We start from the raw sequence: 450,997 nt of genomic DNA on the forward strand, positions 1-450,997 counted from the left end.
GTGGCACTGGGCGCAGGCGCACGCGCCACCGAAGCCAACGTGGTGTCGGTCGGTGGCGGCAACGGCACCACCGGTCCGGCCACGCGCCGCATCACCAATGTCGGTGCGGCGGTGAATGCCAACGACGCGGTCAACAAGACCCAGCTGGACAGCGTGGCGGCGACAGCCGATGCGGTCGGCCAGCGCTTCAAGGCCAGCGGCACCGGCGTGGCCACGGCCAGCGGCACCGATGCACTGGCGGCCGGCGCTGGCGCCACCGCCAGCGGCACGCGCAGCAGCGCATTGGGGACCGCGGCCACCGCCTCGGCCACCGGTGCGACTGCCGTGGGTGCAGATGCCTCGGCACGCGGCGACAACAGCACCGTGGTCGGCCGCCTGGCCTCGACCAACGCCACCAACGCGGTGGCCGTCGGCAACGGCGCCTTCGTCAGCAACGGCGCCAACGGCATCGCCATCGGTTCCAGCGCGGGTGCGTCCGGGGCCAACTCGGTGGCGCTGGGCGCGGGTTCGCGTGCGGTGGAAGCCAACGTGGTCTCGGTCGGTGGCGGCAATGGCACCGATTCGCCGGCCACCCGCCGCATCGTCAACGTCGCGGCCGGTCGCGTCGCCGCAGGCAGCACGGATGCGGTCACCGGTGGCCAGCTCAACACCACCAACCAGCGCGTGGGTGCAGTGGAAACCCGCGTCGGCGACATCGACGACCGCATCGGCTCGGTGGAAAACGTCACCGCCAATGCGCTGACCTACGACGACAGCAGTCGTGACACGCTCACGCTGTCCGGTGTGGAAGGCACCACGCTGGACAACGTCGCCACCGGTTCGATCGCCAGCGGCAGCCGCCAGGCCATCAACGGCGGGCAGCTGTTCCAGGCCCTGAGCGACACCGCCAGCTTCCTCGGTGGTGGTGCCAGCGTGGGCATGCAGGGCGTGTTCGTCGCGCCGAACTACGTGATCCAGGGTTCGACCTACACCAACGTGGGCGATGCGCTCGGCGCGCTGGATGCCAAGGTGAGCGATCTTGACCAGCGTGTGGCAGGGGGCAGCAGCAACGCGGCGCGTGCGCGCACCGCGGCGGTATCCACCGCCAGCAGTGCGGCAACGCCGGAGGCGGCCGATACCGCCGCCACCCCGGCGGCCAGCGCGGCCAGCGTGGCCAGTGCGGATGTTGCCGCACCCGTCGTGCAGGGCACCCCGACCGCCGCCAGCGTCGGCGCCCCGCAGCCGGTTGCCGCAGTGGTGCCGGTCACCTCGGTAGCCATGGGCGACGGTGCCGTGGCCAGCGGGGCCTCGGCCACGGCGATCGGGCAGGGGGCCAGCGCCACGGCTGCCAACTCGGTGGCATTGGGCCAGGGCTCGGTTGCCGACCGCGCCGATACCGTCTCGGTGGGTGCCGTCGGTTCCGAACGGCAGGTGACCAACGTCGCCGCCGGCAGCGCGGCCACCGATGCGGTCAACAAGGGGCAGCTGGACGGCGGCATCGCCACCGCCAACAGCTACACCGACCAGCGTTACAGCGCGATGGCCGACACCTTCGACGTCTACAAGGGCGAGATCGACGAGCGCCTGCGTCACCAGGACCGTCGCATCGACCGCCAGGGTGCTATGAACGCGGCCATGCTCAACATGGCCACCAGTGCCGCCGGTATCCGCACGCAGAACCGCGTCGGTGTCGGCGTCGGCTTCCAGAGCGGCGAGTCGGCGTTGTCGCTGGGCTACCAGCGCGCCCTCAGTGAACGCGCCACCGTCACCGTCGGCGGCGCCTTCAGCAGTGATGACAGCTCGGTGGGCGTGGGTGCCGGCTTCGGCTGGTAACGCGCCCTATGCAATGCAGGGCCTGAGGGGGCGGGTCACGGAGACCCTGGCCAGGGCCGGCCGGGGTTTCCGCATGGAGTGTTGGCCTGAACAGTCGTTTGATCCATGACCTTGAAGAGGATTACACCGTGACCAGAAAGCAGAACCTTCGCATCAACGTGCTGGCAGCCGCCGTGTTGTCGCTGTCCGTGGGCGCCAGCGCCTATGCCGCCGGTTTGCCGGTCAAGGAACCCGCACGCCAGGCCACCACCGCCCAACAGGGTTCCGAACGCATCATCGTCAAATACCGCACCGGCACCGCCGCTGCCACCGACCGCTCGGCCAAGCTGGCCGCCGTGACCTCGGCGGTATCGCGCGCCAGCCTGGGCACGACCGCCGCGCGCGCCGCGGCGGCCAGTCCGCAGCACCTGCGCCGCCTCGGCACCGGGGCCGACGTGATCCGCCTGCAGGGCAATCTCAGCCAGGCCGAACTGCAGAAGGTGCTCAAGGAGATCCAGGCCGATCCGTCGGTCCAGTACGCCGAAGCCGACGTCAAGCTGCAGCGCGCCGACGTTCGTCCGAAGGAAACCGCGCAGCTGGTGCCGAACGACCCGTATTACGCGCAGTACCAGTGGCACCTCAGCAGCGCCACCGGTGGCGTCAACGCGCCGGCCGCGTGGGACGTGGCCCAGGGCGAAGGCGTGGTGGTGGCGGTGCTCGACACCGGCATCCTGCCCGGACACCCGGACTTCGCCGCCGGCACCCTGCTGGAAGGCTACGACTTCATCAGTGATGCCGAGACCTCGCGTCGTGCCACCGACGCGCGCGTACCGGGCGCGCTGGATTACGGCGACTGGGTAGAGAACGACAACGAGTGCTACGCCGGCTCGCTGGCCGAAGACAGCTCCTGGCACGGCACCCATGTCTCGGGCACCATCGCCGAAGCGACCAACAACGGCGTCGGCATGGCCGGCGTCGCCTACAAGGCGAAGGTGCTGCCGGTACGCGTGCTCGGCAAGTGCGGCGGCTACCTGTCCGACATCGCCGATGCGATCACCTGGGCCTCGGGCGGTACCGTCGCCGGTGTTCCGGCCAACGCGAATCCGGCCGAAGTGATCAACATGAGCCTCGGCGGCGGTGGCGTGTGCGATGCGGTCTACCAGGATGCGATCAACGGCGCGGTGTCGCGCGGCACCACCGTGGTGGTGGCGGCCGGCAACTCGGCCGGCAACGCGGCCAACTTCCGTCCGGCCAGCTGCGCCAACGTGGTGGCGGTGGGTGCCACCCGCATCACCGGTGGGATCGCCTCCTACTCCAACTTCGGCCCGGCCGTGGACCTGTCCGGCCCGGGCGGCGGTGGCGGCGTTGACGGCAATCCGGGCGGTTACGTCTGGCAGGCCGGCTACAACGGCCTGACCACCCCGACCTCCGGCGCCTACAGCTACATGGGCATGGGCGGTACCTCGATGGCGTCGCCGCACGTGGCCGGCGTCGCCGCACTGGTGCAGGGCGCGCTGGCCTCGGCCGGCAAGGACCCGCTGACCCCGGCGCAGCTGGAAACCCTGCTCAAGCAGACCGCACGCACCTTCCCGGTGACCATCCCGGCGGCCACGCCGATCGGCAGTGGCATCGTCGACGCCAAGGCCGCGCTGGACAAGGCCCTGGAAGAGCCGTGCACCGTGGATTGCGCGCCGGAAGCGACCGCGCTCACCAACCGCGTGGCGGTGGCCGGCCTGAGCGGCGCCGGTGGCAGCGAAGCGCTGTACAGCTTCGAGGCGAGTGCCGGCAAGGTGCTGAGCTTCCTCACCTACGGTGGCAGCGGCAACGTGTCGGTGTACGTCAGTGCCGGCGCCGAGCCGTCTGCGACGGACTTCGATGCCAAGTCCGCGCGTCCGGGCAACAGCGAAACCGTGCGCTTCACAGCGCCGGCCGCGGGGACCTACTACATCAAGCTGGTGGGTGAATCCGCGTACAGCGGCGTGAGCCTCCAGGCCGTCCAGTAACGGTCAGGGCGTACCTGCGGGAGCCCGTCATGTGACGGGCTCCCGTTTTCAGTCTGCGGCGACCGCATGTAGCACCACGGCGAACTGCTAAAGTCTCCGGGTCGCCAGGAGAGCTTTCGTGAATGCGGTAGCCCACCATCTTGCTGAAGAAGCTTCAATGGATGCGGAGTCCCGCATCATCGCGCTGTTGCTGCGCAATGGCCGGCTGAAAGACGCCGACCTGGCCCGCGCACGCCCACTGCATCGCGAAGCCGGTGGCAGCCTGCTGCCATTGCTGGTCCGGCTGGGCCTGGTGTCCGAACGCGACCATGCGCTGGCCTGTGCCGAGGTACTGGCGCTGCCGCTGCTGGAAGGCAAGGCCGTGGCCGAGTCGCCGCCCGAATCCCTGATGGATGCGCTGCCGCTGTCGCTGCGCTTCCTCAAACAATTCCATGCCTGTCCGCTGGCGCTGCACGACGGCGTGCTCGACCTGTGGCTGAGCGATCCGCAGGAACCCTATGCCGCCGATGCGGTACGGCTGGCCATGGCGGTGCCGCTGCGCCTGCACGTGGGCCTGCGTTCGGAGATCGACGACGTCATCGAACGCTGGTTCGGCCAGGGCCGCAGCGCGATGGGTGCCATCATCGAGACCGCCGATGGCGAAGGCAGTGTGGTCGACGACATCGAACACCTGCGTGACCTGGCCTCCGAAGCGCCGGTGATCCGCCTGGTCAACCTGGTCATCCAGCGTGCGGTCGAACTGCGCGCCTCGGACATCCACATCGAGCCGTTCGAAAACCGGCTCAAGGTGCGCTACCGCGTCGATGGCGTGCTGATCGAAGGCGAAAGCCCGCCGGTCAACCTCACGGCGGCGGTGATCAGCCGCATCAAGATCATGGCGCGGCTCAACATCGCCGAGCGCCGGCTGCCGCAGGACGGCCGCATCATGCTGCGGGTACAGGGAAAGGAACTGGACCTGCGCGTGAGCACCGTGCCGACCGCACACGGCGAAAGCGTGGTCATGCGCCTGCTCGATCGCGACACCGTGGTGTTCGATTTCCACCGCCTGGGCTTCACCGATGCCTTCCTGCCACAGTTCCGCAAGGTACTGGAGCAGCCACACGGCATCCTGCTGGTCACCGGCCCCACCGGTTCGGGCAAGACCACCACGCTCTACACCGCGTTGAGCCAGCTCAACACCGCCGACGTCAAGATCATCACCGTCGAGGATCCGGTCGAGTACCAGATCGAAGGCATCAACCAGATCCAGGCCAAGCCGCAGATCGGGCTGGATTTCGCCAATGCGCTGCGCAGCATCGTGCGCCAGGATCCGGACATCATCATGATCGGCGAAATGCGCGACCTGGAGACCGCACGCATCGCGATCCAGTCGGCATTGACCGGCCACCTGGTGCTGTCCACCCTGCACACCAACAACGCCGCCGGTGGCATCACCCGCCTGCTCGACATGGGCGTGGAGGACTACCTGCTGACCTCCACCATCAACGGCATCCTGGCCCAGCGCCTGGTACGCCGGCTGGAGCCGCAGCATGCGCTGCGCTATCCGGCCTCGCCGGAGGAGATCGAGAAGTTCGGGCTGCGTCGCCTGCAGCCGCAGGGCGATATTTTCCTGTATCGCGCGCAGCCGTCCGCGCTGGCCCCGACCGGCTACCTGGGGCGCACCACCATCATGGAATTCCTGGTGATGAACGACGAACTGCGGCGTGCGGTGATGCGTCGCGCCGGCATGGGTGAAGTGGAGCAGATCGCACGCGCCGCCGGCATGCGCACCATGTACGAAGACGGCCTGAGCAAGGCGCTGCAGGGCCACACCACCATCGAAGAAGTGCTGCGCGTGACGGAGGACAGCTGATGCCTGCCACCCCGGCACCCGTCAAGGCAGGCCCCTGAGCATGCCGCTGTATCGCTACAAGGCGCTCAACACGCACGGCGAACTGTTCGACGGCCAGATGGAGGCCGCCAGCGAAGCCGACGTTGCCGCGCGCCTGCAGGACCAGGGCCACATGCCGATGGAGGCGCGGCTGGCCAGCGACGGCAGCGGCGGCGGCACCTCCTGGGCCGCACTGCTGCGGCGCAAGCCGTTCGATGGTGGCGCGCTGGTGCAGTTCACCCAGCAGCTGGCGACCCTGCTGGGCGCCGGGCAGCCGCTGGACCGCGCGCTGACCATTCTGCTGGAACTGCCCGAGGACGAACGCAGCCGCCGGGTGATCACCGACATCCGCGACGTGGTGCGGGGCGGCGCCGCGCTGTCCACCGCACTCGAGCGCCAGCACGGGCTGTTCTCGCGCCTGTACATCAACATGGTGCGCGCCGGCGAGGCCGGTGGCAGCCTGCATGACACCCTGCAGCGGCTGGCCGATTACCTGGAGCGCAGCCGCGAGCTGAAGGGCCGGGTCATCAACGCGTTGATCTATCCGGCCATCCTGCTGGCGGTGGTGGGCGGTGCGCTGATGTTCCTGCTTGGCTACGTGGTGCCGCAGTTCGCGCTGATGTATGAAAGCCTGGATGTGGCGCTGCCGTGGTTCACCCAGTGGGTGCTCAGTGCCGGCCTGATCGTGCGCGAGGGCTGGCTGGCGATGATCGTGGTGCCGGCCGTGGCCGTGCTGGTGATCGAGCGCAAGCTGCGCCAGCCCGCGTTCCGCCTGGCGGTGGACGGCTGGCTGCTGCAGCGCAAGGGCATCGGCGGGCTGGTGGCCAAGCTTGAAACCGCGCGGCTGGCCCGCACGCTGGGCACCCTGCTGCGCAACGGCGTGCCGCTGCTGGCCGGGCTGGGCATCGCCCGCAACGTGCTCGGAAACCGCGCGCTGGCCGCCGATGTTGATGCGGCCAGCGACGAGGTCAAGAACGGCAACGGCCTGTCCGCGTCGCTCGCACGCGGCAAGCGCTTCCCGCGGCTGGCGCTGCAGATGATCCAGGTCGGCGAGGAGTCGGGCGCGCTCGATACCATGCTGCTCAAGACGGCCGATACCTTCGAACAGGAAACCGCGCGCGCGATCGATCGCCTGCTGTCCGCGCTGGTACCGGTGATCACCCTGGTGCTGGCCTCGGTGGTCGGCCTGGTGATCGTTGCGGTGCTGGTCCCGCTGTATGACCTGACCAATGCCATCGGCTGACCGCCGTGGCGCACGTAGTCCCGACATGTTGCAAGGAGCTTCCATGATCCACCGTCGCAAAATGGTCCGCCTGTCCTCGCGCCGCCACCAGGCCGGCATGAGCCTGCTGGAAATCATCATCGTCATCGTGCTGATCGGCGCGGTGCTCACCCTGGTCGGCAGCCGCGTGCTCGGCGGTGCCGACCGCGGCAAGGCCAACATCGCCAAGGCCCAGGTCCAGACCATGGCGGGCAAGATCGAGAACTACCAGCTCGACACCGGCAAGCTGCCCGCCAAGCTCGACGACCTGGTGACCCAGCCCGGCGGCGCCAGCGGCTGGCTCGGCCCGTATGCCAAGGCGCCCGACCTGAATGATCCTTGGGGCCACGCGCTGGAGTACCGTGCGCCGGGCGAAGGCCAGCCATTCGACCTGATCAGCCTGGGCAAGGACGGCAAGGTCGGGGGCAGCAGCTACGACGCGGACATCAAGTACGAGTAACCGCGCGTGAGTCCGTCCGCCGCGCCGTGCCGCATCCCGTCGCCCCGCGCCATGCCGCGACGGCACGCCATGCGTGGCGTGTCGCTGCTGGAAATGCTGCTGGTGGTCGCGCTGATCGCGATCATCGGGCTCATCACCGCCACCGCGATGAACGGTGGCATCGATGGCATGCGCCTGCGCAGCGCCGGCAAGGAAGTGGCCAGCCAACTGCGCTACACGCGCACCCAGGCCATTGCCACCGGCGAACGCCAGCGCTTCCTGATCGATCCGCGCGCGCGCACCTGGCAGGGCGCCAACGGCCGCCATGGCAGCCTGCCCGGCTCGCTGGACGTCCGTTTCCACGGCGCCGGCCAGGTCGCCAACGCACCGGGGCAGGGCGGCATCGCATTCCATCCGGACGGTGGTTCCAGTGGCGGCACCATCGAGCTGAGCGTGCGCGATGCGCTGTGGCGCATCGATGTGGGTTGGGTGACGGGCGAGGTGCGGTCGGGTCCCGTGCGGGGCGCGCCATGAGGACACAGCGCGGCTATTCGCTGCTGGAAGTGATTGTCGCGTTCGCGCTGCTGGCGCTGGCGCTGACCCTGCTGTTGGGCAGCCTGTCGGGTGCCTCGCGGCAGGTGCACAACGCCGACCTGCGCACGCGCGCGGTCCTGCATGCGCAGTCGCTGCTCGCCGCCACGGGGGTGGACGCGCCGCTGCAGGTCGGCCACGAACAGGGCGACTGGGAGGATGGCCGCTACCGCTGGGACCTGCAGGTGGAGCCCTATGTGGAGCCGCGCGCCACCGCGCTGGCACCGGCCGCCGTCAGCAGCGGCCCGACCCTGGCCCAGCTCACCCTGCGGGTGTCCTGGGGCGAGCGTGAGGGCGAGCGCCTGCAGTGGCGCAGCCTGCGCCTGGTGCCGGACAGCGCGGCGGGGACGACACGATGACGCACCCGCAGCGCGCGCGCGGTTTCACCCTGATCGAAGTCCTGCTGGCCACCGTGCTGCTGGTCGGCGGCCTCGCGCTGGCCTTCGCGACAGTGCGCTCGGCCATGAACATCGCCCAGCGCGGCGAACGCGTGGCCGCGCAGAACGAACGCATGCGCGCGGTGGAAGGGTTCCTGCGCCGGCGGCTGACGATGGCCCTGCCGACGGCTACTCAGCCACCGGATCCCACCCGCGAACCGGTGCACTTCCTGGGCGAACCGCAGCGCATGCTGTTCGTGTCGGAACTGCCCGGCTACCTCGGTCGCGGCGGCCCGTACGTGCATGAGCTGCAGGTGCAGCGCAGGGGTGCAACGCTGCGCCTGGAGGTCGCGCTGACGCTCGTGCAGAACGGCGAACGCATCGACGAGACACCGCCGCGCGCCCCCGAACTGCTTGCCGACGATCTGCGCGAGGTGGCGTTCCGCTACCGTGGGGTGGACCCGCGCAGCGGTCAGCTGGGCGACTGGCAGACGCGCTGGGACGATACGCGGCGGCTGCCCACGCTGGTGGAGATCCGCATCACCCCGCAGCAGGGCGTTGCCTGGCCGCCGATGGTGGCCGCCCTGACCCAGTCGCGCGGGGCGCGTTCGTGAGCCGTCCGCGTGGTGCGGCGCTGGTCCTGGTGCTGTGGCTGATCGCCCTGCTCACCGCCGTGGTGGGCGCGTTCGCGCTGAGCGCGCGCATCGAGCACCTGCAGCAGCGGGTGATCGCCGACGATGCCATCGGCCAGGAGCACGCACGCGCCGGGCTCGAGTACGCGCTGCACCGGCTGCAGCCCAACGCATTGCAACCGCCGTGGTTGCCGGACGGGCGTCGCTACCGCTGGCAGTTCGACACGCGCCGCATCGACCTGCGCATCATCGACGAGAACGGCAAGATCAACCTCAATCTCGCCGATACCGCGCTGCTGGACGCGTTCCTTCGCGCCATGGGCGTTGAACCGGGCCGTGCGCGACAGCTCGCCGGGGCGATCGCCGACTGGCGCGATGCCGACAGCCTCACCCAGCCGGGGGGCGGTGCCGAGACGCCGGACTACGTGGCTGCCGGCCTGCCGTATGGCGCGCGCAACGGACGCTTCGAAACGCTGGGCGAACTGCAGCGCGTGCTGGGCATGGACGCAGCGTTGTATGAACGCCTCGAACCCATGCTGACCCTGTACAGTCGGCAGTCGCGCCCCGATCCGCGTTTTGCGGCCGGGCCGGTACTCACCGCGCTCGGGCTGGACGCCGAACGCCTGCTGGCCGAGCGCGAACGCGCCGAGGCCGCTGAGGATGGAAACGTGACCGGTGGAACGCTTGCCAGCGGCAGCGGCACCTATAGTATCGAGAGCCGCGCAATGGATGAACGCGGACGGATCTCGGTGCTGCATGCCGTAGTGCGCATGGGCGCGGCGGGCACGCCGGGAACGACTTACACGGTACTTCGCTGGGAACAGGGAATGGCAGCACGATGACGGCATGGCGGGACAGTCTGGTGCAGGCAAAGGGACGGCTCGCGCCGGGCGTGGGCGATGGCCTGCGCTGGTGGCGGCGTTCGCTGCTGGCCTGGCTGCCGGTACGCTGGCAATGGGCGATGGGCTGGTCGCGCTCGCGGCTGCTGCTGTCGCGGCATGCCGAACAACTGGTGCTGCGCCGCGACACCGCCGCGCAGGTGCAGGCGATTGCGGAACTGCCGTGGCCCACCGCGCCGTCGGACCTGGATGCCGTGCTCGAGGCGCGCCTGCGCCGCCTGCCGCGGCATTGGGTGCTGCCCGCCTCGGCCGTGCTGCGCCGCCCACTGCGGCTGCCCGCTGCGGCCGCGCCCCGGCTGCGCGACGTGGTGGGGTTCGAGATCGACCGGCAGACCCCGTTCGAGGCCAGCCAGGTCCATTACGACGTGCGCGAACTGGACACGCTGCCCGACGGCCAGCTGCAGGTCGAACTGGTGGTCATTCCGCGCCAGGCGCTCGAGCAGTGGGCGCAGCAGGCCGGATCGTGGTCGCAGCAGCTGGCGGGCGTGGATGCCGACGACGGCCATGGGCAGCCGCTGGGCGTCAACCTGCTGCCGCCCACCCAACGCCGCGTCACCCACGATCCGATGCGTCGCTGGAACCTGCTGCTGGGCTGCGCCACGCTGGTGCTGCTCGCGTTGGCGGGCCACCAGCTGCTGGACAACCGCCAGGCCGCCGCCGACCGCCTGCGCGGGCAGGTCGACAGCGCCGCACACGATGCGCGCCGCGTGGCCGCGCAGCGCCAGCAGCTGCAGGACATGGTGGACGGCGCTGCGTTCCTGGAAGGCAAGCGCGGCGCGCACGCCAGCACCGTGGAGCTGTGGAACGAACTGACCCGGCTGCTGCCCGACGGCACGTACCTGGAAAAACTTTCGGTGGAAGGCAACACGCTGCAGCTGATCGGGCTCAGTCGTGAGGCCTCGCAGCTGGTGTCGCTGCTGCAGGATTCGCCGCTGTGGCGCAAGGTCAACCTGACCGGCGTGCTGCAGGCCGATGGCGGTGCCGCCGGTCGCGATCGCTTCACGCTGACTGCCGAGCTGCAGCCGTTGCCCGGTGCCCCGGCCGCCGCCGCGCCCGCCAAGGAGGTTGCCCATGGCAATGCCCCCGACGCACCGTGACCGCTGGCTGGCGCTGGCATTGCTGCTGGCGGCCATCGCCGTGGCCTACCTGCTGCTCGTGCATCCGTGGTTCACCCGGCCGCTGCTGGATATCAACCAGGGCATTGCCGAGCTGCAGGAACGCGACCAGCGCGTCCAGGCGCAGCTGCAGCAGCGCCGTCAGGTGCAGCAGCGCCTGCAGGACGTGCAGGGCGCGCTGGATGGGCGCCCGGGTTTCCTGCGCGAGCCCACCGCCGAGTCCGCCGCCGCCGCGTTGTCCACGCGGTTGCAGGACGCGGTGGCGTCGGCCAGCCCGGGCAATCGCAGCTGCACCATCAGCAACCGCTCGCCGTTGACCGACACCGCACGCGACGCGCAGTTCCCGCGCGTGGCACTGCAGGTGCGGCTGCGCTGTGGCGTACCGGAAATGGCGGCGGTGCTGCACACGCTGGAGACCGGCAGCCCGCGCCTGTTCGTCGACAACCTCAACCTGCTGGCGCAGCGCTTCCAGGCCTCGCCCAACGAGAGCGGTACCGGCCTGGACGTGTCCTTCGAGCTGGTCGGGTACCTCAAGCCGGGTGCGGCCAGCGACACCACCGCAGCGCCTGCGGCGCCGATGATGGACGCCGCCCCGGCGGGGCTCGAGCCGGTAGGGTCGGCCATGGCCGCGCCTGCCGATCCGGGCGTTGCCGCACCGGTCGAGGAGGGCACCCTTGAAGATTGAACTGGCTCCCCTGCGCAGCTGGTGGCTCGGCGGCGTGGCCGTGTGGGCTGCCGCGGTGTGGATCGCCACGCTGCTGGGCGCGGGCGGACGCATCGCCCCGCTCGATGCCGGCGACCGCACTACGCCGCCGCTGCCCGTGCTGGCACCGGCCGCACCGGAGCGCATCGCCTCGGCCGCCGCCTACGCCGACATCGGCGCGCGCCCGCTGTTCGCCGAAGACCGCAAGCCGCGCCCCTACCTGCTCGGGGGCGCTGAACCGGGCAGCGCATCCAGCGCGGTCACGCTGACCGGCGTGCTGCTGACCACCGAGTTCGGCATGGCCATCCTCACCACCGACCAGAAACAGTCGCTGCGGCTGCGCCTCAACGGCGATGCGGTGAACGGCTGGCAGTTGCTGGCACTGGAACCGCGCAGCGCCACGGTGACCGGCCCGGGCGGCACCCAGACCCTGGAGCTGGTGACCTTCAGCGGCCAAGGCGGCGAGCCGCCAACGGTGCTGGGCACGGCCACCCAGGGCGGGCCGCAGGCGCCGGGCGTGCGCGCCCCGTTGCCGCCGCCCCCGGGCACGGGCGGGCAAGCCGCACAGGCGACGGCGCGGGCGCCGACCATGCCGCCGCCTGCAGCGGTGTCGCCGGTGCCCACGCCGGCCGCGCAGAACGCGCCCGCGCAGGGGCCCAGCGAAGAACAGATGCAAGCCATCCGCGCCCGCATCCAGGCGCGCCGCCAGCAATTGCAGCAACAGCAACAGTCGCAGTCGCCGCCCGGCGGCTCCGGCCAAACCAAATAGAGTGAAAGCATGACATTGCGTCTTTTCTCCCTGTCCTTCGCCGTTGCCCTCCTTGCGGGTTGCGCCACCGTGCCCGGTCCGGAAGTCCGCCGCGACGCGGTCCTTGATGGTTCGCACCAGGTCGTGGCGGGTGACGGCTCGCGCGACGGCGTGGAGGCGCAGCCGCTGGGTGCCGAGGGCACGCCGCAGGCGGTGATCCGCCGTGGCACCGGCACCATGATCAACCGCAGCGCGGCCGCCGCCGCCGCGCCGTCGCTGTCGCAGGCCAGCAACGGCACCGCCACCTTCAACTTCGAAGGCGAGTCGGTGCACGCAGTGGTCAAAGCGATCCTGGGCGACATGCTCGGCCAGAACTATGTGATCGCGCCGGGCGTGCAGGGCACGGTGACCCTGGCCACGCCCAAGCCGGTGTCATCCGCGCAGGCGCTGAACCTGCTGGAGATGGTGCTGGGGTGGAACAACGCACGCATGGTCTACAGCGGCGGCCGCTACAACATCGTCGCCGCCGACCAGGCGCTGGCCGGCACCGTCGCGCCCAGCACCGCCCCGGCGGCCAGCGCACGCGGCTTCGAGGTGCGCGTGGTCCCGCTGCAGTACATCTCGGCCACCGAGATGAAGAAGGTGCTGGAGCCGTACGCGCGCCCCAATGCGATCGTCAACGTCGACAGCGGCCGCAACGTCATCACCCTGGGCGGCACCCGCAGCGAGCTGGAAAATTACCTGCGCACCGTGGAGATCTTCGACGTGGACTGGCTGTCGGGCATGTCCGTCGGCGTGTTCCCGATCCAGACCGGCAAGGCCGAGCAGGTTGCGGCCGATCTGGAGAAGGTGTTCGGCGAGGAGAGCAAGACCCCCAGCGCAGGCATGTTCCGCTTCCTGCCCCTGGAGAACGCCAACGCCGTGCTGGTGATCACCCCGCAGGCGCGCTACCTCGACCAGATCCAGCAGTGGCTGGAGCGCATCGACACCGCCGGTGGCAGCGCCCGCCTGTTTTCCTATGAGTTGCGCTACGTGAAGGCCAAGGACCTGGCCGAGCGCCTGGCCGAAGCCTTCGCCAGCGAAAACGGCCGCAGTGGTCGCGGTGGCGGCGGCTCGCTGGCGCCGGGCGCCGCCGTGCAGGAGCTGGGCAGCCGCGACGGCACCAGTGGCAACAGCCTCAACACCAACGGCAGCAGCGGCGGCACCAACCGTACCGGCGGCATGGGCGACGGCACCATGAGCCTGCCGCAGCGCCAGTCCGGCAACGCCAGTTTCAACCTGGAAGTGCAGGGCGATACGGTCGGCGTGTCGGCGGTGGAAGAAACCAACACGCTGCTGGTGCGCTCCACCCCGCAGGCCTGGCGGTCGATCCGCGAGGTGATCGAGAAGCTCGACGTGATGCCCATGCAGGTGCATATCGAAGCGCAGGTGGCCGAGGTCTCGCTGACCGGCGACCTCAGCTATGGCGTGAACTGGTTCTTCGAACAGGCCGTGGCCACCGGCAAGACCGAGAGCGGCATCGATCTGCCCAGTGCGCTCGGGCGCTCGATCTGGGGCAGCATCTCCGGCGTGGTCGGTGACGGCGGCGTGGGCTGGACCTTCCTCGGCAAGAATGCGGCTGCGGTGGTCACCGCGCTGGACAAGGTCAGCAACCTGCGCCTGCTGCAGACGCCGTCGATCTTCGTGCGCAACAACGCCGAAGCGACCCTGAACGTCGGCACCCAGATTCCGATCAACTCGGTGTCGGTGAACACCGGCGTGGGTGGCGACAACACCTACAGCCAGGTGCAGTACCTGGACACCGGCGTGATCCTCAAGGTGCGCCCGCGCATCACCCGCGATGGGGTGGTGTTCCTGGACATCGTGCAGGAAGTCAGCTCGGCCGGCGCGATCCCCGCCGGCTGCGATCCGACCCGCACCACCTGCAACCCGCCGATCAACACGCGCAAGATCTCCACCGAAGCGGCCGTGCAGAGCGGCGACACCATCATGCTGGCCGGGTTGATCACCAACTCGGAGGAAGACGGCGCCAACGGCGTGCCCGGCCTGAGCCGGATCCCGGTGATCGGCGCACTGTTCGGCAAGAAGACCCAGAACACCGGGCGCTCGGAAGTGATCGTGCTGCTGACCCCGACCATCGTGCGCAACGCGCAGGAGTCGCGCAATCTGACCGACGAATACAGCAACCGCTTCCGTGCGATGGAGCCGTTCCCGGCGCCGCGTCCGCGGCGCTGAGCCACCTGCGGCCGCCACGCAGGTGGCCGCGCCTGCTACGCTGCGGTCAGGTGGCCGCGCACAGGGGGACGGATGGGGACGATCGTGTTGCTGCCGATCGGGGTCGATGACAGCGCCCTGGACCGTTGCCTTGCCGCGCTCGATGCCGGTACGCCGGCCGGTACGCCGGCATGGCTGGCCGACGACGGCCAGGCCGGTCCGCGCGCGCAGGCGGTGATCGAACACTGGCTGGCCAACACGCCCCTGCATGCCGAGTACACCCGCCGCGCACGCGCGATCGGCGAGGTGGCCCACCTGGATGAAATGCTGCGTGCCTGTGCAGGCAGCGACGTGGTCGTGCTCGCTCCCGATGCGGTGCCCGCACCGGGCTGGCTGCAGCAACTGGATGCCTGCTTCGCGCGTGACGCGTCGATCGGCTCGGCCACCCCGTGGTGCAATGCCGGCGAAACGGCGGCGTGGCCGCGACTGGGGGAGATCAACCCGGCGCCCGACGACCTGCAGGCACTCGCCCAGGCCTGCGCCGCACTGCCCGCGCTGCACCCGGAGCTGCCGTCGGCGGTGACCCATGCGGTATTGCTGCGGGCCAACGCACGGCACAAGGCCGGCGGCCTGGACATGCACAGCTATGCCTCGTGGAATGCCGCACTGATCGACTTGAGCCTGCGCATGGCCGGCCTGGGCTGGCGCAATGCGCTGTGCGAAACCGCGTTCGTTGCGCGCGGCGGGGAGTCGCAGGCACAGGAGGGCGACATGGACGCGCTGGCCACCCGTTGGCCGGCCTGGCAGCCGCGGCTGGCCAGCTTCCTGATGGGTGACCCGTTGCTCCAGGCCAGGGAAGCCCTGCAGGGCCTGCACCGGCAGGCGATAATGCCGCGTTCCCAGGGCGATCTGTTCGGATCGCCCGCCGCACCCGCCCCGGAGTCGTCCGTTTGAATTCCTGCATTGCCGTTGTGATCGTCAGCTACCAGAGCGCCAGCACCCTGGACGACTGCCTGGCGCGGTTGCGCGCCGCCACCGACGTCGCCGAAATCCGCGTGGTCGACAACGCCTCCGACGACGGCACGCTGGACATCGTGCAGCGCCACGCCACTGCCGATCCCCGCGTGCGTTTCATCGCCAACCCGGACAACCCCGGGTTCGCCGCCGCCAACAACCAGGGCGTGGCCGACAGCCACGGCCCCTGGCTGGCCTTCATCAATCCGGACCTGATGGTCGCTCCGGACACCCTGGCCCAGCTGCGCGTGCGCGGTGAGGCGCTGGGCGACTGCGTGCTGGGCGTGGAGCAGGTGGACGAGCAGGGCCAGCCGGATGCCGCGGTGCGCCGCCGCGACCCGGACTTTGCCGCCATGCTGCGCCGGCCGGGGCAGGGCGCGCGCCTGGCCATTCCGGCCGATCCGGCGCAGGCGCTGCAGACGGTGCCGGCGCTGTCCGGCGCGCTGCTGCTGATGCCCCGCGCGCTGTTCGAGCGCATCGGCGGCTGGGATGCCGGCTACCGCCTGCACGCCGAGGATCTGGACCTGTGCCGGCGCGCGCGCGAGGCCGGTGCCGTGGTGGCCATCGCCAACGACCTGCGGGTGGTGCACGTGCGGGGGGTATCCAGCCGGTCTCGCCCGTTCTTCGTGGAATGGCACAAGCACCGTGGGCTGTGGCGCTACTTCCGCAAATTCGAGGCACGCCAGCGCAACGTGCTGGTGCAGGGGGCGGTGTGGGGCGCGATCTGGGCGCATGCGGTTGCGCAGATTCCGCGGTTGTTGCGCAGCCGGTGAAATCCGTACCCACCGTTGGTGGGTACATGCAGGCAGGCGCATAATCCCCGACATGATCATCCAATCCCTGCTCGACACCGACCTGTACAAGTTCACGATGATGCAGGCGGTGCTGCACCAGCACCCCGGCGCGCAGGTCCAGTACCGGTTCAAGTGCCGTACGACGGGCATCGACCTGGCGCAGTTCATCGCGCAGATCAACGCGGAGATCGATCATCTCTGCACGCTGCGCTTCACCGACGAAGAGCTCGCCTACATGCGCGGGCTGCGCTTCGTGAAGCCGGACTTCGCCGACTTCCTCGGTCTGTTCCACCTCGATCGCAAGTACATCAACCTGCGCCCGTCGCAGACCGTGCCCGGCGAGATCGATCTGGACATCACCGGTCCGTGGCTGCACACCATCCTGTTTGAAGTCCCGTTGCTGGCGATCATCAACGAGGTCTGGTTCCGCAACACCAGCGAGGCCGACTTCGCCGAAGGCGAGCGCCGCCTGCAGGCCAAGACCGCGCTGCTGCGCGATACCCCGGGTTTCGAGCTGTGCCGGATTGCCGACTACGGCAGTCGCCGCCGCTACTCGCGCGAGTGGCACGCACGCATGCTGCCGATGATGCGCGACGCGCTGGGTGCGCAGTTCGTGGGCACCAGCAACGTGCATTTCGCGCGTCTCTACGGGATGACCCCGCACGGCACCATGGCCCACGAATACCTGCAGGCATTCCAGGCGCTGGGGCCGCGGCTGCGTGATTCGCAGGTGGCGGCGCTGGAATCGTGGGCGCGCGAGTATCGCGGCGACCTCGGCATCGCGCTGTCGGACGTGGTCGGCCTGGACGCCTTCCTGCGTGACTTCGACATGTACTTCTGCAAGCTGTTCGACGGCGTGCGCCACGATTCCGGAGACCCGTTCAGCTGGGGCGACCGCATGCTGGCCCACTTCCAGGAACGCCGCGTGGATCCGCGCAGCAAGGTGCTGGTGTTCAGCGACGGGTTGAACATCGAAAAGGTCATGCGCCTGTTCGACTACTTCCGCGGCCGCTGCCAGGTCGCGTTCGGTGTCGGCACGCACCTCACCAACGACCTGGGCCCGACGCCGCTCAACATCGTCATCAAGATGGTCCGCTGCAACGGCCAGCCGGTGGCCAAGCTCAGTGATTCGCCGGGCAAGAGCATGTGCGACGACCCGGGTTACCTGGCCTACCTGCGCCAGGTATTCGAGCTGCCGCCGGAGTAACCGCGTTATTCCAACGCATACCGCGCAACGAACAGTCCGGCCACCAGCCACACCGCCGGGTGCACCTCACGCCAGCGCCCGGTTCCGGCCTTGAGCACGGCATAGGCGATGAATCCAAACGCCAGCCCATTCGCAATCGAATAGGTAAACGGCATCGCCAGTGCGCACAGGGCGGCCGGCACCGATTCGGTCAGGTCGTTCCACTCCACATCCACCAGCTCACGCAGCATCAATCCGGCCACGAACAGCAGCGCCGGCGCGGTGGCGTAGCCCGGCACCATGGCGGCGAGCGGTGAGAACAGCAACGCGGCCAGGAACAGGGCGGCCACGACCAGCGCGGTCAGTCCGGTGCGGCCGCCGGCCTGCACGCCCGACGCGCTTTCGGCGAAGGCGGTGGTGCTGCTGGTACCGAGCAGGGAGCCGGCCACGATGGCGGTGCTGTCGGCCAGCAGCGCACGCCCGAAGCGCTTCTGCGCGCCGGGAAGCTTGAGCAGTCCGGCGCGACCCACCACGCCATACAGGGTGCCGGTGGCGTCGAACACTTCGACCAGCACGAACACCAGCACCACCTGCAGCAGCACGGCGATGGGCGCACCGCCGTCGTGGTGCAGCAGGCCGGGCAGGTCCAGCTGCAGGAAGGTCGGGGCCAGGCTGGGCGGCAGGGAAATGACGCCGTGGTATTGGACGTTGCCGAGCAGCCAGGCCGCGCCGGTGACGGCCAGGATGCCGATCAGGATGGCGCCGCGCACACGCCGTGCCTCAAGGATGGCGATCAGCAGGAAGCCGGCCAGCGCCAGCAGCGGCGGGGCAGTGTTGAGGGGCCCGAGCGCAACCAGGGTGTCGGGGTTGGCAATGATCACGCCGGACTTCTGCAGGGCGATGATGGCCAGGAACAGGCCGATACCGGCGACGATCGCGGCGCGCAGCGAGGCGGGAATCCCCGCCACCAGCCAGGCGCGCACGCCGGTCAGCGACAGGGCCAGGAACACCAGTCCGGAAATGAAGACTGCCGCCAACGCCTGCTGCCAAGGCAGCCCCGCGGCGCCCACCACGGTGAACGCAAAGAACGCGTTCAATCCCATGCCGGGCGCCATGCCGACCGGGAAATTGGCGGCAAAGGCCATCACCAGCGAGCCCAGCGCGGCGGCCAGGCACGTAGCAACGAACACCGCGCCCGCATCCATGCCGGTGGTGGAGAGGATGTCCGGGTTGACGAAGACGATGTAGGACATCGTCAGGAACGTGGTCAGCCCGGCCAGCAGTTCGGTCCGCACGGTGGTGCCGTGCTGCTGGAGCTGGAACAGGCGTTCAAACAGTTTCATGGTGGGGGTCCATGGGTGTTGGTTTTTTTCGTTGGATCTTTAGCGAAGCCAAGAGCCTTCGTCTGGTGCGACTGTTGGTTAGGGCCGGCGGGTACGGGGGTACGGGACACGCCGTGAACCCATCCATGGGGGCTCGTAGAAAACATCCATGTTTTCTACGGTCCCGTACCCCCGCACCCGCCGGCCCTTCGATAGTGTGTCGGTGGCCATGGAAGATCAAAAGCGGATTCGATCAATTCCATGCGGTGCTGCGTAGGGACACGCCACGCGTGTCTGCTCTTCCTGTCCGCGCGCGACCAATCTTCGAGGGAGGCCGGCGGGCAGCCCCCGGAGGGACGCTAGAAAACATGGATGTTTTCTAGCAGCCCCCATGGATGGGTTCACGGCGTGTCCCGGAGGGGGCTGCCCGCCGGCCTCCCCATCCCGCAAGCAACAAAGACGCCGCGCTTCTGCTTCTGCCTTTGATTCACAACCCGCAAATGCAAAACGGCCGCGCAGAGCGCGGCCGTTTTACTTTCTCTTACTTCAGCGCCTTGAAGCGCAGGCGCTTCGGCGCGGCGTCGTCGCCCATGCGGCGGCGCTTGTCTTCTTCGTATTCGCGGTAATTGCCCTGGAAGAACTCCACGTGCGAATTGCCTTCGAACGCCAGGATGTGGGTCGCGATGCGATCCAGGAACCAGCGGTCATGCGAAATCACGAACGTGTTGCCCGGGAACTCCAGCAGCGCATCTTCCAGCGCACGCAGGGTTTCGATGTCCAGATCGTTGGACGGTTCGTCGAGCAGCAGCACGTTGCCACCCTGCAGCAGGGTCTTGGCCATGTGCAGGCGGCCACGCTCACCACCGGACAGCGAACCGACCAGCTTCTGCTGGTCCTGGCCCTTGAAGTTGAAGCGGCCGATGTAGGCGCGCGACTGGATCTCGATGCCGTTGATGTTGAGGATGTCCAGGCCGCCCGCGATTTCCTGGAAGACGTTGTGGTTGCCTTCCAGGGCGTCGCGGCTCTGGTCCACGTAGGACAGCTGCACGGTCGGACCGACCACGATCTCGCCCGAATCCGGCTTTTCCTGGCCGGTGATCATCTTGAACAGCGTCGACTTACCGGCACCGTTCGGGCCGATGATGCCCACGATCGCACCGGCCGGCACCAGGAAGTTCAGCTCGTCGAACAGCAGGCGGTCGCCAAACTTCTTGGAGACGTTCTTGAATTCCATCACCGAGTTGCCCAGGCGCTCGCCCGGCGGGATGAAGATTTCATTGGTTTCGTTGCGCTTCTGGTAGTCGACCGACTGCAGCTCTTCCAGGCGTGCCAGACGGGCCTTGCCCTTGGTGCGGCCGCCCTTCGCATTCTGGCGCGACCATTCCAGTTCCTTCTGGATCGCCTTCTGGCGCGACTTTTCCTGGTTGTCTTCCTGCTTCAGGCGCTCGTCCTTCTGCATCAGCCAGTCGGTGTAGTTGCCCTTCCACGGAATGCCGCGGCCGCGGTCCAGTTCCAGGATCCACTCGGCCGCGTTGTCCAGGAAGTAACGATCATGGGTGACCGCCACGACGGTGCCGGTGTAGCGCGCCAGGAACTGCTCCAGCCATTCCACCGACTCGGCGTCGAGATGGTTGGTCGGTTCGTCGAGCAGCAGCATGTCCGGCTTCTGCAGCAACAGGCGGCACAGCGCAACGCGGCGCTTTTCACCACCGGAGAGCTTGCCCACGATGGCGTCCCACGGCGGCAGGCGCAGCGCGTCGGCGGCCACGTCCAGCTGGTTTTCCAGCGTATGTGCGTCGCCGGCGGCCAGGATTGCCTCCAGGCGCTCCTGTTCCTTGGCCAGCTTGTCGAAATCGGCGCCTTCCTCGGCATAGGCGAGGTAGACCGCGTCCAGCGCGGCCTGGGCCTGCAGCACTTCGCCCACACCTTCCTCGACCGCTTCACGCACGGTCTTGGTGGGGTCCAGCTCCGGTTCCTGGGCCAGGTAACCGACCTTGATGCCGGCCTGCGGACGGGCTTCGCCCTCGAAGTCGGTATCCACGCCGGCCATGATCTTCAGCACCGTGGACTTGCCGGCGCCGTTCAGGCCCAGCAGGCCGATCTTGGCACCCGGGAAGAACGACAGCGAGATGTCCTTGATGATCTGCCGCTTGGGCGGGACCACCTTGCTGACTTTGTTCATGGTGTAGATGTATTGCGAGGACATGAGCTCTCCGAAGGCGCAACCCTGCGCCCGTTCCGTCAGGAACAGGAACAGATGAAATGGGATGGGCCCAATTATAGCCGGAAGCGATGACAGCCGCCGGTCGGCCCTCGGGACGGGGCTTGCCGCTGCCTGAATGGGTGGTCAAAGCACCTGAATTGGAAACCGTTTCCAGCCGGAAACCGTTCAGACGGCGTCTGCATGATGGGAATCGTCAATCCACCAAGCGAGGCCAATCATGCGTATGAATCGAATTGTGGTCGGGACCGTGGCCTCGCTGCTCGCGTTGGGGAGCATTGCGCCGGCCTTCGCCGATGACCATCGTGGCCGTGGCCACGACCGTCACGAACGGCACGATGATCGTCACGACCGCCGTCACGACCGTCACGATGACCGTCGCGACTGGCGCGGCGATCGCCGCGAGGCGCATCACGACCGTCGCTACTACGACAACCGTGGCTACTACCGTCCGGCGCCGCCGCCGAGGGTGGTGTACCGCCCGGCGCCTGGCCGGGGTTACGGCTGGGCGCGTGGGCACCGCTACAACGAGTACTACCGGGGCCCGGTCTACGTGGTCAATGACTACAGCCGCTACTCGGTCCGCCGCCCGCCGCGCGACCATCACTGGATCCGCGACGATCGCGGCAACCTGCTGCTGGTGGCGATCGCGAGCGGGATCATCGCGGACTACGTGATCAACAACCGGTAAGCGCGCTGCCTGCACCGCGCAGCCACGCAGGCGTGGGTCTACGCGGCCGGAACAATGCGGTAGTGCCACGCCCTGCGTGGCTGACGCGGACCAAACGAAGAAGCGCGCCCCAGGGCGCGCTTCTTCGTTCTACACGATGGCGATTCAATCCATCAGAACGCCACCGACCAGTCCAGCTGCGCCCCCACATCGCGCTGCCCGTCGCCGTCGCGTCCCTGCACCTGCAGCGACACGCGGCTGTTGGCACTCGGGCTCACCGCCACCCCCAGCTGGGCCAGCACGCTGCTGCGTGCCAGCGGCGCGCCGGCGATGGTGAAGTCCTGCGACCCGCCCACGAAGCGCGCGGTCGCGGTCGGCAGGCGGTCACCGTCGGCGTACTGCCAGCCCACGCGTGCACTGAGCACGGCGCGGTCCTGCAGGCCACCGCTGATGTCCCAATCGGCCTTCAACGCCGCCAGGCCGGTGCGGTACTCGCTGTCGGCCGAGGCAAGGCGCAGGGCGCTGTTGCCGCCACGTTCCTGGCTGCCATCGCTTTCCAGACGCACCTGGGCCAGCTCGATTTCAGGCGTCAGCTGCACGCGCGGACCGCCGAACGTCCAGCCGGCCCGCACGAACGCGGTGGTGCCGGTGGCATCTTCACGGGCCAGCAGGCTCTCGCTGAACGCCGTACCGACCTGCGCCGTGCGCGTGGTGTCGGTGCGGTAGTCGGCACGGGTCACGCCGCCGCGCAGGCTCAGGCCCTGCCAGCGGTAGTGTGCATACACGCCGTACTCGGTCGCGTCGGTCTCGGCCACGGCTGCACGCTCGCGCAGGCGGTTGTCCACCTTCTGCTGGCCGGCGGCCACGCCTAGTTCCAGCGTCTCACGGACCTGCCAGCCGGCACCGGCCATGAGGCCGTGCTGCTGCACGCGCGAGGCGGCGTTTTCGGCGGTGGCGTCGGTGCGCAGCTGCCCACCACTCCCCGCCAGCCACAGGTTGACGCCCGGGGCGACAGCGCCACTGAGCGCGCGGCCGTCCAGGTGACGGTCGATGCCGTCGTGCAGGAAGCGGTTCTGCAGCAGCGCGCCACGGGTGGCGGCATGCACTTCACCGGACAGGCTGTCGAAGGCCGGCACCACTTCCGGCACGGTCAGCCGCACCACGGCGTCGTACACCGCATTGCCTTCGCCCAGTGCTTCCACCGCGCCAGCGACCTGCTGCTGGTTGGTATTGACCACCACGTCCGGGAACGCCAGTTCCACGTCCGGCATCGACACGTCGTTGCGGGTCATGGTCAGGTACACGTTGTTGGCGTCGTAGCTGAGGCTGGGGTCGAGGAAGGCGAAGTTGCTGCTGACCCCGGCGAAGGCGCCGTCCACGCCGGCACCGGCGGAGATCAGGGTGTAGCGGGTGGACAACGCCCAGTTGCCTGCAGCGGCGACGGCGACCGTGCCGGCATTGCCGAGGAACGCCTTGCCGCCTACGCCGACGAAGTCGCTGCTGCCATTGGCGGCAACGTCCACCTGGAAGGTCGCGCTTGAATCGAAGCGCAGGTCGCCGCCCACCGACAACCGGCCGATGCTGCCGATCGAGCGGGCACCGGGGGACAGCACGCTGCCGCTCAGCAGTTCCACGTTGCCCACGCTGCCCATGCCGGCCAGCAGGGCGTTGTTGGTCATCTGGATGTCACCGCCCAGCGCACCGGCCACCTCCAGCATGCCGCCGTTGACGACCGTGGTACCGGTGAAGGCACTGCTGTCGCCGGTCAGGGTCAGGAAGTGGCGGCCCTGGCGCAGGGTGCCGCTGCCGCTGAACTGGCCGTCGTACTGCAGCACGCGGGTGGTGTCGATGGCAAACGTGCCGCCGCTGCCGATCTCGATGTCGCCGGTCGGCAGCGCATTGCCGGTGGCAAGCAGGGTGCCGCCGTCGATGCGGGTGTCGCCGGTGTAGGCATTGCCGCCCAGGACCAGCGTGCCGCTGTCATTCTTCACCAGCAGGCTGTCGCCGCTCGCATCACGCACGTTGCCGGCCAGCGTGGCGCTGGTGCCGGGCGCGACCCACACGCCGACCTCGCCGTTGAGCTGCACGGTGTTGTACAGCGTGACCGGTGTGCCCAGGCCCAGCGAGGTACCGTCGGCCATGCTCAGTACGCCGAGGCTGAGGGCCGCGTCGCTGCCGACCGACAGCATGCCCTGCTCGACGCGCAGGCCGCCACTCCAGGTGTTGTTGCCGCTCAGCATCAACGTGCCGGTGCCGGTCTTGCGCAGCTGGCCGGTGCCGCTGATGGTCTGCGTGGCGCGCAGGCTGTCCGCCACGTCGAGGATGGAGTCGGCCGACACCACCAGCGCGGTGTCGAGGTTGAGCCAGCTGTTGGCGCGCAGGGTGCCGCCGGCCAGTTCGAACCGGCTCTGGCCGAAACCGGCGGTGATCGCGACGATGCCGCCGGCGCTGTCGCCAATGGCCAGAATTGCATTCTGGCCCACCGTGAGGGTGCTCCGGCTGGAGTTGCTCTGTGCCAAGTTGATCGAGCCGCCGACCACGGCGCTGGCGCCGTCGAGAATTTCGTAGGTGCCCTGGCCGGAATTGCCGACCGTCAGGGTGCCGGTGTGTACGGCGTTGCTGCCGCTACCGCTGACCGTGATGCGGCCAACGCTGCCGAAGAGGTTGCCGACGATGGCATTGACGCCCTGGAGCGTGCCGCCATCGGTGACTTCGATCGTGCCGATGCCGCCCTGGCCGGCGAAGAGGCTGTTGCCGGTGTTCCACTCACTGCCCGCGTTCTGGATGCGCACGGTGCCGGTGCTTCCGCCCATCGAGGCGATGTAGCTTTCACGGTCGATGGTCATGCTGCCGCCGTTGCGGATGGTCAGGTCGCCGTTGCCCAGGTGGCCCACGCCGATGGTGTAGCGGGCATTCCACGCCGAGCCGCTGCCGTCGATCACCGCCAGGCCCATCGAGCCTGCCTGGGTGCCCATGTAGAGCGTGTTGGTGTCGAGGCTGCCGCCGCCGACGACGTCCAGCCGGCCGGCGCCGGTGTAGCCGATGTGCACCTCGTCGGCGTCGGGCACGCCCACGCCGGTGATCCGCACGCCACCGCTGTTGACGTAGGCGGTGTCGTTGGGGGTGTCGATGCCGCGGTCGGTCGGCACGCCGCCCACCCAGCTACCTGGCACATTCCACTCGCTGCCCGGCACGCCGACCCATTCCGAATGTGCAGCCAGGGCGCCCGGCGCTATGCAGGCCAGGGCGATACCGGTGAACAGCGGGGCCAGGCGCGGCGCGTGGCGGCGGCTGGTGCGGGAGGCGCTGCGGCCGCCGCGGGCGAATTCGGACACCACCTGCACGCACTTCAGCGCGTGATTGAAGACCACGCGATACACATGATTCACAGCCAACCCCTGTTTGAATGAAAGACGATTCCCTGAGGTGGGAATAACGGCCGCTGGCTGAACGTCTTTAGGGTCAAAAATCACAAAATATGAACAATTCAAGGAACGGCGTCGCAATTCAGATTGTTGGCGGATTTCGCATCATCGGGGTCGGCCCAGCCTCCGGCACGGGCCAGCCCCCGGTTGTGGGCCTTACAATGAAAGGCTGCCGTTCCCCTCACCCCTGCCCTGGAGTAAGCGATGTTCCCGCGTGACGTCCGCATCGAAACCTACGATCCCGAACTGGCCAAGGCCATCGCCGCCGAAACCCAGCGCCAGGAAGACCACGTCGAGCTGATCGCCAGCGAGAACTACACCAGCCCGGCGGTCATGGAAGCCCAGGGCAGCCAGCTGACCAACAAGTACGCCGAAGGCTACCCGGGCAAGCGCTACTACGGTGGCTGCGAATACGTGGACATTGCCGAGCAGCTGGCCATCGACCGCCTCAAGCAGCTGTTCGACGCCGACTACGCCAACGTGCAGCCGCACAGCGGTTCGCAGGCCAACCAGGCCGTCTATTTCGCGCTGCTGCAGCCGGGCGACACCATCCTGGGCATGAGCCTGGCCCACGGTGGTCACCTGACCCACGGCGCCAAGGTCAATGCGTCGGGCAAGCTGTTCAACGCCGTGCAGTACGGGGTGAACGAGCAGGGCCTGATCGACTATGACGAGGTCGAGCGCCTGGCCCTGGAGCACACGCCGAAGATGGTCGTCGCCGGCTTCTCGGCATACTCGCAGGTGGTGGACTGGGCGCGCTTCCGCGCCATCGCCGACAAGGTCGGTGCCTACCTGTTCGTGGACATGGCGCACGTGGCCGGTCTGGTCGCCGCCGGCGTCTACCCGAGCCCGCTGCCGCACGCCCACGTGGTCACCTCGACCACCCACAAGACCCTGCGCGGTCCGCGCGGCGGCATCATCATCGCCAAGGGCGCCAGCGAAGAACTGCAGAAGAAGCTGCAGTCCATCGTGTTCCCGGGCATCCAGGGCGGTCCGCTGATGCACGTCATCGCCGGCAAGGCCGTGGCCTTCAAGGAAGCACTGGAGCCGGGCTTCAAGGCCTACCAGCAGCAGGTGGTCAAGAACGCCCAGGCGATGGCCACCACGCTGATCGCGCGCGGCTACAAGATCGTGTCCGGCGGCACCGAAAACCACCTGATGCTGGTGGACATGATCGGCAAGGACGTGTCCGGCAAGGACGCGGAAGCCGCGCTGGGCAAGGCGCACATCACCGTCAACAAGAACTCGGTGCCCAACGACCCGCGCTCGCCGTTCGTGACCTCGGGCCTGCGCCTGGGCACCCCGGCGGTGACCACCCGCGGTTACGTGGAACAGGACTGCGTGGACCTGGCCAACTGGATCGCCGACGTGCTCGACGCCCCGGCCGACGAGGCCGTGATCGCCCGCGTGCGCGATGCGGTCAGCGCGCAGTGCCGCAAGTACCCGGTCTACGGGTGATGTGACCCGTCGCGGTCCCTGGCCCGGCCGGGGAGCGCGTGTCGACACAGGGAAAATGCTGCATGGATGACATTGCCCAACGCCGCCTTTACGCCGCACAGGCCGTGCTGCTGGGCCTGCCCACGCTGGCGGCCGGGGGCACGCTGTCGGTGCTGGCCGTGCTGGTCTTCTTCTCCCGCAACAACTACATGGGCGGCATCGAGGGCATGGCGCTGCTCGCGTGGGGCCTGTCGGGCATCGTCGGCCTGCTGGGCTGGCTCTGGTTGAGCGCCGTCTATCTTCGCCGCGGCCGGGACGGGCTGCGCCAGAGCGGACCGTTGGGCTGGATCTGCATCGCGCTGGGCACCCTCGGGGCACTGGTGGTGATGGGGCTTGTGGTACGTCTGGTGGGCGAGGGCGGCTGGAAGGATCTCGGTTACCTGGTCGCCGGACCGCTGCTGCTGGTTCCCAGCGCGCAGCTGGTGTGGATGCGCTGGTCGCGTCCGCCGCGCGGCTGACGCCGACGGCCATTTGCTGCCCCGCGTCTTCTCAGGTACCGTTGCGACGCTGCCGTGACCACGGCATGACGTTTTTTTTGATGCAAGGCGTTCCATGTACTGTCCGTTCTGCCAGCATGCCGATACCCGGGTGATCGACTCGCGCGTCTCCGAAGACGGTGCGACGATCCGTCGTCGGCGCGAGTGCGAGGCCTGCAACGAACGTTTCAGCACGCTGGAAACCATCGAACTGAAGCTGCCGGCGATCGTGAAGAGCGATGGCAGCCGCGAGGGCTTCGACGCGCGCAAGCTGCGCGTCGGTTTCGACCGCGCGCTGCAGAAGCGTCCGGTGCCGGAAGACAAGATCGAACTGGCGGTGCGCGCGGTGATGCAGCAGCTGCGCATGTGCGGCGAGCGCGAAATCCCGTCGATCAAGGTCGGCGAGTTCGTTATGAACGAGCTGCGCAAGCTGGACCATGTCGCCTATGTGCGGTTTGCGTCGGTCTACCGCAGCTTCGAGGACGTGGCCGATTTCCGCGAGGAGATCGAGAAGCTGGAGCGCGAATTGCCCTCCAGCACCGAACAGCTGCAGCTGCTGGGCGATGTGATTGCGTTGACCAAGAAGAAAAAAAGTCAGCCGTAGAGCGGACTGGTAGAGCGGACTGTTAGTCCGCTGTCCGATCTCCGAATGACCCGTGCACGCCGCCAACGGCAGCGGACTAACAGTCCTCTCTACCCAGTCGAGGGTAGGGCGTTACCATTGCCGCCATGAACTTCTCCACGCTTGACCACCTGCACATGGCCCGCGCGCTGCGCCTGGCCGAACGCGCCCGCTTCACTGCGCGGCCGAACCCCATGGTGGGCTGCGTGATCGCGCACGGCGAGCGGATCGTGGGCGAGGGCTGGCACCAGCGCACCGGCGGCCCGCACGCCGAGGTATTCGCGCTGCGCCAGGCCGGCGCCGCAGCGCGCGGCGCCACCGCCTACGTCACCCTGGAGCCCTGCGCGCACCACGGGCGCACGCCGCCGTGCGCGTTGGCGCTGATCGAGGCCGGCGTCAGCCGCGTGGTGGCGGCCATGCGCGACCCGTTCCCCAAGGTCGACGGCGGCGGCTTCGTGCTGCTGCGCGAGGCGGGTATCGAGGTGGCGGAGGGGTTGATGGCCGCGCAGGCGCGCGCGCTCAACGTCGGCTTCCTGTCGCGGATCGAGCGGGGCCGCCCCTGGGTGCGGGTCAAGCTTGCCGCCAGCCTGGATGGCCGCACGGCGATGGCGGATGGCAGCTCCAAGTGGATCACCGGTGCTGCCGCCCGCGCGGATGTGCAGCAGTGGCGCGCACGCGCCGGCGCGATCCTGACCGGGGCCGACACTGTACTGGCCGACGACCCGATGCTGACCGTGCGCCTGGCCGACACCGACGTGCTGCCGCCGCTGCGCGTGGTGCTCGATTCACGGCTGCGTTCGTTGGAATGCGCACGCGTGCGGGAGGGCGGGGCGCCTACGCTGTATCTGCACGATGCGGCGGTGAGCCCGCCGGACGCGGCCGACGCCGAATTCGCCAGCGTGCCGGCGCACGACGGACGGCTGGACCTGGGTGCGGTGCTGGCACTGCTGGCCGAGCGCGGCATCAACGAAGTACATACCGAAGCCGGCGCCACGCTGTCGGGTGCATTGCTTGCAGGTGGCTGGGTCGACGAGCTGCTGCTCTACCAGGCACCCACCCTGCTGGGCGAGCACGGCAGGCCGCTGCTCGCCGGCCTGGGCATTCATGCCATGGACCAGCAGCATCGCCTGCGCGTGGTCGATCAACGCCAGGTCGGTGCGGACCTGCGGCTGCTGTTGCGCGTGTGAAGGTTCTGCCACGCAGGGCGTGGCACTACGCGTGACGTGGAGACGTCAGGATGCTGCGACCGGTTGCAGCGCTTCCAGGTGGCGTACTGTCTGTGGAAACTGCTGCACCAGTCGAATGAGGGTCGATGCCTGCGCGTTGGGACGCGCGCGGCCCTGCTCCCAGTTCTCAAGCGTGCGTGCATTGGTACGCAGGTACATGGCAAACACCGGCCGTGACATGTTCAGCTGTTCACGGATGGCGACCAACTCACCCGCATGCAGCGGCGGCAACGGCTTCAGTCGCGCCTTGTGGGTGCGCAGCGTGACCTTGCCCGAGCGCTCATCCTCCAATGCATGCAGCCCCTCGACAAGCTCGGCAAATATGTCGCGTTTCATCATGTGATCCTCGCCAGAAGTTCGGCTTGAAGCATTCGTTTCAGCAGTCTTTTCTGCGTCGCGTCCAGATCGTCCTGGACGCCCTTGCCGTAGAGGGTGAACAGCCAGAACTGCGAACCCGCCAGCCAGTGGAAGTAGATCACCCGTAGTCCGCCCCGCTTGCCACGCTGCCTGCGGTCGTCGGAAAAACGCAGCTTGCGGAGACCGCCCGTGCCCATGATCACGTCACCGGCCTCCGGAGCCCGCAGCAGGAACTGCTGAAGCGCGCAGAACCCGTCGTTGTCGAGGTAGGCGGCACGGTGGCGCGAAAAAGCGGGCATCTCCACGAACACGGCGTGCATAAGTATACGTTTTCTGCGTAGGGTTGCGAGCCACCTTACCTTGCGCCTTCACACCGGAAGGGGGCAGCCGTTCACACCTCGCTTCCCGCATGGATCGTGCATTTGATCGAATTACGGAAAGGGATAGGTGGCCAACGCCGGGGCAAAAAAAACGGGCCCCTTGCGGGGCCCGTCGATCATGGCGCGGGTTAGCGCTGCCCGATCAGTAACTTAGAAGCTGGCGCGCACGCCGACCGAGTACTGGGTCACGTCGTCGTAGTACTGCACTTCGCCGACCACGCCCCAGTTGCGGGTGAAGCTGACCTGGCCACCGAGGGTGCCGATCCACACGCCGTCCATGTCGCTGCCGTCAATGTAGCCGGCCTTGAGCCACGCCTCGGTGCTGCGCGACGGCTTGCCACGCACACCCAGCGCGGCACGGCCGGCGTTGGTGTGGAACTTGTCGGTTTCGCTGGTCACACCGTCATCGAACTTTACTTCGTTGTTGATGCGCATCCAGGCGATATCCGCCGTGAAGTCCACGCGGTCGGTCATCGGCATGTGGTAGCCGATGCCCAGCTCCGGCTGGTCGATCGTGTTCTTGGCGCGGTATTCGCCGACGCTGTCTTCCAGATGGTACGTCTTGGAAGTGGTGCTGTAGCCGCCAAACACGTTGACCTGGTCGGCAATGGCGAACGAACCGCGGAGGTAGCCGCCGTCCAGCTTCGGGTTGCTGCCCGGAACGCTGATCTGCTGCTGGGTCCAGCCGCCTTCGACATAGGTGTAGCTCATGCTTTCGGCAGCGACGGCGGAAAGCGGGGCGGCAGCCAGCAGGGCGGCGGCCAGGAAGATCTTGCGCATGCAGGTTCCTTGTTGTGTGAGGTCCATTTCAGCCAGCCCGTCATGGGCGGCAGGGCGGCGGTCATCGCCACGCGGCGCGCATTTTAACAAATTATTCACAGAAAGCCAGCGCTCAGCCAGCGCTGCTACAATGCCCACGCCGGTTCGCCGGTACACAAACGTCTTCAGGGCGGGGTGCGATTCCCCACCGGCGGTAGGTGCGCAAGCACGAGCCCGCGAGCGCTTCCGGCCTGGCCGGAAGGTCAGCAGATCCGGTCCGATGCCGGAGCCGACGGTATAGTCCGGATGAAAGAAGACGGTGCCACAGGGCCTTTACCGGCCCTGCGCCCGCCTGTTTGCCTTGCGGCGTTTTTCGCTCACTTTTCGCGGAGAACGTTCCTTGTTTACTGGAATCATCGAAGGCGTCGGCCATGTGGCCGCACGCGTACCCTTGGGCGGCGATGTCCGCTTCACCTTCCACGTCGGCAGCCTGCCGTTCGACGCCGTGCAGCTCGGTGAGAGCATCGCCATCAACGGCGTGTGCCTGACCGTGATCGCGTTCGACGCGACGACCTTCCAGGCCGATGCCTCCACGGAAACGCTCGGCCTGACCACGCTGGGTCAGCTGGCCGATGGCGCCGTGATCAATCTTGAACGCGCCATGCGCCCGACCGACCGCCTCGGCGGCCACCTGGTCAGCGGCCATGTCGATGGCCTGGGCACGGTGGTGTCCATCCATGACGACGCGCGTGCCCAGCGCTGGCGCTTCGCCGCACCGGCCGCGCTGCTGCGCTACATCGCCAGGAAGGGCTCGATCTGCGTGGACGGGGTCAGCCTGACCGTCAACGACGTGGACGACGCCGGCTTCGAGGTCGCGCTGATCCCGCATACCGTCGCCAATACCGCCTTCGCGGCGACCGGCGTGGGCAGTGCGGTCAATCTGGAGATCGACCTGGTCGCCCGCTACGTGGAGCGCTTGATCAGCGTGCCGGCCCCGCATGGGCACGCACAGGGAGAAGCCGCATGAACTTCGCCCCCATCCCCGAGATCCTCGAGGACATCCGCCTTGGCCGCATGGTGGTCATCGTCGACGACGAAGACCGCGAGAACGAAGGCGACCTGATCATGGCCGCCGAGCTGGTCAAGCCGTCGGACATCAACTTCATGGTCACCCACGGCCGCGGCCTGGTGTGCCTGCCGCTGACCCGCGAGCGCGCCGCCGACCTGGGCCTGGCGCCGATGGTCCAGGCCAATACCGCGCAGTTCCAGACCAACTTCACGGTGAGCATCGAGGCCGCCGAAGGCGTCACCACCGGCATCTCGGCCTACGACCGCGCCCACACCATCCGCACCGCAGTGAAGCCGGACGCCAAGCCGGCCGACCTGCACCAGCCGGGCCACATCTTCCCGCTGATCGCCCAGCCGGGTGGCGTGCTGACCCGCGCCGGCCACACCGAAGCCGGCGTGGACCTGGCCATGCTGGCCGGGCTGGAACCGGCCGGCGTGCTGGTGGAGATCCTCAACCCGGACGGCAGCATGGCGCGTCGCCCGGAGCTGGAGGTGTTCGCCCGCGAGCACGGGCTGAAGATCGGCTCCATCGCCGACCTGATCGCCTATCGCCTGGCGACCGAGAAGACCGTCGAACGCGTGGACGAGCGCGAGATCGATACCGAGTTCGGCCCGTTCAAGCTGGTGACCTACCGCGACCGGATCGCCCACGACCTGCATTTCGCCCTGGTCCGTGGCCCGGTCGATGCCGAGCCGACCCTGGTGCGGGTGCAGGTGGAAAACCCGCTGGCCGACCTGCTGCATTGGCGCCGCGATGATTTCGGGGTGGCCTCCACCGATGCCCTGCGCGCGATCGCCGCGGCCGGGCGCGGCGTGATGGTGGTGCTCTCGGCCCCGCGCGACACCAACAGCCTGCTGGCCCGCCTGCGCCAGCAGCCGCAGCCGGTGACCCCGGGCAAGGACAAGGACGTAAGCCAGTGGCGCCGCAACGGCGCCGGCGCGCAGATCCTCTCCGACCTGGGTCTGGGCAAGCTGCGCGTGCTGGGCACCCCGCGCCGCCAGATCGGCCTGGCCGGGTATGGCCTGGAGGTCGTGGAGACCATAACGCCCTGACCGGGCGGTAGAGCCACGCCCTGCGTGGCCGCGAGGTCGTGATCCAGCCGACGTAGAGCCACGCCCTGCGTGGCTGCGAGGTCGTGATCCAGCCGACGTAGAGCCACGCCCTGCGTGGCTGCGAGGTCCCGGATCGCCCGCGCAGCCAGGCAGGGCCTGGCTCTACCGGCCTCGCGTCGTCCCATGCCGCCAAGCAGGTCTTGGCGGTACGGTAGAATGTCCCTCTTTATTGAATAACCTGCCGACCATGAGCCACTACGAAGGCGATCTCCGGACACCGGAACAGGCCCGTTTCGCCATTCTCGCCAGCCGCTGGAACGCCCGTATCACCGACGTGCTGGTGGCCGGCGCGCGCCAGAGCCTGGCCGGCAACGGCATCGACGAATCCGCCATCGACGTGATCCGCGTGCCCGGCGCGTGGGAACTGCCGCTGGTTGCCGCGCGCCTGGCGGCGGCCCATGAACATGCGGCGATCATCGCCCTGGGCTGTGTGATCCGTGGCGACACCCGCCATTACGAGCACGTGGCCGACGGCTGTGCCGAAGGCCTGATGCGCGTGCAGCTGGACTTCGGCGTGCCGGTGCTCAATGGCGTGCTGGCGGTCGAGCGCGCCGAGGATGCCGAGGCGCGCGCCGGTGGCAGCCATGGCAACAAGGGTGAGGAAGCCGCACTGACGGCGTTGGAAATGGTCAATCTTCTGGAGCAGCTGCCATGAACAAGTCGAACCCGGGCAAGCCCTCCGGTAAACCCGTCCGCCGCGATGGCGTCGATCCGGTGCTGCGTTCGCGCGCGCGCCGTCGTGCCCTGCAGGCGATCTATGCCTGGCAGATCTCCGGCGGCAACGCACAGACCGTCGTCGCCCAGTTCGCGCACGAACAGGCCCGCGAGATCGCCGACCTGGCGTATTTCGAGGCGCTGGTGCACGGCGTGCTCGACAACCGCAAGGACCTGGACGAAGCGCTGGACCCGTACCTGGACCGCGGCATTGAAGAAGTGGACGCGATCGAACGCGCTGCGCTGCGCGTGGCCGCCTTCGAAATGCGCTTCCGCCTGGACGTGCCGTACCGGGTGGTGATCAACGAGGCCATCGAATCGGCCAAGCGCTTCGGTTCCGAGCACGGCCACACCTATGTGAATGGCGTGCTGGACCGTGCGGCCGTCGAATGGCGCAAGGTCGAAAACGGGGGCTGACCCCGTGTCCCTCGCCGAATTTTCCCTGATCGACCGCATCCGCACGCGCACCCGCGCGCGTGCCGACGTGGTGCTGGGAATCGGCGACGATGCGGCGCTGCTGCAGCCGCGGGCCGGCGAGCAGCTGGTGGTGACCGCCGATACGCTCAACAGCGGCGTGCACTTCCCGGCCGAGACCGCGGCGTACGACATCGGCTGGAAGACGCTGGCGGTCAATCTTTCCGACCTGGGCTCCATGGGCGCGCGGCCGGACTGGTGCACGCTGGCGCTTTCACTGCCCGATGCGGACGCCGACTGGATCGATGCGTTCGCCGACGGTTTCTTCGCACTCGCTGATGAACACGGCATCGTGCTGATCGGTGGCGATACCACGCGCGGCCCCCTGTCGCTGTCGGTGACCGCCATGGGGCAGCTGGTGCCCGGCACCGCGCTTCGCCGGGATGCGGCGCGCGTTGGCGACGACATCTGGGTGAGCGGCACGCTCGGCGACGCCGCCATCGCGCTGCGCGCCTGGCAGGGCGGCACCTTGGACGTGCGTGCGGCTGCCGACGACGCACAGGTCGACTACCTCCGCCTGCGCCTGGTGCGTCCCACGCCGCGGGTCGCCCTGGGGCGCGCGCTGCTGGGCGTGGCGCATGCTGCGGTCGACGTTTCCGATGGCCTGCTCGCCGACCTCGGCCACATCTGCGACCGCAGTGGCGTGGGGGCCCGCATCGATCCCGAGCGCCTGCCGGTGTCCGCCGCCGCACGTGCACGCGTCGGCGCCGCCCAGGCCCGTGACGCGGCGCTGCGTGGTGGGGACGACTACGAACTCTGCTTTACCGCGGCACCGGCGCAGCGTCCGGGCATCGACGCGGTGTCGGCGCGGCTGTCGCTGCCGCTCACCCGCATCGGCACGATCACGACGGGCACCGGCATCGCCCATGGCAGCGACGACGACGGCCCACGCGGCTACGAGCACTTCACCGAGCTGTAAGACGGGTCACACCGGTGGCAACACCTTGCCCGGGTTGAGGATGCCGTCCGGATCCAGCGCGTGCTTGATGGCACGCATCGCCGCCAACGTGGCCGGCGTGAACGCCTGGGCCATGAAGTCGCGCTTGGCCAGCCCAATGCCGTGTTCGCCCGACAGTGTGCCGCCCAGTGCGAGGGTCAACGCGAAGATCTTCGGCAGCGCGGTATGTGCGCGCGCATTCTCATCCGCATCGTCGGGGTGGTACAGGATGTTGACGTGCAGGTTGCCGTTGCCGGCATGACCGAAGGTGACGATGGTCAGCGCGTGCTCCTGCGCCAACGCCTGCACGCCGGCCACCAGGTCGGGGATGCGCGACACCGGCACCACCACGTCTTCATTGATCTTGCCCGGCGCGATGCTGCGCAGCGCCGGCGACAGTGCTTTGCGCGCGGCCCACAGTTTCTCGCGGGCGCTGCCCTCCATGGCCACGTCCAGCGCGAGCAGGCCATCGCCTTCGGCGGCGTTGGCCAGTGCCTGCAGCAGGTAGGGCAGGGTGTCGTGGTCGCCGTCGGCCTCGACCAGCAGCATCGCGCCGGCCTCGGGCACGTCGGCGCCATTGCGGCGCAGCAGCTCCAGGCTCCGCGCGTCCATGAATTCCAGGCGCGTGGGCACCACCGGCTGCGCCATCAGGCGCGACACCGCGGCGGCGGCGGCGTTCGCGTCGCGGTACAGCACGCGCAACCCGGCTTGGGCCACCGGCAGGGGCGTGAGCTTGAGCGTGGCTTCCACGATCAGCGCAAGGGTGCCTTCGCTGCCCACCAGCAGATGGGTCAGGTCGTAGCCGGTGGCGTCCTTGGTGTACGCGCCGCCGCACTGGATCAGCTCGCCGGCGCCGGTGACCGCCACCAGGCCGAGCACGTTGTCGCGGCTGGTGCCGTACTTCACCGCGCGCGGGCCGCCTGCATTGCAGGCCAGGTTGCCGCCGATGCTGCAGATGTCCGCGCTGGACGGGTCCGGTGCCCAGAACAGCCCGTGCGGCATCAGTGCCTGCTGCAGGTCGCCATTGAGCACGCCCGGCTCGACCACCGCGCAGCGGTTGCCGGCCTGGATCTCGACAATGCGGTTCATGCGGGCGAATGACAGCACGATGCTGCCGTTCACGGGTACGGCAGCGCCGGTCGTGCCGGTGCCGGCACCGCGCGCCACCACCGGTACGCCGTGGGCGCGACAGGCGCGCACGATCTGCACCACCTGGTCGCGGTCGCGCGGCAGTGCCACGCCGTCCGGCAGCGCATGCCGCCAGGAGTTGTCCTGCGCGTGCGCGGCCAGCGCGGCGTCGTCGGTACGCCAGCCGTCGTCACCCAGCAGTGCGTGCAGGGTGGCGGCGAAGGCGGCGGGAAGGGCAGCAGGGGTCATGCAGGGTTCCTGGGGTGCGCGGGCGCACGTTGGATCAGGCGCCAGCCGATCACGGCGGCAGCCAGCGGCAGCCACACCCAGCGCAGTTCAGAGACGACGGTGGCCAGCCCGCGCGCGCTGAAGAACTGGCCGGCGAAGGGTGAGACGCGAATGGGGCGCCACGGCGCGAACAGGCGCTCGCCGCTCCACGGCCACCACAGCGCGACGCCGAGGCCGCCGGAGGTCATTGCATCCAGCAGCGGGTGCGACAGCGCGGAGAGCCCGACGAACGCGGCGGCCTGTACCGCGCTGGCACGCAGGCGCGTATGCAGCAGTGCAGCCAGCAGGGCGAGCACGGCTGCGAACAGGATGGAATGGCTGGCGCCGCGATGGCCGAAGCTGTCGGCGTAGGGAATGTGCAGTGCGAACGCCAGCACATCGGCATCGGGCAGCATCGCCGCGACCACGCCGGCACCCAGCAGTGGGCCGGAAATGCGCCCGCGGTCGGACGCGCACCACAGCGCCAGCGGAATGGCGGCATGGGTGAAAATACTGGGCATCAACACTCCTCCAGACGAAACGCGTCACGCAGCCAGTTCAAGTGCAGCGGCTCGCCACTCCCTTCGACCACATCGAAGCGACACGGCTGCTGCGCCAAGGCGGGATGCGCCTGCAGGAAGAGCCGCGCGGCCAGCACCAGCTTGCGCCGCTTGCGCAGGTCGACCGAGGCCGCACCACCGCCGAAGCGGGCATCGGCGCGGTAGCGAACTTCGACGAATACGACGGTGTCGCCGTCGCGCATCACCAGGTCAAGTTCACCGCCCTTGTAACGCACGTTGCGTGCGAGCGGACTCAGCCCGGCCGTGCGCAGGTGCGCCAGTGCGGCGGTTTCCACCGCCGCGCCGCGCTGTGCCCGTTCGGTGGGCACGGCACTCAGTTGCTGCTGGCGATCGGCATCGGACGGCCGCCACTGAAGGTCGACCAGGCCGGTACCCGCAGCACGTTGCCGTTGCTGTCCAGGAACAGGGTGCCGGTGGCACCGGCCAGGCCGCCTTCGGTGGCGACCTTGTCCAGGTAGGCGCTGATCTTCCAGGCGTCGAACCCGAACGCGAACAGGCGACCGGCCGCGCCGCGCGCGGTGGGCAGGAGCTGGCCGGCGGTCGCGGCCGACGGCAGGCCCGCCACGCCCCGCACGTTCCAGGCTTCATTCGGGTACACGATGCCGTCCAGCGCCACGTCTTCTTCGGCCTTGCCGGTGCCCAGCGTGAGCTGCGAGGTGCCCACGCGCGTTGCACCACCGGCACCCGCCAGCGCCAGCTGTGGGGCCAGCGCACGTGCCTGCGGCGCCTTCACCGCCAGCAGCACGCCGTCCACCGCACCGGCCGCGCGGACCTGCGCGCCGATGTCGCCCACCGTCTCGCCTACACCGACGGTGGCCAGCACCTGGCCGCCGCGCTGGGTGAAGCGCTCGCGGAAGGCGGCTGCGGTACGACGGCCGTTCTCGTCATTGCTGTGGATCACCAGCACCTTGACGCGCTCGCGGCTGCGCAGGAATTCGGCGGCGATGATGCCGTCGTCTTCCGGCGCCAGCGAGAAACCGGCGCTGCCTGCGGGCGGGCTGCTCTTGCCGCGGTTCAGTGCAAGCACCGGCACCGGCAGCTCGGTGCGGCCGAACACCGCATCCACCTCGTCGCGGCCCAGCGGCCCGACGATGAAGTCCGCACCGGCGCCAACGGCCTTGTCATAGGCGGCCACCGCACCGGCGGCGGTGCCGGCGGTATCGATGAACTGGATGTCGGGACGACGACGGTTCTCGCCGTAGTAGCCGCTGAGCAGGCCGTCGCGCACCGGCTGCGCGGCGGTGGCAAGGCGGCCGCTGAGCGGCAGCAGCACGGCCATCTTCACCGGTGGGCGGTAGCCATCGCTCATGGCCGGCGGGCGCTTGCTCGTATCGAACTGGGCCACGCCGTCGCGGTCGAACGGGCGCGGCAGTGGCAGGCCGCGCGCGATGAGGGCGCGGCCTGCGAAGTTGTACAGCGGCTCGTTGGCCGGCAGCGCGGCGGCGCGCGTGCGCAGCGTCGCGTCATCGAGCGTGCCGAGCAGGCCGGCGATGGCCTGCTGGTTCTCGGCGCGCGCCGGCCCGGTCAGCGACGCATGCGCGCGGGCACGCTCGGTGGCTGCGCCGATGGCGTCACCGCTGGCCTGCAATGCGTTGGCGCGGGCCAGCTGCCAGCGCGTACGCAGCGGGGCGGCCACGGTGTCGGAGGATTCCTTCAGGAACGCCAGGGCCTGCGCCGGCTGCTTGTCGGCCAGGGCCAGCTCGGCGCTGGTCAGGTGGTAGCGCTGCAGGCTGGCGCCGGTGAGCTGGCGCGGCGTGACCTGGGCGAGCAGGCTGCGCGCGCGGGCGTTGTCGCCTGCTTCGTGCCAGGCGAAGGCCGCATCGGCCAGCGCGGCGCCGCGCGCATTGCCGCGCAGGGTGTTGGCCAGCGCTTCGAGCTGCACGGCAGCGTCGCGCGGTTTGCCCTGGTCGATCAGCGCCAGCGCCTGGCTCTGCGCCGGGGAATCCGGTGCGCTGGTCAGGCTGGTCGTGGCGCAGCCGGCGAGCAGCAGCAGCGACAACGACAGGGCGGAGATCCGTGCGGCGGGCTTGTTCATGATCAGGTCCATTCGATGGGGGCCGGTAGCCTCTGGTACACGGTACGATTCTACCCTTGACCCACGAGTGCCGTTGCGATGAGTGCTGTCCCCACGCTGTATGTCGTTGCCACCCCGATCGGCAACCTGGCCGATCTGACGCCGCGGGCGCAGGACGTGCTGCGCTCGGTGGCCGCGATCTGCGCCGAGGACACCCGCCGCAGCGGCCAGCTGCTGCAGCACTTCGGCATCCAGCAGCCACTGGTGGCGCTGCACGACCACAACGAAGAGGCGCTGGCCGAACGCATCGTGGCGCGGCTGAAGGCCGGTGAATCGCTGGCGCTGGTGAGCGACGCCGGCACGCCGCTGGTCAGCGACCCGGGCTACCGGCTGGTACGGGCCGCGCGCGAAGCCGGGATCCGGGTCAGCCCGGTGCCGGGCGCATGCGCGGCGATCGCCGCGTTGAGCGTGGCCGGCCTGCCCAGCGACCGCTTCACCTTTGAAGGCTTCCTGCCGGCGAAGGGCTCGGGCCGGCGCGAGCGGCTGCAGGGCCTGGCGGGGGAAACCCGCACGCTGGTGTTCTACGAATCCTCACATCGCATTGCGGAGTCCCTGGCCGACATGGTCGCCGCATTCGGCCCGGAGCGGCCGGCGGTGCTGGCGCGCGAACTGACCAAGCTGTTCGAGACCGTGCTTGATGGCGACCTGGCCAGCCTGCTGCGGCAGGTAGAAGCGGACGACAACCAGCGCAAGGGCGAGTTCGTGGTGATGGTGCAGGGCGCCGCCGACGACGAGCAGGCGCAGCTGGCCGCCGGCCGCCGGATGTACGCCAAGCTCAGCGAACACCTCCCGCCGTCCACCGCCGCCAAGCTGGCGGCCGAGCTGACCGGCGCCCCGAGAAAATCGCTGTACGGCGGTTGAGCGCGCGCAGCCACGCAGGGCGTGGCTCTACCGTGGGTATCCGAATGCATCCGCCAGCCACGCAGGGCGTGGCTCTACCGCGGGTGTCCGAATGCATCCGCCAGCCACGCAGGGCGTGGCTCTACCGTGGGTGTCCGAATGCATCCGCCAGCCACGCAGGGCGTGGCCCTATACGATTGACGTTGCGTGCCTGGAGGAACAGCCCCCTTTAGTAAAGGGGGCGCGCCGACAGGCGCGGGGAATTGGGTGCTGGTAACGCCCGGGGCCCAAGGTTTGCGCAGCAAACCTTGGGGCTCCTTTTGCAGCATGCAAAAGGAAGGGCGGAGCCGGCCGATAAGCCGGGTTTTGTCGTGGACAGTCATTCCTCTAGGCGCTGCGTCACCACAGCGCTCAAGCAACCTACCCGGTCCCGACGCGGGCCACGTCATTAGGACCCTATTTGGTCTTGCTCCAGGTGGGGTTTGCCGTGCCGGTCTGTTGCCAGACTCGCGGTGCGCTCTTACCGCACCATTTCACCCTTACCGGCTCCCCGAAGGGAACGTAGGCGGTATCTTTCTGTTGCACTTTCCGTCGGCTCGCGCCGCCCAGGCATTACCTGGCACCTTGCCCTATGGAGCCCGGACTTTCCTCGGCATCCGCAAGGGATGACGCGACTGTCTGGCCGACTCCGCCACGCGCATTTTCGCACATCCGCCGCGTCACCGGGGCGGTAGCGGGGATCCGGCTGCTGCCGGTGTCGGCAGGGTGGGCGCACCCACCGCCAGCCGGGTATCCCCGATGCAGCCGCCTTCCGGGCCAAAGCGACGCTCATGGATGAAGCCTTGGCCGTCGGCGTCCAGCGCGATGATCGTGCTCGCGCGCGTTCCATAGTCCGGGCTGCGGATGAAGGCCGCCGACAGCCAGCGCTCGCGCTCCAGGCCGATTCCGGTGTCGGGCAGGGTGGCATCATCGGCGCGGCGCTCGTCGGCCAGCGCGGCCCACAGCGGTGCCAGATCTTCGCGCCCCGCATCCACCCAGGCCTGCAGGGCGGCATTCAACGCCAGCGTCTTGGGCCACGGCGCATCCAGGGGACCGTTCGACATTCCGTGGATGCCCGGCGTGAGGCGCTGGCGCAGCAGCGGGTGGTTGCCGAGGAACTGGCAGCTGTCGCGATCGGCCAACAGCAGGTTGAACGGCGCGAAGGCGTGCGCGTCCTCGGCCAGCACATCCACGAAGGCCTCGGCGGGCGTCGCCGATCGGAGGTAGTCGGCCACCAGCGCCCCCCGCGACGGGCCGCTCTGTCGCGCCGTCGGGTCGCGGACGTTGGTGACCACCGCCATCCGGCCGTTCGCCCCCACGCCGGCCCAGGTGCCGCCCGAGCGCAGGTCGCGCCCGGCCAGCAGGCCGTGGTCCGGCGCCGCCCAGGCGGCCAGCGGCGCGGTCGGGCGGGCGTGGAACTCATCGCGGTTGCCGACCATCAGCAACTGCCAGCGGGGATGGGCCTTCCAGGCCAGAGCGAGCAGACACATGAGTCGCATTGTGCCGGTTCTGCGCACGAACGGGCCGGTTGCGACGGCACGGCCGATGAATGCGCCGCCATGTTTCACGCGGTGTGCACAGGCCTGAACTTCGCCCCAATCTCAAAAAATGAGACGAAACAGCAACTTGTGGATAAGCCTTGAACAAGTCTCTAAACATTGCTGCAAGCCCTTGATGTCCAAGGTGATTTCCGGCTTGCAAAGTTGTTGACAACCCAATCGGCACTGCTAAGGTGGGCAACAGAGGGGAAACCGGGTTTTTTGTGGTTTTTCGTGGTTCAATGTTTCACCGGGCGAAGGATAAGGTGCACGCGTCGTGTTTCAAGGCGAGACGGCCATCACGGTTGACGATAAAGGACGCATGGCGGTTCCCACCGCGCATCGCGACCTCGTCGCGCGTGTGAGCAACAACCGTCTGGTCCTGACCTACAACCCCTTCGAGTCCGGCTGCCTCTGGCTGTACGCCGAGCAGGAGTGGGAACGGGTCCGCGACGACGTCATGTCCAAACCCAACACACAGCGCGTCGTGCGCCTGCTGCAACAGAAGCTGGTCGGTTCGGCCGCGCATCTGGAGCTGGATGGCAACGGCCGCATCAGTATTCCGGCCAGCCACCGTGGTGCCGTTGGCATTGAAAAGAAGGCGGTGTTGCTCGGCATGGGCGACAAATTCGAATTGTGGAGCGAGCAGGCTCATCGCGCGTTGATCCAGCAGACGTTGTCTGACGAGGATCTCGGCGATGGGTTGCTCGACCTGAAGTTGTGAGCCGGGGTGCCCGGATGCGCGGTGGCGCGCAGGCCGGTCACCTTCCGGTGTCGCAGTCGCCGGCGGGCCACCTGCCGGTTCTGTACACGCAGGTCCTGGACGGCCTGAAGGTGATCGAAAACGGAACGTATCTCGATGGCACGTTTGGTCGTGGCGGTCACGCCCGTGGCGTGCTCGAGCAACTCGGTCCTGGAGGCCGGCTGCTGGTCATGGACAAGGATCCGGAGGCCATTGCGGTGGCAGAGCGCGATTTCGCGCCGGATCCGCGCGTCTCCATCTTCCGCGGCAGCTTTGCCGACCTGCTGCACTGGAGCGAAACCGCCGGGGGGCTGGACGGGGTGCTGTTCGACCTGGGCGTGTCCTCGCCCCAGCTGGACGTGGCCGAGCGCGGTTTCAGCTTCGGCAAGGACGGCCCGCTGGACATGCGCATGGACCCGGACAGCGGCGAAAGCGCGGCGCAGTGGCTCAATCGGGTTGAAGAGCGCGAGCTCATGGATGTGCTGTGGACCTACGGCGAGGAGCGCCAGGGGCGTCGCATCGCCCGGGCGATCATCGCGCGCCGCGACAAGCTGCCGTTCACCCGCACCGCCGAACTGGCCGAGCTGATCGCCTCGGTGATGCCGCGGGGCAAGGACAAGATCCACCCGGCCACCCGCAGCTTCCAGGCCATCCGCATCCATATCAACCGTGAGCTGGCCGACCTTGAAGCCGGTCTGGACGCGGCCATGGCGCGGCTCAAGCCCGGTGGCCGGCTGGCGGTGATCAGCTTCCACTCGCTGGAAGACCGCATCGTCAAGCAGTTCATGAACCGCCACGCCAAGGCCCCGCCGACCAACCGCCGGCTGCCCGAACTGGCCGCGTTCGTGCCGACGCTGGACCTGGTGGGCGGCGCCATCAAGGCCGACGACGACGAGCTGGCCGTCAATCCCCGCTCGCGCAGCGCCGTGCTGCGCGTGGCCGAAAAGCGTGCGGTGGCCGGATGAGCCGCCTGCTGCTGGTCGTGCTGCTGGCCTGCACCATCGCCTCGGCGATCGGTGTGGTGTTCATGCGCCACCGGCACCGCCAGACCTTCGTCGAACTGTCGCGCGTCGAGCGCGCCCGCGATGAACTGAACATCGAATTCGGCCGCCTGCAGCTGGAGCAGGCGACCCTGGCCGAAGCCACCCGCGTGGACCGCGTGGCGCGCGAGCGGCTGGGCATGAAATTCCCCGAAGCGGCGGACGTGGTGGTGGTACGGCCATGAACAAGTCCGGTCGCAACCGCACCCGCAACAGCTTCAACCTTCGCCAGCGCCTGAAGTGGGTGGGCCTGGCGCTTGGGCTGTGCTCGGTGTCGCTGGTCGGCCGTGCCGCTTACGTGCAGCTGGTCAACAGCGATTTCTACCAGCGCCAGGGCGAGGCGCGCTACCTGCGCGAACTGCCGATCAACACCTCGCGCGGCATGATCACCGACCGCAACGGCGAGCCGGTCGCGGTGTCCACCCCCGTCGCCTCGATCTGGGTCAACCCGCAGGAACTGATGCGTTCGGAAGACCGCATCCCGGAGCTGGCCGCCGCGCTGGGCATGCCGGTGGACGAGCTGACCTCCAAGCTGAGCCAGAAGGCCGACAAGGAATTCATGTACCTGCGCCGCCGGATCAATCCGGACGAGGCGGAGCGGGTGGTGGCGCTGAAGATTCCGGGCGTGGCCTCGCAGCGCGAGTTCCGCCGCTTCTACCCGCAGGGTGAGGCGATGGCGCACGTGCTCGGCTTCACCAACATCGACGACCGCGGCCAGGAAGGGCTGGAACTGGCCTTCGACGAATGGCTGCGCGGCAAGGCCGGCGCCAAGCGCGTGATCCGCAACCGCAAGGGCGACACGGTCGAGAGCGACCTGCTGCGCGCCGCCGAGCCGGGCAAGGACCTGACCCTCAGCATCGACCGCCGCATCCAGTTCCTGGCGTTCAAGGAGCTGCGCAACGCGCTGATCGAGAACAAGGCTGCGGGCGGTTCGATGGTGATCATGGACGTGGCCACCGGCGAGATCCTCGCCATGGTCAACCTGCCGACCTACAACCCCAACGCGGTGGGCGGTGCTGCGCCGGACACCCGACGCAACCGCGCGGTGACCGATCTGGTCGAGCCGGGCTCGACCATGAAGCCGCTGACCATCGCCTCGGCCCTGCAGTCCGGCGCGGTGACCAAGGACACCATCGTCGATACCAACCCGGGTTACATGGCGCTGGGCCGCTACACGATCAAGGACGTGCCACGGAACAACGGCGTGCTCAACGTCACCGGCGTGATCACCCGCAGTTCGAATATCGGCGCGGCCAAGATCGCCGCGAAGATGCCGGACCAGGTGTTCTACGACCACGTCCACAGCTTCGGTTACGGCGTGGCCCCGCACAGCGGATTCCCCGGGGAATCGGCGGGCGTATTTCCGCGCCCGGCGCGCTGGAGTGGTCCGTCCAAGTCCACCATGTCCTACGGCTACGGCTTGAATGTCAGCCCGCTGCAGATCGCCACCGCGTACGCGGCGCTCGGCAACGGCGGCAAGCTGATCGCCCCGACCTTCGTCAAGGGCCAGCGCAACGAGGGCCGCCAGATCATCGACGAGAAGGTCGCCCGGGAAGTGGTGGCCATGATGGAAACGGTGGTCACCCAGGGCGGCGCCAAACAGGCGGCGGTGCTGGGCTACCACGTGGCCGGCAAGACCGGCACGGCACGCAAGGCCGGCCCGGGTGGCTACGAGCGCGGCCACTACAACGCGCTGTTCGCCGGCGTGGTGCCGGCCAGCAATCCGCGCTTTGCCACGGTGATCGTCATCAACGACCCGCAGGCAGGCAAGTACTACGGTGGCCTGGTCTCTGCGCCGGTGTTCCACAACGTCATGGAAGGCGCGCTGCGCCTGATGGATGTGCCGCCGGACGACATCGATTCCTGGCTGGCCGCCCAGCAGTCCGGAAAAATGGGGCATGCCGCCGCGTCGCTGCCGACCCCGCCGCCGGCCGACGCGGTCGTCGCCCCGGACGCCGCCGCCGAATTCGATGCCGCGCTGCCCAGCGCGCACGCCACGGTGCCGCCCGCGCAGGGAGGCACGCAATGAGCCAGACGATGTTGCTTTCGCAGTTGCTTCCCGATGTGGCCCTGGGCCACGACCCGTCCATCACCGGCCTGGTGCTGGACAGCCGTGCCGTGCGCCCCGGCAACGCCTTCGTGGCGATCGCCGGCTTCGGCGCGCATGGCCTGGGCTTCGTTGACCAGGCCCGTGCCGCCGGCGCGGGTGCCATCCTGTTCGACCCGCCGGCCCCGACCGAGCTGCCGGCCCCGGCCGACGCCATCGCGGTGCCCGGGCTGCGCACGCGCATGGGCGCGATGGCCGATCAGTTCCATGGCCATCCCTCGCGCGCGATGACGATGGTCGGCGTGACCGGCACCAACGGCAAGACCTCCACCGTGCAGCTGCTGGCCCAGGCCTGGCACCTGCTGGGCACGCGCAGTGGCAGCATCGGCACGCTCGGCGTCGGCCTGTACGGACACGTGGTGCCGACCGGCTTCACCACGCCGCTGGTGCTGCAGATGCACGAGGTGCTGGCGCAGCTGCGCGACCAGGGCGCGCAGGCGGTGGCGATGGAAGTCAGCTCGCACGCGCTCGACCAGGGCCGCGTGGACGCCGTGCACTACGACGTGGCGGTGTTCACCAACCTCACGCGCGACCATCTCGACTACCACGGCGACATGGCGCAGTACGGCGCGGCCAAGGCCAAGCTGTTCCACCGCGACGGTCTCAAGGCGGCGGTGGTGAACCTGGACGACAGTTTCGGCAGCGAGCTGCTGCGCACCGTGGCACCCGGCGTCCGCCAGATCGGCGTCAGCTCGCGCGGTGCGCAGAAGGCGACGCTGCAGGCCGACTCGCTGCGCCTGGACGGGCGCGGCATCGCCTTCGACCTGGTGGTCGACGGCGTGCGCCACCCGGTGCAGTCGCCGCTGCTGGGCCGCTTCAATGTGGACAACCTGCTGGGCGTGGCCGGCACGCTGCTCGCCCTCGACCACGCGCCTGCCGCGATCGCCGCGCTGCTGTCGCAGCTGCAGCCGATCGCCGGGCGCATGAATCGTCTCGGCGGCGACGCGGGCCAGCCGACCGTGGTCATTGATTACGCACACACGCCCGATGCGCTGGAGCAGGCGCTGACCAGCCTGCAGGGCCATCTCGCCGGGCGCCTGGTCTGCGTGTTCGGCTGCGGCGGCGAACGCGATACCGGCAAGCGCCCGCAGATGGCGGCCATTGCCGAACGCCTGGCCAACGTGGTGATCGTCACCGACGACAACCCGCGTGGCGAAGACGGCGACGCGATCGTTGCCGACATCCTGGCCGGCGTGAACCACCCGGCCAGCGTCACCGTGCAGCGCGACCGGGCCGCGGCGATTGCCACCGCGATCGGCCAGGCCGGCGCGGGCGACATCGTGCTGATTGCCGGCAAGGGCCATGAGCCCTATCAGGAGATCAACGGCGTGCAGCACGCCTTCAACGATACCGAGGTGGCCGCACGCGTGTTGGCCCGGCACGCGGAGGTGGCACCGTGAAGCGCACCCCGCTGTCGCTGATCGCACATTGGGCCGGTGGCGAGATCCATGGCGAAGACACCGCCATCGATGCCATCAGCAACGATACCCGCACCCTCGCGGCTGGCAGCCTGTACGTGGCGCTGCGCGGCGAGCGGTTCGACGGCCATGACTTCGCCGCCGATGCGGTGGCCCGTGGAGCCAGCGCGATGCTGGTCGAACGCCTGCTCGACGTGGCGGTGCCGCAGATCGTGGTGGCCGACAGCGAGCACGCGTTGGGCCGCATTGCCGCCGGCATGCAGCGCGACCGCGCCGCCCAGGTGTTCGCCATCACCGGCAGCAACGGCAAGACCAGCGTCAAGAGCCTGCTGCTGGCGATCCTGGAGCAGGTGGCGCGCGAGCAGCAGACGGTCGTGTACGCCAACCCGGGCAACCGCAACAACGAGATCGGGCTGCCGCTGGCGGTGATCGATGCGCCGGAAGACGCCGACTTCGCGATCTACGAGATGGGCGCGGGCAAGCCGGGCGACATCGCCTACCTGACCGACATCGCGCGCCCGCAGTACGCGCTGGTCAACAACATCGCCCCGGCGCACCTGGAGCGCATGGGCAGCCTGCAGGGCGTGGCCAGCACCAAGGGTGCCATCTACGCCGCGCTGCCGGCCGACGGCGTGGCGGTGATCAATGCCGATGATGCCTTCGGCATCTGGTTCGAACAGCACATCGTCGGCCAGCCGCCGCGCAGCCGGCTGCTCCGTTATGGCCTGGACCACAGCGCCGACGTGACCGCCCAGGCGATCCAGCCAACGGCCGACGGCAGCCGGTTCACGCTGGTGACGCCCGGCGGCACGGTGGCCATCCAGCTGGCACTGCCGGGCCGGCACAACATCAGCAACGCACTGGCCGCCGCCTCGCTGGCGCTGGCGGCCGGTATCGGCCTGGATGCCATCGCCGCCGGCCTGGCACGTGCCGAACCCGTGCCCGGCCGCCAGATCGCGCACCGGCTGCCCAACGGCGCCGTGCTCATCGATGACAGCTACAACGCCAACCCCGGTTCGCTTGCCGCCGCCATCGATGCGCTGGCCGCATCGAAGGATGAAGGCTGGCTGGTGCTGGGCGACATGCGCGAACTCGGTCCGGACGGCGAGGCGCTGCACGCCCATGCCGGGCGCCGGGCACGCGAGGCCGGCCTGAAGCGGCTGTACACGCTGGGCACGCTCAGCGCGGCGGCATCGCAGGCCTTCGGCGAGGGTGGCCGCCACTTCCACAGCCACGACGCACTGGCCGCCGCGCTCGCCGAGGAACTGCATGCTGGCGTGCGCTGCCTGGTCAAGGGCTCGCGCGGCAGCGCCATGGACAAGATCGTAAAAGCGCTGCTGGCGCGAGGAGAGGAAACCCCCAATGTTGCTTGAACTGGCCCGATGGTTGCAGCAGTTGGAGAGCCTGTTCGGGCTGTTCGGCTATCTGACTCTGCGCGGCATCCTGGCCGCGCTTACCGCGCTGTTCCTGTCGCTGTGGCTGGGCCCGGCGATGATCCGCAAGCTGGCCCAGTTCAAGGGTGGCCAGCCGATCCGCAAGGACGGTCCGCAGACCCACTTCTCCAAGGCCGGCACGCCGACCATGGGCGGCTCGCTGATCCTGCTCACCATCACCCTGTCGGTGCTGCTGTGGGCCGACCTGCGCAACCGCTACGTGTGGGTGGTGCTGGCGGTGATGCTGTGCTTCGGCGCCATCGGCTGGTACGACGACTGGATCAAGATCGTGCGCCGCGACCCGAACGGCCTGAAGTCGCGCTGGAAGTACCTGCTGCAGTCGATCTTCGGCCTGGCCGCGGGTCTGTTCCTGTTCTACACGGCCGATGTGCCGGCGGCGCTGACCTTCTATATCCCGATGTTCAAGTCGGTGGCGCTGCCGCTGGCCGGCATCAGCTTCGTGGCCATCGCCTATTTCTGGATCGTCGGCTTCTCCAACGCGGTCAACCTGACCGACGGCCTGGACGGGCTGGCGATCATGCCTACCGTGCTGGTCGCCTGTGCGCTGGGCGTGTTCGCCTATGCGTCGGGCAACGTGGTGTTCTCCAACTACCTGCAGATTCCGCAGATTCCCGGCGCGGGCGAACTGGTGATCATCTGCGCGGCCATTGCCGGTGCGGGGCTCGGCTTCCTGTGGTTCAACACCTATCCGGCCATGGTCTTCATGGGCGATATCGGCGCGCTGGCGCTGGGTGCGGTGCTGGGCACCATCGCGGTGATCACCCGCCAGGAACTGGTGCTGGTGATCATGGGCGGCGTGTTCGTGATTGAGACGCTGTCGGTGATGATCCAGGTCGCCTCGTTCAAGCTGACCGGCAAGCGCGTGTTCAAGATGGCGCCGATCCATCACCACTTCGAACTGAAGGGCTGGCCCGAACCGCGCGTGATCGTGCGCTTCTGGATCATCTCGGTGGTGCTGGTGCTGATCGGCCTGGCCACGTTGAAGGTCCGCTGATGAATGACCTGTCGCGCCAGGCAACCCGCCTTGAAGCCATCGGAGGCCGCTTCGATACGTGGCTGCTGGGCGCGATCATCGCGCTCACCGGGCTGGGTGTGGTGATGGTCGCGTCGAGCTCGATCGCGTTGATGAGCAGCCCGTTCTACTACCTCAACCGCCACCTGATCTTCCTGGCGGTCGGTATCGCCCTGGCCGCCGTCGCCATGCGCACCGAGCTCAAAAGCATCGAGCAGTACAACCAGGTCCTGCTGCTGGGCTGCTTCGCGCTGCTGGTGGTGGTGTTCATTCCCGGCCTGGGCAGCAGCGTCAATGGCGCCCGGCGCTGGATCAACCTGGGCTTCTCCAAGTTCCAGACGGTTGAAGCGGTCAAGGTGCTCTACATCGTGTGGCTGTCGAGCTATCTGGTGCGCTTCCGCGACGAGGTCAATGCCACCTGGCCGGCGATGCTCAAGCCGCTGGGCGTGGCCGGTGCGCTGGTGGTGCTGCTGTTGCTGCAGCCCGACTTCGGTTCCTCGACCCTGCTGCTGGCCATCACCGCGGGCATGCTGGTGCTGGGCGGAGTGAACCTGCCGCGCATGTCCATGCCGATCGTGTTCGGCCTGGTGGCCATGAGCGCCCTGGCGATCATCGAGCCGTACCGCATGCGCCGCATCACCTCGTTCTGGGACCCGTGGGCCGACCAGCAGGGCGACGGCTACCAGCTGTCGAACGCGCTGATGGCGGTGGGTCGCGGCGAATGGACCGGTGTCGGCCTCGGCAACTCGGTGCAGAAGCTCTATTACCTGCCCGAGGCGCACACCGACTTCATCTTTTCGGTCACCGCCGAGGAGCTCGGCTTCCTCGGTACCTGCCTGATCGTGGGGCTGTATGCGCTGCTGGCCGGGCGCGCGTTCTGGATCGGCATGCGCTGCGTGGAAATGAAGCGCCACTTCTCCGGCTACATCGCCTTCGGCATCGGCCTGTGGGTGAGCATGCAGAGCTTCGTCTCCATTGGCGTGAACCTGGGCATCCTGCCGACCAAGGGCCTGACCCTGCCGCTGATTTCGGCCGGCGGCTCGAGCGTCCTGATGACCTGCGTGGCCATGGGCCTGCTGCTGCGCGTGTCGTATGAGCTGGATCGCGCCGAGCGCCGCCAGGCGGTGCGCATGGGCGCGGCCGAGCCTGACGAGCCGGCGTCGGATGCCACCCACGCGACCAGCGCCGCCGCCATGTCGGACACCGCGCCGCGTCCATCCGCGCAGCGCGACAGTGCCCCGCGTGGCACCAGCCGCATGCAGCAGCGGATCGAACCGACGCTGGGGAGGATGGGATGAGCGGCGCGCTGAACACGTCTGACCGTCCGGTGATGATCATGGCCGGCGGTACCGGTGGTCACATCTTCCCCGGCCTTGCCGTGGCCCGGGTGCTGCGTGCGCGCGGCATCCCGGTGACCTGGCTGGGCAGCGAGGGCGGCATGGAAACCCGGCTGGTGCCCCAGCACGACATCCACATCGACACGCTGGCCATCAGTGGCCTGCGCGGCAAGGGCAAACTGGCGCTGCTGACCGCGCCGGGCCGACTGCTGCGCGCGGTGCGTGCGGCCGGTTTCCTGATCCGCGACCGAAACCCGCGTGCGGTCATCGCCTTCGGTGGTTTCGCCTCCGGTCCCGGCGGCCTTGCCGCGCGCCTGCATGGCCTGCCGCTGCTGGTGCACGAACAGAACCGGGCGCCGGGCCTGACCAACCGCGTGCTGTCGCGTTTCGCGCGCCGCGTGTTGACCGGCTTCCCGGGCAGCTTCGTGCAGCGCGAAGAGGCCGTCGGCAATCCGGTGCGTGCCGAGATCGCCGCCGTCGCCGCGCCCGAACAGCGCCTGGCCGACCGCCAGGGTCCGCTGCGCCTGCTGGTGCTGGGCGGCAGCCAGGGCGCGCGTGCATTGAACACGGCCGTGCCGCAGGCACTGGCTGCACTGGGTGCTGGCGTGGCCATCGAGGTGCGCCACCAGAGCGGTGAAAAGCTGCACGCCGAAGCGCTGAAGGCCTACCAGGACGCAGGCGTCACCGCGCAGGTCGAGCCGTTCATCGCCGACATGGCCGAGGCCTTCGCCTGGGCCGATCTGGTGGTGTGCCGATCCGGCGCGTCTACCCTGGCCGAGCTGTGTGCGGTCGGCGTGGGCAGCGTGCTGGTGCCGTTCGCAGCGGCCGTCGACGATCACCAGACCCGCAACGCGGAGTATCTGGTCGAGCGCGGCGCGGCCGTGCTGCTGAAGCAGGATGAAACGCTGGCCACGCAGTTGCAGGGCGTGCTGCGCGATCTGTCCGAACATTCCGCCCGGCGCATGCAGATGGCAACCGCCGCGCGTGCCCTGGCCAAGGTCGATGCCGCCGAGCGCATCGCCGACATCATTCTCGAGGAATCCAAATGAACACCGTTACGCGAGGCCGCGCATGATCCGCCGTCTGCACGACACCAACGACCTGGTCCGCGCGTTCCCGCGCGTGCACTTCGTCGGCATCGGTGGCACCGGCATGAGCGGCATTGCCGAAGTGATGCTGACGCTGGGCTATGAAGTGTCCGGCTCGGACAACGCCGACAACGTCGCCACCCGTCGCCTGGCCGGGCTGGGCGCGCGCGTGATGCGGGGCCATTCGGCCGCCAACGTGCTCGGCACCGACTGCGTCGTGGTCTCCAGCGCGATCCGCGATGACAACCCCGAGCTGATGGAAGCGCGCAGCCAGCGCATTCCGATCATGCCGCGCGCGGCCATGCTGGCCGAGCTGATGCGCTTCCGCCGCGGTATCGCGGTGGCCGGCACGCATGGCAAGACCACCACCACCAGCCTTACCGCCGCCGTGCTGAGCGAAGGCGGGCTGGACCCGACCTTCGTCATCGGTGGCCAGCTGCTGGCGGCCGGCGCCAATGCCAAGCTGGGCAGTGGCCAGTGGCTGGTGGCCGAAGCGGATGAAAGCGATGGCAGCTTCCTGCGCCTGAACCCGCTGGTCTCGGTGATCACCAATATCGATGCGGACCACCTGGAGAACTACGGCAACGACTTCTCCCGCGTGCAGGCCGCGTTCGCCGAATTCCTGCAGCGCCTGCCGTTCTACGGGCTGGCGGTGCTGTGCATAGATGACCCGGAAGTGGCCGCGCTGGCCGCGCAGACGCCGCGCCATGTCATGAGCTATGGCATGAGCAGCAATGCCGACGTGCGCGCCGAAGACGTGATCCAGGACGGTCCGCGCATGCACTTCACCCTGCGCCTGCCCGAAGGCAGCAGCTACCCGGTGACCCTGGCCCTGCCGGGCGCGCACAACGTGCTCAATGCGCTGGCCGCCGCCGCGGTGGGCTGGCAGCTGGGCGTGGCCCCGGATGCCATTGCACGTGCATTGGAAAGCTTTGCCGGCATCGGCCGTCGCTTCAATGACCTGGGCATCGTCACCACCGGCACCGGTGCCAACGTCCGTCTGATCGACGACTACGGCCACCACCCGCGCGAACTGGCGGCGGTGTTCGCCGCCGCCCGTGGCGGCTGGCCGGACCAGCGCCTGGTGGTGGCGTTCCAGCCGCACCGTTACAGCCGCACGCGCGACCAGTTCGATGCGTTCGCCGCCGTGCTGTCCGAAGTGGATGCGTTGGTGCTGTGCGAGGTTTATCCGGCCGGCGAAGCGCCGATCCCCGGCGCCGACGCGCGCTCGCTGGCGCGCGCCATCCGTGCGCGCGGCCGCAGCGAGCCGGTGGTGGTGGGCCAGGCCGCCGAGCTGTCGCACGTGCTGCCCGACGTGCTGCAGGACGGCGACCTGTTGCTTCTGATGGGTGCCGGCGACATCGGCTATGTCGCCCAGCACCTGGCGACCGACGGCTTCAAGGAGGCCCCCGCGGCATGAATACGATCAACTTCCCGCCGCTGCGCGTGACCGACCCGGCCCTGTTCGGCCGCGTCGCCGTGCTGCTGGGTGGCACCTCCAGCGAACGCGAGGTCTCGCTGGATTCCGGCCGCAACGTGATCGAGGCCCTGCGTGCGCGCGGGGTGGATGCGATCGCGGTGGACGGCATCCCGGCGCTGGCCCGGGCGCTGGTGGAAAAGCGCTTCGACCGCGTCTTCAACATCCTGCACGGCCACAACGGGGGTGGTGAGGACGGCATCGTGCAGGGGCTGATGGAAGCCTTTGGGGTGCCGTACACCGGCTCGGACGTACTGGGCTCGGCGTTGAGCATGGACAAGATCCGCACCAAGCAGGTGTGGTTGTCGCTGGGCCTGCCCACCCCGCAGTATCGGAAGGTGGACAGTGCCACCGTCCACGCGCTGGCGGCCGAGCTCGGCCTGCCGGTGGTGGTGAAGCCTGCGAATGAAGGGTCCAGCGTCGGCATCAGCCGGGTCACCGACGACGCCGGCCTGGATGAGGCGGTGGCGCTGGCCGCACGCTACGACGGCCAGCTGCTGATGGAGCAGATGGTGGTTGGCGACGAGCTGACCGTGGCGATCCTGGGCGACCAGGCGCTGCCGTCGATCCGCATCGTGCCCAACGGCCAGTGGTACGACTACAACGCCAAGTACATCGCCGAGGACACGCAGTACCTGTGCCCCGGACTGGACGGCGAGGACGAGGCCGAAATCCGCCGTATCGCACTGGCCGCGTTCCGCGCCGCCGGCTGCCGTGGCTGGGGCCGCGTGGATGTGATGCGCGACCGCGCCACGGGCCGCTTCCATCTGTTGGAAGTCAACACCGCGCCGGGCATGACCAGCCACTCGCTGGTGCCCAAGTCGGCCCAGCAGGCCGGCATCGGCTTCGAGGAGCTGGTGTGGCGTGTGCTGGAACAGACCCTGGCCCTGCCGCAGGAGCGCCATCACGCATGAACGCGGTGCTGCGCATCTTCGTCTGGTTGCTGGCCCTGTCGCTGGTAGCGCTGCCCGTGGTGGCGGTGCTCAACGGCTGGGTCGGTGCCGAACGGTGGCCGTTGGCCAAGCTGCGCGTGCACGGTGAGTTCAAGCGCGTGCCGGCCGAGCAACTGCAGAAGGTGGTGCTGCCGTATGCGAAGTCCGGCTTCTTCGCGGTGAAGCTGCAGGACGCGCAGGACGCCATCGAAACCCTGCCGTGGGTGGAAAGCGCGCAGGTGCGCAAGCAGTGGCCCGATGTGCTGGAAATCACCCTGATCGAGCACAAGCCCTTTGCACGCTGGGGCAAGGATCGCCTGCTTTCCGAGCAGGGCAAGCTGTTCGCCACCCCGCAGAAGCTGCAGGACCTGGCGCTTCCGGACCTCGAAGGCCCGGACAGCCAGACCGCCGAAGTGGTGGCGCTGTACAACGATGCGCGCGCGCTGTTCGCGCCGGCCGGGGTCGATGTGACCCGGGTCCGCATGGACGCCCGTGGCAGCTGGTCGCTGCTGTTGAGCAACGGCACCGAAGTGGTGGTGGGCCGCGATGACGCGCGTTCGCGGCTGCAGCGCTTCGTGCGCGTGCTGCCGCAGCTGGCCAACCAGCAGGTGCCGATCGAACGCGCCGACCTCCGATATACCAATGGTTTCACGCTGAGCTGGGGTACCCCGGCCGCGGCCGCGCCGGCCAATGTGGCGCACAGGACGCAGGACAGGACATGAATCGCAAGGGTGACAAATCGCTGATCGTCGGGCTGGACATCGGCACGTCCAAGGTGGTGGCGCTGGTCGGCGAGTATTCGCCGGGCAACCCCATCGAGGTCATCGGCATCGGCTCGCACGAATCGCGCGGTCTCAAGCGCGGCGTGGTGGTGGACATCGAATCGACCGTGCAGTCGATCCAGCGTGCGGTCGAGGAGGCCGAGCTGATGGCCGGCTGCGAGATCCGCTCGGTGTACGCCTCCATTTCCGGCAACCACGTGCAGTGCAAGAACTCGCCGGGGATCGTGCCGATCCGCGATGGCGAGGTGACCTGGGGCGACCTGGATCGCGTTCTTGACGCCGCCAAGGCGGTGGCGATCCCGGCCGACCAGAAGATCCTGCACGCCATCCCGCGTGAATACGTGCTGGACGACTCGCAGGAAGGCATCCGCAATCCCGTCGGCATGACCGGCGTGCGCCTGGAGGTGCACGCGCACCTGGTGGTGTGCGCGCAGTCGGCGGCGGCCAACATCAGCAAGTGCGTGCAGCGCTGCGGCCTGCAGGTGGACGATCTGGTGCTGTCCTCGCTGGCCTCCTCGGTGGCCGTGCTGACTGCCGACGAACGCGAGCTGGGCGTGGTGCTGGTCGACATGGGCGCCGGCACCACCGACCTGGCCGTGTTCGTGCAGGGCGCGATCTGCCACACCGCGTCGTTGCCGATCGCCGGCGACCACGTCACCAACGACATCGCGCACATGCTGCGCACGCCGACCCCGGAAGCCGAGCAGATCAAGGTGCGCTACGCCTGCGCCCTGGCCCAGCTGGCCACCGCCGAGGAAAGCATCCAGGTGCCCAGCGTCGGCGATCGTCCGCCGCGCCGCATGCCGCGCCACGCGCTCGCGCAGGCGGTGCAGGGCCGTTACGAGGAAATCTTCGAGATGGTGCAGGCCGAACTGCGCCGCTCCGGCTTCGAGGAACTGGTGCGCGCCGGCATGGTGCTCACCGGCGGTGCCTCGAAGATGGAAGGCGTGGTCGAGCTGGCCGAAGAAATGCTGCAGATGCCGGTACGCGTGGGCATTCCGCAGCACGTCACCGGTCTGGGTGAAGTCGTCGGCAATCCGGTCCACGCCACGGGCGTAGGCCTGCTGCTGATGGGCAGCCAGATCGAACACCCCCGCCGTCCGTCGCTGCCCACCGGCCGCGCGGGCAGCATGTTCAAGAAACTCAAGACCTGGTTCCGCGGCGAATTTTAAAAGAAGGCAGTAGAGCCGACTGTTAGTCGGCTGACAAAAAAACCGGCAACTGCCGGATGCAACAAAACCGGCCCCGCCGGCGCAGCAAAGAGCAACACACAACCCACACAGCCGCAACGGCAACATGCAGCGCGAAGGCAGGACGCCTGGACGCCCATGCCACCCATAAGCGGATACAACGAGGACACGGACATGGCGCATTTCGAACTGATTGAAAAGATGGCACCCAATGCGGTGATCAAGGTGATCGGCGTGGGCGGCGGCGGCGGCAACGCCGTGGCGCACATGGTCAGCACCAGCGTGGACGGCGTGGAATTCATCACGGCCAACACCGACTCGCAGGCCATCAAGAATTGCGGTGCCAAGCTGCAGCTGCAGCTGGGTACCAACGTCACCAAGGGCCTGGGCGCAGGCGCGAACCCGGAAGTGGGCCGCCAGGCCGCGCTGGAAGACCGCGAGCGCATCATGGACGCCCTGCAGGGCGCGGACATGGTGTTCATCACCGCCGGCATGGGCGGCGGCACCGGTACCGGCGCTGCGCCGGTGGTGGCACAGCTGGCCAAGGAGATGGGCATCCTGACCGTCGCCGTGGTCACCAAGCCGTTCCCGTTCGAAGGCCGCCGCCGCATGCAGGTTGCGCTGAAGGGCATCGAAGAGCTGAGCCAGCACTGCGACTCGCTGATCACCATCCCGAACGAAAAGCTGATCACCGTGCTGGGCCGCAACGCCACCATGATCCAGGCCTTCCGTGCCGCCAACGACGTCCTCCAGGGCGCCGTGCAGGGCATCGCCGACCTGATCGTGCGTCCGGGCCTGATCAACGTCGACTTCGCCGACGTGCGCACCGTGATGTCCGAAATGGGCCTGGCGATGATGGGCACCGGCACCGCCCGTGGCGATGACCGCGCCCAGGCCGCCGCCGAAGCTGCCATCCAGAACCCGCTGCTGGACGATGTGAACCTGGCCGGTGCCAACGGCATCCTGGTCAACATCACCGCCGGCGCCGACTTCACCATGGCCGAGTTCGACGAGATCGGCCGCACCATCGATGGCTTCGCGTCCGAAGACGCCACCGTGGTGGTCGGTACCGTGCTGGATCCGGACATGCAGGACGAAGTCCGCGTGACCGTGGTGGCCACCGGCCTGAACCGTGCCGTGGCAGCCAAGACCCAGCGTCCGGGCGAGCGCGCGCCGATCAAGCTGGTCCGCAACGCCACCACCGGCCAGCCGGAATTCGGCGACTTCGACAACGGCGGCGACGCGGTGTCCAAGGCGGTCGGTGGCATGGGCCTGGGCCTGCGTCGTCCGAGCGCCGACACCGTGGCAGCCTCGTCCCCGTCGGCCTCCGGCCCGGCGTCGGCGGAACTGCCCAACGATTACCTGGACATCCCGGCGTTCCTGCGCCGCCAGGCGGACTGAGGTCAGCCAGCCGGGGCCTTGTCCTCCCCGGTGAGCGCCTCCATGTCCCTTGCTGCCGGGCCAGGATAGGCCCGGCAGTTCGCCGTGTCGGCGTCAGGACCTTCGGGTCGTGACCCGCTGGCGGAGCTGCCCCGTCCCCGGTTCACGAAAGGGACAGTGGTAGTGCGTGTTATTCTTGTTTGTCATTGCCGCGCTGACCGCGCGCTTCCCGGTTGCCCCCATGATCCCCCAACGCACTCTCAAGAACACGATCCGCGCCACCGGCGTTGGCCTGCACAGCGGCGACAAGGTCTACATGACCCTGCGCCCGGCACCGGTCAACCACGGGATCGTGTTCCGTCGCGTGGACCTGGATCCCGTGGTGGAAGTGCCGGCACGGGCCGACCTGGTCACCGAAGTCACCCTGTGCACCGGGCTGACCTGCAACGACGCCAAGATCCAGACCGTCGAACACCTGATGTCGGCATTGGCCGGCCTGGGTGTGGACAACATCATCGTGGAGCTGTCCTCGGCCGAGCTGCCGATCATGGACGGTTCCTCGGGCCCGTTCGTGTTCCTGCTGCAGTCGGCGGGTATCGCCGAACAGGACGCGCCGAAGCGCTTCATCCGCATTCTGAAGACGGTGGAAGTCACCGAAGGCGACAAGGTCGCCCGCTTCGAGCCCTATGAGGGCTACAAGCTCGGTTTCACCATCCAGTTCAACCACCCGATGATCCCGGCCAAGCAGTCGCGCGCCGAGATCGAGTTCTCCACGGCGGCCTACACCAGGGAAATCTCCCGCGCGCGCACGTTCGGCTTCATGCGCGACCTGGAGTACATGCGCGAGCGCAACCTGGGCCTGGGCGGTTCGATGGACAACGCCATCGTGCTGGACGAGTTCCGCGTGCTCAACGACGACGGGCTGCGCTACGCCGATGAGTTCGTGCGCCACAAGATCCTCGATGCAATCGGCGATCTATACCTGGCCGGTGGCCAGGTGCTGGGCGCGTACGAGGGCTTCAAGTCCGGCCACGCGCTCAACAACAAGCTGGTCCGCGCCCTGATGGCCGACGCCAGCGCGTGGGAATGGGTGAGTTACGAGGCGGCGGCGGTGCCCGCACCCGTGGTCTACGGCGTCCCGGCCTACGCGTAGCGCCACGCCCTGCGTCGCTGAGCTGCCCGTAGACCGCGCCCAGCCGCGCAGGGGTGAGCTGCCCGTACATCGCGTCCAGCCACGGAGGGGCTGAGCTGCCCGTACATCGCGTCCAGCCACGCAGGGCGTGGCTCTACGGGGTAAGGTGTTGATTTAATTAGAATATCCACGGCGCTGCGGCGCCGTTTCGCGTTTCCGGCGTTAACGCCGCGTGATCTTGACGTCAGTGAACCGTCTACGTACCTGCGTCACGGATTTGTGAACCCGATCCAGTTTTGAACGCGATTTAACGTTTTTTTAATAAAAGAATAACGACTGGGCGGCCAGTGGCAGCTACGATGCTCGCCGGCTCCCTGCCAGATTCACATGATCGTGACGACGGCGGGGAAGGGGCGGGATGCCCCGATGCCTTCAGGATTTGGAGGAATCCACGTCCTTTAGACAGGCCAACGCGTCGCGTAGCCCTTTGTGCGTGGCGGCTGAAACTGCGTGGGGGCCATTCCTGTTATCGATCGCTGGGGAGCGTGGAGGAGGGGCAGACGCAGTTTTGACGGTCACCTTGGTGACCTTCAGCCCGATGGACCGGGCCGCGTCGATCAACTGAGCCTCGGCAAGCCGGACTTTGGCGTGCCAGACAGGAGATTCGACGACAAAAACGAGGTGCTCGCCGTTCACATTCGCCAGCCGGCAACGGGTGGCCAGGGTGGGCGGCAAATGGGGGCGCAACTGACGGTCCAGCGCATCGAGCCACAGGGCGCGACGCAGCGGATTGCCGGCTTTGTCACCCATGACTGCATCCAGCGCCGGTTTCGGCGTTGACGCAGGACGAGTACTGGATTTCGGCTCAGACATGAAAACTCACTGATGGCATTCAAAAAGATCGTAATCAAAACGCGTGAAGGAAAGGCCAAGACGCCGCTGACGCGTTTGCGTTTCTACTTCGAGGACAGGCCCCGCGCCCTGCTGGGCAGCGTACTCGGGCTGGGCTGCCTGATCGGCTTCGGTGCCGGTCTGGGTGGCAGCATGTTCAATGATTCCCGGCTCCACGCCAAGGTCGCCCAGCAGGAACGCGATGTGGCGCAGGCCCGCAAAGACGCCCAGACCCAGGTCAACGCGCTCGCCGCCCGCATGGGCGAGCTGCAGGCGCAGGCCACCCGCCTGAACGCACTGGGCGAACGACTGACCCAGATGGGCAAGCTGGAAGACGGCGAATTCGACTTCAACGAGACCCCCGGCCTCGGTGAAGGCGAGCCCGGTCCCACCCAGGACATCCCCGCCAGCGCGGTAAACGCGGACTTACAGGTGCTGGAGCAGCGTTTCGCTGCTTCAGGCCGTCAGTTGTCGGTGATGGAATCGCTGATGTTCGACCACCAGCTGGAGCAGAACGCGGTGCCGGGTCGCATGCCGATCCGCAACACCTACATCACCTCCAACTTCGGTACCCGCAGCGATCCGTTCGGTCGCGGTGCGGCCACCCACAAGGGCATGGACTTCCACGCCAAGGTCGGCGACCCGGTCATGTCCGTGGCCGACGGCGTGGTCAGCTTCGCCGGCGTGAAGGGCGGCTACGGCAACGTGGTCGATGTGGACCATGGCAACGGCTATGTCACCCGCTACGCGCACAATTCGCGCCTGGTGGTGAAGCCGGGCGACCTGGTCCGGGCCGGGCAGGAAGTGGCCAAAGCCGGTTCCACGGGCCGTTCCACCGGTGCCCACGTGCACTTCGAGGTCTGGGAACGCGGCCAGGTGGTCAACCCGCGCAAGTTCCTGGGCGACGGCGGCAACACCCCGGTCGGGCGGGTTTCCCGCGGCTGAGGGCGCGATCTGGCGGATCGGGGGCGCTTGAAACCAAGCGGCCCCGTCCCAAGCTACAATGGGTGTTGCCATAGACAGGGCGCAGTGCGCCCTGTTTCGTTTGCGGCGGGCGGCTCCCAAGGGAGCGTCGCCGTTGGGGCGTCTCATTCCAACCGGTTCCTTCAATGATCAACAGCCTGCTTACCCGCGTCTTCGGCAGTCGTAACGAACGCCAGCTGCGCCAGCTCAACCGCATCGTCGCCAAGATCAATGCGTTGGAGCCGGAAATCGAAACGCTCTCCGACGAGCAGCTCAAGGCCAAGACCCCGGAGTTCAAGCAGCGCATCGCTGACGGTGAAGCCCTGGACAAGGTGCTGCCCGAAGCCTTCGCCGTCTGCCGCGAGGCCAGCCGCCGCGTGCTTGGCATGCGCCACTACGACGTCCAGCTGATCGGCGGCATGGTCCTGCACCTGGGCAAGATCGCCGAAATGCGCACCGGTGAAGGCAAGACCCTGGTAGCCACGCTGCCGGTCTACCTCAACGCGCTGGAAGGCAAGGGCGTCCACGTCGTCACCGTGAACGACTACCTGGCCCGCCGCGACTCGGCGCAGATGGGCAAGCTGTACAACTGGCTGGGCATGAGCGTCGGCGTGGTGTACCCGGGCATGCCGCACAGCGACAAGCGCGAGGCCTACGGCAGCGACATCACCTACGGCACCAACAACGAATTCGGTTTCGACTACCTGCGCGACAACATGGCGCTGTCGCGCGCCGACCGATATCAGCGCGGCCTGCATTACGCCATCGTCGACGAAGTCGACTCGATCCTGATCGACGAAGCGCGCACCCCGCTGATCATCTCCGGCCCGGCCGACGATTCCCCGGAGCTGTACATCCGCGTCAACCGCGTGGTTCCCAGCCTGATCAAGCAGGAAGCCGAAGAAGGCGAGGGCGATTTCTGGGTCGACGAGAAGGGCAAGCAGGTCCACCTCTCCGAGGCGGGCATGGAGCATGCCGAGCAGCTGCTGGTCGAGGCGGGCATCCTGGATGCCGAGACCGAAGGCCTGTACGCCGCGCAGAACCTCACGGTGGTCCACCACCTCAATGCCGCGCTGCGCGCGCATGCCATCTACCAGCGCGACGTGGATTACATCGTGCGCGATGGCGAAGTGGTGATCGTGGATGAATTCACCGGCCGTACCCTGGCCGGTCGCCGCTGGTCCGACGGCCTGCACCAGGCGGTGGAAGCGAAGGAAGGCGTGCCGGTCCAGCGCGAGAACCAGACCCTGGCGAGCATCACCTTCCAGAACCTGTTCCGCATGTACAAGAAGCTGTCCGGCATGACCGGTACGGCCGACACCGAAGCCTACGAATTCCAGAGCATCTACGGCCTGGAAGTGGTGGTCATCCCGACCAACCGCCCGACCATCCGCAAGGACTCGCCGGACCAGGTGTTCCTCAACCGCAACGGCAAGTTCAACGCCGTGCTGGCCGACATCCAGGAATGCAACACGCGTGGCCAGCCGGTGCTGGTCGGTACCACCTCGATCGAAACCTCGGAAATGCTCTCCGAGCACCTGCGCAAGGCCGGCGTGCAGCACGAAGTGCTCAACGCCAAGCAGCACGATCGCGAAGCCATCATCATCGCCAACGCCGGCATGCCCGGTGCGGTGACCATCGCCACCAACATGGCCGGTCGCGGTACCGACATCGTGCTGGGCGGTTCGCTGGAATCGCAGCTGCATGAGCTGGGCGAAGAGGCCAGCGCCGAGCAGCGCGCCCAGGTCAAGACCGACTGGCAGGCCCGCCACGACCAGGTCAAGGCGGCCGGTGGCCTGCACATCGTGGGCACCGAACGCCACGAGTCGCGCCGTATCGACAACCAGCTGCGCGGTCGTTCCGGTCGCCAGGGCGACCCGGGTTCGTCGCGCTTCTACCTGTCGCTGGAAGACAACCTGATGCGCATCTTCGCCTCGGACTGGGTCCAGAAGGCGATGCGCATGATGGGCATGAAGGAAGACGACGTCATCGAAGACCGCCTGGTCAGCCGCCAGATTGAAAAGGCGCAGCGCAAGGTGGAAGCGCACAACTTCGACATCCGCAAGAACCTGCTGGACTTCGACGACGTCAACAACGACCAGCGCAAGGTGATCTACGCCCAGCGCGACGAGCTGCTGGACGCGGAGTCGGTCAAGGACAACGTCGACGGCATCCGCGGCGACGTGATCTTCGACATCGTGGCGCGCTTCGTGCCGCCGAACTCGATCGACGAACAGTGGGACCTGCCTAGCCTGGAAGCCACGCTGGCCTCGGACCTGGGCGTGCAGATGGACGTCACCGGGCTGGTCAAGCTGCACGAGGAGCTGGACGCCGAGGCAATCGCCAACAAGGTGCAGGCGCGCGTCGACGAACACTTCGCGCAGAAGGAAGCCGGCGTCGGCGACGAGACCATGCGCGCGCTGGAGAAGCACGTGATGCTCACGGTGCTCGACCAGAGCTGGAAGGAGCACCTGGCGCGCATGGATTACCTGCGCCAGGGCATCTACCTGCGCGGCTATGCGCAGAAGCAGCCCAAGCAGGAATACAAGAAGGAAGCCTTCGAGCTGTTCTCGGAAATGCTGGAGAACGTGAAGCGCGAAGTGGTGACCCTGCTGGCGCGCGTGCGCATCCGCAGCGAAGAGGAAGTGGCCGCACTGGAACTGGCCGAGCGTCAGCAGGCCGAGGCACGCCTGCTGCAGTCGCAGTTCCAGCACCAGAACGCCGGCGGTTACGGTGCCGACGAAGAAGCGGCCGAGGTGGAGGCGCAGCGCAACGGCGTGGCCCAGGTCAGCCGCGACGAGCCCAAGGTCGGCCGCAACGATCCGTGCCCCTGCGGCAGCGGCAAGAAGTACAAGCACTGCCACGGCCAGCTGAGCTGATCAGAGCAGATGCGAAGAGAGCCCCGCGAAAGCGGGGTTTTTTTTGGCTCGTCTCCGCTCTGTGGGGGGGCACGCGCTTGAAGCAGACGCGGCTGCCGGTGGAGCGAGCGCGGGGCCGCCATGCCCTTGCCTGCGAATTTCCCTCAACAGCGGATGCCGGTGGATCGAGCGCCGGGCCGCCTTACCCTTTCCGGCGAATGTCCCCCGGCGTCGGCCTTCGGCCGCCCCCTCCTCCTTTACTTCGCCTACAAGGGCAAGGCGACCCGGCGCTCGACCCACCGGCGTTGGCACCGTGACATCCGCTTTTCCCTGCGAACCGCAAGCCGAGCCCCGTCGCGGCCGGTAGGTCCCTGGCAAAGTAAAGGAGGAGGCCGTCGCCGCAGGCGTCGGCCGGGGGACATTTGCATAGGGGCCTGCCGGCCGCGACGGGGCCCTGAACGCTCGCGGTAGACCCGATCGAAGACAGTACGCCAACGCTTCCAAACCCCTCGGAATGAGACGCGCCCCTCAGATGGGAGCGGAACGTTCTTGTGCTGCAGGTCGCGCAATGCCACCCGATGCGTCTGCATTTGTGTGATCTGTGGCGCTGAAGCGCCACTTTCAGGAAACGCCGACATGGCGGCGTGGCGCATCCTCACCCGCGTCTCAGCTGTATTCCGGAGGTGCGCAAAGGAGTGCGCAGTAACGTTCTCAGCCCTGCCGTGGGTGCGTTGCTCCCGCGTCAGAACCGACACGCGTTACGTGCCACAGCACGCGGGCGCGTCGCGTTTCCCTGAGTCGCCATCCATGGAGTGTCATGAACAGGATCCATCGCCCGGTGCACCCTCGCACCTCTACCCCTTCATCCTTTTTGCGCCAAGCCACCGCCCGCGTGCGCCGCCGCTCGCCGCTGAGCGCTGCCCTGCTGGTTGCGCTTGGCGTGTCGGCTGCCTCCCTGCCAGCGGCCTCCGCGGCCGTGCATGAGTTCAGTGCCGACGAGACGGTCAACGACGTACGCCAGTACGCCGAAGGGTTCCGCATCAATGCCGCGGCAGCGATCGATGTCGCCGGGGCGGGGATGATCACCTCCGGCGGCGCCGTATCGCTGGGTAGCGCGCAGAGTGACCACGGCAGCCTGCGTGTGGCAGGCGCGGGCCCACGCCTCGTCGTGCAGGGCAACCTCTCCATGCGTGTCGGCGACGGCGGCACTGGCCAGTTCCGGATGGACGGCGGCGCCGAAGCCTCCATCGGCAGCCTGCTGGCAATGGGCTTCAAGGCCGGCAGTACGGGCACCACCCTGGTCAACGGCGACGGCACGCAGTTGTCCGCCGGCTGGTTGCAGGTGGGTCGCGCCGGCAACGGTGCGCTGCACATTGCAGACGGTGCGTCGGTCGTCACCACCCGGTCCTACACCGGCGCCAACAACCATGGCCTCAGCATCGGCGCAGAGGCGGGGTCCACCGGCGTCGTCAGCGTGGGCAGTCGCGGCACCCTGAAGGTCACCGACAACTACCTGCGCGTCGGCGAGGCCGGCACCGGCGTCCTTCACATCAACGACGGCGGCATCGTGGTCGCCGATCGGGGGGTGGGAGCAGGCACCGATGCCGACGGGAGCGGCACCATCATGATCAGCGCCGGTGGGCAGCTGAAGACCGCCCAGCTGACGTTGGGCGGCGGATCGCGCTCCAGCGGGTCCCTCGGCATCAGCGGCACTGGCGCGCAGGTGGACGCCAGCAGCGTATGGGTGGGTTCCCGCGGCGATGGCATGCTGCGTGTGGAAGACGGTGGCGTGTTGCGCGCGGACACCGAGGTGCGTGCGGAACGTTACGACGGCCTGGGTGCCGGGACATTCGGGCAGAAGGGCCGGATCGAGGTCAGTGGTGCCGGTTCGGCGATCGACGCGCCGCGCGTGGACACCACCAACGAACTGCTGATTGAAGGCGGTGCCTCGATCCGCTCCAACACAGCCCTCATCAAGGATTCCTACGCGGGTGGCACGGTGGCCGCGACCGTCACCGGGGCGGGGTCGAACTGGACCAACCGCGGTGCGATGGAGATACGTGGCAACGTCGACGTTGTTGATGGCGCCACCATCCAGACCGACACGCTGGCCATTTCCGGCGGGCTCAACTCGGCTACGCTCAACGTGAAGCTGATCAACGAACAGGTCCGCGTCAGCGGTGCAGGATCAAAGATCCGCGCGTCCAACGGAATCTCGGTAGGTGCCGGCGTCTTCGAGCCGTACGGCATGCTGAGCGTGGCCAATGGCGGCGTTCTCGATGGTGGCACCGGCTTCGCGCTGGGGTTGTCGGGTTATCTGGTCGTGGGCGGAGGCGTGGACCAGTGGGTCGAGTCCGTCGGCCCGTCGTGGCGACCGGCCGAGGCGGCGGGCGCGCTGTCGGGCTCGCCGATCGAGATGGGGACTGGCGCGGGCGGTCTGGTGTTCAACCACACCGGCAATGTGGAACTGGCCAACAACATCCGCAGCGCGAGCTGGACCGCCGGTGCGGTGACCAGCGTGGCCGGCACCACCACCCTCAATGGTGACCTCAGCGCCTTTGGCGGCGACGTCAACGTGGCGGGCGGCACGTTGCGCATCAATGCCGACATGTACACCGGCCAGGACCATATCCACGCGGCCCTGTCGCCCGCACAGCAGATTGACGTCAGCGGCGGCACGTTGGTGCTCAATGGCAGTTCAGGCTTCCGGCAGGCCGTCGATGACGGCAACGGCAGCCGCGTCGTGCGCAGCTCCAACGTGCGGGTGCGCGACGGCGGCGTCCTGGCCGGCAACGCGACCGTCGGTCACACCGAGGTGCTCAACGGCGGTGTGCTGTCGCCCGGCAGCGCCGGCGTCGGCACGATCACCATCGACGGCGACCTGTTCGTCAACAGCGGCGGCGCGGTGCCCGCGGATGTTGCCGCCAAGGCGTTCTACGACGTGGACCTGCTGGGCAATGGCCAGGCTGACTTCATCGCGGTGACCGGCACGGCCTACATCGGCCATGGCGCGGGCAGTGCCGGCAGCAGCGGCGACACCGGGGTGCGCGTCACCGGCCTGGATCCTGCAACCAGCTACCAGAACGGCCACACCTACGCGATCCTTGATGCGGCCGGAGGCGTCAACGGCGGCTTCGACGACGTCACCTCCAACGCTGCGTTCATCACCCCGACCCTGACGCAGTCCGGCAATCAGGTGCTGCTGACCATTGCGGTCAACGGCCAGGTGCCGCCAGTCGATTCCGGCGGCTCCGACGCACGCCCGCCGATCGTGTTCGGCGCGGTCGCGCGTACCGGCAACCAGCGGGCCACCGCGGCCGCACTGGATTCGCTGCAGCAATCCGGTGACGCGTTGGCGCTGTACAACACTCTGCTGATGCTCGACGAAGCCGCTGCGCTGGCGGCATTCGACGACCTCTCCGGCGAGATGCATGCCAGCAACCGCGCGTTGCTGCTCGATGACCGCTTCCTGCGCGACGGCATCTCCCAGCGGCTTCGCCCGGATCCGGCCATGGTGGCCAATGGCGCATCGGCGTGGGTGGCCGCCAGCGGCGCGTCCACGCGGCAGAAGGGTGATGGCACCGCGTCCCGTACCCAGAACCACCGCGAAGGGCTGATGGCAGGCTACGACTGGACCATTGGCGATCGCTGGACGGTGGGTGTGGCCGGTGGTCCGGAATCGCTGCGCCAGCAGATCCGCGAGCGCAGTGCGATCACGGAGGTGGACGCCATGCACGGCGGCCTGTACGCGGGCTTCCGCGGCGAGCAGGCGTGGATCAACGGCGGCGCCAGCTATGCCGACTACGAGGTCGAGACCGAGCGCAGCGTGGGCGGTGGCACCGCGTGGGAGCAGACCCTCAACAGCCGCCACGATGCGCATGCCGTGTCGGTGTTCGCCGAAGGTGGCTGGGACATCCAGCGCGATGCACTGACCCTGAGCCCGTATCTGGCCGTGGCCTACACCCGCGTGTCGAGCGAGGCCGCCATCGAAACGGGTGGCAGCGCGGCATTGGAGGTCGCTGCCAGCAAGGACGAGGTATGGACCACCACGGCGGGCATTCGTGCGATGTGGGACATCGGTGGCAGCCAGCAGGACGGTGCCCGGCTGGACGCCGGCCTGGCCTGGCAGAACGCCGCCGGCGAGCGTGGTGCCGGCGCACGCAACCGCTTCGTCGCCGGCAGCGATGCGTTCACGGTGGCCGGCCTGCCGCTCGCCCGCAACGTGGGCATTGCCGAGTTGGGGGTGTCGGTCAAGCCCACCGACAACAGCCGTCTGTCGCTGCACGCACAGGGACGCGCCGGTAGTGGCCAGCGCGAGTTGGGTACCCAGTTGAACTGGAATGTGGCGTTCTGACCGAACCTGCTGAAGAGCCCCGCGAAAGCGGGGCTTTTTTCTGCCCGCGATAAAATGAGACGGAAGTCACAAAGATTCACGCGATGTAAGGTGCTGAAGCGCGCTTCCGATGACGTAATCAGCCAAAGAGCGGGTGGCGGGCGCCACCGTGAGGCATTACCCTGTGCCTCCCCGCCGCGGAAGGGGTTCCGCAGCGGCAGTGCCGCGCTGTGTGCCACGGGGAGTGGCCGCGTCGCGTTCGTCAAGTCGCCATCCATGGAGTGTCATGAACAGGATTTTTCGCCTGGTGTTCAACCACACCACCGGTCTGACGCAGGTTGCGTCCGAACTCACGTCAACCCATGCCTCGCCCGGCGCCGTCCTCGGCAGCCCGCGCCGACGTGACGCGTTGGCCGCTGCGCTGCTCACCGCGCTGGCCGCGACCGCTGCCGCGCCCTCGGCATTCGCGCAGGCGTACCCATTCACCGCCGATGAGACCGTCACCAACCAGCGCACCTATCTGCAAGGCTTCATTGTCGCCCCGAACGGCACGGTGCGGGTCGATGTCACCGGCAACGGACAGCTGACGTCCCTGGACGGGGTTTCGATAGGCGCTGCTGCGGGTGCCGACGGCACACTTGCCTTGGACGGCGCGCTCACCCGGCTGGGGGTCAGCCCCGGCTTCAACATGGTGGTAGGCCAAAGCGGCAAGGGAACGCTGGTATTACGCAACGGCGCGCTGGCCTCCTTGGGCAGCGGGCTGGTGATCGGTGTCGCTGACACAGGCACAGGCACGGTTGCTGTCATGGGCAATGGCACGTTCCTCTCGGCCGACACCATTGACGTCGGCAGGCAGGGAAATGGCACGCTGAACATCAGCGACAGTGCCCGGGTGACCGCCACGCAGTTACGCGTCGGGGTCCAGTCGCCCGGTTCCGGTACGACGGCGGGTATCGTGACGGTGGGCAGCAGTGGCCAGCTGGAAGTGAACGGCGGCGCCTTCATTCTCGGCGATAGCAACCGCGGCACGCTCACCGTGGACAACGGCGGCCGGGTCGTCGTCAGTAGCGGCAACCTGATCATGGGCAACCAGAGCAATGGCTTCGGGACGCTGAATGTAGCGGCAGGTGGCACGCTCACGCTGCTGGGCAACGCTTCAACGCTTGTGATTGGTAATGCGCAGGACGGCGTCGGCGAAGTGACCATCAGCGGTATCGGCGCGGTGGTCAACGCCCCGAGCGTGGTCGTCGGCCTTGATGGGTCGGGCACGTTGACCGTGCAGAACGGCGGCGTGCTGAACGCCAGCACCAGTCTGACGGCCGAGGCAAGTGGCAATAATCCCAACCGGATCTCGATGATCCGCGTCAGCGGTGCCAACGCGCGGATCAACGCCGGACATGTGGAAGCCACCGCGGTGCTGCTCGATGGCGGCGGTTCGATTGTGTCCAACAGCGCATTGATCAGAGATGCCTTCGGTCCGGTGCTGCCCACCACCATTCAAGAGGCGGGCTCGCATTGGACCAACGCCGGGTTGATGACGATCGAGGGCTCTGTCGACGTCGTCGCCGGCGCTCAACTGACCACCGGCACGCTGCAGGTGTCCGGTGGCATCAATTCGAAAACACTCAGCCCCACCAGTCTGGTGGAGAAGGTGCAGGTGAGTGGTGCGGGTTCGGTCATCACCGCCACCAACGGCATCACCGCAGGCGCGGGGGTTTACGAACCGTTTGGCCTGCTGATCGCCAGCGATGAGGGGCGCATCGACGCAGGTACGGGCCTCAACCTGACCGGCAACGGCTTCCTGGTGCTGGGCGGTGGCGCGGTCAACTGGACAACGGCCACAGCCGCCTTCAACTGGGATGCAGCCGAGGCCGCCGGCACGCTCTCCGGCGCACCGATCGACATGCAGTCCAATGCCGGTGGCCTGGTGTTCAACCACACCGGCGACATCAGCCTGGCCAACACCGTGCGCAGCGTGCCCAACGGCACGACGTGGACGGGTGGCGCACTCATCAACGTGGCGGGCAACACCACGCTCAGTGGCGACCTCACTGCCTTCGGCGGCAAGGTCGACGTCCGCGCGGGCACGCTGGTACTGAATTCCAACCTGTACACCGGCCAGGGCTACACCGATCCGGCACTGGCGCTGCCCCAGCAGATCGATGTGTCCGGCGGCACCCTGGTGCTCAACGGCAGTGCCGGCTTCCAGCAGAACCTCAGTCTGGGCGGCACCGCCAGCGTGGTGCGCAGCTCCAACGTCACCGTGCGCGATGGCGGCGTGCTGGCCGGCAATGCCACCGTGGGCGATACCTACGTGACCAATGGCGGCGTGCTCTCGCCGGGCCGCGGCAACGTGGGCACGATCACCGTTGACGGCAATCTGTTCTTCAACGCAGGCGCCTCGGCACCGGTGTCGTCCGCCGCGTTCTACGACGTGGACCTGCTCGGCAACGGCCAGTCCGACCTGCTGAAGGTCACCGGCCAGGCCTTCATCGGCCGTGGCTCGAACCTGGCCAATACCGGCGATGCCGGCATGCGCGTGACCGGGCTGGACCCGGCCACCAGCTACCAGAACGGCCGCACCTACACCGTGCTCGATGCCGCGGGTGGCGTGGAGGGCGGGTTTGACGCTGTCACCTCCAACTCGGCCTTCATCACCCCGACCCTGAGCCAGAACGGCAGCCAGGTGGTGTTGACCATCGCGGTCAACAATGGCAGCACCAACCCCGGTACCCCGGGCACTCCCGGCACTCCCGGCACTCCCGGCACGCCGGGCACGCCCGGTACCCCCGGCACTCCTGGTGATCCCGGCACCCCGGTCACGCCGCCGCCGGAAGTGTTCAATCCCGTGGCGCAGACCCCCAACCAGCAGGGCATCGCCAACGGCCTGAACAGCCTGCAGCAGTCCGGCGAGGCACTGGCGCTGTACAACGCGCTGCTGATGCTCGACGAAGCCGCCGCACGCACGGCCTTCAACGAACTGTCCGGCGAGATCCACGCCAGCAACCGCGCGATGCTGCTCGACGACCGCTTCCTGCGCGAGGGCATTTCCCAGCGCATGCGGCCGGACCCGACCATGGCCGTGGAAGGCGCCTCGCTGTGGCTGGGCGGTGGCGGCACCTCCAAGCGCCAGGACAGTGACGACTCGGCCGCGCGCGTGCGCCAGAACCGGGCCGGGCTGATGGCCGGCATGGACATGAGCTTCGGCGGCAGCTGGACCGTGGGTGTGGCCGTCGGTGCGGAAAAGCTGCGCAACAAGGTCGATGACCGCAACGCCGACAGCGATGTCGAAGCGGCGCACATCGGCCTGTATACCGGCTTCCGGGGTGAGGCGTTCTGGCTCAACGGTGGTGCCTCGTACGCCGACTACCAGCTGGATACCCAGCGCCGCGTCGGCACGGGCCAGGCCTGGGCACAGACGTTGGACGGCAGCCAGGACGCGAGCGCGGTGACTGCGTTCGCCGAAGGCGGTTGGGATTTCGAACTGGATGCGCTGACCCTCACCCCGTACCTCGCATTGGCCTACACCCGTCTGAGCAGTGATGCCTTCGCCGAGACCGGCGGCAGCGCAGCGCTGGCGGTCGACTCCAGCGAAGACAGCACGTGGACCACCACGGCCGGCCTGCGTGCGGCCTGGGACATCAGCGCCGACCAGGAAGGCGGCACCCGCATCGAAGCCGGCCTGGCCTGGCAGCACGCCGGTGGCGACCTGCGTGCCGACACCAGCAACCGCTTCGTGGTGGGCAGCAACCGCTTCACGGTCAGCGGCCTGCCGCTGGCCGGCGACGTGGCCATCGCCGAACTGGGCGTCTCGTTCAAGCCGACCGACAACAGCCGCCTGTCCTTCTTCGCACAGGGCCGCAGCGGCGACGGCCAGAGCGAGTTCGGCGGCCAGCTGAACTGGAATGTGTTGTTCTGATCGACGTGGCGGTATGACGCAGACGAAGGGCTCCGAAAGGGGCCCTTTGTTTTTGGGTGCGGGGCGATGGATCGACGAAACCAGAGGCAGCAGATGCAGGCACCGGGCGTCGATAGCCGGGGATTGCACATCCCCGCATTCATTCGGCATCCTGCCCCCATGCCATCCCCCAAACGATCGATCCATGTCGTGGCCGGCGTCATCACCGACGCCCGCGGCCGCATCCTGCTCAACCGTCGCACCGAGAACAGCGACATGGCCGGCCTGTGGGAATTCCCCGGGGGCAAGCGCGAGGACGGCGAGACCTCCGAGCAGGCGCTGGTACGCGAACTGCGCGAGGAGCTGGGGATCGAGGCCGAGGTGGGCGACTGGATCATGGACGTGCCCCAGGTCTACCCGGACAAGCACCTGCGCCTGGAAGTACGGCATGTCCGCAGCTGGAAGGGGTCGCCGCGCGGTCGCGAGGGCCAGGCCATTACCTGGGTGGCACCGGACAAGCTCTCACGCTATTCGATGCCCCCGGCCGACCTGCCGGTGGTGGCCGCGCTGCGCCACCCCGACCGCTATCTCATTACCCCCGAGCCCGAGACCGACGACGCTGCCGCGCACCGGGACTGGTATGCACGCCTGGCCCGGGCGCTGGATGCGGGCGTGCGGCGGGTACAGCTGCGCACCCCTGCCAGCGCCGCCCGGGTGGCCTTGGCCGAGCAGGCCGTGGCCCGCCACGGGGGCGGGGTGCAGTGGCTGCTCAACCGCGACATCGAGCTGGCCCGCCGGCTCGGCGTCGGCGTGCACCTGGGCAGCGAACAGCTGCTGCAGTTGGAGACGCGGCCGCTGCCCGACGGCCAGCTGGTGGCGGCCTCATGCCACGATCTGGCGCAGCTGCAGGCCGCGCAGCGACTGGGCTGCGATTTCGCCGTGCTGGGGCCCGTGCAGGCCACCCCCAGCCATCCGGGCGCTGCCCCGATGGGATGGAACAGTTTCGAATCGCTGCGCGCGCAGGTATCGCTGCCGCTGTATGCGCTGGGCGGCCTGGGACCGGGCGACATCGCGGAGTCGCGCCGCCACGGTGCCCAGGGCATCGCCTCGATCAGCCGGCTGTGGTCCGGCGACGCCGTGCCCGCGGGCGGCTGACGCGCCGGGAAACGCCCTTAGAGTGTGATCCAGAAACAACCGTACTGACGACGCAGGCCGAACACTGTGCGCGCCGGCGTGGCGGTGCTGCCCAGCGTCTGTTCCAGGCGCAGGCCGATCGGGCGTGGCCGGCCCGCGACGGGCGCAGCGGCCTCTACGGCATCCACCAGCGAGGCGTTTGGGTCGGCCGGCAGCGGCGGGGGCAGCGCGTCGGTGCTGGGATAGACCGGCGCGATATCGATCAGCGGGCGCTGCACCACCGATTCCAGCCGCCCGATGATCTGGTTGGCGGTGGCGTTGGATACGTTGCCCCACAGATAGATCGACGACAGCCGGTTGACGTCCTGCAGGCTCACCGCGTCGCGGATCTGCCCGGTCAGCTCGCTGAGCCGGCGCGCGCAGCCGGCGCGGTAGATGCCGGTGTTGCCGACCGATGCGGAGCCGGCCGGCATGCGCGCGGTCGCGCCCAGTGCATCGCAGCTGCGGTCGGTGAACACGGTCTGGCCCTGCGCGTTGGTACAGCGGTTCACGCGCTGCGCCTGCGCCGTGGCCACAGGAGGACAGCACAGTGCGCAGGACGACAGCAGGAGCAGAACGACCGATCTCATCGCAGCAGGGTAGCGGCGCGCGCGTTATCTGCAAGCGATTGCGCCGGTTCCGCTCAGCGACCCAGCAGCTTCAACACCTGGGTGGTGGGCTTTGCCAGGTTGAGGGTGTAGAAATGCAGCCCCGGCGCGCCGCCCGCGACCAGCCGTTCGCACAGCTGGGCCACCACCTCGGCGCCGAAGGCGCGCACCGATTCGGCGTCATCGCCGTAGGCCTGCATGCGCTTGCCGATCCAGCGCGGGATCTCCGCGCCACACTGCTCGGAGAAACGGCGCAGCTGGCTGAAGTTGGAGATCGGCATGATCCCCGGCACGATCGGCACCGTCACGCCGAGCTTGCGCACGGCATCGACGAAGTGGAAATACGCGTCGGGGTTGTAGAAGTACTGGGTGATGGCGGCATCGGCGCCGGCGTCGATCTTCGCCTTGAAGTACTTCAGGTCGCGCAGCGCATCGTCCGATTGCGGATGCGTCTCCGGATAGGCGCCCACTTCGATGTGGAACGCATCGCCGTGCTCGGCACGGATGAAGCTGATCAGCTCCGAGGCGTAGCGCAGGTCGCCGGGATGGCCCATGCCCGAGGGCAGGTCGCCGCGCAGCGCGACGATGCGCCGGCAGCCGATGGCCCGGTACAGCTTGAGCAGTTCGCGGATTTCCTCGCGGCTGCCGCCCACGCAGGACAGGTGCGGGGCCGCATCGAAGCCATGGTGCTGCTTGAGGTGGCGCACGGTCTCGGAGGTGTAGCTGAGGGTCGAGCCACCCGCGCCGAAGGTACACGACACGTACTCCGGGCCGTAAGCGCTGAGCTTGCCGGCGGTGCGATCGAGCTGGGCGCGCTGCTCGTCGGTCTTGGGCGGGTAGAACTCGAAGCTGATGGCGGTCATGGGCAGCGGCGGCAGCGGGTGTGTGGATATGATATCGCTTCATCGCGATGAATGTGAAGTTGCAAGGCACCCTTCGTGCACAGGTGACGGTCTACCGTAGGCGGCACTGAGACGGAGTGAACGCGATGGACATCCTGGTTACCGGTGGCACCGGCTTCATCGGCCGCCGTCTGTGCGCGCGGCTGCAGGCGCTGGGGCATGCCGTGACGGTGCTGACCCGACACCCCGGCCGGAATGCCGTTGACGGGGCCCGCAGCGTGGCACGGCTGGACGACGTCGGTCCGGTACAGGCGGTGGTGAACCTGGCCGGGGAGCCGATCATGGCGGGGCGCTGGACGCCGGCGCGCAAGCAGGCCCTGCTCGATTCACGGCTCGGCACCACCGGCGCGCTGCTGGCGTGGATGAAACAGCTGCCGGCGCGCCCGCAGGTGCTGGTGTCCGGTTCGGCGATCGGCTACTACGGCCCGCGCGGCGATGAGATGCTGGACGAAGCCGCTTCGCCGGGGCACGACTTCGCGGCGATGCTGTGCCGGCAATGGGAAGCCGAGGCATTCAAGGCCGATGCCCTCGGGGTGCGCACCTGCGTGGTGCGTACCGGCATCGTGCTGGATCGCGATGGAGGCGCCCTGGCGCGGATGCTTCCGCCGTTCCGGCTGGGCGCGGGTGGTCCGATGGGCGATGGGCGGCAGTGGATGAGCTGGATCCATCGGGACGATCTGGTCGGCCTGATCGTATGGCTTCTGGAGCACGGCGATGCCCGCGGGGCCTACAACGGCACCGCACCGGGCGCGGTCACCAACCGCGCGTTTGCCACGGCACTGGGCGAGGCGCTGCACCGGCCCGCGCGGCTGACCACCCCGGCATTCGCGCTGAAGCTGGGCTTCGGGGAAATGGCCGGGCTGCTGCTGACCGGCCAGCGCGTGGTGCCGGCCCGCGCGCTGCAGGACGGGTACCGCTTCCACGCTCCCGAACTGGCGCCGGCGCTGCGGATGATTCTCGACGGATGACGCGGGTTACCCTGTGCACCCGTCACGCCCCCCCCTGTGTGCCATGTCCATTGTCCTGACCGAATTCGCCCGCCCCCGTCTGTTTCCGCGCGTGCCGCGCGGCAACACCATCCAGGACTGCACGGCCGCGCAGTTCGAGGCGCACCTCAACACGCACGCGCCGTTCAAGGTGCTCGACGGCTACGCGCCGTTCTGCAAGCTGTTCGTCTACGAAAACTGGACCAGCACGCGCTGCCTCACCGTGCCGATCACCGACGCCAACCGCCATCAGCTGCATACCGGTTACGAAGCGCGCAACCGCGAGGAGCTGCCGGTGCTGGTGCGCTGGTTCGAGGGGGTGGAATCGCCGCGCGCGAACTACCTGGTGGTGATCCTCTACAGCGCGGAGCAGCTCGCGCTGGAGGGCGCGCCGATCGACGCCGACTGGGGCATCGTCGGCTGCATCTACACCGCCGAGCCGGAAGAAGTACCGATGGCCCCGATCACCATGATGCGCAACGCGCTGGGGGTGGAAGAGGGCGGCTCGGGCGTGCCGCTGGACCGCGAGGCCTACCAGCGTGCCGTGGCGTTCTGGGAAAGCAACGCCAACTGGCGACCGTAACGCTGTCCCGTAGAGCCACGCCCTGCGTGGCTGCGTCTCGTTCGGGACCGCACAGCCACGCAGGGCGTGGCTCTACGGTGGCTTGCCTATCGGGGCCAGGCTGCCGTCGGTCAATGCCAGCAGGTCAGCCGGCGCAAGCGCCACTTCAAGCCCACGCCGCCCGGCGCTGACATGCATCGTCGGCAACGCCTGCGCGCTGGCATCGATGTAGGTGCGGAGCTTCTTCTTCTGCCCCAGCGGACTGATCCCGCCGACCAGGTAGCCGGTCGCGCGCTGCGCCGCATCCACGGCCGCCATCCCGCATTTGCGGCAGCCGGCGGCCTCGGCCAGGGCCTTCAGGTCGAGCGTGCCGCTGACCGGCACGATCGCCACCAGCAGTTCGTGTTTCTCGGTGCTGGCCAGCAGCGTTTTGAACACCTGCGACGGGTCAAGTCCCAATGCCTGCACCGCCTCGCCGCCGTAGGAGGCCGCGCCGGGATCGTGGTCATAGGCAAGCACCGCGTGCGCGATGCCGCGTTGCTTGAGCAGGTTGATGGCCGGGGTCATGGCAGGTCCTTGTTGCGGGGCACCCAGGAATCCTAGCGCCGCGCCCTGGGCATTGGCTTGACCGAGGCTATCGGCGGCCGCAACGGCGGTCCGTCGTGATGAACATTTGGGGGAAAAAACGGGCACCTTTCGGTGCCCGCATCGGCGGTGAATGGGGGCCGACACCCATCGGCCTCACGTGCGATCTTCGGACGTCGTATCCAGCTGGCAGCTCGCTCCGGAAGGAGTCGCTACCGCCACCGCCATCTGCTCGGCCTGTGCCTGGCTTTCCGCCCTCAGCCCGATCGGGGGCGTAGGTGGCCCGGCCTTGTAGGACAGCGTGCATTTGTACGGCCGGGAGTAAAGCAGTTTCATCGCATCGCTTGGGGTCTGCGCGACAGCCAGTGAAGACATTGCGCTGCCTGCGGCACAGCCCATCGCTGCTACAACCACCATTTTGGCCAAGGTGTTCATATGGAATGCTCCGGAATGATCCAGATATTCCCCCGCACGCGGATCATCGGGTGCGCGCTGTTAGCGGCACGTGCAGGGCGTGCGCCCACGCTCACCTGGTTTGGAAAAGAAACGGGCGCCCGAAGGCGCCCGTCGTAAACCCGGTAGTGCCGGCCGCTGGCCGGCAACCCCGTTGGATCAGTAGCGGTAATGCTCCGGCTTGAACGGACCTTCCACCGGCACGCCGATGTAATCGGCCTGTTCCTTGGTGAGGGTGGTCAGCTTCACGCCGATCTTCTCCAGGTGCAGGCGCGCCACTTCCTCGTCCAGCTTCTTCGGCAGCAGGTACACCTTCTTCTCGTAGCTGTCCTTGTTCGCCCACAGGTCGATCTGTGCGAGCGTCTGGTTGGCGAACGAGTTGGACATCACGAAGCTCGGGTGGCCGGTGGCGCAGCCCAGGTTGACCAGGCGGCCTTCGGCCAGCAGGAAGATCGCGTTGCCGTTCGGGAACACGTACTTGTCCACCTGCGGCTTGATGTTGACGTGCTGCACGCCCGGGAAACCGACCAGCGCATCGACCTGGATTTCATTGTCGAAGTGGCCGATGTTGCAGACGATGGCCTGGTCCTTCATCGCGCTCAGGTGTTCGATGCGGATGATGTCCTTGTTGCCGGTGGTGGTGACGTACAGGTCCGCACGGCCCAGGGTGGACTCGATGGTGTTGACCTCGAAGCCTTCCATCGCCGCCTGCAGGGCGCAGATCGGATCGATCTCTGTCACGACCACACGGGCGCCATAAGCGCGCAGCGACGCGGCGCAGCCCTTGCCCACGTCACCGTAACCGCAGACCACGGCAACCTTGCCGGCCAGCATCACATCCATGGCGCGCTTCAGGCCGTCGGCCAGCGACTCGCGGCAGCCGTACAGGTTGTCGAACTTGGACTTGGTGACCGAGTCGTTGACGTTGATCGCCGGGATCAGCAGGGTGCCGGCCTGGGCCAGCTGGTACAGGCGGTGCACGCCGGTGGTGGTCTCTTCGGAGACGCCCTTCCAGTCCTTGACCACGCGGGCCCAGTAACCCGGACGCTCCTTGGCCACGCGCTTGAGCAGGTCCTTGATGACCTGTTCTTCATGCGAGGCGGCCTTCTCGTTGACCCAGTCGCTGCCGTTCTCGAGCTCATAGCCCTTGTGGATCAGCAGGGTGACGTCGCCGCCGTCGTCCACCACCAGCTCCGGGCCGGTCAGGGTGCCGTCGGGCAGGGTGAAGGTCAGCGCGTCCAGGGTGCAGTCCCAGTACTCTTCCAGCGACTCGCCCTTCCAGGCGAAGACCGGGGTGCCCGAGGCGGCGATCGCGGCAGCGGCATGGTCCTGGGTCGAGAAGATGTTGCAGGACGCCCAGCGCACGTCGGCGCCGATGTCCTTCAGGGTCTCGATCAGCACGGCGGTCTGGATGGTCATGTGCAGCGAGCCGGTCACGCGCACGCCCTTCAGCGGCAGGGTGGCGGCGTGCTTGCGACGGATCGACATCAGGCCCGGCATTTCGTGCTCGGCGATATCCAGTTCCTTGCGGCCCCAATCGGCCAGCGAGATATCGGCAATCTTGTAATCACCTTCGGTGGAGAAGGTCTTGGCAACAGCGTTCATGCAAAAGCTCCGGTAATGGACGAATGGCTCGTCTTCGCCGGGCGCCGTTGGAACCAGCCCTGCCACCGAGCCTGGCCGTGCGGATCAAGTCCGGCAGCGGTCGCAGCGCCCCTCGGTGGAGGGGATGCCCATTATATCCCGGCGCACCGCCCGGGCATGAATCCATGCCGGCCCCAACCATCGGCAGGGGGGCAAACCGCGCGCCGCTGTTAAGGTCCAAGGTTTGCACAGCATGGGGCAGGACGATGACAGGCAATCACACAGGGCGCCGGGCGCGCTGGAGCAACCGGCTGATCGTGGGCATGGCCCTGCTGGCGGTGGCGCCGTTGGCGCTGGCCGTCGCCCCGGTGGCCAGCAGCAAGGCCCAGCAGATGGCCGCCGCCCCGGCCGGGCAGGGTTACCAGCTGCCCTCGGCCGCCCTGCAGGCGGTGGCCAATGCGCCACGGCCGCCCACCCTCAGTCTGTCGCCGCGGCGCGACATCGCCGCCCTGATGCAGACGCCGCCGCTTCCATCGATCAACGAGGTTGCCCAGCCCGAGCTGAAACTGGCCGGCGTGCGGATCAACCCGGCCACCCATTCGGCGAGCACGTTCACCTTCGGCGACAGGCTGTGGCTGATGAGCATCGCCGATGGCAAGGAGCGGCAGATCAGCGGCTTGCCGCAGCCGCTGTCGATCGCCTCCCTGGCCTGGTCGCCGGACCAGCAGTACCTGGCCTTCAACCAGGTGCACGCCGCCAGCGGTGCCAATGAACTGTGGATCGTCGACGTGGCCAGCGGCAGCGCACGTCGCCTGCTCACCGACCTCAACAGCGTGTTCGGCGACGGTTACAGCTGGCTGCCCGACAGCCGCGGCCTGCTGGTGACCCAGCAGCCCAAGGGGCGCGGTCCGGCGCCGGCGGCCGGCGGCATTCCGACCGGTCCGGCCATCCAGCAGACCCAGGCCGATGCCGGCGTGCGCGCGATCCGCACCTATCAGGACCTGCTCGGCAATGAGGTCGACGCCCGCTTGTTCGATTACTACGCCAGCGCACAACCGGCACGGGTAGCCCTCAATGGAGAAACCACGCCGCTGTCCACCGCCGGCGTCTACCTGGACGTGAGCGTGTCGCCGGATGGTCGGCATGTGCTGGCCGAACGCGTGCAGCGGCCCTACTCGTACCTGGTCCCGGCCGATGACTTCCCGCGCCGCATCGAGGTGCTGTCCGCCACCGATGGCCGGCTTGAGCACACCGTTGCGGACCTGCCGCTGGTGGAAGGCCTGCCGACCGGCAACGACGCCGTGCCCACCGGCGTGCGCAGCGTGAGCTGGCGCGCCGATGCACCGGCCACGCTGGTCTGGGCCGAAGCCCAGGACGGCGGCGACCCGGGCCGTGACGCCAAGGTGCGCGACGCGGTGCTGATGCAGGCCGCGCCGTTCGAGCACCCGCCGGTGACGCTGGCCCAGCTGGGCAGCCGTTACGCGGGCATCCAGTGGGGCCGGGGCGACCTGGCGCTGCTCAACGAGTCGTGGTGGAAGTCGCGCGTGGTCAAGCAGTGGCGGATCGCGCCCGACCAGCTCGACCAGGCCCCGCAGCTGCTGTCCGAGCGCTCGGCGCAGGACCGCTACAACGACCCGGGCCGGCCGGCGCTGGTGCGCGACGTGAACGGCCGCGCGCGGCTCCAGATCACCGCCGATGGGCGCAGCATCTTCCTGTTGGGGCAAGGCGCCTCGCCGGAAGGCGACCGCCCGTTCGTGGACCGCTTCGACCTGGACAGCCGCCAGACCACCCGCCTGTTCCATTCCCAGGCACCGGATTACGCGCTGCCGCAGGCACTGCTTGACCAGGAAGGCGGCGCGCTGCTGCTGACCCGGGAATCGCCGGATGTGCCGCCCAACTACTATGTGCAGTCATTGGCCGACACCACCGTCGCGCCGCGCGCGCTGACCCGGTTCGAACACCCGCTGCCGCAGCTGCGTGGCGTGAGCAAGGAACAGATCCGTTACAAGCGCAATGACGGCGTCGACCTGACCGCCACGCTGATGCTGCCGCCCGGTTACAACGTGAAGAAGAACGGCCCGCTGCCGTTGCTGATGTGGGCCTACCCCGGTGAGTTCAAGACCGCCGCGGCGGCCAGTCAGGTGACCGATTCGCCGTACCGTTTCAACGCGGTGGGCTACTGGGGGCCGCAGGCTTTCCTGGCCAAGGGCTACGCGGTGCTGGTCAGTCCGTCGATGCCGATCATCGGCGAAGGCGACAAGGAACCCAACGACACCTACCTGCCGCAGCTCATCGCCAACGCCGAAGCGGCAGTGGACGAAGTGGTGCGGCGCGGTGTTACCGACCGCGACCACATCGCCATCGGTGGGCATTCCTACGGTGCGTTCATGACCGCCAACCTGCTCGCGCACACGCGCCTGTTCAAGGCGGGCATCGCACGCAGCGGCGCGTACAACCGCACGCTCACTCCGTTCGGCTTCCAGGCCGAGGAGCGCAACTTCTGGCAGGCGCAGGAGGTGTACCTGAAGATGTCGCCGTTCAACTTCGCCGACAGGATCAAGGATCCCATCCTGTTCATCCACGGCGAGGACGACAACAATTCCGGCACGTTCCCGATCCAGAGCGAACGCATGTTCGCCGCAGTGAAGGGCCTGGGTGGTACGGCGCGGTTGGTGATGCTGCCCAATGAGTCGCACCACTACCGTGCCCGTGAGTCGCTGATGACGATGCTGGCGGAAAGCGAGCGCTGGCTGGAGCAGACGATCGGGCCGGGGATGAAGATCAAATGATGCCGCGCCGGGCGTTGCCCGGCGCTTGCTTCGTTCTTGCTTCATGAAAGTCTGATGCATGACGTCGGCGTTTTCCAAACGCCGGAGGGATGCCGGGGACGAATGCCACGCGGCTTCGGATGCTTGAGCCGCCCTGGCGCGCGGTTGCCACGCAGGGCGTGGCACTACGAATTGTTACGTGCACAGGACGAGGGCGTTGACGGCTCCGGTGGGACCTCGTAGTGCCACGCCCTGCGTGGCAATCCGTCGCCGACACATGCAATTGAAACTATCTGCGCGGCGTTGATCGCCGCGCGATCTGCGTTAGGCTTGGGTTTGTTCCGTTCCCGAGGCCAGTGCGTCGCAGATGAACGAGTACCGCAGCAGCATCGTCTTTGCCACCCCCGACATTCCCCTGCGTGACGACGTGCGCCGACTCGGCGCCCTGGTCGGCGACCTGCTCGCCGAGCAGGTGTCCACGCAGTTCTTCGATGACGTGGAACAGGTGCGAACCCGCGCCATTGCCCGACGCGAAAGCGACGCCCCGCTGTCCGATCTCAATGACGCGCTGACCGGGCTGCCGCCCGACCGCGCCGAGGCGATGGTGCGTGCGTTCAGTACCTACTTCCAGGTGGTGAACATCGCCGAGCGGGTGCACCGGATCCGCCGTCGTCGCGATTACCAGCGCGCCGGCACCGCTGCACCGCAGCCCGATGGTCTGCAGGACGCGCTGCAGAAACTCAAGGCGCAGGGGGTGAGCCTGGACGAACTGGGCGCGTGGCTGCCGCGCATCGACATCGAGCCGGTCTTCACTGCGCACCCGACCGAAGCGGTACGCCGCGCGCTGCTGGAAAAAGAGCAGCTCATGGTCGCCAGCCTGGTCGACAACCTCGATGGCCAGCGCACCCCGGGTGAGGCCGCCGCTGATGCGGCACGCTTCCGCATGGCACTCACCGCCTCCTGGCAGACCACCGATTCCTCGCCGGTGCGTCCGACCGTGGATGACGAGCGTGAGCACGTCGGCTTCTACCTGGTGCAGGTGCTGTACCGGGTGATTCCGGTGCTGTACGAATCGCTGCAGCAGGCGCTGCTCGATACCTACGGCGACACCGTGCCGCTGCCGCGACTGCTGCGCTTCGGTACGTGGGTGGGCGGGGACATGGATGGCAACCCGAACGTGGACGCCGGCACCATCCGCCACACCCTCGATGCGCAGCGCCAGGCGGTGCTGGGGCGCTACCAGAAGGACCTGCTGCAGCTGGCCAGCCTGCTCAGCCAGTCCACCGAGCGGATCGCGGTAAGCGACGCGCTGCAGGCACGCGTGGCGCACTACCAGCAGCTGCTGCCGCAGGTGACGTCACGGCCGCGGCACGCCGACATGCCGTACCGGCTGCTCAATGACCGCATGCGCGCGCGCGTACAGGCCACGCTGGATGACGCCGACGGCGGCTATGCATCGCCGCAGGAGCTGGAGGACGACCTCACGCTGATCCTCGACAGCCTGCACGCCAACAAGGGCGACCATGCCGGCGGGTTCGCCGTGCGCCGCCTGCTCTGGCGGGTGCGTACCTTCGGCTTCCACCTGGCACGGCTGGACGTGCGCCAGGAATCGAGCGTGCACGGCCGCGCGCTGGCCAGCGTGCTGGACGGTCAGGATGCATGGGACGCCGCCGATGCGGTCACCCGCGCCGCGCGGCTGGCGCCGTTCGCCAGCGGCGAGCAGACGTTGCCGCCGAGCACGGAAGAGGGTGGCCAGCGGTTGGACGCGGTGTTTGCCGCGCTCGCCGATGCGCGCCGTCGGCATGGTGCCGACGCACTGGGCAGCTACATCATTTCGATGGCGCATGACCGCAGCGACGTGCTTGCGGTACTGGCATTGGCACGTCGTGGCGGGCTGGTGGATGACGACGGTGCGGTGCCGTTGGATATCGCGCCGCTGTTCGAAACCGTTGACGACCTGCAACGCGGCACCGACACGCTGCGCGACCTGCTGGCCGACCCGGTCTACCGCACGCACCTGGCCGCGCGTGATGACGTGCAGATGGTGATGTTGGGGTATTCGGACAGCGGCAAGGACGGCGGCATCGCCGCGTCCCGCTGGGGCCTGCAGCGCGCCCAGGTAGAGCTGCTGGAGCTTGCGGCCGGGAGCGGCATCCGGCTGACCTTCTTCCATGGTCGGGGTGGCTCGATCAGTCGCGGCGGCGGCAAGACCACCGACGCGGTGGATGCCTCGCCGCGCGGCAGCATCGACGGGCGGCTGCGCGTGACCGAGCAGGGCGAGGTGATCCATCGCAAGTACGGCATCCGTGCGCTGGCGCTGCGCTCGCTGGAGCAGTCCACCGGCGCGGTGCTGCGTTCCAGCCTGCGCCCGCGTGCACCGGAGCCGCGCGAGGCGCAGTGGCGGCCGGTGATGGACCTGGTGGCGGAGAAGAGTGCCGAGGCTTACCGCGCGTTCGTGGGCCAGCCCGATTTCATGCAGTACTTCCGCCAGGCCACGCCGATCGATGTGATCGAGCGGATGACGCTGGGCTCGCGGCCCTCGCGGCGGCTGGGGCAGGACGCGGCGCTGACCAATCTACGGGCGATTCCCTGGGTGTTCGCCTGGAGCCAGGCGCGGGCGGTGATCCCGGGCTGGTACGGCGTGGGCAGCGGGTTGCAGGCGGCCATCGACGCCGGGCATGGCGCGGCGTTGCAGGAGATGGCGCGCGACTGGCCGTTCTTCAGCACCTTCCTGGACGATATCGCGATGGTGCTGTCCAAGGGCGACATCACCATCGCCGAGCAGTTCTCACGGTTGTCCGGTACGCTGCACGAGCGTTTCTTCCCGCAGGTGCAGGACGAACTGGCGCTGACCGGCCGGCTGATCCTGGCGCTGACCGGGCAGGACGAACTGCTGCAGCACGACCAGCGCCTGGCGCTGTCGATCCGCCTGCGCAATCCCTACATCGACCCGATCAGCGTGCTGCAGGTGGACCTGCTGCGACGCTGGCGCGCCAGCGGCGGCGAGGACGACGCGGTGCTGCGCGCGCTGGTCGCATGCGTGAACGGCGTGTCTCAAGGCGTGCAGAACACGGGGTGAAGCGGGTATCGACCCACGGTCGATACCTCCCCGGGCAGGTCACGACCGTTGGTCGTGACGTCATTCCGGCGACGGCGGATTCGACGCGAGCAGCTCGCGCTGGCGCTGGTCCATCTCCGCCCGCAGCTGCCTGCGCAGCAACGCGGCGGCGTGGCGGCGGCGCTGGTTGCTGGAGTCCAGCTGCAGCGGCGGCACCGGCGTCGACTTACCGTCATCGTCCACGGCCACCATCGTGAAGAAGCAGCTGTTGGCGTGGCGCACGCTGCGCTTGAGGATGTCTTCGGCCACGACCTTCACGCCTACTTCCATTGAAGACGTGCCGGTGTAGTTCACCGAGGCCAGGAAGGTGACGAGCTCGCCTACCGCGATCGGCTCGCGGAACGTCACCTGGTCCACGGACAGGGTGACCACATAGCGCCCGGCGTAGCGGCTGGCACAGGCATAGGCGACCTGGTCGAGCAGGCGCAGGATCGCGCCGCCATGCACCTTGCCGGAGAAATTGGCCATCTCCGGCGACATCAGCACGGTCATGGTCAGCTGGTGGGATTGGATGTCGATCGTCATTGTCCGAGTGTACCGCTCAGCCTCCCTCCAACTGGACCAGCTGTTCCCCGGTGGGGAAACCACGGGTCAGGTAGCGCGGCGGGTACAGATGGCGGGGATCGGCTTCCAGCAGGTGACCCACGATCGGCATCGCCGTGTTCCAGGGCGCCCGGACCACGCGGGAGTCGTTGTCGTCAGGAACCACGAAGGCCAGGTAGTCGGTGCGGGGCAGGGATGCCTCTACGCCCTGGGTCCAGCTGGCGATCGAGAAGGTTTCGGTGTCATTGCGGTAGACCATGAACGTGGCCACGAACACATCGACATCGTGGGCCTCGTGAATGCGCTGCAGCAGCGCTTTCTGCTCCTGGTAGGCATCCTGGCGGAGCGACAGGCGCAGCTGGTGCTGCTTCTGGCGCAGTTCGGCCGTTGCGGGCTCACGGACCGTGACCCGTCCGTCGTCATCATGGCAGAACAGTTCCGATGAGACCGCTCGACCCGCCTTGATCTCTTCCAGCGCGATGTCGAACATCTGGCGTTGAGCCGCTTCGTCGTTCTCCCCGGCCACCATCATCAGGTCGCGGGTGGCAAGCAGGAACACGGGGCGCCCGGCCACCGGCACCCGGTTAACCAGCTCGGGCAGCAGGGCGCGGCTGCTGTCGTAGCAGTCTGCCCACGCGGCGCGGAACAGGCCGGGCGCGATGGGTTCGAAGTCGACCGGCGCGATGTCACGCAGGTTGCTGCGCGCGATGCTGAGCGCCTCGTGCAGGGAAACACCCCATTCCGGTGCCGGTCCATGCTGCCGGGTGACCATGTGTTCGGCATGATCGATGGCGATCATTTCCACGCAGTCCTCGCTGAGCTGGCGGTACTGCAGCGTGTTGGGGGTGTCCCATCCCTTGTCTGCAATGCCCTGCAGCCGGACATGCTCCAGCTGACCGAGGTTGCGGATGACCGGGCGCAGCAGAGGGCGCAGTTCCTCCCATCCGGGCTCGCGGTCATCGCTGGCGCGCAGCGTGCGCACGAACTGGTCCAGCGCCTGCTGCTGCTTGCCACGCGGCGCGCCGACGTAGGCCTGGTGGGCGTTGTGCAGGTTGAAGTAGCTGCTCTCACCCACCTGCACACGGAACAGCGCGGCGTCGTAGGTCATCGGCTGGGTGACGCCACTGCGGCGTGCGGTGGCGATGAAGCGTTCGGCGAAGGCGTCGTTGCCGGGGGTGTCCTTGAACCACTTGTCCAACAGGGTAGAGAGCATATGCGAGCGTCCTTGGTCGATGGCGACATGCTCGCTTGATGGGGTGGTTGTTTGCAACGGGCAAAAAGAAGGGCCGCTTGCGCGGCCCTTCTTTTGTAGCAGCCGACTAACAGTCGGCTCTACCGCGCAGGTTATTTCAGCTTCGCATCCGCGCGCAGGGCGGCGGCGCGGTCCGTCTTCTCCCAGGAGAAGGCGGTGGCGTTGACCGTCTCGCCTGCGGCGTTGAGGTAGCTGAAGTCCTTCGGCTTGCGGCCGAAGTGACCGTACGCGGCGGTCTGCTGGTACATCGGGTGGATCAGGTCCAGCATCTTGATGATGCCGTACGGGCGCAGATCGAAGTGCTTGCGGATCAGCTTCTCGATCTTGTCATCGCTGATCTTGCCGGTGCCGAAGGTGGTGACCGAAATCGAGGTCGGCTCGGCCACGCCGATGGCGTAGGAGACCTGCACTTCGCAACGGTCGGCCAGGCCGGCAGCCACGACGTTCTTGGCGACGTAGCGGGCAGCGTAGGCGGCCGAACGGTCGACCTTGGACGGATCCTTGCCCGAGAACGCACCACCACCGTGACGGGCCCAGCCGCCGTAGGTGTCGACGATGATCTTGCGGCCGGTCAGGCCGCAGTCGCCCACCGGGCCGCCGATCTCGAACTTGCCGGTCGGGTTGATGTGGAACTTGGTGCCCTTGTGCAGCCACTTGGCCGGCAGCACCGGCTTGATGATCTCTTCGCGGACGGCTTCGATCAGGTCCTTCTGCTTCACGCCCGGGGCGTGCTGGGTCGACAGCACCACCGCGTCGATGGCCGAGACCGCGCCATTCTCATAGCGCAGGGTGACCTGGCTCTTGGCATCCGGACGCAGCCAGGACAGTGCCGAGTTCTTCTTCTTGCGGATCTTGGCCTGCTGCTCGACCAGGCGGTGCGACAGGTGGATCGCAGCCGGCATGAAGCTGTCGGTCTCGTTGGTGGCATAGCCGAACATCAGGCCCTGGTCGCCAGCGCCCATTTCTTCGGGCTTCTTGCGGTCAACGCCCTGGGCGATGTGCGGGGACTGCTTGCCGATCAGGTTCAGCACGCCGCAGGTGGCGCCGTCGAAGCCGACGTCGGAGCTGTTGTAGCCGATGTCCAGGATCACCTTGCGGGTGACGGCCTCCAGGTCGATCCAGGCGCTGGTGGTGATTTCACCGGCCACGATCGCCACGCCGGTCTTGACCATGGTCTCGCAGGCAACGCGGGCGCGCTGGTCCTGGGCAAGGATCGCGTCCAGCACCGCATCGGAGATCTGGTCGGCAATCTTGTCCGGATGGCCTTCGGAGACCGATTCGGAGGTGAACAGGTAGCTGGACATCAGGCGTAATATCCTTTTATTCGGATGGAAAGATGGGCGCGAATGATACACGGCAAGTCGCGCCATTGCATTGTGGCCCAGCGGGGGTTGCCCGTGGTTAAGCCTGCGTGCCCACCGCCAGAGGGCGCCGCAGCGTGATTGGCCCCCAGCGTCAGGGCCCAGTGTTCCACCAGCGTGACAATTGGCCGGTCCGGCGCGGTGCCTTCACCTGCGACCGTCATCGGTCTGTCGCCGCCCGGTCATGCGGTTGCCGCGTTGACGGCGCAGGCTCCCGGCCAATTCAGCCGCCAGGCAGGAGCACGCGCCATGCACGCCATCGAGCAGCGTCTGCAGTATCGCGAAGTGGGTCGGGCTGATGTCGGCCGCTCCCCGGCACTGGACCTCCCGGGCGATGCACGGCCCCCGGCGCGCCCGACGCCGCCCCCGCCCGGCCCGGCGCCCTGGCGGCGCGCGGTGTTTCTGTCCGATGTCCACCTGGGCTCGCGGCATTGCCACGCGGCCGAACTGGCGGGCTTCCTGTCCACGCTGCGCTGCCAGCGGCTGTACCTGGTGGGTGACATCATCGACCTGTGGTGGCTGGCGCACCGGCGTGCCAGCTGGCGGCCGGCGCACAGCCAGGTGATCGAGGCCCTGCATGCGCTGCGCCGGGCCGGCACGGAGATCGTCTACATCCCGGGCAACCACGATGCCTCGCTGCGCCAGCTGTGCGGGCTGATGCTGCCGGCGATGCGGGTACGCCGCCGCGCCATCCACACCACCGCCGACGGCCGCCGGCTGCTGGTGGTACATGGCGACGACTACGATGGCGCGACGCATTTCGGCGGCCTGCAGGAGCGCTTCGGCGACTGGCTGTACTACCGCATCCTCACCGGCAACCACCTGCTCAATGCCGCACGTCGCCGCCTGGGCATGCGTTACTGGTCGCTGTCGGCGTTCCTGAAGAAGCGCAGCCGCGCGGCCGAGCGCTACATCGAGCGGTACGTGCAGGCCGGCCTGGCCGACGTCCGCCGGCGAGGCCTGGACGGTATCGTCTGTGGCCACATCCATCGCGCCGCGCTGGTCGAGCGGGACGGCTTGGTCTACGCCAACGACGGCGACTGGGTGGAAAGCCTGACCGCGCTGGCCGAAGACCCCGACGGCAGCCTGCGCCTGCTGGACCACCACGGCCATACCCAGGTGCAGTTGGTCGCACCGAAAAGCGCAGCCGTCGCCTGACACCCGGACACGCATGGCGTGTCCCTACGCGAGGCGTGCAGCCCACCATCAACGTTCGACCCCCAACGCGCGAATCCAGAAGCGGCCGCCCCCCAACCCGAGCGACCCCCAACCCAAGCGACCAAGGGTCGTAGTGACACGCCCTGCGTGTCAACGCCATGATCCTGCGCACGTAGATCGCCATGCGTGTCAAAGCCATGATCCTGTGCACGTAGATCGCCATGCGTGTCAACGCCATGATCCTGCGCACGTAGAACGCCATGCGTGTCAACGCCATGCCCCCACGCCCGTAAACCCCCATCCGTCCCGTACCATCCACCAATGGATTCCCTAAGCCAGATCGTTCTAGGCGGCGCCGTCGCCGCCGCCATCGCCCCTGCCGGCCACCGCCGCGCCGCCCTGCTTGCCGGCGCCGCGCTGGGCACCCTGCCGGACCTGGATGCACTGCTGCTGGCCTTCACCGCCGCCGACCCGGTGGCGCTGATGACCGAACACCGCAGCTACAGCCATTCGCTGCTGGTGTTGCCGTGGGTGGCGGCGCTGATCTGGTGGGGCTTCAAGCGCTTCGGCCATGGACGGGTGGCGGAAGCGCCAGGCCGGTGGTTCTGGGCGATCCTGCTGTCCTTGATCACCCACCCGCTGCTGGACGCGTTCACCGTGTACGGCACCCAGCTGTGGTGGCCGTTCACTCCACCGCCGACGATGTGGTCCAGTGTGTTCATCATCGACCCGCTCTACACGGTGTGGCTGCTGCTGGGCTGCGCCGTGGCCTGGTTCGCGCGGGCGCGGCCGCTGGCGCAGAAGGCGCTGCTGGCCGGGCTGCTACTGAGCACGGGTTACCTCGGTTGGTCGCTGCTGGCCAAGCACCACGTGGAGCGCGAAGCCGACCGGGCGCTGGCGGCGATGGGGCTGGGCGAGGCGCCGCGGTTCTCGGTGGCCACGCCCTTCAACACCCTGTTGTGGCAGGTGGTGGCGATGACGCCGAGCGGCTATGTGATCGGCGAGCGCTCGCTGGTAGCCGACAGCGGCCCGATGACGTTCCGCGGGTATCCGTCGAACGTGCAGGCGCTGCGCCAGGCCGCACATGTTCCAGCGGTGGCACGGCTGAACTGGTTCAACCGTGGCTTCATGCGCGCGCAGGTGGTCGATGGCCGCCTGCAGCTGAGCGACCTGCGCATGGGCCTGGAGCCGGACTACACCTTCACCTTCGCAGTGGCGCGCGCGGATGGCGAGCGCTGGGCGGCCATCCCCCCCGAGCAGCTGCGCCCCGTATACGAAGGCGAGCAGGGCAGGGCACTGGTCAAGCGCCGCTTCGCCGCGATGTGGCACCGCATCTGGGACGCGCCGGCGAAGACCGACTGAAGCGGCCAGCGTGAATACGACTGGGTAGAGCCGACTGGGTAGAGCCGACTGTTAGTCGGCTGCCGTGTAGAGCCGACTGTTAGTCGGCTGCGCGCAGCGCCGAATGTCGGAACCGCCCCCAACAGCAGCCGACTAACAGTCGGCTCTACGCGTCGCGACGTATGCATCGCGACATGCGCGTCCCCAACATATACGTCGCGACATGCGCGTTCCCGATGTATGCATCGCGACATGCGCGTCCCCGACGTATGCATCGCGACACGCACGTTCCCCACATGCGCGTCCCCCATCGGCGATACCCGACTCAATACACCGTTGCGCGCGCCTGCACGAACGAGAAGAAGAACACCGCGTTCGGGTCGTTCTGCACCAGGCTGAACTCGCGGCGCATGCCGTCCACGGTCTCCTGGTCGACCAGGCCGGCCTCCAGCAACGGGTCGGCGGCCGACAACAGCAGCTGCTCCCAGAATGCGATCATGGTCTTGCGCCGCGCCGGTTCGCGGTTGTCCAGGTGGATGGTCTTGATCTCCGTGTGGACGTCGCGGAAGCCGCCGGCCAGCAGCAGGTTGCCCAGCTTGGCACCCACGAACGGGTCACCGCCGTGGTCGTACTGGAAATCATTGAAGGCCATCCAGTAGCGCCAGATATGCGGCGAATACGGGTCGAGCAGGAACGAGGCGTTCATCACCTCGGTGACGTACACCGGCGAGCCGGGCACCAGCACGCGGCGCACCTCGTTGAGCACGCGGGCCGGCGATGGCACGTGTTCCAGCACCCAGCACAGGAACGCCGAATCGAATTCGCGGGCGTCGAAGGGCAGGTTGCCCGCATCGGCCTGCAGCAGCGTATAGCGCTCGCGGCACCACGGCGTCCTGGCCAGGTTGGTGGCGGCGGTGGCCAGCTGCGCCTCGCTCAGGTCCACACCGGTGACGTGCAGGTCCGGGAACCGGCGCAGCAGGATGTCGGTCTGTGCGCCAACGCCGCTGCCCACTTCCAGCAGACGCTTGGCGCCGCCGTAATCGATGCCGCTGAAGATGCTCGATTCAAACAGCCGCGACTGGGTGACGAGGCGGTGCTGCTCGGTATCGGAGAAGCCGTGGAGGTAGGTCGGTGCAGTGATGGGCGGGGTCATGGCAAAGGCTCAGGCAGCGGACGACAACGGCTCGCCAGCGGCGAGGGCGTCGAAATATTCGGTGGTCAGGGCGACCTGGCTGGCGGCATCCTCGGCGCGGTTGACCACCGCACGGAAGGCGGCGTTCTCCGGCCGGTCCTTGGCGTACCAGCCCAGGTGCTTGCGCGCGATGCGCACGCCCTGCTGTTCGCCATAGAAGTCGTGCAGGGCGTGCAGATGGCCGAGCAGGATGTCGCGTACCTCGTGCAGCGAGGGCGGCGGCAGCAGGGTGCCGGTGGCCAGGTAGTGCGCCACCTCGCGGAAGATCCACGGGCGTCCCTGCGCGGCGCGGCCGATCATCACCGCGTCCACGCCGGTCTGCGCCAGCACCTGCGCGGCCTTCTGCGGCGATTCGATGTCGCCGTTGGCGATCACCGGAATGCGCAGCGCGTTCTTGATGGCGGCGATGGTGTCGTACTCGGCGCTGCCGGTGTAGTGCTGGTCGCGGGTACGGCCGTGCACGGCCAGCGCGGCGATGCCGCTGTCCTCGGCGACGTGTGCGATGCGCGGGCCATTGCGGTGGTCGCAGTCCCAGCCGGTGCGGATCTTCAGCGTGACCGGCACGTCCACCGCGTTGACCACCGCGGTGAGGATGCGCGCCACCAGGTCTTCGTCGCGCATCAGGGCAGAGCCGGCCCAGGCGTTGCAGACTTTCTTGGCCGGGCAGCCCATGTTGATGTCGATGATCTGCGCGCCGTGGTCCACGTTGTAGCGCGCCGCCTCGGCCAGCTGCTGCGGCTCGGTACCGGCGATCTGCACGCTGATGGGGGCGGGTTCGCCGGCGTGGTCCATGCGGTGGATGGACTTGCGGGTGTTCCAGAAGCGCGGGTCGGAGATGGTCATCTCCGAGGCGGCAAGGCCCGCGCCCAGCCGCTTGCACAGCAGCCGGAACGGCTTGTCGGTGACGCCGGCCATCGGCGCCAGCACCACAGTGGGCTGGATCTTGTAGGGACCAATCTGCATGCCGGGCATTGTAGTGCCGGCCGCTGGCCGGCAACCACGCAGACCCCTGCGATCCAGCGCCAGGTTCAGGCCGATCCGGAAGGCCCTGATGCCGCACGGGCATGAGCAGATGCTTGACGGTTGCTTCCCGCGCCCCAAAGGGTGAGGGATGGTGGGCGGTTGTACGCGCTCGTCAAGGCGCCGGGCCACAGGCATAGGCCAGCACGGCCAGATGCCGCCGCGGGTCCAGCCCGAGCAGTTCCAGGACGGCGGCATCCTCGAACGAGCCGATCGCGCAGCCGGCTGCCTTCATCGCCGCCACTTCCTGTCCCAGTGCCCCCAGCCAGACCCCCGCCTCGATCAGCACGAAGCGGCCACCGCGTTCACCATATTTGGCCAGCGTGCCCGCCGGTTCGGCGATCAGGAACAGCACGGCCGCCGGCCGCTCCGGCCAATCCACGCCGAGCAGTCGGGACAGCACCGGCCATGCAGGGCAGGGCGCTACCGGTACCAGCGCATGGTGCAGCGGGTCGTACCAGCAGATGCCCTGGCCGTGGGCGATCACATCGCCGGCGCCATACAGCGCGGCATAGGCCTGGATCGGATATTTCGCGCCACCGGACGGCAGCCGGCGCGTGTCACTGTCGCCGGGGCGGGCCCGCAGCGGGGCCAGCACGCGGCCCAGCTCCTGCGCGCCCCAGCGGGCGTCACCGAAGCGGCGGCCACTGTGGCGCTGCGCCAGGGCGTCATTGGGCTGGACCGGGTCCGGCAAGGCGATGCCGGCGTCGGCATGCACCGGCCGCGGCGGCGACCAGGCGCGCGCGGCGTCCTCGGCGATGCGCGTGCGCATCACCTCGGCACGCGCGGGATTGAGTTCGCCGTTGTGCCAGAACAGATGGAACAGCGGGGCATCGTGCCAGGGGGAAGGCGCTGACGGCATGCGGTCCTCGTGCATCAACCCAGTGGATGCGGGAAGGGGTTGGGAAACGCGCCGCTGTGCGGCACGCCGGGATACCGCCATGCCACGTCCTGGCAACGGCCGCCGAGGAACGGCGCACGCTCGTCGGCATGCAGGCCACTGAGGTGCGGCGACAGCACCCGCATCACCCGCAGTCCGGCCGCAGCCACGTCGGAGGTGGTCAACTCGCGGTAGTAGAGCGCGATGCCGGCACTGCCGAGTCGGCGCCGCAGCAGGTCCAGCTCGGCGATCGCGCGTGGCGCGGCAGGGCGGACCGCTGTGCCCGGCGGGGGCAGCGGCAGCGTGCTGTGGCCCGCCGCCTTCAGCAGCGGCAGCTGCGGCCACAGGTCCGGGCGCAGGGTGTAGAACGCGGCGTGTTCGTCGAAGCTGCGCAACGCCGCCGCTTCGCGCGGCAGCCGGGCACTTTCGCGGCCACTCAGATGCGCGGCAAAGGTCAGCGCCTGCTGCCATTCCAGCAGCGCTTTGTGCAGCGCCTCGCCCGGATCGGCGCGGCAGGCGATGCCGAGCACGTAGCGTGGGCGGCCTTCGAACGGGATGCCCCCCGCCACCGCGATCACCGGGTGCGGGTTCCAGTGCTGGGTCAGGTCGAAGGCCTGCAGTTCACCACCCCGCGCGTCTACATGGGCGTGCCAGTGCGCCGGCAGCGCGATCCTCCGGCCGGCCACGCCATTCAGCCATGTCACCGCCAGCGCATCGCGCTCCAGCAGCTCCTGGGCCGCGCGCAACAGCGCCAGCCAGGCGCCATCGCGTCCATCACGCCAGGCCGCCAGGCCACTGGACGTTGACGGCAATCGCGCCTGGCCGCGGCGCGGCCCCAGTCCCACCAGTTCCTGTGGCACCCAGACCATGCGGTTGTCGTCCAGCGCATGCACCGCCGCGAACAGATCGTCGTCGCATTCGGGCATGGGCCACGGGAAGCCCGGCGTTGCACGTTGGCGTGCCGAGAACAAGGCGAAGGCCGATTCGTCCAAGCGTTGCGCGGGCATCAGCGCATCACGCCGACGCACCTCGACACCCGCCTGCGCCGCCGCCAGCCGCTCCAGTGCTTCGGCGATCGCGCCGTCGGCGGCGGCATCGGCCTCCAGTGCGACCGCGCCGGAAACGCCCTGCCAGGGATTGGCCGGGTCGGCCGGGGTGGCGGCATTGTGCACGCGCCGTCCCTCGAACAATGGGCCGGTCCAATCACAGGCGCTGGCCTCGATCGGCTGCGCCGGGCGCACCAGGCCGCAGCGCGGACGCGCCGCGCCGTGCAGCAGGTGCGAAGACAGCGTGGGCGTTCCCGGCTCCGCCGCGTGCACGGCGGAGCGGGTCATTTCATCACGCTCAGCCAGGCCATCATCTCGAACACGCCGACAACGCACAGACCCAGCAGCAGGGCGATGCCGATGCCGATGCCGCGCCCGAGCGAACGGCCCGAGCGCTCGTAGACGAGGGCGTAAACGCCGACAAACAACCCGACGGCGACGAACAGGCCGAAGATCGGGTTGGCGGTGCTCATGAACATGCCGCCGCCGAGGGCGGCCAGGGGCAGGGCGAACAGCCCCAGCAGCACTCGACTCGTTCGGCTCAAGCCGGCTGCCGGCACCACGGCGCCGGGTGCGTCCACAGGATCCGCATGCGCAGCGCGGGACGGTTCCTGCACTGCCCCAGGTGGCGGGTTGTGGAGGTCGGCGTCGGTGTCGACGGTTGCGGTCGTGGCGTGTGCATCGCCGTTGGCTGCGGGCGTCACCGGTTCCAGTTTGCCGAGCACCACGGCCGACAACACCGAGGTGCCGAGCAGGGTGACGACGCAGGAACTGCACGTGGTCGACGTCGAGCCACCGCCTGCCGCGGCAAGGTCCTGGCGCGAAGCGCTGGCATCGAACTGGGTAGGCAGGCGATACATGGGGTCACTCCATTGACCGGGGCGGAATCGCCCGGCGCGGGGGCCACATTATCACGGGCGCCCGGCGTCCCAGGGCAACGACAGCGGTGGCGGCAGCGACGCCTCGCCCTGGCAGGCGGGGCACCACGGCAGCCGCACTACCCGGTCGCGTTCGCCGTGCAGGCGATGCAGGTCGAGCCAGACGCTGCGTTCGAGATAGCCCAGCAACAGGGCTGGCTGATCCAGCAGGGGCGCGACCAGCGCCGCGATGCGCGCCGGCTGCGCTGCCACCGCCGGCATCGCCGGCACGACGGCGTCGCCCCAGCGGCGCAGCACCCGGTTGCCCAGGCAATACACGCACGCGCTTTGGCCGGGCACCACATAGGGCCCAAGCGCGAGGGTGTGGTGATGGCTGAGGTCGAGCAGCAGATGCGGTTGTGCGGGCATCTGTTCGCGGTAGCGGGCCAAGGCCTGTTCCCAGCCGAGCCCGTGCCGGACCAGCACCAGCAGGTCGGCGTCGGCGAGGGCATCGACGCGCAGGAGGTCCGCGCTGGCATGCTGGTCGAAGGCGTCGGCCAACCCGGGCAGGGGTTCGCCGAGCCACCCGAGTGCGTAACGTCGCACCGGGCGCACTGCCTGCAGCGGCGCCAGCACGCCGAGGCGTATCAACTGCCGGATCGCCGGGCCGCAGTCGGCATCGTCCTGCAGGATCGCCAGGGTGTCGCTCTGCCAGTGGTCGAGGATCCGTTCGACGGCCGCCGGCGTATCGGCCTCATCGACCACGTACAGTTCGTCGGCGCCACCGGACACCAGCAGCAGCGGGCGCTGCGCATGGGTCTGCGAAAACAGGGCCCAGGCCGGATTGCGTGTCCAGCGCGGTTCGTCCGCGTGCGTGCCTGCGTGTTCCTGACGGCCTGCTGCTGCCACTGCGTACCGTCCATGTATCCGCGAAAGCGCAAGGATAACGGCAAACAGGGATGCTACGTTCTGCTACGGTGCGCGCGTGCCCCTACCGCCTGTTGCCAACGCGCCCGTCCCCCAGCCGCCCTGGCGTGAGGCGATGCTGTGGATGCTGCTGCTCGGCGCGATGTTCATCCATGGCTACAGCTGGACCAACCACTGGGCCGCCAGCCAGGCCCAGACCTACAGCCTGCATGGTCGCTGGGACGAGGCAATCCCGTTCTGGGCGTGGACGATCTGGCCGTACCTGGCGCTGAACCTGTTGTACCCGCTGACCTTCTTCATCTGCCCGACCCGATCGGCCCTGCGCCGCCATGCGTTGGCCATCGCGCTGGTGCAGGCCGCCTGCATGCTCGCCTTCGTGTGCTGGCCAACCGGCAACGTGCGTGTGCTGCCGCAGCCCGACGGCGCGAGCGGGCTGTTGTTCGCGCAACTACGGGCGTTCGAAGCGCCATTCAACATGGCGCCGTCGCTGCATGCCGCTGTACTGGTGCTGGTGTGGCAGGCATGGCGGGTGGCGTTGCAGCCGGGTGCGGCGGTGTTGCGCTGGCTGTGGCACGGCACCTGTGCCCTGATCCTGTTGTCCACAGTGACGACGTGGCAGCACGACCTGCTGGACGTGCTTGCCGGCCTGCTGCTCGGCGCGCTGGCGCTTACTTGCTGTCGGCATCACCCGGGGTGAAGTGCGGCATCGCCACGGCGGCGCCTTCCTTCTCGGTGGAACGGCCGGCGAACTGGTTGGCGAAGCGGACGTGGCGGCTGAAGGCGGCGTCCGGGTGCTGGGCGATCGAGGCCACCAGCGCACCGTTGAAGGCATCGCCGGCACCGGTGGTATCGACCACCTGCACCTGCTCGGCACCTACGCGGTAATACGGCTGGGTGTCGCCACGCAGATTTTCTTCGGCGTGCGAGACGAACACACCCACTGCCCCGAGGGTGACCACCACGGTGCCGTTGCCGACCAGCTTGCGACACAGGGCGTGCAGGCTGGCGCCATCCAGGGCGGCGACGTCGTCGGCATCCACGCGCTCGCCGACATGGCGGCCGAGCAGGGCGGCAAATTCGGTCTCGTTCGGGGTCAGCACGTCGGCCAGCTTGAGCAGTCCGATGCTGGACGGGGCGTCGGCCGGCGCGGCGTTGAGAACGGTGGTGGCACCGGCCTCACGGGCGATGGCCAAGGCTGCCTCGATGGTCTCCACCGGGGACTCGAGCTGGGCCAGCACCACCTTGGCACCGGCCAGCAGCGCGCGCTGCTGTTCGACGTAGGCCGTGCTGAGCGCGGCATTGGCGCCCGGGCCGATCACGATGGTGTTGCGCCCACGGCTGTCCACGTAGATGCCGCCGGTACCGGTCGGCTCGGTGCTGGGTTCGGCGCTCAGGGCGAACCCGTCCTGCTTGGCCAGGCCACGCGCCATGGCACCGCCGGCGTCATCGCCCAGCGCGCACAGGAACGTGGTCGGGGCGCCGGCACGGCTGGCGGCCACGGCCTGGTTGAAACCCTTGCCGCCGGGGCCGGTGCTGTAGCGGCCGGCGATGGTCGCACCCGGGGCCGGGAGCGATTCGCAACGCCACACATGATCCACATTGAAGGAACCGACAACGACGACACTGTTACTCATAAAGACTGTTTCTCAAGAACGGATATCAGCTGAAATGCGTCAGCACGCCGGCGATGGTCGCCGTCATGAAGGTGGCGATGGTACCGCCCAGTACCGCCCGCAGGCCGAACTTGGCCAGGTCATGGCGGCGTTCCGGGGCGAGTCCACCAATACCACCGATCTGGATGGCGATCGAGCTGAAATTGGCGAAACCGCACAGCGCGTAGGTGGCGATCAGGCGGCCTTCAGCCGACAGCGACACGCCCGGCACCTGGCCGTTGACGATTTCCGACAGCTTGGAGTACGCCACGAACTCGTTCAGCACCACTTTCTGGCCGATCAGCGAGCCCACCACGTTTGCGTCGGCCCACGGCGTGCCGATCACCCAGGCAATCGGAGCCAGCAGGTAGCCGAGCAGCGTGGACAGGTCGGTCGGGCGGCCCAGCACCGCCTGCAGGCCGGTCACTTCGCCCAGCCAGGTGAGCGGGGCGTTCAGCAGCGCGATCAGTGCGATGAAGGCCAGCAGCATGGCGCCGATGTTCAGGGCCAGCTTGAGGCCGTCGCCGGCACCCGCGGCCGCAGCGTCGATGACGTTGCTGGAGGTCTTTTCCACTTCCATCTTGACCGTGCCACGGGTGAGCGGGGTGCCGGTCTCGGGCACCAGCAGCTTGGCCACGACCAGCGTTGCCGGGGCCGCCATGATGCTGGCCGCCAGCAGATGCTTGGCATAGAAGGCCTGCTGCACCGGGTCGTTGCCACCGAGCATGCCCACATAGGCCGCCAGCACACCGCCGGCGATGTGCGCCATGCCGCCGATCATCATGGTGATCAGCTCGGACTGGGTCATCTTGGCGATGTAGGGGCGCACGGTCAGCGGCGCCTCGGTCTGGCCGATGAAGACGCTGGCGCAGACGCTGGTGGTCTCCGCCCCCGACACGCGCATCACCTTGGTGATCGCCCAGGCCATGCCGCGCACGATGCCCTGCATCACGTTGAGGTGGTACATGACGCCCATCAGCGCCGAGAAGAAGATGATCGTCGGCAGCACCTGGAAGGCGAAGATGAAACCGAACTTGCTGGTGTCCATCAGGCTGCCGAAGATGAACGTCGAGCCTTCGTTGACAAAGCTGAGAACCTTGACGAACGCGTCGCCGAGCAGGCCGAATGCTTCGCGGCCACCGGGCATCAGCAGCACCACCGCAGCGAAGGCGATCTGCAGGGAGATGCCGGTCACCACCAGCCGCCAGTCGACGGCACGCTTGTTGTTCGAGAACAACCAGGCAATGCCGATCAGCACTGCCAACCCGAACAGGCCGAAGCCAATCCTGCCCAAACCTTCGACCATGAGACTTCCCTTGGGGCGCCGCGAAAAACGGGAAGCCTAGAGCAGCGGCAGGGGCGGAGCAAGAAAAAGCGGCGTCCGGGGTCCGATCGGCCGCGATCGGGCAAGTATCCACAAGGGTTCGGGCCCGCCGGGCGATACACTGATGCGACTCATTCCGGTCGCGCCCCGGTGTTCCGGCGCAGCCATCAGCAGGAGAAAACGCATGCATTACCGCCGCCTGGGCTCGTCCGGGCTGAAGCTGTCGGCCTTGTCCTTCGGGGCGTGGGTGACCTTCGGCGACCAGATCAGCCGTGACGAAGCCCGCAACCTGGTGGCCTGTGCCTGGGACCACGGGATCAACTTCTTCGACAACGCCGAAGGCTATGCGCGCGGTCGGGCCGAGCAGGTCATGGGCGATGTGATCGCCGACCTGCGCCTGCCCCGGGACGGGGTGTGCGTGTCCAGCAAGGTGTTCTTCGGCGCGGTGGACGACCCCCGGCCGACCCAGCATGGCCTGTCGCGCAAGCATGTCACCGACGCCTGCCACGCCGCGCTCAAGCGCCTGCGGGTGGATTACCTGGACCTTTACTACTGCCATCGCCCGGATCCGGACACGCCCATCGCCGAAACGGTGCTGGCCATGGACACCCTGATCCGCCAGGGCAAGGTGCTGTACTGGGGCACCTCGGAGTGGTCGGCCACGCAGATCCAGGAGGCGGTCGACGTGGCCCGCGCCCGCAACCTGCACCTGCCGACGATGGAGCAGCCGCAGTACAACCTGCTGCACCGCGAGCGTGTCGAGCGCGAGTACGCGCCCCTCTACGCCGACCCGGGGCTGGGCACCACCATCTTCTCGCCGCTGGCATCGGGCCTGCTGAGCGGCAAGTACAACAGCGGCTTCGACGCGAACTCGCGGCTGGGCCAGAGCCAGATGGGCTGGCTGAAGGACCTGGTGCTGGGCGACCCGGCCGAACAGCGGCTGGAGCGCGTGCGCCGCTACACGGCCCTGGCCGCCGAGCTGGGCCAGTCCCCGGCGCAGCTGGCGATCGCCTGGTGCCTGCGCAACCCGCAGGTGACGACCGTGATCCTGGGGGCCAGCCGGGTGGCACAGCTGGAAGAGAACCTGGGCGCGCTGGACGTGCTGGAGCAGGTGGACGACGCAGGCTGGGCAAGGGTAGAGGCGATCTTCACCCCGTAGAGCCACGCCCTGCGTGGCTGAAGGCACCGATCAACCCCGGTAGAGCCACGCCCTGCGTGGCTGAAGGCACCGATCACCCCCGGTAGAGCCACGCCCTGCGTGGCTGAGAGGTGTCCGACCGCCAGCCACGCAGGGCGTGGCTCTACGGCATCTTCCTGCAATTCGATTGACCACATCAATCGAAATCCAGATTTCAATCATCAATCCCATCAATCAAAATGAGAATGGTTGTTGATTGTCAACTGAGAATCATTATCATCTAAATCGTCCCTCGCACGAGTCCAGACGATGAATACTCAAGCTGCTGTACTGCTGCGCCCCGAAACGCTGACCCTCCGTGACCGTCCGGTCCGCGCGGTCCCCGTCGAAGAAGTGATCGACAGCGAAGCCCTGCTCAAGGGCCGCCGCGAAATCCTGATCCAGCATGGCGACCGCTTCTACCGCCTGCGTCATACCAGCAACGACAAGCTCATTCTGACCAAGTAGTGCCGGCCGCTGGCCGGCTCCAAGCGGTCCCTGCCACCGGGCGGGGGCCGCGCGAACCCCTGTACCGCTCTCTCCCCCTCGACGCTTCGCCTGCGACCTCCGGTTTCGGGCGTCGGTCGGGGGTCTCCTTCCGCGCCCAGTCGAAACCATCCCCTCCATGATCTGTCCCACATCGTTGCCGGCCAGCGTCCGGTATTACGGCGCCGCCTTGTGGCTGGCGCTGCCCATGGCCGCCGGTGCTGCCGTACCTGCCGCTGCCGATGCCGCCGATGCGCGCGAGTTCGACCGCGTGCAGGTCACCGCGACCCGCACCGAACGCGCGCTCAGCGATGTGGCCGCCACGGTCGATGTGATCGACCGTGAGCAGCTGGACGACCACCTCGTGCGCAGCATCAAGGACCTGGTGCGTTACGAGCCCGGCATCTCGGTGACCAGCAGCCCGGCCCGCTTCGGCCTGGGGGGCTTCCGCATCCGCGGGCTCGACGGCAACCGGGTGCTGATCCAGACCGACGGCATCGCCATGCCCAAGGCCTTCAGCATCGGCAGTTTCTCCGACGCCAACCGCAACTTCACCGATCTTGAAACGCTCAAGCGGGTCGAGATCGTGCGCGGCCCGGCCAGCGCGCTGTACGGTTCGGACGCATTGGGCGGCGTCGTCGCGTTCGTCACCAAGGACCCGGCCGACTACCTGGCCGACGGCAAGGACAGCTACGTGGGCCTGAAGTTCGGCTACGACGGCGAATGGAAGGGCCTGCTCGGCAGCGTCACGACCGCCTTCGGCGGCGACCACTGGAGTGGCATGGTCAACATCAACCATCGCCAGGGCCAGGAAACCGAGAGCATGGGCGAGGTGCGCAGCAACGACCGCACCCGCACCGCCGCCAACCCGCAGGACCGCGATGGCCGCAGCGTGCTGGGCAAGCTGGTCTACGCGCCGAGCGAGGACCAGCGCTTCCGGCTCACCGTGGAAGGCAACGAAGACAGCGTGGACACCGACGTGCTGTCGGCCATCGACCGCACCACCACCACCGGCATGCAGGCGCGCGACCACCAGACGCGGGCGCGCGTGTCGTTCGCCCACGAGATGGACGCCTTGGCCGCCGGCTTCGCCGACAGCGTGTCGTGGCAGCTGTACCGCCAGGACAGCGAAACCACCCAGCGCACCGACGAACAGCGTGCCAACCGCACGACCCGGCACCGCGAGTTCAATTTCGACCAGCGCGTGTACGGCCTGCAGGCGGTGTTCCACAAGGGCCTGCAGAGCGGGGCGGTCGACCATGCACTTACCTATGGCTTCGACGGTACCTGGACCGAAACGCGCCAGAAGCGCGACGGCTACCAGGTGCTGGCCAATGGCCAGACCAGCACCACCATCCTGCCCGACGCATTCCCGGTGCGCGACTTCCCGATCAGCAGGACCACCGAGCTGGGCCTGTATGCGCAGGACGAAATGCGTTTCGCCGACGGCCGTTTCTCGCTGGTGCCCGGCGTGCGCGTGGATCACTACGAACTGCGCCCGGACGTGGACGCCATCTTCGCCGCCGACAACCCGGGCATGGCGGTATCGGACCTGAGCAAGACCAGCGTGTCGCCGAAGCTGGGCATGGTCTGGCGATTCGCCGATGACTGGTCGCTGTTCGCCGGCTATTCGCATGGCTTCCGCTCGCCGCCGTACAACGACGTGAACCTCGGTTTCACCAACGTGATGTTCGGCTACACCGCCATCCCCAATCCGGACCTCAAGCCGGAAACCAGCGATGGCCTGGAGCTGGGCGTGCGCTTCCTGACCCCGGCCGCCTACGTCAGCCTCAGCGGCTACTACAACGACTACAAGGACTTCATCGAGTCCCAGCGCCAGGTTGGCATCAATGCGCAGGGGCTGATCGTGTTCCAGTCCCAGAACATCGCCGATGCCGAGATCTACGGGGCCGAGCTGAAGGGTGGCGTCGACTTCGGCGAGCTCAGCAGCACCCTGTCCGGCTGGTCGATGAACGCAGCGGTGGCCTGGTCGCGCGGCCAGGACAAGACCGAAGACGTGCCGCTGGAATCGATCGATCCGCTGCGCGGCACGCTGGGCGTTGCCTACGACCGAGACAGCTGGGGCGTGGAACTGGCCAGCACCTTCGCCAAACGCAAGGACCGCATGGCCAGCGCCACCGCGTTCCGTCCGGCCGGCTACGGCGTGCTGGACCTGATGGCGCACTGGGAATTCGCCCCGGGTGCGAAGTTCAACGTCGGCGTGTTCAACCTCGGCGACCGCACGTACATCGATTACTCCGCGATCACCTCCGCGCTGGCCACCAGCAGCACGGTGATCGACCGCTACACCAACCCCGGCCGGAACCTTTCGGCCAGCCTTGCCGTGAGCTGGTAGCCATCATGAGCCGAGCCCTTTCCGCACTGCGAACCACCGACCGGTACCTGCGCCCTGGCCAGCTGCCTTCCCCGGAACAGCTGGCGGCCCTGGGCACGGTCCTGTGCCTGTACCGCCCCGAAAGCAGCGAGCTCGGCGGCTGGAAACACGCCGTTTCCGCGCACGCCTGCCAGGGCATGGACAGCGAAGGCATCCGCGAGAGCCTGTGCTTCGCCGACGCACGCGGCCGCTGCTGCTGGCGCTTGTACCTGCTGCCCGACAGCGACTTCCTGGCCTGGGATCGCCTCGTGTCGGCGTTCCCTGCACGCCCGGAGCCGGCCAACGAGGGCAGCGTGGCCGAACGCCTGTGGCGACGGCTGGCGACCCGGCTCGGCGGCGAGCCGTGGCGGATGTGCGCGCTGCGCCTGCATGTCGGCGAAGGGCAGGGACTGGCCGCGAGCGTGGCCTCGCTGTCGGGGCTGGGCGCCGCCGCCGCTCGTCGCATCGCGCGGGTCGAGGGCGCCGACGGTGAGCTGTGGGTAGACGATGCGAACGTCGTGCCGCTCGTCCACCTTTCCCCCATCCGACCTTCCTGAAGGGACCTTCGTAGATGAAGTCGACGTCTGTAGCGACACGCCACGCGTGTCCCACGCACTCTCCGGACACCACGAAAGACACGCATGGCGTGTCACTACGCGCCGGCTGTGCCTGGCTGCTGCTCGCCTGCAGCGGCGTTGCCCATGCCAACCCCGCCGACCTGCAGCGCGACCACGCCAGCATCCTGGCCATGAAAGGCGAGTACGTCGTTGACTTCGCCTTCGACGAAACCGTGCTGCTCAAGCCCGGCTACGAACGCGCGCCCGCCGTGCGCAGCGGCGGCAACGAAGTGGTGATCGTCGTGGAGGACAGCCCGAAGCGTATCGTGCTCCAGCACCTGCTGGTGGACGGCAAGAGCGGCCACGTGACCAAGCACTGGCGACAGGACTGGGTCTACGAAGCACCGACGCGCTTTGAATTCAGTGCCGACCAGACCTGGCAGGTGCGTCCGATCGATGCCGCGGTGAATGCCGGCGCCTGGACCCAGTGCGTGTACGAAGTGAGCGACGCGCCGCGCTACTGCGGGACCGGCACGTGGGACTACAGCAACGGCGTGGCGACCTGGACCAGCGACCTCAGCTGGCGTCCCTTGCCGCGTCGCGAGTACACGCGACGCAGCGACTACAACGCGCTGGCCGTGGTCAACCGCCACACCCTGACTCCGAATGGCTGGACCCACGAGCAGTTCAACACCAAGATCCTGCGCGGCGCCGACGGCAGACAGCAGCAGATCGCGCGCGAGTTCGGATTCAACGACTACAACCGCACCACCGAGGTCGACTTCAAACCGGCCTACGACTACTGGACCGCAACGGCCGACTACTGGGCCAAGGTGCGCGCGCGCTGGGACGGCTACCTCGGCCAGGCACCGGGCGTACACCTGAAGACAAAGCTCGACGGCATGGCCATGATCATTCCGCTGTTTACCCAGGCCCAGGACCTCCAGGACGGCAAGCAGGTCAAGGACGCGCAGATCGACGCCGTGTTCGCGCAATGGGTGGAAAAGGCGCCGCTGGACACGACGCGTTGAACGGTGCCGTGCCCGACCGCGGTGGCGCGACCGGGCGTGGGTTGACATGGTGAAAGTGATCGATTCTTGAAAGCAGGGTGTGTGCAGGTGATTACTACTTGCGGCTCCTGCATAGTGAGAGTTGGCTTTCGATGCGTATTTCGAATCTCTTCACCGGGTTTCTCGGTGCGGCAGCGGCACTCCAGGGGGCTCGTGCCGCACCGGTGGAACGTGATGGCTCGGTCGCCTTTCAGCTCGACAGCATTCGCAACGGTGACTCGCCGTTGCCGGAACACCTGTTGGACGCGCTGGAGACCAGGTACACAGCCTGTCTTGATTCCGGAATATTCAACGAGCAAACCGCCGATGGCGAGCAGTTGTTGTGCTTCGCGGACGGCTCGATCAATGCTGCCTTCTGGGGCACTCTGCAGGGACGTATGCCCAGCGACATACCCACGCAGCGCGAGTCGCTGCATCGCATGTATCGCAGCCGCGCTGTGAATCCGCTGGGCAGTCCGGTGACGGCCGGGCATTCATTGGATGACCTGCGCAGGATCAGCTTCAATGACTACAAGGACCAGCAGCCCCGGGCTCATGCGCATGCGGTGGACAGCCTGGTGGACGTTCTTCGTTCGCATGTACCGGCCGAGGAGCGCTCGTCGCTGGCCCAGGCGCGCGTTGCGGCCCGTTCGGACCCTTGCCGGAAGGCACTGAAGGTGACGATGCGTGGGCTGCTGCGGGCTGAGATCGCATTGCGGCTTTCGCTGGTCACGTGGCGGGAGATTTCGGATCCCGAGTCGATCAGCCGAGAGCAGGCGGATGCATTGCGTGCCGATCTGGCCGCAATGCGATTTGGCAACTCGCCGCTGAAGCAGCGGATGCGCAGGGACGCGTTGGTGGCGGTGGTGGACCGTGAACCGCGCGCCGCAACGTCAACCGACCAACGGTCGGTTGCTACCGAATGACGGCGATGGAAGGTCGCACGACTAACAGTCGTGCGCTACCGAATGACGGCGATGGAAGGTCAACCGACTAACAGTCGGTTGCTACGGAGTGAGCGCGTTGCGCTCACTCTTTGAACATCAGCAATGCGGCGACCACGATCAGCACGAAGGCGGCGTAGTGGTTCCACTTCAGCGGCTGGTCCAGGTAGAACGCGGAGAACACCGCGAACACCACCAGGGTGATCACTTCCTGCATGCCCTTGAGCTGCGGCGCCGAATACACCGCGCTGCCGAGCCGGTTGCCCGGCACCTGCAGGCAGTATTCGAAGAACGCGATGCCCCAGCTGACCAGGATCACCGCCATCAACGGCGCACTCTTGTACTTCAGGTGCCCGTACCAGGCGAAGGTCATGAAGATGTTGCTGCCCAACAGCAGCAGCACGGGGTACAGATAGGCGGTGAACGACGGGCCGGGCATCGCGGGCGATCTCAGGGGCAGGGGCGGGCAGCATACCTAGGCCCGCCCCATACCGGCGTCATCAACCGCGTTTACGCCTCCCGCAGGGCCAGCGCCGGCGGGGTATGCAGGATCCGCCGCGTCCCCCACCAGCCGGCCAGCATGCTCAGCGCCACGCCCAGGGCGCCGCCGACCAGCAGTGGCCCCCACGGCGGGCTGAGCTGCAGCTCGAACACCTGCCGGGCCACCACGCTGCCCAGCAGGGCGGCCGCGCCCACTGCCAGCAGCGCGGACAACAGCCCCAGCGCGCCGAACTCCACCAGCACTGCCCCACGCAGCTGGGTGCGGGTGGCGCCCAGCGTGCGCAGCACCGCGCTGTCATAACGGCGTTCGCCCGCCGTGGCCTGCAGCGCGGCCAGCAGCACCAGCACCCCCGCCAGCAGGCTGAAGCCCATCACCAGCTGCACCGCCTGGGTCACCCGATCCACCACCTCGCGCACCCGCTGCAGGATGCCGTCGATGTCCAGCAGCGAGATGTTCGGGTACTCGCGCGTCAGCCCGGCCAGCGCCGGTGCCTGGGCGCGCGGCAGGTGGAAGGCGGTGATCAGGTTGTACGGCGCATCGCCTACCGCACCCTCGTTGAGCAGCAGGAAGAAGTTGACCCGGAACGAGTCCCAATCGGCCTTGCGGATGCTGGTCACGGTGAAGCTGCGCTGCTGCTCGCCCATCTGCAGGGTGACCGTGTCGCCCAGCTTCATGCCGTAACGCTCGGCCCAGCCCTGTTCGATGGACGCCTCGGCGGCGGTGCTGCCCGGCGCCCAGTAACGCCCTTCCAGCAGCGTGTTGGCCGGGGGGAAGTCGTGCCGCCACGAGAAGTTGACCGGCCGGTTGGCGTCGTCGTCGTCGTTGCTGTTGTCCTCGCGTGCCTGCCGCTGCGGCGGCGTGTCGTTGACCGCCAGCAGCCGCCCGGTGCTGAACGGTTCGATCCCCGGCGCGGCCACGCCCAGGCGGCCCAGCGCGGTGAGCACCGCCTCGCGCTGCTCGGGCTGGATGTTCATCAGGAAGTAATTGGGCGTATCGCTGGGCAGGCGGTCGCGCCATTGCGCCAGCAGGCCCGGGCCGATCACCGACAGCAACAGCAGCGCGCACAGCGACAGCGACAGCCCCACCAGCTGCATGACGGCCAGCCCGCGGCGACGGGTCAGCGCGGCGAGCCCCAGCTTCCAGCGCCCGCGCAGGCGCGGCTGCACCCCGCGCAGCAACCACAGCAGGGCGGCGCCGGCCGCACCGGACAGCAGCGCCAGCGCGGCCAGGCCGCCCAGCACCCACGCCGCCAGCCGCACGTCGCCGGTGGCCTGCACGGTCAGTGCCACGGTGGCCGCCAGCGCCGCGGCGTACACCAGCAGGGAACTGGGTGGCAGGGTGGCGAAGCTGCGGTTGAGCACGCGCATCGGCGGCACCTTGCGCAGGCGCAGCAGCGGCGGCAGCCCGAAGCCGAGCAGCAGGACCAGACCGATGCCGGCGCCAGTCAGGGCCGGGGTGGCCTGCGGCAGCGGCAACCGGTCCGGAATCAGACCGCCCAAGGCCTGCACCAGCCCAGCCTGCGCGGCCATGCCCAGGCCGATGCCGACCAGGCAGGCGGGTACCGCGAGCAGCACCAGCTGCAGCGCCATGGCGCTGAGGATGTCGCGCTGGCGTGCGCCCAAGCAGCGCAGCACCGCTACCTGGTCGATGCGGCGCAGGGCGAAACGGTTGGCGGCCAGGGCGGTGGCCACGCCGGCCAGCAGGACGGCCAGCAGCGCCGCCAGCGACAGGAAGCGGCCCGCCAGGTCGAATGCGCCGCGTACGCCGCGCTGGGCGTCGGCGATGCCGACAATGCGCAGGCCCTTGGCTTTGGGCTGCAGCCAGGCGCGGAAGTCGGCGATGGCTGCCGGTTCGCCGGCAAACATCATCCGGTAGGACGCGCGGCTGCCGGGGCCGAGCAGGCCCGCGCGGTCCACGTCGGCACGGTTGACCAGCAGCGGCGGTGACAACTGCATCAGCTCGCCGGAGGTGTCCGGCTCGGCCTGCAGCACACGGGTCACCGTGAGCGTGCCGGCGCCGAACTCCAGTGCATCGCCCACCTTCAGCCCCAGCGCCTGCATCAGGCGCGGATCGGCATACGCTTCGCCCACGGCCGGCGTGCCGGCCACTTCGCTGGCGCCACCGGCCAAGGTGCGGCCCACGCGGAGCTCACCGCGCAGCGGGTAGCCGCTGCTTACGGCCTTGATGTTGGCCATCTGGCTCTCATCGCCATGGAACAGCACGCTGGGGAAGCTGACCATGCGCGTACTGGACAATCCGCGTGCACGCGCCTCATCGGCGAAGGCCTCCGGCACATCCTCGCGCCCGCCCAGGCCCAGGTCACCGCCCAGCATCTCCGCGGCGCTGCCGGTGAGCGCCAGCGTGACCCGGTTGACCAGCGTGCCCACGGCCGTCATAACCGCCACGCCCAGCACCAGCGCGGCGAACACGGTCAACAGGTCGCCGGCGAGGAATTCGCGGCGCAACGCGCGCCCGGCATGGCGCAGCACGTTCATGCGTGGATGCCCGCAGCATCGACCAGGCGGCCGCCGTCGAGGCGGTAGATGCGCTCGCAGCGCTGCGCCAGGCGCAGGTCATGGGTGACCAGCACCAGCGTGGTATCGCTGCCGGCATTGAGCGCGAACAGCAGGTCGCTGATCTGCTGGCCGGTGGCCTGGTCCAGGCTGCCGGTGGGCTCGTCGGCGAACAGGATGCGCGGCCGGGCCACGAACGCGCGCGCCAGCGCCACACGCTGCTGCTCGCCACCAGACAGCTGGCGCGGGTAGTGGCGGGCGCGGTGGGTCAGGCCCACCTGTTCCAGCACCTCGCGCACGCGCGCGGCATCCTCGCGTCCGGCCAGCTCCAGCGGCAGCGCGATGTTCTCCTCGGCGGTCAGCGCCGGCAGCAGGTGGAAGCTCTGGAACACGAAGCCGACTTCGCGCGCGCGCAGCTGCGCGCGTGCTTCTTCATCCAGCGTGCCCAGCGTGGCACCGGCCAGCGCGATGTCGCCACGGCTGGGCAGGTCCAGCCCGGCGAGCAGGCCGAGCAGGGTGGTCTTGCCCGAGCCGGACGCGCCGACGATCGCCACGCTTTCGCCTTCATGTACCGTCATGTCAATGTTGTCCAGTATGTGGACTTCACCCTCCGGGCCACGTGCGGACTTGCCCACGTTGTGGGCGGCGATGGCGACGGGCGCGCTGCGGGGGGACAGGCTGTCGATGAGGATTCTCCAATGAACCGAACACTGTGGGAGGGCCGCGCGGCCCGGACGTTCTTGCTGCTGGCATGGTTGCTGCTGTTGCCCGCGCTGGCCTGTGCCAAAGGTCCGGAGACCCGGCACGCGGTGCTGGTGGTCGGCGACAGCCTGAGTGCAGCCCACAATATCCCGGCCGCGTCAGGCTGGGTAAACCTGCTTCAGCAGCGGGTCAAACAACAGGTGACGCCGCCGCCGGCGATCATCAATGCCAGCATCAGCGGCGAGACCACCGCCGGTGCGTTGACCCGCCTGCCGGCGCTGCTGGAAAAGCACCGGCCGTCGGTGGTGGTGATCGAGCTGGGCGGCAACGACGCGTTGCGCGGGCTGACCCCGGTGCAGCTGCGCGCGAACCTGGAGAAGATGATCGTGGCCAGCCAGAAGGCGGGCGCCAAGGTGCTGCTGCTGGGCATCGACGTACCGCCCAACTACGGTCCGGCCTATCGCGACCGTCTGCGCCAGGTCTATGCCGGGCTGGCCAGCCAGTACAAGGTGCCGCTGCTGCCGTTCCTGCTGGACGGGGTGGCGCTGCAGCCGGGGTTGATGCAGTCCGACGGCCTGCACCCCACGGCGGCGGGGCAGCCGCGGGTGCTGGACAACGTCTGGCCCCTGCTCAAGCCCCTGCTTTGATGCGGCTTCCCATCATGCTGTGAGCGGCTTCACACCGCGTCTACCGCCGATACGGCATGTTTCACAAAGCTGAAGAAAGAGGGACTCCCATGCGTCAGACAAAGGAAACCTCCGGCCTGGTGCTGGTGGTCGAGGACAACCGCAATATTTCCGAGATGATCGGTGAATACCTGGAAAGCCGTGGGTTCGAGGTCGACTATGCCCAGGACGGGCTGGACGGCTATCGGCTGGCGGCCGAGAACAGTTACGACGTCGTCGTGCTGGATCTGATGCTTCCGCGCCTGGACGGTATTGAAGTCTGCCGCCGTCTGCGCAACGACGCCCGAAAGTCCACGCCGGTGCTGATGCTGACCGCGCGCGACACGCTCGATGACAAGCTCACCGGGCTGGGCTTCGGCGCCGACGATTACCTGACCAAGCCGTTCGCGATCCAGGAGCTGGAGGCTCGCCTGCGCGCGCTGATCCGTCGCGAGCGTCGCCAGGTGGGGTCGGAAGTGCTCAAGGTCGCCGATCTGGTGCTGGACCCGGTCAGCATGCGCGCCACGCGTGCCGGCACCGAGCTGCAGCTGTCGCCGATCGGGCTGCGCCTGCTCACCATCCTGATGCGCGAATCGCCGCGCGTGGTGACCCGCCAGGAAATCGAACGGGAGATCTGGGGCAACGGCCTGCCGGACTCGGACACGCTGCGCAGCCACCTGTACAACCTGCGCAAGATCATCGACAAGCCGTTCGACCGCCCGTTGCTGCACACCGTGCAGAGCGCGGGCTACCGCATTGCCGATATCGCCCAGCCCATGAGCTGATGCGGTACGGTACGCGGGCCGCATGACGGCGCGGGCGCTTGACGGCGCTGGTAAAGACATTGTCCCGGCACTTGCCGGGACATTGTCGTTTTTTGCACGATGGAATCACGACGCGGTTTCCTATAATCGCGGCCAACCGCCCTGGACTCCGTAATGCCGCACGGTCTGCCGCGCAAGATCCGCATTGTCTTCATCCTGCAGGCCGTCCTGGCCAGCCTGGGCATCCTGCTGGGTGCATGGCTGGTATCGCTGGTGATCAAGCACAGCCTGGTCAGCAGCGCGCTGCAGGAAGAGGCGGCGTACTTCTGGCAGCTGCACGAGGCGTCGCCGGTGCAGCCGCCCCCGAACACGCGCAACATCCGCGGCTACCTGCTGGAAACGGGGCAGTCGGCGCTGAATCTGCCGGCGAACCTGCGCACGCTGGTGCCCGGGTTCCATGAGTTGAAGGCAGACGACCAGCTGGTGCTGGTCGACGCGCGCCCGCAAGGCCGCCTGTACCTGGTGTTCCTGCGTTCGCGCGCGGAGATGCTGGCCTTCTGGTTCGGCATCGTGCCGGTGCTGCTGACGTTGCTGGCGGTCTACGGCGCCTCGTGGATCACCTACCGCGCCTCGAAACGGCTGGTGTCGCCGGTGAACTGGCTGGCGCGGCGGGTATCGCGCTGGAATCCGGGTCATCCGGAAGCGGCGGACCTGGCACCGGACAAGCTGCCGGCGGACATGCAGGGTGAAACCCGCCAGCTGGCGGCGGCACTGCATTCGCTGGCCACGCGGGTCACCGCGCACGTGGCACGCGAACGCAACTTCACGCGGGATGCGAGCCACGAGCTGCGCACGCCGTTGACGGTGATCCGTGTGGCCAGCGACATGGCGCTGGGCGACCAGGACATGACGCCGCGCCTGCGCCGCGGCCTGCACCGCATCCAGCGGGCGGGCCGTGACATGGAGGCGGTGATCGACGCGTTCCTGATCCTCGCGCGCGAGGCGGACGTGGAGCCGCAGATCGAACTGTTCGATGTGGCCGAGATCGTGCGCTACGAAGTGGACAACGCGCGCGAGCTGCTGGCCGGGCGGCCGGTGGAGATCCATCTGCACAGCGCGGCGCCGGTCCAGCTGCATGCGCCGCCGCGGGTGCTGCAGGTGGTGGTCAGCAATCTGCTGCGCAACGCATGCAGCTACACCGACGAAGGCCGCATCGACGTGGACGTGCTGGACGACCGGGTGGTGGTGCGCGACACGGGCATCGGCATGTCGGCCGAGGCGCTGTCGCGCGCATTCGAGCCGTTCTACCGTGCCGAACCGAGCCGCCCGCAGGGCACGGGTCTGGGCCTGTCGATCGTGCGCCGGTTGTGCGATCGCTTCGGCTGGAAGATCGCGCTGACCAGCGAACCCGGGGTGGGGACGCAGGCGACGATTGTTTATCGGTGAAGCGGGTAAGGCGGATAAGGCGGATAAGGCGGATGGTTTGATTGTCTGCTCGCGGGGCGCGGCGGGTACGGCTTCGCGTGACACGCCAACCCACCCCCACCGGCCCAACCCCAGACAAACCAGCCCGCAGCTCCTGCTCTACCGCTTCAACGCTTCAACGCTTCAAACCGCCACCACACTGCACCTTCGGCGCCAACGCCTCCCGCCAGATCGCATAGCCTTCCGGCTGCATGTGCAGCATGTCGTCGCGGAACAGCGACGCACGCGGCTGGCCGTCCTCGCCGAGCATCGGCGTGTAGATGTCGGTGTAGCCCGTGTTGGGCAGCTTGGCCAGCGCCGTCTGGATCAGCCCATTGGCTTCCTTTACCGCCGGCAGCAGGTTCGCGCGCGACGGGCTGGGCTTGATGGAGATGACCTCCACCGTTGTCGTCGGCAGGTCACGGTGCACGCGCTGCACGAAGGCGACCACGTCGTCGCGTACCTGCGCCGGACTGCGGCCGCTGTTGAGGTCGTTGTCGCCCGCGTAGAAGAACACCTTGCATGGCGCATACGGGATCACGATCTGGTCGGCGTACCACGTGCTGTCGCGCACCTCCGAACCGCCGAAGCCGCGGTTGAACACCTTCTGGCCCGGGAAATCGGTCGCCAGGCTGTCCCACATCCGGATCGACGAACTGCCGATGAACTCGATCCCCCCGCGCGGCGGCGGGTTGGCCGCGTCGGCCTTGGCGAAGGCGGCCATGTCACCGGCCCAGGCCACGTTGGAGACCTGCGCCGGCACCTGCGGCGGGGGCGGCACTGGCGCCGTCTTCAGGGCCAGGGCGGGCAGGCTGGCGGTCAGCGCCAGGGCGAGCAGCAGGGGGCGTGTGAAACGCTGGGACATGCAGGACTCCTTCGATACGTCCCCTCATTCTAGGCCCGGCGGCGCCGGCCGTTGGCCGCCCCGACCGGCCACGGCAGCGATCCGGGCGAGCGCCAGCGGCCCGCATCCCGGTCCCGGGAGGACCCATGGGCAGGGGGGGCGGGCCGAACGCGCGGGCCATTTTCCCGCCTTGTGGCAAAATGGAGGATTGACTGCCCATTCAGCGATGCCCATGACTGTCAGCCACGTCCTGCCCCCCTCGTCCCGGTCCACCCGCCCCTGCGGAGCGTGCGCCCGTGGCTGACGAAACCGGACACCTGCCGCGTGGCCCCCGGCGCATCTTCAAGGCGGCCGTGTGGTCCTGGCAGGGCCTGCGCGCCGCCTGGCTGCACGAGTCGTCGTTCCGGCTCGAGGTCTACCTGCTGATCGTGCTTGCCCCGCTCGCACTGTGGCTGGGCCAGAGCCCGGTCGAGCGTGCGCTGATGATCGGCTCGATGCTGCTGGTGCTGGCCATGGAACTGGCCAACTCCGCCATTGAGGCGGTGATCGAACGCTACGGTGCCGAATTCCATGAAATGGCTGGCCGTGCCAAGGACATGGGTTCGGCGGCGGTGTTCGTGCTGATGATGAACGTACTGCTGTGCTGGGGCCTGGTGCTGGCCCCGCAGATTTTCTGACGCGCACCGCGCGCCATTCCCCCTTGTAAGGATGTATCCATGTTCCTTGAGCTGCTGTCCGATCCCAACGTCTGGTTGACCCTGCTGACCCTGAGCGCGCTCGAGATCGTGCTGGGCATCGACAACCTGGTCTTCATCTCCATCGCCGTGAGCAAGCTGCCCGAGGCGCGCCGCCCGTTCGCGCGCAAGCTCGGCATCGCGGTGGCCTGCATCACCCGCATCCTGCTGCTGGTGTCGCTGGCCTACCTGGCGCACATGGAAGCCAACCTGTTCACCGTGGCCGGCATGGGCATCTCCATCCGCGACCTGGTGCTGATCCTCGGCGGCCTGTTCCTGATCATCAAGGGCGGCATGGAAATCCGCGAGCTGATCACCGGCGGCGAAGACGAGGATCCCACCACCACCAAGGCCTCGGCCGTGTTCGGCATGGTGATCCTGCAGATCGCCATCATCGACATCGTGTTCTCGCTGGACTCGGTGATCACCGCCGTCGGCATCGCCGACCACGTCCCGGTGATGGTCGCGGCGATCCTGCTCTCGGTCGCGGTCATGCTGCTGGCGGCCAACCCGCTGGGCCGCTTCATCGACGCCAACCCGACCGTGAAGATGCTGGCCCTGGCCTTCATCCTGCTGATCGGCGCCGTGCTGATCCTCGATGGTCTGGAGGTGCATGTGCCCAAGCCCTACATCTACGCCGCCATGGGCTTCTCGGTGCTGGTGGAATGGCTGAACCTGCTGATGCGCCGCCGCGCCGTGGCCCACCACGTGCCGGGTGCCGGCAATTGGTAAGTTGAGTAACGCGTACCGACCCACGGATCGGTACCCACCGGGGCCGGCCTTCGAGTCGGCCCCGCGCCGTTACGGGGTATTAACCCCTATTCATGGCATTCTCCGGCTCCCGACCACCCCGATCCGGATCCGGCCATGCGTATGTCCTCCCGACTGATGTTGCTGGCCCTGCTGGCCAGCCTGTTGTCTGGCTGCGGGTACAACTCGATCCAGCAGAAGGATCAGCAGGTCAAGGCCGGCTGGTCTGAAGTGCTCAACCAGTACAAGCGCCGTGCCGACCTGATTCCCAACCTGGTGCAGACCGTGGAAGGCTATGCCAACCAGGAGCGCCAGGTGCTCACCGACGTCACCAACGCCCGTGCCCGCGTCGGCCAGGTCAACGTCAACGCCGACGATGCCGAATCGCTCAAGCAGTTCCAGCAGGCGCAGGGCGAGCTCAGCGGTGCGCTGTCGCGGCTGCTGGTGGTCACCGAGAATTACCCGAACCTGAAGTCCGACCAGGGCTTCCGCGACCTGCAGGCGCAGCTGGAAGGCACCGAGAACCGCATCACCGTGGCCCGCGGCCGCTACATCCAGCAGGTGCAGGACTACAACACCTACATCCTCTCGTTCCCGCAGCTGATCACTGCCAAGCTCTTCGGCTACAAGGAAAAGCCGAACTTCGCGGTGGAGAACGAAGCGCAGATCTCGCAGCCGCCGGCGGTGAAGTTCGGCACGCCGGCCCCGGCGCCCGCGCCGCAGCCGCAGCCGCAGCAGGCGCCGGCGCAGTAACCGGGTGAACATCCGCCTGCTGCTGCGCGTGCTGCTGCTGTTGAGCCTGGGCCTGGCCGCGTCGGCCTGGGCGCAGGCCGACGCGGCGATTCCGCCGATGTCTTCGCCGGTGGTGGACACCACCGGCACCCTCGATGCCGCGCAGACCCAGGCGCTGGAGGCGCAGGCGGTGGCGCTGCAGCAACGCAAGGGCAGCCAGCTGCAGATCCTGATGGTGCCCAGCACCCAGCCGGAAACCATCGAGCAGTACACCCAGCGGGTATTCGACCAGTGGAAGATCGGCCGGCAGGGCGTCGATGACGGCGTGCTGCTGGTGGTCGCCAAGGACGACCGGCGGGTCCGCATCGAGCCGGGCTACGGCCTGGAGGGCGCGATCCCCGACGCGATCGCCAACCGCGTGATCCAGGAATACCTGGCCCCGCACTTCCGCAGCGGCGACTACGCGGGTGGACTGGTCGACGGCAGCGCCGCGCTGGTCAAGTTGATCGATGGCGAGGAACTGCCGCCGCCGGTCAGCGACAACCGCGCCGCGCGCGGAACCGGTGGCGACGGCTTCAGCCTGGCCCTGGTGATCGGTTTCTTCGTGGGCACCTTCGCCCGTGCGCTGCTGGGCTGGCTGCCGCGCCCGGTGCGCGCGCTGCTGGGCGGCGGCGGGGCCGCCGTGGCCGCGTTCCTGTTCACCTCGTTGTGGCTGGCCAGTGGCCTGGCCGGGCTGATCGGCCTGTTCGTCGGTTTCTCGTCCGGCCGCGTGGGCCGTTTCGCCCGTAACAGCGGGTGGGGCGGGGGCGGCTTTGGCGGCGGCGGATGGGGCGGCGGCGGTGGCTTCGGCGGCGGAGGCGGTGGCGGCTGGGGTGGCGGCGGTGGACGTTCCGGAGGCGGTGGCGCCTCGGGAGGCTGGTGATGCGCGGCTGGCGCCATCTGTTCGCACCGTCGCTGCGGCGCACCTTCCCGCCGGCCAGTCTGCAGGCGATCACCGATGCAATTGCTGACGGCGAGCGCCGTCATGGCGGCCAGGTGATGTTCGCAGTGGAAGCCGACCTGCCGCTGCTGGCCCTGTGGCGGGGCGTCAGTGCCCGCCAGCGCGCCGAACAGGCCTTCGCCCAGCTGCACACCTGGGATACCGAGCAGAACAACGGCGTGCTGGTCTATCTGCTGCTGGCCGACCACGCCATCGAGCTGGTGGCCGACCGCGGCCTGCGCGGCAAGGTGGGCGAGCAGGAGTGGAAGGCGGTCTGCGGGCACATGCAGCAGCAGCTGCGCGAAGGTGCCCTGCAGGACGCGGTGTTGCTGGCCATCGCCGAGGTATCGGACCTGCTGGCCGGGCACTATCCGCCCGGTACCGGGTCCAAGGATGACGCCCTGCCGAACGCGCCCCAACTGATTGGTTGAGGTAGGGCGGCGCTGGCCTGAGAATAGCCGCTTACCTGCAAGGCATCGCCCATGATCTATTTCCACGATATCGACCCCATCGCCATCTCGCTTGGGCCGATCAAGGTGCACTGGTACGGCATCATGTACCTGCTCGGCTTCACGGCGGCCTGGTGGCTGGGGCGCCGGCGGATCGCGGCCGGGCGCCTGCCGGGTGTGGATGCCAACGGGTTCTCCGACCTGCTTTTCTACGCGATGCTGGGCGTGGTGGTCGGCGGCCGCGTGGGCTACATGCTGTTCTATGCGCTGTCGGACTTCCTGCACAACCCGCTGCTGCTGTTCAAGGTGTGGGACGGCGGCATGAGCTTCCACGGCGGCCTGCTCGGCGTGCTGTTCGCCTCGTGGTGGTGGTCGCGCAAGCAGCGCCTGCACCTGGGCGACACCATCGACTTCATGGCGCCGCTGGTGCCGTTGGGGCTGGGTTTCGGGCGCATCGGCAACTTCATCGGCGCCGAGCTGTGGGGCAAGTACACCGACGGCACCTGGGGCGTGGTGTTTCCCAGCGGCCTGCCGGCGCCGTTGAACCAGCTGGACATGCCGGCGCTGCGCGAGCAGTTCGCCAGCGGCGCACTCAATCAATTTGCCCGCCACCCCTCGCAGCTGTATGAAGCGCTGCTGGAAGGCCTGGTGATGTTCGTGGTGCTGTGGGCGGTATCGGCCAAGCCACGCCACCGTTACGTCATCTCCGGCCTGTTCGCGCTGATGTACGGCGTGTTCCGCTTCGCGGTGGAATTCGTGCGCATGCCCGACAACGGCGTGTACCTGGCGTTCGACTGGTTCACCCGGGGCCAGCTGCTGAGCCTGCCGCTGGTGGCCTTCGGCCTGGTGCTGCTGGCGCTGTCGCGCCGCGCGCCGGTGCTGCAGCCGGTGCTGCCGCCCACCACGCCTGCCGGGAGCAAGGCATGAAGGCCTACTTGGACCTGCTTGCGCATGTGCTGGAACACGGCACCGAAAAGGCCGATCGCACCGGCACGGGTACGCGCAGCGTGTTCGGCTGGCAGATGCGCTTCAACCTGGCCGATGGCTTCCCGCTGGTCACCACCAAGAAGCTGCACCTGCGCTCGATCATCCATGAGCTGCTGTGGTTCCTGAAGGGCGATACCAACACTGCCTACCTGAAGGAGCACCAGGTACGCATCTGGGACGAGTGGGCCGACGCCAACGGCGACCTCGGCCCGATCTACGGCAAGCAGTGGCGCAGCTGGGCCACGGCCGACGGCGGCAGCATCGACCAGATGCAGTGGCTGGTGGACGAGATCAAGCGCAACCCGGATTCGCGGCGGCTGGTGGTCAGCGCGTGGAATGTGGGCGAGCTGTCGCAGATGGCGTTGATGCCCTGCCACAACCTGTTCCAGTTCTACGTGGTGGACGGCAAGCTCAGCTGCCAGCTGTATCAGCGCAGCGGCGACATCTTCCTGGGCGTGCCGTTCAACATCGCCAGTTACGCGCTGCTCACCCACATGGTGGCGCAGGCCACCGGGCTGGGCGTGGGCGATTTCGTGCACACGCTGGGCGACGCGCACCTGTATTCCAACCACTACGAGCAGGCCCGCGAGCAGCTCTCGCGCGAACCGCGCGCGCTGCCCACGCTGTGGTTGAATCCGGCGGTCACCGACCTGTTCGGTTTCCAGTTCGACGACATCCGGATCGATGGCTACGACCCGCACCCGGCGATCAAGGCGCCGGTGGCGGTATGAGGCCGTTCGCAGGCCTGGCGCTCGGCTTGGCGCTGGCGGCGTTGCTTCCGCTGACGGTGCAGGCGGCGACGCCCTCGGCGGCGCTGGCCGCACAGGTCAACGCCCAGATCGTACAGCGGGAGGTGAACGAAGGCGTGGCCGCCATGGCCGGTGCCTCCGGTGCGGGGCTGATGCCGCGTGACCTGCCGGCCGGCTGTGAGCCGGCCATGCGGTCGGCGGTGGCGGGCATGTCCGCTCAACTGGTGCGCTTCATGCAGGCGGCGTTCAATGACCCGACCTACCAGCGCGCGTTCGAGCAGCAGTTGGCTCAGGCCTACACGGCGGAACAGCTGCAGGGGTTCCTCGATCGCCGGGAGGCCGGCGATCTGGATGGGCTGAGTGCCGACGTGATGTCCGCCCCCGGCCTCCAGGCGGCGCAGGACGCGCACCTGGCCAAGCTGACCGATGTGGCCGACGCGTCCATGGACGCCGACCCGGGCGTGCAGAAAGCGCTTGCGGCGGTACGCGGCGCGCAGGAGCGTTGCGACGCGCTGCGGATGGAAGCCGCCCAGGAATGAAACTCTCGTTGATCGCCGCGCTCGACCGCGACCATGGCATCGGCCATGACAACCAGCTGCCCTGGCAGTTGCCCGACGACCTCAAGCGCTTCAAGGCGCTCACGATCGGCAAGCCGATCCTGATGGGCCGCAAGACGGCCCAATCGCTGGGTCGCGCACTGCCCGGTCGCCCGAACCTGGTGCTGACCCGTTCGGGCCAGGTGCCGTTCGAGGGCATGCAGGCGGTGGCGTCCATCGACGAGGCGCTGCAGTTCGCGGCGGCCGCGGGCGCAGACGAGCTGTGCGTGATCGGCGGTGGCGAGATCTACCGCCTGGCCTTGGCGCAGGCCACGGACCTGCACCTGACGTGGGTGGCCACGCAGGTACAGGCCGACACGCACTTCCCGCCGGTCGACCCACAGCAGTGGATCGAGACAACCCGCGAACACCACCCGGTCGACGCGAAGCACGCGTTTGCATTCGCCTTCGTGGATTACGTGCGGAAGTCGTAAGGCCAACGCCAACGCCGTGGTCTGCGAGTGCCGCCGGCCCAGGCCCGACACATTCGCAGACGAGAGCTCCAGGACTTCTACGCGGTGGTGGGCGTGTTGTTGCCTTCGCTGCCCGCGGGTTCGCGGGGCTGGCGAGGCTGCTGCTGCGGGCGCTGGCCGCGGTTGCGCGGTTGCCCGTCGCGTTGGCGCGGGGGGCGGCCGTTGCCGGGCGAGGTGCCTTCGGCAGCCGGACGGCGGGCCGGTGGGCGTGGGGGTGTGGCCGGCTTGGGTACGTCGCGGCCGGGAACCTGGACCACGCGCAGCTCCTCGGTATCGAGCTGCAGCGCCGTGAGCTTGCCGCCCCAGACCGCGCCGGTGTCGATCGCGTGCACGCCCTGGGTGATCGTCAGACCCAGCGCCGACCAGTGGCCGCACACGATCTTCAGATCGCGTTCGACCCGCCCCGGCACTTCGAACCAGGGATAGAGGCCCTGTTCCTGCGTGCCCGGCGTGCCCTTGTCTTCGATCCCGATCCGCCCGCGCGGCGTGCAGTAGCGCATGCGCGTGAGCAGGTTGATGATCGCGCGCGAACGGTCGTAGCCCGCCAGCCCGGGCGACCAGCCCGGCTTGTCGCCGTACATGTTGCGGAACAGCTTGCGGTAGCCGCTGCCGTGCAGCTGCGCCTCCACCTCGCGCGCGTGCTTCTCGGCCAGCTGCGTGGTCCACTTCGGGGCCAGCCCGGCGTGCACCATCATCCAGCCCAGCTCGCGGTCCACGTGCACCAGCTTCTGCAGGCGCAGCCACTCCAGCAGCTCGTCGCGGTCCTCGGCCTGCACGATGCGCAGCAGGTCCGGGTTGACCTTGCGCTGCTCTTCCTCGGTGCGGGCACCGACGGCCAGCAGTGACAGGTCATGATTGCCGAGCACCACCACGCTCTGGTCGCGCAGCGAATGCACCAGCCGCAGGGTTTCCAAAGATTGTCCACCGCGGTTGACCAGGTCGCCACAGAACCACAGTGTGTCCACCGCCGGGTCGAAGCGGATCTTCTCCAGCAGGCGCTGGGTGACGTCGTAACAGCCCTGCAGATCGCCGATGGCCCAGACACTCATGCGTGCGCCTCCATCAGTGCAGTGTGCGCGGAACGGTCAGCACGAACGGCGCGATGGGCGCGGCGAACTCGGTGCCATCGTCGGCGACCATGTCGTAATGCCCCTGCATCGTGCCGTGTTCAGTTTCCAGCATGACACCGGAGGTGTAACGGAAGTCTTCACCCGGGCGCAGCCGGGGCTGCTCACCGATCACCCCGTCGCCGTCCACGTGCTCCACGCGCCCATTGCCGTCGGTGATCCGCCAGTGGCGGGCCACCAGACGCGCCGCGACGCGGCCCTGGTTGTGGATGCGGATCGTGTAGGCGAACGCAAAGCGCCCGTCCTCGGGAATGGACTGGTCATCAAGGAAACGCGGGGCGACCTCGACCGAGATCGCATAGTTTGCAGCGTCGTTCATGCAGGCAGTTTAGAGGGTGTTGTGCAGTTTGAGGTGAGCGCCGGTGGGACATGCCACGTTGGCGGCGCTACTCGACCGGTGCAACCGGTACGTTGGCCAGGGCAATGAACTGCGCGACGTCCAGCTGCTCGGCGCGTGCATCGCTGCGCACCCCGGCGGCCTCGAACTGCTCGGCGCTGATCACGCCGTTGAGGGCATTGCGCAGCGTCTTGCGACGTTGCCCGAAAGCGGCGCGGACCACGTCGGCAAAGCGCTTGCGATCATGGATGTCGACCGTGGCCGGGTCGCGCGGCACCAGCCGCACCACGGCGGAGTCCACCTTGGGCGGCGGCCGGAACGCGCCCGGCGGCACCACGAACAGCGAGGTGACCTTGCACCACGCCTGCAGCATCACGCTCAGGCGGCCATACACCTTGCTGCCAGGTTCGGCGGCCATGCGGTCGACGACCTCCTTCTGCAGCATGAAGTGCATGTCGCGGATGACCGCGGCGTGCTCCATGGCATGGAACAGGATCGGCGAGGAGATGTTGTAGGGCAGGTTGCCGACCAGGCGGATCTGGCCGTCGCCGGCCAGCTCGGTGAAGTTCACCTGCAGCACGTCGCGGTGCACGATGGTCAGCTCGCCCAGTGGTGCGGCGGCGGCCGTCAGCGGTGCGATCAGGTCACGATCGAACTCGATCACGGTCAGGTGCGGATGGCGGCGCAGCAGCGGCAGGGTGATGGCGCCCTGGCCCGGGCCGATCTCGACCAGGCGGTCGTCGTCCTTCGGGTTGACCGCCAGGACGATCTTGTCGATGTAGCTGCGATCGGCCAGGAAGTGCTGGCCGAGCTGCTTTTTGGCCGGCGCGGTGAATCCGGCGGCAGAGGGGGAATACGGGGAAGTCATGGCGCCATCTTACGTTGCCGCGCCAGCCGGGCACACAGCCCGGTGGCAGCGAGGAGACTGGAGGGATCGGCCAGGCCACGCCCGGCCAGGTCCAGCGCGGTGCCGTGGTCAACCGCCACCCGGGGGTAGGGCAGACCCAGCGTGATGTTGACGGCCTGCTCGAAACCGCTGTACTTCAGCACCGGCAGGCCCTGGTCGTGGTACATGGCCAGTACCGCGTCGAACCCGGCCAGTTTGGCCGGCAGGAAGGCGGTATCGGCCGGAAGCGGGCCGACCAGGTCCATGCCGGCGGCGCGCAGGCGCTCCAGCAGCGGGATGATCAGGTCCAGTTCTTCGCGGCCCAGGTGGCCGTCTTCGCCGGCATGGGGGTTCAGTCCCAGTACGGCGATGCGCGGCGCGGCGATGCCGAACTGGCGGTGCATCGCGTCGTGCACGATGCGCAGTGTGCGGCCGAGGCCGTCGGCCGTGATCGCATCGGCCACCGCGCGCAGGGGCAGGTGGGTGGTGGCCAGGGCCACCCGGACGATGTCGTTGGCCAGCATCATCACCACCTCGACCCCGGCCTGGTCGGCCAGCAGTTCGGTGGTGCCGCTGTACGCAATGCCGCCCTGGTTGATCACCGCCTTGTGCACCGGCCCGGTGACCACCCCGTCCAGTGCGCCGGACAGGCAGGCCTGGCCGGCCTGCAGCAGCGCGCCGATCACCGCGCTGGCGTTGGCCGGATCGGCCTGGCCGAAGCGCGACGGGACCGCATTGCGCACGTCGCGCAACGGCAGATCGCCCGGCTGGCGGGCGATGGCATCTTCAGGCAACAGTGTGAGCGGCAGCGACAGCGCGGTGGCAGCGGCGCGCAGCGTATCCGGGTCGGCGAATGCCAGCAGCCGGCAATCGGTGCGCGGCTGCTGGATCAGGCGAAGGCAGAGTTCCGGGCCGATCCCAGCGGGCTCGCCCGGTACCAGAGCGAGCTGCGGGATCATCTGGCCAACCTCAGGGCTTGGCCGGCGCCGGGGCCGGGGTGGCCTGGGCGCGATCACCGCTGCGCAGGTCAACGTAGGCTTCGCCACGCAGTTCCTGCAGGTAACGGTTGTACTCTTCTTCCAGTTTGCGACGGCCAATGGTCTCGCGGATCTGGGAGCGCTTGTTGTCGGTGCCCGCATCGGTCTGGCGGGTCGCCACGCGCTGCACGATGTGCCAGCCGGCGTCGGTGCGGAACGGCGGGCTGACGCCGCCATCGGTGAGGCCGGAGACCTGCTTGCCGAAGTCCGGACCAAATGCGTCCGCCGGGAACCAGCCGAGGTCACCGCCCTGGCCCTTGCTGTTGGTGTCTTCCGACGATTCCTTGGCCACGGCCTCGAAATCGGCGCCACCGGCAATGCGCGCGCGCAGGGTGTCGATCTTGGCCTTGGCCGCCGCGTTGTCCTGCTGGTCGGTGACACGGATCAGGATATGGCGGCCGTGGAACTCGGTGATGGTCTGGCCGCCGGTGGCGGCGCTGGCGTCGCGCTTTTCCACCAGCTTGAGCAGCTGGAAGCCGCTCGGGCCACGCAGCGGGCCGACCACGTCGCCGGCGTTCATCTGAGCCATCATCTGCGCGAACGCATTGGGGATCTCATCCTGCGTGCGCCAGCCGAGGTCGCCACCTTCCAGTGCGTTGGGGCTGTCGGAATAGCGCACGGCGGCGGCATTGAAGTCCAGCTCGCCCTTGTCCAGCAGTGCCTTCACGCCGTCCGCCTTCTTCTGGCCGGTGCTGATCTGCTCGGCCGTGGCGCCTTCGGGCAGCGCGATCAGGATGTGCGCCAGGTGGTACTGGGTACCCACGGTCGCTTCCTGCTTCAGCGCGGCATCCACTTCACCTTCGCTGACGCTGATGCGGCTCTGCGCGAAGCTCTGGCGCAGGCGCTGCACGGTGATTTCGTCGCGAACCGAGCTGCGGAAGTCGTTGAAATCCACGCCGTCGGCGGCCAGACGCTGGCGCAGCGCGTCCAGGTTCGAGCCGTTCTGCTGGGCAATGGCGTTCAGGGCCTGGTTCAATTCCTGATCGCTGACCTTGATGCCGCTGCCTTCGGCACGCGTCACCTGCAGCTTGACCAGCACCAGGCGTTCAAGCACCTGCCGGCTGAGCACGTCATCCGGCGGCAACTGGGCCTCGCGGCCGGCGTACTGGGCCTTGATGTTCTGGATGGCGCGGTCCAGCTCGCTCTGCAGCACCACGTCTTCGTCGACGATGGCGGCAATGCGGTCCAGCGACTGGGACTGCTGGGCCAGCACCTGCAACGGGGCGGACACCGTGGTGACCGCGAGCAGGGAAGCAAGGAGGACAGGAAGAGTCTTGGTCATGGGATCAGGTTCGGATCGTAGTCGTCGCGCGTGGGGGCGCCCGTGTTGCTGGGCGGCACGAGATAGAGGTCGTCTCGGTAGTAGCCGAGAATAGCACGGCGCAAAGTGCGGTCCGTGTTCTGGCCGATGGAGCTCAGGCCCTTGAGCACGAACTCGATCTGGAAGGAATTGTTGAGCTCACCCTCGCGGTTGCGCACGTAGCGGCGGGCCAGGGCGCGCACGGCCAGGCAGCAGCTGTCCCACTGCACGCCGCCGATGATTTCCAGCGGCGCCTTGTCGGCGATGGAGTAGTAGTAACGACCCACCACGCTCCAGCGCTCGTTGATCGGGTACAGGAAGGACAGATCCGCCTGTTCCAGCAGGGTGCGCTCTTCCTTGGTCGCGGTGCTCGAGGCGGCCGCATTGATGCGGTAGCGGTAGGTCAGGTTGACGATGCCGTCGTTGGACATCAGGTAGCGCGCACGCACGCTGGCCAGATCCTCCCGCTTGTACTTGGGGTCCCACTGGTAGGTGGCGCCCAGGTTCCAGCGGTCGTTGATGGCGTAGTTGGCGTCGGCAATCCAGGCCGACTTGCCCTGTTCCACCTGCGAGGCGGTGCCGGGCAACGTCACCCGCGAATCGTCGAAGTACAGGATCTGGCCGATGCTGCCGGAGAAGCGCTCGCGGCCGGTTTCCTGGTTGATGAAGCGGGTGCTCACCGCCATGGTCAGCTGGTTGGCATCGTTCTGGCGGTCCGCACCGGTATAGCGCGAATCGCGGAACAGCTGGCCCCAGCTGAAGGTGAAGTCGCGGGTGTCGAAGATCGGCAGCTCGCTCTGGTCGCGGTACGGCGTCCGCAGGTAGAACAGGCGCGGTTCCAGCGTGTGCAGGTACGAGGTGCCGCCGATCTCGGTCTCGCGATCGAAGAACATGCCCGCGTCGAGGCTGGCGATGGGCACGCTGCGGTGCGGCGAGGTGTTGCCACGCAGCTGGTCGGGGGTCGGGTTGGTGATGCCCGCGTCGTTCAGTGCCTGCAGCCGGGTCTGGTCGGCCAGCCCGCGGTCCAGCTCGTAACCGGTGTAGCGGTAGGCCAGGGTCGGGGTGACGTACCAGGATGCACCGGCGAAGGGCAGGGTGACATACGGCTTCACGTCCAGGCGCGAGCCGTTGTAATACGGCGTCACCACGCCGGTGCGTTCGTAGTCGCCCTCGGCGCCGAATTTCTGGTTGGCGTCGTCATGGGTGAAGTGCACCGCTTCGGCATACACGCCCACTTCCAGCCACGGCAGCAGCGGCTTGTCCCAATTGAAGAACGCGCGCGGCTGGCGCGCATAGGGCAGCGAGGATTCGGTCAGGGTGTAGTCGGTGAGCTGCCAGTAGTCGGCCATCAGCCCGCCGGTCCAGTTTTCACCGGTCCCGTAGATACCGACCTGGCTCTGGATGCTGGAAGTGGTCACACCGAGCAGCTTGCTGGAGAAGTCTTCGGTATAGCGTTCGTCGCTCACCCAGCCGATGTTGGCGCGCGCCTGCCAGTTGGGGTTGAGGTTGTGGTACCCCTCGTACTGCACCTGGCCACGGTCTTTGTCGCGCAGCTTGTCGTTGGGCAGGTAAGCGGTCCGCAGCTCGCCCCGGCCGCCGTCGTACAGGTAGCGGAATTCGTTGTCGAGCATGAAGCCGCGCTTGCTCATGTAACGCGGGGTCAGCGTGTCGTCGTAGTTCGGCGCCAGGTTGAAGTAGATCGGCTGCGCGTAGTCGAAGCCGTTGCGCCCGGACAGGCCCAGCTCCGGGTACAGCAGGCCGGTCTGGCGACGGTCGTCGATGGGGAACTTGAAGTACGGCGCCCACAGCACCGGCACCTTGCCGATGCGCAGTACCGCGTTGCGCGCGGTACCGAAGCCTTCGTCGTTGTCCACGTCGATCTGCGGGGCCGACAGCTTCCAGATCGGCTGCGACGGATCGCAGGTGGTGTAGGTGGAGCGGTGCATCTGGCCCACGGCACCCTGCAGGTCGATGGACTCGGCGCCGCCGTTGCCACGCCGGGACACCAGCTGGTACTTGATGTCGCTGATCTTGTGGGTATCCGACTCCTGGTTGCCCTCGGCGCGCTTGGCGACCATCCGGATCGAGGAGTCCTGGTACCGGACGTTGCCTTCGGCAATGTAATTGCCGCTCTCGGTGTCGAAGCTCAGGTGGTCGGTGCCCAGGAACTGGTCGCCGCGCTTGAGCGCCACGTTGCCCTGGTACTGCGGCACCGTACTGGTACCGAACAGCGTGTCGCCTTCGATATCGGTGGGTTGCTGGTCGCGGGTTTCGGCCGCGGCCTTGTCCGCCACGGGGGCATCATCGAACACGGGCAGGACATCGGTTACCGGGCACAGGCCCCAGTTCACCGGTTTGTCGTCGGCCATGGCCGGCAGGCAGATGGCGATGCTCAGGGGGAGGGGTAGCAGGCGGAGGGCTCGGCGCACGCGGGCTTCGGATTCGGGCGAAAACGGATCGTAGCTTGCCCCATCCCTTGCATAGGGGCAATGAAGGCCTTTCGCGGGGCGGGGTTCAGGTTCATCCGGAGCACGGTAGCGCCGGCCGTTGGCCGGCACCCATCACAGCATCGCCCCGACGTGGGCGACCGAGCATTCGGCCAAGGCCTGCAGGTCGTATCCGCCCTCCAGCATGGACACCACGCGGCCACCGCCATGGCGCCGGGCCAGGCCCCGCAGCTCGGCGGTGATCCAGGCGAAATCGTCGGTCTCCAGCATCAGGTCGGCCTGGGGATCGCGCAGGTGGGCGTCGAAGCCGGCCGAGATCAGCAGCAGCTGCGGCCGGAAATCATCGATCGCCGGCAGCATCTCGTCGGCCCAGGTATTGCGGAAGCGGAAGCTGCCGCTGCCCGGGGGCAGCAGGATGTTGAGCAGGTTGCCCGCGCCGCGGTCGCGGCGCAGCCCCGAATTGGGGAACAGCCCCGCCTGGTGGGTGCTGTAGTAGGCCACCCGCGGGTCGGCAACGAAGATGTCCTGGGTGCCGTTGCCGTGGTGCACGTCGAAGTCGACCACCGCGATGCGCTCCAGGCCGTAGCGGTCACGTGCATAGGCGGCGGCGATGGCGATGTTGTTGAAGAGGCAGAAGCCCATCGCGGTGCTGGCGGTGGCGTGGTGGCCCGGCGGGCGGACCGCGCAGAACGCCACGGGGTCGTCGCCCAGCATCACCGCATCCACGGCGGCCACGCCGGCGCCGGCGGCGTGCAGGGCTGCGTTGGCCGAGCCGGGCGAGGTCATCGTGTCCATGTCGATCAGGCGCAGCGGCTCGGTCTGCGGCTTGAGCACCAGGTCGATCAGTTCGCTGTCGTGCACCCGCGCCAGCTCACCGAACTTGGCCGGCGGGGCCTGGCGCCAGTCCAGCTGGTCCGGGTAGGCCGCCTGCAGGGCATCAAGCACCACCTGCAGGCGCTGCGGGCATTCGGGATGGCCGCGGCCGGGATCGTGTTGCAGACAGGCAGGATGGGTGAAAACCAGCATGCGGACAGGGTTCCGGTGGGCGGCTCAGCCGTGGCGGCGCGTGTGCTGCCAGAGCACTTCGCCGTGGCCGTCGGCACGGGCCAGCACCCGCGCCAGCACGAACAGCAGGTCGGAGAGGCGGTTGAGGTAGTGCAGCGCCTCGGCGCGAACCGGCTCGTGGCGGGCCAGGCTGACGGTCTCGCGCTCGGCCCGGCGCACGATGGTGCGCGCCAGATGGCAGCGTGCGGCCGCTTCGCCGCCGGCCGGCAGGATGAATTCCTTCAGGTCGGGCAGATCGGCGTTGTACTGGTCCAGCTGGCGTTCCAGTGCCGCCACGTCGGCGGCCTGGATGGCGGCGTGGCCCGGGATGCACAGCTCGCCGCCAAGGTCGAACAACTGGTGCTGCACGGTGGTGAGCAGCGCCCGCACGTCGTCGGGCAGGGCCACGGCCAGCAGCACGCCCAGTGCCGAGTTGGCCTCATCGACGGTGCCGAAGGCGTTGACCCGCAGCGCGTCCTTCGGCACGCGGCTGCCGTCGCCCAGACCGGTGGTGCCGTCGTCGCCGGTGCGGGTATAGATGCGCGACAGCCGGTTGCCCATGCTGGCGCAGCTCAGTGCAGGGCGTCGCGGCGGGCCTGCAGCAGCTTGGTCACCTGTTCGGTGGTCAGCTGCAGCGCGGCCGCCAGGCCGACATAGATCGAGGCCGTGCGCAGGTAGGGCAGGAACCAGTCTGCATAGTTCTTCAGCCAGCCCCCCGGCGTCGGCGCGGCGACCACGTCGCTGGTCCAGTAGAAGCCACTCTGCGCGAACAGGTGGCAGACCGCCACGGCCGCGATCAGCAATGCCGCCGCCTTGCCCAGTGCCGCCCAGCTGGCGCCGCGATACCCCTGGCGCAGTACCGCACCCCCCGCCCACATGGCGAAGTAGGCCGGCACCAGCAGGGCGGTGCCCGGCGAAACGCAGTAATGCTGCCAGTAGCCGATGCCGCTGGCGCGGATCACCAGCACGTCGATCACGATCGCCAGCACCATCAGCAACGGGAAGGCCCAGCGCGTCCAGCTGCGCAGGTAGAAGCCACCGATGAAGAACACGGCCCACGATGCATCGGGGATCGCCGCGAAGTGATTGACCCGGCTGGCCGCCATGAGCAGCACGAGCACGGACAGGACGAAGGCGCGTTGGGCGTGGGTGGTCATGGCAGCGGCGATGGGAGTCCAGCATTCATTCTAGCGCCTGTGGCGCCGGGGCGGTGCCGGGCGCCCCGACGCTCATCTCCCGGCAGGTCGCACGCACTATCATGGGCGGCATGAGTGAACGTCATGACGTAGTGATCGTGGGCGGGGGGCTGGTGGGTGCCAGCCTGGCCATCGCGCTGGACCGGGCCGGACGCACGGTCGGGCTGGTCGAGGCCGCGCCGGCCGAGGTGCTGCCGCCTGTATTCGACCAGCGCAACCTCAGCTTTGCCGCCGCCACGGTCAACGCGCTGACGGCGCTGGGGGTGATGCCGCTGCTGGGATCGGCGGTGGGGCCGATCACACGTATCCATGTGAGCCGGGCGGGTGATTTCGGCCGGGTGCAGATGGACGCCGCGCAGTACCAGCGGCCCTGGTTCGGGCAGGTGGTGGTGGCGCGCGATGTCGGCCAGGCACTGGAGACCCGGCTGCAGTCGCTGCAGCACCTGACCCGGTATCGGCCGGCCCGCTTCGTGCGGCTGGGGGCGACGGTGGATGGCCATCGCCAGGTGTTCATCACCGATGAGGGCGGTGAACGCTGCCTGTTGGCGCGGCTGGTAGTGGGCGCCGACGGCACCCGCAGCGCGGTGCGCGAGGCGCTCGGCATCGGGGTGGACGAACACGATTTCCAGCAGACCCTGTTCGTAGCGCGGGTGCGTGCGGCGCGCGCGCCGGATGGCACCGCCTACGAGCGCTTCACCGATACCGGGCCGACGGCGCTGCTGCCGCGCGGCGACCGCCACTACGGTGCCGTGCACGGCGTTGCACGCGACCAGGCCGATGCGGTGCTGGCGCTGGATGACGCGGCCTGGTTGCAGCGGCTGCAGGGCGCGATCGGCTGGCGTGCCGGTCGCCTGCTCGAGAGCGGCCCGCGCAGCGCCTACCCGCTGATCCAGGTGCTGGCCCGCGCGCTGACCGGCGAGCGCAGCGTGCTGCTCGGCAATGCCGCGCAGACCATCCATCCGCTGGGCGCGCAGGGCTTCAACCTGGGCCTGCGCGATGCGCTGACGCTGGCCGAGCTGGTCGCCGAGGCCGGCGACGCCGGCAGCGACGCGCTGCTGCAGGCGCACGTCGCGCGCCGCGAAGAGGATCGCCGCCAGACCATCGCGTTCTCCGGCGGGCTGGCCCGCGTGACCAGCAACCCGGCGCCGCTGCTGCGTCCGCTGCGCAGTCTCGGCCTGCTTGCCGCGCAGGCCACGCCGATGCAGTCGATGCTGGTGGGCGGCGCAATGGGCTTCCGCGGTGAGGTTCCCGCACTGTGCCGTGGAGCGGGCGTATGAGCCGCCGCGCGCGCGATGTGACCGTGGTCGGCGGGGGCGTGGTGGGGGCCGCCTGTGCGCTGGCCCTGGCCGACGCCGGGCTGGAGGTGACCCTGGTCGAGGGCCGCGAGCCACCGGCGTGGCAGCCGCAGCAACCGGACCTGCGCGTCTATGCCTTCGCTCCCGACAACGCGCAGCTGCTGCGCACCCTGGGGGTGTGGCCATCGGTACTGGCGGCACGCGCCTGCGCTTACCGGCGCATGCGCGTCTGGGACGCTGCCGGTGGTGAGGAGCTGCGCTTCGATGCCGACACGCTCGGCCGCGAACAACTGGGCTGGATCATCGAGAACGACCTGCTGGTCGATCGCCTGTGGGCGGCGTTGCCGGCAGCGGGGGTGCAGATCTGCTGCCCGGCCCGGGTGGAGGCGCTGGAGCAGGACGCCGATGGAGTGCGCCTGCGCCTGGACGATGGCCGTCGGCTGGAGTCGGCGCTGGCGATCGCCGCCGACGGCGCCGAATCCACCCTGCGCCGGCTGGCCGGGCTGGAGGTCACCCGGCAGGACTATGGGCAACGTGGCGTGGTGGCCTACGTCGACACCGAGCACGACAATCAAGCGACCGCCTGGCAGCGCTTCCTGGTGACCGGTCCGCTGGCGGTCCTGCCGACCGGCACCCGGCGCAGTTCGATCGTCTGGACGCTGCCCGACGCCGACGCCGAACGTGTGCTCGCCCTGGACGAGGCGGCGTTCGGGCAGGAGCTGACCCGCGCGTTCGGTGCGCGACTGGGCGCCATGCGGCTGGCGTCGGCGCGGGCCGCGTTTCCGCTGCGGCGCCAGCTCGCCACGGAGTACGTGGCGGGCCGGGTGCTGACGCTGGGCGATGCAGCCCACGTGGTCCATCCGCTGGCCGGACAGGGCGTGAACCTGGGCCTGCGGGATGTGGCCGCGCTGCATGCGCTGGTGCTGCGCGCGCGGCAGCGGCGCCAGGACTGGGCGTCGCCGGACAAACTGCAGCGCTGGGCGCGCGAGCGCCGCAGCGACAATACGGTGTCCGCGTACGGCTTTGACGCAATCAACACGGTGTTCTCCAACGACGAGATGCACTTGACCCTTGCCCGCGGGCGCGCGCTCGGCTGCGTCGGCAAGTGGCCGCCGCTGGTGTCGGCGTTGTGGAAACGCGCGGCGGGGCTGTAGGCGCGTCCGCGCGCCGGGTGATGGAAACATGGAAGCGGTGTTGGGCCAGCTGGGGGATGCTTCCCGGGCTAGCAGCCCCGCCAGCGATCTGGAATATCCATGAAGACCCACCCATCCGCACAGCAACTCTTCCACAAGCTGATGAACTGGGGGCCCACGCGCACCGCGCAGCTGAAGGATCGCTCCGCTGACCAGCTCCGGGCGGTCAACGGGCTGCTGACCGAGGTGAAGAATACGTACCGTTCCACCCCGATGCTCAAGCGGGAGATCGCGCTCCAGGCCTTCGTTGCCAAGGCGGCGGCCGCACAGCAGAACGGTTCGCCGGCATTGCCAAAGGCCGTGCGCGACGATGCCGCGCAGCAGATGCGCGGTATCCAGGGCGAACTGAAGGCACAGCTCAGCGCGGCGCGCCGGGAGCGTGGCCAGCAAGGCAGTACGTCGCACCAGCGCTGCAGGGACCTGGCCGAACTCGTCGCCCAGTCACGCGATGCAAAGCGTCTGTTGAAGAAGTGAGCCGGATTCTGGCGTGCGGTAGTGCGCACGCCGTTGTCGCAATTCGCCCACAGTGATCGAAACCTGAAAGTGGCAGCGCCTATGCAACCGGCAGACTGAGTTCGCGCCGTCGATGTGGATCGGATGGATCGGCGGCGCATTCCGTCTTCCAGGACCTGTCGGAGTTCCATGAGCCTCTCCATCAATCCTTTCAGCGCGCTTTGGCAGAAGCCGCGTACGGGCAACTACCCTCACGCCGCTCGGGCCATGGCGAAGCAGCCGGAGGAAGCAGTAGCAAAGCTGAGTGGCCTGCTCCTGTTGATCAACAACGTGGGCCACCAATATGGCGTCGGGTATGCAAGCAAACCCGCGTTGGACGCCGGTGCCGAACTGCAGCAGGTGGTCGACGGAACGCGCACGGATGCGGGCGCATTGACGCCTGCGTTCTTCGAGGCGCAGCTGATCCACGTCGGGCAGTTGGAGGTAGACCTCCGCCGACAGTTGGGCGCGGCACAGACAGACGAGCAGCGGGACGCACTGCGCAAGGGTCTGGCGGAATGCGTCCACCTGCAGCGCTTCCCGGACTAGTCGCGGCTCAGGGCAGCAGCCAGCCGCGCAGCTGAGCGCGGTCCAGCCGGCCGCGGTGCAGGGTGTCGAGCGACGTGAATTCGTCGGCCAGGGCCGGTTTGGCCTGTGCCTCATCGCGGCTGATGAAGCCATCCCCGTCCAGGTCCAGCGTTTCGAAGGCGAAGCGGTACTGGCCGACGACGCTGTCCGGGCGAACAGACCGCACCGTCACCGTGGCTTCGCCGGCAATCGGTGGCAGGGTGACTGCATGGGTGACCTCGCCACTGGACAGCGGCTGGGTGCGTACGCTGGCCGGGACGTCCCGCAGCGGTTCGCTGATCGCCGGCGCGGGCGTGCGCACCTGGGCTGCCGCAGACAGCGGCAGCAGTGCAAGCAGGATCAGCGCCCGCAGGCGCCTCACCGTCCCCTCCACGCCAGCACCGTGATCTCTTCGCGGTCGTGGTAGAGCTGTTTGGCGCGCAGGTTGAGCGGTTTGCCCGCCTGCGCTTCGAACAGTTCCAGGCACAGGCGGGTTTCGTCCCAGCGCTTCTTCATGGGCAGTTTGAGGTTGAAGATCGCATGCCGGCACCAGCCCTCGCGGAACCAGGTGGCCATGCGTTCGGCCACGCGGCGCGGCTGCTCGACCATGTCGCAGACCATCCAGTCGAGTGGTGTTTCCGGTTGCCAGTGGAAGCCGTCCGCACGCAGGTGTTCCACCAGGCCGGTCTCCAGCACGTGCTCGCGCAGCGGGCCGTTGTCCACGCTGATCACGTGCATGTGCTGGCGGGTGAGCACCCAGGTCCAGCCGCCGGGCGCCGCGCCCAGGTCGGCCGCGCGCATGCCGGGTTTGACCAGCTGCTCGCGTTCTTCCGGGCTCATCAGGGTCAACAGCGCCTCGTCCAGCTTCAGCGCCGAGCGCGACGGCGCTTCGGTCAGCAGCTTCAGGCGCGGAATGCCCAGGGCCCACGGCGCGCTGTCGCGGGTGTCAGCCACGCAGACAAAGGCGTGGCGGCCATCCACGAATACCACGTGCAGGCGCGGCAGGCTGGTATTGGGCTTGTCGGTGAGCAGGCCGGCCTTGCGCAGCGCCGGGCGCAGCGCATTGCCGAACGCGCGGGCCAGGCCGGCCAGCGGCTTGCCTTCGTCCGAATCGGGATGTTCCACCCACATGTCGCCGAAGCGCTGCTGGCCCTCCAGAGCCGCCAGGATCGGGGTGATCCGGTCGGTGGGATCCAACTCGCGCAGCTCGGCCAGCACCACCAGCTTCTGCCGGGCGAAGATCAGCGAGCGCCAGGGCAGGGCCTTGGACAGCGCGGCGCCTTCTTCGGTGGCAAACAGCACGTAGCCATCGTTGCGCTGCGTACGCGCATAGCCGGCGATGTTCGCGTAGGCGGCGCGCTCGCTGAGCTCACCGGCCAGTTCTGGTTCGAATCCCTGCCGGCACAGGCACAGCAGCCCGCTCATCGGCGCACGCCCGTGGCGTGGAGATCAGTAATGCGCACCGTTGGTCTCTCCGTACTGGCGCAGTACCGCGCGCGCTGCATCGCGCTCGATGTCGCGCACGACCTCGATGCCACGCGTGTTGAGTTCACCGATCCAGTCGGCCGGCAGGGGGCCTTCGTCGAACGGAGTGAGTTCTTCGACATCCTGCGCGCTGGCGCCGATCAGCAGCCGGTCGATGCCGGCCCAGATGGTGGCGCCATAGCACTGGCAGCACGGCTGCGAGGAGGTGGCCAGGGTGATCGGGGCCAGCACATCGTTCAGGCGCGGCGTCTGCAGGCGCTGCTGGGCCAGCATGTAGGCCATGTTCTCGGCATGGGCGAGCGAGGTGCTGTGTGGCACCACGCGGTTCACGCCCGCGGCGATGACGCGGTCGTCCGGGCCGAACACCACCGCGCCGAACGGGCCGCCGGTCTGTGCCTCGACATTCAGGCGCGACAGCTCGATCGCCAGCGCGACCTTGTCGGCGTCACCGGGATAGGCACGGCCCAGGTCGATCTGGTCGTGGATCCAGGCGGGCAGGGTGAGGTGGACTTGCGCGTACAGCATCGGAATGGGGCCTATGGGTATTCGGGTGGGGCGGGCGCAGTGTATCGGGCCGGGCGTGGCGCTGCCGTGTCCGCGCTGAACGCTGGCACGCAGGCGCGCCCGGCCAACCCTGCCTGGGCAGGATCGGCGCGGTGGAGATGGCAGGGCCGGCGCAGCACGCCGGCCCGGGCGGCTTACGCCGACCAGGTATCGCGCAGGGTGACGCTGCGGTTGAACACCGGCGCGGCGGCGGTGTGGTCACGGCGGTCGGCGACGAAGTAGCCGGTGCGCTCGAACTGGAACGACTGCTCCGGTGCGGCGGTGGCCGCGGCCGGTTCGATGTAGCCGGTCACGGTGCGACGCGAGTCCGGGTTGAGGTAATCGCGGTAGGTCTTGCCCTCGGATTCGTCGTCCGGGTTGGGCACCGAGAACAGGCGGTCGTACAGGCGGATCTCGGCCGGCACGGCATGCGCGGCGCTGACCCAGTGGATGGTGCCCTTGACCTTGCGGTTGGCGCCTTCCATGCCCGGGCGCGATTCGGGATCCAGCCAGCCGCGCAGCTCGGTGATGGTGCCGGCGTCGTCCTTGATCACCTCATCGCAGCGGATGATGCCGGCGCCGCGCAGGCGCACTTCGCCGCCCGGCACCAGGCGCTTCCAGCCCTTGGGCGGAACCTCGGCAAAGTCCTCGCGCTCGATCCACAGTTCGCGTGCGAACGGAACCTCGCGGGTGCCGAATGCTTCGTCCTTGGGGTGATTGGAGAAGGTCAGGGTCTCTTCGTGGCCGTCGGGCAGGTTGGTCAGCACCAGCTTGACCGGATCGACCACCGCCATGCGGCGCGCGGCGGCGCTGTCGAGGTCTTCGCGCAGCGCGCCTTCCAGCACGCTGAAGTCGATCATGGAGTTCTGCTTGCTGATGCCCACGCGTTCGGCGAACAGGCGCATTGCCGCCGGGGTGTAGCCGCGGCGGCGCAGGCCCTGCAGGGTCGGCATGCGGGGATCTTCCCAGCCGTCGACCAGCTGTTCGGTGACCAGCGCCATCAGCTTGCGCTTGCTCATCACGGTGTAGTTGATGTTGAGGCGCGAGAATTCGATCTGGCGCGGCTTGGCGGCCTCACGCGGCAGGCCGCGATCCACCAGCGGCTGGGTCAGCGCATCGTTGTGGGCGAAATCGACGTTGTCCACGCACCAGTCGTACAGCGGGCGGTGGTCTTCGAACTCCAGCGTGCACAGCGAGTGGGTGATGCCTTCGATGGAATCACCCAGGGCATGGGCGAAGTCGTACATCGGGTAGATCGGCCAGGCATTGCCGGTGTTCTGGTGCTCGACATGCTTGATGCGATACAGCGCCGGATCGCGCAGGTTGATGTTGCCGCTGGCCATGTCGATCTTGGCGCGTACGGTGCGTGCGCCGTCCGGGAATTCGCCGGCGCGCATGCGCGCGAACAGGTCCAGGTTTTCTTCAACGCTGCGTTCGCGCCACGGCGACGGACGGCCGGGTTCGGTCAGGGTGCCGCGGTAGGCGCGCACTTCCTCGGCCGAGAGGTCGCAGACATAGGCTTTGCCGTCGCGGATAAGCTTCTCGGCGGCGAGATAATAGGCGTCGAAGTAATCCGAGGCGTGGCGCAGCTCGTTCCATTCAAAACCGAGCCATCGCACGTCGTCCTGGATCGCGGCCACGTACTCGGGATCTTCCTTGGCCGGGTTGGTGTCATCGAAGCGCAGGTTGCACACGCCGCTGAACTCGCCGGCGATGCCGAAGTTCAGGCAGATCGACTTGGCATGGCCGATGTGCAGGTAGCCGTTGGGTTCCGGCGGGAAGCGCGTCTTGATCGCGGAATGCTTGCCGGCGGCCAGGTCCTCGCGGACGATCTGACGGATGAAATCCCGCTTTTCGAGGGTTTCCGGAAGGGCGTCGGTAGGGGCGGCAATAGGCTCGGACATGATGCGCAGGCAGAAGGCAGAAAGACCGCCAGTCTAACGCGTCCCTCCGGGACGCGTTAGACAGCGAATCTCCGGCACCGCCTGGAGCCGGCCAGCGGCCGGCACTACGAGAATCTCCGGTGCCGCTTGGAGCCGGCCGGCGGCCGGCACTACGCGAATTTGCGGTGCCGCCTGGCGCCGGCCGGCGGCCGGCACTATGCGGTCTCCAGCGTATGCTGGCCCTGTCCCCCTTCCGGAGCCCCGCCCATGCACGTGATCTACCAGGCCGACAACCTGTTCGACGCCCATCTGGTCAAGCATGCGCTGGAGGCGGCGGGGATCCCGGCGTTCGTGTTCGGTGAGTCGCTGCTGGGCGGCATGGGCGAGCTGCCGCTGTTCGGGGTGCTGCGGGTCTGCGTTCCTGATCTGGCGCGGCCGGAGGCGGAGCAGATCGTGGCCGGGCTGGACTTGGGCGGGCCGCTGGACGACCCCATATTCGATGGTGACGAAAGCGCCGGCCTGTTGCCGGCCTAGGAGACCGCCATGTTGGGAATTGCCAAGGGCCTGTTGGGCATCGGTGCGTTCAAGCAGCGCCTGCCACGGCCAGAAGAGGCGCTGCCGGGCCGTGAGCACGCGCTGCCGCTGCACAACCAGCACTACGTCAACAGCCACCCGCTCAAGGACGGTTTCGCGGGCCTGCAGCGCATCCGCTTCGCGATGGGGTGTTTCTGGGGCGCCGAGCGCATGTTCTGGACGCTGCCAGGGGTCTACTCCACCTCGGTCGGCTACGCCGGCGGGGTGACCGCGAACCCGACCTATGAAGAGGTCTGCTCCGGGCTGACCGGGCACACCGAAATCGTGGACGTGGTGTTCGACCCCGCCATCATCAGCCAGGACGCGCTGCTGCAGGTGTTCTGGGAAAACCACAATCCCACCCAGGGCATGCGCCAGGGCAACGACACCGGCACCCAGTACCGCTCGGCGATCCACGCCACCAGCCAGGCCCAGTTCGATGCCGCCCTGGCCAGCCGTGATGTCTACCAGCAGCGCCTGAGTGAGGCCGGACTGGGCGAGATCACCACCGAGATCGTGTTCCCGGCCCCGGAGTATTACTACGCCGAGGATTACCACCAGCAGTATCTGGCCAAGAATCCGAATGGCTATTGCAGGATTGGTGGGACCGGGGTTAGTTGCCCAATCGGCGTTGGGGCTTGACAGCTCCGGATTGCAGATGATTCTGGGGCTGCCGGGCTGCCGGGCTGCCGGGCTGCCGGGCTGCGGCACGGCAGCTGCATGCATCTGGGCGAACAGCCGGTGTCCATTGCAGGGTCTGAGTTGGGCCGGCGGGTGCGTAGGTAGCCACGGAAGTTCAACCGCGGTGCCGATCACTTTCATGCGTTACCGGGCGCGGTGGCGTTCCGTCCCGTCGTTCGGGAACCGACGCTACCGCCCCCTGTCCGTTCGGCGTAGAGCCACGCCCTGCGTGGCTGCCTGTTGCATCCGGCCGCGACTCACCATCTGGGTCTGGCCGACGGCCGCCCTGCTCGGATGAACTGAAATGCCAGCCGTTCGCGGAAACCCTAAAAAAAACGGGACGGATGCAATCTCAGCATCCGTCCCGCTTTTACATCGTCAAACAACCAGTGCTTACAGCCGCTCGCGGATCGTCTGGCGCAGGGCTTCCAGGTCCTTGGCGAAGGCGTCGATGCCGGCGGCCAGCTTCTCGGTGGCCATCGGATCGGCGGCCAGGTCGGCGGCGAACTGCGCGGCGTTGATCGGCGTGACCGCGATCGATTCGGCTGCACCGGCCACCAGCTTGCGCGGCAGCTCGCCGTGGTCGGCGTCCAGCTTTTCCAGCAGGTCCGGCGAGATCGTCAGGCGGTCGCAGCCGGCCAGCGCTTCGATCTGTGCCGTCGAACGGAACGAGGCGCCCATCACCACTGTCGGCGAACCGCGACGCTTGAACTCGGCGTACACGCCGCGCACGAACACCACGCCCGGGTCCGCATCGATGTCCGCCGGTGCCTGGCCATTGGCCACGTACCAGTCCAGGATGCGGCCCACGAACGGCGAGATCAGGAACGCGCCGGCCTCGCTGCAGGCCAGTGCCTGGGTTGGGTTGAAGATCAGCGTCAGATTGCAGTCGATGCCTTCGGCCTGCAGCTGGCGCGCTGCGTCCACGCCCTCCCAGGTCGCCGCGATCTTGATCAGCACCTTGCTGCGCGGCACGCCGGCCGCCTCGTACATCGCGATGAACTGCCGCGCCTTGGCCACCGTGGCAGCCGTATCGTGGGCCTGGTCCGCATCCACCTCGGTGGATACGCGGCCCGGCACCAGCGAGCTCAGCAGCGTGCCCACACCCACCGTCAGACGGTCGGCCACGGCGTGCACGATCGTCTCGCGCTCACCCTGCTGTTCCCGGCCCCAGGCCAGCGCGCGTTCGATCAGGTCCGCGTATACCGGCAGGTCCAACGCCTTCTTCACCAGCGTCGGGTTGGTCGTGCAGTCGACCGGCTTCAAGCGCTTGATCGCCTCATAGTCGCCCGTATCGGCAACGACAACGGAGAGATCACGCAGCTGGGTGAGTTTGGACGGCGATGCGGTGCTCATTGCGACTCCTGGAGCGGAACGTGGGCCCTGCGCGATGCGCGGCAGGGACGGTCAATTCGGGGTGGGGTTGTGGACGGCCGTGACCCGCAGGCGCAACTTGCGGCCACCCGGCGCATCCCAGTCCATCGACTGGCCGACGGCCAGGCCCAGCAAGGCGGTGCCTACCGGCGCAAGGATCGACACCTTGCCCTGGTCGACATCGGCTTCGCGCGGATAGACCAGCGTCAGCACGTGCTTGTCGCCGTGCAGCTCATCTTCGCACTCCACGCGCGAATGCATCATGACGATGCCCTCAGGCATCTCTTCCGGCGCCACGACGGTCGCACGGTTGAGTTCCTGGGCCAGCGCCTGGCCGGCCGGACTCTGGCCGTTGGCGGGCGATTCCAGCATGGCGTCCAGACGGTCCATGTCGCGGCTGGAAACAGTGATGGATGGGGGTAGTCCGCTGGAAGTGGACATATGAAGCTCCTTACGTGTGTGGAAGACCCATGCAAAAGGCGGCGCCTGCTGGCACCGCCTCGTTCTATTGTGCTGCCTATCGTGAACGGATGCGACCCGTCGCCGGGTCGCCTTGATACAGCCGGTTCAGCGTTGGCGGTCAGGCCCTCGGCCGCGCCCGCGGGGGCGCCAGCGCGGTATCGCTGCTGTCCAGCGAGAACAGGCCCTGCGGCAACTTCTTGAACTGCTCCGCCAGCTGTTCCAGGAACCCGGTCATGGCCGAACTGCGCCGCCAGGCCATCGCGATGCGCCGGCTGGGGCGGTCATCGCCCTTGAAGTCGAGCAGGCGGATGTTCTCCGAACGCGGTACCGGCGGCTTTACCGACAGCGTCGGCAGCAGGGTGATGCCGACATCGGCCGCGACCATCTGTCGCAGCGTCTCCAGGCTGGTGGCCCGGAACTCGGACTTCTCGTTCGCGCCGAACAGCCGGCAGACCGCCAGTGCCTGGTCGCGCAGGCAGTGGCCGTCCTCGAGCAGCAGCAGCTTCTGCGACGACAGCTCCTGCACGTCCAGGTGGTGGCGACGCGCCAGCGGGTGTTGGCCGGAAACGGCCAGCAGGAAGGGCTCTTCGAACAGGAACTCCGCATGCAGCTGGTCATCGTCCAGCGGCAGCGCCAACAGGGCCGCGTCGAGCCGACCCTCGCGCAGCCGGGTCAGCAGCTCGTCGCTCTTTTCTTCCACCAGCAGCAGTTCCAGGTTCGGGAACCGCCCCCGGATGTTGGGGATCACGTGCGGCAACAGGTACGGGCCGAGGGTGGGGAAGATGCCCAGCCGTACCGTGCCCGCTTCCGGGTCGCGGCTGCGCCGTGCAGCTTCCTTCATCTGTTCCACTTCGGCCACGATGGAGCGGGCGCGAGCGGCCGCCTCCACGCCTGCCGGGGTGAGCATGACCTTGCGCGGTGCGCGCTCGACCAACGGCAGGCCCAGCTCATCCTCGAGCTTGCGGATCTGGGTCGACAGCGTGGGTTGGCTGACGAAGCAGGAAGCAGCAGCCCGACCAAAGTGTCGATGGTCGGCCAGCGCCACCAGATATTTCAGATCACGTAGGTTCATTTCCTTGTACCTCTAGACGGTAATGGACCGGGTGATGGCGTGGTTTACCCAGCAGGTAAAAAAGGTTCCCGGCGAACCGGGAACCCGACGTTTCAGGCAGCTTCGGCGACAGCGCCGCTGCTCTTGGGAACGGATGTACGGATCAGGTGATCAAAGGCGCTCAACGCGGCCGTCGAACCGGCGCCCATCGCGATGATGATCTGCTTGTACGGCACGGTAGTGCAATCACCTGCTGCAAACACGCCGGGAATACTGGTCTGGCCGCGGTCGTCAATGACCACTTCGCCGCGCGGCGACAGCGCCACCGAGTCTTTCAGCCATTCGGTGTTCGGCAGCAGCCCGATCTGCACGAAGATGCCTTCGAGCTCGACCCGGTGCGCATCGCCACCGACGCGGTCCTTGTAGACCAGCCCGTTCACCTTCTGGCCATCGCCCAGCACTTCCTGGGTCAGGGCGCTGGTGATGATGGTGACGTTGCCCAGGCTGCGCAGCTTCTTCTGCAGCACTTCATCGGCGCGCAGTTTCTCATCAAACTCCAGAAGGGTCACATGCGTCACCAGGCCGGCCAGATCGATCGCCGCCTCGACGCCGGAGTTGCCGCCGCCGATCACCGCCACGCGCTTGCCCTTGAACAGCGGGCCGTCGCAGTGCGGGCAGTAGGCCACGCCCTTGTTGCGGTACTGGTCTTCGCCGGGCACGTTCATCTGGCGCCAGCGCGCACCGGTGGACAGGATCACCGAGCGCGACTTCAGCGACGCGCCGTTCTCCAGCTTGATCTCCACCAAGCCGTCGTCGCCGGCGGGCACCAGCGCGCTCGCGCGCTGCAGGTTCATGATGTCCACGTCGTATTCGCGCACATGCTGTTCCAGCGCCGCGGCCAGCTTGGGGCCTTCGGTTTCCTTGACCGAAATGAAGTTCTCGATCGCCATGGTGTCCAGCACCTGGCCGCCGAAGCGTTCGGCCGCCACACCGGTGCGGATGCCCTTGCGCGCGGCATAGATCGCCGCGGCGGCACCGGCCGGACCACCGCCGATCACCAGCACGTCGTACGGGGCCTTGGCGGCGATCTTCTCGGCGTCGCGCTTGGTCGAACCGGTATCCAGCTTGGCCACGATCTGTTCCAGGCTCATGCGGCCCTGGTCGAAGATCTCGCCGTTGAGGTACACGGTGGGCACCGACATGATCTGGCGCGCCTCGACCTCGGCCGGGAACAGCCCGCCGTCGATCGCCACGTGCTGGATGCGCGGATTCAGCACGGCGGCCAGGTTCAGTGCCTGGACCACGTCCGGGCAGTTCTGGCACGACAGCGAGAAATAGGTCTCGAACTTGAAGTCGCCTTCCAGCCCCTGCACCTGCTCGATCACCTCGGCCGTCGCCTTGGACGGGTGGCCGCCCACCTGCAGCAGGGCCAGCACCAGCGAGGTGAACTCGTGGCCCATCGGCAGGCCGGCGAACGCCAGGTGGATGTCCTGGCCGGGCGTGGTCAATGCGAAGGAGGGGGTGCGCTCGGCGCCATCGCGGCACACGTCCAGCGTGATCTGGTTCGACAGGCTGACCAGGGTCTCGAGCAGCTCCAGCATTTCCTGCGACTTGGCGCCGTCGTCCGCATGGGCGGTGATCTGGATCGGACGGGTGACGCGTTCCAGGTAGGTCTTCAGCTGGGACTGGAGGGTGGCATCCAACATCGAAAAACTCCTTGATTCAGGCAAAGGAACGGCGTCGACGTACCGCTACGGTACATCTGGGCGGCGTAGGGGTGAACCGAAGCGGGCGCGGCGGGCACCGGCTTCGGTTCACCCCCACCCCCGTGGATACGGGAATGGGGATGAGGCGTTGCGGGATTAGATCTTGCCGACCAGGTCCAGCGACGGGGTCAGGGTCTTCTCGCCTTCCTTCCACTTGGCCGGGCACACCTGGTTCGGGTTGGCGGCGGTGAACTGGGCAGCCTTCAGCTTGCGCAGGGTCTCGGAGACGTCACGGGCGATCTCGTTGGAGTGGATCTCCAGGGTCTTGATCACGCCTTCCGGGTTGATGATGAAGGTGCCGCGCAGGGCCAGGCCTTCTTCGGCAATGTGCACGCCGAAGGCATTGGTCAGCTGGTGGGTCGGGTCGCCGACCAGCGGGAACTGGGCCTTGCCGACGGCCGGCGAGGTTTCGTGCCACACCTTGTGCGAGAAGTGGGTGTCGGTGGTGACGATGTACACCTCGGCACCGGCCTTCTGGAACTCGGCGTAATGGTCAGCCGCGTCTTCGATCTCGGTCGGGCAGTTGAAGGTGAAGGCGGCCGGCATGAAGATCAGCACGGACCACTGGCCCTTCAGGGTGCTGTCGGAGACCTTGATGAACTCGCCATTCTGGTAGGCATTGGCTTCAAACGGCTTGATCTGGGTGTTGATGAGCGACATCGATATTCCTCTTGGTGAAGGGCATGGGTGGAGCGACCAACACAGGTTAGCGGCTCCATTCCCATAAGGACAATCCATTGATTCCATCTATGCAATAGATACAGTCTATTGAAAAGGCATGATCGGTAGATGAACATCAATGGCTATTTCAACCAGATCCTTTATGCCGCAAGGGTTTTGGCAGAATGACCGCTGACAGCAGCCGATAGTTTTTGCTTATCCGGGCGTTGAGCAGGCTGAACAGCCGCGCGCGGGCCGTGGCCGTCGCGACCTTCGGTCGCAGACCGGGCGTTGCCCTACACTGCGGCCCCACCGTTCCCCGGACCCGCCGATGACCGCCGCCCCGCAGGAGATCCGCCAGCTGCTTGCCGATGCCGCCCGCGACCTGCCCGGGGTGGAGGCGCGGCATGAGGCCGAACTGCTGCTGCTGCACGTGCTGGGCCGCGACCGCAGCTGGCTGTTCGCGCATGCCACCGACCCGGTCGACGCCGACATCGCGACCGCCTTCCATGTGCTGCTCCAGCGCCGAACGGCCGGCGAACCGGTGGCGTACCTGCTCGGCCGGCGTGGCTTCTGGACGCTGGACCTCGCCGTCAGCCCTGCCACCCTGATTCCCCGGCCCGAGACCGAGCGGCTGGTGGAACTGGCGCTGGACCGCCTGCCCGGCGACCAGCCGCTGCGGATTGCCGACCTGGGGACCGGCAGCGGTGCCATCGCGCTGGCGCTGGCCAGCGAGCGGCCGCTGGCCCAGGTACTGGCTACCGACCTGAGCGCGGAGGCGCTGGCCGTGGCCGGTGCCAACGCCCGCCAGCACGCGCTGGGCAACGTCGGCTTCCGGCAGGGTGGCTGGTATGCGCCGCTGGCGGGCGAGCGCTTCGATCTGATCGCCAGCAATCCGCCGTACATCGCGAGCGACGATCCGCACCTGGCGCGTGGCGACCTGCGCTTCGAGCCGGCCACCGCGCTTGCCTCGGGTCCCGACGGGCTGGATGACATCCGACAGATCATCGACGGCGCCCCCGATCATCTGCGCCCGGGCGGCTGGCTGCTGCTCGAGCATGGCTGGGACCAGGGCGGGGCGATCCGCGCGCTGCTGGACGCTCACGGCTTCGTTGATGTCGCCACTGAGGTGGATCTGGAGCAGCGCGACCGGGTCAGCCTGGGCCGGCTGCCGGGCACGCTCGACGCCGGTGGCGGCAGCGCGCAAGGCTAGAATGAGGGCCCGCAGCGGGGCATCGCCTGATCGCCGCTGCGGCCGTTCATTCCACATGGAGTCACCCACATGCGCACGCTGTATCCCGCCATCACCCCTTACGACGTCGGCAGCCTGAAGGTCGACGACCGCCACACGCTGTACTTCGAACAGTGTGGCAACCCGGACGGCAAGCCGGTGGTGATGCTGCACGGTGGCCCGGGTGGCGGCTGCAGCGACAAGATGCGCCAGTTCCATGACCCGGCCAAGTACCGGATCATCCTGTTCGACCAGCGCGGTGCCGGGCGCTCCACCCCGCACGCCGACCTGGTGGACAACACCACCTGGGACCTGGTGGCCGACATCGAGACGCTGCGCGAACACCTCAAGGTGGAGCGCTGGCAGGTGTTCGGCGGCAGCTGGGGCTCGACGTTGGCACTGGCCTACGCACAGACCCACCCGGCGCGCGTGACCGAACTGGTGCTGCGCGGCATCTTCATGCTGCGCCGCTGGGAGCTGGAATGGTTCTACCAGGAAGGCGCCAATCGCCTGTTCCCCGACGCGTGGGAGCACTACCTCGCACCGATCCCGGTGGTGGAGCGGCATGACCTGATCTCCGCCTTCCATCGCCGCCTGACCAGCGACGACGAAGCCACCCGGCTGGCAGCGGCCAAGGCGTGGAGCGTGTGGGAAGGTGCCACCAGCTTCCTGCATGTCGACGACGACTTCGTCAACAGCCACCAGGACCCGCAGTTCGCGTTGGCGTTCGCCCGGATCGAGAACCATTACTTCGTCAACGGCGGCTTCTTCGAGGTGGAAGAACAGCTGCTGCGCGACGCGCACCGCATCGCCGACATTCCCGGTGTGATCGTGCACGGCCGCTACGACGTGGTGTGCCCGCTGCAGAATGCATGGGAACTGCACAAGGCGTGGCCGACGTCCACGCTGGAGATCAGCCCGGCCTCGGGCCACTCGGCGTTCGAAGCGGAGAACATCGACGCGCTGGTGCGCGCGACGGATCGTTTCGCCGGTTGATCCGGCGTGCCGACCAACGGTCGGCACCTGCCGGCGTGTCGTGGCGCCACCCGTCGGTAGGCCACGAAAGGAGCGGCGCAGCCGCGAGTAACGTCGCATCGCGACGGCCCCCAAGGGGTGCACGGCAACGCCGTGCATACCGTTGGTCGTGGCTGGCGTCACCAGGTGCCGGCGGACAATGCCTCCGCCAGCACCGTCAGTTTTGGCGAGGCCTGCCGCGACGGTGGATACACCAGCGACAGCGCGCGGGTGCGGCCCTCGAACGGTTCCAGCACGCGCTGCAGGCGTCCGTCCGCCAGCGCGTCGGCGACCGCGAAGTCCATGACCTGCACGATGCCGACGCCGGCCAGTGCACCTTCCACCAGCGGATCGCCGCTGTCGAACACCATCCGCGCCGGCGCGGTGAACTCGCGCAGTTCGCCGCCTTCGCGGAACTGCCAATCCACCAGCCGGCCGCTGCGCAGGTTGCGCACCGCCAGGCAGGCGTGATCGTGCAGGGCATCGACCGTAGCCGGCGCGCCGTGCCGGGCGATGTAAGCGGGTGATGCCACCGTCACCCAGCGCAGCGGCCGCAGCGGCCGCGCCACCAGGCGCACGTCGCTGATCGGACCGGTGCGCAGCGCGGCGTCGAAGCCTTCTTCGGCAAGGTCCACCAGCCGGTCGTTGAGCACCAGCTCGAACTGCAGGTGCGGGTAAGCCGCCATCAGCGTTCCGGCCAGGGGCACCAGCACCTTGCGCCCGAACATCGACGGTGCGGTGACCTTCAACACGCCCGACGGCGTGCACGGCCGATCGCCCAGCCGGCGCTCGGCATCTTCCAGCCCGCACAGCAACGGCGTGCAGTGCTCCACGAACTGGCGCCCGTCCGGGGTGAGGCTCACTGCGCGCGTGGTGCGGTGGAGCAGGCGCACGCCCAGCTCGGTTTCGAGGCGACCGATCGCGCGCGACAGCCCCGACTGGCTGATGCCCAGCTGTCCCGCGGCCGCCGTGAAGCTGCGCGCCTCGGCCACCTGCACCAGCATGCGCACGGCGTTGAGATCCATGGCGGTCTCCGATTGATGCGAAAATGCATGACAGAAATCGAAGTATCCGGGTTTATTTGTTGAGCGTCATCAATGAGACTGCCCGCCTCCCCCTCGCACCGACCGGCATGACCCACTCTCCGTCTTCCTTCCCGCCGCGCCTGGCGCTGACCCTGCTGGCGATGGCGCAGCTGATCATTGCGCTGGACGCCACCATCATCTTCGTCGCGCTGCACGAGATGGGGGTGCAGCTGCAGATCAACGCGCAGCAGCTGCAGTGGATCGTCAGTGCCTACACGGTGGCCTTCGGCGGCTGCCTGCTGCTGGGCGGTCGCGCGGCGGACCTGCTGGGCCGGCGCCGGGTGTATCGCACCGGTATGGCCGTGTTCGCGCTGGCCTCGCTGGTCGGCGGCTTCAGCGACAGCGCTTTGCTGCTGATCGCGGCGCGCGCGGTGCAGGGCATTGGCGCGGCGCTGTTGTTTCCCGCCACGCTCTCGCTGATCAACACGATCTACGCCGAAGGCGCGCCGCGCAACCGCGCACTGGCGATCTGGTCGATGGCCAGTGCCGGTGGCCTGGCGCTGGGCACGCTGCTGGGCGGCGTGCTGACCCAGAGCTTCGGCTGGTCGTCGGTGCTGCTGGTGATCGTGCCCTTCGCCAGCGCCTGCGCGGTGCTGGGCGGCTGGTGGCTGCCGCGCGACGCGGCGGTAACGCGCGGATGTTCGTTCGACCTGGCCGGCTGCATCACAGTGACCGTGGGTGGCAGCCTGCTGGTGACCACGCTGGTGCAGGCGCCGGAATGGGGATGGTTGGCACCACGCACGCTGGCCTGCCTGCTGGCTTCGCTGGTGCTGCTGGCCGCGTTCGTGGTGATCGAACAGCGCAGCCGCGACCCGTTGATGCAGTTCTCGCTGCTGCGCCTGCGCAGCCTGCGTGCGGCGATGCTGCTGACCATGGTGTTCATGAGCAGCTTCGGCGTGCAGTACTACTTCCTGGCGCTGTACTTCCAGGACGGCTACGGCTGGAGCGCGCTGCAGGCCGGGCTGGCGTTCCTGCCGCCGACGCTGGTGTGCACGTTCGGCATACGGATCAGCGAACACATGCTGCGCCGCCGTTCGCCGCGCCAGGTGCTGGCGCTGGGCATGGGCGCAGGCGCGCTCGGCATCGGCGCGGTAGCCGTGGCGTTGCCGTTTGGTGCCACCTACTGGGCGCTTTTGCCGGGGATCGTGGTGCTCAGCATCGGCCAGGGCATGACCTGGACGGCGATGTGGATCGTGGCCGGGCAGGGCGTGCCCGCCGCGCAGCAGGGCGTGGCCTCGGGCATGGCGGCCACGGCGCAGCAGATTGGCGGTGCGCTGGGGTTGGCGCTGCTGGTGATGCTGGCCAACGCGGGACGCGCCGCAGGTTCCGCCGGCACCCGCCCGGAGGCATTGCAGGGCCTGGTGAACGCGCAATACGGCGCGGCCCTGTTCGCGCTGCTGGGGGTGGGCGTGGCAGTGTGGTTGCGGCCGGAGGTTGAACGGCCGACCGGGTGCATCGACGGGTGCGCACCGACTGGGTAGAGCCGACTGGGTAGAGCCGACTGTTAGTCGGCTGCCCTTCGCGAGGTGGTTGAGGATGAGACGTGTGCCGACCCAGCCGACTAACAGTCGGCTCTACGCAGCCGACCAACAGCTGGCTCTACGCCCGCCATCGCCTGCAGCCCAGCAAACACCCGCGCCAACCGCTCGGCCCACGCGCGCTGCCCGGCGGCATCGGCAATCAGGTCCTGGCGGATCTCCAGCTCCACATGCAGCAGGCCACGGCCTTCGCCGTGCACCGGTACCGCGTAATCGCTGGTGCTGCTGACCGAATACGGTTCGTTGTCGCCCACCACCAGATCACCTTCATCGCGCAGCGCCTGCAGCAGGGCATGCGCCAATCGCGTGTCCTGGTGGTACAGCACGCCGGCGTGCCACGGTCGCCGCTCGTCGTTCATCTGCGGAGTGAAACTGTGCATCATCACCAGCAGCGTCGGGCGCATATGCGCCGCGCGTGCATCCAGCTCGGCGGCGATGCGCGCGTGATACGGCGCATGGATTTCATCGATGCGCTGCTGACGTTGCGCGGGCGACAGCCCGGCATTGCCCGTAACCACGGTGTGGTCGCTGATCTCGGGGATCAGCGTCGGCGACGCCAGCGGGCGGTTGCAGTCAATCACCAAGCGCGAATAGGTCTGGGTGATCGCCCACGCGTCCAGCAGGCGCGACAGTTCGGTGGTGACCCCGGCGATTCCGATATCCCACCCGATATGCCGGTCCAGCTCGGCCTGCGGCAGGCCCAGCTCCGCCAACGCCGCCGGCACCCGCTGGCCGGCGTGATCGGCGATCAGCACGTAGGGCGAGCGCCCGGCCGGGTGCAGCACGGTGAACGGTGCCGAATCGGAACCGCCCAGCAGCGTGCCCGTGGCCAGTGGAAGCGCGCGCGAATCAGCCACGCGGGGTGCCGTCCAGATGATGCTCGATCATCCACAGCCCCGCCCACAACTTGGCATCGAGCTCGTAGCCCTGGCCCATCTTTTCCACCAGCCACGCGGCGGCGCGGGCGCGTGGCACCTCATGCACGATGATGTCCTCGCTGGCATCGCCACCGCCTTCGCCAACCTTGTGCAGGCCGGTGGCGCGCACGAAGGCGATCTTCTCGCTGCTGGCGCCGGACGAGGTCGGGCCGATCATCAGCACCTCGGCGTGCGCGGCGGTCCAGCCGGTTTCTTCCTCAAGCTCGCGCACCGCCGAGTCTTCGATCGACTCGCCCGCATCGACGTCGCCAACCAGCCCGGCCGGCATCTCGATGGTGCTGGCCTGCAGCGGCACGCGGAACTGCTCGACAAACAGCACGTTGTCTTCGGGGGTCACGGCGATGATGATCGCGGCCAGGCCACCGGCGTGGGTGCGCTCGCTGTATTCCCAGGTGCCGCGCACGACCATGCGCTGGTACTTGCCTTCATAGACGATCTTGGGGGCTTGCGTAGTGGGGCTCATGCGAACTCGCTGGAAGGGGAAGAGGCGTCGGACAGGCCGGCGGCCGTGAACAGCCGGCGACGGGTCAACGGACCGAAGCGCAGCGCGTCGCACAGGCCCTGAAGCATCTGTGCGTCGGCAGTGGAGCGGCTGAAGTCGGCCTGGGCCGCGTCGAGCGGCGCATCCAGCGCGATGGTGGTCAGCTGCCGCCACAGCAGCGCATGTTCGCGCTGCTCGCGCAGGCGCACGGCCATCTGGGCGGCACCCCGCAGGCGCAGGAACGGCACTTCGTCCAGGCGTTCATACAGGGTGTCCAGGCTGCCGAAGTGGGCCAGCAGCACTGCAGCGGACTTGGCGCCCACCCCGGTCACGCCCGGGATGTTGTCGACCGCATCGCCACACAGCGCCAGGTAGTCGGCGATCTGGTGCGCGTGCACGCCGTGGCGCGCCTTGACCCCGGCCATGCCCCAGCGCTGGTTGCGCGCGTAGTCCCACTGCTCATCGTGCTCGTACAGCAACTGGGACAGATCCTTGTCGGCGGAGATGATCACCCCGCGCATGCCGGCGTCGCGGCGCGCGTGCAGCGCGCTGCCGATCAGATCGTCGGCCTCGTATTCGTGGTGGGCCAGTACGGTGAGGCCCAGCGCCACGCACAGCGCCTTGCAATGCGCGAACTGGCGGCGCAGCGCATCGGGGGCCGGGTCGCGGTTGGCCTTGTAGGCGGCGTAGAGCCCATGCCGGAAGCAGCTGTCCAGCGCCTCGTCGAAGGCAATGGCGATGTGCCGCGGGCGCTCGCGTTCCAGCAGGTCGAGCAGGAAACGGGCGAAGCCGTGCACCGCATTGGTGGGCCAGCCCTGTTGGTCCTGGAACTCATCCGGCATCGAATGCCAGGCGCGGAACACATACAGGCTGGCGTCGACCAGGTACAGCGGCTGGCGTGGCGGCGGAACGGCAACGACCGACATCTCAGCCCACCCAGTCCTGCAGCAGCGCTGCCGGGTCGGGACGCTCGCGTTCGGGTACGGCGGTCTTGGGCGTGCCGATGTGGATGAAGCCGGCGATGCGCTCATCGGCGGCCAGGCCGAGGTGGGCATGCACGGCCGGGTCGAACGCCATCCAGGCGGTCAGCCACTGCGCGCCGAAGCCCAGCGCCTGTGCGGCCTGCAGCAGGGCGAAGCAGACGCAGCCGGCCGTCATCAGCTGCTCCAGCTCGGGCACTTTGGGGCTTGGCGTGGGGCGGGCGATGACCGTGATGATCAGTGGGGCGTGCGAGAAGCGCAGCCGGTCCTTCTCCACCTGTGCGTCGGAGGCGGTGGGATCGCGCTCGCGGCTGCGACGGGCCAGGAACTCGCCCAGCGACTGCCGGGCATCCCCGGCGATGCGCAGGAAACGGAACGGCACCTTCTTGCCATGGTCGGGCACGCGCACCGCCGAGGCCAGCATGCGCAGCAGCGTTTCCGGGTCCGGTCCGGGCGCGCCCAGTTGAAGGGCGGGGACCGAGCGGCGGGCGTCCAGGGCGTGCAGGGCAGGGGAGTCGAGCATGGGATCTCAATAGGCGTCGCAGTGCCGTTGATTATAGTCGGGGCAGTTTGTGACACGGACTTGGGCAATCTCTGGTCCATTTGCGACAAAGCGTGATGAACCGCACTTAATTAATGGCAATCCTTCACGTCGCTGTACTCGCTTCCCAAGGGCGCTGGCCTTACGATACAAGGCCTGCCGGCGCCCGGGTCATGAGGTTCAAAGTGCGGACTGTTTCACTGTCCCTGACCGGTGGGCCGTCCTACCATCCGTGTGCCGGTGTCTTGGGGACGCCCGTACCCCTTGTATCCATGCTGCATTCTGTACCTGCGAAGGTGGGGAGCCTTCTCGCATGAACGCCACGCCCAACGTACCAGGGCAGCCGGGTCGTGACCCGGCGCTGTTGAAGCTTGCGCGCGAGGCCGCCCTTCCCGGACTGGTCGAGTCGTTTGCGACCGTGCTGGCACGCTTTGACGATGTGCTGTTCGACCGTGCCGGTACCGCTGGCGCGTCGCAGCTGCTTTTCCTGGATGGCATGCGCGAGCTGCGCCGCCGCCGGGACGACATCGTGGGCGGTTTCCGCGGTCATCTGGGGCGGGCCTGGGAGGCGCTGGAGCGCGGCGAGCCGCTGTCGGCGGAAGCCACCCTGGCCGGCCAGGTCGAGGACGGCCTGAGCCTGGTGCCCGAACACGTGCTGGAATCCCGCCTGGCGGTCCGCAACTTCGCCACCGTGCTGCTGCGCGACTGGAAGCCGGTGCTGGGACGGCTGGACCGTCGCCTGGGCTGGATCGCCGGCGGCCTGGAACTCACGGCAGACCTCAACCCGATCAGCCCCGAGCATATCGGCGTGGCGATCCACGAGGCCTTCGCAGACTGTGAACTGGCGCCGGAAGTGCGTCTGGTCCTGATCAAGCTGTGCGAGCGCGACCTGCACGCGCCGATCGGCAAGCGCTACGAGAAGCTCGACGAGCAGTTGGCCGCCGCCGGGGTGATGCCGCAGATGTCCGCGCCGCGCCGTCCTGCCCCGCGGCCGCCGACGGCACGCCAGGAGCTGGACGAGCTGGTCGATGCGCTCGATCCGGACGCGCAGAACGCCGACGATGCCGCAGCGCCCGCGTGGGCACGGCGCTTCGCGGACCGGTGGGCGGCCAGTCGTGGCCGCATGCAGTCCGCGCAGGCCGCGCATGAACACGCCGACGGCGGCGACAACCTCAGCGGCAACCAGGGCATGCTGCTGGAGGCGCTGCACGAGCTGCTGCAGCAGACCCGGCACGTGCGCGAGGACGCCACCTCCGCCGCCAGCGTGGCGGTGGGGCAGCAACGCCCGCTCAGCCAGCGCGAGATGATGTCGGTGCTGTCGCTGCTGCAGGCCACGCCGAGCGCGACGCTGCGCGCGGCCATTGGCGAAGATGGTGAATCGCTGGCCCAGCGGCTGAAGAGCGAAGTGCTGTCCGGAGCGACCCGGCTCGGCGTGGATCCGGCGCAGGCACGCCTGGACCCGCAGGATGAGGACGCGATCGACCTGGTGGGCATGCTGTTCGATGTGATGCTGGACGAACGCGACCTGGAGGGCCGCTCGCGTGAGCTGATCGGCCGGCTGGTAGTGCCGTTCGTCAAGGTCGCCATGCTCGACCGCCGCATGTTCGTGCAGAAGACCCACCCGGCGCGCAAGCTGCTCAACTCGCTGGCCGAGGCCTGCGAAGGCAATACGGGCGAAAGCCAGGCCGAGCGCGTGTTGATGGGCAAGGTCGAAGAGATCATCGAGCGCCTGGTGGCCGAGTTCAACGAGAACCTGGCGATCTTCCTGACGCTGGAAGAAGAATTCCGCGATTTCCTGACCCAGCACCGCCGCCGCATCGAGATTGCCGAGCGCCGTGCGGCGGAGACCCAGCGCGGCCAGGAAAAGCTGGAGATGGCGCGCACCCGCGCGGCCATGGAGCTGGACTGGCGCATCGACGATACGGCGCTGCCGCAGGCCATTGGCGAGTTCCTGCGCCAGCCGTGGCAGCACCATGTGACCCTGACCGTTCTGCGCGAAGGCGACGACGGTCCGTCGGTAAGTGAGGCGCTCGCGCTGGCCGATGGGGTGCTGGAAGAAGTGTCCGAGGCGCGCCGGCAGATCGTCGGCAAGCCATGGCTGCAGGCCTGGCAGCCGGCGCTGCGCAAGGTGTTCGCCAGTGTCGGCGTGCATGCCGATGCGGCCACGGCTGCGATCGATACGCTGCACGACACGTTGCAGTCCATTGCGGAATCGCGCCCGGAACTGGAGCGCGCGCTGCCCGAGCTGCCGCAGGTGGTGCTGCCCGCGCCGCCGGCACCGGAGAGCGGTGGGGTGGAACTGGGCAGCAAAGTGGATGTCAGCGATTTCGATAATGCCGACGCCGACCGCTTCCGCGGGCTGGAGATCGGCAGCTGGCTCGATTTTGTCGACAAGGATGGCAAGGTCCAGGCCGGCAAGCTGTCCTGGGTGAGCCCGATCTCCCAGCGCCTCCTGTTCGTCAACCGCCGCGGGGTACGCTTCTGCGTGGCCTCGCCGGAAGAACTGGCCGTCATGGTGCGCCTGGGCCGCCTGCGCGCGCATATCGACGACGGCGCGTTCGACAGCGCCATGCAGGGTGTGATCGATCGTCTCGACACCAAGGGCGCTACGGTTCACTGAGGTTGCGTTCAACGTCAACGTCAACGTCCGAAGGCAGCGTTTCAGGTGCTGCGTGCTGGGGCGGCCGTCGGGTAGCCCCGCTCCGGGACACGCCGTGAACCGCCCTCCGGGCCCCGGCCCAACCGCAAGCGGTTGTGCGTTCAGTCGCACGCGAGGCATGCCTCGCAAGCAGTGCGCCTTCACCCATGGGGGCTGCTAGAAAACATCCATGTTTTCTAGCGTCCCTCCGGGGGCTACCCGACGGCCGCCCCTGATGGATGGCCGCATGCGGTAAGGAAGAGCAGACACGCAACAGAACCATGCCCCGTTGATGCGGATACCCCCGGGCGCGTGGCGACGCGTTCATCGCGATGGCGCACGCCGGTCATAGGGCGCGGCGTGTCCCTACGCGGTCCCGTCATCGCGTGGTTGCGAGGGCGATGTAGGGTCGGTTCCGGAACGACTGCCATTGCACATTCCCCGCCCGATAACGCATTGAATTGATCGAAACCGCTCTCGACCATGGCTACCGACCCACTGTCAAAGGCGGGTCGGGGTGGGTTTGCGGGGGCATGAGCCGCATGGATGCGGCGACTGAGCTTACATGGACGTACTTGCAGCGTCCCCCGCAAACCCACACCGTCCCGCCAACTCCAGTGAACCGCTGGCTACAGGCTGTCCGCCCAAATGCATGATGCTGCCGGCCAACGGCCGGCACTCTCGCCACGCCGGAATTCACGCGGCGCTTCCCGCGGAAGGGCTCCGCAGCCGATCAATCGGGTTACGATCCCCTCACTTACCGCTGCTCGGGGACATGCATGGCTGTCGAGGTGTTGGGGGTCAAGGAACATGCGCCGGGCGAACGGCGCGTCGCGCTGACGCCGGAAACGGCGCGCAAATTCATCGCGCTGGGTGCCTCGGTGTGGGTCGAACCCGGTGCCGGTACGCGCGCCGGCTTCACCGACCAGGCGTATCTGGACGTCGGCGTCCAGCTGGCGGACGACGCCCGGCTTGGCCAGGCCGATATCGTGCTGTGCGTGCAGCCGCCGGAAACCGCGCGGCTGGGCCAGCTCAAATCCGGTGCCAGCCTGGTGGGCATGCTGCATCCGCAGGCCGATGCCGAGCGCGCCGGGATGATCCAGTCGCGCGGGCTGCAGGCGTTCCCGCTGGAGCGGTTGCCGCGCACGACGCGGGCGCAGTCGATGGACGTACTCAGTTCGCAGGCCGGCATGGCCGGTTACAAGGCCACGCTGATCGCCGCGCAGTTGGCGCCGCGCTTCTTTCCGATGTTGACCACCGCCGCCGGCACGATCCGGCCGTCGCGGGTGCTGGTCGTGGGCGCGGGCGTGGCCGGGTTGCAGGCGATCGCCACCGCGCGCCGGTTGGGGGCGCAGGTGGAAGGGTTTGATGTGCGCCCGGAAACGCGCGAGCAGATCGAATCCCTGGGCGGCAAGTTCCTGGATCTCGGCGTGAGCGCGGTGGGCGAGGGCGGGTATGCGCGGCCATTGACCGAGGAGGAGCGGGCGGAGCAGCAGCGCCGGCTGGGCGAGCATCTGCGGCTGGTCGATGTGGTGATCTGCACGGCGGCCGTTCCCGGACGTCCGGCGCCGAAGATCATCAGCAGCGCGATGGTGGCAGGCATGCGCCCGGGCAGCGTGATCGTCGACCTGGCCGCGGAGACCGGCGGCAACTGCGAGGCCAGCCGTCCGGGTGAAACGGTGGAGGTGGGTGGGGTGACCGTGGACGGTCCACTGGACCTGGCCAGCATGGGCGCGGTGCATGCGAGCGAGATGTATGCGCGCAACCTGTACAACTTCGTGGCGCTGTTCGTGAAGGACGGTGCGCTGGCGTTCGACTGGGACGATGAGCTGCTGGCGAAGACGCGGTGGATTGCCAATTGATACCGCGCAGCCACGCAGGGCGTGGCTCTACGGATGGGCGGCGGTAGAGCCACGCCCTGCGTGGCTGCGCGGAGACGGATCACCGTTTCGGCGGCAGATCCTTCACCGGGTTGGCCTTCAACCACTCCTGGCGCTGCTCCGGGCTCATGCTCGCCCAGCGTTCGCGCAGGGCATCGCGCTGGGCCGGGGTCATTCCGCGCATCTGCGCGAACAATGCGCGGGCCTGTTCGCGCTGCTCCGGGCTCATGTTCTCGAACCGATGGCGGCCGCGCCGGGCCAGCTCGCGCTGCTCCGGGGTCATGCTCTGCCAGCGTTGGCCGTGCTGCAGCATGCGCTCGCGCTGCGGCGGGGGGGCATCGTTCCAGCGGTCGCGCACGGGCGCGATCAACGCCTCGCGCTGCTGCGGGGTCAGCCGGTCCCAGTCGGGCAGTGCCGGGTTCTGCGCCCCGCTCGTCGCGCTCAGCGACACCAGCAGCAACGCCAGGGTCAGTTGCAGTTTCATGATCACTCCATTGCCAGGTCGGTCGTGCCCAGCCACACGTACAGGTCGGGATTTTCGTCGAGCACGTCGCCATTGTCATCGGTCGCGGTGGCGGCGACCTGCACCGGCGGCGTCACCGGCGGATGGAGGGTGAAACTGTAGCCCAGGCCCAGTGCGACCACCGCCGAACAGGCGGTGGCCAGCCACCAGCCGGGTGCGCGCGTGCGCCGGGGGGCGGCGTGGCGCGCGCTGCGCAGACGCGCCAGCGTGGCCGGGGAAAGCTGGGCCACCGCCTGCGCGTGCAGCTGCTGCAGGGAGGCGTCGTCTTGGGTGGGGGAAAGCGGGCGGCTCACAGTTCGATCTCCAGGTGCTGCTGCAGCGCCTGCCGGGCGCGCGAAAGGTGGGTTTTGACGGCGCCTTCGCTGCAGCCCATGGCGGCGGCGGTGGTGGCGCCATCGAGCTGTTGCAGGACGCGCAAGGTGAAGGCCTCGCGCTGGCGTGCCGGCAGTTCGCGCAGCGCCTTCACCAGCTGGGCGTACTGGTCGCGCTGCTCATGCGCCTGGGCGGGCCCCGGCGCGGGATCGGCCCAGTCGATGTCGTGGTCGCCGGCCACATCGTCGTTGCTGCGCCAGAACCGCAGGCGGAATCCCCGACGGCGCTGCAGGTCCACCACCCGGCGGCGCAGGATGCTCCAGAACAGGGGCGACCACTCGCCGGCGGGCTTGTCTCGGTAGGCCAGCATGCGCAGCATCGCGTCCTGCACCGCATCCAGCGCATCGTCACGCTGGCGCAGGCCGGCTTCGGCGAAGCGGAACGCGCGCGGGCCGATCCCGGCCAGGAACACGTCCAGCGAGGCCGGCAGCACGGTGTCGGCGTCGGCATCGGCGGGCAGCGTCGGCAGGGAGGGGCTCACCAGCACAGGGTAGCGCTCGCGCAGGGGGGATACGGTGACAACGCGCCAGGGCGGCAACGGTTGACCGCGCTGCAGAACGGTTCAGCGCATGGTTATGATGCAGGGGACGGGATGACCGCCTGGAAGAGGGACTGCAATGAGCGACGGGTTCGTGGCGTTGTACATCTTCATGCTGGCCGCGATCGCGGGCCACGTGATCATTTCGCGGGTGCCGGTGATCCTGCATACCCCCCTGATGTCCGGGTCCAACTTCATCCACGGCATCGTGCTGATCGGTGCGATGGTGGTGCTGGGCCACGCGCAGACCCCGCTGGAGAAGATCATCGGGTTCATCGCCGTGGTGCTGGGCGCGGGCAACGCGGCGGGCGGCTACGTGGTGACCGAACGCATGCTGGACATGTTCAAGCCCAGCCAGAAGCGCGATACCGGGGAGAAGGCACCTTGAACGTCACTACGGCGCAACTGCTGCAGTGGCTGGTGCAGGTGAGCTACCTTGTGGCCGCCACCCTGTTCCTGCTGGGCCTGCAGCGCATGGCCTCGCCGATGACCGCCCGCAGCGGTATCCGCTGGGCCGGGCTGGGCATGCTGATCGCCACCGTGGCGACCTTCTTCCTGCCCGAGCTGCACAACGTGCCGCTGATCCTGGCGGCGGTGGCGATCGGTACCGGCGTGGCCTGGTGGTCGGCCAAGCGGGTGGCGATCACCGACATGCCGCAGATGGTGGCGTTGTACAACGGCATGGGCGGCGGTTCGGCCGCTGCGATCGGCGCGGTGGAGCTGCTGCGTTTCTCGTTCCTGGCCAACCGCGATACGAGCCACTGGAGCGAGCAGGCCGTCGCCGAACTGGCCGCGCGCCAGCCCTCGGTCACGGTGCTGGTGCTGGCCATCATCGGTTCGGCGATCGGTGCGGTGTCGCTGTCCGGCTCGATCATTGCCTGGGCCAAGCTGGACGGTCGGCTGGACCGGCGCGTGACCTTCCCCGGCCAGCAGGCCTTCAACCTGCTGGTGGCGGTGGCCATGGTCGGGCTGGGGATCTGGGCCGGGGTAAGCCTGAGCCCGGTGGCGATCGTCAGCTTCTTCGTGGTCGCGCTGGCGCTGGGCGTATTGATGACGCTGCCGATCGGTGGCGCCGACATGCCGGTGGTGATCTCGCTGTACAACGCGTTCACCGGCCTGGCCGTGGCCTTCGAGGGCTACGTGCTGGGCAATGAGGCATTGATCATCGCCGGCATGATGGTGGGTGCCGCCGGCATCCTGCTGACCCGGCTGATGGCCAAAGCGATGAACCGGCCGATCAGCGGCGTGCTGTTCTCCAACTTCGGCGGGGGCGGTACCGCGCAGGAAATCAGCGGTGCACAGAAGCCGATCGAGGCCAGCGACGTGGCCGCGATGCTGGCGTTCGCCGAACGGGTGGTGATCGTGCCGGGCTACGGCATGGCCGTGGCCCAGGCCCAGCACAAGGTGTGGGAGCTGGCGCAGCGGCTGATCGAGCGCGGGATCAAGGTGAAGTTCGCCATCCACCCGGTCGCCGGGCGCATGCCCGGGCACATGAACGTCCTGCTGGCCGAAGCCGGGGTGCCGTACGACCTGATCGCCGACATGGACGACATCAATCCGGAGTTCCCCAACACCGACGTGGTGCTGGTGATCGGCGCCAACGACGTGGTCAATCCGGTCGCGCGCACCGACCCGGCCAGCCCGATCTACGGCATGCCGATCCTGGACGTGGTCAACGCGCGCAACGTGGTGGTGATCAAGCGCGGCAAGGGCACCGGCTTTGCCGGCATCGAGAATGCGCTGTTCTACGCCGACAACGCCCGCATGCTCTACGGCGACGGGTCTGGCGCGGCCAGCGCCCTGGTCAGCGAACTCAAGGCATTGGATGGCGGGCATTGACCCATTGCCGCGAAAAAAGGGGACGTACCCTGTTAATTCCCGGATTAACAGGGTACGTCCCCTTTTTTATGAGGCGCTTACCGCGCGACCCACCACCCCACGACCAGGGCGACGCCCAGCCACAGCAGCTCGCCGGCACCATTGGCCAGCTGCACCAGGGTGAACGCCATGAAGGGGCCCATGCGCAACGCTGAATCCCACGGATCCAGCCCCATCGAGCCGCCCAGGTAGGCCGAGGCGATGCCCCAGTTGGCGGCCACGGCCACCAGCAGGGTGAAGGCCAGGGTCAGCACGACCCGCAGCGGACCGGCCCGCAGGTTGCCCAGGCGCAGCATGAAACCCAGCTCCAGTGCGGCCAGCACGGCCATCCAGCCGGCCTGGCGGCCGCTCAGCAGCGCGATGAACAACCAGGCCAGCGTGGCCGTGACGACTCCAATCAGCAACAGCGGGGGCCAGAGCCAGTGGACGGACCTGGCGGGCGCAGACGTGGGCGACATGCATTCTTCCTGTAAGTCCCCACAGGATACCGGCTTGCGTGGTGACCGGCGCGTGGGCGGCCACTGGGCTAAAATGTCCGCCTTGCGGGAATTGGCCGCGACCCCCATATCGATCCACATGTACTCCCGTAGCAGCGAACCTGTCCACTTCGAACGCGACTGCGAGGCCGTCATGGTCCCGCAGGGCGAAACGGTCACCCTGCCGGCCGGCAGCTATGGCTATATCACCCAGGCACTGGGTGGCAGCTACACGGTGTTCGTCGAAGGCAATCTGTTCCGCATCGCCGGCAAGGACGGCGACGCCATCGGCAAGGAACCGCCGCCGGCCCTGGAACTGCCCGCCGACGCCTCCGACGAGGAGGTCGAAAAACTGGTGTGGCAGCAGCTGCGCACCTGCTTCGATCCCGAGATCCCCTTCAACATCGTCGACCTCGGCCTGGTGTACGAAGTGGAGCTCAAGCACCTGGACGACGGCCAGCGCGAGGTGGACATCAAGATGACCCTCACCGCGCCCGGCTGTGGCATGGGCGACATCCTGGTGGATGACGTGCGCAGCAAGCTGGAAATGATCCCGACCGTTGCCGAAGCGGATGTGGAGCTGGTGTTCGACCCGCCGTGGAACCAGCACATGATGTCCGAGGCCGCACGCCTCGAAACCGGCATGCTGTAATTGACCCGCCGCAGCTGTGCCGGCGGCGTGTGTTCCCCGTAACCAGAACAGGAAATATCCGGTGTCCCAGTCTTCCGTGAGCTTCACCACCACCCGTTCCGCCCAGCCGCGCAGCAGCGAGGAGCGTGATCGCATCCTGGCCGCCCCCGGTTTTGGTCTGCACTTCACCGACCACATGGTGGAAGTGCGCTGGGACAAGGACACCGGCTGGCACGATGCCAGCGTGCGCCCGTACGGCCCGCTGCAGCTGGACCCGGCCGCCGCCGTGCTGCACTACGGCCAGGAAATCTTCGAAGGCATCAAGGCGTACCGCCATGCCGACGGCTCGATCTGGACCTTCCGCCCCGATGCCAACGGCCGCCGCCTGCAGCGTTCAGCGCAGCGCCTGGCGCTGCCGGAGCTGCCGGTGGACATCTTCGTCGAATCGCTGAAGCAGATGATCGCCGTGGATGCGGACTGGGTGCCGTCGGCCGACGAATCCAGCCTGTACTTCCGCCCGTTCATGATTGGCGATGAAGCCTTCCTCGGCGTGCGTGGCGCGCAGAAGGCCGGTTACTACGTGATTGCCAGCCCGGCGGGCCCGTACTTCGCCAAGGGCGTGGCGCCGGTGTCGATCTGGCTGTCCACCGAGTATGCGCGCGCGGCCAAGGGCGGTACCGGCGCGGCCAAGTGCGGCGGCAACTACGCCGCGTCGCTGCTGCCGCAGCAGAAGGCGCAGGCGCAGGGCTGCTCGCAGGTGCTGTTCCTGGACCCGGTCGAGGGCAAGTACCTGGAAGAACTGGGCGGCATGAACGTGTTCCTGGTCTACAAGGACGGCACGCTGGTGACGCCCGAACTGTCCGGCAGCATCCTGGAAGGCATCACCCGCGAGAGCATCCTGCAGCTGGCCCGCGACCGCGGCATGACGGTGGTGGAGCGCAAGGTGACCATCGACGAGTGGAAGCAGGGTGTGGCCTCGGGCGAGATCGCCGAGGTGTTCGCCTGCGGCACCGCCGCCGTGGTCACCCCGATCGGCCAGCTCAAGGGCGACGGCTTCGCGGTGGGCGACCTGAACGCCCCGGCCGGCGAAGTGACGATGTCGCTGCGCAAGGAGCTGACCGACATCCAGTACGGTCGCCTGCCTGACCGCCATGGTTGGCTGGTGCGCCTGGGCTGATCGGTCGATCCGCCGCTGGACCTGAAAGGCCCGCCTGGCAACAGGCGGGCCTTTTTCATGGGCGCCCGTAGAGCCACGCCCTGCGTGGCTGCGCAGCGCCCGGTAGAGCCGCGCCCTGCGTGGCTGCGCAGTGCCCGGTAGCGCCACGCCCTGCGTGGCTGACGCCCTCCCGCCGAAACACGTCTCTAAACGATCCAAATCTCCCTAACCAATTGATGCGCAAGCAATGTCCTGCCCCTGACGCACAAGACAGTGACGCAGGACACGGAATGCCCTCCCGCAGACACGCCGCCTATCAAAAAGTTTCTTCACATTCACAAACCCTTGACCCTGGATGTCTCAGATCGAAACTTTCACAACACTGAAAGCGGGCTGAAACGTTGTTGGGGTGGGTCGAAACCACTAGCGTCCGGGATCGGGCGGTTCATCAGGGGAAACCGATCCATCTTTCAGGCTCGATCCGCGCCATCTCTCCACAGCGACCGGATCGCGCCGACCTCCGCCGCATTGACGGCATCCTTCAGTCTTAAAGGGAAATCCGATGTCTCATGATTCGCAGCACCGCTTGCGTCAGCGCGCATTGGTTGTACTGGGTGGTTCGGTTCTCTCGACCCTGCTGCTTGCCGCCCCGGCCTTCGCCGGCGATGTGCAGCTGAGCGGGCTGTCATCCGCACCGACCCATCAGCGCTTCATCGTGAAGTACCGCAACGGCGCCACCGACGTGGCCAACCCGACGGTGCTGGCCAGCTCGCTCAAGGCGGCGGCATCGGCGGTACCGGCTGCGCAGGGGCGCGCGCTGGGCCTGCAGAAGCTGCGCCAGCTGGCCATCGGGCCGACCGTGGTCAAGGCGGACCGTCCGCTGGACGCGGCCGAATCCGAACTGCTGATGCGCCGCCTGGCGGCCGATCCCAACGTGGAGTACGTGGAAGTCGATCAGCTGATGCAGGCCACGCTGGTGCCCAATGACGCGCGCCTGTCCGAGCAGTGGGGCTTCGGCACCAGCAATGCCTCGATCAACGTGCGCCCGGCGTGGGACAAGGCCACCGGCACCGGCGTGGTGGTGGCCGTGATCGATACCGGCATCACCAACCATCCCGATCTCAACGCCAACATCCTGCCCGGCTACGACTTCATCAGCGACGCGGCTATGGCGCGCGATGGTGGCGGCCGCGACAACAATGCCAACGACGAAGGCGACTGGTACGCCGCCAACGAATGCGGCGCCGGCTATCCGGCCTCCAATTCCAGCTGGCACGGCACGCACGTGGCCGGCACCATCGCCGCGGTGACCAACAACACCACCGGCGTGGCGGGCACCGCGTACAACGCCAAGGTGGTTCCGGTGCGCGTGCTCGGCAAGTGCGGCGGTTACACCTCCGACATCGCCGATGCGATCGTGTGGGCATCCGGTGGCACCGTCAGCGGCGTGCCGGCCAATGCCAACCCGGCCGAAGTGATCAACATGTCGCTGGGCGGCGGTGGCACCTGTTCCACCACCTACCAGAACGCCATCAACGGCGCGGTGTCGCGCGGCACCACCGTGGTGGTGGCAGCGGGCAACAGCAACGCCAACGTGTCCTCGTCGGTACCGGCCAACTGCGCCAACGTGATCGCGGTGGCGGCCACCACCTCGGCCGGTGCGCGTGCCAGCTTCTCCAACTACGGTGCCGGCATCGATATCTCGGCCCCGGGCCAGGCGATCCTGTCCACGCTCAACAGCGGCACCACGGTGCCGGGCACCGCCTCCTACGCGTCCTACAACGGCACCTCGATGGCGGCGCCGCATGTGGCCGGCGTGGTTGCGCTGGTGCAGTCGGTCGCGCCGACCGCGCTGTCGCCGGCGGCCGTGGAGACCCTGCTCAAGAGCACCGCACGGGCACTGCCGGGCGCCTGCAGTGGCGGCTGCGGTGCGGGCATCGTCAATGCCGACGCCGCCGTGACCGCCGCGCTCAACGGCACCAACCCGAACCCGGGCACCGGCACCGTGCTGCAGAACAACGTGCCGGTCACCGGCCTGGGCGCGGCCAGCGGTGCCGCACTGGCCTACACGGTCACCGTCCCGTCGGGCAGTTCGCAGCTGAAGGTGACCATCACCGGCGGTAGCGGCGATGCCGACCTGTACGTGCGCTCGGGCAGCGCGCCGACCGACACCGTCTACAACTGCCGCCCGTACCTGAGCGGCAACAACGAGACCTGCACCATCAGCGCGCCGGCCGCCGGCACCTGGCATGTGCGGCTGAAGGCGTACAGCACCTTCTCCGGCGTGACGCTGACCGCGCAGTACTGAGCCCAGCCCCTCTCCAGTGGGCAACGCCCCGGCCTCGGCCGGGGCGTTCTTGTTCATCGGTACGATGGACGAGAACGCGTGGCTACCCACCGTCGGCAGGTACGCATACCGTTCAAAGGTCGCCCGACCAGCGGTCGGTGGCTACCGACGCTGGAGGCGGTTCCCGCCTCACGCGTCTTCGAACCGATTCGCGGCCACGTTCTTGCGCACGTGTTCGGGATTCCAGATGCGGCCGTTCATGGCGATGTACACGCCCGGCTGCAGCGACTGCACCGCGCCGATCGCGCAGCCGATGTTGAACTCGGCGTCCGAACCACGGAAGCGCGCCGGGCTCAGCGCACCGGTCATCACGATGGTCTTGTCGGTGATGCTCCTGAGCACCTGGCCGGTCTGCACCATCGAGTCGGTGCCGTGGGTCACCAGCACGTGGCGGGTCGGCTGGGCCGCGATGGTGGCGCGGATCAGTTCCCGGTCCTCGTCGGTGATGTGCAGCGAGTCCTTGCGCAGGATCGGAATCACGTTGAAACGGAAGGTCACGCCAAGCTCGCGCAGGATCATCCCGATCTGTGGATCGCCAATCTGGTAGTCCGACTTGTCGTCGAAGTAGATCTTGTCGATCGTGCCACCGGTGGTGATGATCAGTAGTTCTTCCATTGCAGCAATCCTGGTTGACGGTGAGCTGCGCGGAGACGCCGCGCCATGCGCCAATGATACGGCGGGTCTACGCGTTGCGCTTCCCGAAGCGGCGGCGCAGGCCCGGCGCGCTGGCGACTCCGATGACGGCCAGTGCCAGCAGCAGCTCCAGCCAGGCCCACCGCGCGGTGTCGGGATGGCTCCAGGCGCTCATGACCCCATGGCTGAACCAGAACAGGGCCAGCACGCCCGCCCAGAACTCGGCCTTGCCGCGTCCGCTCAGCACGCCAATGGCAAGCAGCAGCGGCGGTGCCGTGAAGACCAGCTGGCTGGCCAGCCAGTGCCGGTCGTTGGCGAACCAGACCGCGAACACCACCGCCAAGGCGAGCAGCAGCGCGGCCAACGTCCCCTTCTGCGCGCGCGGGCTCATCCCAGCCGCCGGGCGATGTCGGCCACGCGGCGGCCCAGCGCCCTGGCCAGGATCGCCTCGTCCTCGCTCGGTACCGGGTTGTCGTCCGCACCGGCCACATGGCTGGCGCCATAGGGCGTGCCGCCGGTCGTGGTATGGCTGAGCGCCGGTTCGGTGAAGGGAATGCCCACGATCAGGCAGCCGTGGTGGAGCAGCGGAACCTGCATCGACAACAGCGTGGACTCCTGGCCGCCGTGCAGCGATGCGGTGGAGGTGAACACCCCCGCCGGCTTGCCGGCCAGGGTGCCGTTGACCCATTCGGCGCCCAGCCCGTCCAGGAAGTGCTTCACCGGCGCGGCCATGTTGCCGAAGCGGGTGGGGCTGCCCAGCAGCAGCCCGGCGCACTCGGCCAGGTCGTCCACGCTTACGTAGGGGGCGCCTTCGTCGGGCACCGGCGGCCGTGCGGTCTGCGTCACTGCCGCGACCGGCGGCACCGTGCGCAGGCGTGCGCCCATGCCGGGCACTTCGCCGATGCCGCGCGCGATCTGGCGGGCAAGCCGTGCCACCGAACCGCCGCGGCTGTAGTACAGCACCAGGATCTCCGCCATCTCGCTTCCGTTGTGTCCAGTCGAACCGCAGTATGGCAATGCCGGTCGCCAAGGGCGAGCGTGCGGTGCTCCGAATACGTATCCGTCTCCCCGCATCGGGTACGCTTGCCCCGATGGAACCCCTGGATACCCTCAACCTGTGGATGGAGCGCGTACGTGACCGCGCGCGTACCGCCAGCTTTGGTCGCTTCCTGTGGCGCCGCTTCCTGGACGATCGCCTGTTCCAGGCCGCCGCCTCGCTGGCCTACACCACGGTGTTCGCGCTGGTGCCCCTGGCCATCGTGGTCTTCGGCGTGCTCTCGGCGTTCCCCGTGTTCGACCGCTGGAGCGACACGCTCAGCGACTACGTGTTCTCCAACTTCGTACCCAATGCGGCGCGCGCCGCCGAGGGCTATCTGCGCCAGTTCTCGGCCAGCGCCGGCCAGCTCACCGCCGCCGGTTTCATCGCGCTGGTGGTGTCGCTGCTGATCACCCTCAACAGCGTGGAGCAGACCTTCAACCAGATCTGGCGCGTCAGTTCGGCGCGACCCAGGCTCACCCGCTTCCTGGTGTACTGGACGGTGTTGACGCTGGGCGCGATGCTTGCCGCCGCCTCACTGGCGGTGTCGGCACGGGTGTTTGCGCTGCCCCTGTTCGGCACCAGCGAAGGCCGCCTGCTGGCCAACGCCTCGCTGACGCTGGCGCCGATCCTGATCGAATTCGTCTGCATCATGCTCGTCTACCGCGTGGTTCCGCATCACGTGGTGAAGTGGCGGCATGCCATCCCCGGCGCGATCCTGGCGGCGGTGATGCTGGAGCTGGTGAAGTGGGGCATGGGCGCCTACCTGGGCAGCTTCCAGTCCTACCAGAAGCTCTACGGCACGGTGGCCTTCGTGCCGATTCTGCTGCTGTGGATCTACCTGTGCTGGGTCTCGGTGCTGCTTGGCGCTTCGCTGGCGTCGTCGATCGCCGCGTTCCGCTACCAGCCGGCCGAGCTGCGCCTGCCCACCGGCTATGAGATCTACGGCCTGCTGCGCCTGATCGGGCGCCTGCAGCAGGCGCGCGTCGATGGGCGCGGGCTGGATGAGGACGAGATCATGCGGCTGGAGCCGATGCTGACCGATTCGCTGTTGCAGACCATGCTCTGCGACCTCGAGGCGATCCGCGTGGTACGCCGCGACGAGCGGGGCGAATGGCTGCTCTCGCGCGACCTGGAGAAGCTCACCCTGGCCGATCTCTACGAAACCACGCAGATGCGCATTCCGGTGAAGGAAGCCTACCTGCCGTACCGCGACGACAGCCTCGGCACGGCCTCGGTGGCCGCGCTGGACACGTTGCGGCTGCCCCTGCGCGAGCTGCTCAAGCGCCGCGTCAGTGATATCTATTCCACGCCTGGAGACACGCCATGACCCTCAAGCCCCTGCTGCTGGCCGCCAGCCTGTTGGCCCTGGCCGGCTGCAACAAGCCGACCGCCCAGCCTGATGCCACCCCGCCGGCGCCGGCACCTGCGCCGGTCACCGAGCCGGCGACACCTGCCGCGCCGGACGCCGCGCCCGAGGCCGAGCGCAAGACCGCCGACCAGCCGCGGCTGGTATTGCCGGCGGTGGACGGCAGCACCTATGACCTTGCCGCGCACCGTGGCAAGTGGGTGGTGGTGAACTTCTGGGCCACCTGGTGCGCACCGTGCCGCAAGGAAATGCCGGAGCTGTCCGCGCTGCATGCCATGCGCGAGGAGGTCGAGGTGGTGGGCCTGGCCTACGAGGACATCGAGCCGGGCGAGATGAAGGCGTTTCTGCAGAAGCGTCCGGTCACCTATCCGATCGTGATCGTGGACACCTACAACCCGCCGGAAGACTTCGCCATCCCGCGCGGCCTGCCGATGACCTACCTGATTGCGCCGGACGGCAAGGTCGCCAAGGAATTCCTGGGCCCGGTAACGGCGCATGACATTGAACAGCGGATCGCGCAGCGCTAGACCCGACGGGGTGGCCCCGACCGCGTAGAGCCGACTGGGTAGAGCCGACTGTTAGTCGGCTGCTCCAACCGCCCTCCAACAGCGCGCCACATTGCTCAGGCGTTGATAGGCTTCAAGACCCCGAAGTGTTCCTCATGCAGCTTGCCCTTCAACGGCGGCAGCTCGAGGATCGGCTCATCGACGCTGGTATCCGGCAGGCGATCCAGCAGGTTGCGGATCAGGCCCAGCCGGCCGCGCTTCTGGTCGTTGAAGTCCACCAGCGTCCAAGGCGCCTCCTCGCGATGGGTGGCGCGCAGCATCGCTTCGCGCGCCTCGGTATAGGCGGTGTACCTGCTGCGCGACTTCAGGTCGACCGGCGACAGCTTCCAGCCCTTGAGCGGGTCGATGTGGCGCTCGGCGAACCGCTTCTCCTGCTGCACCTGGTCCACGGTGAGCCAGTACTTGAAGAGCAGAATGCCGTCATCCACCAGCAGCTTTTCGAAGACCGGCGTCTGTGCCAGGAAGGCGTGGTACTGCGCTTCCGTGCAATACCCCATCACGTGCTCGACCCCGGCGCGGTTGTACCAGCTGCGGTCCATCAGCACGATCTCGCCGGCGGCCGGCAGGTGCGACACATAGCGCTGGAAGTACCACTGCGTGCTTTCCCGGTCGGTGGGCTTGGGCAGCGCCACCACCTTGCACTGGCGTGGATTGAGGTGTTCGGCGATGGCCTGGATCGCGCCTCCCTTGCCGGCGGTGTCACGCCCCTCCAGCAGGACCAGCACGCGTTGCCCGGTGTGCTGCACCCAGCGCGCCATCGTGGTGAGTTCCAGCTGCATCGGTTCGAGCAGTTCCTGATAGTCCTTGCGCTTGAGCTTGCCCATGCGTGCCTCATGGTGAACAGGAGTTCCAAGGTTACACGGGAGCACCTGATGGGCCTGTAACGGTTCATGGCGAACGGCTCGCCGATGTGGATCTCAATGGACCCGTAACACTGCGTAGGGACACGCCATGCGTGTCAACCGCGCGCAGCGCGGCACAAACATCCGACGTCGATCCCGAACAGGTCGCGGCCATGCATCCGGGTGTAACCCCAACCGACGCCGTCCCTCAGATTTGATGACCCCGAACGAAGCGCCGCCCGGCAGAGCCGATCAGAGGCCCTGCCAGCCGTTTTCCCTGGCCATCCCCTCGACCTGCACACGGAAATCCTGCGCAAACGCCGCCATGTCGAACACGCCGCTGGTGTCCCGTGCGCTGGCCAACCTGTCGCGCAGCGCCGCCAGGGCCGCCGGGTCATTACCGAGCGCGATCGCCGTGGCGACGAAGGCGCGATCGTCGGCGGCATTCATCTCCGCCATCTGCAGGTGGTGGTTGAGACTGCCGGCCACCCGCGAGGCGAACGTATCCCCTGGACAGGTGAGCACCGGGCACCCGGCCCACAGGGCATCGGACGCGGTGGTGTGCGCGTTGTACGGATGCGTGTCCAGGAACAGGTCAGCGTGCTGGTAGCGCGCCAGGTAGGTGGGATGCGGCAGCTTCGGCATGAACACCAGCCGGGCCGCATCCAGCCCGGCCTCGCTCGCCGCCGCACGCAGTCGTGCATCGGCGTTGCCGGGCCCGGACAGCAGCCACAGCACGCTGCCCGGCACGCCGTGCAGCACCGCGAACGCGCGCTGCACGCTGCGCGGGTTGAGCTTGTAGCTGTTGTTGAAGCAGCAGAACACCACGCCGCGTGACGGCAGCCCGCAGGCCTCGCGGGCGGGTGCGGCCTCCAGCGCGCGGGTGTTGTCCGAGGGCTGGAACGCACGCGGCAGCCGGCGCACCGTTTCGCTGAAGGCGGCTGCCAGGGCGTCCGGCAGCACGAAGCCATCGGCCAGCACGTAGTCGATCCAGCGCGCGCCGGAGGTGCCGGGGTAGGCCAGCCAGTTCACCTGTACCGGGGCGGGGCGCATCGCCAGGACCGCCGGCGTGCCGCCACCGCCCCAGCCGCGCAGGTCGAACAGCACATCGATGCCGGCGTCGCGGATGCGCGCGGCGATCGAATGGTGCGGCAGCGACGCAACATCGTGCAGCGTATCGGCGGCGGCCTGCAGGCGGGCACGGATCGCGCTGCGGTCATCGTCGTTGCGCGCGAACAGGTGCAGCTCCAGCGTACCCAGTGTGCGCAGCTGCTCGAACAGCGCCACGGTCAGCAGCCCGGTCGGGTGCGCGCCGAAGCCATTGGACAGAAAGCCCACCCGCAGCCGCCCCTGCCGGCGCACCTGTACCGGTGGCAGCGGGCGCAATCCGTCGGCAATTCCCGCCGCGCGTTGCCGCGCGCAGGCCAGCTGCTCGGCGGCGCTGGCGTCTTCGCTCAGGAACGCGAACGGCTCGACCACCGCATGGCCCTGCGCCACGGCCTGGCGGACCTGGCTGGACAGGGCCTCCAGCCCGCGCCAGTCGCACAGCCGGCGCTGCCAGTTGAGCAGCTGCGCGGTGATGTAGGGCTCGCCGGGCAGCAGGCGATGCGCATGCCGGTAGGCATCGGCGGCGGCTTCCGGTTGCCCGGCGTCTTCCAGTGCGTGGCCGAGCCACAGCGCGATTCCCGGGTGTTCGGGCACCAGACGCGCGGCCTGCCGCAGCAGCGCGGCAGCCTCGTCGTGGCGGGCCTGCATCCAGCGCGTGCGACCCTGCCGCGCCAGCGCCTCGGGGTGGCCGGGACGCAGCTGCAGCGCACGCGTGGCAGCGTGGTCGCCGGCGTTGATGTCGCCCGCCTCCAGCTCGGCATCGGCCAGCATCACCCAGGCGATGAAGTCGTGCGGGTTGCGCTGCACCGCGCCGCGCAGCTGTTCGCGCTGCGGGTCCATGCTCACGCGCCTGCGGAGAGCTGGGCCAGTTCGTCGGCCTGGTGTTCGTGGATCAGGCGTTCGACCAGCGTATCCAGCTCGCCGGCGATGATGTTGGGCAGGTCGTACAGGGTCAGGCCCTCGACGCGGTGGTCGGTGATCCGGCCCTGCGGGAAGCTGTAGGTGCGGATGCGCTGGCTGCGGTCGCCACTGCCCACCTGCAGCCGGCGGCTTTCGGCGGTGGCCGCGGCCTGCTTGCTGCGCTCGCTGTCCAGCAGCTGCGCCTTCAAGCGCTTCATCGCCTTGTCGCGGTTGGCGTGCTGGCTGCGTTCGGTCTGGCACTCCACCACCACGCCGCTGGGCATGTGGGTGATGCGGATGGCCGACTCGGTCTTGTTGACGTGCTGGCCGCCGGCGCCGGACGAACGGAAGGTATCCACCCGCAGGTCGGCCGGGTTGATCACGATCTCATCGACCTCGTCGGCCTCGGGAATGATCGCCACCGTGGCCGCCGAGGTGTGGATGCGGCCCTGCGATTCGGTGGCCGGAACGCGCTGCACGCGGTGGGTGCCGGACTCGAACTTCAGCTTCGAGTACGCGCCGCGCCCGACCACCCGTGCCACGATCTCCTTGTAGCCGCCGTGTTCGCCCGGGCTGTCCGATTCGATCTCGACCTTCCAGCCTTGGCGCTCGGCGTAGCGTGCGTACATGCGGAACAGATCGCCGGCGAAGATCGCCGCTTCGTCGCCACCGGTACCCGCGCGCACTTCCAGGAACAGGTTGCCTTCATCGCGCGGATCGCGCGGCACCAGCAGCAGCGCCAGGTCCTGGTCCAGCTGCTGCAGGCGTTCCTGCGCGGCGGTGATTTCTTCTTCGGCCAGCTCGCGCAGGTCCGGGTCGGCGCGCATCGCTTCGGCGGCGGCCAGGTCGGCCAGCGCGCGCGATTCATCGGCCAGGGCGGTGGCGATCGGCTGCAGCTGCGCGAACTCGCGCGAGAAGCTGCGGAAGCGGTCGTTGTCGCTTACCACGGCCGGGTCCGCCAGCAGGCGTTCAAGTTCTTCGCGGCGCTCGGCCAGCGCTTCCAGCTTACGGCGCAGGGTCGGCGTCATCGTTGCTCACAGAAACAGGAGGGTGTTGGTAACCCGGCTTGGCCGGGAACAGGCGCTCGGCGGCGCGGGTCAGTTCGGTATCGCCGGTGAGGGCGGCCGCACGCAGTGCCGCCGTCGGCGGGTGCAGCAGGCGGTTGGTCAGGCCGTGCGCGAGCAGCTCCAGCACCTCGTCCGGCGATTTGCCGTGGGCCAGCTGCTGGCGGGCTTTCTCCAGCATCTCCACGCGGGTGGCCTCGCCGTAGGCGCGCAGTTGCAGCAGCGGCGCCTGGTGGGCGCTGGCCTGCAGCGTTTCGACGAAGCGCGCGACCTGCAGCTCGATGATCGCCTCGGCTTCGGCGGCGGCCTCGCGGCGGCTGCGGCGGTTGTCTTCCACCGCGCGCTCCAGGTCGTCCACCGTGTACAGGAACGCATCCTGCAGCTCGCCCACGCCGCTTTCGATGTCGCGCGGCACCGCCAGGTCGAACAGCAGCATCGGCTTGTGCTTGCGCGAGCGCAGCGCGGCGGCGACGTGCGCGCGCGTGATCACCGGCTCGCGCGCGGCGGTCGCCGAGAACACCACGTCGGCGTCGCCCAGGTGGCGTTCCAGCTCGGTCAACGGCAGCGCCACGCCGCCGTGGCGGCTGGCCAGCTCCTGGGCGTGGGCGAGGGTGCGGTTGGCGATCAGCAGGCGGCGCACGCGGCCCTCGCTGAGGTGCCGGGCCGCCAGCTCGATGGTCTCGCCTGCACCGACCAGCAGCACCGTTGAATCCTCAAGGCGTGCGAACGAGTGCTGGGCCAGGCGCACTGCGGTGGATGCCACCGAGACCGGGTTGGCGCCCACGCGGGTGTCGGTGCGGGCCCGCTTGGCCACCGAGAAGGTCTGCTGGAACAGCCGGTCCAGCCGCTGCCCGAGCAGGCCATGGTCGCGCGCGGTGGCCCAGGCGTCCTTGACCTGGCCCAGGATCTGCGGCTCGCCCAGCACCATCGAGTCCAGTCCGGTGGCGACCCGGAACAGGTGGCGCACCGCGTCGGCATCGGCGTGCTGGTACAGGTACCCCTGCAGCTGCCCGGCATGGGACTCCAGCCACTGGGCCAGCGCATCGCCGGATTCGGCCACCGCGTAGAGCTCGGTACGGTTGCAGGTGGAGAGCAGCACCGCCTCGGCCACCTGTGGGGTATCGCGCAGCGACGCCAATGCCTGGGGCAGGGCGTCGCCGCCAAAGGACACGCGTTCGCGCAGTTCCACTGGCGCGGTCTGGTGATTCAGTCCGAGCACCCACAGGGTCATTGTTCAGTTGCTTGCGATAAGCTGCTGGCCATTCAAGTCGTCATTTTAAGGCCAGAAGCCCCCGATGCCCGCATTGATTCGCATCTCCAGCGTTCTGCTGCTGTCCCTTGTCGCCGCCAGCGCCGTCGCAGCGGTGCCGAAGGCGCCTGCCGGCAAGGCCGCGCAGGCCGAACCGGCATCGCTGACCCCGGTCATGGCCGGCGAATTCGCGCTGCAGGCCGGCAAGCTGGCCGACGCCGCGCGCTGGTACCTGGAGGCGGCCGAGGCCGGCCGCGACGACGCCGGCCTGGCCGAGCGGGCCACCCGCATCGCCATGCTGGCCGACGATGACACCCGCGCCGCGCGCGCCCTCGCCCTGTGGGAGCAGCGCGCCCCGCGCACGCTGGCCATGCGCAGCAGCGCCGCCGCGCTGGATCTGCGCAAGGGTGATGTGAAGGCCGCGCGCACCGAGCTGGCAGCCCTGCTGCGCGATCCGGATCCGCGTGGCTGGAAGTTCGCCCTGGCCGCCCTGGTGGGTGGCAGCCGCGACCCGGCTGCCGCCGCGGACGTGCTGGCGTTGCTGGTCGACGACAACGCCATTCCGGACCAGCTGGAGCCGTGGCAGGAGTTCGGCCGGCTGTCGATGCGCATGGACCGGCCGGAGCTGGCCAAGCGGATGGTCGATGAAGTGGTGCGCCGCTTCCCGAACGAACCGCGGGTGGCCCTGTTGAACGCCAGCCTGCTGTTCCAGGCCGGCAAGGCCGACGAGGCGCTGGCCGCGCTGCGCACGGTCGAGCCGCGCACCCGCGAAGACCCCGAGCTGCGCAATGCGGTGGCCATTGCCTACGACGCCATGGGCGATACCGGCGCGGCCGCGCGCGTGCTGTCGGTGGGCCCGCAGAACGTGCAGACCTGGGGCATGCGCGCCTCGCTGCTGGCCAAACAGAAAGACGACGTGGCCCTGGCCGCGCTGTACGCCGACCTCTCCAAGCAGGCCACCAGGCCGGACCCCGCGCAGCGCCTGCTGCTGGGCAAGATCGCCGAATACCTGAAGCGCAATGCCGAAGCGGTGGACTGGTACCACAGCGTGCCCGGTGGCGAAGAACGCGCCGAGGCGCGGTTGCGCGCGGCCAATGCGCAGTACCTGCTGGGGCGCAAGGACCAGGCCTTCAGCGAGGTGCATGCCATCCAGTCCGATGCCAGCATCGACGACGAGGCCCGTCGCGATGCCTACCTGCTGGAGGCCGATCTGCGCCAGCGCAATGACGACCTGCCGGGCGAGCTGGATGCCCTGGCGCGCGGGCTGGCCGCCTATCCGGACGAGAACGGCCTGTTGTATGCCCGCGCGCTGGCCTGGGAGCGCCGCGACGATGTGCCGCGCGCCGAAGCCGACCTGCGCAAGGTGCTGGTCACCGAGCCGGAGAACGTGGCCGCCCTCAATGCGCTGGGCTACACCCTGGCCGACCGCACCACGCGCTACCAGGAAGCCCTGGAGCTGATCGACCGCGCGCGCGTGGCCGAACCGGACAATGCCGCCATCGTCGACAGCTACGGCTGGGTGCTGTACCGCCTGGGCCGCAACGAGGAAGCGCTGGTGCAGCTGCGCCGGGCCTGGACGCTGGCCAAGGACCCGGAGATCGCGTCCCACGTGGGCGAGGTGCTGTGGGTGCTCGGGCGCAAGGACGAGGCCCGCCGCTTCTTCGACGAGGCGCGCAAGCTGGACCCTGACAACCGCGCCCTGCAGCGCGTGATCGAGAAATACGGCGTATGAATCTGCGTTTCCCGAAGCTCGCCCTGGCGGCGGGCGTGGTGCTGTCGCTGTCGGCCTGCGTATCGCTGGATGAGCGCAAGGCACCGGCCGCCCCCGGCGTGGTGACCACCGTGTCGGCCGCCGCGCAACAGGCCGAAGCGGCGCGTGTCGACGCGCTGCGCGCGCAGCCGGACTGGTCCTTCCAGGGCCGGGTGGCGGTCAACAAGGGCCGCAATGGCGGCAACGGTCGCATCGACTGGCAGCAGCAGTCGCGCCAGTACGTGGTCGAACTCAGCGCGCCGGTGACCCGCCAGAGCTGGAAGCTGAGCGGCGACAGCCACCACGAGGGCGGCCGTCTGGAAGGCCTGGAGGGCGGACCCCGTGAGGGCGACGACGCCCAGCAGGTGCTGCTCGAGGCCACCGGCTGGGACATTCCGGTCAACCAGCTGCCGGACTGGGTCCGTGGCCTGGTCGCCGCCGATACCGCCGCCGCCGAGCAGGTGGAGCGCGACGCCGATGGTCGGCCGCGACGGGTGCGCCAGATGGGCTGGGAGGTCCAGTACCTGGACTGGTACCCCGCCGAGGGTGATCGTCCGGTGCTGCCCAGGCGGATCGAAGCGGTCAATGGCGACGCCAAGGTGCGCCTGGTGGTCGACAGCTGGGCGCTGGGCGGCCTATGAACGCGCTGGACCTGAACGCGGGCTGGTCATGGTGGCCGGCCCCGGCCAAGCTGAATCTGTTCCTGCACATCACCGGCCGCCGCAGCGACGGTTACCACCAGCTGCAGACCGTGTTCCGGCTGCTCGACTGGGGCGACCGGATCGGCCTGCGCCTGCGTGACGATGGCCAGGTGCGGCGTGAAGGGGCCTCCGTGGTCGGCGTGGCCGAGCAGGATGACCTCGCGGTGCGCGCCGCCATGATCCTCAAAAAACACGCCAACGTCGCGCAAGGCGTCGATATCGCCATCGAAAAGCTTATTCCTGCCGGCGGCGGCTTCGGTGGCGGATCGTCCGATGCGGCCACGGTGCTGGTCGCGCTCAATCGCCTCTGGGGCGTTGGGCTGGACGAGGACGCGCTGGCCGCATTGGGCCTGCAGCTGGGTGCTGACGTGCCGGTATTTGCGCGTGGCCGCAGTGCGTGGGCCCAGGGCATTGGCGAGCAGCTCACCCCGATGGCCCTGCCGCCGGCCTGGTATGTGATCGCCGACCCGGGCGTTCACGTGCCCACCGCAGCACTTTTCGCCACCCCCGATTTGACGCGCGATGCTCCAGTGGCGAAAATAGCGGACTTCGCTTCCGGGTCTTTGCTCGGGAATGCGTTCGAGCCGGTGCTGCGCCGTCGCGAACCTGCCGTTGAGGCAGTGCTTGTGGCGTTGAACAGTATCGGCCGGGCACGACTCACCGGGTCGGGAAGCGGTTGTTTCGTCGAGTTCGCCACGCGCGCTGCTGCAGAGCAGGGCCTGGCGCGGTTGCCGGAGGAACTGCGGGCATGGGTGGCTGCGGGCGTGGAGCGCTCGCCACTGCTTGATGTACTCGAGCGTTATTGATTTTGATGCAGGGGCGTCGCCAAGAGGCCCAAGGCACCAGGTTTTGATCCTGGCATTCGGAGGTTCGAATCCTCCCGCCCCTGCCACTAGCGGAAGTCAGCCGCGTTCCCATGCGCACACCTGCGCGGGCACGGTCGATCTGCCGCGGTGTTGTCACCGCAGACACCCCCGGGTGCCTGCGGCAGAGTTCTCCGCCAATCGCTCCCGCCCGAGACCGTCATGATGCAAGATCACCCCAACCTGCTGGTATTTTCCGGCAACGCCAACAAGCGCCTTGCGCAGAGCATCTGCAAGGAACTGGGGGTGCGACCGGGCAAGGCGTTGGTGTCGCGCTTCTCCGATGGTGAAGTGCAGGTCGAAATCGAAGAGAACGTCCGCAAGCAGGACGTCTTCGTGATCCAGCCGACCTGCGCGCCCAGCGCCGAGAACCTGATGGAACTGCTGGTGCTGATCGATGCGCTCAAGCGCGCCTCGGTCAACAGCGTCACCGCGGTGGTGCCGTACTTCGGCTACTCGCGCCAGGATCGCCGCATGCGGTCCTCGCGCGTGCCGATCACCGCCAAGGTGGCCGCCAAGATGTTCAGCGCCGTCGGCGCCGACCGCGTCCTGACGGTGGACCTGCATGCCGACCAGATCCAGGGTTTCTTCGACATGCCGGTGGACAACGTGTATGCCTCGCCGCTGCTGCTCGCCGATATCTGGCGCGCCTACGGCACCGAAAACCTGATCGTGGTGTCCCCGGACGTGGGTGGCGTGGTGCGTGCGCGCGCCGTGGCCAAGCGCCTGGATGACGCCGACCTGGCGATCATCGACAAGCGCCGTCCGCGCGCCAACGTCTCCACCGTGATGAACATCATCGGTGACGTCGAAGGCAAGACCTGCGTGATGGTCGATGACATCGTCGACACCGCCGGCACCCTGTGTGCGGCCGCCGCGGCGCTGAAGGCGCGTGGCGCCCTCAAGGTGGCCGCGTACTGCACCCACGCCGTGCTCTCGGGCCCGGCCGTGGACAACATCAACAACTCCCAGCTCGATGAGCTGGTGGTGACCGACACCATCCCGCTGCGTGAAGAGGCGCGGGTGTGCAGCAAGATCCGCCAGCTCAGCGTGGCGGAGATGCTGGCCGAAACGATGCGCCGCATCGCGTTCGGCGAGTCGGTCAGCTCGCTGTACGTGGATTGATTCGTTTTTTCCTGGCCGCCGGCAACGGCAGCCAGGGCCCCGGGGACGTCTGGTCGCGGACGTCCCTTTCATCGCCACGCCATTCCGGCACGGCACTACAGGTAGAAGAAAATGTCGAAGACCCATGAAATCAAGGTCACCAAGCGTGAACTGCAGCGTAAGGGTGCGAGCCGCCGCCTGCGTAACGCCGGTGTGATCCCGGCCATCGTGTACGGCGGTACCGCCGAACCGGTCGCCATCAGCCTGGACCACAATGCCATCTGGCTCGCCCAGCAGAACGAGTGGTTCTACTCGTCGATCCTGAGCCTGAACCTGGACGGCCAGATCACCCAGGTGCTCCTGCGTGACATGCAGCGCCACCCGCACAAGCAGCTGATCATGCACCTGGATTTCCTGCGCGTGGACGCCAATGCCGTGCTGACCGCCAACGTGCCGCTGCACTTCATCAACGAAGACACCTCGCCGGCCGGCAAGGCTGCCGACATCGTGGTCACCCACGAACTGAAGGAAGTGACCGTCAGCTGCCTGCCGAAGGACCTGCCGGAATCGATCGACGTCGACCTGGCTGACCTGAAGGCGGGCGATGTGGTCTACCTGTCGGACATCAAGCTGCCGAAGGGCGTCGAGATCCCGGCCCTGGCCCAGGGCAAGGACCACGACGACGCGATCGTCACTGCCAAGCACGGCAAGGTCGACGCCGCCGACGAAGAACCGGCTGCAGAGTAAGTGACTGCGGCGCCTGTCCTTCGGGGCAGGCGCCGTTTCTGTATGTACCGGCACAGGGCCGGTACCGACGAAGAAGAGTGATGACAGGATTGCGATTGATCGTTGGTCTGGGCAACCCCGGATCCGAGCACGCCCAGACCCGGCACAATGCCGGGTTTCGTTTCATTGACGCCCTGGCCGACCAGGCCGGCGCGCGCTGGAGCGTGGACAGCAAGCTGTTCGGCGAGACTGCCAAGATTGACATCGCCGGGCAGCCGGTATGGCTGCTCAAGCCCGCCACCTTCATGAATCTCAGTGGCAAGTCGGTCACCGCCGCACAGCGTTTCTGGAAGATCGAACCCGAAGAAACCCTGCTGGCGCACGATGAGCTGGACCTGCCTCCCGGCGTGGCACGGCTCAAGTTCGACGGCGGCCATGGCGGCCAGAACGGACTGCGCGACACCATCCGCCTGCTGGGCCATGGAAAATTCCACCGCCTGCGCGTTGGCATCGGCCATCCCGGCCACAAGGATCGCGTGGTGCCTTGGGTGCTGGGCCGCGCCAGCAAGGACGATGACGTGCTGATCGGTCGTGCGGTTGACGATGCGATCGATGTGCTGCCGCTGGCAGTGAAGGGCGATTTCAGCGAAGCGATGAAGCGCCTGCACACCCCGAAATAAGCCGCGCGCCGCCGCACAATGAACCGGGCGGCACGCACACGGCAGGTACCGACGGTTGGTCGGTACGCCAATGATCGTCAGGAACTGATTGGTAAGGCGACGGAACGATCGCGTCGGTTTACCAATCACTTTCACCCCAGAGGTTGTCAAAGATGGGTATCAAATGCGGCATCGTCGGCCTGCCCAACGTCGGCAAGTCGACCCTGTTCAACGCGCTGACCAAGGCGGGCATCGCCGCGGCCAACTTCCCGTTCTGCACCATTGAACCGAACGTCGGCATCGTGCCGGTGCCGGATCCGCGCCTGAACGAACTGGCTGCGATCATCAACCCGCAGAAGGTCATCCCGACCGCCGTGGAGTTCGTGGACATCGCCGGCCTGGTTGCTGGTGCCGCCAGTGGTGAAGGCCTGGGCAACAAGTTCCTGGCCCATATCCGCGAAGTGGATGCGATCACCCACGTTGTGCGCTGCTTCGAGAACGCCGACGTCATCCACGTCAACAACAAGGTCGACCCGCTGTCGGACATCGACACCATCGACACCGAACTGGCGCTGGCCGACCTGGACAGTGTCGAGAAGGCCCTGAACCGCGCCGAGCGCGCTGCCAAGGGTGGCGACAAGGAAGCGGCCGCACGCAAGCCGGTGCTGGCCAAGCTGCAGGCCGCGCTGGCCGACGGCAAGGCCGGGCGTTCGGCCGGGCTGGACGAGGAAGAGAAGGCGCTGGTCCGTGACCTGTTCCTGCTCACCCTCAAGCCGGTGATGTACATCGCCAACGTGCTGGAAGACGGCTTCGAGAACAACCCGCACCTGGACGCCGTGCGCGCCCGCGCCGCCGAAGAAGGTGCGCAGGTGGTGCCGGTGTCGGCCGCGATCGAAGAAGAGCTGTCGCAGCTGGACGATGAAGACCGTGACACCTTCCTGGCCGATCTGGGCCTGAAGGAGCCGGGCCTCAATCGCGTCATCTACGCGGCGTACCAACTGCTGGGCCTGCAGACCTACTTCACCGCAGGCGTGAAGGAAGTCCGCGCCTGGACCGTGCGCAAGGGCGCCACCGCGCCGCAGGCCGCCGCCGTGATCCACACCGACTTCGAGAAGGGCTTCATCCGCGCTGAAACCATCGCGTATGACGACTTCATCAAGTACAAGGGCGAAGCCGGCGCCAAGGAAGCCGGTCGCCTGCGCCTGGAAGGCAAGGAATACCGCGTCCAGGAAGGCGACATCCTGCACTTCCGCTTCAACGTCTGAGCTGTAGAGCGGACTGTTAGTCCGCTGCTCCTCTGCTCAAAAAAAAACGCCCCGCCCACCGCGGGGCGTTTCTGTTTGGACAATAATTCGCCACGCCCCGGAACCATTGCGGCGCAACCTTCAACGGACTTGTCCACAACAAACCCCCACGGCTTTCCACGCACGGTGTGGAAAACTCGAGCGGCGCGCGTGCAATCAATGGTGATTATTTCACCATGCACTGGAATCCGTTGCGGCAGCTGCGTCGGCCCCGCTTATCCACACGATTCTCCCGTGTCTCTCCACATGCGCTGTGGAGAACGTGGACGCCGCCGATTACCGCGCCAGCCACGCAGGGCGTGGCTCTACGACGTAGAGCCACGCCCTGCGTGGCTCTACGTCGTAGAGCCACGCCCTGCGTGGCTGCATGTAGAGCCACGCCCTGCGTGGCTGCATGTAGAGCCACGCCCTGCGTGGCTGCCCTAATAATGGTAAAGCGTCAGGTCTTTCAACGGCTGGCGAAACAGCGCAGCGCCGTTCGCATCGAGGCGACCCCGCAGCACCAGCGTGTGCACGCCCACCGCCACGTCCTCGCCGGTATCCGAGCGGATGCTGGCCTCGATGCAGTCCCCGGGTTCATAGCCCGCCGTCCTGATCACCAGGTTCAGGTCGACCTGATGATCCACGCCGCCCCGCACCCGCCGGTTGTCGGGGCCCGTCACCCAGTAGAGCTTCTTCACCTTTCCCTGCGGTCTCACCGTCACCACATCGCACGCCGCCGCGTCCTGGATCGCCTGCGCGCCGCGCGGAAGGGAACTGCAGGCGGCAAGCAGCAGGGCGGCCAACACCATGAGCAATAGTCTGACGGTCATATCCGTTGAGGCCAGTAGGGCGAGAGGTCCAATGCCAGCCAGAACAGTACCAGCTCGCGGGCGGTCCGCGCCCGGTGCGCGGCGTGCGCGCGAACGGCTGGTAGAGCCGCGCCACGCGTGGCTGCAGCCTACGTCCGCACGTGCTGCACGCCCTAAACAAGACGCCCGCCTTGCGGCGGGCGTCGTATCCATCACCAGCTGCAGGAAAGCCCCAGCTGCGCGTTCGTATCGCGGAACCCCCCGCTGCCGGTCTGGCGACCGAGCCGGCCCCAGCCGCGCGACAGGTTGACCTGCACACCGGCCTTGGCTGCGCCGTTTACAGTGCACTGCCCCCGAACTTGTGCGTGAACTGCAGGTTCAGCGTACGGCCCACCGTATCGAACCAGGACACGTCGTAATACGGGTACGAGGTGTAGGTGGCGTCGTGCGGCGGCATCTTGTTGAACAGGTTCACCACCGACAGCGACAGGCGCGAGTGGTCGTCGAAGCGGTACTGCACCGACAGGTTGTAGCGGTAGGTCGCCTTCATCCACGGGCTGTCGCCGCTCTCCGGGTCAAAGCTCTGGTCGTAGCTGTCATAGGTCGGCAGCTTGCCCAGCCGCGAGCCGTACAGCGTGGTCGACCAGGCCGCGTTCTCCCAGGTCAGGCTGGCGCTGGTCTTGGTGCGCGGGATGTCAAAGCCGCTGTTGACCGCGAACTGGTCCTCGACCACGTCGCCGGCGAACTGCTGGAAGTCGTGGCGCTGCACCCAGGTGTGGTTGCCGCTGACGATGAAGTCGCCCACGCCGGTGGTCAGGCGGTAGCGCAGGCCCACGTCGATGCCGCGGGTGGTTTCGCGGGCAATGTTGATCGGGCTGACGTGCACCCCGTACAGGCGGCCGTCGTCGGTGCGGGTGACCCGGTTGATGGCGTCCACGCAGGTCGGCGAAGCTGCATCGGCATCGCCCAGGCGGCAGGCCGCTTCATCGCGCAGGATGGTGCTCACGTCCATGTCCTGCACCTGGTCGCGCATGTCGATGTCGAACCAGTCCACCGACAGGTCCAGGCCCAGTGCAGGTGACCAGACCAGGCCGGCGCTCCACGAGGTACTGGTTTCCGGGTCGAGGTTGCGGTTGCCCTCGCGCGTGCGGATCAGGTTTTCCTCGTAATCCGAACAGTCGTCCGCACCGTCCACCGCGCAGGCGTAGTAGTCGTTGGCACCGGTCTCGTCGTTGCCCGGGCCGGCGTAGACGTAGTGCAGGTCCGGCGCGCGGAACGCGGTGCCGTAGGAGCCGCGCACCAGCAGCGTGTCGATCGGACGCCATTCGATGCCGCCGCTCCAGGTCGCCTTGCCGATCGTGTTGCCGGAATAGCGGTACTGGTCGAAGCGGCCGGCCACGCTCACGTTGAGCGTGTCGTGCAGCGGCAGGCGCAGCTCGGCGGCGGTGGCCCAGCGGTTGCGGCTGCCGTGGCCGTCCGAGTCCTTCCAGCTGTAGTAGTAATACTGCGTGGCCAGCGGATCGGGGTTCAGCGCATAGGACTGGTTGCCGAACTCGGCCGTGGCCGCGAAGCCGGCCTTGCCGCCGGGGAGTTCGAACAGCTCGCCATTGGTCAGCGTCAGTGCGGCCGTATCGGTCCGCGACTTCGGCGTGTACGTGGTACGCGCGGAAATCGAATCGTACTCGGCGCGGGTCAGCGGCCGGTACAGGCGCGCCGGGTCGGCGTTGTAGATCGGGAAGCCGTCGTCATCCTCGCCCAGCTGCGGGCCGAGGAACAGGTCATTGGCCTTGGAGGCGATGATCTGCGGCCAGCGGATCGAGGACTGGTACTGCGAGTGGCTCAGCGACGCCTCGTAGTCCCACGCCGTGCCCAGCGAGCCCTTGAAGCCGGTGGTGACGCTGAAGGTCTTCTGGGTGCTGCGGATCATGCCGTTGCGCAGCCCGCCCATTTCTTCCGGCGAGAACTGGCGTTGCCAGAACTCCACCTGGTCGGTGGCCTGGTTGTAGAAGTAGCCGTCTTCATTGCCGTCGGCGGCCATGCGGCCCCACTGGGTCACATCGCGCATCAGCGCGATGTCGTGGTAGCCCAGCTGCACGTCGGCGAACCATTCGGCGCCGTTGTCGAAGCCGTAGCGCAGCGAAGCGTAGCCATTCGCGCCGCGGCGCTTGCTGAGGATCGTGCCGTAGCCGATCGAGCGGTCGCTGCCGCAGTAGAAGCCATAGCGCGGGCGCTCGGCGTAGTAGGTGCTGCCACGGTTCTGGCCGGCCAGTGCATCGCAGGTGGCCTGGCCCGGGTCCAGGTAGTCGTCGTTGTAGTCGGTGCGCAGCCAGGCGCGTCGCGCGGCACGCGCGCTTTCGGTGGGCGCGTCCAGGGTCGAGTCCTGCTGCGCGCGCTGGTAGGCCCACAGCGGCGCCTGCGACTGCAGTTCCACGCTGTAGACCGCACTGAAGCGTCCCGAATCGAAGCCGCTGGCGATGCTCATGTCGAACGACTCGCCACCGCCCTCGGTGGTGGTGCCCATGCGCACATCGACGGTGGTGCCATCGACCTGCTTCTTCAGGATGAAGTTGACCACGCCGGCAATCGCGTCCGAACCGTAGATGGCCGACGCGCTGCCGGTCAGCACTTCAATGCGCTCGATCATGCCCAGCGGAATGTTGGACACGTCGGTGAAGTTGCTGCGGCCCTGGAAGGGCATCGGGAAGTCGGCGATACGACGGCCGTTCACCAGCACCAGCGTGTGGTTCGGGCCAAGCCCACGCAGGTCGACCTGCTGCGCGCCCGGCGAGAAGTCGGCGCCGCTGGCCGACTGCTGGCTCTGGGTCTCACCGCCGTTCTGGGTCATCGACCGCAGCACATCCGGCACGCTGGTGAAGCCGCTGGCCTGGATCTGCTCGGCGGTGATTACGGTCACCGGGGCCGGTCCTTCCACCTGCGCGCGCGGGATGCGCGAGCCGGTGACCTGCACCGTGTCCAGCTGCTGTACCCCGGGAGCGACCGGGGCCTGGGCGCCCGCGGTTGCGGCCACACTCATCAACGCCAGCTGGATCGACCACGCCATCGCCTGTTTACGCATGAGAATTCTCAAGAAGAAATGCGGGCCTCGAGGGAGGCCTGGACCCCCATTCACATTCGGTGAACGGACGGCGCGCATTTAACGCCTTTTTTACGTCGTCCGCCAGTTGGCGCCCTTCAGGAAGGGAGGGCTTCGACCAACGGTCGATGCCTGCCAGATATCCGGGGCCGGGGTAGGTGCCGCCCGTTGGTCGGCACCGTGCGTCCGGTCCTGCATGATGGGCCGTCTCCCACAACCCGGTCACCGCCATGCCCCTCCGATCCTCTCTGCTGCTCTCCCTGTGCCTGCTCAGCCCACTCGTCCAGGCTGCCGAACCGGTGCTGGTCATCCACGGCGGGGCGGGGGTGCAGCGCAAGGACCTGTCGCCAGCCGAGGAGAAGGCCGCGCGGGCGGCGCTGCGCCAGGCGCTGCTGCAGGGGCACCGGGCACTGGCGGCCGGCAAGCCGGCGCTGGAGGCGGTCACCGCCGCCATCACCTTGCTCGAGGACGATCCCACCTTCAATGCCGGCAAGGGCGCGGTGTTCACCCATGACGGCCGCAACGAGCTGGACGCCTCACTGATGGATGGCGCCAGCCTGAAGGCGGGTGCGGTGGCTGGCGTGCAGCGGGTGCGCAACCCGATCCTGCTCGCCCAGGCGGTGATGCAGCAGTCCCCGCACGTGATGATGGTGGGCGAGGGTGCCGAGGCGTTCGCCGCCAGCAAGGGCATCACCCTGGTGGATCCGTCGTATTTCCGCACCGACAAGCGCTGGCAGCAGCTGCAGAGGGCGCTGAAGGAAGAGGCCAGCGGCCAGGCCCACACCGATCTGGAGACCGCCCGCCACTTCGGCACCGTCGGCGCCGTTGCGCTGGACGCGCAGGGCCACCTGGCGGCGGGCACCTCTACCGGGGGAATGACCAACAAGCGTTACGGACGGGTGGGGGACTCGCCGATCATCGGTGCCGGCACCTATGCAAACGCCACCTGTGCGGTGTCCGGCACCGGCTGGGGCGAGTACTACATCCGCACCGCGGCGGCCTACGACATCTGCGCACGCATGCAGTACCTGCAGCAGAGTCCTGCCGATGCAGGGCGCGCGGTGATCAATGAACGCATTCCCGCGCTGGGCGGCGACGGCGGCGCGATCGTGCTGTCGGCGGACGGTCGCGCCGCCACGCCATTCAACACGCAGGGCATGTATCGCGGCTGGATCGGCACCGACGGCGTGCCGCACGTGGCGATCTTCGCCGACGAAGCGCTTGCACTGCCCGGGCAGTAAGCCGCGCTGTCGGGCCGATTCGCGATTCGTGTGAAAAAGTTGAAAAAGGGTGTTGACAGAACCCGCATTCACCCCCAAAATTCACGGCTCTTCCACCCCACACCGAAAACGCTTCGGCGCCATGGGACAGGGTGGTAAGGAGGGATACCCAAGCGGCCAACGGGGGCAGACTGTAAATCTGCTGGCTTACGCCTTCGGTGGTTCGAATCCACCTCCCTCCACCAGTTTCAGGTTGTGGCAAGAGCTTCCGATGCGGGAGTAGTTCAATGGTAGAACCTCAGCCTTCCAAGCTGATGGTGCGGGTTCGATCCCCGTCTCCCGCTCCATTGAATGAATTTGATTATCTTCAAATTCGTGCCATAATTCAAAACTCGCTCACGTAGCTCAGTCGGTAGAGCACCTCCTTGGTAAGGAGGAGGTCGAAGGTTCGATTCCTTTCGTGAGCACCATCTAAGTGCTACCCATTCAGACGATTTCGAGATAAGCAGCCATGGCCAAGGGTAAGTTCGAGCGCACCAAGCCGCACGTCAACGTCGGCACCATCGGTCACGTCGACCACGGCAAGACCACGCTGACCGCCGCACTGACCAAGATCGGTGCCGATCGCTTCGGTGGCGAATTCAAGGGCTATGACGCCATTGACGCCGCGCCGGAAGAGAAGGCTCGTGGCATCACGATCTCGACCGCACACGTCGAATACGAATCTGCCGTTCGCCACTATGCGCACGTCGATTGCCCGGGCCATGCTGACTACGTCAAGAACATGATCACCGGTGCCGCCCAGATGGACGGCGCGATCCTGGTGTGCTCGGCCGCTGACGGCCCGATGCCGCAGACCCGCGAGCACATCCTGCTGTCGCGCCAGGTCGGCGTGCCGTACATCGTCGTGTTCCTGAACAAGGCCGACATGGTGGACGATGCCGAGCTGCTGGAACTGGTTGAAATGGAAGTCCGCGAGCTGCTGAGCAAGTACGACTTCCCGGGCGACGACACCCCGATCATCTCGGGTTCGGCCCGTCTGGCGCTGGACGGCGACCAGAGCGACATCGGCGTGCCGGCCATCATCAAGCTGGTCGAGGCGCTGGACAGCTGGATTCCGCTGCCGGAGCGTGACGTCGACAAGGCATTCCTGATGCCGGTCGAAGACGTGTTCTCGATCTCGGGCCGCGGCACCGTGGTGACCGGTCGTATCGAGCGCGGCGTGATCAAGGTCGGCGAAGAAATCGAAATCGTCGGTATCCGCGACACCCAGAAGACCACCGTGACCGGTGTGGAAATGTTCCGCAAGCTGCTCGACCAGGGTCAGGCAGGCGACAACGCCGGTCTGCTGCTGCGCGGCACCAAGCGTGACGACGTCCAGCGCGGTCAGGTTCTCTGCAAGCCGGGTTCGATCAAGCCGCACACCGAGTTCGAAGGCGAAGTGTACGTGCTGTCGAAGGATGAAGGCGGCCGCCACACCCCGTTCTTCAATGGCTACCGCCCGCAGTTCTACTTCCGTACCACCGACGTCACCGGCGCTGCCAAGCTGCCGGAAGGTGTCGAGATGGTGATGCCGGGTGACAACGTGAAGATGGTGGTCACCCTGATCCACCCGATCGCGATGGATGAAGGTCTGCGTTTCGCCATTCGTGAAGGCGGTCGTACCGTCGGCGCCGGCGTGGTTGCCAAGATCATCAAGTAATCTGCAACACCGGCGGCAATGCAGCGCTGCCGGTCTCGCGAACGGCGGGCCGGGAACCCCGGTCCGCCTTCGCCGTCTAAGGGAAGGCAGTTTTTTCAGTACGCCAGTAGCTCAATTGGCAGAGCAGCGGTCTCCAAAACCGCAGGTTGGGGGTTCGAGTCCCTCCTGGCGTGCCACTTCTCCCTTCCAGCGGCCATGCCGCCTCAGCAGCCAGAGCCGGATGAACAGCAAGATCGAGCATTCCAAGGACACCTCCACCGGGGGTGACATCGTCAAGTACGCCGCCGCAGTGCTCCTGGCACTTGCGGGTCTTTTTGCTTGGTTCTGGTTCGGCGCGCCTGAGCATGCGGCCCAGAATGCCTGGTCCGGTCCGCTGCGCGGTCTGGGCGTCGCCGTCGGCCTCGCGGCTGGCCTCGGTGTGTTCATGCTGACCGCCAAGGGTCGCGACACGCTTGAATTTCTTTCCGAATCGCGCTTCGAGCTGCGCAAGGTGGTCTGGCCGACGCGCCAGGAAGCCATTCGCATGACGTGGGTGGTGATGGTCGTGGTGATCATCCTCAGCCTGCTGCTCGGCGGCTTTGATTTCTTGATTCAGAAAGCGATCCAGTTGTTCCTGGGTCGATAAGGAGAAACCTGTGAAGCGTTGGTATGTCGTTCACGCCTATTCAGGCTTCGAGAAGACGGTGGCGCAGGCCCTGCGCGACCGCATCGTGCGTGAAGAGAAGCAGGAATTGTTCGGTGACGTCCTGGTCCCGACCGAGGAAGTGGTTGAAATGCGTTCCGGCCAGAAGCGCCGTTCCGAGCGCAAGTTCTTCCCCGGTTACGTGCTGGTCCAGATCGAGTCGCACGAAGAGAATGGCATTCCGCGGATCGACAGCGAGAGCTGGCATCTGATCAAGGACACCTCCAAGGTGATGGGCTTCATCGGCGGTACGGCCGATCGTCCGCTGCCGATCGCCGACTCCGAGGCCGAAGCCATCCTGAACCGCGTTCAGGAAGGTGTCGAGAAGCCCCGTCCCAAGGTGCTGTTCGAGCCGGGCCAGATGGTCCGCGTCACCGAAGGCCCGTTCAACGACTTCAACGGCGTGGTCGAAGAGGTCAATTACGAGAAGAGCCGTCTGCGCGTCTCGGTGCTGATCTTCGGTCGTGCCACCCCGGTCGAGCTGGAGTTCGGTCAGGTCGAAAAGGCCGTCTGAGGCCAGTAGAGCCAGGCCTTGCCTGGCTGCATGGTCCGTAGCGCCGGGCTCTGCCCGGCTGCGGGGTCTGCGCATTCACGCAGACCCCCCAAAACCTGATATAGTGCGCGGCTTCCTGCCAGGAAGCTGGCAAAAGCAAAGGGCCGCCGCAAGGTGGCCTTCTGCGTGAATCAAAAAACGCGATGCCGGGACGCGAGATTCCCGGTCCGATGGGGAGCCTGTGGTCGTAAGGCGCTAGCACCCGGAGAGTATTCACATGGCAAAGAAAGTAGTTGGTTACATCAAGCTGCAGGTGAAGGCCGGTCAGGCCAACCCCTCGCCGCCGGTCGGTCCCGCGCTGGGTCAGCGTGGTCTGAACATCATGGAATTCTGCAAGGCCTTCAATGCCGCCACGCAGAAGCTTGAGCCGGGTCTGCCGGTTCCGGTGATCATCACCGCCTATTCGGACCGTACCTTCACCTTCATCACCAAGAGCACGCCGGCAACGACGCTGCTGAAGAAGGCTGCGGGCGTCTCCTCGGGCTCCAAGCGTCCGAATACCGACAAGATCGGCAAGGTGACCCGCAAGCAGCTGGAAGAGATCGCCAAGGTCAAGGAAGCTGACCTGACGGCCGCCGACCTGGACGCAGCAGTGCGTACGATCGCTGGTTCTGCCCGTTCCATGGGCCTTGTGGTAGAGGGTTAAGAAGATGGCACAGACCAAGCGTGAGAAGGCCATCCAGGCCGCCGTCGTCCCGGGTAAGGCGTATGCCTTCGAGGACGCAATCAAGATCCTGAAGACCGCTACCAAGGCCAAGTTCGTCGAGTCCTTCGACGTCGCTGTGCGCCTGGGCGTGGACGCCAAGAAGTCCGACCAGCAGGTGCGCGGTTCCACCGTGCTGCCGGCCGGTACCGGCAAGAGCGTGCGCGTTGCCGTCTTCGCCCCGGCCGGTGCCAAGGCTGACGAAGCCCTGGCCGCTGGCGCGGAAGCCGTGGGCATGGACGACCTGGCCGAGAAGATGCAGGCCGGCGATCTGAACTACGACGTCGTCATCGCCACCCCGGACGCCATGCGCGTCGTGGGTAAGCTGGGCACCGTGCTGGGCCCGCGTGGCCTGATGCCGAACCCGAAGGTCGGCACCGTGTCGGCCAACCCGGGCGAAGCCGTCAAGAACGCCAAGTCGGGCCAGGTGCGTTACCGCACCGACAAGGCCGGCATCATCCACTGCACCATCGGCAAGGCCGACTTCGCCGAAGACGCGCTGAAGTCGAACCTGCAGGCGCTGCTGCTGGACCTGATCAAGGCCAAGCCGGCGACCTCGAAGGGCCTGTACCTGCAGAAGGTGTCGGTCAGCTCGACGATGGGCCCGGGCGTCACCGTCGATCCGTCGTCGCTGACCCTGAAGTAATCGTTTCAAGCGGGTATGCGGCTCCGGTTGCATACCCGTGAATTTTGAAGGCATCCGAGCGGACTCGTTCCGCGGAGAAGCCGTCAAAGACCGCAGGCGCGGTCGTTATATACCGGCGACGGGCAGGGATGCTCGCATTGGCAAGGAGTCGCCGCCGGCGCAGTACCGACCGCTTAATGGATTCCTTCGGGAATCGCCCTGCGTAGATGGTGCCCTTCTGGAGTTTTTCTGGTTAACGCACGTCTGGGTTCACCCAGGTTGGCCATCCAGGTCTAGAACGGCCCACCCTTGGAACATCAACCCGATGTTCCCGGCGTCCAGGACGGATGCCGCCCAGGACCGCAAACGGCAGGAGCCGTAAGCGGAGTTCAATTGGAGGAGTGCAATGGCTCTCAATCTGTCCCAGAAGCAAGAAGTAGTGGCCGAGGTTGCGGACATCGCTGCCAAGGCTCACTCCTTGATCGCAGCCCATTACGCTGGCACCACGGTCTCTCAGATGACCGCGATGCGCAAGCAGGCACGCGAAACCGGCGTTTTCTTGAAGGTTGTCAAGAACACGCTGGCCGAGCGCGCCGTCAAGGGCACCGAGTTCGAATGTGCAACGGACAAGTTCACCGGTCCGATGCTGTTCGCGTTCTCGCTTGAGGAGCCCGGCGCAGCCGGTCGCCTGATCAAGGACGCCGCCAAGACCAACGCCAAGCTGCTTCCGCAGGTCGTTGCCATCGGTGGTGAAGTGTTCCCGGCAAGCCACGTCGACGTGCTGGCATCGCTGCCGACCCGCGATCAGGCCCTGGCCATGCTGGCCCGCGTCCTGACCGAGCCGGTCACGATGTTCGCCCGCGCCATCAAGGCCATCGGCGACAAGCAGAACGGTGGCGAAACCGCCGACGCTGCCGAGCCGGCTGCCGAAACCGCCTGAGTCGCTGTTTACGTGGTTCCTGACGGAACCTGAACCCAGAAAATTATCCAAAGGTAATCAAAATGTCCCTTACCAACGAACAGATCGTCGACGCCATCGCCGAGAAGTCCCTGATGGAAGTGATGGAGCTGGTCAAGGCCATCGAAGAGAAGTTCGGCGTCTCCGCCGCTGCTCCGGTTGCCGCGGCTGCTGCCGCTGGCCCGGCCGCTGCTGTTGAAGAGCAGACCGAATTCGACGTCATCCTGAAGTCGGCCGGCGAGAAGAAGGTCGAAGTCATCAAGGCCGTCCGTGCCATCACCGGCCTGGGCCTGAAGGAAGCGAAGGATCTGGCAGAAGCCGGCGGCATGATCAAGGAAGCCGCTTCGAAGGACGACGCTGCGAAGTTCAAGAAGGACCTGGAAGCTGCTGGCGCGACTGTCGAAGTCAAGTAAGCAGTTCCTTGCCTCGCCATCGAATCACGGCGATGCAGCCAAGGCTGGGGGCGTAAGCCCCCGGCCTTTGGTCGTTGTTGCAAACCCGACCGGGTAGAGACGACGGTAGAGACGACTGTTGGTCGTCTGCTCCACCGAATTACCGGCCCAGGCCGGCAAGTTGGTAGTTGGAAGTAGCGGGAGAAGGCGTGCTGGTGCCGGCAATACCAGCGACTTCCAACTGACAATTTTCATGTTCCCTTCGGACCACGCCTCCATGGCGGGGCCCGCACAGCCAAGGTGAGACCCCATGACGTCATATTCCTTCACCGAAAAGAAGCGTATCCGCAAGGATTTCGGCAAGCAGCGCTCGATCCTCGAAGTGCCTTTCCTGCTCGCCATCCAGGTGGATTCCTATCGCGAGTTCCTGCAGGAAAACGTGGATCCGGCCAAGCGCCGTGATCTCGGCCTGCACGCGGCCCTGAAGTCGGTGTTCCCGATCGCCAGCTACAGCGGCAACGCTGCGCTGGAATACGTCGGCTACAAGCTTGGCGAACCGGTGTTCGACGAGCGCGAGTGCCGCCAGCGCGGCATGAGCTACGGCGCGCCGCTGCGCGTGACCGTGCGCCTGGTGATCTACGACCGCGAGTCGTCGACCAAGGCCATCAAGTACGTGAAGGAGCAGGAGGTCTACCTCGGCGAAATCCCGCTGATGACCGACAACGGCACCTTCATCGTGAACGGTACCGAGCGCGTGATCGTCTCGCAGCTGCACCGTTCGCCGGGCGTGTTCTTCGACCACGACCGTGGCAAGACCCACAGCTCGGGCAAGCTGCTGTACAGCGCCCGCATCATCCCGTACCGCGGTTCCTGGCTGGACTTCGAGTTCGACCCGAAGGACGCGCTGTTCACCCGTATCGACCGTCGCCGCAAGCTGCCGGTGTCGATCCTGCTGCGTGCGCTGGGTTACAGCAACGAAGAAATGCTGGCCGAGTTCTTCGAGATCAACACGTTCCACATCAATCCCGATGAGGGCGTGCAGCTCGAGCTGGTGGCCGAGCGCCTGCGCGGCGAGACCCTGAACTTCGACCTGGCCGACGGCGACAAGGTCATCGTCGAAGCCGGCAAGCGCATCACCGCGCGTCACGTCAAGCAGCTGGAAGCCTCGGGCATTGCCGCCCTGGCCGTGCCGGACGATTACATCGTCGGCCGCATCCTGTCGCACGACGTGGTCGATGCCAACACCGGTGAACTGCTGGCCCAGGCCAACGACGAAATCACCGACGAACAGCTGCAGGCCTTCCGCAAGGCCGGCGTCGATGCCGTGGGCACCCTGTGGGTGAACGACCTGGATCGTGGCCCGTACCTGTCCAACACCCTGCGCATCGACCCGACCAAGACCCAGCTGGAAGCCCTGGTCGAGATCTACCGCATGATGCGTCCGGGCGAGCCGCCGACCAAGGACGCCGCGCAGAACCTGTTCCACAACCTGTTCTTCACCTTCGAGCGCTACGACCTGTCCACGGTTGGCCGCATGAAGTTCAACCGCCGTGTCGGCCGCAAGGAAGTCACCGGCGAAGCCGTGCTGTACGACCGCAAGTACTTCGGTGAGCGCAACGACGAAGAGTCCAAGCGCCTGGTCGCCGAGCACGGCGACAGCTCCGACATCCTGGAAGTGATCAAGGTCCTGACCGAGATCCGCAACGGTCGCGGCGTGGTCGATGACATCGATCACCTGGGCAACCGTCGCGTCCGTTCGGTCGGTGAAATGGCCGAGAACGTGTTCCGCGTGGGCCTGGTCCGCGTCGAGCGCGCGGTCAAGGAGCGCCTGTCGATGGCCGAATCCGAAGGCCTGACCCCGCAGGAGCTGATCAACGCCAAGCCGGTCGCCGCTGCCATCAAGGAGTTCTTCGGCTCCTCGCAGCTGTCCCAGTTCATGGATCAGAACAACCCGCTGTCGGAAGTGACGCACAAGCGTCGCGTCTCGGCACTGGGCCCGGGCGGCCTGACCCGCGAACGTGCCGGCTTCGAAGTTCGCGACGTGCACCCGACCCATTACGGCCGCGTCTGCACCATCGAAACGCCGGAAGGCCCGAACATCGGCCTGATCAACTCGCTGGCCGTGTACGCCCGCACCAACCAGTACGGTTTCCTCGAGACCCCGTACCGCAAGGTGCATGACGGCAAGGTCTCCGACGACATCGAGTTCCTGTCGGCCATCGAAGAAAACGAGTACGTCATCGCCCAGGCCAACGCCCTGACCGATGCCAAGAGCATGCTCACCGAGCAGTTCGTGCCGTGCCGTTTCCAGGGTGAGTCGCTGCTGAAGCCGCCGGCGGAAGTCCACTTCATGGACGTCTCGCCGATGCAGACCGTGTCCATCGCGGCCGCGCTGGTTCCGTTCCTGGAACACGATGACGCAAACCGTGCACTGATGGGCGCCAACATGCAGCGCCAGGCCGTGCCGACCCTGCGTGCGCAGAAGCCGCTGGTGGGTACCGGTATCGAACGCGCCGTGGCCCGTGACTCGGGTGTGACCGTGAATGCCCGTCGTGGTGGCGAGATCGTGCAGATCGACGCCGGCCGCATCGTGGTCAAGGTCAACGAAGCCGAGATCACCGACGCGACCGACGCCGGCGTGGACATCTACAACCTGATCAAGTACACCCGCTCCAACCAGAACACCTGCATCAACCAGCGTCCGCTGGTCGAAGTGGGCAACGTGGTGGCGCGTGGCGACGTGCTGGCTGACGGTCCGTCCACCGACATCGGCGAGCTGGCCCTGGGCCAGAACATGCTGATCGCGTTCATGCCGTGGAACGGCTACAACTTCGAAGACTCCATCCTGCTCTCCGAGCGCGTGGTGGAAGAGGATCGTTACACCACGATCCATATCGAAGAGCTGACCTGCGTTGCGCGTGACACGAAGCTGGGGCCGGAGGAAATCTCGGCCGACATCCCGAACGTCTCCGAGCAGGCGCTGAACCGCCTCGACGAGTCCGGCGTGGTGTACATCGGTGCCGAAGTGCGCGCCGGCGACATCATGGTCGGCAAGGTCACGCCGAAGGGCGAAAGCCAGCTGACCCCGGAAGAGAAGCTGCTCCGCGCGATCTTCGGCGAGAAGGCGTCCGACGTGAAGGACAGCTCGCTGCGCGTGCCGCCGGGCATGGACGGCACCGTCATCGACGTGCAGGTCTTCACCCGTGATGGCATCGAGAAGGACAAGCGCGCCCGTCAGATCGAAGAGTCTGAAATCAAGCGCGTCAAGAAGGACTTCGACGACCAGTTCCGCATCCTGGAAGCGGCGATCTACGCACGCCTGCGCTCGCAGATCGTGGGCAAGGTGGCCAACGGTGGTACGAACCTGAAGAAGGGCGACACCATCTCCGACGCGTACCTGGACGGCCTGAAGAAGGCTGACTGGTTCGTGCTGCGCATGAAGGACGAGGACGCCTCGGAAGCCATCGAACGCGCCCAGAAGCAGATCCAGGCGCACGAGAAGGAATTCGAGCGTCGCTTCGCCGACAAGCGCGGCAAGATCACCGCCGGTGACGACCTCGCTCCGGGCGTGCTGAAGATGGTCAAGGTGTTCCTGGCCGTGAAGCGCCGCATCCAGCCGGGCGACAAGATGGCAGGCCGCCACGGCAACAAGGGTGTGGTCTCCAACGTGGTGCCGGTCGAGGACATGCCGTACATGGCCTCGGGCGAGACCGTGGACATCGTGCTGAACCCGCTGGGCGTGCCGTCGCGTATGAACATCGGCCAGATCCTCGAAGTGCACCTGGGCTGGGCCGCCAAGGGCCTGGGTCGCAAGATCCAGGGCATGCTCGAGGCACAGGCGGCGATCAGCGACCTGCGCAAGTTCCTGGACGACGTGTACAACCACGACAAGACCCAGCATGCCAACCACGTTGACCTGACCCAGTTCAGCGACGAGGAGCTGCTGCGCCTGGCCGGCAACCTGACCGACGGCGTGCCGATGGCCACCCCGGTGTTCGACGGTGCCAGCGAAGCCGAGATCAAGCACATGCTTGCGCTGGCGGACCTGCCGCTCAGCGGCCAGACCCAGCTGTTCGACGGTCGCACCGGTGAGGCATTCGATCGCCACACCACCGTGGGCTACATGCACTACCTGAAGCTGAACCACCTGGTCGACGACAAGATGCACGCCCGTTCGACCGGTCCGTACTCGCTCGTTACCCAGCAGCCGCTGGGCGGCAAGGCGCAGTTCGGTGGCCAGCGCTTCGGTGAAATGGAAGTCTGGGCGCTGGAAGCCTACGGCGCGGCCTACACCCTGCAGGAAATGCTGACGGTGAAGTCCGATGACGTGCAGGGCCGCAACCAGATGTACAAGAACATCGTCGACGGTGAGCACGAGATGGTCGCGGGCATGCCGGAATCCTTCAACGTGTTGGTGAAGGAAATCCGCTCGCTGGCCATCAACATGGAACTGGAAGACAACTGATCGCGCAGGCGCGGCTGCCCCGGCAGCCGCGCCGCCGGAAGTGAATCGACAGCCCCATCGACAAGATTTCCTCCTTTCGGAGAAACACCATGAAAGACCTGCTCAACCTCTTCAACCAGCAGCGCCAGACGCTGGACTTCGACGCGATCAAGATCGCGCTGGCCTCGCCGGACCTGATCCGTTCGTGGTCCTTCGGCGAAGTGAAGAAGCCGGAAACCATCAACTACCGTACCTTCAAGCCGGAGCGTGACGGCCTGTTCTGCGCCGCCATCTTCGGCCCGGTCAAGGACTACGAGTGCCTGTGCGGCAAGTACAAGCGCATGAAGCACCGCGGCGTTGTCTGCGAAAAGTGCGGCACCGAAGTGACCCTGGCCAAGGTGCGCCGTGAGCGCATGGGCCACATCGACCTGGCCTCGCCGGTCGCGCACATCTGGTTCCTCAAGTCGCTGCCGTCGCGCATCGGCCTGATGCTGGACATGACCCTGCGTGACATCGAGCGCGTGCTGTACTTCGAAGCCTACGTGGTGACCGAGCCGGGCCTGACCGCCCTGGAGCGCCGCCAGCTGCTGACCGAAGAACAGTACCTGCAGGCCCGCCAGGAGCACGGCGACGACTTCGACGCCGCCATGGGCGCCGAGGCGGTCTACGAGCTGCTGCGCACCATCGACCTGCAGTCGGAAATGACCCGCCTGCGCGAAGAAATCGCCAGCACCGGTTCGGAAACCAAGCTCAAGCGCCTCACCAAGCGCATCAAGCTGGTCGAAGCCTTCCTGGAATCGGGCAACCGTCCGGAATGGATGGTCATGACCGTGCTGCCGGTGCTGCCGCCGGACCTGCGTCCGCTGGTTCCGCTGGATGGTGGCCGCTTCGCGACCTCCGACCTGAACGACCTGTACCGCCGCGTCATCAACCGCAACAACCGCCTGCGCCGCCTGCTCGAGCTGAACGCGCCGGACATCATCGTGCGCAATGAAAAGCGCATGCTGCAGGAATCGGTCGATGCGCTGCTGGACAACGGCCGTCGCGGCCGTGCCATCACCGGCACCAACAAGCGCCCGCTGAAGTCGCTGGCCGACATGATCAAGGGCAAGCAGGGTCGCTTCCGTCAGAACCTGCTGGGCAAGCGCGTCGACTACTCGGGCCGTTCGGTCATCGTGGTCGGTCCGTACCTGCGCCTGCACCAGTGCGGCCTGCCGAAGAAGATGGCGCTCGAACTGTTCAAGCCGTTCGTGTTCGCCAAGCTGCAGCGTCGTGGCCTGGCCACCACCATCAAGGCCGCCAAGAAGCTGGTCGAGCGCGAAGAAGCCGAAGTCTGGGACATCCTGGAAGAGGTCATCCGCGAACACCCGGTGATGCTGAACCGTGCGCCGACCCTGCACCGTCTGGGCATCCAGGCGTTCGAGCCGGTCCTGATCGAAGGCAAGGCCATCCAGCTGCACCCGCTGGTCTGCACCGCGTTCAACGCCGACTTCGACGGTGACCAGATGGCCGTCCACGTGCCGCTCTCGCTGGAAGCCCAGCTGGAAGCGCGTGCGCTGATGATGTCCACCAACAACATCCTGTCGCCGGCCAACGGCGAGCCGATCATCGTGCCGTCGCAGGACGTCGTGCTGGGTCTGTACTACATGACCCGCTCGCTGGAGAACAAGAAGGGCGAGGGCATGGCCTTCGCCAACATCTCCGAAGTGAAGCGCGCCTATGACAACCGCGTGGTGGAACTGCACGCACGCGTCAAGGTCCGCATCACCGAGGTGGTGACCGACGAGGAAGGCAACAAGCAGAACAAGACCTCGATCGTGGACACCACGATCGGTCGCGCCCTGCTGGCCGAAATCCTGCCGGAAGGCCTGCCGTTCGCGCTGGCCAACACCGAGCTGACCAAGAAGAACATCAGCCGCCTGATCAACTCCAGCTACCGTCAGCTGGGCTTGAAGGACACGGTGGTGTTCGCCGACAAGCTGATGTACACCGGTTTTGCCTACGCAACCCGTGCGGGCGTGTCGATCGGTATCGACGACATGCTGATCCCGGACGAGAAGCGCGGCATCCTCACCGAGGCCGAAGCCGAAGTGCTGGAAATCCAGGAGCAGTACCAGTCGGGCCTGGTCACCGCCGGTGAGCGCTACAACAAGGTGGTCGACATCTGGTCGCGTACCAATGAACGCATCGCCAAGGCGATGATGGACACCATTGGTACCGAGAAGGTGATCAACGCCAAGGGCGAGACCATCGACCAGAAGTCGATGAATTCGCTGTACATCATGGCCGACTCCGGTGCCCGTGGTTCGCAGGCGCAGATCCGCCAGCTGGCCGGCATGCGTGGCCTGATGGCCCGTCCGGATGGCTCGATCATCGAAACGCCCATCAAGGCGAACTTCCGTGAAGGCCTGAACGTGCAGGAGTACTTCAACTCCACCCACGGTGCCCGTAAGGGTCTGGCCGATACCGCGCTGAAGACGGCGAACTCGGGTTACCTGACCCGTCGTCTGGTCGACGTGGCGCAGGACGTGGTGATCACCGAGGTGGATTGCGGTACCACCGAAGGCCTGACCATGACCCCGATCGTGGAAGGCGGCGACGTCGTGGAGCCGTTGAAGGACCGCGTGCTGGGTCGTGTCGTGGCCGAGGACGTGTTCCTGCCGGGCAACGACGAAGATCCGATCGTGACCCGCAACACGCTGCTCGACGAAGCCTGGGTCGCCAAGCTGGAAGATGCCGGCGTGCAGAGCATCAAGGTGCGCTCGACGATCTCCTGCGCCTCGGCGTTCGGCGTCTGCGGTCGCTGCTACGGCCGCGATCTGGCCCGTGGCCACATCGTCAACATCGGTGAAGCGGTCGGCGTCATCGCCGCGCAGTCGATCGGCGAGCCGGGTACCCAGCTGACCATGCGTACGTTCCACATCGGTGGTGCGGCATCGCGTGCGGCTGCCGTGGACAACATCACGGTGAAGACCACCGGTTCGGTGAAGTTCAACAACCTGAAGTCGGTCGAACATGCCAGCGGTTCGCTGGTCGCGGTCTCGCGCTCGGGTGAAATCTCGGTGCTCGATGCCCACGGTCGTGAGCGTGAGCGCTACAAGCTGCCGTACGGCTCGATGATCGCGTCCAAGGACGGCGATGCAGTGAAGGCTGGCCAGACCGTGGCCAACTGGGATCCGCATAACCACCCGATCGTGTCCGAAGTGGCGGGTTTCATCCGCTTCATCGACTTCATCGACGGCGTCACCGTCATCGAGAAGACCGACGAACTGACCGGCCTGGCCTCGCGGGAGATCACCGATCCGAAGCGTCGTGGTTCGCAGGCCAAGGAACTGCGCCCGATCGTGCGTATCGTCGATGCGAAGGGCAATGACCTGACGATCCCGAACACCGATCTGCCGGCCCAGTACCTGCTGCCGCCGCGTTCCATCGTCAACCTGCAGGACGGCGCCGCCGTCGGCGTAGGCGACGTGGTTGCCAAGATCCCGCAGGAAGCGTCCAAGACCCGCGACATCACCGGTGGTCTGCCGCGCGTGGCCGATCTGTTCGAAGCCCGCAAGCCGAAGGATCCGGCGATCCTGGCCGAGCGCTCGGGCATCATCAGCTTCGGCAAGGACACCAAGGGCAAGCAGCGCCTGATCATCAAGGACACCGATGGTTCGGAGCACGAAGAGCTGATTCCGAAGTACCGCCAGGTGATCGTGTTCGAAGGTGAGCACGTGACCAAGGGTGAAACCATCGTGGACGGCGAGCCGAGCCCGCAGGACATCCTGCGCCTGCTGGGTGTCGAGCCGCTGGCGGCCTACCTGGTCAAGGAAATCCAGGACGTGTACCGCCTGCAGGGCGTGAAGATCAACGACAAGCACATCGAGGTCATCACCCGCCAGATGCTGCGCAAGGTCGAGATCACCGACCAGGGCAGCAGCAAGTTCCTGAATGGCGAGCAGGCCGAGCGCCAGCGCGTCATCGAGGAAAATGCACGCCTGACCACCCGCAACGAGCTGATCGCCCGTTTCGATCCGGTCCTGCTGGGTATCACCAAGGCGTCGCTGGCCACCGAGTCGTTCATCTCGGCCGCGTCGTTCCAGGAAACCACCCGCGTGCTGACCGAAGCTGCCGTCCGCGGCACCTCGGACAACCTGCGCGGCCTGAAGGAAAACGTCATCGTCGGCCGTCTGATCCCGGCCGGTACCGGCCTGGCCTACCACGCCAACCGTCGCAAGAACGCCTCGGGGCTGACCGATTCGGAGATGCAGCAGCTGTCCGGTTCGCCGGTGGTGGCTGAGGCGGCTCCGGTCGTCGCGGCGGCCGTGGCAGCGGTCATCGACTCGACCGACGCCGATTCGGCTTCGGACGAATGATGCACCCGGTCCGGCCCTCGGGCCGGACCACCCGGGGAGGGTCGATACGACATCCCCAGGGGTAAGGGCACCACCGTGGGTGGTGCCAAACAGGTAGGGCACCCCCGTTGGGGGTGTCACACCGGCCGAGTAGGTGGCGTTATCGCCACCAATGAGGTAGGATGCCCGCCGGTCCGCGAAAGGGGGCCGGTTGACAATCTGAACGGGGGGCACGGAAAAGGCTCCCCTGTAACGGCCCGGGATCAGGGCTGGCCGGGCGCGTGCGCATTTGACTGCGTTTTCGCCGGGTTGCTACAATCGTCTGTCTCAGCAGGCCGGTCTCTCGCCTGCTCGCACATATCCGCATTCATGGCCAGTTTTTTCATTGGCCTCTCTCAGAAGAACTTACTGATGGCGACGATCAATCAGCTTGTCCGCAAGCCGCGGCAGGCAACCACTTACAAGAGTGCCTCCCCGGCTCTTGAAAAGTGCCCCCAGCGCCGTGGCGTCTGCACGCGCGTGTACACCACCACTCCGAAGAAGCCGAACTCGGCGCTTCGCAAGGTTGCCAAGGTCCGCCTGACCAACCAGGAAGAAGTGATTAGCTACATCGGCGGCGAAGGCCACAACCTGCAGGAGCACTCCGTGGTCCTGATCCGTGGCGGTCGCGTCAAGGATCTGCCGGGTGTGCGTTACCACACCGTGCGTGGTTCGCTGGACGCCTCCGGCGTTGCCAAGCGTCGCCAGGGCCGTTCCAAGTACGGCGCCAAGCGTCCGAAGAGCTAAGGGAAAGTACACATGTCTCGTAAAGGTAATACGCCGCAGCGCTCTGTCCTGCCGGATCCGAAGCACGGAAGTGAAACCATCGCACGCTTCATCAACATGGTGATGCTGAGCGGCAAGAAGTCGGTCGCTGAAAAGATCGTCTATGGCGCCATGGATGTGATCGGCGAAAAGAACCCGAACACCATCGAGCTGGTTCAGAAGGCTCTGGACAACGTGGCTCCGTCGGTCGAAGTGAAGTCCCGCCGCGTCGGCGGTGCGACCTACCAGGTGCCGGTCGAAGTGCGTTCGTCGCGCAAGATGGCCCTGGCCATGCGCTGGCTGATCGACTCGGCCCGTAAGCGTGGTGAGAACACCATGCCGAAGAAGCTGGCTGCAGAACTGCTGGATGCCTCGGAAAACCGTGGTGGCGCCATCAAGAAGCGCGAAGAAACCCACCGCATGGCCGAAGCCAACAAGGCCTTCGCCCACTACCGCTGGTGAGTTTGACGGCCTTGCAAAACAGGCACGGCAGCACCATCTAGGTGCTGCCTCGCGGCCCCAGAAGGGCTGCGCCAATCCGAAGGCCGCCGAAAGGCGGCGTTCGGCCATCCGAATTCCAAGAAATTGAGAGGCTCCCGTGGCCCGCACCACTCCCATCGAGCGTTACCGCAATTTCGGCATCATGGCCCACATCGATGCCGGCAAGACCACCACGTCCGAGCGCATCCTGTTCTACACCGGCAAGAGCCACAAGATCGGTGAAGTGCACGACGGCGCTGCCACCATGGACTGGATGGAGCAGGAGCAGGAGCGTGGCATCACGATCCAGTCCGCTGCCACCACCGCGTTCTGGAAGGGCATGGACAAGTCCCTGCCGGAGCACCGTTTCAACATCATCGATACCCCCGGACACGTCGACTTCACCATCGAAGTGGAGCGTTCGCTGCGCGTGCTCGACGGTGCGGTGTTCGTGCTGTGCGCCGTCGGTGGCGTTCAGCCGCAGTCGGAAACCGTGTGGCGCCAGGCCAACCGGTACAAGGTGCCGCGCATTGCGTTCGTCAACAAGATGGACCGCACCGGCGCCAACTTCACCAAGGTCGTTGGCCAGTTGAAGGCCAAGCTGGGTGCCACTGCCGTGCCGATGCAGCTGCCGATCGGCGCTGAAGAAAACTTCAAGGGCGTGGTCGACCTCATCAAGATGAAGGCCATCCACTGGGATGAAGCCTCGCAGGGCATGAAGTTCGAGTACCTGGAGATCCCGGCCGACATGCAGGAAGAGGCTGACGCAGCTCGTACCTTCATGATCGAAGCGGCTGCCGAAGCCAGCGAAGAGCTGATGGAAAAGTACCTGGGCGGCGACGAGCTGACCGAGGCCGAAATCATCGAAGCCCTGCGCGTGCGCACCCTGGCCACCGACATCGTGCCGATGTACTGCGGCTCGGCGTTCAAGAACAAGGGCGTGCAGGCCATGCTGGACGGCGTGGTGCAGCTGCTGCCGTCGCCGATCGACGTGCCGGACGTGACCGGTACCGACGTCGACGACGAAACCATCGCGCTGAGCCGCAAGTCTGACGACAAGGCGCCGTTCTCGGCCCTGGCCTTCAAGATCATCACCGATCCGTTCGTGGGCGCGCTGACCTTCTTCCGTGTCTATTCGGGCACGCTGAACGCCGGCGACCAGCTGATGAACTCGGTCAAGGGCAAGAAGGAGCGCATCGGTCGCATCCTGCAGATGCACTCCAACGATCGTGAAGAGATCAAGGAAGTGCTGGCCGGTGACATCGCCGCGGCGGTGGGTCTGAAGGACACCACCACCGGTGACACCCTGTGCTCGCAGGACCACCCGATCATCCTGGAGCGCATGGTGTTCCCGGAGCCGGTCATCTCGATGGCCGTCGAACCGAAGACCAAGTCCGACCAGGAAAAGATGGGTCTGGCGCTGGGTCGTCTGGCCCAGGAAGATCCGTCGTTCCGCGTCAAGACCGACGAAGAATCCGGCCAGACCATCATCTCGGGCATGGGCGAGCTGCACCTGGACATCATCGTCGACCGCATGAAGCGCGAGTTCAACGTTGAAGCCAACGTCGGCAAGCCGCAGGTGGCCTACCGCGAAACCATCCAGCTGCAGGACGTCAAGTCGGACTACAAGCACGCCAAGCAGTCCGGTGGTAAGGGTCAGTACGGTCACGTCGTGATCGAGCTGTCGCCGATCACCGCTGAAGACCGTGCCGATCCGAAGATCGCGCCGAACATCAAGGACGACTTCCTGTTCGTCAACGACATCACCGGTGGCGTGATTCCGAAGGAATTCATCCCGTCGATCGAAAAGGGCCTGCGCGAAACCATCACCAGCGGTCCGCTGGCGGGCTTCCCGGTCGTGGACGTGAAGGTCAAGCTGGTGTTCGGCTCGTACCATGACGTCGACTCCTCGGAAATGGCGTTCAAGCTTGCCTCGTCGATGGCCTTCAAGCAGGGCTTCGCCAAGGCCAAGCCGGTTCTGCTGGAGCCGATCATGAAGGTCGAGATCGTGACCCCGGAGGATTACCAGGGTGACGTGATGGGCGACGTCAGCCGTCGTCGTGGCGTGCTGCAGGGTTCGAGCACCACCGGTGACGGTTCGGCCAGCATCATCAACGCGATGATCCCGCTGGGCGAAATGTTCGGTTACGCCACCTCGCTGCGTTCGCAGACCCAGGGTCGCGCGACGTTCACGATGGAATTCGATCACTACGAGCCGGCGCCGAACAACATCGCCGAAACCGTGATCAAGAAGGCCTGAGCGTAAGCTCAGGTCTTTATCTCCCTCTTTCTGATATCCAAGGTATACAACAATGGCAAAGGGTAAGTTCGAGCGCACCAAGCCGCACGTCAACGTCGGCACCATCGGTCACGTCGATCACGGCAAGACCACGCTGACCGCCGCACTGACCAAGATCGGTGCCGATCGCTTCGGTGGCGAATTCAAGGGCTATGACGCCATTGACGCCGCGCCGGAAGAGAAGGCTCGTGGCATCACGATCTCGACCGCACACGTCGAATACGAATCTGCCGTTCGCCACTATGCGCACGTCGATTGCCCGGGCCATGCTGACTACGTCAAGAACATGATCACCGGTGCCGCCCAGATGGACGGCGCGATCCTGGTGTGCTCGGCCGCTGACGGCCCGATGCCGCAGACCCGCGAGCACATCCTGCTGTCGCGCCAGGTCGGCGTGCCGTACATCGTCGTGTTCCTGAACAAGGCCGACATGGTGGACGATGCCGAGCTGCTGGAACTGGTTGAAATGGAAGTCCGCGAGCTGCTGAGCAAGTACGACTTCCCGGGCGACGACACCCCGATCATCTCGGGTTCGGCCCGTCTGGCGCTGGACGGCGACCAGAGCGACATCGGCGTGCCGGCCATCATCAAGCTGGTCGAGGCGCTGGACAGCTGGATTCCGCTGCCGGAGCGTGACGTCGACAAGGCATTCCTGATGCCGGTCGAAGACGTGTTCTCGATCTCGGGCCGCGGCACCGTGGTGACCGGTCGTATCGAGCGTGGCGTGATCAAGGTCGGCGAAGAAATCGAAATCGTCGGTATCCGCGACACCCAGAAGACCACCGTGACCGGTGTGGAAATGTTCCGCAAGCTGCTCGACCAGGGTCAGGCAGGCGACAACGCCGGTCTGCTGCTGCGCGGCACCAAGCGTGACGACGTCCAGCGCGGTCAGGTTCTGTGCAAGCCGGGTTCGATCAAGCCGCACACCGAGTTCGAAGGCGAAGTGTACGTGCTGTCGAAGGACGAAGGCGGCCGCCACACCCCGTTCTTCAATGGCTACCGCCCGCAGTTCTACTTCCGTACCACCGACGTTACCGGCGCTGCCAAGCTGCCGGAAGGTGTCGAGATGGTGATGCCGGGTGACAACGTGAAGATGGTGGTCACCCTGATCCACCCGATCGCGATGGATGAAGGTCTGCGTTTCGCCATTCGTGAAGGCGGTCGTACCGTCGGCGCCGGCGTGGTTGCCAAGATCATCAAGTAATCTGCTAGACTCTGCGCCCCGATGTTGCCTGGGTAGGGCATCGGGGTGCTGAATAAACGGGAAAAGAGGCGCAGGACGCACCTCGTGTTCCCCAGACCAGGAAGGGTCGCGCCATTCAGGCAGTGTCAACAGGTCCCCTGTTGACCGCCGCGTTGTATGCGCGCTATACTTTTTGTCTGGGCAGATCGGGAGACCGGTCTGCCTCGATTTTTGAGGTCTATGGAAAGATCTTGTCGCCGCGCAGGAATGTGCGGCGTCCGCATTCAGGATATTCATGGGACAAGGCAACCCAGAGGCCTTGTCCGTCGCTCTTTTAACGAAGGAACCTACCGCCATGGCGGACCAAAAGATCCGGATTCGGTTGAAGGCGTTCGATCATCGTTTGATCGACCGTTCGGCCAGCGAGATCGTTGAAACGGCAAAGCGGACCGGCGCGCAAGTGCGTGGCCCGATCCCGCTGCCGACCAAGATCGAGCGTTACACCATTCTCGTCTCCCCGCACGTCGACAAGGACGCGCGTGACCAGTACGAGACCCGCACGCACAAGCGCGTGCTCGATATCGTTGACCCGAACGACAAGACCGTGGACGCGCTGATGAAGCTCGAACTGGCTGCCGGCGTCGACGTTCAGATCAAGCTGACCTGAGGACTACGACCATGACGAAGAAATATTCGTTGGGCTTCGTGGGCCGCAAGGCTGGCATGAGCCGCGTTTTCACTGAAGATGGCCGCGCCATCCCGGTGACCCTGATTGAAGCTACCCCGAACCGCATTGCGCAGATCAAGACCGTCGAAGCTGACGGCTACAGCGCCGTGCAGGTGACTGTCGGCGCGCGTCGCGCTGCCCTGGTCAACAAGCCGGAAGCCGGTCACTTCGCCAAGGCGAAGGTTGAAGCCGGTCGTGGCCTGTGGGAATTCCGCGTTGAAGACGCCCAGCTCGGCGATTTCGCCGTCGGTGGCGAAGTCAAGGCGGACATCTTTGAAGTTGGCCAGATGGTCGACGTCCAGGGTGTCACCAAGGGTAAGGGCTTCCAGGGCACCATCAAGCGCTACAACTTCCGTATGGGCGACGCAACCCACGGTAACTCGCTGTCGCATCGCGCGCCGGGTTCGCTGGGTCAGCGCCAGACCCCGGGTCGTGTGTTCCCGGGCAAGAAGATGTCGGGCCACATGGGTGCCGTGCAGCAGAGCACGCAGAACCTGGAAGTTGTCAAGGTCGACGTCGAGCGCGGTCTGATCGCGATTCGTGGCGCCGTGCCTGGCGCTGCGGGTGGTGACGTGATCGTGCGTCCGGCTAGCAAGGCATAAGGAGAGATGACGATGGAACTCGTTATCACGGGTAGCAACAACAAGGTCTCGGTCTCCGATGCCGTGTTCGGTCGCGATTTCAGCGAAGATCTGGTTCACCAGGTCGTCGTCGCCTATCGCAACGCCGGTCGCGCCGGCACCAAGGCACAGAAGACTCGCTCTGAAGTGGCTGGTACCACCAAGAAGTCGAAGAAGCAGAAGGGCGGCGGTGCGCGTCATGGCGCGCTGACGGCTCCGATCTTCGTCGGCGGTGGTGTCACCTTCGCGGCCAAGCCGCGCAGCTTCGAGCAGAAGGTCAACCGCAAGCAGTACCGTGCCGCCATGTGCGCGATCCTGTCCGAGCTGAACCGTCAGGGCCGTCTGACCATCGTGGAGTCCTTCGATGTCGAAGCGACCAGCACGAAGGCTCTGATCGCCAAGCTGGCCGGCCTGGAAGTGGGCAAGCGCCCGCTGATCGTCACCGAAGAGGCCACCGAGCACCTGTACCTGTCGGCGCGCAACATTCCCTACGTGGAAGTGCGTGACGTGCAGGGCCTGGATCCGGTGTCGCTGGTCGGTGCCGACACGGTCGTCATCACCGCTGACGCGGTCAAGAAGGTCGAGGAGTGGCTGGCATGAACAGCAACGAAAAAATCTTCAGCGTGCTGCGTGCTCCGCGAGTCTCCGAAAAGACCGCGCGCCTGCAGGAACATTCCAACCAGTATGTCTTCGAAGTCTCGAACGAAGCCACCAAGGCCGATGTAAAGGCCGCGGTTGAGCAGCTGTTCGACGTCAAGGTCGAAGCGGTCAACGTGCTGAACGTGAAGGGCAAGAACAAGTCCTTCCGTAACCGCACCGGCCGTCGCGGCGATTGGCGCAAGGCATACGTGCGTCTCGCCGATGGCCAGTCCATCGATGTAACGGCCAAGGCCTGAGGTACATCCCATGCCATTGATGAAATTCAAGCCCACTTCCCCCGGCCGCCGTTCGGCCGTGCGCGTGGTTACGCCCGATCTGCACAAGGGCGCACCGCACGCAGCGTTGCTGGAGCCGAAGAGCAATTCCGGTGGTCGTAACCACCACGGCCGCATCACCACCCGTCATATCGGTGGTGGCCACAAGCAGCATTACCGCGTCATCGACTTCAAGCGCAACAAGCTCGGTATCCCGGCGCGCGTGGAACGTATCGAATACGATCCGAACCGCACCGCCCATATCGCTCTGCTGTGCTACGTCGACGGCGAGCGCCGCTACATCATCGCACCGAAGGGCCTGAAGGCCGGTGACCAGGTGATCGCGGGCTCGGATGCGCCGATCAAGGCGGGCAACACCCTGCCGCTGCGCAACATCCCGGTTGGTACCACTGTCCACGGCATCGAACTGAAGCCGGGCAAGGGTGCACAGATCGCGCGTGCCGCCGGCGCTGCCGTGCAGCTCGTCGCTCGTGAAGGCCTCTTCGCCACCCTGCGCCTGCGCTCGGGTGAAATGCGCAAGGTGCCGGTCGAGTGCTGCGCCACCATCGGTGAAGTCGGCAACGACGAACACAACCTGGAAAAGCTGGGCAAGGCGGGCGCGAAGCGCTGGCGTGGTGTTCGCCCGACCGTTCGTGGTGCTGCCATGAACCCGGTTGACCATCCGCACGGTGGTGGTGAGGCGAAGGCCGGCCAGGGTAATCCGCACCCGGTCACCCCGTGGGGTGTGCCGACCAAGGGTTACAAGACGCGCAAGAACAAGCGCACCCAGCAATTCATCGTCCGCGATCGTAGGGGCTAATCGACCATGGCACGTTCACTCAAGAAGGGCCCGTTCGTCGATCACCACCTCGTCAAGAAGGTGGAGGCCGCTGCGGGTAGCAAGAAGCCGATCAAGACCTGGTCGCGCCGTTCGATGATCCTGCCGGAAATGGTAGGCATCACCATCGCCGTTCATAACGGTAAGAACCACGTTCCGGTGCTCGTCAACGAGAACATGGTCGGCCACAAGCTCGGCGAATTTGCCATCACCCGGACCTTCAAGGGTCACGGTGGTGACAAGAAGTCGGGCAAGTAAGGAGAGATGACAATGGAAGCGAAAGCAATCCTGCGCTCCGCGCGCATCTCTGCGCAGAAAGCCCGCCTGGTCGCTGACCAGGTGCGCGGCCTGCCGGCCGAGCGTGCGGTCAACCTGCTGAAGTTCTCGGACAAGAAGGCTGCACACCTGATCAAGAAGGTGGTGGAGTCGGCTATTGCCAATGCCGAGAACAACCAGGGCGCCGACGTCGACGAGCTGAAGGTTCAGACCATCATGGTTGATGAAGGTCCTACCCTGAAGCGTTTCATGGCGCGGGCGAAAGGCCGCGGCACCCGCATCCTCAAGCGCACCAGCCACATCACTGTGGTTGTGGGCGCCGGCAAGTAAGCGGAAAGGAAAACACCATGGGTCATAAAGTTCATCCGATTGGTATCCGCCTCGGCATTTCCAAGGACTGGAACTCCAAGTGGTACGCCAACAAGGCCGAGTTCGCTGGTTACCTGGCAGCCGACCTGAAGGTGCGGGAAATGCTGCGCAAGAAGCTTGCGCAGGCCGGCATCAGCAAGATCCTTATCGAGCGTCCGGCAAAGACCGCTCGCGTGACGATCCACACTGCCCGTCCGGGCGTGGTGATCGGCAAGCGCGGTGAGGACATCGAAAAGCTGCGCAAGGAAGTGAGCGAAATGATGGGCGTTCCGGCGCACATCAACGTCACCGAAGTGCGCAAGCCCGAGCTGGACGCGCAGCTGGTTGCCGAGTCGATCGCGCAGCAGCTGGAGCGTCGCATCATGTTCCGCCGTGCAATGAAGCGCTCGGTCGGCAACGCGATGCGCCTCGGTGCCCTGGGCATCAAGGTCAACGTCGGTGGCCGTTTGAACGGTGCGGAAATCGCCCGTTCGGAGTGGTACCGCGAAGGCCGCGTGCCGCTGCACACGCTGCGTGCCGACATCGACTATGGCTTCGCTGAAGCCAAGACGACCTACGGCATCATCGGCATCAAGGTCTGGATCTACAAGGGCGAGGTTTTCGATTTCTCCCAGGTTGGCCAGGAAAAGCAGGACGACACCCCGTCGCGCAACGATCGTAACGATCGCGGCGACCGCGGTGACCGTCAGCGCCCGGCCCGTGAAGCGAGGTAACGACAATGTTGCAACCCAAGCGAACCAAGTACCGCAAGGTACACAAGGGCCGTAACGATGGCCTGAGCTGGAGCGCCAACGCTGTCAGCTTCGGCGAATACGGCCTGAAGGCAACCGCCCACGGTCAGCTGACCGCGCGTCAGATCGAAGCGGCTCGCCGCTCGATCAGCCGCTACGTCAAGCGCGGTGGCAAGATGTGGATCCGAGTGTTCCCCGACAAGCCGATCACCAAGAAGCCCATCGAAGTGCGAATGGGTTCTGGTAAGGGCAACGTGGAGTACTGGGTCGCCCAGATCCAGCCCGGCCGCATGATCTATGAAATTGAAGGCGTGGATGAGAGCGTGGCACGCGAGGCGTTCCGCCTGGCAGCTGCCAAGCTCTCCGTGACCACCACCTTCGTGACCCGGACGGTGATGTGATGGATATCAAACAACTTCGCGAAAAGTCGGCTGACGATCTCAAGTCCCACTTGACCGATCTGCGTAAGGAGCAGTTCTCGCTCCGTATGCAGCAGGTCACCGGGCAGCTGCCGAAGACTCACGAAACCCGCCGGGTCCGCCGCGAGATTGCTCGCGTCAAGACCCTGCTCGGCAGCAACAAGTAAGGATGGCCGCGATGAGCGACACTACTGAAAACAAGGCGCTGCGCACGGTCCAAGGCCGTGTCGTCAGCAACAAGATGGACAAGACGGTCACCGTGCTGGTGGAACGTACGGTCAAGCACCCCCTGTACGGCAAGTACTTGAAGCGCTCGACCAAGCTGCACGCACATGATGCCGACAACGCCTGCAATGAAGGCGACGTCGTGCTGGTGACCGAGATTGCTCCGATGTCCAAGACCAAGAACTGGCGCGTGGTGGAAGTCATCACGCGTTCGGCTCAATAAGGAGATCTGAATCATGATCCAGATGCAGAGCTACCTTGACGTCGCCGACAACTCGGGTGCCAAGCAGGTGATGTGCTTCAAGGTGCTGGGCGGCTCCAAGCGCCGTTACGCCGGCATCGGCGACATCATCAAGGTCACCGTGAAGGATGCGATCCCGCGCGGCAAGGTCAAGAAGGGTGAAGTGTATGACGCTGTCGTGGTGCGTACCCGCAAGGGTGTGCGTCGCGCCGACGGCTCGCTGATCCGCTTCGACGGCAATGCCGCGGTCCTGCTCAACAACAAGCAAGAGCCGATCGGCACCCGCATCTTTGGGCCGGTGACCCGTGAACTTCGTTCCGAGAAGTTCATGAAGATCGTCTCGCTCGCTCCCGAAGTGCTGTGAGCGCCAGGAGATAATCATGGCTAACCGTATCAAGAAGGGCGACCAGGTTGTCGTCAACACCGGCAAGGACAAGGGCAAGCAGGGCGAAGTCGTCCGCGTCGACGGCGATCGTGTGATCGTCGCCAATGTGAACATCGTCAAGCGCCACACCAAGCCGAACCCGCAGGCAGGCGTTGCCGGCGGCGTGGTCGAGCGTGAAGCGTCGATCCATATCTCCAACGTGAATGTGCTCAACCCGGCTTCGGGCAAGGGCGAGCGCGTTGGCTTCAAGGTGCTGGAGGATGGACGCAAACTGCGTGTGTTCCGCTCCAGCGGTGAGGCGCTTGACGCCTGAGGAATGAGAAGATGAGTTCCCGTCTCGAAAAGTTCTACCAGGAAGAAGTGGTGCCGGCGCTGATGAAGCAGTTCGGCTACACCAATCCGATGCAGGTCCCGAAGCTGGTCAAGGTCACCCTGAACATGGGTGTCGGCGAAGCGGCGACCAACAAGAAGATCCTGGAAAATGCCGTCGCCGACATGGCCAAGGTCTCCGGCCAGAAGCCGATCGTGACCAAGTCCCGCGTCTCGGTGGCTTCGTTCAAGATCCGCGATGGTTGGCCGATCGGCTGCAAGACCACGCTGCGTCGTGCCAAGATGTATGAGTTCCTGGATCGCCTGATCAACATCTCGCTGCCGCGCGTGCGCGACTTCCGTGGTGTCTCGGGTCGTTCCTTCGACGGTCGCGGCAACTTCAACATGGGTGTGAAGGAACAGATCATCTTCCCGGAAATCGACTTCGACGCTGTCGACGCGATCCGCGGCATGGATATCGCCATCACCACCACCGCCAAGACCGATGCGGAAGCGAAGGCGCTGCTCGCAGCGTTCAAGTTCCCGTTCCGTAACTGATACGTCGAGGAATTCGAAATGGCAAAGACCTCCATGGTCAACCGCGATCTGAAGCGTGCCAAGCTGGCCGTCAAGTACGCCGGCAAGCGCGACGAGCTGAAGAAGATCATCTCCAGCACGACCGCTTCGTACGACGAGAAGGCTGAAGCAGTGATCAAGCTGCAGAAGCTGCCGCGCGATTCGTCGCCGAGCCGTCACCGCAACCGTTGCGAGCTCTCGGGCCGCCCGCGTGGCGTCTACAGCAAGTTCGGCCTCGGTCGCAACAAGCTGCGCGAAGCCACCATGCGTGGTGACGTGCCGGGCCTTCGCAAGGCCAGCTGGTAAGGGATTCGTCCCTGCAGTACGGGGTGAGCCTGTTCAGGTTCACCCCAACTTAAAGAGTCCGACCCTGGTCGGGCTCTTTTTGTCGTATACTCCCGCGTCTCACTGGCAGTAACGGTGGGGTAGGGCGCTGAAACGGCGACCGGTAGAGCCGACTGTGGGTCGGCTGGCCGGATACCCTGAACAAGAACGAAGGGCCTCCAGGCCCATTTCAGAAATAGCAAGATTTTCGCGAAAGCGGATATCGGTGCACTCAAAGGTATCGACTATGAGCATGACTGATCCCATCGCCGACCTGCTGGTACGCATCAAGAATGCGGCCGCGGTTGGCAAGCAGACGGTGAAAGCACCGTCCTCCAAGATCAAGGTAGCAATCGCAGAAGTGTTGAAGGCCGAAGGCTACATCACCGACCTGCGCGTCACCAAGATCGAGAACAACAAGGCCGAGCTTGAAATCGTCCTGAAGTATTTCGAAGGCAAGCCGGTCATCGAGACCCTGAAGCGCTTCTCGCGTTCGGGTCTGCGCCAGTACCGTGGCAAGTCCGAGCTGCCGAAGGTGCTGAACGGCCTGGGCATCTCCATCATCTCCACCTCCAAGGGCATCATGACTGATGCGCAGGCGCGCCAGTTGGGCGTCGGCGGCGAAGTCCTGTGCTTCGTGGCCTAAGGCGAGAAGGAAACTACTATGTCCCGCGTAGCCAAGAAGCCCGTTGACCTGGGTAAGGTTGAACTGAACGTCCAGAACGACACCGTCACCGCCAAGGGCCCGAAGGGCACCCTGTCGATGGCCAAGCCGGCTGGTATCGCCATCAATGTCGAGAACGGCGTTGCGAGCCTGAGCACCGAGAACGCGGATCTGATCCCGCTGACCGGTACGCTCCGCGCCATCCTGGCCAATATGGTCAAGGGTGTTTCCGAAGGCTTCGAGCGCAAGCTCGAGCTGGTCGGCGTGGGCTACCGTGCCTCCATGGCAGGCAAGGATCTGAGCCTGGCGCTCGGCTTCTCGCACCCGGTCGTGTACGTGGCGCCGGAAGGCATCACCATCACCACCCCGACCCAGACCGAGATCCTGGTCCAGGGCGCGGACAAGCAGGTGGTCGGTGAAGTTGCCGCCAAGATCCGTGCGTTCCGCAAGCCGGAGCCGTACAAGGGCAAGGGCGTGAAGTACTCCGACGAAGTCATCATTCGCAAGGAAGCCAAGAAGGCCTAATGCGAGTCCCCCGCAGAAGCCCGCACATCACTGTGCGGACTTTTCAGGACACGCCAGCCTTCAGCTTTCGAGGATCAAAAACATGAACAAGAACATCGCTCGCCTGCGTCGCGCCAAGTCCACCCGCGCGCACATCCGCGTCCTCGGCGTGCCGCGTCTGTCGGTGCTGCGCACCGGTCAGCACCTGTACGCCCAGGTCTTCACCGCCGACGGCTCCAAGGTGCTGGCTGCTGCCAACACCACCCAGGCCGACGTCAAGGAAGGCCTGAAGAATGGCAAGAACAGCGACGCCGCCGCCAAGGTGGGCAAGCTGGTTGCCGAGCGCGCCAAGGCTGCGGGCATCGAGAAGGTCGCTTTCGACCGCTCGGGCTACCGCTACCACGGCCGCATCAAGGCGCTGGCCGATGCGGCCCGCGAAGGCGGCCTGCAGTTCTAAGGGTTAAGGGAGCGGGGCTGGTTCCCGCTTCCGCCTGCCCGCCGGCACGGGTTGTGCCGGACGACGTCCTTCTTCTGCAGGGGCGATCGGTTCACCGCTTCACTTCACAGCTATAAGCGGCCTTGAGCCGTACATACCCAATCAATCAAGGAATCAACATGGCAGAAGAACGTCAGCAGCGGGGTCGCGATCGCGACCGCAACCGCGAAGAGAAAGTCGACGACGGCATGATCGAGAAGCTGGTCGCGGTCAACCGCGTCAGCAAGACCGTCAAGGGCGGTCGTCAGTTCACCTTCACCGCACTGACCGTGGTCGGTGACGGCGCAGGCAAGGTCGGTTTCGGTTATGGCAAGGCGCGCGAAGTGCCGGTCGCCATCCAGAAGTCGATGGAGCAGGCTCGCAAGAACCTGGCCGACGTCGATCTGAACAACGGCACCCTGTGGCACCCGGTGAAGTCCGGCCACGGCGCAGCCCGCGTGTTCATGATGCCGGCCTCGGAAGGTACCGGTGTGATCGCCGGTGGTGCCATGCGCGCCGTCCTGGAAGCCGTTGGCGTCAAGAACGTGCTGGCCAAGGCCGTCGGTTCGCGCAACCCGATCAACCTGGTTCGCGCCACGCTGAAGGGTCTGTCCGAAATGCAGTCGCCGGCCCGCATTGCGGCCAAGCGCGGCAAGAAGGTGGAGGATCTCAACCATGGCTAATGACACCACCAAGACCATCAAGGTCCGTCTGGTTGGCGGCCTGCGCGGCGCCCAGGCACGTCACCGCCTGTCGGTGAAGGCGCTTGGCCTCGGCAAGCTCAATAGCGTACGTGAACTGAAGGACAGCCCGCAGGTTCGCGGTCTGATCAACAAGGTCCACTACCTCGTCAAGGTTGAGGAATAATCCAATGACCATGCATCTCAATGAACTGAGCCCGGCACCGGGCGCGCGCAAAGAGCGCACCCGCGTGGGCCGTGGTATCGGCTCGGGCCTGGGCAAGACCTGCGGCCGCGGTCACAAGGGTTCGTTCGCCCGTAAGGGTGGCGGCAAGATCAAGGCAGGCTTCGAAGGCGGCCAGACCCCCATGCAGCGTCGTCTGCCGAAGGTCGGTTTCCGTTCCAAGATCGCCAAGGACACGGCCGAAGTGCTGTCCTACCAGCTGGACAAGCTGGAAGCCGGTGAGATCGATTTCGCCGCGCTGCGCGCTGCGAACCTGGTCCCGACCTCGGCCAAGCAGGCCAAGATCGTCATGAAGGGCGGCCTGACCAAGGCCTTCACCCTGAAGGGCGTCGCAGCAACGGCCGGTGCCAAGGCCGCGATCGAAGCTGCCGGCGGCAGCGTACAGGAGTAAGACATGGCGCAAGCTGGCATTGGTAACCTGGGCGGCGGGCTCGGCAAGTTCACGGAACTTCGCCAGCGTCTGCTGTTCGTCGTCGGGGCTTTGATCGTCTACCGCATCGGCTGTTATGTGCCGGTGCCGGGCGTCAATCCTGATGCCATGCTTGCGCTCATGCAGGCGCAGGGCGGCGGTATCGTGGACATGTTCAACATGTTCTCGGGCGGCGCCCTGCACCGCTTCAGCATTTTCGCGCTGAACGTGATGCCGTACATCTCGGCATCGATCGTGATGCAGCTGGCGGTCCACATCTTCCCGGCGCTCAAGGCGCTGCAGAAGGAAGGTGAATCCGGTCGCCGCAAGATCACCCAATATTCCCGCATCGGCGCCGTGTTGCTGGCGGTGGTGCAGGGCGGCAGCATCGCGCTGGCGCTGCAGAACCAGCTGTCCCCGAGCGGTGCGCCGGTCGTTTACGCGCCGGGCATGGGCTTCGTGCTCACCGCCGTGGTCGCGCTGACCGCCGGTACCATCTTCCTTATGTGGGTCGGCGAGCAGGTCACCGAGCGCGGCATCGGCAACGGTGTGTCGCTGATCATCTTCGCCGGCATCGTGGCTGGTCTGCCGGGTGCGGTCCTCCACACCTTCGATGCCTACCAGGACGGCAACCTGCAGTTCATCCAGCTGCTGCTGATCGTGCTGGTGGTGCTGGCCTTCACCTTCTTCGTGGTGTTCGTCGAACGCGGCCAGCGCCGCATCACGGTGAACTACGCACGTCGCCAGGGCGGCCGCAACGCGTACATGAACCAGACCTCGTTCCTGCCGCTGAAGCTGAATATGGCGGGCGTGATCCCGGCCATCTTCGCCTCCAGCATCCTGGCCTTCCCGACCACCCTGGCCATGTGGTCCGGCCAGGCCAGCTCGGCGACCTGGCTGCAGAAGGTCGCCAACGCCCTGGGTCCGGGCGAGCCGCTGCACATGATCGTCTTCGCTGCGCTGATCACCGGTTTCGCGTTCTTCTATACCGCGCTGGTGTTCAACTCGCAGGAAACCGCCGACAACCTGAAGAAGTCGGGCGCGCTGATTCCGGGCATCCGTCCGGGCAAGGCCACCGCCGACTACATCGACGGGGTGCTGACCCGCCTGACCGCGGCCGGCTCGGCCTACCTGGTGATCGTCTGCCTGCTGCCGGAAATCATGCGCACGCAGCTGAATGCCTCGTTCTACTTCGGCGGCACCTCGCTGCTGATCGTGGTGGTGGTGGTGATGGACTTCATTGCGCAGATCCAGGCGCACCTGATGTCGCACCAGTACGAAAGCCTGTTGAAGAAGGCAAACCTGAAGGGCGGCAATCGCGGCGGTTTTGCCCGCGGCTGATTGGCCTGTTACACTATCGTCTTCCTGACGTGATGGTCCTCCGCTTCGCGGACCTGGCCACACAAACGAAGGGCGGCCCCCGCAGCGGTTCCGGGTGGGGGTGAGATCGGGTTGTCCTGCGCGGGAGTAGCGCGGGCGACACCGGGGAAGGACTCGCAAGGGTCGTTCTCACGGGGTCAACCTGATCCGGCGCCGGAGCCTGGGCACACTCCCTGGGCCGGGTCCATGAAACCTTTCAGGTTTCACGGGCTTCCATGTAAACCGGAACCTTGTTAGTATCGCTAGTTCACTTTTTTGATCCATCCTGCCGGATCGGCGCACTTCGGGTGCGCTGTCGGCCATCACTCAGCTGGAGAATCGCGTCATGGCGCGTATTGCAGGCGTCAACCTGCCAGCCCAGAAGCACGTCTGGGTCGGGTTGCAAAGCATTTACGGCATCGGCCGTACCCGTTCGAAGAAGGTCTGCGACGCTGCAGGCGTGACCTCGACCACCAAGATCCGCGATCTGTCGGAGCCGGAAATCGAGCGTCTTCGCTCGGAAGTGGCCAAGTACATCGTGGAAGGCGATCTGCGCCGTGAAATCGGTATCGCGATCAAGCGCCTGATGGACCTGGGCTGCTATCGCGGTCTGCGTCACCGTCGCGGCCTCCCGCTGCGCGGTCAGCGCACCCGTACCAACGCCCGCACCCGCAAGGGCCCGCGCAAGGCGATCAGGAAGTAAGGGACCTAAGAAATGGCTAAGCCCGTCGCTAAGACCAAGAAGAAGATCAAGCGCGTCGTCACTGACGGCGTCGCCCACGTCCACGCTTCTTTCAACAACACCATCGTGACCATCACCGACCGCCAGGGCAATGCTCTGTCGTGGGCGACGTCCGGTGGCGCTGGCTTCCGCGGTTCGCGTAAGTCCACCCCGTTCGCTGCCCAGGTGGCTGCCGAGAAAGCCGGCCGTGCCGCGCTGGATTACGGCGTCAAGTCCTTGGAAGTCCGCATCAAGGGCCCGGGTCCGGGTCGTGAGTCGGCCGTGCGCTCGCTGAACAACGTGGGCTACAAGATCACCAACATCATCGACGTGACGCCTATCCCGCACAACGGGTGCCGTCCGCCGAAGAAGCGTCGCGTCTAAAGGAGCGATAAGAAATGGCTCGTTATATCGGTCCTACCTGTAAGCTCGCCCGCCGCGAAGGCGCCGACCTTTCCCTCAAGAGCCCGGCCCGTGCGCTGGACTCGAAGTGCAAGCTGGAGCAGAAGCCCGGCCAGCACGGCGCCACTGCCCGTAAGGGCAAGCTGTCCGACTACGCTACCCAGCTGCGTGAAAAGCAGAAGGTCAAGCGTATCTACGGCCTGCTGGAGCGTCAGTTCCGCAACTACTACAAGAAGGCCTCGACCAAGAAGGGCAACACCGGCGAGAACCTGCTGCAGCTGTTGGAAACCCGTCTGGACAATGTCGTCTATCGCATGGGCTTCGCTGTGACCCGTCCGGCTGCGCGTCAGCTGGTCTCGCACCGCGGCGTCACTGTGAACGGCAAGTCGGTCAACCTGGCTTCTTACCAGGTCAAGGCTGGCGACGCTGTCGCACTGTCCGAAAAGGCTGCCAAGCAGCTGCGCGTTCAGGAAGCCCTGACCGTGTCCAGCACGCATGACCTGCGCCCGTCGTGGATCGAAGTGGATGCGGCCAAGTTCGCCGGCATCTTCAAGGCTGTTCCGGATCGTGCGGACCTGCCTGCGGATATCAACGAAGCGCTGATCGTCGAGTTGTATTCGAAGTAATTCACATCGGAGAATCCCCGGCGACGGCCGGGGATTCACTAGGAGAACCCGCAACATGACGGTTACCGCCAATCAGGTTCTGCGTCCTCGCGGTCCGCAGATCGAACGCATTACCGACACCCGCGCCAAGGTCGTTATCGAACCTTTGGAGCGTGGTTACGGGCATACGCTGGGCAATGCCCTGCGTCGCGTGTTGCTGTCGTCCATCCCGGGCTTCGCCATCACGGAAGTCGAGATCGACGGCGTGCTGCACGAGTACACCACGCTGGAAGGTTTGCAGGAGGACGTCCTCGATGTCCTGCTCAACCTGAAGGACGTGGCGATCCGTATGCATACCGGTGACAGCGCCACGCTGTCGCTGTCCAAGCAGGGTCAGGGTGTTGTGACCGCTGCCGATATCAAGGTCGACCACAACGTCGAGATCCTCAACAACGATCATGTTATCTGCCACCTGACCAAGGACACGGCGATCAACATGCGTCTGAAGATCGAGCGTGGCTTCGGCTACCAGCCGGCGGCCGCGCGTCGTCGTCCGGACGAAGAGACCCGTGCCATCGGTCGTCTGGTTCTGGATGCGTCGTTCTCGCCGGTCCGTCGCGTCGCCTACTCGGTGGAAGCGGCCCGCGTCGAACAGCGTACCGATCTGGACAAGCTGGTGCTGGACATCGAAACCAACGGCACGATCGATGCCGAGGAAGCCGTGCGCACCGCCGCCGACATCCTCAGCGATCAGCTGTCGGTCTTCGGTGACTTCACCCACCGCGACCGCGGTGCAGCGAAGCCGGCCAACAACGGCGTGGATCCGGTGCTGCTGCGCCCGATCGACGACCTGGAATTGACCGTGCGTTCGGCCAACTGCCTGAAGGCCGAGAGCATCTACTACATCGGCGATCTGATCCAGAAGACCGAAGTGGAACTGCTCAAGACCCCGAACCTCGGCAAGAAGTCGCTGACCGAGATCAAGGAAGTCCTCGCACAGCGCGGCCTTTCGCTTGGCATGAAGCTGGAGAACTGGCCGCCGGCCGGTGTCGCCCAGCACGGCATGCTCGGCTGATCCAGCGCTCAGGTTTCACCCCGCACCTTCGGGTGCGGGGGTTTTACCCGCAGTACCTCGCACCGACAGGCCCATAGCCTGCGGTGACGGTCGGCCAGGAGGGCCGGCACCGGACCATCCGCAGTCCAAGCAGCAACGCCAGGAAGGCGACAGCGACACCCAACCGATCCAACATTCTTTCAAGGATTACATCCCATGCGTCACATGAAGTCTGGCCGTAAGTTCAACCGTACCAGCGCTCACCGCGAAGCAATGTTCAAGAACATGGCTGCCTCGCTGTTCAAGCACGAGCTGATCAAGACCACCCTGCCGAAGGCCAAGGAACTGCGCCGCGTCGCCGAGCCGCTGATCACCCTGGCCAAGGTCGACTCCGTCGCCAACCGCCGTCTGGCCTTCGCCCGTCTGCGTGACAACGAAGCCGTGGGCAACCTGTTCACCACCCTGGGCCCGCGCTACGCGAGCCGTCCGGGCGGTTACCTGCGTCTGCTGAAGTGCGGTTTCCGCGCTGGCGACAACGCTCCGATGGCCTACGTCGAACTCGTCGACCGTCCGGCTGCCGTGGCTGAAGCCGTCGAAGAATAATCGACGCGCTTTACCAAAGATTCTTCAAGAAACCCGGCCTCGTGCCGGGTTTTTTGTTTTCTGTGGTTCCTTGTTGTCGGGCGCTGCGTGGCGCCGGGCGTTGCCCGGCGGCTGTGGGTTCTTCGCGGACAGCTGCAGGCGGGTCTGCTATCGGCCCGGCCCCGGCCGGTGTGGGTTTGCGGGGGACGCCGTGAATACGTCCTTGTAGGCTTGTAGAAAACATCCATGTTTTCTACACCCCCGCAAACCCACCCCGACCGTGACCTCGACACTGGGTCGGTTGCCAAAGGGCCCATCTGCCGGGCATGGGAGGTCGCGAGCGGACGGTCGCCGGGCAGGCCCGGCCCATCTTCGTTCGAAGAGCCGCAGCCATCGGCGTCTCTGACTTTCCATGCCGGAGCCGGGGCGGGCGTGCCCGGCCTGTTTCTGTTGCCGACCTTCCACAACGAGCCGATGGGTCCTATGAGCACCGACGCAAGGTCGGGGTCGCGGCGGGGGTGGGTTTGCGGGGGTGTAGAAAACATGGATGTTTTCTACAAGCCCCCATGGACGGGTTCACGGCGTCCCCCGCAAACCCACACCCGGCGCGGCCGGGCACTGAACACTGCGGCCGCGTGGCTGTCCGCCCGAAACCCAAAACACCCCATAAGGCCAACCAAGCCGACACACGGCAAAGCGTCGCAGCCTGAACCCCGCAGCGGCCTGTTAATCTTGCTGCCTGGACTTTCACGAGTGTTGGCAATGAATCCATTGCGCTGGAATTACCGCGCCCAGTTCCTGCTGGGGTTCCTGATCTGTGCCGCGCTGCTGGGCTACGCGATCTGGTTGCAGCTGAAGATGGGGTTGGAACCTTGCCCGTTGTGCATCTTCCAGCGCATTGCGTTTGCTGCTCTTGGGCTGTTGTTCCTGATCGGGGCGCTGCATGGACCGCGCGATCGTCCCGGGCGCATTACCTACGGCGTGCTTGCATTCATTGCCGCCGCCGTGGGTGCCGGCATTGCCGCGCGCCACGTGTACGTGCAGTTGCTGCCGCAGGACCTCGGGTCCAGCTGCGGGCCGCCGCTGTCGTTCCTGAGTGAGACGATGGGGCCGTTCGAAGTGTTCCGCACCGTCCTCACCGGTACCGGCAACTGCGGCAACATTGATTGGACCTTCCTGGGCATGAGCATTCCCATGTGGAGTGTGGTCTGGTTCGTCCTGCTGGGCCTGTGGGCCCTGGTGGTGTCGTTCCGTCGTCCTGCCCGCCGCCACTGAACCTCTTTTTACCGCTGAACTGCTGGATATTCCGATGACTGCTTCCGACCGTGACCCTACCTTCGCCGCCGTGCCGACCGACTGGTCGCCGGAGAGCTGGCGTGGGAAGCCGGCGCTGCAGATGCCGACCTATCCCGATCCCGTCGCACTGGACGCAGCGCTGCATGAGCTCAAGCGCCTGCCGCCGCTCGTGACCTCCTGGGAGATTCTCTCGCTCAAGCAACAGCTTGCCGAAGCTCAGGAAGGCAAGCGCTTCCTCCTGCAGGGCGGCGACTGCGCCGAGAACTTCAGCGATTGCGAGTCCACCACCATCTCCAACCGGCTCAAGGTGCTGCTGCAGATGAGCCTGGTGCTGGTGCACGGCATGCGCAAGCCGGTCATCCGCGTCGGACGGTTCGCCGGGCAGTATGCCAAGCCGCGTTCGGCCGACACCGAGACCCGCGGTGGCGTCACCCTGCCCAGCTACCGCGGCGACGTGATCAATGCGCCGGAGTTCACCGAAGCCGCGCGCCTGCCCGATCCGCGCCGCATGCTGCAGGCCCATGCGCACTCGGCCATGACCATGAACTTCGTGCGGGCCCTGATCGATGGCGGCTTCGCCGACCTCCACCACCCCGAATACTGGAACCTGGAGTGGGTGCGGCACTCGCCGCTGGCCACCGACTACCAGAAGATGGTGTCCTCGATCGGCGATGCCGTGCGCTTCATGGAGACGCTGTCGGGCGCGCAGGTGTACAACCTCAACCGCATCGACTTCTATACCTCGCACGAAGCGCTGCTGCTGCCGTATGAGCAGGCGCTCAGCCGCCAGGTGCCACGCCAGCATGGCTGGTTGAATCTCAGCACACATTACCCGTGGATCGGCATGCGCACCGCCGCGCTCGATGGCGCCCATGTTGAATACCTGCGTGGCGTGCGCAATCCCATCGCGATCAAGGTCGGGCCGTCGGTACAGCCGGACCAGCTGCTGCGCCTCATCGACGTGCTCAATCCGGATGATGAGCCGGGCCGCCTGAGCTTCATCCACCGCATGGGCGCGGCGCAGATCACCGACAAGCTGCCGCCGCTGCTGGACGCGGTCAAGCGCGATGGTCGCCGCGTGCTGTGGGTGTGCGATGCCATGCACGGCAACACCGAAAGCACCAGCAACGGCTACAAGACCCGCCGCTTCGACAACGTGCGCAGCGAAGTGGAGCTGTCGTTCGACCTGCACGCGGCAGCGGGTACCCGTCTCGGTGGCGTGCACCTGGAACTGACCGGCGAAGACGTGACCGAGTGCACCGGTGGCGCACGTGAGCTGACCGAGCGTGACCTGGAGCGTGCGTATCGCTCTTCGGTGGACCCTCGCCTGAATTACGAGCAGTCGCTGGAGATCGCGATGGCGATCGTGCGCAAGCAGGGCGGCGCGGGCCTGTAAACGTCTCCTCGGGTAGAGCCACGCCGCGCCCCACGACCGGCGTGCGCCATTGCGATGAACGCGTCGCCACGCGCCCGTAGCTTTCCGCAGCGGCACGGGTGGGGATTCTGTTGCGTGGCTGCTGTTTGCCGGGTACTGCGCAGCCACGCAAGGCGTGGCTCTACGTGATGCTCATGCCCGGGCTGGCAGGGTGGGTGCTCCTTGATGAGTTGTACGGGAGCATGCATGCGAGTGGATTGGCAGATGGCGGCCGCATATCTGTGGCCCATCGGAATCGCCCTGGTGGTGGGTATCACCTGCTGGTGGCTGCTGATGGCATTGACCCGGCGCTTGAAGGGCCGGGACTACCGCCGCGCCCGTATCGCACGGGTGATCAGCCGGCCGCTGGCCTTCGCGCTGCCGATGCTGGTCCTCATTCCCGCGCTTGAGGCCACGCCGCTGGACGGGCGCTGGCTCGACCAGGCGCTGCGGTTGCTGCACATCGGCCTGACCGCGTGTTTCATCTGGTTGCTGGTGCGTGCGGTGGCGGCCGGTGAGCAGGCGATCCTGCGTGACAACCCCATGGAGGTGGCCGACAACCTGGCGGCCCGGCGCATCCAGACCCAGACCCGCGTGCTTAGTCGCGTGCTGATGGGGGCGATCATCCTGGTGGGGGCGGCGATGGTGTTGCTGACCTTCCCGATGGTGCGCCAGATCGGCACCGCGCTGCTGGCCTCGGCCGGCATCATCGGCCTGGTGGCCGGCATCGCGGCCAAGCCCGTGTTCGGCAACCTGATCGCGGGGCTGCAGATCGCGCTGACCCAGCCGATCCGCCTGGACGATGTGGTCATCGTGGAAGGCGAGTGGGGGCGGGTGGAGGAGATCGGCAGCAGCTACGTGGTCGTGCGCATCTGGGACGAACGGCGGATGGTCGTGCCGTTGACCTGGTTCATCGAGAACCCCTTCCAGAACTGGACCCGACGCAGCGCCGACCTGCTGGGCACCGCCTTCCTGTGGCTGGACTACCGCGCCCCGATCGTGGCGATCCGGGCCGAGCTGGAGCGCATCTGCAAGGGCGAGACCCTGTGGGACGGCCGGGTCTGCGTGACCCAGGTAACCGAGACCAGCGAACACACCCTGCAGGTGCGCCTGCTGGTCAGTGCGCGCAACTCGGGTGACGCCTTCGACCTGCGCTGCATCGTGCGTGAGCGCATGCTGGATTTCCTGGCGCGCGAACATCCCCAGGCGCTGCCGCGCACCCGCGCCGAGATCCTCGACCGCCCCGATCCAGCGACCCGCACCCCCCGCTCGCAACCGGCCGACGACGTACGATCACCGGGCGCCGAAGACGGCCCGCCCGCGGTGGTGGCGGTCGAGGAGCCCGCGCGGTGAGGTGGCGCACGACCAACGGTCGTGCGCTACCGGGATATCCTCGACATGTACGGCGTCGGCGGGGCATCGCCGCGGTTGCATCGTCGGCGTGACATCGCAGGCGTGACATCGCCGGCGGCTACATCTTCGGGGGTCATCACCGGCAGGCATCGACCGTGGGTCGATACGCCGATTACGGCAGCAACGCCTCGGTCGCGAACCGCGGTGGGCGCCGGGCGCGGGTGCGCTGTTCGTAGCTGTAGGCCAGTTCGATCAGCTTCGGTTCGCTCCAGGCGGTGCCCATGAACAGCAGGCCCAGCGGCAGGCCATTCACGTGGGCCATCGGCACCGTCAGGCTCGGATAGCCGGCGACGGCGGCGGCGCTGTAGCTCTCTCCCGGGAAGGTGTCGCCCTGGCCCGTACGGATCGGCCAGGCTGCCCCCGTCGTGGGCGCTACCAGCGCGTCCAGGCGCTCCGCGCGCAGCACCGCGTCGATCCCCTCGGGACCGGCCAGCCGACGCGCCTGCGTGCGCGCAGCGATGTAGTCGGGGCTGCCCAGGCCGCCCGCCTGCGCGGCGGACTCCATCAGGTCCTGGCCAAACAGCACCAGCTCCTTGTCGGCGTGGCTGCGATTGAAGGCGATGATCGCGTCCAGGTCGCGCACCGGTGCATTGCGGGCGGTGAGGTAGCGCTGCAGCCCGGCCTTGAACTCATGCCGCAGCACGACCTGCTCGGCGTCCTGCCACTCGCCCTGGGTAGGCAGCTCCACCGGCACCACCACCGCGCCGGCATCGCGCAGGACGCCGAGGGCGTGCTGCAGCGCCGGTGCCACACCGGGCTGCTGGTCCAGTGGCCCGTGCAGGACGCCGATACGGGCGCCGCGCAGACCGTCCGGGTTGAGCCGGGAGGTGTAGTCGTAAACGGCCCGCCCGGGCATCGTGGCGGTGGCCGGGTCGGCGGCGTCGCGGCCGGCCATCGCGGTCAGCAGGGCGGCGGCGTCGGCCACGCTGCGCGCCATCGGCCCGGCGGTGTCCTGGCTGAAGGAGAGGGGGATGATGCCGTCGCGGCTGACCAGCCCGACCGTCGGCTTCAGCCCGACCACGCCGTTCATGGCCGCCGGGCAGACGATGCTGCCGTCGGTCTCGGTGCCTACGGCGGCGGCGGAGAGGTTGGCCGCCACCGCGACCGCGCTGCCGCTGCTGGAGCCGCAGGGCGAGTGGCTCAGCCGGTAGGGGTTGCGGGTCTGTCCGCCGCGTGCGCTCCAGCCGGAAACGGACTGGCTGGAGCGGAAATTGGCCCATTCGCTGAGGTTGGTCTTGCCCAGGATCAGCGCCCCGGCCGTGCGCAGGCGGGTGACCAGGAAGGCGTCATCCGGGTGGAACCCGGCCAGCGCCAGCGAGCCGGCGCTGGTGCGCATCGGGCGGGCGCCGATGTTGTCCTTGAGCAGCAGCGGAATGCCATGCAGCGGCCCGCGCAGCTGGCCCCGGCGACGCTCGGCGTCCAGGCTGGCGGCGTCCTTCAGGGCATCGGGATTGAGCTCGATCACCGCGTTCAGGCGCGGCCCGGCGCGATCCAGGCGCGCGATGCGTTCCAGGTAGGCGCGGGTCAGGGTGACGCTGTCCAGCTCGCCTGCGGCCATCTGCGCCTGCAGGGTGCTGATGTCGGTTTCGGCGTAGACGAAGGGGGTGTCGGGTGCGGTGACCGGTGCGGCCGCATGGGCCTGGCCCAACAGGGGCGCAGGCGATTGCGCGCAGCCCAGCAGCGCGATGGCGATCACCATCGATGTCAGTGACACGCGCATCTGTGTGTTCCCGAAACCAGTGCTCAGGCTAACCAGCGACACGCGCGCTTGGCAACTCAGGCGGTGGGATCGACAGGACGGGTGCGCTTGCGGATGTCACGGGCGAGCACGCCGACCACGATGAGATTGATGACCAGCACCGACCACGAGGCCCAGCCAGGGTGGCGGATGATGGCGTAGATATCGAACGGCAGGTAGATGCCGGCAGTGACGCAGCCCAGCCAGGAGGCCCAGGCCTTGGCGCGCCAGAGGCCCCAGGCCTCGAACAGGTGCAGGATGCCGTAGCCGAACATGGCCGCAGCGGCCAGGTGCACGGCGTCGGGGCTGATCATGTTGAGCAGCGAGGGCAGGGTGCCGTGATCCGGGTCCAGGCTGAAGCGCCGGATCAGGGCATTGACCGCGTCGCGCAGTGGCTGCGGACCGAGCATTTCCAGCCCGGTGGCAGCCAGCAGCGCCAAGGCCGCCTTGCTGGCTTCCAGCAAGGCGATCAAGTGAAGCCCCGGATGCCTATGCGGATCCGGGTTGTAAGGCGTGTCGGTCACGAAGGTGTCCGATCAGCCGCCGCGCGAGGCCTTCTTGCGATCACTCTCGGTCAGACCCTTCTTGCGCAGACGGATCTCCTTCGGGGTGATCTCGACCAGCTCGTCGTCTTCGATGAAGTCCAGGGCCTGTTCCAGCGAGTACTTGATCGCCGGGGTCAGCTGGATCGCATCGTCCTTGCCCGAGGCGCGCATGTTGGTCAGCGGCTTGGTCTTGATGGCGTTGACGGTCAGGTCGTTGTCCTTGGAGTGGATGCCGACCAGCTGGCCTTCATACACGTTGTCGCCTTCAGCAGCGAACAGCTTGCCGCGTTCCTGCAGCGGGCCAAGCGAGTACGCCGGGGTGGCGCCCGGGGCATTGGCGATCATCACGCCGTTCTGGCGCTTGGCGATGGCGCCCTGTTCCTTCGGGCCGTAATGGTCGAACACGTGGAACAGCAGGCCCGAACCCTGGGTGAGGGTCTTGAACTCGTTCTGGAAGCCGATCAGGCCGCGCGCCGGGATCTGGTATTCCAGGCGCACGCGGCCCTTGCCGTCCGGCTCCATGTTCTTCAGCTGGCCCTTGCGGGTGCCCAGCTTTTCCATCACGCCGCCCTGGTGCTGTTCTTCGATGTCCACCACCAGCTGCTCGATCGGCTCCATGGCCTGGCCGTCGATCTGCTTGATGATGACTTCCGGGCGCGACACGGCCAGCTCGTAGCCTTCACGACGCATGTTTTCGATCAGCACCGACAGGTGCAGTTCGCCACGGCCGGAGACCAGGAACTTGTCGGCGTCTTCGAGCTGCTCGACCTTCAGGGCCACGTTGTGGACCTGTTCGCGGTCCAGGCGGTCCTTGATCTGGCGGCTGGTCAGGAACTTGCCACCGGACAGGTCCTTGTTGCCGGCGAACGGCGAGTTGTTGACCTGGAAGGTCATCGAGATCGTCGGTTCATCGACGGTCAGCGCCGGCAGTGCTTCCGGGGTATCCGGGTGGCACAGGGTGTCGGAGATGGTCAGTTCCGGAATGCCCGAGATGGCGACGATGTCGCCGGCTTCGGCGGTGTCCTGCTCGATGCGCTCCAGGCCCAGGAAGCCCAGCACCTGCGCGACCTTGCCATTGCGCTTCTTGCCTTCACGGTCGATGACCGCGACCTGCATGTTCTTCTTCAGGGTGCCGCGCTGCACGCGGCCGATTCCGATCACGCCCACGAAGTTGTTGTAGTCCAGCTGGCTGATGCGCATCTGGAACGGACCTTCCGGGTCCACTTCCGGCTTCGGCGCGTGCTGCATGATCGCTTCGTACAGCGGGGTCATGTCGCCGTCGCGCACGCTGTCTTCCAGGCCGGCATAGCCGTTCAGGGCCGAGGCGTAGACAATCGGGAAGTCCAGCTGCTCATTGGTGGCGCCGAGCTTGTCGAACAGGTCGAAGACCTGGTCGATCACCCAATCCGGACGCGAACCCGGACGGTCGACCTTGTTGACCACGACGATCGGCTTGAAGCCCATCGCGAAGGCCTTCTGGGTCACGAAGCGGGTCTGCGGCATCGGGCCGTCCATCGCGTCGACGAGGATCAGCACGGTGTCGACCATCGACAGCACGCGCTCCACTTCGCCGCCGAAGTCGGCGTGTCCCGGGGTGTCGACGATGTTGATCCGGTTCTTGATACCGGTCTTCTTGTCTTCCCAGGTGATGGCCGTGTTCTTGGCCAGGATCGTGATGCCACGCTCCTTTTCCTGATCATTGCTGTCCATCACGCGCTCGGCGAGCACGGTGCGCTCGGAGAGGGTGCCGGACTGCTTGAGCAGCTGGTCGACGAGGGTGGTCTTACCGTGGTCGACGTGGGCGACGATGGCGATGTTGCGAAGATTTTCGATAGACATGCGAAAGGGGGCCAGTCGGCGCCGGATTTGGAAAAAGAAGTCCAACATTATACGGCTTCCATGACCAAACGCGAAAACAACCTGTGGCGCATTCAGGTAGAGCCACGCCCTGCGTGGCTTCGGGGCGTTCAGGAAAGGCGGTTCGGGCCACGTTCGTGAAACCGGCGCACGTCGTTCAAGGGCCGCGGTGTATCCTTATGGGCTGACAACAACCCCGTATACCAAGGATCCCCATGTCCCTCATCGCCACGTTCGACACCACCCAGGGCCCGATCAAGGTCGAGCTGTTCGCCGACAAGGCCCCGAAGACCGTCGCCAACTTCGTGAACCTGGTCCAGAAGGGCTTCTATGACGGCCTGATCTTCCACCGCGTCATCCCCGATTTCATGATCCAGGGCGGTTGCCCCAAGGGTCAGGGCACCGGCGGCCCGGGCTACAAGTTCGAGGACGAGAAGAACGGTGTGAAGCACCAGATCGGCTCGCTGTCCATGGCCAACGCCGGCCCGAACACCAACGGCAGCCAGTTCTTCATCACCCACATCAAGACCGACTGGCTGGACGGCAAGCACACCGTGTTCGGCCAGGTGCTGGATGGCCAGGCCATCGTCGACTCGGTCAAGCAGGGCGACGTGATCCATTCGATCACCCTGGAAGGCGATACCGATGCCGTGCTGGCCGCCCAGGCCGAGCAGGTGGCTGAGTGGAACAAGATCCTCGCCGCCTGATCCCCTCCAACGGCCTCCTGTAATGGGAGGCCGTTTCGCGTTTCCGGCCGCCCCGCCAGGTCTTTCCCCGCCCGGTGGCCACTCCCACACAGCTTCTTAGCAGAGGAAATCCCCATGAAAGCACCTGTTCGTGTTGCCGTGACCGGCGCCGCCGGCCAGATCGGCTACGCCCTGCTGTTCCGCATCGCCTCCGGCGAAATGCTGGGCAAGGACCAGCCGGTCATCCTGCAGCTGCTCGAGCTGCCGGTCGACAAGGCCCAGGCCGCCCTGCGCGGCGTGATGATGGAACTAGAAGACTGCGCGTTCCCGCTGCTGGCCGGCATGGTCGGTACCGATGACGCCGAAGTGGCGTTCAAGGATGCCGACATCGCCCTGCTGGTCGGCGCGCGTCCGCGCGGCCCGGGCATGGAGCGCAAGGACCTGCTGCTGGAAAACGCCAAGATCTTCACCGCGCAGGGCGCGGCGCTGAACAAGGTCGCCAGCCGCAACGTGAAGGTCCTGGTGGTCGGCAACCCGGCCAACACCAATGCCTACATCGCCATGAAGTCGGCGCCGGACCTCAACCCGCGCAACTTCACCGCCATGCTGCGCCTGGACCACAACCGCGCGCTGAGCCAGCTGTCGTCCAAGCTGGGCAAGTCGGTCGGTGGCATCGAGAAGCTGGTCGTGTGGGGCAACCACAGCCCGACCATGTACCCGGACTACCGTTTCGCGACCGCCGATGGCGCGTCGATCGCCGATGCGATCAACGACCAGGAATGGAACGCCAACACCTTCATCCCGACCGTGGGCAAGCGCGGCGCGGCGATCATCGAAGCCCGTGGTTCGTCCTCGGCTGCCTCGGCCGCCAATGCCGCCATCGACCACGTGCGCGACTGGGTGCTGGGCAGCAACGGCAAGTGGGTGACCATGGGCGTCCCGTCCGACGGTTCCTACGGCATTCCGGAAGGTGTGATCTTCGGCTTCGCGGTGACCACCGAAAACGGTGAGTACACCCTGGTCAAGGACCTGCCGGTGGACGACTTCAGCCAGAAGTACATCGACAAGACCCTGGCCGAGCTGGAAGAAGAGCGCGCCGGCGTGGCCCACCTGCTGGGTTGATGCTTGCGGCTGCCGACCGGTTGGTTGGCACTGGATGAAAAAACGCCGGGCTTGCCTGGCGTTTTTTCTTTTCGAAGCGTGGGGCAGGATCTTCGATCACCTTCATCGCGAGCGTTGAGGGCCCCGTCCCGGCCGGCAGGCCCCTATGCAAATGTCCCCCGGCGTCGGCATTCGCCGCCGCCTCCTCCTTTACTTTGCCAGGGACCTACCGGCCGCGACGGGGCTGCACTTGCGGTACGCAGGGAAAAGCCGGAGCACTACGCAACGCCGGTGGGGGGAGTGCGGGGCCGGCATGCCCTTGTGGCGAAGTAAAGGAGGAGGGGGCGGCCGCAGGCCGACGCCGGGGGGCATTCGCCGGAAAGGGTAAGGCGGCCCGGCGCTCGATTCACCGGCAGCCGCGTCTGCTTCAGGCCGCGAGCACGCGCTCCGTACGACCAAGGTAGGACGGCTCGGCAGCCGCCATCGGACTATGCTCGAACCCATGACCTTGTCTGGGAGGGCTGTCATGCGATACGAAGATGTCTACCGGCGTTCGGTCGAGGAACCTGAGGCGTTCTGGGCGGAAGAGGCGCACCGGATCTACTGGCACACGCCGCCGCAGCAGATCCTGGACTACAGCAACCCGCCGTTCCGGCGCTGGTTCGTGGGCGGGGAAACCAACCTCTGCTACAACGCGGTGGATCGCCACCTTGCCGACCGGCCCGACCAGCTGGCGCTGGTGGCCATCTCCACCGAGACCAACGTCACCCGCGAGATCACCTACCGCGAGCTCTACCGCGAAGTGAATGCATTCGCCGCCGTGCTGCAGCGGCTGGAGGTGCAGCGCGGCGACCGCGTCGTGATCTACATGCCCAACATGGCCGAAGCCGTGTTCGCCATGCTCGCCTGCGCGCGCATCGGTGCGATCCACTCGGTGGTGTTCGGTGGCTTCGCCGCGCACAACCTGGCGCTGCGCATCGATGATGCCGAGCCGAAACTGCTCATCACCGCCGATGCGGGCAAGCGCGGTGGCAAAGTGATTCCGTACAAGGCCATGGTCGATGCCGCCTGCGCCGAAGCACAGTCGCCGCCGCCTCATGTGCTGATCGTCTCGCGCGGGCTGGATCCGGCCGAACCGAAGGTGCCGGGACGCGACGTCGAATACGCCACGCTGCGCGAAGAAGTGGGCGACCAGGACGTGCCGGTGGTCTGGCTGGAATCGAGCGAACCCAGCTACCTGCTGTATACGTCCGGCACCACCGGCAAGCCGAAGGGCGTGCAGCGCGACGTCGGTGGCTATGCAGTGGCAATGGCGCAGTCGATGGAAACGGTGTTCGACTGCAAGCCGGGCCAGGTGATGTTCTCCACCTCGGATGTCGGCTGGGCCGTCGGCCATTCCTACAACGTCTACGGCCCGTTGATTGGCGGCTGTACCTCGCTGCTGTACGAAGGCCTGCCGACCCATCCCGATCCGGGCATCTGGTGGGCGCTATGCGAGCAGTACGGCGTGCGCACGCTGTTCTCGTCGCCCACCGCGATCCGCGTGTTGAAAAAGCACGATGTCGACTTCATCCGTCGCCATGACCTGGACGCGCTCAAGTATGTGTTCCTGGCCGGCGAACCGCTGGACGAGCCTACCGCGCACTGGATCAACGATGCACTCGGCAAGCCGATCATCGACAACTACTGGCAGACGGAAACCGGCTGGCCCGCGCTGACCCTGCTGCCCGGCGTGGACATGAAGCCGGTGCGGTTCGGCTCGCCCGGCTTCGCCAATCTCGGCTACCGCATGAAGGTGATCGACGAGAACACCGGCGACGAAGTACAGCCGGGCCAGAAGGGCGTGCTGGTGATGGTGCCGCCGCTGCCGCCCGGCTGCATGAGCACCGTGTGGAAGGACGACGCGCGCTTCATCCAGAGCTATTTCAGCCACTTCAAGGAGCTGCTGTACAGCTCGCTGGACTGGGCGATCCGCGACGAGGAGGGGTACACCTTCATTCTTGGGCGCACCGACGATGTGATCAACGTGGCCGGCCACCGGCTCGGCACGCGCGAGATCGAAGAATGCATCTCCGGCCACCCGCTGGTGGCCGAAGCGGCGGTGATCGGGGTCAAGGACGAACTCAAGGGCCAGGTGCCGCTGGTGTTCGTGACCCTCAAGCAGGCGGTCGACGGCGACGGCAGTGTGGTGATCGCCGAGATGATGCAGCGTGTGACCCAGAGCCTGGGCGCGCTGGCACGCCCGGCGCACATCCACCTGGTCAACGCGCTGCCCAAGACCCGCTCGGGCAAGCTGCTGCGCCGCTCGCTGCAGGCCCTGGCCGAACAGCGCGACCCGGGCGATCTGTCGACGCTGGACGATCCCGGCGCACTGGATGAAATCCGGAGGGCGCTGGGGCGGTAGTGCGTACGGACATACAGTCCGTACGTGCGGCGAAGCGCCCGGCGAGGGAGTCCGGTCATCGGGATGCGACCCTGCCGGGCACGGCGCACGGCGCACGGCGCACGGCCTGGCCTCGGGTGAGGGAGGCGGGCGTGTTGCAGCGCATTACGCGCTCTCCGGCCGCTCGGTTAAGCTGCCGGGGTGATCGTTGCAGGCCGGAGGCATGGCACGCCGGGGATGGCGCGCCGGAACGGCCCAGGCCTGGACGAACGCAGGGGCGTACGTGGTCCGGTGATCGCCGGGGGGCGTGCGTGCAGGGGGACCAGGCAACAGGGGGAAACACATGGCGTATATCCATGCCAAGACGGCCGCTGGCCGTCAGGAAATCGAAGACCGCGCGCGTCGGCTGCCGCCGGGGCTGCGCTCCATTCTGCTGATGGTGGATGGTCAGCGTGATGACGACGAATTGACCAGCATGTTGCCGGGGCTGCGCGCGCCGGACGATGCACTGGAACAGCTTGCGCAGATGGGGCTGATCGAGACCATCGGCGGGGCGTTGGCGGCCGCCGTGCCGCGCGCGCTGACCGCCGGTCGCGAGCAGGACCCGCAGCTCTACAAGCAGCTGTATGACTGGATGAGCGAATCGGTGCGCAAGCACCTGGGCCTGAAGGGCTACTTCATGCAGCTCAAGATCGAACGCTGCATCGATGCCGCCAGCCTGGAAAAGCTGTGGCCCGAGATGGCTGCGGCGGTGTCCAAGGCCAAGAGCCCCGCGCTGGCCAGCCGCTGGCTGGAGGAAACCCGCGCGCTGCTGCACAGCGCACCGCAGCCGGCCTGACCGGCGCGGCACCGGGCCGCGTCGATGGCGTACATTGGCCGCCTTTACGGGAGCGCCAGGGCGACCGCTATGGACGAACAGGACATCGACATGACCACCGACAACGGCACGCGCGGCTGGGACGCCATCAACGCCGCGCTGGCGCCGCTGTACCCGGGGCAGGAGCCGCGCCACTTCGGCACCGCGGTGCCGTACACGCTGGGCGGGCGCGACCCGCTGGATGGCATCAGCGTCTACCGCAGCGACGCGTCGCGCCCGCATTGGCATTACGTGAGCTATGGCGTCTCGGAGCTGTACGACAAGCAGAGCGATGACGCCGACAACAGCGGCTTCGGGTTCGAGCTGACGTTCCGCCTGGCCGTGCAGGACGGCGAGGACACGCCGCCGGTGTGGCCGATGAACCTGCTGCAGAACCTGGCGCGTTATGTGTTCGGCAGCGGCAACGTGTTCGAGGCGGGCCACCACATGGATGCCAACGGGCCGATCGCGCTGGATACCGATACCTGCCTGCGCCACCTGGCCTTCATGCCGGACCCGCAGTTGCCGGCAGGCGACACGCCCAACGGCCGGCTGGTTTTCCTGCAGGTGATCGGGCTGAGCGATGCGGAGATGGCGGCGATCAAGCGCTGGTCGACCGATGGCGTGCTGCAGGCGCTGGCGCCACGCATGCCGCTGTGGATCACCGACCTGCACCGGGCATCGCTGCTGGAGGATCCCGCACTGGCGCTGCTGCTGCAGCAGGGCAGTGAACGCGAGGGGTCGAGCACCGCAGTGCTGTTCGTGGAGACACTGGACTGGCGCGAGGAAGGCGAGGCGGTCGTGCTGGTGCTCGGTGCAGGGCAGGTGCCCAACCTGCTTGAGATGCTGCCCTTGCGCCTGCAGCACGGCCACCCGTTGACCCTGGTCAGCCGCCAGCGGGAATGGGAATTCGCACCTGGTGCGCACGATGCGGTGACCCGGGTCGAGGACGGCATGCGCTGCACGCTGGGTGCGCAGGGCCTGGCCGCGTTACAGCAGAGCGTACGGCCCGAGCGCGGACGCTATCCGGTGCCGGGTACGGCGCTGGTGGTGGAGGTGGTGCCGACGGTGTTGCGCGATGCGCAGGACAGAGTCGTGCGGGAAATCGGCTGAGCGGACATGAAGACGCCCGGCAGTGCCGGGCGTTTCATGGAGGTGGGTTGTTCAGCCAGGCGTGGCCTGTGCTTCAGCCAGGCAGGGCCTGGCTCTACAGGGTGTCTCTCAATTCAGGCCTTCAGCCTTGAGCGCGGCCTGCACGCCGGCGTCGGCGTCCATGCGGGTCTTGTACGCAGCCAGGTTGTCCAGCCCGCCCAGGTCGATCTTGGCGGCGGCCGCCCAACGCAGGGTGATGTAGAAGTACGGATCGGCGAAGCTGCGGAAACCGGCCAGCCAGGGCTTGTCGGCCAGCTGGCGATCGGCGGTTTCGAACAGGCCACGCAGGCGCTTGCGCGCGGCGGCGCGGACCGCGTCGTACTGGGTCTCGTCGGCAATGAACTTGCCCGGCCCGAACAACGGCGAGAACGCCGGATGCACATCGGAGTTGACGAAGGACAGCCAACGGGCCGCTTCGGCGCGCTGCTGCGGGCTGCCGTCACCGGCCAGGCCGGCCTGCGGGTAGGTGTCGGCGATGTAGCCCATGATGGCCGCGTTCTGGGTCAGCACGAAGCTGCCATCGACCACGGCGGGGACGGCGCCGGCCGGATTGATGGCCAGGAACGCCGGTGCCTTCATGGTGTCCTTGTCGAGCAGTTCCACCTCGAACGGCTGGCCGGTCCATTGCAGGGCGATGTGGTCAGCGGTGGAACACGCGCCGGGCTTGCTGTACAGCTTCATGGGGACTCCGTTCGGGGTCGAGGGTGGAAACCACCACTATCCCAGAGGCCCGGGGCGCACGGCAACGGCGCGCCGGCAACAGTTCGTTACGACTGGCGGGGCTTGAGGCTCTGCACCTTGTAGAAGGTGTGGTCGCCGATGGTGGCCACCTGGTACGCATTGCGCCAGCTCGGGTTGGCGATCGCCAGGGCCGCGAAGTGGCTGGCACCGGGAACGATTTCCTTGCGCTCGCCCACCGGCAGCGCCCAGTTGCGCTCGGCGTCGAAGGCCACGGTCATCGCCTCTTCCCAGGCATCGGTATTGCCCAGCTGGGTGCCCGGCGCCACGATGGTGGGGGCGAACTGCTTGCGTGCGGTAACCACCTTGCACATCGAATCGCCCCACAGCCCGCTGTCCAGGCGGCGCAGGGCCACTTCCGCAACGGCTTGCTGGCCGCGCAGGGTCTGGTCACGCGCTTCGAGGTAGACGGTCGTGCTCAGGCACAACGAATCGGCAGCCGGCTGCGGCAACAACTGTGACAGCCAAAGAATCCAGGCCAGTTTCATAAATCTCCTTGCTCCGTATGGGCCGCACCTGGCTGTCCATCCGCAGCGGCGGAAGGGGGCAAGGCGTACGACTTGGCGTCATGGGGAGGCGACCATCGGGGTCGCCCGTTGGCGGCACCCGGAAGAAGTCGGGGGCCGCACGCTCACTCGAACTGGGTGGTGAGCGGGAAAGTTGGCGCACGATAGGGGGGGATTTCGCAACGCATCCTGAACCGAAAGGCTTGACATTCAGGTTCAGGGGGCGGGCGGTTTATCCTATTCAGGCGGTCGTGGCGACCACGTGAGGGCCGGCCAGCGGCCGTCGCCACAACGCGCAATGCCGCGTTCGCGGGGAGCCTGCCGGCCGCTCGCCGGCTCCCGGGAACATCAGGCGTCACGTAGTGCCGGCCGCTGGCCGGCTCCCAGGAACATCAGGCGTCACGTAGTGCCGGCCGCTGGCCGGCTCCTGGGGACACCAGGTTTCATGAAGAGCCGGCCAGCGGCCGGCACTACAGGGCCTCAGGTTTCACGTAGCGCCGGCCGCTGGCCGGCATTCCGGTTACAGCGCCGCCGCGAGGCGGCTGCCCTGCTCGATCGCACGCTTGGCATCCAGTTCCGCGGCCACGTCCGCGCCGCCGATCAGGTGCGCGTCGACACCGGCGGCCTGCAGCGCCGCATGCAGGTCGCGGCGCGGTTCCTGCCCGGCGCAGACCACGACGTGGCTGACCGGCAACGTCTGTTCCTGCCCGTCGATGCGGATGCGCAGGCCCGTGTCGTCCACGCCTGCGTATTCCACGCCGCCGAGCATCTTCACGCCCTTGGCCTTGAGCGTGGCGCGATGGATCCAGCCGGTGGTCTTGCCCAGCCGGGCACCGGGCTTGCCGGGACTGCGCTGCAGCAGCCACACCTTGCGTGCGGGTGCTTCCGGCTGCGGGCGGGCCAACGCGCCGCGTGCCTCGAAGCTGGGGTCCACCCCCCATTCGGCCATCCAGCGGCCCGTGTCGAGCGCGGACGAGGGACCCTCGTGGACCAGGAATTCGCCCACGTCGAAGCCGATGCCACCGGCACCGATGATCGCCACCTCGGCTCCCACCTGCACCTTGCCCAGCAGCACGTCCAGATACGTGACCACCTTGGGGTGATCGGCCCCGGGGAAATCGACCCGGCGCGGGGTGATGCCAGTGGCCACCACCACCGTATCGAAGCCGGCCAGGCTGGCCACGTCGGCCACCGTGTCGAGCTTCACGGTCACGCCGGTCTCCTCGAGCTTGTGACGGAAGTAGCGCAGCGTCTCGTGGAACTCTTCCTTGCCGGGAATCCGCTTGGCCACGTTGAACTGCCCGCCGATCTCGCTGCCGGCATCGAACAGGGTCACCGAATGGCCGCGTTCGGCGGCCACGGTGGCGGCGGCCAGTCCCGCGGGCCCGGCGCCGACCACCGCTACCGTGCGCGGCGCGGTGGTGGGGCGGTAGACCAGCTCGGTTTCATGCACGGCGCGCGGGTTGACCAGGCAGCTGGCGGTCTTGTTCTCGAATACGTGGTCCAGGCAGGCCTGGTTGCAGGCAATACAGGTGTTGATCGCGTGGGCGCGACCGGCGCGGGCCTTGTTGGCCCATTCCGGATCGGCCAGCAGGGGCCGTGCCAGCGACACCATGTCCGCGCCGCCGCCGGCCAGGATGTGTTCGGCCACGTCGGGCATGTTGATGCGGTTGGTGGCGATCACCGGCACCTGCACGTGCGGCTTGAGCTTGGCGGTGACCCCGGCGAAGGCCGCGCGCGGCACCGAGGTGGCGATGGTGGGCACGCGTGCCTCATGCCAGCCGATGCCGGAGTTGATCAGCGTGGCGCCGGCCGCTTCGATCGCCTTGGCCTGCTGCACGATCTCGTCCCAGTTGCTGCCGTCTTCGACCAGGTCGACCAGCGACAGCCGGTAGATGATGATGAAGTCCGGCCCGCAGGCTTCGCGGATGCGGCGCACGATTTCCACCGCGAACTGCATGCGGCGGGCGGCGTCGCCCCCCCAGCGGTCGTTGCGCAGGTTGGTGCGCGGGGCGATGAATTCGTTGATCAGATAGCCTTCCGAGCCCATCACTTCCACACCGTCGTAGCCGGCGTCGCGGGCCAGCTGCGCGCTGCGGGCGTAGTCGGCGATGTGGCGCTCCACGCCCCGTGCGGACAGCGCGCGCGGGGTGAAGGGGTTGATCGGTGCCTTCTTCTTCGACGGCGCCACCGACAAGGGGTGGTAGGCATACCGCCCGGCGTGCAGCAACTGCAGGCAGATCTTGCCGTCATGCTCATGCACGGCACGGGTCAGCTGGCGGTGCGGGCCCACTTCCCACGGCCAGGACAGCTTGCCGCCGAACGGCTTGAGCCAGCCCACCACGTTGGGCGCGTAGCCGCCGGTGACGATCAGGCCCACGCCGCCGGCCGCGCGTTCGGCGAAATACGCCGCCAGGCGCGGGAAGTCGCGCGCGCGGTCCTCCAGCCCGGTGTGCATGGACCCCATCAGGATGCGATTGCGCAGCGTGGTGAAGCCCAGGTCCAGCGGGGCGAACAGATGCGGATAGGCGGCGGATTCGGTGGCTGGCGACATGTAGATACGCTTGCGTACGGTAAGCGTGAAGCGTGCCGCGAATCGCCCCCGCACGCAAGCGTGGTGCGGGGTAAACGTAGTGCCGGCCGCTGGCCGGCTCCACGTAATGCCGGATTCAGGGGAGCCGGCCAGCGGCCGGCACTACGGGCGCCACGTAATGCCGGATTCAGGGGAGCCGGCCAGCGGCCGGCACTACGGGCTCCACGTAATGCCGGATCCAGGGGAGCCGGCCAGCGGCCGGCACTACGGGCGCCACGTAATGCCGGGGATTCAGGGGAGCCGGCCAGCGGCCGGCACTACGGGTCGATGGATGCCAAACAGGGGCAGGGTGACGCCGCACAGCGGGCCGATCAGCAGGGCGAAGGCCAGGGTGCCCACGCCTACGTTGCCGCCCAGGCGCCAACCGATCACCAGCACCGTGCCTTCGATCAGGCTGCGCACCAGCCAGATCGGCCAGCCGGTGCGGGCATGCAGGCCGGTCATCAGTCCGTCGCGCGGGCCCGGCCCGAAGCGCGCCCCGATGTACAGGCCGGTAGCGAGGGCGACCAGCCCCAGCCCCAGCAGGAACATGGGGACCTGCCACAGCAGTCCATGCACTTCCGGCAGCAGCCACAGACCGAACTGCGCGCTGGGACCGATCATCAACACGTTCAATACCGTGCCCAGGCCCGGCTTCTGCCGGATCGGCCACCACAGCAGCAGGACCAGCGCGCCGATCACATTGGTGGCCACGCCGAACGACAGCGGCGTCTGCAGTGCGATGCCCTGTGACAGCACGTCCCACGGCGCCACGCCGATCGCCGCGCGGATCATCACCGCCGCGCCCATGCCGTACAGGAACAGGCCGATCAGCAGTTGCAGCAGGCGCAGGGGCAGGGACGTGGGCATGGCGTCTTCACCGGGGAGGAGCATGGAATGTAGGCGGTGCTGGCGCGTGCCGACAGATACAGATGGGCACCAATGCGCGCACACAGTAGCGTCCGGCGCCGCCTCGCATCACCAGCCCGACAGCACCAGCTTGCCGATCACGCCGCCGCCTTCCAGCAGGCGATGCGCCTCGCGCAGGTGCGCAGCATTGATCGTGCCCAGCGAGGTGTGTGCGGTGGAGCGCAACGCGCCGGCATCCACCAGGCTGGCCACGCGGCTGAGGATGCGGTGCTGCTCGATCATGTCGGGCGTGCGGAAACGCGCCCGCGCGAACATGAACTCCCAATGGATGCCGATGCACTTGGCCTTGTAAGGATCGCCGATACGCAGCGCGCCTCGCGGTTCCACGATCAGCCCAACGTGGCCCTGCGGTGCCAGTAGTTCGCCAAGCACGTCCCAGTAGCGATCGGTATCGGCCAGGTTGAGCGCCACGTCGACCTGCGCAAGACCCAGTGCGTGCAGCTGTTCGGGCAGGGGCTGGTGATGGTCAATGACGTGATCGGCTCCCATGCGGCGGCACCATTCGGCCGACGCATCGCGCGATGCGGTGGCGACCACGGTGAAGCCGGCATGCCGCGCCAGCTGGATCGCGATGGAACCCACGCCGCCCGCGCCGCCAATCACCAGCAGCGTCTGCCCTGCATGGCGGCGGCCATCGAAGTGCAGCGGCATGCGCTGGAACAGCAGCTCCCAGGCGGTCAGCACCGTGAGCGGCAGCGCGGCCGCTTCGGCGAAATCGAGTGTGGTTGGCTTGCGCCCGACCAGGCGTTCGTCCACCCAGTGCCACTCGGCGTTGCTGCCGGGGCGGGTCACATCCCCTGCGTAAAAGACCTCGTCGCCAGGGGCGAACGCGGTGACATCCGGACCCACCGCCTCGACCGTGCCGGAAGCGTCATAGCCGAGTACGCGCGCCGGAATTTCTTCGCCCTCACGCGCCGCGCGTTGCTTGGTGTCGACGGGATTGACGGAAACAGCCTGTATGCGCACCAGGAGGTCAGCGCCCTTGGGTACACCAGGATCTGGAAGTTCCAGATCCTGCAGCGAAGCGGGGTCGTCTATGGGCAGATAGCGGGTCAGGCCTACAGCTTTCATGGCAACTCCGTGGGGGGGGAATTCCTCCTCATCATACGGTTGCCATGAAACCTGTTTGTGCGCTGAATAAGAATGCGCGTCCGATCTGCATCAAATACTGTGGCGAGTCGTTGAAAACTCTGAGAAGGTGGCAAAACCCTTGTCATTGTTGGGTCTTGCGGAACTTCATCAACCTGTATAGGGTGCCTCCAGCTGGACCGGTGGAGGTCTGGTCGCCGTCTTCACATGTTACGTGACCGTTAACATCACCTTCACTCGCCTGAGCATAATGTTCGCGGCGGTGGCGTGCTGAATCGGCAGTCTGAAAACGACGCAGTAGTGCTGGCCCATGCCTCTACCGGTTTCATACCCCCGAAATAGGAGCTGTACTCAATGAACAAGAAGATCCTCACTGCCGCGCTGCTGGGCGGCCTGGCTTTCGCCCAGGCTGCATCGGCGCAGGATTTTGATGACCGCTGGTACCTGACCGGTTCGGCCGGCTTCAACTTCCAGGATAGCGACCGTCTGACCAACGACGCTCCGTTCGTTACCCTGGGCCTCGGTAAGTTCATCAGCCCCAACTGGTCGCTGGACGGCGAGCTGAACTACCAGAACCCGAACTTCGATGACAACCAGGATCTGAACTGGAGCCAGTACGGCGCCTCGATCGATCTGCGTCGCCACTTCATCTCCGAAGGCCGTGGTTGGAACCCGTACCTGCTGATGGGTCTGGGTTACCAGCAGTCGGAAGAAGAGTACTCGCGTCCGAATGATCGCCCGGGCGACCGCAAGGACGGCAACTTTGCCGCCAAGGTCGGCGTCGGTCTGCAGACCACCTTCGAAAAGCGCGTTGCTGTCCGCGCCGAAGTGGCCTACCGCGGTGACTTCGACGACCGCAGCTACAACCCGGCCCTGGCCGGCAATGATGAAAGCTGGTTCGGCGACGTGCTGGCCTCGGTTGGCGTCGTGATCCCGCTGGGTCCGCCGCCGGCCGCTGCTGTTCCGGCACCGGCTCCGGTTGCTCCGAGCTGCGCAGACCTGGATGACGACGGTGACGGCGTCAACAACTGCGACGACAAGTGCCCGGATTCGCAGCCGGGTCAGACCATCGGTCCGGACGGTTGCCCGGTTCCGGTCTCCATCGACCTGAAGGGCGTGAACTTCGACTTCGACAAGGCGACCCTGCGTCCGGACGCCGTGGCGATCCTGTCCGAAGCCTCGCAGATCCTGACCCGTTACCCGGATCTGAAGGTTGAAGTCGCTGGTCACACCGACTCGAAGGGCACCGACGAGTACAACCAGAAGCTGTCCGAGCGCCGCGCCACCGCGGTGTACGACTACCTGACCAAGAACGGCGTTGCCGCTTCGCGTCTGGTGGGTCCGATCGGCTACGGCGAGAGCCGTCCGATTGCGCCGAACACCAACCCGGATGGCTCGGACAACCCGGAAGGTCGTGCAAAGAACCGTCGTACCGAGCTGAACGTCCAGAACTGATCCTTCTGGTAGTACAGCCTCATGACAGGGCCCGGCATTGCCGGGCCCTGTTTTTTTTTGCCGCGCGGTAGAGCCGACGGGGTAAGAGCCGATGGGGTAGAGCCGACTGTTAGTCGGCTGCGTCGGCTGCCGATAAATACGAAAATCAACAATAATTCCAACAAGTTGCCGTATTCATTGAATGTTGGACCTTGAAAGCCGTTGTGGCGCTGTTAAACTCGGCGCGTCGACCCCTTTCCTGGATGCATCCCATGCTGCGTATTGCACTGGCCGCCGCACTTGGCCTGGCCCTGGTTCCCACCGCCTACGCAGCCGTGGATTGCTCGGCATCGGCCACCAGCGCTTCGCCGCTGCCGCTGCCGGCCACCGCGATCGCGCCGGTCGCCTCCGAGCTCTACATCCGCAACGTGCAGCTGGGCATGCCCGCCGGCGTGCTGACCTCCAATTTCGACCAGCAGCAGTCGCTGGACCGCGTGCTGCAGCGCCTGCGCATCGACGGCTGCCAGAACATCGCCAAGGCGATGCCGGGTGCCCCGGCGATCAAGCCGAACGATCCGGCCGCGTACAAGCCGCAGACCGAGTTCGACAACACGCCCTGGCGCTTCGACATGAGCCAGAACGGCAAGCGCATGACCGCTGATGAGTTCGACGCCTGGATGAAGTCGCGCGGCGTGCGCGTGGTCAAGCCGCGCGCGGCCGCCGCAGCCGCACCAGCACCGGCCGTCGAAGCACCGGCTGAAAGCAAGCCGGGCGGCAAGAAGTAAGACACTGCGCGCGGAGACCGATGAGCACACGTCGGCCCCCTGCCGCGCCACCGTCCCGACCACGCCGCGATCCGCGGCGTGCGTCCGCGCCGGCCAAGCCCGCCACGCGCGCGACTGACGCGCCACGTCACGGCCTGGCGCGGGTGCTGTCCAAGGCCGGGCTGTGCTCGCGCACCGAAGCCGCGCGCTGGATCGCCGACGGCCGGGTAACGGTCGACGGCCGCACCATCAACAACCCCGAATTCCCGATCATCGACGGCCGCCACGTGGTGCATGTCGATGGCCGCGCGCTGGACGCGCCGCGTCGCCTGCACATCGTGCTCAACAAGCCGCGCGGCCTGGTCACGACCGCGCAGGATGAGCGTGGCCGCGACACCGTCTACCGCTGCTTCGACGGCGCGGGGCTGCCGTGGCTGGCGCCGGTGGGCCGGCTGGACAAGGCCAGTGAAGGGCTGCTGCTCTTCAGCAACGACCCGCAGTGGGCCGCGCTGCTGACCGATCCGGCCACCGGGCCGGACAAGACCTACCACGTGCAGATCGATGCCATTCCCGATGCCGCGCAGCTGGCCGCGCTGTGCACGGGCGTGGACGATGCCGGCGAGTTCCTGCGCGCACGCGAGGCGCGGCTGCTGCGCAGCGGCGACAAGACCGCCTGGCTGGAAGTGGTGCTGGAGGAAGGGCGCAACCGCCATATCCGCCGGCTGCTGTCCGCTTTCGACATCAACGTGCTGCGCCTGGTGCGCGTGGGCATTGGTCGGCTGCCGCTGGGCACGCTGGCCAAGGGTGCCTGGCGCGAACTGGAGCCGCACGAACTGCACCTGCTTACTGCCACGGCCGAGCGTGCCGTGGCCGACGCGTGACCCCGTGGCCTGCCGCCAGGCAGGCCCACCACCGGGCAAGGGATGGCCTGCAACCGAGATTCCGTCCACTACCGGGAGTAATGCCATGCACGCCCACCCCCTCACCCGTTCCCTGCTGCGCGGCACCTGCCTGCTGTTGCCGGCCGCGCTGCTGAGCGCCTGCGGTGGCCACAAAGAAGTGGCCAAAGCCAGCCCGCCGGTGACCGACAAGATCGTGGAGCTGCAGCCGTCCGAGCGCGATGGCCGCGGCAGCTACCGCTTTCTGATGAGTGATGGCGACAAGCGGATGAGCGCCGATGAATTCGACGCGTGGATGAAGTCCAACGGCATCCGCGTGGCCAAGGGCAACCCCAATGCGGCGCCGAAGCCGGTGGTGGTCGCCAGCAAAGAGGACCCGAAGGACAAGAAGAAAAAGAAGAAATGACGCGCGTTGCGCGTCATTTCTGCGGTGCCGTTGTGGTGCCGCTGACTTGCCGCTGATTTGCGGCTGTTTTGCGCTGATTTGCCGCTGTGGTGCCGCTGTAGTGCCGCTGTAGTGCCGACTGTTAGTCGGCAACGCGCGAAGCGCAAAGGTTGGATTTCGCCGCGGCTGAGGGGGTTAGCCGACTAACAGTCGGCTCTACACAGTCGGCTCTACCCAGTCGGCTCTACCCAGTCGGCTCTACCCAGTCGGCTCTACCCAGTCGCCTCAGCCTTTGATCACGCCCAGTTCCAGCCCGATGCGGGTGAACGCGTCGATGGCGCGGTCCAGGTGGGCGCGGGTATGCGCCGCGCTGATCTGGGTGCGGATGCGGGCCTTGCCCTGCGGCACCACCGGGAAGAAGAAGCCGATCGCGTAGATGCCTTCTTCAAGCAGGCGCTCGGCGAACTTCTGCGCCAGCGGCGCGTCGTACAGCATCACCGGGCTGATCGGGTGCACGCCCGGCTTCACGTCGAAACCGGCGGCGGTCATCTTCGCCCGGAAGTACGCCGTGTTCTCGGCCAGCGTGCTGCGCAGGTCGTCGGCACCGGCGAGCATCTCGAACGCCTTGATGCCGGCGGCGACGACGTGCGGCGGCAGCGAGTTGGAGAACAGGTAGGGGCGCGAGCGCTGGCGCAGCAGCTCGACCACCTCGGCGCTGGCACAGGTGAAGCCGCCCAGGGCGCCGCCCATCGCCTTGCCCAGGGTGCCGGTGATGATGTCGATCCTGTCCAGCACGCCCTTGACCTCGGCCGAGCCCCGCCCGGTCGCGCCCAGGAAGCCGGTGGCATGGCATTCGTCGATGTGCACCAGCGCGTTGTACTTCTTCGCCAGCGCGGTGATCTCGTCCAGCGGCGCGATGAAGCCGTCCATCGAGAACACACCGTCGGTGGTGATCAGCTTGGTCCTGCAACCGGCCGCATCGGCGGCCTGCAGCTGGGCCTCCAGGTCGGCCATGTCGCAGTTGGCGTAACGGAAGCGCTTGGCCTTGCACAGGCGCACGCCGTCGATGATCGAGGCGTGGTTGAGGGCGTCGGAGATGATCGCGTCGTTCTCGCCCAGCAGCGGCTCGAACAGCCCGCCGTTGGCGTCGAAGCAGGCCGCATACAGGATGGTGTCCTGCTTGCCGAAGAACGCGGCAATCTGCTTCTCCAGCTGCTTGTGCAGGTCCTGGGTGCCGCAGATGAAGCGCACCGAGGCCATGCCGAAGCCGTGGGTATCCAGCGCATCCTTGGCGGCCTGGATCAGGTCCGGGTGGTCGGCCAGGCCCAGGTAGTTGTTGGCGCAGAAGTTCAGGACCGTGCGGCCATCGTCCAGGGTGATCTCGGCCGACTGCGGGCTGGTGATCACGCGCTCGGACTTGAACAGGCCCTGGGCGCGGATCGCCTCCAGTTCCTCAACGTAGTGCTGGGTGAGCGGGGCGGAGGTGGCGTCGGTCATGGCAGGCGGTCATCGGCACGGGAAAACCGGGATTTTACCTGCCGGGACCGGCCACCGGGCGGCCCCTGCAACCGGCGGGCAAGCCGGGGGCAGGGAAACGGTTGCGCATGACATTGTTGCATCGCAATATCAATCAGGTTAAAAAACTGTAAACCGCGCCGCACCCGCCCATCCCACGTCCCGGAGAGACCCCGCATGAACCACGCCACGCGCTGTACCGCCGCCGTAGTGCTCTGCGCCGCCTTGCTTGCCCCGTTCGCCGCCAGTGCCCAGGACGAGGCCGAATCTCCGTTCAGCTGGAACGTCACCGGCGTGTCCGATTACGTCTTCCGCGGCGTGTCGCAGACCGACGAAGACCCGACCCTGCAGGCCGGCTTCACCTACACCTCGCCCGTGGGTCTTTACGCCGGCGTGTGGGGTTCGGGCGTGGACTTCGGCGACGGCGGTCCGGATGCCGAGGTCGACTACTTCGTCGGCTATGGCGTCGACATCACCGACAGCGTCAACTTCGATGTGATGCTCAACCACTACAGCTACCCCGGTTCGAGCGAACTGGCCTACACCGAGCTGATCACCAAGACCAGCTTCGCCGAGCACTACAACGTGACCGTGGCCTACACCAACGATGTCTGGAACACCGACACCGACGGCTGGTACTTCGCGGCCGGCACCGAGTGGGCGCTGCCGAAGGAGTTCAACCTGACCGCCAACGTAGGCCGCAGCACGTTCGAGGACGGCATCGCGCAGGACTACACCGACTGGAACATCGGCGTGAACCGCACCTGGGGCCTGTTCACCCTGGGCCTGGGCTACTACGGCACCGATGGCAACGGGCGTGACAACTCCGGCAAGCTGGCCGACAACCGCGTGGTGTTCACCGTGGCGGTAGGGCAGTAACCCAACAAACGGCGCTGTCGTAGTGCCGGCCGCTGGCCGGCTCTGCAGCTTCTGACATCGTGGGAAGCCGGCCAGCGGCCGGCACTACAGAAAAAGGCACCCGTCGGGTGCCTTTTTCGTACCGGCCAGCGGCCGGTTCCCCGCGGCGCCGGCAATGTGCAGAGCCGGCCAGCGGCCGGCACTACGGAAAAAGGCACCCGTCGGGTGCCTTTTTCTTGCCTCAATTCCAGCTCAACACCACCTTGCCGGCCTTGCCCTGTTCCATCAGGTCGAAGCCCTTCTGGAAATCATCGATCGGCAGCTGGTGGGTGAGCACCTTGCCCAGCGGGAAGCCGGACAGCACCAGCTGGGTCATCTTGTACCAGGTCTCGTACATCTTGCGGCCGTAGATGCCCTGCACGGTGAGGCCCTTGAAGATGATCTTGTCCCAGTCGCAGCCGGCGCCCTTGGGCATGATGCCGAGCATGGCGATCTTGCCGCCGTGGTACATGCAGTCGAGCATGTCGTTGAACGCGCGCGGATTGCCGCTCATTTCCAGGCCCACGTCGAAGCCCTCCATGTGCAGGTCCTTCATCACGTCCTTGAGCGAGGTGTTGGACACGTTCACCACGCGCGTGGCGCCCATGTCGGCGGCCAGCTTCAGGCGGAAGTCGTTGACGTCGGTCACCACCACGTTGCGCGCACCGATGTGCTTGCAGATGCCGGCTGCGATGATCCCGATCGGACCGGCGCCGGTGATCAGCACGTCTTCGCCGATGACGTTGAATTCCAGCGCGCAGTGCGCGGCATTGCCGTAGGGGTCGAAGAACGCGGCCAGTTCCGAGGGAATCTGGTCGGGGATCGGCCACAGGTTGCTGGCCGGCATCACCATGTATTCGGCGAAGGCGCCGTTGACGTTGACGCCGATGCCCACGGTGTTCGGGCACAGATGCGGACGGCCGCCGCGGCAGTTGCGGCAGTGGCCGCACACGATGTGGCCCTCGGCCGAGACGCGCTGGCCGATCTCGTAGCCGGTCACGCCCGGGCCGATCTCGGCGATGCGGCCGACGAACTCATGGCCGATGGTCAGGCCAGGCTTGATCGTGCGCTGGCTCCATTCGTCCCACAGGTAGATGTGCAGGTCGGTACCGCAGATGGCGGTCTTCTCCAGCTTGATCAGGACCTCGTTCGGGCCCGGCACCGGCACCGGCACGTCTTCGAGCCAGATGCCCTTGGCGGCTTCACGCTTGACCAGGGCCTTCATTGTTTGCTGCGCCATCGGGGTGGAACTCGTCTGGGGGGAAAGGGCGAATTATAGGGCCGGCGAGGCCCGGAGCATGTTGCGGTGCGGGTGGGAATGACGGGCAGGGCGGGGCGTAGGGGCACGCCATGCGTGTCTGCTCTTCGTTCAGGGACCATCAACGCCTGACGGGTGGCTGCGGTGGGTGTAAACGCGGGAAGTTGGCCGCAAACGACAACCGGCGGGCTCCGGACGCTTGCGCCGCGCGGCGCGCGGCGGACACGCGCGGCGTGTCGCTAGGAATGGTTACGTGCGCAACGGGGGTCGAGGTGTGTTTCATCAAGGGCCCATTGGGAGCCGGCCCTTTTTGCCATGACTTTTGGCCGACAGGGCGGGTGGGGGAGCCGGATACAATCGGCGGTTCTCTATTCCGGGGCCGCCCATGCGCTCGAACCTGCTCGCTTTCTCCGTCGTCGCCAGCCTTGGGCTGGTCCAGGCCGCCCATGCCGCTGAAGGCATGTGGGTGCCGCAACAGCTGCCGGAAATCGCCGGGCCGCTCAAGCAGGCGGGCCTGAAGCTGTCCCCGGAACAGATCTCGAACCTGACCGGCGATCCGATGGGCGCGGTGGTGGCGCTGGGCGGGTGCACCGCCAGCTTCGTGTCGCCGCAGGGCCTGGTGGTCACCAACCATCATTGTGCCTACGGTGCGATCCAGCTGAATTCGACGGCCGAGAAGAACCTGATCAAGGACGGCTTCAATGCGCCGACCCTGAAGGACGAGCTGAGCGCCGGCCCCAATGCCCGCGTGTTCGTGCTGGACCAGATCACCGACGTCACCGACCAGGCCAAAGCCGCCATCGCCGCCGCCGGCAAGGACCCGCTGGCCCGCACCCGCGCGCTGGACGCCTTCGACAAGGCCCAGACCGCCGCCTGTGAAGCCGACGCCGGCTTCCGCTGCCGCCTGTACAGCTTCTCCGGCGGCAATACCTACCGCCTGTTCCGCAATATGGAAATCAAGGACGTGCGCCTGGTCTACGCCCCCCCGGGCAGCGTGGGCAAGTTCGGCGGCGACGTCGACAACTGGATGTGGCCGCGCCACACCGGTGACTTCTCGTTCTACCGTGCCTACGTGGGCAAGGACGGCAAGCCGGCCGCGTTCTCGGCCGAGAACGTGCCTTACCAGCCCAAGCACTTCCTGACGTTCGCCGACCAGCCGCTGGGCGCCGACGACTTCGTGATGGTGGCCGGCTACCCGGGCCGTACCAACCGCTATGCGCTCGCCGGCGAGTTCAACGAAACCGCCGACTGGACCTACCCGACCATCGCCCGCCACTACAACGCGGTGCTGGCGCTGATCGACAAGGCCGGCAAGGCCGATGCGGACGTCAAGGTGAAGTACGCCGCCACCGCCGCCAGCATGAACAACGTGGCCAAGAACTACGCCGGCCAGCTGGAAGGCTTCAAGCGCATCGACGCCGCCGGTCAGAAGCAGGCCGAGGAAGCCGCCGTGCTGGCCTGGCTGAAGCAGCAGGGCGCCGCCGGCAAACCGGCATTGGCCGCGCATGCGCAGCTGATCAAACACCTGGACACCAGCAAGGCGACGCGCGAGCGCGACCTGTTCGTGAGCCAGTTCAACGCCACCTCGGCCGTGGGGGCGGCGCTGTCGCTGTACCGCCTGTCCATCGAGCGCGCCAAGCCCGATGCCGAACGCGAGGCCGGCTATCAGGAACGCGACCTGCCCACCATTGAAGGCAGCCTGCGCCAGATGGACCGCCGCTACGTGGCAGGCATGGACCGGCAACTGCAGCAGTACTGGTTGAACCAGTACGTGGCGCTGCCGCCGGCGCAGCGCTCCAACGAGGTGCTGAACCAGTGGCTGGCAGGCAGCGATGCCGGCGCCGTGGACGGCCTGGTCGCCAAGCTGTCCGGCACCCGGCTCGGCAGCCTTGACGAACGCCTGACCTGGTTCAAGGCCGACCGCGCCGCCTTCGAGGCCAGCACCGATCCGGTCATCCAGTACGCCGTGGCAATGATGCCGGCGCTGCTGAAGCAGGAAGAGCAGAAGAAGACCCGCGAAGGCGAATCGCTGCTGGCCCGTCCTGCGTACCTGCAGGCGCTGGCCGATTACAAGAAGAGCAAGGGCGAGTTCGTCTATCCGGACGCCAACCTGTCGCTGCGCATCACCTTCGGCAACGTGATGGGCTATGCGCCCAAGGATGGCGTGGCGTACACCCCGTTCACCACGCTGGAAGGCATCGTGGCCAAGGAAACCGGCGCCGATCCGTTCGATTCGCCCAAGGCCCTGCTCGATGCGGTCAAGGCCAAGCGTTACGGTGGTCTGGAAGACAAGCGGGTAGGTTCGGTGCCGGTCAACTTCCTGTCCAACCTGGACATCACCGGCGGCAACTCCGGTTCGCCGGTGCTGGACGCGCACGGCAAGCTGGTCGGTCTGGCCTTCGATGGCAATTGGGAATCGGTCAGCTCCAACTGGGTGTTCGACCCGGTGATGACCCGCATGATCGCGGTGGACAGCCGCTACATGCAGTGGATCATGCAGGAAGTGGCGCCGGCTCCGCAGCTGCTCAAGGAACTGAACCTCACGGGTAAGTAACGCAAGGGACGGCGTAGCCGTTCCTGACGTCGCTCGTCGACGGCCCGAAGGGTGCCCACCCACGGTGGGCATACCGTTGGTTGTTACACCGGTTAAAGCAACCCCGCGGCTTCGCCGCGGGGTTTTTTGTCTGGCTGTTCTTTCATCTGCTGGGAGGGCGCGCGCTGCAGTAGACGCGGCTGCCGGTGGGTCGAGCGCAGTGCCGCCATACCCTTGCCGGCGAATGTTTCTCAACCGCGGCTGCCGGTGGATCGAGCGCCGGGCCGCCTTACCCTTTCCGGCGAATGTCCCCCGGCGTCGGCCTGCGGCCGCCCCCTCCTCCTTTACTTCGCCTACAAGGGCAAGGCGACCCGGCACTCGACCCACCGGCGTTGCACCCTGACTTCCGCTTTTCCATCGCGCGCCGCAAGCCGAGCCCCGTCGCGGCCGGCAGGTCCCTGGCAAAGTAAAGGAGGAGGGGGCGGCGCAGGCCGACACCGGGGGACATTTGCATAGGGGCCTGCCGGCCGCGGCGGGGCCCTGAACGCTCGCGGCAGACCCGATCGAAGACGGTACGCCAAAGCGTCCAAGTCCCTCGGAATGAGACGCTCCACTCAGATGGGAGAAGAACCGTTTGTTTGGCAAGGTATGATGGCCGTTCCCCCCGATCATTCACATCATGTGAACGATTGCGACTGTCTTCCTCTTCCCCAAGGACCTCTAGTTCGCATGCGCATCCTGCTTGCCCGTCACGGCGAAACCCCGTGGAATGCCGAAGGCCGTTACCAGGGCCAGATCGATATCCCGTTGTCCCCGATCGGCGTTGCCCAGGCCCAGGCCTTGGGCGAGCGCCTGAAGTCGGTGGATATCACCCGTGCCGTGGCCTCGCCGCTGGTACGCGCTCAATACACCGCGCAGCTGGCGCTTGGCGCCGAGCGCGCTCCCATGCTGCTGACCGAACCGGAACTGCAGGAAATCGCCCACGGCGAGTGGGAAGGCCTGCTGGCCAGCGAGATCAACGAAAAAGACCCGTCCCGCCTGCAGGCCTGGCGCGAGGAACCCGATACCGTGCTGATGCCCGGCGGTGAATCGCTGCGCCTGGTGCTGGACCGCAGCTGGCGTGGCCTGGCCCGCGCCACCGAAGGTCTGGGTGAACACGACACGCTGCTCGTGGTCGCCCATGACGCGGTCAACCGGGTGATCCTGTGCCGCATCCTGGGCCTGCCGCTGTCGCGTCTGTGGACCTTCCGCCAGGCGCCGACCACGCTCAACCTGCTGGAAGGCGCCGACCTGGACAGCCTGGAAGTGGTGCGCCTGAATGATTGTGCCCATCACACGCCGTTCTTTGGTGAGGCCAAGCATCGGGCGTTGTAGGTTGGGTGCAGCCGACTAACAGTCGGCTCTACCAGTCGGCTCTACCAGTCGGCTTCCATCTCGTTTCATTGTTCCGCCATCAGCACGATTTATTGTCATGACGAATACCCGCCCGCACGCACTGGCCGACTGGCTTACCTACATCGAGCAGCAGCATCCCGCCACCATCGACATGGGGCTGGACCGCGTGCGTGCGGTCGCCACGGCACTGGGCCTGGGGCAACCCGCGCCGCACACCCTCGTGGTGGGCGGCACCAACGGCAAGGGTTCCACGGTTGCCTTCATCGAGTCGATCGCACGTGCGGCCGGCTGGAAAGTCGGCGCGTATACCTCGCCACACCTGCTGCGCTACAACGAGCGCGTGCGCATCGACGGTGAGGACGCCTCGGACGATGCCCTCATCGCCGCGTTCAACGCCATCGAAGACGCGCGCGGCAGCACCACGCTCACCTATTTCGAGTACGGCACGCTGGCCGCGCTGCACCTGTTCGCGCACGCCGGGTTGGACCTGGCCGTACTCGAAGTCGGGCTGGGCGGGCGCCTGGACGCGGTCAACATCGTCGATGCCGACGTGGCGGTGATCACCACCGTGGACATCGACCACAGCGACTGGCTGGGCGACGACCGCGAAGCAATCGGCGCGGAGAAAGCCGGCATCATCCGCGGCTGGAAGCCGGTGATCCTGGGCGAGACCGATCCGCCGTCCAGCGTGCTGGCACGTGCGTATCTCCTCGGTGCAAACGCCATCCGCGGCGGCAGTGATTTCTTCGCCGATACCGTCGACGCGGAGCGCTGGCGCTGGCGCGACGTGGGGTTCAGCATCGAACTGCCGATGCCGGCCCTGCGCGGCCCCATCCAGCTGCGCAATGCCGCCTCGGCGATTGCCGCGCTGCGCGCGCTGGATGCGCCGTTGCCGCGTGCCGCCATCGTCGACGGTGTGGCCCAGGCGCGCATCCGTGGCCGCCTGCAGGCGTTCGATCGTGATGGCGTGGAAGTGCTGGTCGATGTGGGCCACAACCCGCAGGCGGCGCGTGAACTGGCGGCGGCGTTGAAGGCCGCACCGGTGCCCGGACGTACCCTGGCCGTTTTCGCCGCCCTGCAGGACAAGGATGCCGTTGGCGTGGTCGACGCCCTAGCCGAACGCGTCGATGCCTGGCATCTGGCCGGGCTGGACGGTGCGCGCGCACAGAGCGCGGCGGCATTGCAGTCGCGCCTGGCCGGGACTGCCGCGGCCGACGCCGTCACGCACGTGGACGTCGAAACCGCGCTGCAGCAGGCGCTGGCCGCCGCGCACGGCGGCGACCGTGTACTGGTGTTCGGCTCCTTCCACACCGCCGCGCAGGCGTTGCAGTGGCTGGATCACGCCCGCTGATGCGGCTCATGCACTGCATCGTTCAGCCGCCTTCGACGCGGTACACGCGCACGCCCGTATAATCGCCGTGGCATTCCGCCGCGCCGCCCTGCCTGCCTTCCGTGGATACTCCTCTGAAACAGCGACTGATTGGTGCCATCGTCCTGGTGGCGTTGGCCGTGATTTTCCTGCCCATGCTGGTCAAGGGTCCTGCCCCCGACAGCGGCGTGGCCAATGTGCCGATCACCGCACCTGACGCACCGGCCGACGGCCAGTTCCAGACCCGTGAGCTGCCGCTGGTTGCGCCCACCGGCGGCGCCACCGGCCTGCAGAGCGGTGTATCCAGCACCCAGCCGCTGCAGGATGCGGCCGCGCCCACCGAACCGGCCGCTGCCGATGCCTCACCCGCCGTGGCGGCCGGCAATTACGCCGTGAGCTTTGGCGCGTACGCCAGCCAGGCCGACGCCAATGCGGTGATTGCCTTCCTGAAAAAGGCCCAGCTGCCCGGCTTCAGCGAGTCGGCCACGATCAATGGCCGCCAGGCCTGGCGCGTGCGCGTGGGGCCGTATGCCGACCGCGCCCAGGCCGAAGCCGCCCGCCTCGAAGCGGTGAAGGTGCGCAACGACGTCAAGGCCGAAGTGGTGACCCTGGACGCGCGTGCCGACAGCGCCGTGGCCGCCGCGCCCACGCCGGCCTCCGCCAGCACCCCGACGCCGGCCGCCTCCAGCGCCAGCGCCGCATCGGCTGCCGCTCCGGTGAAGACCGAAGCACTGCCGCCTGAACCCGTGGCAGCCGCCAAGCCGGCGCCGAAGCCGGACGCACCGAAGCCCGAACCGAAGCCCGAACCCAAGCCGGCCCCGGCCACCGCCGCCAAGCCGGTCGACGTGCCGGCCGCGCCGGCCGCCAGCAGTGTCGGTTTCGCCGTCCAGCTCGGCGCGTTCGGCCAGGCCGCCGAGGCCAACGCGCTGCGCGACAAGGTCCGCGCGGCCGGGTTCAGCGCATTCGTGGAGCAGGTACGCACCGACAAGGGCACGCTCAACCGCGTGCGCGTCGGCCCGGTCGCCAATCGAGCCGAGGCGGAGAACCTCAAGGCCCAGGTTGCGTCCAAGGTCGGCGTGGCCGGCATGGTCCGGCCGCATCCCTGATGCGGTCCCTGCGCCCGCACCGCGTGGCCGGACGGTCCCCTGAGGGGCGCGCATGATCGATTTCATGCTGCTTGCGGTCATCGGCATCTCGACCCTGCTCGGGGTGATGCGCGGTTTTGTCAGTATCGTCATCAGCACCTTTTCCTGGCTGCTGGGGGGCTGGGCCGCGCTGATGTTCGGGCGCAGCGCCGCCGGCTGGTGGTCGGCGCCGGCCGCGCCCGGGACCGGGCATTTCTTCGCCGGGTACCTCACCGTGTTCCTGCTGGTGATGGTGTCGGTGTGGGCGGTGGGCCTGGTGATCCGCCAGGCGGTGCGTTCCACCAGCATGAACAGCGCCGACCGGGTACTGGGCGGCGGCCTGGGCCTGGCCCGCGGTGGCCTGATCGGCTGCGCCCTGTTGCTGCTGGCGTCCTACACCCCGGTGACCCGTGAGGCGACCTGGCGCGACTCGCACCTGCGCGCCCTGCTGGACCCCGGCGTGGGCTGGATGCAGGCCAAGATGCCGCGCATGCCCGACCTGCCGCAGATGCCGGACCTGAAGCAGATGCCCAGCCTGCAGGGCATGCCGGCGGCGCTGCCCGAGGTGAACATGGCGCAACTGCCGGGCACGGAGTTGGGCAAGCCGGGCCGGACAGGCGATAATGGCGTTCTTGGCCAGTTGCTGGGTGGACGCGGATGGCCGCGACCGCTGGATGAGACCCCGCAGCAGGCGGTGGACCCCGCCGACGTGTGGGCGCAAGGCACCGGACAACGCTCCCCCCAGAACATCGACCCGGCGCTCGTGCGCCCGGACGACACCGCTCCGGCACGGAACGGTTCCCCCGGCCAGGCACGGCCACCTTCACAGTAAACGGGCCCAGCCCAGCGGAGATTCGCACCATGTGTGGCATCGTCGGAATCGTCGGCAACCAGAACGTCGCCGGGCAGTTGTATGACGGCCTGACCGTCCTCCAGCATCGCGGCCAGGACGCGGCAGGCATCGCCACCGCCGACGGCACGCGCCTGCGCGTGCAGAAGGCCAACGGGCTGGTCCGCGATGTGTTCGATGCCAAGCGGATGTCCACGCTGGAAGGCCGCGTCGGCATCGCGCACGTGCGCTACCCGACCGCCGGTTCGGAAGGCATGGACGAGGCGCAGCCGTTCTACGTGAACTCCCCGTACGGCATCGCGCTGGCCCACAACGGCAACCTCATCAATACCGAAGCGCTGCGCCAGCAGGTGTTCGAACAGGACCGCCGCAACGTCAACACCGATTCAGACAGCGAAGTGCTGTTGAACGTGTTCGCCTTCGAACTCGATGCGCAGCGCCAGCTGACCCCGGAAGCGGCGATCCGTGCCGTGGCCGCTGTGCACCGCCGCGTCAAGGGCGGCTATGCGGTGATCAGCGTGGTGCTGGGCCTGGGCCTGGTCGCCTTCCGCGATCCGCACGGCATCCGTCCGCTGGTGCTGGGCAAGCGTGCCCACGCCGAAGGCGACGAGTACATCGTGGCCTCCGAATCGGCTGCACTGGACGTGCTGGGCTTCCAGCGCGTGCGCGACGTGCGCCCGGGCGAGGCGCTGGTCATCACGGCGCGCGGCGAGCTGTTCTCCGACGTGTGCGCCGAGCCGGTCGAGCACAGCCCGTGCATCTTCGAGTACGTGTATTTCGCGCGCCCCGATTCGATGATCGACAACGTGTCGGTACACAAGGCGCGCATGCGCATGGGCATCAAGCTGGGCGAGAAGATACTGCGCCTGCGCCCCGACCACGACATCGACACCATCATCCCGATCCCGGATACCTCGCGCGATGCCGCGCTGGAAATCTCCAATGTGCTCGGGGTGAAGTACCGCGAAGGCTTCATCAAGAACCGCTACATCGGCCGTACCTTCATCATGCCGGGGCAGGGTGAGCGGGTGAAGTCGGTGCGCCGCAAGCTCAATCCGATCCACCTGGAGTTCCGCAACCGCGTGGTGCTGCTGGTCGACGATTCGATCGTGCGCGGCACCACCAGCCAGCAGATCGTGCAGATGGCGCGCGACGCCGGTGCGCGCAAGGTGTACCTGGCCAGCGCCGCGCCACCGGTCCGCTACCCGAACATCTACGGTATCGACATGCCGGCCGCCGAAGAGCTGGTCGCGCATAACCGCAGCGTGGAAGAGATCGAGGCGCACCTGGGCTGCGACTGGTTGATCTACCAGGACATCGAAGACATGGAAGCGGCGGTGCGCGAGGGCAACCCGGAGCTGAAGTCGTTCGATTCGTCGTGCTTCAACGGTGTGTACCCGACGGGCATCGAGCCGGGCTACTTCGAGCGCATCCAGCAGTTGCGTTCGGACGACGCCAAGCACAAGCGTCGCGCCTGAGGCACGGCGGGTGAGCGCGCAGCTGCCGCTGGACGATGCGGCCGGTGACCTGTTGCGCGCCGCGCAGCAGTGCATGGCCGAAGCCGATCCGCTGCGCAAGGCGGCGCTCACCCAGCAGTACGCGGCGCAGTTCCGCGCGGGGCAGTTGAAGGTGCGGGCGGATGCACCGCCGCCGGAGCCGATCCGCATGCCGGGCCGGCCACCGCAGCTGCAGCTGGTGCACCCGCGCGATGTGCCCCGTCGTGCATTGGGCAATGCAGAAGGGCGCGCCGCGTTCATCCACGCCATCGCGCATATCGAACTCAACGCCATCGACCTGGCCTGGGATGCGGTGTACCGCTTCCGCGGGCTGCCGGGGTCGTTCCATGCCGATTGGGTCAGCGTGGCCGACGACGAGTCGCGGCACTTCCAGCTGCTGCACGCGCGGCTGCAGGCGCATGGCCATGCCTACGGCGATTTCGCGGCGCACAACGGGCTGTGGGAGATGTGCGAGAAGACGGCGCACGACGGGTTGTCGCGCATGGCGCTGGTGCCACGCGTGCTCGAGGCGCGCGGGCTGGATGTAACGCCGGGCATGATCAACAAGCTGCGGTCGGCCAACGACCATGCCACTGCTGACGTGCTGGAGATCATCCTGCGCGAGGAGGTGGCGCATGTGGCGGCGGGCACGCGCTGGTACCGGTGGTATTGCGAACGCGCCGGGGTGGAACCGCGTGCATGCTTCATGGCGCTGCTGAAGGAATACGCCAACGGCTTCCTGTATGGCCCGTTCAACCTGGAGGCGCGCCTGCTGGCCGGCTTCGAGCAGGAAGAGCTGGCGGAACTGATCGAGCAGGCGGGTCGTACTGCATCAGGCCGATGACTCGTAGAGCCACGCCCTGCGTGGCTGCGCTTCGCTCCGGCGCCATGAACGCCTGACACACGGCTTCGGATGGTCAAAACGCCGGACGGAAGATCGACGCGGGAATGGTTCGGTTTCGGACGCTTGTGCCGCGCGCTGCGCGGTTGCCACGCATGGCGTGGCACTACGCGTTTTTACGTGCTTGCGGCGGGTTCATGACGGAAACCGCGACGCATTACGCGTTGCGCAACACCACGCGTTTGCCGTCTTCCGTAGGCCGGTTGATGTAAAACAACCCCGGGCCCGGCCGATACGGCAATTCGCGTGTGGCTTCGTCGGCCGCGTACAACAACGCGGTATCGCCCAGCGCGTCGAAATTCCAATGTGCTGATTGCATGAGGTAGCGCCGGCGCAGCAGTAATTCCTGCGATGCATCGAGAGCCTGGCCCGACACCAGGCGCGCGGCGATCGATTGCAGGTCCGGCGGCAATGCCATCGCCGGATCATCGTCCGGCGCCCGCGCCCACACCACACCCTCGGCCGCCGCACGCTGGTGCAGGATCCGCAGCGCCACCAGCTGGTAGCGCCAGTCGATGTCGCGCTTCAGCACCACGGCGGCATGCGCGTACAGCACCCACTGCGGCAGCACGCTGTCACTGCCGGCAATGCGCACCTGCTGCCAGCGGTGCCATACATCGACCCAGACATTGTCCTCGCCCAGCCCAAGCGCGGCCTGCCACCGCCGGCACTCGGCCTGCGCGCGGGCGTACACCTGGGTGGCACGCAGCAGCGCCAACGGCGGTGCCGTGGTGTCGGGCACTGCGTGCGCACGGAGGCGCTGGCCGATGGGACGTGTCAGCAGCTTCGGGCCCTCGATGCGCTGGTCGTAGCCGCCACCGATGTTGGCGTGCACGCCGGGCAGGGCGATCTCGTCGTGCGTGGGTGCCACCGTGGTCAGCGGAAAGTAGTGGCGGTGTTCATCACGGGCGACCAGCTGCAGCACCTTGTCGGCGCAGCCGGCGGCCAGTGCCACCTGGGGCAGTTCGTCGTGTTGCCGCGGACTGATCGCCACCACGGTGTCCAACAACCCGACCATGCGTACCGGTCGCGTGCCCAGCGCAGCGCCGAGCTGCCAGCCGGTGCGGCGCAGCTGCTCCTGCAGCCAGGCGCGGCCATCGGCGCGGTTGAGCCGGTTGACCGCATCGCGCGCCGATGCCGCGCCGCGCGAGTAGCCGAACAGATCCAGCCGCACCTGCGCCAGCACCCGCTGCGGAAACTGCCGCGACAGTGCGCGCAGCGCGTCGGGCAGGCGCTCGTCCAGCGCCCGACGTACCTTGGCTTTCACGCCGGTGCGGCCGATGCCGAAGGCCAGGCCCATCAGGTCGTCGTCCTCGCCGGTGCGGGTACCGGCACCTTCGATGTAGATCGCCAGCGAGAGCGGCCCGGACGGGTCAGGCACCTGCTGCCGGTGGTCGGGGTAGAGCGCATGCAGGCGCGCAATGTTGGTGAGGCCGTTGCTGTAACTGCTGGTCAGGCGGCTCTGGTAGGGCGAGGCGTCGTCGGCCAGCACCGCCGGCGCCGGTGGGCGGGGTGCCGGGGTGGTACTGCCGGGTGGGTGCGAGGCGTGCATCAGATTGTCGGCGTTGTTGCGCGTGCCGTCGAAAAACAGGCCGATCTGCAGCGTCACCGGCGCTGTGGTGGTCGGAGTGAGCTGCCCTGCCATGGCCTCGGGTCCCCTGTCGATGCGCCTTCAAGGTAGCGCGAAACCGACCCCGGCGCGACGTAGCTGAACGGCTGCGGTTGCGGGTCACAGTTCCGACATTTGATCGGGAGCGTCTATTGAATTCACGCGATCAATTGGCGCCAGATGGTGCTGCCTGGTGAGAGGGGCAGTAGGGCGAACACGTTCACTTCCGTTGTTCACTCAAAGAGAGGCGACATGATGTCCAGTTCGATGAGCAAGACCGCAGGTGCGATCACGTTGTTCCTGGCCGCCGTGGGTACGGCCGCCGCCGCGCCCCTGTTCGAACCGGTAACGGTCCTGAGCCGCGCCAGTGCGGCCAGCCAGCCGGCCGCGCAGGCCGTGCTGTCGGCACCGTCCACGGCCGCCGTGCAGGAAGTCCGCGTTGACGCCGCCGCCGTAGTGGCTGGCCAGCGGCAACTGGAGTTCGAACTGCTCGGCACGCCGGTACAGGCGCTGCAGCAGCGCGTGGAAAGCCTGCCTGATGGCGGCAGCATCTGGTACGGCAGCCTGCAGAACGCGGGGTCCAAGTTGACTCGCCAGACCGGCGCGCAGGATCCGGGCAATTCGGTGATCCTGGTCCAGTCCGGCGGCACGGTCACCGGGTCGATCCGCAAGGACGGCACGCTGTATCGGCTGCGCCCGCTCAGCGACGGCCGCCACGTGCTGGTGCAGGTGGACGAGTCGCGCATGCCGGCCGAACACCCGGCGGACTACAACGCGCTGCCGAAGATCGAGATGCCGGTCAGCGACCGCGCCGGCATCGCCGCCGCCTCGTCGGGATCGCCGGCCACCATCCGTGTGCTGGTGGTAGCCACCAATGCGGCGGTCAGCGCCTATGGCGGCAACATGCAGTCGCTGGTACAGCTGGCCGTGGCGGAATCCAACCAGGGCTACACCAACAGCAACGTCGGCATCACCCTGCAGCTGGCCGGTTACCAGGCGGTCGCGTATACCGAATCGGGCAATTTCACCACCGACCTGACCCGCTTCCGCTCGACCAGCGACGGCTACATGGACGCCATCCACACCACCCGCAACAGCACCGCGGCCGACGTGGCCGTGCTGCTGATCAACAACGCAAGCTACTGCGGCCTGGCGTCCGGCATCGGGTCCACTGCATCGACGGCGTTTGCGGCGGTGTACTGGGACTGCGCCACCGGCTACTACTCGTTCGCACACGAGATCGGTCATCTGCAGAGCGCGCGGCATGACATCTCCACCGACTCCAGCACCTCGCCGTACGCGTATGGCCATGGCTACCGCTACCAGCCGGCGACCGGCTCGCGCTGGCGCACGATCATGGCCTATGACTGCACCGCCGGCTGCCCGCGCCTGAACTTCTGGTCCAACCCCAACATCAGCTACAACGGGGTACCGATGGGCATCGCGGCCAGTGCCGACAACCAGCGCGTGCTGGTCAACACCAAGGCAGCGATTGCCGCGTTCCGCTGACGGTTTCCGGGGCACACGACCAATGGTATGCCCGCCGTAAGGCGGGTACCCTTCGGGCCGTCGGCAAGCGACGCAAGGAAGGGCTTCGCTCTTCCTTGCGTGTGCTACCGGTAGGGACGCGCACTGTCCGTGTTGGTCGGTACGCTCTACGCGCCGTTACGCCAGCGAATCCAGCGTCCAGCCCTGCGCGGTGACGCGCAGCACCGAGCCCTGTTCGTACCAGTCGCCCAGCACGATGCGCGTGCACGCGCGGCCGCCGGCCTGCAGCGCGTGAATCGCCGGGCGGTGGGTGTGGCCGTGGATCATCGTGTCCACGCCATAGCGCACGAACGTGGCGGTGACCTCGTCGGGGGCCACATCGGTGACGGTCTCGAAGGTGGCGCGGTCGCCCTGCTTCATTTCCGACTGACGGGCCTGGCTGGCATCGCGTGCCTTCTGCGCGAAGGCGATGCGCGCGGCCAGCGGCTGCGCCAGGAACTGCGCCTGGAACACCGGGTCTCGGGTCTGCGCGCGGAACTGCTGGTAAGCCACGTCGTCGGTGCACAGCAGGTCGCCGTGCTGCAGCAGCACAGGCGTGCCGTACAGGTCGATGACGCTCGGATCGGGAAGGATGCGGAACCCGGCGCGGCGCGCGTAGTCATCGCCGACCAGGAAGTCGCGGTTGCCACGGATGAAAAACACCGGGACCCCGGCGTCGGCCACGGCCTTCAGGGCGTCGGCGACGGCATCGGCGGCGGGCGAGGGCGTGTCATCGCCGATCCAGGCTTCGAACAGATCGCCCAGGATGTACAGCGCGTCTGCCTGCATCGCCTCGCGGCGCAGGAATGCCAGGAACAGGTCGGTAATGGCTGGACGGCTCGGGTCCAGGTGCAGATCGGAGATGAACAGCGTGGTCATGCCATCCATTGTATTCCGTCGACGGTCCAGGCGAACACGCGGTTCGGGCGACCCCAATATCGGGCGACCAAGGGTCGTAGTGACACGCCATGCGTGTCAAAGCCATGTTCCTGCGCACGTGAACCCCGCATCACACCGGCAAGGGCAACCACTGCAGGCTGGCGCCGGCCAGCGCGGTGGCGATGGCCGTGGCGGCCAGCACATCGCTGGGGTAATGCAGCCCCAGCACCACGCGGGATACGCCCACCGCGGCCGTGAAGGGCACCAGGATCGGCGCCAGCCACGGGTAGTAGGCCAACGCGACAATCGTGAACGACACTGCGTGCAGGGTGTGCCCGGAGGGGAAACTGAATTCATCCAGCGGCGCCACCCACGCGCGGATGCGCAGGTCGGCGGCATATGGGCGCGGCCGGCGCGTCCAGCGCTTCAGGCCCTTGTAGAGCAGCAGCGCCATCAGCCCGGTAGCGGCCATGTGCAGCGACGCGCGCAGCCCGTCGAAGCCGTCCACCAGCACCAGCGCGCCCATCAGCGCATACCAGAACGCGCCGTCACCGAGCCGGCTGACCACGGCGAAGGCACGGCGCACGCGGCGGTGCCGGCAGTAGTGGTTGGCGCGCCGGCACCAGCGGGTCTCGCGCCCGCGCAGGGCATCAAGCGGCGTGGTCCGCATGTGGCCTCCGCGCGTGTGCCAGCTCGGCCAGCAGCGCATCGAACTCCGCCACCACCTGCTGCGGGTGCAGGCGCTTCATCGCCACCGCTGCATCGCGCCCCATCCGTTCGCGCCCGGCATCGTCGCCGGCCAGCCGCACCGCCGCCTCGATGAAGGCGTTGTCATCGTTCACCGCTACCCCGGTTTCATCGGTGCGCAGGTGCTCGCGCGCTGCGCCGTAATCAAAGGCTACGGTGGTCACCCCGCTGGCCATGGCTTCCAGCGTGACATTGCCGAAGGTCTCGCTGCGGCTGGGGAACAGGAACAGGTCGCCGCTGGCGAAATGGCGGGCCAGCGCGTCGCCGCGCTGCACGCCGCAGAAGATGAAGTCCGGGTTTTCATGGGCGAGTTTCTCGCGCGCCGGACCATCGCCGACCCAGACAAAGCGCGCCTTGGGCCGCACCTGCTGCAGCCGCCGGAACGCTTTTACCGCCAGCGCCAGGTTCTTTTCCGCCGCAATGCGACCGACGTAGATGGCGGCGAAGCCGGTGCCATCGATACCCCATTCCTCACGCAGCGCGGGGTCGCGCCGTTGCGGTTCGAACTGGCTGCTGTCCACCGCGCGCGCCAGCAGGCGCACCCGGTCGAAGCCCTGGCCGGTGAGGAACTGCTGCAGCTCCTGGGTGGGCACCAGGGTCGCATCGGCCTGGTTGTGGAAGCGGCGCATCCAGCGCAGCGCGGCGGCCTGCAGCCAGGCCACGCCGTAGTCGGGCAGGTATTCGTCGAAGCGGGTGTGGAAGCCGGTGGCCACCGGGATGCCGAGCCGCCGCGCGGTGCGCACCGCCGACCAGCCCAGCGGACCTTCGGTGGCGATGTAGATGGCATCCGGGCGGTGCTGCTGCCACTGCCGGGCCAGCCGCTTGGGGGCAGGCAGGCCGAAGCGCAGGCCGGGGTAGCGGGGCAGTCCGGCACCCTGCACCAGCAGAGCACCCTCGGCGTCGGTCTCCTCGCCCTGGCGGGGGCGGACCAGGTCGACCTGGTGGCCGGCGGCGCGCAGACCCAGTTCCAACCCCTGCACGGTCAGGGCGACGCCGTTGACCTCGGGGGGGTATGTCTCGGTGACGATGGCATAGCGCATGGCGGGCCTCCGGTTTGAAGGCATGCTGGGCGCTGGCGATGTAGCGGCCATGACATGGCCATGACCGGCGCATGACGCCCCATCAACGCCGCGCCCCGCAGGGCGGGGCTCAGGCCACGAACGGGCGGAACTGGATCCCGAGGCCGGCGATGCCCTCGGTCTCGCCGATCAGGTCGGCGCGCAGCAGCGGGCGGGCATCGATGTAGGCCTGCGGCAGGATCAGGGCCAGCTGGGTGTCGTCGGCGCTGAGTTCCAGCGCCGGCATCGGCGCGTCTTCGTGGGTCCGGTTGAGCAGCACCGCCAGCCGCAGCAGGGCTGCCATGCGCCGGGCCGGCAGCAGCAGGCGCTCGGGCAACGCGTCGAACGCCGATTTGGAGACATTGCGGCGGTGGCTGCGCACCAGTGCGGCCAGCAGCTGCTGCTCCTGCCGCGAGAAGCCGGCGATGTCGGAGTTGTCCAGCACGTAGCTGCCGTGCACGTGGTAGCCGCTATGGGCAATCATCAGCCCCAGCTCGTGCAGGCGTGCCGCCCAGCCCAGCATGCGGGCGTCGTCCGGGTCCAGCGTCCAGCTGTCCTCGACCTGGCCCAGCAGGTTCATCGCCGTGCGTTCCACCCGCGTGGCCTGGGCGATATCGATGCCGTAGCGCAGGGTCAGCGCCTCCACCGACTCATCGCGCAGGTCGTTCTCGCTGGCGCGTCCCAGGATGTCGTACAGGATGCCCTCGCGCATGGCCGCCTTGCTCACCAGCAGCTTCTGCAGCCCCAGCGCCTGGAAGGCCGCCTCCAGCACCAGGATGCCGCCGGCGATGATCGGCCGGCGGTCCGCCGACAGCCCGGGCAGGTCGATGTCTTCGATGCGCTTGGCCTTGAGCAGCTCGTCGCGCAGTTGCGGCAACGCCTCGGCGGTGATCGCGCCCTTGCTCAGCTTCATGCTGGCGCAGATCTCGCTGATCGCCTTGTGCGTGCCCGACGAGCCCAGCGCTTCATGCCAGCCCAGCATGCGGTACTTGGTGGCGAACTGCTGGAACTCGGCGCCGATCTCGGTCAGCGCATCCTTCCAGCGCTTCCGGCTCAGCTTGCCGCCCGGGAAGAAGCGGCGGGTACTGGCGATGCAGCCGGCCTGGAGGCTTTCGCGTTCCAGCGTCTGCATGCCCTGGCCGATGATGAACTCGGTGGAGCCGCCACCGATGTCGATCACCAGCCGGCGCTGGTCCGGCTTGGGCGGCTGTGCATGGGCCACGCCCAGGTAGATCAGGCGCGCCTCCTCGCGTCCGCTGACCACTTCGATGGCATGCCCCAGCGCGGTCTCGGCCGGCATCAGGAACGCCTGCGGCGAGCGCAGCTGGCGCACGGTGTTGGTGGCCAGGGCCCGTACCCGCACCGGGGGAATGGCGCGGATGCGCTGGCCGAAGCGGGCCAGGCATTCCAGCGCGCGCTGGCGCGCCTCGGCCGACAGGCCGCCCTTGCCATCCAGGCCGTCGGCCATGCGCACGGTTTCGCGCAGACGGTCGACAACGCGCAGCTGCCCGAGCGTGTAACGCGCAATGACCATGTGGAAACTGTTGGAACCCAGGTCGATGGCGGCGAGCAGGTCGCCATCCTGCAGGGCGGGCGGAATCGTGGAGGTATGCGGCATGGCCGAATGGTAGCCGAAGCGGGGGGCCGCCCGTCACCGCGCGGCCTTCACATGATGCGTCCGTTGGTCGCATCAACGGCATCCGGCCAGCGGCCGGATCTACCCATGGCGTTGATGCGGGCCCTTACAGGCCCCAAGGAATCCCGACTAACAGTCGGGATCTACAGATGGCGTTGATGCAGGTCCTTACAGGCCCCGCATCAACGCCATCTGCGCCGAATGCGGTGGTTCGTCGTGGGCCGGTACGCACTTGCGGTAGTTGCCGTCGGCCTGCAGCTCCCAGGCATTGAGGTTGTCGTCCAGGTAGTTCTGCAGCACGTCGCGGTAGACCTTGCGCGCCAGTTCCGGGTCCAGGATCGGGAAACAGGTCTCGACCCGGCGCAGCAGGTTGCGCTCCAGCCAGTCCGCACTGGCGCAGTACAGTTCGGCCGCACCATCGTTGCCGAACCAGTACACCCGGCTGTGTTCCAGGAAGCGCCCGACGATCGAGCGCACCCGGATGTTGTCCGACACGCCCGGTACGCCGGGGCGCAGCGTGCAGGCACCACGCACGATCAGGTCGATCTGCACGCCGGCCTGCGAGGCCGCGTACAGCGCGCGCACCACCTGCGGTTCGTTGAGGGCGTTCATCTTGGCGATGATCCGGCCCGGGCGGCCGTTGGTGGCCAGGCGCATCTCGCGGTCGATCTTCTGCAGCAATCCGTCATGCAGGGTGAACGGGGACTGCAGCAGGCGCTTCAGGCGGGTGCGCGGGGCCAGGCCGGACAGCTGCTGGAACAGCAGGTGCACGTCATTGCCGATGTCCGCATCGGCGGTGATCAGGCTCAGGTCGGTATACGCGCGGGCCGTGCCGCTGTGGTAGTTGCCGGTGCCCAGGTGCACGTAGCGGCGCAGCTTGCGGCCCTCGCGGCGCACGATCAGCAGCATCTTGGCGTGGGTCTTGTAGCCCACCACGCCGTACACCACCTGCACGCCGGCTTCCTGCAGGCGGTCGGCCAGGCCCAGGTTGGCCTCTTCGTCGAAGCGCGCGCGCAGCTCCACCACGACCGTGACGTCCTTGCCGTTGCGCGCGGCCAGGATCAGCGCATCCACGATCAGCGAATCCTTGCCGGTGCGGTACAGGGTCTGCTTGATCGCCAGCACGTTCGGGTCCACCGCGGCCTGCTTGATCAGGTCCAGCACGGCGGTGAAGGCATCGAAGGGGTGGTGCAGCAGCACATCGCGGCGCGCGGCCACCTCGAAGATGCCGTCGCTGTCGCGCAGCGTGCGCGGATTCATCGGCGGGTACTTCAGTTCCGGGCGGGCCAGCAGGTCGTAGAGCTGGATCACGCGGTTGAGATTGACCGGGCCGTCGATGCGGTAGACCGCGTTCTCGGTGAGACCGAAGTTCTGCAGCAGCGTGCGCACGATGTCGCGCGGGCAATCCTGCGCGATTTCCAGGCGTACCGCCGGCCGGTAGCCGCGGTCGACCAGTTCGTCGCGCAACGCCAGCGCCAGGTTCTCCACTTCTTCCTCGTCCACCACCAGCTCGGAGTTGCGGGTCACGCGGAACTGGTACGCCCCCTGGACTTCCATGCCGGGGAACAGCTCGCCGACGAACGTGGACAGCACCGAGGACAGGAACACGTAGGTCTGCGTGCTGCCGAGCGATTCGGGCAGCTGGATGATGCGCGGCAACGAGCGCGGCGCGCGCACGATGGCCAGGTGGCCGGCGCGGCCGAACGCATCGGTGCCCTTGAGCACCACCACGATGTTCAGCGACTTGTTGAGGATCTTCGGGAACGGGTGCGACGGGTCCAGGCCCAGCGGCGACAGCACCGGCATGATCTCGTTGCGGAAGTAGGCACGCAGCCAGCGCTTCTGGCGATGGTTCCAGGAATGCCGGCCCAGCACGTCGATGCCGGCGTCGTGCAGCGCCGGGCGCAGCGTCTCGTTCCAGCAGCGGTACTGCTGGTCCACCAGCTGCGCGGCGCGGTCATGGATGGCGTTGAGGATCGCCTGCGGCGTCATGCCGTCCGGTGCCGGCGGCAGGCCGAACTCCTGCGCGTGGCGTACGGCCGCGGCGCGGATCTCGAAGAACTCGTCCAGGTTGGTGCAGGAGATGCACATGAAGCGCAGCCGCTCCAGCACCGGCACCTGCGGGTCCATGGCCTGGGCCAGCACCCGGAAATTGAAGTCCAGCTGCGACAGCTCGCGGTTGATGTACAGCGCCGGGTCGCGCAGCGGGTCGGTGTCCGCCGGCACGGCGATGGGAACGAGGGTGCTCATGCGGAGGAGTCTTCTGCTGAAGTAAGGGAGGCCACGTCGCTGCGCTCACGCACGTGGTCGGCATCGAAGTGGCACGAGAAAACGCTGCCCTTGCCGACCTCGCTCTGGATCTCCAGGCGCGCGTGGTGCAGGCCCAGGATGTGCTTGACGATGGACAGGCCCAGGCCGGTACCGCCGCTCTCGCGCGAGCGGCTGCTGGACACGCGGTAGAAGCGTTCGGTGAGGCGGGGCAGGTGGGTGGCGGGGATGCCGTAGCCGGTATCGCGCACCGCCAGCACCACGCCCTGGCCTTCGCGTGCCAGCTCCACCACCACACGGCCACCGGCGGGGGTGTAGCGCACCGCGTTGGTGACCAGGTTGGAGAACGCACTGTGCAGCTCCTTGTTGGAGCCCTGCAGGTCCACCCCGGCGCTGTCGATCACGCTGATCTGGTGGCGACCCTGGCTGTGCGCTTCGGCCTCGCGGCGCAGCGTGGCCAGCATGGGGGCCATCGCCACGGTTTCTTCTTCGGTGTGGTCCTGCGACTCCAGCCGGGACAGCGTCAGCAGGTCCTCGACCAGCTGGGCCATGCGCTGCGATTGCTTGCGCATTTCTTCCAGCATCGGGCCGGTACCGGGGAAGTCCTCGGGCTCCATCATGTCCAGGTAGCCGTGCACCACGGTCAGTGGCGTGCGCAGTTCGTGCGACACGTTGGCCACGAAGTCGCGGCGCACCTGTTCCAGCCGCAGCAGCTTGCTGACGTCACGTGCGATCAGCAGCCAGTAGTCCGGCGAATAGGGAATGAGGCGCAGGTTGAGGCGGATCGCCGGGTCCACCGGCGAGGCCACGTCCAGGATCGGTTCGGCGTTGCGGCCACCGGCCAGCCAATGCGCCAGCGGCATCGGCTGCAGGCGCGCCACCAGCGCCTCGCCCAGGTCGCCCGGGTGATGCAGCCCCAGCAGCGACGTTGCCGCTTCGTTGAACCACTGCACGCGCTGGCTGTTGCGGTCCACCACTACCACTGCATCGGGCAGTGCGGCGGCGGCGGCGCGGTAACTGCGCAGCATGTCCAGCAGGCGCCGCTTGCGCGTGCGCATTTCCAACTGGTTGCGGTACAGCAGGCGGTCCAGTTCATTCCACACGCCGGTGCCGGCGCTCATGTCCCAGCGCTGGCGCGCGGTGAGCCGGCGCAGCACCTTGCGCAGCCGCCAGTAATGCCAGGCCAGCGCGCCGATGGAAGCCAGCGCGATGCACATCCACACATGCCCGGTGGCCACACCCAGCAGCACGGCAGCCAGCAGCAGCACGGCGAGCGTGGCAAGGGTTTTCAACCAGGCGGAGCGGATGTGGCGCGGCATTGCGGTCTCGTGAAGATAATCCCGGTAGAGCGGGGCCGTGCCCCGCTGGGCAGCAGGTACTGCCCGCTCCGGCATGGTAGAGCGGGGCTCTGCCCCGCTGGAAGGCCTGCGATCAGGTCGAGGTCGAGAACCGGTAGCCGGCCCCGCGCACGGTCTGCACCATGTTCTCCGCACCGAACGGTTCCAGCGTCTTGCGCAGCCGACGGATGTGCACGTCGATGGTGCGCTCTTCCACGTACACGCTGCCGCCCCAGACATGGTCCAGCAGCTGCGCGCGGGTGTAGACCCGCTCGGGGTGGGTCATGAAGAAGTGCAGCAGGCGGTACTCGGTAGGACCGATCGGCACCGGCTGATCGCCGGCGAACACGCGGTGCGCGGCGCCGTCGATGCGGATCGTGCCGACGGCCACGCTGCCGTCCTCGTCATCGTCGCGGGCGCGGCGCATCACCGCACGGATGCGGGCCAGCAGTTCGCGCGCCGAGAACGGCTTGACCACGTAGTCGTCGACGCCGGCTTCCAGGCCACCGACCCGGTCGTTCTCTTCGCCGCGCGCGGTGAGCATGATGATCGGCACCTCGCGGGTAAGGGCTTCTTTGCGCCAGCGCCGCGCCAGGTCCAGGCCGCTGGTGCCGGGAAGCATCCAGTCGAGCAGGATCAGGTCCGGCACGCGGTCGGCGATGGCCGTCTGGGCCTCGCGGGCGTCACCGGCGTGAATGGGGTCGTAGTCGCCCTTGCGAAGGGCAAAGGCGACCATCTCGCGGATCGCGGGTTCGTCATCGACGATCAGGATGCGTTTCTGCACGTGCCCACCGTATTACTCATCAGACCGGGATTGAGCCCAGTAGACTACGGTTTCATGACATGTTTGTGACGACCGCAGCCCGATTGCCATCGCGCGGTCATTCGGGCGCAGTGGGCGCCGCGGCTCAGCGGCGTTCCAGCTCCGGATCGTTGATGCCCTGGCGGCGCATTTCCAGCACGGTCGGGGTGATGCTCTCGATCCGGGCGTCCACCCGGGCCCGGCCTACGTAGTCCAGCCCCGGCTGCTTCTTCAGGGCCTGCAGCTGCATCAGCGCCTGCTCCGGGCGGCCATTGAGGAAGGCGGCCTCGGCGTAGGCCTCGCTGGCGCGGATGGTGTCGCCGGCCAGTTCGCTGGCGCGGGCGTAGCGCTGCTGGAACACCGGATCATTGCCGCTTTGCGACAGCAGCGGGCGCAGCATCGCCTGCGCGCGCTGGCCGGCCTCGCGCCCGCCCTGTTCGTTCAGGATGGCTGCATAGGTCAACGCCACCGGGCGGCTGCCCGGGTGCTGCCGCAGCAGGGTGTCGAAGCGGGCGTTGGCCTGCGCCGGTTGGCCGGCACGCGATTCGGCCTCGCCCAGCGCCAACGCCACCCACAGGTTGTCCGGGTGGCTCTGCAGCAGCTCGGCCAGGTCGCGCCGCGCCTCGCCCGCCCCGCTGTTGCGCAGCCGTGCCAGCGCCAGCCCGTAGCGCTGGGCGTCGCTCAGGCCGCCCTTCTGCGCGCGCTGCAGGTTCTGGTATTCGGTGGCCAGCTCGCCCGGCGTGTCGGCACTGAGCACGCGCAGGCGCTCGCGCGCCCACTCGAACTGCCCGGTGGGGCCACGCTGGAGGGCGTTGACCGAGATCTGCATCGACGCCGGCAGCAGCGGGTTGCTGCGCCGGACCAGCGGATCGGACAGCGCCGGGTCGGCCGGGTCCACGCGCTCCTGGCGCACCCCGCCGGGCACCGCGGTGGTGAGCAGCACGGTGTCCTTCTTCATCTGCTCGGCGCGGGCCTTGGCCTCGCTGATGCGGGTGGTGTTGACCGGGTGGGTCTGCAGGAAGTCGGGCACCGAATAGCCGCCCGCATTGCCACGCATCGAGGCGGACATGCGCTCGAAGAAGCCGGCCATGGCATCCACGTCGTAGCCGCTGCGGGCCAGCGTGCGGATGCCCAGGCGGTCGGCCTCGGATTCGTTGCTGCGGGTGTAGTTGATCTGCCGCTGCTGCATCAGCCCCATGCCGGAGGTGATGGCGGCCATGGTGGCATCGCCGGAGGAATTGCCGCCGGCCTGCTGGGCGGCCACCACCGCCGCCAGCATGCCCAGCAGGATCGGAATCTGGTCGCGCTGGGCCCGTTCAACCCCGCGCAGCACGTGCTGCTGGGTGACGTGGGCGATTTCGTGGGACAGCACCGCCGCCACCTCGTCCTCGCGCTCGGCGGTCAGCACCAGCCCGGCGTTGACCCCCACGTAGCCGCCCAGGGTGGCGAAGGCATTGATCTGCCGGTCCTTGAGCATGAAGAAGGTGTAGGACTGGCGCGGCTGCGCGCTGTTGGAGCCCAGCCGCGCGCCCATGGTCTGCAGCCAGTCGTCCACCAGCGGGTCATCCAGCAGGTAGCCGTAGTTGCGCAGCTCGCGCAGCATCATCCCGCCGTACTCGGCCTGGCGCGCCGGGGTCAGCAGCTCGCCGGCCGAGGAGCCGATGTCGGGCAGCTTGCTGTCCTGGGCGGACGCCAACGGCGCGGCCAGGGCGAGGGTCAACGCAGCAGAGAGCAGCAGGGTGCGCAAACGGAACTCCTGGAGGGACCGGGGCAGCGGGCAAGGGCGTCAGCGTGACAGGCCATGTGCAAATCTGCGGTTAATCCACAGTGTTGCGGTGATGACATGGAAAATCCAGCCGACGGCTACCATATACAGACACTCGTTCCGCTGTGGAGTTTCCCGTGAACCAAGATGCCGCTGCCAACCGGGGTGGGAAGCCGCCCATCACCCTCTATTCGACCGCCGTATGCCCGTACTGCGTGGCCGCCAAGAACTTCCTGAAGAGCAAGGGCGAGAGCTGGACCGAGGTCCGCATCGACCTGGACCCGGCCGAGCGCGAAAAGATGATGGCCAAGACGCGCCGCACCAGCGTGCCGCAGATCTTCGTCGGTGAGGTCCACGTGGGCGGCTACGACGACATGATCGCCCTGCACCGGGAAGGCAAGCTCGAGCCGCTGCTGAACGGGGAGGGCGCATGAGCGCTTCCGACGACGGCAGCAAGGACCGCATCGCCGAGTTCACCGAATTCCGCCAGCGCATGAACCAGCGCATCCTGGGCGAGCCCAACCAGGTGGTGCGGCGCTTCTTCGCGCTGGACACCCAGACCTACCAGGCCGGCGCGCTGGATGTGAAGACCAAGGAGCTGCTGGGCCTGGTCGCCTCGATGGTGCTGCGCTGCGACGACTGCATCAGCTATCACGTGGCCCAGTGCAAGGACGCCGGCGTGACCCGTGAGGAGTTCTTCGAGACCTTCTCGGTCGGCCTGGTGGTTGGCGGTTCCATCGTCATCCCGCACCTGCGCCGCGCCGTGGACTTCCTGGACCAGCTGGAAGGGGGCGCTGCCGCCCCGGCCGTTCACGAGCATTAACAAACGGTTTTGCAGGCGGCTCCCTTGATCGGTCTGAAGGGAAGCACCTTCTTGTGGAAGGGGGCGCGCCAGCGCATTTCTGCCTTGCCCGGCGTGAGACCAATGGCCAACTTGGGGTCACCCCGCCGGGTAAGGCATAATTGCATCCGAAACTTCCCTTGCGCCCGCGCTTTGCGCTCCTTCACGGACGGCGCTCCCCCTAGGTTCGGAAACAGATCAAATGACGCAGAAAATCACGGTCATCCGCGGTGACGGCATCGGCCCGGAGATCATGGACGCTACGCTGTTCGTGCTCGGCAAGCTGGACACCGGCTTTGAATACGAAGACGCCGACGCGGGCCTGGTCGCGCTGGAGAAGCACGGCGACCTGATGCCGGCCTCCACGCTGGAATCGATCGCACGCAACAAGATCGCGCTGAAGAGCCCGCTGACCACGCCGGTCGGTGGTGGCTTCACCTCGATCAACGTCAGCCTGCGTCGCCACTTCGACCTGTACGCCAACGTGCGTCCGGCGGTGTCCTTCCCGAACACCAAGTCGCGTTTCGGCGAAGGCGTGGACCTGATCACCGTCCGTGAGAACACCGAAGGCGCGTACCTGGCCGAAGGCCAGGAAGTCTCGGCCGATGGCGAAACCGCGTTCTCCGGCACCCGTATCACCCGCAAGGGCTCCGAGCGCATCGTGCGTTACGCCTTCGAGCTGGCCCGCAGCACCGGCCGCAAGAAGGTCACCGCGGTGCACAAGGCCAACATCATCAAGTCGACCTCGGGCCTGTTCCTGGCCGTGGCCCGCGAAGTGGCGGCCAAGTACCCGGACATCGAGTTCCAGGAAATGATCGTCGACAACTGCTGCATGCAGCTGGTGATGCGTCCGGAACAGTTCGACATCATCGTCACCACCAACCTGTTCGGCGACATCATCTCCGACCTGTGCGCCGGCCTCGTCGGCGGCCTGGGCCTGGCCCCGGGCGCCAACATCGGTGTGGACGCGGCGATCTTCGAAGCCGTGCACGGCACCGCGCCGGACATCGCTGGCCAGGGCAAGGCCAATCCGTGCGCGCTGCTGCTGGCCGCCGCGCAGATGCTCGACCACGTTGGCCAGACCGAGAACGCCGAGCGCCTGCGCAAGGCCATCGTCGCCACCCTGGAAGCCAAGGACTCGCTGACCGGCGACCTCGGCGGCACCGGCAACACCATGGGCTTCGCCCAGGCCATCGCCAGCCGCCTGTAACGGCTCCGCGGAGCGACTGGGTAGAGCCGACTGTTGGTCGGTTGCCTCACCCAACGAAAAAGGGCACCCATCGGGTGCCCTTTTTTGATGTTGCGTTTCCGTGGAGCGTAGCGCCGGCCGCTGGCCGGCGCCTGGTGACACGTGCCGAAGCGCAGCCGGCCATCGGCCGGCAGCGCGAATCAGCGCGACTGCAGCTTGGACAGCAACCGCAGGAACTCCACATACAGCCACACCAGCGTGACCATCAGGCCGAACGCGCCGTACCACTCCATGTACTTCGGTGCGCGCGCGGCGGCGCCGTTTTCGATGAAGTCGAAATCCAGCACCAGGTTCAGTGCGGCCACCACCACCACGAACAGGCTGAAGGCAATACCCAGCCAGCTGGCTTCATGGATCACCGGCACGTTGATGTTGAAGAAGCTCAGCACGAACGAGGCCAGGTACAGCAGCGCGATGCCGCCGGTAGCGGCGACCACGCCCAGCTTGAAGTTCTCGGTGACCTTGATCAGGCCGCTGCGGTAGGCCACCAGCAGGGCGAACAGGGTGCCGAACGTGAGCAGTACGGCCTGGAACACGATGCCCGGGAAGCGTGCTTCGAACACGGCCGAGATGGCGCCCAGGAAGAAGCCTTCCACCAGCGCGTACATCGGCGCGGTCACCGGCGACCATTCCTTCTTGAACACCGTCACCACCGCCAGGACCAGTCCGCCGATGGCACCACCGATGGCATAGATCATGGCGCCGGGCGCGATCTGGCCGTCGGCGCCGAGGGTCTGGCTCCAGGCGAACGCGGCGGTGAGCACGGTCAGCAACAGCAGGATGCCGGTCTTGTTGACCGTGCCGTTGATGGTCATCACCTGGTCGGGTGACGTTACGACCGAGCCGCTGGCCAGGTCGAGGAACGTCGACTCGGAAAGTGCGGGATTGCCGCTGCGCATTGCCAATCTCCTTGTAGGGTAGGGTTCCGGCCCATCCGGCCGCTGGATCAAGCATAGCGTAAGGCAACAAACCGGTAGAGCCGACTGTTAGTCGGCTGCTGGGCACGCAGCCGACTAACAGTCGGCTCTACCCAGTCGGCTCTACACCCCCTTGATCACGAATGTGAAAAAGTCCGTGAAAACCGTTGACAGATGCCTCGCCAATTCCCACAATAGCCGACTCTTTCGGGGGGAACCTCGAGGGATGAAACCACCGGGGTATAGCGCAGTCTGGTAGCGCGCCTGCTTTGGGAGCAGGATGTCGGGGGTTCGAATCCCTCTACCCCGACCAAGTCCCGCTGCTCAAAACGGGATGGGAATGCGACAATCCGGTCAGGGCGCCCGTAGCTCAACTGGATAGAGCACCGGCCTTCTAAGCCGGCGGTTACAGGTTCGATTCCTGTCGGGCGCACCACCGGTGCAAGCGTCAGGGTGTTTCAAACGAATAAACAGGTTTCAGTGGTGGCTGTAGCTCAGTCGGTTAGAGTACCGGATTGTGATTCCGGTGGTCGGGGGTTCGAATCCCCTCAGCCACCCCACTGATTTGAAGAACCCGTTTCATCGAAAGTGAATCGGGGTTGCAAAAAAAGGCGCAAACGCTACACTATGCGCCTGAGTTTTCAGGGCTGTTAGCTCAGTTGGTAGAGCAGTTGACTCTTAATCAATAGGTCCAAGGTTCGAATCCTTGACAGCCCACCAAGACAGAAGCCATCCGGTTCGCCGGGTGGCTTTTTTCTTGCCTGCGATCCGGCATCGCGCAGCCACGCAGGGCGTGGCTCTACGTTTTTGCTTCCAATCGTCCTGTGCACGTATCAATTCGTAGTGCCACGCCCTGCGTGGCAACCGCGCGCAGCGCGGCACAAGTAGCGCAGCCACGCAGGGCGTGGCTCTACGCTTTTGCTTCCAATCGTCCTGTGCACGTAACAATTCGTCGTGCCACGCCCTGCGTGGCAACCGCGCGCAGCGCGGCACAAGTAGCGCAGCCACGCAGGGCGTGGCTCTACGCTTTTGCTTCCAATCGTCCTGTGCACGTAACAATTCGTAGTGCCACGCCCTGCGTGGCAACCGCGCGCAGCGCGGCACAAGCCCCCGAAGCCGATGGCGTGCCGGTCCGGCGATGCCACCGGCGTTTAGCCCCGACCGAAGTCGACCGTCAGGCGTTCACGATCCTGGCGCGAAGCGCAGCCACGCATGGTGTGTCCTTACGAGCGCGCCTGAACGACGTCTGCAAAAGGCCTTGCATCCCCCTGCGGCATTGCGTCATAATTCGCCTCCCGATTTTCGGGCTGTTAGCTCAGTTGGTAGAGCAGTTGACTCTTAATCAATAGGTCCAAGGTTCGAATCCTTGACAGCCCACCAAGACAAAAAGCCATCCGGTTCGCCGGGTGGCTTTTTTCTTGCGCGGTTGATCGGCCCAGATCAACCGCGCCCCGGAACGAGGCGGAAAACCCAAGCCCAGGCGAACGCAGACGCCGGTCAACGCCCTATAATGCGCGCCAGCGCGAAAGTGGCGGAATTGGTAGACGCCCTGGATTTAGGTTCCAGTGCCGCAAGGCGTGGGGGTTCGAGTCCCCCCTTTCGCACCACGCATCGGCCCGCAGGGCCGGCGTGAACCATCGGGATGAGCGCAGCGCAGCGCCGCACGGGATGCCCGCATCGGCAAGGGGCAGGGCGCTCGCACGGTGCCCTTGGGCCGCCCCAGAGCAGCTCGCCAGCCCCCTGAACAGGCTCCGGATTGACGCTCCCGGCCCCGTGCTGGCGGCGCTGGCCGTTATCGGCGAAACTACAGGGCTGCGGCAGGCATGCGCGTCCACGACGCCGCCGTCTTACAACCCGTTTCATCCATCCATTCGTGCCGGGGGCGTGCCTACCGGTGGCAGGAGTCAACATGCAAGCTTCGATCGAATCCACCGGCAATCTGGAACGCCGCCTGACCTTCTCGCTGCCGGAAGACCGCCTGCAGACCCACATCAGTGGCCGTCTGGGCGAAATCGCCCGTACCGCGCGCATCAAGGGCTTCCGTCCGGGCAAGGTGCCGGCCAAGGTGATCGAGCAGCGCTTCGGCCAGCAGGTCCGCAGCGAAGCCGTCGACGGCCTGCTGCGCGAAACCTTCGATGCCGCCATCCGCGAGCACGAGCTGCGCATCGCTGGCGCGCCGCGCATCGACAAGGGTGATGAGGGTGAATTCTCGTTCGTGGCAACCGTCGAGCTGGTGCCGGACTTCGGCGACGTCGACGTCAGCACGCTGACCGTGGTGCGCCACGCCGCCGAGATCAACGACGGCGACATCGACCAGATGATCACCAACCTGCGCGAACAGCGCCGCAGCTGGAGCCCGGTTGCCCGTGGCGCCAAGGACGGTGACCTGGTCGCGCTGGAAACCTGGTCGCAGGCGGGCGATGAGCGCCTGCCGGCCGAAGGCACCGAAAAGGGCAGCGTGGTGGTGGGCCAGGGCATGATGTTCGAGCAGATCGAACAGGGCCTGGTCGGCCTGGCCAAGGGTGAGGAAAAGACCCTGGACGTTGAATTCCCGGCCGACTGGCGCGTGCCGGCGCTGGCGGGCAAGCAGGTCAAGGTCACCGTCAAGGCGGTGGACGTGTCCGAGCCGGTGCTGCCGGACGTCGATGCCGAGTTCATCACCAGCTTCGGCGTGAAGGGTGGCGATCTGGAGCAGTTCCGCAAGGACATCCGCGCCAACCTCGAGCGTGAGCTGAAGGGTGCGCTGATGAACCGCCTGCGCCGCGAAGTGGGCGAGCAGCTGATCGCCGCCTACGCCTCGGTGGAAATGCCGCCGCGCCTGGTCGAGAACGAAGCCCGCGCCATGCTGGCCCAGCAGGTCGAGCAGATCCGCCGCAGCGGCCGCAACCCGGGCGAAATCCCGGCTGACGCCCACGAAGGCTTCAAGGACGCCGCCGCCAAGCGCGTGCTGGTGGGCCTGCTGGTCGGTGAAGTGGCCCGCAAGAACGACCTGCGCCTGGACCCGAAGCGCCTGAACGAAACCATGCGTTTGATCGCCTCCACCTACGAAGAGCCGGAGCAGGTCATTGAGATGTACCGCAACGACCCCCAGCTGATGAGTGGGCTGCAGAATCGCGTGATGGAAGAGCAGGTGATCGACTGGATCGCCGAGCGCGCCCAGCACACCGAAGAACAGCTGTCGTTCCAGGACGCGATCCGCCAGTAAGCGGCCCGCGTTTTTTGCCCCGCGCCCCGGCGCGGGGTTGTTCCCCCCAACATAGGTGCCTCACTAATGGACAACCGAACCACAGCCCTGAACATGGTGCCGATGGTGGTCGAACAGACCAGCCGCGGCGAGCGCGCCTATGACATCTATTCGCGCCTGTTGAAAGAGCGCCTGATCTTCCTCGTGGGCCCGATCGACGATCACATGGCCAACGTGGTGGTGGCGCAGCTGCTGTTCCTGGAAGCGGACAACCCGGAAAAGGACATCAGCATCTACATCAACTCGCCCGGTGGCGTGGTCACCGCCGGTATGGCGATCTACGACACCATGCAGTACATCAAGCCGGACGTGAGCACCATCTGCGTCGGCCAAGCCGCCTCGATGGGCGCGCTGCTGCTGGCATCCGGCGCCGCCGGCAAGCGTTATGCGCTGCCGAACTCGCGCGTCATGATCCATCAGCCGCTGGGTGGCTACCAGGGCCAGGCCACGGACATCGACATCCACGCCCGTGAAATCCTGACCCTGCGTTCGCGCCTGAACGAGGTGCTGGCCAAGCACACCGGCCAGTCGCTGGAGACCATCGCGCGCGACACCGAGCGCGACAACTTCAAGAGCGCGGCCGACGCGGTGGCCTACGGTCTGGTCGACCAGGTGCTGGAACGTCGTCCGGAAGAGTCGATCACCCCGGCCTGAGGGTGATGCCAGGCCGGTAATCCGGCCTGTTTCCGCAGGGTCGGGCTGGACTGGTGTCCTCCCGACCCTGTGTTATTCTCGAATCGAACCCCCGTTCAGCGGGTGGCGTAACTGGGTAAGCGAAGCATGAGCGAAGACCGCCAAGGTCGTTCCACGGACACCGGCAAGATCCTCTACTGCTCTTTCTGCGGAAAGAGCCAGCACGAGGTGCGCAAGCTGATTGCTGGGCCGAGCGTATTCATCTGCGATGAGTGCGTGGAGCTGTGCAACGACATCATCCGTGAAGAACTCGAGGAAAAGGCGCAGTCGGCGCGCAGTTCGCTGCCCAAGCCGCGCGAGATCCTCGAAGTCCTGGACCAGTACGTGATTGGCCAGAACCGGGCCAAGCGCACGCTGGCCGTGGCCGTGTACAACCACTACAAGCGCATCGAGAGCCGCCAGAAGAACGACGAAGTCGAACTGGCGAAGTCGAACATCCTGCTGGTCGGTCCGACCGGCTCGGGCAAGACGCTGCTGGCCGAAACCCTGGCCCGCCTGCTCAACGTGCCGTTCACCATGGCCGATGCCACCACGCTGACCGAAGCCGGTTACGTGGGCGAGGACGTGGAAAACATCATCCAGAAGCTGCTGCAGAAGTGCGACTACGACGTCGAGAAGGCACAGCAGGGCATCGTCTACATCGATGAAATCGACAAGATCTCGCGTAAGAGCGAGAACCCGTCGATCACCCGTGACGTGTCCGGCGAAGGCGTGCAGCAGGCCCTGCTGAAGCTGATCGAAGGCACCGTGGCCAGCGTTCCGCCGCAGGGCGGCCGCAAGCATCCGCAGCAGGAATTCCTGCAGGTGGACACCAAGAACATCCTGTTCATCTGCGGCGGTGCGTTCGCCGGGCTGGACAAGGTGATCCAGGCGCGTTCCAACGATTCCGGCGGCATCGGTTTCGGCGCCAAGGTGAAGAGTTCCGAGCGCAAGCAGGAAGTGGGCAAGGTGCTGGCCGAAGTCGAGCCGGAAGACCTGATCAAGTTCGGCCTGATTCCGGAATTCGTCGGCCGCCTGCCGGTCGTGGCGACCCTGGAAGAGCTGGACGAGGCCGCCCTGGTGCGGATCCTGACCGAGCCGAAGAACGCCATCACCAAGCAGTTCAAGAAGCTGTTCGAGATGGAGCACGTGGAGCTGGAGTTCCGCCCGGACGCGTTGTCGGCCATTGCCCGCAAGGCGCTCAAGCGCAAGACCGGTGCCCGTGGCCTGCGTACCATCGTCGAATCGGTCCTGCTGGACACCATGTACGACCTGCCGTCGGCAGAGAACGTCAGCAAGGTGGTGGTGGACGAATCGGTGATCGAACACAAGTCCGAACCGTACCTGATCTACCAGACCCCGCCGGCACCTGAACAGAAGGCGGCTGGCGCTGAATAATCGATTCAAGCGTTTGAATTGATAGAAGTTTTTCAGAGCATCTTGCATCTGGACGCCGATGGCCCCATAACGGGGCCATCGGCTTTTTTGTATCCGGGTGTGCGTGCCCGGAGGCCATCCCCACTGCTCAACTGGAGCCCACATGGCCCGTTCCCCAACTGAGACTCTCGACCTGCCGGTACTGCCGCTGCGTGACGTGGTGGTGTTCCCGCACATGGTCATTCCGTTGTTCGTCGGCCGCGACAAGTCCATGCATGCCTTGGAGCAGGCGATGGAGGCGGACAAGCGGATCCTGCTGCTGGCGCAGAAGTCGGCCGAGACCGACGACCCGACCGCCACCGACCTCTACCAGGTCGGCACGCTGGCCCAGGTCCTGCAGCTGCTCAAGCTGCCTGACGGCACCATCAAGGTGCTGGTGGAAGGCCTGTCGCGGGTCAATGTCACCCAGGTCACCGAACGCGATGGCGCGCTGCATGGCGTGGGCGAGGAGATCGAGTCCGACGAGTCGCGCGAGCCGCGCGAGATCGAGGCCATCGCCCGCTCGCTGATGTCGCTGTTCGAGCAGTACGTCAAGACCAACCGCAAGCTGCCGCCGGAGCTGCTGCAGACCCTGGCCGGCATCGATGAGCCGGCCCGCCTGGCCGACACCATCGCCGCGCACATCAGCGTGCGCCTGGCCGACAAGCAGCGCCTGCTGGAAACCCTGCAGATCGGCGACCGCCTGGAAATGCTGGTCGGCCTGGTCGACGGCGAGATCGACGTGCAGCAGATGGAAAAGCGCATCCGCGGCCGCGTGAAGTCGCAGATGGAAAAGAGCCAGCGCGAGTACTACCTCAACGAACAGATGAAGGCCATCCAGAAAGAACTGGGTGACCTGGACGACGCACCGGGCGAGCTGGACGAGCTGGCGCGCAAGATCGCCGAGGCGGGCATGCCCAAGCCGGTGGAAACCAAGGCCAAGGCCGAGCTGAACAAGCTCAAGCAGATGTCGCCGATGTCGGCCGAAGCGGCCGTGGTGCGCAATTACCTGGATTGGCTGCTGGGCGTGCCGTGGAAGAAGCGCACCAAGGTTCGCAAGGACCTCAAGGTCGCGCAGGACACCCTGGACGCCGACCACTTCGGCCTGGACAAGGTCAAGGACCGCATCCTGGAGTACCTCGCGGTGCAGTCGCGCGTGAAGCAGATGAAGGGCCCGATCCTGTGCCTGGTCGGCCCGCCGGGCGTGGGCAAGACCTCGCTGGGGCAGTCCATCGCCAAGGCCACCAACCGCAAGTTCGTGCGCATGAGCCTGGGTGGCGTGCGCGACGAGGCCGAGATCCGTGGCCATCGCCGCACCTACGTGGGTTCCATGCCGGGCCGCATCGTGCAGAACCTCAACAAGGTGGGCAGCAAGAACGCGCTGTTCGTGCTCGATGAAATCGACAAGATGTCGATGGACTTCCGCGGCGACCCGTCCTCGGCGCTGCTGGAAGTACTGGACCCGGAGCAGAACAACGCCTTCAACGACCACTACCTCGAAGTGGACCTGGACCTGTCCGAAGTGATGTTCGTGGCGACCTCCAACTCGCTCAACATCCCCGGGCCGCTGCTGGACCGCATGGAAGTGATCCGCATCCCCGGCTACACCGAGGATGAGAAGCTCAACATCGCCATGCGTTACCTGGTGCCCAAGCAGATCAAGGCCAACGGCCTGAAGCCGGAAGAGCTGGAGATCGAGTCCGACGCCATCCAGGACATCGTGCGCTACTACACGCGCGAATCCGGCGTGCGCAACCTCGAGCGCGAAGTCGCCAAGATCTGCCGCAAGGTGGTCAAGGAAATCGCGCTCGCTGGCCCGGTCGCCGCCGCCAAGCCGGTCAAGGCCGGCAAGAAGGCTGGTGCGAAGAAGAAGGCGCTGGTGGTGGTCAACGGCAAGAACCTGGACAAGTACCTGGGCGTGCGCCGCTTCGACTTCGGCCGTGCCGAGGAAGAGAACGAGGTGGGCCTGGTGACCGGCCTGGCCTGGACCGAGGTGGGCGGCGACCTGCTGCAGATCGAATCGACCCTGGTCCCGGGCAAGGGCGCGCTGATCCTCACCGGTCAGCTCGGCAACGTCATGAAGGAATCCGCGTCGGCCGCCCTGTCGGTGGTGCGTTCGCGCGCAGAGCGCCTGGGCATCGATGCCGAGTTCCTGCAGAAGCACGACGTGCACGTGCACGTGCCCGACGGCGCCACGCCGAAGGACGGCCCCAGTGCCGGTATCGCCATGGTGACGTCGCTGGTGTCGATGCTGACCAAGGTGCCGATCCGTGCCGAAGTGGCCATGACCGGTGAGATCACCCTGCGGGGTCGCGTCACCGCGATCGGCGGGCTGAAGGAGAAGCTGCTGGCGGCACTGCGCGGCGGCATCACCACGGTGATCATCCCGGAGGAGAACCGCAAGGACCTGGCCGACATTCCGGCCAACGTCACGCGTGATCTGAAGATCGTGCCGGTGAAGTGGATCGAAGAGGTGCTGGACCTGGCCCTGGAGACCCCGCTGACCCCGCCGAAGCCCAAGAAGGATGGGCAGCGCGTCACAGTGCGAAGCAAGGGCAAGACAGCTTCCAACGCGCGCGTCAAGCACTGACGCGCGTTGCAGAACTGCCTGAAACCCGCGTCGTTATTAGCTTTTCAGCTTGCGCGGGTAGGGGTGCGCTGGTATAAAAGCACCACTCGCGAGTCAGCTCATCACTGACGAGGGCGAATCGAGAACTTCACTGGCATCCGGCCACGTTGTGGGTCGGTTGCTTCACTGTCGAACATGCGGAATCCCCGCCAAAGGAGCTGTACAGAATGAATAAGACCGAATTGATCGATGCCGTTGCCGAAGCCGCCGACCTGACCAAGGCCGATGCGAACCGCGCCGTCGACGCCGTCATTGCTTCCATCACCAAGGCCCTGAAGGCTGGCGACGCAGTGACCCTGGTGGGCTTCGGTACGTTCCAGGTCCGCGCGCGCGCAGCTCGCACCGGCCGTAACCCGAAGACCGGCGACACCATCAAGATCGATGCGTCGAACAATCCGGCGTTCAAGGCTGGCAAAGCCCTGAAGGATGCCGTAAACTAAGCGGCTTGCTGGGGTGCTTAGCTCAGCGGTAGAGCGTCTCCTTTACACGGAGAGGGTCGGGGGTTCGAAACCCTCAGCACCCACCACAGCACCGCAGTAAACGTTTGAAATGTGGAGCGGTAGTTCAGCTGGTTAGAATGCTGGCCTGTCACGCCGGAGGTCGCGGGTTCGAGTCCCGTCCGCTCCGCCAGTTTCAACGAGGCCCCTGAGCGATCGGGGGCCTTGTTTTCTGCAACGATCCAGATCGTCGCGGAAGGCAGCAAAAAGGTTTCAAGTGCGGAGCGGTAGTTCAGCTGGTTAGAATGCTGGCCTGTCACGCCGGAGGTCGCGGGTTCGAGTCCCGTCCGCTCCGCCAGTTATAAAAAATCCTCGAAAAGCAGTAATTCGGGGTGGGTTTTCTGAATATCTTCGGATATAATGAGCGCCTGCAAAGTTTCAAGCGCGGAGCGGTAGTTCAGCTGGTTAGAATGCTGGCCTGTCACGCCGGAGGTCGCGGGTTCGAGTCCCGTCCGCTCCGCCAATTCTTGAAGGCCCCTGGTGAAAACCAGGGGCTTTTCTTTTTGCCGCATGGCTGGGGTGGTTGGGGTGTGGCGCGAAGCACGCTACACTGCTGGATTCGCCAATCAGGCCTTGATTTCTCCCATGCTGCAGAAACTTCGCGACAAGACCTCGGGCTGGATCGTTACCGTGATCCTGGGGCTGCTGATGATTCCGTTCCTGTTCGTGATCGACTCCAGCTACCTCGGTGGTGTCGGTGCGCAGAACGTGGCCAAGGTGGCGGCACCGCCGACCTGGTGGCGCTCGGCGCCCTCGTGGTGGCCGATGTCGTTCCTGTGGCAGCACCACGAGATCAGCGCCCAGGACTTCCGTACCCGCTTCGAGCAGGCTCGCCAGCAGGCGCGCCAGCAGCAGGGCGAAGACTTCGACCCGCGCGAATTCGAAAGCACCGAGAACAAGCTGGCCGTGCTTGACCAGATGATCGACGAACAGGTCGTGCGCCTGGCCGGCGAACAGTCGGGCATCGTCATGAGCGACAGCACCGTGCGCGAGACCATCGGGACCATTCCTGCGTTCCTCGGTCCCGATGGCAAGTTCAGCCAGGACCAGTACCGCCTGCGCCTGGCCACCGGCAACCCGCCGCGTACCCCGGCCCAGTTCGAGGCCGAAGTGCGCGAACAGCTGCAGCAGTCGGTGATTCCGTCCGCGCTGCAGGGGTCGGGCTTCGTGACCACCGTCGAGGCCGAGCAGCTGATGAAGCTGCTGGGCGAAACCCGCGATGTCGAGCTGGCCGCGCTGCCGGAACTGCCGGCCGATACCGCCGAAGTCACCGACGCGCAGATCAAGCAGTGGTATGACAGCCATGGCAAGGATTTCCGCCAGCCGGAAACCGTGTCGCTGGAATACGTCGAGATCAACGCCGCCACGCTGCCGCCGGCCACTGCGGCCGACGAAGCGACGCTGCGCAAGCGCTACGCCGATGAGAAGGCGCGGTTTGTCGCGCCCGAATCGCGCCTGGCCTCGCACATCCTGATTGCCGCCGACGCCAATGATCCGGCTGCGCTCAAGGCCGCTGAAGCGAAGGCCACGCGCATCGCCACCGAAGCCAAGGCTCCGGGCGTCGACTTTGCCGCCCTGGCCAAGGCCAACTCGGACGACACCGGCTCCAAGAGCACCGGTGGCGATCTGGGCTGGGTCGAACGCGACGCAATGGTGAAGCCGTTCGAAGACGCGCTGTTCGCCATGAAGGTCGGCGAGGTCAGTGCCCCGGTCAAGACCGAGTTCGGTTACCACGTGCTGCAGCTGCGCGAGCAGAAGGGTGGCCAGGAGCGTGCGTTCGAGGACGTGCGTGATGAACTTGCCGCCGAACAGCTCAAGGCCGACAGCGAGAACGCCTTCAGCGACCTCAGCGGCCGCCTGGTCGACCAGGTCTACAAGAACCCGACCTCGCTGGAAGGTGCCGCCGCCGCGTTGAAGCTGCCGCTGCAGACCGTGGGCCCGTTCACCCGTGCCACCGCCAGCGGCATTGCGGCCAACCCGGCCGTGCTGCGCGCTGCGTTCTCCGACGTGCTGGTCCAGGACGGCACGGTGAGCGATCCGATCACGATTGCGCCGAACCACAGCGTGATGATCCGCGTCACCGACCACAGCCCCGAGCAGGCCCTGCCGCTGGACAAGGCGCGTGACCAGGTGATTGCCGCCATCCGCGCCGACCGCACCCGCCAGGCCTCGGCCAAGGCGGCGGACGCCCTGCTGGCCAAGCTCACTGCCGGGCAGACCCTGCAGGCGCTGGCCGCCAGCGAGCAGCTGCAGGTGAGCCCGCTGCCGGGCCTGCCGCGCACCCAGCCGGTGCCGACCCCGGAGATCAACCGCGCGGTGTTCGCCGCGAAGGCCCCGTCCGAGGGCAAGCCGAGCTACGGCAAGGTCGCCGTGCAGGGCCGCTACGTGGTGTACGCCGTGACCAAGGTGACCCCGCCGGACCTGGGCCAGGTCACTGCGGAGCAGAAGGAACAGTTCAAGCAGCAGCTGGACCAGATGGACGGCATGGCCTCGGCCAGGGCGTTCGTCCAATCCATGCGCAAGCACTACAAGGTGCAGATCGAGGAGGGCAACCTGTAACGGTTGCCTGAGGGTGCCGGCCATTGGCCGGCGCCCTGAAAGCAGAAGGCCCGGCATTGCCGGGCCTTTTTTTGTGCTCGCCGGCAACGGCGCGGCTCAATCCTCTACGCGCAATACCGCGCCCGGCTTCAGCACGCTGCTGCCGCTCAGGTTGTTCAGCGACAGCAACGCCTTCAACGGCATGCCGTAGCGCTTGGCGATGGTCCAGGCGGATTCGCCATTGCGCACCGTATGACGGCGCGCGCGCGGCCGGTCGGCGCTGGCCACCGCACGTCGGGCGGTCTGCGTCTCGGTGGTGGGGCCGGCCATGTCGGCCGCGGGAACGTCGGCCTTGGCCAGCATCACCGTGGCATCCACCGGCGCGTGCGTGGCCGGGGCCAGCAGGGTGACCTGCCCGCTGGGGCGGCCCTTGCCGCTGGCCAGGGCCGGGTTGAGCCGGGCAATGCGCGCCGGGTCCAGCGAGCGCTGGGCGGCCCACTGCTGCACGCTGGTGCCCGCGGGCAGGGTGTGGCCCTTCAGCACCGGCACGGTGCGGTCCAGCGAGGCCATCACGCCCGGCGAGGTTTCCGCGTTCTCCAGCACGCAGGCCAGGGCGTGCAGCTTCTCTACATAGGAGTAGGTGATCGGCGACAGCCCCGGCAGTTCGGCCGGGCGGGCGTTCTGCGCATTCATGCCGGCCTTGCGCAGGGACTGCAGCACCCGGTATTCGCCGGCGTTGTAGGCCATGGTGGCCAAGCGCCAGTCGCCCCCGAACATGCCGTGGAGCGTCTTGAGATAACGCACCGCTGCCTGCGTGGAGTCCACTGCCGACAACCGGCCGTCGTAGCCGTTGGTCATCTGCACGCGATGGTTCTTGGCGGTGGTGGCAATGAACTGCCACAGTCCTGCTGGACCGCTGCCGTTGCGGGCATTGGGCCGGTAGCCGCTTTCCACGAACGGGATCAGCGCGAATTCGGTGGGCAGGTTGGCCGCGCGCAGCTCTTCGACCACATACCCGAACAGCACCAGCGCGTCGTCATCCTGGTTGGCCAGCCGTGACGGCGCATGCGCGAACTGCTTCTGCCAGCGCGGGCTGGTGGCTTCTGCATTGCAGGTCGGTTCGGCCAGGCCGTCGCGGAAGCTGGCGAAGATCTCCTGGCCGTTGCGTACCGAGGCGGGTGGCAGCGCGGCGGCGTCCAGCGGCAGCTGCGACAGCCCGGCCACGTTCTGCGACATGCCCGCGCCCAGCGATTGGGCGCCCGCGTTGCCGGCCAAGGCGACCGCCAGGCCGAACGCGAGCGGCATCCATCGCCGGGTCATGTTCGGAATCCGTCTTTCCAGCCCCGCAGACCTGCAAGGACATCGACTTCATCGGTGACGGGGCGACCCAGGTGTGCGCTGACCGCAGCACGGATCTCGGGGGTATCGGTTCGCAGGAACGGATTGCATTCCAGCTCGCTGGCCAGTGAAACGGGCAGCGTGGAGCGTTCATCGCGGCGCATGGCCAGGGCCTCCTCTTGGCGTCGCGCGAGCGCGGCGTTGGCGGGGTCGACATGCCGCGCGAAGACGGCATTTGACACGGTGTACTCATGGCCGCAGCACAGCAACAGGTGCGGCGGCAGGGACGCCAGCTTCTGCAGGGATGCCAGGAGCTGGGGTGGCGTACCTTCGAACATGCGTCCACAGCCCAGGCTGAACAGCGAATCGCCACTGAAAAGATGTTCAGCGGTGTGAAACGCGATGTGCGACCGGGTGTGTCCGGGCACGGATACTACGTCGATCTCCAGGCCCAATGCCTGAACGTGTTCACCCTCGGCGACCCGGCGGGTGGCATGGGGAATGCGCGGATCGTCCGGCGCCACCACCTCCAGCCCTGCGTACCGGGCCTGTAGCGCCGCCACGCCGCCGATGTGATCGTCGTGGTGGTGGGTGAGCAGAATCGTGTGGGGAACCCAGTTCTGCTGCGCTGCGGCGGCCAGAACGGGGGCGGCATCGCCAGGGTCGACCACGATCGCCCGGCCGGCGCTGTCGACCAGCGCCCAGATGTAGTTGTCCGCAAATGCGGGTAGGGCAGTCAGTCGCATAGAATTGGACCATGCCCGCCACGCCGAGCCCCCGTCAAGCGTCAGTCGCATCCTGGTTTGATACTGAACCGGCGCGCATGCTGTGTGAACTGGAGCGCCAGCGCCTGGTTCCCCTGTTGGCGGCACACCCCGTGACCCCCTGGCTGTGGATCGCGCCGACCCCGGCGTGGGCCGACGCGGCCGAGCTGCCGGGCCAGGGGCTGCGCCTGTACCGCCGACCCGGCGGCTACGCCGGCGACGCCACCTGTGCGCTGCCGTTGCCGCTGCCCAGTGAGAGCCTCAACGCCATCGTGCTGCAGCATGTCACTGCCCGCGATGCCGAACAGCTCATCGCCGAATGCGCGCGCGTGCTGATGCCCGGCGGCCGGCTGTGGCTGTCCACGCTCAACCCGTTCAGCCCGTTCCGCCGCCAATGGCGCCGGCATGGGCTGGTGGTGCGCACGCCGCAGCGCCTGCGCCACACCCTGGAGCAGGCCGGCCTGGCCTGCACGGAGCTGGCCTGGCTGGGCCCGATGTGGCGGGACCGCGACCCCGACCGCAGCAGCCTGGCGCCGTTGCGCGCCGCCTGCCTGTATACCGCCGAAAAACGCACCCTGGCCCTGCCGGGACCCACGCCACTGCCGGTACGCCGTTGGCACGGCACCGTGGCGACCTGATCTGGAGTTGTATTGAAAACCATTGAAATCCACACCGACGGTTCCTGCCTCGGCAACCCCGGCCCCGGCGGCTGGGCCGCGTTGATGCGCTACAAGGGGCACGAGCGCGAACTGAGCGGCGGCGAAGCGCACACCACCAACAACCGCATGGAGTTGATGGCCGCCATTTCGGGCCTGGAAGCGCTGACCGAACCGTGTGACATCGTGCTGTACACCGATTCGCAGTACGTGCGTCAGGGGCTGACCCAGTGGATGCCGGGCTGGATCCGCAAGAACTGGAAGACGGCCGGCGGTGACCCGGTAAAGAACCGCGACCTGTGGGAGCGGCTGCATGCGGCCACGCTGAAGCACACCATCGACTGGCGCTGGGTGAAGGGCCATTCGGGCGACCCCGACAACGAGCGCGTGGACACGCTGGCGCGCGACGCCGCGATCCGGATCCGCGCCGCCGGCCCGGTACACTGAGCCCATGCGCCAGATCATCCTGGATACCGAAACCACCGGCCTGGAATGGCGGAAGGGCAACCGCATCGTCGAAATCGGCTGTGTGGAGCTGCTCGAACGCCGTCCGAGCGGTAGCAACTTCCACCAGTACCTGAAGCCGGACTGCGAGTTCGAGCAAGGCGCGCAGGAAGTCACCGGCCTGACCCTGGAGTTCCTGGCCGACAAGCCGGTCTTCGCGCAGATCGCCGAGGAATTCCTGGCCTACATCGACGGCGCCGAGCTGATCATCCACAACGCCGCGTTCGATCTGGGCTTCCTGGATTACGAGCTGTCGCTGCTGGGCGACCACTACGGCAAGATCACCGACCGCTGCACCGTGATCGATACGCTGAAGATGGCGCGCGAGCGCTATCCCGGCCAGCGAAACTCGCTCGATGCCCTGTGCAAGCGGCTGGGCGTGGACAACGCGCACCGCCAGCTGCACGGCGGCCTGCTCGATGCCCAGATCCTGGGCGACGTGTACATCGCGCTGACGTCCGGCCAGGAAGAGATCGGGTTCGGGTCGGCCAATGAGGCGCGGCCGGGCACGGCCCACGCCCAGGCGTTCGACACCTCGCGTCTGTTGCCGCGCCCGCGCGTGGTGGCCACCGCCTCGGAACGCGAGGCGCATGAAGCGCGCCTGGCCAAGCTGCGCAAGAAGGCCGGGCATGCGATCTGGGATGGCCCGACGGTGGAGGAAGAAGCGGTGGCGTAGCCACCGCTTCGGTAGGTCACGACTGTTGGTCGTGACACCCACAGGTCAATGGCAGCGCACCAGGATGACGGTGATGTTGGCAACCGGCGCCTGCGGCACCCGTTGCCCACGCATTCCACCTTGACCCCGCGCCGTTGGCGCGCCCCCTTCAACAAGAAGGGGGGCTCTTCTCCAGAGGGTTACCGATGGCGCGCCTAGTGGCAGCGCACCAGGATGACGGTGATGTTGTCCGAGCCGCCGCCGTCGAGGGCTGCGGCCACCAGGGTATCCACGCATTCCTGCGCGCTGGCGTCGTCGTAGGCCAGGGTGCGGGCGATGCCGCTGTCTTCGACCTCTTCGGTCAGGCCATCGCTGCACAGCAGCAGCTGCATGCCCGGGCGCAGCTCGCCGGTGGTGGTGGCCACGTTCAGATGCGCCGGATCGGTCACGCCCAGTGCCTGGGTCACCACGTTGCGGTGCGGGTGCGCGCGCGCCTGTTCGGCGGTCAGGTTGCCCTGCGCCACCATCTCCTGCACCACGCTGTGGTCCTGGCTGAGCTGGGCGAGGGTGCCGTCGCGCCACAGGTAAGCGCGGCTGTCGCCGACCCAGGCCACTTCATAGCGGTTGCCCTGTACGCGCGCGGCCACCACCGTGGTGCCCATCGGCAGGCTGTCGTTGCGGCGCCGCGAGGTGCGGATGATTTCCTCGTCGGCCACCCGGATCGCGTGGGCCAGCGAGGCGCCCTGGCGGATCTCGCGCACGATCGTCTCGCGCGCCAACGCGCTGGCGACTTCGCCGCAGGCGTGGCCGCCCATGCCGTCGGCCACCAGCCACAGTGCCAGCTCGCCGTCCCCGTAGTAGGTGTCCTCATTGAGGTCACGGCGCAGGCCAGGGTGGGTGAGGTGTCCGAATTCGATCATGGCGGGCGCGGGCCGGGGAGTGTAGTGCTGAGGGATAACGGCATGATCGCGGCCCTGCGGACATCCGGCAAGGCATCGATACAGAAGAAATTCATCGAAAGCCGGAGAATGGCTTGCCGTCTGCGCCTCCTGACCGTATTATTCGCTCCCCGGTTCGCCGGGGACCATCTGGAGAGGTGGCAGAGCGGTTGAATGTACCTGACTCGAAATCAGGCAGGCGTTTATAGCGCCTCGGGGGTTCGAATCCCCCCCTCTCCGCCAGATACGCAAAAAAGGCTGCCCATTGGGTGGCCTTTTTTGCGTCTCCGACGTCGAGGGGGGATTGCAACGGCGCGTTGCGCGGTCGCTGCGGAATCCCTTCGCCGGTAGAGCCACGCCCTGCGTGGCTGCTGTTCCCCGGAATTCCTCAGCCACGCAGGGCGTGGCTCTACCGGATACGCCGCAGGTGCCTATTCGCTAAACTGGCCTTATCCAAGACGGAATGCCCCCCATGACCGCAGAAATCCTCGTTCCCGTGTCCTTCGGCGAACTGCTCGACAAGATCTCCATCCTGCAGATCAAGTCAGAGCGCATCAGCGACGCGGCCAAGCTGGCCAACATCCGCGCCGAGCTGAGTGCGCTGGAAAAGACCTGGATGGCGCACCCGGCCGGGGTCAAGGACATCGCGCGGCTGCGTGCCGAACTCAAGGCCGTCAACGAGCGGCTGTGGGACATCGAAGACAACATCCGCCTGCAGGACAAGGCCCAGGCCTTCGACGACCACTTCGTGGAACTGGCCCGCAGCGTCTACCTGCAGAACGACGAGCGCGCACGCATCAAGAAGGACATCAACCTGGCGCTCGGCTCGGCCTACGTCGAAGAGAAGTCGTACAAGGACTACGCCGGCCGCGGCTGAGCGTCACGGCGGTGCACTGCCGCGCCGACCGGGCAGACCCGACTGGGTAGAGCCGACTGTTGGTCGGCTGCTCCAAACCGCCAACCGCCGCTGCCGACCAACAGTCGGCACTACCGTTGCGTGGCTAAAAAGGGGACGTACCCCGTTAATTGGAGAATTAACGGGGCTAAAAAGGGGACGTACCCCGTTAATTGGAGAATTAACGGGGTACGTCCCCTTTTTGTGGGGTCAGGCGGGGCGGTGATCGGTCACGTACCGCTCGAACGCGGCAATCCCGTCGTCCACCGTGATCAGCTGCATCACCTCGTCGAACTCGATCTTGGTGCCCCACTTCAGTTCGCTCGCCGGCTTGCCCAGGAACCTGCGCGCGGCATCGTCATAGCGGTCCACGCAGTAGCGGCGGTCCGAGTACGGGCCGCTGCGGTGTGGATTGCTCGCCGCATGCAGCCCCAGCACCTTCGCACCCACCGCGTTGGCGATGTGCATCGGGCCCGAGTCCGGCGTCATCACCAGCGCCGCGCGGGCCAGCAGGGCGGGCAGCTGCTTGAGGGTGTCCTTGCCCACCAGGTCCAGCGCCGGTACCTCCAGCTGTGCCTGGATCGCATCGGACATGCCGCGCTCCAGCTCGCTGCGCCCGCCGCACAGCACCACCCGCCAGCCGCGCGCTGCGGCGTGGTTGGCCACCGCGGCATAGCGGTCGGCATACCAGTTGCGGCGTACGTGGCTGGAGCAGGGGGAAATCATCAGCACCGGCCGGCCATCGTCCTGCCACTGCGCCTGCGCCCATTCCACCGCCGCCGGCGGTGTTGCCAGGTCCCAGCTCACCTCGGTCTGGCGGAGGCCCAGCGGCTCGCAGAAGCTGCCGATCGCATCCAGCACGTGGATGCCGGGGCGGTCGGGAATGCGTTCGTTGATAAAAAGACCGTGAAGGTCCTTCGAGCGGGCCTTGTCATAGCCAATCCGGCGGCGCGCCGGCACGAAGGCCGACAGCACATTCGCGCGGAAGGCTACCTGCATCTGCAGCAGGGCCTCGAAACGGCCGGGCGGCAGCTCGGCGCGCATCGCACGCATACCGGCCAGCCCGGTCTTCTTGTCGTACGCATGGAACACCACCCCCGGCAGGCCATCGAGCAGCTTGTGCCCGGCCTTATCGATGATCCAGTGCAGTGGCGTGCCCGGCCGTGCCTGCTGCAGCGTGCGTACCAGGGGCACCACGTGGGTCACGTCGCCCAGCGCCGACAAACGCAAAAGACACAAGGAAGAGGACGTTGATGCCATGGTGTTGTTAGACTCGAAGGAATGGTCGCATTCGACGCCACTGAAGCGCTGACGCCTTGCCGTGATGGACGCGGCATGGGTGCCATTCTGTTCGACCGCGAACGGCTGCGGCAAGCCGAGATGAGCCTGTTCTCGCCGGCGCACTGGGGCGAGCGGGCGCGGCCGGTGGGCGACGGCGGCCGCGGCGGCGCCTGGTTCGTCGATGCGCCGTTCGGCCAATGCGTGCTGCGCCAGTACCTGCGCGGCGGCATGGCGGCCAAACTCAGCCATGACCAGTACCTGTGGCGCGGGGCCAACCGCACCCGCAGCTTCGCCGAATTCCGCCTGATGCGCGCCCTGCGCGCGCTCAAGCTGCCGGTGCCGCGCCCGATCGCCGCGTTCTACCTGCGCGACGGCATGCGCTACCGCGCCGCGATCCTGATGGAACGCCTGGAAGGCGTGCGTTCGCTGGCCGACCGCGCGCTGGTGGCCGGCCGTGGGGCGCCCTGGGAGGAAACCGGGCGGTTGATCGCGCGTTTCCACCGCGCGGGCCTGGACCACGCCGACCTCAATGCCCACAACATCCTGTTCGATGCCAACGGCCACGGATGGTTGATCGACTTCGACCGTGGCGTGCAGCGCATTCCGGCCACCGGCTGGCGCGAGCGCAACCTCAAACGCCTGCACCGCTCGCTGGTCAAACTGCGCGGCGAGCGCAGCCACGATGACGTGGAAAAGGATTACGCGCGCCTGCGCCGGGCCTACGACCTGGCCTGGAACCGGGGCTACTGATGGACTGGGCGCTGCGCTTCATGGGGGTCGGCAATGCGTCGGCCGTGCAGCTCGGTTCGCCGATGGCGGTGATCGAGCGCGCCGGCCAGCCCTGGCTGACCATCGACTGCGGCGGGGAAGGGCTTACCGCCTTCCAGGCCCAGTACGGGTGCATGCCCGATGCGGTGTTCGTCACCCATGTGCACCTCGATCACGTGGCCGGCTTCGAGCGGCTGTTCGTGGACGCCTATTTCTCGCCGCAGCGCCGCGGTCGCATCCGCTTGTACGTGCCGGCCACCGTGGTGCCGCTGCTGCACCGGCGCGTGGCCGACTACCCGAACGTGCTGGCCGAGGGCGGGGCCAACTTCTGGGACGCCTTCCAGCTGATCGTCGTCGGCGATGCCTTCTGGCACGACGGGGTGCGCCTGGAGGTCTTCCCAGTGCGCCACCACTGGCCCGAAACCGCTTACGGCATGCGCCTGCAGGGCGCGCTGGTGTGGAGCGGCGACACCCGCCCGATTCCGGAAATGCTGGCGCGCCATGCGGCGGACAACGAGTTGATCGCGCACGACTGCGGCCTGCACGGCAACCCGTCGCATACCGGTGTGGACGATCTTGAGCGCGAGTACAGCGCTGAACTGCAGGCGCGGATGATGCTTTATCACTACGCCAGCGAAGCCGATGGCGAGGCCCTGCGCCTGCGCGGCCACCGCGTGGCGATGCCGGGCGAGTGCGTCGTTCTGTCGGACCCGACGGCCCCGAAGGTAACCCCCCCGTAGAGCCGCGCCCTGCGTGGCTGCGCCGCGGAGGCGGGTGGCTACGCGGCGGGCGGATGGCTACGTGGCGGGGTAGAGCCGTCTGTTAGACGGCTGCTTTTTTTGTAGGCGGCTGCCTTTGCACCGCCCAAAAAGGTGGCGGCCCCGCCGGCTGACCTCGGCGCCCGCGTCGATCGATACCGTTGCTGCCTTCCGGCCCTGGCGGGATTTTCGACCTAGCGTCGCGAGGGGCCGACGGGGCCACCATAGAGACGGGTTGCAGGCAGGAACGTGTCCTGCGGTGCAGCCATGCATTCTATCCCAACCGGCGCGGGCAGCGCCAGCCGCGCAATGATCCCCATTGCGCGGCGTAGCGACACGCCATGCGTGTCCCAAGCAGACCTGAACACCCCGTATCCCCAATGACCTGGTTCACCCCACGCCAACCCCCACCCGCTAAAATTCCCGCACATCTGGAGGAACGGCCTCCCCCGCATCGGGCATCAATGACCAGGACGACCTGGCCCCATCAAAGGAGGCCATATGGCCTGGATCTATCTACTGGCAGCCGGTGTACTCGAAATCGTCTGGGCCTTCGCCATGAAGCAGTCCGACGGCTTCAGCAGGCTCACCCCCTCGCTCATCACGTTCGCCGGCATGATCGGCAGCTTCTGGCTGCTCGCCTTGGCGATGCGCAGCCTGCCGCTGGGCACGGCCTATACGATCTGGACCGGCATCGGTGCGGTCGGCGCGTTCATCATCGGCATAGTGTTCCTCGGCGAGCAGGTCAACGCGATGCGGATCGCGGCGGCGGTGCTGATCGTGAGCGGCCTGGTGTTGATGAAGGTATCGAGTGCGTAAACGCGCAGGACGCCATGCGTGTCCGCGCGGTGCTGAAACGTAGAGCCACGCCCTGCGTGGCTTCCTGGTGCTGAACGGAGAGCAGCCACGCAGGGCGTGGCTCTACCCGAAGGTCGCCCTTCGGGTGGCGTTGTTTTTCCGGCGGGCTGGTCGAACGCGGCGGCGTGGTGGCCGCTTCATTGCCGGGGATTGCGGCCCCCATCCATGGGGGCCGCCCCTCCGCGCGCAAGCGCGCTGCGGGGCCAGCCATGTGGCTGTCCGGATTCGCTCCGGGCGAATCCGTCGAACCCCGTCCGGTGCTTCTCGTCCCCCTCTCTCCGCCGGGCAAACGCAAAAGGCCGCCCCTGGGGGCGGCCTTTTGCGTTTGTCTGGCGGAGAGAGGGGGATTCGAACCCCCGAAGCGCGGTTTAGACGCTTACACACTTTCCAGGCGTGCTCCTTCAACCGCTCGGACACCTCTCCGGACCTGCTGCGATAACCCGCTGCAGGGGCGCAGATTCTAGCGGGGGAATTGGAATCGCACAAGCGGTATGCAGCAGGGGGCAGGGGGGCTGGACAGGCGTGGCACAATGGACGTTCCGATGAAGACGGTGGCCTGATGTCCTATCTCGTCCTTGCCCGCAAGTGGCGTCCGAAGCGTTTTGCCGAGTTGGTGGGCCAGGAACACGTGGTCCGCGCGCTCAGCAATGCGCTGGACAGCGGCCGGGTGCACCACGCATTCCTGTTTACCGGCACCCGAGGGGTCGGCAAGACCACCATCGCGCGCATTTTCGCCAAGTCGCTCAACTGCGAACAGGGCACCAGCGCCGACCCGTGCGGTCAGTGCCCGTCCTGCCTGGACATCGATTCCGGGCGTTATATCGACCTGCTGGAAATCGATGCCGCGTCCAATACCGGCGTGGACGATGTCCGTGAGGTGATCGAGAACGCCCAGTACATGCCCTCGCGCGGCAAGTACAAGGTCTACCTGATCGACGAAGTGCACATGCTGTCCAAGGCGGCGTTCAATGCGCTGCTCAAGACGCTGGAAGAACCGCCGGAACACGTGAAGTTCCTGCTCGCCACCACCGACCCGCAGAAGCTGCCGGTCACGGTGCTGTCGCGCTGCCTGCAGTTCAACCTCAAGCGCCTGGACGAGGACCAGATCCAGGGCCAGATGACCCGCATCCTGGCCGCCGAGGAGATCGAGTCCGACCCGACCGCGATCGTCCAGCTTGCCAAGGCCGCCGATGGCAGCCTGCGCGACGGCCTGTCGCTGCTCGACCAGGCGATCGCCTACGCTGGCGGCGCGCTGCGTGAGGACGTGGTGCGCACCATGCTGGGCACCGTCGACCGGACCCAGGTGGCGGCCATGCTGGAGGCGCTGGCCGACGGCGATGGCGTGCGCCTGCTGCAGGTCGTGGCCGCGTTGGCGGAGTTTTCGCCCGATTGGAGTGGCGTGCTCGAAGCGCTGGCCGAAGCGTTGCACCGCATCCAGGTGCAGCAGCTGGTGCCGGGCGCCCAGGCCGACGGCGAGGGCATCGATGCCGCCGCCTTCGCCCAGCGGCTGCGCCCGGAAGTGGTGCAGCTCTGGTACCAGATGGCGCTCAGTGGCCGCCGCGACCTGCACCTCGCCCCCAGCCCGCGCGCCGGGTTTGAAATGGCCGTGCTGCGCATGCTCGCCTTCCGCCCGGCTGCCGCCGTGCCGCCCGTGCCGCGTGACCCGGGCACCGGCACCGACGTGGGCACCGGTTCGCGGGGCGCCGAGCAGGGGGGCATGGCCGCCGCACCGGCTGCCGTGGCCGCCCCGGTAGCGGCTGCCGTCCCCGTGGCCGCCGTAGCCGCGCCGGTCGCGGCCCCCGTGGCACCGGTCCCCCCGGCTGCCGCGCCGAAACCGACACCCGCGCCCGTGGCCGAACCGGCTGCCGAAGACGATCCGCCGCCGTGGCACCCGGCCGGCGCCGACGACCGCGACGAGGCGCTTGCCGTGGAAATGGCCGGTCCCGACGCGGCCATGGCGGCCCCGTGGGAAGCCCCGCCGGCACGGCCGGCTGCTCCGGCTCCGGCGGCTGTTCCGGCACCGACGCCGCGCCCGCAGGGCATCGCCATCGCCCCGCCGTCCGCCGCCGTGACGGGCGGTCCGGTGAACCTGGATTCGGCCGAAACCTGGCTGGAACTGGTCACCCAGAGCCACTTGAATGGCCCGTCGCGGCAGCTGGCCGCGCATGCCGCGTTCATCGGATTCCAGCACGGCGTCTTGAAACTGGCGGTATCGCCCGGATTTGAGTACCTGTGTTCGGACCGTTCGCTGGCGGCCTTGAGCGAGGCGCTGTCCGGCCCGCTCGGGATGACCCCGCAGATCGTGATCGACCAGCACGGCAACGCCGAGGCCGAAACGCTGCACCAGCGTGCCGACCGTCAGCGTGGCGAACGACAGCAGGCGGCCGAAGCCGCCTTCATGGCCGACCCGTCGGTGCAGCTGCTCATCCAGCAGCATGGCGCGCGGGTCGTGACCGATTCCATCCGTCCTTTTGATGAGTAACCAGACATGCGCGGCAACATCGCCCAATTGATGCAGCAGGCCCAGAAGATGCAGGAAAACCTGCAGAAGGCCCAGGAAGAACTTGCCAAGCTGGAAGTCACCGGCAGCGCCGGCGGCGGCATGGTCAGCGTGACCCTGACCGGTGCCAAGGAGTGCCGCAAGGTGCGTATCGATCCGTCGATCCTGTCCGATGCGGAAATGACCGAAGACCTGGTGGCGGCTGCCTTCAACGACGCCTCCAACAAGATCGACGCCGAGTCGAAGAACCGCATGGGTTCGGCCACTGCCGGCATGCAGCTCCCGCCCGGCATGAAAATGCCGTTCTAAGCGTGAGCCTGCCCCTGCTCGAGCAGTTGATCGAGGCCTTCCGCGTGCTGCCGGGCGTGGGCCAGAAAACGGCCCAGCGCATGGCCTACCACGTGCTTGAGCGCGAGCGCGAGGGCGGGAAGAAGCTGGCGGAGGTGCTGGCCAAGGCGATTGAACGCATTGGCCATTGCGCGCAGTGCCGCGATTTCAGCGAGAGCGAGATCTGCGCGGTCTGCGCCAACGGCAGCCGCGAACGGCAGCAGCTGTGTGCGGTGGAATCGCCTGCCGACCGGATGGCCATTGAAACCGCCACGGGCTTCCGCGGTGTGTACTTCGTGCTGCAGGGACGGTTGTCGCCGTTGGACGGTGTCGGCCCGCGCGAGCTGGGCCTGGACCAGCTCGAGGCACGCCTGAAGCAGGGCGAGGTGCAGGAGCTGATCATCGCCACCAGTGCCACCGTCGAGGGCGAGGCCACCGCACATTACCTGGCGCAACTGGCGCGTGCCCACACCGTGCGACCCAGCCGCCTGGCCCAGGGCCTGCCGCTGGGGGGCGAGCTGGAGTACGTGGATCGCGGCACGCTGTCGCACGCGTTCGGCACCCGTACCGAAGCGACCTGACAACGTCCGCTGCTACCGACACACATCCAAGGTGATTCATGAGCCAAGACACGCTGTTCGGAAAAATCATCCGCCGCGAGATTCCCGCCACCATCGTCCATGAAGACGACGAGGTGCTGGGCTTCAAGGACATCGCACCGCAGGCCCCGGTGCACGTGTTGTTCATTCCGAAGAACGAGGCCATCCCCACCCTGGATGACGTGCAGCCTGCGCAGGCCCACCTGATCGGCAAGCTGGCGTTGGCCGCAGCCGACTACGCGCGCCGCGAAGGCTTCGCCCAGGACGGGTACCGCATCGTCATGAACTGCCGCGAACATGCCGGGCAGACCGTGTTCCACATCCACCTGCACCTGCTGGCCGGCGCACCGCTGGGGCATTTCGGCGTCCCCAGCGCCTGACCGGGGCCGCTGTTGGGTGGGCCCACAAAAAAACGCCGCCCCGAGGGGCGGCGTTTTTCGTTCAGGCAATTACCACCAGCCCCAACCACGGTAGCCCCAGCCCGGACCCCAACCCGGACCCCACGGCCCGTAGGGGTACATCGGGACCACGTCTACCTGGCGCTGTTCCGGCCACAGGTAGACCACGTCCGCCTCCAGCTTGGGCAGGCGGTAGTCGTATTCGCCGATGCGGGTGTTCTCATACCCGGCGATCTTGCCGATGAAGGTCACGTCGCGGCCTTCCTCGAACACCGCCGGGTCGTAGAAGCCGGCGCGGCAGGCAATGAAGCGCCCATCGCTGGCGTCCGACGAGGTGGTGGACGGGCGGCCGCTGCCGTTGAGCGGGCGCGACAGCAGCTGGAAGCAGGTCTGGCCCTGGCCCGGCACGGTTTCGATGATGCGACCGCCCCAACGGACCGGTGTGCCCACCTGCTGGCTGGCAACCGAGTCGCGTGGATTGACCACGCTGAACTGCCCCTGCAGCGGCTTGGGGGCCGTGGCACAGGCCGCCAGCGCCAGTGACGCAGCGAGGGGAAGCAGAATCTTGACGTTCATGAGGTTGCTCCGGTGGACGGGCGATGCCTGTGCAGGTCGCGCACGAGTGAAGGGTCGAGCTCAGCGCCAGCGTAGCGCGCCTGAACGAAACGGTTGCTGAGCGAAATCAGCGGCGGGTCGGGTCGCTCACGGTGGACGCGCTGCGCCCAGTCCGTGGCGGTCTCCGACGGTCCCCGTGCCAGGCCATGCCGCGCGTAACGCCGCCCCAGCCGGTGCCAGGCCCGCAGCAACGGATCGCGCTCGCGTTCGCCCCGGGCCAGCAGCCATGCCATCCACCCTAGCGCCGCGGCTGCGAAGGTAGTGAAAATGCCGATCAGCTGGGCCGGTTCCAGTTTGTCGATGCCCAGCGGGCGCAGCAGCTGCTGCTGGCGGTTGGCGTCGAAGGACAGCACCAGGTCGTTCCAGCCGCGGCGCAGGAAATCGCCCACCTGGCCCAGCTGCAGCCAGCGGCCTTCCAGCGTGGTGCCGCCGTCGGTGCCCAGCCGGTCTTCCAGTGTGTCGTAGATGCGCTCGGGAGCCACCGCCGCCGTCGGGTCCACCCGGACCCAGCCGCGCTGCGGCAGCCATACCTCGGCCCAGGCATGCGCGTCCATGCGGCGTACCACGTAGTAGTTGCCATAGGGATTGCGCTGGCCGCCGGCAAAGCCGGTCACCACCCGTGCGGGAATGCCGGCGCTGCGCATCAGCACCACGAACGACGAGCTGAAGTGCTGGCAGAAACCGGCCTGCTGGTCGAACAGGAACTCATCCACGCTGTGCCGGCCCGGTGCCGGCGTGGACAGCGTGTAGGCAAAGCGCGAGCGGATCCAATCCAGTGCGCGCGCAACGATCGCGGCATCGTTGCTGCCCGCCTCCTGCCGCCACTGCCGGCCCAGCGCCAGCGTGCGCGGATTGAGGTCGGGCGGCAGCTCCAGCGTCGCACGGCGCTGGAAGGTGCCAAGCGGTTGGGTGTACGCCGCTGCAGGGGCCGACTGCAGGCGCCAGCGGGTGAGGGCGGACAGGCTGCGCACGCTGTGCAGGCTGTAGTTGCCATCCAGCGTGCTGCCTTCCGGTGCCTGCAGCGGCAGGTCCAGCGCCACCAGCTGGCGGCGGTCGGTAGGCTCGTAGTCGATCTGGTAATCCCAGCGCGTGGCCGCGCGGGTCACGGTGGCGGGCGCGCGCTGGTCGGCATAGGGGTCCTGGTCCCAGCGGCGCCCATCGAAGCGGGTCATTACCGGGCCGCGCCAGTAGCGCTGCTCGGGTGCGGGTGGCGTGCCGAAGAAGGTGACGCGCAGCGCGGGGGCATCGTCGGCCATCAGGTCCAGCCACTCGGCCGGCTCCATGTGGTCGGACAGGCCCGGTTTGCCCACGGCACGTTCGGGCAGGCCCCAGAGCGGTTCGCTGAGGCGCGGGAACAGCCAGAACGCCGCCAGGGCCAGCGGCAGGCCCAGTGCCACCAGCTTGCCCACCCCGCGCAGCTGTCCGCCCAGGGCGGCGTTGGGCGCCTGTCCTTCGGCGCGCGCCAGCTGTTGCAGGGTCAGCAGGGTGGCCAGCGCCGCCGCCACGGCCAACCCCATGGTCAGCGGCCCCTGGTCGAGCAGGAAGGCCGAGAACGGCGCGAACAGCGCAAAGCCCAGCAGGCTGCGTGCATCGCGCAGGCTGCGCAGCTCGCTGGGTTTGATCGCCAGCATCGCCGCCAGCAGCGCACAGCCGGTGTCGCGGCCCGGGCGCGCACCCAGTTGCCAATACACCGCGGCCAGCATGCCCATCACCAGCAGCAGGCGAATGGGGCCGGGCAGGACGCGCTGGCCGGAGAGCAGGGCCGTCACCACCGCCACCAGCGCGAACACGCTGGCCAGCAGCGGTGGCAACTGCAGCAGCAGTGGGATCAGCGCCAGCGCGCCGCTGGCCAGCGTCCAGCGGCGGGCGGCAGGCGTAAGCAGGGAAGCGGGAAGGTCAGCCATGCGGCATCAGCGCCAGGGCGCGTTGGCAAAGGTGGTGATGGCTGTTGCCTTGGCTGGGCCCGAGCACCGGGTTGCCGGGCAACTGCAGCGTGTAGCGGCGCCCCTCGCGTTCGGCCAGATCGACCCAGCGTGCCAGGCGTGCGATGCGCGCCTCCACCGGGAGCGGGGCAAGCTGCCGCCAGTCCAGCAGGACGTCCACGCCCACCGGTTTCTCGTATTCGCGCACCAGCAGGCTGTCGCGGCGCGCCGAGTGTTTCCAGGCAATGCTGCGCGGCGGGTCGCCCGCGCGGTACGGGCGCAGCTGGTGCAGTTCGTCGCCGCTGGCATGCACGCGCGTGTGCAGCGGGTCGCCACCGCCCTCGGGCAATGCCGGTGCGTGGGCTTCGGGCGTGGCGTAGACCAGCAGCGGCGTATCCGGCCACACCCACGACCACGCGCGCACCAGTCCCAGCGGCTGCGTGGTGGAGATGCGGATGCGATCCAGATCCAGCCAGCCACGTTGATGGGTGGGCAGCGCAAGGTCGACTTCAACCTGGTCGGCGTCCACCAGGTGGCCGAACGCCACCGCATCGCCGAGCGCCAACTGCAGCCCACGACGCGGCCGCGCATCGGCGCGCGACAGACTCACCCGCAGCCGCATCGGAGCACCGGCTACCACCGGGTCGGCCGACACCGAATCCACCTGCAGGCCGGACAACTGCAGGTGCGCACTGAACGTGCTGGCAATCGCCACGGTGGTCAGCAGCAGTGCCAGCAGCAAGGCCGGGTTGTTGTTGTAGTTCAGCGCGCCCAGCAGCATGACCAGCAGCAGCAGTGTCACGAACAGGCCGAAGCGGGTCGGCAGCACGTAGATGCGGCGCCGCTCCAGCCGGCGTGGCAGTCCCTCCGGGCGGCGCGGGCGTGTGTAATGCCGGCCGCTGGCCGGCAACATCGCATGCTTCAAGCGGTCTCCCCAGCCGCTGCGCATCTCAATCCACCGGTACGGTCTGGAGGATCGCGCGGGCCAGTGCGGGCCCGTTGCTGGCCTCTGCCTCGGGTACCAGGCGGTGCCCCGCCACGGCCACGAACAGCGTCTGCACGTCTTCCGGCACCACGTGGCCGCGGCCCAGCAGCAGTGCATGCGCCTTGGCCGCACGCAGCAACGCCAGCCCCGCGCGCGGCGACAACCCCACGCGCACGCCGGTGTGCTGGCGGCTGCGGGCCAGCAGCGACTGCACGTACTGGATCAGCGCTTCACTGGCATGCACCTGGCCCACTGCATCGCGCAGCGTGCGCACCTGGTCGTCGCTGAGGCAGGCCGTCGCGCGCGCGATCAGGTGGCGGCGATCGGTGCCGCGCAGCAGCTCGCGTTCGGATTCGGGATTGGGGTAGCCCAGTGCCAGCCGCAGCAGGAAGCGGTCCAGCTGCGAATCGGGCAACGGGAACGTGCCCGACAGGTCCACCGGGTTCTGCGTGGCGATGACGAAGAACGGATCGGGCAGCGGATGGGTCACGCCATCCAGGGTGACCTGCTGTTCGGCCATCGCCTCGAGCAGGGCGCTCTGCGTACGCGGCGGCGCGCGGTTGATCTCATCGGCCAGCAGCACGTGGGTGAAGACCGGGCCGGGATGGAACTGGAACTGGCGGCTGCTGGCCTCGTAAACCGAGACGCCGAGCACATCTGCAGGCAGCAGGTCCGAGGTGAACTGCACACGCTGGAAGCCCAGCCCGAAGCTGGATGCCAAGGCATGTGCCAGCGTGGTCTTGCCCAGGCCCGGCAGATCCTCGATCAGCAGGTGGCCACCGGACAACAGGGCAACGAAGGCCAGTCTCACTTCATGGGCCTTGCCAAGCACCAGTCCGTTGACCTGGTCCTGGGCATCGCGCAGGGCTTGTCGCAGTACATCGGTTAGCATGGCGGGCACGCGGGGCGAAGATTCCATGTCCGTCTCGTGTCGTTGATTCCTTCGATTCTATAGAGCAATGCAGGGCGAACAACGCGCACGCACAATTTTTCTGGTGTTGTGGACGCTGATCACGGCCGTCAAGCTCGTGGTGGCCGCGCGTCTGCCCTTGTTCGTGGACGAAGCGTTCTACTGGCAGGAAGGTCAGCACCTCGCGGCGGCCTATTCGGATCTTCCCGGCCTGACCGCCTGGCTGGCGCGATCGGGCGTGGAGATGGGCGGCCAGCACGTGCTGGCACTGCGGCTTCCGTTCCTGGCCATCGGCGCGCTGCTGCCTTGGCTGGTCTCGCGCACCGCCACCCGCTGGTTCGGCGCCGTGGCGGGTTGGCAGGCCGGCAGCCTCACCCTGTTGATGCCGCTGTCGGCCACGCTGGGCATGCTCGCCGTACCGGACGTGCCGATGGCGCTGGCCGCGGTGCTGTGCCTGGATGCCGGCGCACGCCTGCTGCGCACGGTGGACGCGGCGGCGGCGGTGAAGCTGGCGCTGGGCCTGATGATCGGCGCGCTCAGCCACTACCGTTTCATCGGCGTGATCGTGGTCGGCTTCATCGTGCTGCTGTTGCTGCCGCAGGGCCGCCGCACGCTGCGTGATCCGCGCGTGTGGGTGGCGCTTGCGGTCGGCGTGATGGCGTGGCTGCCGCTGCTGGCGTGGAATGCCGACAACCAGGACGCCGGCCTGAAGTTCCAGGTGGTCGACCGCCATCCGTGGGCCTTCCAGTGGAGCGGCCTGTGGTTCCTCGTGATCCAGCCGATGCTGGTCACGCCCATTCTGTGCATCGCGATGTGGAAGGTGGCCTTGGCCGGCACCCGTTCCGGTGGCGGCGCGCGCGCGCAGTGGCGCTACTTCGGCCTGGTGGGCGCGGTCTCCACGCTGGCGATCTTCGCGCTGGGCTTCTTCACCGATGTGGAGCGCATCAGCTTCCACTGGCCGCTGCCGGGCTACCTGGCCCTGCTGGTGGCGGTGCCGGTGGTGCTCAACGGCTGGCCGCGCTGGCTGCGCCGTACCGGGTGGTGGCTGGCCGGCACCGGCCTGGCGCTGGCGTTCGGCTATTACCTGATGGCATCCACGCCGTCGCTGCGCGAGCAGTTGGCCGGCTACAAGTACTACCCCCGCAACTTCGCCGGCTGGGCGCCGCTGGCCCACGCCGTGCGTGACGAGCTGGCCGCCATGCCGCCCGGCACCCGCGTGCTGGCGGGCAACTTCAAGGTAGGCGCCGAGCTCGGCTTCCAGCTGGACGATCCACGCATCGACGTCCTGCGCCACCCGCTCAACGACAAACACGGCCGCACCGCGCAGCTGGGCCTGTGGGGGCTGCTGCACGAGGGCCAGCGCGATGCGCCGATGCTGCTGGTGCTCTCACCCAGTGACCAGCGTTACCGCGACCTGCTTGAGCAGTACCACGACGTCTGCGCGCAGGTGGGGCCGTTGCCGCCGCCGCGCGTGGTCAGCCAGGACCATGGTTTCCAGCGGTTCCTTTTGTTCCGCCTGCCGGCGGCGCGCGCTGAGGGGCCCTGCGTCACGCCGGCCATGGCGTGGTTCGACACGCCACAGTCCGATGCGGTGGTCGGCGACAGCGTGGAAATACGTGGCTGGGCGTTCAAGGATGGGGTGGGGCTGTCGCGCGTGGACGTGCTGCTGGACGGGCGCCCCGCGACCACGGCGGTGTACGGCCGTCCCTACGACGTCACTGGTTTCTGGAAGATATCCAACGACCCGCAGCATCCCAACGTGGGCTTCGACGCCAAGGTGGACACGCGCGGGCTGGCGCCGGGGCGGCACTGGCTGGGCCTGGTCCTGCACGGCAACGACGGCAGCGTGGAGACCTGGCAGGAACAGCCGCTGGTGGTGCCCGAGCGCTGACGCTCAGGGCAGGCGGTAGCCGGCCTGGCGCAGCAGCGCGCTGAGCGCGATGAGCGGCAGGCCGATCAGCGCGGTCGGGTCGCGATTGTCGATCGCCTCGAAGAGCGTGATGCCCAGCCCCTCGCACTTGAAGCTGCCGGCGCAGTCCAGCGGCTGCTCGGCGGCGACGTAGCGCGCGATCTCCTCCGCCTCCAGCCGGCGAAACCGCACCTGGGTGAGGTCGCAGGCGTCCAGGATCTCGTCATCGCGGCGCAGGCACACCGCCGTATGGAAGGCCACCGTCTGGCCGGACATCGCCGCCAGCTGCGCATGCGCCCCGGCCACGTCGCCGGGCTTGCCCAGCGGGGCCCCGTTCAGGTCCGCGACCTGGTCCGACCCGATCACCCAGCGCCCCGGGTGGCGGGCAGCCACCTCGGCCGCCTTGGCCGCCGCCAGGCGCACGGCCAGCGCACGCGGGGCCTCGCCGGGGGCGGGGGTCTCGTCCACCTCGGGCCGTGCGGTCTCCAGCGGCAGGCCCAGGCGTTCCAGCAGTTCACGGCGGTAGCGGGAGGTGGAGGCCAGCAGCAGGGCAGTCATGCGACAATACCGGGGCAGAAAAGGGTGGGGCGCACTTTACCGCACCGTGCCGGCGGCCCTGCTCCGGTAGCGCACGACCGCTGGTCATGCGGGGGGAATTGACAACGGGCAAAGTGGTCCTTAACATTCAGCGGCTTATGTCCGCGAACGTGCCCGAATTGCTGGATGCCTGGCGGATGGTCGCAGCACGAAGGTGCTTCGACGGTCAGGTGAAACTGGCAGAAATGACCCGCCTGCAAGGGCTTGTTGCCGATACCGAGGGCCAGTGCACCTATGCGCTGGAATTCGGACACGACGACATCCTGCGGGTATCCTATGTGGAACTGACCATCGATACCGCGCTGCCGCTGATCTGTCAGCGCAGCCTGCAGCGATTCCTGCTGCCGGTGTCGGTGAAGCAGCGGCTCGGCCTGATCCGCAACGAAGACGAAGAGTCCTCGCTGCCGGAAGAGTACGAACCGTGGCTGGTGCCGGAAGACGGCAACCTGCGACCGCTGGAGCTGGTTGAGGACGAACTGGTCCTGGCCGTGCCCGTGGTACCGCTGTCGCCCGAGGGCGAGGCGGTGGACCGGGACTGGGCACCGACCGAAGAAGAACAGAGCAAGGCCAATCCGTTTGCGGCATTGGCGGCGCTGAAGAAACAATAGCAGCCGGATTGTCGTCGGCGGCTGCGGCGAAAGCGAAGTATGTGCTGGGCGCTGGCGTCCTGCGCGACGATACGACGAAGCAAATCGAACCGAGTTTGGAGCAATCCCATGGCTGTGCAGAAATCCCGTGTTACCCCGTCCCGCCGCGGCCAGCGCCGTTCGCATGACGCCCTGAGCGCCAAGCAGCTGTCCACCGACCCGACCACCGGCGAAGTGCATCTGCGTCACCACATCACCGCTGACGGTTTCTACCGCGGCAAGAAGGTGATCGCGACCAAGTCGAACTCGGCCGTCGAAGAAGATTGATTTGTGAAGGCCGCTGCCCGGTCGGGCAGCGGCCTTTACCCCTTTCTTCCCGGCTGTCAGTGTTGATGGCCGTGCTACAGGATATGTAATGAGCAAGCGGATCTACTCGAGGATCGCGGGCACTGGTAGTTATTTGCCCGAAAAAGTGTTGACCAACCAGGATCTGGAGAAAATGGTCGACACCAGCGATGAGTGGATCCAGACGCGCACCGGTATTCGTGAGCGGCACATTGCCGCCGACACGGAAACCACCAGTGACCTCGGCTACCACGCCGCGGTACGTGCGCTGGAAGCGGCCGGTATCGACGCTTCCCAGCTCGACATGATCGTGGTGGGTACCACGACCCCCGATCTGATCTTCCCGTCCACCGCGTGCCTGATCCAGGCCAAGCTCGGTGCGACCGGCTGCCCTGCCTTCGACGTCAACGCGGCCTGTTCGGGTTTCGTGTTCGCGCTGGGCGTGGCCGACAAATTCATCCGCTCCGGTGACGCCCGCCATGTGCTGGTCATCGGTGCGGAAACCCTGACCCGCATCGTCGACTGGACCGAGCGCACCACCTGCGTGCTGTTCGGCGATGGCGCAGGCGCGGTCGTGCTCAAGGCCGACGAAGACACCGGCATCCTCAGCACCCACCTGCATTCGGACGGCAGCAAGAAAGAACTGCTGTGGAACCCGGTGGGCGTCTCGGCCGGCTTCGGCGAGGGCGAGCAGGCCCGCGGCGCGATCCTGATGAAGGGCAACGACGTGTTCAAGTACGCCGTCAAGGCGCTGGACTCGGTCGTGGACGAAACCCTGGATGCAAATGGCCTGACCAAGGCCGACCTGGACTGGCTGATTCCGCACCAGGCCAACCTGCGCATCATCGAAGCCACTGCCAAGCGCCTGGACATGTCCATGGACCAGGTGGTGGTGACGGTGGACAAGCACGGCAACACCTCCTCGGCCTCGGTGCCGATGGCGCTGGACGTGGCGGTCCGCTCCGGTCGTGTCGAGCGCGGCCAACTGCTGCTGCTCGAAGCATTCGGTGGCGGCTTCACCTGGGGTTCGGCGCTGCTGCGTTATTAATACGTTAATCGGTTCATACGAAACGGCCCCCGATGGGGCCGTTTTGCATTCTGGAGGTGTGTCATGGTCGAACCCATCGTCATCGAGGGCCAGCGCGCCTGGCTGAAGCAGTACGGCGAGGGCAGCCGCGCGGTTGCGCTGGGCCTGCTCAAGTTCATTGCAAACCGCTTCCAGCTCGATGCGCTGCGCCCGCCGCCGCACCGGGGCGGTGATGCGGCGCGCGAAACCGAAGCGCGCCGGCTCGCGGAACTGCAGGCGCAAGGCGTGAACGTGCCGCATGTGATCGGCAGCGGCCACGCGTCGCTGGTGCTGGGTGACAACGGCACCTCGTTCAACACCTGCCTGCGCCAGGCCGACGATGCGGGGCGCGACGTGCTGGTCGCGGCGGCGATGCAGGCCATCGCGGTGGCGCACGCCAAGGGCGCCTATTTCGGCCAGCCGTTGCCGCGCAACCTCACCTGGGACGGGCAGAACATTGGCTTCATCGATTTCGAGGAAGACCCGCTGGAAGTGATGGACCTGGCGCAGGCGCAGGCCCGCGACTGGCTGATGTTCGGTTACGGCGTGGCCAGGTATTACGAGCACCGCCCGGCGCAGCTGCAGGCGCTGATGGCAGCGGCGATGGACGGCGCGGAGGCACCGGTGCTGGCGCACGCGCACGCGGTATCGGGCCGCCTGCAGCGGCTGGCCCGGTACAGCATGAAGATGGGCCGTTCGGCGCGCGCGCTGGCGCACGCCATCGTGATCGTGCACGGGGCAACGACCTTGGGCATGTTGATGCTGGCCGCCATCTGCTTCGATTTCTTTACCGATGGCGACCTGGACATTCTGCAGTTGTTTGTCTGAAAGGAGAGCCGACTGACAGTCGGCTCTACCCCACGTGTACGGCGGCCGTACCCGCGTCTCAATACGCGTCAGTACAGACGAAGGGCCGTTTTCCCCTTTATCATTCGCCGTTCGTTTTTTGCAGGCGGAACTCCGCGTGACCGACCCCAATCTCGCTTTCGTGTTCCCCGGCCAGGGCTCGCAGTCGCTGGGCATGCTGGCCGAACTGGCCGAGCTGCACCCGCAGGTGCGTGAAGCGTTCACCGAGGCGTCCGATGGCGCCGGTGTGGACCTGTGGGCCCTCTCGCAGGGCGGTCCGGAAGAGATGCTCAACCGCACCGAATACACCCAGCCGGCCCTGCTGGCCGCCAGCATTGGCGTGTGGCGCGTGTGGAACGCCCTGGGCGGTGCCAAGCCGGCCGTGCTGGCGGGCCACAGCCTGGGCGAGTACAGCGCCCTGGTCGCCGCCGGCGCCCTGACCCTGCGTGACGGTGCCCACCTGGTGCGCCTGCGTGGCCAGCTCATGCAGGACGCCGCGCCGGCCGGCGTGGGGGCCATGGCCGCCGTGCTCGGCGCCGAAGACGCCCTGGTGCTGGAGGTCTGCGAGCAGGCTGCCGGCAGCCAGGTCGTGGTGCCGGCCAACTACAACTCGCCCGGCCAGATCGTCATCGGTGGCGACGCCGCCGCCGTCGACCGTGCCCTGGCCCTGCTGGCCGAAAAGGGCGTGCGCAAGGCCGTGAAGCTGGCCGTCAGCGTGCCCTCGCACACCCCGCTCATGCGCGAAGCCGCCAACCGCCTGGCCGAAACCATGGCCGGCCTGGACTGGCGCGTGCCCACGCTGCCGGTGGTGCAGAACGTCGACGCCCGCGTCCACGATGGCGTTGATGCCATCCGCCAGGCCCTGGTCCAGCAGTTGTACCAGCCCGTCCAGTGGACCGGCTGCGTGCAGGCGCTGGCCGCGCGCGGCGTGACCCGCGTGGCCGAATGCGGCCCCGGCAAGGTGCTCACCGGATTGATCAAGCGCATCGACAAGTCGCTGGAAGCGCGCACACTGTCCACGCCCGCAGATTTCGAGGACGCCCGCGAAACCTGGGCTGCCTGACACCTTCCGATCGCGTCCGTGACGCGCCAGCCCCCGGGCCGGTGCGGCGGAGTGGTCCCGTTCGAGGAAACAGAACATGAGCAAGCCCCTTCAGGGTGAAATCGCACTGGTGACCGGCGCCAGCCGTGGCATCGGTGCCGCGATCGCCGACGCACTGGCCGCGCAGGGCGCGACCGTCATCGGCACCGCCACCACCGAATCCGGTGCTGCCGCCATCGGCGAGCGCCTGGCCGCGTCCGGCGGCCACGGCCGCGCGCTGAACGTGACCGACCCGGCCGCGCTCGAGGCGGTGCTCGACGGTATTGCCAAGGAATTCGGTGCCATCACCATCCTGGTCAACAACGCCGGCATCACCCGCGACAACCTGCTGCTGCGCATGAAGGAAGAGGACTGGCAGGCCATCCTCGACACCAACCTGACCAGCGTGTTCCGCACCTCCAAGGCCGTCATCCGCGGCATGATGAAGGCGCGCAAGGGCCGCATCATCAACATCGCCTCGGTGATCGGCGTGACCGGCAATGCCGGCCAGGCCAATTATGCCGCGGCCAAGGCCGGCATCATTGCCTTCTCCAAGTCGCTGGCCAAGGAAATCGGCTCGCGCGGCATCACGGTGAACGTGGTGGCGCCGGGCTTCATCGACACCGACATGACCAAGGCCCTGCCCGAAGAGCAGCGCACCGGTCTGGTCAAGTCCATCGCCCTGGAACGCCTGGGCGAACCGTCCGACATCGCCAATGCGGTGGCGTTCCTGGCCGGTCCCTCGGCCAGCTACATCACCGGCGAAACCCTCCATGTGAACGGCGGCATGTACATGCCGTAAGCATGTGGTGCATGGATTGCGCCGCAAGTGGTTGATCTGAAAGGCGTTTCGCAGCGATGCAAGGCGCCACCGGTTTCCACTACACTATCCCACGGTCATCCATCATCGGATGGCGTCACTTTGAACCACTACTCCATCTGGAGCGATATCCAATGAGCACCATCGAAGCACGCGTCAAGAAAATCGTCGTCGAACAGCTTGGCGTCAAGGAAGAAGAAGTCACCAACAGCGCATCGTTCGTCGATGACCTGGGCGCTGACTCGCTGGACACCGTTGAACTGGTGATGGCGCTGGAAGAAGAGTTCGAGTGCGAGATCCCGGACGAAGAAGCCGAGAAGATCAGCACCGTCCAGGCTGCAATCGACTACATCAACGCCCACGTCAAGGCTTGATGTCAGGCGGCTTGCGCGCGGTCGTGGCCAACGCCGCTACCGCGTGCAGCAAACCCATGGGGCCGCGCTTGCGGCCCTGTGCATTTGAGCGTTACACCGCGTCATACCCGCAACACCCGGGTCAGGAGAATCTGCAATGAAGCGTCGCGTCGTCGTTACCGGCATGGGCATGGTCTCGCCGTTGGGCAATGATATGGCCACCAGTTGGAAGGGCATCACCGAAGGCCGTTCCGGCATCGGTCCGCTGACCAACGTTTCGCAATCCTACCTGGACCGTTTCACCACCAAGATTGCAGGTGAGGTCAAGGAATTCGACATCACCGCCGACAACGAACAGTTCGGCAAGTTCCGGGTCAGTGGCAAGGATGCCAAGAAGATGGACCCCTTCATCCATTACGGCCTCGGTGCCTCTTTCATGGCCCTGAATGATTCGGGCCTGGAGATCACCGACGCCAATGCCGAGCGCATCGGCGCCATCGTCGGCGCCGGCATCGGCGGCCTGCTCGGTATCGAAGAGCAGACCATCGAGTTCCACGAGGGCAAGAAGATCTCGCCCTTCTACGTGCCCAAGACCATCATCAACATGCTCCCGGGCCAGCTGAGCATCATCACCGGCCTGAAGGGTCCGTCGTTCTCGGCGGTCTCGGCGTGCGCCACCTCGAACCACTCGATCGGCACCGCCATGCGCATGATCCAGTACGGCGATGCGGACGTGATGGTGGTGGGCGGTGCCGAACGCGGCTCCTCGCCGACCGCGCTGGGCGGCTTCTGCGCCATGAAGGCCATGAGCACCCGCAACGACGCGCCCACCGAGGCCTCGCGCCCGTGGGACAAGGATCGCGACGGCTTCGTGCTGGGCGACGGTGCCGGCATCCTCATCCTGGAAGAGTACGAACACGCCAAGGCGCGTGGCGCACGCATCTACGCTGAGCTGGCCGGCTTCGGCGCCAGCTCCGATGCGTACCACATGACCGCGCCGAGCGAGAACGGCGAAGGCGCCGCGCGCTGCATGGCGATGGCCCTCAAGGACGCCGGCGTCACTCCGGACCAGGTCGGTTACCTCAACGCGCACGGCACCTCCACGCCGCTGGGCGACCTGGGCGAAACCATGGCCATGAAGACCGCCTTCGGCGACCACGCCAAGAAGATGATGGTCAGCTCCACCAAGTCCATGACCGGCCACCTGCTGGGCGCGGCCGGCGGCGTGGAAGCCATCTTCTCGGTGCTGGCCCTGCAGGACAACATCATTCCGCCCACCATCAACCTGCATGAAGCGGGCGAGGGCTGCGACCTGGATTACGTGCCCAACACCGCACGCGACGCCAAGGTGGATGTGGTGATGTCCAACGGCTTCGGCTTCGGCGGCACCAACGGCACGCTGGTGTTCAAGCGGGTCTGACCGCGCCCTCCAACGCCTTCGCACCGGGCCGCCATCATGGCGGCCTTGGTGTATCTGGCCCCGCACTCCCTTCGGTCCCCCGCCATGTTCCAGACCCGCCTGCTGCCTGATTCCACCGACCTGCTCGCCCTGCAGCGCCTGGCGCCGCAGCGCTACCCGCTGCTGATGGAATCCACCGCCTCGGGCACCGCCCAGGGCCGCTGGGACCTGCTGCTGATGGGCAACGGCGCGTCGCTGGCGCTGCATGCCGACGGTGCCGTGCGCGACCACGCCGGGGCCACCCATGCCGGTACCTTCCTGGACGTGCTGGACGCCCACTGGCAGGCCCTGCGCCTGCCGCGCGAGGAGACCGGCCTGCCGTTCCGGGGCGGCTGGGCGCTGATGCTGGATTACGAACTGGCCGCCCAGATCGAAACCGTGCTCAGCCTGCCGGCGCGCGCCGACGGCCTGCCCAGCGCACTGGCCCTGCGTTGCCCCGCCGCCGTCCTGCACGACCGCGTGCTGGGCCAGTTCCATGCCGTGTGCGAAACCGACCACGCCGCGCTGCTGGACACCCTGCTGGAAGACCTGGCCGCCACCGCCACGCTGCCGCCGCTGCCGCAGTGGCAGCCACCGGCGCAGGTAGACGAAGACGCCCCCACGCGCTTCACCGACGGCGTGGGCAAGGTCATCGAGTACCTGCGCGCCGGCGACGTGTTCCAGGTGAACCTGTCGCGGCGCTGGTCGGCATGCTTCGACGACACCCTGTCGCCGCAGGCGCTGTATGCCCAGCTGCGCGTGGCCAACCCCGCACCGTTCGCCGGCCTGTTCATCGCGCAGGGCAGGGCGGTGGTGAGCTCCTCGCCCGAGCGCCTGGTTTCGGTGCATGGCGACGACGTGCAGACCCGCCCCATCGCCGGCACCCGCCCGCGCTTCGCCGGCGATGACGATGCCGAGCGCATCCGCGAGCTGGTGGGCCACCCCAAGGAACGCGCCGAGCACGTGATGCTCATCGACCTGGAACGCAACGACCTGGGCCGCATCTGCACCCCAGGCAGCGTTGAGGTGGACGAACTGATGAGCGTGGAAAGCTACGCCCACGTGCACCACATCGTGAGCAACGTGCGCGGCCGCCTGCGCCAGGGCGTCAGCCCGGGCCAGGTGATTGCCGCCACCTTCCCCGGCGGCACCATCACCGGCTGCCCCAAGGTGCGCTGCATGCAGATCATTGCCGAGCTCGAGCAGACCGCACGCGGCGCCTACACCGGCGCCTTCGGCTGGTTGAACCGGGATGGCGACCTGGACCTGAACATCCTCATCCGCACCGCCGAAGTGGCCGCCGACCGCGCCAGCTTCCGCACCGGCGCGGGCATCGTCGTCGATTCGGACCCGGCCAGGGAACTCGACGAAACCCGCGCCAAGGCCCGTGGCCTCATGCGCGCGCTCGGCCGCCAGGAATGAGCCAAGGTATGCTGTAGAGCGGTCGCGTAGAGACACGCCATGCGTGTCCCGCGGAAACGAACACACCCGTAGAGCCACGCCCTGCGTGGCTGCACCACCCCACCGAGGTATGCATGGCAGGCGTAAAACGAGGTTGTCTCACGGTCCTTGCGGTACTGCTGCTCGGCGCACTGCTGCTGGCCGCCGCAGGCGCCTGGTTCTGGCGCAGCCAGAGCGGCTTCGCAGATGAGCCCATCACCCCCGACCAGCCCAGCATGGTCATCGCCTCCGGCGACGGCCTGCAGACCGTCCTGCGCAACCTGCGCACCGCCGGCGTGGACGAGGGCAGCGACACCCAGTGGCAGCTGCTCGCCCGCCAGCTCGACGCCGCCGGCAAGCTCAAGGTCGGCGAATACGCCCTGGACTCCAGCCTCACCCCGCGCGAGCTGCTTACCCGCATGCGCCAAGGCCGCACCCTCCAGCACCGCGTCACCATCGTCGAAGGCTGGAACATCCGTCAGCTGCGCGCCGCCCTCAAGCGCGCCGACCCGCTGGTGCACACCACCGACGCCCTCGACGACGCCGCCCTGATGAAGGCGCTCGGCTTCCCCGGCCAGCACCCCGAAGGCCGCTTCCTGCCCGAGACCTACGTCTACCAGCGTGGCGACACCGACGTGGACGTGCTCAAGCGCGCCCACGCCGCCATGGAAAAGGAGCTGGCCGCCGCCTGGGAAAGCCGCGCCGACGACCTGCCGCTGAACTCGCCTTACGAGCTGCTCATCCTGGCCTCCATCATCGAAAAAGAAACCGCGCTGCCCAGCGAGCGCCCGCAGATCGCCGGCGTGTTCATGCGCCGCCTCAAGATGGGCATGCGCCTGCAGACCGACCCCACCGTCATCTACGGCATCGGCAGCAGCTACGACGGCAACATCCGCAAGCGCGACCTCACCACCGACACCCCGTACAACACCTACACCCGCGCCGGCCTCACCCCCACCCCCATCGCCATGCCGGGCCGTGACGCCCTGCAGGCCACTGCCCGCCCCGCCGCGGGCGACGCCCTGTACTTCGTCGCCGTGGGCGACGGCAGCGGCGCGCACGTGTTCTCGGCCACCTACGCCGACCACAACGCCGCCGTGGCCCGTTACCTGCAGCAGCTGCGCCAGCAGCGCAGCCAGGCGGCGCCGCAGTGAGCCCGGCGCTGCACCGCCACCCGCGCTTCATCAGCCTTGAGGGCGGCGAGGGCGCGGGCAAGTCCACCGCCATCAACGCCGTGCGCGAGGCCCTGCACGCGCGGGGCCACGAGGTCGTGCTCACCCGCGAGCCCGGCGGCACCCCGCTGGCCGAGCGCATCCGCGCGCTCATCCTCACCCCGGACGAACAGGTGGCCGCCGAGCCGCTCTCGGCCGAGGCCGAGCTGCTGCTCGTGTTCGCCGCCCGCGCCCAGCACGTGCGCCAGGTGATCGAGCCCGCGCTGCGCCGTGGCTGCTACGTGCTCAGCGACCGCTTCACCGATTCCAGCTACGCCTACCAGGGCGGCGGCCGGGGCCTGGAGCCGGAATGGATTGCCGATCTCGAGCGCCGCGCCGTGGGCCTGCTGCCCGGCCTGACCCTGCTGCTGGACGTGGACGTGGCCGTGGGCCGCGCCCGCGCCAATGGCCGCGACCTGTGGCCGGACCGCATCGAGAGCGAGCAGGACGACTTCTTCCAGCGCGTGCGCGCGGTATTCCGCCAGCGCGCCGCGCAGGACCCCGAGCGCTTCCGCCTCATCGACGCCAGCCAGGACCAGGCCGGTGTCGCCGCCCAGGTGGTGGATGCCATCAACGTGTACTTCGGCAAGGAGGGTGGCAATGGCTGAGTTCTCCCCCTGGCAGCAGCGCGCCTATGACCAGACCGTGGCCGCGCTCGACGCCGACCGGCTGGGCCATGGCCTGCTCATCTGCGGCCCGGCTGGCCTGGGCAAGCGCGAGGTCGCCCTGCGCCTGGCCAAGCATGTGCTGTGCCGTGGTGAGCCCGCCGCCGCCCAGCGCAGCGCACAGCTCATCGCCGCCGGGACCCATCCGGACCTGCAGCTGATCTCGTTCATCCCCAACAAGACCGGCGACAAGCTGCGGACCGAGATCGTCATCGAGCAGGTGCGCGAGATCTCCCAGAAGCTCTCGCTCACCCCGCAGTACGGCATCGCCCAGGTGGTGATCGTCGACCCGGCCGACGCCATCAACCGCGCCGCCTGCAACGCCCTGCTCAAGACCCTGGAAGAGCCGCAGCCCGGCCGCTACCTGTGGCTGATCAGCAGCGATCCCGCGCGCCTGCCGGCCACCGTGCGCAGCCGCTGCCAGCGCCTGGAATTCAAACTGCCGCCACGCGACGAAAGCCTGGCCTGGCTGCAGGCCCAGGGCCACAGCGAAAACAGCGCCCGCGAGGCCCTGGATGCCGCGCGCGGCCACCCCGGCCTGGCCGACAACTGGCTGCGCAACGACGGCCTGGCCCTGCGCCGGCAGGTCGCCACCGACCTGGAAGCGCTGGTCGCCGGCCGCTCCGGCGCGGTGGAGCTGGCCCAGCGCTGGACCGCGGACGAGAACGCGGCCCTGCGCCTGCGCCACGCGGCGGATCTGGCATTGGCCCAGGCCACCGGTGGTGGCTTGACCGATCCAGAGCGATTGCACAAGCTGGGGGCCTGGTTCGACGCCGCCAACCGTACCCGCGATCTGTTGCGCACCACCGTGCGCGCCGACCTGGCGGTGGTGGAATTGTTGTTGGCCTGGAACAAGGTCAACGAGCGGCAAGCAAAGGGGAATAGAGCATGAGCGCCACCAACGCCCGCCAGGGCATCCTGTCGCTGGCCGTCAAGGATAAAACCGCGCTGTACAGCGCCTACATGCCGTACGTGAAGAACGGCGGCATCTTCGTGCCCACGCCCAAGCGCTACTTCCTGGGCGACGAGGTGTTCCTGCTGCTCACCCTGCCGGACTCCAGCGAACGCCTGCCGGTCGCCGGCAAGGTCGTCTGGGTCACCCCGGCCGGCGCCCAGGGCAACCGCGCGGCCGGCATCGGCGTGCAGCTGGCAGAAGGGCAGGAGGGCGAGAACGTGCGCAACAAGATCGAGACCGCGCTGGCCGGCACCCTGAACTCGGACAAGCCCACGCACACCATGTGAAGAAATTTGGGGAAACCCGTTGACGCGAAATTTTGCCGCCCTATAATGAGCGGCTCAGCAGCATCGGGCGGTTAGCTCAGCGGTAGAGCATTGCCTTCACACGGCAAGGGTCACAAGTTCGAACCTTGTACCGCCCACCATGATTCAGTCGAAAAAGCCTCCGGAAACGGGGGCTTTTTTGCGTGTTGCGTTTGCTGGGGAGCGCTTGTCCCGGACGAAGCATTTGCGTCGACCTGAACCAAGATGGAGGGGTACTATCCGGCAATAGAGATTCCACGCGCGGTGGTTATGGACGCAAGAAAGGGACTCATGGAAGACATCGTCATCGTATGTGCGGACATCGGGTCCGCAGCCAAGGGAAACTTTGGGTGGTGGTCGTCCGTTGGCGAGGGCGGGACAAGGGCATCGACACTTGCGAGCCACGTCAGTGGCACCTTGAACGCGGGGAGGTCAGTGGCCCTGGGATTCGAGTGCCCTCTATTCGTACCTCTGGCCGACGACGAACTTCAACTTACAAGCGCGCGGCTTGGAGAGGGGGCGCGTGCTTGGAGTGCTGGCGCAGGCTGTGGTGCACTCGCTACCGGCCTGGTTCAGACCACCTGGCTGCTTCGGGAAATCAGACGGCAGCTCGTCAAACCTGCCGAAAGCTTTCTTTCCTGGACGGACTTCGTCGAGGCAAATGCAGGCCTGTTCCTCTGGGAGGCCTTTGTCACCGGAAAGGCGAAGGGCGACACTCATACGGCTGATGCAATGGCTGGTGTTGCTGCCTTCCTCAATGGGATGCCTCATCCGACGATACTCAATGCAGTCACCTGTGATAGGGAGGTCTACTCTCTGGTCGGCGCAGCGCTTCTTCGTACAGGCTGGTCGGATGACGTCCAGCTCCTGCACGAACCTTCCCTTGTAGTCCGCGCGGAAGCGGTTGCTTAGATAACTTCATGATTCAGCAGGAAATTCCCGACGTTGAAATGTATCGTGTATCGGTATACGATGCAAATGCGCTGGCGAAGGATATGCTGATGATCAAGACATTTGCTGACAAGAACACGGAAAAGCTCGCGCACGGCAAACGAGTAAGAGCTTGGGTGAACATTGAAAGGCAGATTCAGCGGAAGCTTCAATATCTAAGAGCGGCTGTTGAACTGCGGGACTTGAGGTCGCCGCCTGGAAATATGTTGGAATTGCTGCAGGGCAATCGGCAGGGTCAGTACAGCATCAGGGTGAACGATCAGTACCGCATCTGCTTTAGGTGGGAGGGCGGTGACGCCTACGATGTGGAGGTCGTTGATTACCACCGATAGATCGCGGCAGCGGCGGGACACCTCGGAGCCCCAAGGGGCCTTAGCTCCCCAGACCACCCCGGCCGGTCACTCCGGCCACTGAAAGGAGGCGCTGCATGCAAAGACTTGCAGCGATTGAGAAGAAATGAGAAATCCCCACGCAAAAAATATCGCCAATGCGCTCCCTCCGATTCACCCCGGTGAAATATTGGCGGAGGAGTTCCTTTCCCCGCTAGGCATGTCTGCTCGTGCCTTGGCTGCAGCAATTGATGTGACACCCGCACGTATCTCGGACATCATTGCGGGCCGCCGTGGCATCTCCGCCGATACCGCCCTGCGCCTTGGGCGCTACTTCGGCACCACGGCTCAGGTTTGGCTGAACCTGCAGACGAACTATGACTTGGAAGTTGCCAGTCGCGAGCTCGCCGAATCGATTGCACACATCCGTCCCCGCGCAGCATGACAGGATGAATCAGCTGCTGCCCTCGGTGCTTTCCTCGAAGGAAGCTACGAGCGTCCTGCCGCTCGGTGCCGGTTTCTCATCTTGCCGCTGTTGCGACAATAGAATGCTGGCGCGGGCATCTGGGATGGACAAATTGGTCCTACTCCGCAAGGACGCGACGCCAACTAACGCAGGATAATTGTTTAAGGGGGCGCCATGAAGGAAGTCGATGACTACCTGGACTCGTACCTGGATGGCCGCTCGGACCCAGGTACTGCAGTCATGCTTGTTGGACATTGGGGGTCAGGGAAGACTCACTATATTCGGAGCTACTTCGATAGGGTAGCCAGTACTCAAGTGACGACTGAGCTCGTCGCGAAGCCTCGTATGCCTTGGTGGAAAACTAAGGCCGACCCAAAAGAGGCTTCCGACGTCGGCGATCTAGGTCGACCAGTAGAGCATCTGTACGCGAGCTTCTTTGGCGCAGAGAACTCGGCCGGAATCTCGGATCAGTTCCTTTCCCAGCTGTACCCGAGGTTGAACTCGAAACTGGGAAAGGTGCTGGGAGCTGCCGCGATCCGTTTGGCTGGACTCGGAGTTCAGATCGCAGGAGCTGGTGTACTCGGTGAGGTTGCACGAGAGGAGGACGGTCAAGCCATAAGGAGCTGGCTGAGCAACCCGGCGGGCCGTGTTCTAGTGTTTGACGATCTGGAAAGATCTAGCATGCCCATTGATCAGTGCTTATCCATAATAAATAGTTACGTTGAGCGAGATAATTTGCGGGTAGTTGTACTGGCCAATGAGCAGGAGCTGATGGGAGACCTTCTCTATCGGCGCTGGAAAGAGAAAGTTGTTGGGAAGACAATTCAAGTGCTTTCTAATCCACTTGAAGTGTTGGAGGCGTTGGTCCAGGAACTCGATGCTGGTCCCGTGAGAACAGTCATTGAAATAAATAGTGACGACATCTTGGATGTGATGGCTGCATCTCCGTCTGTCAACTACCGAAGCATACGTAGCTTGGTTTTCGACGCGCAGAGAATTGTCTCCATCGTAGACGAGAGACTGGGTGATTCGCATTTGGCGGTTCTGCAGTTGTTGAAATTTTCGATTGCTGTGGGTAGTGAATTCAGATCCGGGAGAATAGCCGGAGGCGACGTCAGGGCGCTGCAGCAGGCGCTCATCATAAGGGCGAAGGACAAGGAGAAGAGGACCGAGCGTGACAAGTATCTTCTCGAACTGGAGGAACGCTTTTCGTTAGTAGGCGCACTAGATTCAGTTGTCCCAGGTGAAGACTTGATCAGATACTGGCAGATCGGTGCGCTGAACGCTGAAGCGTCAAATGCATCCATTCTGAAGCACCCCGCGGTAGTTGGTGAGGCATACCAACCTGTTTGGCAGAGACTCTGGGAGTTGCGGAAGCTGAAGGAGGCGGGGTTCAAAAGCGCGCGATCAGAACTCAGTGAGCTACTTGATAGTAATCAAGTCATAGTCCAGGGAGAGTTGCTTCATCTCGTTGGTGTCGCACTCGCTCTCAACGATCACGGTGCACGGCTGTTCCCTGGTTATTTGGACGTAAAGTCCTGGATTGCCGAATATGTAAGACGGCCGGAGGTGTCGGACCGACTGGAGCGAAGTTTGCATGGCGAAGACGGTCGCGAGTCCTTCGCAGGCTTGGGATACCACAAGAGAGACGATCCCATCTTTGTTGAAGCTTCAAAGATCATAGAATTTTCTGTTGCGGCGGCTGAGGAGAAACGTCTGAGGGGTGACGTTCCCAAGCTACTTAGCGAGATTTCTGAACTTCACTACGAAAATATCTACGCGTTCGATGGGCGCGGAAGTGTGGGTGGGCGGGCATGGCTGCATATGGTTGAGGTGGAGGAGATGGTACGGATTATGCTGTCAGACGGTGCACTCCGGCCTTTGTTGACGAACCTTCTCATCAGGCGATATTCGGAGGATGGGATTGGGAGGCTTCGAGTCGAATGGCGGTGGCTGCGTCTCTTGCGTGACGAGTTGCTTAGGAGTTCTTCAAAGCTGGATGCACCATTTAGGTCGATCTCCTCCGAAGCAATTGTTGACGCTGCACAAAGAATTAGGGCATCACTGAGGCACACGATCAGAGTCATTAAGCAGCGACGACACGCCTAGATTGAATGGAGATGGAGGTTGGAGTTCAATCCTCAATCACGGAATCGTACGCGAAGAGGTGAAAGTCATGGGTGGTCTGGCACCGGTCCAGTACGCAGTGCAAATGGTAAGGGCGCTCAATAGAATGACGACGGCTGTCTATATGAGCGATGTCCTTAGTGAACGAAGCGTCTTCGGTGTGTAAATGCTTTTAGTTCTTCTTGCATTGATGTCCCCGGCGCCTCACGCGATCCTTCCCCTGTTGCAATCATCAAGCAAGTTCAGGAGGCTCAACGTGTCAAATGAACCGATTTCCGAGGATGTGGCGGCGGCCGCCTACAAGGTGCTCCACGACAAGGCGAACAGCAAGCGGGAGAAGACGGCCGCCCGCTTGTATGCGTCACAGCACTACACAGTCTTGAGCAGTTTTTCACCGGCCAAGAAGGCCGCATATCAAATTCTCAGGGACCCTTCGAGAAGCAAGGCGGCCATGGTGGCTGCAGGATTGACCTTGGAACAGTTCACGAAGCGGTGAGTCGCCAGCCCGCTGCAGCAGTGCTTTGTTGGCGCTGAGCGAGCCCGCTTCGACGGGGTGAGTAATTCCTGAAAGCTGGAGCGGAGGAGAAGATGAGGCGCGCCAACGCGAACAACGTCGCCACCATGCACCCACCGGTCCATCCAGGCGAAGTGCTGGCTGAAGAATTTCTGGCCCCGCTTGGCATGTCCGCCAAGGCGTTGGCGAAAGCAATTCAAATGTCACCCGTCAGCGTCTCGCACATCATTGCCGGTAGCCGTGCCATCACCGTCGACACCGCCCTGCGCTTTGCGCGCTACTTCGGTACAACGGCTCAGGTTTGGATGAATCTCCAGATGAACTACGATCTGGAGATCGCCAGCTGCGACCTGGCCTAGTTCACCGCACCCATTCGATGCCCACCTCGCTTCTACGCCCCATCGGCGCATACTGTGGGAAGGGGACCGATGGCTGACCAGATGAATCACGAAGAACACGTGCTTCAGGCACGACATGAGGCAAGCAGGATCTGCTCAGGCATTCTGGAAGGGAATGTTGATGTTCTTGAGGGCTTCCATCTACTCGCGTCATTGCGATGGGAAGTGGGCGTTGATGCTAGTGACGCCGACTTCATCGTGTTCGTTGCGATATCCAGTGAAATCGACAATCTGCCCATCGGTGAGGTTCGCAGATACTGGTCGGCGGAAGCGCTCGAGCGCCTCGAACCGGAGCTGAAGGCGGCCGTTGCATGGGCGATGCCCATGGCGGTTCCAGCTTGCAGGTCGGTAGTGCGTCGGTTCAGCGCTGAGCTGTTCAGCTCCAACAATCCATAGCAGGATCGGAGACTCCCATGCGTACCGCTGCCGCGAAGTTGATGCTTCTCTCCATCGTGTACGCGATCTCCATCGTATGGGGCGTTGAGTGGTTGCTCGATCATCTGAGGTCGCGCACCTTTGGCATGGGTCCCGAAGTGCATCCGCGCTGGGTGCGTACCGCACTTGCCCTGGCGCCATTTGCCCTGTTTTCGCTATGGGTCGCCATCCGGCGGTCACCGCGCGTGCGAAGGGGTTACATCGCGGGGCTGCTGGCCTCGCTCGCCCTGTGGGGCTGGTACTACGCCGACGGCCTGATGAACACCGGCGGCGGCGCCAACATCGGCCTGGGCATCATCATGATGCTGTCGCCGCTACCGGTGTTTCTTGTCATGTGGATGTTCGCCCGCAAGGCGTGACCGATGGTGCTGGATCCAGCGGGAATGTAGAGAAGGCGTGGCTTTCCAGCCGGGGCATCCGCTGGCACTGGTTGCGTGTGAGAATCCGCAGATCATGGCCGCACGGACCGGATGACTTCAATGGAAAAGCGTGTCTGCTTCGATTTTGAAATCGAGTTCAGCAACGGCGGCGGAATCCAGGGCCAAGGTTTTCGTCTTGATATCGAAGGCGATGACATCGATGGCGACGCGCTAGCGGAGTACATCGTCCGCGATATGCGGCTGCTGATGGTGGGTGCTGTGCGCATCCTCAACAAGCGGATCATCGAAGAGCCGCACAAGCGGCCATTGGAAGCAGGGTCCGGGACCGCCAGCGATCAATGACAGCTTCCATTGAAGGACCCTGAGCCCTTCGATTTGGCTACTCGCGTCACAGTGTAGGTCTAGCCCATCAAACTCAGACGACCAACAGAAACAAGCGATTTCCCATCGTCCGCATCATCCCGCATGGTGTTCTCCAGAGCCTAGAAACTCTAACGTGAGAGAGTTGGATATTCCTTTGTCGGGAGGGTGGCTAATACAACACCTCCGAGGAAATACGCCATGCCGGGTCTCACTGACGGTTTCTAGCCTCCCGACGCCCTTGCCATCCCGGCAAGGGTGCTTCACACCGGAGGTCCAACATGCTTACTCAGTGGGCGGACACGCCTCTCGATGAACTCCCCAAGCGCAGGGCAAGCTATTCCCGCCCTGCACGCACCTACAAGGTCTGTGCGCAGTGGTACGAGGATCCCGACTCGATGCGTCGCGGTGAGCTCCTGCCTCGTTTCCAGCTGCGCGGTCGCTGGCTGCATGACATCGGCTTCGTCATTGGCGCCAAGCTGGCGGTGGAGGCCAAGGAGGGCGTCATCACCCTCACGGTGATCGAGCGGCCGGCACCGGTAGTTCCAAAGATCCCCAGGAAATTACAGCGGGAAATGGCCCGCGGGAGGCAGTCATGAGCAGGAACGTTCTGATGCAGGCCAAGATGGAAGATCAGCTGCGGGCCAGCTTCCAGGCAGCGGCGGCGCGCGAATGCCGTCCTGCCGCGCAGGTGTTGCGGCAGTTGATGGAGGCGTACGTGGCGGTGCAGTCCGAGCCCGACGCGAATGACGGACGGAGGCGCAGCACGGCGGTGCGTCGTGCGGCGGGAGCGGTAGTCAGCCTGGCGCCGCCGCCTGCGCCGCTCACTGACGGCGACGACCGCGACCTGGAGGAGGTTGCACGGCGGCAATGCGGCTGGCGCAACACCCCATTCGGAGCAGGGTGAATCAGGGCGCCGATGTGGGCAGTGGGCACTCTGGTCCTACAGGTGCCCCTGTCCGCAGGATCGTGTCCGGCCGAGTAGAACTACTGACCGCCGACTGGTAAAAGTTCGGGTGGTTACGGGGCGCGGGTGAGCTCTACTGTCAGCACGATCCTGGCCACTACGGGCATTCAAGGAATCTCCTGATGAGCGCCGCCGGCAAGCCGAACATCGTCATGATCATGGCCGACGACGTCGGCATCTGGAACATCAGTGCGTACCATCGCGGGATGATGGGCGGCAGCACACCCAACATCGACAGATTGGCCGCGGAGGGGGCGCTGTTCACCGACTACTACGGGCAACAGTCCTGTACGGCGGGCCGCGCGGCGTTCATCACCGGGCAGACGCCGTTCCGTACCGGACTGCTGAAAGTGGGCCTGCCTGCGGCAAAACAGGGCCTGCAGGCATCCGATCCAACCATTGCCGAGATCCTCAAGCCGCTGGGGTACGCGACCGCGCAGATCGGCAAGAACCATCTGGGTGATCGCAACGAGTATCTGCCCACGGTGCACGGTTTCGACGAGTTCCACGGGATCCTCTATCACCTCAATGCGATGGAAGAGCCCTACGACCCGGAGTATCCGAGGGAGACGAGCTTCCGTGAGAAGTTCGGGCCGCGCAACATCATCCACAGTGTGGCTACCGACGAGGATGATGCCTCCGAGGATGCGCGTTGGGGGCGGGTGGGCAGGCAGGAGATCACCGACGCCGGACCGTTGCCGCCACATCCGGGCATGGATGAGGCGGCCACAGTGAGCATGGAGGATATCGACGCTGACCTGGTGAAGCGCTCCTGCGCATTCATCGAGCGATCGGTCGGCGCGGGCCAGCCGTTCTTCCTGTGGCATAACTCCACGCGCTGCCATTCCTGGACGCATTTGTCCAAAGCGTGGGACGGCAAGACCGGATTTGGGCTCTTTGCCGATGCCATGGCCGAACTGGACTGGATCGTAGGGGAGCTGCTGGCCAAGCTGGATGCGCTGGGCGTTGCCGACAACACGGTGGTGCTGTTCACCAGCGACAACGGCGCCGAGATATTCAGCTGGCCCGACGGAGGCAACCATCCGTTCCGGGGCGAGAAGGGCACTGTGTACGAGGGCGGCTTCCGCGTGCCGATGCTGGCGCGCTGGCCTGGCGTGATCCGCCCCGGGGTCATCATCAACGAGATCATGTCGGCCGAGGACTGGATGCCGACGCTGGTTGCCGCTGCCGGTGAGCCGGCGCTGAAGGAAAAGCTGCTGGACGGGTACCAGGCCGGCGCGAAGCACTTCAGAAACCATCTTGACGGCTACAACTTCAAGCCGTTCTTTGAAGGCGAGGTGGCGGACAGTCCGCGCCGTGAATTCTTCTATTTCAGCGACAACGCCGATCTGATGGCGGTCCGCTACAACCAGTGGAAGATTACCTTCAAGTCCATTGTGGGCAATCTGTTCAGTGGCAAGGAGGATTCAACCAACGTGCCACTGGTGACCAACCTGCGGGTCGATCCGTGGGAGCGGTACCAGACCGAGTCCACGTCGTACGGACAGTGGTGGGGCGAGAAGCTCTGGGTGATGATGCCCGCCACCGGCGTTGTGGGTGCGTTCCTGGCGACGTTCAAGGACTACCCGCCCAGCCAGGTGTCCGGATCGCTCAGCGTGGACAAGGCGCTGCAGGCGCTGGAGGAAGGCGGTAGAAAGAACTGATCAGGCCATCAACCACACCCGGATCAGCGACACCAGCTTGTCCACGTCCAGCGGCTTGGCGACGTAGTCGTTCGCGCCGGCCTGGATGCACTGCTGCTGGTCGTCGGGCATGGCCTTGGCGGTGAGGGCGATGATCGGCAGCTTGCCGAAGCGGCCGTCCTGCCGGATCTCGCGGGTGGCGGTGAGGCCATCCTTCACCGGCATCATGATGTCCATCAGCACCAGTTCAATGGCCTCCGGTCCCCCGACGGCGGTGGTCAGGGCGTCGATGGCCTCCTGGCCGTTGCGCGCGATGGTCACCTTGCAGCCGTGCGGCTCAAGCACGTTCATCAGCGCGTAGATGTTACGGACATCGTCCTCCACGACGAGCACGCGGCGTCCTTCCAACGCCGTATCCCGGTGTTGCGCCGTGCGGATCATGCCCTGCTTGGATTCGGGCAGTTCGCTGACCACCTGGTGCAGGAACAGCGTGACCTCATCGAGCAGGCGCTCGGGTGAGCGCGCACCCTTGATGATGATCGAACTTGAGTAGCGGCCCAGTCGCACCTCTTCGGCGGGCGACAACACCCGGCCGGTGTAGACGATGATCGGCGGCAGCGCTTGCGCGCTCTGCTCGCTGAGCAGTTCCAGCAGCTCGAACCCCGAGGCGTCGGAGAGCGTGAGGTCCAGCACCATGCAGTCGAACGTATGTTCGGCCAACGCCTGGAGGCACTCCGATGCGGAGCGCGCGCCGATCGTTTCCACGTCGGCCAAGGCCAGCAGGTCGCGCACGGCATCCAGCTGGACGGCGTCATCCTCGACCACCAGTACCAGCCGTGGGCGCAGCGACAGGCGGCGCTCCAGCGAGAGGAGTACGTTGGCCAGCTCATCGCGGGTGGCCGGCTTGCCGAGGTACCCCACCGCGCCGAGCGACAGTGCCTTGCGCGAATGATCCATTGCGGACACCACATGGATGGGAATGTGGCGGGTGCGCATGTCGTGCTTGAGCACGTCCAGCACCGACAGCCCCGACTGATCAGGCAGGCCGACGTCCAGCACGATGGCGTGCGGAAGCTCCGCGCGCGCGGCGGCCAGGGCCTCGCTCGCGGTGTGCGCTACCTGCGCGCGGAAGCCCATTTCGGCCGCCAGGTCGCTGACGATCTGGCCGAAGGCGATGTCGTCCTCGACGATCAGGATCAGGCCGCGGCCGTTGTTGGTCGCCCGGCCGCTCGCACTGCTCGCCGGGCGCGCTTCCTGCGTCATGGTCTGGGCGGTGCTTGCGTACGCGGGGCGAGCAGGCGCAGCCGCCGGCACCGCTACCGGAGCGGCCGTGCGTTCGGCGGTCGCCAGCCTTGCCGCAACCACCAGGCGGAAACAGCTGCCCTTGCCCGGCTCGCTTTCCACGGTGATGTCGCCCCCCAGCAGGCGTGCAAGCTCCTGGGAAATGGACAGGCCCAGGCCCGTGCCGCCGTAGCGCCGGCTGATGGAGCCGTCGGCCTGCTGGAACGCCTCGAAGATGCGCACCTGCTGCTCAGGCGCGATGCCGATGCCGCTGTCGGTCACCGAGAACGCGACCTTGCCGTCGCGCGTCGCCGACGCCGATACGGTTACGCCGCCTGCTTCGGTGAACTTCAATGCATTCGACAGCAGGTTCTTGAGGATCTGCTCGATGCGCTGGCGATCGGATTCGATCACGGCGGGGCAGTCGGCCATCATCGAGACATCCAGTGTCAGGCCCTTCTCGCTGGCTACCGGACCGAGCAGCGCCGCAATATCCACCAGCAGCTTCTCCACGCCAAAGCGCTCGGCGTGTACCTCGATGTGACCGGCCTCGATCTTGGACAGATCGAGAATTTCGTTGATGAGGTTGAGCAGGTCGGTGCCGGACGAATGGATGGTCCGCGCGAACTTCACCTGTTCCGCGCTGAGGTTGCCGTCGCGGTTGTCGCCCAGCAGCTTGGAAAGAATGAGTGCGGAGTTGAGCGGCGTGCGCAGCTCGTGCGACATGTTGGCCAGGAACTCGGACTTGTACTGGCTGGCGCGCTGCACCTTGTGCGATTCGGCCAGGATGGCGGCGTTGGCGCGCGCGAGCTTGTCGCGTTCGCTCTCGAGCTGCTGCGACTGGTCGAAGAGCTGGTTGTTGGTCTGTTCCAGCTCGGCCTGCTGTTCTTCCAGCTCGTGCTGGGAGCCGCGCAGCGCCCGGCTCTGTTCCTCCAGTTCCTCGTTGGAGACGCGCAGTTCCTCGCTCTGCACCTGCAGCGATTCGGATTGCCGCTGCGTCTGCATCAACAGCTCGGAGAGCTTGGCCCGGTAGGCCGCCGATTGCAGGGCCACCGCCATGTCGCCGGAGGCGAGCTCGAGCAGTTCGACCACTTCGGCCGGCACCGCACCGAAGAAGCCGAGTTCGATGACCCCGCTCACCTCGCCCTCGTGGATGCTGGGGGCGATGACCAGGTGGCGTGGCTGGGCCTGGCCCAGTCCCGAGCCGACCGTGAAGTAACCCGGCGGCACATCCGACACCACCAGAACGCGCTTCTCGTCCACGGCGCGGCCGAGCAGGCTGCCGCTGTCGCGGACCTGGTCGGTGCCGTCGGGCGCGGACGCGGTGCCCACCGCCCCGATCTGCCGGTAACCCGTGGCCGCCGGTTCGAACAGCATGCCGGCCTCGGCGCCGGTAAAGCGCGCGAGGAAGCCCAGGCTGGCGCGCGCCAGGGCGCCGCTGTCCAGGTCGCCGCCGGTCGCGGTGGCCAGCTCAAGCCGGCCGCGCTGCAGCCAGGCATCGCGTTCGCGTGCGCGGGTATGGCGACGGAGCAGGATGGCGATGAAGATCGTCAGCACGACGCCCAGCACGGCGCTGGCCGCGCCAGAGCTCAGGGCCGCGCTGTACGCCGATTCCATTTCCTCCAGGCGACGTGCGCGCTTGTCCAGTTCGATGGCGCCCATGGAGGCCAGGCGCGCCCGGATATCGTCCATGGCTGCCTTGCCGCGGTTGGAACCGACCACGGCCAGGGTGGGCTCGAGCCCTTGGGTGCGGCGTACTTCGATCGTTTCATGCAGCTCGTCCAGCTTGTCCTGGACCCTGCGTGCCAGCAGTTTGAGCCTGTCCCGTTGCGCGGCGTCATCGGCCAGTGCGTCTTCCACGGCCTCCAGCCGCGTGCTGGCAACCCCCAGCGCCGTGCGATAGGGCTCCAGATAGCTGTCGTCGCCGGTGAGCAGGTAGCCGCGCTGGCCGGTCTCGGCATCCTGCACCGCCGAGAGCACATCGCCCAAGGCGGTCATCGTCTCTTGGGAGCGGATCACCAGGGCGCTGCCCTCACGGATGGTGCGGATGTTCTTGCCGGCCAGGTACCCGCTGCCGAGGAAGAACAGCATGACCGCCAGCAGTGGCCAAAGCGTGCGGAAGGCGGTCCCGGCCTGGCTGGAAGAGCGGGGTTTGGGCGTGGAGGTCATGGTCTGGCAGGAGGGTGGAGGCAACCGTTCAGCGTATCACGCTGGCGGCTGACGCAACGGATGACCGGGTGGCCGGACCCTGCTTGCGCATCGGCTGGTAGACCGTCTGCCTTAGAGCCTGCCGGCAGCCGTGTACCGCGCCACACCCTGTTCGACCAGCAGCTGGAGCTCATGCAGCAGCGTCTGATCCAGGACGTCGAAGTTGAAGCACGACTTTCCCTGCATGCGCTTCTTCAGCGCGGGGCTGATCCCGGCGAGCAGCTCCGGGAAGTCGTAGACGGGCATGAAGTGGAACGAATGCTTCCGACCCGAAACCTTCACCGCCCCGAAGAACTGCGGCTTGCCCTTGGCGTCGAGGTTGCTGCAGTTGGCGTAGACGTGGTCGGCATCATCGTGCACGACCAGAAGCCGGGTCTTATGGGCCAGCAGCAGGTCGCGCAATGCGGCGAACAGTTTCGGCGGGTTTGCCTGTATCGCGCTCCCTTGCGGGGTGGCGGGCGTTGTTGGGTTCTTCATGGCCCGCCCTCTATTCCATCTCCAGAACCACCACGTCACTCAGTTCCGGGCCGCCGCCCCGGTTGCCGCTTCCTGCGGCTACGTAGAGCTTTCCATCGCGCGTCACCGCTTGGGTTCCGTGGCGACCCCTTGGAAGCGGTGGCAGTGTTGACCAGGTGCGGGAGGTCGCGTCCAACGCTTCCACCTCCGCATGCGCGGCGGTTTGACTGGCGCTCTCTCCGCCCAGTACGACCAGCTTGCCATTCCACTCAACGGACGTTGAACCGGCCCGTGCCGTTGGGAGGCGGATGTCGCTGTTGATCCATCGTCGCTGCGAGGGGTCGTAGATATCCACCGGGGACACGGTCTTCGAGAATGCCTCGCCGGTGTTGTGCGAGGACTGGCGCCCACCCGCCACGTAGATACGTCCGCCGACGACCGCTGCATGGAAATGGTCCCTTGCATGTGGCGCGTCTGCCAGGCGCGTCCACGTGCCGTCGGTCAGATCCAGCGCATCCAGCCACGCGACGTAGCCGGCGTTGTGGCCTTGGGTGTTTCCGCCGACCACGTAGGCGACTCCATCGATCACGGCGACGCCAGCAGCGCCCCGGCGACGTTCCGCCGGGATCTCCGTGCCCTGCGACCAGGTGTCCGCGGCCGGATCGTAAACGAGCACATGGGTCAGCGCCTGCTCATCGGGGAAGCCCCCGGTAAAGCCGCTGATGATGTACACCTTGCCCGCGTGGGCCACGGCCTGCGCATGATGTACCTCCAGCGGCGGGGATGCGGCCGGGTGCCAGGTGGAGGTGCCGAGATCCAGGTACTGCATGGCGCGCTCTCCGCGGCCGCCCAGGACATACATCCGGTTGCCCAGCAGCGCAGCGGAGCTCTCATGCCGCGCTTCGAGATCACCCTGTGCCGCGATGGGTGTCCACTGGGCCGCTCCAGGTTGCCCAGCGGTCTGGTGCGCGTGGGGGGCGGTGTCGGCCCACGCAGGCGCCGTCTGCGCGAACGCGGCGGACAGCAGCAGGGAAAGCAGTGCGCGTTTGTTGCAGGTCATTCGCAGTTCCTCTTGCCGGGCTCCCAGGCAGGATCGTTCTCCGGCGGCGGCTTGTACAGTGCCGGCGAACGGGCTGGCTGCTTCGCGCATTTGGATGAGCCGCCGCAGGGCAGCTTCAATACACTGGCATACTTCGCCCGTTCAACTCAGCTGCGCGTAGGCGCCCCTCCACGTTTCGAGGTGAGACCACATGGATGGGACCGGCCCGGCGTCCTACATGCTCTTCTTCTTCGCCGGTCTGGGCGTCTTCAATGGGGCGGCGTTGGCGGTCTACCTGCTGTGGCGACGACCGGCCCGGCCGGCGCAGCGTTGGCTGGCGGCCGTGGTGCTGATGTTGAGCCTGCGCACCGGCAAGTCTGTCCTGTTCTACTTCTGGCCGGACATCTCCAAGCTGGTGCTGCAGGTCGGCCTGACCGCCTGTTTCTTCATCGGCGTCTGCCTGATCGGTTTCGTCCGCGCCTGGATTGATCCCGAGCGCCGGCAGACCTGGAACGATCCGGTCATCGCGCTGGGCCTGCTGGTGCTTGCGATCGCCTTCGGCGTGGCCTTCCCCTATACCGACCATGTGAGCCTGTGGGCGGGGCCGGTCTGGGCTTCCATCCAGGTGTGCTGGCTGGCCTGCCTGGGGGCGGCCGCTGGGCTTTTCCTACGCGCGTCCAGGCACGGTCGCATCGAGGCGCCCGGCGCGCTGACCCGCACCCATGTCGCATCGGTCATCGTGGGCGTGGCGGTGATCTGGCTGGCCTATGCCACGGCCGGGTTGACGTCGTACATCGTCGGCGCGCTGTCGTTCTCGCTGGTGCTGTACCTGAGCACCAGCCTGGCGCTTGCCTGGCGCACGCCTCGTCCCACCGCCGAGCCCTATCGGGACCGCAAGATCGCGCAGACAGATGCCGACGCGGCACTGCGCGCCCTGCAGGCGCTGATGACCGACGAGCGCCTGTACAAGGACGCTGGCTTGACCCTGGCCAAGCTGGCCAAGCGCCTGAACATGCCCCCGGCACGGCTGTCGCAGCTGCTCAACGACAACCACAAGACCGCCTTCAAGCCGTACCTGGCGCAGATCAGGGTCGAGGCCGCCAAGCAGCTGCTGCGTGCGCAGGCGGCGGCGTCGATGGAGGAAGTGGCGGAAGCATCCGGCTTCCTGTCCACGTCCACCTTCCACCGGAGTTTCAGCAAGGTGGAAGGAACCACGCCCGCCGCCTGGCGGCAGGCCCAACTGCGCCTGGAGAGTGGCTCCTGAAACGCGTTCTGCGACTCACCAAACGCGCTTCAGCATATTGATTCAAAAGGGAATTCGACAGACTTCCGGGCACTTGTCCACCGGAGTCCCGCTCATGTCGCAAACGCGTCCCACGCCGTCCCCTACCGGCTCCTTGTCACTGCCAGTACGCCTCATCAGAGGGTTCGCCATCGCCTGCCTCGGGCTGTTGCTCGGCGAACTCGCGTATGCCAATCCGGTGACGGATGAGGGTGAGATCGCTGCCGTCATTCAGGACTATCTGCATGGCAGTTCCTACAACGAGCACGACCAGCTCCGGCGGGCGTTCCATCCCGAGGCGCGGCTGTACCTGAGCCAGGGAACCGACGGCATGCGCGAGGTGGGTATCGCCGAGTACGCCGGGTGGTTTGCCAGCAACCCGGGGCAGTTCAATGGCCGTATCGGTCGCCTGCTGGGCGTCCAGGTCGAAGGCAACATCGCCACCGCCAAGGCGGAGATTCTGGTCGGCAAGGACCAGGCGCGGTTCGTCGATCTGTTCCTGCTGAAGAAGCTGGGCGGGCACTGGATGATCATCAGCAAGACCGCCACCCGCCAGACGGCGCCAGCGCATGGCCGCCAGGTGCTGCTGGTGGTGTCCAACGTGGACACCATGCCCGGCACCCGGCTCAGCGCCGGCAACAGTTTCTCCGAACTGATCCATGCCTATGCCGGCTTCCGTGAGGCGGGCTACGGCGTTCAGTTCGTCAGCCCCGACGGCGGCGCCGTGCCGCTGGCCTATATCGATACCCGCAACGCCGAGCACAAGGCCTGGGTCTACGACAGCGACTTCATGTGGGCGCTGGCCAACACGCGCCGGCCCGACGAGGTGAATCCGGCAGATTATGCGGCGCTGATGTACATCGGCGGCAGTGCGGCCATGTACGGCGTTGCCGAGCACCCAGGCCTGCAGTCGCTGGCGGTGCGCATGTACGAGCAACCGGGCGGCATCGTTTCGGCGGTGTGCCATGGCAGCGCGGGGCTGGTGAACCTGACCCTGTCAGACGGCTCCGCGCTGGTAAGCGGAAAGCGTGTCACCGGGTACCCGGATGCATTTGAGGACATGAGCGCGGCTTACTACAAGACGTTCCCGTTTTCGATCGAACAACGGCTGCGCGAACGCAGCGGCCAGTTCAGCCATGGCGCCCGCGGAACTGCGCATGTGGAAGCCGATGGCCGGCTTATCACCGGCATGAACTGGGAATCTACCCGGGGCGTGGTGGCTGCGATCATTCAGCGGCTGGAGGCCGGGGGTGGCGAGATGCGCCAGGGCGTGGAAGCCGGTCGCTGAGTGGCGGACGGGGGCGAAATGGCGCGGCCGCAAAAGGGCTGGTGGGTCTGGACGGTCTGGACCTGACGGGTTACGTCGATCTGCTCCAGGGGATATCGGCGTCGGTCACGGCGGACTCGAATTGCGGCCGCCCGAACCAGTAGCCCTGCATCAGCCGGATGCCGAGGTCGGACAGGCAGTGCGCCTCATCACCGGTCTCGATGCCTTCGGCAATGACATCTATCGCCAGCGCCTCGCACATGGAGACCACGCCGGCCACGATCGCGCGTCGTGACCGGCTGTGGTCGATGCCCCGGATCAAGGCCATATCCAGTTTGACGATGTCCGGTTGGAAATCCGCCAGCAGGTTCAGGCCGGCAAACCCGGCACCGAAATCATCGATGGCCGTCTTGAAGCCGATACGCTTGTACTCGCTCAGGATCTCCGCCAGCCATTTCCCATCGCTGACCTGCTCGCCCTCCACGGTTTCAAATATGATGCGATCGACCGGAAACCCATGCCGATCGGCGGCCTCAAGCGTGGAGCGTATGCACACCTCGGGCCGGTAGATCGCATTGGGCAGAAAGTTGATTGAAAGATGGGAGCGCAACTGCAACGAAGCTGCGATCCGGATGGCTTTCTCACGGCAGGCCTGGTCGAACGAATACCGGTTCTCGGCAGTGACGCGTGACAGTACCGAACTCGCCGGTTCGCCCGCCGGGCCGCGCACCAGTGCTTCATGCGCGAACACCTTGCGTGCATGCACATCGACGATAGGCTGGAATGCGTAACTGAATTCGAACTGCAGCGGATCCGCATCCCGGCACAGGGCGCATCCGGCGCGCGTATCGGTGGGAGGCATGCGGCTGATTCCGTGTTCGGGTCAAGGCAGGGAGCATAGCCGATGCCCACTCACGGCGATGTGGATGTAGCGCGTTACGGGCCGCTTCACGCCCGCTTCACTGCCAGCCCATCGCGGTTTCAAGCGGCGCAGACAGAGTGGATCCACTTTCGCGCGGATGCCTCGCTCATGGGAACGGTCTACGCCACGTTGCTGTTCATTGCAGTGATCCTGGGGCTTGCGTTGGCCGGGCTCATCGCGATCTACCAGCGCCACAAGCCACTGTTCGTGGCATCGGTCCTCGTCCTGCTCGGGGTTCCATTGGCAGCGTACGTCATCGTGTCGCATGCCTCCAAGTTGAAGGACGTACCCCTTGGGCTGGGTGTAAGCACCATCCTTTATGACGGCGGCGCGAACTGGTCGCTGGACGATGCCGGCGTTCGTGTGTACGCGCTACCGGGTCAGGCCATCAGAAACGTTATTGCCGGCGGGGAGACGTACCTGTCCTCGCTTCCTCCAAACAAGAACCCCTGGCTGGAAAGTTGGCGGGGGGACTATTCCCGATACGGTGGTTGGCGGCGAACCCCGATCGTACCCAGCCAGCGTTGGCAGTTGGACGCGCACACTGGCTCTTTATCGGTGTCGGGTTACTTCAGTCAACGGGAATGGGTCATGCACCGCCGTCACGGGGAGGTGTCGCGCCAGATCGAAGCGGCGGTCAACCAACCCGGGAGCTACTACGCGTTTGGCGATGGTGGCACGCTGATCATCCAGCCAGTCGCCGGCAAGGCGTTCTACATCTATACGCCGTTTGAGGACTGACGCCTGCTGAGGTGAGAGGAAGCAGGGCGACGAACGGGTTTGATGGCCCTTGGTGGCGCATGCGAATAGCGTCAACCCAGCGCAACCATGGCTTGGCTCATGGGTGGCACCTGTTATCGAGGTATTTCCTTACAAAACATGAGGTTGAACCCGGATGGATCGGGCTGACTCTGTCGTTCAAAGTAGAGGTCGGTGCCAAAAAGGCACATTTTGCCCACTGGTGTACGATGCCCTTTCCAACCACATTCGGGTCGGCTGCCATGAAGCCCACTGACACCGCTCTTCGGCGCAACGCCAAGACGGGCTCCTTCGCCTCCGTGAGGGAGAAGGGGTCGAAGGCCACGGAGGTGCACCTGTTGAATCTGCCCACCATGACGGCCAGTCAGCTCAAGAAAGGCGGATGGCCTGGCGTGATGGCGGAAGTGAACAAGGCGGCCGCGGTGGCGGTGACCAACCATCACCGGACCGAGGCCGTGATACTTACGGCAGGGCAATACGAATCGCTCGTGCAACGGGCATCAACGCCGAAGGGGTCGGGGAGGCCTGCACCGTCCGATATGGCGTCCAAGGAAGTCGCGCTGGCGCGACTGCAGAGTGCGTTCGATCAGCGGTTGGCCAAGCTCAAGGATGGCAAGTCATTGGGTGCTGCGACAGGCAAGCGTGCGCGTCGTGGAAAGGTCACCCTCGGACCGTCCGTCTGACGCATGCCGAGGATACTGGTCCTCGCGGGCGTGAACGGGGCCGGCAAGAGTTCCCTGCTGGGCGCTTGGATGAGGGAGGAAGGGCTGACATGGTTCAATCCCGACGCATTCACCCGTGAGCTTGAGGCTGCGGGGTACCCGCATCACGAGGCCAATGCGAAGGCGTGGGAGGAGGGCAAGAACCGGCTTGTCCGGGCCATGGTCAACGCCGAGGACTATGCCTTCGAGTCCACATTGGGCGCCACTACTATTCCAGCGTTGCTGCGTGAGGCCATGGAAAGTCATGAGGTCCATGTCTGGTTCTGTGGCCTCTCCAATGTGGATCTGCACATCGAGCGGGTGTCTGAGCGGGTAGCTCAGGGCGGACACGATATTCCGGAGCACAAGATCAGGGAGCGTTTCGACACGTCTCGACAGAACCTGGTCGCGCTACTGGGTGGGCTGACCACGCTTCATCTCTACGACAACAGCGTCCCGATGGAAGACGGTGTCGCCGAGCCTCGCTTAGTGCTGGAACTCGAGCATGGCATCATGCTTTACCCGGCCGATGTGGATGCGCTCGTCGCAACCCCTACGTGGGCAGTCCCCATCATGGAACACGCGCTGCGAATCCATCCTCCCGCGTGGCTTGCTTGAGGATGTCCTGCGCTCCTTGTAACTCCTGCAGCCAACCATCCGCCTGACGACCGAACGCCGCCATGATCAGATCACTTGCGCTTGCCTTGCTCATACCCGCTGCCGCGACCGTCCAAGCGCATGCGAGCAGCGGTGAAGAATTCTGTGGCGAGGCGATCGGTATCTATCTGCCCACGCCCCAAGGAACGCCGGCACCCAACATCGAACTGGCTGATTTTCAGTACACCAGTCCTGATGATCCCTGCGCGCGCAACATCGCGCATGACGAACTCATGAAGCTTCATGCGGCAATCAAACCGTTGGCGGCGGCTGCATTCGCTGATAGCCCGGCCAGCTTTGGCGTCATGGTTCGCTATACGCTCACGCCAGATGCACCGGCAACGTTCGAAATGCAGGCGCGTGATGCGCCCGACAGTGAGAAGCCTCGGCTAACCCGCTTCTACCATGCAGCGGCAGCCCTGGAGGACTTTCACTCATCGAGCGGGACGGTTTACGTGGTCGTCCACTACACCGTCTCCCCCACTGGGGAAGCGGCGCGGCCCGCGGAGGACTGAAGAACCCGGGGTGGGGAGCTGCTGGTGGCCTACGTGTGGGATGCGCTAGCCAAGCGCGGGAAGGATCCAGCCGCCGCCCATTGGCGGAGAAGGTTCACGGGTATTTCACCGGATAGCGCCGCTAATCCGTGTATGGCCGATCAGCGCCATCGCCCGGTTCGACCGAAGCTCCCCTCAGCACATTCGGATTCCTGGCTACAGCGACCCCGCCGGAGTTACCCAGATGAGAGTCTTGCTCGCGGTTCTCGTACTCGCATGCGCCTATCCCGCTGCAGTCGCGGCGGCGGCTCTCCCGCGCACGTCCGATGGGATGTCCTGTGACAGCCCCAACCAGTCGCAGGCGGGGCTGAACCAATGCGCCAGCAACGGTGCAAAAGCCGCTGACGCCGAGCTCAACCGGGTCTATGCGAAGGTGCTGGCCGCCAATGCCGACGACAAGGTGTTCCTTGAGAAATTCAAGGCCGCCCAGCGCGCCTGGGTGGCGTTCCGTGACGCGCAGATCGCGGCGCGCTACCCCAGCCCGGCGGACTACGGCAGCGTTCTTCCTATGTGCCAGAGCAATGAGTACGAGCAGCTGACGCGCGACAGGGTCAAACAGCTCAACGCGTGGGTGGCCGGTACGGAAGAAGGGGATGTCTGTGCGGGGTCGTATCCCATGAGCGGCAAGTAGAGCCCGCGTCCGCTCCCGGCACCGGTGGGTGTGGGCGGCATCCAAAGCCGGCGTGACTGGCTTATGATCCACCCACTTCATTCCCGCAGCGGCATCATGGACCGAGCCCGTACGTACCTTGCATGGCGACAGCCGCTGCTGCGGTGGACCGCACTGCTGATGCTGCTGTGGTGTACCGCACCCGCGCTGGCACAGACCGCGCGCAAGCCGTCGCCGTACGAGTACCGCCCGGGCAGTGACGCCGCCCCCGCGCAACCCACGACCGGCCCGGATTATCTGTCGCGCATCGACAGCCGCGCGCAGTTCATGCAGCTTGCCCGTGTCTACAACGCCGGCACGGCGCTGGAGATGCCCCACCTGATCTTCGTGATCGACCGGCAGAACGCCGCGCGCGTTTACTACATCAATACGCCTCGTTTTGGCCTGCACGAGCAGTTCGTGCGCGGCCAGCGGCTGGTACGGTCCCTCGACAAGGCCACGCTCAATGCGCAGTACCGCGACCCGCAGCGACGGTTCCTGTTCGGTACGTTGAGCTGGCAGCGTGACCTGCCGGGTTACACCTACGAATTCTGGGAGGGCGACACGCTCACCGGTCCCCTGCTGCGGCAGACCGATCAGGTGCTGCACGCCTCGTTCCGCGAGCCGATCCGCTTCAAGACCAACTCCACCCAGCACGAGCAGGTGGCAAGCGCCACGGGGTTGCCGTTCGTGACCCAGGAGGCATTGCTGCGCGAGCAGCGTTTCCTGCCGCTCAACACGGGGCGCGCCGAAGGGCGGCTGCGCATCGTGCGCACCGAGGCGCAACTGCGCACGCTGTCGCCGCGCGACATCCCGGTACTGGACGAGGTGCCCATCGCGCTGGCGCCGGTGGCGGGGCTGGTGACGCAGCGCCCGTCCACGCTGCTGTCGCACGTCAACCTGCTGGCCAAGGGGTGGGGCATTCCCAACGTCTATGTGCGCGATGCCGTGGCGGCGCTGCGCCAGTACGACGGGCGCTGGGTGGCACTGGAGGTCACGCATAACGACTACCGGGTTACGCCGCTGGCGCGCCCGCCGAGGACGCCAGGCGCCGCGACGGTCCGCCCGGTGGCACGCAACCTGCCACGCCCGGATCTGTCGGTGGTGGCGCTCAAACCACTGGTGGCACTGCGGGCGCGCGACAGCGGCCACTGTGGCGTCAAGGCGGCCAACCTGGGCACGCTGAAGGCGGCACTGCCACCGGCCGCGCGGGTACCCGATGGTTTCTGCATTCCGTTCTCGCACTATCAGGCGATGACGCAGCGCCTGCATATTCCGCAGCGCCTGCAGGACCTGCAGCGCCGGCCGGGCTTCAGCAGCGACCCGAACATCCGCCGTGACGCACTGGCCGCGCTGCGCGCGGAAATCTCCAACGCCACGCCTGATCCCGCATTCGTGCGCGCGCTGGAGTCGCAGTGGCAGGCGCAGCTCAAGGGTGCCGGGGTATTCGTGCGCAGCTCGTCCAACTCCGAGGATCTGCCCGGCTTCAGTGGCGCCGGTCTGTACACCACCGTGCCCAACGTGACCCGCGCCGATGCGGTGGCCAAGGCCGTGCAGACGGTGTGGGCGTCGGTGTACAACTTCGAGGCGTACGAGGCACGCACGGCGGCCGGGCTGGGGCAGGACGCGGTAGCCATGGCGGTGCTGGTGCAGGTTGCCGCGCCGTCGGACAGTTCGGGCGTGATGATCACCCGCGATCCGTTCGATGCGGCGCGCCGCCACATCACCTACATTTCGGCCAAGCGTGGGCTGGGTATCCGCGTGGTGGAGGGCAAACGCCAGGCCGAGCAGGTGATGTATTCCACCTGGTCCAAGGCGGTGCAGGTGCTGAGCCGCTCGGCGGAAGATACCCAGCTGGTGACCAACGCAGCGGGTGGCGTCCGCGAAGTTCCCATCACCGGCTCACGCCAGGTGCTGACCGACGCGCTGATCGCGCGGCTGGCCAAAATCGGGGCCAGTACCAAGCAGGCGCTGGGCGGTGTGGACCAGGACATCGAGTGGGCCGTGGTGGGCGATGAGGTGCTGGTCCTGCAGTCGCGTCCGTACGTGGACGGGAGTGCGCGGTAGTCAGCTGACCTGAGCGTCCCAAAGGCACATGACCTGGGTGATGGCCGCGTCCATCGCCTTGAAGGTCACGCCATCCCTGGCCAGCGTGGTCAGCCCAAGCAGGAAGCTGTCGAACACGCACGCCAGCGAAGGTGCGTCGGTAGCCGGGGCGAGCTCCCCACTTGCGATGCTGCGTTCCACGCAGGCGCGGATCCCGGCGCGCGTGTGAGCGCGCGAGCGCGTCAGCGGGGCAGACAGTGCCGTGAGCTCCGGTGACGGCGCGCTCATCACGCCCAGTGCAACCATGCAGCCCTTGGGGTGGCCGCGCTCGCACTGCATCCTGGCCGAACGACGCAGCGCCAGCTCGATGGCCTGCTTTGGGCCGAGTGCCGTGTCCCACAGGCAGTGGGTCACCTGCGCATAAGTTGCCAGATAGCGTTCCATGCACTCCTTGAAGAGCGCCTCCTTGGAGCCGAACGCGGCATAGAAGCTGGGCGCGGTGATGCCGCCGCCGATGGCGGCCTTGAGCTGGCTCAAGGACGTGGATTCGTAGCCCTGCTCCCAGAACAGGTGAAGTGCCTCCTCGACCGCCGTGTCCCGGTCGAAGCTGCGTGGCCTGCCCATCTGTGCCATGGCGGTCTCCAATGTCTACATAAATACTAGTCGATACACATGTGGTTGACCACACGGCATGCCGGGCGTATATATGTACCGAGCGATATATATGTAGTTGCCGACCCGGCTCCCCCCAATGAAGGACAGTGTGTGACCTCCTCAAACGCATCAACGGACAGCGCGATCCCTGCGCCGCTGCCGGTCACCGCGCTGCTTGCGCTGGCCATGACCGGCTTCATCTGCATCGTGACCGAAACCCTCCCGGCAGGCCTGCTTCCCTATATGTCCGAGGGTCTTGGTGTTACACCCGCACTGGCCGGGCAGACGGTCACCGCCTACGCATTGGGTTCGGTGCTGGCGGCAATCCCGCTGACCATCGCCACCCAGCAATGGCGGCGGCGCAACGTCCTGCTGCTCACCATCGTCGGCTTCCTGCTGTTCAACTCTGTCACCGCGCTGTCCAACCACTACACGCTGACCCTCGTGGCGCGGTTCTTCGCCGGCGCAGCAGCAGGCCTGGCATGGAGCCTGCTTGCCGGCTATGCGCGGCGCATGGTCCAGCCGGAACAGCAGGGCAGGGCCATGGCGATTGCGATGGTGGGTACCCCCATTGCGCTGTCCCTGGGCGTGCCGCTGGGCACCTGGATGGGCGGCATGCTGGGGTGGCGCACCGCGTTTGCGGCCATGTCGGCGCTGACGGTGGTACTGATCGTCTGGGTGCTGGTGAAGGTGCCCGACTACCCCGGGCAATCGCCATCGCAACGCGTGCCGCTGCGCAAGGTGCTGGGCACCCCGGGCGTACGTCCCGTACTGGCCACGGTGATGGCGTGGATGCTGGCGCACAACATTCTGTACACCTACGTGGCGCCATTCGCCGCACACGCGGGGCTGGGCCATCGGGTGGACATGCTGCTGTTGATCTTCGGTGCGGCGGCGCTGGCAGGCATCGCCTTGACGGGGAAGCTGGTGGAGCGCCACCTGCGCAGTACCGTGCTGGTATCGCTGGCGACGTTCTTCGCGATCTGCGTGGTGCTGGCAGTGCTGCAGTCGCTGCCGGCCGTGGTCTACGTGTGCGTGGCGATATGGGGCCTGACCTTCGGTGGCGCAGCGACGCTGCTGCAGACCGCACTGGCCGACAGTGCAGGCGAAGGCGCCGATGTGGCACTGTCGCTAAACGTGGTGGCATGGAACAGCGTCATCGCCGGCGGTGGCGTGGCCGGCGGGCTGTTGCTGGACCGCTGGGGCGCGCAGACCTTCCCGGCGGCCATGGCGCTCTTGCTGGCGGTGGGATTCGTCATCGCATGGCGCGCCCGACGCCATGGGTTTGCGGCGGGCGAGCGCTCAGCGGTGGCCGGTCACTAGGGCCCGTTTCCGCCTCAACGCGGCGCAAGGAACTGCCGCATGCGCTCCAGTTCGTCGTCCAGGGCATTGCGGAATCCGGTGCCTTTGGGCGCTTTGCCGGCCACATAGCCGAACGTGGATTCCAGCCGGCCGTCACGCACCGCAAGGTTGCCCCAGCCGATCACCTGGCCGCGCCAGAGCATCGGCAGCGCGTAGTAGCCGAACTGGCGCTTTGCGGCTGGCGTGTAAGCCTCGAACTTGTACGTCCAGTCCCAGAGCAGGGTGAACCGCCTGCGGTCCCACACCACGGGGTCGAAGGGGGCGAGCAGCCGCAGCTGGTCATCGAGGGCGTAGCGGCGCGAGCGCGGGTTCTCATCGGCGGGCCAGTACCAGGTAGTGCCATCGATGCGGCAGCTTGCCAGGTGTTCGTGCGCCAGTCGCAGCGCTATCCGGGTGTCCACAGCGAGATGTGGTGCGCCGTAGTCGAGCAACCGCACCAGATAGGTCAGGCTGGCGGCGGGCAGCGGCGCGTACTTGCGCACCACCAGCTCGATCAAGGCCGCGGCGCGCAGCGCGCGTGCAGCGGGACCCTCGTCCGGGTCGGCGTGCATGGCCGGTTCGTAGACACGCGTGCCGCTGTCGCGTCGCTTCACCCGCAGCAGCCCGCGGTAGTGCATGCCGTCCAGCAGGTGCGTGCTGGCGTTGCTTGAGCCGCCCCAGTAGTTGGTGACGCGCCCGTGCGCGAAGTGCTGGTCGACCTCGCGGGGATGCACCGCGCCGCGTTCACGCACGAAGGCCAGTACATCGGCGGCCTTGCGCCGTGTCCCGGCATCCCAGGCATTCTTCGCCTGTCGCGGGTGGATCAACGCCAGGTGCGCGCGCGGCAGGAAGCCGTAGTTGACCAGGTAATCCTCGTCCACCGCCAGGCGCGCGTAGCAGCGCTCCAGGTCGCCGGCGCGGTAGCCCTTGACGCGATGGCGCAGCGTCAGATCCTGCGCCCGTGCCGGCGCGCGGATGGGGTCGGCCTGCACAAAGCCCAGGCGACGTATCGCCGCCGGCAGCGTGGTCGGGGTGAACAGGGTGCGCGCCACCGCATGGCGACGCAGGTCGTCGAGGCTGACTTCATTGGCCATGGGGGAATTGAAGCACAGCCACATCTGGTTCGCGCAGGCGAGTTGTGTTGAATGGGCAATCCAACCTCTACGTCATTCCGGCGGCGCTGGTGTACGGCGCGCTGGCGAAGGAAGTGCCGTGCTGATCTACCCTTCGGACGTTGACTGTCCACGCACGCGCCTCATTCCACCCTCGCCAGCTGCTGCTTGAAGCTCGGCCACAACGCCAGCTTGTGGGTAATGCTGGTGATGGTGCGACGCGGGTCGGTGGGATGCGGCCTGGACGAGGTGCTGCTCCTGCCCTGGCGCCACAGCCCGAACATCACGATCTCAGCGCCAACGGGGAAGGACTGCAGCCACGCGGCATCGGCGTGCCCCACGCTGACTTCATAGAAGTCCCGGCGGTCGGCCACGCCGGTCTGCTGGTACTTCGGGGCGCAGTTGAGGAACATGGAACCGGGCTGCGGCGATCGGTGTGACCTGACCGTGCCGACCAATGCCATCGGCAGGTCGGTCGTGCTCGCACCCAGCCGCTCCCAAGCGGCGTCATAGCGCTCCTGCGTATGGAAGAAGTTGTCCCAATCGACTTTCTTCTTGCCCAGGCGCAGCGTCACCTGCGCCGCGAGCAGAGCGTCGCTCTCGCACATCGCCCCCAGCACGAGCAGGTCGGCGAGGGTGCGCAGGTAACCCTCCAGCGGGCTCGCCTCCGGCTCCCCACCGCCGGCACGCTTCAGGGCCTGCTGCAGGATCAGCAGCCGCAGCTCGTATTTTCCGTCCCCCATCGCCAGCAGGACATCGGGATCGGCACCCGTGGATAGCAGGGACTGCAGGTAGCTGGGGGCGTTGTACCGGCAGCCCGGCTGGTGCTCGGCGCCCTTGTTCAAGCCGATGTAGCCGTGCTCGGCCACGAACTTCACCGAGGCGCCGCAGCCAGGGCTGTCGCACAACAGCGTGGGCAGCGTCTGCTTTGTATCATGGCGCTTCTGAAGGTCTGCGATGCGGTGCAGGGTGCCGTGTGTTCCAACGGCCCTGCGCATCTTGATGGCGCGACTCATCTGGACCGATCAACCCGGAAACGCGGGGAAGCGCTCGTCCGGGTGGCGTTTCTTCCATTCGGTGTGGGCCACGGTTCCTTCCCAGGCGATGAAGGACTGCGGCGGGCGCCCGCGACCGGACCAGGTTTCCTGGCTGTGCGGCAGCCAATAGCGCGGCGGCAGTTCCTCGCCGGCAACTTTTTCCGGCTTGGCGCGCTTGGCGGGGCGCACCGGGGCCTCACCTGCCACCAGCGCGCGGATGCTGCGCTGTTGTTCGGGGCTGAAATCGGCATAACTGGCGTTGAGCAGCACGGTCACACGCGTATACGCCTCCTTGGTGGCGGCACGCAGCACGGCGTGCGGGGACGGGGAGGCGGATGACTTGCGGGGCATGTGATTCCAGGTAAGAAGGAGCTGACGGTGGCACGATAAATGATGCCCCTGCCCAGCGCCATGGCGGCGACCGGCATGACATGACGTTTGACGCGCCCGTTGTGGCGGTGCGGGGGAGTGAAGACCCCCTCTTTCGAGGCATGCGCCCCCGCGGTGATGGGTCCCCAATGTGGGCAGCCAGATCGAACGCGGGAGGCGACCGGTGCAGCTGCTGTACGCGACATTTCCTGATCGACTGCCCGGCGTGGGCCTGCTCATGCTGCGGCTGCTGCTGTCCTCGATGCTGGTCTGGCACTGGGGCCTGCGCATGGCGATGCCCGGGGCTGACCTGCTCGCCTGGGCGTGGCTGGCGGCGGTCCTGCTGGCCAGCGGCAGCCTGCTCCCCCTGGGAATAGGGGGCTCGCTGGTCATAGGCTGGCTGGATGCGGGCCTGGACGGCTGGCCGTTCGCCGGCCTGCTGGTGGCCCTGTTGCTGCTGGGGCCGGGGGCCTATTCGGTGGACGCGATGCTGTTCGGCAGGCGGGTCCTGCAGCGGCCGGCCTCCGGAGGGGCCGGTCACCAGGAGCATCGGCCCGATGACGACCCGAAAGAGTAGGTGCGCGATGGGCCAATTGGGGGTTTGGGCGCGAGGCCCATGCGACCAGCATGCACAGCAACTCTCCCGAGGTCGCCGCCCGTGCACACCCGCCCTACGGCATTCCCCGTCCAACCCGTGATCGGGCCCTGCATGGGCATGGGCATGGTCGTGCCTGTGCCAGCGGTCGGCTCGCCGGCGATAGGGCGGGCGGTCGCCTACATCGACGCCAACCTGTGTGAGCCGTTGCAGCTCAGTGCCATCGCGGCCGTGGCGTGCATGAGCCGCTGTCACTTCGCGCGGTTGTTCCGCCACCAGATCGGGGTCAGTCCCATGGAGTACCAGCGTCTGGGGCGCATCGAGCGCGCGCGGCATCTGCTGCGCAGTGATGGCCAGCGCATCGGCCAGATCGCCAGCGAACTGGGCTTCTACGACCAGAGCCACTTCGTGCGCTGGTTTCGCCGCACCTTGGGCTGCACGCCGTCCGCGTACGTCCGGGGCGAAGCGCCCTCCCGATTGCCGGTGGCGTGACGGCCATCGGGGCGGAACACCGTGGTCCGCCTTGCCTGGGCGTTTTTGTATGATGGCGCGGGCGCAAGGGGCTGATGATGACGTTCATATTCCGGGGCCTTGCCTGCGCGTGGCTGCTGTTCCTCAGTGGACATGCCGCTGCGCTTGATCCTGCACGCGGTGTGGCGCAGTTCCACCACACCGCCTGGACCGTGAATCAGGGCGCACCTGGCCAGGTGACCGCGCTGGCGCAGACGGCGGACGGTTACCTCTGGCTGGGTACCGAGATCGGGCTGTATCGGTTCGACGGCGCGCGGTTCACCCGCTTCGTGCCGCCGGGCAGCCACGCCTTCCCCGCCACCAGCGTTTCAACCCTGTATACGTCGCGCAGCGGCGGCCTGTGGGTCGGCTTCCGATACGGCGGGGTGAGCCTGATCGAGGGCAGCCGGGTCCGCCACTACGGCCCTGCCGATGGCCTGCCCACCAGTACGGTGTTCCGCTTCGCCGAAGATGGCGACGGCCGGTTGTGGGCGGCCACGTTTACGGGCCCCGTTGCGCTGCACGGCCAGCAGTGGGCGCGGCCGACGCCCGCCATGGCCTACCCGGGACGCCAGGCGCGCACGCTGTTCACCGATCGCGACGGCACGCTCTGGGTGGCAACCGAAAACGGCCTGGTGGTCCTGCGACGCGGCGCCCGCGCGTTTGCCAGCGTGCCGGGCAGCGTGGGTCGCATCAGCCAGATCGCGCAGGCACCCGACGGCGCCCTCTGGGTGGCCGAGGCGGACGGGGGCGTGCGCGCGCTGCGGGAGAAGGGCGAGCCCGGTGCCTCTGCCGGCCTGCTCTTCGACCGCGACGGGGTTCTCTGGGCGACCACGCTGGGCACGGGTCTGCTGCGTCGATCTCCGCAGCGAAGTCCGGCAGGGTTCGAGTCCTTCCGCCGGGTGGACGGGCTCAGTTCGGATTATGTGCAGCCGTTGCTGGAGGACCGCGAGGGCAACCTGTGGGTGGGCAGCAGCCGCGGCCTGGACCGGTTCCGGCATGCCAACCTGATCCCGGTGGCGATGCCGGAGGGCGCGCAGGAGTTCGCCATCGCCGCGGACGGCGATGCGCTGCTGGTGGGTACCCGCAACCATCCGCTGCAGCGCGTGGACATGGCGTCGCGCCAGGCGCTTGCGCTGTCGTCGGCCATCACGGCGATGCACCGGGATGCCGGCGGACGCACCTGGCTGGCCGGTCCCGAGGGCGTGTGGCGGAAGGCGGGCGCGCGGTTCGACAGGGTATCCGGCCTGCCGGTTTCCGCCCGCTCGGGGGTGCAGGCCATGGCGACCACACCGGATGGGGCGCTCTGGTTGTCCTTGAACACCCCCGGGCTGCATCGGTTTCGAGAGGGACGCTGGACGCACCTGCACGACCAGGACGGCCTGCCGTCCGGCGATTCGCCGCTGGTGATGCAGGCCGATGCGGATGGCCGCCTTTGGCTGGGCTTTGCACGCAATGCCGTGGCGGTCATGGAGAACGGCCGGTTCTCAACGCCGTGGTCGGGTGAGGCGTTGGACGTGGGCAACGTCACCGCGCTGTTCGAAGACAGCCGGGGCATGTGGATCGGCGGCGAGCGCGGCCTGGCGCAGGTCGCCGGTGGCCGCCTGCGCAACGTGGTGGCGGCGGTGCGCGAGGACCTGCGTGGCATCAGCGGGATCGTGGCCGACGATGCGGGTGACCTGTGGTTCAACGGCGCGCGAGGCGTGGTGCGGGTGCGTGCGGCCGACATCGCCGGCCTGTTCGGTGGGCAGGGCCGGCCGCGCTACGAGCGGTTCGACGCGCTGGACGCCTTGCCCGGCATCGCGGCGCAGTTCCGGCCGTTGCCTACGGCGGCGCGCACGCAGGACGGGCGGCTCTGGTTTGCGACGACGAGCGGCCTGGTGTCGATCGACCCCCGGCAGATCGTGCGCAATCCGGTGGCGCCGCCGGTGGAGATTCTCTCGCTGGCGGTCGACGGTGCCCCGGTGCCCCTCAACGGCGGGGAGGTGAGGTTGCCTGCCGGCACGCGCAACCTGCGGATCCGCTTCACGGCACTGAGTCTGTCCATCCCTGAGCGCGTGCGCTTCCGCTACAGGCTGGAGGGCTTCGATTCGCAGTGGCTGGAGGCATCGCCGGCCCGCTCGGCGTTCTACAACGCGCCGGGTTCGGGGCGGTATGTGTTCCGCGTTGCGGCGAGCAACAACGATGGCGTGTGGAACGAACAGGGTGCACGGCTGGTGGTCTCGATCGCACCGCACTACTGGGAAACCGGCTGGTTTCGCGTGCTGTGCGTCGTCGCGGCGGTGGCGCTGCTGTGGCTGCTGTACCTTGCCCGGTTGCGCCAGGTCGCGGCACACATCCGCGGCCGGCTGGATGAGCGCCATCGTGAGCGCGAGCGGATTGCCCGGGACCTGCACGACACCCTGCTGCAGAGCACGCAGGGCCTGATCCTGCGACTGCACGCGTCGAGCAGGAAGCTGGACCCCGCCGACCCGGTCCGCCTCGAACTGGAAGCGGCCATGACCATGGCCGAGCGCGTGGCTGCGGATGGCCGCGAGCGTGTGCGTGGACTGCGGGGCGATGTTGAACATGCGCGTGACCTGGGCGCGGCGTTGATGGGCGTGCTGGAGGAGACCCATGGTCTTGAGACGCCGGCGGTGCGGCTGGTCGTCGAAGGTACGCCGCGCCCGATGCAGCGCTGCGCCGCCGAGGAGGCGTACATGATCGGCCGCGAGGCGATGCTCAATGCGTTCCGGCACGCACACGCGACGTCGGTGGAGGTGTCCATCAGCTACGGGCGGCACGCCTTCCGGCTTCGCATCCATGACGACGGGCGCGGGTTCTCGCTGGACGCCGAGGCCCTCGAGGGGCACTGGGGCCTGGAGGGCATGCGCGAGCGCGCTGCCCGCGCGGGCGGCACCTTGACGATTCTCTCCGGCCGCCCGGGACGCGGTACCGAGATCGACCTGCAGATACCGGCTGCACTCGCGTGGCAAAGCGCGTTCCGCCCGGGCCTTGCAGGGCTGCGTGATCGGGCGCGGGCCGTGTTCAAGCGCGTCCGGCGGTAAAGCGCAACGGCGTACAAGCGCCGGCCTGCGGGGTCTGGTTCCATGTGGGTTGCCGCCCATGAGGAGGATGCACCGATGCCCCCACGCCAGCTGGATACGCTGACGCTTACCCGCCGCCAAGCGCTTCAGGTCGGCGCCTCGGCGCTCGCCGTGATGGCGCTGCCGAGTTTCGCCACGGCGCGCACCCCTACGCCCCCACCGGAAACCACGTACATGTCCGAGAACTTCGTCACCACCAAAGATGGCGTCCGCATCTTCTACAAGGATTGGGGCCCGCGCGACGCGCAGCCCATCGTCTTCCACCATGGCTGGCCGCTGTCCTCGGATGATTGGGACACCCAGATGCTGTTCTTCCTGCAGCACGGCTACCGCGTCATCGCGCACGACCGCCGCGGCCACGGGCGTTCGGCCCAGGTCAGCGACGGGCATGACATGGACCATTACGCCGCCGACGCTTCCGCCGTGGCCGAGCACCTCGACCTGCGCAACGCGGTGCACATCGGGCATTCCACCGGCGGTGGTGAAGTGGCGCGCTACGTGGCCAAGTTCGGCCAGCCGCAGGGCCGTGTTGCCAAGGCCGTGCTGGTCAGCGCGGTACCGCCGCTGATGCTGAAGACGGCGTCCAACCCGGGCGGGCTGCCCATCGAGGTGTTCGACGGCATCCGTGCCGGTGTCGCGGCCAACCGCGCCCAGCTGTTCGTCGACTTCCCGACCGGCCCGTTCTACGGCTTCAACCGCCCCGGCGCGAAGATCTCGCAGGGCGTGATCCAGAACTGGTGGCGCCAGGGCATGATGGGCAGCGCGAAGGCCCACTACGACGGCATCAAGGCGTTCTCGGAAACCGACCAGACCGACGACCTCAAGGCAATCACCGTCCCCACGCTGGTACTGCACGGCGACGACGACCAGGTAGTGCCGATCGCAGACGCCGCCCTGCTGTCGGTGAAGCTGCTCAAGAACGGCACGCTCAAGGTGTACAAGGGTTACCCGCACGGCATGCTGACCACGCACGCCGATGTCATCAACCCGGACCTGCTGGCCTTCATCAAGTCCTGAGCGAAACGGCCGACGGGGACCCAGGTCCCCGTCGGGCCCAAAAACCGCGTACAGCCACGCCATGCGGGGCTGCGGGAAGCCCACCAACCCGGTAGAGCCACGCCATGCGTGGCTGCCATGACGTCAAGCAGCAACGTTGGGCATACGGAACGTAAACGCAGTCCCCGCACCTTCACTCGACGCCACCGTCAACGTGCCGCCATGCGACCGCGCGATCTCCGCGGCGATGTAAAGCCCCAGTCCCAACCCAGGCCGTGGACGTTCGCCTTTCTCCCGGGAGAACGGGCCGAAGATGCTGGCCAGCCGGTCCGAACGGATGTGGCCCCCATTGCGGACCGTCAGCACCAGCGCATCCGAATCGGCCTGCACATCCAGCTCGATGGGCGCCGTGCTGTCGCCATGCTGCGCGGCGTTGGTGAGCAGGTTTGCCAGCAGCTGCGCGAGCCGGTTGGGATCGCACATCACCTTGCCCGCGACCTGCATGTGCACGGCGATATCGGAACGGCCGGTGGCCGTGGCCACTTCGTTCACCACCTGCTGCAGGGCGTTGTCGAGGCTGTCGGCCGTGCGCAATGCCAGGGGAATGCCGCCCCCCAGGCGCCCACGCGCGAAATCCAGCACATCGCTGACCAGTCCCTCCATGCGCGTCACGCTTGCCGTGATGTGGTCGTACATGCGCTGCTGGCGGTCGGAATGCGGCTCGAGTTCGAGCGACTCGGTCACGATGCTGATGGATTGGAGCGGGTTGCGAAGATCATGGCCGAGCACGGCGATGAACTGGTCACGCAGCTCCGCCACCTGGTGCGCATCGGAAAGTTCCACCTGCGCCTTCTCGAGGCGCTCTTCGGTGTCCAGATAGTTGCCGACAAGCTCGGCCAGCAATTCCAAGGAGCGCAGGATGTGCGCCTCATCGAAGTCGCCCGGCGCCGAGTCGATGGCGCAGAGGGTGCCGAAGAAACGGCCGTCAGGACGAAAGATCGGAACCGACGCGTAGCTTTCCAGCCCATAGATGCGCGGTGTGTGGTGTTGGGAAAACCGCGGGTGCTGGCTGGCATGCGCGAACACCACGGGCGTGCCCGAGTTCCGGATCTCGTCGCAGATGGTAGTCTCGAGCACCAGCTGGCCCCCGGGCACCAGGCCGAAGCCCAGCGTGTCGTAGGTCGCGCAGGCGGTCCACGTGGTCTCGGTCACGCGGGCGATCGCCGTGAACCGCGACCCGGTGATGTGGGCCACCGTCTCCAGGATGCGCGGGACAGCCTTGATCCGGCCGATCTCGGCGATATCGCTGAGCAGCGCGGGATCGGACAGGGGGGGCAGGGGAGTTGGGTCGGACATAGGCGGCCAATGGTCACATGAAACGCCGGCCGCCGGTGCAGCGACGACCGGTCGCCTGCCTTCCGGGGGTGCAACGACCATGGGTCATTGCACCCTATGGGCGTTCAGACCTGCGCCATGCCGCCATCGACAAAGAGCTCGATGCCGTTGATGAAGCTGGACTGTTCCGACGCCAGGAACGCCACGACGTTGGCCACTTCCTGGGGTTCGCCCATCCGACCCAGCGGGATCTGCGTGGCGAAGTGGTCGAACAGGCCCTGGCGGGCGTCGTCGGGCACCAGGTCGCTCAGGCCCGGTGTGCGGATCGGGCCCGGGCTGACGACGTTCACGCGGATGCCGCGGTCCTTCAGGTCCAGCGCCCACGAGCGCGCGAAGTTGCGCACGGCCGCCTTGCTGGCGCTGTACACGCTGAAGTTGGCCGTGCCCTGGATGGATACGGTCGAGCCGGTAAGAATGACCGAGGCGCCATCGACCAGCAGCGGCAGCGCCTTCTGCACGGTAAACAGCACGCCGCGCACGTTGGTGGCGAAGATGCGGTCGAAGTGTTCTTCGGTGATCGCGCCGAGCGGCAGCATGTCGCCACCGCCGGCATTGGCCAGCAGGATGTCCAGCTTGCCGGCCTGGCGGGCGATCTGCGCGTAGACCGTGTCCAGGTCGGACGGCCGCGACGCATCGGCGCGGATACCCGTCGCGGCCGGGCCGATGGCGGCGACGGCCGCATCCAGTTCGGCCTGGCGCCGGCCGGTGATGAAGACCGTAGCGCCCAGCGAGGCGAGGTGGTGGGCACTGGCCAAGCCAATGCCCGAGGTGCCGCCGGTGACCAGGGCGATCTTGCCGTTCAACGTGCTGCTCATGGTGTTCTCCGCGTGTGGCAGGGAAGAAGTTCCGTTGCCGATGGGAAAACGATAGGCGGTCTCCGTTTATGGATAAATAGCGAAATAATGCAATGACTATGCATGGTTGTGCATAATCAAGGAATGAACCAGCTCATCGCCATCCGCGCCTTTGCCCGTGTCGTGGAGGCCGGCAGCTTCACCCGGGCGGCCGACTCGCTGGACATGCCCAACGCCACGCTGAGCAAGCTGGTGCGCGAACTGGAGGGGCACTTGGGCGTGCGGCTGCTGCAGCGGACCACGCGGCGGGTGTCGGTCACGGCCGAAGGGCAGGCTTACTACGAGAAGGCCGGCCGGATTCTGCGTGACCTGGAAGACATCGATGCATCATTCAGTGCGGCGCGGGGTGCGCCGCGCGGACTGCTGCGGGTGGACGTGGGCGGCTCCACCGCACGCGACGTGCTGGTGCCGGCGCTGCCGGGGTTCATGGCGCGTTACCCGGACATCCGCATCGAACTGGGTGTCTCCGATCGTGCGGTGAACCTGATCAGCGAGAACGTGGACTGTGTGATCCGCGGCGGCCCGCTGGACGACTCGTCGCTGGTGGCGCGCCACCTGGGCGATGCCGCACTGATCACGTGCGCCAGCCCGGCATATCTGAAGGCGTACGGGGTGCCGGCCTATCCGGATGAACTTCGCAACGGACATCGGCTGGTGAGCTACGTGCTGGCGTCCAGCGGACGCGCCGTTCCGTTCCGCTTCCGTGGTGAAGCGGGGGTGGTGGAGATCAAGGCCGAGCATCGCCTGGGCGTCAACGAAAGCAACGCGCATCTGGCCGCCGCGATTGCCGGGATAGGGCTCGTCCAGACTTTCAGCTACGCGGCCGGCCCCGCGCTGCGGAGCGGTGCGCTGGTGGAGGTGCTTCAGGCGTGGCGGCCGGCAACGTACCCCTTCCATGTGGTCTACCCGAACAACCGGCACGTCACGCATCGGTTGCGGGTGTTCATTGCGTGGTTGGCGGAAACCATGCCGGGGCTGTTGGCCGGCGGGAGTGCTGACGTGCCATGATTCGGAATCCGCCTCGCGGGCCGGATCGATCAACATTCAGGGATGGAGAATCGCATGCGTCGGATGTGGCTTGCCTTGGCCGCGTTACTGCCTGCCGTCGCACTGGCGGGCCTGCCGTTCGAAGCCTCGTTGGAGGAAATGGCGACCGGCGCGGATCACGTGCTGATCGGCCGGGTGACCGGTGTGGATATGGTCGACCGCTCCGGGAAGCAGGTCCGTGATCCGCAGGCGCGAACCGGTCCCGGGCTGAGCAACCAGATACGTCTTCAGATCAGCGTCGATACGGTGTTGATCACAAACGCGGCACGCGTGCCGGATACGCTGCACGTTCCGCTGGCCTCGCACCTGCACTACACGCTCGGCCAGATTCAGGCGGCCCATGCACAGGACAGCGATCCGCGGTTGATCCTGTTGAAGGGTCCCCGCTTCGAAGGCATCAAGCCGGGCCTCTTCATGCTGCCCATGAAAGACAAGGCGCAGGTGCTTCGCCTGCGGGCTGCTGCAGCACCGCCATCCCAGGCTGCGCCGCACGGGTCCAGTCCACCACACACATAAGAGATGCCCCATGGCAGACCCGTACAACAGCGCAGCACGCCCCCCCACCGCACCTCGTCTGGACGACTCCATGGTGACCACCGCCTTCGAGCTGCCCGGCTTCCACATCACCCGCAATCTGGGTGTGGTGCGCGGCATCACCGTGCGCTCGCGTTCGATCGTCGGCAACTTCCTCGGCGGCATCCAGACCCTGTTCGGCGGCAACATCACCATCTACACCGAACTGTGCGAGCAGGCCCGCGAGGAAACTTACCGCGACATGGCCAAGCACGCGCGCATGCTGGGCGCCAACGCGATAATCGGCATGCGGTATGACGCCACCGACATCATGACCGGCCTCACCGAAGTGCTGTGCTACGGCACGGCGGTGGTGGTTGAACCGGTGCGTTGATGGCTGGCTGAGATGCCTGCAACGATCACTTCCTGGCGAGGCCGTCCAACGCGTGCCGCACGTTGTTGAGAATCGGGGTTATCGCGCGCCGGCGCAGCAGGTCGATATCAGCGCCGTCCCTGCCCAGCTCGTCAACTACAGCGGGCAGCTTGGCCGCGATTCGTTCTGCCAGGTCCTTGACCCTTGCTCTTACAAAGCGCGGCGCATATCCAGTCTGCCGCGCGAAAAGGTCCCAGTCCGACGTATCAACCTGATCAATACGTGCCGCCTTGCCGATGTCCAGCGCAGGAGTGCGGTCGATCTCGCGCTCGGAGAAGGCGATGGTCGGTACCAGGTCGTACAGCGGGGCAAGGCTCAGTGCTCCTTCTCTTCCATGCAGGATGGCCAAGTTCTTTCCATGCGCGTCGGCATTGCCAATGAGTGCGCAGAAGACAACCCAATCCAGGAATGCCTGCCTTGCCACCGGGCCCATGGAGGATTCCCGTGTGATCAGTGCGGAGCAGTTGGCGAGAGAGGGCCCTCCCTGTGATTGGTACTTCATTTCCGAGGGATAGCCCAAGGCTTGGCAGAAATCTTCCTGGTGCATCCGATGCCGTGTGCCGTCTGGATCAACACTGCGGTCATAGCGGGCTAGCAGAAGCGCCCGCCTGCCTCCCACGTCCACCAACTCGCAGTCGATGGCGTTCAAGCCTGCGTGTCTTGCGAGCCGAAGACCAAGGGCTTCGAGTTCCCGCAGGCCGCGCAACGACTTGCTGTCTGGTTTGAGAATATGGGTGCTCAGCTCGTTGTAGTGCGGAAGTCGCAGTCGACCATCGGATTCACGCACCACGGCCAGCTTGTCCTGTGCGCCGGCAAGGGACAGCCGATGCGGTGCACCCGCCAGCGCCCAGGAGCCGTCAACCGCACTGTCTCCTGCAAGATAGAAAATCGTTTCAAGATCGGTCTCATCGCCGGGGACGGCGGGGGCGACCGTTCCAATACTGACGGCGCCCGCGCACTCGCCGCCGATCGCCGCCAGCAGCGCGAAGTCATCCAAGGGTGGAATGCGAAGACGATGTGCGATGGACTCTTTGACACGGCCCTCGGGCAGGAGGTTGGCAAACCAGTTGCGCACTACAGCGCCTTCATACGCCTCACTGCGGAGCGGCATCGAAAGTGAAAGTCCCGCCGTTGAAACTGTCGCCGCATCAGTGTCGTAGGTGAAGCGCCAGTCTTCCGGCGAGCGGAGCGGGCCCGCAATCTCAAGCACCCCGATGGGGCGGTCATGTAAACGGACGGGCAGCGAATCGCTCATGCCGCACGATCTTCAAGCGCCATGCGGACACCGAGTACCTGCAACACGGTGAGTACCCTGCCGAATTCAAGCGTCGGCTTGCCCCGTTCCAGATCGCTGATGAAACGGATGCCGGTCCCCGACAAGCCAGCCAGATCGGCTTGCGTCAAGGCGTGGCGTTTCCGCGAGGCACGGACGGCATTTCCGAGATCGTCCATATGAGCGACGGTGAGCATGAGATATTCCCGTACGGTAATGTTTTACTGATATCGATCGAGTGTGAGGAAATTAGTCCCGTTCGGGAATAATTCACCATAAATTGGTCGATTGCAAGGAAACATTACCGTACGGTAATAAAGGCCGCGCGTCCGCTTCATCCACGCCTGGACCACCGCCACCGACCTCATGACCGGTCTGACCGAAGTGCTGCGCTACGGGACGGCGTCGTGGTGCCCGCGGTAGCGGCATTCCTCGACCAGGCCGTTGGCATCAGCTGATCGGTGCCCGAAATCAGGGGTCCTTACGGGGGATGTCGTCGCCAAGGCGGCCTCTGCTGCGTTGGCAGGAGAGGGCGCAGGCATCGGTGCGGAAGGCGTCCACCACCGGCTGCACCGTGGCGCGGTCCGGAAGGCCGGCCTTGTCGAGATCGCGCTCCATCCCTTCGGGAATTGCGCCGCGCATTTCGGGCGGCAGCGCCTGTGCAAGTGCCGTGGCCACCGGCAGGGCCTGCGCGGCCAGTTCGGCACGTTCCTGCGGCCCGGTGGCGGGGTCGAGCAGGCCACCGAAGGCAGCGAGCGCGAACGCCCTGACGGGAGCGATCAGCATTCCAAGCATGCGATTGGGATCATCGGAAGGACCGCTCTCAACGGGCCAGGTCGCCGCGTCGAGCTGCAGGACCTGGGTGGAGCACCGCGTCTGCTCCAGGAATATGCGGGTGTGGTTGCGACGCATGCGAGGGCTACGGCCCAGCAACGCCTTCATGGTGTCCTTCCTGTCCTCCCCCTTGGCGGCTGATGGCTTCAAGTCTGCTTCAGCCGGGGCGAGCAGTGCCATCTGCGCCTGGAACAGGTTCAGGCACAAGGTCATCGTCTTCCGGCGGTCGGCCTGGTCAAAGTCGGACATGTGCGCCGTGGAAAGAAAGACCTTATCCAGCTGTGCTTCCAGCACGGTCCAGTCCGGCGGCAGGGACGCAGCGCCCGTGGCGCTGCCTGCCCCCAACGCCTGCAGATGCGAAATGGCCGCCATCTGCGCCGCCAGCGCATCGTCGATCGGTTCGGCATGTACGCTGCTGGCCGCAGCACAGAGCGCTGCGAGCAGTGCGCACGCCAGGCGCCCTGCGCGGTAACGGGTCACATCCATGTTCAAATCCCTTGGTGATGCGTTGCCCGAGTATAGGCGAGCCGGGCGGCGCGGCTGATCCTGTGTCCCGCAGCGATCCGCGCTTCAGCGCGTGCGCTTCACCCACGCCCGCACCACCAGCCCGATCAGGGCGGCGAACACCGCCCACGACACCACGTCGAACACGCCGTCGCCGATCAGGGCGCTGACCAGGCCCAGCACGCTGGCAGCGGCGATCCACGCAGGCGCGGTGAAGGGGCTGCCATTCGGAGCAGTCGGCCGGCTCATGCGCCGCCCCCCGTCTTCTCGGCACGCTCGATCTCGGTCACGCGCGCTTCGGTGCTGCCGCGTTTGAACCAGAGGTACAGGCCGCTGATGAGGACGAGGATGGTGAGCAGGTCCAGCACCGCCCACAGGATCTTCAGCGGCAGGTTGCCGTAGTTGCCGAAATGCAGCGGCTGGCTGAGCAGCAGCACGGTCATGTAGGTGGGCAGCTGCGGCTGGGCCGTGAGTTCGCCGGTGACCGCGTCGATCAGCACCGGGCGGTACATGCGCTCGGTGATGGGCGTATTGCCCTGCATGAATACCCCGAAGTGGTGGTCGCCGCTGTAGCCGGTGCCGGGGAAGCTGACGAACGCCGGGCGCATATCGGGTTCGGCGGCGCGTGCGGTGTCCACCGCCGCCTGCAGCGAGGCCAGCGTGATGGGGCGCGGCTGGCCGGCGTAGCGGGCGGCGAATTCGCCGAGCTGCTCGCTCTGCCAGGCCGTTTCAAGCGGCTTGGCCACCGTGTTGATGACGCCGGTGATGCCCACCACCAGCGCCCAGCCCAGGGTGACCACGCCAACGACGTTGTGCAGGTCCAGCCACGCCAGCCGACGGCTGCGACCGGTACGCAGCGTGCCGAACCGCTGGCGGCGCATGAAGGGGCCGTACAGCACGAGGCCGGAGATGATGGCCACCGCGAACAGCAGGCCCATGGCGCCCATGAACAGCAGGCCGGGCAGGCCGAGGAACAGGTCGGTATGCAGGCGAAGCAGGAAGTACATCACCCCTTCGTTGAACTGCGGGGCGGGCACCACTTCGCCGCTGCTGGCGTGCAGCAGCGCCGTTTTCATCTGCGGCGGCGGGGTGTCGACGCGCGCACCGGTGTTCACGTACACGGTGTGTCCTTCCCAGTCCCAGCCGACGAACAGCGGCACGTTGCCCGGGTACTGCGCCAGCGCGGTACGGACCTGGTCGTCCAGGTTGCGGTGCGGGGCGTTGTCCTGCGGATGCTCCACATGCGGTTCGCCCAGGTGGTCGATTTCCTCGGCGAAGATCAGCGGCAGGCCGGTGAGGCACAACAGCAGCAGGAACAGGGTGCAGATGAGGCTGGTCCACTTGTGGACCAGAAACCAGGCTTTGATGGTGGTGCGTTGCATTGGGTTCTCTGGCGGCGGCTGGAGATAGGCTGGCGGGCGTGGCCCGTCACTACTTAGAAGCGGTACGAAATCGTGCCGGTCACGGTGCGCGGGTTGCCGGTGAAGCAGTCGCCGAAGTTGCGGCACGGGGCGAAGTACTTCTTGTCGCTCAGGTTGGTGATGTTCAGGGCCATCGTCCAATCCACGACCTGCACTTCAAACAGTGCGTCCACCAGCGTGTAGCTCGGGGTGCGGATGAAGCCGCCGTAGCCCAGCGACTGGGTGTTGCCCACGTAGCGCCCGCCCAGGCCCACCCGCAGGCGCGCGTCGGCATCCAGCTGCACGCCCTTGCCCAGCCACAGCGACGCCAGTTCCTGCGGCGTGTCGTTGAGGCGCTGGTTTACTTCCATGGCGAAGTTGCTTCGGGTCACCTCGGCCTTGTTGCGCGAATACGCCGCCGTCAGCGTAACGTCGTGCGCGAACTGGAACTGGCCCTCCAGCTCCACGCCCTTGGATTGGATCTCGCCGGTCTGGATGACGTTGAGCACGTTGTCCGGGTCATTGGTCTGGCGGTTGGTCTCGGTGATGCGGTACGCCGCCAGCGTGACCAGCATGTTCGACGCCGGCTGCCACTTCACGCCGCCCTCCCACTGGTCGCCCTGCATCGGCTTGAACGCGCGGCCGTACAGGTCCTGGCCGGTGACGGGCAGGAACGACTCGCTGTAGCTGATGTACGGGGACACGCCGCCGCCCACGTCGCCGATCAGGCCTGCGCGCCAGGTGGTGGCGTTGTCGGTCTGGCTGGGCAGGCCCTCGGTCTTGCTGCGCGCGTGGTCGCGGCGTGCGCCCAGCACCAGCGACACGCGGTCGGCCCAGCGGATCTGGTCCTGCAGGTACACGCCCAGCTGGGTGGTCTGCTGGTCGGGCAGGCGGTCCCAGCCGTTGATGGTCACGCCGGTGGACACCGGGGTGTAGATGTCGATCGGGGTGGGCGTGGCGTCCAGGGTGTAGGACGTCTCGCGGTAATCGCTGTAGTCCACGCCGGCCAGCAGCAGGTGCTGGAAGGCCCCGGTGGCGAAGTCGAACTGCACCGCCGTGTCGCTGGTCAGCGAACGCACGTCCGGGCGCACGCCGTAGGCGTTGCGGTTGAGCACGCGGCGGTCGGCGTCGATGAACGGGTCGGTCGGGTTGCTGTAGGTGTCCGGGTACAGTTCGCGGAATTCGGTCTTGCCGTCGAGGTAGCGCACCGACGAGCGCAGGCTGACGGTGTCGCTGAAGCGGTGGTCGAACAGCGCGGTAACGCTGTACACACGCGAATCGAGCATGTCGAAGTCGCGGTCGCCGAGGAACGTCGACGGGTCCAGGCGCGGCGTGCCCGGCGGGGCGTGCAGGGTGGCCACCACCGGCAGGAACTGCTGGCTGGAGGCGGTCTTGTCGTGCTGGTAGCTGGTCAGCACGGTGAGGGTGCTGCGCTCGCCGCGCCAGCTGATCGACGGTGCCAGGTAGAGGCGGTCGTCGCTGATGTAGTCGGTCTGCATGCCCGCATCGCGCACCAGGCCGACGACGCGGCCGGCCAGGGTGCCATCGTTGTTGAGCGCGCCGCCCACATCGGCCTGGAACTGCTTGCGGTCGAAGGTGCCCAGCTGCACGCCCACCTCACCGCTCAGGTCGGTGAAGGTCGGGCGCTTGGTCATGGCATTGATGATGCCGCCGGTTGCGCCAGCGCCGTACAGCACAGAGGACGGGCCGCGCAGCACTTCCACGCGCTCCAGGCCGTACACCTCGGTGCGCGCCAGCGGGTTGAAGCCATAGCTGCGGCGCAGGCCGTCCAGGTACTGCACCGGGTCCAGGCCACGCACCGTGCTGCCGTCGCTGCGGGTATCCAGGCCGTAGGCATCGGCGGTGACGCCGGCGCTGTAGCGCAGGGTCTCCTGCAGGTTCTGCGCGCCGCGGTCGGTGAACAGGCCGTTGGTCACCACGCTGATCGCCTGGGGGGTCTGGGTCAGCGGGGTGTCCGTCTTGGTCGCGGTGCTGGCACGGTCGGCCACCACGGTCACCGCGTCCAGGGTGCGGGCGCTGGTGCCGTCCTGGGCATGGGCGATGGCGGCGGCCAGCAGGGTGGGGGCCAGCACGAACAGGGCAGAGCGGCGCGACATGGCGGGCATGACGGGAATCCCGGGGATAGAGGGCCGGAATTATCGGGAGGTGAGGATGCGAACGCAAATGAATCTCAGCTGCGTGGCCGCGGGAGGCGGTTTCATCTTCCTGCCACATCCCCTGCACGGCGCCTACGCGGTACCGGCCCTAACGTAGACCGTCCCCACGCCGGATCTGGAGACACCCCATGAATACCCTGCAGACAGCCGCCCGCGCGATGCGCAACGGGCTGGAGGAAGTGGCGGCCCTGCTGGTTGGCGAGCGTGCCGAGGCACTGCGCCGGGATGACACCGCGGCCCCGGGGGTGGGCATCCCCATGCCGCGCCGTGCGCCGCTGAAACGCCCGCTGCTGCATGGCCGAAAGGGCATGGCGCCTTGGCAGAAGGTCGCCGGCGGACGGCGCTGAAGCGACCCTCCGGGCGATCAGTTTCGCCGGTCCCGGCCCAAGCTGAACAGGCAGACATGCTGCACACGCGTGGTTGTGGCTAACTAGCGCCCCGACCAACCGACGGAACGATGCGTGAAGACTGCAGGACGATGGGGACTGGCACTGCTGATGCTGGTGGCGGCACTGTGGGTCGCGGGAATGCTGGCCTACCAGCTGCCCGGGCCGGGCTGGCTGCGTGGGGTGATGATGGCCCTGTGGGGCGGCTTTGCGCTGATGACGGCGGTGGCAGTGGGTCGGGCGCGCGTCGGGCGCTGGCCGGGTCTGCTGTTCCTGGCCGCCCTGGTGGTCACAGGGGTCTGGTGGCTGCTGCTTACGCCGCGCCAGGACCGGGTATGGGCAGACGATGTGGCACAACGCCTGAAGGTGGTGAGCTTCGATGGCCGGCATGTGGTGCTCGACAACGTGCGCAACTTCGCCTGGCGAACCGATGACGACCACGACGTGCGCTGGGAGCGCCGCGAATACGACCTGGACCAGCTGCGATCGGCCGACCTGATCCTGTCGTACTGGATGGGGCCCACCATCGCCCACACCCTGGTGTCGTTCGGCTTTGCCGACGGCCGCCAGCTGGTGTTCTCGCTGGAGATCCGCAAGGAGCGCGGCGAATCGTTCTCGGCGCTGGGCGGCTTCTTCCGCAAGTTCGAGATGACCCTGGTGGCGGCCGAGGAGACCGACATCGTGCGCGTGCGCAGCAACGTGCGCGGCGAAGACGTCTATCTTTACCGGCTGCAGGGCATGACCCGTGAGCAGCTCAAGGGCCTGTTCGTGTCCTACTTGGGTGAGGCACGCAAACTGGATGCCGCCCCCGCGTTCTACAACACGCTGACCAGCAACTGCACCACGATCGTGTATGAGCTGGCCAAGCAGATCGCGCCCGGGCTGCCCCTGGACTACCGGCTGCTGGCGTCCGGCTATTTCGCCGAATACGCACGCGACCTGGGCGTGCTGGCGCCGGGCGTGGACTTCGCCACCCTCAAGGCACGCGGGCGCATCACCGATCGTGCGCGCGCCGCCGGCAACGACCCGCACTTCTCGCAGCGCATCCGCCAGGGCGTACCCGGCGTGGACGCGGAGGCGCAGCCATGAGCCTGTTCCTGCGCCGTGGAGTACCGCTGCTGGCGGTGCTGGTGTCCCTGCTGCTCTCCAGCGGTTGCGCGATGGTCACCATGAAGCAGGTGTCGCCCACCGACTACCTGGCCAACAAGCGCGGTGACGTGCTGACCTCCGGCAGGTTCAGCATGGCCTCGCAGGAGACGCTGAGCGTGATCGGGCTGGATGTGGCGCTGTGCGAAAAGGATATTGCCGCCTGCGAAAAGACCCTGAAGGACACCCGCGACCTGCCGGAGGAGCAGCGCCTTTCGGCGCTGTCCGAGTTGTGGGTGAAGAACGCACTGGCGCTCACGCCCAAGCCCAAGGACCGCGAGAAGACGCCGATGTCCGACGCGGCGCTGGATGCCTGGCTGGAGGCGGCGCGATATGCCTATGCCTACCTGTTCTTCAGCGGGCGCACGCCGTCGGACCGGGCCTTCGAGGACCGCCAGACCCAGGTGCGGGATTACTACAACTACGCCGCCGAGCAGACGGCGACGGTGGTGTTCAAGCGCAGCCGCGAAAGCGCGCTGGAAGGCGAGGATTACAACGCCGCCGTCGCCGGTGAGCGCTGGACGCTGACCTCGGATTTCGACGAGCTGCGCATGACCAGCATTCCCAGCACCATGGTCTCGGCCTCGTCGGTGAGCTTTGCCGGGCTGCGCAGCACCTACCGCCGCGATGGTTTCGGCGCCGAGCTGGTGGTGGTGATGGACCCGCCCAAGCTGATCGCACCGGCGGATGGCGGGAAGGCTGACATTCCGCAGTACAGCGAGATGTCGGCGATCAACGCCACCGCATTGCTGCGTTTCAAGGGCGACAGCCTGCAGCAGGTGCTGGATACCACCCAGGTGCTGTTCGATGTGTATTCGCCCGAGTCCACCGAAAGCGTGAACCTGCACGGCGAGAAGGTGCCGCTGGCCGGCAACTTCACCGCGGCATACGGCATGTGGCTGGCGCAGTCCGGCTTCGCCACGCAGTCGCTGCGCACGCTGTTCGGGCTGAGCCAGGGCATTGCCGAACCGCACATGTATTTGATGCAGCCGTGGGACCCGAACCGCCGCATCATCTTCATGCTGCACGGCCTGGGCAGCAGCCCGGAGGCGTGGGTGAACGTGGCCAACGAGATCCTGGGCGACCCCGAGCTGCGCAGGCATTTCCAGGTGTGGCAGGTGTACTACCCGACCAATGCTCCGATTGCGCTGAACCGCTTCGAGATCGACCAGGCGTTCGACAACACGCTGCGGCATTTCGATCCGAAGGGCACGTCGGCGGCGTCCAAGGACATGGTGTTCATCGGCCACAGCATGGGCGGGGTGCTGGCACGCCTGCTGGTCACCAGTTCCGGCGACACACTGTGGAACCAGCTGCTGGCCAACTATGACCTCAAGGGCGAGCGCCTGAAGCGGGTGGAAGCCAAACTGGGGCCGTTGCTGCACTTCGACGCGGAGCCGAACGTGGAGCGGGCGATCTTCATCGCCGCGCCGCACAAGGGCACCGATATCGCCGGCAACCGGGTCGGGCGGTTCATCGGTCGCCTGGTGCGCCTGCCGATCACCATCCTGGGCAAGTTCGAGGACGTGTTCCAGACCCTGCAGCAGTCCGAAGTGCAGTCGGCGCAGGCCACGAAGCTGCAGATTCCCAACAGCATCGACAACCTCAAGGCCAGCGATCCGTTCGTGAAGGCGTCCAGCGCGCTGCCGATCATGCCGGGCCTGAAGTACCACTCCATCATTGCCCAGCGCAAACCAGGTGTCCCGCTGGAGCAGTCCGACGATGGGCTGGTGCCGTATTGGAGTGCGCACCTGGAGGGTGCGGTGTCGGAGAAGGTGATCATCTCCGGCCACAGCGTGCAGGAAACCCCGCAGGCGGTGCTGGAGATCCGGCGGATCCTCAGGGAGGACCTGGAGCAAGTGACGCCTTGATCAACGCGCGTAGCCGGCATCCGGCAGCCACGCAGGGCGTGGCGCTACGTGGTGTCGCCGTTTGCGTGTAGAGCCACGCCCTGCGTGGCTGCGCGGTGCCGGACGGAGCCCAGCCACGCAGGGCGTGGCGCTACGTGGTGTCGCCGTATGCGTGTAGAGCCACGCCCTGCGTGGCTGCGCGGTGCCGGACGGAGCCCAGCCACGCAGGGCGTGGCGCGACGTGGTGTCGCCGTATGCGTGTAGAGCCACGCCCTGCGTGGCTGCGCGGTGCCGGACGCAGCCCAGCCACGCAGGACGTGGCGCGACGTGGTGTCGCCGTATGCGTGTAGAGCCACGCCCTGCGTGGCTGCGCGGTGCCGGACGGAGCCCCGCCACGCAGGGCGTGGCGCTACGTGGTGTCGCCGTTTGCGTGTAGAGCCACGCCCTGCGTGGCTGCGCGGTGCTGGACGGAGCCCCGCCACGCAGGGCGTGGCGCTACACCCGCCGCGCCACCACCACGCTGGCCGCGGCCAGCAGCAGCATGATCGCGAAGATCAGCAGGTAGCCCAGCATCACATCGGCCGTGAGCAGCAGCGCGAACAGCGAACCGGACACCGCCAGCGTGGTGGCCACGGCCAGCGCTTCGCTGAGCTGCAGCGCCGAGGTATTCGCGCCCTGCTGGGCCGGCGGAGACAGTGACAGCGTCAGCAGTGACAGGCTGGGGTAGATCAGCCCCATGCCCAGCCCGGTCAGCGTCCAGCCGGCCAGGGCACACCACAGCGGTACCCCGGGCTGGAGCGCCAGCGAGGTGGCGATGATGCCGCCGCACATCAGCAACGCGCCCATATGCAGCAGCTGGCGCCGCTCCCAGCCATGGCGCTGGTGGCCCTGGAACCACGAACCGCCGAACCAGCCCAACGCCCCCAGGCTCAGCGCCACGCCGGCCAGCAATGGCGTGAGCCCGCGTTCGCGCTGCAGCAGCAGGGGCAGGAATGCCTCGCAGCCGAAGAACGCCGAGGCGGCGATGCCGCGCAGCGCGATCACGCTGGGCAGCCCGTGGCGCAGGCGCAGGGTGCCGGCCGGCAGCAGCCGCCAACTGCATACCGCCAACAGCAGCACCGCCGGCACCAGCAGCGCGGCGGCCTGCCAGCCCACCTGCTGGCCGCCCACGTACAGCAGCAGGGCGCCGAATGAAGCGCCCACCGCCCAGCGCACCACCTGCGTTGTCGGCGCCGGCGCGGTGTCCAATGCGCGCACATGGCGCAGCGCAGGGCGCAGCAGCAGCGCCGCGGGTATGGCCAGCACCGGCACCGCCAGGAACACCCAGCGCCAGCCAACGTGCTGCACGATCAGGCCACTGATGGCCGGGCCGATCAGCGACGGCACCACCCACCCGGCGGAGAACGCCGCGAACACGCGCGGCCGCATCGCCTCGGGGTAGGTACGCCCCACCAGCACATACAGCGCCACCGAAATCGCCCCCGCGCCCAGGCCCTGCAACAGGCGGCCCAGCACCAGCACCGGCATGTGCTGGGCCAGGCCGGCCAGCAGCAGGCCGGCGATGAAGCAGGCCAGGCCCAGCCACAGCGGCCGCGCCGGACCCTGCTGGTCGCTCCAGCGCCCGGCCAGGGTCATGCCGATCACGCTGGTGGCCAGGGTGCCGCCGAAGGCCAGCGCGTACAGGCGCAGGCCGTCGAGGTCATGGGCGACAGTGGGCATTGCGGCAGCCACGGCCAATGCTTCGAAGGCGTGCAGCGAGACCAGCGCCACCATGCCCACCGTCGTGGCGCGGTAGGCCGGCGACAGGATCGACGGTGGCGTCTCGGTGGCAGCCGTGGGGGCGGCGGGGGCGGCAACATCGGAGGACATGCGGATTCCAGGCAACGAAGGGCGCGCGGCGCTTGCAGCACGCGGCGCGGTCCCGCACGATGGGACCTTAACCATGGTTGAGGTCAAGCGTGATCGCGCAGGAGCTGAGTGTAGGCGAGGTGTCACGCCGCAGTGGGGTGGCGGTATCGGCGTTGCATTTCTACGAGCGCAAAGGGCTGATCCGCAGCCTGCGCACGGCAGGCAACCAGCGCCGATTCAACCGCGAGGTGCTGCGCCGGCTGGCGGTGATACGCGTCGCCCAGCGCGTGGGCATGCCGCTGGACGCCGTGGCGCATGCGTTTGCGGCGCTGCCCCAGGACAAGACCCCGACCCGCGCCGAGTGGGCGAAGATGTCCGCGCGGTGGCGTACCGAACTGGACGAGCGCATCGAGCAGCTGTTGATGCTGCGCGACCAGCTGACCGACTGCATCGGCTGCGGTTGCCTGTCGTTGAAACGCTGCCGCCTGGCCAACCCCGGCGACACGCTGGGCGAGCAGGGAGAAGGCGCGCAGCGCTGGGGGTGAGCCGTCACCCGGACGGCAGCCCCGGCATGCGTGGCTGCCCGGTGGGCAAGACCGCAGGGACTACTCGTTCGCGGCCGACAACGCCTGCCCACGTCGCGTCGCCGCATCGATCGCACGCCCGACGATCGCCTCGAAATCCTCGCTCTGGAAGCTCTCGATCGCCGCCTGCGTGGTGCCATTGGGCGAGGTGACGCGGCGGCGCAGTTCGGCGGGCGCCTCGCCCGATTCGTCCAGCATGCGGCTGGCACCCAACAGGGTCTGTACCACCAGCGTGCGTGCGGCATCGGCGGGCAGGCCTTGTGCAATGGCGGCGGCTTCCATGGCCTCGGCCAGCAGGAACACATAGGCCGGGCCACTGCCGGAGACCGCGGTCACCGCATCCATGCGCGCTTCGTCATCGATCCAGACCGTGCGTCCGGCGCTGGCAAGCACCTGATCGGCCTGCGCGCGCTGGGCATCGCTCACCCCGGCGGTGGCGAACAGGCCGGTCACCCCCGCACCGAGCAGGGCCGGGGTATTGGGCATCGCACGCACCACCGCCGCGCTGCCGCCCAGCCAGCGCTGCAGCTGCGCACTGGTGATGCCGGCGGCGATGGACACCACCAACGGCTGTTTGCCATGCGCGATGTCGGCCAGCGAGGCGCACACATCGCGCAGCACCTGCGGCTTCACCGCCAGTACCCATACGCTGCCCTGCGCAGCGGCTTCGGTGGCGCTGGCGTAGGTCTTCACCCCGAACTCGGCGGTGAGCTGCGTGCGCAGTGCGGTGACCGGCTCGGCCACGTGGAGGTGGCCGGGGGCGATGCCCTGGCGGACCAGGCCGGCGATCAGGCTGCGGGCCATGTTGCCGCCGCCGATGAAAGTGATGGAAGGAGCGTTCATGGGAATTCCTCGATCAGTGTCGTAGCGCCGGGCGATGCCCGGCTGCCGGGTGTGAGCCGGGCAAGGGGCAGCGGTGCGCACCACCATTCAATGGCGTGCACCGAACAATGCCGTGCCGATGCGCACCATGCTTGCGCCGTGGGCGATGGCCTCGGCGTAGTCGCCGCTCATGCCCATCGACAGCGTGTCCACCTGCGGATGGCCGGCGGCGAGCGCCACGAACAGCGCGTGCATGCGCTCGAACGCCTGCTGGCGTCGCTCGACCTGCGGCCACGGCGCGGGAATCGCCATCAGGCCACGCAGGCAGAGCCGCGGTTCGGCGGCGATGGCGCTGGCCAGCGCGGGCAGCGCGTCCGGGCTGCAGCCGTGTTTGCTGTCCTCATCGTCGATGTTGACCTGGATCAGCACGTTCAGCGGGGCCAGGCGGGCCGGCCGGTGCGCGGCCAGCGCGGCCACCAGCTTGGGCCGGTCCACGCTCTGCACCCAGTCGAAGCGTTGCGCGGCCAGGTCGGCCTTGTTGGACTGCAGGTGGCCGATCAGGTGCCATTCCAGCCCCAGCGCTGCCAGCGCGTCGATCTTGGCCACGGCTTCCTGCACGTAGTTTTCGCCGAACGCACGCTGGCCCTGCGCCGCCAGTGCCGCCACCGCCTCGGCCGGCTGGGTCTTGGAGACCGCCAGCAGGCGGGGATCTGGCCGTCCGGCCGCAGCGGCCGCGTTGTGCAGGTTCAGCAGGATCGCCGTCAGGGGAAGGTTGGGCACGAGCAGGCACTCAAGGGAGATATCCCGGTGGATCAGGAAGGCTATACTGCCGCCCGGGGAAAGATCCTTCCAGTCGCAGCAGTCTATGGGGAGTAGCAGCGTATGGATATCGCCGAGCTGTTGGCGTTTTCCGTGAAGAACAAAGCGTCGGACCTTCATCTGTCGGCAGGCCTGCCGCCGATGATCCGCGTGGACGGCGATGTCCGTCGCATCAATATTCCGGCCTTGGATCACAAGCAGGTGCATGCGCTTGTCTACGACATCATGTCGGACAAGCAGCGCCGCGATTACGAGGAATTCCTCGAAGTCGACTTCTCGTTCGAGATTCCGAGCCTGGCGCGGTTCCGCGTCAACGCGTTCAACCAGAACCGCGGCGCGGGTGCGGTGTTCCGTACCATTCCGTCCGAGGTGCTGACCCTGGAAGACCTGGCGGTGCCGCCGATCTTCCGCGAGCTGATCGACCAGCCGCAGGGGCTGATCCTGGTGACCGGCCCGACCGGTTCGGGCAAGTCGACCACGCTGGCGGCGATGATCGACCACATCAACAAGAACGAATACGGCCACATCCTCACCGTCGAGGATCCGATCGAATTCGTGCACACCTCGCAGAAGTGCCTGATCAACCAGCGCGAAGTGCACCGCGATACGCATGGCTTCAATGAAGCGCTGCGCTCGGCACTGCGTGAAGATCCGGACATCATCCTGGTGGGCGAACTTCGCGACCTGGAAACCATCCGCCTGGCGCTGACCGCCGCGGAAACGGGCCACCTGGTGTTTGGCACCCTGCATACCAGCTCGGCGGCCAAGACCATCGACCGCATCATCGACGTGTTCCCCGCCGGCGAAAAGCCGATGGTGCGCTCGATGCTGTCCGAATCGCTGCGTGCGGTCATTTCGCAGGCACTGCTGAAGAAGGTCGGTGGCGGGCGTACCGCTGCGTGGGAAATCATGGTGGGCACCCCGGCCATCCGCAACCTGATCCGCGAGGACAAGGTGGCGCAGATGTACTCGGCGATCCAGACCGGCCAGCAGATGGGCATGATGACGCTCGACCAGCACCTGCAGGACCTGGTCAAGCGCAGCCTGATCACGCGCAACCAGGCCAAGGAATACGCCAAGGACAAGCGCATCTTCGAATGATGGGCCCCGGCCCACGCGCAATCGGTAGTGCCGGCCGCTGGCCGGCTCCAGGCAATCTTCGGAGCACACCGCGATGAACACCACCAGCACCACCATTGACTTCACCTCGTTCCTCAAGCTGATGGCGCATCAGAAAGCGTCGGACCTGTTCATCACCGCGGGCATGCCGCCGGCGATCAAGGTCAACGGCAAGATCTCGCCGATCACCCAGACCCCGCTCACGCCGCAGCAGAGCCGCGACATGGTGCTGAACGTGATGACGCCGGCCCAGCGCGAGGAATTCGAGAAGACCCACGAGTGCAACTTCGCCATCGGCCTGTCGGGCGTGGGGCGGTTCCGCGTGAGCTGCTTCTACCAGCGCAACCAGGTGGGCATGGTGCTGCGCCGGATCGAGACGCGCATTCCCACCGTCGAAGAGCTCAACCTGCCGCCGATCATCAAGACGCTGGCGATGACCAAGCGCGGCATCATCCTGTTCGTGGGCGCGACCGGTACCGGTAAATCGACATCGCTGGCGGCGATGATCGGCTACCGCAACCTGAATTCGACCGGCCACATCATCACCATCGAAGACCCGATCGAATTCGTGCACAAGCACGAGGGCTGCATCATCACGCAGCGTGAAGTTGGCATCGACACCGACAGCTGGGACGCGGCGCTGAAGAACACCCTGCGCCAGGCGCCGGACGTGATCATGATCGGCGAGGTGCGTACCCGCGAAGGCATGGACCACGCCATTGCGTTCGCCGAAACCGGTCACCTGGTGCTGTGTACCCTGCACGCCAACAACGCCAACCAGGCGATGGACCGCATCATCAACTTCTTCCCGGAAGACCGCCGCAACCAGCTGCTGATGGATCTGTCGCTGAACCTCAAGGGCGTGGTCGCGCAGCAGCTTGTGCCCTCGCCGGACGGCAAGTCGCGCAAGGTCGCGATGGAGATCATGCTGGGCACGCCGCTGGTGCAGGATTACATCCGCGACGGTGAGATCCACAAGCTCAAGGAAGTCATGAAGGAGTCGGTGCAGCTGGGCATGCGCACCTTCGACCAGAGCCTGTTCGAGCTGTACCAGGCCGGCGAGATCAGCTACGAAGACGCGCTGCGCTACGCCGACTCGCAGAACGAAGTGCGCCTGCGCATCAAGCTGTCGCAGGGCGGTGACGCACGCACGCTGTCGCAGGGCCTGGATGGGGTGGAGATTTCCGAAGTCCGCTGAAACGGCGGGGACGGACATGGGGCGCGTTCGGTGCAATGCCGGCGCGCCTTTGTTGTACGTGGTGCTTCAAGGGGCCGGCACCGTGCCGGTAGCACTGCCACTGAAGAGAATGCATATGGAACTGCATGATCCGTACCGCGCGCCTGCGCGGGCTGTCGCGTCAACGGGGCCGGTCACACCGGTGGATATGTCGGGTATCGCGTTCGGCAGCGACGACACGGTCTCCAGCGCGGCCACCATCGCGGCGGGCTACACATCGTCGATCATCGCCGCGCGGTGGCTGGCCACCATCATCGATTCCGTCGTACTGCTGGTGATCTTCGTGGTGCCGATCCTGGCGCTGGACAGGGCCATGGCGGAGAAGGTCATCTGGCTGTCGGTGGCGTTGCTGGTGGCGTATTTTCCCGTAATGGAAACCCGGTTCGGCGGGTCGCTGGGCAAGTTGGCGACCGGTACCCGCGTGGTGAACATCCGCGGCGAACGGCCCAGCGGGTGGCAGTCGATCGTGCGCACCCTGCTGCGCCTGATCGAGGTGAATCCGTTCCTGATGGGCGCGATTCCGGCGGGCCTGATTGTGCTGTGTTCATCGAACCGCCAGCGCCTGGGCGACATGCTGGCCCGGACCTACGTGCTGCGCCGCGCGGATATCGGCCGGATCCGCAGGACGGGCATGGCGCGGGTTGCCGAGCCGGTGTGGTCGCAGGCCAGCGTGCCGGTACCGCCGCCGCTGCCGCCGGTGCCCGCAGCAGGGGACGAGCGGTGGGCCAGGCCCTGATCGGCGCGTTCGTCGAAGGCAGATGTCGGGACGTCAGCTGCTGCAGAGTTGGTTTCATTGATGAAATCGGCTCATGACCAACAGCGCGTGGAGCTGTGCAATCGCGGCTGGCACGCGGCGTATGGTGACGGGGTCGCATCGGGCAATCGCCCGGTGCCGCCCCCATCCACCACCCGGCGTTCGCCGGAAGGAGCACTTCATGCAGACACGAATCCTTGGCAACAGCGGCCTGCGCGTTTCCGCGCTTGGGTTGGGCTGCATGGGCCTGAGCCACGCCTACGGCACGGCACCAGACGTGAGCGACGGCGTCGCTCTGCTGCACGCGGCGGTGGAGCGGGGGGTCACCTTCTTCGATACGGCCGAGGTGTACGGCCCGTTCCGCAATGAGGCGCTGCTCGGGCAGGCGCTTGCCCCGTACCGCGACCAGCTGGTGATTGCCACCAAGTTCGGCTTCAAGGGCGGCAACGCCGATGCCGGACTCGACAGCCGCCCGGAGAACATCCGCGCGGTCTGCGAGGCCAGCCTGCAGCGCCTGAAGACCGACCGCATCGACCTGTTCTACCAGCACCGTGTCGATCCGAACGTGCCGATGGAGGACGTTGCCGGAGCAGTGAAAGACCTGATCGCCGAAGGCAAGGTCAAGCACTTCGGCCTGTCCGAAGCCGGCGAAGACAGCATCCGCCGCGCGCACGCGGTGCAGCCGGTGGCGGCCCTGCAGAGCGAGTATTCGCTGTGGTGGCGCGAGCCGGAGCAGAGCGTGTTGCCGGTGCTGGAAGAACTGGGCATCGGCTTCGTGCCGTTCAGTCCGCTGGGCCGGGGCTTCTTGACCGGTGCGATCACCGCCGACACCGAGTTTGCGGCCACCGACTTCCGCGCTTCGCTGCCACGCTTCGCGGTGGAGGCGCGCCGTGCCAATCAGGTGCTGGTTGACGCCATTGGCGCGATCGCCACCGCCCGCCAGGCCACGCCGGCCCAGGTGGCGCTGGCCTGGTTGTTGTCGCGCAAGCCGTGGATCGTGCCGATTCCCGGGACCACCAAGCTGCATCGCCTGGAGGAAAACCTGGGGGCGGTGGCGCTGGTGCTGGGCGAGGCTGATCTGCAGCAGATCGCGGCGGCGCTGGACAGCATCGCCATCGTGGGCGATCGCTACAACGCCGAGCGGCAGAAGCAGGTCACGCGGTGAGAGCGAGCGCACGACCAACGGTCGTGCGCTGCCGGTTGGGGCGGCAGGGGGCCACCGTGGGTGGCTACGGCTGTCGATTCCATGCCCGGTCCAACGTCGTAGTGAATGAACCTCTCAAAAGGAACAGGTCATGAGCGACACCGCCCCGGTCAAAGGCCCCGCCTCGTACTTCCCCTCCATCGAAAAGACCTATGGCCAGCCGGTCGCGCATTGGTTGGCCCTATTGGCCACACAGGGCGGTCTCACCCACATGTCGCTGGTGACCTTCCTCAAGCAACAGCACGGCCTGGGGCATGGGCACGCCAACGCGTTGGTGGCCCACCATCTCAAGACGGGGCCGAGGTAGCCACCCACCCGCGCCGGTACGCCTCCTCGCGGGGGAGCGAAGTGGCTGAAAACGGCATTCGTTGCGGGATGAATCGATTTCACCTGCAACTGTCACGCTGATCGTGTCTAATACCGCTCCCCACGTGTCTGGCCCCACCCCCCATGTCCTTTGAATCCCATGGCCCCGCGCCGTGCGACGACGCCGACGGCCATCTGGTCACCGCCGGTCCGCTGACCCCGCCGCCGGACAGCGCCGGAACCGTGGCCGACGAGAAGGCCCTGCGCCATTCCGTCGCCGAGGACGTGCAGGGCATGATCCTGGCCACGCTGGTGGCCTCGCTGGGCCTGGCCATCTTCGCCAAGGGCGGGCTGATGATCGGCGGCATGGCCGGTCTGGCCTTCCTGGCCCATTACGCCTTCGGCTGGAATTTCGGCCTGGTCTTCGTGCTGGTCAACCTGCCGTTCTACTGGGTCGCCGTGCGGCGCATGGGCTGGGAGTTCACGCTGAAGACCTTCGCCGCCGTCACCACCTGCGGCGTGCTGACCGACCTGCTGCCGCGCTGGGCCGACTTCGCGCACATGAGCTCGCTGTATTCGGCGCTGGTCGGCGGTGCACTGGCCGGCCTGGGCATCCTGTTCTACATCCGCCACCGCGCCAGCCTGGGCGGCATCGGCATCCTGGCGGTGTACCTGCAGCGCACCCGCGGCTGGAGCGCCGGCAAGGTGCAGATGTCGTTCGACACCCTGCTGATGGGCGTGGCCTTCTTCGTGCTCTCGCCCGACAAGGTGATGTACTCGGCGATCGGCGCGGTGGTGCTCAGCCTGGTGCTGATGTTCAACCACCGGCCCGGGCGATACATGGGGGTGTGAAGCGGCGCGGCCGCCGTGGTGCCGGCCGCTGGCCGGCCCCTCGCTGCAGCCCGCGTAGTGCCGGCCGCTGGCCGGCTCCTCGCTACAGCCCGCGTAGTGCCGGCCGCTGGCCGGCTCCTCGCACATCCGGATCCGTGCGGAGCCGGCCAGCGGCCGGCACTACCGTTCGGCCCACGGCGGGGGAATCTTTGCCAACCGTTTGTAGACCGGGCAATCCGGGCTGTGTGCGCCCGGTAGATACCCCAGGCTCATCAGGAACTCACCGGTGATCTCACCGCCGGTGAAGCGGAACGTCTTCTTGAACAGCTTCACCCACTCGGCCTTGTCGCGCGGGTGGTGTGCATCGAGCCAGCCGGCAAAGCTGCCGTGGCTGGCCCGCAACTGCTGGATCACCTGCGCATTGTGGATGGCCGCATGCACCTTGAGCCGGTTGCGGATGATGCCCGCATCGTTGAGCAGGCGCTCCACGTCGCGTTCGCCGTAGGCAGCCACGGTGTCCACGTCGAACTGGTCGTAGGCCGCGCGGAAACCCTCGCGCTTCTTGAGGATGGTTTCCCAGCTCAGCCCGGCCTGGTTGATTTCCAGCAGCAGCCGCTCGAACAGTTCGCGTTCGTCGCGCTGCGGGAAGCCGTATTCGTGGTCATGGTAGTGACCGTGCACCGGGTGACCGGGGGCGATGAGGCAGTAGCCGCTCATGGGTGCTGCTCCTTGGGGGCAGGTTCGTCGACATTCTGCGCGCTGCCACCGGGAACCGTGATGCGGGGCCAGCGGGAGCGGGACAGTTCGATCTGGCCGGCGAGCAGGGACTCCCTGCTGGCCTCTGCGTCATCCCCGGCGCGGCTGCCGTAGAACATCAGCGACCCTGCATCCCGCCAGGTGCCGTTGTCGCGGGTATGCAGGCTGCAGCCTGGCGCCAGATGCTCGGGCACCCTGCACAGCAGCACGTCGTCCACACCGTCTCCATCCAGGTCGCGCCGCAGGGCGACGCACGTCGCGCCCAGCTCAAGGCACTCCGCGGCATTCAGTTTGCGGTCCAGCAGCGCGTGCCACCAGTCCGTATCGGGTGCCGGCAGGCTGCCGGGCACGGTGACCTGGCGCTGCAGGACGCCCAGGTCGCGAACGCCGTCGTCGATGTCATCCATCTGGCTGCCGCTCCAGTGCGATTCCTGCGCCAGCGCCGCGCTGATCACCCTTGCCGCACGCGCATCGCCGCTGAAGCGTGGGTCGCGCTGCAGCTCGCGCAGCGCTTCCACGCCACGCCGCCCCAGCTCAAAGCGCAGGGCGACCACGTCCCGGGTATCGACGGCGGGTGCGGCCGCCTGCATTCGTGCCAGCTGGCTCGCCACGCTGATGCGCACGCCATCGAGTACCGGCGAGTTGGCCAGCAGGGCCGCGCCGAGCACCGTCCAGCACATCCAGCGGTTGACCGTTTCGATCGGCTGCAGCCAACGCCCGCGCCGGCGCAGCACCGACTGCGCATAGCCCAGCGCATAGCCGCAGACCAGCAGCACCACCAGCACACCCCAGAAGCGTTCGAGCGTCCAGCCGTACTGCGCGATGCGCAGGCCGACGGCATACAGCGCAAGCCCGGCATAGAGCGGCAAGGTCAGCAGGCTGGCATCCACCAGGCGGCGCAGCCACAGCGGGTAGGCCGCGCGGTCGTTGTCATGCTGGTACACCGCATTGACGAATGCCACCAGCAGCAGCGATACGGTCAGCAACAGGGTCGTGGCGGAACGCGTCCGCCACAGCGCGTCCAGCCCGGTAAAGGGCAGGCTGAGCACGAACAGCACGGCAATGAAGGACAGCAGCGGCAGCAGGCCGCGGCAGATGGCAAACAGCACCTGGCGCGTGACCTGGATGGCCCGGTGCTGGGTGCGGCCGATGAGCACGCCGAAGCCGAACAGCGAGCCGGTGGCCAGTGCGATGAAGGCCTCCTCGCGGAACAGGTCGCGGAAGAAGCGCACGTCGACCAGCTGGAACAGCGCCGACCACAGCCACAGCAGCAGCCAGGTCAGGCCCGTGAAGGCCACGGCGAGCGCCAGGGTCAGCCCGTTCTGCCAGGCGCGTTCGAACAACGCATCGTAGCTGGCGCGCCAATGGCCGTGCTGCAGCCGGAACTGCCACCACGGCAAGGTGACGAATACGGCAACGGCCATGCTGATCGAGAAGGGCCACAGCAGTGCGTCATCGCTCAACCCGGTAGCACCGCCGCCCAGGTTCCAGCCGATCCAGCTGGCAAGGGCCAGCACCACCGCCGACCCCACCACTGCGTGCAGCCACAGCCGGCGGTCGCGCAGCTCCACCAGGGTGAGCGCCAGCGCGGTGGGAATGGTCAATACCCAGCTGTACCAGCAGTAGCGCCCGCTGATGTGATTGAACGGCCAGCTGTCTGCGGCTTCCTGCGCGGCGTACAGCATCAGGCCCTGCAGCAGCGCGATCAGCACGATGGTGCTGCGCGAGGCCAGCGGGAGGGGCGGGTGGTGATTCATGATGCGCATCCTTGCTTGAGTGGTGGCATCGTAGCCGAGGGCTCACGCCCGTGCCGATGCCCAGCGGTTAGAATGGGCCCATGTCCGAGCTGTCCATTTCCCTTGCCCATCACCTCCTGGTCGCGCTGCCGTCGCTGACCGATCCCACGTTCGCACGGAGCGTGGCGCTCGTCTGTCAGCACGACGCCAGCGGTGCCATGGGCGTGCTGGTCAACCAGCCGTCGGAATACACCTTGGGTGATGTGCTGGCGCAGATGGACATCCAGACCGACGATCATGACCTGCGTGGCCAGGTGGTGCTCAATGGCGGCCCGGTGCACCCGGAGCGGGGCTTTGTGATCCATGACGACGCGCGCAGCTGGGAGTCCAGCCTGGAGGTCGGCGAGGGCGTGTTTCTCACCACCTCGCGCGACATCCTGGAAGCCATGGCGCGTGGCGAGGGCCCGTCCCACGCGCTGGTCACGCTGGGCTGCGCCGGCTGGAGCGAAGGCCAGCTGGAAAGCGAGATCGCCGAGAACAGCTGGCTGACCGTCCCCGCCGATGCGGAACTTCTGTTCGCCACGCCGCTGGAACAACGCTGGCAGGGAGCTGCCTCGCGCATCGGGGTGGACCTGTTCCGGCTCACCGATTACAGCGGCCATGTCTGAGCCGGCCACCATCCGCCGCGACGGCACCGTGCTGGGCTTCGATGTGGGCTCGCGCCGGATCGGCGTGGCGATCGGCAGCTCGTTCGGCACCCATGCCCGCGCCATCGCGGTGGTGGACGTGCACGGCAATGGCCCGGACTGGACGGCCGTTGAACGCCTCATCAAGGAATGGCGTCCGGACGGACTGGTGGTGGGCGACCCGCTCACCCTGGACGGCCAGGACCAGCCCAACCGCAAGCGCGCGCAGGGCTTTGCCCGCCAGCTGCGGGAACGTTTCAAGCTGCCGGTGGTGCTGATCGACGAGCGTTCCAGCTCCGTCGAGGCGGCACGCCGGTTCGCGGTCGAACGCGCCGAAGGCCGCAAGCGTCGTCGCGACGCGGCGACGCTGGACGCGGTGGCCGCTGCGGTGATCATCGAGCGCTGGTTGTCCTCGCCCGACGATGCCACTCCCGTTTCCTGACGCACAGACCCTGCCATGACCGCCTCGCAACTCGATTCCGACGGACGCCTGCGCCACCTGTTGACCCTGGAGGGTCTGCCCCGCGAAACCCTGTTGGCGCTGCTCGACCGCGCCGGCCAGATCCGCGATGCGGCGGTCGGCCGGGTGGGCAACAAGCGCCATGTGCTGGGCGGGTCGGCGGTGTGCACGCTGTTCTTCGAGCCGTCCACCCGCACCCGCAGTTCATTCCAGCTGGCCGCCCAGCGGCTGGGCGCGGACGTGCTGAATTTCGACGCCTCCACCTCGTCCACGCGCAAGGGCGAGACGGCCTGCGACACGCTGAAGAACCTGGAAGCGATGGGCGTGCGCGGCTTTGTGGTGCGTCACCCCGACGACGGCGCGGTGGCCGACCTGGCGGCCGCGGCGGGTGAGGGCACCGCACTGATCAATGCCGGCGACGGCCGCAGCGCGCACCCGACCCAGGGCCTGCTCGACATGCTGACGCTGCGCCAGGCCAAGGGCAGTGACTTCTCGAAGATGAAGGTGGTGATTGTCGGCGACGTGAAGCATTCGCGCGTGGCCCGCACCGACCTGCATGCGCTGCGTACGCTGGGCGTGGGCGAGATCCGCGTGTGTGGCCCGCAGTCGCTGCTGCCGGACGATGAGACGCTGAAGGGCTGCATCGTCGGGCAGGATTTCGACCAGATGCTGGAAGGCGCCGATGCGCTGATGATGCTGCGCCTGCAGCGCGAGCGGATGGAAGAGGGTCTGGTGCCGTCGATCGAGCAGTATCACGCCCAGTACGGGCTCAACGCCGAGCGCCTGAAGCGCGCCAGCCAGGACGCCGCGGTGCTGCACCCGGGCCCGATCAACCGCGGCGTGGAGGTGACCCACGAGGTGGCCGACGGCCCGCAATCGTGGGTGTTGCGCCAGGTCGCCAACGGCGTGGCCGTGCGCATGGCGGTGCTGGAGACGTTGTTGGGGTGAAACACGCCCGTAGTGCCGGCCGCTGGCCGGCTCCAAGGGTTGCATCAGGATGCGCGTACCGGCCGCTGGCCGGCTCCAAGGGTTGCATCAGGATGCACGTAGTGCCGGCCGCTGGCCGGCTCCAAGGGTTGCATCAGGAGGCGTGTAGTGCCGGCCGCTGGCCGGCTCCAAGGATTGCATCAGGATGCGCGTAGTGCCGGCCGCTGGCCGGCTCCACATGAACCCATCATCGCGAGGAGCCGGCCAGCGGCCGGCACTACGGGCGACGGTTCATGGGGTGATTGGCCAGATGCACCATGCATAGGGGTAGTCACCCAACTGTTCTGTCATGTGGGCGCGGATGGGATTGGCCATGATGTACATGGCATGTTCGCGAAGTGAACGGTCAGAACGAACCGCATGGTCATGGTATCCAGGCTGCCATAGCGTGCCGCCACGCGCATGCAGTCGGTTCAGTCCCAGCGCACTCGACGATTTGAAACGCCTTGCCACGTCTGCCAATGGCGTTTCACCCAGTTCCAGCATCCAATGGACGTGGTCGGGCATCACCACCCAAGCGAGCGATCGCGCATGGCCACCGTGGTCAATGTCGCGGAGACGGTCCATCACGATTTCGGCTGCCGCAGGGTCATCGAACCATCGCCGCCGGTAGTGGCAGACCGTCGTCAGGATGTAAGTGTGGCCGACCATCGAGCATCGACCTCGGCGTAGTTTTGACGAGCTCATGCCGCATATTGGATTGCATCGGAGAAGCGCCCTAGTCGGTAAGCGCCGCAGCGTTGAGTCACCAAAGCACCCATGGACCCGTAGTGCCGGCCGCTGGCCGGCTCCTCAGGGGGGGGGGGCGTGCGTGGAGTCGGCCGCTGGCCGGCTCCTCAAGGGGTATCCGGATGTGCGTGGAGCCGGCCAGCGGCCGGCACTACGGTGTGCTTGGAGCCGGCCAGCGGCCGGCACTACGGTGTGCGTGGAGCCGGCCAGCGGCCGGCACTACGCGTGTGCTTGGAGCCGGCCAGCGGCCGGCACTACCGGCTGCCTGCGCGAACACCCATTCCCACATCGCCGCATCCGCATACGTTGCGTCCCACGCGTTGTGGTTGCCCTGCGGGTATTCGGTGTATCGCACGTCTGCCGCGCCGGCACGGTCGAACGCGGCCTTCAGCCTGCGGTCGTCGTCGGGCAGCACCACGTCGTCCTGCGCGCCATGGAACATCCAGATCGGCGTGGCCTTCAGGCGGTCGGCGATCGCTGCGTATGGGTCTGCCTCGTTCGCCACCGACTCGACGAACAACGACGCGCGCACCGCATGCGGTGCCAGCACCGCGCCGCAGACCGGTACGATCGCGGCGAAACGGGTCGGCTGCTCCAGCGCGATATTCCAGCTGCCGTAACCGCCCATCGACATGCCGGTCAGGTACTGGCGCGCGGGATCAGCACCGAATTCGACCATCGTGGCATCCAGCGCGGCCAGCGCGATGCGGTTGTTGAGACCGGACCACTCTCCGTCATCCGGCACCTGCGGCAACACCACCAGGGCCGGGAACGTCCGCGCCTGCGTACGCAGGTACGGCCCCAGGCCGGCCTGGGTCTGGCGGCGGCCGTCACTGCCACGTTCACCGGAGCCATGCAGGAACAGCACCACCGGCAGCGTGCCGCGCTGCGCCTGAGCGTCGCGTGGCACGAACACCTGGTAGCGCGACGCATGGCCGTCCACGGTCACGGTGCGCTCCACGAAGTGACCCTTGTCGGGTGCACGGGTCGAGGCACATCCGCTCAAGGCGAGCATCGCAACCACCCACACCCACCATCCCGCGCGCTGTCGTGCCATTGCCTGTCCTCGACTGAAAGCGTTTTCAGTCTAGAGCCCGACGGGCACCCAGGCATCTTGCAGTGCATCAGTCTGGTCGCGGTGCTGCGGCCAGGATGTCCAGGTGTTCAATCGCCTCGGGGTGGCCGTCGGCGGCAGCGGCCTGCACCTGGGCCAGGCTGGGGTGGACCACCAGCAGGATCGGGTTCTCGCACTGCGGGCAGTCGAACTCGGCCTCGTCGTCGTGCAGCTCCATGCTCATCTGGCGCGAGGTGCCCTGCCATTCGCAGGCGGGGCAGGTATGGGTCTGCTCGCGCCAGCCGGCGGCGAAGTAGTTGTCGAGGGTCAGGGCCATGTCGTGGTTACCAGGTCAGTGCAGCAGGATCAGGGTGGCCAGGCCGAGGAAGCTGAAGAAGCCCATGACGTCGGTGACCGCCGTGACCACCACGGTGCCGGCCACGGCCGGGTCCACGTTCATGCGCTTGAGCAGCAGCGGCAGCAGCACGCCCGCGAGCGCCGCAGCGCAGAAGTTGATGATCAGGGCCATCGTGATCACCAGCGACAGCAGGAAACTATGGAACCAGATGTAGGCGATCACGCCCACCACGGTGCCGATCAGCGTGCCGTTGATGAGCGCGACCCGCGATTCCTTCCACAGCAGGATGCGCGCGTTGCTCTGCCCCACCTGGCCCAGCGCGATGCCGCGCACCATCAGGGTCAGCACCTGCACCGCCGCGTTGCCGCCGACGCCGGCGACGATCGGCATCAGTACCGCCAGCGCCACCACCTTCTGCAGGGTCAGCTCGAACTGGCCGATCACGGTGGCCGCCAGGAAGGCGGTGCACAGGTTGATGCCCAGCCAGACCACGCGGCCGCGCACGGCGCGCTTGATCGGCGAGAACAGATCCTCTTCCTCGTCCAGACCGGCGGCGCCCAGCGCCTGGTGCTCGGCCTGCGAACGGATGATGTCGACCACGTCATCGATGGTGATGCGGCCGAGCAGGATGTTGTTGTCGTCCACCACGGGCGCCGACACCCAGTCATGGTCGGAGAACTGGCGGGCGACCTCGTCGGCGCTCTCGCCCACGTCGATGGCCGGCTGTTCGTCGTCGATCAGCCGGTTGATCGGAGTGTTGTCCTCGTGGGTCACCAGCGCGGCCAGCGACAGCCGGCCCAGGTACTGGTGGCGGCGGCTGACCACGAACAGGTGGTCGGTGTGGTCGGGCAGTTCGCCGCGCAGGCGCAGGTAACGCAGCACCACGTCCACGTTGACGTCGGCGCGCACGGTCACCACGTCCGGGTTCATCAGGCGGCCGGCGCTGTCTTCCGGGTAGGACAGGACCTGCTCGAGCCGTTCGCGGTTCTCGCGATCCATCGACTTGAGCACTTCATCGATGACCGTGTCCGGCAGGTCTTCGACGAGGTCGGCAAGGTCATCGATGTCCAGGTCTTCGACCGCGGCGATGATTTCGTCCGGGTCCATGTCGGCCAGCAGGCTTTCGCGCACCTCTTCGCCGACGTGGACCAGCACCTCACCGTCGTCTTCCGGATCGACCAGCCCCCACACCACCTCGCGCTTGCCCGGCGGCAGCGACTCGAGCAGGTTGCCGATCTCGGCCGGCGCCAGCGTATTGACCAGCCGGCGCACCGGACCCAGTCGCCCGCTGTCCAGTGCATCGGACAACAGTCGCAACTGGCGCGCCGTCTTGTCGTGGCGTACGGCTTCGGCCATGCACAGCTCCCGCGGGGAAAGAAAAAGGCCGCTATCCCGTACAGGATGCGGCAGAGGGGGTGGTCACCGCGTCATTATCGCTTGGATGCATGACAAACAGGTAGGTCAGCACTGTTGGTGCTGACGCGCAGCGGGTCACGACCAACGGTCGTGACCTACCGGGGTGTTCATTGGTGGGTCTCGATCCAGCGTTCGATACCACGGCGGTCGCGCGCGGCCAGCAGCTTCGGCGCGGCGGCCTGCAACACGCCCAGGTCGCTCTCGCGCACGGCGCGGCGCACTTCCAGCAGCGTGCCCGGGTGCAGGCTGAACTCGGTCAAGCCCAGGGCCAGCAGCAGCCGGGTCATGCGCGGGTCGCCGGCGATTTCGCCGCAGACCGCCACCGGCTTGCCGTGCTCGCGGCCGGTGCGCAGGATGTGCGACAGCAACCGCAGCACGGCCGGATGCAGCGGCGAGTACAGCTCGCCCACTGCTTCGTTGTTGCGGTCGGCGGCCAGCAGGTACTGCACCAGGTCATTGGTGCCGATCGACAGGAAGTCGACCAGGTCGATGAAGCTTTCCAGCGCGATCGCCGCGGCCGGCACCTCGATCATCGCGCCGAACGGAATGCGTTCGGCGACCTCGAGGCCTTCGGCGCGCAGCAGCTCGGCCTGCCTGCTCAAGCGCCGGCGTACCGCCAGCACTTCCTCGCGGGTGCTGACCATCGGAATCAGGATGCGCACCTTGCCGTACGCCGAGGCGCGCAGGATCGCACGCAGCTGGGTGTCGGCCACCTTCGGCCGGGCCAGTGACAGGCGCACGCCGCGCAGGCCCAGGGCGGGGTTTTCCTCGTTGCTCAGGGTCAGACCGGTGCGGTCGGCCTTGTCCGCGCCCAGGTCGAGGGTGCGGATGGTCACGGGACGGCCGTTCATGCCCAGCGCGGCGTCGCGATAGGTCTCGAACTGTTCCTGTTCGTCGGGCAGTTCGTCGCGCTGCAGGAACAGGAATTCGGTGCGGTACAGGCCCAGGCCGTGCGCGCCGAGCGCATGCGCCTCGGTGACGTCGTCACCCGATTCGGCATTGGCCAGCAGGGCGATGTCGACGTTGTCGCGGGTGCGGCTGGGCTTGCTGCGCAGCCGGCCCAGTTCGCGCTGTTCACGGGCCTGGTCGCGCAGCCGCGCGCGGTAGTCGCGCAGGTCCGGCGGCAGCGGGTTGACGGTGATGCCGCCGGTGCTGCCGTCGATGCCCAGTACGTCGCCATCGGCGATCCGCTGCAGCACGCCGGGCACGTTGACGATCAACGGCAGGTGCAGGCTGCGGGCGAGGATGGCGCTGTGCGACAGCGCGCTGCCGCCGGCGGTGACGATGCCCACCACGCCGTGGGCCTGCAGCTGCGCCACTTCGGACGGGGCGATGTTGTCGCAGACCAGGATTTCCCCGGCCAGGCCCTTCACGTCCGGCGGCCGTTTCTGCAGGAAGGCATGGATGCGCCCGATCACATGGTCCAGATCGTCCATGCGACTCTTCAGGTAGGCATCGTCCATGCCGTCGAAGACCTTGGCCAGGCGGTCGCGCTGCACGCGCAGCGCATAGCCGGCGCTGTACGGGCCGCTGCGGATCAGCTCATCCAGGCCGAACAGCAGCTCCGGGTCGTCCAGCAGCAAGGCGTGCAGGTCGAGGAATTCGCCGACTTCCTGGTTCAGGGCGCCATGCAGGCGCAGGCGCAGGTCGTGCATTTCCGCACGGGCCGCGTCCACGGCCTGGTGCAGCCGCTGCAGCTCCGCCTCGACCTTGGCCGGGGCGATACGCTGTTCGGCCACGTCCAGCGCGTGCGGCAGGCGAACCCGGGCGCGGCCGAGGGCGTTGCCGCGCGAGGCGCCGTGGCCGGACAGCAGCAGGGCGCCGGACGCGGTCCGTGCCGGTGCGCTGGAACCCGATCGCGACGGCGGCCCCGGCATGCTCAGTTGTCCTCGTCGAAGCGTCGCTCGAACAGGGCCACTACGGCGTCCATGGCGGCCGCTTCATCTTCGCCATCGATGCGCACGGTAACGGGGGTGCCCTGGCCGGCGGCCAGCAGCATCACGCCCATGATGCTCTTGGCGTTGATCTGGCGGCCGCGTGCGGTCATGGTTACGTTGCTGCGGAAGGGCGCCAGCTCCTGCACCAGCTTTGCAGTGGCGCGGGCATGCAGGCCCAGGCGGTTGGATACGGTGAGTTCACGTTCAAGCATCGTCGACAATCGCTCCATTGCGAGTGCCCGCCGCGGCAGTGGCGGGCAGTTGATCCAGTCCCTGTTCCGGATAATTCATCACCCGCAACAACATCGGCAGGCTCAGCGCCGAAACCCGGCGAGCCGGGGTGCCCAGACGGGCCAGTTGCCCGGCCAGATTGCTGGGGCTGGCGCCGTACAGGTCGGTCAGGATCAGCACGCCCTGTCCGCTGTCCACCCGGCGCAAGGCGGCCGAGGCGAGCGGGAGCAGGACGTCCATATCTGCGTCGAACGGTACTTCGAAAGCTTCGGTCTTCAGCGGCAGGTGCCGCAGCAGCCGGGTAGCCACGTCCAGCAGCGACGTGCCAACGCCGGGATGAGTTACGAGGAGAATGCCACAGGTCATTTGTCGAACGTTAACATCCCAAGATGAATTGGGGCTATTCCTGTTCGCGATGGAATGTGGCCACTTCCGGCCAGCCTTGGTCACGCGCATGCCGTGCCAGCCGTTCGGCCAGGTACACGGAACGGTGCTTGCCGCCGGTGCAGCCAAACGCCACGGTCACATAGCTGCGGGTGTCGTTGCCCAGCCGAGGCAGCCAGGTGTCCAGGAAATCGATCAGCTGGGCCACGTACTTCTGCACGTCCGGCTGCGCTTCCAGGTAATCACGCACGCCGGCGTCGCGCCCGGACAAGGAACGCAGCTCCGGGTCCCAGTGCGGGTTGGGCAGCACGCGGGCATCGAAGACGAAGTCGGCTTCGGCCGGCACGCCGCGCTTGTAGGCGAACGATTCGAACAGCAGCGAGAGCTTGTTGCCGTGGCTCAGCGCGAACTCGGTCACCACCTTGCGGCGCAGCTGGTGCACGTTGAGCGTGGTGGTGTCGATCACCGCGTCGGCGGCGCGGCGCAGCGGCGCGGTCAGCTCGCGCTCGCGCGCGATGGCCTCGGGCAGCGACAGCCCCAGCTGGCTCAGCGGATGGCGGCGACGGGTGTCGGCGTAGCGCTTGAGCAGGGTTTCATCGGTGGCATCGAAGAACAGCAGCTGCGCGTCCAGCCCGGCGGCCTTGGCGTCTTCGCGCCAGTGCGAAAGCTGGCTGAGGTCGCTCTGGCCGCGCACGTCGATGCCCACGGCCAGACGCCGCGGTGCATCGGCATCATGCCCGGCCAGCAGGCTGCGCACGAAGTCGGGCAGCAGGTTGATCGGCAGGTTGTCCGAGCAGTAGTAGTCCAGGTCCTCGAAGGTCTTCAACGCGACCGTCTTGCCGGAGCCGGACAGGCCGCTGACGATGATCAGCGTGGCGGCGGTTACTTCGGGGGCGGGCGTGTTCATGGGGTGCGGCGCTCGAGCAGGTTGCTGTGGCGGGCAATGAACATGGCCGCCGGGTCGATGCCCTTGGTGCGCAGGATGTGCAGCCGGGTGGCCGCCTCGGTCAGCACCGACAGGTTGCGGCCGGGCATGACCGGCAGGGTGATCAGCGGCACGTCCAGGTCCAGCACGTGGCGGGTGCCGGAGTCGCCGGTGAGACGCTCGTAACCATGCGGGGTGGGTTCGGTCATGGGCTTGGTCAGGTGCACGATCAGCCGAAGGTACTTGTTCTTCTTTACGGCGGTATCACCGAACATCTCGCGCACGTTGAGCACGCCCAGCCCGCGCACTTCCAGCAGGTCCTGCAGCAGTTCGGGGCAGGTGCCATCCAGCACGTCCGGGGCGATCTGGGTGAACTCGGGCGCATCGTCGGCCACCAGGCGGTGGCCGCGGCTGAGCAGTTCCAGGGCCAGCTCGCTCTTGCCCGAGCCCGCCTCGCCGGTAATCAGCACGCCGATGGAGTAGATTTCCATGAATACGCCATGCAGGATCACCCGGGGCGCGAGCGTGCGGGCCAGGTGGTAGGACAGGTGGTTGAGCAGTTCGTGGCCGCGCTTGGGTGAAATCCACAGCGGGGTCTGCGATTCGTCGGCCGCCGCGCGCAGGTCTTCGGGGCAGGGCTGGTTGCGGGTGATGACCAGCGCCAGCGGGTGCGACTGCATGATCCGCTCGATGGTCTCCCAGCGCTGGCGCGAATCCAGCGAGTCCAGCCAGGACAGCTCTTCGGTACCGAGGATCTGCACCTTGTTGGGGTAGATCGCGTTCAGGTACCCAGCCAGCGAGGGGCGGCGCGAGACGGTATTGCCGGCTTCCAGTTCGCGGCGCTCGCCTTTCTGGCCGGCCACCCAGCGCAGGGCAAGGCGGTCGCGTTGCTGCTCGAACAACTCACGCGCGGTGATGCTGGTGTTCATGCGGCACTCGCCGGCGGGGGGAATTCGATGACCTGGCGCAGTGCCTGCCCGTCGCGCGCGTCGCGCAGCGCCTGGCGGATGGCCGGCTCGGAAAACAGCTCGGCCAGCTCGGACAACAGCATCAGGTGTTGATGGGTGTAGTGGGCGGGAACGGCAATGGCGAACACCAGGTCCACGGGCTCGTCGCCACCGAATTCCACCGGCTGCTCCAGCCGAAGCAGGGCGCCCCGGGGGCGTTCCAGAAGCGGTGCACGGCCATGCGGGATGGCGATGCCGTGGCCGATCGCGGTGCTGCCCAATTGTTCGCGCTGGCACAGGTTCTGGTAGATCAGCTCGGCGTTGGCTTCGCGGCAGGCCAGAAGTCTGGCGGCGGCCTTCAGCACGCTGTCGCGATCGGCGGCCGGCAGCACCTGGGTGCGCACGGCCGCCAGTAGATCAGTCAAGGGCATATCGGGGTGGGAACGAGGGCGTCAGCCGACATTGTCGCCCAAGGGAGCGGGAACCGGGGCGTGCAGGTGCTTTTTCTCCTTGTACTTGATCACCGCCTGGTCGAGCTTGTCGGCCAGGATGTCGATGGCGGCATACATGGTCTGGCCATCGGCCTTGACGTGGAGGGCCTTTCCGGCGAGGGTCACGTCGGCGTCCACGTGATGCTGGGTCTTGTCCAGCTTGAGTGTCACCCGGATCTGGCAGTGCTGGTCGAAGTGCTTTCCGACCCGGCCCACCTTTTCCTGCACGTAGCTCTGCAGGGCGGGGGTAACTTCCACGTTGCTGCCATACGTCTGGATTTCCATCGGTTCTTCTCCTCTTCGGATGTGCCAATGAACCTTCCCGCCCGGCGCGGTGGAGCGTCAGGCGATGCGTACTCTTTCGTGCGAGGCGGAAATGTTCATGGCCTCACGATACTTCGCAACAGTGCGCCGCGCCACCGGTATTCCCGATGTTTTGAGCAGGTCAGCCAGCTTGGCGTCAGAAAGCGGCTTGCGCGGATTCTCGTCGTCGATCAGGCGCCGGATCATGGCCTGGATGGCGGTGCTGGAGGCCTCGCCGCCGCTGTCGGTGTCGATGCCTGACGCGAAGAACGCGCGCAGGGGCAGGGTGCCGCGTGGGGTGCGCACGTATTTGCGGGCGATGGCCCGGGAAATGGTCGATTCGTGCAGGCCCAGCTCGGCCGCCACCTCGCGCAGGGTCAGCGGACGCAGCGCCTGCCCGCCGAACTCCAGGAAGGCGGCCTGCTGCTGGAGCAGGCAGCGCATGACCCGCAGCAGCGTCTCGCCGCGGGCTTCCAGGCCCTTGAGCAGCCAGCGGGCCTCCTGCAGGTGGGTGCGCAGGTAGCCGGCGTCGCTTTCGCCACAGCGGCGGATCATCTGCTCATAGCCGCGGTGAATGATGACCTTGGGACCGGCGTGGCCGGCCAGGGCGGCGCGCCAGGTGCCGTTCTGGCGCCAGACCACGCAGTCGGGCACCACGTAGCTGTCGTGGGTCAGTTCGCCGATCTGGGTGCCCGGGCGGGGATCCAGCGAGCGCAGCAGCTGCACGGCCGTTTCCACCGCCTCCACCGGCTCGCGGAGTTCATGGGCGATGCCGTTCACGCCGCTGCGCGGCAGGCGCTCCAGCGGGCCGTCGGCGATACGGCGGGCGAGGGCCAGGCCGGGCGTCTGCGGGTCCAGCACGTCCAGCTGCAGCAGCAGGCATTCGCCCAGGCTGCGCGCGCCGACGCCGATCGGATCGAAGCGCTGGATCTGGTGCAGCACGGTGACGATTTCGGCCTCGTTGGCGTGAATGGCCGGCAGCAGGGTCTCGGCGATGGCCGACAGCGGCTCGCGCAGGTAGCCGTCTTCTTCGAAGGCGTCGATCAGGGCCGCGCCGATGCTGCGGTCGCGGCTGGACAGATGCGACAGGTGCAGCTGCCACAGCAGGTGGTCGGCCAGGGTTTCGGTCTCGGCCACGCGTTCGGCGGCGCTGCCGTTGTCGTCATCGTCGAACGATCCGCCGCTGCTGCCGCTGCTCCAGTCGCCTTCGCCCGGGGCCCAGTCATCGGCGCCGGAGGGCGCCTGCTCACCGTGGTCGTCGCTGCCTTCGGCGCTTGCCGGGGGGCGTTCGTCGTCGCCCGACGGTATCTCCAGTGTCGGCTCGGCGTTCTCGGCCCAGTCCAGCAGCGGATTGGTTTCCACCGCTTCGGCGATCTCCAGCTCCAGTTCGGCGCTGGACATCTGCAACAGCTTGATGGCCTGACGCAGCTGTGGCGTCATGACCAGTTGTTGTCCCAGCGATGTCTGCAGCCGTGCTTTCATGCCTGTGCCGAACGGAGGGAAGGCGACGCAGCGGCCGGGCATCAGAGCTTGAAGGTGTCTCCAAGGTAGACGCGACGGACGTCGGCGTTGTCCAGGATGGCGTCCGGTGCTCCCTGCGCCAGTACGCTGCCTTCGTTGAGGATATACGCGCGGTCGCAGATTCCCAAGGTTTCGCGGACATTGTGGTCCGTGATCAGCACGCCGATGCCGCGCTGCTTGAGGTGAGTGACGATGCGCTGGATCTCGCCGACCGAAATCGGGTCGACGCCGGCGAACGGCTCATCCAGCAGGATCAGGCGCGGTCGCGCGGCCAGGGCGCGGGCGATTTCGCAGCGACGGCGCTCGCCGCCGGACAGGCTGGCGCCCATCTGGTCGGCCACGTGGTTGATCTGCAGTTCGTCCAGCAGCGAGTTCAGTTCCTTCTCGCGGCCGGCCTTGTCCAGGTCCTCGCGCAGCTCCAGCACCAGCCGGATGTTGTCGGCCACGCTCAGCTTGCGGAACACCGACGGTTCCTGCGGCAGGTAGCCCACGCCCTGCTTGGCGCGGGTGTACATCGGGTCGGCGGTGATGTCCTTGCCGTCGAGCACGATGCTGCCGGCGTCGGCCTCGACCAGGCCGACGATCATGTAGAAGCAGGTGGTCTTGCCGGCCCCGTTGGGGCCGAGCAGGCCCACCACTTCACCGGCGTCCAGGGTCAGTCCGAAATCCTTGACCACTTCGCGCTGCTTGTAGCGCTTGCGCAGGCCTTTGGCGACGAGCATTACTTCTTGCTCCCGGCAGTGGGGACGGTGGCCTTGGCCGGGGTGGCCGGCTTGGCGGCCGGGGCGGCACCCTTGTTCTTGGGCGGGATGACCGTGCGCACACGGCCCGCTTCGCCACCACCCCCGCTGTTCATCTCGCCGGTGCGGGTGTTGTAGACCATGCGCTGGCCGCTGTTGGTGCCCTGGGCGCTGACCACTTCGTAGTTGCCGGTCAGGGTGATGATCTCGCCCTTGATGTCGTAGTCGATCTTGTCGGCGCGGGCGTTCATGGCGCTGCCGTCATCCAGCTGCTGCTTCATGGTGGCCTGCTTGCCGGTGAAAATCGCCCGGACAGCTTCGCCATCCTTCATGTGGACGTCGGCCTGGGCGGCGCGGATATCCAGCGTGCCCTGGGTGATGACCACGTTGCGCGACAGGGTGATGACACCGTCGCCGAGGAACGACCCGGACTGCGCATCGGATTCGATGGTCATTTCCTGGTTGCGGTCGGTGCTCTTGGCCTGCACGGCGACGGCGGGAACCATCAGGATGAGGGCGAATGCAGCGGCGTGGAGGATCTTCATGACGTGGGGCTTTCCTGCCAGATTCGGGGAAACGGCCAAGGCCGTTGCTGGAGTATCGGGGCGCTTCATTGACGGGGCGTGTAACGGGTCTTGACCTGGCTCAGGAACTGGTAGGTCTTGTTGCTGGAGTTCAGCGCGAACCCGACCCCGGACTGGGTCATGCCTGGCCGGGTGAGGGTCACCAGCCCGTCGGAGGTGGCCCGGTTCTCCTTCGGGAACACGTCCATCTGCTCGGTGCGGAAGGTGGTGGGCGGTACGCTGGGCACGCGCGGGCTGTCGCCGCTGACGTTGCCGGTCAGGCGCAGCGTGTCGCCGGTTGCGCTGACCCAGCCGGTGTCGCTGCGCAGTTCCCAGTGGTTGCCGTCCTGGTCGGGCAGCAGGAACAGCGGCGTCTTGATGGTCATGGTCTCGTCGCTGCGGGTGCGTTCCAGCAGCGGCGCGCGCAGCGTCGTCGATTCGCGGCCCTGCTCGTCCAGCGCAATGATCTGGAAATCGTGCAGCACGTAGTCCTTGCTGCCATCGTCGCCGGCGGCGACCGGCGCTTTGTCGCGATTGCGCAGCAGCGACCAGCCGCTGAACAGCGCGGCCACCAGCAGCAGTCCGCCGAGTGCGTTGCGCCAGTTCATGCGCCGAACCTCTTCAACACCGCGTCTACATGCCCCTGCGCGGCCAGCAGCACGTCGCACAGCTCGCGTGCGGCACCGCGGCCGCCATCGGCGCGGGTCTGCCAGTGCACGCGCTCGGCGATCCACGGATGCGCGTTGGCCGGCGCCACCGCCAACCCGACCGCGCACAGCGGTGCCAGGTCGGGCAGGTCGTCGCCCATGAACGCCACCTGGTCCAGGCCGATGCCGTGCTGTTCGCACAACACCTGCACGCTGGCCAGCTTGTCGCCGACCGCGATCTGGGTGTCGATGCCGAGGTCAGCGCCACGCTTGAGCGCCGACAGGCTGTTGCGCGCGGTGATCAGCACCGGGTGGATGCCGTGTTGCTGCAGCAGTTTCAGGCCGAGTCCGTCCTGCACGTAATACGCCTTGCTCTCGTTGCCGTCCCGGTCGTAGTAGAGCCGACCGTCGGTGAGCGTGCCGTCCACGTCGAAGCAGGCCAGCCGGATGCGGCCAGCGACGGCATGCAGGTGGGACGGGAAACCGGGCAACGGGGAGTAGGGCATCTAGGCGCGCAGGTCAGCTGAATGGAGGAAGGTCACTGTGGTTTAAACCACTCTGGCCCGCAACAGGTCATGAATATTGAGGGCGCCCACCGCGCGTCCCTCGCCATCGACCACGATCAGGCCATTGATTTTCTGGGTTTCCATGACCCGTGCGGCCTCCACGGCCAGCTGGTCGGCCCCGATGGTGCGGGGCTGGCGGGTCATCACATCGACGATGCGCGCGCTGCGTACGTCCAGGTCACTGTCCAGGGCGCGGCGCAGGTCGCCGTCGGTGAACAGCCCGATCAGGCGCTGGTCGGCATCCACCACGGCGGTCATGCCCAGCCGCTTGCGGCTCATCTCGACCAGGGCCTCGCTGAGGCTGGCGGATTCGCCCACCCACGGCAGCTCGTCGCCGCTGTGCATGACGTCGGTGATGTGCAGCAGCAGGCGGCGGCCGAGGCTGCCGGCCGGGTGCGAACGGGCGAAGTCGTCGGCGGTGAAGCCCCGCGCGTCCAGCAGGGCCACCGCCAGCGCGTCGCCCATCGCCAGCGAGGCGGTGGTGCTGGAGGTGGGGGCCAGCGCCAGCGGGCAGGCCTCGGCCGGCACGCTCACGTCCAAGTGCACATCGGCGGCCAGGGCCAGCGAGGAGGCGGGCCGGCCGGTCATGGCGATCACGCGGTTGCCCTGGCGCTTGAGCACCGGCAGCAGCATCAGCACTTCGTCGGACTCGCCCGAGTAGGACAGCGCCAGCACCACGTCGGCGTCGGTGATCATGCCCAGGTCGCCGTGGCCGGCCTCGCCCGGGTGTACGTAGAACGCCGGGGTGCCGGTGGAGGCCAGCGTGGCGGCGATCTTGCGTGCCACGTGGCCGGACTTGCCCATGCCGGTGGCGACCACCCGGCCGCGGCTTTCCAGCACCAGCTGGCAGGCCCGGCTGAAGTCGTCGCCCAGGCGTTCGGCAACCGCCAGCAGGGCGTCGCGCTCGATCTCGAACACGCGGCGACCGCTGGCGACCAGCGCTGCGGGGTCGGCGGGTTGGGGGGGCAGGGGCGATACAGCCATGCGGGCGCCACGCGGAAGAGTAGAATGAGCGCTCATTTTATTAGGAAAGCCCGTTGGACGCCGAGACCATCCGCAAACTGATCGAAACCGGCCTGCCGGGCGCCCGCGCGGACGTGCAGGGTGACGATGGCGTGCATTTCGAGGCCACCGTGGTCTGCGATGCCTTCGCCGGCAAGCTGCCCTTGGCGCGCCACCGCATGGTCTATGCCACCCTGGGCGACCTGATGGGCGGGGCGATCCATGCGCTGGCGCTCAAGACTGTTACGCCGGCCGAGGCTGGTTGAGCTTTACCTCTTTCTCCTTATTTTCCCGGACTCCATGGCCAAGATCGTAGTGACCGGCGGCAAGCCGCTGCACGGTGAAGTGAACATTTCCGGCGCCAAGAACGCCGTCCTCCCCATCCTGTGCGCGACCCTGCTGGCCGATGCGCCGGTGGAGATCACCAATGTGCCGCACCTGCACGACGTGGTCACCACGGTGAAGCTGCTCAGCGAGCTGGGTGCGAAGGTCACCATCGACCAGGGCACGCTGTCGCGTGGCAGCGCGATCGTGGTCGACCCGCGTCCGGTGAACCAGCACGTGGCGCCGTATGAGCTGGTGCGCACCATGCGCGCCTCGATCCTGGTGCTGGGCCCGCTGCTGGCCCGCTTCGGTGCGGCGGAAGTGTCGCTGCCCGGCGGCTGCGCCATCGGCTCGCGCCCGGTTGACCAGCACATCAAGGGCCTGCAGGCGCTGGGTGCGGACATCACCGTCGAGAACGGCTTCATCAAGGCCCAGGCCAAGCGGCTCAAGGGCGCGCACTTCACCTTCGACATGGTCAGCGTGACCGGCACCGAGAACGTGCTGATGGCGGCCGTGCTCGCCGAAGGCACCACCGTGCTGGACAACGCGGCGATGGAGCCGGAAGTCACCGACCTGGCGCACTGCCTGATCGCACTCGGCGCGAAGATCGAAGGCCTGGGCACCGCCCGCCTGGTGATCGAAGGCGTGGAGAAGCTGTCCGGCGGCCGTCATGAAGTGCTGCCCGACCGCATCGAAACCGGCACCTTCCTGGTGGCCGCGGCGATGACCGGCGGCAAGGTCACGGTCAACCGCGCCCGTCCCAATACCATGGACGCGGTGCTGTCCAAGCTGGTGGAAGCCGGTGCGAAGATCGAGACCACCGACGACAGCATCACGCTGGACATGGAAGGCAAGCGCCCGCGCGCGGTCAACCTGACCACCGCGCCGTACCCGGCCTTCCCGACCGACATGCAGGCCCAGTTCATGGCGCTCAACTGCGTGGCCGACGGCGTGGGGGTGATCAATGAAACGATCTTCGAAAACCGCTTCATGCACGTCAACGAACTGCTGCGCCTGGGCGCGGACATCCAGGTGGAAGGGCATACCGCGATTGTTCGTGGTGCCGACCAGCTCAGCGGTGCGCCGGTGATGGCAACCGACCTGCGTGCGTCGGCGTCGCTGATCCTGGCCGGGTTGATGGCCGACGGTGACACCACCATCGACCGCATCTACCACCTCGACCGCGGCTACGAGAACATCGAAGAGAAGCTCTCGTCGCTCGGCGCGACCATCCGGCGCGTCGCATGATCCTGCGCGGCCAGTTCACCCGCCGCCGCAAGGCACTGCTGGTCCTGATACTGGTGGTGCTGGGCTGGCTGGGCTACGCCTGGTACGCCGATATCGCCATCACCCAGGGCCTGGAACAGCAGGACATGGACTGGAATGGCGATGGCACGGTCAGCCGCACCGAGGTGCTGCAGTCGTTCTACGCCGTTGGCGTGACCAAGACCGAGGAAGGCAACCGCCATTGCAGCGCGTTCTACTGGCGCAAGACCGGCGGGCAGATCCGCGTGGACTGCAAGACGGTGTTCCAGGCCGAAACGCCCGCGAAATAGAAAAACGCCCGCGATGCGGGCGTTTTTTGTATCGACCCACGGTCGATACCTACCTGTGCATCATTTGAACGATTTGATGGTCAGGTCCAACGCATCCTTGCCGCCCTCGCGCTGCAGCAGGCGCACCGGCACCGGGAATTCGGGCACGATCCACACGATCTGCTGCTTGTTGCCGTCCACCCGCGAGACCTTGGTGGCGTCATAGGACTTGCCCGCGATGGTCACCTTTTCCTTGCCTTCGGACGTGTAGCCCAGCTGCTTGATGCGGCCTTCGTCCACCATCCGGTACTTGAGCGGCTTGCCGGCGGCGAGGTCGCGCGCGATCGCCAGGTTGATCAGCAGAGCGTCCATGTCACCGGGCTTCAGTGCGACCGGGCCGGCGCGGTCCGGCTTGATGTCGCCGGTCCAGGTGGCCTGGTTCTTCGCCCAGTCGTAGTTGGCCTGCACGTTGCGCTTCTTCACCAGCAGCACCGAGCTGTCCTTGCTGCTGAGCGGGCGCAGGCGGCCGCTGGCTTCCTCGAACACCGTGTTCTGACTGAGCGTGGCCATCGGGCTGCGCACGTCCAGGCTGTATTTCCAGGTGTTGCCGTCAGCCTTGGCCAGGGTCATGGTGCCCGGGGCCTGCACGCCCATGTAGTTGGCCTGGTACTGCGCGGAAAACGGCTCCAGCGCCAGTGCGGGCAGACTGGTCAGGGCCAGTGCGCCAACGGCGATCCAGGACAGCGGGCGGGTGAGGGTGGTCATGCTCAGACTCCTTGGTATTCGATCAGGCGCAGGTCGATCCGATCTTCGCCGTCTTCACGTTGCAGGATGCGCACCGGGGTAGGAACCCCGTTGGCGATCCAGAGGATGGTTTCGTCATTGCCGCCGTTGGTCCGATGGACCCGCAGCGCGTTGTAGGACAGCTCGCCGACCTGGACGTTCTCGGTATCCGGTGCGGCCTGGTAGTCGTGCTGGCGGACGCGACCGACGTCGACATAGCGGTAATGCATCTGCCCGCCCGGCCGCGCGTCGCGCATGATCGCCAGGTTGATCAGCAGCGCGCTCTGGTCGCCGGGCTGCAGCGGAATGGGTTGGGTGCGTTCCTTCTTGAGGTCGCCCAGCCACTGTGCCGTGCCCGCCTGCCAGTTGTAGGTGCCGGAGACCTTCTTGCCCAGGAACAGGCCCTTGCGCACGGTGGCCTGGCTGATCGGTACGTAAGTGGTGCCGTGCTTCTCGAACACGGTGCTCTGTTCCAGGTTCAAGCCGAGCACGCTGGCGAAGCCTTTCCGGCCGATGACCTGCATGTCCACCCGCCACTGGTCACCCCCGGTGTGGGTCACGCGCATGGTCGCATCGCCCGCTTCCTTGCCCTTGTACAGGGCCTGGTAGGTGGCGGTGAACGGTTCCAGCGGCGGCGCCTCCCACGACACCGGGGGCAGCGCCGGCAGTTCGGGCGGCGGCGGCTCCTGCGCCTGGGCAATGGCCACGGTGCACAGCAGGGATGCAAACAGCAGCACTGGCTTGGACAGGGTCGTTTTCATGCGCGCGCAGCAACGGGGGAGGAAGGAGGATGCCAGCGTCCGGGTCAGCGGCGCGTGTGCGCCCTGGCTATCGATTCAGCTGGCCAGCGCAATCTAGGCGCAGCGGACTGAACAGGGGGTGGCCGTCAGCGTGGAGTTGGCCGTCGCGTTCAGCCACGCGGCCGGCCACCAGCCAGTGCAGGCTGGCGATCAGCAGCGGGTGTTCCACCGCCAGGACGCGCTGGGCCAGCCGTTCGGCGCTGTCGCCGGGCAGGACCGGCACCCTGGCCTGGGCCAGCACGGTGCCGGCATCCAGTTCGGGCACGACGAAGTGCACGCTGGCGCCGGCCTCGGCATCGCCGGCGGCCAGGGCGCGGGCATGGGTGTGCAGGCCCTTGTACAGCGGCAGCAGCGAGGGGTGGATGTTGACCAGCCGGCCGCTGAAACGCTGCACGAACGCTTCGCCCAGGATGCGCATGTAGCCGGCGCAGACCACCCAGTCCGGTGCGAAGCCGGCCAGGGCATCGCCGAGCGCGGCATCGAACGCGGTGCGGTCGGCGAAGTCCTTCGGCGAGCGGGCCCAGCGCCGCTCCGGGGCCACCTTGAGCAGGGCGGAGGCGTCGGGCTTGTCCGACAGTACGGCCACCACCTCGGCATCCAGCTGCCCGGCGGCAATCGCGTCCACGATCGCCTGCAGGTTGCTGCCGCGGCCCGAGGCCAGTACGGCAATGCGGCTGGGTGAACTCATTTCAGTGCCTTCCGCGTGAGCAGTGGCCAGGTCAGCAGCGCGCCCACGGTAGCCAGCAGCATGTCGGCATGCGCATCCCACAGGTCGCCCTGCTGGCCGTTGTAGGACTCGGCGGCTTCCGGCGACAGCAGCAGGGCAATGCCCCACTCGAACCATTCGTACACGAGGCTGGACGACATGATGGTCATCACCGCCAGCGCGAACGCCTGCCCGATGCGCAGGCGCGGCCAGGCGTGCCGCGTCAGTTGCACCAGGGCCGGGGTGAAGCAGGCGCCGTAGAGGAAATGGATGAGACGGTCGAAATGGTTGCGCTGCCAGCCGAAGGTGGCGTTCGGCGACCAGTGCACGGCGGCCTGCAGCCAGGCGTCATACGGGACGTTGGAATACAGCCAGCGCGCAGCGATGCAATGGATGGCGATGAAGCCGCAGATGGCCGCGAACGCGCCGCTGCCGAGGGGCCAGCGCCGGTCCACCCACCACAGCGCGGCCAGCCCGACGACAGTGAGCGTGCTATGCAGCGTCTGTTCGAGCGGCCACAGCGGGTGGATCCAGGTGGCGACAAAGACCGCCAGCACGCCCGCGAAGGCGGCCTTCTTGGCAAGCGCTGCGTGGGCGCTGATCATGCAATGACCGTGCTTTCCGGTGGCAGGAAGCTGGCCTGTACTTCCGGCCGCAGCAGGGCCCACAGTGCGTAGGCGCCCAGTGCGATGCCCAGTGCGCCGGCCAGGCAGGCCAGGCCGGCGGCGATCATGCACAGCCGGTGCTGCCGGCGGGCGGCCAGCCGTCGCGCGGCGATGATGCTCAGCGTGCCCAGCGCGGCGTAGACCACCGCGCCCACGCCCAGCAGCACCAGCAACAGCAACGGCGCGGCATCCGGGTCGGTGCTCTTGCCTTCGCTGATGTAGCCGGCCACGGCGACAAGCAGCAACAGCGGGGCGATGAGCAGCTCTACGGCGCCCAGTACATAGAACATGATCTTGAGCGAATGCAGGTGCGAGGCGACCTGGATATGCGTCCAGCGACCCCGGACGGGCAGCGGTGGGGGTGTGGAAGACATCGGAACCTCAGGGGTGGGTAAGGGAAGGCGCGTCGAATGCGGCCTTGACCGCCGGGCGCAGCAGCACGATCAGGGTGAACACGCCCAGTACCGTGCCCAGCGGCATCAGCATGCACGACAGCGCCGCCACCACCAGGCACAGCGTGTGGCGGCGACGGCGCGCCAGGCAGCGCCCGGCATAGGCCATGAACCCGGCCAACGTCAGTCCGCACAGGATCAGGACCGAGCCGATCACGATGAAGATCCAGCCAAACAGCCGGGTCTCGGCGAGCGACGCCGGGCCGCCATTGCTCTCAATCGGCATGCCGCCGCTCAGGGCGGCGATGCCGATCCCCACGTGGATCAGCGGGAACAGCGAGAACAGCGCGGTCAGGCCGGCCACCACGTAATGGAAGATCGACAGCAGCCGCAGCTGCGAGGCGTCTTCGAGCGACAGCGTCGGTGTGGAAAGAGGCGGTGCGTCCATGCAGGTCTCCTCGTGGGTCAGCCGATCCGCACGCGTTCGGTGCCTTCGGCCGTGGTGACCGTGCCGATGGTCCACTGCGCCAGGCCCTGGGCCTCGACGGCGGCGGACACCGACGGGACCTGGTCCGGGCTCACGATCAGCACGAAACCGATGCCGCAGTTGAAGGTCCGCCACATCTCGCTGTCGGCGACCGCGCCCTCCTGCTGCAGCCACTGGAACACGGGCGGCAGGGTCCACGACGAGGCGTCGATGTCCAGGCCCAGGCCCTCGGGCACCACGCGGATGATGTTCTCGGTCAGGCCGCCACCGGTGATGTGGGCCATGCCGTGGATCGCCGCGCCGTGGGTCTTGAGCAGCGCCAGGATGGGCTTGACGTACAGGCGGGTGGGAGCCATCAGCGCGTCGACCAGCTTGACCCCGCCGTCCAGCTCCAGCTCGGCCGGGCGGCCGGCGCGATCGTAGATGCGGCGGATCAGCGAGTAGCCGTTGGAGTGCGGGCCCGAGGAGGCGATGCCGATCAGCACGTCGCCGGCAGCCACGCTGGCGCCGTCCTTGAGTTCGCTCTTCTCCACGCCGGCCACGGTGAAGCCGGCCAGGTCGTATTCGCCCGGCGGGTACATGTCCGGCATTTCGGCGGTCTCGCCGCCGATCAGCGCGCAACCGGCCTCGGTGCAGCCGTTGGCGATGCCGCCCACGACCGCCGCAGCGGTGTCGATGTCCAGCTTGCCGGTGGCGAAATAGTCCAGGAAGAACAGCGGCTCGGCGCCCTGCACCAGCACGTCGTTCACGCACATGGCCACCAGATCGATGCCGATCGTGTCATGCCGGCCCAGCTGTTGTGCGAGCTTCAGCTTGGTGCCCACGCCGTCCGTGCCCGACACCAGCACCGGCTCGCGGTACTTGTTGGAGAGGTCGAACAGGGCGCCGAAACCGCCCAGGCCACCCATCACCTCGGGCCGGAAGCTGCGCTTCACCAGCGGCTTGATGCGCTCGACCAGTTCGTTGCCCGCGTCGATGTCGACGCCGGCGTCGCGGTAGGTCAGGGGGGAGGGGTTGGACGGGGAATTGGTCACGGGCGTCGGCGCTGCGCTGGGGTGAAAGCGGGATTTTAACAGGCCACGTTGGCGCGCAGGCCCTATTCGGGCAACAATTCCCCCCGGATACGCTCAATGGAAGTCCTGATGCGCCGCAGCCTCATTTTGATTATGTTCCTCGCGCTGTGCCTGCCGGTGGCCACGATGGCCCAGAGCGGCATGCGCACCGAGGGTGACGTGGCTACGGCCAGCGGCGCCTACGAGGCCGAAGTGCCGGTCAACAGCCAGGCCGATGCCGACCGCAACGGGGCCCTGTCCCGCGCGCTGGGTAATGTGCTGGCCAAGTTGTCGGGCGACCGCAGTGTCATGACCCGCCCGGGCGTGATGCAGGCCCTGCGCGATGCCAAGAACTACGTGGCCAGCTATGACTACCGGCAGGACCAGAGCACCTCGGCCAGCGGGGCGCCCAGCTACCGCACCATGCTGGTGGCCCGGTTCCGCCAGGACGACGTGGACGGGCTGATCTCGGCCCTGGGCCTGCCGTTGTGGCCGCAGCCCCGGCCCAAGCCGGTGATCTGGCTGGCCATCGACGATGGCTCCGGCCCGCGCCTGGTGACCGTGCAGCAGGCCAATGCGGCCCGCCCGTTGCTGAACCGCGCCATCGAGCGCGGCTACAAGCTGGGGCTGCCCACCGGCAGCGCCGCCGAGCAGGCCCTGGTCGGGGCGATCTGGCGCCAGGACACCGCTGCGGTGGCTCGGGCCTCGTCCCGCTATGCCCCGCCGATGCAGCTGGTCGGCAAGCTGTACCGCGACAAGAGCGGCGGCTGGGTCGCCGACTGGGTGTTCGTCGACGGTGGCAAGGAACTGAACAAGTGGACCACCAAGGACAGCGATGCCCGCCGCGCCATGGCCGGGGGCGCCGACGGCACCGCCGATGCGCTGGTGCGCCGTTACGCCAAGGCCGGTGCGGCCACCGGTGCCGCCGGGACCTACACCATCGCGGTGACCGGCCTGGACAGCGCCGAGGACTACATGCGGCTGGCGGCTGGGCTGCGTGAGAACCCGGTGGTGCGCAACATCACCCCGCTGCGCGCGTCGGGCAACCGCCTGGAGCTGGCGCTGGAGATGACCACCGGCCTGGCCGGGCTGAACCGCATGCTGGGCGACAACGGCGTGATTGCGCCGCTGGCCCCGCTGCCGGTGCCGATCGACGAAGACGCGGCGCCCGGCACCCCGCCGCCGCCGGCCAGCAACGAGTACCGCCTGCGATGATCCTCACCCCCGAAGCCGAAATCGCGCAGTTCCTGCGCCGCGTCAAATACATCCTGCTGGCGTTGGCAATCGGTTGGGTGGTGTGGCTGCTGGCCCCGATCCTGACCCCGTTCGTGCTGGCGCTGGCCCTGGCCTGGCTGGGCGACCCGCTGGTGGACCGGATCGAGGCCACCGGCCGTTCGCGCAATACCGGCGTGGTGCTGGTGTTCGTGGCGATGGTGCTGACCATCACCGCCGCGCTGCTGATCCTGGTGCCGATGATCGAACGCCAGATCGCCACGTTGATCGCGGCCATTCCGCAGGCCCAGCAGTGGCTGATGCAGACCGGCATTCCGTGGTTCGAGCAGAAGACCGGCATGGAAATCATGCCGTGGCTGGAGCCGGACCGCCTGATCGACTGGGTGCGCAGCCATTGGGAACAGGCCGGCGGTTTCGCCAAGACCTTCTTCGGGTACGTGTCGCGTTCCGGCTTTGCGATGGTGACCTGGGTGGTCAACATCCTGCTGCTGCCGATCCTGGCGTTCTACTTCCTGCGCGACTGGGACAAGCTGGTCGAGCGTGTCGCCTCGACCATCCCGCGCAACCATGTGGGCACCATCACCAAGCTGGCGCGTGAGTCCAACGAGGTGCTGGGTGCGTTCATCCGCGGCCAGTTCCTGGTGATGGTGGCGCTTGGCCTGATCTACGCCATCGGCCTGTCGCTGGTGGGCCTGAAGCTGGGCCTGTTGATCGGCCTGATCGCCGGCCTGATCAGCTTCATCCCGTACCTGGGCGCCACCACCGGCATCGTCATGGCCGTACTGGCCGCGCTGGTGCAGGCACAGGGCTTCGATCTGAAGCTGCTGATCCTGGTCGGCGTGGTGTTCACCGTGGGCCAGCTGCTGGAAAGCTACGTGCTCACCCCGCGCATCGTGGGCGACAAGATCGGCCTGCATCCGGTGGCGGTGATCTTCGCGGTGATGGCCGGTGGCCAGCTGTTCGGATTCCTGGGCATGCTGCTGGCGCTGCCGGTGGCGGCGGTGAGCAATGTGCTGCTGCGCTATGCGCACCTGCGCTATCGCGAGAGCGAGCTGTATGCCGGTGAGAAGACTGCGATCGTGCTCGATTCCTATATCGACAAGCCGACCCTGGTCGTCGAAACGCCCAAGGGCCCGGACCTGAAGTGAGCGTGGTTCCGCAGCTGCCGCTTGCCCTGCGCTACCCGCAGGACGAGCGACTGGAGACCTTCATCGGCGCACCGGACGGTGCGCTGGCGCAGCTGCGCGCCATCGCCGTGGGCGAGGATCAGCACTGGGTGTACCTGGAAGGGGCGGCCGGCACCGGCAAGACCCACCAGGCACTGGCGATGTGTTCGCTGGCCGAACAGGCCGGGCGGCAGCCTACCTACCTGCCGTTGAAGGCGGTGGTGGGGCGCACCCGCGCGGCGCTGGAATCGCTGGAAGGCCGCGACCTGGTGGCGCTGGATGGGCTGGATGCGGTGGCCGGACATCGCGATGACGAAGTGGCGCTGTTCGATTTCCACAACCGCGCGCGCAGTACCGGCATTACGTTGATGTACACCGCGCAGCACGCACCGGACCAGCTCGGCCTGGTGCTGCCGGACCTGCGTTCGCGCCTGCAGCAGTGCGTGCGCGTGGTGTTGCAGCCACTGGACGACGAAGGCCGCGCGGCGGTGCTGCGTGAGCGCGCGGCGCGGCGCGGGTTGTCGATTGATGAGGCCGCTATTGAGTGGCTGCTGACCCGCACCGGGCGGGAGCTGGGCAGCCTGGTGAGCCTGCTGGACTGGCTGGATCGCGAGTCGCTGGCCGCGCAGCGGCGCATTACCGTGCCGTTTTTGCGGCAGGTGGTGGAAGAAGGTTCGCACCGGTTGTAAAGCCACGCAGGGCGTGGCTCTACGCCAGGGTTGCGTCCAACGCTGCCAGGCGTTCTGGCGTACCTACGTCGGTCCATTGTCCGCGATGATGCTGCCCGGTTACCCGGCGGTCTGCCATCGCGTGGCGCATCAGCGGGGCCAGGCCGAACTGCGGCGGGTTCGCTGAGGCGCCCTCCGTCGCGCCGATGACCTCGCGCCATCCGTCGAGAATCGAGGGGCGATACACGCCAACGCCGGCGTACGTCAGCCGCGGTGCATCGCCGTCATCACTGACCGTGCCATCCGCGCGCAGGATGAAATCCCCGCGCGGGTGCTGCACCGGGTTGTCGACCAGCACCAGGTGCGCATCGCCCTGCGGCTGCCAAGGCAACGTGCTGAAATCCACATCGGTCCAGACATCGCCGTTGACCACCAGGAACGGTGCGTCACCCAGCAGCGGTAGCGCATTGAGGATGCCGCCGCCGGTTTCCAGCGGCACCCCGCCTTCGTCGAGGAAGTGCAGGCGCAGGCCCCAGCGTCCGCCATCGCCCAGCGCGGGTTCGAACTGGTCGCCCAGCCACGAGGTGTTGATCACCACCTCGGTGAAACCCGCCGCCGCCAGCCGCTCCAGGTGCCACGCGATCAGCGGCCTGCCGCCGGCCACCAGCAGTGGCTTGGGGGTGTGCAGAGTCAGCGGACGCATGCGTTCGCCCTTGCCGGCGCTGAAGATCATCGCCTTCATGCGCGACTGGACACCGGCAGCGCAAGCGCCGCCATGGCCGGTTTGATCCGGTCCTGCAACAGGGTATTCAAGCCCGCCAGGTCCGGGTGGCGCGGCAGCACTTCGTCCAGGTAACGGATGAAGCGCGGCGCGTCATCGAAGTAATGCCCCTTGCCGTCGCGGTCGCGCAGGCGCACGAACAGGCCAAGGATCTTCAGGTGGCGCTGCACGCCCATCCAGTCGGCATCGCGCAGGAACTGCGGCCACGGTCGCACCGGCAGGCCTGCGGCCTGTGCCTGTGCGTGGTAGCGCGCCAACCAGGCGTCCACGCGTTCCAGTGGCCAGCTCAGGAACGCATCCTTGAACAGGCTCACCGGATCGTAGGCAATCGGCCCGCGCACCAGGTCCTGGAAATCCAGCACGGCCGGGCCGCCGTCGATCGGCATCAGGTTGCGCGGCATGAAATCGCGGTGGGTGAGCACCTGCGGCTGCTGCAGTGCGTTGTCCATCAGGCGGCGGTGCGCCAGCTGCAGTGTTTCAAGCTCGCCGCAGTCCAGCGCCAGGCCGAGGTGGCGTTGCAGGAACCATTCGTCGAACAGGCCCGCGTCGCGCTGCAGCAGCGCCTCGCCGAACGACCCCATGCCCTCGGGCACCGGGATCGACTGCAGGCGGATGAGCTGCGCGAAGGCCGCATCCATCCATGCATCGGCGTTGTCGTCGTCGATGTGGCGTGCCAGTGTCGGGCCGCCCAGGTCTTCCAGCAGCAGGAAGCCCTGCGCCTCGTCACGGGCGAGCACGCGCGGCACGCGTACGCCGTTGGGTTCCAGCAGGTCGTGCATGCGCAGCCACGGGCGCACATCCTCCAGGCCCGGCGGCGAGTCCATCACGATGTGGCTGCCGCGCGTGCTGGTGGCACGCCAGTAGCTGCGGAAACCGGCATCGACCGACGCGCGGTCCAGGTGCAGGTCGGGGTCGCCCAGCGCGGCGACGGTCCATTGTCGGCGTTGGTCGGCGCGCAGCGGATCGGAAGCAGGATCGTTCATGGACAGGTGCGTCGAAGCGGCGCCGGGTGGCGCGCGTGGAAGGGAAGGAGGGGAATGTTGTTCAGCGTTTGCTGCTGAAGAGCCGCAGCACGGCGAGCACCGCGATCGCACCGAGGATGGCGCCGATGAAACCGGCCGGTTCACCGCGCGAATACCACCCCATGTACTGGCCGAACCAGCCCGCGACAACGGCACCGACGATGCCGAGCACGATGGTCAGCAGGCAGCCCATGCGGTTGTTGCCGGGCATGAAGAAACGCCCGAACAGGCCGACGATGAAGCCGACCAGGATGATGTAGAGCCAGCTGGAGCTGCCGAACAGACCGTCCATCGCATGATTCCTGCAGGAGATGGACGCAGCCTATCAAAAAGGCTGCGTCCCTCCGCGTGCACCGTGCCGCCGGGCTCTGCCCGGCAACGGGGTTCAGCAGCAGCCGTGGCCGCCGTGGCGGGTGCCGCTGTCGGCAGCAACCGGCGAACCGCTGGTCTCGCCGCGCAGGCTGGCGGCGTAGTGCTCGCTGATCACCTTGGACACGCACGCGGTAACCCGCTTGCCCATCGGGATGTGCAGGAACTCGTTCGGGCCGTGCGCGTTGGAGTGCGGGCCGAGCACGCCGGTGATCATGAACTGCGCGCCGGGGAACTTCTCGCCCAGCATGCCCATGAACGGGATCGAGCCGCCTTCGCCCATGTACATCGCCGGCTTGCCGAAGAAGGTCTGGCTGGCCGCATCGATGGCGTCGGTCAGCCACGGCGCCATGGCCGGTGCGTTCCAGCCCGAGGAGGCTTTTTCCAGGTCCAGCTTCACTTCCGCGCCATTCGGCGGGTCGCGCAGCAGCGCTTCCTTCAGCAGTTCGCCGCAGGCCTTGCCGTCGGCGGTCGGCGGCAGGCGCAGCGACAGCTTCACCGCCGTATGCGGGCGCAGCACGTTGCCGGCCGAGGCCAGCGGCGGCATGCCATCCACGCCGGTCACCGACAGCGCCGGGCGCCAGGTGCGGTTGAGCACCAGTTCGGTAAGGTCTTCGCTCATCGGCTTCAGGCCGTCGACCATCGGGAATTTCTCGAAGATCTCGGTATCCACCACCTCGGCGGCACGCTTGGCCTGGGCCTGGCGCTCTTCCGGAATCTCCACGTGCATGCCGTCGATCAGGATGCGGCCGGTGTTCTCGTCCTCGATGCGCGACAACAGCTGGCGCAGCAGGCGGAAGCTGGACGGCACCACGCCGGACGCGTCGCCGGAGTGCACGCCTTCATTGAGCACCTTCACCGAGAAGTTGCCGCCGGTCAGGCCGCGCAGCGAGGTGGTGCACCACAGCTGGTCGTAGTTGGCACAGCCCGAGTCCAGGCACACGACCAGAGACGGCTTGCCGATGCGGTCGGCCAGGTGGTCCACGTAGGCCGGCAGGTCGTAGCTGCCCGACTCCTCGCAGGCCTCGATCAGCACCACGCAGCGCGCGTGCGGCAGGTTCTGTTCCTGCAGCGCCAGCACCGCGGCCAGCGAGCCGAAGATCGCGTAGCCGTCGTCGGCGCCGCCGCGGCCATACAGCTTGTCGTCACGCAGCACCGGCACCCATGGGCCCAGGTCGGCGTCCCAGCCGGTCATTTCCGGCTGCTTGTCCAGGTGCCCGTACAGCAGCACGGTGTCGTCGCCGGTCTCGGTGCCGGTGGCGGGGATTTCCAGCAGGAGCAGTGGCGTGCGGCCTTCCAGGCGCACCACCTCGACCTTCAGGCCCGGCAGGTTCTGGGCCTTGGCCCAGTTCTCCATCAGGGTGACGGCCTGTTCCATGTAGCCGTTGGCGACCCAATCTGCGTCGAACATCGGCGATTTGTTGGGAATACGGATGTATTCGACCAGTTGCGGGACGATTTCGTTGTCCCACTTTTCATTGACGAATTGGCCGAGTTTGGCGCTGTCCATCTGCAACTCCGAATGCATTGATCTGATCCCGACATTCTACGCCTGAGCGCGGGGTAGGGATTTTCCTACATCACGTCAGGTATTTGGCTGGCTGTGTGAAGGTGATGTGGACGATAGGCTGTGTGTATGTGGCGAGGGACACTGACTGCACCGACGGGATGCCGGCAGCAGTCGGTTCCGGGTCACAGGGAGCTACACGGTGGGGCCTTGGATTTCGTGGAAGGCGCTTGCGCTGGGACTGCTGTTGACCGGAGCCGCTCTTGCGGCCGACCGCATCAACATCAATACGGCAGATGCGTCGACGCTGCAGCAGGGATTGACGAACGTAGGGCCCCACAAGGCCCAGGCGATCGTTGCGTACCGGCGACAACACGGACCTTTCCTCCGGGTCGAGGACCTGGCACGGGTGAAGGGGATAGGGACAGCAACAGTCGAACGGAATCGACGACGGATGACGGTGGGGGCCATGACGGCGCCCACGGCGGCACCGCCCAGGAGGGCAGTGTCGGCACCCGTACCAAGGCGCTGATCAACAGGATGGGTCGCGACTGGCATGACGCCGGTCACGGTGGCCAGGCAGGATGCCCGGCCACCACGACAGCCGCACGGAGGCGGCACGCAGGGATGCGGCGCGGAAGGACTGGCGCGGATCCACCAGGACGGTGGCATCCGGACCCGGGAAGGGGAGGGATGGCGGAAAAAACATACGGCCGAGTGCAGGGAGCATGGCCGGCACCCGGACTGGGCAGGATGCACAGGGGGAAGGCGGGAAGCCGACAGGGATGTGACGATTGCCCGGTTCGCACAGGGATGTGCAGCCGGGCAATTTCTTTTGTGGACCAAAAACGGGGACGGACCCCGTTAATCCAGCGATTAACGGACCAAAAACGGGGACGGACCCCGTTAATCCAGCGATTAACGGGGTCCGTCCCCGTTTTTGGTCGCTGCGCTGCGCGGTTGACACGCGTGGCGTGTCACTACGCGTTGTCGGGTGCGCAGGACGATGGCGTTCTTCATATCGGGCATCATGCGTAGCGACACGCCATGCGTGTCCTCGACCCACCCGAAGGAAGGCCACATGCTTACACGTCGCACGCTGCTGACGTACATCGCCGGTTCGCTTATCGCCGCCATGGCACTCCCTGCCTGGTCCGCGCCCGAACCCGCCGGCCCCACCGACCTCAAGCCCGGCCAGTTCCTCTGGCATCCGGAGATCTCTCCGGCCGGGCCGATCGTGCTGGTGGTCAGCCTCGACGAGCAGCGCGCCTACGTGTACCGCAACGGCATCGCCATTGGCCTGAGCACCATCAGCTCGGGCAAGGCCGGTCATGAAACCCCGACCGGCGTGTTCACCATCCTGCAGAAGGACAAGGACCACAAGTCGAACCTCTACAACAGCGCGCCGATGCCCTACATGCAGCGCTTGACCTGGGACGGCATCGCGCTGCACGGCGGCAATCTGCCCGGGCACCCGGCCTCGCACGGCTGCGTGCGGCTGCCGCAGGCGTTCGCGCAGAAGCTGTTCGGCGAAACCAAACGCGGTGACACCGTGGTGGTGGCCGATGCCAAGTCCGCGCCGATGACGCTGGCCTACCCGGCAGTGCTGGCCCCGGTGAACAGTACGGGCAAGGCGCTGGTGGAAACCACCGCTGCCCCGGACCACTACTGGAACGATGCCGCCGCGCCGTCGGGCCAGGTCGGCATCCTGGTCAGCCTGCACGACCAGCGCCTGTACGTGCTGCGCGACGGCGTGCTGATCGGCGAATCGCGCCTGGAAGCCAAGGCGCTGCCGGCGTTCGAGGGCACCACGCTGTTTGTGATGCAGCAGGGCTATTCCGAGACGGCCAGCCCGCTGGATGCCACCCGGAAACTGCACAAGTGGACCGCCTATCCGCTGCTCGGCCAGAGCGCGGGCAACGCCAGCCCGGACCTGCTGGCCACGCCCAGCCTGCCGTTGGCGCTGCCGCCGAGCTTCGCCACGCAGCTGTACAAGGCGCTGGTACCGGGGACCACGCTGCTGGTGACCAGCCTGCCGGCGGTGCGGCCGGTGGCGGATGAACAGAACCTGCAGCCGGTGTTGGAATCCGACGCCGGCGGGTCCACCTTGTAAGGATGCCCACGCCGGTACCGTGTTGATGCGCTTGCTCCCCCTTGCCTCCGTTGTGCTGTGCGGCCTGGCGCTGACGGCGCCGGCCGCCGGCGCACGCGCAGCCGCCGCGCCCGCACCGCGCGCGCTGCCTCCGGCGCAGCTGGCCGACATGCTTGCGCGCGCCGCCCCCAATGCGGACCGCAAGGTGCTGCAGCTGGCGGCGCGGGCGATGACCTGTGCCCTGCGGCGGCCGGAGCTGGGGGTCGATCCGGCGCGGTTGAGCGTGATCGATTATTCGCGCCCGTCCACCGAACAGCGCATGTGGGTATTCGACCTGGCCCGGCAGAAGCTGCTGTTCGAGGAGTGGGTGGCGCATGGTCGCAACAGCGGCGGCAACCAGACCGAGCGTTTTTCCAATCGCGATGGCAGCTTCATGTCCAGCCTCGGCGCGTTCACCGCCAAGGAGACCTACATGGGCGGCAACGGCTATTCGCTGCGCCTTGAAGGCCTGGAGCCCGGCTTCAATGACAAGGCGCGCGACCGCGCCATCGTGATCCATGGTGCGCCGTACGTGAACCCGTCCGTCGCGCGCCTGCAGGGTCGGCTGGGTCGCAGTCTCGGCTGCCCGGCGGTACGCCTCAGCGTGGCGCGGCCGTTGATCGACAGCCTGCAGGGCGGTGCGCTGGTGTTCGCCTATTACCCGGACAAGGAATGGCTGGAACGTTCGCGGCTGCTCGGCCCGGACTGTGGCGGCAGCACCGGCTGAGCGCGCGCTGGGGCACAATGGCGGCATGTCCGAGACCACTGCCCTGGGCGCTGCCACGCGCGTCATTCCCAGTTTCGACTACCGGCGCGAGCGCTGGCGCAACGGCCTGGGCTGGACGCGCGAAATCCTGCGCGTGCCCGACACCGATGCGTGGCAGGTCCGCCTGTCCATCGCCGAGATAGAACATGACGCGGCGTTCTCCTCGTTCCCCGGCATCGAACGCGAGCTGGTGCTGCTGCGCGGCGAAGGGCTGCGCCTGTGCTTCGCCGATGGCGCGGTGCATACGCTGTTGCCGCCGCATGACCGCCTGCGGTTTGCCGGCGAAGCGCAGGTGAGCGGGGAGCTGGTGGATGGGGTGACCCACGATTTCAACCTGATGTGGCGGCGCGACGCGATCGAGGCGGAGCTGCTGCACCGGCCGCTGGTGGGGAGCATGTTCTTTTTCACCGAACCGGGCACGGCGTGGGCGGTCCACCTCCTGGCCGGGCAGGCGGCGTTCGACGCGGATGCCGATCTGCCGCCGTTGCAGCAGGGCGACACCGCGTGGCTGGCCGCCGGTGAGCGCCGCCGGTATGCGCTGCATGGCGGCGGCGAACTGCTCGCGATCCGGCTGGCGGTGAAGCCGGCGGGGTAGAGCGGACTGTTAGTCCGCTGCTGTTCGCATAGAGCCAGAGCCAGCGGACTAACAGTCCGCTCTACCCCGTCGGCTCTGCCAATGCCAGAGCCAATGCCAGAGCCAGCGGACTAACAGTCCGCTCTACCCAGTCCGCTCTACCCCGTCCGCTCTACCCCGTCGGCTCTACCGCGTCGGCTCTGCCGTGTGCGTCATCAATACACGTCGCGGCGGTAGCGGCCTGCCACGATCAACGCCTCTTTGCCGTCGCGGCCCAAGGCGTGTTCGATCACGGCATCCACCGCCGGGGCCATGCCCTGCAGGCTGCCGCAGACCAGGATCGTGGCGCCGTCGGCCACCCACTGGCGCAGCGTGTCGATGTGCGCGGTGAGCCGGTCCTGGACGTAGCGGTGCTCGCCGCCATCACGACTGAACACCGTATCCAGCCGCTCGATCATGCCCGCCTGCTGCCAGCGCTGCAGGTCGTCGCCGAAGTACAGATCATGCGCGGCGGTGCGCTCACCGAACAGCAGCCAGTTGCGCGTTGCGCCCGCATCGACGCGTGCACGCAGGTGCGCGCGCAGGCCGGCAATGCCGGTGCCGTTGCCGATCAGGATCAACGGCGCGTCCTGCGCGGGCGCATGGAAATTCGGATTGCTGCGGAAGCGCAGGTCGATGCGGCCGCCCAGTTCGGCGTGGTCGCACAACCAGCCGCTGCCCAGTCCCGGCGTGCCGTCCGGACGCAGCAGGCGGCGCAGCAACAGCAGTACCTCGCCTTCGACCGGCATGCTGGCGATGGAGTATTCGCGGTGCGGCAGCGGCTTGAGTGCGGCCACCAGCGCCGCGTCATCGGCCGGCACCGAGTCGGGCAGCACCGGCAGGTGCGCGCGCGCCAGATGGGCGCGCAGCGGTTGCCCGTCGATGATCGCCGCCCCATCGCGTGCATGCGTGGCCAGCCATGCATCGACGTCGTCGGGCCCATGCTGCGGGCCGATCTCGACCACGTCACCGGCCTCCCATGCCGGCAGCACGCCGTCGGCCGGCACCAGCGCCACGCGCCAGGTGCCCGCGCCCGGGCTGCCGGGATTCTCCAACCGGCGCTCGCGCAGTTGCCAGTGCAGGTAGTGCGCCGGGGTCCAGTCGGGCAGGTCGGTGGCGTTGCCGCCAAGCTGGCCCAGCAGCTGCTGCCAATGGCGCAGCGCGGCCGGGTCGGCGTTGTCCACTTCAATCGTGTCGAACAGCGGATGCGCGCCATGCCTGCGCAGCCACGCGTCGAGCTGGTGGCCAAACGCGCAGAAATGACCGTAGCCGCGGTCGCCGAGCGCAAGCACGCCGTACTGAAGGTGCGGCACTGCCAGTGGCTGCGCCATCACCTGGCGCAGGAAGGGCAGGGCGTGGTCGGGGGCATCGCCTTCGCCGGTCGTGCTGGCAATCAACAGCATGCGCGTGGACTGCTGCAGCAGTGCGGCATCCACCTGGTGCAGGCCACGCACGCGTACCGGCACACCGGCCGCGCGCAGGACCTCTGCGCTGCGTTCGCACAGGTGCTGCGCGAAGCCGGTCTGGCTGGCCCACACCAGCAGCAGCGGTGCCTCGTCCCCCTCACGGGGGCGGTCGTCACGACGGCGACCGCGCCACCACAGCAGCGCGCAGCACGCGGCATAGGCCGCCACGCTGCCCGCCGCCCAGCGCCAGTGCGATGCGAGCGGCGCACCCTGCCACCAGGTTTCCTCCAGGTGCAGGCGCAGCAGCAGCCAGGCCACCAGCGCCAGCAGCAGCATGACCACGAGGTTGCCGAACACGGCGCGTGAGGGGCGCAGGCTCATGCCGCCGCCTGCCGTTCAAGCAGTCGTGCGAAGCCCGGGCTCAGGTGTTCGTCGACGCCATGCGCGCCGCGGGTGATGAAGCGCGCCGCCAGGTCGTTGGCGGTGGCGAAGGCCAGGCCGGCCTCGGCACCCATCACGGTGAGCGCGGTGGCCCAGCCGTCGGCGTGCATGGCGTCGCGCGCGACCACCGTCACTGCGGCCGCGGCGCGGCTGACCGGCGAGCCCACGCGCGGGTCCAGGGTATGGCTGTAGTGCGCACCGTCGCGGGTGAACTGGTGCCAGCGGTCGCCGGACGTGGCCACGGCCAGGTCATCCAAGGCCAGCACGCGCGGCGGATGCGCAAGTGCCGCTTCCTCCTCGGGACCGGCCTCGACCAGCACGCGCCACGGTTGCCCATCGGGCTTGCGGCCGTAGCCGTGCAGTTCGCCGCCCACTTCCACCAGCGCGGCGGCAATGTCCTGGCTGCGCAGCCAGCGGCTGACCCGGTCCACGGCGAAGCCCTTGGCGATCGCCGACAGATCCAGTTCCAGCCCACCGGGCTGCAGCAGGCAACCGTGCTGCCAGTGCAGTCGCTGCCAACCGCAGCGTGCACGGGTGGCGTCCAACAGGGCGGGATCGGGCACGCGTTGGGCATGCGCGTGGGCACCGAAGCCCCACAGCGCGACCAGCGGCCCCACGGTTGGATCGAACGCGCCCTCGCTGCGTCGCGCGATGTCGAGAGCGCACGCCACGACCTCGGCGAACAGTGCGGGCAGCGGCAGCGAGGTGCCGCCGGGCGCGTTGTTGAACAGAGAGATGTCGCTCGCCGCCTCCCAGGTACTCATCTGCGCCACCACGGCGTCCACTTGCGCCTGGATGCCCGCATGCAGCGGGTGCAGGTCGCGGCCCGACGCGGCGGTGAGCTTCACCTGCCACGTGGTGCCCATGGTGTGGCCACCGAGGTTGGCGATGTCGAGGGAGGAGGTCATGAAATGCGGTGGGTGATGCCTGGTTGCCGGGCAGGGCCCGGCATTGCGTAATGCGTCTGGTGGACAGCCCCCTTCGTGGTGAAGGGGGCTGGCACCCATGGCGCGGGCAACGATTGCCGGCGGGATTACTGCGGCAGCACTTCCAGCGTCGCCACGTAGTTCAGGCGGCGGGTCTTGGCCTGCTTCAGCGTCGCCTTCTTGTCTTCGCTGCTGGTTTCCAGCCAGTACATGCCGGCTTCCGGCCAGGTCACGCTGAACTCGCCCTTCTTGTCGCTGGTGACCTTGATCTCATCCTGGGCGTTGCGATAGCGCGTGCCGCCACGGGTGATCTCGAAGGCCTGGCCGGCGCGCGGCTTGCCATCGACCAGCACGCGGAACTTGGCTGCTTCACCGGCGGCCAGATCGTTGGGGTGGCCGACCGCGACCAGCTCGATGCCCGACTTGGTGGGCTTGAGCGCGGTGTCGTTCGGGGTCCCGTTGGTGACAAAGGTCTCGATGCGGTTGACCGACTGGCTCACCTGCAGCTTCTTGGCCTTCTTCGGCACTTCGGTGGCGAAGGCCGCCACGGTGCCGCGCCAGCGCTTGGGCTTGCCGTCTTCTTCCCAGCTGGCCGACAGACCGTTGCTGACCGAGGCCAGGCGGTAGGTGCCCTGCTGGGTCAGCTCGACATCGAACACGCTGCGGAACTTGCCGGTGGACGCGTTCTGCGGCTGCACGGTAGTGCCGTCCGGTGCGGTGATGACCAGGCTGTCCAGGCGCAGCGGCACGTGGTTGAAGTAGAACAGGTCATTCGACACGGCGGCATCGACGGTGATCCACGGGCTGTTGCCGGCGATCACGGTCTGCGAGGGCTGCAACCAGGCCTTGTGGGCCAGGGCGGAGAACGGAAGGACGGCGGCCAGGGCGGCGGCTAGGACGATCGAACGCTTCATCAACAACTCCATGTACGGGTGAGGGACGCCCTCCCAACCGGGAGGGCAGTGAAACATCAGGGCTTGGTCGACAGCGTGACCAGGCCCAGTTCGGTGCTGCCCTGCGCCTTGCCGGTCTGCGGCGCGGTGGCCGGCCAGGTGAAGGGGATCTTGAGCAGTTCGCGGCCGCCGACTTCGCGTACCGCTTCCACCACCAGAGTGTAATTGCCCGGCGCCAATGCTTTCAGGGCCGGTTGCGTGTCATTGAACGACAGCGCGTGCTTGCCGGCCGGGCGGGTCGGGCCGGTAACGCCGTCCACCGGCACGTCCAGCGTGCGGCCGCTCTTGCGCCACCACTGGCGCAGGTCGGGCAGCCACTTGGTGCCATGGCCTTCGGCGTTGCCGGTCTGCTGGTACCAGACCGACAGGTTGGCGGCGACCTTCTGGTCTGCGCCTTCCAGCCACACCGCCACATACGGACGGTGGTACTCGGCCACGGTGAGCTTGGGGACCTCGACGTTGATCTCCAGCGTGGTGGCATAGGCCGGCGACGTGGCCAGCAGGCCGCTCAGGGCGATGGTGAGGGTGACGCGCATGGTGCGGCTCCGGAAGGGAAGGATCAGTGGATCAGTATCAATGGATCAGGATCAGGGCGATCAGCAGCGGCACCATCAGCCCCAGCCCGACCAGCGGCCAGGTCATGCGGCGCTGGCGGGCATGCAGGTGCAGCAGGAACAGGCCGGTGATGCAGAACACCAGGCAGGCCACGGCGAAGATGTCGAGGAACCAGCCCCAGGCGGGGCCGGCATTGCGGCCCTTGTGCAGGTCGTTGAAGTAGGAGACCCAGCCGCGCGTGGTGGCTTCGTACTCCACCGCGCCGGTTTCGCGGTCGATGCTCAGCCAGGCGTCGCCGCCGGGGCTGGGCATGGAGAGGTAGATTTCCTCGGCCGACCACTCGGCCGGGCGGCGGCCGATCGAGATGCCCAGCGCACGGTCCAGCCAGCGGGCGGCGGGGCGCGGTACCGGGGCGTTGCCGTCGGTGCGGTCGCCGAGCTGGCCGAGCAGGTCGGCCGGCAGCTCCAGCTGCCGGTTGACCACCTGCGGCGTGGCCTCGATCTTCGCGGCGTGGTTCAGGGTGATGCCGGTGGCGGCGAACAACAGCATGCCGATCAGGCACACCGCCGAACTGATCCAGTGCCACTGGTGCAGCGTGCGCAGCCAGAAGCCGCGGCTCTGCTGTTGCTGCACGGCGGAAGGGGGAGCGCTGGTGGCCACGGTCACGACAGAAGGAGCGAGTAGCGAATTACACCATTGATGAGAATGGTTCGCAATTATTGGTATCCGGAGCCGTTACCAGGGCTATCCGGATCCCAACCGCCACGTAACGGTGACGTAGTGCCACGCCCTGCGTGGCAACCGCGTGCAGCGCAGCACCGGCATCCGAGGGCGGTGCAACGCGGCGCCGATTATCGAACCGGCGTTATACCGAACCGAAGAGGCCGATCAGACGTTCATGACCCCGGAACGAAGTGCAGCCACGCAGGGCGTGGCTCTGCAAGCCGATCCACCAAGCGGTCCGCCCGACGTTCAAGCCCCACCGGGCCAAACGTCGAGCGTGCCTCCATCAGAACGTGGCGTTCAACGAAATCCAGTAGCTCCGGCGCTGGTCCTTCGTCGCGTAATCGTCCACGCAGTTGTATTCGCTGTCGCTGATCAACACGCACGACTGCGACACGAAGTCCTTGTCGAACAGGTTGTTGACCCGTGCATTGACGGTCAGCCAACGGTTGATGTCCCAGCTGCCGCCCAGGTGGAAGATCGTGTAGTCATCGTAGTAGCGCACCTGCGAATTGCTTACGCCACCCACGTTGGTCACCAGCGTGTCGCGGTACCGGTCGTAGCGGCCTTCGCCGATCAGCGACACGCTCACCGCCTCGCTGATCTGCCAGTTCAGGCTCGCGTTGGCCATATGCTTTGCCGGCGTCGTGGTGCCGCCCACCGGCTTGCCCTTGTCCACACCACTGGTCTGCTCCGACTTCGTATACGTGTAATTGCCGCGCAGCTGCAGGCTGTCCAGCAGGTCCACATGCGCCGCTGCTTCCACGCCACGCGTCTCGGCGGTGTCGATGTTCACGCTCTGGCTGAAGGTGCTGTAGCCCAGCGCCGCCCAGCCCGGGCCCACATCCACGCAGTAGCCACTGCCGGCCGGGGCCACTTCGCAGTTCGGGAACGTGCCGCCGCTGGCGATCTTGTCGTCGAACTTGTTGAGGAAGCCGGTGAGGTTGAAGCCCCAGCGCTCGCCCTCGTAGTAGCTGGCGATTTCGTAGTTGGTGCTGGTTTCCGGCTGCAGGTTGGGCGAGCCCACCAGCGGCAGCACACCCTGGCCGCCGAAGCCGGTGACACCGGGGAACAGCTGGTCCGGGCGCGGGGTCTTGTAGCCGGTGCTCACGCCGCCCTTGAAGGTCCAGGCATCGCTGGCATTCCACACCAGGTAGGCGCGCGGGCTGACGTGGCTGCCGAAGATGTTGTGGTCGTCGTAACGCACGCCCACGGTAGCGGTCAGGGTGTCGGTCAGCGACCAGTTGTCCTCGGCGAACACCGACCACATCCGGTGCTGCTGCTTCACGTTGTCGCGGTAGCCGGCGCCGTCCATGCCGAACACACCGTCGATCATGTCGGTGTCGTTGTACTGGCCGCCCACGGTGAGCTTGTGCGCGCCGAAGGTCATGTCGAGCATGGTATCCAGCACGTAGCCTTCCAGCTCCATCGTGCGCAGCGGGCGCGGCAGGAAGGCTTCCAGGCGGGCCAGCTCGGCCGGGTTCAATGCGGTCAGCGCATTGGTGCGGCCGGCGGCGCAGTTGCTGGCGGCGCCGGTGCGACGGCACACGTCATTCCAGAGCGTCTGCAGGTCGGCGCGCTCGTCCAGGGTCAACGGCAGCGAGCGACCCAGGTTGTTGCTGGTGGTGTGGGTCAGCGTGGTCTGCCAGGTGCCGAACGCATAGCGGCCCTGGTGGGTCAGCGCCAGCTGGTCGCGCTCATAGCGCTGGTAGGCGGTGTAGCCCACGCGCGGCTGCACCACGCGGCGGGTGACCGTGCCGGTGCCGGTCGGGTTGGGGATGGTCGCGTTGCCCACGCGCCACAGGCTGGCCAGGCTGTCCAGCGTGCCGGTCTGGCCTTCGCTGTTGTCGTACTTCTGGCGCGACGCGTCGTAGTCCAGCGACAGGTCGTGGTCGTCATTGATGGCCCAGCTCAGCCGCACGCCGGTGTTCCAGTTGGTATTGGCCACCGCCTTGCCGCCGCCACCAAAGCCGATGCTGCGCTCCCACAGCGTGCCATCCGGCAGCGGCAGGTCGTCCCATTCCGGGTTGGAGGCCTTCGCGTCGTAGTAGCTGCCACGCACGGCCATGTCCAGCCGGTCCTTGACCAGCGGGCCGGTGAGGTACACATCGGTGGTGCGCGCATCACCAAACTGGTCGTCCTGCTGCACGGTGAAGCCCTGGGTGACCGAGCCGTGCCAGCTGTCCTGGTTGCGGCGCGTGATGATGTTGATCACCCCGCCCATCGCATCGGAGCCGTACAGCGTGGACATCGGGCCGCGCACCACTTCGATGCGCTCGATGGCATCCAGCGGCGGCAGGTAGGAGAACTGGCCGCCGCCGAAGTTGTTCGGGTACAGCTGGCCCACGTTGCTCTGGCGACGACCATCGATCAGCACCAGCGTGTACTCCGACGGCATGCCGCGCATGGAGATGGTGGCGCGGCCGTTCTTGTCGGTGGTTTCCATGCCCACGTCGATGCCTTCCACGTCGCGCAGCGCATCCACCAGACTGGTGTAGGGGCGCTTGCTCAGCTCCTCGCGGCTGACCACGCTGATGCTGGCCGGGGCGTCGGTGATCTTCTGCTCGAAGCCCGAGGCGGTGACCACCACCTGGTCCAGGGTCTTGGGATCGCCAGCGGCATCACCGGCAGCAAAGGCGGGCGCGCTGAGTGCGCCCAGCAAGGCAACGCTCAGCGAACAGCGGGACAGGGACGTGCGACGACGATGGCGCTGGGCCATGGGAGCTACCTCGAAAAGGATGCGAACGCGGGAACGCCGTGGCCGGCGGCCGCAGCGGAATCAGAAGATCAACGGGAGGCCCGCAGGTGCGGGCAGGGCGGTGCGGTCAGCCGGGGCCGGGCGCGAACGCCGGCGTGGACACGACCGGGGTCAGCCCTGGGGGGGCGCCTGGCCGCGCTGGACGCGCAGCCCGGGGGGCGCCGGCAATGGCGTGGCCGGCGCCGAGTCGATGGACGGCGCTACCTGCGGGGTAAGATCCACGAGCGTGGCCATCAGCGCATCCAGCGATACCGGCAGGCGTGGCTCGGCATCGCGCGGGGCGGCCGGACGTGCACTGGCAAGACGGCGTGGTTTCGCCGGCGATTCCTCACGCGGCGAGCCTTCCCCGGCCGGGCGTTCTTCTGCCGGCAGCTGCAGCACCAGCGCGGTGCTGCCAGGCACATGCTGCTCAAGCACGGGCAGCGTGGCGAACAGCATCGACAGCAGGCCCAGCCACGCCAACACCGTCGCCAACGCAGGACGCTGCCCGCGCATGGCGGGGGCAAAGCTGCGGTGGCGGTGGGGGTGGCGCAAGACGGAATCCCTGTCGAAGGCACCGGCGTTCCGGCGCGGCGTGAATTGTAGGGAGCGTTTGTCACAAACGCAAATAGGAATGATTTACAGATTTGCCTGGTTTGATCCACGCTGCCCACGATCAGCCACGCATGGCGTGGCGCTACCTGGATGTACGGGCATGGGGCTGCACGCCATGCGTGGTCGGCGTGGTGTATCAGGTCTCGCTGAAACGCCGCAGCAGGTTGTGGTACACCCCGGTGAGCTGCAGCACCGCGCCGGGATCACCCCCGGTCCCACGGAGCTTTTCAATCGCCCCGTCCATCTCCAGCAGCATCCTGCGGGTGCCGTCGTCACGCACCATGCTCTGCACCCAGAAGAACGAGGCCAGCCGCGCGCCGCGGGTTACCGGATTGACCTTGTGCAGGCTGCTGGAGGGATACAGCACCAGGTCGCCCGCCGGCAGTTTCACTTCATGCTCGCCGTAGGTATCGCTGATCACCAGCTCGCCGCCGTCATAGTCCTCGGGGTCATTGAGGAACAGGGTGCATGACACGTCCGAACGCAGATGGCTGCGGTGGCCATCCTGGGCGGTGATCATCACTGCGCCATCGACGTGGAAGCCGTACTCCCCGCCGCCCTGGTAACGGTTGAAGCGGGGCGGCAGGATCCGCAGCGGCAGGGCCGCGGCAAAGAACAACGGATGCCGCTCCAGCGCGGCCAGCACTATCCGCCCCAGTTCGGCCTTCAGCGGTGATGCGTCGGGCAGCTGCTGGTTGCGTTTGACCTGCGCGCCCTGCGCGCCCACGGTCTCGCGGCCATCGGCCCACTCGGCGCCGGCCAACGCGCGTTGCAGGTGGGCCAGTTCGTCGGCAGTGAGCACATCGGGTACGTGCAGCAGCATGGCAGTGTCCTTGGAAGACCGGCGGCGGGGCAGTACCCCGCCGCCGCTGCATCAGAAGCGGAAGTCCGCGCTGAACAGCACGCTGCGCGGTGCGCCGGGCGTGTAACGGTAACCGCTCTTGTTGATCGCGGCCACGTACTGCTTGTCGAACAGGTTGTAGGCATTCAAGCGCAGTACCAGGTGCTCGTTGATCGCGTACGAGGCCACGGCATCGTAGACCGTGTAGGACTTGGTGAACGCCGGAGTGCCCACCGCGCCGTCCGTGCCACGGTGCATCTGGCCGGCGTAGCGCACACCGCCGCCCACGGTCAGGCCGAACGGGAAGGTGTAGCTGGTCCAGCTGGTGAACGTCGCGCCCGGCGTATAGGTCAGGTTGCGGGTGCCGTCGGCGGCTACGTTGGCGCCTTCCTCCACTTCGGTATCCAGGTGACTGTAGCCGGCCGACACCGACCAGTTGTCGGTGATGCGGCCCACGGTGGACACTTCGATGCCCTGCACCGTCTTCTTGCCGGTCTGGGTGGGATTGCCGGCGTCGTCCAGCACCTGGGTGTTGATCTCGTTGCTGACCTCGGTCTTGAACAGCGCCACGTTGAACGCCAGCGCGTCGTCCAGGAACGCCCACTTGGTGCCCACTTCAAGCGTCTTGGCTTTCTGAGGGTCCAGGCTGGGGTTGTCGGCGCTGCTGGCCGAGCTGCTCAGCTGGAAGTTGCTGCCACCCGGGGGCTGCTGGGACAGTGCGTAATTGCCGTACAGGCTGACGATGTCACCCACCTTGTACACGGCGCCCAGCTTCCAGTTGAGCAGGGTGTCGGAGTGCTCCAGCGACGGGTTGGTGATCACCGTGCCCACCGGATTGCTGCCACACGCCGGGCCGCGCCCGCCGCACACCGTGGCGCTCTGGTACTCGGTCTTGTAGTGGTCCGCGCGCAGGCCGGCGGTGACCAGGAAGCTGTCGGTGAAGTGCAGCGTATCGAACAGGTAGACCGAGGAAGTGGTGGTCTTGCCGCGGCTGTCGGCGCCGTTGTGCGCCCACGTCAGGCCAGTGGCGTTCCAGTCCGGGTTGTACAGGTTGGCCGGCGACCAGGTGGTGCCGTTGGTGGCGGCCTGGCCGAAGCTCCTGAGCTCTTCGCGGGTGAACTCCAGGCCGGTGGTCAGGTTGTGCACGATGGCCCCGGTGGTGAAGTCCGCGCGCAGGTTCAGCTGGTCGGTCAGGATGGTGTTCTGCTGGTCCTTGAACGTCGGCAGGCTGCGCGCGATGGTGTAGGTGTCCAGGTTGTTGCGGTCGGTGTAGCGGATGTTGCCGGTGGGTGTGCCGTTGGCACCGCGCGTGCCGGTGCCCATGAAGGCGGTGAGCATGTAGTCCTGGTCGGTGCGGCCCCAGCGTGCGGTGTTGGTCAGGCGCACGGCGTCGTTGAAATCGTGCTCGATGCGGAAGGTGGCCATCTTCGCGGTGACATCGTCATGGTCGGCACGCGTGCCGTAGAAGTTCTCGCTGTCCACCGGGTGGCCGGCCAGCTGTTCCAGCGTGGGCTGCGGCGTCCAGCCGGGCAGGCCAAGGGTGGGCACGCCGCCGTCCGGCACGTTCTGCTGGTCCACGTACAGCAGGTTGAGGATGTAGCGGGTGGATGTGCCCAGCCCGAACGCCAGCGACGGGGCGATGCCCCAGCGCTTGTTGCTGACATGGTCGCGGCCGGGCTGGTCGCTGTCCTGCCACATCGCGTTCAGACGCACCGCGCTGGTGGCGCCGAGCGTCTGGTTCCAGTCGGCCGTGCCGCGCTGCTGGCTGTCACTGCCGGCCGACAGCGTGCCGCTGACGGCGTCGTGCAGGTTGGCCTGCTTGCTCACCATGTTGATCGAACCGGTGGGCGCCGAACGACCGTTGTCGGTGCCGGCCGGCCCCTTGGAGACCTCCACCTGTTCGGTGTTGAACACATCGCGCGAGATCGATCCCAGGTCGCGCACGCCATCGACGAAGATGCTGCTGGAGGTGTCGAAGCCGCGCATGAAGATGCTGTCGCCGGTGTTGGTGTTGCCGTTCTCACCCACGTAGAAGGTGCCCACGCCGGGACTGTTGCGCAGCGCCTCGGTCAGGGTGGTCGCGCCCTGCTGGTTGAACAGGTCGCTGGTGATCACCTGGATGGTCTGCGGGGTGTCCTGCAGCGACTGGGTGAACTTCGGCGAGGCAACCTTGTCGGCCTTGAAGCCGCGCACGCCCAGTACGTGCACCTGGTCCAGCGTCTGCGGGGCATTGCCGCTGGCCTGTGCGTGTGCCGCGAGGGGCAGCGCGGCCAGGCTCAGGCCGGTAACGAGGCTGGCAGTAGCCAGGCTGGCGGCGCTGCGGGAAGGGGTGGAGTGCTTGCGGCTCTTGATCATGGGAATGACGGACCTGAAACGGAACGTTGGATACGGGACTGGCGCGCACGGGCGGGGCCGGGCGCGCAGGGCGTGGACGAGCGACGTAGGGCGGTCGTGCGGCAGGCGCACGGCGTGGAACCGATCGCGGCGTCAGAGGGACGCCGGCACAGCGACGGTCAGGCGCGCGCGGGCGGCGCTTGGGAAAGATGGAAGCGGGCCGCGCGCGCTGGAAGGGGCGGCAGGACGCGGACCACCGGCGGCGCCGTGGCTGACCACGCGGCCAGGACGGGCGCACTGAGGGACGCGGGTGCGGATTTGACGGTGCGCCCCGATTCGGGCTCCAGTTCGGCCCGAGCGATGGCGTGCACGCCGGTGGCGGGAGCCTGAGGCAACGGAATACCGGCCTGGTGCGCTGGCTCGGCCGGTGTGGCCGCGGGTGTGAGCGCCCGGGTGGCGGGGCCGCCAACGCCGTCCAGCCCGAGTGTGCCGCCCGTCTGCGGGGCCGAAGAACGTCCGCCAAGCAGTACCGCCAACAGGCACGCCATGATGACCGCGCCCAGCAACAGAGCGGTCAATCGGGCGGCGGCAGGGGCGTCATGGGCGGAAGCCATGGGGAGGCAGATCGGTCAGGCCGGAGGGCAATGACGATAAATTAACAGAAATAATAATGATTCGCATCTACGAAGCGCGCACCAGGGCACGGAACGGCCATCCGAGTTGCCTATGGGCCGACCCCGACGCTCAGCCGCGGTCGTCGCGGGTCCAGACCCCGTCGTGCTCGCGCTTCACCGGGAACTTGGCCACCGGTGAATAGGCCGGGGCGCACAGGGCGCGGCCGTCGCGGATATCGAAGCGCGCCCCGTGCAGCACGCATTCGATGCTGCCCTCGGCGGTATCGAAGGTGCTTGCAGGTTGTCTGATACGAAGTACAGAACCATCAGATAAAACCTACCCTTAGATAACTGGGTCCCAGAATGATCACACCGGAATTATGATTGTTTGAACTGCTCCAAAGATGCGCGAATGAAATGTTGACCGCCTTATTTTCGTAACCCATAAAAGCCCGTGCAGCAAGTGCGTGGAGTCGGTTGCTGTCTCGACTCAAATTCTAAGAAGGAATAGAGCGCATCAACTTCACAAAAATCACGGGTCAGGTTATGCAAAATGTAGCAAAGAGAGAGACGTGCGATTCTGCGCCGTTCGACTCGGGTTGCCAGCGTGAGATGGCGTGGCATCGCGAAGTGGTTGAAGATCTAGCGCATCGGTTGGGTGCTCATGCGGCGTTTCCATGCGTTTTTTCGAGAAACGCCTTCCGCAAGGGGCTGATCAAGTATCTATTTGTTGAGGCTGTGGATCCAGCGGCCATGCAATCTCTTGCTGGCGGACTGAGGCAGTATGTTGAAGCTTCCAGAGAATGGGATGGGCGCGTGGACTCTGCTCACCCGCTGATCGTTGCATTTTCGCTGGAGGCGGTTCGTGCAGAAACCGTGGAGGCCTATCACTCCTTCGGTTGGCGGGTTCTCCAGATGTTGCATGAAATGGACGCCATGCCTTGGCCATGCGCCGTTCCGACAGACACCGACTCGCCGCAATGGACCATGTGCTTCGCAGGGATGCAATTGTTCGTCAACATGAGCTGCCCAGCTCACGTGGTCAGAAAGAGCAGGAATCTAGGTGCCCATTTCATTCTGGTGATAAATCCGCGTGAGAGATTTGATGTTGTCGCCGGGGACGACCCTTGCGGTCGTAGGGTGCGTTCGAACATCCGCAGCCGAATTTACCGCTATGACGGATTGACCCACGCTCCCCAACTGAGCTCGTACAGCGAAGGAGCGACGGAGTGGCGTCAGTATGGGCTCCATGAGGACAACCTTCAGAGATTGGATCAATGCCCGTTCCGGCCTCGCGTGTCAGAGCAGGCGTATCAGGTCGTGGGCGTTGTAGATTGTTCCCAGAAGTGCGACCAGCATCAAGGCAGCTCCTGAGAGCCTGGAAATAAAGCGTTTACTGATATGGCTGATCATCTTTCTGGTAATCGCAATATAGGCGCCAAGGACGGCAAAATCGATCACGACCCACAGTAGTGAAAGCAGTAGGAGGCTCTGTTTCGCCGAGGGCGTGATCTGCATGAACTGCGGGAAGAATGCGATGAAGAATATTATGTCCTTGGGATTGGATATTCCCAGGATGAATCCGCGCCATAGTCCACCATGCGTCGAGCTTTCATTCATGCAAGCGATGAGCTCTGGAGCGGGAGGGCTGCCCAGGATGTCCAGTGCCAGATACCCTATGAACAAACAGCCGAGCAAACCAAAAACACTCATGAAGACGGGGCTGATAGTCGCGCTTGTGATGACTATGTAAGCGGCCAGTGCGATCAATGCCAACGAAGATAGGTTAGTTCCCAGCGCGGTCAAGAGTGCCTTTCTTGGTCCTGCAGTGCTGGCCGTATTGATTATCAGTGCAACAACGGGGCCTGGTGTTGCGATTAAAAGTGTGACGGTGAGAATGTACGTGGCTGCGATTGCGGTGTTCAATGTTGGGTCGCCGGCATTCTGGTTGAATTGTTGGGGTTGAGGGTGGTCTGAACAGCCTGCGTTGAACCCGGAGTGTTCGGGTCCAACTGGACCAGCAACTAACAGTGACGTCACAATCCTCAGCACGAGTGGCAATTGTCCCCGACACTGCCAACCTACGGCTGGCACTGCCGCACAGTATCGGCGGTGTTTGTCAGAGCTTTTCTTGATCGCAAACAGCGAGAATCGACCAGAATCCGTTGCTGGCGTTCACGGCGAAAGCGCCACCGGACGAAGAAGCCATTTCCTGGATTCCGCGGTCATAGGGAGCGACACGCGGGGCGGGCAGGGGCAAGCCCTTTTCCCGCTGCGCTCAGTCGCGGTCGTCGCGGGTCCAGACCCCGTCGTGCTCGCGCTTCACCGGGAACTTGGCCACCGGTGAATAGGCCGGGGCGCACAGGGCGCGGCCGTCGCGGATATCGAAGCGCGCCCCGTGCAGCACGCATTCGATGCTGCCCTCGGCGGTATCGAAGGTACCAGAGGACAGGTCGAACTCGTCATGGGTGCACTGGTCTTCCAGTGCGTACAGCTCGCCGTCCAGATTGAACACCACGATCGGGGTGCCGGTGACCTCGTCGAAGGTGCTCTTCAGCTCGCCCGGCAGCAGCTCGGTGCTGGCGCAGACGAAGGTCCAGGTCTCGCTCATGCCGCGGCAACCAGCGGCTTTTCCAGAATCTCGAAGCGCAGGTCATCGCGCTTGGGTATGCCGAAGCGCTCGTCCCCATAGGGGAACGGCTTCTTGATGCCGGTACGCTGGTAGCCGCGGCGCTCATAGAAGGCGATCAGTTCGTCGCGGATGTCGATGACCGTCATCTGCATCACCGGCACGCCCCATTCGCGCGCGGCGTGGGCCTCGGCGGCGTCCATCAGCTGCTTGCCGATGCCGCCGCCCTGCTGGGCCGGGTCCACCGAGAACATGCCGAAGTAGCCCTTTCCCTGGTCATCGGCGACGTGCGCGCAGGCCAGCAGCTGCCCGTCGCGCTCGGCCAGCAGGATGGTACTGCGCGGCCGGGCGAGGTCGGCCTGCAGGCCCTGCGCGTCGATGCGGGCGCCGTCCAGCATGTCGGCTTCGGTGGTCCAGCCGGCGCGGCTGGCGTCGCCACGGTAGGCCGAGGTGACCAGCGTGATCAGGGCGGGGATGTCGGCGGCGGTCGCGGCGCGGAAGGTCAGGGTGCTCATGGCGACATTCTAAGGCGGGCCGAGGCGCGAGTGGAGGAGATTCGGCACGGCATGTGGCGGTGTCGGGGCGGCCGTTGGCGTCGCAATTGACCCGCTATGTCGCGCATCATTTCCGGTGATGTACGGATATTGATGAATCCACTCGCTCTGTGAATCACGCCACTGAAAACGATTGAAACACTGCGTTAGCCGCCTCGGGTGTACACCCCTAGGATGAGCCCGCTGCTCGTCCGCTGCGACATGGCGCGCCGTGCCTCCCGGGTGGTGGGGCACTGCGCGCAAGGGCCGAATCTGCCGCGCGGCGGGCAGCACCCTTTCACTTCCGGCGGTAGGTCATGAAGAAGGTGTCGATCCTGGTAGTGGCAGCGGCACTGGTGGCGTGCACTGCCGGCGATGAAGGCGACCATATTTCGGGGCGGGAGAAGGTCGCCGTCATGGCGGCCGCCGATGCCGGTGACCTGGCTGCGATCAAACGGCTCATCGCGCACTACGAGGCGACCCTCGGCAACGACGTGCTGGCCGAGCGATGGCGCGAACGGGCGTGCGATCTTGGTGACGCGCAGGAGCTGTACTACCTCGCGGCCCGGCGCTTTGCCGCTGCCGAGGTCGAGGACGACGCGGAGATCCGCCACACGCTGCTGGTGGACGCGCATGACGCGGCCAAGCGCTCGCATGCCAGCCAGCCCGATCATTCCACGCAGTTGCTGGTCGAACAGATCGCCAGGGCAGTGAAGGCGCTGGAGAAGTAAGCGTGCGCCTGTCAGCGCATGAAGAATTCGACCGGGAACGAGAGTTCCACCGGCGCCGAACGCTCATCGGGTACCGGCGGCAAGGGCTCGGCACGGCGGAACGTATCCAGTGCGGCCTGGTCCAGCGACGGCTGGCCGGAACTCCGCTCCACCGAGAGTGACAACAGGCGGCCATCGCGCGCCACGCTCACCCGCATCTGCACGATGCCTTCTATGCGGCGTGCCCGTGCGGCGTGCGGGTAGCGGCGGAAGCGCTCGAGCCGGGCCATTACGCGGCCCTCCCAGCTGTCGCGGCCCGGTGAGGTCTCGCTCGGTCCCGGCGGCAGCGGTGGGCTGGGCGGTGCGGCGGCAATCGAGACCTGTTGCTGCAGGGGAGCGGGCACATCGGTGAGCGGTCGCGGCGGCGTGGGCGGCGGGATGACCCACTTGGCTGTTTCGCGCGGTGGCGTTTTTGGCAGGTCGCGTGGGGGTTCCGGCTTCTGCTGCTGGCGCGCGGCCGCCGTGCTTGGCGTAGGGGCGACGATGTCCTGCAACGGCACTTCCGGCGCGCGCGGCGGCAGCAGGACCAGCTGGGTGCGCTCGGCCGGCGGGGGAGGCTGTACCAGGGTGGTCCCGTAGTGGGTCCAGAACAGCAGCGCGATGGCCGCGGCGTGGGCCAGGACGGTCAAGCTGCCAGCGAGTTTGCGGGTGTGGCGTTCGGTAAACGACGCGCGTGCCCGCGCACGACCCGGGACACCCAGGTGCAGGCCCGGCAGGCAAGCGTGTGGCAGTGGGGTGCCCGCGGCACTGGGAGCGACCGGCAACATCCAGCAGTATTGATGAGAAGGGTTCTCATTATTGCACGGCTACTTCGTCGTACGCTCTGCCCGGATGACCCTTCGCTTGGTTCTGGAGCACCAGCAGTGCGTCGACGCATTTTTCAAGGGCGATGGCACCACGGATGATGGTGGTGCCATCGCTGTCGCCATGCTCAAATGTATCGGTAAACTGATCGTTCTATCCAAGGTCGCCATTGGCATCTGGATGTTCTGTCTCCTGCCCGGATGGGGTGGCAAGGACGCGCGCGGCTCAGCCTCGGGCATCCCGGGAAGGTCGCGAAACACGAATGGCGAGCCGCACGACCAACGGTCGCGCGCTACCAGGTCAGGGCCTGGGGTGACGGATGAGGCGGTGGGATGCGCCATGCAAAAACGCCGCGGTTTTCCGCGGCGTATTTCATTTCGGCACCGTTCACAAGCGTCAGCCGAGCAATTTGCGGACTTTGCTCAACGCCGCAATGAATCGCTCGATTTCCGCATGCGTGTTGTAGAACGCCAGCGATGCCCTGCACGTAGCCGCAACGCCGTAATACTGCAGCAACGGGTGCGCGCAGTGCTGGCCCGAACGAATCGCCACGCCTTCCAGGTCCAGCAGGGTGGCCAGGTCGTGCGCGTGTGCGCCTTCGATCAGGAACGAGACCACGGCGGCCTTGTCCGGCGTGGTGCCGAAGATGCGCAGCCCGTCGATCTTGTTGAGCTCTTCGGTGAAGTGCGCCAGCAGTTCGCCTTCGCGTGCTTCCACGTGGTCCAGGCCCAGAGACTCGAGGTAGTCCACCGCCACGCCCAGGCCGATGAAGCCGGCGATGTTGGGGGTGCCGGCCTCGAACTTGTGCGGGGCGTCGTTGAACACGGTGCCCTCGAAGCTCACTTCCTTGATCATCTCGCCACCGCCGATGAACGGCGGCATGGCATCCAGGTGTTCGCGCCTGGCCCACAGTGCGCCGGTGCCGGTGGGGCCGCACATCTTGTGGCCGGTGATGGCGTAGAAATCGCAGCCGATGGCGGCGATGTCGACCTTGCGGTGCGGCACGGCCTGCGAGCCGTCGACCACGGTGATGATGCCGCGCTTGCGCGCTTCACGGCATATCTCGCGGACCGGGTTCACGGTGCCCAGCACGTTGGAAACATGCGCCACGGCGAGCAGCTTGACCTCGGGGGTCATCGCCTTGCGCAGCGCGTCCAGGTCGAGCGCACCCTCGGGGGTGATTTCGGCCACGCGGATGGTGGCGCCGGTGCGCTGGGCGACCAGCTGCCACGGCACGATGTTGGCGTGGTGCTCCATGCGCGAGACCAGGATGACATCGCCCGCCTTCAGGCGCGGCAGGGCCCACGAGTACGCCACCAGGTTGATGGCGAAGGTGGTGCCGCTGCACAGGATCAGTTCGCCGCCGCGCACGTTGAGGAAACGCGCCAGCTTGTTGCGCGCGCCTTCGTAGGCGTCGGTGGCTTCGGTGCCGAGTGCGTGCACGGCACGGCTGACATTGGCGTTGTAGCGGCGGTAGAACTCGTCCACCGCGCCGATTACCTGCACCGGCTTCTGGCCGGTGTTGGCATTGTCGAAGTACACCAGCGGCTTGCCGTGTACTTCGCGCATCAACAGCGGGAAGTCCAGGCGGACGCGATCCCAGTCGGGCGCGTCGACGGTGTCGGCGAGCGGGCGCGGGGTGGACAGGTTCATGCGACGCCTGCGCGGGCCAGGGCGAGATCCAGCTGCTGGCGCAGCTGCGCGGTGAGGCGTGCATCGAGCGCGTTGAGCGGCTCGTGGCAGAACGCGGCGCTGAGCAGCTGCTGCGCCTGGTCGGCGGGCAGGCCGCGCGAACGCAGGTAGAACAGCGCGTTGGCGTCGAGCTGGCCGACGGTCGCGCCGTGCGCGGCCTTCACTTCATCGGCGTCGATCACCAGCGTGGGCTGGGTGTCGATCTCGGCGTCGGCCGAGAGCAGCAGGTTCTTGTTGGAGAGGTTGGCATCGGTGCCGTCGGCCCCGGCGCGGATGTGGATGCCGCCGTGGAAGACCACGCGGCTGCGGTTGGCGGCCACGCCGCGCCACACCATCTCCGACGCTGTATCGCGCGCGATGTGCTCGATGCCCAGGCGGGTGTCGATGTGGCGGCGGCCGTTGCCGAGCAGCACGCCGTTGGCGGTGAGCTGGGCGTTGTCGCCTTCCAGGCGCACGTTGAGCTCATGGCGGCTCAGGGCGGCACCCAGTTCCAGGTCGATGCGGCGGTACCGCGCATTGCGGGCCAGCACGGCGTCGGTGCGCAGGAACGCGGTGGCGCGGGCGCTGTCGGCCTGCACGCGGGCATGCGAGAGCACCGCATCCTGCGCCAGGTGGACGTGCACCAGGGTGTTGTCCAGGTGCGCGGCATCGCCGGCGTGCAGGTGGTGCTCGACCACGCCCAGCGAGGCGCCGGCGCGCAGTTCGATCAGGTGGCGGTGGTGCCAGGCCAGGTCGGTATCGCCGGCAACGCTGATGAAAACCAGTTGCAGTGGGATATCGACCTGGACGCCGTCGTCCACGCGCACCAACACGCCTTCGTCGGCGAGGGCGGCGTTGAGGCGGGCGAACACTTCTTCGCTGCGTTCGAAGCGGCGGCCGAGGAAGCGCAGGGCCTCGTCACCGGCGCCCAGCGCCGAGGACAGGGTCTGCACCTGCACGCCTGCCGGCAGCGCCGACAGGTCGCTCAGTGCATCGGACGGGCGGCCGTTGACGAACACCAGTCGCGGGGCGGCGATGTCGGCCAGCAGTGCGGTGTCCACCGGCGCTGCCGACAGCGGTGCCGGGCTGAAGCTGCGGCGCTCCAGCTGGCGCAGCGAGGTGTACTTCCAGGCTTCGGAACGCGGGCCGGGCAGGCCGGCCTGCAGGGCGGCATCCAGTTCGGCGCGACGGGCGTCGCTGCCGCAGAAGCCGCTGGCGAGGGAATCCAGCAGGACGCTCATCAGACCGCTGCCTCCGGCACCACACGGTCCTTCAGGAAGTGGTAGCCGTGGGCTTCCAGTTCCAGGGCCAGTTCAGGGCCGCCGCTCTGCACGATCTTGCCGTCGGCCAGCACGTGCACCACGTCCGGCTTGATGTAGTCGAGCAGGCGCTGGTAATGGGTGATGACCAGGAACGAACGGTCCGGCGAGCGCAGCGCGTTGACGCCGTCGGCCACGCTCTTCAGGGCGTCGATGTCCAGGCCCGAATCGGTTTCATCCAGGATGGCGAGCTTCGGCTCGAGCACGGCCAGCTGGAAGATCTCGTTGCGCTTCTTCTCGCCACCGGAGAAGCCTTCGTTGACGCCACGGTGCAGCAGTTCGTCCTTCAGGTGCAGCACGGCCAGCTTCTGGCGCACCAGCTTGAGGAACTGCATGGAGTCGAGTTCTTCCTCGCCGCGCGCCTTGCGCTGGGCGTTGAGCGCGGCGCGCAGGAAGTAGGTGTTGTTCACGCCGGGGATTTCCACCGGGTACTGGAAGGCCAGGAACAGCCCGGCGGCGGCGCGTTCTTCCGGCGCCAGCTCAAGCAGGTTGTTGCCTTCGAACAGCACGCTGCCTTCGCTGACGTCATAGCCGTCGCGGCCGGCCAGCACGTTGCCCAGCGTGGACTTGCCCGCGCCGTTGGGGCCCATGATGGCGTGCACCTGGCCGGGCTTCACGTCCAGCGACAGGCCCTTGAGGATTTCTTTGTCGCCGATGCGGGCGTGGAGGTTGTCAATCTTCAGCATGATGATCTTTCCAAATTGCGAACCCAAGGCCCGCGTAGTGCCACGCCCTGCGTGGCAAAAATACAAAACGAAGCCGCGGCCTATCAGCCCACGGAACCCTCAAGAGAAACTTCCAGCAGCTTCTTGGCCTCGACGGCAAATTCCATCGGCAGCTCGCGGAAGACCTGCTTGCAGAACCCATCGACGATCATCGACACCGCATTTTCCTGGTCGATGCCACGCGCGCGGCAGTAGAACAGCTGGTCGTCGGAAATCTTCGACGTGGTGGCCTCATGCTCCACCGTCGCACTCGGGTTCTTGACCTCGATGTACGGGAAGGTGTGTGCGCCGGAGCTCTTGCCGATCAGCAGCGAGTCGCACTGGGTGTAGTTGCGCGCGCCGTCGGCGTTGCGGTCCACCTTGACCAGGCCGCGGTAGGTGTTCTGGCCACGGCCGGCGCTGATGCCCTTGCTGACGATCTTGCTCTTGGTGCGCTTGCCGATGTGGATCATCTTGGTGCCGGTGTCGGCCTGCTGACGATGATGGGTCAGCGCGACCGAATGGAACTCGCCCACCGAGTCGTCGCCCAGCAGCACGCACGACGGGTACTTCCAGGTGATCGCCGAGCCGGTCTCGACCTGGGTCCAGGTGACCTTGCTGCGCGCGCCACGGCATTCGGCACGCTTGGTGACGAAGTTGTAGATGCCACCCACGCCGTTCTCGTCGCCGGGGTACCAGTTCTGCACGGTGGAGTACTTGATCTCGGCATCGTCCAGCGTCACCAGCTCGACCACGGCGGCGTGCAGCTGGTTCTCATCGCGCATCGGCGCGGTGCAGCCTTCCAGGTAGGAAACGTACGCCTTCTCCTCGCAGATGATCAGCGTGCGCTCGAACTGGCCGGTGTGGCCGGCGTTGATGCGGAAGTAGGTGCTCAGCTCCATCGGGCAACGCACGCCCTTGGGAATGAACACGAAGCTGCCGTCGGAGAACACGGCCGAGTTCAGCGCGGCGAAGTAGTTGTCGCCCACCGGCACCACGCTGCCCAGGTACTTCTTGACCAGCTCCGGGTGTTCCTTGATCGCCTCGGACATGGAGCAGAAGATCACGCCCTTCTCGGCCAGTTCCTTGCGGAAGGTGGTGCCGACCGAGACCGAGTCGAACACGGCATCCACGGCCACGCCGGCCAGCCTGGCGCGCTCGTGCAGCGGCACGCCCAGCTTGTCGTAGGTGTCCAGCAGTTCCTTGGGCACGTCATCCAGCGAGGCGTACTTCGGGCCCTTGGGCGCGGAGTAGTAGCTGAGTGCCTGCAGGTCGATGGCGGCGATCTGCAGCTTGGCCCAGTTCGGCATCGGCATGGTGAGGAAGTGGCGGTAGGCGTCCAGGCGCCACTGCGTCATCCACTCCGGCTCTTCCTTCTTGGCGGAGAGGGCACGGATGGTGTCCTCGTCCAGGCCAGGCGGCAGCGAGTCCGATTCGATGTCCGTGATGAAGCCGGCGGCGTACTTGCGCCCGAGCTGCTCATGGATCTCGCGGTTGGGGGTGTCGCCAGTGGCGACGGTGTCGAGGGTATCGGTGGCCATGGGGGCTGCCTGTGGATCAGGAGACGACATCCGCCGCGATCACGCGGCGGGGGGCGTCAACAAGGGGAAGAGGGGGCAGGATCTGCGCCAGGCTGACCTTGCGCAGTGCTTCTGACACCACGTCGTTGATCAGCCGCCAGCTGCTGCGCGCGCCGCATTGCAGCTCGCGTCCGCACTGGCTGTGGTCGTGCGCGCACTCGGTCAGGCCCAGCGGGCCCTCCATGGCTTCGACGATCTCGAACAGGCTGATCTGGTCGGCCGCGCGGGTCAGCCGGTAGCCGCCGCGCACGCCGCGCAGGCCTTCCACCAGCCCGGCCTGGGCCAGGGGCTTGAGCAGCTTGCTGACGGTGGGCGGCTCAAGGCTGGCAAATTCGGCCAGCTCGGTCGCACTGAGCACCTCGCCCGGGCGCGCGGCGAGCACGGTCAGGACGACGGTGGCGTAATCGGTGAGCTTGGTAACGCGGAGCATGGGGAGGGCAGAACCATAAAGCGGACTGAAATTGTACGCTTTTATGTCCGGGCATCCAAGCCGTCCTGTTCAGCTGCTCCGGAGCGGGGTCCCGCAACGGCGCGGCGCGGACGTGGTTGGGCAATCACAAAGATTAAGCGAGAATCGGCTATTCCATCGCAACGGCCAAGCCAGATGCCCAAGAAGATCCAAGCCCGCAAGTCCTCCATCCACGGCAATGGCGTGTTCGCGCTGGCGCCGCTCAAGAAGGGCGAGCGGGTCATCCAGTACAAGGGGCTGCTGCGCAGCCACGCTGATGTGGATGCCGATGATACCGGGGATGTGGAGAGCGGTCACACCTTCCTCTTTACCCTGAACGATGATTACGTCATCGATGCCAACTACAAGGGCAACGATGCGCGCTGGTTGAACCACAGCTGCGACCCGAACTGCGAGGCGGTGATCGAGGAAGCCGAGGGCGACAACCGCCGCGAGGACAAGGTGTTCATCGAGGCCATCAAGGACATCAAGCCGGGCGATGAGCTGACCTACAACTACGGCATCACCCTGGCCGAGCGCCATACCGCGCGCCTGAAAAAGATCTGGGAATGCCGCTGCGGCTCGAAGAAGTGCACGGGCACGATGTTGCAACCCAAGCGGTAAGCGCCCGCGGGCGCTTACCGCGGTAGCACCCGACCGTTGGTCGGGTGACATGGCGTACCGACCAACGGTCGGTACCTACCGGCCACGCGACGTCCACATGCCAGTCACTTTCTGCCAATGCGTGGATCTGCATGGTGAAGGCTCCCTTTTGCAGGAGCCTTCCCATGGCACACGATCTCAACGGCAAGCATGTGGCCATCCTCGCCACCGATGGGTTTGAACAGTCCGAACTGCAGGAGCCCAAGCGCCTGCTCGAATCCTGGGGCGCCAAGGTCACCGTGGTGTCGCCCGGCGATGCCCGGGAGATCCGCGGCTGGAAGGGCAAGGACTGGGGCGAGAGCGTGCCGGTGGATCAGCCGCTGCAGGGCGCCAGCGCGGGCAGCTACGACGCGCTGGTGCTGCCGGGTGGGGTGATCAACCCCGACCAGTTGCGCACCCAGGCGCCGGCGGTGGACTTCATCAAGGCCTTCGCTTCGGCCGGCAAACCGGTCGCGGCGATCTGCCACGGGCCGTGGCTGCTGGTGGAGTCGGGGCTGGCCAAGGGGCGCAAGCTGACGTCCTGGCCGTCGTTGAAGACCGATCTGGGCAATGCCGGCGCGGAGTGGACCGACGCCGAGGTGGTGGTGGACAACGGCGTGATCACCAGCCGCAAGCCGGATGACATTCCGGCGTTCTCTGATGCGGTGGCGAAGGCGCTGGTGGCATAGACCGCCAGCGCCGCGGTAGTGCCGGCCGCTGGCCGGCGCCTCGTTGCGGTGGGTGTTTCTTGGAGCCGGCCAGCGGCCGGAATTACGGTTGCCTTGGAGCCGGCCAGCGGCCGGCATTAGGGTTGCCTTGGAGCCGGCCAGCGGCCGGCACTACGCGGGGCTTCGTCAGTTGCCCAGCACGCCGGCCGGGACGAGGCTGCCCAGGTCCTGGTTGAAGGTGACGACCAGCTTGCCGTTCTCGACCTGCGCCGACTGCACCTGCAGGGCGCCGAGGACGGCGGCCACGGTAGGGTCGATCTTGTAGATCGGCTCGCGGCGCGCGTAATCGGTCAGGAAGGCGTTGAGCAGGCCGCGGGTGCGCGAGTCCAGCTTGCCGCCGTTGTTGACCGGCGTGAAGTCGTCCACGGTGGGCTGGTCCAGATGGAAGCCTTGGGTCTGTGCGTCGTAGCGCAGGCCGCTGCTCAGCTTCACCTTGCCCAGCGGTGCCGGCGTGCTGCCGGCGGTGGCCAGGGCGACATCGAAACCGAGATCGAGGCGGTTGCCCTGCGGCAGGGTCAGCTTCGGGTGGCTCATGGTCATGGCGATCAGGCCGCCAAGGGCGTCCTGCGTGCGCGGGAAGCTGCCATCCAGATACTGCTGGACGTCGCCAGCGCCCACCGAGAGCTTCTTGCCGGAAATGCTGGGCGCGGCTTGCGCGCCGACCGCAGCGGCGATCAGGACGGTGCAGGCGGCGATGCGGGTCAGGAGCGGACGTAGCTTCATGGGAGGCGGGCGCGGAAGGGGGACAGCGACACGATAGCGCTTTCGGCTGAATCGGTACCGACCGATGGTGTGGGTGGGTGCAGTGCGGTGCGGTGCGCTGCCGATGCCGATGCCGCCGCACCCGCCGTAGAGCCACCCCATGGGTGGCGGTCCGATATCGCTGGCTGCGCGATGCAGGCGCAATGTGCAGCCACCCATGGGGTGGCTCTACCGGAGGGTAGGCTGCAAGGATGCGCTGTGGATCTCCCAGCCGCTGCCATCCGCGCGCGGCTGCAGGCGATACCAGCCGTGGTAGTTGAAGGTGCCGTCGGCGCTGGTCGCGCGGATGCGCACCGGGACTTCGCGCAGGCGCGAGGGTTGCGCGGTGTCGCGGGCAATCGGGCTGTCGGTGTCCACGCGCAGGTTGCGCAGCTGCGGGATCGAACGCAGCACGGCGTCGTCGGGGCGCGTGCCGGTGCGGCCGCCGCTCCAGTACGCATCGGACGAGGCGCGGTCGCTGCCGAGCAGGGCGATGACGTAGTTGCGCACCGTAGTGGTTTCGCTCACCGCGTCCGGTGCTACCGCGCTCAATGCCGGCGGGGGCGCGGCGGCCAGCCCATCACCTGTCGGCGTCGTGGGGGCAGCCGAGCCCGCCGAGACATCGGTGGGCGCCGGTCGGGGTACGGCGGCGTCCCGGTCCGGGTCCGGCTCGCAGGAACACCCGGCAAACAGCAGCGGCAGCAGGAACACGACTCGACGCATGGCGCACTCTCCCCGGAGAAGGGCAGAGTGTAACCATCGTTCAGGGTGCGCGCTGGATGGCGTCCAGCGCGTTGAGCACCTCATCCAGCTGCGGCTGCAACGCGGTCAGCGGATGCGTGGGCTCCTCCGCGTAGCGCCGCGCCAGGTCATGCAGCAGCTGGGTGGCCACGATGGCGGCGGCGCGCTCGTCGCCACTCAGGCCGGTCTGGCGGCGAGCCACTTCCAGCAACCGCATCCAGTCCTGCTGGGCGCGATGCTCCAGTTCGATCGTGCAGCGTCCGCTGCACTGCAACCCGTCCTTTTCGATCGGGGTAACGGTAATGCGGTAGCGTTGCGAAGGGCTGGCCATGGCTGCGTGCACTGAGGGGGGAAAGCCCACCTTAGGCGCGGGTGCGGGGCGGAGCGACGGGTGCGGTCGCACGCAGTGTTCCACCTTGTGCGTTCCGGCCAGGCCGGTACCCGGCGTGAGTGCCGTGGCGACAGGGTTTGCGCGTGCCGTCCTGGCGCAGGGGCGGTTTGGCAACGCTGTGTTTCGCTGCGTGGGAACGTGGAAAAAAGAACGGGACGGCCAAGGCCGTCCCGTCCGGGTGCTGCAGGAAGCGCGCAGATTACAGCGCGGCGTCCTTGAGCTTCTTGAGCGGACGCACCTTCAGCTTGGTGGTGGCCGGCTTGGCGGCGAACCACTGCTCTTCCTTGGTGAACGGGTTGATGCCCTTGCGCTTCGGCTTGGCCGCAACGCTGACGGTGGTGATCTTCAGCAGGCCCGGCAGGGTGAAGCTGCCCGCGCCCTTCTTGTGCACCGAGGAAGCAACGGCGGTTTCCAGCGAGGCCAGCACAGCGCGGACGTCCTTGGCGACAACGCCAGAGGCTTCGACGATGTGTGCAACCAGGCCGGACTTGGTCAGCACTTCCTTGATCGGCTTCGGAGCGGCCGGCTTTGCGGCTGCCTTCGTAGCGACTTTCTTCACTGCCTTCTTCGGGGCAGCCTTCTTAGCGGTCTTTGCCATGGTTTCCTGTTCCGTGATCGGTTGGTTGTGTGGTCGCGCCGAACCCATCGGCAAGCGAAATGTAGGGCAACTATGCACTGCCGCCAATAGGCAAACGCATAAATATTCGGGTTTTTTGCGTTTCCGGTTACTGCAGTGCATCAGTTCATGCCCGGGAAGCAGGGCCAAGAGCACGCTCCCGGCGTGGCCGCGCGCGCCCGCCGCGCCGGCTGGTCTGCCGGAAAACCTCTTGAAAACAGCGGTTTCCGCGCTGGGCGCGGCTACGCAGACACGCAGCGCGGCGGCCGTCCTGCCGCGGGCGGCCGTGGCCAGACACGGTGCTAACGCCCGGCCGTCTAGTCTGGTGCTGCCATTCACGCAAAGAGGACGAACCGATGGGCATTTCGCGTCACGCCACCGCGCACTGGGAAGGTGACCTCAAGACAGGCAAGGGACAATTGAGCACGCCGCAGAGTGGCTTGCTGGACAAGACCCGCTATGCCTTCAGCAGCCGCTTCGGCGACGAAAAGGGGACCAACCCGGAAGAGCTGATCGCTGCCGCGCACGCAGGCTGCTTCACCATGGCGCTGTCGGCCAAGCTGACCGAGGCCGGGTTCGTGCCGACCTCGCTGGACACCGAAGCCCAGGTGGACCTGTCGATGGAAGGCGGCCCGCAGTTGTCCCAGATCACGCTGAAGGTCAAAGCGGTGGTGCCCAAGATCGACGCCACGCAGTTCCGCGCGATCGCCGATGACGCCAAGCAGAACTGCCCGGTATCCAAGGCATTGAGCGCGGTGCCGATCAGCCTGGAGGCTGAGCTGGCTGGCTGAAAGGCAGCCACGCAGGGCGTGGCTCTACCTCGGTAGAGCCACGCCCGTGGGTGGCTTGTTGGTGCCGGATCGGAGCGCAGCCACCCCATGGGTGGCTTTGTGGTGCCGGGTCGGAGCGCAGCCACCCCATGGGTGGCTTTGTGGTGCCGGGTCGGAGCGCAGCCACGCAGGGCGTGGCTCTACGGGGGGCGGGCGCCGGGTGATCCGTTGGCGCAGCCTGCGGCCGGATATCACCAGGCAATCGTTCCTGCGATCACCGTCTGCACCTGGCCGCCCGACCAGACTTCGCCCTCCGCGTCCACATGCAGGGTCAGGCGGGCGTCGTGGCCTACCTCGCGCCCCTGGCTGACCACATAGCGGCCGTTGCGGCCGGGCAACGCGCCTTGGCTGTCCAGCCACGCCGCCAGCACCGCATTGGCGGCACCCGACGCCGCGTCCTCGAACCGGCGGCCGTTGCCGACGAACGCGCGCACCGCCAGGTCGTATTCCTGGCCGGCACTACGCGCATAGGCGAACACCCCCATGCTGTCGGTGCTTTCGGCAAGTTGCGCCACCGCGTCCCAGTCAAGTTGCAGCGCCCGCAGGCTGGCCTCGTCAGACAGCTCCACCACCCACCAGCTGCGGCCGCCGGACATGCGCGCGGGCGGCAGCGTTCCCAGAGGCCAATGGGCCAGCACGGCCTGCAGGCGCGGGTCGCGGCTGTCGGTCACCTCCGCCACCGCCGCGCGCGGCGTGCGGATGGCGATGCTGCGCGTGCTGCCTTCACCGTCCACCCGCAACGGCAGGCTGCCGGCGATGCCGTCCTGGACCAGTATTCCGTCCACCGGCGCGGCCAGGCCGGCCTCCAGCACCGCATGCGCGGTGCCGACGCTGGGGTGGCCGGCGAATGGCACTTCTTTCTGCGGGCTGAACATGCGCAGCCGGTAGCTGGCGCCAGGCGCCTGCGGGGCGAACACGAAGGTCGTTTCCGGCAGCCGGGTCCAGCGGGCGATCGCCTGCATGCGCGCGTCGTCCAGGCCTTCGGCGTCGAGTACCACGGCCAGCGGGTTGCCGGCGCCGGGGTAGGGGGAAAACACATCCAACTGCAGGAATCGTCGGGTACGCATGGCGGGTCGATCAGGCGGAACGGTCGCGCAGCTTAGCAACCCGTCGCACCGCCTGCTGTGGCGGAAGGCAGCCCCAGCACCCCCTGCGCGGCCCTGCCCGGGCCGGGTTGGCATAGAATCGGAGGTTCGGCCCGGTCTCCCGGGCGATCTCCCCCCACTACCTACCTTTTCCTACCTCCATGTCAGCTTCCCCCCTTGTCGATCGTTGGATCGTACTGAAGTTCGGCGGCACCTCCGTGTCGCGTCGTCACCGCTGGGACACGATCGGGAAGCTGGCGAAAAAACGTGCGGAAGAAACCGGTGCGCGCGTGCTGGTGGTGGTGTCGGCGCTGTCCGGGGTGACCAACGAGCTGACCGCCATCGCCGATGGCGCCGCCGACAGCCGTGCCCGCGTGGACGCGCTGGTGGCGCGTCACCGCGAGTTCCTGGTGGAGCTCGACCTGGACGCCGCCGCGCTCGACGTGCGCCTGGCTGCCTTGCAGGGTCTGCTGGACGACCCGCGCGCCGCCGCCCGTCCGCTGGAATGGCAGGCCGATGTGCTGGGCCAGGGGGAGCTGCTGTCCTCCACCGTCGGTGCGGCGTACCTGCGCGCCAGCGGCCTGGATTTCGGCTGGATGGACGCACGCGAGTGGCTGGAGGCATTGCCGCCGCAGCCCAACCAGAGCGACTGGTCGCAGCGCCTGTCGGTGAACTGCCAGTGGCGCTCGGACGCTGACTGGGCGGCGCGCTTCCGCGCCCAGCCCACGCGCATGCTGATCACCCAGGGCTTCATCTCGCGCCACGCCGATGGCGGCACCGCCATCCTGGGTCGCGGCGGTTCGGACACCTCGGCCGCCTATTTCGGCGCGCTGCTCGGTGCCAGCCGGGTGGAAATCTGGACGGACGTGCCGGGCATGTTCAGCGCCAATCCCAGGGACGTGCCGGACGCGCGCCTGCTGACCCGGTTGGACTATTACGAAGCACAGGAAATCGCCACCACCGGCGCCAAGGTGCTGCACCCGCGCTCGATCAAGCCGTGCCGCGACGCCGGCGTGCCGATGGCGATCCTGGACACCGAGCGCCCGGAACTGCCGGGCACCAGCATCGACGGCAACGCCGCATTGGTGCCGGGGGTGAAGGCAATCAGCCGCCGCAACGGCATCGTGCTGGTGTCGATGGAAGGCATCGGCATGTGGCAGCAGGTCGGCTTCCTGGCCGACGTATTCGGGCTGTTCAAGAAGCATGGGCTGTCGGTGGACCTGATTGGTTCGGCCGAAACCAACGTGACCGTGTCGCTGGACCCGTCCGAGAACCTGGTCAACACCGATGTGCTGGCCGCGCTGTCGGCCGACCTGTCGCAGATCTGCAAGGTCAAGATCATCGTGCCGTGCGCGGCGATCACCCTGGTCGGGCGCGGCATGCGCTCGCTGCTGCACAAGCTTTCGGACGTGTGGGCGACCTTCGGGCGCGAGCGCGTGCACATGATTTCGCAGTCCTCCAACGACCTCAACCTGACCTTCGTGATCGACGAGGCCGACGCTGATGGCCTGCTGCCGATCCTGCACGCCGAGCTGATCGACAGTGGCGCGATGCCGGTGGAAGAGGGCGAGGTGTTCGGGCCGCGCTGGCGCGAGATCGCCGGCACCATCCGCCCGCGCGAAACCGCCTGGTGGCGGGGGAATCGCGAGCACCTGCTGCACCTGGCCCAGTCCGGCACCCCGCGCTACGTGTACAACCTGGCCACGGTGCGCGCCCGCGCCCGTGCGCTGGCCGCGATCAAGCCGATCGACCAGCGCTACTACGCGATCAAGGCCAACGGACATCCGGCCATTCTGGAAGTGCTGGAGCAGGAAGGCTTCGGCCTCGAATGCGTCTCGCACGGTGAGCTCAAGCACGTGTTCAACGTGCTGCCCACGCTGTCGCCGCGCCGCGTGCTGTTCACCCCGAGCTTCGCGCCGCGGACCGAGTACGAGGCGGCCTTCGCGCTGGGCGTGACCGTCACCGTGGACAACGTGGAGGCATTGCAGCGCTGGCCCGAGCTGTTCCGCAACCGCGAGCTGTGGCTGCGCGTGGACCTGGGCCGTGGCGAAGGCCACCACGCCAAGGTGCGCACCGGCGGCAAGGACTCCAAGTTCGGCCTGCCGATCGCGCGCGTGGACGAATTCGTGCGCCTGGCCAACGAGCTGGGTACCCGCGTGGTGGGCCTGCATGCGCACTTGGGCAGCGGCGTGGAAACGGCGCAGCACTGGCGGTTGATGTGCGACGAACTGGCCGGTTTCGCGCGCCGCATCGGCAGCGTGGAAACCATCGACATCGGCGGTGGCCTGCCCATTCCGTACAGCGCCGATGACGAGCCGTTCGACCTGGACGCCTGGGCCGTGGGCCTGGCCGAGGTCAAGGCGGTGCACCCGGCGTTCCGCCTGGCGATCGAACCGGGCCGCTACCTGGTGGCCGAATCCGGCGTGCTGCTCACCACCGCCACCCAGGTGGTGGAAAAGGACGGCGTGCGCCGCGTGGGCCTGGATGCCGGCATGAACACGCTGATGCGCCCGGCCCTGTACGACGCCTGGCACGACATCGAGAACCTGAGCCGGCTGGGCGGTTACGCCGAGGCGATGTTCGACGTGGTCGGTCCTATCTGCGAGTCCAGCGACGTGTTCGGCAAGCGCCGCCGCCTGCCGGTCTCGACCGCGCCGGACGATGTGATGCTGGTGGCCGATGCTGGTGCCTACGGCTACGTCATGGCCAATACCTACAACCAGCGCGAGCTGCCGCGCGAGGACGTCATCGACGATGTGCCTTGAGCGCCGCCCGGGTTTTCCCCTTGAACGCCTTCGCGCCCCGGCGCGAAAACGCCATGCCTCACCGGATACGCCATGACTGCTTTCGATAAACACCAGGTTGCCTGCTTCCGCTTCGTCCGCTGCGATCTCGCCGCGGATACCGGCGTGGCGCAGCTGGTCTACGCCTTCGACGACGGCCCCGAGCTGACCGAGACGGTGACCATTCCCGGCGCGCCGTTCGTGCTGGAGGGTGCCCGTGCCGAGGCCGTGCAGCGTGCGCTGCGCCTGCTGCACCTGTTTGCCGGCGTCAGCTACTACAAGGCCGGCGTGCCCGCGCAGGTACGGATCGACAGCTACACCATCGATGCCGACACCGCCGCGCTGGTGGAAATGGTCTACCTCAACGGCCTGGGCGAGTTCGCCTACCGCAACGGCCTGAACCTGCGCGGACGCTTCCGGCTGCCGGTGGACGGTGAGGTCTTCCATGCGCCGGCCGTGGGCCTGCGCGAGCATGCGCTGGTGGCCATCGGCGGCGGCAAGGATTCCCTGGTCAGCATCGAGGCGCTGCGCGCGCTGGGCATCGACGAGACCGTCACCTGGATCGGTGCCTCGCAGCTGATCCGCGCCTGTGCCGAGCGCACTGGCCTGCCCACGCTGAACATCGGGCGGGCGCTGGCGCCGGAACTGTTCGAACTCAACCGGCAGGGCGCGTGGAACGGGCACATCCCGGTGACCGCGGTGAACTCGGCGATCATGGTGCTCGCCGCGCTGCTGCAGGGCGTGGACCAGGTGGTGTTCTCCAACGAGCGCTCGGCCAGCTATGGCAGCCAGATTCCGGGCACGGGCGAGGTGAACCACCAGTGGTCCAAGGGCTGGGCCTTCGAGCAGGCGTTTGGCGAGCACCTGGAAAAGCACGTGGCCGCCGACCTGCGGTATTACTCGCTGCTGCGCCCGCTGTCGGAGCTGGCGGTGGCGCGGCAGTTCGCCAGGACCGATTTCTACGACGCGCACTTCTCCAGCTGCAACCGCAACTTCCACATCCTCGGCGAGCGACCGGTGAACCGCTGGTGCGGGGTCTGCCCGAAGTGCCACTTCGTGTTCCTGGCGCTGGCGCCGTTCATGCCCAAGACGCGGCTGGTCGGCATCTTCGGCCGCAACCTGCTGGACGATCCGGAGCAGGCCGGCGGCTTCGATGCGCTGCTGGAGTTCCAGGACCACAAGCCGTTCGAATGCGTGGGCGAAGGCCGCGAATCGCGTGCGGCAATGGCGACCCTGGCCGCGCGCGCGGAGTGGAACGAAGACGCGCTGGTGAAGCGTTTCCAGCAGGAGATCCAGCCGCAGCTGGATGCCACCGCGCTGCAGATCGAGCCGCTGCTGGTGCTGGAAGGCGAGCACCGTATTCCGGCGGCGATCTGGGAGCGCCTGCGTGCGAATTTCGCAGCTTGAGGGAAAGCGCGTTGCGCTGTGGGGATGGGGACGTGAGGGGCGCGCGGCGTTCCGCGTCCTGCGCGACCGCCTGCCTGCGCTGGGTCTGACCCTGTTCTGTCCCGAGGCCGAGGCCGCCACCGCGCGCGCCGAGGCCGGGACGGCGCTGCAGGTGCGCTCGGAGGTGACCGGCGATGCGCTGGCCGCGTTCGACGTGGTGATCAAGTCGCCGGGCATCAGTCCCTATGGCGAGGCCGCCGTGCAGGCGGCCGCGCGCGGTACGCAGTTCATCGGCGGTACCTCGCTGTGGTTCGCCGAGCATGCCGGCGCCGACGGCGTGGTGCGCGACACGGTGTGCGTGACCGGCACCAAGGGCAAGAGCACCACCACCTCGCTGCTGGCCCACCTGCTGCGCGCCTCGGGCGCACGCACGGGGCTGGTCGGCAACATCGGCCTGCCGCTGCTGGAAGTGCTGGATCCGACGCCGGCGCCGGCGTACTGGGCGGTGGAGCTGTCCAGCTACCAGACCGGCGAAGTGGCACGCAGTGGCGCGCACCCGCAGGTGGCGGTGGTGCTGAACCTCTTTCCGGAGCATCTGGACTGGCACGGCAGCGAGGCGCGCTACATCGCCGACAAGCTGGCGCTGGTGACCGAGGCCGCGCCGCGCATCGCGGTACTCAATGCGGCCGACCCGCACCTGGCCGCGCTGTCGTTGCCGCACAGCGAAGTGGTGTGGTTCAACCAGCCGCGCGGCTGGCACATGCGGGGTGAGGTGGTGTATCGCGGCGAACAGGCGGTGTTCGACACTGCGCATACGCCGCTGCCGGGCCGGCACAATCGCGGCAATCTGTGTGCGGTACTGGCGGCGGTAGAAGCACTGGGCCTGGATGCGGTGGCGTTGGCCCCGTCGGTGCAGGATTTCCGCCCGCTGCCCAATCGGCTGCAGACCCTGGGCAGCCGCGATGGGGTGCGCTTCGTCAACGATTCGATCAGCACCACCCCGCACGCGAGCCTGGCGGCGTTGGAATGCTTCGGTGGGCAGCGCATCGCGCTGCTGGTCGGCGGTCATGACCGCGGCCTGGACTGGCACGACTTTGTCGCGCACATGGCGCACGACGTGCCGCCGGTGGAGATCGTCACGATGGGCGCCAACGGGCCGCGCATCCACGCACTGCTGCAGCCGCTGGCCGACGCGGGCCGCTTCGGCCTGCACGCCGCGGCCGACCTGGACGAGGCGGTGCGGTTGGCCCGCACGGCACTGGGCGAGCAGGGCGGGGTGGTGTTGCTTTCGCCGGGCGCGCCGAGTTACGGGGTCTACCGGGATTACGTCGCCCGGGGCCGACATTTCGCCGAGCTGGGCGGGTTTGATCCGGAGCAGATCACGGCGATCCCGGGGATCGGGATCGGGTAGAGCGGTCTGTTGGTCCGCTGCCGTTTGCGACGGCAGGCACCGCGCCAACGGCGTAGCGGACCAACAGTCCGCTCTACCCAGTCGGCTCAATCCCACCGCCAGTCCGTCACGCCTGCCGGCATACACTCCGGATTCCATCTGGAGGAGCAGACGCATGAGCAGGCAATGGCAGTGGGGTGCGGCGGTGTTGTTGGGCATGACGGCACTGCCGGCGGTGGCCGCGATGCAGGCCAAGCCGGTGGAGTGGAAGCACGAGGGGACCACTTTCAGCGGCGTGCTGGTCTATGACGACGAAGACAACGACACGCGCCCCGGCCTGGTGATGGTGCCGAACTGGAAGGGCGTCAATGCGTCGGCGATCGCCAAGGCCAAGCAGCTGGCCGGCGACGACTACGTGGTGCTGGTGGCCGATGTGTACGGCAAGGGCGTGCGCCCGAAGACCGATGCCGAGGCCGGCCCGGTGGCGACCAAGCTGCGCAATGACCGGCCCGTGCTGCGCGCGCGTGCGCTGAAGGCGCTGGAGGTGCTGAAAGCCCAGGCGGGCAGCGCGCCGCTGGATGTGTCGAAGATCGGCGCGGTTGGCTTCTGCTTCGGTGGCACCACGGTGCTGGAGCTGGCCCGTGCCGGCGCACCGTTGGCGGGCGTGGTCAGCCTGCATGGTGGCCTGGGCTCGCCGCTGCCGGCGAAGGCGGGGGATACGCATCCGTCGGTGCTGGTGCTCAATGGCGCCGACGACAAGAGCGTGAGCAAGGACGACATCGCCGGCTTCGAGCAGGAGATGAACGCGGCCAAGGTCGATTGGGAATTCACCAACTACAGCGGGGCGGTGCACTGCTTCGCCGAGGCCGATGCCAACAGCCCGCCGGGATGCGCGTACAACGAGCGCGCGGCGAAGCGGGCGTGGAAGTCGCTGGACGCGTTCTTTGAGGGGCTGTTCGACCGGCGGTAAGGGGTCGACCCGTTCGGTTGGTGTTGCGTGGAGCCGGCCAGCGGCCGGCACTACCGCCTTCGGTTGGTATTGGCTGGAGCCGGCCAGCGGCCGGCACTACCCGTTCGCATTGATGCGAACGACCGCGTTCGCATCAATGCGAACGCTGTACCGCGTAGCGGGCCAGGCCGCGCAGTGCGGCCACGGCATCGTTGTCGGCCAGGCCGTCGAGCGCGCGCTCGGCGGCATCGGCATATTCCTCGGCACGACGGCGGCTGTACTCCAGCCCGCCGGTGGCGTGGATGGCGGCCAGCACCTCCGGCATCGCATCGGCGTCGCCGTTCTGCACGATCTCGCGCAGGCGCTCACGGGTGGCGGCATCGGAGTGCGCCATCGCGTGGATCAGCGGCAGGGTGGCCTTGCCTTCGGCCAGGTCGTCGCCCAGGTTCTTGCCCAGTTCGTCGGCATTGGCCGAATAATCCAGCACATCGTCGGCGATCTGGAACGCATAGCCCAGGTGCATGCCGTAGTCGAACAGCGCCTGCTGGGTGGCTTCATCCACACCGCTGGCCAGTGCGCCGAGGCGGGTGCCGGCGGCGAACAGCACGGCGGTCTTGCGCTCGATCACGCGCAGGTAGGCGGCTTCGTCGGTGTCCGGGTTGTGCACGTGCAGCAGCTGCAGCACCTCGCCTTCGGCGATGCGGTTGGTGGTGTCGGCCAGAATCTGCATGACCGGCATGCGGTCCAGCTCCACCATCAGCTGGAAGCTGCGCGAATACAGGAAATCGCCGACCAGCACGCTCGGCGCATTGCCCCATAGCGCGTTGGCCGTGCTGCGGCCGCGGCGCAGGCTGGACTCGTCCACCACGTCGTCGTGCAGCAGGGTCGAGGTGTGGATGAACTCGATGATCGCCGCCAACTGGTGGTGTTCCGGGCCGGCCTGGCCGACCGCGTGGCCGGCCAGCATCACCAGCATCGGGCGGAGCCGCTTGCCGCCGGCGGAGATGATGTGGTCGGCGATCTGGTTGATCAGCACGACATCCGAGGACAGTCGGCGGCGAATCAGTGCATCGACGGCGGCCATGTCGGGCGCGGCGAGCGACTGGATCTGGGGCAGGCCCAGCGCGGGGCGGGTGTCTTCGGTGATGGTCATGCGGTCTGACTTTCAGGCGTGGGCGGAATTATAGGCGGTACGGCCGTATTCCGCCCGCGAAGGTCGCGCCGGCCGGCCGCGCAGCCCGCGTCCGCCCCGGGCGGCGCGGCGACGGCAGCACGCAGGGCGTGAATACGTATGCATGCAGCGCCACCGCCAAGGGCGCGCCGCTAAGCTTGTCGGGTATGTTCTGGCGCCCCTTGGCGGGTGCCCTGGAAGCCCGGAGGGGGGCCCTCGATGACGCAGACTCCATGGTGGCGCGGTGCCGTCATCTATCAGATTTACCCGCGCAGTTTCCTGGATGCCAATGGCGATGGGGTGGGCGACCTGCCCGGCATCATCGAGCGCCTGGACTACGTGGCCTCGCTGGGCGTGGACGCGATCTGGATTTCGCCGTTCTTCACTTCGCCGATGGCCGACTTCGGCTACGACATCGCCGACCACCGCGACGTCGACCCGCTGTTCGGCACCCTGGCCGACTTCGACCGGCTGCTGGCCAAGGCGCATGCGCTGGGCCTGAAGGTGATGATCGACCAGGTGTTCAGCCATACGTCGATCGAGCACGCCTGGTTCCGCGAGAGCCGCCAGGACCGCACCAATCCCAAGGCGGACTGGTACGTGTGGGCCGACCCGCGCGAAGACGGCACCCCGCCCAACAACTGGATGTCCATCTTCGGGGGCGTGGCCTGGCAGTGGGAGCCGCGCCGCGAGCAGTACTTCCTGCACAACTTCCTGGCTGACCAGCCGGACCTGGATTTCCACAACCCGGCCGTGCAGCAGGCCACGCTGGATTACGTGCGCTTCTGGCTGGACCGCGGCGTGGATGGCTTCCGCCTGGATTCCATCAACTTCTGCTTCCACGACAAGCAGCTGCGCGACAACCCGGCCAAGCCGCTGGAAAAGCGCCTGGGCCGCGGTTTCAGTACCGACAATCCGTACGCGTACCAGTACCACTACTACAACAACACCCAGCCGGAGAACCTGCCGTTCATCGAGCGCCTGCGCGCGCTGCTGGACGAGTACCCGGGCGCGGTCAGCCTGGGCGAGATCTCCGCCGAGGATTCGCTGGCGACCACGGCCGAGTACACCGCGCCGGGCCGGCTGCACATGGGCTACAGCTTCGAGCTGCTGGTGAAGGACTACAGCGCCGCCTACATCCGCGACACCGTGTCGCGGCTGGAAGCGACCATGACCGAAGGCTGGCCGTGCTGGGCGATCTCCAACCATGACGTGGAGCGCGCGGTGACCCGCTGGGGCGGGCATCCGGCGCAGCCGCGGCTGGCGCGCCTGCTGGTGGCGGTGTTGTGTTCGCTGCGCGGTTCGATCTGCCTGTACCAGGGCGAAGAGTTGGGCTTGGGCGAGGCGGACGTGCCGTTCGAGGCGCTGCAGGACCCCTACGGCATCACCTTCTGGCCGAACTTCAAGGGCCGCGACGGCTGCCGCACGCCGATGCCGTGGCTGGACGCGCCGCTGGCCGGGTTCACCACGGGGGAGCCGTGGCTGCCGATCCCGGCTGATCACCGCGCCCGTTCGGTGGCCCTGCAGGAGCATGACCCGCACTCGGTGCTGAGCGCGTTCCGCCAGTTCCTGGCATGGCGCCGCACGATGCCGACGCTGCTGCTGGGCGACATCCGCTTCCTTGAGACCGTCGAGCCGGTGTTGATGTTCGAGCGTTCGCACGCAGGTGAAACGCTGCTGCTGGCGTTCAACCTGTCGGCGGAGGAGACCCAGGTGGCGTTGCCCGTAGGCGAGTGGCACGCGCTGCAGGTGCCGGGCCCGGATGCGGGGCAGGCCCAAGGGGCGCAGCTGCACCTCCCGGCGCAGGCGATGTATTGCGCGCGCCGCGCCTGATTCACGATTTCCGGTGGTATTGAAGGGCGGAACCGAGAGGTTCCGCCCTTTTTTTGTTCTTCGCTCAATTCCCAGGTCAGTAGAAGCGTGGTGCACGGTCTTCGATCAGGTTCATCGCGAGCGTTGAGGGCCCCGCCGCGGCCGGCAGGCCCCTATGCAAATGTCCCCCGGCGTCGGCATGCGCCGCCGCCTCCTCCTTTACTTTGCCAGGGACCTACCGGCCGCGACGGGGCTCGGCTTGCGGTTCGCGATGGAAAAGCGGATGTCACGGTGCCAACGCCGGTGGGGCGAGTGCGGGGCCGGCATGCCCTTGCGGCGAAGTAAAGGAGGAGGGGGCGGCCGCAGGCCGACGCCGGGGGACATTCGCAGGCAAGGGTATGGCGGCCCCGCGCTCGCCCCACCGGCAGCCGCTGTTGAGGGACCTTCGCCGGCAAGGGTATGGCGGTCCCGCGCTCGCCCCACCGGCAGCCGCGTTTGATTCGCCGCTGACCGATAACAAAAAACCCGCTGCTCGCGCAGCGGGTTCTTCGTTTCTCGCTTTTACATCTGGATCAGAACTTGTAGTTCACACCCAGCATGTAGGTACGGCCCCATTCCACGTATTCCAGCGGCCTGTCCTTGGTGCCGGCATAGGTGCGGTACGGCTCGTTGGTCAGGTTGCTTCCCTGCAGCAGCAGGGTCAGGCCATGCAGGCTGCTGCTGTCGGCGAAGGTGTAGCTGACCTGCGCGTCGGTTACGTTCTCGCCCACCACGTAACGCAGCGTGCGGTTGCCGTTGAAGTTGCCGATCTCACCGATGAAGTCCGAACGGCGACGCTGGCTCACGCGTGCTTCAAACCCGCTGCGCTCGTAGTACGCGGTGACGTTGTACACGCGCTTGGACAGTCCCGGCAGGCTGATCGGATCGCTGCCCACACTGGAGGCGCTTTCCGGGTCCAGGATCTTGATGTCGCTGTCGTTGAAAGTCGCACTGGCCTGCACGCCGAACCCGCGCAGCGGATCGGCCAGCATCTCCAGCGGGAACGACGCGGTCAGTTCCAGGCCGCGCAGGGTACCGCCATTGCCGTTCTGCGGTGCCGAGAAGGTGCCGGTGGTCTGCACCGGCGCGATCATGCCCGGCGGCGGCACGTAACTGGCCAGCAGGTTGCTGAAATCGTAGTCGTCCACCGACTGGGTGTAGACGTAGCTCTTCAGGTCTTTGTAGAAGATCGCCGCAGCCACGTAAGCCTTCTCGCCGAAGTACTTCTCGTACGAAAGGTCGATCGCGTTGGCGCGCCACGGATCCAGCAGCGGATTGCCGCCGCTGCCGCCCGGCTTGCCGGTGGAGGTGTCCACGCCGAACTCCAGGCCGGCGCGCATCTGGTCCACGCGCGGACGCGCGACCTGCTTGGCCACCGCAAAGCGCAGCGTCTGCTGGTGCGGGAACATGAAAGCCAGGTTCAAGCTGGGCAGCCAGTCGGTGTAGGTCTTGCCTTCGTCGATCGGCAGCACCTCCTGGCCGGCCGGACGCGAACGGTCGAAGTAGTTCGACTGCGAGCTCTGGTCGGTGCGGATCATCTGCACGCCGATGTTGCCGCGCAGGCCCACCTCGCCGATATCGGTGTTGATGTTGGCGCGTACCCAGGCGGTGGTGGTCTTTTCCTGCACCACCCACGACTTCGGAATCAGGTAATCCAGGTTGGTGACCGGATTGAATTCCATGTAGCGGTTGACCGCGGCCGGCACATTCCACGCCGGGATGTAGCCGATGCCGGCAAAGCCCAGGTTGACCGGCGCGTACTGCAGGTCGCCGGCGATGTTGGCATCGCCCTGCGCACCGAGCAGGATGTTGCCTTCGGCCTGGGTCTTCTCCTTGCGGCGGTCGGCGTAGTTCACGCCCACGTCCACGTCCTGGAACCACGACAGCGACTCGGGCAGGTTGAACGTGCCCTGCAGGCGCGCACCCTTCAGGCGGTCTTCCACCTGCGGCACCTTGCCGTAGCCCGAGCCGTAGATGGTGTTGGTCAGGTACAGCGCTTCCGGGTTGGAATAATCCAGGCCCGGGCGGATCTGCGAGAACCCGTCCGGATTGATGGTCAGCCCGACGGTATCGAGCTGCGGCATCGGGGTGAGCTGCAGGTTGTTTTCCAGGTTCAGCTCATCGCGCGTGGCCTTGGAATAGTTCACGTCGGCGGTGATCTTGAAGCTGTCGAAGGTCAGCTCGTTGTTCCAGCCGAACGCATCGATCTTGTCTTCGCGCTTGTTGTACATGCCACGCACCAGCGGGTACACGCCACTGGCGGTGCCGCCGGTGAAGGTGCCGTTGCCATTCACCTGCGGGTTGCTGATGAGCAGGCCCGGGGTGTAGCCGCCGTTGTAGTTGCTGAGATTGAGCTCGAACTGGTTGGCCGTGTCGATCTGCTCGGCCTTGGTGTGGAACATGTCCAGGGTGCTGGTCCACACGTTCGACGGGCGGAACTGCACGGTGGCCATGTAACCGTCGCGCTTGGCGTTGCCGGTACGGCGCAGTGCCTTGATGCCGTCGGAGAACGCGGTGCCTGGGGCGACGCCGGGGCGGTTGCCCTGGTCGGTCTGCTCGGTGGTCCACGGCTCGTACAGGCCCACCTGGTTTTCCTGGATGGGGTTGTCGCTGTGCGCGTAGCCCAGCGCGATGCCCCAGGTGTTGTCGGCGAACTGGTCGATGTAGCTGGCGCTGAAGCGGTTGCCGAACGCATCCACGTTGGCGGCCTTGCCCAGCGAATTCTTCGAGTAGCGGCCGCTGACGGCAATCACGCGGTCGGAGAACGCCAGCGGGCGCACCGTCTGCATGTCGATGGTGCCGGACAGGCCCTGGCCGACCAGGGCGGCGTCGGGGGTCTTGTACACGGTCACGCCGTTGACCAGCTCGGACGGGTACTGGTCGAATTCGACGCTGCGGTTGTCGCCGGTGCTGACCACTTCACGCCCGTTGAGCAGGGTGGTGGCGAAGTCCGGGGACAGGCCGCGCACGCTGATCACCTGGGCACGGCCGGCCACGCGCTGCGCGGCAAGGCCAGGCAGGCGGCCCAGCGATTCGGCGATGCTCACGTCGGGCAGCTTGCCGATGTCTTCGGCCGAGATCGCCTCGACTACCGAGGTGGCGTCCTGCTTGATCGCAATGGCGTTCTCGATGCCACGGCGGATGCCGGTGACCTGCACGGTGTCCAGGTTGGTGGCCGCGCTGCCGGTGGCCGGCGCGGTACTCGAATCGGTGGTGGTGGACTGCGCCGACGCCAATGACGGCGTCAGGGCGACGGCCAGCGCGATACTCAGCGCGCTGCGCTTGCAATTCAACATTTTCCCCTCCCAGGCAATGTTGCCAAACTGAATTGTGGTTGCCCGGAAGACCCGGGCGCGTCGCGGCACGGTGGCTGCTGACTGCGTGGCTATGGTAGGCAGCGCGTTGCAAAGGCGAATCACCCTGCATACGTATTCAATGCAGATGCACGCATTGGAATCGATTACATGTCCGTCATCGCATTCGCGCTGCCGCTCCACGGTTTGCTTCGCAAACCGCGGACCCATGTCTCACCAGCACCCACACCCCGGTGCCTTCGGCACCGCCCCCTGACTCAGGGGGCTCTTCACCAGAAGGTTCCAGCGGCGCGGAAACGCTATAGCGGAATAAATCGGATGGCCTGGCCGCCGCCGGGTGCCAGCACGATATTCAACGTATCGGCGCTGGTGACGTCGCGGGTTTCGCGCTTGAAGGCGAACGGGTTGGTCTGATAATCCGCCCCGTCGCCGTCGCGGTAGATCTCGGCGCGGTAGCGCACGCCGGGTTCCAGGAACGACAGCGGTACCGGCAGGACCCGGCCGTGCTCGTCGGTGATGCTGCCCAGGAACCAGTCGCGGCTGTTTCGGTCCTTGCGCGCGATGGTGACGTAGTCGCCGACCTCGCCATCCAGAACGCGGGTGTCGTCCCAGTCCACCGCGACCTCCTCGATGAAGCGGAACGCCTCGCGGTGCTGCTCGTAGTGCTCGGGCAGGTCGGCGGCCATCTGGATCGGGCTGTAGATCACCACGTAGAGCGCCAGCTGCCGCGCCAGCGTGCTGGGAATGGCCTGGCCGTGGCGACCCTTCAGGCTGAGGATGCCGGGGGTGTAATCCATCGGGCCGGACAGCAGGCGGGTAAACACCAGGTTGACCTCGTGCTCGGGCGGATTCGGCGGCTGGCCCCAGGCGTTGTATTCCATGCCGCGTGCGCCTTCGCGCGATATCCAGTTGGGGTAGGTGCGGCGCAGCCCGGTGTCCTTGATCGGCTCGTGCGGGTTCACCGCGATATGCCGTTTCGCCGCCTCCTGCACCACCTTCAGGTGATGGCGGGCCATGAACTGGCCGTCGTGCCACTCACGCCACAGCGGCCCACCGGCTGGATTGCGGCGGTCGACCTGGCCGTCGTCGCAGACATAGCCGCTCTTGAATGAATCCACGCCCAGCCGCGCATACAGGTCCAGCGCCGCGCCCAGCTGGTCTTCGTAATGCTCGATCGCGCAGCCGGTCTCGTGGTGCCCGATCAGGTGCACGCCCTTCGTTGCGCCATAGGCCGACAGCGCCTCGATGTCGAAATCCGGGGTCGCCCGGGTGAAATCGAAGTCGTAGCCGTTGCCCACCCAGTCGCCGTCCCAGCCGGGATTCCAACCCTCGACCAGCACGCCGCGGAAGCCGTGGGCCGCAGCGAAGTCGATCACCTTCTTCGTCTTGGCGGTGGTCGCCGCATGCTTCGGCCCCGTCGCCCAGCTCTCCTCGTCCAGGTGCATCGACCACCACAAACCCAGGTACTTGGACGGTTTTACCCAACTCACGTCCCCCAGCGCATTGGGCTCGTTGAGGTTGAGGATCAGGTTGGATTCCACCAGCCCGCCGGCGGTATCGCTGATCTGCAGGGTGCGCCAGGGCGTATCGAAGGGCAGGGTGCGGCGCACCTTCCAGCCTTCGGCCGACGGCGAGAGCTGCGCGCGCAGGCGCTGGCCGTCGGTGCGGCGCAGCCACATGCCGGCGTAGTCGACCAGCGCCGCCTCATGGATGGCCACGTGCAGGCCGTCATGGCTGCGCAGCGTAAGCGGGGTGTGCGCCAGCGGCACCTGGTCCAGCGGCGTGCGCTGGTAGAGGTATTCGTAGTGGATGGGCTCGCCGGCCGGAATCCACCACGCGGTGGAGGCGGGCGCGATGGCGAACTCGGTCAGCTCATCGTCGATGGTCGCCTCGCGCAGGCCAGGTTGCTGCGGGAAGTGGTAGCGGAAGCCCAGGCCGTCGTCGTAGACGCGGAACACCACGTCCAGGCGGCGCTTGGCCCCGCTGCGCTCGCCCAGGTGCACGGTGACTTCGTTGTAGTGGTTGCGCACCTCGCGGCGTTCGCCCCACGGCTGCTCCCAGGTGTCATCGACACGGCGGGTGTCCTGCCCGAGCACCGCCAGGTCGCGGTCCAGGCGCCCGTCGCGCAGCTGGAAGCCCAGCTTCGACTCGGCCACCACGGTCTGGCCGAAGCGCTCCACCCGGTAGCTGGGCATGCCGCCATCGAGCTGCAGCGAGACGCGCAGTACCTTGCCGGGGGAATCGGCGCTGGCCACGGTGACCGGTTCAGCCTGTGCACCCACGGCGCAGAGCAGCAACGACAGCGCCAGCCAGGCCAGCGGACGGGGCGCGGAACGCGCGCGAAGCAACGGCAAATCGAGTGGCATTTCCCCTCCCAGGGCAGCCTGTACCAGCTCCGGACTATAGCCACGGCCACCTCCGCCTCGCGGCGCCGAGCCATGAATACGTATGCATGCGGGCGTCCATTACGGTCGGGCTGTGCGGCGAGCGCCGGTCGTCGCCTACCATGCAGGCAGGCACCCTGGGAGGGGGCCGCGACGACAGTGCCCCGGTGCTGTCGAACCACACCGCGTGCAAATAGGGAGGGAGGCTGACAGGCGCAAGCCGGTCTGCCGCTTTCGATGCTGAAGACGATCTGCCTGACCGCTGCCCTTGGGGCGGCGCTGGTGTCCACCGCTGCGGCGGCGGACCTCACATTCGACGGCCGCACCGCGCGCGCCGAAGCCACCCAGGCCGGCGGCTACCGCCTGTTCGCCGCGCGCAGCGAGGTGGCGATCGATGCCCCGGACATGCGCAGCCGCACCGACAGCGTGATGTTCGACGCGCTGTTCGCGCTGGCCCAGCAGGAACTGGCGGCCGACCGCGTGGACGCGATCCGCGACCCCGCGTTCAACTACGGCAACCCGGTGGACTGCGACTGCTTCCAGACCGGCGAGCGCTGGCCCTACGTGTGGACGCGCGATGTCAGCTTCGCCACTGATCTGGCGCTGGCGCGGCTGGACCCGATCCGTGCCCGCAATTCGTTGCGCTTCAAGCTGTCCGCGGCGCGTGATGGGCACACCCCGGGCCTGTTCGTCGCCCAGGACACCGGTTCCGGTGGCAGCTGGCCGATCAGCAGCGACCGCGTGGTGTGGTTCCTCGCCGCACGCCACCTGCTCGAGGGCGACAGCAGCTTCGCCACGCAGACCTGGCAGGCGCTGCAGGCCACGCTGGCCCAGGACCGCGCCATGGTCTTCGACGCGCGCACCGGCCTTTATCGCGGCGAGACCTCGTTCCTGGACTGGCGCGAGCAGACCTACCCGGACTGGACGCGCCAGGACGTGCGCTTCATCGGCGATTCCTTCGGGCTGTCCAGCAACGTGCTGCACTACCAGGCGCTGCGCCTGGCCGAACACCTGGCCCGCGAGTTGAACGACCCGCGCGCTGCGGAATACGCTGCCTGGGCCGATGCGCTGGCCAAGCAGATCGACGCACGCTTCTGGCGCGAAGACGCCGGCATGTACATGAGCTACATCGGCGAGGCGGCGCACCCGGTGCCCTACGCCAAGTACGACCTGCTGGGCATCTCGCTGGGCGTGCTGGCCGATGTGTTCCCGGCCGAGCGCGCCCGCCGCAGCCTGGCCAACTACCCCTACGTGGAAGGCGGCAGCCCGGTGGTGTGGCCGCAGGAGGCGCAGCAGCCGATCTACCACAACCGCGCCGTCTGGCCGTTTGTCAGTGCTTATTCGCTGCGGGCGGCACGCAAGGTGGACGACGCCACGCGCATCCAGCGCGAGATCGAGTCGCTGATGCGCGGTAGCGCGCTCGCCGGGTCGAACATGGAAAACCACGAGATGCGCACCCTGGCCGTGCATGTCGACGAGGGCCCGCTGAGTGGGCCCGTGGTCAACTCGCCGCGCCAGCTGTGGTCGGTGGCGGGCTACCTCTCGATGGTGCTGGAAGGCGTATTCGGCGTGGAGGCCGACGGCAGCGTCGCACCCAAGCTGCCGGTGGCGCTGGTGCCGCAACTGTTCGGCAAGCGCGGCCGCATCGAACTCAACGACGGCAAAACCACGTACATCCTCAAGCGCCCCAACACGCTTGAAGGCGATCTGCTGGTAGCAAAGAAGATCACCCGCAAAGGCAACACGGTCACCGTGCAACTGGAACCGCGTAGGGACACGCCACGCGTGTCCGCTTTCCGCACAGACGCCACCAACCCCAACGGCTTCGCCCCCGCCACACCCGCAGCCCCGAAACCGCAGAAGCGCGGCAACACCTGGACGATCGCCATTCCCGCCAACCACCAGCTCTGGCAGGACGGCAATCCGGTCGGCACCACCACTCACATCGTTACCGACGACGGCCACCAGCACTGCCTCAGCCTCACCCGTCGCGAAGGCGCACTGGAATCCCTGCACAGCCCGATGACCTGCATCGGCCCGCAGCAGCGCCTGGCCGGCGCGACGAAATGGAACTGGACCGCCGCCACGCCCACCCGCGTGCGCATCCGCCTGCGCTACGACAACCCGAATGGCCCGATCAACACCGGCGTCACCGCCGCGGTCAAACAGCTGGCCGTGCAGTGCGCCGGCCAGCCCCTGCAGCGCGCCACCGTGGTGATGCCGCACAGCGTCGGCCCGCAGGACTCCACCGCCGCCGAACTCGACCTGCCCAAGGGCCGCTGCCGCTTCACCCTGGAACCGGGCTTCAACATGAGCGCGCTGGAACACTTCGCCCAGTACAACGGCGGCAAGGGCGGGCGCGACGGCGTGCTCAACGCAGCCAAGGTCAGTGCGCTGTTGATCGCGCCGGTGGCCGGTGATGCGGAGGCCGCACGATGAGCCGCACCGCCAAGCCGACCCTGTCGTTCTGGCAGATATGGAACATGTGCTTCGGCTTCCTGGGCATCCAGTTCGGGTTCGCCCTGCAGAACGCCAATGCCAGCCGGATCTTCGAGACGCTGGGCGCGCCGATGGATGCGGTGCCGGGCCTGTGGATCGCCGCGCCGCTGACCGGCCTGCTGGTGCAGCCGATCATCGGCTATATGTCGGATCGCACCTGGACCCGCTGGGGCCGCCGCCGGCCGTATTTCATGATCGGCGCGGTGTTCACCACGCTGGCGCTGCTGGTGATGCCGAACTCGCCCACGCTGTGGATCGCGGCGGGCACGCTGTGGGTGCTGGATGCCTCCATCAACGTGTCGATGGAGCCGTTCCGTGCCTTCGTCGGCGACAAACTGGCCCCACGCCAGCGGCCGCGTGGCTATGCCATGCAGAGCTTCTTCATCGG

428 protein-coding genes, 18 tRNA genes, 2 other RNA genes, 2 pseudogenes and 2 riboswitches (2 of these 452 running past the window's edge) are annotated in these 450,997 nt (G+C 67.0%); of the genes and pseudogenes, 273 read left to right on the plus strand and 177 right to left on the minus strand.

Translation table 11 applies throughout. The annotated features are described in order from the left end of the window. From AC3ITN_RS03260 to pncB, 16 genes are all read left to right on the plus strand, one after another. Positions 1–1,812 carry the final stretch of an ESPR-type extended signal peptide-containing protein gene (locus AC3ITN_RS03260; protein ID WP_489392067.1) on the plus strand. The gene continues 5,781 nt to the left of window position 1, outside the view, so the window shows 1,812 of its 7,593 coding nt (coding positions 5,782–7,593); its start codon lies beyond the left edge, outside the window; the stop codon is at positions 1,810–1,812. Between the two features lie 128 nt (positions 1,813–1,940). Next, on the plus strand, positions 1,941–3,794 hold the full coding sequence (locus AC3ITN_RS03265; protein WP_489392068.1) for a S8 family peptidase: 1,854 nt from the start codon (positions 1,941–1,943) through the stop codon (positions 3,792–3,794). Between the two features lie 118 nt (positions 3,795–3,912). After that, entirely contained in the window at positions 3,913–5,646 is a 1,734-nt protein-coding gene (gspE, locus tag AC3ITN_RS03270; protein WP_489392069.1) for a type II secretion system ATPase GspE, read from the plus strand. A 40-nt stretch (positions 5,647–5,686) separates the two neighbouring features. After that, entirely contained in the window at positions 5,687–6,907 is a 1,221-nt protein-coding gene (xpsF, locus tag AC3ITN_RS03275) for a type II secretion system protein XpsF (RefSeq protein ID WP_489392070.1), read from the plus strand. Between the two features lie 43 nt (positions 6,908–6,950). Then, a complete protein-coding gene (gspG, locus tag AC3ITN_RS03280; protein WP_313347801.1) occupies positions 6,951–7,385 on the plus strand; it encodes a type II secretion system major pseudopilin GspG in 435 nt (144 codons plus the stop codon). A 51-nt stretch (positions 7,386–7,436) separates the two neighbouring features. Continuing rightward, positions 7,437–7,898, plus strand: a complete 462-nt coding sequence (xpsH, locus tag AC3ITN_RS03285; RefSeq protein ID WP_313347844.1) for a type II secretion system protein XpsH — start codon at positions 7,437–7,439, stop codon at positions 7,896–7,898. After that, positions 7,895–8,314: a type II secretion system protein XpsI gene (xpsI, locus tag AC3ITN_RS03290; protein WP_313347802.1), complete on the plus strand. Its 420-nt coding sequence runs from the start codon at positions 7,895–7,897 to the stop codon at positions 8,312–8,314. The genes xpsH and xpsI overlap by 4 nt, the downstream gene beginning before the upstream one ends. Further along, positions 8,311–8,946 (plus strand): type II secretion system protein J, encoded by a 636-nt coding sequence (locus AC3ITN_RS03295; protein ID WP_313347803.1) that lies wholly within the window; start codon positions 8,311–8,313, stop codon positions 8,944–8,946. Before xpsI ends, AC3ITN_RS03295 begins: the two co-directional genes overlap by 4 nt. Continuing rightward, positions 8,943–9,806: a type II secretion system minor pseudopilin gene (locus AC3ITN_RS03300; RefSeq protein WP_313347804.1), complete on the plus strand. Its 864-nt coding sequence runs from the start codon at positions 8,943–8,945 to the stop codon at positions 9,804–9,806. Before AC3ITN_RS03295 ends, AC3ITN_RS03300 begins: the two co-directional genes overlap by 4 nt. After that, positions 9,803–10,960 (plus strand): PilN domain-containing protein, encoded by a 1,158-nt coding sequence (locus AC3ITN_RS03305; RefSeq protein WP_313347805.1) that lies wholly within the window; start codon positions 9,803–9,805, stop codon positions 10,958–10,960. Before AC3ITN_RS03300 ends, AC3ITN_RS03305 begins: the two co-directional genes overlap by 4 nt. Beyond that, positions 10,941–11,663, plus strand: coding sequence for a type II secretion system protein GspM (gene gspM / locus AC3ITN_RS03310; RefSeq protein ID WP_489392867.1), 723 nt, complete (start codon positions 10,941–10,943; stop codon positions 11,661–11,663). The genes AC3ITN_RS03305 and gspM overlap by 20 nt, the downstream gene beginning before the upstream one ends. Then, a complete protein-coding gene (locus AC3ITN_RS03315; RefSeq protein ID WP_489392071.1) occupies positions 11,653–12,450 on the plus strand; it encodes a hypothetical protein in 798 nt (265 codons plus the stop codon). The genes gspM and AC3ITN_RS03315 overlap by 11 nt, the downstream gene beginning before the upstream one ends. 9 nt (positions 12,451–12,459) lie before the next feature. After that, on the plus strand, positions 12,460–14,664 hold the full coding sequence (gene gspD / locus AC3ITN_RS03320) for a type II secretion system secretin GspD (RefSeq protein ID WP_313347807.1): 2,205 nt from the start codon (positions 12,460–12,462) through the stop codon (positions 14,662–14,664). 72 nt (positions 14,665–14,736) lie between these two features. Then, positions 14,737–15,597, plus strand: a complete 861-nt coding sequence (locus AC3ITN_RS03325; RefSeq protein WP_489392072.1) for a glycosyltransferase family 2 protein — start codon at positions 14,737–14,739, stop codon at positions 15,595–15,597. Beyond that, entirely contained in the window at positions 15,594–16,430 is an 837-nt protein-coding gene (locus AC3ITN_RS03330; protein WP_489392073.1) for a glycosyltransferase family 2 protein, read from the plus strand. Before AC3ITN_RS03325 ends, AC3ITN_RS03330 begins: the two co-directional genes overlap by 4 nt. Positions 16,431–16,482: 52 nt before the next feature. Continuing rightward, a complete protein-coding gene (pncB, locus tag AC3ITN_RS03335) occupies positions 16,483–17,658 on the plus strand; it encodes a nicotinate phosphoribosyltransferase (RefSeq protein ID WP_489392074.1) in 1,176 nt (391 codons plus the stop codon). 5 nt (positions 17,659–17,663) lie between these two features. Here the strand turns inward: pncB and AC3ITN_RS03340 are convergent, their stop codons facing one another. After that, positions 17,664–18,980: an NCS2 family permease gene (locus AC3ITN_RS03340; protein WP_489392075.1), complete on the minus strand. Its 1,317-nt coding sequence runs from the start codon at positions 18,978–18,980 to the stop codon at positions 17,664–17,666. A gap of 520 nt (positions 18,981–19,500) precedes the next feature. Continuing rightward, on the minus strand, positions 19,501–21,165 hold the full coding sequence (ettA, locus tag AC3ITN_RS03345; RefSeq protein WP_313347811.1) for an energy-dependent translational throttle protein EttA: 1,665 nt from the start codon (positions 21,163–21,165) through the stop codon (positions 19,501–19,503). Positions 21,166–21,400: 235 nt separating this feature from the next. Between ettA and AC3ITN_RS03350 the strand changes: the two genes are divergently transcribed. Beyond that, positions 21,401–21,871, plus strand: a complete 471-nt coding sequence (locus AC3ITN_RS03350) for an RcnB family protein (RefSeq protein ID WP_489392076.1) — start codon at positions 21,401–21,403, stop codon at positions 21,869–21,871. Between the two features lie 152 nt (positions 21,872–22,023). Here AC3ITN_RS03350 and AC3ITN_RS03355 read toward each other — a convergent pair whose 3' ends face one another. Next, on the minus strand, positions 22,024–25,239 hold the full coding sequence (locus AC3ITN_RS03355; protein ID WP_489392077.1) for an autotransporter domain-containing protein: 3,216 nt from the start codon (positions 25,237–25,239) through the stop codon (positions 22,024–22,026). 240 nt (positions 25,240–25,479) lie between these two features. On the opposite strand from AC3ITN_RS03355, the gene glyA reads away from it, so the two are divergent. The 4 genes from glyA (at position 25,480) to ribD (ending at position 29,057) form a co-directional block, all read left to right on the plus strand. Further along, a complete protein-coding gene (gene glyA, locus AC3ITN_RS03360; RefSeq protein ID WP_489392078.1) occupies positions 25,480–26,733 on the plus strand; it encodes a serine hydroxymethyltransferase in 1,254 nt (417 codons plus the stop codon). Between the two features lie 62 nt (positions 26,734–26,795). Continuing rightward, positions 26,796–27,230 carry a hypothetical protein gene (locus AC3ITN_RS03365; RefSeq protein WP_489392079.1) on the plus strand — a complete coding sequence of 145 codons (435 nt, stop codon included), beginning with the start codon at positions 26,796–26,798 and terminating at the stop codon, positions 27,228–27,230. A gap of 94 nt (positions 27,231–27,324) precedes the next feature. After that, entirely contained in the window at positions 27,325–27,852 is a 528-nt protein-coding gene (gene nrdR, locus AC3ITN_RS03370; protein WP_313347816.1) for a transcriptional regulator NrdR, read from the plus strand. Positions 27,853–27,977: 125 nt separating this feature from the next. After that, complete coding sequence (gene ribD / locus AC3ITN_RS03375) at positions 27,978–29,057, plus strand: bifunctional diaminohydroxyphosphoribosylaminopyrimidine deaminase/5-amino-6-(5-phosphoribosylamino)uracil reductase RibD (protein ID WP_489392080.1); 1,080 nt, start codon at positions 27,978–27,980, stop codon at positions 29,055–29,057. 45 nt (positions 29,058–29,102) lie between these two features. On the opposite strand, the gene AC3ITN_RS03380 is transcribed toward ribD, so the two are convergent. The 3 genes from AC3ITN_RS03380 to AC3ITN_RS03390 all read right to left on the minus strand — a co-directional run bounded on the left by AC3ITN_RS03380 (position 29,103) and on the right by AC3ITN_RS03390 (position 30,613). After that, on the minus strand, positions 29,103–29,432 hold the full coding sequence (locus AC3ITN_RS03380; protein ID WP_313347818.1) for a helix-turn-helix domain-containing protein: 330 nt from the start codon (positions 29,430–29,432) through the stop codon (positions 29,103–29,105). Then, complete coding sequence (locus tag AC3ITN_RS03385; RefSeq protein WP_313347819.1) at positions 29,432–29,773, minus strand: hypothetical protein; 342 nt, start codon at positions 29,771–29,773, stop codon at positions 29,432–29,434. The genes AC3ITN_RS03380 and AC3ITN_RS03385 overlap by 1 nt, the downstream gene beginning before the upstream one ends. A gap of 210 nt (positions 29,774–29,983) precedes the next feature. Beyond that, the gene (locus AC3ITN_RS03390) at positions 29,984–30,613 is read right to left on the minus strand and encodes an outer membrane beta-barrel protein (RefSeq protein WP_313347820.1); all 630 of its coding nucleotides are present in this window, start codon (positions 30,611–30,613) and stop codon (positions 29,984–29,986) included. Between the two features lie 156 nt (positions 30,614–30,769). Beyond that, positions 30,770–30,914, plus strand: a riboswitch (FMN riboswitch). A gap of 78 nt (positions 30,915–30,992) precedes the next feature. Between AC3ITN_RS03390 and AC3ITN_RS03395 the strand changes: the two genes are divergently transcribed. The 5 genes from AC3ITN_RS03395 (at position 30,993) to thiL (ending at position 34,880) form a co-directional block, all read left to right on the plus strand. Then, complete coding sequence (locus tag AC3ITN_RS03395) at positions 30,993–31,619, plus strand: riboflavin synthase (protein ID WP_313347821.1); 627 nt, start codon at positions 30,993–30,995, stop codon at positions 31,617–31,619. Further along, positions 31,616–32,713 (plus strand): 3,4-dihydroxy-2-butanone-4-phosphate synthase, encoded by a 1,098-nt coding sequence (gene ribB / locus AC3ITN_RS03400; RefSeq protein ID WP_313347822.1) that lies wholly within the window; start codon positions 31,616–31,618, stop codon positions 32,711–32,713. The genes AC3ITN_RS03395 and ribB overlap by 4 nt, the downstream gene beginning before the upstream one ends. 247 nt (positions 32,714–32,960) lie before the next feature. Next, positions 32,961–33,428: a 6,7-dimethyl-8-ribityllumazine synthase gene (ribH, locus tag AC3ITN_RS03405; RefSeq protein ID WP_313347823.1), complete on the plus strand. Its 468-nt coding sequence runs from the start codon at positions 32,961–32,963 to the stop codon at positions 33,426–33,428. Continuing rightward, complete coding sequence (gene nusB / locus AC3ITN_RS03410) at positions 33,425–33,904, plus strand: transcription antitermination factor NusB (RefSeq protein WP_313347824.1); 480 nt, start codon at positions 33,425–33,427, stop codon at positions 33,902–33,904. The genes ribH and nusB overlap by 4 nt, the downstream gene beginning before the upstream one ends. Positions 33,905–33,908: 4 nt before the next feature. Next, positions 33,909–34,880: a thiamine-phosphate kinase gene (gene thiL / locus AC3ITN_RS03415; RefSeq protein WP_489392081.1), complete on the plus strand. Its 972-nt coding sequence runs from the start codon at positions 33,909–33,911 to the stop codon at positions 34,878–34,880. A gap of 6 nt (positions 34,881–34,886) precedes the next feature. Here thiL and AC3ITN_RS03420 read toward each other — a convergent pair whose 3' ends face one another. From AC3ITN_RS03420 to AC3ITN_RS03435, 4 genes are read right to left on the minus strand one after another with little or no spacing between them, the layout of a single operon-like run. Continuing rightward, on the minus strand, positions 34,887–36,275 hold the full coding sequence (locus tag AC3ITN_RS03420) for an FAD-binding oxidoreductase (RefSeq protein ID WP_489392082.1): 1,389 nt from the start codon (positions 36,273–36,275) through the stop codon (positions 34,887–34,889). Continuing rightward, positions 36,272–36,814 (minus strand): metal-dependent hydrolase, encoded by a 543-nt coding sequence (locus tag AC3ITN_RS03425; protein ID WP_489392083.1) that lies wholly within the window; start codon positions 36,812–36,814, stop codon positions 36,272–36,274. The genes AC3ITN_RS03420 and AC3ITN_RS03425 overlap by 4 nt, the downstream gene beginning before the upstream one ends. Next, positions 36,814–37,182 carry a YraN family protein gene (locus tag AC3ITN_RS03430; protein ID WP_313347828.1) on the minus strand — a complete coding sequence of 123 codons (369 nt, stop codon included), beginning with the start codon at positions 37,180–37,182 and terminating at the stop codon, positions 36,814–36,816. Before AC3ITN_RS03430 ends, AC3ITN_RS03425 begins: the two co-directional genes overlap by 1 nt. A gap of 5 nt (positions 37,183–37,187) precedes the next feature. Continuing rightward, positions 37,188–38,909, minus strand: a complete 1,722-nt coding sequence (locus tag AC3ITN_RS03435) for a penicillin-binding protein activator (RefSeq protein WP_489392084.1) — start codon at positions 38,907–38,909, stop codon at positions 37,188–37,190. A 78-nt stretch (positions 38,910–38,987) separates the two neighbouring features. On the opposite strand from AC3ITN_RS03435, the gene rsmI reads away from it, so the two are divergent. Beyond that, complete coding sequence (rsmI, locus tag AC3ITN_RS03440) at positions 38,988–39,809, plus strand: 16S rRNA (cytidine(1402)-2'-O)-methyltransferase (protein ID WP_313347830.1); 822 nt, start codon at positions 38,988–38,990, stop codon at positions 39,807–39,809. Between the two features lie 318 nt (positions 39,810–40,127). Here rsmI and rnpB read toward each other — a convergent pair. Beyond that, positions 40,128–40,478: RNase P RNA component class A (gene rnpB / locus AC3ITN_RS03445), an RNA gene on the minus strand. Between the two features lie 29 nt (positions 40,479–40,507). After that, positions 40,508–41,317, minus strand: coding sequence for an NRDE family protein (locus AC3ITN_RS03450; protein ID WP_489392085.1), 810 nt, complete (start codon positions 41,315–41,317; stop codon positions 40,508–40,510). Between the two features lie 325 nt (positions 41,318–41,642). Here AC3ITN_RS03450 and mraZ point away from each other — a divergent pair, with 325 nt between their 5' ends. The 15 genes and pseudogenes from mraZ (at position 41,643) to lpxC (ending at position 58,477) form a co-directional block, all read left to right on the plus strand. Then, positions 41,643–42,089, plus strand: a complete 447-nt coding sequence (gene mraZ, locus AC3ITN_RS03455) for a division/cell wall cluster transcriptional repressor MraZ (RefSeq protein WP_019182494.1) — start codon at positions 41,643–41,645, stop codon at positions 42,087–42,089. A gap of 14 nt (positions 42,090–42,103) precedes the next feature. Beyond that, on the plus strand, positions 42,104–43,072 hold the full coding sequence (gene rsmH / locus AC3ITN_RS03460) for a 16S rRNA (cytosine(1402)-N(4))-methyltransferase RsmH (protein ID WP_313347847.1): 969 nt from the start codon (positions 42,104–42,106) through the stop codon (positions 43,070–43,072). Further along, positions 43,069–43,332, plus strand: a complete 264-nt coding sequence (gene ftsL, locus AC3ITN_RS03465) for a cell division protein FtsL (RefSeq protein ID WP_068849221.1) — start codon at positions 43,069–43,071, stop codon at positions 43,330–43,332. Before rsmH ends, ftsL begins: the two co-directional genes overlap by 4 nt. Beyond that, positions 43,329–45,176 (plus strand): peptidoglycan D,D-transpeptidase FtsI family protein, encoded by a 1,848-nt coding sequence (locus AC3ITN_RS03470; RefSeq protein WP_489392086.1) that lies wholly within the window; start codon positions 43,329–43,331, stop codon positions 45,174–45,176. Before ftsL ends, AC3ITN_RS03470 begins: the two co-directional genes overlap by 4 nt. Next, a complete protein-coding gene (locus AC3ITN_RS03475) occupies positions 45,173–46,654 on the plus strand; it encodes a UDP-N-acetylmuramoyl-L-alanyl-D-glutamate--2,6-diaminopimelate ligase (protein WP_489392087.1) in 1,482 nt (493 codons plus the stop codon). The genes AC3ITN_RS03470 and AC3ITN_RS03475 overlap by 4 nt, the downstream gene beginning before the upstream one ends. Next, on the plus strand, positions 46,651–48,045 hold the full coding sequence (locus AC3ITN_RS03480; protein WP_489392088.1) for a UDP-N-acetylmuramoyl-tripeptide--D-alanyl-D-alanine ligase: 1,395 nt from the start codon (positions 46,651–46,653) through the stop codon (positions 48,043–48,045). Before AC3ITN_RS03475 ends, AC3ITN_RS03480 begins: the two co-directional genes overlap by 4 nt. Then, complete coding sequence (gene mraY / locus AC3ITN_RS03485) at positions 48,035–49,120, plus strand: phospho-N-acetylmuramoyl-pentapeptide-transferase (RefSeq protein WP_128097511.1); 1,086 nt, start codon at positions 48,035–48,037, stop codon at positions 49,118–49,120. The genes AC3ITN_RS03480 and mraY overlap by 11 nt, the downstream gene beginning before the upstream one ends. Next, positions 49,120–50,436: a putative lipid II flippase FtsW gene (gene ftsW / locus AC3ITN_RS03490; RefSeq protein ID WP_313347835.1), complete on the plus strand. Its 1,317-nt coding sequence runs from the start codon at positions 49,120–49,122 to the stop codon at positions 50,434–50,436. The genes mraY and ftsW overlap by 1 nt, the downstream gene beginning before the upstream one ends. Next, the gene (murG, locus tag AC3ITN_RS03495) at positions 50,433–51,524 is read left to right on the plus strand and encodes an undecaprenyldiphospho-muramoylpentapeptide beta-N-acetylglucosaminyltransferase (protein ID WP_313347836.1); all 1,092 of its coding nucleotides are present in this window, start codon (positions 50,433–50,435) and stop codon (positions 51,522–51,524) included. The genes ftsW and murG overlap by 4 nt, the downstream gene beginning before the upstream one ends. Positions 51,525–51,546: 22 nt before the next feature. After that, the gene (gene murC / locus AC3ITN_RS03500) at positions 51,547–52,983 is read left to right on the plus strand and encodes a UDP-N-acetylmuramate--L-alanine ligase (protein WP_313347837.1); all 1,437 of its coding nucleotides are present in this window, start codon (positions 51,547–51,549) and stop codon (positions 52,981–52,983) included. Then, on the plus strand, positions 52,980–53,954 hold the full coding sequence (locus tag AC3ITN_RS03505) for a D-alanine--D-alanine ligase (RefSeq protein WP_489392089.1): 975 nt from the start codon (positions 52,980–52,982) through the stop codon (positions 53,952–53,954). Before murC ends, AC3ITN_RS03505 begins: the two co-directional genes overlap by 4 nt. After that, positions 53,951–54,628 (plus strand): annotated as a pseudogene (locus AC3ITN_RS03510) (cell division protein FtsQ/DivIB); the annotation flags it as partial. The gene AC3ITN_RS03505 and the pseudogene AC3ITN_RS03510, both read left to right, overlap by 4 nt. 62 nt (positions 54,629–54,690) lie before the next feature. Further along, positions 54,691–55,926 (plus strand): cell division protein FtsA, encoded by a 1,236-nt coding sequence (ftsA, locus tag AC3ITN_RS03515; RefSeq protein WP_017355446.1) that lies wholly within the window; start codon positions 54,691–54,693, stop codon positions 55,924–55,926. Positions 55,927–56,118: 192 nt separating this feature from the next. Beyond that, positions 56,119–57,345: a cell division protein FtsZ gene (ftsZ, locus tag AC3ITN_RS03520; protein ID WP_313347839.1), complete on the plus strand. Its 1,227-nt coding sequence runs from the start codon at positions 56,119–56,121 to the stop codon at positions 57,343–57,345. A 220-nt stretch (positions 57,346–57,565) separates the two neighbouring features. Beyond that, the gene (gene lpxC / locus AC3ITN_RS03525) at positions 57,566–58,477 is read left to right on the plus strand and encodes a UDP-3-O-acyl-N-acetylglucosamine deacetylase (RefSeq protein WP_489392090.1); all 912 of its coding nucleotides are present in this window, start codon (positions 57,566–57,568) and stop codon (positions 58,475–58,477) included. A 411-nt stretch (positions 58,478–58,888) separates the two neighbouring features. Here the strand turns inward: lpxC and AC3ITN_RS03530 are convergent, their stop codons facing one another. Further along, a complete protein-coding gene (locus AC3ITN_RS03530; protein WP_313347841.1) occupies positions 58,889–59,329 on the minus strand; it encodes a DciA family protein in 441 nt (146 codons plus the stop codon). A 12-nt stretch (positions 59,330–59,341) separates the two neighbouring features. On the opposite strand from AC3ITN_RS03530, the gene AC3ITN_RS03535 reads away from it, so the two are divergent. The 5 genes from AC3ITN_RS03535 to AC3ITN_RS03555 all read left to right on the plus strand — a co-directional run bounded on the left by AC3ITN_RS03535 (position 59,342) and on the right by AC3ITN_RS03555 (position 72,554). After that, positions 59,342–60,292, plus strand: a complete 951-nt coding sequence (locus tag AC3ITN_RS03535) for a M23 family metallopeptidase (RefSeq protein WP_489392091.1) — start codon at positions 59,342–59,344, stop codon at positions 60,290–60,292. Positions 60,293–60,456: 164 nt separating this feature from the next. Beyond that, positions 60,457–63,189 carry a preprotein translocase subunit SecA gene (gene secA, locus AC3ITN_RS03540; protein WP_489392092.1) on the plus strand — a complete coding sequence of 911 codons (2,733 nt, stop codon included), beginning with the start codon at positions 60,457–60,459 and terminating at the stop codon, positions 63,187–63,189. 850 nt (positions 63,190–64,039) lie between these two features. Further along, the gene (locus tag AC3ITN_RS03545) at positions 64,040–67,522 is read left to right on the plus strand and encodes an autotransporter outer membrane beta-barrel domain-containing protein (protein WP_489392093.1); all 3,483 of its coding nucleotides are present in this window, start codon (positions 64,040–64,042) and stop codon (positions 67,520–67,522) included. 265 nt (positions 67,523–67,787) lie between these two features. Further along, complete coding sequence (locus tag AC3ITN_RS03550; protein ID WP_489392094.1) at positions 67,788–71,420, plus strand: autotransporter outer membrane beta-barrel domain-containing protein; 3,633 nt, start codon at positions 67,788–67,790, stop codon at positions 71,418–71,420. Positions 71,421–71,579: 159 nt separating this feature from the next. Beyond that, a complete protein-coding gene (locus tag AC3ITN_RS03555) occupies positions 71,580–72,554 on the plus strand; it encodes a Nudix family hydrolase (protein ID WP_489392095.1) in 975 nt (324 codons plus the stop codon). A 17-nt stretch (positions 72,555–72,571) separates the two neighbouring features. Here AC3ITN_RS03555 and AC3ITN_RS03560 read toward each other — a convergent pair whose 3' ends face one another. Together AC3ITN_RS03560 and metF are read right to left on the minus strand one after the other, a co-directional pair. Next, complete coding sequence (locus AC3ITN_RS03560) at positions 72,572–73,162, minus strand: DUF4124 domain-containing protein (protein WP_345785091.1); 591 nt, start codon at positions 73,160–73,162, stop codon at positions 72,572–72,574. Between the two features lie 53 nt (positions 73,163–73,215). Further along, the gene (gene metF, locus AC3ITN_RS03565; RefSeq protein WP_489392096.1) at positions 73,216–74,043 is read right to left on the minus strand and encodes a methylenetetrahydrofolate reductase [NAD(P)H]; all 828 of its coding nucleotides are present in this window, start codon (positions 74,041–74,043) and stop codon (positions 73,216–73,218) included. Positions 74,044–74,168: 125 nt separating this feature from the next. Between metF and AC3ITN_RS03570 the strand changes: the two genes are divergently transcribed. After that, complete coding sequence (locus tag AC3ITN_RS03570) at positions 74,169–75,050, plus strand: TIGR01777 family oxidoreductase (RefSeq protein ID WP_489392097.1); 882 nt, start codon at positions 74,169–74,171, stop codon at positions 75,048–75,050. A 43-nt stretch (positions 75,051–75,093) separates the two neighbouring features. Continuing rightward, on the plus strand, positions 75,094–75,651 hold the full coding sequence (locus AC3ITN_RS03575; RefSeq protein ID WP_313347047.1) for a DUF3228 family protein: 558 nt from the start codon (positions 75,094–75,096) through the stop codon (positions 75,649–75,651). Positions 75,652–75,723: 72 nt separating this feature from the next. On the opposite strand, the gene ybaK is transcribed toward AC3ITN_RS03575, so the two are convergent. The 3 genes from ybaK to ahcY form a co-directional block, all read right to left on the minus strand. Further along, complete coding sequence (gene ybaK / locus AC3ITN_RS03580; RefSeq protein ID WP_489392098.1) at positions 75,724–76,197, minus strand: Cys-tRNA(Pro) deacylase; 474 nt, start codon at positions 76,195–76,197, stop codon at positions 75,724–75,726. 174 nt (positions 76,198–76,371) lie between these two features. Continuing rightward, positions 76,372–76,650: a hypothetical protein gene (locus tag AC3ITN_RS03585; RefSeq protein WP_489392099.1), complete on the minus strand. Its 279-nt coding sequence runs from the start codon at positions 76,648–76,650 to the stop codon at positions 76,372–76,374. Between the two features lie 177 nt (positions 76,651–76,827). Further along, positions 76,828–78,273, minus strand: coding sequence for an adenosylhomocysteinase (ahcY, locus tag AC3ITN_RS03590; protein WP_313347037.1), 1,446 nt, complete (start codon positions 78,271–78,273; stop codon positions 76,828–76,830). 32 nt (positions 78,274–78,305) lie between these two features. Next, positions 78,306–78,393, minus strand: a riboswitch (S-adenosyl-L-homocysteine riboswitch). A gap of 125 nt (positions 78,394–78,518) precedes the next feature. On the opposite strand from ahcY, the gene AC3ITN_RS03595 reads away from it, so the two are divergent. Continuing rightward, entirely contained in the window at positions 78,519–81,041 is a 2,523-nt protein-coding gene (locus tag AC3ITN_RS03595) for a S9 family peptidase (protein WP_489392100.1), read from the plus strand. 346 nt (positions 81,042–81,387) lie between these two features. Further along, entirely contained in the window at positions 81,388–84,099 is a 2,712-nt protein-coding gene (gene ppc / locus AC3ITN_RS03600; RefSeq protein ID WP_489392101.1) for a phosphoenolpyruvate carboxylase, read from the plus strand. A 60-nt stretch (positions 84,100–84,159) separates the two neighbouring features. Here the strand turns inward: ppc and AC3ITN_RS03605 are convergent, their stop codons facing one another. From AC3ITN_RS03605 to metK, 3 genes are all read right to left on the minus strand, one after another. Further along, positions 84,160–84,663 (minus strand): acyl-CoA thioesterase, encoded by a 504-nt coding sequence (locus AC3ITN_RS03605; RefSeq protein WP_313347030.1) that lies wholly within the window; start codon positions 84,661–84,663, stop codon positions 84,160–84,162. A gap of 16 nt (positions 84,664–84,679) precedes the next feature. Further along, a complete protein-coding gene (locus AC3ITN_RS03610) occupies positions 84,680–85,894 on the minus strand; it encodes a DUF1444 domain-containing protein (protein ID WP_489392102.1) in 1,215 nt (404 codons plus the stop codon). A 131-nt stretch (positions 85,895–86,025) separates the two neighbouring features. Further along, the gene (gene metK, locus AC3ITN_RS03615; protein WP_313347025.1) at positions 86,026–87,237 is read right to left on the minus strand and encodes a methionine adenosyltransferase; all 1,212 of its coding nucleotides are present in this window, start codon (positions 87,235–87,237) and stop codon (positions 86,026–86,028) included. Between the two features lie 306 nt (positions 87,238–87,543). On the opposite strand from metK, the gene AC3ITN_RS03620 reads away from it, so the two are divergent. After that, positions 87,544–88,452, plus strand: coding sequence for a UDP-2,3-diacylglucosamine diphosphatase (locus AC3ITN_RS03620; protein WP_489392103.1), 909 nt, complete (start codon positions 87,544–87,546; stop codon positions 88,450–88,452). A gap of 321 nt (positions 88,453–88,773) precedes the next feature. Beyond that, the gene (locus tag AC3ITN_RS03625; RefSeq protein WP_489392104.1) at positions 88,774–89,814 is read left to right on the plus strand and encodes a metal-dependent hydrolase; all 1,041 of its coding nucleotides are present in this window, start codon (positions 88,774–88,776) and stop codon (positions 89,812–89,814) included. 304 nt (positions 89,815–90,118) lie between these two features. Here the strand turns inward: AC3ITN_RS03625 and AC3ITN_RS03630 are convergent, their stop codons facing one another. From AC3ITN_RS03630 to AC3ITN_RS03655, 6 genes are all read right to left on the minus strand, one after another. Beyond that, on the minus strand, positions 90,119–90,946 hold the full coding sequence (locus AC3ITN_RS03630; protein WP_313347017.1) for a methyltransferase domain-containing protein: 828 nt from the start codon (positions 90,944–90,946) through the stop codon (positions 90,119–90,121). A 9-nt stretch (positions 90,947–90,955) separates the two neighbouring features. After that, positions 90,956–91,948 (minus strand): tRNA dihydrouridine synthase DusB, encoded by a 993-nt coding sequence (dusB, locus tag AC3ITN_RS03635; RefSeq protein WP_489392105.1) that lies wholly within the window; start codon positions 91,946–91,948, stop codon positions 90,956–90,958. 172 nt (positions 91,949–92,120) lie between these two features. Further along, the gene (locus AC3ITN_RS03640; protein ID WP_489392106.1) at positions 92,121–92,867 is read right to left on the minus strand and encodes a SagB/ThcOx family dehydrogenase; all 747 of its coding nucleotides are present in this window, start codon (positions 92,865–92,867) and stop codon (positions 92,121–92,123) included. A 14-nt stretch (positions 92,868–92,881) separates the two neighbouring features. Further along, the gene (locus AC3ITN_RS03645; RefSeq protein ID WP_489392107.1) at positions 92,882–94,219 is read right to left on the minus strand and encodes a YcaO-like family protein; all 1,338 of its coding nucleotides are present in this window, start codon (positions 94,217–94,219) and stop codon (positions 92,882–92,884) included. Continuing rightward, positions 94,216–94,791: a hypothetical protein gene (locus AC3ITN_RS03650; protein ID WP_489392108.1), complete on the minus strand. Its 576-nt coding sequence runs from the start codon at positions 94,789–94,791 to the stop codon at positions 94,216–94,218. The genes AC3ITN_RS03645 and AC3ITN_RS03650 overlap by 4 nt, the downstream gene beginning before the upstream one ends. A gap of 51 nt (positions 94,792–94,842) precedes the next feature. Next, complete coding sequence (locus AC3ITN_RS03655; protein ID WP_489392109.1) at positions 94,843–95,697, minus strand: hypothetical protein; 855 nt, start codon at positions 95,695–95,697, stop codon at positions 94,843–94,845. A gap of 133 nt (positions 95,698–95,830) precedes the next feature. On the opposite strand from AC3ITN_RS03655, the gene AC3ITN_RS03660 reads away from it, so the two are divergent. Further along, on the plus strand, positions 95,831–96,412 hold the full coding sequence (locus tag AC3ITN_RS03660) for a phosphatase PAP2 family protein (RefSeq protein ID WP_489392110.1): 582 nt from the start codon (positions 95,831–95,833) through the stop codon (positions 96,410–96,412). On the opposite strand, the gene AC3ITN_RS03665 is transcribed toward AC3ITN_RS03660, so the two are convergent. Together AC3ITN_RS03665 and AC3ITN_RS03670 are read right to left on the minus strand one after the other, a co-directional pair. Next, positions 96,384–97,349, minus strand: coding sequence for a ribokinase (locus AC3ITN_RS03665; RefSeq protein ID WP_489392111.1), 966 nt, complete (start codon positions 97,347–97,349; stop codon positions 96,384–96,386). The two genes, AC3ITN_RS03660 and AC3ITN_RS03665, sit on opposite strands and share 29 nt — an antisense overlap. A gap of 25 nt (positions 97,350–97,374) precedes the next feature. After that, entirely contained in the window at positions 97,375–98,673 is a 1,299-nt protein-coding gene (locus AC3ITN_RS03670; RefSeq protein WP_489392112.1) for a NupC/NupG family nucleoside CNT transporter, read from the minus strand. A gap of 202 nt (positions 98,674–98,875) precedes the next feature. Between AC3ITN_RS03670 and AC3ITN_RS03675 the strand changes: the two genes are divergently transcribed. From AC3ITN_RS03675 to AC3ITN_RS03700, 6 genes are all read left to right on the plus strand, one after another. Continuing rightward, a complete protein-coding gene (locus AC3ITN_RS03675; RefSeq protein WP_489392113.1) occupies positions 98,876–99,850 on the plus strand; it encodes a potassium channel beta subunit family protein in 975 nt (324 codons plus the stop codon). Positions 99,851–100,138: 288 nt separating this feature from the next. Then, positions 100,139–100,336 carry a hemin uptake protein HemP gene (gene hemP, locus AC3ITN_RS03680; protein WP_313346992.1) on the plus strand — a complete coding sequence of 66 codons (198 nt, stop codon included), beginning with the start codon at positions 100,139–100,141 and terminating at the stop codon, positions 100,334–100,336. Between the two features lie 157 nt (positions 100,337–100,493). Continuing rightward, on the plus strand, positions 100,494–102,710 hold the full coding sequence (locus AC3ITN_RS03685; protein ID WP_489392114.1) for a TonB-dependent hemoglobin/transferrin/lactoferrin family receptor: 2,217 nt from the start codon (positions 100,494–100,496) through the stop codon (positions 102,708–102,710). A gap of 5 nt (positions 102,711–102,715) precedes the next feature. After that, positions 102,716–103,285 (plus strand): Hemin transport protein, encoded by a 570-nt coding sequence (locus tag AC3ITN_RS03690; RefSeq protein WP_489392115.1) that lies wholly within the window; start codon positions 102,716–102,718, stop codon positions 103,283–103,285. A gap of 89 nt (positions 103,286–103,374) precedes the next feature. Then, a complete protein-coding gene (locus AC3ITN_RS03695) occupies positions 103,375–104,316 on the plus strand; it encodes a DUF6607 family protein (RefSeq protein WP_489392116.1) in 942 nt (313 codons plus the stop codon). A 131-nt stretch (positions 104,317–104,447) separates the two neighbouring features. After that, complete coding sequence (locus tag AC3ITN_RS03700; RefSeq protein ID WP_489392117.1) at positions 104,448–105,260, plus strand: hypothetical protein; 813 nt, start codon at positions 104,448–104,450, stop codon at positions 105,258–105,260. Positions 105,261–105,363: 103 nt separating this feature from the next. On the opposite strand, the gene AC3ITN_RS03705 is transcribed toward AC3ITN_RS03700, so the two are convergent. The 3 genes from AC3ITN_RS03705 to AC3ITN_RS03715 all read right to left on the minus strand — a co-directional run bounded on the left by AC3ITN_RS03705 (position 105,364) and on the right by AC3ITN_RS03715 (position 108,871). Beyond that, positions 105,364–105,717, minus strand: a complete 354-nt coding sequence (locus AC3ITN_RS03705) for a DMT family protein (RefSeq protein WP_313346984.1) — start codon at positions 105,715–105,717, stop codon at positions 105,364–105,366. A gap of 71 nt (positions 105,718–105,788) precedes the next feature. Then, positions 105,789–108,275 carry an ABC transporter permease gene (locus AC3ITN_RS03710; protein WP_489392118.1) on the minus strand — a complete coding sequence of 829 codons (2,487 nt, stop codon included), beginning with the start codon at positions 108,273–108,275 and terminating at the stop codon, positions 105,789–105,791. Then, positions 108,272–108,871 (minus strand): ABC transporter ATP-binding protein, encoded by a 600-nt coding sequence (locus AC3ITN_RS03715; protein ID WP_313346979.1) that lies wholly within the window; start codon positions 108,869–108,871, stop codon positions 108,272–108,274. The genes AC3ITN_RS03710 and AC3ITN_RS03715 overlap by 4 nt, the downstream gene beginning before the upstream one ends. Positions 108,872–108,991: 120 nt before the next feature. Here AC3ITN_RS03715 and AC3ITN_RS03720 point away from each other — a divergent pair, with 120 nt between their 5' ends. The 3 genes from AC3ITN_RS03720 to AC3ITN_RS03730 all read left to right on the plus strand — a co-directional run bounded on the left by AC3ITN_RS03720 (position 108,992) and on the right by AC3ITN_RS03730 (position 111,870). After that, entirely contained in the window at positions 108,992–109,642 is a 651-nt protein-coding gene (locus AC3ITN_RS03720) for an arylesterase (protein WP_313346977.1), read from the plus strand. An 89-nt stretch (positions 109,643–109,731) separates the two neighbouring features. Beyond that, positions 109,732–110,445 carry a response regulator transcription factor gene (locus AC3ITN_RS03725; protein WP_313346975.1) on the plus strand — a complete coding sequence of 238 codons (714 nt, stop codon included), beginning with the start codon at positions 109,732–109,734 and terminating at the stop codon, positions 110,443–110,445. A gap of 153 nt (positions 110,446–110,598) precedes the next feature. After that, positions 110,599–111,870, plus strand: coding sequence for a sensor histidine kinase (locus tag AC3ITN_RS03730; protein ID WP_489392119.1), 1,272 nt, complete (start codon positions 110,599–110,601; stop codon positions 111,868–111,870). Positions 111,871–112,024: 154 nt separating this feature from the next. Here the strand turns inward: AC3ITN_RS03730 and AC3ITN_RS03735 are convergent, their stop codons facing one another. Continuing rightward, a complete protein-coding gene (locus tag AC3ITN_RS03735; protein ID WP_489392120.1) occupies positions 112,025–112,753 on the minus strand; it encodes an SGNH/GDSL hydrolase family protein in 729 nt (242 codons plus the stop codon). A gap of 275 nt (positions 112,754–113,028) precedes the next feature. Between AC3ITN_RS03735 and AC3ITN_RS03740 the strand changes: the two genes are divergently transcribed. From AC3ITN_RS03740 to AC3ITN_RS03780, 9 genes are all read left to right on the plus strand, one after another. Continuing rightward, complete coding sequence (locus AC3ITN_RS03740) at positions 113,029–113,409, plus strand: diacylglycerol kinase (protein ID WP_313346969.1); 381 nt, start codon at positions 113,029–113,031, stop codon at positions 113,407–113,409. A 39-nt stretch (positions 113,410–113,448) separates the two neighbouring features. Further along, positions 113,449–114,198, plus strand: coding sequence for a TerC family protein (locus tag AC3ITN_RS03745; RefSeq protein ID WP_313346966.1), 750 nt, complete (start codon positions 113,449–113,451; stop codon positions 114,196–114,198). Positions 114,199–114,333: 135 nt separating this feature from the next. Next, positions 114,334–114,969: a LemA family protein gene (locus AC3ITN_RS03750; protein ID WP_489392121.1), complete on the plus strand. Its 636-nt coding sequence runs from the start codon at positions 114,334–114,336 to the stop codon at positions 114,967–114,969. 10 nt (positions 114,970–114,979) lie between these two features. After that, positions 114,980–115,870, plus strand: a complete 891-nt coding sequence (locus AC3ITN_RS03755; protein WP_489392868.1) for a TPM domain-containing protein — start codon at positions 114,980–114,982, stop codon at positions 115,868–115,870. After that, positions 115,870–116,358: a TPM domain-containing protein gene (locus tag AC3ITN_RS03760; protein ID WP_489392122.1), complete on the plus strand. Its 489-nt coding sequence runs from the start codon at positions 115,870–115,872 to the stop codon at positions 116,356–116,358. The genes AC3ITN_RS03755 and AC3ITN_RS03760 overlap by 1 nt, the downstream gene beginning before the upstream one ends. A gap of 51 nt (positions 116,359–116,409) precedes the next feature. Beyond that, the gene (gene lgt, locus AC3ITN_RS03765; RefSeq protein ID WP_489392123.1) at positions 116,410–117,303 is read left to right on the plus strand and encodes a prolipoprotein diacylglyceryl transferase; all 894 of its coding nucleotides are present in this window, start codon (positions 116,410–116,412) and stop codon (positions 117,301–117,303) included. Then, on the plus strand, positions 117,300–118,094 hold the full coding sequence (locus tag AC3ITN_RS03770) for a thymidylate synthase (protein ID WP_313346954.1): 795 nt from the start codon (positions 117,300–117,302) through the stop codon (positions 118,092–118,094). The genes lgt and AC3ITN_RS03770 overlap by 4 nt, the downstream gene beginning before the upstream one ends. Next, positions 118,091–118,651: a hypothetical protein gene (locus tag AC3ITN_RS03775; RefSeq protein WP_313346951.1), complete on the plus strand. Its 561-nt coding sequence runs from the start codon at positions 118,091–118,093 to the stop codon at positions 118,649–118,651. Before AC3ITN_RS03770 ends, AC3ITN_RS03775 begins: the two co-directional genes overlap by 4 nt. After that, on the plus strand, positions 118,648–119,142 hold the full coding sequence (locus AC3ITN_RS03780) for a dihydrofolate reductase (RefSeq protein ID WP_489392124.1): 495 nt from the start codon (positions 118,648–118,650) through the stop codon (positions 119,140–119,142). Before AC3ITN_RS03775 ends, AC3ITN_RS03780 begins: the two co-directional genes overlap by 4 nt. 77 nt (positions 119,143–119,219) lie before the next feature. Here AC3ITN_RS03780 and AC3ITN_RS03785 read toward each other — a convergent pair whose 3' ends face one another. The 9 genes from AC3ITN_RS03785 to AC3ITN_RS03825 form a co-directional block, all read right to left on the minus strand. Next, positions 119,220–120,230: a symmetrical bis(5'-nucleosyl)-tetraphosphatase gene (locus AC3ITN_RS03785; RefSeq protein ID WP_489392125.1), complete on the minus strand. Its 1,011-nt coding sequence runs from the start codon at positions 120,228–120,230 to the stop codon at positions 119,220–119,222. 13 nt (positions 120,231–120,243) lie between these two features. Next, positions 120,244–120,627, minus strand: coding sequence for a Co2+/Mg2+ efflux protein ApaG (gene apaG / locus AC3ITN_RS03790; RefSeq protein WP_313346944.1), 384 nt, complete (start codon positions 120,625–120,627; stop codon positions 120,244–120,246). Between the two features lie 67 nt (positions 120,628–120,694). Next, complete coding sequence (rsmA, locus tag AC3ITN_RS03795) at positions 120,695–121,513, minus strand: 16S rRNA (adenine(1518)-N(6)/adenine(1519)-N(6))-dimethyltransferase RsmA (RefSeq protein ID WP_313346942.1); 819 nt, start codon at positions 121,511–121,513, stop codon at positions 120,695–120,697. Beyond that, positions 121,510–122,490: a 4-hydroxythreonine-4-phosphate dehydrogenase PdxA gene (gene pdxA / locus AC3ITN_RS03800; protein WP_489392126.1), complete on the minus strand. Its 981-nt coding sequence runs from the start codon at positions 122,488–122,490 to the stop codon at positions 121,510–121,512. Before pdxA ends, rsmA begins: the two co-directional genes overlap by 4 nt. Positions 122,491–122,500: 10 nt before the next feature. Further along, the gene (locus AC3ITN_RS03805; protein WP_489392127.1) at positions 122,501–123,850 is read right to left on the minus strand and encodes a peptidylprolyl isomerase; all 1,350 of its coding nucleotides are present in this window, start codon (positions 123,848–123,850) and stop codon (positions 122,501–122,503) included. Beyond that, positions 123,847–126,297: an LPS-assembly protein LptD gene (lptD, locus tag AC3ITN_RS03810; protein ID WP_489392128.1), complete on the minus strand. Its 2,451-nt coding sequence runs from the start codon at positions 126,295–126,297 to the stop codon at positions 123,847–123,849. Before lptD ends, AC3ITN_RS03805 begins: the two co-directional genes overlap by 4 nt. 132 nt (positions 126,298–126,429) lie before the next feature. Continuing rightward, positions 126,430–127,341 (minus strand): histone deacetylase family protein, encoded by a 912-nt coding sequence (locus tag AC3ITN_RS03815; protein ID WP_489392129.1) that lies wholly within the window; start codon positions 127,339–127,341, stop codon positions 126,430–126,432. A gap of 24 nt (positions 127,342–127,365) precedes the next feature. Beyond that, positions 127,366–127,920, minus strand: a complete 555-nt coding sequence (locus tag AC3ITN_RS03820; protein WP_313346928.1) for a cob(I)yrinic acid a,c-diamide adenosyltransferase — start codon at positions 127,918–127,920, stop codon at positions 127,366–127,368. 11 nt (positions 127,921–127,931) lie between these two features. Then, positions 127,932–128,516 (minus strand): hypothetical protein, encoded by a 585-nt coding sequence (locus AC3ITN_RS03825; RefSeq protein WP_313346925.1) that lies wholly within the window; start codon positions 128,514–128,516, stop codon positions 127,932–127,934. 110 nt (positions 128,517–128,626) lie between these two features. Here AC3ITN_RS03825 and ubiH point away from each other — a divergent pair, with 110 nt between their 5' ends. The 4 genes from ubiH (at position 128,627) to AC3ITN_RS03845 (ending at position 132,084) form a co-directional block, all read left to right on the plus strand. After that, positions 128,627–129,832, plus strand: coding sequence for a 2-octaprenyl-6-methoxyphenyl hydroxylase (ubiH, locus tag AC3ITN_RS03830; protein ID WP_489392130.1), 1,206 nt, complete (start codon positions 128,627–128,629; stop codon positions 129,830–129,832). Further along, positions 129,829–131,004 carry a UbiH/UbiF family hydroxylase gene (locus AC3ITN_RS03835; RefSeq protein WP_489392131.1) on the plus strand — a complete coding sequence of 392 codons (1,176 nt, stop codon included), beginning with the start codon at positions 129,829–129,831 and terminating at the stop codon, positions 131,002–131,004. The genes ubiH and AC3ITN_RS03835 overlap by 4 nt, the downstream gene beginning before the upstream one ends. Before the next feature lie 99 nt (positions 131,005–131,103). Continuing rightward, positions 131,104–131,517: a hypothetical protein gene (locus AC3ITN_RS03840; RefSeq protein WP_489392132.1), complete on the plus strand. Its 414-nt coding sequence runs from the start codon at positions 131,104–131,106 to the stop codon at positions 131,515–131,517. 168 nt (positions 131,518–131,685) lie between these two features. Further along, positions 131,686–132,084 carry a hypothetical protein gene (locus tag AC3ITN_RS03845; protein ID WP_489392133.1) on the plus strand — a complete coding sequence of 133 codons (399 nt, stop codon included), beginning with the start codon at positions 131,686–131,688 and terminating at the stop codon, positions 132,082–132,084. A 7-nt stretch (positions 132,085–132,091) separates the two neighbouring features. Here AC3ITN_RS03845 and AC3ITN_RS03850 read toward each other — a convergent pair whose 3' ends face one another. The 4 genes from AC3ITN_RS03850 to AC3ITN_RS03865 all read right to left on the minus strand — a co-directional run bounded on the left by AC3ITN_RS03850 (position 132,092) and on the right by AC3ITN_RS03865 (position 136,034). Continuing rightward, complete coding sequence (locus AC3ITN_RS03850) at positions 132,092–132,496, minus strand: EF-hand domain-containing protein (RefSeq protein WP_489392134.1); 405 nt, start codon at positions 132,494–132,496, stop codon at positions 132,092–132,094. Beyond that, positions 132,481–133,527, minus strand: coding sequence for a 23S rRNA (cytidine(2498)-2'-O)-methyltransferase RlmM (gene rlmM, locus AC3ITN_RS03855; RefSeq protein WP_313346911.1), 1,047 nt, complete (start codon positions 133,525–133,527; stop codon positions 132,481–132,483). Before rlmM ends, AC3ITN_RS03850 begins: the two co-directional genes overlap by 16 nt. Positions 133,528–133,551: 24 nt before the next feature. After that, the gene (locus AC3ITN_RS03860) at positions 133,552–134,112 is read right to left on the minus strand and encodes a nucleoside deaminase (RefSeq protein WP_313346908.1); all 561 of its coding nucleotides are present in this window, start codon (positions 134,110–134,112) and stop codon (positions 133,552–133,554) included. Between the two features lie 173 nt (positions 134,113–134,285). Continuing rightward, complete coding sequence (locus AC3ITN_RS03865; RefSeq protein WP_313346906.1) at positions 134,286–136,034, minus strand: glutamine--tRNA ligase/YqeY domain fusion protein; 1,749 nt, start codon at positions 136,032–136,034, stop codon at positions 134,286–134,288. 246 nt (positions 136,035–136,280) lie between these two features. Between AC3ITN_RS03865 and AC3ITN_RS03870 the strand changes: the two genes are divergently transcribed. Then, positions 136,281–136,547, plus strand: a complete 267-nt coding sequence (locus AC3ITN_RS03870) for a putative signal transducing protein (RefSeq protein ID WP_313346903.1) — start codon at positions 136,281–136,283, stop codon at positions 136,545–136,547. A 30-nt stretch (positions 136,548–136,577) separates the two neighbouring features. Then, complete coding sequence (gene msrA, locus AC3ITN_RS03875; RefSeq protein WP_489392869.1) at positions 136,578–137,228, plus strand: peptide-methionine (S)-S-oxide reductase MsrA; 651 nt, start codon at positions 136,578–136,580, stop codon at positions 137,226–137,228. Between the two features lie 432 nt (positions 137,229–137,660). Here the strand turns inward: msrA and AC3ITN_RS03880 are convergent, their stop codons facing one another. From AC3ITN_RS03880 to ahpC, 5 genes are all read right to left on the minus strand, one after another. Beyond that, positions 137,661–138,623: a transaldolase gene (locus AC3ITN_RS03880; protein ID WP_313346901.1), complete on the minus strand. Its 963-nt coding sequence runs from the start codon at positions 138,621–138,623 to the stop codon at positions 137,661–137,663. A 51-nt stretch (positions 138,624–138,674) separates the two neighbouring features. Continuing rightward, the gene (rnk, locus tag AC3ITN_RS03885) at positions 138,675–139,082 is read right to left on the minus strand and encodes a nucleoside diphosphate kinase regulator (RefSeq protein ID WP_313346899.1); all 408 of its coding nucleotides are present in this window, start codon (positions 139,080–139,082) and stop codon (positions 138,675–138,677) included. Between the two features lie 139 nt (positions 139,083–139,221). After that, positions 139,222–140,175 carry a DNA-binding transcriptional regulator OxyR gene (gene oxyR, locus AC3ITN_RS03890; protein WP_313346897.1) on the minus strand — a complete coding sequence of 318 codons (954 nt, stop codon included), beginning with the start codon at positions 140,173–140,175 and terminating at the stop codon, positions 139,222–139,224. Between the two features lie 92 nt (positions 140,176–140,267). Continuing rightward, entirely contained in the window at positions 140,268–141,860 is a 1,593-nt protein-coding gene (ahpF, locus tag AC3ITN_RS03895) for an alkyl hydroperoxide reductase subunit F (RefSeq protein WP_489392135.1), read from the minus strand. Positions 141,861–142,016: 156 nt separating this feature from the next. Continuing rightward, positions 142,017–142,580, minus strand: a complete 564-nt coding sequence (ahpC, locus tag AC3ITN_RS03900) for an alkyl hydroperoxide reductase subunit C (protein ID WP_068849365.1) — start codon at positions 142,578–142,580, stop codon at positions 142,017–142,019. A 331-nt stretch (positions 142,581–142,911) separates the two neighbouring features. Here ahpC and prmC point away from each other — a divergent pair, with 331 nt between their 5' ends. Further along, positions 142,912–143,793 (plus strand): peptide chain release factor N(5)-glutamine methyltransferase, encoded by an 882-nt coding sequence (gene prmC / locus AC3ITN_RS03905; protein ID WP_489392136.1) that lies wholly within the window; start codon positions 142,912–142,914, stop codon positions 143,791–143,793. Between the two features lie 69 nt (positions 143,794–143,862). Next, positions 143,863–144,807 (plus strand): prolyl aminopeptidase, encoded by a 945-nt coding sequence (gene pip, locus AC3ITN_RS03910; RefSeq protein WP_313346888.1) that lies wholly within the window; start codon positions 143,863–143,865, stop codon positions 144,805–144,807. Between the two features lie 158 nt (positions 144,808–144,965). On the opposite strand, the gene AC3ITN_RS03915 is transcribed toward pip, so the two are convergent. Continuing rightward, on the minus strand, positions 144,966–145,850 hold the full coding sequence (locus tag AC3ITN_RS03915) for a LysR family transcriptional regulator (RefSeq protein WP_489392137.1): 885 nt from the start codon (positions 145,848–145,850) through the stop codon (positions 144,966–144,968). A gap of 107 nt (positions 145,851–145,957) precedes the next feature. Here AC3ITN_RS03915 and AC3ITN_RS03920 point away from each other — a divergent pair, with 107 nt between their 5' ends. Beyond that, positions 145,958–147,391 (plus strand): MFS transporter, encoded by a 1,434-nt coding sequence (locus tag AC3ITN_RS03920; protein ID WP_489392138.1) that lies wholly within the window; start codon positions 145,958–145,960, stop codon positions 147,389–147,391. Between the two features lie 80 nt (positions 147,392–147,471). Here AC3ITN_RS03920 and AC3ITN_RS03925 read toward each other — a convergent pair whose 3' ends face one another. Genes AC3ITN_RS03925 through AC3ITN_RS03940 form a run of 4 tightly spaced genes read right to left on the minus strand, consistent with a single transcriptional unit; the run spans position 147,472 to position 150,370 of the window. After that, positions 147,472–148,305: an N-formylglutamate amidohydrolase gene (locus AC3ITN_RS03925; protein WP_489392139.1), complete on the minus strand. Its 834-nt coding sequence runs from the start codon at positions 148,303–148,305 to the stop codon at positions 147,472–147,474. Next, positions 148,298–148,849 (minus strand): NUDIX hydrolase, encoded by a 552-nt coding sequence (locus AC3ITN_RS03930; RefSeq protein ID WP_489392140.1) that lies wholly within the window; start codon positions 148,847–148,849, stop codon positions 148,298–148,300. The genes AC3ITN_RS03925 and AC3ITN_RS03930 overlap by 8 nt, the downstream gene beginning before the upstream one ends. Continuing rightward, positions 148,846–149,793 carry a 5'-3' exonuclease gene (locus AC3ITN_RS03935; RefSeq protein WP_489392141.1) on the minus strand — a complete coding sequence of 316 codons (948 nt, stop codon included), beginning with the start codon at positions 149,791–149,793 and terminating at the stop codon, positions 148,846–148,848. The genes AC3ITN_RS03930 and AC3ITN_RS03935 overlap by 4 nt, the downstream gene beginning before the upstream one ends. A 1-nt stretch (position 149,794) precedes the next feature. Continuing rightward, positions 149,795–150,370 carry a nitroreductase family protein gene (locus AC3ITN_RS03940; protein WP_489392142.1) on the minus strand — a complete coding sequence of 192 codons (576 nt, stop codon included), beginning with the start codon at positions 150,368–150,370 and terminating at the stop codon, positions 149,795–149,797. Positions 150,371–150,701: 331 nt separating this feature from the next. Between AC3ITN_RS03940 and AC3ITN_RS03945 the strand changes: the two genes are divergently transcribed. Then, positions 150,702–153,008 (plus strand): PacR family protein, encoded by a 2,307-nt coding sequence (locus tag AC3ITN_RS03945; protein ID WP_313346869.1) that lies wholly within the window; start codon positions 150,702–150,704, stop codon positions 153,006–153,008. A gap of 797 nt (positions 153,009–153,805) precedes the next feature. Next, positions 153,806–154,888 (plus strand): NAD(P) transhydrogenase subunit alpha, encoded by a 1,083-nt coding sequence (locus AC3ITN_RS03950; RefSeq protein ID WP_489392143.1) that lies wholly within the window; start codon positions 153,806–153,808, stop codon positions 154,886–154,888. A 79-nt stretch (positions 154,889–154,967) separates the two neighbouring features. Here AC3ITN_RS03950 and AC3ITN_RS03955 read toward each other — a convergent pair whose 3' ends face one another. Genes AC3ITN_RS03955 through AC3ITN_RS03965 form a run of 3 tightly spaced genes read right to left on the minus strand, consistent with a single transcriptional unit; the run spans position 154,968 to position 156,282 of the window. After that, positions 154,968–155,390: a DUF3106 domain-containing protein gene (locus AC3ITN_RS03955; protein ID WP_489392144.1), complete on the minus strand. Its 423-nt coding sequence runs from the start codon at positions 155,388–155,390 to the stop codon at positions 154,968–154,970. A gap of 2 nt (positions 155,391–155,392) precedes the next feature. After that, positions 155,393–155,722 carry a hypothetical protein gene (locus AC3ITN_RS03960; RefSeq protein WP_489392145.1) on the minus strand — a complete coding sequence of 110 codons (330 nt, stop codon included), beginning with the start codon at positions 155,720–155,722 and terminating at the stop codon, positions 155,393–155,395. After that, complete coding sequence (locus AC3ITN_RS03965) at positions 155,719–156,282, minus strand: RNA polymerase sigma factor (RefSeq protein ID WP_489392146.1); 564 nt, start codon at positions 156,280–156,282, stop codon at positions 155,719–155,721. Before AC3ITN_RS03965 ends, AC3ITN_RS03960 begins: the two co-directional genes overlap by 4 nt. A 136-nt stretch (positions 156,283–156,418) precedes the next feature. Between AC3ITN_RS03965 and AC3ITN_RS03970 the strand changes: the two genes are divergently transcribed. Further along, positions 156,419–156,727, plus strand: coding sequence for an NAD(P) transhydrogenase subunit alpha part 2 (locus AC3ITN_RS03970; RefSeq protein ID WP_313346858.1), 309 nt, complete (start codon positions 156,419–156,421; stop codon positions 156,725–156,727). Continuing rightward, positions 156,724–158,178 carry an NAD(P)(+) transhydrogenase (Re/Si-specific) subunit beta gene (locus AC3ITN_RS03975; RefSeq protein ID WP_489392147.1) on the plus strand — a complete coding sequence of 485 codons (1,455 nt, stop codon included), beginning with the start codon at positions 156,724–156,726 and terminating at the stop codon, positions 158,176–158,178. Before AC3ITN_RS03970 ends, AC3ITN_RS03975 begins: the two co-directional genes overlap by 4 nt. Positions 158,179–158,255: 77 nt before the next feature. Here the strand turns inward: AC3ITN_RS03975 and AC3ITN_RS03980 are convergent, their stop codons facing one another. Beyond that, complete coding sequence (locus AC3ITN_RS03980; protein WP_313346853.1) at positions 158,256–158,675, minus strand: hypothetical protein; 420 nt, start codon at positions 158,673–158,675, stop codon at positions 158,256–158,258. A 118-nt stretch (positions 158,676–158,793) separates the two neighbouring features. Between AC3ITN_RS03980 and sufT the strand changes: the two genes are divergently transcribed. The 3 genes from sufT (at position 158,794) to AC3ITN_RS03995 (ending at position 162,788) form a co-directional block, all read left to right on the plus strand. Continuing rightward, a complete protein-coding gene (sufT, locus tag AC3ITN_RS03985; RefSeq protein WP_171966895.1) occupies positions 158,794–159,345 on the plus strand; it encodes a putative Fe-S cluster assembly protein SufT in 552 nt (183 codons plus the stop codon). Positions 159,346–159,406: 61 nt separating this feature from the next. Further along, entirely contained in the window at positions 159,407–160,501 is a 1,095-nt protein-coding gene (locus AC3ITN_RS03990) for a branched-chain amino acid aminotransferase (protein ID WP_489392148.1), read from the plus strand. 541 nt (positions 160,502–161,042) lie between these two features. Beyond that, complete coding sequence (locus tag AC3ITN_RS03995) at positions 161,043–162,788, plus strand: S8 family peptidase (protein WP_313346848.1); 1,746 nt, start codon at positions 161,043–161,045, stop codon at positions 162,786–162,788. 168 nt (positions 162,789–162,956) lie between these two features. Here AC3ITN_RS03995 and AC3ITN_RS04000 read toward each other — a convergent pair whose 3' ends face one another. The 3 genes from AC3ITN_RS04000 to wrbA form a co-directional block, all read right to left on the minus strand. Further along, positions 162,957–163,442 carry an asparaginase domain-containing protein gene (locus tag AC3ITN_RS04000; protein ID WP_313346846.1) on the minus strand — a complete coding sequence of 162 codons (486 nt, stop codon included), beginning with the start codon at positions 163,440–163,442 and terminating at the stop codon, positions 162,957–162,959. Positions 163,443–163,509: 67 nt separating this feature from the next. Then, positions 163,510–163,851, minus strand: coding sequence for a DUF2069 domain-containing protein (locus tag AC3ITN_RS04005; protein WP_313346844.1), 342 nt, complete (start codon positions 163,849–163,851; stop codon positions 163,510–163,512). Beyond that, entirely contained in the window at positions 163,848–164,438 is a 591-nt protein-coding gene (gene wrbA / locus AC3ITN_RS04010) for an NAD(P)H:quinone oxidoreductase (RefSeq protein ID WP_313346841.1), read from the minus strand. Before wrbA ends, AC3ITN_RS04005 begins: the two co-directional genes overlap by 4 nt. A gap of 113 nt (positions 164,439–164,551) precedes the next feature. On the opposite strand from wrbA, the gene AC3ITN_RS04015 reads away from it, so the two are divergent. Continuing rightward, entirely contained in the window at positions 164,552–165,826 is a 1,275-nt protein-coding gene (locus tag AC3ITN_RS04015) for a YihY family inner membrane protein (protein WP_313347062.1), read from the plus strand. Then, positions 165,823–166,392 (plus strand): TlpA family protein disulfide reductase, encoded by a 570-nt coding sequence (locus tag AC3ITN_RS04020; RefSeq protein ID WP_489392149.1) that lies wholly within the window; start codon positions 165,823–165,825, stop codon positions 166,390–166,392. The genes AC3ITN_RS04015 and AC3ITN_RS04020 overlap by 4 nt, the downstream gene beginning before the upstream one ends. A 95-nt stretch (positions 166,393–166,487) precedes the next feature. Here AC3ITN_RS04020 and ppk2 read toward each other — a convergent pair whose 3' ends face one another. From ppk2 to hemA, 4 genes are all read right to left on the minus strand, one after another. After that, complete coding sequence (gene ppk2 / locus AC3ITN_RS04025; protein WP_489392150.1) at positions 166,488–167,255, minus strand: polyphosphate kinase 2; 768 nt, start codon at positions 167,253–167,255, stop codon at positions 166,488–166,490. A gap of 270 nt (positions 167,256–167,525) precedes the next feature. Then, positions 167,526–169,226 carry an O-linked N-acetylglucosamine transferase, SPINDLY family protein gene (locus tag AC3ITN_RS04030; protein ID WP_489392151.1) on the minus strand — a complete coding sequence of 567 codons (1,701 nt, stop codon included), beginning with the start codon at positions 169,224–169,226 and terminating at the stop codon, positions 167,526–167,528. Further along, positions 169,223–170,308, minus strand: a complete 1,086-nt coding sequence (prfA, locus tag AC3ITN_RS04035; protein WP_313346830.1) for a peptide chain release factor 1 — start codon at positions 170,306–170,308, stop codon at positions 169,223–169,225. Before prfA ends, AC3ITN_RS04030 begins: the two co-directional genes overlap by 4 nt. Further along, a complete protein-coding gene (hemA, locus tag AC3ITN_RS04040; protein WP_489392152.1) occupies positions 170,286–171,575 on the minus strand; it encodes a glutamyl-tRNA reductase in 1,290 nt (429 codons plus the stop codon). Before hemA ends, prfA begins: the two co-directional genes overlap by 23 nt. A 64-nt stretch (positions 171,576–171,639) precedes the next feature. Between hemA and AC3ITN_RS04045 the strand changes: the two genes are divergently transcribed. The 8 genes from AC3ITN_RS04045 to ychF all read left to right on the plus strand — a co-directional run bounded on the left by AC3ITN_RS04045 (position 171,640) and on the right by ychF (position 178,661). Next, positions 171,640–173,325: a tetratricopeptide repeat protein gene (locus AC3ITN_RS04045; protein ID WP_489392153.1), complete on the plus strand. Its 1,686-nt coding sequence runs from the start codon at positions 171,640–171,642 to the stop codon at positions 173,323–173,325. Continuing rightward, a complete protein-coding gene (lolB, locus tag AC3ITN_RS04050; RefSeq protein WP_313348969.1) occupies positions 173,322–173,984 on the plus strand; it encodes a lipoprotein insertase outer membrane protein LolB in 663 nt (220 codons plus the stop codon). The genes AC3ITN_RS04045 and lolB overlap by 4 nt, the downstream gene beginning before the upstream one ends. Beyond that, on the plus strand, positions 173,981–174,850 hold the full coding sequence (gene ispE / locus AC3ITN_RS04055; RefSeq protein ID WP_489392154.1) for a 4-(cytidine 5'-diphospho)-2-C-methyl-D-erythritol kinase: 870 nt from the start codon (positions 173,981–173,983) through the stop codon (positions 174,848–174,850). The genes lolB and ispE overlap by 4 nt, the downstream gene beginning before the upstream one ends. A 9-nt stretch (positions 174,851–174,859) precedes the next feature. Further along, a tRNA-Gln gene (locus tag AC3ITN_RS04060) sits at positions 174,860–174,936 on the plus strand. A 136-nt stretch (positions 174,937–175,072) separates the two neighbouring features. Beyond that, positions 175,073–176,032, plus strand: coding sequence for a ribose-phosphate diphosphokinase (locus AC3ITN_RS04065; protein ID WP_038692467.1), 960 nt, complete (start codon positions 175,073–175,075; stop codon positions 176,030–176,032). A gap of 111 nt (positions 176,033–176,143) precedes the next feature. Next, positions 176,144–176,758: a 50S ribosomal protein L25/general stress protein Ctc gene (locus tag AC3ITN_RS04070; protein ID WP_313348966.1), complete on the plus strand. Its 615-nt coding sequence runs from the start codon at positions 176,144–176,146 to the stop codon at positions 176,756–176,758. Between the two features lie 80 nt (positions 176,759–176,838). Next, entirely contained in the window at positions 176,839–177,417 is a 579-nt protein-coding gene (gene pth / locus AC3ITN_RS04075) for an aminoacyl-tRNA hydrolase (RefSeq protein ID WP_489392155.1), read from the plus strand. Positions 177,418–177,569: 152 nt separating this feature from the next. Next, entirely contained in the window at positions 177,570–178,661 is a 1,092-nt protein-coding gene (gene ychF, locus AC3ITN_RS04080; RefSeq protein ID WP_313348962.1) for a redox-regulated ATPase YchF, read from the plus strand. A gap of 461 nt (positions 178,662–179,122) precedes the next feature. On the opposite strand, the gene AC3ITN_RS04085 is transcribed toward ychF, so the two are convergent. Both AC3ITN_RS04085 and AC3ITN_RS04090 read right to left on the minus strand, forming a co-directional pair. Beyond that, positions 179,123–179,491, minus strand: coding sequence for a hypothetical protein (locus AC3ITN_RS04085; protein WP_489392156.1), 369 nt, complete (start codon positions 179,489–179,491; stop codon positions 179,123–179,125). A 337-nt stretch (positions 179,492–179,828) separates the two neighbouring features. Continuing rightward, positions 179,829–182,567, minus strand: a complete 2,739-nt coding sequence (locus AC3ITN_RS04090; RefSeq protein WP_489392157.1) for a TonB-dependent receptor plug domain-containing protein — start codon at positions 182,565–182,567, stop codon at positions 179,829–179,831. Between the two features lie 248 nt (positions 182,568–182,815). Between AC3ITN_RS04090 and AC3ITN_RS04095 the strand changes: the two genes are divergently transcribed. The 48 genes from AC3ITN_RS04095 (at position 182,816) to AC3ITN_RS04330 (ending at position 221,686) form a co-directional block, all read left to right on the plus strand. Further along, positions 182,816–183,826 (plus strand): isoaspartyl peptidase/L-asparaginase family protein, encoded by a 1,011-nt coding sequence (locus AC3ITN_RS04095; RefSeq protein WP_489392158.1) that lies wholly within the window; start codon positions 182,816–182,818, stop codon positions 183,824–183,826. Positions 183,827–183,964: 138 nt separating this feature from the next. After that, positions 183,965–184,050: transfer RNA gene (locus AC3ITN_RS04100), tRNA-Tyr, on the plus strand. 28 nt (positions 184,051–184,078) lie between these two features. Continuing rightward, a tRNA-Gly gene (locus AC3ITN_RS04105) sits at positions 184,079–184,152 on the plus strand. A gap of 47 nt (positions 184,153–184,199) precedes the next feature. Further along, positions 184,200–184,275: transfer RNA gene (locus AC3ITN_RS04110), tRNA-Thr, on the plus strand. Positions 184,276–184,316: 41 nt separating this feature from the next. After that, positions 184,317–185,507, plus strand: a complete 1,191-nt coding sequence (tuf, locus tag AC3ITN_RS04115; protein WP_313348952.1) for an elongation factor Tu — start codon at positions 184,317–184,319, stop codon at positions 185,505–185,507. Positions 185,508–185,607: 100 nt separating this feature from the next. After that, positions 185,608–185,683: transfer RNA gene (locus tag AC3ITN_RS04120), tRNA-Trp, on the plus strand. 44 nt (positions 185,684–185,727) lie between these two features. Continuing rightward, a complete protein-coding gene (gene secE, locus AC3ITN_RS04125) occupies positions 185,728–186,132 on the plus strand; it encodes a preprotein translocase subunit SecE (RefSeq protein WP_313348951.1) in 405 nt (134 codons plus the stop codon). 10 nt (positions 186,133–186,142) lie between these two features. Then, positions 186,143–186,703, plus strand: coding sequence for a transcription termination/antitermination protein NusG (gene nusG, locus AC3ITN_RS04130; RefSeq protein WP_313348950.1), 561 nt, complete (start codon positions 186,143–186,145; stop codon positions 186,701–186,703). 256 nt (positions 186,704–186,959) lie between these two features. Beyond that, complete coding sequence (rplK, locus tag AC3ITN_RS04135; protein ID WP_313348949.1) at positions 186,960–187,388, plus strand: 50S ribosomal protein L11; 429 nt, start codon at positions 186,960–186,962, stop codon at positions 187,386–187,388. A 4-nt stretch (positions 187,389–187,392) separates the two neighbouring features. Next, positions 187,393–188,091, plus strand: a complete 699-nt coding sequence (rplA, locus tag AC3ITN_RS04140; protein ID WP_313348947.1) for a 50S ribosomal protein L1 — start codon at positions 187,393–187,395, stop codon at positions 188,089–188,091. 385 nt (positions 188,092–188,476) lie between these two features. Continuing rightward, positions 188,477–189,010, plus strand: coding sequence for a 50S ribosomal protein L10 (gene rplJ, locus AC3ITN_RS04145; protein WP_313348945.1), 534 nt, complete (start codon positions 188,477–188,479; stop codon positions 189,008–189,010). 62 nt (positions 189,011–189,072) lie between these two features. After that, on the plus strand, positions 189,073–189,441 hold the full coding sequence (gene rplL, locus AC3ITN_RS04150; protein ID WP_068849444.1) for a 50S ribosomal protein L7/L12: 369 nt from the start codon (positions 189,073–189,075) through the stop codon (positions 189,439–189,441). A 289-nt stretch (positions 189,442–189,730) separates the two neighbouring features. Next, positions 189,731–193,885, plus strand: a complete 4,155-nt coding sequence (gene rpoB, locus AC3ITN_RS04155) for a DNA-directed RNA polymerase subunit beta (RefSeq protein WP_313348943.1) — start codon at positions 189,731–189,733, stop codon at positions 193,883–193,885. Between the two features lie 89 nt (positions 193,886–193,974). Next, positions 193,975–198,225, plus strand: coding sequence for a DNA-directed RNA polymerase subunit beta' (gene rpoC, locus AC3ITN_RS04160; protein ID WP_313348942.1), 4,251 nt, complete (start codon positions 193,975–193,977; stop codon positions 198,223–198,225). 390 nt (positions 198,226–198,615) lie between these two features. Continuing rightward, a complete protein-coding gene (gene rpsL, locus AC3ITN_RS04165; protein ID WP_025879344.1) occupies positions 198,616–198,990 on the plus strand; it encodes a 30S ribosomal protein S12 in 375 nt (124 codons plus the stop codon). Positions 198,991–199,002: 12 nt separating this feature from the next. Beyond that, entirely contained in the window at positions 199,003–199,470 is a 468-nt protein-coding gene (rpsG, locus tag AC3ITN_RS04170; RefSeq protein WP_313348940.1) for a 30S ribosomal protein S7, read from the plus strand. A gap of 136 nt (positions 199,471–199,606) precedes the next feature. Beyond that, complete coding sequence (gene fusA / locus AC3ITN_RS04175) at positions 199,607–201,748, plus strand: elongation factor G (protein ID WP_313348938.1); 2,142 nt, start codon at positions 199,607–199,609, stop codon at positions 201,746–201,748. A 52-nt stretch (positions 201,749–201,800) separates the two neighbouring features. Beyond that, positions 201,801–202,991: an elongation factor Tu gene (gene tuf / locus AC3ITN_RS04180; RefSeq protein WP_313348952.1), complete on the plus strand. Its 1,191-nt coding sequence runs from the start codon at positions 201,801–201,803 to the stop codon at positions 202,989–202,991. Positions 202,992–203,325: 334 nt separating this feature from the next. Beyond that, on the plus strand, positions 203,326–203,637 hold the full coding sequence (gene rpsJ / locus AC3ITN_RS04185; RefSeq protein ID WP_010341589.1) for a 30S ribosomal protein S10: 312 nt from the start codon (positions 203,326–203,328) through the stop codon (positions 203,635–203,637). Between the two features lie 11 nt (positions 203,638–203,648). Further along, a complete protein-coding gene (rplC, locus tag AC3ITN_RS04190; RefSeq protein WP_313348131.1) occupies positions 203,649–204,299 on the plus strand; it encodes a 50S ribosomal protein L3 in 651 nt (216 codons plus the stop codon). Positions 204,300–204,311: 12 nt separating this feature from the next. Beyond that, positions 204,312–204,917, plus strand: coding sequence for a 50S ribosomal protein L4 (gene rplD, locus AC3ITN_RS04195; protein ID WP_068849458.1), 606 nt, complete (start codon positions 204,312–204,314; stop codon positions 204,915–204,917). Beyond that, positions 204,914–205,213, plus strand: a complete 300-nt coding sequence (gene rplW, locus AC3ITN_RS04200) for a 50S ribosomal protein L23 (RefSeq protein WP_313348127.1) — start codon at positions 204,914–204,916, stop codon at positions 205,211–205,213. Before rplD ends, rplW begins: the two co-directional genes overlap by 4 nt. 10 nt (positions 205,214–205,223) lie before the next feature. After that, positions 205,224–206,051, plus strand: a complete 828-nt coding sequence (rplB, locus tag AC3ITN_RS04205) for a 50S ribosomal protein L2 (protein WP_313348125.1) — start codon at positions 205,224–205,226, stop codon at positions 206,049–206,051. Positions 206,052–206,057: 6 nt separating this feature from the next. Then, positions 206,058–206,327, plus strand: coding sequence for a 30S ribosomal protein S19 (gene rpsS, locus AC3ITN_RS04210; protein ID WP_017355409.1), 270 nt, complete (start codon positions 206,058–206,060; stop codon positions 206,325–206,327). A 12-nt stretch (positions 206,328–206,339) separates the two neighbouring features. Continuing rightward, entirely contained in the window at positions 206,340–206,675 is a 336-nt protein-coding gene (gene rplV, locus AC3ITN_RS04215; RefSeq protein ID WP_017355410.1) for a 50S ribosomal protein L22, read from the plus strand. 17 nt (positions 206,676–206,692) lie between these two features. Then, entirely contained in the window at positions 206,693–207,427 is a 735-nt protein-coding gene (gene rpsC, locus AC3ITN_RS04220) for a 30S ribosomal protein S3 (RefSeq protein WP_313348123.1), read from the plus strand. Positions 207,428–207,432: 5 nt separating this feature from the next. Continuing rightward, a complete protein-coding gene (gene rplP / locus AC3ITN_RS04225) occupies positions 207,433–207,846 on the plus strand; it encodes a 50S ribosomal protein L16 (protein ID WP_017355412.1) in 414 nt (137 codons plus the stop codon). Next, positions 207,846–208,031, plus strand: a complete 186-nt coding sequence (gene rpmC, locus AC3ITN_RS04230) for a 50S ribosomal protein L29 (RefSeq protein ID WP_214900310.1) — start codon at positions 207,846–207,848, stop codon at positions 208,029–208,031. Before rplP ends, rpmC begins: the two co-directional genes overlap by 1 nt. Before the next feature lie 11 nt (positions 208,032–208,042). Further along, positions 208,043–208,312: a 30S ribosomal protein S17 gene (rpsQ, locus tag AC3ITN_RS04235; RefSeq protein ID WP_313348121.1), complete on the plus strand. Its 270-nt coding sequence runs from the start codon at positions 208,043–208,045 to the stop codon at positions 208,310–208,312. A 13-nt stretch (positions 208,313–208,325) separates the two neighbouring features. Then, positions 208,326–208,694: a 50S ribosomal protein L14 gene (gene rplN / locus AC3ITN_RS04240; protein ID WP_010483978.1), complete on the plus strand. Its 369-nt coding sequence runs from the start codon at positions 208,326–208,328 to the stop codon at positions 208,692–208,694. A gap of 16 nt (positions 208,695–208,710) precedes the next feature. Continuing rightward, positions 208,711–209,028, plus strand: coding sequence for a 50S ribosomal protein L24 (gene rplX, locus AC3ITN_RS04245; protein ID WP_017355416.1), 318 nt, complete (start codon positions 208,711–208,713; stop codon positions 209,026–209,028). An 11-nt stretch (positions 209,029–209,039) separates the two neighbouring features. Further along, the gene (gene rplE, locus AC3ITN_RS04250; RefSeq protein WP_313348119.1) at positions 209,040–209,582 is read left to right on the plus strand and encodes a 50S ribosomal protein L5; all 543 of its coding nucleotides are present in this window, start codon (positions 209,040–209,042) and stop codon (positions 209,580–209,582) included. An 18-nt stretch (positions 209,583–209,600) separates the two neighbouring features. Then, complete coding sequence (rpsN, locus tag AC3ITN_RS04255) at positions 209,601–209,906, plus strand: 30S ribosomal protein S14 (RefSeq protein ID WP_313348117.1); 306 nt, start codon at positions 209,601–209,603, stop codon at positions 209,904–209,906. Positions 209,907–210,171: 265 nt separating this feature from the next. Then, complete coding sequence (rpsH, locus tag AC3ITN_RS04260) at positions 210,172–210,570, plus strand: 30S ribosomal protein S8 (RefSeq protein ID WP_019186156.1); 399 nt, start codon at positions 210,172–210,174, stop codon at positions 210,568–210,570. 18 nt (positions 210,571–210,588) lie between these two features. Further along, entirely contained in the window at positions 210,589–211,113 is a 525-nt protein-coding gene (gene rplF / locus AC3ITN_RS04265; RefSeq protein WP_489392159.1) for a 50S ribosomal protein L6, read from the plus strand. 82 nt (positions 211,114–211,195) lie between these two features. Then, positions 211,196–211,549, plus strand: a complete 354-nt coding sequence (rplR, locus tag AC3ITN_RS04270; RefSeq protein ID WP_019186158.1) for a 50S ribosomal protein L18 — start codon at positions 211,196–211,198, stop codon at positions 211,547–211,549. A 158-nt stretch (positions 211,550–211,707) separates the two neighbouring features. Continuing rightward, complete coding sequence (rpsE, locus tag AC3ITN_RS04275) at positions 211,708–212,250, plus strand: 30S ribosomal protein S5 (protein ID WP_038690276.1); 543 nt, start codon at positions 211,708–211,710, stop codon at positions 212,248–212,250. Next, complete coding sequence (gene rpmD / locus AC3ITN_RS04280; protein ID WP_121042886.1) at positions 212,243–212,434, plus strand: 50S ribosomal protein L30; 192 nt, start codon at positions 212,243–212,245, stop codon at positions 212,432–212,434. The genes rpsE and rpmD overlap by 8 nt, the downstream gene beginning before the upstream one ends. 4 nt (positions 212,435–212,438) lie before the next feature. Then, a complete protein-coding gene (rplO, locus tag AC3ITN_RS04285) occupies positions 212,439–212,882 on the plus strand; it encodes a 50S ribosomal protein L15 (protein ID WP_313348113.1) in 444 nt (147 codons plus the stop codon). A 3-nt stretch (positions 212,883–212,885) separates the two neighbouring features. Beyond that, positions 212,886–214,241 carry a preprotein translocase subunit SecY gene (gene secY / locus AC3ITN_RS04290; protein ID WP_313348112.1) on the plus strand — a complete coding sequence of 452 codons (1,356 nt, stop codon included), beginning with the start codon at positions 212,886–212,888 and terminating at the stop codon, positions 214,239–214,241. Positions 214,242–214,605: 364 nt separating this feature from the next. Next, positions 214,606–214,962 carry a 30S ribosomal protein S13 gene (gene rpsM, locus AC3ITN_RS04295; protein WP_017355426.1) on the plus strand — a complete coding sequence of 119 codons (357 nt, stop codon included), beginning with the start codon at positions 214,606–214,608 and terminating at the stop codon, positions 214,960–214,962. 12 nt (positions 214,963–214,974) lie between these two features. Continuing rightward, the gene (gene rpsK / locus AC3ITN_RS04300; RefSeq protein ID WP_017355427.1) at positions 214,975–215,364 is read left to right on the plus strand and encodes a 30S ribosomal protein S11; all 390 of its coding nucleotides are present in this window, start codon (positions 214,975–214,977) and stop codon (positions 215,362–215,364) included. A gap of 14 nt (positions 215,365–215,378) precedes the next feature. After that, positions 215,379–216,008, plus strand: a complete 630-nt coding sequence (gene rpsD / locus AC3ITN_RS04305) for a 30S ribosomal protein S4 (protein WP_489392160.1) — start codon at positions 215,379–215,381, stop codon at positions 216,006–216,008. Between the two features lie 55 nt (positions 216,009–216,063). After that, the gene (locus tag AC3ITN_RS04310; RefSeq protein WP_313348111.1) at positions 216,064–217,062 is read left to right on the plus strand and encodes a DNA-directed RNA polymerase subunit alpha; all 999 of its coding nucleotides are present in this window, start codon (positions 216,064–216,066) and stop codon (positions 217,060–217,062) included. Between the two features lie 195 nt (positions 217,063–217,257). Beyond that, complete coding sequence (rplQ, locus tag AC3ITN_RS04315; protein WP_121042892.1) at positions 217,258–217,644, plus strand: 50S ribosomal protein L17; 387 nt, start codon at positions 217,258–217,260, stop codon at positions 217,642–217,644. Positions 217,645–218,385: 741 nt separating this feature from the next. Next, the gene (locus AC3ITN_RS04320; protein WP_313348109.1) at positions 218,386–218,898 is read left to right on the plus strand and encodes a disulfide bond formation protein B; all 513 of its coding nucleotides are present in this window, start codon (positions 218,386–218,388) and stop codon (positions 218,896–218,898) included. Positions 218,899–218,932: 34 nt separating this feature from the next. Then, entirely contained in the window at positions 218,933–220,315 is a 1,383-nt protein-coding gene (locus AC3ITN_RS04325; protein WP_489392161.1) for a class II 3-deoxy-7-phosphoheptulonate synthase, read from the plus strand. A 225-nt stretch (positions 220,316–220,540) separates the two neighbouring features. After that, entirely contained in the window at positions 220,541–221,686 is a 1,146-nt protein-coding gene (locus tag AC3ITN_RS04330) for a mechanosensitive ion channel family protein (protein WP_489392162.1), read from the plus strand. A 172-nt stretch (positions 221,687–221,858) separates the two neighbouring features. Here AC3ITN_RS04330 and AC3ITN_RS04335 read toward each other — a convergent pair whose 3' ends face one another. Genes AC3ITN_RS04335 through typA form a run of 3 tightly spaced genes read right to left on the minus strand, consistent with a single transcriptional unit; the run spans position 221,859 to position 225,868 of the window. Beyond that, positions 221,859–223,466 (minus strand): amidase, encoded by a 1,608-nt coding sequence (locus AC3ITN_RS04335; RefSeq protein WP_489392163.1) that lies wholly within the window; start codon positions 223,464–223,466, stop codon positions 221,859–221,861. Between the two features lie 56 nt (positions 223,467–223,522). Beyond that, positions 223,523–224,008: a DUF2127 domain-containing protein gene (locus tag AC3ITN_RS04340; RefSeq protein ID WP_313348103.1), complete on the minus strand. Its 486-nt coding sequence runs from the start codon at positions 224,006–224,008 to the stop codon at positions 223,523–223,525. A 12-nt stretch (positions 224,009–224,020) separates the two neighbouring features. Next, positions 224,021–225,868: a translational GTPase TypA gene (typA, locus tag AC3ITN_RS04345; protein ID WP_313348102.1), complete on the minus strand. Its 1,848-nt coding sequence runs from the start codon at positions 225,866–225,868 to the stop codon at positions 224,021–224,023. A gap of 233 nt (positions 225,869–226,101) precedes the next feature. Between typA and AC3ITN_RS04350 the strand changes: the two genes are divergently transcribed. From AC3ITN_RS04350 to AC3ITN_RS04370, 5 genes are all read left to right on the plus strand, one after another. Continuing rightward, positions 226,102–226,593, plus strand: coding sequence for a peptidylprolyl isomerase (locus AC3ITN_RS04350; RefSeq protein ID WP_313348101.1), 492 nt, complete (start codon positions 226,102–226,104; stop codon positions 226,591–226,593). A gap of 114 nt (positions 226,594–226,707) precedes the next feature. Beyond that, positions 226,708–227,694, plus strand: coding sequence for a malate dehydrogenase (locus AC3ITN_RS04355; protein WP_489392164.1), 987 nt, complete (start codon positions 226,708–226,710; stop codon positions 227,692–227,694). Positions 227,695–228,199: 505 nt separating this feature from the next. Continuing rightward, entirely contained in the window at positions 228,200–230,077 is a 1,878-nt protein-coding gene (gene prpE, locus AC3ITN_RS04360; protein WP_489392165.1) for a propionate--CoA ligase, read from the plus strand. 322 nt (positions 230,078–230,399) lie between these two features. Further along, a complete protein-coding gene (locus tag AC3ITN_RS04365) occupies positions 230,400–230,894 on the plus strand; it encodes a hypothetical protein (protein ID WP_489392166.1) in 495 nt (164 codons plus the stop codon). Positions 230,895–230,963: 69 nt separating this feature from the next. Then, positions 230,964–232,025: a suppressor of fused domain protein gene (locus AC3ITN_RS04370; protein ID WP_489392167.1), complete on the plus strand. Its 1,062-nt coding sequence runs from the start codon at positions 230,964–230,966 to the stop codon at positions 232,023–232,025. A 108-nt stretch (positions 232,026–232,133) separates the two neighbouring features. Here AC3ITN_RS04370 and AC3ITN_RS04375 read toward each other — a convergent pair whose 3' ends face one another. The 5 genes from AC3ITN_RS04375 to AC3ITN_RS04395 all read right to left on the minus strand — a co-directional run bounded on the left by AC3ITN_RS04375 (position 232,134) and on the right by AC3ITN_RS04395 (position 237,881). Beyond that, positions 232,134–232,745 (minus strand): glutathione S-transferase N-terminal domain-containing protein, encoded by a 612-nt coding sequence (locus tag AC3ITN_RS04375; protein WP_313348096.1) that lies wholly within the window; start codon positions 232,743–232,745, stop codon positions 232,134–232,136. Positions 232,746–232,831: 86 nt separating this feature from the next. Continuing rightward, complete coding sequence (locus AC3ITN_RS04380; RefSeq protein WP_313348095.1) at positions 232,832–233,290, minus strand: cell wall hydrolase; 459 nt, start codon at positions 233,288–233,290, stop codon at positions 232,832–232,834. Between the two features lie 538 nt (positions 233,291–233,828). Beyond that, positions 233,829–235,862: an oxidoreductase gene (locus tag AC3ITN_RS04385; RefSeq protein WP_489392168.1), complete on the minus strand. Its 2,034-nt coding sequence runs from the start codon at positions 235,860–235,862 to the stop codon at positions 233,829–233,831. A gap of 270 nt (positions 235,863–236,132) precedes the next feature. Further along, entirely contained in the window at positions 236,133–236,750 is a 618-nt protein-coding gene (gene yczE / locus AC3ITN_RS04390) for a membrane protein YczE (RefSeq protein ID WP_313348093.1), read from the minus strand. 108 nt (positions 236,751–236,858) lie between these two features. Continuing rightward, positions 236,859–237,881: a zinc-binding alcohol dehydrogenase family protein gene (locus AC3ITN_RS04395; RefSeq protein ID WP_489392169.1), complete on the minus strand. Its 1,023-nt coding sequence runs from the start codon at positions 237,879–237,881 to the stop codon at positions 236,859–236,861. 372 nt (positions 237,882–238,253) lie between these two features. Between AC3ITN_RS04395 and AC3ITN_RS04400 the strand changes: the two genes are divergently transcribed. From AC3ITN_RS04400 to AC3ITN_RS04415, 4 genes are all read left to right on the plus strand, one after another. After that, the gene (locus AC3ITN_RS04400) at positions 238,254–239,354 is read left to right on the plus strand and encodes an OmpA family protein (protein WP_489392170.1); all 1,101 of its coding nucleotides are present in this window, start codon (positions 238,254–238,256) and stop codon (positions 239,352–239,354) included. 251 nt (positions 239,355–239,605) lie between these two features. Further along, positions 239,606–240,118: a hypothetical protein gene (locus AC3ITN_RS04405; protein ID WP_313348090.1), complete on the plus strand. Its 513-nt coding sequence runs from the start codon at positions 239,606–239,608 to the stop codon at positions 240,116–240,118. Between the two features lie 20 nt (positions 240,119–240,138). Next, on the plus strand, positions 240,139–240,978 hold the full coding sequence (locus AC3ITN_RS04410; RefSeq protein ID WP_489392171.1) for a pseudouridine synthase: 840 nt from the start codon (positions 240,139–240,141) through the stop codon (positions 240,976–240,978). Between the two features lie 85 nt (positions 240,979–241,063). Then, entirely contained in the window at positions 241,064–241,402 is a 339-nt protein-coding gene (locus AC3ITN_RS04415; protein WP_313348088.1) for a hypothetical protein, read from the plus strand. Between the two features lie 264 nt (positions 241,403–241,666). Here AC3ITN_RS04415 and kbl read toward each other — a convergent pair whose 3' ends face one another. Further along, positions 241,667–242,878, minus strand: a complete 1,212-nt coding sequence (gene kbl / locus AC3ITN_RS04420) for a glycine C-acetyltransferase (protein ID WP_489392172.1) — start codon at positions 242,876–242,878, stop codon at positions 241,667–241,669. A gap of 195 nt (positions 242,879–243,073) precedes the next feature. On the opposite strand from kbl, the gene AC3ITN_RS04425 reads away from it, so the two are divergent. Then, positions 243,074–243,775: a TorF family putative porin gene (locus AC3ITN_RS04425; RefSeq protein ID WP_489392173.1), complete on the plus strand. Its 702-nt coding sequence runs from the start codon at positions 243,074–243,076 to the stop codon at positions 243,773–243,775. A 220-nt stretch (positions 243,776–243,995) separates the two neighbouring features. Here AC3ITN_RS04425 and tdh read toward each other — a convergent pair whose 3' ends face one another. Continuing rightward, the gene (gene tdh, locus AC3ITN_RS04430) at positions 243,996–245,018 is read right to left on the minus strand and encodes an L-threonine 3-dehydrogenase (protein WP_313348133.1); all 1,023 of its coding nucleotides are present in this window, start codon (positions 245,016–245,018) and stop codon (positions 243,996–243,998) included. A 418-nt stretch (positions 245,019–245,436) separates the two neighbouring features. Here tdh and AC3ITN_RS04435 point away from each other — a divergent pair, with 418 nt between their 5' ends. The 7 genes from AC3ITN_RS04435 to AC3ITN_RS04465 all read left to right on the plus strand — a co-directional run bounded on the left by AC3ITN_RS04435 (position 245,437) and on the right by AC3ITN_RS04465 (position 254,662). Next, positions 245,437–247,605, plus strand: a complete 2,169-nt coding sequence (locus tag AC3ITN_RS04435; RefSeq protein ID WP_489392174.1) for a S46 family peptidase — start codon at positions 245,437–245,439, stop codon at positions 247,603–247,605. Positions 247,606–248,313: 708 nt separating this feature from the next. Further along, complete coding sequence (locus AC3ITN_RS04440; RefSeq protein WP_489392175.1) at positions 248,314–248,958, plus strand: histidine phosphatase family protein; 645 nt, start codon at positions 248,314–248,316, stop codon at positions 248,956–248,958. 97 nt (positions 248,959–249,055) lie between these two features. Then, on the plus strand, positions 249,056–250,330 hold the full coding sequence (folC, locus tag AC3ITN_RS04445) for a bifunctional tetrahydrofolate synthase/dihydrofolate synthase (protein WP_489392176.1): 1,275 nt from the start codon (positions 249,056–249,058) through the stop codon (positions 250,328–250,330). Between the two features lie 101 nt (positions 250,331–250,431). Further along, positions 250,432–251,454 (plus strand): SPOR domain-containing protein, encoded by a 1,023-nt coding sequence (locus tag AC3ITN_RS04450; RefSeq protein WP_489392177.1) that lies wholly within the window; start codon positions 250,432–250,434, stop codon positions 251,452–251,454. Positions 251,455–251,506: 52 nt separating this feature from the next. Continuing rightward, positions 251,507–252,304, plus strand: coding sequence for a CvpA family protein (locus tag AC3ITN_RS04455; protein ID WP_489392178.1), 798 nt, complete (start codon positions 251,507–251,509; stop codon positions 252,302–252,304). A 29-nt stretch (positions 252,305–252,333) separates the two neighbouring features. After that, positions 252,334–253,800, plus strand: a complete 1,467-nt coding sequence (gene purF / locus AC3ITN_RS04460) for an amidophosphoribosyltransferase (protein WP_313348540.1) — start codon at positions 252,334–252,336, stop codon at positions 253,798–253,800. Positions 253,801–253,873: 73 nt separating this feature from the next. Further along, positions 253,874–254,662: a ferritin-like domain-containing protein gene (locus tag AC3ITN_RS04465; RefSeq protein WP_489392870.1), complete on the plus strand. Its 789-nt coding sequence runs from the start codon at positions 253,874–253,876 to the stop codon at positions 254,660–254,662. A gap of 214 nt (positions 254,663–254,876) precedes the next feature. On the opposite strand, the gene AC3ITN_RS04470 is transcribed toward AC3ITN_RS04465, so the two are convergent. Next, positions 254,877–256,364, minus strand: coding sequence for a T6SS phospholipase effector Tle1-like catalytic domain-containing protein (locus tag AC3ITN_RS04470; RefSeq protein WP_489392179.1), 1,488 nt, complete (start codon positions 256,362–256,364; stop codon positions 254,877–254,879). Between the two features lie 216 nt (positions 256,365–256,580). On the opposite strand from AC3ITN_RS04470, the gene AC3ITN_RS04475 reads away from it, so the two are divergent. Continuing rightward, complete coding sequence (locus AC3ITN_RS04475) at positions 256,581–257,837, plus strand: zinc-dependent metalloprotease (protein WP_313348537.1); 1,257 nt, start codon at positions 256,581–256,583, stop codon at positions 257,835–257,837. 156 nt (positions 257,838–257,993) lie between these two features. On the opposite strand, the gene lpxH is transcribed toward AC3ITN_RS04475, so the two are convergent. The 8 genes from lpxH to AC3ITN_RS04515 form a co-directional block, all read right to left on the minus strand. Further along, positions 257,994–258,734: a UDP-2,3-diacylglucosamine diphosphatase gene (gene lpxH, locus AC3ITN_RS04480; RefSeq protein ID WP_489392180.1), complete on the minus strand. Its 741-nt coding sequence runs from the start codon at positions 258,732–258,734 to the stop codon at positions 257,994–257,996. Positions 258,735–258,864: 130 nt separating this feature from the next. Beyond that, positions 258,865–259,404 carry a phosphatase PAP2 family protein gene (locus AC3ITN_RS04485; protein WP_313348533.1) on the minus strand — a complete coding sequence of 180 codons (540 nt, stop codon included), beginning with the start codon at positions 259,402–259,404 and terminating at the stop codon, positions 258,865–258,867. Continuing rightward, complete coding sequence (locus AC3ITN_RS04490) at positions 259,385–260,521, minus strand: glycosyltransferase family 4 protein (RefSeq protein WP_489392181.1); 1,137 nt, start codon at positions 260,519–260,521, stop codon at positions 259,385–259,387. Before AC3ITN_RS04490 ends, AC3ITN_RS04485 begins: the two co-directional genes overlap by 20 nt. A 109-nt stretch (positions 260,522–260,630) precedes the next feature. Continuing rightward, on the minus strand, positions 260,631–262,157 hold the full coding sequence (gene ppx / locus AC3ITN_RS04495) for an exopolyphosphatase (RefSeq protein WP_313348529.1): 1,527 nt from the start codon (positions 262,155–262,157) through the stop codon (positions 260,631–260,633). Positions 262,158–262,343: 186 nt separating this feature from the next. Further along, a complete protein-coding gene (gene ppk1, locus AC3ITN_RS04500; protein ID WP_313348526.1) occupies positions 262,344–264,425 on the minus strand; it encodes a polyphosphate kinase 1 in 2,082 nt (693 codons plus the stop codon). After that, positions 264,422–265,762, minus strand: coding sequence for a phosphate regulon sensor histidine kinase PhoR (gene phoR / locus AC3ITN_RS04505; RefSeq protein WP_313348525.1), 1,341 nt, complete (start codon positions 265,760–265,762; stop codon positions 264,422–264,424). The genes ppk1 and phoR overlap by 4 nt, the downstream gene beginning before the upstream one ends. A gap of 112 nt (positions 265,763–265,874) precedes the next feature. Further along, positions 265,875–266,564, minus strand: coding sequence for a phosphate regulon transcriptional regulator PhoB (gene phoB / locus AC3ITN_RS04510; protein WP_019185815.1), 690 nt, complete (start codon positions 266,562–266,564; stop codon positions 265,875–265,877). A gap of 124 nt (positions 266,565–266,688) precedes the next feature. Next, the gene (locus tag AC3ITN_RS04515; RefSeq protein WP_489392182.1) at positions 266,689–268,329 is read right to left on the minus strand and encodes a M48 family metalloprotease; all 1,641 of its coding nucleotides are present in this window, start codon (positions 268,327–268,329) and stop codon (positions 266,689–266,691) included. 155 nt (positions 268,330–268,484) lie between these two features. Between AC3ITN_RS04515 and grxC the strand changes: the two genes are divergently transcribed. The 3 genes from grxC to AC3ITN_RS04530 all read left to right on the plus strand — a co-directional run bounded on the left by grxC (position 268,485) and on the right by AC3ITN_RS04530 (position 270,398). Then, complete coding sequence (gene grxC / locus AC3ITN_RS04520; protein ID WP_313348522.1) at positions 268,485–268,781, plus strand: glutaredoxin 3; 297 nt, start codon at positions 268,485–268,487, stop codon at positions 268,779–268,781. Then, complete coding sequence (locus AC3ITN_RS04525; protein ID WP_128096579.1) at positions 268,778–269,170, plus strand: carboxymuconolactone decarboxylase family protein; 393 nt, start codon at positions 268,778–268,780, stop codon at positions 269,168–269,170. The genes grxC and AC3ITN_RS04525 overlap by 4 nt, the downstream gene beginning before the upstream one ends. A gap of 220 nt (positions 269,171–269,390) precedes the next feature. Then, positions 269,391–270,398 carry an isocitrate dehydrogenase gene (locus AC3ITN_RS04530; protein ID WP_489392183.1) on the plus strand — a complete coding sequence of 336 codons (1,008 nt, stop codon included), beginning with the start codon at positions 269,391–269,393 and terminating at the stop codon, positions 270,396–270,398. 179 nt (positions 270,399–270,577) lie between these two features. Here AC3ITN_RS04530 and AC3ITN_RS04535 read toward each other — a convergent pair whose 3' ends face one another. Beyond that, the gene (locus tag AC3ITN_RS04535; RefSeq protein WP_313348516.1) at positions 270,578–271,336 is read right to left on the minus strand and encodes a Bax inhibitor-1/YccA family protein; all 759 of its coding nucleotides are present in this window, start codon (positions 271,334–271,336) and stop codon (positions 270,578–270,580) included. Positions 271,337–271,590: 254 nt separating this feature from the next. Between AC3ITN_RS04535 and AC3ITN_RS04540 the strand changes: the two genes are divergently transcribed. From AC3ITN_RS04540 to AC3ITN_RS04615, 16 genes are all read left to right on the plus strand, one after another. Beyond that, a tRNA-Pro gene (locus AC3ITN_RS04540) sits at positions 271,591–271,667 on the plus strand. 46 nt (positions 271,668–271,713) lie between these two features. Next, positions 271,714–271,790: transfer RNA gene (locus tag AC3ITN_RS04545), tRNA-Arg, on the plus strand. A 47-nt stretch (positions 271,791–271,837) separates the two neighbouring features. Then, positions 271,838–271,914: transfer RNA gene (locus AC3ITN_RS04550), tRNA-His, on the plus strand. An 84-nt stretch (positions 271,915–271,998) separates the two neighbouring features. After that, positions 271,999–272,074 (plus strand) — tRNA-Lys (locus AC3ITN_RS04555). Positions 272,075–272,658: 584 nt separating this feature from the next. Continuing rightward, positions 272,659–272,734: transfer RNA gene (locus AC3ITN_RS04560), tRNA-Lys, on the plus strand. Positions 272,735–272,876: 142 nt separating this feature from the next. Continuing rightward, positions 272,877–272,961, plus strand: a tRNA-Leu gene (locus tag AC3ITN_RS04565). Between the two features lie 302 nt (positions 272,962–273,263). Further along, entirely contained in the window at positions 273,264–274,559 is a 1,296-nt protein-coding gene (tig, locus tag AC3ITN_RS04570) for a trigger factor (protein WP_313348514.1), read from the plus strand. A 66-nt stretch (positions 274,560–274,625) separates the two neighbouring features. Next, positions 274,626–275,252, plus strand: a complete 627-nt coding sequence (gene clpP / locus AC3ITN_RS04575; RefSeq protein ID WP_313348512.1) for an ATP-dependent Clp endopeptidase proteolytic subunit ClpP — start codon at positions 274,626–274,628, stop codon at positions 275,250–275,252. A 126-nt stretch (positions 275,253–275,378) separates the two neighbouring features. Beyond that, positions 275,379–276,668 (plus strand): ATP-dependent Clp protease ATP-binding subunit ClpX, encoded by a 1,290-nt coding sequence (clpX, locus tag AC3ITN_RS04580; RefSeq protein WP_313348511.1) that lies wholly within the window; start codon positions 275,379–275,381, stop codon positions 276,666–276,668. A 142-nt stretch (positions 276,669–276,810) separates the two neighbouring features. After that, on the plus strand, positions 276,811–279,276 hold the full coding sequence (lon, locus tag AC3ITN_RS04585) for an endopeptidase La (RefSeq protein ID WP_489392184.1): 2,466 nt from the start codon (positions 276,811–276,813) through the stop codon (positions 279,274–279,276). Between the two features lie 206 nt (positions 279,277–279,482). Continuing rightward, entirely contained in the window at positions 279,483–279,755 is a 273-nt protein-coding gene (locus AC3ITN_RS04590) for an HU family DNA-binding protein (protein WP_313348507.1), read from the plus strand. Positions 279,756–279,766: 11 nt separating this feature from the next. Further along, a tRNA-Val gene (locus AC3ITN_RS04595) sits at positions 279,767–279,841 on the plus strand. A gap of 27 nt (positions 279,842–279,868) precedes the next feature. Continuing rightward, positions 279,869–279,945: transfer RNA gene (locus AC3ITN_RS04600), tRNA-Asp, on the plus strand. Positions 279,946–280,033: 88 nt separating this feature from the next. Beyond that, positions 280,034–280,110: transfer RNA gene (locus AC3ITN_RS04605), tRNA-Asp, on the plus strand. Positions 280,111–280,198: 88 nt separating this feature from the next. Continuing rightward, positions 280,199–280,275 (plus strand) — tRNA-Asp (locus AC3ITN_RS04610). A 122-nt stretch (positions 280,276–280,397) separates the two neighbouring features. Further along, positions 280,398–282,371: a peptidyl-prolyl cis-trans isomerase gene (locus AC3ITN_RS04615; RefSeq protein ID WP_489392185.1), complete on the plus strand. Its 1,974-nt coding sequence runs from the start codon at positions 280,398–280,400 to the stop codon at positions 282,369–282,371. Positions 282,372–282,467: 96 nt separating this feature from the next. Here AC3ITN_RS04615 and AC3ITN_RS04620 read toward each other — a convergent pair whose 3' ends face one another. Then, a complete protein-coding gene (locus tag AC3ITN_RS04620; RefSeq protein ID WP_489392186.1) occupies positions 282,468–283,670 on the minus strand; it encodes a lytic transglycosylase domain-containing protein in 1,203 nt (400 codons plus the stop codon). Further along, positions 283,667–284,434 carry a hydroxyacylglutathione hydrolase gene (gloB, locus tag AC3ITN_RS04625; protein WP_313348552.1) on the minus strand — a complete coding sequence of 256 codons (768 nt, stop codon included), beginning with the start codon at positions 284,432–284,434 and terminating at the stop codon, positions 283,667–283,669. The genes AC3ITN_RS04620 and gloB overlap by 4 nt, the downstream gene beginning before the upstream one ends. An 11-nt stretch (positions 284,435–284,445) precedes the next feature. Here gloB and AC3ITN_RS04630 point away from each other — a divergent pair, with 11 nt between their 5' ends. The 3 genes from AC3ITN_RS04630 to dnaQ are packed head-to-tail and all read left to right on the plus strand — an operon-like array spanning position 284,446 to position 286,288. Then, a complete protein-coding gene (locus tag AC3ITN_RS04630) occupies positions 284,446–285,090 on the plus strand; it encodes a methyltransferase domain-containing protein (RefSeq protein WP_313348553.1) in 645 nt (214 codons plus the stop codon). Positions 285,091–285,102: 12 nt separating this feature from the next. After that, the gene (gene rnhA / locus AC3ITN_RS04635) at positions 285,103–285,555 is read left to right on the plus strand and encodes a ribonuclease HI (RefSeq protein WP_313348555.1); all 453 of its coding nucleotides are present in this window, start codon (positions 285,103–285,105) and stop codon (positions 285,553–285,555) included. A 4-nt stretch (positions 285,556–285,559) separates the two neighbouring features. After that, a complete protein-coding gene (dnaQ, locus tag AC3ITN_RS04640; protein ID WP_313348557.1) occupies positions 285,560–286,288 on the plus strand; it encodes a DNA polymerase III subunit epsilon in 729 nt (242 codons plus the stop codon). Positions 286,289–286,482: 194 nt separating this feature from the next. Here dnaQ and AC3ITN_RS04645 read toward each other — a convergent pair whose 3' ends face one another. Next, positions 286,483–287,187: a PP2C family protein-serine/threonine phosphatase gene (locus AC3ITN_RS04645; protein WP_313348559.1), complete on the minus strand. Its 705-nt coding sequence runs from the start codon at positions 287,185–287,187 to the stop codon at positions 286,483–286,485. A gap of 170 nt (positions 287,188–287,357) precedes the next feature. Between AC3ITN_RS04645 and AC3ITN_RS04650 the strand changes: the two genes are divergently transcribed. Together AC3ITN_RS04650 and AC3ITN_RS04655 are read left to right on the plus strand one after the other, a co-directional pair. Beyond that, positions 287,358–287,448, plus strand: a tRNA-Ser gene (locus AC3ITN_RS04650). Positions 287,449–287,677: 229 nt separating this feature from the next. Beyond that, on the plus strand, positions 287,678–288,082 hold the full coding sequence (locus AC3ITN_RS04655) for a DUF6165 family protein (protein ID WP_313348561.1): 405 nt from the start codon (positions 287,678–287,680) through the stop codon (positions 288,080–288,082). Positions 288,083–288,310: 228 nt separating this feature from the next. Here AC3ITN_RS04655 and AC3ITN_RS04660 read toward each other — a convergent pair whose 3' ends face one another. Further along, positions 288,311–289,360: a glycosyltransferase family 9 protein gene (locus tag AC3ITN_RS04660; RefSeq protein ID WP_489392187.1), complete on the minus strand. Its 1,050-nt coding sequence runs from the start codon at positions 289,358–289,360 to the stop codon at positions 288,311–288,313. 21 nt (positions 289,361–289,381) lie between these two features. Between AC3ITN_RS04660 and AC3ITN_RS04665 the strand changes: the two genes are divergently transcribed. Further along, a complete protein-coding gene (locus tag AC3ITN_RS04665; RefSeq protein ID WP_313348564.1) occupies positions 289,382–290,131 on the plus strand; it encodes a 3-deoxy-D-manno-octulosonic acid kinase in 750 nt (249 codons plus the stop codon). After that, entirely contained in the window at positions 290,131–290,889 is a 759-nt protein-coding gene (locus AC3ITN_RS04670) for an MBL fold metallo-hydrolase (protein WP_489392188.1), read from the plus strand. Before AC3ITN_RS04665 ends, AC3ITN_RS04670 begins: the two co-directional genes overlap by 1 nt. A 138-nt stretch (positions 290,890–291,027) precedes the next feature. On the opposite strand, the gene ffs is transcribed toward AC3ITN_RS04670, so the two are convergent. After that, positions 291,028–291,124, minus strand: an RNA gene (gene ffs, locus AC3ITN_RS04675) — signal recognition particle sRNA small type. A gap of 284 nt (positions 291,125–291,408) precedes the next feature. On the opposite strand from ffs, the gene AC3ITN_RS04680 reads away from it, so the two are divergent. Further along, the gene (locus tag AC3ITN_RS04680) at positions 291,409–291,726 is read left to right on the plus strand and encodes a DMT family transporter (protein ID WP_313348567.1); all 318 of its coding nucleotides are present in this window, start codon (positions 291,409–291,411) and stop codon (positions 291,724–291,726) included. A 369-nt stretch (positions 291,727–292,095) separates the two neighbouring features. On the opposite strand, the gene AC3ITN_RS04685 is transcribed toward AC3ITN_RS04680, so the two are convergent. Beyond that, positions 292,096–292,188, minus strand: a tRNA-Ser gene (locus tag AC3ITN_RS04685). 136 nt (positions 292,189–292,324) lie between these two features. Between AC3ITN_RS04685 and dnaX the strand changes: the two genes are divergently transcribed. Genes dnaX through AC3ITN_RS04705 form a run of 4 tightly spaced genes read left to right on the plus strand, consistent with a single transcriptional unit; the run spans position 292,325 to position 295,571 of the window. After that, positions 292,325–294,247 (plus strand): DNA polymerase III subunit gamma/tau, encoded by a 1,923-nt coding sequence (dnaX, locus tag AC3ITN_RS04690; RefSeq protein ID WP_489392189.1) that lies wholly within the window; start codon positions 292,325–292,327, stop codon positions 294,245–294,247. A gap of 6 nt (positions 294,248–294,253) precedes the next feature. Next, positions 294,254–294,574: a YbaB/EbfC family nucleoid-associated protein gene (locus tag AC3ITN_RS04695; protein ID WP_313348571.1), complete on the plus strand. Its 321-nt coding sequence runs from the start codon at positions 294,254–294,256 to the stop codon at positions 294,572–294,574. Between the two features lie 2 nt (positions 294,575–294,576). Further along, positions 294,577–295,173, plus strand: coding sequence for a recombination mediator RecR (recR, locus tag AC3ITN_RS04700; protein WP_489392190.1), 597 nt, complete (start codon positions 294,577–294,579; stop codon positions 295,171–295,173). A 38-nt stretch (positions 295,174–295,211) separates the two neighbouring features. Continuing rightward, on the plus strand, positions 295,212–295,571 hold the full coding sequence (locus tag AC3ITN_RS04705) for a histidine triad nucleotide-binding protein (RefSeq protein WP_489392191.1): 360 nt from the start codon (positions 295,212–295,214) through the stop codon (positions 295,569–295,571). Between the two features lie 69 nt (positions 295,572–295,640). Here AC3ITN_RS04705 and AC3ITN_RS04710 read toward each other — a convergent pair whose 3' ends face one another. Genes AC3ITN_RS04710 through AC3ITN_RS04725 form a run of 4 tightly spaced genes read right to left on the minus strand, consistent with a single transcriptional unit; the run spans position 295,641 to position 300,030 of the window. Then, complete coding sequence (locus tag AC3ITN_RS04710; RefSeq protein ID WP_313348576.1) at positions 295,641–296,165, minus strand: Slp family lipoprotein; 525 nt, start codon at positions 296,163–296,165, stop codon at positions 295,641–295,643. Next, positions 296,162–298,108 (minus strand): transglutaminase TgpA family protein, encoded by a 1,947-nt coding sequence (locus AC3ITN_RS04715; protein ID WP_489392192.1) that lies wholly within the window; start codon positions 298,106–298,108, stop codon positions 296,162–296,164. The genes AC3ITN_RS04710 and AC3ITN_RS04715 overlap by 4 nt, the downstream gene beginning before the upstream one ends. After that, complete coding sequence (locus AC3ITN_RS04720) at positions 298,101–299,039, minus strand: DUF58 domain-containing protein (RefSeq protein ID WP_489392193.1); 939 nt, start codon at positions 299,037–299,039, stop codon at positions 298,101–298,103. The genes AC3ITN_RS04715 and AC3ITN_RS04720 overlap by 8 nt, the downstream gene beginning before the upstream one ends. Positions 299,040–299,076: 37 nt before the next feature. After that, positions 299,077–300,030, minus strand: coding sequence for an AAA family ATPase (locus tag AC3ITN_RS04725; protein ID WP_313348578.1), 954 nt, complete (start codon positions 300,028–300,030; stop codon positions 299,077–299,079). Between the two features lie 40 nt (positions 300,031–300,070). Between AC3ITN_RS04725 and AC3ITN_RS04730 the strand changes: the two genes are divergently transcribed. Further along, a complete protein-coding gene (locus AC3ITN_RS04730; RefSeq protein ID WP_489392194.1) occupies positions 300,071–301,912 on the plus strand; it encodes a glycosyltransferase family 39 protein in 1,842 nt (613 codons plus the stop codon). Positions 301,913–301,915: 3 nt separating this feature from the next. Here AC3ITN_RS04730 and AC3ITN_RS04735 read toward each other — a convergent pair whose 3' ends face one another. Next, entirely contained in the window at positions 301,916–302,488 is a 573-nt protein-coding gene (locus AC3ITN_RS04735; protein ID WP_489392195.1) for a Maf family protein, read from the minus strand. Positions 302,489–302,625: 137 nt separating this feature from the next. Between AC3ITN_RS04735 and AC3ITN_RS04740 the strand changes: the two genes are divergently transcribed. The 26 genes from AC3ITN_RS04740 to AC3ITN_RS04865 all read left to right on the plus strand — a co-directional run bounded on the left by AC3ITN_RS04740 (position 302,626) and on the right by AC3ITN_RS04865 (position 322,230). After that, the gene (locus AC3ITN_RS04740) at positions 302,626–303,135 is read left to right on the plus strand and encodes a YceD family protein (protein WP_313348603.1); all 510 of its coding nucleotides are present in this window, start codon (positions 302,626–302,628) and stop codon (positions 303,133–303,135) included. Between the two features lie 108 nt (positions 303,136–303,243). Beyond that, the gene (gene rpmF, locus AC3ITN_RS04745) at positions 303,244–303,441 is read left to right on the plus strand and encodes a 50S ribosomal protein L32 (RefSeq protein WP_070207941.1); all 198 of its coding nucleotides are present in this window, start codon (positions 303,244–303,246) and stop codon (positions 303,439–303,441) included. Positions 303,442–303,529: 88 nt separating this feature from the next. Beyond that, positions 303,530–304,507, plus strand: a complete 978-nt coding sequence (locus tag AC3ITN_RS04750; RefSeq protein ID WP_313348581.1) for a beta-ketoacyl-ACP synthase III — start codon at positions 303,530–303,532, stop codon at positions 304,505–304,507. Between the two features lie 63 nt (positions 304,508–304,570). Further along, positions 304,571–305,353 carry a BUD32 family EKC/KEOPS complex subunit gene (locus tag AC3ITN_RS04755; protein ID WP_489392196.1) on the plus strand — a complete coding sequence of 261 codons (783 nt, stop codon included), beginning with the start codon at positions 304,571–304,573 and terminating at the stop codon, positions 305,351–305,353. A gap of 136 nt (positions 305,354–305,489) precedes the next feature. Further along, positions 305,490–306,434, plus strand: a complete 945-nt coding sequence (gene fabD, locus AC3ITN_RS04760) for an ACP S-malonyltransferase (protein ID WP_313348583.1) — start codon at positions 305,490–305,492, stop codon at positions 306,432–306,434. A 76-nt stretch (positions 306,435–306,510) separates the two neighbouring features. Continuing rightward, the gene (gene fabG, locus AC3ITN_RS04765; RefSeq protein ID WP_421568589.1) at positions 306,511–307,254 is read left to right on the plus strand and encodes a 3-oxoacyl-ACP reductase FabG; all 744 of its coding nucleotides are present in this window, start codon (positions 306,511–306,513) and stop codon (positions 307,252–307,254) included. A 152-nt stretch (positions 307,255–307,406) separates the two neighbouring features. Then, positions 307,407–307,646: an acyl carrier protein gene (gene acpP, locus AC3ITN_RS04770; protein ID WP_313348585.1), complete on the plus strand. Its 240-nt coding sequence runs from the start codon at positions 307,407–307,409 to the stop codon at positions 307,644–307,646. 136 nt (positions 307,647–307,782) lie between these two features. Then, on the plus strand, positions 307,783–309,045 hold the full coding sequence (gene fabF / locus AC3ITN_RS04775) for a beta-ketoacyl-ACP synthase II (RefSeq protein WP_313348587.1): 1,263 nt from the start codon (positions 307,783–307,785) through the stop codon (positions 309,043–309,045). Between the two features lie 84 nt (positions 309,046–309,129). Continuing rightward, positions 309,130–310,485, plus strand: coding sequence for an aminodeoxychorismate synthase component I (locus tag AC3ITN_RS04780; RefSeq protein WP_489392197.1), 1,356 nt, complete (start codon positions 309,130–309,132; stop codon positions 310,483–310,485). 113 nt (positions 310,486–310,598) lie between these two features. Further along, positions 310,599–311,657 carry an endolytic transglycosylase MltG gene (gene mltG / locus AC3ITN_RS04785; protein ID WP_489392198.1) on the plus strand — a complete coding sequence of 353 codons (1,059 nt, stop codon included), beginning with the start codon at positions 310,599–310,601 and terminating at the stop codon, positions 311,655–311,657. Beyond that, positions 311,654–312,322 (plus strand): dTMP kinase, encoded by a 669-nt coding sequence (tmk, locus tag AC3ITN_RS04790; protein ID WP_489392199.1) that lies wholly within the window; start codon positions 311,654–311,656, stop codon positions 312,320–312,322. Before mltG ends, tmk begins: the two co-directional genes overlap by 4 nt. Further along, a complete protein-coding gene (locus AC3ITN_RS04795) occupies positions 312,315–313,271 on the plus strand; it encodes a DNA polymerase III subunit delta' (protein WP_489392200.1) in 957 nt (318 codons plus the stop codon). Before tmk ends, AC3ITN_RS04795 begins: the two co-directional genes overlap by 8 nt. After that, on the plus strand, positions 313,268–313,621 hold the full coding sequence (locus tag AC3ITN_RS04800) for a PilZ domain-containing protein (protein WP_313348595.1): 354 nt from the start codon (positions 313,268–313,270) through the stop codon (positions 313,619–313,621). The genes AC3ITN_RS04795 and AC3ITN_RS04800 overlap by 4 nt, the downstream gene beginning before the upstream one ends. 65 nt (positions 313,622–313,686) lie before the next feature. Then, positions 313,687–313,761, plus strand: a tRNA-Val gene (locus AC3ITN_RS04805). A 169-nt stretch (positions 313,762–313,930) separates the two neighbouring features. Further along, positions 313,931–314,551, plus strand: coding sequence for a hypothetical protein (locus tag AC3ITN_RS04810; protein ID WP_489392201.1), 621 nt, complete (start codon positions 313,931–313,933; stop codon positions 314,549–314,551). Between the two features lie 89 nt (positions 314,552–314,640). Further along, the gene (locus tag AC3ITN_RS04815) at positions 314,641–314,922 is read left to right on the plus strand and encodes a type II toxin-antitoxin system RelE/ParE family toxin (RefSeq protein WP_489392871.1); all 282 of its coding nucleotides are present in this window, start codon (positions 314,641–314,643) and stop codon (positions 314,920–314,922) included. A gap of 124 nt (positions 314,923–315,046) precedes the next feature. After that, entirely contained in the window at positions 315,047–315,364 is a 318-nt protein-coding gene (locus AC3ITN_RS04820) for a HigA family addiction module antitoxin (RefSeq protein ID WP_489392202.1), read from the plus strand. Positions 315,365–315,559: 195 nt separating this feature from the next. Then, positions 315,560–317,494, plus strand: a complete 1,935-nt coding sequence (locus tag AC3ITN_RS04825) for a hypothetical protein (protein ID WP_489392203.1) — start codon at positions 315,560–315,562, stop codon at positions 317,492–317,494. Between the two features lie 274 nt (positions 317,495–317,768). After that, on the plus strand, positions 317,769–318,008 hold the full coding sequence (locus AC3ITN_RS04830) for a hypothetical protein (protein WP_313348598.1): 240 nt from the start codon (positions 317,769–317,771) through the stop codon (positions 318,006–318,008). A 92-nt stretch (positions 318,009–318,100) separates the two neighbouring features. Beyond that, the gene (locus AC3ITN_RS04835; protein ID WP_489392204.1) at positions 318,101–318,385 is read left to right on the plus strand and encodes a HigA family addiction module antitoxin; all 285 of its coding nucleotides are present in this window, start codon (positions 318,101–318,103) and stop codon (positions 318,383–318,385) included. Between the two features lie 69 nt (positions 318,386–318,454). Continuing rightward, entirely contained in the window at positions 318,455–318,820 is a 366-nt protein-coding gene (locus tag AC3ITN_RS04840) for a hypothetical protein (RefSeq protein ID WP_489392205.1), read from the plus strand. A gap of 17 nt (positions 318,821–318,837) precedes the next feature. Next, positions 318,838–319,218: a hypothetical protein gene (locus AC3ITN_RS04845; protein ID WP_489392206.1), complete on the plus strand. Its 381-nt coding sequence runs from the start codon at positions 318,838–318,840 to the stop codon at positions 319,216–319,218. A gap of 120 nt (positions 319,219–319,338) precedes the next feature. Next, entirely contained in the window at positions 319,339–319,581 is a 243-nt protein-coding gene (locus AC3ITN_RS04850; RefSeq protein ID WP_489392207.1) for a cyclase, read from the plus strand. 299 nt (positions 319,582–319,880) lie between these two features. Beyond that, complete coding sequence (locus AC3ITN_RS04855) at positions 319,881–320,198, plus strand: SymE family type I addiction module toxin (protein WP_313346542.1); 318 nt, start codon at positions 319,881–319,883, stop codon at positions 320,196–320,198. Continuing rightward, positions 320,195–320,506 (plus strand): hypothetical protein, encoded by a 312-nt coding sequence (locus AC3ITN_RS04860; protein WP_489392208.1) that lies wholly within the window; start codon positions 320,195–320,197, stop codon positions 320,504–320,506. Before AC3ITN_RS04855 ends, AC3ITN_RS04860 begins: the two co-directional genes overlap by 4 nt. Before the next feature lie 182 nt (positions 320,507–320,688). After that, entirely contained in the window at positions 320,689–322,230 is a 1,542-nt protein-coding gene (locus AC3ITN_RS04865) for an arylsulfatase (RefSeq protein WP_489392209.1), read from the plus strand. On the opposite strand, the gene AC3ITN_RS04870 is transcribed toward AC3ITN_RS04865, so the two are convergent. From AC3ITN_RS04870 to AC3ITN_RS04880, 3 genes are all read right to left on the minus strand, one after another. Continuing rightward, the gene (locus AC3ITN_RS04870; protein ID WP_489392210.1) at positions 322,231–325,659 is read right to left on the minus strand and encodes a response regulator; all 3,429 of its coding nucleotides are present in this window, start codon (positions 325,657–325,659) and stop codon (positions 322,231–322,233) included. It abuts the gene before it with no gap. Between the two features lie 111 nt (positions 325,660–325,770). Then, positions 325,771–326,175 carry a hypothetical protein gene (locus AC3ITN_RS04875; protein WP_489392211.1) on the minus strand — a complete coding sequence of 135 codons (405 nt, stop codon included), beginning with the start codon at positions 326,173–326,175 and terminating at the stop codon, positions 325,771–325,773. Between the two features lie 10 nt (positions 326,176–326,185). Then, complete coding sequence (locus AC3ITN_RS04880) at positions 326,186–327,304, minus strand: Kelch repeat-containing protein (RefSeq protein ID WP_489392212.1); 1,119 nt, start codon at positions 327,302–327,304, stop codon at positions 326,186–326,188. Between the two features lie 100 nt (positions 327,305–327,404). Between AC3ITN_RS04880 and AC3ITN_RS04885 the strand changes: the two genes are divergently transcribed. Beyond that, a complete protein-coding gene (locus AC3ITN_RS04885) occupies positions 327,405–328,457 on the plus strand; it encodes a helix-turn-helix domain-containing protein (protein ID WP_489392213.1) in 1,053 nt (350 codons plus the stop codon). A gap of 94 nt (positions 328,458–328,551) precedes the next feature. After that, positions 328,552–329,763 carry a nuclear transport factor 2 family protein gene (locus AC3ITN_RS04890; RefSeq protein ID WP_489392214.1) on the plus strand — a complete coding sequence of 404 codons (1,212 nt, stop codon included), beginning with the start codon at positions 328,552–328,554 and terminating at the stop codon, positions 329,761–329,763. A gap of 70 nt (positions 329,764–329,833) precedes the next feature. Here the strand turns inward: AC3ITN_RS04890 and AC3ITN_RS04895 are convergent, their stop codons facing one another. Further along, positions 329,834–330,604 (minus strand): EAL domain-containing protein, encoded by a 771-nt coding sequence (locus tag AC3ITN_RS04895; protein ID WP_489392215.1) that lies wholly within the window; start codon positions 330,602–330,604, stop codon positions 329,834–329,836. A gap of 42 nt (positions 330,605–330,646) precedes the next feature. Here AC3ITN_RS04895 and AC3ITN_RS04900 point away from each other — a divergent pair, with 42 nt between their 5' ends. The 6 genes from AC3ITN_RS04900 (at position 330,647) to AC3ITN_RS04925 (ending at position 336,051) form a co-directional block, all read left to right on the plus strand. Then, positions 330,647–331,405, plus strand: coding sequence for a hypothetical protein (locus tag AC3ITN_RS04900; protein WP_489392216.1), 759 nt, complete (start codon positions 330,647–330,649; stop codon positions 331,403–331,405). Positions 331,406–331,665: 260 nt separating this feature from the next. Then, a complete protein-coding gene (locus tag AC3ITN_RS04905; RefSeq protein ID WP_489392217.1) occupies positions 331,666–332,106 on the plus strand; it encodes a type II toxin-antitoxin system prevent-host-death family antitoxin in 441 nt (146 codons plus the stop codon). Positions 332,107–332,109: 3 nt separating this feature from the next. Further along, on the plus strand, positions 332,110–332,742 hold the full coding sequence (locus AC3ITN_RS04910; RefSeq protein ID WP_489392218.1) for an ATPase: 633 nt from the start codon (positions 332,110–332,112) through the stop codon (positions 332,740–332,742). Between the two features lie 62 nt (positions 332,743–332,804). Next, the gene (locus tag AC3ITN_RS04915) at positions 332,805–333,296 is read left to right on the plus strand and encodes a hypothetical protein (protein ID WP_489392219.1); all 492 of its coding nucleotides are present in this window, start codon (positions 332,805–332,807) and stop codon (positions 333,294–333,296) included. A 223-nt stretch (positions 333,297–333,519) separates the two neighbouring features. After that, positions 333,520–333,966, plus strand: a complete 447-nt coding sequence (locus AC3ITN_RS04920) for a lysozyme inhibitor LprI family protein (protein ID WP_489392220.1) — start codon at positions 333,520–333,522, stop codon at positions 333,964–333,966. 96 nt (positions 333,967–334,062) lie between these two features. Next, complete coding sequence (locus AC3ITN_RS04925) at positions 334,063–336,051, plus strand: PEP/pyruvate-binding domain-containing protein (RefSeq protein WP_489392221.1); 1,989 nt, start codon at positions 334,063–334,065, stop codon at positions 336,049–336,051. On the opposite strand, the gene AC3ITN_RS04930 is transcribed toward AC3ITN_RS04925, so the two are convergent. Next, positions 336,052–336,663, minus strand: coding sequence for a TetR/AcrR family transcriptional regulator (locus tag AC3ITN_RS04930; RefSeq protein WP_489392222.1), 612 nt, complete (start codon positions 336,661–336,663; stop codon positions 336,052–336,054). A 132-nt stretch (positions 336,664–336,795) separates the two neighbouring features. On the opposite strand from AC3ITN_RS04930, the gene AC3ITN_RS04935 reads away from it, so the two are divergent. Then, the gene (locus AC3ITN_RS04935; RefSeq protein WP_489392223.1) at positions 336,796–338,007 is read left to right on the plus strand and encodes an MFS transporter; all 1,212 of its coding nucleotides are present in this window, start codon (positions 336,796–336,798) and stop codon (positions 338,005–338,007) included. A gap of 14 nt (positions 338,008–338,021) precedes the next feature. Here the strand turns inward: AC3ITN_RS04935 and AC3ITN_RS04940 are convergent, their stop codons facing one another. The 3 genes from AC3ITN_RS04940 to AC3ITN_RS04950 all read right to left on the minus strand — a co-directional run bounded on the left by AC3ITN_RS04940 (position 338,022) and on the right by AC3ITN_RS04950 (position 340,525). Then, positions 338,022–339,119: a DNA glycosylase AlkZ-like family protein gene (locus AC3ITN_RS04940; protein ID WP_489392224.1), complete on the minus strand. Its 1,098-nt coding sequence runs from the start codon at positions 339,117–339,119 to the stop codon at positions 338,022–338,024. A gap of 161 nt (positions 339,120–339,280) precedes the next feature. Continuing rightward, the gene (locus AC3ITN_RS04945) at positions 339,281–340,153 is read right to left on the minus strand and encodes a hypothetical protein (protein ID WP_489392225.1); all 873 of its coding nucleotides are present in this window, start codon (positions 340,151–340,153) and stop codon (positions 339,281–339,283) included. Positions 340,154–340,162: 9 nt separating this feature from the next. Next, on the minus strand, positions 340,163–340,525 hold the full coding sequence (locus tag AC3ITN_RS04950; RefSeq protein ID WP_489392226.1) for an H-NS family nucleoid-associated regulatory protein: 363 nt from the start codon (positions 340,523–340,525) through the stop codon (positions 340,163–340,165). Positions 340,526–340,727: 202 nt separating this feature from the next. On the opposite strand from AC3ITN_RS04950, the gene AC3ITN_RS04955 reads away from it, so the two are divergent. The 4 genes from AC3ITN_RS04955 (at position 340,728) to AC3ITN_RS04970 (ending at position 345,751) form a co-directional block, all read left to right on the plus strand. After that, complete coding sequence (locus AC3ITN_RS04955) at positions 340,728–341,120, plus strand: hypothetical protein (RefSeq protein WP_489392227.1); 393 nt, start codon at positions 340,728–340,730, stop codon at positions 341,118–341,120. 144 nt (positions 341,121–341,264) lie between these two features. Continuing rightward, positions 341,265–341,630, plus strand: coding sequence for a helix-turn-helix domain-containing protein (locus tag AC3ITN_RS04960; protein WP_489392228.1), 366 nt, complete (start codon positions 341,265–341,267; stop codon positions 341,628–341,630). Between the two features lie 77 nt (positions 341,631–341,707). After that, complete coding sequence (locus tag AC3ITN_RS04965; protein ID WP_489392229.1) at positions 341,708–344,695, plus strand: sensor histidine kinase; 2,988 nt, start codon at positions 341,708–341,710, stop codon at positions 344,693–344,695. 213 nt (positions 344,696–344,908) lie between these two features. Beyond that, on the plus strand, positions 344,909–345,751 hold the full coding sequence (locus tag AC3ITN_RS04970) for an alpha/beta fold hydrolase (protein ID WP_489392872.1): 843 nt from the start codon (positions 344,909–344,911) through the stop codon (positions 345,749–345,751). Positions 345,752–345,874: 123 nt separating this feature from the next. Here AC3ITN_RS04970 and AC3ITN_RS04975 read toward each other — a convergent pair whose 3' ends face one another. Together AC3ITN_RS04975 and AC3ITN_RS04980 are read right to left on the minus strand one after the other, a co-directional pair. Continuing rightward, complete coding sequence (locus tag AC3ITN_RS04975; protein ID WP_489392230.1) at positions 345,875–347,167, minus strand: GAF domain-containing sensor histidine kinase; 1,293 nt, start codon at positions 347,165–347,167, stop codon at positions 345,875–345,877. A 23-nt stretch (positions 347,168–347,190) separates the two neighbouring features. Beyond that, the gene (locus AC3ITN_RS04980; protein ID WP_489392231.1) at positions 347,191–347,940 is read right to left on the minus strand and encodes an SDR family NAD(P)-dependent oxidoreductase; all 750 of its coding nucleotides are present in this window, start codon (positions 347,938–347,940) and stop codon (positions 347,191–347,193) included. A 123-nt stretch (positions 347,941–348,063) separates the two neighbouring features. Here AC3ITN_RS04980 and AC3ITN_RS04985 point away from each other — a divergent pair, with 123 nt between their 5' ends. Genes AC3ITN_RS04985 through AC3ITN_RS04995 form a run of 3 tightly spaced genes read left to right on the plus strand, consistent with a single transcriptional unit; the run spans position 348,064 to position 349,933 of the window. Beyond that, entirely contained in the window at positions 348,064–348,987 is a 924-nt protein-coding gene (locus AC3ITN_RS04985) for a LysR family transcriptional regulator (RefSeq protein WP_489392232.1), read from the plus strand. 54 nt (positions 348,988–349,041) lie between these two features. Further along, complete coding sequence (locus tag AC3ITN_RS04990; protein ID WP_489392233.1) at positions 349,042–349,542, plus strand: hypothetical protein; 501 nt, start codon at positions 349,042–349,044, stop codon at positions 349,540–349,542. Positions 349,543–349,552: 10 nt separating this feature from the next. Next, positions 349,553–349,933: a YbjQ family protein gene (locus AC3ITN_RS04995; RefSeq protein ID WP_489392234.1), complete on the plus strand. Its 381-nt coding sequence runs from the start codon at positions 349,553–349,555 to the stop codon at positions 349,931–349,933. A gap of 25 nt (positions 349,934–349,958) precedes the next feature. On the opposite strand, the gene AC3ITN_RS05000 is transcribed toward AC3ITN_RS04995, so the two are convergent. The 6 genes from AC3ITN_RS05000 to AC3ITN_RS05025 all read right to left on the minus strand — a co-directional run bounded on the left by AC3ITN_RS05000 (position 349,959) and on the right by AC3ITN_RS05025 (position 356,109). Further along, a complete protein-coding gene (locus AC3ITN_RS05000) occupies positions 349,959–351,227 on the minus strand; it encodes a type II toxin-antitoxin system HipA family toxin (protein ID WP_489392235.1) in 1,269 nt (422 codons plus the stop codon). Beyond that, positions 351,224–351,442: a helix-turn-helix transcriptional regulator gene (locus AC3ITN_RS05005; RefSeq protein WP_489392236.1), complete on the minus strand. Its 219-nt coding sequence runs from the start codon at positions 351,440–351,442 to the stop codon at positions 351,224–351,226. The genes AC3ITN_RS05000 and AC3ITN_RS05005 overlap by 4 nt, the downstream gene beginning before the upstream one ends. A 274-nt stretch (positions 351,443–351,716) precedes the next feature. Next, on the minus strand, positions 351,717–352,565 hold the full coding sequence (locus AC3ITN_RS05010) for a hypothetical protein (RefSeq protein WP_489392237.1): 849 nt from the start codon (positions 352,563–352,565) through the stop codon (positions 351,717–351,719). Between the two features lie 84 nt (positions 352,566–352,649). Beyond that, the gene (locus AC3ITN_RS05015) at positions 352,650–352,832 is read right to left on the minus strand and encodes a hypothetical protein (RefSeq protein ID WP_489392238.1); all 183 of its coding nucleotides are present in this window, start codon (positions 352,830–352,832) and stop codon (positions 352,650–352,652) included. Next, positions 352,829–353,965: a PepSY-associated TM helix domain-containing protein gene (locus AC3ITN_RS05020; protein ID WP_489392239.1), complete on the minus strand. Its 1,137-nt coding sequence runs from the start codon at positions 353,963–353,965 to the stop codon at positions 352,829–352,831. Before AC3ITN_RS05020 ends, AC3ITN_RS05015 begins: the two co-directional genes overlap by 4 nt. Before the next feature lie 53 nt (positions 353,966–354,018). After that, entirely contained in the window at positions 354,019–356,109 is a 2,091-nt protein-coding gene (locus AC3ITN_RS05025; protein WP_489392240.1) for a TonB-dependent siderophore receptor, read from the minus strand. 179 nt (positions 356,110–356,288) lie between these two features. Between AC3ITN_RS05025 and AC3ITN_RS05030 the strand changes: the two genes are divergently transcribed. From AC3ITN_RS05030 to AC3ITN_RS05040, 3 genes are all read left to right on the plus strand, one after another. Then, positions 356,289–356,507 carry a hypothetical protein gene (locus AC3ITN_RS05030; protein WP_313346473.1) on the plus strand — a complete coding sequence of 73 codons (219 nt, stop codon included), beginning with the start codon at positions 356,289–356,291 and terminating at the stop codon, positions 356,505–356,507. A 150-nt stretch (positions 356,508–356,657) separates the two neighbouring features. Then, positions 356,658–357,635, plus strand: a complete 978-nt coding sequence (locus tag AC3ITN_RS05035) for an Lnb N-terminal periplasmic domain-containing protein (RefSeq protein ID WP_313346563.1) — start codon at positions 356,658–356,660, stop codon at positions 357,633–357,635. After that, positions 357,632–359,563, plus strand: a complete 1,932-nt coding sequence (locus AC3ITN_RS05040) for an esterase/lipase family protein (protein ID WP_489392241.1) — start codon at positions 357,632–357,634, stop codon at positions 359,561–359,563. Before AC3ITN_RS05035 ends, AC3ITN_RS05040 begins: the two co-directional genes overlap by 4 nt. A gap of 474 nt (positions 359,564–360,037) precedes the next feature. Here AC3ITN_RS05040 and AC3ITN_RS05045 read toward each other — a convergent pair whose 3' ends face one another. Next, positions 360,038–361,411, minus strand: a complete 1,374-nt coding sequence (locus AC3ITN_RS05045) for an MFS transporter (RefSeq protein ID WP_489392242.1) — start codon at positions 361,409–361,411, stop codon at positions 360,038–360,040. Positions 361,412–361,500: 89 nt separating this feature from the next. On the opposite strand from AC3ITN_RS05045, the gene soxR reads away from it, so the two are divergent. Next, positions 361,501–361,935, plus strand: coding sequence for a redox-sensitive transcriptional activator SoxR (soxR, locus tag AC3ITN_RS05050; protein ID WP_489392243.1), 435 nt, complete (start codon positions 361,501–361,503; stop codon positions 361,933–361,935). A 60-nt stretch (positions 361,936–361,995) separates the two neighbouring features. Here soxR and proC read toward each other — a convergent pair whose 3' ends face one another. Continuing rightward, a complete protein-coding gene (proC, locus tag AC3ITN_RS05055; protein ID WP_489392244.1) occupies positions 361,996–362,817 on the minus strand; it encodes a pyrroline-5-carboxylate reductase in 822 nt (273 codons plus the stop codon). A gap of 87 nt (positions 362,818–362,904) precedes the next feature. Then, positions 362,905–363,576, minus strand: a complete 672-nt coding sequence (locus tag AC3ITN_RS05060) for a YggS family pyridoxal phosphate-dependent enzyme (RefSeq protein ID WP_489392245.1) — start codon at positions 363,574–363,576, stop codon at positions 362,905–362,907. 102 nt (positions 363,577–363,678) lie between these two features. On the opposite strand from AC3ITN_RS05060, the gene AC3ITN_RS05065 reads away from it, so the two are divergent. The 6 genes from AC3ITN_RS05065 to AC3ITN_RS05090 all read left to right on the plus strand — a co-directional run bounded on the left by AC3ITN_RS05065 (position 363,679) and on the right by AC3ITN_RS05090 (position 369,087). Continuing rightward, a complete protein-coding gene (locus AC3ITN_RS05065) occupies positions 363,679–364,716 on the plus strand; it encodes a type IV pilus twitching motility protein PilT (RefSeq protein WP_070208322.1) in 1,038 nt (345 codons plus the stop codon). A 73-nt stretch (positions 364,717–364,789) separates the two neighbouring features. Continuing rightward, positions 364,790–365,932: a PilT/PilU family type 4a pilus ATPase gene (locus AC3ITN_RS05070; protein WP_313346455.1), complete on the plus strand. Its 1,143-nt coding sequence runs from the start codon at positions 364,790–364,792 to the stop codon at positions 365,930–365,932. 187 nt (positions 365,933–366,119) lie between these two features. Beyond that, positions 366,120–366,707 carry an RDD family protein gene (locus AC3ITN_RS05075; RefSeq protein ID WP_489392873.1) on the plus strand — a complete coding sequence of 196 codons (588 nt, stop codon included), beginning with the start codon at positions 366,120–366,122 and terminating at the stop codon, positions 366,705–366,707. A gap of 199 nt (positions 366,708–366,906) precedes the next feature. Then, entirely contained in the window at positions 366,907–367,890 is a 984-nt protein-coding gene (locus AC3ITN_RS05080; RefSeq protein ID WP_489392246.1) for an aldo/keto reductase, read from the plus strand. Positions 367,891–368,020: 130 nt separating this feature from the next. Further along, positions 368,021–368,236, plus strand: coding sequence for a DUF4287 domain-containing protein (locus AC3ITN_RS05085; protein WP_313346446.1), 216 nt, complete (start codon positions 368,021–368,023; stop codon positions 368,234–368,236). Positions 368,237–368,379: 143 nt separating this feature from the next. Continuing rightward, positions 368,380–369,087: a YitT family protein gene (locus tag AC3ITN_RS05090; RefSeq protein WP_313346443.1), complete on the plus strand. Its 708-nt coding sequence runs from the start codon at positions 368,380–368,382 to the stop codon at positions 369,085–369,087. Between the two features lie 159 nt (positions 369,088–369,246). On the opposite strand, the gene AC3ITN_RS05095 is transcribed toward AC3ITN_RS05090, so the two are convergent. Together AC3ITN_RS05095 and AC3ITN_RS05100 are read right to left on the minus strand one after the other, a co-directional pair. After that, entirely contained in the window at positions 369,247–369,783 is a 537-nt protein-coding gene (locus AC3ITN_RS05095; protein WP_313346440.1) for a DNA-3-methyladenine glycosylase I, read from the minus strand. After that, positions 369,780–371,579: a DUF4153 domain-containing protein gene (locus AC3ITN_RS05100; protein WP_489392247.1), complete on the minus strand. Its 1,800-nt coding sequence runs from the start codon at positions 371,577–371,579 to the stop codon at positions 369,780–369,782. The genes AC3ITN_RS05095 and AC3ITN_RS05100 overlap by 4 nt, the downstream gene beginning before the upstream one ends. Before the next feature lie 80 nt (positions 371,580–371,659). Between AC3ITN_RS05100 and AC3ITN_RS05105 the strand changes: the two genes are divergently transcribed. Genes AC3ITN_RS05105 through AC3ITN_RS05115 form a run of 3 tightly spaced genes read left to right on the plus strand, consistent with a single transcriptional unit; the run spans position 371,660 to position 373,652 of the window. Continuing rightward, entirely contained in the window at positions 371,660–372,226 is a 567-nt protein-coding gene (locus tag AC3ITN_RS05105) for a YqgE/AlgH family protein (RefSeq protein WP_313346434.1), read from the plus strand. Then, positions 372,219–372,686 carry a Holliday junction resolvase RuvX gene (gene ruvX, locus AC3ITN_RS05110; protein WP_068849771.1) on the plus strand — a complete coding sequence of 156 codons (468 nt, stop codon included), beginning with the start codon at positions 372,219–372,221 and terminating at the stop codon, positions 372,684–372,686. Before AC3ITN_RS05105 ends, ruvX begins: the two co-directional genes overlap by 8 nt. Before the next feature lie 15 nt (positions 372,687–372,701). After that, the gene (locus tag AC3ITN_RS05115) at positions 372,702–373,652 is read left to right on the plus strand and encodes an aspartate carbamoyltransferase catalytic subunit (protein ID WP_489392248.1); all 951 of its coding nucleotides are present in this window, start codon (positions 372,702–372,704) and stop codon (positions 373,650–373,652) included. Between the two features lie 270 nt (positions 373,653–373,922). Here the strand turns inward: AC3ITN_RS05115 and AC3ITN_RS05120 are convergent, their stop codons facing one another. From AC3ITN_RS05120 to AC3ITN_RS05200, 17 genes are all read right to left on the minus strand, one after another. Continuing rightward, positions 373,923–374,378: an REP-associated tyrosine transposase gene (locus tag AC3ITN_RS05120; protein WP_489392249.1), complete on the minus strand. Its 456-nt coding sequence runs from the start codon at positions 374,376–374,378 to the stop codon at positions 373,923–373,925. 193 nt (positions 374,379–374,571) lie between these two features. Then, complete coding sequence (locus AC3ITN_RS05125; RefSeq protein WP_489392250.1) at positions 374,572–375,477, minus strand: carboxylesterase family protein; 906 nt, start codon at positions 375,475–375,477, stop codon at positions 374,572–374,574. 67 nt (positions 375,478–375,544) lie between these two features. After that, positions 375,545–375,811 (minus strand): hypothetical protein, encoded by a 267-nt coding sequence (locus AC3ITN_RS05130; protein WP_313346425.1) that lies wholly within the window; start codon positions 375,809–375,811, stop codon positions 375,545–375,547. Positions 375,812–375,826: 15 nt separating this feature from the next. Continuing rightward, complete coding sequence (mgtE, locus tag AC3ITN_RS05135; RefSeq protein WP_313346422.1) at positions 375,827–377,188, minus strand: magnesium transporter; 1,362 nt, start codon at positions 377,186–377,188, stop codon at positions 375,827–375,829. Positions 377,189–377,355: 167 nt separating this feature from the next. Then, the gene (ptsP, locus tag AC3ITN_RS05140; RefSeq protein ID WP_489392251.1) at positions 377,356–379,125 is read right to left on the minus strand and encodes a phosphoenolpyruvate--protein phosphotransferase; all 1,770 of its coding nucleotides are present in this window, start codon (positions 379,123–379,125) and stop codon (positions 377,356–377,358) included. 2 nt (positions 379,126–379,127) lie between these two features. Beyond that, positions 379,128–379,397, minus strand: coding sequence for an HPr family phosphocarrier protein (locus AC3ITN_RS05145; RefSeq protein WP_313346416.1), 270 nt, complete (start codon positions 379,395–379,397; stop codon positions 379,128–379,130). Next, complete coding sequence (locus AC3ITN_RS05150; RefSeq protein ID WP_313346413.1) at positions 379,390–379,782, minus strand: PTS sugar transporter subunit IIA; 393 nt, start codon at positions 379,780–379,782, stop codon at positions 379,390–379,392. Before AC3ITN_RS05150 ends, AC3ITN_RS05145 begins: the two co-directional genes overlap by 8 nt. 34 nt (positions 379,783–379,816) lie before the next feature. Further along, positions 379,817–380,707: an RNase adapter RapZ gene (rapZ, locus tag AC3ITN_RS05155; protein WP_313346410.1), complete on the minus strand. Its 891-nt coding sequence runs from the start codon at positions 380,705–380,707 to the stop codon at positions 379,817–379,819. Further along, complete coding sequence (gene hprK / locus AC3ITN_RS05160; protein WP_313346407.1) at positions 380,704–381,654, minus strand: HPr(Ser) kinase/phosphatase; 951 nt, start codon at positions 381,652–381,654, stop codon at positions 380,704–380,706. The genes rapZ and hprK overlap by 4 nt, the downstream gene beginning before the upstream one ends. Further along, entirely contained in the window at positions 381,651–382,103 is a 453-nt protein-coding gene (locus tag AC3ITN_RS05165; RefSeq protein ID WP_313346404.1) for a PTS sugar transporter subunit IIA, read from the minus strand. The genes hprK and AC3ITN_RS05165 overlap by 4 nt, the downstream gene beginning before the upstream one ends. Positions 382,104–382,124: 21 nt before the next feature. Further along, positions 382,125–382,448 carry a ribosome hibernation-promoting factor, HPF/YfiA family gene (gene hpf / locus AC3ITN_RS05170; RefSeq protein ID WP_313346401.1) on the minus strand — a complete coding sequence of 108 codons (324 nt, stop codon included), beginning with the start codon at positions 382,446–382,448 and terminating at the stop codon, positions 382,125–382,127. A 57-nt stretch (positions 382,449–382,505) separates the two neighbouring features. Continuing rightward, positions 382,506–383,948: an RNA polymerase factor sigma-54 gene (locus tag AC3ITN_RS05175; RefSeq protein ID WP_313346399.1), complete on the minus strand. Its 1,443-nt coding sequence runs from the start codon at positions 383,946–383,948 to the stop codon at positions 382,506–382,508. 41 nt (positions 383,949–383,989) lie between these two features. After that, on the minus strand, positions 383,990–384,709 hold the full coding sequence (lptB, locus tag AC3ITN_RS05180; RefSeq protein WP_313346396.1) for an LPS export ABC transporter ATP-binding protein: 720 nt from the start codon (positions 384,707–384,709) through the stop codon (positions 383,990–383,992). Continuing rightward, the gene (lptA, locus tag AC3ITN_RS05185; protein WP_313346393.1) at positions 384,709–385,272 is read right to left on the minus strand and encodes a lipopolysaccharide transport periplasmic protein LptA; all 564 of its coding nucleotides are present in this window, start codon (positions 385,270–385,272) and stop codon (positions 384,709–384,711) included. The genes lptB and lptA overlap by 1 nt, the downstream gene beginning before the upstream one ends. A 65-nt stretch (positions 385,273–385,337) precedes the next feature. Beyond that, complete coding sequence (lptC, locus tag AC3ITN_RS05190; protein WP_489392252.1) at positions 385,338–385,898, minus strand: LPS export ABC transporter periplasmic protein LptC; 561 nt, start codon at positions 385,896–385,898, stop codon at positions 385,338–385,340. After that, the gene (locus AC3ITN_RS05195) at positions 385,895–386,443 is read right to left on the minus strand and encodes a KdsC family phosphatase (RefSeq protein ID WP_313346388.1); all 549 of its coding nucleotides are present in this window, start codon (positions 386,441–386,443) and stop codon (positions 385,895–385,897) included. Before AC3ITN_RS05195 ends, lptC begins: the two co-directional genes overlap by 4 nt. Before the next feature lie 42 nt (positions 386,444–386,485). Further along, positions 386,486–387,487, minus strand: a complete 1,002-nt coding sequence (locus AC3ITN_RS05200; RefSeq protein ID WP_489392253.1) for a KpsF/GutQ family sugar-phosphate isomerase — start codon at positions 387,485–387,487, stop codon at positions 386,486–386,488. Between the two features lie 53 nt (positions 387,488–387,540). Here AC3ITN_RS05200 and AC3ITN_RS05205 point away from each other — a divergent pair, with 53 nt between their 5' ends. The 3 genes from AC3ITN_RS05205 to AC3ITN_RS05215 are packed head-to-tail and all read left to right on the plus strand — an operon-like array spanning position 387,541 to position 389,385. After that, positions 387,541–387,771, plus strand: coding sequence for a BolA family protein (locus tag AC3ITN_RS05205; RefSeq protein ID WP_411850156.1), 231 nt, complete (start codon positions 387,541–387,543; stop codon positions 387,769–387,771). Positions 387,772–387,805: 34 nt separating this feature from the next. Further along, entirely contained in the window at positions 387,806–389,077 is a 1,272-nt protein-coding gene (gene murA, locus AC3ITN_RS05210) for a UDP-N-acetylglucosamine 1-carboxyvinyltransferase (protein WP_489392254.1), read from the plus strand. After that, the gene (locus tag AC3ITN_RS05215; RefSeq protein ID WP_489392255.1) at positions 389,074–389,385 is read left to right on the plus strand and encodes an EF-hand domain-containing protein; all 312 of its coding nucleotides are present in this window, start codon (positions 389,074–389,076) and stop codon (positions 389,383–389,385) included. Before murA ends, AC3ITN_RS05215 begins: the two co-directional genes overlap by 4 nt. Before the next feature lie 60 nt (positions 389,386–389,445). Here AC3ITN_RS05215 and AC3ITN_RS05220 read toward each other — a convergent pair whose 3' ends face one another. The 7 genes from AC3ITN_RS05220 to purM all read right to left on the minus strand — a co-directional run bounded on the left by AC3ITN_RS05220 (position 389,446) and on the right by purM (position 394,201). Continuing rightward, positions 389,446–390,129 carry a DUF3108 domain-containing protein gene (locus AC3ITN_RS05220; RefSeq protein WP_313346378.1) on the minus strand — a complete coding sequence of 228 codons (684 nt, stop codon included), beginning with the start codon at positions 390,127–390,129 and terminating at the stop codon, positions 389,446–389,448. 2 nt (positions 390,130–390,131) lie between these two features. Then, on the minus strand, positions 390,132–390,908 hold the full coding sequence (locus AC3ITN_RS05225; protein ID WP_313346375.1) for a DUF3108 domain-containing protein: 777 nt from the start codon (positions 390,906–390,908) through the stop codon (positions 390,132–390,134). A gap of 67 nt (positions 390,909–390,975) precedes the next feature. Continuing rightward, positions 390,976–391,635 carry a phosphoribosylglycinamide formyltransferase gene (gene purN / locus AC3ITN_RS05230; protein WP_489392256.1) on the minus strand — a complete coding sequence of 220 codons (660 nt, stop codon included), beginning with the start codon at positions 391,633–391,635 and terminating at the stop codon, positions 390,976–390,978. Next, positions 391,632–392,258 (minus strand): DUF2238 domain-containing protein, encoded by a 627-nt coding sequence (locus AC3ITN_RS05235; protein WP_489392257.1) that lies wholly within the window; start codon positions 392,256–392,258, stop codon positions 391,632–391,634. The genes purN and AC3ITN_RS05235 overlap by 4 nt, the downstream gene beginning before the upstream one ends. Then, positions 392,255–392,692 (minus strand): hypothetical protein, encoded by a 438-nt coding sequence (locus AC3ITN_RS05240; protein WP_313346367.1) that lies wholly within the window; start codon positions 392,690–392,692, stop codon positions 392,255–392,257. Before AC3ITN_RS05240 ends, AC3ITN_RS05235 begins: the two co-directional genes overlap by 4 nt. A gap of 7 nt (positions 392,693–392,699) precedes the next feature. After that, a complete protein-coding gene (locus AC3ITN_RS05245; RefSeq protein WP_313346365.1) occupies positions 392,700–393,158 on the minus strand; it encodes a hypothetical protein in 459 nt (152 codons plus the stop codon). 17 nt (positions 393,159–393,175) lie between these two features. After that, positions 393,176–394,201, minus strand: a complete 1,026-nt coding sequence (gene purM / locus AC3ITN_RS05250; protein ID WP_489392874.1) for a phosphoribosylformylglycinamidine cyclo-ligase — start codon at positions 394,199–394,201, stop codon at positions 393,176–393,178. A 138-nt stretch (positions 394,202–394,339) separates the two neighbouring features. Here purM and AC3ITN_RS05255 point away from each other — a divergent pair, with 138 nt between their 5' ends. From AC3ITN_RS05255 to hda, 3 genes are read left to right on the plus strand one after another with little or no spacing between them, the layout of a single operon-like run. Then, positions 394,340–395,464, plus strand: coding sequence for a DUF2066 domain-containing protein (locus AC3ITN_RS05255; protein ID WP_313346363.1), 1,125 nt, complete (start codon positions 394,340–394,342; stop codon positions 395,462–395,464). Beyond that, positions 395,461–396,630, plus strand: coding sequence for an AI-2E family transporter (locus AC3ITN_RS05260; protein WP_489392258.1), 1,170 nt, complete (start codon positions 395,461–395,463; stop codon positions 396,628–396,630). The genes AC3ITN_RS05255 and AC3ITN_RS05260 overlap by 4 nt, the downstream gene beginning before the upstream one ends. Beyond that, positions 396,627–397,337 (plus strand): DnaA regulatory inactivator Hda, encoded by a 711-nt coding sequence (gene hda / locus AC3ITN_RS05265; RefSeq protein WP_313346358.1) that lies wholly within the window; start codon positions 396,627–396,629, stop codon positions 397,335–397,337. Before AC3ITN_RS05260 ends, hda begins: the two co-directional genes overlap by 4 nt. 19 nt (positions 397,338–397,356) lie before the next feature. Here hda and murU read toward each other — a convergent pair whose 3' ends face one another. From murU to AC3ITN_RS05285, 4 genes are all read right to left on the minus strand, one after another. After that, positions 397,357–398,058: an N-acetylmuramate alpha-1-phosphate uridylyltransferase MurU gene (gene murU, locus AC3ITN_RS05270; RefSeq protein ID WP_313346355.1), complete on the minus strand. Its 702-nt coding sequence runs from the start codon at positions 398,056–398,058 to the stop codon at positions 397,357–397,359. After that, positions 398,055–399,080 carry an aminoglycoside phosphotransferase family protein gene (locus AC3ITN_RS05275; protein WP_489392259.1) on the minus strand — a complete coding sequence of 342 codons (1,026 nt, stop codon included), beginning with the start codon at positions 399,078–399,080 and terminating at the stop codon, positions 398,055–398,057. The genes murU and AC3ITN_RS05275 overlap by 4 nt, the downstream gene beginning before the upstream one ends. A gap of 61 nt (positions 399,081–399,141) precedes the next feature. After that, entirely contained in the window at positions 399,142–399,411 is a 270-nt protein-coding gene (locus tag AC3ITN_RS05280; RefSeq protein WP_313346351.1) for a GlsB/YeaQ/YmgE family stress response membrane protein, read from the minus strand. Positions 399,412–399,504: 93 nt separating this feature from the next. Next, entirely contained in the window at positions 399,505–400,998 is a 1,494-nt protein-coding gene (locus AC3ITN_RS05285) for a M20 family metallopeptidase (protein WP_489392260.1), read from the minus strand. Positions 400,999–401,197: 199 nt separating this feature from the next. Here AC3ITN_RS05285 and AC3ITN_RS05290 point away from each other — a divergent pair, with 199 nt between their 5' ends. The 4 genes from AC3ITN_RS05290 (at position 401,198) to AC3ITN_RS05305 (ending at position 404,487) form a co-directional block, all read left to right on the plus strand. Beyond that, complete coding sequence (locus AC3ITN_RS05290) at positions 401,198–401,527, plus strand: ComEA family DNA-binding protein (RefSeq protein ID WP_489392261.1); 330 nt, start codon at positions 401,198–401,200, stop codon at positions 401,525–401,527. A gap of 549 nt (positions 401,528–402,076) precedes the next feature. Further along, the gene (locus tag AC3ITN_RS05295) at positions 402,077–403,108 is read left to right on the plus strand and encodes a L,D-transpeptidase (protein ID WP_489392262.1); all 1,032 of its coding nucleotides are present in this window, start codon (positions 402,077–402,079) and stop codon (positions 403,106–403,108) included. A 25-nt stretch (positions 403,109–403,133) separates the two neighbouring features. Continuing rightward, positions 403,134–403,853 carry a murein L,D-transpeptidase catalytic domain family protein gene (locus AC3ITN_RS05300; RefSeq protein WP_489392263.1) on the plus strand — a complete coding sequence of 240 codons (720 nt, stop codon included), beginning with the start codon at positions 403,134–403,136 and terminating at the stop codon, positions 403,851–403,853. A gap of 25 nt (positions 403,854–403,878) precedes the next feature. Next, positions 403,879–404,487, plus strand: coding sequence for a HutD/Ves family protein (locus AC3ITN_RS05305; protein WP_489392264.1), 609 nt, complete (start codon positions 403,879–403,881; stop codon positions 404,485–404,487). A 194-nt stretch (positions 404,488–404,681) separates the two neighbouring features. Here AC3ITN_RS05305 and AC3ITN_RS05310 read toward each other — a convergent pair whose 3' ends face one another. The 11 genes and pseudogenes from AC3ITN_RS05310 to AC3ITN_RS05360 form a co-directional block, all read right to left on the minus strand. Beyond that, positions 404,682–406,292, minus strand: coding sequence for a flavodoxin domain-containing protein (locus tag AC3ITN_RS05310; protein WP_489392265.1), 1,611 nt, complete (start codon positions 406,290–406,292; stop codon positions 404,682–404,684). Next, positions 406,289–407,260 (minus strand): FAD:protein FMN transferase, encoded by a 972-nt coding sequence (locus AC3ITN_RS05315; protein WP_489392266.1) that lies wholly within the window; start codon positions 407,258–407,260, stop codon positions 406,289–406,291. The genes AC3ITN_RS05310 and AC3ITN_RS05315 overlap by 4 nt, the downstream gene beginning before the upstream one ends. Positions 407,261–407,385: 125 nt before the next feature. Further along, positions 407,386–408,192, minus strand: coding sequence for a DUF4198 domain-containing protein (locus AC3ITN_RS05320; RefSeq protein ID WP_489392267.1), 807 nt, complete (start codon positions 408,190–408,192; stop codon positions 407,386–407,388). 56 nt (positions 408,193–408,248) lie between these two features. After that, complete coding sequence (locus AC3ITN_RS05325; RefSeq protein WP_489392268.1) at positions 408,249–408,767, minus strand: DUF2271 domain-containing protein; 519 nt, start codon at positions 408,765–408,767, stop codon at positions 408,249–408,251. Between the two features lie 37 nt (positions 408,768–408,804). Continuing rightward, positions 408,805–409,446: a PepSY-associated TM helix domain-containing protein gene (locus AC3ITN_RS05330; RefSeq protein ID WP_313346555.1), complete on the minus strand. Its 642-nt coding sequence runs from the start codon at positions 409,444–409,446 to the stop codon at positions 408,805–408,807. Positions 409,447–409,795: 349 nt separating this feature from the next. After that, a complete protein-coding gene (locus AC3ITN_RS05335) occupies positions 409,796–412,228 on the minus strand; it encodes a TonB-dependent receptor domain-containing protein (RefSeq protein ID WP_489392269.1) in 2,433 nt (810 codons plus the stop codon). Positions 412,229–412,378: 150 nt separating this feature from the next. After that, entirely contained in the window at positions 412,379–412,801 is a 423-nt protein-coding gene (locus tag AC3ITN_RS05340) for a hypothetical protein (RefSeq protein WP_489392270.1), read from the minus strand. A 196-nt stretch (positions 412,802–412,997) separates the two neighbouring features. Continuing rightward, complete coding sequence (locus AC3ITN_RS05345) at positions 412,998–413,684, minus strand: Fe2+-dependent dioxygenase (RefSeq protein WP_313346332.1); 687 nt, start codon at positions 413,682–413,684, stop codon at positions 412,998–413,000. Between the two features lie 51 nt (positions 413,685–413,735). Next, entirely contained in the window at positions 413,736–416,057 is a 2,322-nt protein-coding gene (locus AC3ITN_RS05350; RefSeq protein ID WP_489392271.1) for a catecholate siderophore receptor Fiu, read from the minus strand. Between the two features lie 158 nt (positions 416,058–416,215). Further along, a complete protein-coding gene (locus AC3ITN_RS05355; RefSeq protein ID WP_489392272.1) occupies positions 416,216–416,650 on the minus strand; it encodes a hypothetical protein in 435 nt (144 codons plus the stop codon). 130 nt (positions 416,651–416,780) lie between these two features. Beyond that, positions 416,781–416,942 (minus strand): annotated as a pseudogene (locus AC3ITN_RS05360) (Rieske 2Fe-2S domain-containing protein); the annotation flags it as partial. Between the two features lie 320 nt (positions 416,943–417,262). Here AC3ITN_RS05360 and AC3ITN_RS05365 point away from each other — a divergent pair. Next, positions 417,263–418,024, plus strand: coding sequence for a YqcI/YcgG family protein (locus AC3ITN_RS05365; protein ID WP_489392273.1), 762 nt, complete (start codon positions 417,263–417,265; stop codon positions 418,022–418,024). Here AC3ITN_RS05365 and AC3ITN_RS05370 read toward each other — a convergent pair. From AC3ITN_RS05370 to AC3ITN_RS05380, 3 genes are all read right to left on the minus strand, one after another. Beyond that, the gene (locus tag AC3ITN_RS05370) at positions 417,950–418,576 is read right to left on the minus strand and encodes a LysE family translocator (RefSeq protein WP_489392274.1); all 627 of its coding nucleotides are present in this window, start codon (positions 418,574–418,576) and stop codon (positions 417,950–417,952) included. The genes AC3ITN_RS05365 and AC3ITN_RS05370 overlap by 75 nt on opposite strands. Positions 418,577–418,928: 352 nt before the next feature. After that, positions 418,929–419,261, minus strand: coding sequence for a non-heme iron oxygenase ferredoxin subunit (locus AC3ITN_RS05375; protein ID WP_313346326.1), 333 nt, complete (start codon positions 419,259–419,261; stop codon positions 418,929–418,931). Then, positions 419,258–419,794: a GNAT family N-acetyltransferase gene (locus AC3ITN_RS05380; RefSeq protein WP_313346324.1), complete on the minus strand. Its 537-nt coding sequence runs from the start codon at positions 419,792–419,794 to the stop codon at positions 419,258–419,260. The genes AC3ITN_RS05375 and AC3ITN_RS05380 overlap by 4 nt, the downstream gene beginning before the upstream one ends. 335 nt (positions 419,795–420,129) lie before the next feature. On the opposite strand from AC3ITN_RS05380, the gene AC3ITN_RS05385 reads away from it, so the two are divergent. Continuing rightward, positions 420,130–420,543, plus strand: a complete 414-nt coding sequence (locus AC3ITN_RS05385) for a hypothetical protein (protein ID WP_489392275.1) — start codon at positions 420,130–420,132, stop codon at positions 420,541–420,543. A gap of 11 nt (positions 420,544–420,554) precedes the next feature. Here AC3ITN_RS05385 and AC3ITN_RS05390 read toward each other — a convergent pair whose 3' ends face one another. The 6 genes from AC3ITN_RS05390 to AC3ITN_RS05415 form a co-directional block, all read right to left on the minus strand. Continuing rightward, the gene (locus AC3ITN_RS05390; RefSeq protein ID WP_489392276.1) at positions 420,555–421,211 is read right to left on the minus strand and encodes an energy transducer TonB; all 657 of its coding nucleotides are present in this window, start codon (positions 421,209–421,211) and stop codon (positions 420,555–420,557) included. A 571-nt stretch (positions 421,212–421,782) separates the two neighbouring features. Beyond that, positions 421,783–423,039: a cysteine desulfurase gene (locus AC3ITN_RS05395; protein ID WP_489392277.1), complete on the minus strand. Its 1,257-nt coding sequence runs from the start codon at positions 423,037–423,039 to the stop codon at positions 421,783–421,785. Continuing rightward, positions 423,036–424,298: a Fe-S cluster assembly protein SufD gene (gene sufD / locus AC3ITN_RS05400; protein WP_313346315.1), complete on the minus strand. Its 1,263-nt coding sequence runs from the start codon at positions 424,296–424,298 to the stop codon at positions 423,036–423,038. The genes AC3ITN_RS05395 and sufD overlap by 4 nt, the downstream gene beginning before the upstream one ends. After that, complete coding sequence (sufC, locus tag AC3ITN_RS05405) at positions 424,298–425,062, minus strand: Fe-S cluster assembly ATPase SufC (protein ID WP_313346313.1); 765 nt, start codon at positions 425,060–425,062, stop codon at positions 424,298–424,300. The genes sufD and sufC overlap by 1 nt, the downstream gene beginning before the upstream one ends. Before the next feature lie 83 nt (positions 425,063–425,145). Then, positions 425,146–426,621, minus strand: coding sequence for a Fe-S cluster assembly protein SufB (sufB, locus tag AC3ITN_RS05410; RefSeq protein ID WP_489392278.1), 1,476 nt, complete (start codon positions 426,619–426,621; stop codon positions 425,146–425,148). Positions 426,622–426,637: 16 nt separating this feature from the next. Next, positions 426,638–427,090, minus strand: coding sequence for an SUF system Fe-S cluster assembly regulator (locus AC3ITN_RS05415; RefSeq protein WP_313346309.1), 453 nt, complete (start codon positions 427,088–427,090; stop codon positions 426,638–426,640). Positions 427,091–427,264: 174 nt separating this feature from the next. Between AC3ITN_RS05415 and AC3ITN_RS05420 the strand changes: the two genes are divergently transcribed. Both AC3ITN_RS05420 and AC3ITN_RS05425 read left to right on the plus strand, forming a co-directional pair. Beyond that, a complete protein-coding gene (locus AC3ITN_RS05420) occupies positions 427,265–427,732 on the plus strand; it encodes an SET domain-containing protein (RefSeq protein ID WP_313346307.1) in 468 nt (155 codons plus the stop codon). Between the two features lie 164 nt (positions 427,733–427,896). Next, the gene (locus AC3ITN_RS05425) at positions 427,897–428,439 is read left to right on the plus strand and encodes a type 1 glutamine amidotransferase domain-containing protein (RefSeq protein ID WP_489392279.1); all 543 of its coding nucleotides are present in this window, start codon (positions 427,897–427,899) and stop codon (positions 428,437–428,439) included. Positions 428,440–428,604: 165 nt separating this feature from the next. Here AC3ITN_RS05425 and AC3ITN_RS05430 read toward each other — a convergent pair whose 3' ends face one another. The 4 genes from AC3ITN_RS05430 to AC3ITN_RS05445 all read right to left on the minus strand — a co-directional run bounded on the left by AC3ITN_RS05430 (position 428,605) and on the right by AC3ITN_RS05445 (position 430,949). Next, a complete protein-coding gene (locus AC3ITN_RS05430) occupies positions 428,605–429,201 on the minus strand; it encodes a DUF1439 domain-containing protein (RefSeq protein WP_313346304.1) in 597 nt (198 codons plus the stop codon). A gap of 207 nt (positions 429,202–429,408) precedes the next feature. Beyond that, entirely contained in the window at positions 429,409–429,942 is a 534-nt protein-coding gene (locus tag AC3ITN_RS05435) for a hypothetical protein (protein WP_489392280.1), read from the minus strand. A gap of 40 nt (positions 429,943–429,982) precedes the next feature. Continuing rightward, a complete protein-coding gene (locus AC3ITN_RS05440; protein WP_313346300.1) occupies positions 429,983–430,291 on the minus strand; it encodes a DUF3861 family protein in 309 nt (102 codons plus the stop codon). A gap of 259 nt (positions 430,292–430,550) precedes the next feature. After that, on the minus strand, positions 430,551–430,949 hold the full coding sequence (locus AC3ITN_RS05445) for an HU family DNA-binding protein (protein WP_068854576.1): 399 nt from the start codon (positions 430,947–430,949) through the stop codon (positions 430,551–430,553). A gap of 374 nt (positions 430,950–431,323) precedes the next feature. Between AC3ITN_RS05445 and AC3ITN_RS05450 the strand changes: the two genes are divergently transcribed. Continuing rightward, positions 431,324–431,758 carry an OsmC family protein gene (locus AC3ITN_RS05450; RefSeq protein ID WP_489392281.1) on the plus strand — a complete coding sequence of 145 codons (435 nt, stop codon included), beginning with the start codon at positions 431,324–431,326 and terminating at the stop codon, positions 431,756–431,758. 230 nt (positions 431,759–431,988) lie between these two features. Here AC3ITN_RS05450 and AC3ITN_RS05455 read toward each other — a convergent pair whose 3' ends face one another. After that, positions 431,989–432,864, minus strand: a complete 876-nt coding sequence (locus AC3ITN_RS05455; protein ID WP_489392282.1) for a PhzF family phenazine biosynthesis protein — start codon at positions 432,862–432,864, stop codon at positions 431,989–431,991. Positions 432,865–433,043: 179 nt separating this feature from the next. Here AC3ITN_RS05455 and AC3ITN_RS05460 point away from each other — a divergent pair, with 179 nt between their 5' ends. The 4 genes from AC3ITN_RS05460 (at position 433,044) to AC3ITN_RS05475 (ending at position 439,411) form a co-directional block, all read left to right on the plus strand. Continuing rightward, entirely contained in the window at positions 433,044–435,647 is a 2,604-nt protein-coding gene (locus tag AC3ITN_RS05460) for a bifunctional aspartate kinase/diaminopimelate decarboxylase (protein ID WP_489392283.1), read from the plus strand. A gap of 72 nt (positions 435,648–435,719) precedes the next feature. Then, entirely contained in the window at positions 435,720–437,072 is a 1,353-nt protein-coding gene (gene murL, locus AC3ITN_RS05465; RefSeq protein WP_489392284.1) for a UDP-N-acetyl-alpha-D-muramoyl-L-alanyl-L-glutamate epimerase, read from the plus strand. Then, positions 437,053–438,462 carry a UDP-N-acetylmuramoyl-L-alanine--D-glutamate ligase gene (murD, locus tag AC3ITN_RS05470; protein ID WP_489392285.1) on the plus strand — a complete coding sequence of 470 codons (1,410 nt, stop codon included), beginning with the start codon at positions 437,053–437,055 and terminating at the stop codon, positions 438,460–438,462. Before murL ends, murD begins: the two co-directional genes overlap by 20 nt. Before the next feature lie 154 nt (positions 438,463–438,616). Beyond that, on the plus strand, positions 438,617–439,411 hold the full coding sequence (locus AC3ITN_RS05475; protein WP_313346285.1) for a dienelactone hydrolase family protein: 795 nt from the start codon (positions 438,617–438,619) through the stop codon (positions 439,409–439,411). Positions 439,412–439,544: 133 nt separating this feature from the next. Here the strand turns inward: AC3ITN_RS05475 and AC3ITN_RS05480 are convergent, their stop codons facing one another. Further along, positions 439,545–440,543, minus strand: a complete 999-nt coding sequence (locus tag AC3ITN_RS05480) for a polyprenyl synthetase family protein (RefSeq protein WP_489392286.1) — start codon at positions 440,541–440,543, stop codon at positions 439,545–439,547. Between the two features lie 237 nt (positions 440,544–440,780). Between AC3ITN_RS05480 and AC3ITN_RS05485 the strand changes: the two genes are divergently transcribed. Continuing rightward, positions 440,781–442,394, plus strand: a complete 1,614-nt coding sequence (locus AC3ITN_RS05485) for an alpha-glucosidase family protein (RefSeq protein ID WP_489392287.1) — start codon at positions 440,781–440,783, stop codon at positions 442,392–442,394. Between the two features lie 551 nt (positions 442,395–442,945). Here the strand turns inward: AC3ITN_RS05485 and AC3ITN_RS05490 are convergent. Next, positions 442,946–445,708, minus strand: coding sequence for a TonB-dependent receptor (locus AC3ITN_RS05490; RefSeq protein ID WP_313343358.1), 2,763 nt, complete (start codon positions 445,706–445,708; stop codon positions 442,946–442,948). A gap of 317 nt (positions 445,709–446,025) precedes the next feature. Next, positions 446,026–448,092 carry a glycoside hydrolase family 97 protein gene (locus tag AC3ITN_RS05495; RefSeq protein ID WP_489392288.1) on the minus strand — a complete coding sequence of 689 codons (2,067 nt, stop codon included), beginning with the start codon at positions 448,090–448,092 and terminating at the stop codon, positions 446,026–446,028. 255 nt (positions 448,093–448,347) lie between these two features. Here AC3ITN_RS05495 and AC3ITN_RS05500 point away from each other — a divergent pair, with 255 nt between their 5' ends. Together AC3ITN_RS05500 and AC3ITN_RS05505 are read left to right on the plus strand one after the other, a co-directional pair. Next, complete coding sequence (locus tag AC3ITN_RS05500; RefSeq protein ID WP_489392289.1) at positions 448,348–450,549, plus strand: alpha-L-rhamnosidase-related protein; 2,202 nt, start codon at positions 448,348–448,350, stop codon at positions 450,547–450,549. Next, on the plus strand, positions 450,546–450,997 hold the start of the coding sequence (locus tag AC3ITN_RS05505; RefSeq protein ID WP_489392290.1) for an MFS transporter. 1,036 nt of this gene lie beyond the right edge of the window; only the first 452 of its 1,488 coding nucleotides appear in the window; the start codon lies at positions 450,546–450,548; the stop codon falls past the right edge of the window. The genes AC3ITN_RS05500 and AC3ITN_RS05505 overlap by 4 nt, the downstream gene beginning before the upstream one ends.

It is taken from the genome of Stenotrophomonas sp. KH_036_B, assembly GCF_057839485.1.

Coding starts and splice junctions, on each gene's coding strand:
- AC3ITN_RS05285 (WP_489392260.1), bottom strand. CDS start 400,998: ATGGACAGCGCCAAACTCGGCCAATTCGTCAATGAAAAGTGGGACAAC.
- AC3ITN_RS04325 (WP_489392161.1), top strand. CDS start 218,933: ATGACTGCTTCCGACCGTGACCCTACCTTCGCCGCCGTGCCGACCGAC.
- rpmF (WP_070207941.1), top strand. CDS start 303,244: ATGGCTGTGCAGAAATCCCGTGTTACCCCGTCCCGCCGCGGCCAGCGC.
- mgtE (WP_313346422.1), bottom strand. CDS start 377,188: ATGGCCGAAGCCGTACGCCACGACAAGACGGCGCGCCAGTTGCGACTG.
- AC3ITN_RS04310 (WP_313348111.1), top strand. CDS start 216,064: ATGACGGTTACCGCCAATCAGGTTCTGCGTCCTCGCGGTCCGCAGATC.
- AC3ITN_RS03645 (WP_489392107.1), bottom strand. CDS start 94,219: ATGACCCGCTCCGCCGTGCACGCGGCGGAGCCGGGAACGCCCACGCTG.
- fabG (WP_421568589.1), top strand. CDS start 306,511: ATGAGCAAGCCCCTTCAGGGTGAAATCGCACTGGTGACCGGCGCCAGC.
- AC3ITN_RS03385 (WP_313347819.1), bottom strand. CDS start 29,773: ATGCACGCCGTGTTCGTGGAGATGCCCGCTTTTTCGCGCCACCGTGCC.
- rplP (WP_017355412.1), top strand. CDS start 207,433: ATGTTGCAACCCAAGCGAACCAAGTACCGCAAGGTACACAAGGGCCGT.
- AC3ITN_RS03305 (WP_313347805.1), top strand. CDS start 9,803: ATGACGGCATGGCGGGACAGTCTGGTGCAGGCAAAGGGACGGCTCGCG.
- AC3ITN_RS04670 (WP_489392188.1), top strand. CDS start 290,131: ATGGACTGGGCGCTGCGCTTCATGGGGGTCGGCAATGCGTCGGCCGTG.
- AC3ITN_RS05345 (WP_313346332.1), bottom strand. CDS start 413,684: ATGCTGCTGCACGTACCCGATGTGCTCACTGCCGACGAACTGGCCCAC.
- rplK (WP_313348949.1), top strand. CDS start 186,960: ATGGCAAAGAAAGTAGTTGGTTACATCAAGCTGCAGGTGAAGGCCGGT.
- rplV (WP_017355410.1), top strand. CDS start 206,340: ATGGAAGCGAAAGCAATCCTGCGCTCCGCGCGCATCTCTGCGCAGAAA.
- ftsW (WP_313347835.1), top strand. CDS start 49,120: ATGAATGACCTGTCGCGCCAGGCAACCCGCCTTGAAGCCATCGGAGGC.
- rpsC (WP_313348123.1), top strand. CDS start 206,693: ATGGGTCATAAAGTTCATCCGATTGGTATCCGCCTCGGCATTTCCAAG.
- ribH (WP_313347823.1), top strand. CDS start 32,961: ATGAGCCACTACGAAGGCGATCTCCGGACACCGGAACAGGCCCGTTTC.
- secY (WP_313348112.1), top strand. CDS start 212,886: ATGGCGCAAGCTGGCATTGGTAACCTGGGCGGCGGGCTCGGCAAGTTC.
- glyA (WP_489392078.1), top strand. CDS start 25,480: ATGTTCCCGCGTGACGTCCGCATCGAAACCTACGATCCCGAACTGGCC.
- AC3ITN_RS05335 (WP_489392269.1), bottom strand. CDS start 412,228: ATGGCCCAGCGCCATCGTCGTCGCACGTCCCTGTCCCGCTGTTCGCTG.
- AC3ITN_RS05475 (WP_313346285.1), top strand. CDS start 438,617: ATGAGCAGGCAATGGCAGTGGGGTGCGGCGGTGTTGTTGGGCATGACG.
- AC3ITN_RS03470 (WP_489392086.1), top strand. CDS start 43,329: ATGAACAAGTCCGGTCGCAACCGCACCCGCAACAGCTTCAACCTTCGC.
- rpsN (WP_313348117.1), top strand. CDS start 209,601: ATGGCAAAGACCTCCATGGTCAACCGCGATCTGAAGCGTGCCAAGCTG.
- rplE (WP_313348119.1), top strand. CDS start 209,040: ATGAGTTCCCGTCTCGAAAAGTTCTACCAGGAAGAAGTGGTGCCGGCG.
- AC3ITN_RS04930 (WP_489392222.1), bottom strand. CDS start 336,663: ATGGCACAGATGGGCAGGCCACGCAGCTTCGACCGGGACACGGCGGTC.
- AC3ITN_RS03640 (WP_489392106.1), bottom strand. CDS start 92,867: ATGCCGTCAGCGCCTTCCCCCTGGCACGATGCCCCGCTGTTCCATCTG.
- AC3ITN_RS03820 (WP_313346928.1), bottom strand. CDS start 127,920: ATGGGCAACCGGCTGTCGCGCATCTATACCCGCACCGGCGACGACGGC.
- AC3ITN_RS04620 (WP_489392186.1), bottom strand. CDS start 283,670: ATGACCCGGCGATGGATGCCGCTCGCGTTCGGCCTGGCGGTCGCCTTG.
- AC3ITN_RS03560 (WP_345785091.1), bottom strand. CDS start 73,162: ATGAGATCGGTCGTTCTGCTCCTGCTGTCGTCCTGCGCACTGTGCTGT.
- AC3ITN_RS05235 (WP_489392257.1), bottom strand. CDS start 392,258: ATGATCAGCGCCCACGCAGCGCTTGCCAAGAAGGCCGCCTTCGCGGGC.
- rplB (WP_313348125.1), top strand. CDS start 205,224: ATGCCATTGATGAAATTCAAGCCCACTTCCCCCGGCCGCCGTTCGGCC.
- AC3ITN_RS05355 (WP_489392272.1), bottom strand. CDS start 416,650: ATGGCTTCCGCCCATGACGCCCCTGCCGCCGCCCGATTGACCGCTCTG.
- AC3ITN_RS04400 (WP_489392170.1), top strand. CDS start 238,254: ATGAACAAGAAGATCCTCACTGCCGCGCTGCTGGGCGGCCTGGCTTTC.
- AC3ITN_RS03815 (WP_489392129.1), bottom strand. CDS start 127,341: ATGCTGGTTTTCACCCATCCTGCCTGTCTGCAACACGATCCCGGCCGC.
- pth (WP_489392155.1), top strand. CDS start 176,839: ATGACAGGATTGCGATTGATCGTTGGTCTGGGCAACCCCGGATCCGAG.
- gspG (WP_313347801.1), top strand. CDS start 6,951: ATGATCCACCGTCGCAAAATGGTCCGCCTGTCCTCGCGCCGCCACCAG.
- murG (WP_313347836.1), top strand. CDS start 50,433: ATGAGCGGCGCGCTGAACACGTCTGACCGTCCGGTGATGATCATGGCC.
- AC3ITN_RS05175 (WP_313346399.1), bottom strand. CDS start 383,948: ATGAAAGCACGGCTGCAGACATCGCTGGGACAACAACTGGTCATGACG.
- AC3ITN_RS05435 (WP_489392280.1), bottom strand. CDS start 429,942: ATGCGTCGAGTCGTGTTCCTGCTGCCGCTGCTGTTTGCCGGGTGTTCC.
- AC3ITN_RS03690 (WP_489392115.1), top strand. CDS start 102,716: ATGAGCCGAGCCCTTTCCGCACTGCGAACCACCGACCGGTACCTGCGC.
- AC3ITN_RS05445 (WP_068854576.1), bottom strand. CDS start 430,949: ATGGCAAAGACCGCTAAGAAGGCTGCCCCGAAGAAGGCAGTGAAGAAA.
- AC3ITN_RS05485 (WP_489392287.1), top strand. CDS start 440,781: ATGACGCAGACTCCATGGTGGCGCGGTGCCGTCATCTATCAGATTTAC.
- AC3ITN_RS03825 (WP_313346925.1), bottom strand. CDS start 128,516: ATGACCACCCACGCCCAACGCGCCTTCGTCCTGTCCGTGCTCGTGCTG.
- AC3ITN_RS04710 (WP_313348576.1), bottom strand. CDS start 296,165: ATGAACGTCAAGATTCTGCTTCCCCTCGCTGCGTCACTGGCGCTGGCG.
- AC3ITN_RS04720 (WP_489392193.1), bottom strand. CDS start 299,039: ATGTTGCCGGCCAGCGGCCGGCATTACACACGCCCGCGCCGCCCGGAG.
- AC3ITN_RS04965 (WP_489392229.1), top strand. CDS start 341,708: ATGACGTTCATATTCCGGGGCCTTGCCTGCGCGTGGCTGCTGTTCCTC.
- AC3ITN_RS04925 (WP_489392221.1), top strand. CDS start 334,063: ATGGACCGAGCCCGTACGTACCTTGCATGGCGACAGCCGCTGCTGCGG.
- ispE (WP_489392154.1), top strand. CDS start 173,981: ATGAACGCGCTGGACCTGAACGCGGGCTGGTCATGGTGGCCGGCCCCG.
- AC3ITN_RS05325 (WP_489392268.1), bottom strand. CDS start 408,767: ATGCGCGTCACCCTCACCATCGCCCTGAGCGGCCTGCTGGCCACGTCG.
- AC3ITN_RS04860 (WP_489392208.1), top strand. CDS start 320,195: ATGAGCAGGAACGTTCTGATGCAGGCCAAGATGGAAGATCAGCTGCGG.
- AC3ITN_RS05420 (WP_313346307.1), top strand. CDS start 427,265: ATGCCCAAGAAGATCCAAGCCCGCAAGTCCTCCATCCACGGCAATGGC.
- AC3ITN_RS04335 (WP_489392163.1), bottom strand. CDS start 223,466: ATGCGCGTGTCACTGACATCGATGGTGATCGCCATCGCGCTGCTGGGC.
- AC3ITN_RS05365 (WP_489392273.1), top strand. CDS start 417,263: ATGGCGTGGCATCGCGAAGTGGTTGAAGATCTAGCGCATCGGTTGGGT.
- AC3ITN_RS04045 (WP_489392153.1), top strand. CDS start 171,640: ATGCCCGCATTGATTCGCATCTCCAGCGTTCTGCTGCTGTCCCTTGTC.
- AC3ITN_RS03845 (WP_489392133.1), top strand. CDS start 131,686: ATGAGCCTCTCCATCAATCCTTTCAGCGCGCTTTGGCAGAAGCCGCGT.
- gloB (WP_313348552.1), bottom strand. CDS start 284,434: ATGCGACTGACTGCCCTACCCGCATTTGCGGACAACTACATCTGGGCG.
- rplW (WP_313348127.1), top strand. CDS start 204,914: ATGAACAGCAACGAAAAAATCTTCAGCGTGCTGCGTGCTCCGCGAGTC.
- AC3ITN_RS04660 (WP_489392187.1), bottom strand. CDS start 289,360: ATGGCATCAACGTCCTCTTCCTTGTGTCTTTTGCGTTTGTCGGCGCTG.
- AC3ITN_RS03420 (WP_489392082.1), bottom strand. CDS start 36,275: ATGACCCCTGCTGCCCTTCCCGCCGCCTTCGCCGCCACCCTGCACGCA.
- AC3ITN_RS04985 (WP_489392232.1), top strand. CDS start 348,064: ATGAACCAGCTCATCGCCATCCGCGCCTTTGCCCGTGTCGTGGAGGCC.
- AC3ITN_RS03915 (WP_489392137.1), bottom strand. CDS start 145,850: ATGGATCTCAACGCCGTGCGCATGCTGGTGCAGGTGGCCGAGGCGCGC.
- AC3ITN_RS04395 (WP_489392169.1), bottom strand. CDS start 237,881: ATGAAAGCTGTAGGCCTGACCCGCTATCTGCCCATAGACGACCCCGCT.
- AC3ITN_RS04615 (WP_489392185.1), top strand. CDS start 280,398: ATGCTGCAGAAACTTCGCGACAAGACCTCGGGCTGGATCGTTACCGTG.
- AC3ITN_RS03605 (WP_313347030.1), bottom strand. CDS start 84,663: ATGACGATCGACATCCAATCCCACCAGCTGACCATGACCGTGCTGATG.
- AC3ITN_RS03530 (WP_313347841.1), bottom strand. CDS start 59,329: ATGTCTGAGCCGAAATCCAGTACTCGTCCTGCGTCAACGCCGAAACCG.
- ribB (WP_313347822.1), top strand. CDS start 31,616: ATGAACTTCGCCCCCATCCCCGAGATCCTCGAGGACATCCGCCTTGGC.
- AC3ITN_RS04875 (WP_489392211.1), bottom strand. CDS start 326,175: ATGAAGAACCCAACAACGCCCGCCACCCCGCAAGGGAGCGCGATACAG.
- AC3ITN_RS05395 (WP_489392277.1), bottom strand. CDS start 423,039: ATGAACCTGTCCACCCCGCGCCCGCTCGCCGACACCGTCGACGCGCCC.
- AC3ITN_RS03725 (WP_313346975.1), top strand. CDS start 109,732: ATGCGTCAGACAAAGGAAACCTCCGGCCTGGTGCTGGTGGTCGAGGAC.
- AC3ITN_RS04820 (WP_489392202.1), top strand. CDS start 315,047: ATGAGAAATCCCCACGCAAAAAATATCGCCAATGCGCTCCCTCCGATT.
- AC3ITN_RS04005 (WP_313346844.1), bottom strand. CDS start 163,851: ATGAGCCCGCGCGCGCAGAAGGGGACGTTGGCCGCGCTGCTGCTCGCC.
- ppx (WP_313348529.1), bottom strand. CDS start 262,157: ATGCCGCATACCTCCACGATTCCGCCCGCCCTGCAGGATGGCGACCTG.
- ahcY (WP_313347037.1), bottom strand. CDS start 78,273: ATGAACGCTGTTGCCAAGACCTTCTCCACCGAAGGTGATTACAAGATT.
- AC3ITN_RS04015 (WP_313347062.1), top strand. CDS start 164,552: ATGGAACCCCTGGATACCCTCAACCTGTGGATGGAGCGCGTACGTGAC.
- AC3ITN_RS05035 (WP_313346563.1), top strand. CDS start 356,658: ATGCTGGTGGCGGCACTGTGGGTCGCGGGAATGCTGGCCTACCAGCTG.
- AC3ITN_RS04465 (WP_489392870.1), top strand. CDS start 253,874: ATGGCCGAAGCCGATCCGCTGCGCAAGGCGGCGCTCACCCAGCAGTAC.
- folC (WP_489392176.1), top strand. CDS start 249,056: ATGACGAATACCCGCCCGCACGCACTGGCCGACTGGCTTACCTACATC.
- AC3ITN_RS04905 (WP_489392217.1), top strand. CDS start 331,666: ATGAAGCCCACTGACACCGCTCTTCGGCGCAACGCCAAGACGGGCTCC.
- murL (WP_489392284.1), top strand. CDS start 435,720: ATGACTGCTTTCGATAAACACCAGGTTGCCTGCTTCCGCTTCGTCCGC.
- AC3ITN_RS03325 (WP_489392072.1), top strand. CDS start 14,737: ATGGGGACGATCGTGTTGCTGCCGATCGGGGTCGATGACAGCGCCCTG.
- lon (WP_489392184.1), top strand. CDS start 276,811: ATGGCCCGTTCCCCAACTGAGACTCTCGACCTGCCGGTACTGCCGCTG.
- sufB (WP_489392278.1), bottom strand. CDS start 426,621: ATGGCCACCGATACCCTCGACACCGTCGCCACTGGCGACACCCCCAAC.
- AC3ITN_RS04950 (WP_489392226.1), bottom strand. CDS start 340,525: ATGCCCCGCAAGTCATCCGCCTCCCCGTCCCCGCACGCCGTGCTGCGT.
- AC3ITN_RS05115 (WP_489392248.1), top strand. CDS start 372,702: ATGACCGCCTCGCAACTCGATTCCGACGGACGCCTGCGCCACCTGTTG.
- AC3ITN_RS03955 (WP_489392144.1), bottom strand. CDS start 155,390: ATGAAACTGCAACTGACCCTGGCGTTGCTGCTGGTGTCGCTGAGCGCG.
- rpsS (WP_017355409.1), top strand. CDS start 206,058: ATGGCACGTTCACTCAAGAAGGGCCCGTTCGTCGATCACCACCTCGTC.
- apaG (WP_313346944.1), bottom strand. CDS start 120,627: ATGAACGACGCTGCAAACTATGCGATCTCGGTCGAGGTCGCCCCGCGT.
- AC3ITN_RS04070 (WP_313348966.1), top strand. CDS start 176,144: ATGTCGAAGACCCATGAAATCAAGGTCACCAAGCGTGAACTGCAGCGT.
- rpmD (WP_121042886.1), top strand. CDS start 212,243: ATGGCTAATGACACCACCAAGACCATCAAGGTCCGTCTGGTTGGCGGC.
- tig (WP_313348514.1), top strand. CDS start 273,264: ATGCAAGCTTCGATCGAATCCACCGGCAATCTGGAACGCCGCCTGACC.
- AC3ITN_RS03665 (WP_489392111.1), bottom strand. CDS start 97,349: ATGAGTAACAGTGTCGTCGTTGTCGGTTCCTTCAATGTGGATCATGTG.
- AC3ITN_RS03610 (WP_489392102.1), bottom strand. CDS start 85,894: ATGCTCTCTACCCTGTTGGACAAGTGGTTCAAGGACACCCCCGGCAAC.
- AC3ITN_RS03945 (WP_313346869.1), top strand. CDS start 150,702: ATGAACGCCACGCCCAACGTACCAGGGCAGCCGGGTCGTGACCCGGCG.
- AC3ITN_RS04405 (WP_313348090.1), top strand. CDS start 239,606: ATGCTGCGTATTGCACTGGCCGCCGCACTTGGCCTGGCCCTGGTTCCC.
- AC3ITN_RS05195 (WP_313346388.1), bottom strand. CDS start 386,443: ATGCCCTACTCCCCGTTGCCCGGTTTCCCGTCCCACCTGCATGCCGTC.
- AC3ITN_RS03570 (WP_489392097.1), top strand. CDS start 74,169: ATGGACATCCTGGTTACCGGTGGCACCGGCTTCATCGGCCGCCGTCTG.
- AC3ITN_RS04320 (WP_313348109.1), top strand. CDS start 218,386: ATGAATCCATTGCGCTGGAATTACCGCGCCCAGTTCCTGCTGGGGTTC.
- pncB (WP_489392074.1), top strand. CDS start 16,483: ATGATCATCCAATCCCTGCTCGACACCGACCTGTACAAGTTCACGATG.
- AC3ITN_RS04795 (WP_489392200.1), top strand. CDS start 312,315: ATGGCTGAGTTCTCCCCCTGGCAGCAGCGCGCCTATGACCAGACCGTG.
- kbl (WP_489392172.1), bottom strand. CDS start 242,878: ATGACCGACGCCACCTCCGCCCCGCTCACCCAGCACTACGTTGAGGAA.
- AC3ITN_RS04385 (WP_489392168.1), bottom strand. CDS start 235,862: ATGTCGCCAGCCACCGAATCCGCCGCCTATCCGCATCTGTTCGCCCCG.
- clpX (WP_313348511.1), top strand. CDS start 275,379: ATGAGCGAAGACCGCCAAGGTCGTTCCACGGACACCGGCAAGATCCTC.
- lptA (WP_313346393.1), bottom strand. CDS start 385,272: ATGAAGATCCTCCACGCCGCTGCATTCGCCCTCATCCTGATGGTTCCC.
- nrdR (WP_313347816.1), top strand. CDS start 27,325: ATGTACTGTCCGTTCTGCCAGCATGCCGATACCCGGGTGATCGACTCG.
- AC3ITN_RS03840 (WP_489392132.1), top strand. CDS start 131,104: ATGAAGACCCACCCATCCGCACAGCAACTCTTCCACAAGCTGATGAAC.
- AC3ITN_RS05350 (WP_489392271.1), bottom strand. CDS start 416,057: ATGATCAAGAGCCGCAAGCACTCCACCCCTTCCCGCAGCGCCGCCAGC.
- AC3ITN_RS04525 (WP_128096579.1), top strand. CDS start 268,778: ATGAGCGCTTCCGACGACGGCAGCAAGGACCGCATCGCCGAGTTCACC.
- ptsP (WP_489392251.1), bottom strand. CDS start 379,125: ATGCCGGGGCCGCCGTCGCGATCGGGTTCCAGCGCACCGGCACGGACC.
- dnaX (WP_489392189.1), top strand. CDS start 292,325: ATGTCCTATCTCGTCCTTGCCCGCAAGTGGCGTCCGAAGCGTTTTGCC.
- ahpC (WP_068849365.1), bottom strand. CDS start 142,580: ATGTCGCTCATCAACACCCAGATCAAGCCGTTTGAAGCCAATGCCTAC.
- lpxH (WP_489392180.1), bottom strand. CDS start 258,734: ATGACCACGCTGTTCATCTCCGATCTGCACCTGGACCCGAGCCGTCCA.
- AC3ITN_RS04850 (WP_489392207.1), top strand. CDS start 319,339: ATGGAAAAGCGTGTCTGCTTCGATTTTGAAATCGAGTTCAGCAACGGC.
- AC3ITN_RS04960 (WP_489392228.1), top strand. CDS start 341,265: ATGGTCGTGCCTGTGCCAGCGGTCGGCTCGCCGGCGATAGGGCGGGCG.
- AC3ITN_RS05165 (WP_313346404.1), bottom strand. CDS start 382,103: ATGCCCTTGACTGATCTACTGGCGGCCGTGCGCACCCAGGTGCTGCCG.
- AC3ITN_RS03970 (WP_313346858.1), top strand. CDS start 156,419: ATGAGCGACGGGTTCGTGGCGTTGTACATCTTCATGCTGGCCGCGATC.
- AC3ITN_RS05150 (WP_313346413.1), bottom strand. CDS start 379,782: ATGACCTGTGGCATTCTCCTCGTAACTCATCCCGGCGTTGGCACGTCG.
- AC3ITN_RS04735 (WP_489392195.1), bottom strand. CDS start 302,488: ATGACTGCCCTGCTGCTGGCCTCCACCTCCCGCTACCGCCGTGAACTG.
- proC (WP_489392244.1), bottom strand. CDS start 362,817: ATGAACGCTCCTTCCATCACTTTCATCGGCGGCGGCAACATGGCCCGC.
- AC3ITN_RS03350 (WP_489392076.1), top strand. CDS start 21,401: ATGCGTATGAATCGAATTGTGGTCGGGACCGTGGCCTCGCTGCTCGCG.
- AC3ITN_RS03550 (WP_489392094.1), top strand. CDS start 67,788: ATGAACAGGATTTTTCGCCTGGTGTTCAACCACACCACCGGTCTGACG.
- clpP (WP_313348512.1), top strand. CDS start 274,626: ATGGACAACCGAACCACAGCCCTGAACATGGTGCCGATGGTGGTCGAA.
- AC3ITN_RS04590 (WP_313348507.1), top strand. CDS start 279,483: ATGAATAAGACCGAATTGATCGATGCCGTTGCCGAAGCCGCCGACCTG.
- AC3ITN_RS04630 (WP_313348553.1), top strand. CDS start 284,446: ATGCCCGCCACGCCGAGCCCCCGTCAAGCGTCAGTCGCATCCTGGTTT.
- AC3ITN_RS03865 (WP_313346906.1), bottom strand. CDS start 136,034: ATGTCCGAGCCTATTGCCGCCCCTACCGACGCCCTTCCGGAAACCCTC.
- AC3ITN_RS05215 (WP_489392255.1), top strand. CDS start 389,074: ATGATCCTGCGCGGCCAGTTCACCCGCCGCCGCAAGGCACTGCTGGTC.
- AC3ITN_RS04485 (WP_313348533.1), bottom strand. CDS start 259,404: ATGCGGACCACGCCGCTTGATGCCCTGCGCGGGCGCGAGACCCGCTGG.
- rplC (WP_313348131.1), top strand. CDS start 203,649: ATGACGAAGAAATATTCGTTGGGCTTCGTGGGCCGCAAGGCTGGCATG.
- nusB (WP_313347824.1), top strand. CDS start 33,425: ATGAACAAGTCGAACCCGGGCAAGCCCTCCGGTAAACCCGTCCGCCGC.
- AC3ITN_RS03475 (WP_489392087.1), top strand. CDS start 45,173: ATGAGCCAGACGATGTTGCTTTCGCAGTTGCTTCCCGATGTGGCCCTG.
- ribD (WP_489392080.1), top strand. CDS start 27,978: ATGAACTTCTCCACGCTTGACCACCTGCACATGGCCCGCGCGCTGCGC.
- AC3ITN_RS03720 (WP_313346977.1), top strand. CDS start 108,992: ATGAACCGAACACTGTGGGAGGGCCGCGCGGCCCGGACGTTCTTGCTG.
- AC3ITN_RS03870 (WP_313346903.1), top strand. CDS start 136,281: ATGCACGTGATCTACCAGGCCGACAACCTGTTCGACGCCCATCTGGTC.
- rplQ (WP_121042892.1), top strand. CDS start 217,258: ATGCGTCACATGAAGTCTGGCCGTAAGTTCAACCGTACCAGCGCTCAC.
- xpsF (WP_489392070.1), top strand. CDS start 5,687: ATGCCGCTGTATCGCTACAAGGCGCTCAACACGCACGGCGAACTGTTC.
- rplJ (WP_313348945.1), top strand. CDS start 188,477: ATGGCTCTCAATCTGTCCCAGAAGCAAGAAGTAGTGGCCGAGGTTGCG.
- hpf (WP_313346401.1), bottom strand. CDS start 382,448: ATGGAAATCCAGACGTATGGCAGCAACGTGGAAGTTACCCCCGCCCTG.
- AC3ITN_RS05255 (WP_313346363.1), top strand. CDS start 394,340: ATGCGCCGCAGCCTCATTTTGATTATGTTCCTCGCGCTGTGCCTGCCG.
- AC3ITN_RS04900 (WP_489392216.1), top strand. CDS start 330,647: ATGCCCACTCACGGCGATGTGGATGTAGCGCGTTACGGGCCGCTTCAC.
- AC3ITN_RS05095 (WP_313346440.1), bottom strand. CDS start 369,783: ATGAGCGGCTACTGCCTCATCGCCCCCGGTCACCCGGTGCACGGTCAC.
- AC3ITN_RS04815 (WP_489392871.1), top strand. CDS start 314,641: ATGATCAAGACATTTGCTGACAAGAACACGGAAAAGCTCGCGCACGGC.
- AC3ITN_RS03785 (WP_489392125.1), bottom strand. CDS start 120,230: ATGAGTGTCTGGGCCATCGGCGATCTGCAGGGCTGTTACGACGTCACC.
- AC3ITN_RS04940 (WP_489392224.1), bottom strand. CDS start 339,119: ATGGCCAATGAAGTCAGCCTCGACGACCTGCGTCGCCATGCGGTGGCG.
- AC3ITN_RS04880 (WP_489392212.1), bottom strand. CDS start 327,304: ATGCGCGAAGCAGCCAGCCCGTTCGCCGGCACTGTACAAGCCGCCGCC.
- AC3ITN_RS04330 (WP_489392162.1), top strand. CDS start 220,541: ATGCGAGTGGATTGGCAGATGGCGGCCGCATATCTGTGGCCCATCGGA.
- murC (WP_313347837.1), top strand. CDS start 51,547: ATGATCCGCCGTCTGCACGACACCAACGACCTGGTCCGCGCGTTCCCG.
- rplF (WP_489392159.1), top strand. CDS start 210,589: ATGTCCCGCGTAGCCAAGAAGCCCGTTGACCTGGGTAAGGTTGAACTG.
- AC3ITN_RS04945 (WP_489392225.1), bottom strand. CDS start 340,153: ATGAGTCGCGCCATCAAGATGCGCAGGGCCGTTGGAACACACGGCACC.
- AC3ITN_RS04990 (WP_489392233.1), top strand. CDS start 349,042: ATGCGTCGGATGTGGCTTGCCTTGGCCGCGTTACTGCCTGCCGTCGCA.
- AC3ITN_RS04645 (WP_313348559.1), bottom strand. CDS start 287,187: ATGATCGAATTCGGACACCTCACCCACCCTGGCCTGCGCCGTGACCTC.
- AC3ITN_RS05260 (WP_489392258.1), top strand. CDS start 395,461: ATGATCCTCACCCCCGAAGCCGAAATCGCGCAGTTCCTGCGCCGCGTC.
- AC3ITN_RS03505 (WP_489392089.1), top strand. CDS start 52,980: ATGAATACGATCAACTTCCCGCCGCTGCGCGTGACCGACCCGGCCCTG.
- rsmA (WP_313346942.1), bottom strand. CDS start 121,513: ATGACTTCCCCGTATTCCCCCTCTGCCGCCGGATTCACCGCGCCGGCC.
- ppk1 (WP_313348526.1), bottom strand. CDS start 264,425: ATGAGCACCCTCGTTCCCATCGCCGTGCCGGCGGACACCGACCCGCTG.
- AC3ITN_RS04970 (WP_489392872.1), top strand. CDS start 344,909: ATGTCCGAGAACTTCGTCACCACCAAAGATGGCGTCCGCATCTTCTAC.
- metF (WP_489392096.1), bottom strand. CDS start 74,043: ATGACCGCCATCAGCTTCGAGTTCTACCCGCCCAAGACCGACGAGCAG.
- AC3ITN_RS04085 (WP_489392156.1), bottom strand. CDS start 179,491: ATGGTGTTGGCCGCCCTGCTGCTTGCCGCCTGCAGTTCCCTTCCGCGC.
- AC3ITN_RS05495 (WP_489392288.1), bottom strand. CDS start 448,092: ATGCCACTCGATTTGCCGTTGCTTCGCGCGCGTTCCGCGCCCCGTCCG.
- lpxC (WP_489392090.1), top strand. CDS start 57,566: ATGATCCCCCAACGCACTCTCAAGAACACGATCCGCGCCACCGGCGTT.
- AC3ITN_RS03745 (WP_313346966.1), top strand. CDS start 113,449: ATGTTCCTTGAGCTGCTGTCCGATCCCAACGTCTGGTTGACCCTGCTG.
- AC3ITN_RS05460 (WP_489392283.1), top strand. CDS start 433,044: ATGTCAGCTTCCCCCCTTGTCGATCGTTGGATCGTACTGAAGTTCGGC.
- prpE (WP_489392165.1), top strand. CDS start 228,200: ATGCGATACGAAGATGTCTACCGGCGTTCGGTCGAGGAACCTGAGGCG.
- AC3ITN_RS03685 (WP_489392114.1), top strand. CDS start 100,494: ATGATCTGTCCCACATCGTTGCCGGCCAGCGTCCGGTATTACGGCGCC.
- rapZ (WP_313346410.1), bottom strand. CDS start 380,707: ATGAACACGCCCGCCCCCGAAGTAACCGCCGCCACGCTGATCATCGTC.
- purF (WP_313348540.1), top strand. CDS start 252,334: ATGTGTGGCATCGTCGGAATCGTCGGCAACCAGAACGTCGCCGGGCAG.
- AC3ITN_RS05320 (WP_489392267.1), bottom strand. CDS start 408,192: ATGAAGCGTTCGATCGTCCTAGCCGCCGCCCTGGCCGCCGTCCTTCCG.
- AC3ITN_RS03575 (WP_313347047.1), top strand. CDS start 75,094: ATGTCCATTGTCCTGACCGAATTCGCCCGCCCCCGTCTGTTTCCGCGC.
- AC3ITN_RS05280 (WP_313346351.1), bottom strand. CDS start 399,411: ATGGACGGTCTGTTCGGCAGCTCCAGCTGGCTCTACATCATCCTGGTC.
- AC3ITN_RS03625 (WP_489392104.1), top strand. CDS start 88,774: ATGGATTCCCTAAGCCAGATCGTTCTAGGCGGCGCCGTCGCCGCCGCC.
- tuf (WP_313348952.1), top strand. CDS start 184,317: ATGGCCAAGGGTAAGTTCGAGCGCACCAAGCCGCACGTCAACGTCGGC.
- AC3ITN_RS05120 (WP_489392249.1), bottom strand. CDS start 374,378: ATGAGCTCGTCAAAACTACGCCGAGGTCGATGCTCGATGGTCGGCCAC.
- AC3ITN_RS04920 (WP_489392220.1), top strand. CDS start 333,520: ATGAGAGTCTTGCTCGCGGTTCTCGTACTCGCATGCGCCTATCCCGCT.
- AC3ITN_RS05440 (WP_313346300.1), bottom strand. CDS start 430,291: ATGGCCAGCCCTTCGCAACGCTACCGCATTACCGTTACCCCGATCGAA.
- AC3ITN_RS04370 (WP_489392167.1), top strand. CDS start 230,964: ATGGACGAACAGGACATCGACATGACCACCGACAACGGCACGCGCGGC.
- AC3ITN_RS04715 (WP_489392192.1), bottom strand. CDS start 298,108: ATGGCTGACCTTCCCGCTTCCCTGCTTACGCCTGCCGCCCGCCGCTGG.
- AC3ITN_RS05425 (WP_489392279.1), top strand. CDS start 427,897: ATGGCACACGATCTCAACGGCAAGCATGTGGCCATCCTCGCCACCGAT.
- AC3ITN_RS03995 (WP_313346848.1), top strand. CDS start 161,043: ATGTCTCATGATTCGCAGCACCGCTTGCGTCAGCGCGCATTGGTTGTA.
- secE (WP_313348951.1), top strand. CDS start 185,728: ATGAACAGCAAGATCGAGCATTCCAAGGACACCTCCACCGGGGGTGAC.
- rplA (WP_313348947.1), top strand. CDS start 187,393: ATGGCACAGACCAAGCGTGAGAAGGCCATCCAGGCCGCCGTCGTCCCG.
- purN (WP_489392256.1), bottom strand. CDS start 391,635: ATGAGTTCACCCAGCCGCATTGCCGTACTGGCCTCGGGCCGCGGCAGC.
- AC3ITN_RS04865 (WP_489392209.1), top strand. CDS start 320,689: ATGAGCGCCGCCGGCAAGCCGAACATCGTCATGATCATGGCCGACGAC.
- AC3ITN_RS04740 (WP_313348603.1), top strand. CDS start 302,626: ATGTCCGCGAACGTGCCCGAATTGCTGGATGCCTGGCGGATGGTCGCA.
- AC3ITN_RS04780 (WP_489392197.1), top strand. CDS start 309,130: ATGTTCCAGACCCGCCTGCTGCCTGATTCCACCGACCTGCTCGCCCTG.
- AC3ITN_RS03920 (WP_489392138.1), top strand. CDS start 145,958: ATGACCCACTCTCCGTCTTCCTTCCCGCCGCGCCTGGCGCTGACCCTG.
- AC3ITN_RS05450 (WP_489392281.1), top strand. CDS start 431,324: ATGGGCATTTCGCGTCACGCCACCGCGCACTGGGAAGGTGACCTCAAG.
- AC3ITN_RS04435 (WP_489392174.1), top strand. CDS start 245,437: ATGCGCTCGAACCTGCTCGCTTTCTCCGTCGTCGCCAGCCTTGGGCTG.
- AC3ITN_RS04705 (WP_489392191.1), top strand. CDS start 295,212: ATGAGCCAAGACACGCTGTTCGGAAAAATCATCCGCCGCGAGATTCCC.
- ubiH (WP_489392130.1), top strand. CDS start 128,627: ATGAGTGAACGTCATGACGTAGTGATCGTGGGCGGGGGGCTGGTGGGT.
- phoR (WP_313348525.1), bottom strand. CDS start 265,762: ATGCCGCGCCACATCCGCTCCGCCTGGTTGAAAACCCTTGCCACGCTC.
- AC3ITN_RS05300 (WP_489392263.1), top strand. CDS start 403,134: ATGCGCTTGCTCCCCCTTGCCTCCGTTGTGCTGTGCGGCCTGGCGCTG.
- lptC (WP_489392252.1), bottom strand. CDS start 385,898: ATGAACTGGCGCAACGCACTCGGCGGACTGCTGCTGGTGGCCGCGCTG.
- AC3ITN_RS03390 (WP_313347820.1), bottom strand. CDS start 30,613: ATGCGCAAGATCTTCCTGGCCGCCGCCCTGCTGGCTGCCGCCCCGCTT.
- AC3ITN_RS03660 (WP_489392110.1), top strand. CDS start 95,831: ATGCTGTGGATGCTGCTGCTCGGCGCGATGTTCATCCATGGCTACAGC.
- murA (WP_489392254.1), top strand. CDS start 387,806: ATGGCCAAGATCGTAGTGACCGGCGGCAAGCCGCTGCACGGTGAAGTG.
- pip (WP_313346888.1), top strand. CDS start 143,863: ATGCGCACGCTGTATCCCGCCATCACCCCTTACGACGTCGGCAGCCTG.
- AC3ITN_RS05200 (WP_489392253.1), bottom strand. CDS start 387,487: ATGGCTGTATCGCCCCTGCCCCCCCAACCCGCCGACCCCGCAGCGCTG.
- metK (WP_313347025.1), bottom strand. CDS start 87,237: ATGTCCAGCTACCTGTTCACCTCCGAATCGGTCTCCGAAGGCCATCCG.
- AC3ITN_RS04350 (WP_313348101.1), top strand. CDS start 226,102: ATGTCCCTCATCGCCACGTTCGACACCACCCAGGGCCCGATCAAGGTC.
- AC3ITN_RS03710 (WP_489392118.1), bottom strand. CDS start 108,275: ATGAACGTGCTGCGCCATGCCGGGCGCGCGTTGCGCCGCGAATTCCTC.
- rpsK (WP_017355427.1), top strand. CDS start 214,975: ATGGCTAAGCCCGTCGCTAAGACCAAGAAGAAGATCAAGCGCGTCGTC.
- rpmC (WP_214900310.1), top strand. CDS start 207,846: ATGGATATCAAACAACTTCGCGAAAAGTCGGCTGACGATCTCAAGTCC.
- ettA (WP_313347811.1), bottom strand. CDS start 21,165: ATGTCCTCGCAATACATCTACACCATGAACAAAGTCAGCAAGGTGGTC.
- AC3ITN_RS03705 (WP_313346984.1), bottom strand. CDS start 105,717: ATGCCCGGCCCGTCGTTCACCGCCTATCTGTACCCCGTGCTGCTGCTG.
- AC3ITN_RS05090 (WP_313346443.1), top strand. CDS start 368,380: ATGTCCTTTGAATCCCATGGCCCCGCGCCGTGCGACGACGCCGACGGC.
- AC3ITN_RS05240 (WP_313346367.1), bottom strand. CDS start 392,692: ATGTCTTCCACACCCCCACCGCTGCCCGTCCGGGGTCGCTGGACGCAT.
- AC3ITN_RS04365 (WP_489392166.1), top strand. CDS start 230,400: ATGGCGTATATCCATGCCAAGACGGCCGCTGGCCGTCAGGAAATCGAA.
- AC3ITN_RS05000 (WP_489392235.1), bottom strand. CDS start 351,227: ATGAGCGATTCGCTGCCCGTCCGTTTACATGACCGCCCCATCGGGGTG.
- AC3ITN_RS04825 (WP_489392203.1), top strand. CDS start 315,560: ATGAAGGAAGTCGATGACTACCTGGACTCGTACCTGGATGGCCGCTCG.
- rpsJ (WP_010341589.1), top strand. CDS start 203,326: ATGGCGGACCAAAAGATCCGGATTCGGTTGAAGGCGTTCGATCATCGT.
- AC3ITN_RS04375 (WP_313348096.1), bottom strand. CDS start 232,745: ATGAAGCTGTACAGCAAGCCCGGCGCGTGTTCCACCGCTGACCACATC.
- hemP (WP_313346992.1), top strand. CDS start 100,139: ATGAATACTCAAGCTGCTGTACTGCTGCGCCCCGAAACGCTGACCCTC.
- AC3ITN_RS04380 (WP_313348095.1), bottom strand. CDS start 233,290: ATGAAACTGGCCTGGATTCTTTGGCTGTCACAGTTGTTGCCGCAGCCG.
- rpsL (WP_025879344.1), top strand. CDS start 198,616: ATGGCGACGATCAATCAGCTTGTCCGCAAGCCGCGGCAGGCAACCACT.
- rpoC (WP_313348942.1), top strand. CDS start 193,975: ATGAAAGACCTGCTCAACCTCTTCAACCAGCAGCGCCAGACGCTGGAC.
- AC3ITN_RS04800 (WP_313348595.1), top strand. CDS start 313,268: ATGAGCGCCACCAACGCCCGCCAGGGCATCCTGTCGCTGGCCGTCAAG.
- AC3ITN_RS04835 (WP_489392204.1), top strand. CDS start 318,101: ATGAGGCGCGCCAACGCGAACAACGTCGCCACCATGCACCCACCGGTC.
- AC3ITN_RS04730 (WP_489392194.1), top strand. CDS start 300,071: ATGCAGGGCGAACAACGCGCACGCACAATTTTTCTGGTGTTGTGGACG.
- AC3ITN_RS05125 (WP_489392250.1), bottom strand. CDS start 375,477: ATGGCACGACAGCGCGCGGGATGGTGGGTGTGGGTGGTTGCGATGCTC.
- AC3ITN_RS05010 (WP_489392237.1), bottom strand. CDS start 352,565: ATGGATGTGACCCGTTACCGCGCAGGGCGCCTGGCGTGCGCACTGCTC.
- AC3ITN_RS03675 (WP_489392113.1), top strand. CDS start 98,876: ATGCATTACCGCCGCCTGGGCTCGTCCGGGCTGAAGCTGTCGGCCTTG.
- sufT (WP_171966895.1), top strand. CDS start 158,794: ATGTACTCCCGTAGCAGCGAACCTGTCCACTTCGAACGCGACTGCGAG.
- oxyR (WP_313346897.1), bottom strand. CDS start 140,175: ATGAACCTACGTGATCTGAAATATCTGGTGGCGCTGGCCGACCATCGA.
- AC3ITN_RS03380 (WP_313347818.1), bottom strand. CDS start 29,432: ATGAAACGCGACATATTTGCCGAGCTTGTCGAGGGGCTGCATGCATTG.
- ruvX (WP_068849771.1), top strand. CDS start 372,219: ATGTCTGAGCCGGCCACCATCCGCCGCGACGGCACCGTGCTGGGCTTC.
- ychF (WP_313348962.1), top strand. CDS start 177,570: ATGGGTATCAAATGCGGCATCGTCGGCCTGCCCAACGTCGGCAAGTCG.
- AC3ITN_RS03760 (WP_489392122.1), top strand. CDS start 115,870: ATGCGCGGCTGGCGCCATCTGTTCGCACCGTCGCTGCGGCGCACCTTC.
- AC3ITN_RS04995 (WP_489392234.1), top strand. CDS start 349,553: ATGGCAGACCCGTACAACAGCGCAGCACGCCCCCCCACCGCACCTCGT.
- AC3ITN_RS05275 (WP_489392259.1), bottom strand. CDS start 399,080: ATGAACGATCCTGCTTCCGATCCGCTGCGCGCCGACCAACGCCGACAA.
- AC3ITN_RS05500 (WP_489392289.1), top strand. CDS start 448,348: ATGCTGAAGACGATCTGCCTGACCGCTGCCCTTGGGGCGGCGCTGGTG.
- ftsZ (WP_313347839.1), top strand. CDS start 56,119: ATGGCGCATTTCGAACTGATTGAAAAGATGGCACCCAATGCGGTGATC.
- ppk2 (WP_489392150.1), bottom strand. CDS start 167,255: ATGGGCAAGCTCAAGCGCAAGGACTATCAGGAACTGCTCGAACCGATG.
- xpsI (WP_313347802.1), top strand. CDS start 7,895: ATGAGGACACAGCGCGGCTATTCGCTGCTGGAAGTGATTGTCGCGTTC.
- AC3ITN_RS05085 (WP_313346446.1), top strand. CDS start 368,021: ATGAGCGACACCGCCCCGGTCAAAGGCCCCGCCTCGTACTTCCCCTCC.
- rpoB (WP_313348943.1), top strand. CDS start 189,731: ATGACGTCATATTCCTTCACCGAAAAGAAGCGTATCCGCAAGGATTTC.
- AC3ITN_RS05490 (WP_313343358.1), bottom strand. CDS start 445,708: ATGTTGAATTGCAAGCGCAGCGCGCTGAGTATCGCGCTGGCCGTCGCC.
- rsmI (WP_313347830.1), top strand. CDS start 38,988: ATGAGTGCTGTCCCCACGCTGTATGTCGTTGCCACCCCGATCGGCAAC.
- AC3ITN_RS03585 (WP_489392099.1), bottom strand. CDS start 76,650: ATGAACACCTTGGCCAAAATGGTGGTTGTAGCAGCGATGGGCTGTGCC.
- rpsH (WP_019186156.1), top strand. CDS start 210,172: ATGAGCATGACTGATCCCATCGCCGACCTGCTGGTACGCATCAAGAAT.
- AC3ITN_RS03950 (WP_489392143.1), top strand. CDS start 153,806: ATGGCTGTCGAGGTGTTGGGGGTCAAGGAACATGCGCCGGGCGAACGG.
- AC3ITN_RS04680 (WP_313348567.1), top strand. CDS start 291,409: ATGGCCTGGATCTATCTACTGGCAGCCGGTGTACTCGAAATCGTCTGG.
- rpsQ (WP_313348121.1), top strand. CDS start 208,043: ATGAGCGACACTACTGAAAACAAGGCGCTGCGCACGGTCCAAGGCCGT.
- AC3ITN_RS03700 (WP_489392117.1), top strand. CDS start 104,448: ATGCGTATTTCGAATCTCTTCACCGGGTTTCTCGGTGCGGCAGCGGCA.
- rsmH (WP_313347847.1), top strand. CDS start 42,104: ATGCGCGGTGGCGCGCAGGCCGGTCACCTTCCGGTGTCGCAGTCGCCG.
- sufC (WP_313346313.1), bottom strand. CDS start 425,062: ATGCTGAAGATTGACAACCTCCACGCCCGCATCGGCGACAAAGAAATC.
- AC3ITN_RS05385 (WP_489392275.1), top strand. CDS start 420,130: ATGAAGAAGGTGTCGATCCTGGTAGTGGCAGCGGCACTGGTGGCGTGC.
- AC3ITN_RS04885 (WP_489392213.1), top strand. CDS start 327,405: ATGGATGGGACCGGCCCGGCGTCCTACATGCTCTTCTTCTTCGCCGGT.
- rnk (WP_313346899.1), bottom strand. CDS start 139,082: ATGTCCACTTCCAGCGGACTACCCCCATCCATCACTGTTTCCAGCCGC.
- AC3ITN_RS04000 (WP_313346846.1), bottom strand. CDS start 163,442: ATGGAAGAACTACTGATCATCACCACCGGTGGCACGATCGACAAGATC.
- AC3ITN_RS05020 (WP_489392239.1), bottom strand. CDS start 353,965: ATGCAACGCACCACCATCAAAGCCTGGTTTCTGGTCCACAAGTGGACC.
- AC3ITN_RS04455 (WP_489392178.1), top strand. CDS start 251,507: ATGATCGATTTCATGCTGCTTGCGGTCATCGGCATCTCGACCCTGCTC.
- AC3ITN_RS04750 (WP_313348581.1), top strand. CDS start 303,530: ATGAGCAAGCGGATCTACTCGAGGATCGCGGGCACTGGTAGTTATTTG.
- AC3ITN_RS04975 (WP_489392230.1), bottom strand. CDS start 347,167: ATGGTCGTTGCACCCCCGGAAGGCAGGCGACCGGTCGTCGCTGCACCG.
- AC3ITN_RS03435 (WP_489392084.1), bottom strand. CDS start 38,909: ATGAACAAGCCCGCCGCACGGATCTCCGCCCTGTCGTTGTCGCTGCTG.
- AC3ITN_RS03715 (WP_313346979.1), bottom strand. CDS start 108,871: ATGACGGTACATGAAGGCGAAAGCGTGGCGATCGTCGGCGCGTCCGGC.
- rpsD (WP_489392160.1), top strand. CDS start 215,379: ATGGCTCGTTATATCGGTCCTACCTGTAAGCTCGCCCGCCGCGAAGGC.
- dusB (WP_489392105.1), bottom strand. CDS start 91,948: ATGCAGATTGGTCCCTACAAGATCCAGCCCACTGTGGTGCTGGCGCCG.
- AC3ITN_RS03775 (WP_313346951.1), top strand. CDS start 118,091: ATGAGGCCGTTCGCAGGCCTGGCGCTCGGCTTGGCGCTGGCGGCGTTG.
- AC3ITN_RS05220 (WP_313346378.1), bottom strand. CDS start 390,129: ATGACCACCCTCACCCGCCCGCTGTCCTGGATCGCCGTTGGCGCACTG.
- AC3ITN_RS04810 (WP_489392201.1), top strand. CDS start 313,931: ATGGAAGACATCGTCATCGTATGTGCGGACATCGGGTCCGCAGCCAAG.
- AC3ITN_RS04910 (WP_489392218.1), top strand. CDS start 332,110: ATGCCGAGGATACTGGTCCTCGCGGGCGTGAACGGGGCCGGCAAGAGT.
- AC3ITN_RS05100 (WP_489392247.1), bottom strand. CDS start 371,579: ATGAATCACCACCCGCCCCTCCCGCTGGCCTCGCGCAGCACCATCGTG.
- AC3ITN_RS05310 (WP_489392265.1), bottom strand. CDS start 406,292: ATGAGCCTGCGCCCCTCACGCGCCGTGTTCGGCAACCTCGTGGTCATG.
- AC3ITN_RS05040 (WP_489392241.1), top strand. CDS start 357,632: ATGAGCCTGTTCCTGCGCCGTGGAGTACCGCTGCTGGCGGTGCTGGTG.
- rpsE (WP_038690276.1), top strand. CDS start 211,708: ATGGCAGAAGAACGTCAGCAGCGGGGTCGCGATCGCGACCGCAACCGC.
- wrbA (WP_313346841.1), bottom strand. CDS start 164,438: ATGGCGGAGATCCTGGTGCTGTACTACAGCCGCGGCGGTTCGGTGGCA.
- murU (WP_313346355.1), bottom strand. CDS start 398,058: ATGAAGGCGATGATCTTCAGCGCCGGCAAGGGCGAACGCATGCGTCCG.
- ybaK (WP_489392098.1), bottom strand. CDS start 76,197: ATGACCCCGGCCATCAACCTGCTCAAGCAACGCGGCATCGCGCACGCG.
- ahpF (WP_489392135.1), bottom strand. CDS start 141,860: ATGTTGGATGCCACCCTCCAGTCCCAGCTGAAGACCTACCTGGAACGC.
- tdh (WP_313348133.1), bottom strand. CDS start 245,018: ATGAAGGCCCTGGTCAAGCGTGAAGCCGCCAAGGGCATCTGGCTCGAA.
- AC3ITN_RS03670 (WP_489392112.1), bottom strand. CDS start 98,673: ATGGTCGAAGGTTTGGGCAGGATTGGCTTCGGCCTGTTCGGGTTGGCA.
- AC3ITN_RS05315 (WP_489392266.1), bottom strand. CDS start 407,260: ATGACCTCCTCCCTCGACATCGCCAACCTCGGTGGCCACACCATGGGC.
- AC3ITN_RS05105 (WP_313346434.1), top strand. CDS start 371,660: ATGTCCGAGCTGTCCATTTCCCTTGCCCATCACCTCCTGGTCGCGCTG.
- AC3ITN_RS05305 (WP_489392264.1), top strand. CDS start 403,879: ATGTCCGAGACCACTGCCCTGGGCGCTGCCACGCGCGTCATTCCCAGT.
- AC3ITN_RS05015 (WP_489392238.1), bottom strand. CDS start 352,832: ATGAGCCGGCCGACTGCTCCGAATGGCAGCCCCTTCACCGCGCCTGCG.
- secA (WP_489392092.1), top strand. CDS start 60,457: ATGATCAACAGCCTGCTTACCCGCGTCTTCGGCAGTCGTAACGAACGC.
- sufD (WP_313346315.1), bottom strand. CDS start 424,298: ATGAGCGTCCTGCTGGATTCCCTCGCCAGCGGCTTCTGCGGCAGCGAC.
- AC3ITN_RS04490 (WP_489392181.1), bottom strand. CDS start 260,521: ATGCGCTATGCCATCGTCACCGAGACATACCCCCCCGAGGTCAACGGC.
- AC3ITN_RS05075 (WP_489392873.1), top strand. CDS start 366,120: ATGTCGGGTATCGCGTTCGGCAGCGACGACACGGTCTCCAGCGCGGCC.
- AC3ITN_RS04440 (WP_489392175.1), top strand. CDS start 248,314: ATGCGCATCCTGCTTGCCCGTCACGGCGAAACCCCGTGGAATGCCGAA.
- gspD (WP_313347807.1), top strand. CDS start 12,460: ATGACATTGCGTCTTTTCTCCCTGTCCTTCGCCGTTGCCCTCCTTGCG.
- mraY (WP_128097511.1), top strand. CDS start 48,035: ATGTTGCTTGAACTGGCCCGATGGTTGCAGCAGTTGGAGAGCCTGTTC.
- AC3ITN_RS04655 (WP_313348561.1), top strand. CDS start 287,678: ATGACCGCAGAAATCCTCGTTCCCGTGTCCTTCGGCGAACTGCTCGAC.
- lgt (WP_489392123.1), top strand. CDS start 116,410: ATGATCTATTTCCACGATATCGACCCCATCGCCATCTCGCTTGGGCCG.
- AC3ITN_RS03630 (WP_313347017.1), bottom strand. CDS start 90,946: ATGACCCCGCCCATCACTGCACCGACCTACCTCCACGGCTTCTCCGAT.
- AC3ITN_RS04845 (WP_489392206.1), top strand. CDS start 318,838: ATGCGTACCGCTGCCGCGAAGTTGATGCTTCTCTCCATCGTGTACGCG.
- AC3ITN_RS04470 (WP_489392179.1), bottom strand. CDS start 256,364: ATGGCAGGGCAGCTCACTCCGACCACCACAGCGCCGGTGACGCTGCAG.
- AC3ITN_RS03340 (WP_489392075.1), bottom strand. CDS start 18,980: ATGAAACTGTTTGAACGCCTGTTCCAGCTCCAGCAGCACGGCACCACC.
- mltG (WP_489392198.1), top strand. CDS start 310,599: ATGGCAGGCGTAAAACGAGGTTGTCTCACGGTCCTTGCGGTACTGCTG.
- rpsM (WP_017355426.1), top strand. CDS start 214,606: ATGGCGCGTATTGCAGGCGTCAACCTGCCAGCCCAGAAGCACGTCTGG.
- AC3ITN_RS03595 (WP_489392100.1), top strand. CDS start 78,519: ATGACAGGCAATCACACAGGGCGCCGGGCGCGCTGGAGCAACCGGCTG.
- dnaQ (WP_313348557.1), top strand. CDS start 285,560: ATGCGCCAGATCATCCTGGATACCGAAACCACCGGCCTGGAATGGCGG.
- AC3ITN_RS04475 (WP_313348537.1), top strand. CDS start 256,581: ATGATGTCCAGTTCGATGAGCAAGACCGCAGGTGCGATCACGTTGTTC.
- AC3ITN_RS03805 (WP_489392127.1), bottom strand. CDS start 123,850: ATGACCAAGACTCTTCCTGTCCTCCTTGCTTCCCTGCTCGCGGTCACC.
- tuf (WP_313348952.1), top strand. CDS start 201,801: ATGGCAAAGGGTAAGTTCGAGCGCACCAAGCCGCACGTCAACGTCGGC.
- ftsL (WP_068849221.1), top strand. CDS start 43,069: ATGAGCCGCCTGCTGCTGGTCGTGCTGCTGGCCTGCACCATCGCCTCG.
- AC3ITN_RS05030 (WP_313346473.1), top strand. CDS start 356,289: ATGAATACCCTGCAGACAGCCGCCCGCGCGATGCGCAACGGGCTGGAG.
- AC3ITN_RS05245 (WP_313346365.1), bottom strand. CDS start 393,158: ATGGACGCACCGCCTCTTTCCACACCGACGCTGTCGCTCGAAGACGCC.
- pdxA (WP_489392126.1), bottom strand. CDS start 122,490: ATGATCCCGCAGCTCGCTCTGGTACCGGGCGAGCCCGCTGGGATCGGC.
- AC3ITN_RS03425 (WP_489392083.1), bottom strand. CDS start 36,814: ATGCCCAGTATTTTCACCCATGCCGCCATTCCGCTGGCGCTGTGGTGC.
- rpsG (WP_313348940.1), top strand. CDS start 199,003: ATGTCTCGTAAAGGTAATACGCCGCAGCGCTCTGTCCTGCCGGATCCG.
- AC3ITN_RS04415 (WP_313348088.1), top strand. CDS start 241,064: ATGCACGCCCACCCCCTCACCCGTTCCCTGCTGCGCGGCACCTGCCTG.
- AC3ITN_RS05375 (WP_313346326.1), bottom strand. CDS start 419,261: ATGAGCGAGACCTGGACCTTCGTCTGCGCCAGCACCGAGCTGCTGCCG.
- AC3ITN_RS03940 (WP_489392142.1), bottom strand. CDS start 150,370: ATGCTCGACTCCCCTGCCCTGCACGCCCTGGACGCCCGCCGCTCGGTC.
- yczE (WP_313348093.1), bottom strand. CDS start 236,750: ATGCCCACGTCCCTGCCCCTGCGCCTGCTGCAACTGCTGATCGGCCTG.
- AC3ITN_RS04410 (WP_489392171.1), top strand. CDS start 240,139: ATGAGCACACGTCGGCCCCCTGCCGCGCCACCGTCCCGACCACGCCGC.
- AC3ITN_RS04090 (WP_489392157.1), bottom strand. CDS start 182,567: ATGCGTAAACAGGCGATGGCGTGGTCGATCCAGCTGGCGTTGATGAGT.
- AC3ITN_RS04725 (WP_313348578.1), bottom strand. CDS start 300,030: ATGGAATCTTCGCCCCGCGTGCCCGCCATGCTAACCGATGTACTGCGA.
- lptB (WP_313346396.1), bottom strand. CDS start 384,709: ATGCTCGTCGCCAAAGGCCTGCGCAAGCGCTACAAGCAGCGCGAAGTG.
- AC3ITN_RS03860 (WP_313346908.1), bottom strand. CDS start 134,112: ATGCTGTACGCGCAAGTCCACCTCACCCTGCCCGCCTGGATCCACGAC.
- AC3ITN_RS04530 (WP_489392183.1), top strand. CDS start 269,391: ATGACGCAGAAAATCACGGTCATCCGCGGTGACGGCATCGGCCCGGAG.
- AC3ITN_RS04695 (WP_313348571.1), top strand. CDS start 294,254: ATGCGCGGCAACATCGCCCAATTGATGCAGCAGGCCCAGAAGATGCAG.
- AC3ITN_RS03770 (WP_313346954.1), top strand. CDS start 117,300: ATGAAGGCCTACTTGGACCTGCTTGCGCATGTGCTGGAACACGGCACC.
- lolB (WP_313348969.1), top strand. CDS start 173,322: ATGAATCTGCGTTTCCCGAAGCTCGCCCTGGCGGCGGGCGTGGTGCTG.
- AC3ITN_RS04020 (WP_489392149.1), top strand. CDS start 165,823: ATGACCCTCAAGCCCCTGCTGCTGGCCGCCAGCCTGTTGGCCCTGGCC.
- AC3ITN_RS03935 (WP_489392141.1), bottom strand. CDS start 149,793: ATGTCGGTCGTTGCCGTTCCGCCGCCACGCCAGCCGCTGTACCTGGTC.
- AC3ITN_RS03650 (WP_489392108.1), bottom strand. CDS start 94,791: ATGTATCGCCTGCCTACCCAGTTCGATGCCAGCGCTTCGCGCCAGGAC.
- AC3ITN_RS04980 (WP_489392231.1), bottom strand. CDS start 347,940: ATGAGCAGCACGTTGAACGGCAAGATCGCCCTGGTCACCGGCGGCACC.
- ftsA (WP_017355446.1), top strand. CDS start 54,691: ATGAATCGCAAGGGTGACAAATCGCTGATCGTCGGGCTGGACATCGGC.
- AC3ITN_RS05005 (WP_489392236.1), bottom strand. CDS start 351,442: ATGCTCACCGTCGCTCATATGGACGATCTCGGAAATGCCGTCCGTGCC.
- AC3ITN_RS05380 (WP_313346324.1), bottom strand. CDS start 419,794: ATGAGCACCCTGACCTTCCGCGCCGCGACCGCCGCCGACATCCCCGCC.
- AC3ITN_RS03735 (WP_489392120.1), bottom strand. CDS start 112,753: ATGTCCCAGCGTTTCACACGCCCCCTGCTGCTCGCCCTGGCGCTGACC.
- hprK (WP_313346407.1), bottom strand. CDS start 381,654: ATGAACACCAGCATCACCGCGCGTGAGTTGTTCGAGCAGCAACGCGAC.
- AC3ITN_RS04755 (WP_489392196.1), top strand. CDS start 304,571: ATGGTCGAACCCATCGTCATCGAGGGCCAGCGCGCCTGGCTGAAGCAG.
- AC3ITN_RS05045 (WP_489392242.1), bottom strand. CDS start 361,411: ATGTCCTCCGATGTTGCCGCCCCCGCCGCCCCCACGGCTGCCACCGAG.
- ppc (WP_489392101.1), top strand. CDS start 81,388: ATGAACGAGTACCGCAGCAGCATCGTCTTTGCCACCCCCGACATTCCC.
- AC3ITN_RS03750 (WP_489392121.1), top strand. CDS start 114,334: ATGCGTATGTCCTCCCGACTGATGTTGCTGGCCCTGCTGGCCAGCCTG.
- AC3ITN_RS04855 (WP_313346542.1), top strand. CDS start 319,881: ATGCTTACTCAGTGGGCGGACACGCCTCTCGATGAACTCCCCAAGCGC.
- AC3ITN_RS05480 (WP_489392286.1), bottom strand. CDS start 440,543: ATGACCATCACCGAAGACACCCGCCCCGCGCTGGGCCTGCCCCAGATC.
- AC3ITN_RS05070 (WP_313346455.1), top strand. CDS start 364,790: ATGAACACCACCAGCACCACCATTGACTTCACCTCGTTCCTCAAGCTG.
- AC3ITN_RS03535 (WP_489392091.1), top strand. CDS start 59,342: ATGGCATTCAAAAAGATCGTAATCAAAACGCGTGAAGGAAAGGCCAAG.
- AC3ITN_RS05415 (WP_313346309.1), bottom strand. CDS start 427,090: ATGCTCCGCGTTACCAAGCTCACCGATTACGCCACCGTCGTCCTGACC.
- AC3ITN_RS03730 (WP_489392119.1), top strand. CDS start 110,599: ATGCCGCACGGTCTGCCGCGCAAGATCCGCATTGTCTTCATCCTGCAG.
- AC3ITN_RS03620 (WP_489392103.1), top strand. CDS start 87,544: ATGCACGCCATCGAGCAGCGTCTGCAGTATCGCGAAGTGGGTCGGGCT.
- AC3ITN_RS05225 (WP_313346375.1), bottom strand. CDS start 390,908: ATGAAAACGACCCTGTCCAAGCCAGTGCTGCTGTTTGCATCCCTGCTG.
- rlmM (WP_313346911.1), bottom strand. CDS start 133,527: ATGAGCGGGCTGCTGTGCCTGTGCCGGCAGGGATTCGAACCAGAACTG.
- AC3ITN_RS03880 (WP_313346901.1), bottom strand. CDS start 138,623: ATGAGCACCGCATCGCCGTCCAAACTCACCCAGCTGCGTGATCTCTCC.
- AC3ITN_RS04915 (WP_489392219.1), top strand. CDS start 332,805: ATGATCAGATCACTTGCGCTTGCCTTGCTCATACCCGCTGCCGCGACC.
- AC3ITN_RS04425 (WP_489392173.1), top strand. CDS start 243,074: ATGAACCACGCCACGCGCTGTACCGCCGCCGTAGTGCTCTGCGCCGCC.
- AC3ITN_RS04890 (WP_489392214.1), top strand. CDS start 328,552: ATGTCGCAAACGCGTCCCACGCCGTCCCCTACCGGCTCCTTGTCACTG.
- AC3ITN_RS03365 (WP_489392079.1), top strand. CDS start 26,796: ATGGATGACATTGCCCAACGCCGCCTTTACGCCGCACAGGCCGTGCTG.
- AC3ITN_RS04065 (WP_038692467.1), top strand. CDS start 175,073: ATGCAAGATCACCCCAACCTGCTGGTATTTTCCGGCAACGCCAACAAG.
- rplO (WP_313348113.1), top strand. CDS start 212,439: ATGACCATGCATCTCAATGAACTGAGCCCGGCACCGGGCGCGCGCAAA.
- rplL (WP_068849444.1), top strand. CDS start 189,073: ATGTCCCTTACCAACGAACAGATCGTCGACGCCATCGCCGAGAAGTCC.
- AC3ITN_RS05295 (WP_489392262.1), top strand. CDS start 402,077: ATGCTTACACGTCGCACGCTGCTGACGTACATCGCCGGTTCGCTTATC.
- AC3ITN_RS04665 (WP_313348564.1), top strand. CDS start 289,382: ATGGTCGCATTCGACGCCACTGAAGCGCTGACGCCTTGCCGTGATGGA.
- typA (WP_313348102.1), bottom strand. CDS start 225,868: ATGTCTATCGAAAATCTTCGCAACATCGCCATCGTCGCCCACGTCGAC.
- AC3ITN_RS05025 (WP_489392240.1), bottom strand. CDS start 356,109: ATGCCCGCCATGTCGCGCCGCTCTGCCCTGTTCGTGCTGGCCCCCACC.
- AC3ITN_RS03450 (WP_489392085.1), bottom strand. CDS start 41,317: ATGTGTCTGCTCGCTCTGGCCTGGAAGGCCCATCCCCGCTGGCAGTTG.
- AC3ITN_RS04870 (WP_489392210.1), bottom strand. CDS start 325,659: ATGACCTCCACGCCCAAACCCCGCTCTTCCAGCCAGGCCGGGACCGCC.
- fabF (WP_313348587.1), top strand. CDS start 307,783: ATGAAGCGTCGCGTCGTCGTTACCGGCATGGGCATGGTCTCGCCGTTG.
- AC3ITN_RS05455 (WP_489392282.1), bottom strand. CDS start 432,864: ATGCGTACCCGACGATTCCTGCAGTTGGATGTGTTTTCCCCCTACCCC.
- AC3ITN_RS04355 (WP_489392164.1), top strand. CDS start 226,708: ATGAAAGCACCTGTTCGTGTTGCCGTGACCGGCGCCGCCGGCCAGATC.
- AC3ITN_RS04535 (WP_313348516.1), bottom strand. CDS start 271,336: ATGCGCAGCGGCAATCCCGCACTTTCCGAGTCGACGTTCCTCGACCTG.
- rplR (WP_019186158.1), top strand. CDS start 211,196: ATGAACAAGAACATCGCTCGCCTGCGTCGCGCCAAGTCCACCCGCGCG.
- rplD (WP_068849458.1), top strand. CDS start 204,312: ATGGAACTCGTTATCACGGGTAGCAACAACAAGGTCTCGGTCTCCGAT.
- prfA (WP_313346830.1), bottom strand. CDS start 170,308: ATGACGCCGACCCTGCGCCGTAAGCTGGAAGCGCTGGCCGAGCGCCGC.
- AC3ITN_RS03295 (WP_313347803.1), top strand. CDS start 8,311: ATGACGCACCCGCAGCGCGCGCGCGGTTTCACCCTGATCGAAGTCCTG.
- hemA (WP_489392152.1), bottom strand. CDS start 171,575: ATGACCCTGTGGGTGCTCGGACTGAATCACCAGACCGCGCCAGTGGAA.
- AC3ITN_RS03835 (WP_489392131.1), top strand. CDS start 129,829: ATGAGCCGCCGCGCGCGCGATGTGACCGTGGTCGGCGGGGGCGTGGTG.
- xpsH (WP_313347844.1), top strand. CDS start 7,437: ATGCCGCGACGGCACGCCATGCGTGGCGTGTCGCTGCTGGAAATGCTG.
- AC3ITN_RS05130 (WP_313346425.1), bottom strand. CDS start 375,811: ATGGCCCTGACCCTCGACAACTACTTCGCCGCCGGCTGGCGCGAGCAG.
- AC3ITN_RS03980 (WP_313346853.1), bottom strand. CDS start 158,675: ATGTCGCCCACGTCTGCGCCCGCCAGGTCCGTCCACTGGCTCTGGCCC.
- rplX (WP_017355416.1), top strand. CDS start 208,711: ATGGCTAACCGTATCAAGAAGGGCGACCAGGTTGTCGTCAACACCGGC.
- AC3ITN_RS04840 (WP_489392205.1), top strand. CDS start 318,455: ATGGCTGACCAGATGAATCACGAAGAACACGTGCTTCAGGCACGACAT.
- AC3ITN_RS05065 (WP_070208322.1), top strand. CDS start 363,679: ATGGATATCGCCGAGCTGTTGGCGTTTTCCGTGAAGAACAAAGCGTCG.
- AC3ITN_RS05430 (WP_313346304.1), bottom strand. CDS start 429,201: ATGAAGCTACGTCCGCTCCTGACCCGCATCGCCGCCTGCACCGTCCTG.
- AC3ITN_RS05145 (WP_313346416.1), bottom strand. CDS start 379,397: ATGCTTGAACGTGAACTCACCGTATCCAACCGCCTGGGCCTGCATGCC.
- prmC (WP_489392136.1), top strand. CDS start 142,912: ATGACCGCCGCCCCGCAGGAGATCCGCCAGCTGCTTGCCGATGCCGCC.
- AC3ITN_RS04895 (WP_489392215.1), bottom strand. CDS start 330,604: ATGCCTCCCACCGATACGCGCGCCGGATGCGCCCTGTGCCGGGATGCG.
- AC3ITN_RS03930 (WP_489392140.1), bottom strand. CDS start 148,849: ATGAGCCCCACTACGCAAGCCCCCAAGATCGTCTATGAAGGCAAGTAC.
- AC3ITN_RS03555 (WP_489392095.1), top strand. CDS start 71,580: ATGCCATCCCCCAAACGATCGATCCATGTCGTGGCCGGCGTCATCACC.
- gspM (WP_489392867.1), top strand. CDS start 10,941: ATGCCCCCGACGCACCGTGACCGCTGGCTGGCGCTGGCATTGCTGCTG.
- AC3ITN_RS05080 (WP_489392246.1), top strand. CDS start 366,907: ATGCAGACACGAATCCTTGGCAACAGCGGCCTGCGCGTTTCCGCGCTT.
- acpP (WP_313348585.1), top strand. CDS start 307,407: ATGAGCACCATCGAAGCACGCGTCAAGAAAATCGTCGTCGAACAGCTT.
- rplN (WP_010483978.1), top strand. CDS start 208,326: ATGATCCAGATGCAGAGCTACCTTGACGTCGCCGACAACTCGGGTGCC.
- AC3ITN_RS03780 (WP_489392124.1), top strand. CDS start 118,648: ATGAAACTCTCGTTGATCGCCGCGCTCGACCGCGACCATGGCATCGGC.
- AC3ITN_RS04095 (WP_489392158.1), top strand. CDS start 182,816: ATGCCCCTCCGATCCTCTCTGCTGCTCTCCCTGTGCCTGCTCAGCCCA.